Raw genomic sequence first — 458483 nt, forward strand, 5'->3', positions numbered from 1 at the left:
TCGGCATCATGCTGGCCGATGGCGGCGACTGGTGCCTGGGCATCTTCCTCGACCGTTCGACCGCTTCGTTCAAGGACAGCGAGATCGCCCTTCTGGACGAGCGGCTGCCGGTGTTCGAAGCGCTGCACGCGCTCGACATCAAGGCGCGCGGCAGTGACTTTGCGCGCACCTCGGCCCCGACCTCTCCCGGCGCTTCGCCGCAGCAGAAGCCGACCATCCCGATGAGCCTTTGGCCGGAACTGTCGCTGCGCGAGCGCGAGCTGGTGCAGCTGATCCTCGCCGGCCATCCGACCGCCAACATCGCCGAGCGGCTCGGCATCACCGTCGGCACCGTCAAGAACCATCGCCGGCGCATCTATGAAAAGCTCGACATCACCACCGAGCGGGAGCTGTTTTTGCAGTTTTTTCAGCATCGGGGAGATCGGTAGCTGGCCGTGCCAGGAAATCCCCAGTCGTCGCCGCCTCATTGGCCCAGACGATCTATCTGCATGTCGGCTTGAACTCGATCGACCGTGCCCCCACAGTCTCCACGAATGGCGCCATCAGCCGACATGCAGGGAGAATGAGATGCCGATGAACTTCGCGGGACGCTTCGCTGGCCGATCGGCCGTCATCACCGGCGGAGCCTCGGGCATCGGGCTGGCGGTTGCGCAAAGGATCGTCGAGGAGGGCGGGAGTGTCAGCGTCTGGGACCGTGATCAGGCCCAGATCGAACAGGCCAAAACCATCATCCCTGGCCTGCACGGCGTTGCCGTTGACGTTGCCGATGCCGCCGGCGTTCAAGGCGCCGCCGCACGGACGATCGAGGCGCTTGGCAGCGTCGACATCCTGGTCACCAGCGCGGCGATCACCGGGCCCAACATGACGACTTGGGCCTATTCGGTCGAGGACTGGCAGAAGGTCATCGACATCAACATCAACGGCGTCTTCTACTGCAACAAGGCGCTGGTGCCGCACATGCTGGAACGCAATTATGGCCGCATCGTCAACATCGCCTCGATCGCCGGCAAGGAAGGCAATCCCAATGCTTCCGCCTACAGCACGTCCAAGGCGGCGGTGATCGGCCTGACCAAGTCGCTCGGCAAGGAACTGGCCAAGACCAAGGTGACGGTGAATTGCGTGACGCCTGCGGCCGTGCGCACCGCGATCTTCAAGCAGATGAAACAGGAGCACATCGACTTCATGCTATCCAAGATTCCGATGGCGCGCTTTGGCGAGGTCGAGGAAGTAGCGGCGCTGATCTGCTGGATCGCCTCGGAAGAATGCTCGTTCACGACCGCCGCCGTCTTCGATGTTTCCGGCGGCCGCGCCACTTATTGATCCGGGCCGGAACATCCTCACATTGGCCGGTGCAACTACAATTCCGCGTGACGAGGCAACCATCGGAACTGGACAGGCGTATAGTCGCCGATGTCTGTATGGGCGGCGACAGAATAGGGTTTGCGGGAAAGCCATGACACGACGAGACAGTTTGGCGATGACCTATGGCCGCCGTCCCGGCGCCACGCGATCGCCGGAGGTCGCGGCCACCAGACTGGAGTTTGCATCGCTTGCCTGAGGCAGATCCTGCAGCACTGTCCGATGACGAGCTTCTGGACCGCTATCAGCGCGCCGCCTTCGGCTATTTCCTGGAGACTGTGAACCCCGACAACGGTCTGGTCGCCGACACGTCGCGGCCGAATTCGCCGGCCAGCATCGCCGTCGTCGGTTTCGCCCTCTCCTGCTATCCGATCGGCGTCGAGCGCGGCTGGATGACACGCGCGGCGGCGGCAGAGCTGACGCTGGCGGCGCTGCGTTTCTTCTCGGCCAGCCCGCAAGGCGGTGGCGACGACGTCACCGGCCACAAGGGCTTCTACTACCATTTCCTCGATATGCGCACGGGCTTGCGCGTCTGGCGCTGCGAACTGTCGATGGTCGATACCGCCTTGCTGTTGGCCGGCATGCTGGTGGCCAGCGCCTATTTCGCAGGCGCGGACGAGAAGGAAGCCGAAATCCGGCGACTGGCCGAAGCGCTCTACCGGCGCGTCGACTGGCGCTGGGCGCAAGGCAGCAGCCCGACCTTGCGGCAAGGCTGGAAGCCGAAGAGCGGTTTTCTCCACTATGGCTGGGAAGGCTATAACGAGGCGACCATCCTCTACGTGCTGTCGATGGCCTCGCCCGAAACCCCGACTTCGGACGACAGCTATGAAGCCTGGACCGCAACCTACCAGTGGGAAAACATCTACGGCCATGACGTGCTCTATGGCGGACCGCTGTTCATGCACCAGTTCTCACATGCCTGGATCGATTTCGCCGGTATCCGCGACGCTTTCATGCGCGAGAAGAATTCGGACTATTTCGAAAACAGCCGCCGCTCGACCTATCTCCACCGCGATTATGCCCGTCACAACCCCTATGGCTTCGACGGCTATGGCGAGAACCTTTGGGGTCTTTCGGCGGGAGACGGACCCGGCGGCTTCCGCGCCAGCGTGGAGCGGCGGAGGCACCGGTTTTCGGGCTATGCCGCGCGCGGCGCGCCGTTCGGGCCGGATGACGGGACGATCGCGCCATGGTCCTATCCAGCGTCGCTGCCCTTCGCACCCGACATCTGCCTGGCCGCCTTGCGCCATCTCGGTGATCGCTACCCCGAGGTGATCGACAATTTCCGCCTGCCGAGCGGCTTCAATCCGACCTTGGCCAACCGGCGAAAATTCGGCCGCAACGGCTGGGTGTCGGAAGGCCATTACGGGCTGGACCAGGGCATCGTGGTGATGATGATCGAGAACCACCGCTCGCGCCTGATCTGGGAGCTGATGCGCTCCAATCCCCACATCCGCCGCGGCCTGGGCAAGGCGGGCTTCACCGGCGGCTGGCTCGCACAGCCAGCAGGCTCCGCGTCAGGAGCCCACGATGGCGCGTGAACAGACAAAGGCGGCCACATTCCCTGTCGACCGCAACGATGTCGAACTGATCCGAGGCGCGCATCCGCCGCACTGGAAAAACCCTACCCCCGACGGCCTCTACAATCTCGTCGTCATCGGCGCCGGACCGGCCGGGCTGACCGCGGCGCGTGACGCCGCGAGCCTTGGCGCAAAGGTCGCGCTGATTGAGCGCGGGCTGATCGGCGGCGCCTGCATCAATGTCGGCGGCATCCCGTCGAAGTCGATCATCCGCACGGCCAGGCTCTATGCCGACATGCGCGATGCCGAGAATTTCGGCGGCGACACGCCGGCGCGTCTTCCCGTCGACTTCGAGCGGGCCATGATGCGGATGCGGCAGATCCGGCAGCGGCTCAGCCGCGCCGATTCGGCCGCGGCCATCGCTTCGGAAGGCATCGACCTCTATTTCGGTGAAGCCCGCTTTGGCGGACCGGACACGGTTGAAGTCGCCGGCAAGACGCTGCGCTTCAAGAAGGCCCTGGTCGCGACCGGCGCGCATCCGAGCGGGCCGGCGATTCCCGGACTTGCCGAGGCCGGCTATCTCGACAATGAGAGCATGTTCAACCTCACGCAATGTCCTGAGCGGCTGCTGGTCATCGGCGGCGGTCCGCTTGGCTGCGAGACGGCGCAGGCCTTCTGCCTGCTCGGGTCGAAGGTCATCCTGGCACAGAACGATCCGATGTTCCTGCCCGGCGAGGAACGCGACGCCGCGCAGATCCTTTCGGACGCGCTGGCACGCGAAGGGATCGAGGTGCGCCTGAACACCGAGGTGGTGGCGGTGCGCAAGGAAGGCGGCAGGAAGTTCGCCGACCTTTTGCGGGACGGCGACACGACGACGATCTCCGTCGACGAGATCATTACCGGCGTCGGCCGTTCGCCCAATGTCGAGGGTCTCGGCCTGGAAGAGGCCGGTGTGGTGTATGACGCCAACGGCATCAAGGTGGACGATCACCTGAGGACGACCAATCCGCACATCTACGCGGCGGGCGATGTGTGCCTGGAATACAAGTTCACCCATACCGCCGAGGCAACGGCGCGCATCGTCGTGCGCAATGCCCTGTTTCGCGGCCGCGAAAGGCTCAGCGACCTTGTCGTTCCCTGGTGCACCTATACCGATCCGGAGATTGCCCATGTCGGGCTCTATCCGATCGAGGCGCGGCGGGACGGCATCCCGGTCAAGACCTATACGGTGCTGATGCATGACGTCGCGCGCGCCGTGATGGACGGCGAGGAAGAAGGGTTCGTCAAGATCCATGTTCGTGAAGGATCCGACCGCATCCTGGGGGCGACGGTCGTCGCCGCCCATGCCGGCGAGATGATCAATGCGGTGACGCTTGCGATCCGGTCGGGCATGGGATTGCACGCCCTGGCCGACGTCATCCATCCCTTCCCGACACAGGCACAAGGCATCAAGATGGCGGGCGACGCCTACAGGCGAACCCGGCTCACCTCCTTGCGCAGGCGTCTGGCTACGCGCTGGCTTGCCTGGTCGAGGCGGTGAGCCTGGCTGCGCGTCGAGGACTCGAAGCGACAGTATTCAAAAGATACAGTGCTTGACGAAAGCCTTGTTCAGCTAAACAAGGTGGCGCTGATGCTTGTGATCACGGAATCGTATTGAATGCCATCTGAATTGGGCCCCCTGCCTGGCGCAAAGCATCAGGCATCCGCATTGAACAGCGCAGGCGCGCAACCGGCTGCCGGCGAGCCTGAGCGGGCGGCCCAGAGGCGTACGCTGGTCGTGTCGCACGACCCGGGCTTTCCGCCGGCTTCAGGTTCGGACCTGAGAAACTACCGCAACGCCGAAGCGGCCGCCAGATTCGGACCGGTCTGCCTGGTTTCGGTCAAGCCGAACAAAGTAAGGAATGTGCCCGATCCATTGATCCGGGTCGAAGCCCTGTCGATCGAAGGGGAGCCGCGCACGGCCTCCATCGGCTGGTGGCGCTCAAGGGCGGAGAGTCGCATACCGCGTTCCGCCCTGACACGGCTTGAGATGCTCGCCCGTGAGTTCCGCCCGGACACCATCATTGTCGAGGGCGTCGGCCTGTTCAAGCTGCTGCGGCCCCTGCGGCCGCTGGCGCAGCAGCTCATTCTCGACATGCACAATGTCGAGTCCGACCTGGCCGGACAGATCAGACGCCTCAGCGCCAGGCGAAGCGCGGCGGCATTCGCCGTCCGGTTCCTCGAGAGAAAGGCACTGTCCCTCGTCGACAGGGTATGGGTCTGTTCGAAGCTGGATCGCCAGAAGCTGATGACGCTTTTCCGGCCCGAGATCCCGATCGACATTGTTCCCAACGGAATCCCGCAAACCGGGGATGGTCTGGGACGCCTGCCGGCCGAGCCGTCGACGGACAACGGCTTTCCGGTGATCGTGTTCATCGGCCATCTCGCCTATCCGCCAAACGTCGATGCCGCCCAGCGGCTGGCCAGTTTCATACTGCCCCGTATCCGAAACGCCCTGCCGGGTGCCAGACTCGTCCTGGCTGGACGCACGCCGACTCCGGAGGTGCAGGCATTGGCCGGATTGCCAGGTGTGGAGCTCATCGAAGATCCCGCGGACGTCGCGCCGCTCTTGTCCAGCGCGCATCTCACCATTGTCCCGCTGACGGCGGGCGGCGGCACACGAATCAAGATCCTTGAAGCCATGGCCGCGGGCGTGCCGGTGGTGGCCACGCCGATCGCGGCCGAAGGTCTGGACCTGGTCGAAAACGACGAGGTGCTGCTGTCTCAATCCGACGAAACGCTTGCCGAGATGGCCATCGGACTTTGTCTCGATCCCGAACGCAGGGCGCGGCAACGCCTTCGCGCGCATCAGGCGGTATGGGCAAGGTTCAGCCCGCAAGCGATCCGCGATGCCGTGCGTGACGGGCTTGGACCAAACGGCGCTGCCGGATGATTCCGGCGATCCTGCACCAGACCTGGAAGGGCGACACCATTCCCGCGCGCTTCCAGGCATATGCCGACAGCTGGAAGCGGCACAATCCGCACTGGACGGTGATGTTCTGGAGCGACCGGATGCTGCTCGAATTCGTGGCCGAGCACTACCCTGATTTCCTGCCGATGTTCTGCGGCTACACCAAGGGCGTGCAGCGCTCGGATGCGGCCCGTTACATGCTGCTGCATCATTTTGGCGGCGTCTACGCCGACATCGATTGCGAATGCGTCGCCGCCTTCGATCCGATCATGGACGAAAACCGGATCGTGCTGTGCAAGGAGCCGGCGTCGCATGCGGCCGTCCAGGCGGATTTCCGGGGCCTGCCCTATCTTCTGTTCAACGGAACAATCGCCAGCCCGCCCGGGCATCCCTTCTGGATGCATCTGTTGTCGATGATGCCCGGGCTCGCCGGCGCCAAGGACGTGCTCGACGCGACCGGTCCCTGCCTTTTGACCTCCGCCCATCGGAGCTACGGCGATCAGGAAGCCTTTGCCATTCATCCTTCCGGCCTGTTTACGCCGGTGACCGCGGCCGGGAGCACGGAGCATGAGGGCGGCGACGAGGCGGCAGCACTTTCGATCCATCACTGGGCCGGTACATGGTGGATCCCGGAGCCGCCACCGAAATGGACGACCAGGCTGCGCAACCGGGCCTATCGGCTTCGCTATCACCTGACGCGCGGGGCGCATATGGATGAGGCCGCGGCGAAAGCCGGCGTCGACAGGGCGGTTCTGGCGGCGGCGCCGCCTTCGGGCCAGAACATCGCCGTCCTGGTGCCGCTTCGCGACGCCGCCGACCTCATCCAACCCTTTCTCGATGCGCTGGACGGGCTCGACTACCCCAAGGACAGGATCAAGCTGGTCTTCTGCGAAGGCGACAGCCTGGATGGCAGCTGGGAACGGCTGAAGGCCGCGACCGCGGGACTAGCCGGCAAATATCGCGACATTGTGCTTCTGCAAAGACAGGTCGGCACCAGGCTCGACAGGGCAAAACGGGCCAAGCCGAAGACGCAACGCGTGAGGCGCGGCGCGATTGCCAAGGTGCGAAATCACCTGATCGATCATGGGCTGAAGGAAGACGACGACTGGGCGCTGTGGATCGATATCGACGTCTGGCGCTTTCCCGGCGATGTGCTGACCCGGCTGATCGCCACGCGGCATCGCATCGCGGTGCCCAACTGCGTCAAGACCGCCGGCGGCGACAGCTTCGACCTCAACAGCTTCGTCATCCGGCGGCAGACCAGGGATTATCGCTATTACCGCGAGATACGCGGCGGCCTGCACCAGCCTCCCAGGCAGACACCTTACCGATATCACTTGAGCGATGTCAGGCATCTCGACATCATCGGCCTCGATGCGGTCGGCGGAACCATGCTTCTGGTCGATGCCGCTCTGCATCGCGGCGGCCTTCGCTTCCCCGAACTTCCCTACCGCGACCTGATCGAGACCGAAGCCTTCGGGGTGCTCGCCAACGATCTCGGCATCCGGCCGGTCGGCCTGCCGAAGCTGGAGATCCTACACGTCCCCTGGTGAAGCGGCAGCTTGCCGAAGTTCCAGCCTGAGGGGCTCCAGATAGGCCTGTGGCCGCAGACGCCGCCACAGATAGTCCCGCTCCGTCAGATACGCGACCTTGGCGATCCAGCGCCGCGGCGCTTCCGGATCCCTGACCTCGCGCCAATCCTCGACAATGATGACCGGCAGGCCTTCGTAGAGAGGGTCGAGCGGCGAGGTCTTGGTCACCACGATGCAGCCGAGATAGAGCAGCTCCCATGTGCGGTGGCAGTCGAGGCCGTTTCCGGTGGTCGAAAGCACGAGCGGATATTGCGCATACAGCCGCCAGATGCCGCGCTGCGACACACGCCTTTTCAGGAAGTCCACATGCGGGCATCCGTCCAGCGCATCAAGCAGCTCCCGACGCTGGCTGGAGCCACTGCTGACGCTGAAATCACAGAATATCCTGGGCGGACGGCGATCCGCACTGCCTTGCCGGTCGCGCAGGGTCTGCAACTGCCGCACCAGGCCGGCGGGTGTCGCGAAGGAGCGTGGAGTATGGAGGTCCAGCCCGATCGGAAACGGCTTGATCCTGGGATGACCGCCATCGCAGTTCTGGCTGTACCAGGACACCAGATAGGGGTTGGCGAGCAGCCGCTCAACGGTGTCCTTCGCCAGCTCCGACGGAACCGAGGCATCGCCATCGGTCGTCAGCAGGATGAATGGGGCGTTGATGGTCGGCAAGGCGACCCTGGCGAACGTGTCGAGGTCGCAGTTTCGCCCCTCCCTGGCCAATGTGCTCAGCCGCACCCAGACGATGCCGTGCGCGCCACTATAGTGGTCACGGAAAAAGGCCTCGCTCTGCGTCGATTCGGTCGGCGCGTTGCGATACCAATCGGGTCCGGCGACGTCGCAGAAGTGGGCGATGCCTTGCGACCATAGCACCGAAGGGACGCCGAGAAATCTCAGCGCCGTGGAACGGACCGCCTTTTTGAGTTTTGCCCGCCAACGCGACATGCCCATCGGCAACACCTAGCCCAGACGCCGTCGCGGCCGCAATGTCCTGCGGGTCGCGCAGGCCACGCAAGCCCGGCCCCGGCCGGAGCGTCAGTCGTGGAGTTCCCGTGAAATCGGCGGGCCGACCGAAAATCCGGTGAATGTGACCTCGAAACCTTCGCGCTGCGGCGAACAGCACATCATGCCGACATCGACCGTCTTCGAGATCGGGAAATAGGCGAGCCGCACCGGCTTCCAGTGACCGTCCGAAGCGTCGAGATACTGGACGCGGATCGCCTCGCCATGGCGGGTCAGGCGGATGGTGACGCCGTTCGGACCGGCGGGAATGGCCACCAGCGACCAGTCCGATGTGTCGTTGGTGACGACAACGGAGAAATAGGCAAGGCCGTCGGTGTATTCGATGCCGGCCTTGATCCAGTGCGTTTCGCTGAGCCGGACCATCAGCCCGGCCTGGTCATAGAGCACCTTGTAGTCGCCTCTGACGGTGACTTCGGCGGTGAAATCGCCCTCGACCGGCCGATGCAGGAAGTGGCCGTTGTCACGCCAGAAGCCGTAGAAGGTCTCGCGCCAGAAATCGGTCTCCTTGCCGGTGCGCACGCGCACCGACTCGCCTGATATGGCGTGATGCGGCGGCGGGTTCAGCCAGGTCAGGTCCTGCGATGTCATTGCCTCAGCTCCGTGGTGAAAGTTCGCCGGCCCGGGGGCCGGCGCCGATCAGCCTGCGAATGTATAGGCGGTCTTCACCGTGGTGTAGAACTCCATGGCATAGCGGCCCTGTTCGCGCGGGCCGTAGCTCGAGCCCTTTCGGCCGCCGAAGGGGACATGGAAATCGACGCCCGCCGTCGGCAGGTTAACCATCACCATGCCGGCCTCCGAATTGCGCTTGAAGTGGGTGGCGTGCTTGAGGCTCGAGGTGCAGATGCCCGAGGTCAGCCCAAAGGGCGTGTCGTTGGCGACGGCAAGCGCCTCATCGTAATCCTTGACGCGGATGACGCTGGCGACAGGTCCGAAAATCTCCTCGCGCGAGCTGCGCATGGCGTTGGTGGCTTCGGTCAGCAGGGCCGGGCTGAGATAGAAGCCCGGCGTCTTGCGGTCGAGTCGTTCGCCGCCGAAGGCGAGCGTGGCGCCTTCCCTGACGCCGATGGCGATGTAATCCTCGTCCTGCTTCAGCTGGGTCGCGTCGACGACCGGGCCGATCTGGGTCTGCGCGTCGAGCGCGTCGCCGATTACCAGCTTGCCCATCCGCTCCTTGAGCGTATCGACGAAACGGTCGTGGATTCCTTCGGTCACGATCAGCCTGGACGAGGCCGTGCAGCGCTGGCCGGTCGAAAAGAAGGCGCCGTTGAGCGCGCAGTCGACGGCGACCGCGAGATCGGCGTCGTCAAGCACGACCAGCGGGTTTTTGCCGCCCATTTCGAGCTGGAACTTGCGCATGTGCTCGACGCTTGCGGCGGCGACGCGTTTTCCCGTGCCGACCGAACCGGTGAAGGTGATGGCGTTGACATCGGGGCTGTCGAGCATCGCCTGGCCGACCACCGAGCCCTTGCCCATGACGAGGTTGAGCACGCCCTTGGGCAGGCCGGCGCGGTGAAGGATGTCGACGATGGACCAGGCGCTTTCGGGAACAAGTTCGGCGGGCTTGAAGACGATGGTGTTGCCATGGGCGAGCGCCGGCGCGATCTTCCAGGCCGGGATGGCGATGGGGAAATTCCACGGCGTGATGATGCCGACCACGCCGACAGCCTCGCGGGTGATCTCGACGCCGACGCCCGGCCGCACGCTCGGCACCATTTCTCCGGTCAGGCGCAATGTTTCGCCGGCAAAGAAATCGAATATCTGGGCGGCGCGGATGGTCTCGCCAATGCCCTCGGCCAGCGTCTTGCCTTCCTCACGCGCCAGATTGCGGCCGATCTCATCCTTGCGCGCCATGATCTCGTCGGATGCCTTCTTCAGCACCGCATGGCGCGCCAGAGGACCGGAGCGGGACCATGAAGGAAACGCCGCCTTGGCCGCCGCGATTGCCTGCTTGGCCTGTTCGACGCCAGCCGAGGCATATTCGCCGACGACATCGCCGGTGTCCGAGGGGTTGATGTTGCGGGAGCCGGCATCGCCGACCCATTCGCCATCGATGAGGTTCTTTCGAAACTGTGCCATATCTGGTCTTTCCTGCTGGTTGGCCGCGCGGCGGCATCCGTGTGAACTGGTATTTGCCAGACAAATGCCTTGCGGGAAAGCACGCACTGGCCGAACAGCCGCGACAAAAATCCCCGGACCAACCGTTACAGCCAGCCCGACTGGTATCCGCGGAGCGTTCTTTACGCCCAGGTGAATTGCTCTGTACACCTATGTCCATAGCCTTGATTTGCCTGATGCGGCGTGTCATGCGTCGTACCGATGGCAGCTCTCGAAACGACGACCCAGCGCGCCGGCGTCACCGGCAACATCAAGGCCACGCGTGAAGACTGGCTGAAGCTGGCGCTTGAGACACTGATCTCGGATGGTGTCGAACGCGTCCGCGTGCTGACGCTGGGCCAGCAGCTCGACGTCTCGCGCTCCAGCTTCTACTGGTATTTCAAGAGCCGCCAGGATCTGCTCGACCAGTTGCTGGACTATTGGCGGCAGACCAATACGAGGTTCATCGTCGAGCGCGCCTTGCGACCTTCCGCGACCGTCATCCGCGGCGTGATGAGCATTTTCGAATGCTGGGTGGATGAAAGGCTGTTCGATCCCCGGCTGGATTTCGCGATCAGGGCCTGGGCCCGGCGCTCACCCGCCATCAGGCGCGCGCTCGACGAGGCCGACGAAGAGCGCGTCAACGCCATACGCGACATGTTCAAACGGCATGGCTATGAGGACGAGGACGCATTCGTGCGCGCCCGCGTCCTCTATTTCATGCAGATCGGCTATTACTCGCTCGAGCTCAACGAGCCGATGAGCACCCGTCTCACGCATGTCGCCTCCTATCTGCGCAGCTTCACCGGCCAGGAGCCTCCGGCAGAAGATGTCGAGGATTTTGCGCGCTACGTCGAGAAGACGCTTTCGGGCAAACGATAGACGCCAGGCCTTGGCCAGCCTGGCTTCACCGTTGTTCTGTCGACATCCGTAGAGCCAGCTCGCCGACCTGCGCCGAGCTAGACCCTGCAACTTACTAGACACATGTGTACAATGCCGGTAAAATGCCGGTAAAGTGCCAGTCATGACCGGATGGAGTGCGGCAAGATGAAATCCCAATACAGGGCGATCGTTATCGGCGGCGGCGTGGTCGGGGCCTCGGTGCTCTATCATCTGGCGAAGTTCGGCTGGAGCGATGTCGCGCTGATCGAACGCGAGGTGCTGACCGCCGGCTCCAGCTGGCACGCGGCCGGCGGCTTCCACGCGCTGAACGCCGACCCCAACATCGCCGCGCTGCAGGCCTATACGATCGACCTTTTGTCGGAGGTCGAGGCGGAATCGGGCCAGAACATCGGCATGCACATGACCGGCGGCATCTCGGTCGCGTCGGCGCCGGAACGCTGGGAATGGCTGAAGGCCTCCTACCGCATCTTCCAGACCATGGGCATCGACGATGTCCATCTGGTCGGCGTCGACGAGATCAAGCGGCGCTGCCCGATCCTCAACACCGACGGCATGCTGGGCGGCCTCTATGCGGCGCGCGAGGGCCATATCGACCCCTCTGGCGTAGTCCATGCCTATGCCAAGGCGGCCAGGAAGCGCGGTGCCGAGATCATCGAGCACAACCGCGTGCTGGAGCTCAACCGCCGCGCCGACGGCAGCTGGGACGTGGTCACCGAGAAAGGCACGGTCATTGCCGAGCACGTCGTCAATGCCGGCGGATTGTGGGCCAAGCAGGTCGGCCGGATGGCCGGCATCGACCTGCCGGTATCCCCGATGGAACATCATTACCTGGTCACCGAGGCGCTGCCCGAGATCCAGGCGCTGGACAAGGAATTGCCGCTGATCGTCGATCTCGAAGGCTTCACCTACATGCGCCAGGAGCAGAAGGGCCTGCTGCTTGGCATCTACGAGATCAACCACAAGCACTGGAACATGGACGGCGCGCCGTGGGACTACGGCATCGAGTTGATCCAGGAGGACACCGACCGCATCGCCAACGAGCTGGCGCTCGGCTTCAGCCGCTACCCCTGCCTGGAGAGGGCCGGCATCAAGCGCTGGGTGAACGGCGCCTTCACCTTCTCGCCGGACGGCAATCCGCTGGTCGGTCCGGTGCGCGGCGTCCCCAACTACTGGGTGGCCTGCGGCGTCATGGCCGGCTTCCTGCAAGGCGGCGGCGTTGGCAAATCGCTGGCCGAATGGATGATCCACGGCGAACCGGCAGCCGACGTCTACGGCATGGACATCGCCCGCTATGGCGATTTCGCCTCCAACCGCGAATACATCAAACAGACGACTGGGCAGTTTTATTCGCGCCGCTTCGTCATGAGCTATCCCAACGAGCAATTGCCGGCGGGGCGGCCCTTGATGACATCAGGCGCGCATGACGCCATGGACGCCGCCGGCGCCCGCTGGGGCAATTCCTGGGGCATGGAAGTGCCGCTCTATTTCGCACCGCAGGGCTTCGTCGAGACACCGACGCTGAAGCGCTCCAACGCCTTCGACATCGTCGGCCAGGAATGCCGCAAGGTGCGCGAAGGCGTCGGCCTGCTCGATATCACCGCCTTCTCGCGTTATGAGGTCTCTGGACCGCAGGCGGAAGCCTGGCTCGACCGGCTGCTCGCGTGCGCGCTGCCCAAGCCCGGCCGCGCGAAGCTTGCGCCGATGCTGGGCGAAAACGGCAAGCTCAAGGGCGACCTCACCGTCTTCAACTGGGGTGACGGCTGCTGGTGGATCATGGGGTCCTACTATCTGCGGCAATGGCACATGCGCTGGTTCGAACAGCATCTCGGCGACGGCGTCACCGTGCGCGACATTTCGGACGCGGTCGTCGGCTTTTCGCTGGCCGGCCCCAATGCGCGCCGGCTGCTCGAACGGCTGACGCACCAGGATGTTTCGCACGAAGCCTTCGGCTTCCTCACCTGCAAGACGCTCGATGTCGGCCTGGTGCGGGCCAAGGTCGGGAGGCTCTCGGTCATCGGCGAACTCGGCTACGAGATCCATTGCGGCGCCAATGAGCATGCCGGGCTGCGTCGCGCGCTGCTTTCGGCAGGCGGCGACCTCGGCGTCACCGAATACGGCTTTGGCGCGGTCAATTCGCTACGGCTCGAAAAGAGTTTCGGCATCTGGTCGCGCGAGTTCACGCAGGATTATACGCCTGATGAAACCGGCATGGACCGCTGGATCGCTTTCGACAAGGGCGACTTCATCGGACGGGAGGCCGCGCTGAAAGAGCGGAAGGCCGGCGCCAGGCGAACCCTGGTGACGCTCGAGATCGACGCCGGGGATGCCGACGCCAGCGGCTACGAGCCGGTCTGGAGCGGCGGAAAACTTGCCGGATTCGTCACCTCGGGCGGCTATGGCCATACAGTCGGCAAAAGCCTTGCCATGGCGCTTGTCGATCGCGATGCGGCCGGCATCGATACCGAGTTGACAACCCACATCGTCGGCGTCGAAAGAAGTGCGCGCGTCATCGCTTCGTCGCCCTACGATCCGCTGGGCAAGGCGATGCGGGCATGACCGAACGAACCGCTGCCATCCCGCGGAAGACCTTGCCATGATCCAAGCTCCCTGCCCGAAATCAGGCCAGTCCGGTACGCCATGACCAGACGCTATTCCGCCCTGTCGCTGTTCAAGGAGGGTCTGGCCGGCCAGACCGGCTGGAAGCAGGCCTGGCGCTCGCCGGAGCCTAAGCCGACCTATGACGCGATCGTCATCGGCGGCGGCGGTCATGGGTTGGCGACGGCCTATTACCTGGCCAACAACCACGGCATCACCCGCGTCGCGGTGCTGGAAAAGGGCTGGATCGGCGGCGGCAATACGGGCCGCAACACCACCGTGGTGCGCTCCAACTATTATTATCCGGAAAGCGTCGAGCTCTACGGGCTGGCGCACCGGCTCTATGAGGGCCTGTCGAAGGATCTGAACTACAACGTCATGCTATCGCAGCGCGGCATGGTCAATCTCTGCCATTCGACGGCCGAGATGGAGATCGGCGCGCGCACCGTCAACGCCATGCAGATCAACGGCATCGATGCAGAGCTGTTTTCTCCGGACGATGTGCGCCGCGTGGCGCCGATCTACAATTTCTCCCCGGATGCGCGTTTCCCCGTCTTCGGCGGCATCTGGCAAGGCCGGGCCGGCACGGCGCGCCATGACGCGGTCGCCTGGGGTTACGCGCGGGCGGCGAGCCGGCTCGGCGTCGACATCATCCAGAATTGCGAGATCACCGATTTCATTGTCGAAGGCGGCCGCTGCCGCGGCGTGCAGACGACGCGCGGCGCGATCCGCGCCGAGCGCATCGGCATGGCGGTGGCCGGGCATTCCTCGGTACTGGCCGCCAAGGCCGGCTTCCGGCTGCCGATCAATTCCTATGCGCTGCAGGCCTGCGTCTCCGAACCGGTCAAGCCGATCCTCGACACGGTGGTGCTGTCGCCCGGCTGCGGCGTCTATGTCAGCCAGTCGGACAAGGGCGAGATCGTCATCGGCGGCGGGCTCGACCGTATTCCTTCATACGCGCAGCGCGGCAATCTGCCGACGCTGGAAAGCGTGATCGCCGGCGTTCTGGAGATGTTTCCGATCTTTGGTCAGCTGAAGCTGATGCGGCAATGGGCCGGCATTGTCGATGTCGTGCCGGATTCTTCCCCGATCATCGGTCCCTCGCCGCTGCCCAATCTGTTCCTCAATTGCGGCTGGGGCACGGGCGGCTTCAAGGCCATTCCCGCCGGTGGCGCGCTGCTGGCGAACCTGCTGGCGACCGGCAAGCACAACGACATCAGCCGCCCCTTCGATCTCGACCGCTTCGCCGCCGGGCGGCTGATCGACGAAGCGGCCGGCTCCGGCATCGCGCATTAGAGGTTTCTTGATGCAGCTCTTCCCTTGCCCGTTCTGTGGTCCGCGCGACGAGACCGAATTCCACTATGGCGGCGATGCCGGCAATGCCAGGCCGGATGGCGCCGAGGTGCCGACCGATCGCTGGGCCGGATATCTCTATCTGCGTGGCAACCCGAAGGGCACGGCGCGCGAGATCTGGGTGCATATGAACTGCGGCGAGTTCTTCGTCATGGAACGCGACACGGTCACGCACAAGGTGCTGTCCTCGACCGCGCTCGGCGGGGAGCACACGGCGTGACCGCCTCGCGCCTCGCCACCGGCGGCAGCGCCATCGACCGCTCGCGGCCGCTCCGCTTCAGCTTCGATGGCACAGCCGTGGACAGCTTTGCCGGCGACACCATTGCCTCGGCACTGCTGGCCAATGATGTCGCGGTCGTCGGCCGCAGCTTCAAATACCACCGGCCGCGCGGTATCTGGGGCGCCGGCGTCGAGGAGCCGAACGCGCTGGTCGATCTCGGCGGCCCACAGGCAACGCCGAACACGCGGGCCACGACCGAGCCGGCACGCGACGGGCTGGTGGCGAAAAGCGTCAATGCGACGCCCAATGCGCAAGCCGACCGCAACGCCTTCCTCGACCGCTTCTCGCGCTTCATTCCGGCGGCGTTCTACTACAAGACCTTCATGTGGCCGGACTGGCACATGTTCGAGCCGCGCATCCGCGCCATGGCCGGGCTGGGCAAGGTCGATACGGACTGGATCTCGCCGGGTACGGCGGACCAGATCAACCATCATTGCGATGTGCTTGTGGTCGGCGCTGGGCCGGCCGGACTGGCGGCGGCCAGGCTGGCGGCCGGTGCCGGCCTCTCCGTCACGCTGGTCGATGACCAGCGCAAACCGGGCGGATCGCTCGGCCATCGCGCCGGCGAGATCGACGGCAGGCCGGCGGCGATCTGGATCGACGAGACGATTGCGGAACTTTCCGCCGGCGGCCACCTGATCCTGCCTGCGACCACCGCCTTCGGCATTTACGACCACAATCTGGTCGGGCTGAACCAGCGTCATTTCGATGGCCGGCGCGACACGCTGTGGCGGGTCAGGCCACGCCAAATCGTGCTGGCGACCGGCGCCATCGAGCGGCCCCTGCCGTTCGCCAACAACGACCTGCCGGGCATCCTGTCGGCCGATGCGGCGCTCGCCTATCTCAGACGCCATGCGGTGCTGGTCGGCCGGCATGTCGTCGTCGCCACAAACAATGACAGCGCCTACGAGGTCGCGGGAGCACTAGCCGAAGCCGGAGCCGACGTTACGCTGGTCGACATCAGGCGAGACGGCATGCCCGGCGCGCCGACCAAGGTGCGGCTGGTCAAAGGGCGGGCGCTTGCCGCCGCCAAGGGCAGGCTGCGAGTGGAGGGCGTGACGCTGGATGACGGCACGACGCTCGACGCCGATTGCGTGCTGGTCTCGGGCGGCTGGACGCCGACCATTCATCTGTTCGGCCAGGCCAAGGGCAAGCTCGCCTGGAGCGAGGCACGCGCCGCCTTCCTGCCGGGCGATCCGGTCGACGGCATTTCCGTCGCCGGTGCGGCAGCCGGTTCGGTCTCCTTGTCGGAGGTGTTCGCCAGTTCGGAGAAGGCTGTTGCCTCGCTCGGCGAAACGAAAGCCGCAGTGCCGCGCAGCACGGGACCGGAGGTGACTGGCGGCATAACGGCCGCATGGCCGGTACCCGGCTCGAAGGGACGCATCTGGATCGACTATCAGAACGACGTGACGGTGAAGGATGTCGAGCTGGCGGCACGCGAAAACTTCGTCTCGGTCGAGCATCTCAAGCGCTACACCACGCTCGGCATGGCGACCGACCAGGGCAAGACCTCCAACCTGCCCGGCCTGGCGCTGATGGCCGGGATTACCGGCCGCACGGTGCCGGAGGTCGGAACCACCACCTATCGTCCGCCGTTCACGCCGGTGCCGCTGGCAAGCTTTGCCGGCGCACGCGTTGGCGAGTTGATGGCGCCGGTGCGCCGGCTGCCGCTGGAGAGCGTGCATCGCGACAGCGGTGCGGTCTTCCAGGAATATGGCGGCTGGCTGCGCCCGGCCCACTATGGCGGCCGCGGCGCCGACGCGGATCGCGCCATCCAGGACGAGGCGTTGCGCGCGCGCCGGTCTGTGGCGCTGTTCGACGGTTCCACACTCGGCAAGATCGAGGTGATCGGCCCGCAGGCGGCCTCGTTCGTCGATTTCCTCTACTACAACACCATGTCGACGCTGAAGCCGGGCCGCTGCCGCTATGGCTTCATGCTGTCGGAGAACGGCGTGGTCTTCGATGACGGCGTGCTGGTGCGGCTGGACGAGCATCGCTTCGTCGTGTCGTGCTCGTCCTCGCATGTCGCCGCCGTGCACGCCCGGCTGGAGGAATGGCGCCAGGATCGTTTCGGCCGTGACGCCGTCTATATCCACAACGCCACATCGGACATGGCGACGCTGACCGTTTCGGGGCCAAATGCCCGCAAACTGCTCGAAACGGTCGGTCTCGGCCTCTCGCTCGACGATGGCGCTCTTCCGCATATGGCGATCGGTCACGGCAGCTATGGCGGCGACGCGGTCCGTATCGCGCGCGTCAGCTTCACCGGGGACAGGAGCTATGAGGTCTCCATCCGCGCCGATCGCGCCGAGCCTTTGTGGGCGCATCTGCGCCAGGCCGGGCAGGCATTCGATGCCGTCACCATCGGTCTCGAGGCGCTGATGATCCTGCGCGCCGAGAAAGGCTTCATCGTCATCGGCAAGGACACGGACGGCACCACGCTGCCGCACGACCTCGGCTCCGAAGGGCCCCGTGCAAAACGCCAGAGCGAATATGTCGGCCGCCGCTCGCTGTTCACCGAGGAGGCCTCGCGAAACAACCGCCTGCAGCTTGTCGGGCTGACGGTGCCATCCGGCCAAGCGCCGCTGCCAACCGGCGCGCATGGCATCAAGCGCCAGGGCGGGGGGCTGCACAGCCAGGGTTTTGTCACCTCGAGCTACCACAGCCCGACGCTTGGCCGGCCCATTGCGCTCGGGCTGATCGAGCGCGGCGCGGCACGCCATGGCGAGACGATCGAAATCCAGCATCTCGGCAAGGTCCGTACGGCGACGATCGCCGCCCCTTGCGCCTTCGACCCGGCAGGAGACCGGCTCCATGCGTGACCTCGCGGAAAAATGGTCCGTCGCGCCGGATTGGCGGAACGCCACGATCGCAGTGCCGGGGCTCAAGATCGGCGCCGTTACCGGGCTGCACCAACGCCTGGTCAGTGGCGATCTGGCCGCGTGGGCCGAGGCTTCCGGCTTCGACGGACCGGCCGTCGGGGCATTCGGCCTGGCGGAAGGCAACCGCTATTCGGTGCGCCTGGCGCGCGACCGCCTGCTTGCCGTGTCCACCACGCCCATCGGCATGGCCACCGGGTGGTTCCCCGAAGGGTTCGCCGTGACGGAGATCAGCGCCGGATTGCAGGTGTTCGAGGTCGAAGGTCCGGCGCTTGACGCCTTCATCGCACGCGGGACGACGCTCGATCCCAGACAGCCGAGCGCCAGCGCGGCATTGTCCTTCGCCGGTATCAGCGCCATCGTTTATCGCCATCAGGATGGCCTGCGCGTCCACGTCGATCGCGGCCTCGCCGCCTATCTCTGGACATGGATGGAAACGGCCGCCGCCAACGTCGCAGCCGGATCTGAAAACTAGCCGGCCACGACAACACTGGACATCCCCTGGCTGATCCCCGCCCCAGTTCGGAGTGGGCGCTTTTTCCTCAAATCCAGTTGCAAGGGCTGGACGCAGTCGCGCAAGGATTCGACTGTGTAATCTCCACTCATGAATCGACGTCGCAGTTTTGCCGGAGCATTGCCGCATGGTCCAAAAGCACACGAGCCGGTCATCGGCCCATGCCTGGATCGACACGGTCTGGCAAACTGTGTGTCTGAGCGACGGGATCTATAAAGCCACACCGGACGGCTCGTGGGATCTGATCCGCAGCGTCACGCCGGGCAAAGGATCCGTGGTGTTTTTGAGCGGCCAGGCGACCGAGCCCGTCGATGTGCCCTATGTCGAGGGTGAGCACTCGGTGGTCATCTCATTTGCCGCCCATGTCTATCTTGCGCGTGACAAGGAGGTGCGAACCGGTGCGGCGGTGCGTTTCCTGGATGTGGAGGAAGACGAATTTTCATTGGATGGCGTGAAGCTGCCGTTGCCGACATTTCTGCACGCCGAATCTCTTGTCGACGAAATGATCGCGGCAGGGCTGCTTGCGTCTGACGACGTCGTGGCCAGGGCCTTTACCGAGAAGCCCAAGGCCGCCTCCAAACGCTCGGTGCAACAGCATTTCAAGAACACGACCGGTATTACGCAGAAGGATTTCCAGTTGATCCGCCGCGCGCAGGAAGCGGTCCGGCGGCTGAAAGCAGGTGACAGCGCCGCGGCCGTGGCGTTCGATCTTGGCTATACGGATCAACCGCACATGATCAAATCCATCAAGAAGATCATGGGTTCCCTGCCCTCAAACCTCGATGCGGTTCACAAGATCTGATGCCGGGCGAGGGTTTTCGGCCGGCATCAGAGATTCACGGCTATTTCGTAACAAGCGCCGCAAATTGCTTGATGTCCTCGACATAGAATGCGGGATCTTCCCACGCGGCGAAATGGCCCGCCTTTTCCATATCGTGAAACTGCACGACATTTCCCGAGGTCTGGCGGTCCGCCCATTCACGCGGCAAGCGAACGCCGCCTGGAATGGGCACTTCAGTCGCCACTGCCACCGGCACGCCCGTATTCTTTCCCTTGATGGTCGGCGCCTGCATCGCGTTCTGATTGTAGATGCGGAAGGACGAGGCCGCCGTCTCCGTCAGCCAGTAGATCATGATGTTGGTCAAAAGCGCGTCGCGGCCAAATCTGGCGTCGGCCTCGTCGCCGACCCCCATCCCGGCCATGAAGCTCATGATCCATGCGCCTAGGCCGACCGGCGAGTCGTTCATGGCGAAGGCGAGGCTTTGCGGCTTTGTCGCCTGGACCAGATTGAAGGCGCCGTGCATGAAGAACCATTGCTGGATCGCCCCGGCGTAACCTTGTTCCGGCGCGCTCAGAGCGGCAAAATCCGTGGTCTGGTCGGGGTAGCCCACATCGGTCAGGTGGGAGCCGATCAGCTTGTCCGGATGGCGCTGCGCCAGCGACATGGCGATCACCGACCCCAGATCGCCGCCAGCCACGATGAAGCTGGAGTAGCCCAGAACGTCATCCATGAGGTGAGCAAAAATGTCAGCCACCTTGTCGGCGGGGAGCGCCGTTCTGCCGGAGAAGCCGGTCCCCGGAATGGACGGCACGACGACGTGAAATTCCTCCGCCAGCGCATCCACGATTTTGTGATAGCGGTAAAAACTGTCCGGCCAGCCATGCAGCAGAAGGATCGCCGTGGCGTCCTTCTTTTTCGACGGCTGATGGACGAAATGCAGGTCGATCCCTTCGATATCGACCTTGTAGTTCGGCAATGCGTTCAGGCCTGCTTCGGCCTTTCGCCAATCATAGTCATGGAGCCAATAGTCGGTCAGCTTCTTCATGTAGTCCAGATTTGTACCGGTCATCCATCCGGTTCCGGCGGGTTCATCCGGCCAGCGTGTGTGGCGCAGGCGCGCCTTGAGATCGGCGAGCTGGTCATCGGAAATGGCAATCTTGAACGGCGTCGGCTTGGCCATGGTCGTATTCTCCTGTGAGACGGCGCTGCGATCGGTGAGACCGCCGAGAAGAGCTGCCGCGATGAGGCTTTTGGCAAATTCGCGGCGGTGCATTCTCGCAGCTCCTTGTTCTTTTTCGATGGAGCCAGACTATGGGAACGGCGGCAGTGCGGATTGTAAATTTGCGCAAATCATCCGGCCGAACGAGCACGCGACAGATCTCACTCTCGCGCCCCGTTTGAGGCACGATGGATGCACGACGACAAGCAGTGCACCGCCGCTACCCCAGCCACAGAAGGTGCAGGCGGACGGATATTCCGCTGTCTTAGAGGGTGAACGACCAGAACAGGCAGGCCAGCGTCGCGGCGGCGAAGATCACGAAGAACAGGCTGCGCAACAGCACGTTGCGGCGCAGTTCGTTCATGACGAAGTGGCAGCCGACGACTGCCACGGCAAACAGGAACCGCCAGTTCAGCAAGGCGAGCATCGCGCTGCCCTGGCCGAAGGCCCATCGGGCGAGGAGGCCGCCGACGATGGTGGCAAGCAGCACGATCACCGTCCAGAAGATCGCGTCGGCGCAATGGGTCAGCACGATGCTGGCCGCACGGATCGGCAGGATCATCATCAACAGCGCGCTGAAGAAAAAGACGGCCGCCAGCGGAATGAAGGTTCCGGCATCGGCGATGCCATCGAGGCGCCTGACGCCGATCGCGCCATAGGGATAGCCGTGGCGCGCCACTGCAAGGCTCAGCGCCATGAGCAAAGCGGTCAAGACGGCGACGAGTGCGAAGGTCGTGAGGGCTTTGCTCATGGTGTTCCTGTCCCGGGCGAATCAGACAGGAACTTTGTAGCGGGCGGTCGTAAATTGCACGTAAGCGAGGGTGCCGCCCGCGCCGATTCCGATCGGCTGCTATTCGGCCGCGACCCGGCCTGCCGAACGGTTGGCCAGCACGAAACCGACCTCGTCCACCGCCTGTGCCGCACGCTTGAGGATCGCCTCGGAGCGCAGCACACCATCAGTAAAATCCTTGTCGGTGGCGTAGACGGCGGTGGGCAAGGCAAAGGCCTCGAAGAAGCCGAACAGCGGCCGCAGCTGATGCTCGACGATCAAGGCATGGCGCTCGCCGCCGCCGGTCGCGGTCAACAGGACGGGCTTGCCCCGCAACGCCGAGGGATCGATCAGGTCGAAGAAATGCTTGAACAGGCCGGTATAGCTGCCCTTGTAGGTCGGCGAACCGACCACCAGCACATCAGCGGCGAGGATCTGCGCCAGGATCGGCTGGGCCTGGCTGTCGAGGTCGCGCGCCCACCGTGCTGTACCCAGAGATGCGCCGACATCCTCGATGTCGTAGGTGACAGCCGACAGGCCATGGCGCGCGGCGATGTCCCTGGTGACGAGTTCGACGAAGGCGCGTGTCTTTGACGGCCGGGTGATGTTGCCGGAAAAGCCGACGACTGTGGGGTTTGACATGGCAGTGGGCCTCTTGGATGTCGAAGTTTGAAGTGGCGGGCCACCCGGCCCGCCGATGGGAAATCAGCTCCAGGCGTGCAGCGGCGGGTTCTCGCCATTGAGGAAATATTTGCCGAGGATCGAGTACTTCCACCGTACCGGATCGTGCAGCGTATGGGTGCGGGCATTGCGCCAATGCCTGTCGAGATTGTGCTCGGCCAGCGTCGAGCGCGTGCCGGCCAGTTCGAACAGTTTGTTCGTCGCGGCAATGGCGATCTCGGTCGACAGGATTTTCGCTTCCGCCGTGACGATCTGCGCATACGCCACCGTCTCGGCGGTCGGCTGGGCCACCGCCTTGTCGATCGCCAGGCCGGCCTTTTCCAGCAGCGCCTGCGCGGCGTGCAGGCGCAGCGTCAGGTCGCCAATGGCCTGGATGGTGTAGGGATCGTCCCAGGCATTGTCGACGCCGCTGTCGATCCAGGCGCGGCTCCTGGTCCGGACGAAGTGAACCGTCTCGTCGATCGCCGCCTGGGCGATGCCGGTGTCGACCGCCACCTGGATGATCTGGAAGATGGCGCCGTCGGCGGTCGGCCTGTCATAGCCCTTGTAGCCGGGCACCAGATGCGTCTTCGGCACCTTGACGTTGTCGATGATGACGGTGCCGGACAGTGTCGTGCGCTGGCCGAAGCTCGACCAGTCGTCGATGACGGTCAGGCCCGGCGCGCCACGGTCGGCGATCGCATACCAGGCGCGGCCCTCGTCATCGAGCGCCACGATCGGCACCAGATGGGCAAGCAGCGCGCCGGAGGAATAGAATTTGCGGCCGTTGACGACAACATGGTCGCCGGCATTGGTGAAGCGGGTCTCGAAATCGGCGGCGCGCTTGGAGCCGAACTCGGAAAAGGCGTTGCCGAACCGCGTGCCTTTCAGCGCTTCGGCAAACAGCAGCTTCTGCTGTTCAGCATCGGACACGGTGCGGATCGCGGCGATGACGCCGAGATGGTTCTGGGCGATCTGGCCGATCGAGGAATCCGCCGCCGAGATGATCTCGATCACCTTGGCCAGCGTCACATAGGACACTTCCGGGCCGCCGAATGCCTTGGGCACGTTGATCGACCACAAGCCGCTCTGCGAAAAGGCGTCGAGTTCGGCGACCGGCCAGATCCGCTCACGATCGCGCTTCGAGGACTCTTTGACGAATTCGGCGGCGAGCGCATGGGCGACGGCAATCGCCTCGGCGCCGTCCTTGATGATGTGGGCCGGCGCCGATGGCCTTGCGACGGGCGGCACGGCGGCGGAGGCATGGTCTGTCTTGACGGTCGAGACGGTCATTTCACTGCTCCTTCGAATTCGTTTCAGGCGACTGCATGGAGATGGGTTGGCTTCGCAGCCGGCGATGGTTGTTGACCGAGATAGAAGGCGCGCACATCCTCGCGCTGGCGAAGATCAGCAGCGGCGCCGGAGAGAACGGAGACGCCGTTTTCGAGCACCGTGGCGTGGTCGGCATAGCGCAGCGCGACAGCGGAATTCTGCTCGGCGACCAGGATCGACAGGCCGGTCTCGCGGTTCAGCTTTCTCAGCGTCTGAAAAATGTCCTGGACGATGAGCGGGGCCAGGCCCATCGACGGTTCGTCGAGGACCAGCAGGCGCGGCCGCGACATCAGCGCCCGGCCGATGGCGGTCATCTGCTGTTCTCCGCCGGATGTCAGGCCGGACAATGTCCGGCGCTTTTCCCTGAGCCGGGGGAAATAGGCATAGATCCGCTCGAGATCCCCGCTGATCTCGGCGCGGCGGCCGCTGCGGCCGATGCCGCCGGCGATCAGGTTCTCCTCGACGGTGAGGCTCTTGAAGCAGTGGCGGCCTTCCAGCACCGGCACCAGGCCGGCGCGCACGAGGTCGCCGGGCTTGCGGCGCGAGACATCGGCGCCGTCATAGCGGATGGCGCCGGCGTTGACCTGGCCGCGCTCTGCCGGCAGCAGGTTGGAGACGGCCTTCAGCGTCGTGGTCTTGCCGGCGCCGTTGGCGCCGAGCAGCGCCAGGATCTCGCCGCGCCGGATCTCGAAGCTGACGCCATGCAGCGCCGTGATGGCGTGGTTGTAGGTGGCATGGACCGTGTCCACCGCGAGGACGACGTGATTGTCCGGCATGGGCTCTTCTTCCGCGATTCGAGATCCGTAAGGGCCGGGTGCCATGAAAGCTCTCCGTGGCGCCCGGCACCAGTGATCAGTTGGTGGTCACGGCGTTGGCATCATCGGCGGTGCGCAGCTTGATGCCCTTCTCCTTGGCATAGGCTTCTGCCGACTTCTCGATGATCGGACGCAGCAGCGCCCAGTCCGGCGCGATCCAGTCGGAGACGACATTCCATTTCTTGCCGTCCCATTGCTGGAAGGTCACGTAGCCCTCGCCTTCGTGGTTGTCCCAGCTGACATTGATCGAGTGGAACAGGTCCTTGGCGCCGAGCGCCTCGACCTTGGCCGGATCGAGCTTGAGGTGTTCGAAGCCCCAGCGGACCTCATCGCCGGTCAGCGTGCGATGGCCGAACTTCTCCTGCGCTACACGGATCGCCTCGACATTGAGGATGCCGTTGACGATGCCGAGATTGTGGTAGACCGAGCCGATGCGCGACTTGTCTTCCAGATTGCCCTTGCCGGCGTCGTAGACGGTCTTCACGATTTCCTGCAGCACCGGGTAGGTGTTGCCGGAAGCCTGGGTGGTGATGGCGGTGTAACCCTTGGCGGCGTCGCCGGCGGGGATGACGTCCTCTTCCGAATTCGACCAGACATTGCCGACGATGTGGTCGACCGGGTAGCCGACCTTGACCGCCGTCTTCAGCGCCACCGGGTTCATCACACCCCAGCCGCGCAGGACGACAAAGTCCGGCTTGGCGCGGCGGATGGTCAGCCACTGCGACTGCTGCTCGTTGCCGGGATGCGGCACTTCGATCTGCTGCACGGTGAAGCCGTATTTCTGCGCCAGCAGTTCATAGATCGGGATGGTCTCCTTGCCGTAGGGCGAGCCGTGATAGAGCACGACGATCTTCTTGCCCTTGAGCTTGTCGATGCCGCCTTCCTTGGAGGCGATGTAGTTCACGATGCCTGAGGTCTCGCTGTAGGGGTTGAGCAGCAGCGGGAAGACGTAGGGGAAAACGCGGCCGTCGGTGGAATCGGTGCGGCCGTGGTTGACCGTGATCAGCGGCACCTTGTCGGCGGTGATGCGGTCGATCATGGCATAGGCGATGCCGACCGAGAGCGGGTTCCAGGCGGCGGCACCGGCATGGCTCTTCTGCCGCTCATAGCATTCAACGCCGCGCTCGACCTCATACTGGGTCTCGCATTCGTCCCAGGTCAGCTTGACGCCATTGACGCCGCCGTCGCGGATGTTGATGAGGTTGAGATAGTCGATGAAACCGCCGAAGAAGCCGGTGCCGCCGGCCGCATAGGGTCCGACGCGATAGCTCTGCAGCGGGAAATACTGTTCGTCGGCTTGGGCTGATGGCAAGGCCACCGACACGATCATCGCCGCGGACAGCGCCGCCGCCTTGATTGTGCTGAGGAAGGTCATTGTCAGGGTACTCCCGGTATGGGCCGTCTTGGTTCGGCCTCTGGTTCATTTTCAAATGCGAGTGCGGGGCTCAGGTCGACTGCCAGGCGAACAGGAGCCGTCTTCGGATCCTGTCCCACAGGGCCACCAGCCCGTCGGGTTCCAGGATCAGAAACAGGATGATGAGGGCGCCGAGCACGATGCGCTGGCTCATGTCGAGCACGCCCGAGTCGAAGACATCGCCGAGCAGGAAGCCGCCCAGGCGCGACAGGGCGAGCGGAAAGACCACGATCAGAGCGGCGCCGAAGAAGGCGCCACGGATCGAGGCAAGGCCGCCAATGATGATGATGAACAGGATCTGGAACGAACGGTCGAGATCGAAGCCATCCGGCTCGACGGTTCTGAGATAGGCGAAGGCCCAGATGACGCCGGCGACGCCGATGATGAAAGAGGAGATGGCGAAGGCCAGAAGCTTGGTCTTCAGCACCGGAATGCCGATGATGCGGGCGGCGGTCTCATTGTCGCGGATGGCGATGAAGTTGCGCCCGGTCTGCGACGATACCAGCCGATAGGCGAGGAAGGTGAGGATGCTGACGATGGTCAGCGCGAAGAGATAACGGCCGACGGCGCCGTCGAAGGCGAAGCCTGAAATCGACAGCTTCGGCGCATCGATGACGCCGGATGCCGAATCGTTGGAGAACCAGCTGAATTTGGTCAGCGCCCATTGCACGAAGAACTGCGCGGCGAGCGTGGAAACGGCGAGATAGAAGCCTTTCAGCCGCAGGCTCGGCAGGCCGAAGACGATGCCGATCGCGGCGGCGACGATGCCGGCCAGAACAATGCTGCCGATCAGCGGCAGGCCTTCGACGCGCAAGTTGAAGTTATAGGCGGCGAAGGCGCCTGCCGCCATGAAGGCGGCGCTGCCCAGCGAGACCTGGCCGGCATAGCCGGTGAGGATGTTCAAGCCCACGCCGGCAAGGCCGAGTGCCAGGAACGGCAGCAGGATGGCCTCGAACAGATAGCTCGAGCCGATCAGCGGCACGACGCCATAGGCAAAGGCAAGCAGCAGCACGGGCGCGATCCATTTCGGCAGCACCGGCGCGGCGGAGAAATCGCTTGCGATCGAGGCCATGGCTCAGACCCTTTCCACGAGCTTCTGGCCGAACAGGCCGGAGGGACGGATCAAGAGGAAGACGAGGGCTACGACATAGGCGAACCAGCTCTCGATGCCGCCGCCGAAATAGTCGCCGATATAGACCTCGGCGAGTTTTTCGCTGGCGCCGATCAAGAGGCCGCCGACGATGGCGCCGAGGATGGAATCGAAGCCGCCAAGCACCAGCACCGGCAGCGCCTTGAGCACCACCAGCGACAGCGAGAACTGCACGCCGAGACGGGCGCCCCAGAGCAGTCCCGCCACCAAGGCGACGAGACCGGCGGCAGCCCAGACGGTGGCCCAGATCAGCGGCAGCCTGAGGCCAACCGCAAGGGCCGCGAACTGGTCGTCGGCGACGGCGCGGAAGGAGAGGCCGATGCGGGTGTAGCGGAAGAACAGCGACAGCAAGAGAACCATGCCGGCGGCGACCACCGCGGCGAAAATATCGAACTGACTGATCAACACGCCGCCGACTTCCAGCGGTACGTCCTCGATGCCGAGATCGAGGCCATGGACCTGCGTGCCCCAGATCAGCTGGGCGGCGCCCTCGATGATGTAGGACAGGCCGAGCGTTGCCATGAAGAGGGTGATCGGCGGCTTGTTGGTGAGCGGCCTGAGCACCGTGCGCTCGATGGCGATGCCGATCGCCACCATGATGGCGAAGGTGGCGACCAGCGCCAGCGCGAAGGGAACTCCGCGCTCGACCAGGCTGACGAAGGTGAGCGCCGCAAAGAGGAGCAGCGCGCCTTGCGCGAAATTGAGCACGCCCGAGGTTTTGTAGATCAGCACGAAGCCGATCGCGACCAGCGAATACATGACGCCGGAGAGCAGGCCGCCGACGAGCACTTCGATGAAGAACTGGTAGTCGAAATCGGCGATCATATGCCTGCCCCGTCCTCATTGTCCGAGGTGACGCCGAGATAGGCATCGATGACGCGCTGGTCGTTCCTGACTTCGTCGGGCGTGGCGTCGGCGATCTTGCGGCCATAGTCTAGAACGGCGATGCGATCGGACAGGCCCATGACGACGCCGACATCGTGCTCGATCAGCACGACCGTGGTGGCGAAACGGTCGCGGGCGGCGCGCACGAAACTTGCCATTTCGCTTTTCTCGCTTGCGGTCATGCCCGCCATCGGTTCGTCGAGCAGAAGCAGGCGCGGCTCGGCGACCAGTGCGCGGGCCAATTCGACCCGCTTCTGCAGCCCGTAGGGCAGCGTGCCGGCGAGGCGATCACGGACCGCGGTGAGGTCGAGGAATTCGAGGATCTGCTCGGCGCGGCTGCGTGAATCACGCTGCTCGCCACGCGAGCGGCCGATGCCGAGCACCTGGCCGGCGAAATTGGAGCGGACCTTGTAGGCGAGGCCGGAGGCGACATTGTCGAGAACGCTGAGGCCCTTGAACAGAGCAAGGTTCTGAAAGGTCCTGGCGACGCCGAGATGCGCCAGGCGCTGCGTCGGCACCTGGGAATAGCTGACGCCATCGAGCAGGACATGGCCACGGTCCGGACGGTAGACGCCGCTGATGACATTGATCAGCGAACTCTTGCCGGCGCCGTTCGGGCCAATGATGGCGCGGATCTCGCCTGGGTTAACCGACAGGTCGATATCGGCAAGCGCCACGACGCCACCGAACGACAGCCCGATGCCTTGTAGCGAGAGCAGCGGAGCGGCGGCATCCGCAATCGTCCCCGCCGGCACGACGCCAACGGCCGACGACCGGGGCGTCGACGTCAGGCCGCGCGCGAAGACTTCCGGTGCGTAGACCGAGGCCTCCATCATTCCAAGGGCATAGCTGGCCAACGGCATTCCAATCGTCCTCGATTGCTAGCAGGCGCACAAATCCCGTTGCCGCCCGAATGCTCGAGCGCGCCTGGGAACCTTCATTCGTTTGCTGGCCGGAAATGCCCGGCCAGCCTGGAGGGATGCCTATTCCGCTGCCAGCGACGCCGCCTGTTCGGCGTCCTCCAGCTCGCGAACGAGCGGGATGACATGCTTGCCGAAATACTCGACCTCTTCCTGGAAATGCAGGAAGCCGAGCAGGATGAGATCGGCGCCGGCGCGCTTCAGGTCGACGATGCGCTCGGCGACCTGCCTCGGCGTGCCGATCAGGTTCGAGCGGAAGCCGTCATTGTACTGGACCAGATCGTCGAAGGAGGATTTCGCCCAATTGCCCTCGCCTTCCGGCGAAGCCTTGCCGGCGTTCTTGACTTCGTGACCGAAGGCGTTGACCGCTTCGGGATTGGCCTTGGCGATGATTTCGGCGAGCACCGCCTTGGCCTCTTCCTCGGTCTCGCGGACGATGGCAAAGGCGTTGACGCCCACCTTGACCGAATGGTTGTTGGCCTTCGCCTTGGCCCTGATGTCGTCAACCTGCTTGGCGATTTCGGCCGGCGTGTTGCCGTTGGTGAAGTACCAGTCCGAGACACGCGAAGCCATGTCGCGGGCGGCGCGCGAAGACCCGCCCTGGAAGATTTCGGGAAGCTGTGGCGGTTTCGGCTTCAAAGAGTACTCGTTGAAGCGGTAGAAATCGCCGCGGAAGGTGAAGCTGTCCTCAGTCCAGATTCCACGCAGCGCGCGGATGAATTCCTCGGAGCGACGGTAGCGCTCGTCATGGTCGAGCCAATGCTCGCCGATGGCGTGGAACTCGCCGCGGAACCAGCCTGAGACGAGATTGATGGCGACGCGGCCGTTGGTCAGATAGCTGATGGTGGCGAGCTGCTTGGCGGCCAGCGCCGGGTTCCACGGGCCGGGCAGGATCGCGGCGATGACCTTGAGCGTCGTGGTGGCGGCCAGGAGGTCATGGCTGAAGGCCACCGATTCATGCTGTTCGTCGGCGCCGTAGCCGGCGGTGAAACGGATCTGGCTCAGCGCATAGTCGAAGCCGGCCTTCTCGGCGATCTGCGCCAGCTTGCGGTTGTACTCGGCCGAATGGTTGGTGCGCTGCTCGATGTTGGAAATCACCAGGCCGCCCGAAACATTCGGCACCCAGTAGGCGAACTTGACCGCGTCGGTTCCTGCTTGTGCCATGACTGTCTCCCATTCACGCCGTATCGTTGATCGGTCCGGCGAGGCCGGATTTCGCCAACATTTATTATGTCTACTGATTATATATACAAAGTAGGATTTTCCGTTTTTGGCGCCTGCTTGGAACGGAAATACCAATTTTTCGCGGCCAGGCCGGGTTCCGCTGTCAGCGCGCGACCGCAACGTCGCCGGCATTGGCGCCAACCGCCTCGGCGGACGGAAACCTGTCGACCAGCCCAGCAATCTCGCCGGCGACCACCTGGGCATGGCGGGCGACCTCCGGCAGGCCCATGAGTTCGCCAAAGGTGCCCCGCGCCAGCGGACCGGCGACGAAAAGCCCGGGGACAGCCCTGCCATCCTGGCCGATGGCGCGGCTATCCAGACTGGTCGCGATGCCGAGCCCATAGGCGTCGACTTTGATCAGTCCGGCCTCGGCCAGGGAGCGCAACGCCGGATTGAGCCGAAGCGCCTGTCCATGAGCCGGCCCCGTCGTGTTGACGACGGCATCGAAGCGGGCCGTCTCGATCCGTGTCTGGCCGCGCCGCTGAAAGCTGACCGCAAGGCTCTCGCCCTCATCGTTGGACGCGACGAGCCTGGCGGCGATGGTGTCGAACGTGCCGGCGGCCTGGCGGCGATCGAGCACGGAAGCGACTTGCGGGGCGATCCTGAAGCGATGCACGTCCCAGAACACGCGCAACTGACGGACGAGCCTTGCCCGTTCGGATGGAGGAAGGGCGGCCCACAGCGCCGGCCCCTGCAGGCGCAACTGATCGAAGACGGATTGCCAGTTGACGTTGGCCTCGCGCGCCGCGGCAAGCGTGGCGCGAATGTTGCGAAGCAGGCCAAGCGCCGACGTGGCCGGCGTCGATGCGAAATCGCCGAAGGGTTCGCCCCTGACATCGGGATGGCCGCGCGAGCGCAGTCCGCGGCGCGACAGCGCCAGGATGCGGCCGCGATGGCCACGGCGATCGAGTTCCGCGACCATGTCGGCCGAGGTCAGCCCGGAGCCGACGATCAGCACCGAGGCGTCCGACCCGATCCCGACAAGTGCCGATGCGGCATAGGGATCGGCGACAAAAGCCTGCGCTTCGGCCAGGGAAGCCAGCGCTGCCGGGATTGCGGGTGCAGGATGCGTCGCGGCGAGGACGACAATGTCGGCGGCGACGGGGCCGGCGGAGGTCTGCACGGTCCAGCCGGCGCCACTTGTTTGCCGTGTCACGCCGGTGGCGAGACCGCCGACATGACGGACCGCGCCTGAAACCAGATAGGGGGCGAGGTGCTCGGCGACATAGCGGCCGAACACGCGACGGCGCGGATAGGCGTCGCCATTCTTCCAGATCGCGTCGGCGTCACGCTCGAGTTCGCCGGAGCCGGCCAACCAGCGCGCGAAATGCTGCGGATCGTCGGGAGCCATGCTCATTCTGACAGCCGGGACATTGACCCGGTGCGACGGCTCTTCGCAGGAATAGGCGAGACCGCCGCCAAGTGCTGGGCGCGGCTCGATCACGGAGACCAACAGGTGCTCCGGCCGATGCGCCCGCGCCAAATGCCATGCCAGCGCCGCGCCGGAAAAACCGCCGCCAATGATGGCGACGCGCAGTCGGCGGGCTGGAGGCAGCGCGTTCACGAGGCGCTGGCGAGCGATTTCGGCCGGTGGTCGCCGGCGATGGTCTCGCCGAACGGTCCGGTGTTGACGGATGAGCCGGCTGATTTGACCGGATGATCGGTCGGCAATTTCGGCAGCACCAGTTCGCCAAAACGATAGGCTTCTTCGAGATGCGGGTAGCCGGACAGGATGAAGGTGTCGATGCCGAGGCGGCGATATTCTTCGATCCGCTCGGCAATGGTGTCGGGATCGCCGACCAAGGCCGTCCCCGCGCCGCCTCGTACCAAGCCCACCCCAGCCCAAAGATTGGGCGCGATCTCGAGCTTGGCGCGGTCGCCGCCATGCAGCGCGCTCATGCGCGCCTGGCCGACCGAATCCATGCGGGCAAAGACTTTCTGGGCCGAAGCGATCGTTGCGTCGTCGAGGCGGCTGATCAGCCGGTCGGCGGCGGCCCACGCCTCCTCGGTGGTTTCCCGCGCTATGACATGCAGGCGGATGCCGAAGGAGAGTTTGCGGCCGGCCTTCTCGGCCAGCTCACGCACGGCATCCAGCTTGCGCTCGACATCGGCGGGCGGTTCGCCCCAGGTCAGATATTTGTCGATCTCCTGCGCCGCCACCGTCGACCCGGCATCGGACGAGCCGCCGAAATAGAGCGGCGGATAGGGCGTTTGCACCGGCGGGAACAGCAGCCTGCCGTCCTCGATGTGGAAATGCTTGCCCTGATGCTCGACCGTCTCGCCGCTCAGCACGCGCTTGTAGATCCGCAGGAATTCCTGGGTCACCTCGTAGCGCTCGGCATGCGAGAGGAAAATGCCGTCGCCCTTGTTCTCCAGCGGATCGCCGCCGGTGACGACATTGATCAGCAGGCGCCCGTTGGAAATGCGGTCGAGCGTGGCCGTCATGCGCGCGGCGAGCGTCGGCGACTGCAGGCCGGGCCGCACGGCGACCAGGAAACGCAGCCGCTCGGTCAGCGGCACCAGCGCCGAGGCGATCACCCAGGAATCCTCGCACGACCGGCCGGTCGGCAGCAGCACGCCATAGTAGCCCAGCGTGTCGGCGGCCTTCGCCACTTGCGTCAGATAGGGCAGATCAACCGATCGGCCGCCCTCGGCGGTGCCGAGATAACGGCTGTCGCCATGCGTCGGCAGGAACCAGAGGACCTTGATGCGGTCCGGAACGTCGCGGGTCATGGCTTGCCTCCCGCGAGCCGGTGGCGGCGGACTGTGCCTGACGGGGTTGAAAGCGGGCGCAAGGGGGTGGGCATGGCGTGGTTCCTGTCCGAGAAAACCAGATCGCCCGCACTTTGCTTATTCTACAAACTCTGTAGAGTTAGTTTATTCCAAATCCATCGTTGAGATTGGAAATTCTCTTCGATCGGTCGAAGCCGGCCGAATCCTCTGCATGCTCGCAGGCGTCAGTCCCTGGCGGATTGGAGAAGACTGTTTGGTGGAGCCAATCGGACTAGACACCACCGCTCCCATATTCGTTGCAAACCTTGGTTTCCCGTGCTAATCGGCCCTAAGTAGGGGTCAGAATGCGGGGTCAGAGTTGCCATGAGAAGACGACAACGGGCAGAGGGACGGCGGAACAACGGACCGATGCGGCACCTTCAGTTGAAGGGGAACCGCTACCGATACCGTAGGGCCATCCCGGCGGAGCTTCAACGGCACTTCGGAGGCAACAAGTTCTATGTTCGGTCCCTTGGGACGAGTGACGTTGTGGAAGCCAAGCGACGGAGGGACGAGGCCGAGAGGGAGAGCGACAAGCTATTTGGTGAGCTTCGGCGCGGCGGGATGACCGTCCCCGCCAGAGATGCAATTCGCGAACTTGGCGAGGTGTGGGCCAGGGAGCTTGCGGAGAGCCGAGCGGACCCCGTTAGGTGGACCGAAAAACTGACCGGGAGAAGACCAGCCGACGAAGACGTCCACGACGCACACGGGCATGTCATGGAACAGGCCGATAAGATCGAGCGGGAGCACGGGGAGGACGCCAAGACGCGGTTTCTTGATGAGGCGTTCGGCCGGGTTGGCGTGGATCGCTTCCGGGACACCTACCTTGGCGAGGTGAAGCTTGCCCCCAAGACCATTCGGGACCGCACGGGGCACCTTAACAGGTTCGCTAGGTGGTCCGAGACCGAGGGGCTGAGACTGGCCGATATCGATCGCAGGACGGCAGGAAGGTATTTCACCTCACAGCTTGCCGGGGGAGACCGCTGGACCGCCCTCAAGCACCTATCGAGCTTGCGGGGCTACTGGGATTTCCTCAAGAGGCGCGGACACGTCAACGGCAACGACAATCCTTGGGAAGGCCAGCAGTTGCCTGACAGGAGCCGCAGAGTGGAGCGCGGGGCGCGGGACAATGACGAGCGACCTTTCACCACGAAGGAAATGCAGACGCTTCTCTACGCGCCGGAGGAGGAACGGGCCAAGGCACTGGGGCGGACCCCTGCCCGGCTCATAGACGACGCCATGCGCATCGCGGCGTTGACGGGGATGCGCCTTGCCGAGGTCGTGACGCTCTGGTGCGTGGAGGTGGACGGCGGCTTCTTCTCCATCGGTCATGGCAAGACAAGCGCGGCGGTGCGTCGTGTCCCCATTCATTCCGACCTTGCGGAGATCGTGGAGCGGCGGACAAAGGCTAAGAAGCCGAAGGACTGGCTATTTCACGAGTTGCAACACGAGAGGGACCCCGGCGACACCTTCGGCAAGCGTTTTGCCCGCTATCGGGAGCGACTGGGGGTTGACGACAAGCGGGAAGGAAAGCGCCGGAGCTTGGTCAACTTCCACAGCTTCCGCCGATGGTTCATCACCGAGGCGGAGCGTGGGGACATTCCAGAGAGTACCATAGCGGCCGTCGTGGGCCACGAGGAGGGCCGCAAGGGGATCACGTTCGGGACTTACTCGCGGGGGCCATCGGAGGAGCAAATGCGGGCCTGTGTCGAGGCCGTGAAGCTACCCTTTGTGAAGTAAGTCGCCCCAACTCGCCGGCCGTTGTGTCCGCGATGGACAACCAAGACTGCCGATCTTAAATAATTAGTCGGAGAATATTGGGAAATCGGCGGGGGCAACAAAATGTCGTTTGGCATTCCGTTAGATGAAATACACACGATGTTGGACACGCTCGACCGTGAACTCAAACGACTGGCGCTCACAAGGAGCGGAGAGTTCAAAGAGTTCGTCCCGATGGGTTATGTCTACGACGCTGTTTCCGTTCTGCACGAACTTCGCGACTACGACGCGATCTCCTATCTCGGGATAGCCCCGTCCCTAGCAAAGACACTCCTGGACTTCAACGCCTCGGTGCGCACAGCGACAGTTGTCGCCGCGCTGGAAAGGGCTAGGACATTTCTGAAGTCAGAGGAGAGCGACTATCGCGGCGCCTCTGGCGAAGCAGGCGTCGATCGGGATCAGGCAGAGCAAATTGAGGAAGTACCGTTACCAGCGCCGCCTCCAGTCGCTGTCTGGACGGAACAGTGGGTCTATGTCCAGCCCCGCTCAAAGGCGAAGCAAGTGATCGCAGAGCTATCAGACCTTCTGGAGGAGGTTTTGCTCTTAGCTGGCCAGTCCAACCTTCCTGAAGAGCATGCAGCATTGAGCAAGCTGGATCGACAACAGTTGATTGCGTTGCTCGAAACCGCCCTGGCAGTCCTCAAGGCACCTATGGTGGAACCCGGTCTGCTCAAGAAGCTCCGAAAACTGGCTGTCGAAGTCGGACAGAGCGCCGCCAAGAAGCAGGCAGAGCTAACGCTGGGCGAATTGGCGACCGCTGCGGCCGGCCTCATCGCTAAGTTGCTCGGATATTTGTGAGGCGAGATGGCTTGTTTGCAAGGAACTTTAGTAGGAAGATACTCCTAGTGGGGCGATTTCTCTAAGGAGGTCGCAGTGGTGAAACGCAACAAGCCGAAACAGCTATCCGGTCCCGATTTGGAGCGGTTCCTACAGGCAGCGGATGGGCTCCATAAAAAAGCATCGTCGGTCCGCTGATATCGCCAACGTGGGACCACTTCCGGTCAATGCAGACGCTTCATGAGGCGCTGTTGAAGACGGTGCGAGAAGTCACCGGGAAAGAAGTGTCGTTCATCCGGTGGAACGGCACGGGGCCGGTTAAGTGAGCGCTTGCGTGGCCGACAGGTATCCTTACATTCGCTCCTTCCGCCGAAGCGCCTATACCTTGGCGAACAGCATGAGGAGAACGTCATGGGTTGGCATGAGGATTTGATTGCTCACCACGAAAAGCAGATTGCCACCTTCAAACAGGCCATTGCCTGGATGGAGGACGGAACGCTTGGCACAGGAGATATCGAGAATGGCCGCCGGAATGATACGACGGCAGCTTCAATAGCTTGGTATCGGCGTATAGTTGCCGACCTGGAAACGCTTGTGGCGAAGATCAAGGACGGAACCCTCTAAGCCGTCCAGTGCCACGGCTCCTTTTCAAATTGGCGGAAAAATCCGAGGGTCGAACTCGACAGTTGATGAAACGCGATACCCCCCGGTGGGGTCGCGCCGCAGCCCGCGCCGCCACCAGTCCACCCTCGGCCACCAATAGGCCGTCATTCATGCAGCGGTAGCGGTTGGAGCGGCTTCGTGAGGTCGGCTGGTTTAGGAAACCGGGCAGGAAACCCATGCAAGGTCCATAAGCTCCCATTTGTCAGCCACAACGAACGCTGACATCAGGCAAGGTGGCCTAACCCTTGCGGTCGTCAACCTTGTCCGCGCCTAACACCGAGTACGATGCGCCATTTTTGGTCAGGCGAACTCGGGGCAAGTTCCTCGTAAAGGAACCTACCCCAAGCAAAACTCGACTGATGTCGCCGCGCCACCCCTCGCCGGGCGGCCCAACCCTTTTACCTCGGGCCGGCCAGCCGAACCGTGTCAGCGATATGCTTCTCCAGCGCTGCGTCGAAGAGCGTAGCGTCCCCTGCGTTGATGTTCCCGACTAGTGTTCCGATAGACGCCTTGCCCGAGACGATGAAGACTTGCCCGTCGGGTGTGACGGAAATTGTCTGTGGCAGAGCATAAAAACTCTGGCCAGAGCGCAATTTCGCCGGTTCAATCGTAAACGCCACAACCGGGACGTCCTTGCCAAGCCCTGAACTGTCGATCTTGACCCGAAGACGGTCAGCGGTTTCGGCTCGTGCCTGTTCGAGCGTCGCCACCACATTCCGCGCGAGCCAATCACTGGCTTTCTGCGTGAACTCCGCCGCTTCTTTGGCTTTGCGCTCGCGCTCTGCCACCGCCGCATGGGTTGCGCTCTCAACCTCTTCGTCAGTTTTCTGGATGATATTGCTAAATCTGCCACTCATGATTTTTCCTCTCGAAAATGGCTAGGTTACGTTAACCATATGGAAATGGGGGGTCGTCCGAGCGTGCGCAATAGCGCCGCGTGAAGCAAAACTGTTTCCGTTAGGGTATAGCCCAGCGTACGGCCCAAGCATCGTCCGAAAGGATGTCCGTTAGGGTTGACATCGGTCAACGGACAGACTATTCAGCGTACATCATGCTAACGGACACCGAGGAAGCCCATGTCCAAGACCATTCTCTACGCCCGCGTCTCAACCGTTGACCAGACCCTCGGCCACCAACGTACACAAGCGGAGGCCGCTGGCTTCACCATCGACGAGGTGGTGGCAGACCACGGGGTCTCTGGGGTCAGCACCGCGCTTGCCGAGCGCCCCGAGGGGAGAAGGCTCCGGGACATGCTGCGGAGGGGCGATACGCTGGTGGTGCGCTGGGTGGACCGCCTCGGCCGCAACTATCAAGACGTTTGCGACACCATACGCGAGTTCATGCGGAAGGGTGTGGTCGTTCGGACGGTCATCAATGACATGACCTTCGACGGGGCAACGAAAGACCCCATGCAGCAGGCCGTGAGGGACGCGCTGATCGCCTTCATGGCCGCGACCGCCCAAGCACAGGCCGAGGCCACGAAAGAGGCCCAGCGGGCAGGGATAGAGGCCGCTCGTGCCCAGGAGGACCGCTACCGGGGCCGTAAGCCGAGCTACAGCCGAGCCACTCTACGGACCGTGAGCGAGATGCTTGCGCAGGGGGAGGGAGCGTCGGCTATCGCCAAGGTGTCGGGCCTAACTCGCCAGACGATCTTGCGCATCAAGGACGACCCGATCTCTGCGGAGCGGGCGCTTGCGGTTTGGGGTCTTTGAGGGGGAGACACAGCAATGGTTGAGACAACGGCAATGGCTTTTCTGATAGGCTATGCGGCGCTCGGCATCGGCGCTCTGCTTTGGAACTGGTTTCTGCGGTGGCTGTGACCGGCGAAACGCTGCGGGGCAGACTGTCAGCTAGGAAGACAGGCAAAATTGCCCCGAATGCGGGCGTTGTAGAACTTCCCAAGTGACGGGGCCTTGAGAAGACCCTCAAACGTCCGTTGGTCGACGTTGCAATATTGATACCATTTCGAGTTCAGCCGAAGCAGCAGCAGCTGGGTCGAGAAGCGGGTGTCCTGGAAGCAAACCCGCTTGATCAAACTGCTCTCTCCGGAAGTTGGGAGACAGGTAAACTTCGAGAGATCAACAGCCCCGACGTGCGTGACCTGGACAACTTCGCCGGAGGCCGCGTCTCGCTCAATGTGTGAGCTGTCTACCAACAGCGGGTCTTCCCCTACCGTGACTACGGCAAGGACCAACCCCCGTTCGTCAGTGAACAGAAACTTGCACTGTCCAAGACCCGTGCCCGCACAGTCGTCCGTTTCCGGATACGCAGCACATACGTCCGGGCGGCCGACGCACTGCCCCTTCGGGAGGGTGGCGGGCTTCCATCCCCGGCTTAGGAGCGTTTGGCGGGCTTCCGGGTACGTCATCCCACTCACCAGATTTCCGGCCAAATCCTTAGCAATGGCAGGCTCCCCGGCACCGAAGCTTGTAAGCGCGAGAACGATAAGGGCGGAGGTGATCTTCAACATGATATCCTTTCTGAACTGCGCCCCTGAAGGGTGTCATGGCAAGGCCGTACCTATATTGAGTAGGCGGCAACTGTGCCCCGCCCTCCTATTTCGGGCACAGCAGCGATGCAAACTCCTTACAATACAAGGCTCCGCACTGGATTAGGTTTCCTGTGCAAAATAATGTAATAAATTCAGTTAGATAGCCGTTGACATTGTATCCGGATGGCCCCATATTGGCGCCACGCATACCCGAGCGGTGGGCTAGTCCTGACCGCTGAACCACCCTGAAGTCCAACCCGCTCAAGCGGCCCCGGCCCAAGAGCCCCAATCCAAAACCAGTTTGGCTGTACTGCGAACAGCCCGGTCGATTGCAGCCATGCCTGACGTGCCTTTAGGGGCCGACAGCGGGACCGTACGGGGCAAGACGATGATCCCCGGCCGAACCATACAATGGAAGCGGGCTCGCATCCGAGACCGGCAACTTTGCCGGACATGCGAGTGCCGCGTTTGCCGCCAATCCGGATTAGCCTCCGGAGCGGGAGCGGAACCAAGGGCTTACAGCCCAAGGTGGAACCGTGAACCGGGCAGGTCAGGACGACACCCGGCGGCGACTGAAAACCATCAAATCATGGTCGGGGAAACTCGGCCTTTTTTTCAACCTTCCGTCCCTCTGTGCTTAGGGGCGGATACAAATATCAGGAGAAATGAATGCGAACATGCCGCGCTGCACATTGCGGCGCACCAACGTCTTCCCGCTTCAGTCCGCACTGTCGGCGCCACAAGAGCCGACTGCGGCGCCAGGGCGATGTCGAGCAGACCGCGATCAGGCGGAGCGAGCTTGCGCCCTACGTTGCCCGCGTCCGGGAGCGCATCGCCAAGAACGCCCACAGTCCCCTCTGGGGCCACTTGGATGCCCGCTGGGCCGCTCTGGCAATTTCGGCAAAGGACACGGCAAGCAATCGGGTTCAAAGCCGATACCAGCGCCAAGCGGCGCACGAGGTGGTGAACCTCGATGCCGAATGCTCCGCAAGGGACATAGCCATCACCGCACTGGCGATGTTCATGTTCTGGAGCGAGAGGCCGGAGCGTTTTCTGTCCGATGCCGCCTTTCGCCTCCAGCTCGTGAAGCGGGTGCGGGCGCTCTCCAGTAGGCACTCGGGGCTTCGCTACGACCACCGAGCGAGCAAGCAAGAGCGCGTCTATCGGGAGCTTAGTCCAAAGGCGGGCATGATTGTCGCCCGTGACCTGACCGCCGCTTTCGGAGGCGCCGGACTGCAACTCGCCGAACTCGAAAAACGTGACCAAGAAAGGAAACAAGCAATGACCGATGAAATCAACCAAGCCCTTCGGGAGTTGGTGTGACTGCCATTGAAATGAGAGGGGACAGTTAGGCGGTGGAGTACTTTGAAGAGGTACTCGACCGAAAGACCGGAGAGCTTGTCCGGATCAGCAAAGGTGAGTGGATCACCATAACCGAGATGGCGACGAGTTTCGGAGTAGGCCCGAGGACGGCGCGAGCCATTCTCCGAGAGATGGGCGTTCTACAGATTGAAGACCGTGGTGGTCATTGCAGACAGCGCCTTGCACGTTGGGTCGTCCAACGTGGATGGGGGAAGCGACACGAGCCCAAAGGCCGATACCCGTTCGATGTGATCGGTCCTGAAGCGCAACAGTGGATTGCTGAAGGCTGGGGCGAAACCGTGGAGAAACTTCGCGCCAAGACCCTAGAGGGGGAGAGCGGTTCGGCCGCTTCCGCCCTTCAGCAGTTCAAAGCCAAACGGTTACACCCCATGCCAACCCAGCACGAAATCTGCTGGTTGATTGATCACTTTCCGTCGCTGTCACAGTCGGAAATCGCTTCCATTGTTGAAGTCAGTCAGCAGCTTGTCAGCAAGTTTGCCGGCATACGGCAAGCCCAGCGAGACAGGTGGCACGAATGGCAGCGGATTGCTGCCTAGATCGGTACCACCGAGTGGGTAGGCGTGACGTACATAGACATATTACCCAAGCCCACAACACCCTCAAATCATACGAAACCCTACAAGGAAAAATGAATGAGTAGTTTGACCACCGAAGGCCCTTCGGGCCTACGGCTTGTCGTCCATTGCGACGGCGCCTGCATTGGCAACCCCGGCCCCGGCGGCTGGGCTGCAACCATCAAACTCATGGATGGCGATCAGGAGATCAGTCGGACAGAAGTCGTCGGGTCGGAACCGGCGAAGACAACCAACGTCCGCATGGAAATGAGCGGAGCCATCGGAGCCCTCCGCGCTATTCCGGAGAACGATGGCACCCCGGTCGCGGTCTTCTGCGACAACGAGCTGGTGAGCAGGGGGATGAACGAATGGCTCTCGGGTTGGATTGCCCGAGGGTGGCGAACGGCGGCCAAGAAGCCGGTCGCGAACCCAGACCTATGGCGGGAGCTTGCCGCGCTTGCCAGCGACCGCGCGATCACTTGGCATTGGGTGAAAGGCCATGCGGATGATCCTCACAATGAGGAGGTAGATGCGCTCGCCTACGCAGCCGCCAACAGAGCCTTGCACTCAAAGAAACCGGCGTAACGGCTGCGACAGCGCCCGTGGCTGCAATTCAAGCCTAAGTGCCCAATCGGCGATGATGGGTGGCGTGCCCCCGGTGCTCTAGCGGCCGGGGGCCATGGTCACAACTTTGTTTTTTAAAAAAGTGGTGGAAGCAGTGCAATCCAGTGCCCAATGTCGTGTGCCAACCTGATTGCCGCCTCAAGGAACTGGTGCTGTTGCGGAAATAGCTTATTGACCGCCCATGAATAGGCGTCATGTCCGGCAGCTGCAGCGATCCCGCCTACGCCGCCGGTGATGGCGACATTTACGTTCCTTACAAGCCAATCTCGCACTTTTTTGGCTACCGATGCGATCTGACCCCGCAACCCTTGAAGGCCACTAGGCGAAGGCGTCGAGGCCGAGATTTCCTCCTTCAACGCCTCGATTGCCGCCTTCGTCTGCGCTACGTCCTCGGGCGTGAGCGCTGGATCTGAGATCGCTTCCGGCGGTTTGTTGTGGCCGATACCTGGGGATGATCCGAGTGCGTCTACCGCAGCTTCAAAGATTTGTAGAGACGCGGCCACGTTGGCAGCGGCCTCTTCTGGCGAGTTTGGTCCCTCCTCGCCAATTGTCAGCACCTCACCGTCCAGTGTCAGCACCTCACCGTTTAGTGTGAGCGCGTTCCTGTCCAACGCAACCTCGTTCTCATCCTCCTCCGGCACATTGACGATGCGTATGTTTGACGGGACCCAATCAACACCTCTGCGCTCAATCTGGTTGACCGCTTCATCGATAATCGCCTCATCGATGGAGCCACCGAACCGGCCTTCGAGTTGCTCGCGGGCGTCGTGTGGACCGCCCCAAATGTATTGGTAGCCACCCTCGGCGCCATCGTAAGGCGTGCTTTGGCCCGGATCCTCGAAGTTGTGAAAGAACCAATCCAAGAGGCTTTGCACTTGCTCCCTTTGATCAAGGTCCCTTAGAGCCTCGTCCGACGGAAACTGGAATGGATCACTCAAGCCCTCGACATCTAATGCCATGCTGTAAGCCCCCATTATTGCCCACGGACAGCGAAGCCGGCTGCCACGCGGCTTCACATAGTCGCGAAATCAAGCATCGACTACCCCGCAGCAGCCAAATCCCTCCGAAAAACGATTAACGCTCTTTAGCACCATCTAACGGAACGCTTATGACGGTGCGATATTGAGTAAAATGCGAGTTGCGTGGAGTGCCTATGCGTAAGCCTGCCGTGCGCGTCCGGCTGTCATTCATCCGCCCTATGGAGCCCGAGCTGGTCGAACAGCCGCCCAAGGGTGGCGAATGGGGCCATGAGGTCAAGTTCGACGGCTACCGGACCCAAGTCATCAGGGACGCTGACGGCATCCGCTTCTACACCAAGAACGGGTTCGACTGGACGGCCAAGTACCGGCCACTCGCCGACGAGGCGAAGGCGATAGACGCGGAAAGCTTCATCATCGAGGGCGAGATGATCGTCACCAACGAGGCTGGGCTGTCGGACTTCCATGCGCTGCGCTCGGCTATCACCAAACGCCCTCAAGACCTCTACCTCGTGGCCTTCGACCTTCTGCACCTCAACGGCCACGATCTACGCGACATGCCGCTGAAGGACAGGCGCGAAATCTTGCAAGCGTTGGTCCCGGCCGGAGGTCGTATCCAGTTCAGCGAGGCTTTGCCTGGCACTGGCGAGGCCGTCTACCATCTCGCCTGTGAGGCCGGTCTTGAGGGCATCGTGTCGAAGCGCCTCGACAGCCTCTACCGCAGCGGCTCGACCATGAACTGGCGCAAGATCAAGTGCTACGTCGAGAAGGAGATGGAAATCATCGGCGTGAAGCGGGAGACCGGAAAGCCGGCCATGGTGCTCATGGCTGACAAGGGCCACTACATGGGCGGTGCCTTCGTGGCCTTCAAAGCCGACAAGCGGCAAGCCCTATGGGACCGCGTACAAGGGAAGGCTGGCGCACCGCCGCCGAAAGGGCTCGCCAAAGAGAAGGCCGAGTGGCTCAAGCCAGGTCTGGTGGGGCGGGTCAGGTTCCTCAAGGGTGAGGAGAAGCTAAGGCATGCTTCGCTTAAGGACTTTCGCGAGGATAATTGACGTCTCTATGCCGCTATAATCATCCTTTTGCGGAGCGGCCGAGACAAAATTGACGCGGAGGAAGGGACGTTGGTTCACTTCAAAGCGCTGGCGGGTAGTCGGCGGTGCTATAGTCACCGGTCTTGATCTTCATTCGCCGCTGTTCTTCCGCCTTCAGTCCGTCATAGATGACATAGAGCAAACCCTCCGCGTCGGGATGCGAGGGGAGAATGGCATCATAGGCCATCTCGCCGACATTGTAGTGCGTCGAGACTGCATTGAGTACACCGGCAAGTGCTGCCAATGCGGCATCGACTTTGAGCCTTGTTGCTTCCTTCAGAGTTTTCGACGGGTCAAGCCGATGCTCAAGGCTGTTGTGGCTGATCCGATTGTTGCGCCAATCTCGGCAGAAGTCCTCCGCATGGATCGCCACATTGACTTTGTCCGAAACCCGGTTGGCGCCGGCCGGATCGGGCATGAGCGCAGCTAGGCGTTTGACGGTCAGCGTCTCCTTTCCCCAGATCGAGGGCTTGTCCGTCATCCTCGAAATCGAGAGCAGTACCTGATCGAAAAGACAGTCCTGAACAATGCGAAAAAAGCTTCCTGATGCTGCGTTCAACAGATCGACGCGCGACCCCTTCGTTCCGAAAAGAACCTTGTACTGGTTCCAGACTAACTGGGTACGGCAAAGCTCCTGAACGAGTTCGGCATAGATCGCGCCTAACTCGGAACCCATGGCGGTTTCGTATTGAGCCCGAGCTTCGGCCGCCGTCTGTTCTTTGCTCATCCACCCGCGCCTTTTGATTGACAGCCGATATTTGCGCCAACAGCGATGTGCAAGCAAGCCGGCGTTGAAGGAAGGGCGCCGGGCCGCAGGCAGCATACTTCGGCCCGGTGCTTGAAACAGAACCAAGGGTAGTGCTTGCTTAGGCTTGGCAACTTCCGGCCGTTCTCGGCCGATCTTCGGTCACATCGTGAACTTGCCGGAGAGTGCGCAGAGGTAGGACCACGAGAGGCCCCGGTCAAATCACGCTTCGGGCCTCTGTTGGCGTCCCATGCAGCCGTAACATATGCTTTGTCCGCCCCTAACGGTGAGAGAGAAGAGAATGTGGTACGCCTGCTCAATCGCGAGAAACCATTTGCTAGAGCCTTCGCCGATCACAGGGCCATTTGAATTGGCGAGCGGCGTCTACATCGAGCCCATCCCCGATTGGGTGAAGTCGGAAGACGCCTTGCAGTTCCTGTCGTGGCGACAAAAGGAAGATGTATCAGACGCACAATTCGCGTTTTCCGTTCGATATGAGGCTGAGGCCATCGGAAGTCCCTCTCCAGAATGGAAAGGCAGCAGACCAATGTCAGTCCAGGCGTATGCCGACGAGAAGTTCTCTCTTGCTGCGTTCGCGCTCTGGCTTGTGAAACCCTCAACTTTGTCATCGGGCGTGGTGCTGCATTTCGGCGAAGATGGCGACCCCAACTCCGTGCGCCAGACTTCGGAGCAATTCGCGATCTGCGTAAGTGAAGAGGAAGCCGACAATGTTATCACGCTTGAAGACCTATCGGCGGCAGGCCCTTTCCTATCGTCTCTGTTGTCAATGTCCCGAGACAACGCACTTTGGACGACGGTCTATATGACCTTGCTCGCTCTTCGGGAGCGGCGGTGGGAACTTCGGTATCTGCTCCAATGGGTGGCGCTAGAAGCGCTTCTCGGGTCAGACAGCCCCAATGAAGTGACCTTCCGTCTCTCGCAAAGGATCGGGCTCTTCCTCGGTGAGAGCCGAGAGGACCGGCGAGCCTTATTTAGGGAAGCAAAGGATGGCTATAAGTGGAGGTCCAAAATCGCCCACGGTGGCCGGTTGGGAAATTTGACCGGCGAACAATCGCTTCGCCTATCGAACGCTACGGAGAACATCATCCGGAGATCGTTCCACAAGATACTACCATCTTCCGAATTGATCGACGTGTTCAGCGGCAAGAAGCGAGAAGACATGCTCGAAGAGCTGGCCTTTTAGGGAGGGTGCGATTTTCGCCGACCGCGAACGGGCTAAGAACCCCGGGGGTCAGAAAAAGGGATCATGGGGTCATTTCAGACCCTTCTAAGTGATTGATTTTATTCACATAGAGACTGATGGTGGAGCCAATCGGAATCGAACCGACGACCTCTTGAATGCCATTCAAGCGCTCTCCCAACTGAGCTATGGCCCCACTCCCGGCAGTCAGCCGGCGCCGTTTCCGGCGAAGAGATCAGCGCGGGTTGGAACACCGCGCCGTTAGTGCAGGCGGCTTCTAACCCCGCCTTTCTCAGATATCAAGCCTTGATGAGCGGCTTTTTGTTCACAGGCCGAGAAAGCCTGCAAACGCTTACGTCTCAGGCCTGTCAGACCTCGTCGTCGTCGTCGCCGACGCCGATCATGTCGGCAACGTCGTCGTCTTCTTCCTCTTCGTCGGCAAGGAAAGTGTCATCCTCGTCGTCGCCGAGGTCGACGTCCTCGTCATCGCCGAGATCGGGCAGATCGTCGCCCTTGACGTCGTCGTCGGCCTCTTCGAGCGAGACGACTTCAACGCCCTCTTCGTCCTCGGCGTCCACTTCCTTCTCGGCCACTTCCTCTTCCTCCTCGAGGGCGGCGATCTTGCCTTCCTCGAAATAGGAACGCGGATAGGTCTTGCCGGTGTAGGGCGAGACGATCGGGTCCTTGTTCAGGTCGTAGAATTTTCGACCCGTCTCAGGGTCGACACGCTTTGTGCCAAGTTCGGTTTTTGCCACGGCAAGCCTCGTCAATAAAAGAGTGGTCCCCTTAACCACTGTTTGCGGCGCTGTCAAAGCTAAAAGCCGGCGTCACAAAACCAAGTCCTGAAAGGCCTCGCGGCAAGTGACGGCCATGGGGATGACCATTTCACCTCGCCGTGATACGAGACCGCCGCAACAAATGAAAAGCGCCGGTACGCCGGCATTCCGTCCAGGGAAATTCCATGTCTCACGCCGCCGCTGCCAAGCCGGCCACCGCCCGCAAATCTCAAGCCCTTTCCGGCACCGCGCGCGTGCCGGGCGACAAGTCGATCTCGCATCGCTCCTTCATGTTCGGCGGCCTCGCCTCCGGCGAAACCCGCATCACCGGCCTGCTCGAGGGCGAGGATGTGATGCGCACGGGCGCGGCCATGAAGGCGATGGGCGCGCATATCGAAAAGCACGGCGCCGAGTGGGTGATCCGCGGCACCGGCAATGGCGCGCTCTTACAGCCGGAAGGCCCGCTCGACTTCGGCAATGCCGGCACCGGCTCGCGGCTGACCATGGGTCTCGTCGGCACCTATGACATGGAAACCACCTTCATCGGCGACGCCTCGCTGTCGGGCCGGCCGATGGGCCGGGTGCTGGAGCCGCTGCGCCAGATGGGCGTGCAGGTGCTGAAGGCGACGCCCGGCGACCGCATGCCGATCACGCTGCATGGCCCCAAGCACGCCGCCCCGATCACCTACCGCGTGCCGATGGCCTCGGCGCAGGTGAAGTCGGCGGTGCTGCTCGCCGGCCTCAATACGCCGGGCATCACCACCGTCATCGAACCTGTCATGACGCGCGACCACACCGAAAAGATGCTCAAGGGCTTTGGCGCGAATCTGTCGGTTGAGACCGACGAACGCGGCGCGCGCCACATCTTCATCGAGGGCCAGGGCAAACTGACCGGCCAGACGATCGCGGTACCGGGCGACCCGTCCTCGGCCGGATTCCCGCTGGTGGCGGCACTCATCGTGCCGGGTTCGGACATCGTGATCGAAAACGTGCTGATGAACCCGACCCGCACCGGCCTGCTGCTGACGCTGCAGGAAATGGGCGGTCAGATCGACATCCTGAACCCGCGCAATGCCGGCGGCGAGGATGTCGCCGACCTGCGCGTGCGTTATTCCGAGCTCAAGGGCGTCACCGTGCCGCCGGAGCGCGCGCCGTCGATGATCGACGAGTACCCGGTGCTGGCTGTTGCGGCCAGCTTCGCCGAAGGCGAGACGCTGATGCAGGGGCTGGAGGAACTGCGGGTGAAGGAATCCGACCGGCTGTCGGCCGTCGCCAACGGGCTGAAGCTCAACGGCGTCGACTGCACCGAAGGCGAGGCGTCGCTGGCCGTGCGCGGCAAGCCGGGCGGCAAGGGGTTGGGTGGCCATCCCAACGGTCTGGATACCACCGTGCAGACGCATCTCGACCATCGCATCGCCATGAGTTTTCTGGTGATGGGACTGGCGACGGAAAAGCCGGTGACCATCGACGACCAGGCGATGATCGCGACGAGCTTTCCGGAGTTCATGGGGCTGATGACGGGGTTGGGCGCGGAGATTGAATGACGGTCGTGGCAATCAATAGCCTTGGCACTTTGGCGGGCCAATGACTCACGTCTTCACCATCGCCATCGACGGCCCGGCGGGTGCTGGCAAAGGCACCCTCGCCCGGCGGCTCGCCGACCATTACCGCCTCAACCTGCTCGACACCGGCCTCACCTATCGCGCCGTGGCCTATGCGCTGATCCAGCACGCGCTGCCGCTCGACAATGTCTCGGCGGCGGAAACCGCAGCGCGCCAGGTCGACCTGGCAAAGCTCGACCGCGCCGTGCTGTCGGCGCATGCCGTCGGTGAGGCGGCCTCCAAGGTCGCGGTGTTTCCGACGGTGCGGCGCATCCTGGTCGAGAAGCAGCGTGCCTTCGCCAAGACGCCGCCGGGCGCCGTTCTGGACGGGCGTGACATCGGCACGGTCGTGTGCCCCGACGCCGACATCAAACTCTATGTAACGGCGAGCGCGGAGGTGCGGGCGAAGCGGCGGCTGGCCGAGATCGAAAGCATCGGCGGCACCGCCAATTTCGCCGAAATCCTCGCCGACATCGTGCGCCGCGACGAGCGCGACATGGGCCGTGCCGACTCGCCCTTGAAGCCGGCCGCCGACGCACACTTGCTAGATACCAGCGAAATGGCTATAGAAGCCGCGTTTCTCGCGGCCATGGCGATCGTTGACGACGCGCTGGCCAGGAGGAACAAGGCCTGATCCGGGTTTTCTCCCGCGTTTCCGTTGCCGGAAGGGCAGAAAATACCCATATCGGGCACGAACCAGCCTGCCAGCATTCTTCATGCGCCGGAATTGCCGCTTAGAAAGCGGCCCAGGGCTTTTTAGCCCGGAACGCCGGCAGGCCAACGCAACGCTAACCCACGGCGCCCGTCCCGCTCAGAGATGCGGGGCACTCCAGGAGAAAATATGTCAGCTGCAAATCCCACTCGCGATGATTTCGCGAGCCTGCTCGAAGAATCTTTCACCACCGGCCACTCCGGCGAAGGTCAGGTCGTCAAGGGCACGATCACCGCGATCGAAAAGGACATGGCCATTATCGACGTCGGCCTCAAGGTCGAAGGCCGCGTGCCGCTGAAGGAATTCGGCGTCAAGGGCAAGGACACCACCCTCAAGGTCGGTGACACCGTCGAAGTCTATGTCGAGCGCATCGAGAACGCGCTTGGCGAAGCGATGCTTTCGCGCGAGAAGGCCCGCCGCGAAGAGAGCTGGGTCCGTCTCGAAGAGAAGTTCACCAAGGGTGAGCGCGTCGAAGGCGTCATCTTCAACCAGGTCAAGGGCGGCTTCACCGTCGACCTCGACGGCGCCGTGGCCTTCCTGCCGCGCAGCCAGGTCGATATCCGCCCGATCCGCGACGTCTCCCCGCTGATGCACAACCCGCAGCCCTTCGAGATCCTCAAGATGGATCGCCGCCGCGGCAACATCGTGGTGTCGCGCCGCACCGTGCTCGAGGAAAGCCGCGCCGAACAGCGTTCGGAAATCGTGCAGAACCTCGAAGAGGGCCAGGTTGTCGAAGGCGTCGTCAAGAACATCACCGACTACGGTGCGTTCGTCGACCTCGGCGGCATCGACGGCCTGCTGCATGTCACCGACATGGCCTGGCGCCGCGTCAACCATCCGACCGAAATCCTCAACATCGGTCAGACGGTCAAGGTGCAGATCATCCGCATCAACCAGGAAACCCACCGCATCTCGCTCGGCATGAAGCAGCTCGAGAGCGATCCGTGGTCCGAGATCGGCACCAAGTTCCCGATCGGCAAGAAGATCAAGGGCACCGTCACCAACATCACCGACTACGGCGCGTTCGTCGAGCTGGAGCCGGGCATCGAAGGCCTCATCCACGTTTCGGAAATGTCGTGGACCAAGAAGAACGTGCACCCCGGCAAGATCCTGTCGACGACCCAGGAAGTCGACGTGGTGGTGCTCGAGGTCGATCCGGCCAAGCGCCGCATCTCGCTTGGCCTCAAGCAGACGCTCGAGAATCCGTGGGAAGCCTTCGCGCGCAACCATCCGGTCGGCAGCCAGGTCGAGGGCGAGGTCAAGAACAAGACCGAGTTCGGCCTGTTCATCGGCCTGGAAGGCGATGTGGACGGCATGGTGCACCTCTCCGACCTCGACTGGACTCGTCCGGGCGAGCAGGTCATCGAAGAGTACAATCGCGGCGACATGGTCAAGGCGCAGGTGCTCGACGTCGACATCGAGAAGGAGCGCATCTCGCTCGGCATCAAGCAGTTGGCCCGCGACACGGTCGGCGAAGCAGCGACTTCGGGCGAACTGCGCAAGAACGCGGTCGTCACCTGTGAAGTCATCGGCGTCAAGGATGGCGGTCTGGAAGTGCGGCTGGTCGACAGCGGCATCGAGACCTTCATCAAGCGCTCCGATCTGAGCCGCGACCGCGACGAGCAGCGCCCCGAGCGCTTCACCGTCGGCCAGAAGGTCGATGCCCGCGTCATCGCCTTCGACAAGAAGACCCGCAAGCTGCAGGTCTCGATCAAGGCGCTGGAAATCGCCGAAGAGAAGGAAGCGGTCGCCCAGTACGGCTCGACCGACTCCGGCGCTTCGCTGGGCGACATTCTGGGTGCCGCGCTGAAGAAGCAGGGCAACTAAGACGTCAGTCATCGGCGGCGCGCCTTGCGTGCCGCCTTATAAAAAAGACCCGCCGGAGCGATCCGGCGGGTCTTTTTCTTTACGGGAACATAAACTTCCTCGCGTATCTGCTGGTGGTCCAACGGAATACTTTCCATGAGCAATAGCGCCGATAATGCCGCTGCGCGGCCTTCCTGGTTGCTGCGCCTTTACACCAGCTCGCCTGTCCTGTTCTGCTTTTGCGCAATGGCGATCCTGATGACCGTTCTGTGGTCCCTGGGCTTCCGGCTCAACAATGACGCGGACGATCTCCTCAAGCTGCACGAAATCCGTACCTTGCTTGAAACGGGCAACATCTTCGACCGGACGCTGCCCGGCATTGTCCAGCCCGAGCCCTATGTTTCGCACTGGCCGTGGATCGTGGACCTCCCCTATGCCGCCTTCGCGCGCCTGTTCGCCCCGTTTGCCGGCTTCGAGCCGGCTTTGATGCTGGCAAGCTTCGCCGTCCCGCTGCTGCTGCTTGTGCCCGCGCTTTATTTCTACAACCGGCTGGTGATCGCCATCGGCTTTGCCCATCCGGCCGTCGCATTCCCGTTGGCCCTGATCTTCGCAGCGCGCGCCTTTTTCGAATTCGCCCCCGGACGGATCGACTACCACAATCTGCAAATCCTGCTTCTGCTGGCGACCCTGGCGTTGATGATGTCGGCGAGCCGCCTCTCGGCCTTCGTCAACGGGCTGCTGACGGCCCTGGCAATCGCTGTCAGCAGCGAGTTCGCGCCGTTCTATGTCCTGGTGATGGCGGTCTATGCCTTCGACTGGATCTTCGACCGCGAAGGCGGTGAAAACAGGATCGCCGGTTTCGGGCTGGCCATGGCCCTCGGCGCGATCGGCCTGTTCGCGGCGATCGTGCCGCCCTCTGCCTATACAGCGGTCAGATGCGACACCTATTCGTCGCCGCATGTGACGGCGCTGGCCGCGGCCGGGCTTTCATTTGCCGTCGTGCCTTTGCTTGCCGGCCGGCGCGGCGGATGGCTGATGCGTACGGCCATCCTTTTGGTGTTCGCGGCGGCCAGCGCGGCGGCACTGGTGATGCTGTTCCCGCAATGCCTGGCCAGTCCCTATGCCTCGCTCGACGTCTATGTTCGCGACAACATGATCAACAGGATCCTTCAGGAACTGAGCCTGTTTCGGCGCCCCGATGTCGTCCTGACGACAGGCTTTCCCAGCATGGCGCTGCTGTTTATCGGCGCGCTTGCGCCAGCCGTCATCTGCGCCAGGCCGCAAGGCCGAACCCGGCCTCTCGTGATATTGACCCTGTTCTCGCTGCTCTCGCTGGCGCTCGCGGTCGGCTATGTCCGTTACTACCGCTACCTTCCGATCTTTTCCGGCATCGGCCTCGTCTTCGCCCTGGCGAGCCTCGTGCCGAATGCGAGGTTGGGTCGGTATTTGAAATCCCCGGTGCCAGCGGCATCGCACAGATACGCCCTGATCCTGCCCGGTCTCGTCTTGTCCATAGCAATGGTGCTGTACCATCTGTCGGTAAGACCGTCCGAGGCGGCGGTTCCCGCCGCCGAAGTCGCCGACAGCTGCTATTCCAGCCCTTTTGACCCGGAACAGGGTTGGCCGTCCGGCGCCATCGTTCTGTCTCCACCGCTGATCGGCTCGCGCTTCGTCGCACTTGCCGAAGGCCCCAAGGTGGTGACGATCGCCAATCATCCGTCGGCCAAGGGAATCGAGCGAAGCTATCGCTTCCTCGATCCGGCAACCGCCGACCCGCGCGCAATACTCGATGCGTCCAAGGCAACGCATGTCGCGATCTGCGCCTGGCGCGGCCCACCATTGCCGGGACTGGAAGCCGCCTATCCATTCGCGGCGGGGCTGATCGAAGGCCATCCGCCGGCATGGTTGCGGGAGTGCCCGACGAAAGCTTCATCACCGCTGCGGATCTACAGCTATCGCAACGCCGACGGGTCGGACGCCATGTGCCCGGCTTCGACGCTCGCCGTTCAGGCCCGGCCGTAGAGCGGCACCAACGTTCCGCTCATCGCCTGATTGGCCGGCGAGGCGAGATAGGCGATGGCTTCGGCCGCCGCTTCGAGGCTGACCCATTTGGTGAAATCGGCATCCGGCATGTCGGCGCGGTTTGCCGGCGTGTCGAGGGTCGACGGCGCCACGGCATTGACCAGGATGCCCTTGGCCTTGAGCTCTTCGGCCATCGCCACCGTCATGGCCGCCACCGCCGCCTTGCTGGCCGTGTAGGCGACCATGCCGGCGCCGCGCCTGGGGTCGAGCCCGGCGCGCGCGGTGACGTTGACGATGCGGCCTGACGTGCCCGACGCCAGCATCGAGCGGATCGCCGCGCGGCTGCACAGGAAGGTGGTGCGGGCGTTTGTGTCCATCATCTCGGCAAAGGATGCCGATTCGATCTTCTCCACCGGCGCCATGGCGAAGCCGCCGGCCAGATGGATCGACCCCCACAAGGCAGGAACCTGGGCATAGAAGGCTTCGACCTTGGCGGAGTCCGACAGGTCGACATTATGCGCCAGCTTGACGTTGTCGTGCGCGGTGAAAGGAAATTGCTGGGGTGCCGCGGCATGTGCGTTCGGCACGTGGCAGATGGCGCCCTGTTCCAGCAGGCGGCCAACCACCGCGCCGCCGAGCGCGCCGGTCCCACCGGTCACAACGATATGCCTGCCTTGAAGTGTTTCCGTCATCCTGACCGCTCCTTGTCGTGTTTTTATGATTATGTCGCTTGTTGCGCCGCGCCGACGCGAAGCGTCGCCTCTTTCGGGCGAGCACTCAATTGATATCTCGACATGGCAGCCGTCGCGTCTTTGCATGCGTCACTACGCATATTATGGCAACGCCTCCAGCCATGCGGCCGTTGCGTACGACAGGCGAGCCGACGAATGGTCCGGTGCCGACGAGAAAATCAACGCTGGCTCAAGCCTTCAATCGACGATGATTTCGATGAGGCAAGGCAATCCGGTTGCCCGGGCACGCTTCAGGGCCTGTGGAAAGTCACTGATGGCGGTGAGCCGTTCGGCTGATATGCCATAGGCTTCGGCCAGCTTGCAGAAATCGGGCGGCGCCGGCGAGACCCCGACCGGTTCGACGCCGACATCGAGCATCGAGGTTTCGATCTCGCGATACCCCCTGTTGTTCCAGACCACGAAGATGACCGGCGCATCGGAATCGAGCGCGACACCCAGTTCCGACAATGTGAACTGGAAGCCACCGTCGCCGGTCAGGCAGACAACTGGCACATCGGGCATGGCAAGTGCTGCGCCGATCGCCGCCGGCGGGCCGTAGCCAAGCGCACCGAAGCCGGTGGCGGCGTTGAACCAGCCGCCCGGCCGGTCGTGATCGTAATAGAGGTTGGCGGCGTAAATCGGCTGCGTCGAATCGCCGACGATGATGGCGCCCGGCAAGGCATCGCGGATCATTTCCACGGCATGCACCTGCGCCAGATAGGCCGGGCTCAGCTCGGCGGATGCCGCCTTCCGTGTGGCGGCGGCGCGTGCCTCGCCGCCGGATGCGGCAGAATGGGCCGGGCCGATAGCCGCCAGCAAGGCTTCGATCGCCTCGGCGCAGTCGGCCTGGATGCCGACCGTCACCGGGCGGCGGGCGAGCTGGTCGGCGCCGATGTCGATGCGGATCAGGTTGGAAGGCAGAACGAAGCCGCCGTCGCCATAGCCGTCATAGTCGGTCGGGCCGAATTCGGTGCCGGCGGCAATCACCAGATCGGCCTCGGCCATCAGCGCGCGGACCGCCTTAAGACTTGGGCTTGCCGGCACGCCGAGCGGGTGACCGTGCAGCAGGCCGCGCGCATTGGTGGTCTCGACGACCGGCGCGCCGAGTGTCTCGGCCAGGCGCCGCAGCGCCGTCTCGGCCCGCTTGGCGCCGCCGCCGGCCAGGATCAGCGGACGGCGGGCAGTGGCGATGAGTTCGGCAGCCCTTGCAATGGCTGCGCCATCCGGCGCGGGTGGCGCCGCGTTGCTCAGCAATGCCGCGATATCGTCAGCCGGCTTGACCATGACATCGGTCGGGATCTCGATATGCACAGGGCCCGGCCGTGACGATGAAAACAGCGCGAAGGCCTGCGCCAGCGCGCCCGGCAATTCGCTGGCCTCGGTGACGCGCAGCGACAACAGCGCCACCTTCTCCATCATGCCGCGCTGGTCCGGCAGCTCATGCAGGAAGCCCAGCCCCTTGCCCAGCGTCGGCATGGCGTTGACGCCCGATATGACCAGCATCGGCACCGAATCGGCGCGCGCCTGGCCCATGGCGGTGATGGTGTTGGTCAGCCCCGGCCCGGTGATGACGAAGGCGACGCCCGGCCTGCCGCTGGCGCGGGCATAGCCGTCGGCCATGAAGCCGGCGCCTTGTTCGTGGCGCGGCGTGACATGGCGGATCTTCGAGCGCGCCAGGCCGCGGTAGAGCTCGACCGTGTGGACGCCTGGAATGCCGAAGACGGTATCCACGCCATGCGCCTCGAGCAGCGTGATCAGGGCTTCGCCGAGTGTTGTCATTGATCGTCTTCCCTTTCCGGCGCAAGGCCCAGTTCGGCCTCGACAGTCTTGATGCCAATCGCCGCCAATTCGCCAGGCGAGAACATCTCGCCGGCCAGGCAGCCTTCGATCCAGAGCCCGTCGATGATCGCATTGATCGCGATGGCGTGGTGGCGCAACTGGCTTGCGTCCGGCTCGCGCCGTTCGGCGGCGAGCACCTCGGCCACAACCGCTTCCACCTCGTTGCGAAAGCCAAGGTAGCCTTCGCGGTGGGCGCGAGCCAGGCTTGGATCCGCACCGGCGCGGCCGATGAAGGTTGCCCAGAGTGAAAACACCCGCGCGTCGATGATCGGCACGGTGAGGTTGGCGGTGACGAAAGCCGCAAGGCGCTGGCGCGGCGAGGCATCTTCCATCACCAACGCCGCTTTCGCCTGCTCGGTCATGCGGCCCATGAGTGCGGCATAGGCTTCCTGCAGCAATTCTTCCTTGCCGGGGAAATAGTGCCGGATCAGGCCGGCGGTGACGCCGGCGCGCAAGGCAATGGTGCGCAAGGTGGCGCCCTGCAAGCCATGTTCGGCCACACTGTCCAGGGTTGCCTCGATCAGATCCTGCCGCCGCCGCTCCTCGCCCTCGCGGCGGAACCTGCGGCGGGATGGCGCATTCATTGGCGCAGGATCGGCCGCGTCAGGCATGTCGGCCCGCCCTCGCAGGCGATGCAGAGCGCATCCGCCTCGAAGATTTCGACCGTGCAGCCGGCGGCTTCCATCGCGGCCTTGGTCTTGGGAAAGCCTGCGACGGCAATGACCTTGAGCGGGCTGGTCGGCAATACGTTGAGGCTGAGGCCGTTGGAAGCCGCGAACTCTTCGGCGTCGCCTTCGACCAGCCGGATGCCGCGTGCCTTCAGCATCTGATAGAAGGGCGCCGGCAAAAGCGGCGAATAGACCAAAGCGAGGTCGTCGGCCAGCGGGCTGATCACCGACATCAGATGCAGGCAGGCCTCTTCGCCCTGCCACAACGGAAGATCAAAGCCGTAGACGGAAACGCCCAGCGGCGTCAGCAGGTTGGAAACCTGCTGGATGCCTTCCTGGTTGGAACGGACACCGCGCCCGATCACCAGCGTGCGCGCATCCAGCCACACACAGTCACCGCCTTCGACCTGGCCCGGGGCCTCGACGCGGCCGAGGATCGGAATGCCCAGTCTTGTGTATGTTTCCTCATGCAGCGAGGGCTCCCCCGCGCGCAAGGGCTTGCCCATGGACAGAATCAGCGCGCCGCGGTCGGTCATCAGCGATGGGTCGTGCGTGAACACCGAATCCGAAAGTCCGTCGGCCTTGTCCTCGATCCATTCGATTTCGGAGCCGGAAGCCGCCACCAGTTCAGCAAGGACGGCGTGCTGCGATGCGGCTTTTGCCGGATCGAATCCCGGGCCATAGTGCCAGGCGGCCCTGTCGGCGTCGCGCATCGCGTTGGCCGCCGACCGCATCAGCACGCGTCGCAGCGGCGCTGCCATGGATTGTGATCCGAAAGCGCTCATCGAGGCCCTTTTTTTGGCTGAAAAAAACCGAGAAAATTTCATGGGAGGCTATTTATACACTTGCACAACAAGCTCGCAAGTGCCGTAATGAGCGGGATTGACGGGCTCGCGCCGTTGGGTCCATGCTGAAGTCTGGAGCGGGGCAGTACAGCGTATATGTTGATTAGCCGAATGGACGTTCGACGAACTGCCGCCGACCATACAGAGGTCACCCGGTGAGCGCGGTGGAGGCTGCCGCAGCACAATCCGGCAAGGCGCAGAACGGCGCCGCCGAAGCCATCCATGTCGAAAACCTGCACAAGAAATTCGGCCAGCTGCATGTGCTGAAGGGCGTGTCGCTGTCGGCGCGCGACGGCGAGGTGATCGCCATCATCGGTGGCTCGGGCTCGGGCAAATCGACGCTGCTGCGCTGCATCAACTGCCTGGAAAATCCGACGAGCGGCATCATCCGCGTCAATGGCGAGGAGATCAAGCTGAAGGCGGACAGCCATGGCCACACCGTTCCGGCCGACCGCAGACAGATCGAGCGTATCCGCTCCAAGCTCGGCATGGTGTTCCAGAACTTCAACCTGTGGAGCCACATGACGCTGATCGAAAACGTCATCGAGGTTCCGGTGCACGTGCTCGGCGTCAAGCGCGACGAGGCGATCGCCCAGGCCGAAAAGCTGCTGACGCGCGTCGGGCTTGCGGAAAAGCGCGACGTCTATCCTGCCTATCTGTCAGGCGGCCAGCAACAGCGCGCCGCGATCGCCCGCGCGCTCGCCATCAATCCACGCGTCATGCTGTTCGACGAGCCGACCTCGGCGCTCGACCCCGAACTGGTCGGCGAAGTGCTGAAGGTCATCGGCGACCTGGCGCGCGAAGGCCGCACCATGGTGCTTGTCACCCATGAGATGAAGTTCGCCCGCGAGGTCGCGACCCATGTCGTCTATCTCTACAACGGGCTGGTCGAGGAAGAAGGGCCGCCGGAGCAGATCTTCGGCGCACCGAAATCCGAAAGGCTGAAACAGTTCATCCGCAACATCGGCTAGGGACAGGCCGAGACGGAAGAAAACCGGGAACCAACAACAAACTGGGAGTTTGAAATGAAGACTGTTCTGAAGACATTCGCCGCGGCACTGCTGCTCGGCGTCGCCGCCATGGGCGTGGCCAAGGCCGATCCGGTCAAGATCGGCGTCGCCGCCGAGCCCTATCCGCCCTTCACCTCGCCGGACGCCTCGGGCAAATGGGTCGGCTGGGAGATCGACTTCATCGACGCCGTCTGCGCCGAGGAGAAACTCGACTGCGTCATCACGCCTGTCGCCTGGGACGGCATCATCCCGGCGCTGACCACCAAGAAGATCGACCTCATCGTCTCGTCGATGTCGATCACCGCCGAGCGCGAGAAGACCATCGACTTCTCCGACAAGTACTACAACACCCCGACCGCCATCATCGGACCGAAGGACCAGAAGTTCGGCGCCGCGCCCGACGACCTCAAGGGCAAGGTGCTCGGCGTCCAGGTGTCGACCGTGCACGCCGTCTACGCCAAGAAGCACTTCGGCCCGACCGCCTCCGAAATCAAGGAATACCAGACCCAGGACGAAGCCAACCAGGATCTCGCCGCCGGCCGCCTCGATGCGGTGCAGGCCGACTCAATCGCGCTTGGCGAATTCCTCAAATCCGATCAGGGCAAGGCCTGCTGCGACCTGAAGGGCATGGTGGCTCCGGACGACGAAGTGCTCGGACCGGGCGTCGGCGCCGGCGTGCGCAAGGAAGACACCGAGTTGAAGGGCAAGATCAACGCCGGCATCAAGGCGATCCGCTCCAACGGCAAGTATGACGAGATCTCGAAGAAGTACTTCGATTTCGACATTTACGGCGGCTCGACGCAGTCGAACTGACCCCCCCTCGCATGTCCCGGAGAGCGTGACGCCAAAGTCGTGCTCTCCGGCCTCCCTTTCCCACGCATGCCTGCCGCCGGCCGCTGGCGTCGGCGGATAGAGCCAGCAATCCGGGGGCAAAGCTGATCGACGCGCTTCTTCCGGCCTCGGCGGCCGGTATCATCGAACTTCTCTCGCCCGCGCCCGTCGGCTGGGGCGGTACACTCATGCTCGGGCTGCTGCATTCGCTCGAGATTGCCGTAGGCGCCACGATCGTCGGCCTGCTCATCGGGACCTGCGGCGCCTATGGCAAGCTTTATGGCGGGCCCGTCGTGCGCGACCTGCTGGCTGTCTACACCACCGTGGTGCGCGCCGTGCCGGAACTGGTACTGATCCTGCTGCTCTACTATGCCGGCACCGACCTGATAAACCAGGTGCTGACCGCGATCGGTTACCAGCGTGTCGATATTAGCGGGCTGGTGGCCGGCATAGCCGTGCTTGGCTTCTGCCAGGGCGCCTATTCGACAGAGGTCATGCGCGGCGCGATCCTGGCTATCCCGCAGGGCCAGATCGAAGCGGCCCGCGCCTTCGGCATGTCTCCCGGCCTTCTCTTGCGGCGCATCACGCTGCCGGCGATGCTGCCTTTCGCCATTCCGGGTCTGGCCAATCTGTGGCTGATCGCGACCAAGGACACCGCGCTGCTGGCCGTCGTCGGCTTCTTCGAACTGACGCTCGCGACACGGCAGGCGGCAGGCGTCACCAAGGCCTATCTGATCTTCTACCTCGCCGCCGGCGTTCTCTATCTCGCGGTGACGCTGTTTTCGAACTTCCTGCTTGGCCGCGCCGAGAAATGGGCGCGGCGCGGCATGCCTTCGATCAAGGAGGCACGCTGATGGCAGGCGAAGCGGCCATCATCGACACGGCGGCGCGCGCCTCGCTCTGGCTGCAGCCGCATCGCATCATTCTCATCCTGATCGGGCTGGGGTTGGTGCTGTCGGCCGCGTTTTTCATGCGCTGGGACTGGCTGCCGCAATATTGGGAGATGGGCCTGATGGGCATCTGGCGCGCCCTGTGGATCCTGGCGGTCACCTGCGCGCTCGGCTTCCTGATCGCCATGCCGGTCGGGCTGGCGCAGGCCGCCGGTTCGATCTGGGTCGCGGCGCCGGCGAAAGTCTTCTGCACCATCATCCGCGGCACGCCGCTGCTGTTGCAGTTGTGGCTGCTCTATTACGGGTTGGGCTCGCTGTTCCCGCAATATCCGTGGATCCGCGACTCCTGGATGTGGCCGTATCTGCGGCAGGCCTGGCCGTACGGCGTTCTGGCTCTCACCCTGTCCTTCGCCGGCTATGAGGGCGAAGTGATGCGCGGCGCCTTTGCCGGCGTGCCCAAGGGACAGCTGGAAGCCGCCCGCGCCTTCGGCATGAGCCGCTGGAAGATCTTCCGGCGCATCTGGCTGCCGCAAGCTTTCTACCGGGCGCTGCCGACGCTGACCGGCGAGACCGTGCTGCAGTTGAAGTCGACGCCGCTGGTGGCGACGATCAGCGTGATCGACATCTTCGCCGTCGCGGGCAAGGTGCGGCAGGACACCTACCTCACCTACGAGCCCTTGCTGCTGCTGGCGTTGATCTATATGGCGATCACCGGCATTCTGGTCCTGGCCCTCAGCCGGATCGAGGCGCGGATTCCGGTCAAGGTCGGCTAGGAAGACGTGGTGAATAGCGAGTAGTGAGTAGCGAATAGGGCCACCTCGCTATCCCCGTACTCGCTACTCCCTATTCGCTACTCACTTAGGAACAATTGCGATGCAACTCAGTCTCGACCAGGCAAGAGGACTGTGCCGGATGGCGGCACTCGGCGCCGGCGCCAACGAGGAGGCGGCGCAGTCGCTCACCGCGTCGATCATCGCCGCCGAGGCGGAAGGGCTTTCGACCGTCGGCCTGTCGCATTTCATCGACTATCTCGAAGCGCTGGAGGCCGGGCGCATCGACGGCAATGCCGATCCGGTGATCACCAGGCCGGCGCTGGCCGTCTATCTTTCCGACGCACGCGGCGGACTGGCGCATACCGGCTTCGACCGGACGATCGACGACCTCGCCAAGGCGGCAAAATTGTTCGGCGTCGCCATCTTCTCGCAGAAGAACGCCTATACGTGCGGCGCGCTCGGCTATTTCACCGGGCGCCTTGCCCAGCAGGGGCTGGTCTCCTTCGCCGCCACCAACGGTCCGGCGGTGCTGGCTGGTTCGGGCTCGGTCAAGCCGGTCTATTGCACCAACCCGATGTCGTTTGCCGCGCCCGCCGCCGACGGCGCGCCGCTGGTCATCGACCAGTCATCGAGCGCCACCGCTTTCGTCAATATCCGCAAGGCGGCCGAAGACGGCAAGAAGATCCCCGAGGGCTGGGCGCTGGACGCCAGCGGCAACCCGACCACCGACCCGGCCGCCGCCATGAAGGGCGCCATGCTGGCCTTTGGCGGCCAGCGCGGCGCCAACATCGCGCTGATGGTCGAAGTGCTGGCTGCCGGCCTGTCGGGAGCCAACTGGTCGCTCGACGCGCCGTGGTTCACCGGCGGCCCGGACAGCCCCGGAACCGGCCTGTTCGTGCTGGCCGTCGAGCCCAAGCTGCTCGATCCGGATTTCGAACAGCGCATGAAGGACCAGCTCGACCGCCTGCGCCGCCGTTTCGGCGTGCATGTGCCGGGCCGCGCCCGTGCCGAGGCCGCCGAGAAAGCGCAGGCGCGCGGCATCACCGCGCCCAAGGCGGTGGTGCAGCGCATTTCCGAATTCGCCGAGCGCTATTCGGCCTGAATCCCAGCGAACGAACGCCTGGCCGGTGCCGGACCTTCGACAGTGCCTTTCAGCGGGGATATTCGAGCTGCATGGCGACGAAGTCGGCCGTGCGTGCGCCGTGGCGAGCCGCGATGTCTTGGAGCGCCTGGTCAAGCGCCCTCGCCGGCCGCGGATCGGCCATGGCCGGGACCAGCCGCTCCGCCGGCCAGTCGGTGGTGACCTGGTCAGGCAAGATACGCAGGCCGTCGCGGCTGACGACCGCGCCCTCCTTGCCGGCGAATGTGACCGCGCCCGAGCGAAAGGTTCGCGACCAGGCATCGGCGACCAGCGCCAGCGACACCTCATCCAGACCTGATATCAGCGGGATACCGAGCTGCTCATGGTCCAGGACGGCAAGCGTGTTGCCGATCGCCGTCAGCGCGAACGGGCGGTTGAACTTGAAGGCGCCACTGTCGTGCCGCGCATCCCAGTGCGCCAGGCCCAGATCACGGCTGACGGCTTCGGCCTTTTCCCGGCCGGCGATGGCCTCGATCAGGGTCAGCATCATCGGCATCGATGCGGTGATCCCCGTCGTCGTCGCGACGCCCTGATCGACGACGAAGCGCCGGTCGGCGACATAGTGGATCGTGGGATGCTTTTCGCGGAGTTCGCCGACGGAATACCAATGGGTCGTCGCCCGCTTGCCGTCGAGCAACCCGCTGGCGCCGACCACCTTGGCGCCGGCGCAGATGCCGATCACCACGGCGCCCTTGGCCGCCTGGCTCCTGATCCATTTCAGCACGTCGGGGTCGTCGTCGCGCATCATGGCCGGTACGATGACATAGTCGGCGCCGTCCGGGTGCTCGGCGTCGAATGCCGCCGTCGTCGCGTCGGGCTCGATCTGCAAGGCCGGGTGCAATCTCATCGGCCCGGGCTGCGTTGCCAGCGCCACGACATCCGCGACATCAGCGCGCCGCAGGATGCCGTAAGGCATGAGATAATCGGTGGTTTCGGTGCCGTCGTTAATGCCGACGATGGCGATCAGGGGACGCTGGCGCTTCGGCGGCTTCAATGCCGCGAGCGTCGAGGCGGTCTCCTTGGCATCGATCGCCGGCTGAACGGCAGCCTGGGACGCCGCCGGCAGCGAGAGCAACCATGCGGCCCCCAATGCGAGGAGGGCCACCGCCACGCCGAGGCCACTCCACAGCATGATACGCAATTTCATGGTCCCAGTCCTTCCGATCGAAACGCTTGACCATCAGCCTAGCTACGGTAGGACTTGTCCGAAATGACATATATCGCGCAAAAACTGCCATGATCCGGAAGGTTGGCATCATCATCCACCCCGGCTTCCAGTTGCTGGACGCGGCCGGCCCGGCGGCGGCCTTTGAGCTGGCGGAGGGGTTTTGTGTCGGGAGCTACAGGCTCGACATACTGGCGCCCGGCGGCGGCGAGATCGAGAGCTCGTCCGGCATGCGGCTTGCGGCCCGGCCCTTGTCTTTGGAAGAGCCGCTCGACACCGCGATCATCTCCGGTGGCGAAATCATTCGCTCCATGGCCGCCGCCCAGGAGATCGTCACCTGGCTCCAGCGCAGGGGCACAAGGCGAACGGCGAGCGTGTGCACGGGCGCCTATCTGCTGGCGGAAGCAGGCCTTCTCAATGGCAGGCGCGCCACCACCCACTGGTGGAGCACGCACGACTTCGCACGCCGCTACCCCGCGGTGAAACTCGATGCGGAGCGGATCTTCGTCAGGGATGGCAGCGTGTGGACCTCGGCCGGCATTTCAGCCGGCATCGACCTGGCATTGGCGCTCATCGAGGATGACCTTGGCCCGGCGATAGCGCGCCGCGTTGCGCAGCAGCTTGTCGTTCACCAACGCCGTCCCGGAGGCCAGTCGCAATTCTCCGCGCTTGTCGAACTCGGCGGACGAACGGGCCGCTTTGTCGAACTGATCGGATGGATGCGCACCGCGTTGGCCCAGCCGCTGACCGTGGAGTGCCTCGCCGATCGCGCCGCCATGAGCCCGCGCAATTTTGCGCGCGCCTTCAAGACGGAAACCGGCACCACTCCGGCCAAGGCCGTGGAGCGAATTCGCCTGGAAACCGCGCGGATTGCAGTGGAAACAGGCCACATATCGCTCGATCGCATCGCGCAGGAGTGCGGCTTCGGCGATGCCGGGCGAATGCGCCGCGCTTTCCTGAGAAGCTTTGGCCAGCCGCCGCAGGCGCTCAGGCGGGCAGCGGCGGTTTCGCGCAATGACGGTTGATGACGTCCTTCGATGTCGCCCCGGCGGTGCGATTTTTATCCGCCTTCGTGAACCTTCCTGCAGGTCGCGGCGACCAATGGCTGTCCGGGTCGGGTTTGCCCGGTCGGTGTCTTCTGCCGGATGCGTCCAGGGCTGGGGCGGGCGTCTTACGCCATGCTGATACCGTCTCAGGTCAGGCCGCCTCGTTGGACCCTGGTTTCGGCATGAGCTTCACCCGGAAAACCCCGCTTCAGCGGGGTTTTCTGCGTTTGGTTGCCTGCATAAACATGATTATGAAAGTTAACTTTTGTTAACTTGACTTGAAGGGAGCCATCGGGCGTTTTCGAGGGGATGTTCACACAGACAGGAGCTACGATGTCCGTAACCACCGACGCTTCCCGCGGCAGGCTGATCATTCCGGCGCTCGGCCGCCTGTATGCATCGCTGCATGACGCCGGCGAAACCGTGCTGCGCGTCGTCGCCGGCGCGTTTCTCGCCATCCACGGCTCGCAGAAGATCACCAATCCCTTCGGCGCCGCCGAAATGGTCGAAGGCCTTGGCTTCTATCCCGGCGCTTTCTGGTCGCTGCTTCTGGCCTGCACCGAGTTTTTCGGCGGCATCCTCATCGCCATCGGGTTCTTGACGCGTCCGGCCGCTTTCGCCGGCCTGTTCGTGCTGCTGGTCACCGTGTGGTTCCACTGGGTGACCATGGGCCAGGGGTTTTCGGGCGCCGAAAAGTCGCTTTTGTGGGCGGCGATCCTGCTCTTATTCGTCATTCGCGGCGGCAACCGACACTCGGTCGACGCCCGCATCGGCAAGGCGTTCTAACAAGCTTTCATGAGGGGCGACGCGACGACGCGTCACCCTTTGCCTTTGGCGCAAAACCGACTATGAAACGGCTTCAGCCAAGCCATCTGGAACGTGCGCCGGAGCCAGCCATGACCGAAATCCTGCAGACCCCAAAGCTTGTTGTCGTCTTTGGCGGGTCTGGCTTTGTCGGCCGCCATGTCGTGCGCGCGCTGGCCAAGCGCGGCTACCGCATCCGGGTCGCCTGCCGGCGGCCCGACCTTGCCGGCCATCTGCAGCCGCTCGGCAATGTCGGCCAGATCCAGCCGGTGCAGGCCAATGTGCGCGTGCGCTGGTCGGTCGACCGCGCCGTGCAAGGCGCCGACCATGTCGTCAATCTCGTCGCCATCCTGCATGAGACCGGCCGGCAGAAATTCTCCGCCGTGCATGAATTCGGCTCCCGCGCCGTCGCCGAGGCTGCGCGCTCGGTCGGTGCCGGGCTGACCCATATTTCGGCGCTTGGCGCCGATCTGGACTCCGAATCGGACTATGCGCGCACCAAGGCGCTTGGCGAAAAGGCCGTCATGGAGACGATCCCCGACGCCGTGATTTTCCGGCCTTCGATCAATTTCGGACCGGAAGACAGCTTCTTTAACCGCTTCGCCAACATGGCGCGCTATTCGCCGGTGCTGCCGCTGATCGGCGGCGGCCAGACCAAATTCCAGCCGGTCTATGTCGGCGACGTCGCCGAAGCGGTGGCGCGCTCGGTCGACGGCAAGACCAATCGCGGCCAGATCTACGAGCTTGGCGGCCCCAATGTGCTCACCTTCAAGGAGTGCATGGAAGAGTTGCTGACCGTAATCGAGCGCAAGCGCCTGCTGGTGCCGGTGCCGTGGTGGGTCGCCAACATCCAGGCCTCGATCCTCGGCCTGTTGCCCAACCCGCTGCTGACCAAGGACCAGGTGATGCAGCTGCGCGAGCACAACATCGTTTCGGAAGCCGCCGCCAAGGCCGACCGGACGCTCGCCGGGCTCGGCATCCAGCCGCAATCGATCGCGACGATCCTGCCGAGCTACCTCTGGCGCTTCCGCGCCGCCGGCCAGTTCCAGCAGCGCAAGCCTGTAGCATAGATCACCGCTACCGCCTGAAAGGCGCGCCTAGCGAGGCGTGACCTGCATTGGCAACCCGCCTTGCGGCTGGGTCGTCAGCTTCTGCACCGGCCATGGCTTGGTGTCAGCGGTCGTGTCGAAGCGGAAGCGCGACAACAGGATGGCGAGCGCGATGATCGCTTCCTGCATGGCGAAGCTGGCGCCGATGCAGACGCGCGGCCCCGCGCCGAATGGCAGATACTGGAAGCGGTCGATCTTTTCGCGATTTCCCGGGTGGAAGCGCTCGGGCAGGAAGGCATCGGGCCTGTCCCAAAGCTTCCTGTGGCGGTGGACGACCCAGGGCATGACCAGCACCGCCGCGTGCTTGGGGATATAGAGATCCTTCCACATTTCCGGCTCGATCGGCTCGCGGTTGATCGACGGCGCCGGCGGATAGAGCCGTAGCGCCTCGTCGAAGGCGGCGCGGGTCAACGGCATGGCGTCGAGCCACTTCGTCGGATCGGGTTCGCGCGCCAGCACCGCATCGATCTCCTGCTCGACCCGATTGCGCTCCCATGGCGATTCGGCGAGGCAGTAAAGCGTCCAGCCCAACGCCCGCGCGGTGGTTTCATGGCCGGCGCCGATGAAGGTGATGATGTTGTCCTCGACTTCCGGCCGCGTCAGCCCGTCGGGGCCCTCGGCCTTGAGCAGCAGCGTCAGGAAATCCTGCGGCACGGCATCGGGATCGCGCCTGAATTTGTCTTCGCGCATCTTGACCGTGTCGGTGACGATCTTGCGGAAATAGGCCATGGTCTTGCGGCCGCGGATGCGGGTGAGCCGCGGCAGCCAGTCGGGCGCGCGCAGCAGGTCGAGCGGATCGACGCGGCCCATGGTCTCGAACAGGCGGTCGATCTCGTTGGCGAAACTGCCCGGCTCGCCCGCGATCTCGCCGGAAAACAGCGTTTCGGCGAGAATGTCGTAGGTGAGCAATGTCATGTCATGGGCGATGTCGGATATGCCGCCCTCTTCGTAGCGGGTGACGAACTCGAGCGTGCGTTTCAGCATCGGCTGGGCGAAACCGAAGATGTGGCGCGGCGTGAACACCGGCGCCATCGCCTTGCGGGACCGCTTCCACACGTCGCCCTCGGCGGTCAGCAGACCATCGCGCAGGATCGGCCGCAGGATCTTCTGGCGCACCGTCGCCATCTTGTAGTTCCTGGCGTTGTCGACCAGCACATGGCGGATCAGGCCGGGATCGTTGGCGATGACCAGACGCCCGCCAACACCGTTCGCCGATATCCAGGGCTCGTTGTAGGTCGGCTCGCCCCAGAGTTCGAGCGGATTGCGGTAGACGATGCGGATCATCTCCAGCGTCGAAGGCGGCGACGTGCGCGGCTTCGGCGCGGGAGGAACAAAGGGGGCGGGCTGAGTGTCCATGAAGTGCTCCGCTATCGCTTCAATGTAGTGGCTGGCGACCCAGGCGTCCATGTGACCGAACGGCAGGTCATTCGCGGTACGAAGCGGCGTTCATCCGATCGTGACCGCTGCCCCCGATATCCAACCTTGTCCGCCGGGACGCGCTGCCTTAGTGACAGTCACCAACAGATACCGCCTGACAAAGGAGCCCGCCCTTGAAGCACCAGTTAAACATCATCATCGGCAGCACGCGGCCCGGCCGCGCCGGCCCGGTTTTCGCCGAGTGGCTGGAGAGATTCGCGCGCGAGCACGGGAAATTCGAACCGGTGCTGACCGATATCGCCGCCTTCCACCTGCCGGTGCTCGACGAACCGCACCATCCCAGGCTTGGCAACTACCAGAACGACCACACCAAGGCGTGGTCGAAGGCGATCGACGCCGCCGACGCCTTCGTCTTCGTGGCGCCGGAGTATAATTATTTCGCGGCGCCGGCGATCGTCAACGCGATCGACTACCTGCTGCGTGAATGGAAGTACAAGCCGGCCGCCATTTTCAGCTATGGCGGCGTCTCCGGCGGCCTGCGCGCGGCGCAGGCGCTGAAGCCGCTTTTGACGTCGGTGGGGATCATGCCGATCCCGGAAGGCGTCGCGCTGCCGATGTATCAGAAGCTGCTCGACGAAAACGGCGCCTTCAGCGCCAGCGAGCAGGTAACCGGCGGCACCAAGGCCATGCTGGACGAGCTTTTGCGCTGGAGCGAAGCGTTGAAGCCGCTTCGCACTGCCTGAGCAAGCCGGTCCCCGAACGCCCCGGCTTGCTCGCGCCATAAAGAGATGGAATGGTCCGCAAAGGACTGAGCCGGGGGCGGTTCGACTTGCGCTTGCTGTTTGCCTTGCTGCTGATGTTTGCGACCACCGCCACCGCGGTGGCGGAACGGCGCGTGGCGCTGGTCATGGCCGACAACGACTACCGGCTGGTCAGGCCACTGGCCAATCCCATCCATGACGGCGAGGCGATGGAAGCCGCGCTGAAGAAACTCGGCTTCGAGGTCATCCTCGAAACCAACCGCGACCTGCGGCGCATGCGGCGCGCGCTCGACGATTTTCGCGAGGATGCCAAGGGCGCCGATGTGGCACTGGTCTATTTCTCCGGCCATGGCGTCGAAATCTCAGGCGACAACCGGCTGCTGCCGGTCGATGCCGACGCCTCCTCGCTCGATCAGCTGAACAGGACCAGCCTGCCGCTGGAAGAGGTGCGCGCTGCCGTCGCCGTCACCGCCAAGGTCGGGCTGATCGTGCTCGACGCCTGCCGCAGCGATCCGTTCTCTGGCAGCAGTGGCGACGGTCGCGGCGCGACCGCGCTGGCCAAGGATGTCGCCGACAAGGTCAAACCGGGTCTCGGCCGCGTCGGCCGGGCGGAAAACATCCTGTTCGCCTTTTCGGCCGCGCCTGGCGAGACGGCCGCCGACGGAACCGGAGAGAATTCTCCCTTCACCACGGCGCTGACCAAATATCTCGGCACCGACGGGCTCGAAATCCGCTCGGTGCTGACCTTGGTGCAGCAGGAGGTCTATGATTTGTCGCGCGGCAAGCAACTGCCCTATGTCGAGAGCGGCCTGCCGAAACTGTTCTTTGCCGCTGCGGCCAAGGAGCAATTGCCGGAGCGCGAACGGCTGCTGCTGGCCATGGCCGACGTGACGCCGGAAATGCGCGGCGAGGTCGAACAAATCGCCAGCGATGCCGACATGCCGCTGGCGCCGCTCTATGGCGCGCTGATCAGTTCCGACACCAGCCATCTCTCCGCCGACAGCCTGAATGCCCGGCTGCGCGAGGCCGCCGACGCCTTCGTCAAGGTGCGCGGCGAAATGAAGACGCTCGCCTCCGACGATCCGCAGGTGGCGGAATTGCGCCGGCAGGCCGAGGAACAGCTTTCGCTGGGCGCCTTCGACGGCGCACGCGCCCTGCTTGCCAAGGCCGCCGACATCGACAATGTCTCGCGCCAGGCGCTGAAGGGCAATTTCGTCAGCCGCACCTTGTCCGAGGCCGCGACGCGTTTCCTGTCCGGGGGCGCGGCGCGCGCCGACCTCGACTACGCCACGGCCATTGGCGACTATGAATCGGTGCTGGCGCTGTATGGCGAGGCCGGGCAGACCTCGCTCAACCTGGAACAGGCCGACCGCCAGAGCCGCACGCTGGAGGAACTCGGTATTCTCTATACAACCGTGGGGAATGTCGAGGCAGCCGGCAGCGCCTTTACCGCGCTGTTGGCCAACCTCGAGCAGCGGTCGCGCCAGGAAACCGACCCCAGCGTCAGGCGCGATCTCGCCATCAGCCACATCAAGCTCGCCAACATAAAGATGGTGCAAGGCGACCTGCCAACCTCCCTGGAGCACTATCAGGCGGCCCGGGACATGCTGCAGGACCTGACCGCAAGCGTGCCGGACGAGAAAGGCTGGCTCGGTGATCTTGCCATGGCCAATGACAAGATCGGCAACGTGCTGGCGACGCAAGGCGATGTGGGTGCGGCGGCCAAGGCCTACCAGCAAAGCCTGTCGATCAAGCAGAAATTGGCCAATGCCGAGCCCAACAGCGCCTATCTGCTGCGCGACCTGACCATAACCTATGATGAAATCGGCGACCTTGCCCGGACCGCCGGACAGTTGGACGACGCCCAGACAGCCTTCGAAGAAAGCCTGAGAATTCGGCTTGCGCTGGCCGGGAACAAACCCGACGACCCCGAGCGCCAGCGCGCTGTTTCCGTCAGCCACGACAGGATCGGCGACCTGCTGCGCCAGCGCGGGGACCCAGCCGGTGCGCTCGTGGCCTACGGCAAGAGCCAGGCGATCGCCGAGGAACTGGCGCGCCGTGACCCCAACGATACCGACCTGAAGCGCGACCTGTCGATCAATTACGCCAAGGTCGGCAACGCGCTCAGCGACCAGGAGAACTGGCCGGCGGCACTGGCTTCCTATCAGCAAGCGCTGGCCGTGGCGCGCGGACTTGCCGCCGCAGACCCCGGCAACACCGAATGGCAGCGCGACCTGTCGGTCTGTCTGGAGAAGGTTGCCGGCGTGCTTGATGCCCAGGGCGATGTCAGCGGTGCGCTGCAAAACTATCAGGACAGTTTTGCCATTGCCGACCGGCTGGCCAAGCTCGACCCCGCCAATTCCGACTGGCAGCGCGACCTGTCGATCACGCTCTCGGAAATCGGCATGCTGGAGGTCAAACAGCGCCACTTCGAAGGTTCCCAGAAGGCGTTCGAGGCCAGCCTCGGCATCCGCCAGAAACTCGCCCAGTCCGATCCGAACAACGCGATCTGGCAATTTGATCTGGTGCAGGCCTACATCAACTACGCCTATGTGGCGAAGAATCCGAAGGCCGTTCTGACCAAGGCGCTGAACCTGACGCTGGAGCTCGACCGCACGGGCCGGCTGGCGCCAAGAGACAAACCCATGATCAAATATTTGCGCGGCCTTCTCGCCAAATTCAGCGGCCGGAAAAAATAGCCGGCTGCCGGCTCGGGATTTGGGCCGGAATGCCCGCAAACCTTGGAAAAACCGCCTTTAGCGCCTATATCTAGGCTATATCAGACGCGCGATTCGGGGCCGATTTTTCGCGCTGTACAAGCGGCATCTAGACAATAGGTTTTCATGAGCGACCAGACCGAGAACACCAACGGCGCCGAAGCCGAATACGGCGCCGATTCCATCAAGGTTTTGAAGGGGTTGGACGCTGTCCGCAAACGCCCCGGCATGTATATCGGCGACACGGACGACGGTTCAGGCCTGCATCACATGGTCTACGAGGTGGTCGACAACGCCATCGACGAGGCCCTGGCCGGCCACGCCGACCTCGTCACCGTCACGCTCAACCCCGATGGTTCGGTGACGGTGATCGACAATGGCCGCGGCATTCCGACCGATATCCACACCGGCGAAGGCATTTCCGCAGCCGAAGTGATCATGACGCAGCTGCATGCCGGCGGCAAGTTCGACCAGAACTCCTACAAGGTGTCGGGCGGCCTGCATGGCGTCGGCGTCTCGGTGGTCAACGCTCTTTCGGCCTGGCTGAAGCTCAAGATCCGCCGTAATGGCCAGATCTTCGAGATGAGCTTCACGCACGGCAATGCCGATGCGCCGTTGAAGGCGACCGGCAGCTACGAGCAGGACAAGCAGCCAGGCACCTATGAGGGCCGCAGCGGCAGCTCGATCACCTTCTTCCCGTCGGCCGAGACCTTCACCATGGTCGAGTTCGACTTCGGCACGCTGGAGCACCGGCTGCGCGAGCTCGCCTTCCTCAATTCCGGCGTGCGCATCATCCTGACCGACGCCCGCCACGCCGATATCGTGCGGCATGAACTGCACTATGATGGCGGCCTCGAGGAGTTCGTCAAATATCTCGACCGGGTCAAGAAACCGCTGATCGAGAAGCCGATCGCCATCAAGGCCGAGCGCGACGGCATCACCGTCGAAGTGGCGATGTGGTGGAACGACAGCTACCACGAGAACGTGCTGGCCTTCACCAACAACATCCCGCAGCGCGATGGCGGCACCCATCTGGCCGGTTTCCGGGGCGCGCTGACGCGCCAGATCACGGGCTATGGCGAGTCCTCGGGCCTGACCAAGAAGGAAAAGGTCTCGCTGATCGGCGACGATTGCCGCGAAGGGCTGACGGCGGTGCTGTCGGTCAAGGTTCCCGATCCGAAATTCTCCTCGCAGACCAAGGACAAACTGGTTTCCTCCGAGGTGCGGCCGGTGGTGGAGGGTCTGGTCAACGAGGCGCTCGGCACCTGGCTGGAAGAACACCCGACCGAAGGCAAGGTGGTCATCGACAAGGTGATCCAGGCCGCGGCGGCGCGCGAAGCCGCGCGCAAGGCGCGCGACATCACCCGCAAGAGCTCGCTCGGCGTCACGTCCTTGCCGGGCAAGCTGGCCGACTGCCAGGAACGCGATCCGGCGAAATCCGAAATCTTCATCGTCGAGGGTGACTCGGCCGGCGGCTCGGCCAAGGGCGGCCGTTCGCGCCAGAACCAGGCCATCCTTCCCCTGCGCGGCAAGATCCTCAATGTCGAGCGGGCGCGTTTCGACCGCATGCTCGGCTCCGACATGATCGGCACGCTGATCACCGCGCTCGGCACCTCGATCGGCAAGGACGAGTTCAACGCCGACAAGCTGCGCTATCACAAGATCATCCTGATGACCGACGCCGACGTCGACGGCGCGCATATCAGGACCTTGCTGCTCACCTTCTTCTTCCGGCAGATGCCGGAGCTGATCGAGCGCGGCCATCTCTACATCGCCCAGCCGCCGCTCTACAAAGTGACGCGCGGCAAGAGCTCGCAATACATCAAGAATGAAAGCGCCTTCGAGGAATTCCTGATCGAGTCCGGGCTGGAGGAAGCGTCGCTGACGCTGGGTTCGGGCGAAGTGCGGACCGGACAGGATCTGCGCGGTGCCGTCGACGACGCGCTGGCGGTGCGCCAGCTCATCAACGGCCTGCACACGCGCTACAACAGAGGTGTGGTCGAGCAAGCGTCGATCGCCGGCGGGCTCAACCCCGACGTCTTCAGCGATCTTGGCCGCGCCAACGCCATGGCGGAGCGGATCGCGCAACGCCTCGACATCATCGCCGAGGACACCGAGCGCGGCTGGACCGGCCGTATGTCGACCTCGAATGACGGCAGCGGCGGCTATGTCTTCGAGCGCACCGTGCGCAGCGTCAAGGAGTACGCCCATCTCGACATGGGGCTCATCAATTCGGCCGATGCCCGACAGCTCGACCGCTACGCACAGCGCCTCAACGAGGTCTACGGGACGCCGCCGGTGCTGCGCCGCAAGGATGTGTCCGAAACCGTCTCGGGGCCGCTGGCGCTGCTCAACGCGGTCTTTGCGACGGGCCGCAAGGGCCTGACCATGCAGCGCTACAAGGGGCTCGGCGAGATGAATGCCGAGCAATTGTGGGAAACCACGCTCGACCCGAATGTGCGCTCGCTGCTGCAGGTCAAGGTCAACGACGCGACCGATGCCGACAGTCTGTTCTCACGGTTGATGGGCGACGAGGTCGAGCCACGGCGCGAATTCATCCAGGACAACGCGCTTTCGGTCGCCAATCTGGATATTTGATGGATACCGCCCAAAACCGCGCAGCGGTTTTGGCAGAACGAACAAGAGCTTGAAGCGCGTCGGCTCAAACCTTTCAGTGCGACGCGCTTTGAGACTGCAGCGATGCGGTGAAGAAGCTTGCAAGGGCGGCGTTGAGGCGCTGATGAAACGCTGCCCGGTCGAAGCCGGGTGCGTCAACGCAAGCCATGGGTGCAATGGCGCGCAGGCGAGTGCTGCAAGGCGGCAGGAACGCATAGTGGCCTGCCAGAGGCTCTACATGATACTCCGGCGGTCGGGGCAATGCCGAACGGATGTGTTCTTCATACCAAGGGTCGGGTTGATGCCGGTCGTTGGCCGCGCGCCACAGGAGCACCGGGATCTGAACCGAAGCAAGGCCGGCACGGTCAAAGGTGAAGCCGAACGCCGGCGCGGCGGCTGCGATGGCGCGGATTCGCCGATCGGGCTTCCACGCATCCGGCGGTGGCTGGGGCGCTTGTGCGACGGAATGAACACCGGCTTTCGCCAGCGTGGTGCAAAGATCATGTTGCGGATTTGCGGCGCAATATGGGTCGATCCGGCCGAGATCGGGTATACCGCCCGCTTCGACCAGTACGGCGAAGCCGCCATTCGAGAACCCGAAGGCGCCGATGCGCTGCGGATCGATGTCGGCGTGGCCCTGCCAGTCCGTCAGCATGAAATCGATCAGCCGGCTTAGCTGGGCAGGCCGGCGCCACAGCATCATCACCTTGCTCTGGTCGTCGAAAGTATCGCCGGCATGGCTGACCGCGGCGACGATGAAGCCGGCTCTCGCCAACGCGATCGCCGTGTCATAGTGGCCGGCATAGGATCCGCCGCCGCCGTGAGAGATCACGACAAGCGGCAGCGCATGGCCTTTCACCGGACCGGAAGGCGCAACATGTTGCTTGAAGTTTTCCAGCGGCACATCCTGCGCCTCGGCTGACGTCGGGTACCAGATACCGGCGGCCAACGGTGGCTCGTCGCCATTAGGAACGCGAACGGCTTGGAAGCCCACGGGAGAAAGATGCGCGGTGTCGTCGGCAGCCGAACCGGCCGATGCCGCGCCGACCGGCGCACCGGCTGCGGCGGCCGGGGTCGCGCCCCACGTGAACAGACCAGAGAGCAAGACCAGGCCGACGAAAATTGCCTGGCGCAGCCCGCTGCCAGGAGCCCAAATCCGCTGGTTTTTTGCTTCTTGCCTCTTCTGGAATTTCCTTGGAGTCATTTGTCCTCCTACCTGGCAAGGCACTTCGAAGAAAATTCGTCCGGATTTCCGCTTTTGCCCGACCCGACCTAGGGGTCAAATCACAACAACATGATCGCTTGAGACATCGGTGCGAAGCGGCGCTCCGAATTGTTCCATCGCCGGCAAACGAAATCATTTTATGGCCCGCCGGAACGGAAGCCCTCCCGGGACATTGTGACGACATCGAACACAATTTCTCACAGGAGGCCTTTATGGGACGTGGCATTTTGCTCTGGTTGCTCGGTATTCCGATCCCGATCATCATCCTCATCATGCTGTTCGTACGGTAGGGGGCGTTGATGCAGCCCACCGTATCGGCCATCGACCTGTCCGCTTCAGAAGAATCCTCCGCTACAGCCGTCAGCTGGGGCCCCATCATTGCCGGTGCCTTCGCGGCTTCGACCCTGACCTTCATCCTCATGCTGCTCGGCTCCGGGCTTGGGCTCAGCATGGTTTCGCCATGGTCGGGCTCCGGCGCGTCGATCACCACCTTCGCGGTGTCCACCGCTATATGGCTGGTCATCGTGCAATGGCTGTCCTCCGGCGTCGGCGGCTACCTTGCCGGGCGCCTGCGCACCAAATGGGTCGGTGTCCACACCGACGAGGTCTATTTCCGTGACACCGCCCATGGCTTCCTCGCCTGGGCGCTGGCAACGCTGCTCGTTGTCGGCGTGCTCGGCTCGGCTCTCTCCGCGGCAGTTGGTACAGGCGTGCAGGCTGTCTCCACCGTAGCGTCGGGCGCCGCCATGGGCGCATCGGCTGGCGCCTCCGCCAATGCAGGCAGCGCAACGGCCGACAATGCGACCTCCTATCTGGTGGATTCGCTGTTCCGCCCGGCCGATCCGAGCAAGCTCGCGGCGGCCAATCCGGAGAGCGATGCGGCCGCGGTCGGACAGGCTTCGCGCATCCTCGTCGCCAGTGCCGCCGCTGGCGAGATTTCGGCTGACGACAAGACCTATCTGTCGCAGCTGGTTGCCGCCCGCACCGGCCTTTCCGAGGCCGACGCCAAGGCGCGCGTCGATGCGATGGTCGCCAAGGTCGAGGAGGCCAAGGTCAAGGCCAAGCAGGCCGCCGACACCGCCAGGAAGGCCAGCGCCACCTTTGCCCTGCTCGGCGCCTTGTCGCTGGTCATCGGCGCCTTCATCGCCAGTGCCGCGGCAGCGATCGGCGGCAGGCAGCGCGACGAAGAGGAAGCGGTTTTCCTGACCAACCGCTGAACGCGGTCCTGCGCCAGAAATGAAAGAGCCCGGCTCCAAAAGCCGGGCTCCTTGCCTTTCCGCTTGTCGGCCGGATCAATGATCCATGGCCTTGACGATTTCCTCGGTCATCTTCTTGGCGTCGCCGAGCAGCATCATGGTGCCGTCCTTGTAGAACAGCGTGTTGTCGATGCCGGCATAGCCGGAGCCGAGCGAGCGCTTGACGAACAGGCAGGTGCGCGCCTTGTCGACGTCGAGGATCGGCATGCCGTAGATGGGGCTCGACTTGTCATCCCGCGCGGACGGGTTGGTGACGTCGTTGGCGCCGATGACATAGGCGACATCGGCCTGCGCGAATTCGGAGTTGATGTCTTCCAGCTCGAACACCTCGTCATAGGGCACGTTGGCTTCGGCCAAGAGCACGTTCATGTGGCCGGGCATGCGCCCGGCAACCGGGTGGATGGCGTACTTCACGTCGACGCCATTGGCCTTGAGCTTATCGGCCATTTCGCGCAGCGCGTGCTGCGCCTGGGCGACCGCCATGCCGTAGCCCGGCACGATGATGACCTTCTGCGCGTTCATCATCAGATAGGCGGCGTCGTCGGCCGAGCCCTGCTTGACCGTGCGCTCGATGCCGTCGTCGGCCGCTGCAGCGGTCTCGCCGCCGAAGCCGCCGAGGATGACCGAGATGAAGCTTCGGTTCATGCCCTTGCACATGATGTAGGACAGGATCGCGCCGGACGAGCCGACCAGCGCGCCGGTGATGATCAGCGCCAGGTTGCCGAGCGTGAAGCCGAGTGCCGCCGCCGCCCAGCCCGAATAGGAATTCAGCATCGAGACGACGACCGGCATGTCGGCGCCGCCGATCGGGATGATCAGCAAGATGCCGAGCACCAGCGAGGCGGCGACGATCAGCCAGAACACCAGTTTTGACTCGGTGGCGACGAGCAGCACGATCAGCACGATGAGCGCGACGCCGAGGGCCGCGTTGATGAAATGGCGGCCGCCGATCATGATCGGCTTGCCGGACATGCGGCCGTCGAGCTTCAGGAAGGCGATGACCGAGCCAGTGAAGGTGATGGCGCCGATGGCGACGCCAAGGCTCATCTCGATCAGCGCCTGGGCATGGATGTCGCCATCCGTGCCAATACCAAAACTTTCCGGCGCGTAGATGGCGGCTGCCGCCACCATGACGGCGGCGAGGCCGACGAGGCTGTGGAAGGCGGCAACCAGCTGCGGCATCGAGGTCATGGCGATGCGCCGCGCGGTGACGGCGCCGACGCCGCCGCCGATGGCAAGACCGAGCACGATGAGGCCAAAGCGCCCGGCCGACGGGGTTGCCAGCGCCAGCGTCGTGGCGATGGCGATGGCCATGCCGATCATGCCGTAGAGATTGCCCTGCCGACTGGTGGTCGGATGCGACAGGCCGCGCAACGCCATGATGAACAGGACGCCGGAGACCAGATAGAGGAAGGACGCGAAGTTGGCGTTCATGGCGCTCTACTTGTCCTTCTTCTTGTACATGGCCAGCATGCGCTGGGTGACGAGGAAGCCGCCGAAGATGTTGACCGAGACCAGCATCAGCGCGACGAAGCCGAAGCCCGCGGCAACGCCGGAAGCGGCGATGCCGACAGCAAGCAGCGCACCGACGACGATCACCGAAGAGATGGCATTGGTGACGGCCATCAGCGGCGTGTGCAAAGCCGGGGTTACCGACCAGACGACATAGTAGCCGACGAAGATCGCCAGCACGAAGATGGCGAAGCGGAAGACGAAGGGATCGATGGCGCCGCCGGAGATTGCATGCGCGGCATCACCCGCCGCCTCGGCGCCGCCCGGCGCATTGGCCAGGTTCTGCACCGCAAGCTTGACGGCGGCGGAGGCCTGGTCGAGCTGGTCGAGGGCTTTCTGCAGGGTCTGATCCATCACGCGGTCCCTTTCGACTTGGACGAGGACGACTTGGATGCGGCGGTTTTCCTGGGTGCGGCCTTCTTGGGCGCGGCCGAGGCATCGGCGACCATGGTCGTGGCCGGGATCGCGGCCGGTTCGACATGAGGCTGCTGGTTGGCCTTGGCGAAGGCCGGATGCACCACCTTGCCGCCATCGGTCAGCATCGTCGCCTTGACCAGATCGTCGTCGCGGTTGATGGCGAGCGTCTTGGTGGTCTTGTCGACCAGCGTTTCCAGGAACGCGAACAGGTTCTTGGCATAGAGCAGCGAGGCGGAAGCGGCGACGCGGCCCGGCACGTTGAGGTGGCCGACGATCTTTACGCCATTGGCCGTGGTTACCACCTGACCCGGCTGAGCCCCTTCGACATTGCCGCCGCGCTCGACGGCGAGGTCGACGAGCACCGAGCCCGGCTTCATCGAGGCGACCATCGCCGCCGACACCAGCTTCGGCGCCGGCCGGCCGGGGATCAGCGCCGTGGTGATGACGATGTCCTGCTTGGCAATGTGCTCTGATGTGAGCGCCGCCTGCTTGGCCTGGTATTCCTTGGACATTTCCTTGGCGTAGCCGCCGGCGGTCTCGGCCGCCTTGAACTCCTCGTCCTCGACGGCCAGGAATTTGGCGCCGAGCGAGGCGACCTGTTCCTTGGCGGCGGGGCGCACGTCGGTGGCGGTGACGACGGCACCAAGGCGGCGGGCCGTGGCGATCGCCTGCAGGCCGGCGACGCCGACGCCCATGATGAAGATTTTCGCCGCCGGCACCGTGCCGGCCGCCGTCATCATCATCGGCAAGGCGCGGTCATATTCCGAAGCGCCGTCGATCACCGCCTGATAGCCGGCAAGGTTGGCCTGCGAGGACAAGACGTCCATCGACTGGGCGCGGGTGATGCGCGGCATGAACTCCATCGAGAAAGCGGTGACGCCGGCCTTGGCAAGGGCTGCCACGGCGGCATCGTTGCCGTAGGGGTCCATGATGGCGATCACAGCCGCGCCGGATTTGTAGCTCTTCAGCTCGGCATCCGTCGGCCGGCGCACCTTCAGCACCACGTCGGCCTTGGCGACATCGGAAGCCTTGCCGATGGCGGCACCTGCCTTGGCAAACTCTTCGTCGGGGATGCGCGACCGCGTGCCGGCGCCTTTTTCGACAATCACGTCGAGGCCAAGCCCCGCCAGCCGCTTCACCGTATCGGGCGAGGCCGCGACACGCGGCTCGTTCGCGTCGAGCTCACGAGGGATGAAAACCGTCTGTCCCACCGCATGATCCTTTCGGCTGGAACCTGTTTGCGCAAAGTGTCGGCCGGATTATCCGGCGACGTCAATGGCAACGGGGTTTTGGAAGGTCTATCGCAGAATGAAGGCGCCGACGGCCATGATCAGGATGAACAGTATGGTCGCCGAGAAGAAACCGGCCGCGAAGAAGCCGAAAGCCATCGCGATGAGCAACGCGCCGCAGAACAGCGATCCGTATTTGGCCAGAGCGAGGAAGCCCGCATAGGTGCGGTCATGCTCGGCATAGTCCATCTTCGCGCCCAGTTCGACAGGACCGGTCGGCGAGTGATCAGCCATAGGAATACCCCTTCGAAGACATCTTTCTGGCACATAGCGAAAAGCCGGCCCGAGAGCAATGGCGCTATTGCCGCATTGGAGCCGACAACTGCCTCAAGGGAAATTTGAAACCGCCGGCCGGTTCGGCGAAGGGCGGCGTTTGCGGCAGGCTCGCTCGGCAGCCCTCAACCGGCGAGGTGCGGGAAAAGCCCGAGCAGCCCAACGACGATCAGATAGAGCGCGACGATGTAGTTCAGCAGCCGCGGCATGATCAGGATCAGCACGCCGGCGATCAGCGAGATAAGCGGTGTGAGCGCGAGCTGGGAAATATGCATGTCGGGGTCCTTCTGGCATGTCCGCCTGGATGACAAGGACGGAGCGACGGCGCTCCGCCGTCATCACAACGCGAATCTGGCCGGAAGGCTCCAGACGCGTCGCAAAAACGAGGACCTCAGGCGGCGGCGCGATAGTATTTCGCGGTCGGCACGACGGACAAGGGTGTCAGCCGGTTGATGGCCGGATTGGCGAACATCAGCCGTTGCTCCATGGGCGTCGACCTGAAGAAGGGGAACCGCTCGAGCGTCAGGCGCATATTTTCGCCGGCAGGGATTTCGAACAGGGCGATCCGGGTGAGCACGCCCGGAAATTCCTTGGCCTCGGTCCTCTGCACGGCATTGAAATAACGGGAATAGAAATTGGAATGCTCGACCTTGACCGGCGTCAGCACCGAGTCCTGGCCGAAATAGAGCGAGGCCACCATGGCAAGCCTGAGCGTCAGGAACGGCAGCACTCCGGGGGCTGGCGCAGCGTCGGGATCGGTTGCAAACCGGGTTCCGTCGATAAAGGTTTCTCCGCGGGCAAGCCGCTCGAGCAGTATTTCCGGATAGGCATCGACGGAAGGCGAATTCGGGTGCTCGCGAGAAATGTAATGGAAGCGGATCGTGCTGACCAGTTCGCCATAGCAATAGACACCGAACCGGTAGGAATTGGGCAGATTGTCCCAGCGATCCTCGAACATCCCGCTGGCGATCGGGCCGCACATGCCTGAACGCAGATAGGATTTATAGCGAAGCCGGTAAATCGCCTCCAGATCCTCGCCTCCGGTAATGAGGCGATAATCGACATGCTCCAGCAGTTGCATCATCGATCGATTCAGCACCGAATCGCCGGCTGCCCTGACCACGCCAGACGTATTCCTTGCAGCCGCAGCAGCATCCATCATCTGTCCTCGAAATTTCCGCCTGGAAATACGCTAGTCGAGTCAAAATGAGACACAAGCAGAAACTTGGACACTGTTGATTTACCTTATGTTAACCTTAACGTCCGCGCCCGTTGAGAATCCTGGCGAGCAGCGCGCCTGGAACCGACGCGTTCATCACCTCCAAGACATCGCGCCTCGACAAACAGGCGCGTGAGCCAGGTTCCGGGAAGGGCCTTTTCGGGCAACATCGCGCAAAAGCAAGATCGCGGCGAGACGACGACCCAAGCAAATTTGCCTGAGGTCGATATCAAGGGCGTTGCTTGAATCGAAAGAATTATCCGCGCGGCGAAATGACGGAGCTAAACGGCTGTCCGTTTGCCGGCGCGACGCAGGTCGGCCGCGAACGGCCAAGTGACATTCGACATCGTCTCGATACCCGATGCACTGAGCGCGGCACCGAAGAGGAAGCCTTGCACGAGATCCGGTTTGACCTGCAAGGCCAGGATCTTGAGCTGTTCGAAGGTCTCGACGCCTTCGACTGTCACGGAAAGGCCCAGTGGCCGTGACAGATTGACGATACCCTTGAGCAATTCCAGCGAACGCGCGTTCTGGGTGACGTCCATCAGGAACGAACGGTCGATCTTGATCTTGTCGAGCGGCAGCTTGTGGAGGTAGCTCAGGCTCGAATAGCCGGTGCCGAAATCGTCAAGCGCAATGCGAACACCGATCTGCTTCAGTTCCTCGATATACTGGCGCGTCAGCGACTTGTCGTCGAGCAGTGCCGTTTCGGTGACTTCGATCTCCAGCCGGCCGGCGGCGAGGCCGGAGCTCGCCAGCGCATCGCGAACCTTTTGGATGACGTCGCGGCTGCGGAAATCCTTGGCCGACAGGTTGACCGAGACGCTGGTCTGATCAGGCCATTTGGCGCATTCGGTGCAGGCCGCCTGCAGCACGAAAGTGCTGATTTCGGAAATGATGCCCATTTCCTCGGCCAGCGGAATGAAGATGCCCGGCGAAATCGGTCCGAGATCGGGATGATCCCAGCGGCACAGCGCCTCGCAGCTGGCGATGCGCATGGTGTTCATCGCCACGATCGGCTGATAGACGACCCGCAGGCTCTTGCTTTCCACCGCGCTGCGCAGATCCGCCTTCATCAGCTGTCGGTTGCGGAACGCGGCGTCCATTGCCGCCTCGAACAGCCGCCAGCCGTTCTTGCCAAGCTCCTTGGCCTTGTAAAGCGCCAGATCCGCCTTGACGATCATGGCGTCGACATCGCTGTCCCTGACCCGTGCCAACACCGCGCCGCCGCTGGTCTGGATGCGCAACCCGTGGCCGGCGACGTCCACCTCGCCCTGCAACGCCGCGAAGATCTCGTCGATCTGCGTGGTCAGATGGCTCTCATCCTCGATGCGGTCGAAGAAGATCATGAATTCGTCGCCGCCGAAACGGCTGACGGTGATGCCTTGCCCGGCAACGGCGGCAAGACGCTCGGCGACCGCGTAGATCAGCCCGTCGCCGATCGGATGGCCGAGCGTGTCGTTGACGCTCTTGAAATCGTCGAGGTCGAGCACGGCCAGGCCGCAGAAACGGTCGCGATCGCCCGACGCCATCGCCTCGCCGACCAGTTCGTGGAAATAGGCGCGATTGGGCAGGCCGGTGAGATTGTCGTAACGCGCCATGAAGCGGATCTTGTCTTCCGCCTCGACGCGCGCCGTCACGTCCTCGAAGGTGATGACGCCGAGTTCCTGGCTGCCTTCGCGGGCCGAGAATTCATAATGCTGGCCATTGGCCAGCGACACCAGGACCTTGCGGTCCCGGCCTTCGCGCAGGGCGCGCGTCAGCTGGGCCTCGATGTAGCGGCAGTCCTTCGGCGCCAGCATGCCGCCGGCGACGCCGCGCATCAAAAGACCATGGATCGACCGCCCAAGCAGCGCATTCGCGGACTTGAGCGACATCAGATGGGCGGCTTCGGCATTGGCCACCGCCACCCGGCCATTGGGTCCGAGCATGACGAGGCCGTGCGACATTGTGTTGAGGGCGCGGTCGAACCTGTGCGCCAGCTTCCTCGCTTCCTTATGGCCGATGACAGCCGAGAAAAGCACGTTGCGGACGTGGTCGGCGCTGTTGATCGTGATGAACGTCAGCGGGATGATCATCAACCCGAGAACGACCGAGGGAACATCCATGCGCAGCAGCAGCGCAAGTGCCGCCGGACCAATGAAGGTCACGGAAAAAATCCGCACCATGAGCGGAGAGCCGTAGTTGCGGCCAACAACCGTCACCAAGGTTGCGATGGCCAGCGACGTCGCGGCCAGTTCGGCAAACGGATCGGGATAGACATAGATCGATATGAAACACAGCGCGCCCAGGCCGAGGCCTTGCAGGCTGCCCTTCAGGATATAGGTGCGCTCCCACCGCCGCGCCTCTTCGACATTGGCTATTACGCCGCCCGCCTTCCGAAAGCCGCGAATGCCGGAGTAACGGAAAAGGCTGATGGACAGCAGACCAAACGAAAAACCCAGGAACAAAGGGTTTTGCGTACGCAAATAGATCATGAATCCGAGGATCCAGTAGCATACGCCGCCGATTACCAGCATGTGGGCGTTGTCGAACAACGACCGCACAAACTGGATATAAACATCCGCGGGGATGTTCTCGGTTTTTGTCCTGCCCATATTGTCGGCCCAACGCTAAGCCTTGTCATGTCACACCCGCCTTAAGAAAGGCTTAGAACAGGGACTACGACTGAGGTGCCAGGGGTCCGCAAATGCAGGACAGACCAGGAAAATCAAGCTTCAGGTAAACAAGGCGTATCCATCACTCGGCGGCCTGAAGTTCCGCCTGCGTCGGCGCGCTCGACAGGCGCTCGAGCAGCCTTTGACGCTCGCCCGCGGCTTTTTGGGCGCTCGCCTGCCGGACATGGCCATAACCACGGATGAGCGCGGGGACCGAGACCAGAGCAACCGCCGCCTCGGCCTTGCCAGGCGCCAGCGACCTGATGACGAGTTCGAGATCGCCCTCATATTGCGCCAAAAGCTGCCGTTCCATGCGCCGTTCGGCGGTGTAGCCGAACAGGTCGAAAGCAGTGCCGCGCAAGCCCTTCAGCGCCGCCAGCAGGCGGAAACCCTTCATCATCCACGGGCCGAAGCTCGACTTCCGAGGGCTTCCGTCATTGCCGCGACGGCCCATGATCGGCGGGGCAAGATGGAATTCGAGTTTTTCATAGCTCTGGAACTGTTTGCCAAGCTCGGCGGCGAAAGAGCCGTCGGTGTAGAGCCGCGCCACCTCGTACTCGTCCTTGATCGCCATCAGCTTGAACAGGTTCCTAGCGGCCGCTTCGGTCACCACGGTCGAACCGGGCACGGCCTTGGCCTCCGCGGCGCGCAGCAGCGAAAGCCTGTCGGCATAGCGCTTGCCGTAGCCGGCGTTCTGATAGGCGCTCAGGAAGGCGACACGGCGGGCGATGATCTCGTCCAGCGTCTGCGCGATCGGGGCGGTCTGTCCCGCCTTGCCCGGCTGGGCGACGAGGCCGCGCACGAAATCCGGCTGGTGCGCCGCGCGGCGGCCCCAGCGGAAGGCGGCGATGTTCATGGCCACCGCTTCGCCGTTGAGCTCGATGGCCCGCTCGACAGCCTCGGCCGACAGCGGCAGGCCGCCATGCTGGAAGGCAAAGCCGAGCATGAACATGTTGGCGCCGAGCGAATTGCCGAACAGCGCCGTGGCGGTGCGGGTGGCATCGAAGAAATGCGCCTTGTCGTCGCCGGCGGCGGCGCGGATCGCCTTCTTCAGGCGTTCGATCGGCAAGGAGAAATCGGCCGAACGGGCAAACTCGCCGGGCATGATCTCGGCGGTGTTGGCGAGGAAGATCGTATGGCCCTCGCGCACCGCCGTCAGCACCTTCTTGGCGCCCGACACGACGAGATCGCAGCCAAGCACGAGGTCGGCCTTGCCCGCCGAGACGCGGATGGCATGGATGTCGTCCGGCGTGCGGGCGATGCGGACATGGGTGAACACCGAGCCGCCCTTCTGGGCGAGGCCGGCCATGTCGATCATGCCGCAGCCTTTGTCCTCCAGATGAGCCGCCATGCCGAGCACGGCGCCGACAGTGACGACGCCGGTGCCGCCGACGCCGTCGATGATCGCCGCCCAGCCTTGCTCGCCAAGCGGGAACTCGGCCGGTGTGGGCACGCCGTCAAGCGGATCGGTCTTGCCGGCAAGGCCTTCCGCCTTGCGGATCTTGGCGCCGTGCACGGTGACAAAGGACGGGCAGAAGCCGTTGACGCAGGAGAAATCCTTGTTGCAGCTCGACTGATCGATCTTGCGCTTGCGGCCGAATTCGGTCTCCACCGGCTGGATCGAGACGCAGTTCGACTGCACGCCGCAGTCACCGCAGCCTTCGCAGACCAACTCGTTGATGAAGACGCGCTTGTCGGGATCGGGAAAGGTGCCGCGTTTGCGGCGCCGGCGTTTTTCGGCAGCGCAGGTCTGGTCATAGAGCAGGATCGACACGCCCTTGACGTCGCGCAGCTCGCGCTGGACCAGATCGAGGTCGTCGCGGTGATGGATGGTGGCGCCGGCCGGGAATTCGGCCTTGCCGGCGTATTTGTCCGGTTCGTCGGTGACGATGGCGATGCGGTCGACGCCCTCGGCCCGCACCTGCCTGGCGATCATGTCTACCGTCAGCCCGCCCTCATGCGGCTGGCCGCCGGTCATGGCCACCGCGTCATTGTAGAGGATCTTGTAGGTGATGTTGGCTTCGCTCGACAAAGCGAAGCGGATCGCCAGCGTGCCGGAATGATTGTAGGTGCCGTCGCCGAGATTCTGGAAGATGTGGCCGCGCTTCGAGAACGGCGCCTGGCCGACCCATTGCGCGCCCTCGCCGCCCATGGCCGTGAAGCCCAGCGTGTTGCGGTCCATCCACAGCGCCATGAAATGGCAGCCTATGCCGGCGGCGGCGATCGAACCGTCGGGCACCTTGGTCGAGGAATTATGGGGACAGCCCGAACAGAAGAAAGGCGTGCGCGAACCGATGTCGGTGGCGTCCGCCAGCATGGCCTGGAACTGGCGCAGCTTGCCCACCCGCGCCGAGATCTCCTCCGACGGGCCGATGGTCTTGACGATCCTCTCGCCAAGGGCAATGGCGATCTCGTTGGGATCAAGCGCGCCCTTGGCCGGAAACAGCCAGTCGCCACGCTCGTCCTTCTTGCCGACGATGACCGGCTGCGAGGCGGTGCCGTAGAGGCTTTCGCGCAGTTGCACCTCGATCAGCGAACGCTTCTCCTCGACGACCACGATGGTCTCGAGGCCGCGGGCAAAGTCGGCGATGTGATGCAGGTCGAGCGGCCACGGGCAGCCGACCTTGAACAGCCGCACGCCGATGCGGTTGGCGGCGGCCTCGTCGATGCCGATATCCTCCAGCGCCTGGCGGACATCGAGATAGCTCTTGCCCAGCGTGATAATGCCGAGCTTGGGGTTGCGGCCGCCGGAATAGACGATGCGGTTCAGCCCGTTGGCATGGATGAAGGCGGAGGCCGCGGCACGCTTGTATTCGTGCAGCCGCTCCTCCTGGCCCAGCATGTCGATCTCGTGGCGGATGTTGAGGCCGCCCGGCGGCATGTCGAACTCCGGCACGACAATGTTCAAGCGTTCGAGAGAGGCATCGACCGAGGCCGTCGATTCGATGTTGTCCTTGACGCATTTGATCGCCGCCCAGGTGCCGGCGAAACGTGACATGGCAAAGCCGTACAGGCCGTAATCGATGATTTCCTGGACGCCGGCCGGATTGAGGATCGGCACCATGGTGTCGACGAAGAGGAATTCGGTGGCGTGCGCGTTGGTCGAGGATTCGGCCATGTGGTCGTCGCCCATGAGCGCAAGCACGCCGCCATGCTTGGACGAGCCGGCGAGATTGGCATGGCGGAACACATCTCCCGAACGATCGACGCCCGGGCCCTTGCCGTACCAGACGGAAAAGACACCGTCATGGGTGCCCTCGCCCAGCAGTTCCGTCTGCTGCGATCCCCAGCAGGCGGTGGCGGCAAGCTCCTCGTTGAGGCCGGGCTGGAAGACGATGTCAGCGCCGGCGAGCTGCTTCTTCGCCTTCCACAGCTGCATGTCGAGGCCGCCGAGCGGCGAGCCGCGATAGCCGGAGACGAAGCCGGCCGTGTTGAGGCCTGCGCGGCGGTCGCGCTCGCGCTGCATCAGGAGCATGCGGATGACCGCCTGCGCGCCGGACAGGAAGATGCGCTCCTTCCCGAGGTCGAACTTGTCGTCGAGCGCGACATCATGCAGCGTCATCAGGCATTTCCTCTGCGAAGGCCGCGCGGGGGCAAGCAGCCAACGTCGGGGTCGGATGACGCATCCTTTCTCCCCTTGCAAGTGAGGTCAAACAAAATCGCAGGGACCAGGCAAAGTGCAACAAACGGTCCAGCGGGTGCCGGGCCACGCATGAAACCACACACCGACAGCATGACGGCGAACGAAAACTCCGGCCGGAATCGATGCCGCCGGAAGGCGTCAGCCGGCTTTCGAGCAATCCGGCTTTGGCTCGCCCGGCAGCTTGCCGTCGGGATGGCCGGCGAGGTCGGGATTGGCCGTATAGAGCTGGTCCATGACCAGCGGCCGGTCGGGCAGGATCGACTGGTCTTCCGTCGACATCAGCGTCGTGTCGATCTTCTGCAGCACCGCGCCGTCGGGACCCTTGATGCTGATGGCGATGGCATAGGGCTTGTTCTTGACGATGCAGGTCAGCGCCGGGCTCTCCAGGCTGACTTTGTCGAGCTTCGGCCAGACCTTCTGCTCAACCACCAACGGCTCGCCGCCGGCGGGGTTCTGGAAGCTGGCAACCGCCACCTGGCCCTCGCCCATGGGCTGCAAGGGGCGCAATGTCACGACATAGGTCGCCCTGGCGAGACGGTAATTGAAGATGAATATCTTGCCGGAGACCTCGAACAGCTTGCCGTCGCCGCCGGTATCGCGGCAGGCGCCGAGCGTCGCTGCGGCAATCAGAATGGCGCCGGCAACGAGCGCGCGTGAAAATCCTCTAGGCATCCTTGACCTCATGGGCCGCCATGCGGCGGCGGCGATAATGGCGACTTGCCTTCTGCCGGTTGCCGCACACCGCCATGTCGCACCAAAGGCGGCTGGAATTGCGGCTTCTGTCGACGAACAGCCAGGTGCAGTTGGGGCAGATCCTGAGCCTTGCGGTGGTGTCGTCGCGCAGCAGCGAAAGGGCCGAGACCGCGAGCGCCGCCTCGAAAGCGATCGGCACCGCCGGATCGCCGAACGGCCTTCCCGGCACGCCGACCTCGGTCCGGCTGCCGGCCAGGCCCTCGGCGCAGGCGCGCAGGAAATCGGGCAGGTCGGCCGTGGCGACCGCGCCCTTCGAAACCGCGCCGCGAAACAGCCGGTCGGTCGTCTCGCGGATCGACAGCACGACGGGCGCGATTGCCGTCGGCGAAGACACCGTCAGCCGCCTGTCGCCGAGTTCGGCGGCGCGAAAGCTGCTAGCCGCGTCGGCGAAGCGGGCGATTTCGACCGGATCGGCGAAACGGTCGAACGTGCGCTCCGGATCGCCGCGCAGCACGACGGTGTTCGCCGTATCGAGCGCAAGCAGGCCGCCGGTGAAACGATGCGGGGTCCAGGCAACTGTCATGCTGCAAAATCTAACCGATAAATCGCATTTGACAAGTTATATTCGGCAATGCAAACCTCCGCCGCACACGGTATCGTTGCCTTTGTCTCGAGCATTCCGTCGTTCCAAACCGCTGTCGGCGAGATGCTTCTGGTGTTGTTAAGCATGCTCTATTTCTTCCAGCAGGTGCTGAACGGGCTGCATTCCGGCGCGCTCTACGCGCTGCTCGCCTTCGGTTACGTGCTGATCAACGGCATCCTGCACCGGACCAACCTCGCCTATGGGGCGCTGTTCGCCTTTAGCGGCCAAGCCATGATCCTGAGCGTCGCCTTCGCCTACCAAATGCTGTGGCTGACGCTGCTGGCGTCGGTGCTGTTCGGCGTGGTCGCGGCATTCCTGTATGCCGCGCTGATCAGCCACGTCCTGTCGCGCAGCGTCTTCGAGCCGTTGGCCGACCGCTCGCCCAACGCCATCGTGGTGACGACGCTCGGCATCCTGATCGTGCTGTCGGAGGGAAGCCGCATCGCGGCCGACACGCATGATCTGTGGCTGCCGCCGATGCTGGCGCAGCCCATCGTTTTCGCCGAAGGCGCCGGCTTCAAGGCGACGCTGACGCTGATCCAGGTGCTCGACTGCGCGGTGGTGCTGGCCGCGGTCATACTCGCCACCTCAGCGTTTGCCCGCTCCAGCTTCGGCCGACGCTGGCGCGCCGTCTCCGACGACCCGCGCGCCGCTGCCTTGTGCGGCGTCGATGTGCGCGGCGTGTTCCGCCATGTCGTGCTGCTCGGTGGCTTCTGCGCCGCGCTGGCCGGCGTCATGGCCAGCCTCTACTACGGTAATGTCAGCTTCGGGTCCGGCCTCGTCTATGGCCTGAAGATCCTGTTCGTGACGGCGGTCGGCGGCTATCTCTCGCCATCGCGGGCAGCGCTTGGCGCGGCCGCCTTCGGCATGGCCGAATCACTATGGGCCGGCTATTTCCCGATCGAATGGCGCGATGCGTGGATGTATCTGTTCCTGGTGGCCATGCTGATCCTGATCGGCGCCGGCCGCGACACCAGCAAAATCGTCTGAACCATCAGACTTTGGTTGCATGACGCCGGGGCACACCGCCGGTCTCCGCCCCTCGCTTTCATTTGATGCTGTTTTGTTGCTCCCATCCTTGTTGACCCGTCAGTCCACGCGCGGCATACCGTTGGACCAAGCGGCGTGACGGAAGAAGGGGAGCCGACACGCCTCCGACAAAAGGGAGGAATGCATGGCAGGGCTTCTCGCTCTATCCAGGGCGATTGATCGCGCCAACGAATTCATCGGCAAATCGGTATCCTGGCTGATCCTGCTGGCGATCCTGGTGAGCGCGGCCAACGCCGTCATCCGCAAGGTCTTCGACACTTCGTCGAATGCGTGGCTCGAGCTGCAATGGTACCTGTTCGGCGCCGCCTTCATGCTGGCCGCCGCCTATACGCTGAAGCAGAACGAGCATATCCGCATCGACATCGTCTACGGCCTGTTTTCACGCCGCGTGCAGCACTGGATCGACCTCCTCGGCCATATCCTGTTCCTGATGCCGTTCGTGACGCTGATGGTCATCTATTTCGTTCCCTATGTGTCGCTGTCGATCCGCAGCGGCGAGATGTCCAACAATTCCGGCGGGCTGATCGTCTGGCCGGCCAAGGCCATCCTGCTGGTCGGCTTTTTCCTTCTGGCGCTGCAAGGCATCTCCGAAATCATGAAGAAGATCGCCATCATGCGCGGCGTCCTGGATGATCCCAACCCCTTCATTTCCGCGCACGAACAGGCTGAGCTCGAAGCCAAGGCGCTCGCCGACGAGGTGCGCTCGTGATGGAATTCATCGCCCAGAACATGGCGCCGATCATGTTCGCCTCGCTGATCCTGTTCATGCTGATCGGCTATCCCGTCGCCTTTTCGCTGGCTGCGAATGGCTTGATGTTCTTCTTCATAGGCGTGCTTTTGACGCCCTATTCGGGCGGCGCGATCAACCTCGCCTGGCCGCTGCTCTATGCGCTGCCGGACAATTTCTACGGCAGCCGGGTGATGTCGAACGACACGCTGCTGGCCATTCCGTTCTTCACCTTCATGGGTATCGTGCTCGAACGATCTGGGATGGCCGAGGACCTGCTCGACACGATCGGCCAGCTGTTCGGGCCGATCCGCGGCGGTCTCGCCTATGCGGTGATCTTCGTCGGCGCGTTGCTGGCGGCGACCACCGGCGTGGTGGCGGCATCCGTCATCGCCATGGGGCTGATCTCACTGCCGATCATGCTGCGCTATGGCTATGACCGCCGGCTGGCGTCCGGCGTCATCGCCGCCTCCGGAACGCTCGCCCAGATCATCCCGCCCTCGCTGGTGCTGATCGTGCTGGCCGACCAGCTCGGCCGCTCGGTCGGCGACATGTATGCCGGCGCGCTGATCCCGGGCCTGGTGCTCACCGGCCTCTATGCGCTTTACATCCTCATCGTGTCGATCTTCCGGCCGAAAATGGTGCCGGCGCTGCCGCTCGAAGCACGCACGCTTGGCCATGGCGTGATGTCGTTGCTGGTGGCGCTGGCGGTAGCGGTGGCCGTTTCCTATGCGGCGTACAGCTATCTGGCGCCGGCCCATGGCGACAATGCCGATATTCTTGGCGCCTGCGTCGGTGTGATCCTGATCTATGTCGTGGCGATCGCCGACAGGAGGCTGAACATCAACATGATGTCGCGGCTGGCGCAGCAGGTCGTCATCGTGCTGATCCCGCCGCTGGCGCTGATCTTCCTGGTGCTGGGCACCATCTTCCTCGGCATTGCCACGCCGACAGAAGGCGGTGCCATGGGCGCGGTCGGCGCACTGGCCATGGCGGCGGCAAAGGGCCGGCTGTCGCTTGACGTGATCAAGCAGGCGCTGGCCTCGACGACGCGGCTGTCGTCCTTCGTGCTGTTCATCCTGATCGGCGCGCGGGTGTTCTCGCTGACCTTCTACGGCGTCAACGGCCAGATCTGGGTCGAGCACCTTTTGACCTCGCTGCCGGGCGGCGAAGTCGGCTTCCTGATCGGCGTCAACATCCTTGTCTTCTTCCTGGCCTTCTTCCTCGACTTCTTCGAACTGGCCTTCATCATCGTGCCGTTGCTGGCGCCGGCGGCTGACAAGCTCGGCATCGACCTGATCTGGTTCGGCGTGCTGCTCGGCGTCAACATGCAAACCAGCTTCATGCATCCGCCCTTCGGCTTCGCACTGTTCTACCTGCGCTCGGTCGCGGCGCGTGTGCCCTATCTCGACCGCATCACCGGCAAGCAGATCGCGCCGGTGACGACAGGCCAGATCTATTGGGGCGCGGTGCCCTTCGTGCTGATCCAGGTGGTGATGATCGGGCTGACCATCGCCTTCCCGCAAATGGTGATGCGCTACAAGGGCACGGTGATCGATCCGGGCACGATCGACTACAAGGTGCCGGAAGTGCCCGGCCTGTCGCCGCTCGGTACACCGCCGGCTGGTGGCACGGCCCCAGCCAATGGCGGCAGCGCACCGGCCGCGCCCGGCACGCCGGACCTGTCGCAACCGCCGAGTTTCGGCGATGCGCCGCCGGCGAAGCCGGCAACGCCGGCGCCGGACCTTTCGCAGCCGCCGAGCTTCAACTGATGGAGACGAGGCCATGAAAGCGGTGCGGCTGGAGGCGGTTGGCAGCATCGCATTGCGCGAGGTCGCCAAGCCCGCGCCCGGCCCGGACGAGCTTCTGGTGCGGATCGAGGCCTGCGGTGTCTGCGGCACCGACCGGCATCTTTTCCATGGCGAGTTTCCCTGCCGGCCGCCGGTGACGCCGGGACATGAATTCTCCGGCATCATCGAGGCGACCGGCAGCGCCGTATCCGGCTTTGCCGTCGGCGACCGTGTCACCGGCGATCCCAACATCGCCTGCGGGCGATGCCTGCATTGCCATGCCGGCCGGGTCAATCTCTGCCGCAATCTCAACGCCATCGGGATCCACCGCGACGGCGGCTTTGCCGAGTATGTGGTGCTGCCTCAGAAACAGGCTTTCATCCTGCCCGCCGAATTGGCGCCGACGCATGGCGCCTTCTGCGAACCGCTCGGCTGCTGCCTGCATGGCGTGGATCTGGCCGAGATCAAGCCGGGCAGTTCGGTGGTCGTGCTGGGCGGCGGCGTGATCGGCCTGCTTACGGTGCAATTGGCAAAACTGGCCGGCGCCACGACCATCATCCTGTCGACCAGGCAGGCTTCGCGGCGGGCGCTTGCCGAGGAACTCGGTGCGACGGCGACAGTCGATCCCTCAGCCGACGATGTCATCGACGCCATTGCCGGGCCAGCGGGGCTGATGCCCGGTGGCGCCGACGTGGTGTTCGAATGCGCTGGCGTGCGCGACACCGTCGAGCAGTCGATGCGGCTGGCAAGAGCCGGCGGCACGGTCGTCATCGTCGGCGTGACACCGCAAGGCATGAAGGCGGAATTCGAGCCCTTCGACCTGCTGTTTCGCGAATTGAAGGTGGTCGGCTCGTTCCTCAATCCCTACACACACCGCCGCGCCGCCGAGCTCATCGCCTCGGGTGCGATCGAGATCGACCGGCTGATCTCGAGGCAAGTGCCGCTCGAAGAGGCGGCCGACGTGATCGCCAATCCGCCGGCGCCGGGCGAGGTCAAGGTGCTGGTGGTGCCAGGCCGCCGCTGAATGTGGCAGTTGCACTTGCCGAGGGCAGGCCCGTACGCTATTCAGCGCGTGCCGAAAAAGACATGACCGGTTCGGTAGTCCGGTCTCTTCCGTTTTTGAACGGAGGCCTGTTCCGCGCATGAATATGCGGGGGAACCCGCGGCCGGCAAGCGAGGCGAAAGCCCGTGGGCCGGTTGGGTCATGTCCGGATTTCCTGATGCCACGGTCCCGCCGGTTCTCGGTCTGCAGCCAAGCCTGTCCGCGTTTCAAACCGTGACAGGACAAAGACCATGAAACTGAACCACCTCAACCTCATCACATCGGAAGTCGCGGCTCTCGCCGGCTTCTTCACCAGCCATTTCGGCTTCGAACTCGTCGCCATGCGCGGCAAGGATGCCTTCGCCATCCTGCGCGGAGCCGATGGCTTTGCTCTCAACCTGATGACGCCGGGCAAGGGAGGGCCTGCTACCTATCCCGACAATTTTCATGTCGGCTTTTTCGTCGCCAGCCCGGACCTTGTACACGCCAAGCAGGCCGAATTGACCGAAGCAGGCTTCGCGCCGGGCGAGGTCGAGGACCTGACGCGCGGCGGCTTCAACTCGACGACCTTCTACTGCATGGCGCCGGGCGGAATACTGGTCGAGGTCGGTTCCTCGCGCACCTGAAAAGAGAGACCCCGGGCGTTTCGCCCGGGGTCTCTTGATGCGATGGGACTGTTCTACAGCTTGCCGTTGCGCTGCTGGACCATCATGAAGGTGTCGTAATTGTATTCGGCGACCTGCGCCCAGAGATAGTGCTCCTTGCGGAAGCCCTTGATCGATTCCCAGATCTTCTTGAACGGCGCGTTCGAGGCCTCCATTTCGGCATAGACCTCGTTGGCTTTTTCGAAGCAGGCGGCCATGATGTCCTGGCTGAACGGACGCAGTTTGGCGCCGCCGGCCACCAGCCGTTTCACCGCTGGAGGGTTCACATAGTCGTATTTCTGCAGCATGTCGGCGTCGGTGGCCTGTGCGGCGGTGCGCAGCAGCGATTTGTAGGCCGGCGACAGTTCTTCGTACTTCGCCTTGTTGAACATCAAATGCACGGTCGGGCCGCCTTCCCACCAGCCGGGATAGTAGTAATAGGGCGCGACCTTGTAGAAGCCGAGCTTCTCGTCGTCATAGGGGCCGACCCATTCGGCGGCGTCGATGGTGCCTTTTTCCAGCGCCGGATAGATGTCGCCGCCGGCGATCTGCTGCGGCACGACGCCGAGCTTCTGCACCACCTTGCCGGCGAAGCCGCCGATGCGCATCTTGAGGCCCGAGAGGTCGGCCACCGTGTTGATTTCCTTGCGGAACCAGCCGCCCATCTGGACGCCGGTGTTGCCGCCTGGCAGGCCGAAGAGACCTTGCGTGGCGAGGAACTCATTGAACAGGTCGATGCCGCCGCCATGGTAGTGCCAGGCATTCATGCCGCGCGCGTTGAGCGAAAAGGGTACCGCGGCACCCAGCGCCCATGTCGGGTCCTTGCCCCAGTAATAATATGCCACCGTGTGGCAGGCCTCGACCGTGCCGGCCGTGGTGGCGTCGGCGGCCTGCAGGCCGGGCACGAGTTCACCGGCGGCAAAGACCTGGATCTGGAAATTGCCGTCAGTGGCTTCCGACAGCATCTTGGAGAACACCTCGGCGCCGCCATAGATGGTGTCGAGCGACTTCGGGAAGGACGACGCCAGCCGCCATGTCACCTTGGGATTTGACTGGGCTATTGCCGGGGCCGCAAGCGTTGCCGCCGCCGCCGCGGCGCCGACGCCGGTCACGCCGGCCTTGCGGATGAATGAACGACGATCCATGCAGTTCCTCCCTTTTGGATCAACAGACCGACATCCGGGAAATCCTCGAGCTCCCGCATCGGTTGGCCGAAACAATACACAGCCGAGAAGTCTAGTCCAGCACGGCAGCCTGATTTGGTAACCAAGCCATGCGGCCCTGCAACTATAGTCTAACAGGGGATTTCGTGGCCCATGCGACACGCTGAAACTTGGCATGGAAAAATGCCCGGGGATCGCCTATTTTGGAGGCAGAACATCCCCTGCCAGATGGAAAACAGACCCAAAATGCACCAGCCGCTCGTCGCCATATCGACCGACGTCCGTCAGTTCGACAACTACACCTGGCATGCCGCCCCGCAGCAATATCTGGAAGCGGCGGTTGCCGGAGCCGGCGTGTTCCCGCTGCTGGTGCCGTCCTTCGGCGACAGGCTCGACTTCGACGAACTCTTGTCCTCGGTCGACGGCGTCATGGTCACCGGCTCGAAATCCAACGTGCACCCCTCGCTCTACGGCGGCGATGCAAGCGAAGCCAACGGTCCCTATGATCCGGCGCGTGACGCCACCACGCTGCCGCTGATCCGCAGGGCGATCGAGCGCGGTGTGCCGCTGCTTGCCATTTGCCGCGGCATCCAGGAACTCAATGTCGCGCTCGGCGGCACGCTGGGCACCGAGATCCAGGAACGCGAGGGTTCGCTCGACCACCGCGCGCCGGTGAGCGACAAGCAGGATGAGCGCTTCGCCATCCACCAGACCATTTCGATCAAGCCGGGCAGCTGCCTGGCCGGCGTGTTCGGCGCCGGTGAGATCAAGGTCAATTCCTTGCACCGCCAGGCGATCGACCGGCTCGGGTCGAAGCTCGAGATCGAGGCTGTCGCCACCGACGGCACGGTCGAAGCGGTTTCGGTCAAGGGCGCCCGCGCCTTCGCCGTCGGTGTCCAGTGGCATCCGGAGTACTGGGTCAACTCGGACAGCAACTCGGCCAAGATCTTCCGCGCCTTCGGCGACGCGGTGCGTTTGCACGCCGCCGCCAAGGCTGGCTCGCGGGCAGCGGCGGAGTAATCAGTCTCCGGTCCTGCGCTCGCCCGCCAGCGACAGCAAGGGCGCGGCCGGGGCATAGGATTCGTAACCGTCGCCATCGGCCACGGCGAAGGTGACGATCGGATCGATGCCGTTGGCGCTGAAGGCGACCGTGCCGTCATTCTGTTCGCGCCAGAACTTTGCCCGTTCTATGCCAGGCATCAGACGACGGCATGTCGGAGCAACAGTGAGCAGGGACAGGCGATCCGAAATTTCGGCCCCGCGGCTCACCGCGCAGGTCCCCTCATTGCCATTGGCGACCAGCCTGTAGGTGTTGGACGGCGTGACCTCTTTGGCGACGCTCTGCCCATTGCCGTCATGAAACAGTTGAACGCCGCCAAACAAGGCGACGGCGGCAATCAATGCGGAAAGCGTTTTCATCATTCTTCATCCACGCGAACGGGCAGGATGAAGAATGATTTCAAAGGGTTAAGCCGGCGTTAATAAATGTGGCAAATCGCCGGTCAGCCACGTGCCTTCACATGCGCCGTCTCGGGCACCGGCGTCTGCGGCCGGCGCTCGGTGAACCAGGATACCAGATTGTCGACGCACAGATCGGCCATGGCGCGGCGCGTGTGCTCCGAGGCCGAGCCGACATGCGGCAACAGGGAGGCGTTGGGGGCGTCGAGCAAGGCCTTGGGCACGTTGGGTTCGTCGGCGAAGACATCGAGCCCGGCGGCGGCGATGGTGCCGTCGGCAAGGGCTGCCGCGAGTGCTGCCTCGTCGACCGTGCTGCCGCGGCCGATATTGACGAAGACGCCGTTGGCGCCAAGCGCCGACAGGATCTCGGCATTGACCGCCTTCTGCGTCGAAGCCCCGCCAGGCGCCACCGAAATCAGCGTATCGACCGCTTCCGCCAGACCCTTCAGCGTCGGATGATACTCGTAGGCAAGACCCTCGACCCGACGCCGGTTGTGATAGGCGACGGGCAGGCCGAACGCTTCAAGTCGCCGGGCAATGGCCTGTCCGATGCGGCCCATGCCGAAAATCCCGACGCGACGCGCGCGCAAGGTCAGCCGGCTCAGCGGATAGTTGCCCTTGCGAACCCAGCTGCCGTCACGCAGCCAGTTTTCCGCGCGTGGCAGGTCCCGGATCGTGTTGATCAACAGGCCGATCGCGGTGTCGGCGACCTCCTCGGTCAGCACGTCGGGCGTGTTGGTGACCATGATGTTCTTCGCCGCGGCATGGCCGACATCGACCGAATCATAGCCGACGCCGAAGGAGGCGATGAGTTCGAGATGGGGCAGCGCATCCATCATTGCCGCGCTGATGCCGGCAAAGGAGGCAATGCCGCGCACCGTGCGGCGCATCTCGTCGGTTACCAGCGCCGGATCGGCGCGCTCGATCCTGACCTGTTTGAAGGTACGGTCGATGCGCCGGACGGCATGGTCGCTGAAGTCCGCCGGCACCAGAATGGCGACGGCTTGCAGTTCTTCGGCCTTGGTCATGCCCGCTCCACCGGCTTGCCGGTCGACTGGCGCACATGCAGTTCCGGCTTGATCAATTCCTGCGAGGGCCGCACCGTCTGCCCGTTGAGCTTGTCGAGCAGCGCGCTGGCGGCGCGGCGGCCGACCTCGCGCTGGCCGTTCCAAACGGTGGTCAGCGCCGGCGTGGCGATCGCCGCCTCCTCGAGATCGTCATAGCCGGTGACGGAAATGTCGACGCCCGGCACCAGGCCAGCGCGCGCAATGCCGTTCATCAGGCCAATGGCGACAAGGTCGTTCCAGCAGCATGCGGCGGTCGGCCTGTCCTTCAGCGCCAAGAACTGCCCGGCGGCCTCGAAGCCGGCCTGTTTGGTGCGCGGGCCGGCGATGCGCCAGGACGGCCTGACTTCAAGCCCGGCAGCCTCCATGGCGTTGACATAGCCCTGGTAGCGGTCGCGGCCGGTGGAAGTCTGGTCGGTGCCGCCGATCATGGCGATGCGCTTGTGGCCGAGCGAGATCAGATGGTTGGTGGCAAGCCCGGTGCCGTAGGAATCGTCGCCGCGAAACACCGGCACGTCGGCACCCTCGACGGTGCGCGCGATCAGCACCGCCGGCAGGCCGTTCTCCTCGGCCATCAGGATGTCCGCGGCCGGGGTGCCGATGGCCGGCGACATGATGACGCCGTCGGCGCCGAGCTGCAGCAGCGTGTCGATGAAGGTGCGCTGCTTTTCGAGCTGGTCGTAGTGATTAGACAGGATGAAAGTCTGCCGGCTGCGGTCGAGTTCGCTTTCGATCGAGCGCAGGATTTCGGCGAAGAACGGGTTCATGATGTCGTGCACGACGACGCCGACAATGCCCGAGCGCGAGGTGCGCAGGCTGGCGGCGCGGCGATTGTAGATATAGCCGATGGCGCGCGCATGTTCCTTGATGCGGTCGCGCGTCGAGCCGGCAACCAGCGGACTGTCGCGCAGCGCCAGCGACACGGTGGCCGTGGACACGCCGAGTGCATCGGCGATCGTCGAAAGCTTGATTTTTTGTGCCAGCGCCTTGCGCCCCCCGAACGAACTGTATTGGGACCTAAACAGTTTAAAGGCGGCGTTATGCCACCGATCGGAGGCAAATCAAAGTTTTTTTGCCAGCGCCTCGGCCTCGACATCGGAGGCCGCACGGCTCCGCAGCCGCAGCCGGTGCTCGCGGTGGACGATGTAGAGGCCGCTGGCGACGATGATCGCGGCGCCGACCAGCGTCCAGCGGTCCGGGAACTGCTTGAAGACGATCCAGCCGGAAATGATCATCCACACCATCTGCGAATAGGGATAGGGGGCGAGCGCCGTGGTGGTTGCCAGCCGGTAGGCCTGCACCAGCAGCCAGTGCCCGACACCGCCGAACACGCCAAGCATGAGCAGGACGAACCAGTGCCAGCCATCATGCGGCAGGGAGAAGGAAAACGGCAGCATGGGCAGAAGCAGCACCGTCGGCGCCAGTGCGGAAAACAGGATCAAGCTTTCCGACGTCTCGGTCGACGACATGCGCCGCGTCATGATCACGTAGAAGCAGTTCGACAGCATCGAGCCGAGTGCGAAGAGATGCCCGATGCCGAAGACGCCGACACCTGGCCTTGTGATGATCAGGACCCCGGCGAAGGCGGCCAGGATGGCCAGCCAGCGCCGCCAGCCGGCCCATTCGCCGAGCAGCGGGCCGGCAAGCGCGGTGATCACCATCGGCCCGAAGAAATAGATCGACGTCGTCTCGGCCAGCTGCAGGGAGCGCAGGGCCAGGATGTTGCACATGGTCGAGCCGAACAGGAACACGCCGCGCAGCACATGCGCCGGCAGGTTGACCGGGCGAAACCGCATCGGATCGCGCCAGCCGCGCAGGAGGGTGCCGACCAGAACGACATGCACGGCAAAGCGCACCCAGGCGACGATCAGCGCGGAGACGCCGGCCAGGACGAGATATTTGCTCGAGGTGTCGAGGAAGGTGAAGAAGATATAGGTGGTGAGCATGCACAGGATCGCCACCGGCGGCGTCGCGCTCTCGACATATCTTTGGGAAGCATTCACGTGCAGGCCGGGGAAAAGCGGGGCTGGAGCCCACCTTTGCGGGAATTGTAGCGTGCCGGCAAGCCAATTGTCGGCCGCGGCCGCGCGCCTGAGCTCGCTGGCACAACAATAGAAGCCGCCAGGCTTAGTCCAGGCTTCCCACGCTATGCCTGCATGCGGGCGCCCTTGGTGATCTTGTCGACCACCTTCTTCTCGGCGCGCAGCGCGATGCCGACCACCTTGGCATCTTCAGGCGCGAACTCCGCAAAGACGGCGCGGTTGGCGGCATCGAAGCCGGTGGAAAACATCTCCTCGACATAGAGCGACGTCGTCACGCCGCGCTCCAGCGCGCGCCGATGGATCGTTGCGAGCGTCGTCTGGTCGGCCGACAGCACGATGACCGGCTGGATCGACAGGGGATTGTAGAGATTGCCTGAGCGGTCGCGATAGGGCTCCCCGATGATGTCGGGAAACTGCGCGACGACGCCGCTGGTCAAAAAGGCGGTGACATTGAGTTTCTGCCAGACGGGCAAGTCTTCCCGCAGCACGATTGCAAATTTCGTATCGAACATGAGAAAATGGACCATTCGAGGTTGTGCCCCGATTGCGGGGCTGAAAGAGACGATGTCGTTCGAACTAGACCGGCAGGCCTTCGAGGGTCTTGGACGTTTGTGCGCCGAGGCGGCGGAGAACTGCATCATCTCCGCACCCGACCCCGCCGGCATGGAGCGGATCGAGGCGCGCTTTCACGGCAGCGCCTTCGACCTGCATCGTCATGACACTTACGCGATCGGGGTGACGCTGCAGGGCGTGCAGACCTTTCGCTATCGCGGCGCGACGCGGTCAAGCCTGCCTGGGCAGATCATCGTGCTGCATCCCGACGAACTGCATGATGGCGGCGCCGGCACCGAGGACGGATTGCGCTACAGGATGCTCTATCTCGAACCGTCGCTGATGCTTGACTGCCTTGGCGGCGCATCCCTGCCCTTTGTCAGGGATGCGGTGGTGAGGGACGACGCCTTCTGCACGACGCTGCTTTCAGCGCTGGGGCCGCTGCAGCAGGAACTCGACGAGCTGTTCGTCGACGATTTCCTCACGCAACTGATGCACGGCCTGGCACGCCATGCCGGCCAGCCGGCAAAGCCGATGGCGAGGACGGCGTGGCGGGCGGCGGCGCTGGCGCGGGACTATCTGACGGAGAACGCAACGCGGGCCGTGCGCTCCGGCGAACTGGAGGCCGTCACCGGGCTCGACCGCTATGCCTTGTCGAGGCATTTCCGCGCCGCCTTCTCGACCAGCCCGCATCGTTTCCTGGTGATGCGCCGGCTTCAGCGCGCGCGGCGGATGATGGCCGCCGGCGAGCCCCTGGCGCAGATCGCGGTGGAGGCCGGCTTCACCGACCAGAGCCACTTCAACAGGCATTTCAAGAAAGCGTTCGGCATGACGCCGGGACGCTGGTCCTCACTGATCCGGGACTCGGCCCCGGCGGCGGCCTGATCAGTCGTCCGACTCGGCGTCGTCGTCGATCAGCTCCAGCTCCTCGTTGGAGAGGTTGGCCTCGATGCGGGCGAGCAGCTTGAACAGCGCCTTCTGGTCCTTCTTGTCGAGGCCCTTCAGCGCCTGCTTTTCGGTCTTCTTGACCGACTTCTCGATGGCGCGGATGGTTTCGCGGCCGCTGTCGGTGAGGAAGATATGGGCCTGGCGGGCATCGGCCTCGGAGGCGCGCTTTTCCAGAAAGCCCTGCGCCTGCAGCCGGTTGATGGTCTTGGTGATGGTGGGCGGGCGAACGCCCAGGCGACCAGCCAGATTGCCGGGCGTCTGGCCGTCCTCGCGGTCGAGCGCCAGCATGATCTGATCCTGGCCGGCATAGAAGCCGTGCGCCAGGAGCCGGGCCGCCAGCGCGGTTCTTGCCAGCCTGGCCGCAGAATGCAGCCGGCTCATTGTTGCAGTCTTGTCCGCCTTGGCCATGGTCATCCCTCTTCGGCCATACCGGTGGCGACAGCATAGACGCAGCCGGCCGGTTGGCAATCGACGATAAAAAGAATCCGGCGCATGAAACAGCTTTGCCGGCAAGCATTGCGGTGCCCGCCGTGGCTAATGCCAGATGTTTATTTCAGTTAGATGACAAACGACTTTTCGCCGCACAGGAATCGCCGCAAGGGCGGGGCGCGCGGGGCATGAGACGCGTTTTGCTCACCAGCAAGGCGCGCTCCCATGGCCGTCCGGCATGCCAATATCCCAGTGGCCGGCCCGACAGCTTTGGCCCATCGGTTTGCCCCGTGCAAAAGCCCCGCACACATCCTATATGGAACCGACAACCCCTTTTTCGTGGCCTGGATTTCAAGGCCCAGTCATCTCGAGGCAAGCCATGAGCGACGCACAGACGCAGATTCCCGTAACCGTTCTCACCGGCTATCTCGGCGCCGGCAAGACGACGCTGCTCAACCGCATCCTGTCGGAGAACCATGGCAAGCGTTACGCGGTCATCGTCAACGAATTCGGCGAAATCGGCATCGACAACGACCTGATCGTGGAATCCGACGAGGAAATCTACGAGATGAACAATGGCTGCGTCTGCTGCACGGTGCGCGGCGACCTGATCCGCGTCGTCGAGGGCCTGATGCGCAGGCCCGGCCGCTTCGACGCCATCGTCGTCGAGACCACCGGTCTCGCCGATCCGGTGCCGGTGGCGCAGACCTTCTTCATGGACGACGATGTGCGCTCCAAGACCAAGCTCGATGCGGTGGTGGCGCTGGTCGACGCCAAGCATCTGCCGCTCAGGCTCAAGGATTCCAAGGAAGCCGAGGACCAGATCGCCTTCGCCGATGTCGTCGTGCTCAACAAGACCGACCTCGTCACCCCCGAAGAGCTCGCCAAGGTGGAGGCGACCATCCGCGCCATCAATCCGGCGGCCAGGATCCATCGCACGACGCGCGCCGGCGTCGCCCTGTCGGAAGTGCTCGACCGCGGCGCCTTCGATCTTGCCCGCGCACTGGAAAACGACCCGCATTTCCTCGAGGCGCATGATGACCACCATCATCATGACCACGACCACGATCATCACGACCATGACCATCATGATCATGACGGGCATGACCATCATCACCACGACCACGCGCATCCGTCCGACATCCACGACGTGACGGTGCAGTCGGTGTCGCTGCGCGGTGGCGAGATGGACCCGAAGAAGTTCTTCCCATGGATCGAGAAGATCACCCAGATGGAAGGCCCCAACATCCTGCGGCTGAAGGGCATCATTGCCTTGAAGGGCGATGACGAGCGCTACGTCATCCAAGGCGTGCACATGATCATCGAGGGCGACCACCAGCGCGCCTGGAAGGACGGCGAGAAGCATGAGAGCCGGCTGGTGTTCATCGGCCGCGAACTCGACGCCGAGCGGCTGAAGAAGAGTTTTGACGCCTGCCAGGCGGCTTGATTTCCTGACTTTATGGCGCTAGCGCTGCCCTTTCTTCCTTCTCCCCTTGTGGGAGAAGGTGGCCTCGCGAAGCGAGGTCGGATGAGGGGTGTTCCAGCTTGGCACTGACGGCGTTCCGTCACCCACCCCTCATCCGGCTCGGCGCTACGCGCCGATCCACCTTCTCCCACAAGGGGAGAAGGTTGGCGCCACACCTGGCCGCGCTGGCGCCTTCTTGGGGTTGGCGACAAATTTCATTGGAATGGTTCTGATGCCCACAGTTGCCCCTCTCGACCTCGATGGCCATTGCGTTGCCGCTGTCTTCCTTGGCGAGGTGCCGCATTTTGCGCTGGCCGATGGCGCCATCCATCGGCTCGACAATGGTCACAAGACCACCCAGGCCAATGACGGGCTGCTGGCGGCTTTCCATGATGCGGCCAACGACCGGCTGATTACCGGCGGCGAGGATGGCAAGGTGTTTGCCATCAAGGCAGGCGGCGAAGCCCAGGACGTGGCGAGCGCCGGCAAGAAATGGATCACCAGCGTTGCCGCCGGGCCGCAGGGCGCCATCGCCTATGCCACGGGCAAGACCGCTTTCGTGCGTTTCGCCGATGGCAAGACCAGGGAATTTGCCCATCCGCGCTCGGTCGAGGGGCTGGCGTTTTCGCCCAAGGGCATGCGCTTCGGTGTCGCCCGCTATAATGGCGCGACGCTGCACTTCCCGGCCGCCGAGGGCAAGCCGGTGGAGCTCGAATGGGCCGGCGCCCATACCGGCATTACCTTCTCGCCGGACGGCGCCTTCCTCGTCACCACCATGCAGGAAAATGCCCTGCATGGCTGGAAGCTCGCCGACGGCAAGCACATGCGCATGTCCGGCTATCCCGGCAAGGTCAAAAGCCTGTCATGGAGCGTCAAAGGCAAATGGCTGGCGAGCTCCGGGGCACCGGCGGCGATCGTCTGGCCGTTTTCGGGCAAGGACGGGCCGATGGGCAAGGCGCCGCTGGAACTCGGCACGCGCGGCAACACGATGGTGACCTCGGTTGCCTGCCATCCAAGCCAGGATGTCGTCGCCATCGGCTACGAGGACGGCATGGTGATCGCCGCACGCTTCGCCGACTCCAAGGAAGTGCTGTTGCGCCGGCAAGGCAAGGGCGCCATCACCTCGATGATGTGGGACAAGGAAGAACGTCGCATCGCCTTCGGCAGTGCGGCCGGTGATTGCGGCGTCATCGACATCACGGCCTGATCTCACCGCGCCTGCGCGGCCAGCCGAACAGGTTTCCGCCGCAGCGACAGCCCATCGCGCATGTTGAGCGACAGCAGTGCGATATTCGTGGCGCCGGCTAGCAGTTCGATCGCCTGGACGATCGTGAAAAGATTGTCGAAGCGGCCGGCCGTGGCAAAGCTGCTGAGCAGGTAGGCCGAGGGCACGAGCACCAGCAATCCATTGGCGGCGATGATGCGCATGCGCCACTTCTTGCGTGCCACGGCCGGGCTCTTCCAGCCCTTGCCGAGCGAGAAGCCCGACGCGCCGGCGATGATCATCGCCGGGATGAGCACCGCCATGCCGGCCAGCACAGAGTTTTTGACCGTTGCGATCGCGGCCGTGTCGCCGAGCAGTTCAACCGTTGCCGTCGACAGCCAGAAAGCAGACACCGTGATGAGCGCGACTGCGCCCGCCGCCGCATGAATTCTGGTTTTCATTTTCATCTCCATAGCAAGCTATATCTCATTGCATAGCATGCTATTCAACTATTATCTGGCGGGCATGACATTTCAGAAGGAACGATCCGCCGGATTCCTGGCCAACCACATGGCGCGGTTGTTTGCCAACGGGCTGCAGCAGCGCATCCGGCCGCTCGGCCTGGCGCCCGCCCAGTTCATGACGCTGCTGGCGCTGTGGGATGAAGATGGCCTGACGCAACGCGAACTCGTGCAGCGCCTCAACGTGGAACAGGCGACGATGGCCAACACGCTGATCCGCATGGAACGTGACGGGTTGATCGAACGACGCCTGCACCCCGAAGACGGCCGCTCGCAGTCGATCCACCTCACCGCGAAAGCCGTGGGCCTGCGCGAACCGGCGACGCAGGCCGCGCGCTCACAGAACGAGCTGGCACTGACCGGCTTCAGCGAGGAGGAGCGGCTGGTGTTTCTCGACCTGATGCGACGCGCCATCGCCTCGATGCAGGCAGGCTGACACGATCGACCGGCGAGCCTACTCGGCCCCGCACGATACCTTGCCTGTTAACTCCACCGGCTTGCCCTCCTTCTCCGTGTCGGCGGCATTGTCGTAGACGGCAAGCGTGTACTGGCCGTCATAGACGCCTTCGTCGCTGGCCTTGGTCAGGATCGTCAGTTCGACCGAATTGAAGGCGTTTGCCACCTCGTGCTCGTGGTAGATGTTCAGCCGCAGTTCCTTGTCGTCGAGCCAGTACTGAGTCAGGTTGGAATCCTCGAACACCGTCTTGCGCAATCCATCGCCAGCCGGTCTCGCCTTGATTTCGAGATCGCCGCGGAAGTTGAAGGTCGGGCCGCCCATGCCCCTGGTGACGCCGGCGCCGACGTCGAATGTCACCGCCGTATCGTCGACGTTGCACCAGATGCCGCCCGAGGCGAAGGCCGCGCCGGTCGAGACCAGAAGCATTGCCGCGCAGATGATCGTGCGCATTTTTGTGTTCCCCCACACCAATTCCCACTCACATTGGCGCTGACTTCGGCAGCACGGTCAAGCGCCATAGGAAAGGCTGAGCCAATGCAGGGCAAGCGCGCGGCCAATTGCGGTTGCGGACATGGATTGGCTAAGAGGGACGGACGAGAGGGGTTTTCATGCACAGCAGCGACAGTTCAAAGACGTCCATCGGTGGCATCAGCCGCGAGCGCATCGCGCACTTGCGCGAGACCGAAGGCGCAGCCTTCCGCAAGGCGCGGCCGAAATCGCAAGCCAAGGTCGGCAACGGCCTGCCGGGCTTCTTCGGCGGCGTGCCGATGCACTGGATGAACGACTGGCCGACGCCATTTCCGATCCTGGTCGACAGCGCCAAAGGCGCTGCGATCACCGACATAGACGGCAACAGGCTCGACGATTTCTGCCTTGGCGACACCGGCTCGATGTTCGGCCATTCGCCGCCGCCGGTGGCGCGCGCGATCCGTCGCCAGGCCGGACGCGGCCTGACCTATATGCTGCCTTCGGAAGACGCGCTTGCCATCGGGCCTTTGCTGCAGCAGCGTTTCGGCCTGCCGTTCTGGCAGATCGCGACGACGGCGACCGACGCCAACCGCTTCGCGCTGCGCGTTGCCCGTGCCGTCACGGGGCGCGAAAAGATCCTGGTCTTCAACGGCTGCTATCACGGCTCGGTCGACGAGACGATGGTGCGGCTGATCGACGGCAAGCCGGTCAACCGGCCAGGTCTGGCGGGCGAGTTCCGCGACCTGACCCGCACGGCCAAGGTCATCGAGTTCAACGACATTGCGGCGCTTGAAGCAGCGCTCAAGGACAGGGATGTCGCCTGCGTCATCGCCGAGCCGGTGCTGACCAATTCGTGCATGGTGCTGGCCGATCCCGGCTTCCATGACGCGCTGCGCAGGCTGACGCGCGCGACCGGTACGCTGCTCCTGATCGACGAGACACACACGATCTCGACCGGCCCAGGCGGCTACACCAGAAAATACGGTCTGGACCCGGACTTCTTCGTGCTGGGCAAGCCGATCGCCGGCGGTGTGCCGGCAAGTGTGTGGGGCATGAGCGACGAGGTCGCCTCGCGCTACGTCGACTACAACAGGACCAAGGAGCCCGGCTATTCCGGCATGGGCACGACACTGTCGGCCAACCCGCTGCAGTTCGCGGCGATGCGCGCCACGCTGGAAGAGGTGATGACGGCGGAGAATTATGACCGCATGGATCATCTGGCGCGGCGTCTGGATGCCGGGCTGACCGGGGTGATCGACCGTTACAATCTGCCCTGGCATGTGGCCCGCGTCGGTGCGCGCGTCGAGTTCATCTGCGCACCCGGCCCGTTGCGCAATGGCGCGCAAGCCGAGACCGCGCATGCGCCGGAACTGGAGGCCGCCATCCATGTCGCGCTGGTCAATCGCGGCGTGCTGATCGCGCCCTTCCACAACATGATGCTGATCTCGCCGGCGACCAAAGGCGCCCAGGTCAACCGGCTGATCGCCGCCTTCGGCGCGGTTGCGGCGAAGCTTGCGGCATGAGACAAGCGGCCATGGACAATGCCATCGTGACCTCACCGTCGGGGTCTTCGCCCACCGAGGCGCAAGCTTTTCTCGACGCCCATCCCGAGATCGAAGCCTTCGATATCGTGCTGACCGACGCCAATGGTGTCGGCCGCGGCAAGATCGTGCGCCGGCATGAGCTGAAAAGCATTTTCGAGGGCGGCCGGCATATGCCGATCTCCATTCTCGGCCTCGACATCACCGGCGAGGACGTGCACGAGACCGGGCTGATCTGGACCACCGGCGACGGCGACCTCAGGGCATGGCCGATCCCCGGCACGTTGGTGCCGCTCTACGGCACCAACCCGCCGCGCGGCCAGGTGCTGATGGCGATGTACCATCTCGATGGCCAGCCCATGTCGTCGGACCCACGCTTGGCTCTGGCCCGGCAGGTCGACATATTGGCGGCCAAGGGGCTTTACCCGGCCGGCGCCTTCGAACTGGAATTCTTCCTGCTGGCCAACGAGCGCGATGCCGAGGGCAAGGTGCAGCCGGCGCGCGCCGTGCTCGATGGCCGTGTCTCGGGCAAGACGGAAGTCTATTCGGTCGACCATCTGCATGGCATGGAGCCGCTGTTCTCCGACATCTATGCCGCCGCCAAGGCGCAAGGCATTCCGGCCGAGACGGTGATATCGGAATATGCGCCGGGCCAGTACGAGCTGACGCTGAACTACCGCAAGGATGTGATGCGGGCGGCCGACGACCTTGTCATGCTGAAGCGTCTGGTGCGGGCGCAGGCGCGCCGCCATGGCGTGACCGCATGTTTCATGGCCAAGCCGATCGAGAAATATGCCGGTTCGGGCATGCACTTCCATGTTTCGCTGCAGGACAAGGCCGGCCGCAACGTCTTTGCCGAAGCCGGCGGCGAGAGCTGGTCGCTGCCCCTGTTGCAAGGGCTTGGCGGCCTGATCCAGACGATGGCGGAATCGATGCTGGTGTTTGCGCCGCACGCCAATTCCTGGCGGCGTTTCGTTTCGCAATCCTATGCGCCGGTGGCGCCGACCTGGGGCGTCAACAACCGTTCGGTGGCGCTGCGCGTGCCGGCGGGCGACGCCAGGAACCGGCGCATTGAGCACCGGCCGTCCGGCGTCGACGCCAATCCCTATCTGATCGCCGCAACGGTGCTCGCCGGCATCATCAAAGGCCTCGACGAAGGGCTCGATCCCGGTCCTGAGACGACCGGCAATGGTTATGAAGCGGCCGTCACGCGCACGACGATGCCCGCCGATTGGCGCGCAGCAATCGAAGCGGCCAAGGCCTCCAGCTTCCTGAAAGGCGCGCTCGGCGAGGATCTACACCGCACTTTCGTGGCGATCAAACAATCCGAATATCTGCGCGTGGCGCGCACCGTCAGCGAACTGGATTATCATCTCTACCTGCACGAGGTGTGACGACAGGATGGGCGGCGATCACTTTTTTCGCCGCCTATGTCAAATGAGGTAGCGCGGCAGGGTTTCAGAACATATCATGAACGAATGAGCGCTCTCATCGTCCGTGAAAAGTTGGCAATCCTGTCCGATGCCGCCAAATATGATGCTTCCTGCGCCTCATCCGGCTCGGCGAAGAAGGATTCACTTAAATCCGGCGGCATCGGTTCCACCGAAGGCATGGGCATCTGCCATTCCTACGCACCGGACGGCCGCTGCATTTCGCTGCTGAAAATCCTGCTCACCAATTTCTGCATCTATGATTGCAGTTATTGCATCAACCGCTCGTCCTCGAATGTGAAGCGCGCCCGCTTCAGCATCGATGAGGTGGTGAAGCTGACCATGGATTTCTACCGGCGCAACTATATCGAGGGACTGTTCCTGTCCTCGGGCGTCATCCGCTCGCCGGATGAAACCATGGGCGAGATGGTCGAGGTGGCGCGGCGGCTGCGGCTGGAGGAAAAGTTCTCCGGCTATATCCATCTGAAGACCATTCCGGAAAGCTCTGCCGAACTGGTCGAGAAAGCCGGCCTTTATGCCGACAGGCTGTCGATCAATGTCGAACTGCCGACCGATGAAGGCGTCAAGAAACTGGCACCGGAAAAGAAGCCCGAAACCATCCGCCTTTCGATGGCCAGGCTGCGCCAGAAGATGGAGGAAAAGGCCGAGCCGACGCTGAGGACCAAGAAGCGCGAGCGCTTCGCGCCCGGCGGCCAGTCGACGCAGATGATCGTCGGCGCCGACAAGACATCCGATGACGGCATATTGCACACCAGCGCGCGGCTCTATGGCAGCTATCATCTGCGCCGCGTTTACTACTCGGCCTTCAGTCCGATACCGGACTCCTCGTCGTCCCTGCCGCTGCAGAAACCGCCGCTGATGCGCGAACACCGGCTTTATCAGGCCGACTGGCTGATGCGGTTCTATGGGTTCTCGCAGCCGGAAATCCTGGCCGGGAGCAGCGACGGCATGCTCGACCTTGCCATCGACCCCAAACTCGCCTGGGCGCTACGCAATCGCGGGCAGTTCCCGGTCGACGTGAACCGGGCAGACCGCGAGGCCCTGCTGCGCGTGCCCGGCCTCGGCACCAAGGTGGTGGCGAAAATCCTGGAGACCCGCCGGCACCGAAGGCTGCGGCTTGAAGATGTCGGGCGGATTTGCCAGTCGATCGCCAAGCTCAGGCCGTTCATCATCGCCGAAGGCTGGTCGCCGGGAACGCTCACCGACAAGCCGGGCTTGCGCGACAAGATCGTGCGCTCCTGCGAACAACTTTCGCTGTTTTGACCATGCGGCCGGCCGAGCTCAATCTTGTCCGATACAGTGTCAGGCTTGAAAGCGAAACCGACTTTTCGGGCTGGCGCGACGCGGCACGGCGGCTGGCGTTGAACGAGATCAAGCCCGAAGACATCAGCTGGCATGTCGCGGCCGATTCAGACCGGCGTCCGAGTGATTTGCCGACTGTGCCTGCCGGCGCACAACTGGCGGTACCGCGCGATTTCATCGCGCGTGCCGAGACCGCCTTCTGCCATTCTGACCCCTCCCGGTTCGCCTTTCTCTACCGGCTGCTGTGGCGGCTGCGTAGTGAGCCCAAGCTGCTGGCGATCGCATCCGATCCCGACACCAGGCGGCTCGAGGCGATGGAAAAGGCGGTGCGGCGCGACAGCCACAAGATGCACGCCTTCGTCCGCTTCCGGAAGATCGGCGAAGGTAACGACGAGCGTTATGTTGCCTGGTTCGAGCCCGATCATTTCATCGTCGAGCGCAATGCGGATTTCTTCGTCAGGCGCTTCACCGGCATGCGCTGGACGATCCTGACGCCTTACGCTTCCGCCGACTGGGACGGCGAAAGGCTGGCGATCGGGCCGGGCGCGGCCAAGGGCGATGCGCCTGATCAGGACGATACCGAGGCGCTGTGGCGCACCTATTTCGAGAACATCTTCAATCCGGCGCGGCTGAAGGTGAAGGCCATGCAGAAGGAGATGCCGAAGAAATATTGGCGGAACCTTCCCGAGGCCTCGCTCATTCCAGATCTGATCGCAGGAGCGGACAAGGCCGCCAAGGAAATGATCGCCAGAATGCCGACAACGCCCGCACCGCATCACGCCAAGGTGCAGGCAAAGCATTGGCCCAGGCGTGAACCGACACAATCGCCGAATGATGACGACGCCGGCAGCATTTCAGAGTTGCGCGAGGCCGCGAAAGGCTGCCGCCGCTGTCCGCTTTGGCGCGATGCGACGCAGACCGTGTTCGGCGAAGGGCCTGACAATGCGAAGGTCATCTTCGTCGGCGAACAGCCCGGCGACCAGGAGGATCTCGCCGGCAAACCTTTCGTCGGCCCCGCCGGCAAGGTGTTCGACGCCATCCTCGATGACGCTGGCGTGGACCGGCAAAAGGTCTACGTCACCAACGCGGTCAAGCACTTCAAATTCGAGCCGCGCGGCAAGCGCCGCATCCATTCCAAACCGAATGCCGGCGAAGTACAGGCCTGTCGCTGGTGGATCGACCGGGAATTCGCGCTGATCAAGCCGGAGCTAGCCGTGGCGCTCGGCGCAACGGCTGCCTTGTCATTGCTGGGTAAAGCTATTCCGGTGACGAAAATGCGCGGCCAGGTGATCGAGCGCGAGGATGGGCTGAGGGTTTTCATCACCATCCACCCGTCATTTATCCTGCGCATTCAGGAGCCGGCGGAGAAGGAAGCCGAGCGAGAGCGGTTTTTGCAGGATATGAGAGAGGTGAAGCGGCTGATGGCCGCGTGATCTGGTTGTCGGTCGGCGCCGGCCTCATTGCCCTGCCGGGCATTTCTCCCCGTATAGTGACGGGGAGAAAGACGCTGTCTTCGCGCTTTCGCCAATCGTCGGCGTCTCAAGAAGGTTGCAAAGGCGCACCTAGCTCCCTTCTCCCCGTCACTATACGGGGAGAAGGTGCCGGCAGGCGGATGAGGGGCAGCGCCAACGTTTGTGTTAAGAGCAGGCACGCGCTCTACCGAATGAGGATCGCCCTCAAATCATTGACATTCGTGCCGGTCGGCCCCGGCACGAAGAGATCGCCGACCGCGTTGAACGCCGTCCAGGCATTGTTGCCGGCCAGCATCGCCTTGGCATCAACACCGGCCGCGCGCATGCGCGACACGGTCGAGCCGTCGGCGAAAGCCCCGGCATTGTCTTCCGAGCCGTCGATGCCGTCGGTATCGGCGGCCATCGCGTGAATGCCTTGCACGCCGTTGATGCCGACGGCGAAGGCGAGCAGGAATTCCGAATTGCGGCCGCCCTTGCCTTTTGCGCGCAAGGTCACTGTCGTTTCGCCGCCCGAGAGAATGAGCACCGGCTTCGCAAAAGGCCGGTTGCGCGTCGCGACTTCGCGCGCGATGGCCGCGTGGACGCCGCCGACCTCACGCGCTTCGCCCTCGATGGCATCGGAGAGGATGACGGCTTCTATGCCTTGCCGTTTGGCTTCGGCAGCCGCTGCTTCCAGCGACACGCCGGCCGAGGCGATCAGATGCACCTCGTTGCTCGAAAAGCGCCGATCGCCGGGATCCGGCGCATCGGCCGCCGGCGAACTGATATGCGCCATCACCGAGGCGGGCAGCTTCATGCCATAGGCCGCTATCGAGGCCAGCGCGTCTTCCCGGCTGCCGGTGTCAGGGACCGTCGGCCCAGAGGCGACGAGGGCCGGGTTGTCGCCGGGAATGTCGGAGACCACCAGCGACACCACCCTGGCCGGCCAGGCGGCGCCGGCCAGGCGGCCGCCTTTGATGGTGGAGACATGCTTGCGGATGGTGTTCATCGCCGCGATCGGCGCGCCGGAGGCAAGCAGCGCCTCGTTGACGGCGATCTCGTCGGCCAGGGTCAGCCCGGCGGCAGGCGACGGCAACAGCGCCGAACCGCCACCGGAAATCAGCGCCACGACCAGATCGTCCTCAGTGAGACCCTGGACCTTGGCGAGCAGACGGCGCGAGGCCTCAAGGCCGGCGGCGTCCGGCACCGGATGCGCCGCTTCGATGATCTCGATGCGCTCGCATTTGGCGCCATAGCCGTAGCGGGTGACGACCAGCCCTTCGATCGGCCCGTCCCAGACCTTCTCGAAGGCAGCCGCCATCTGCGCCGAGCCTTTGCCGGCACCGATGACGATGGTGCGGCCCTTTGGCCTGGCCGGCAGATGATCCCTGATCGTCCGTTCCGGATCGGCTGCGGCAACGGCGGCGTTGAAGATCGAGGTGAGGAAAGCCTTGGGGTCGAGCACGGTCATTCGGGTTCCGCAGCCAGCGCCAGTCCACGCTTGTCGACCCCCAGGTGATCGCACAGCGCATCGACGACAACACCATGATCCTCGCGCTCCGGCAGCCCGGAAACCGCTATCACGCCGATGACGCCGGCGCCCTTGACCGTCACCGGAAAACCGCCGCCGGCGAGCACATAGTCCGAGATGTCGAGGCCCTCGCCGATCTTGAAGGCGCGGTCGGGGCGCTGCTGCTCCAGCACCATGCGATAAGTGCTTCTGAGAAATCGCCTGACGACATTGATCTTGCGGCGCGCCCAGTCGGGATTCGAAGCATTCGACCCCGGCATGGCGGCATAGAACAGCGGCCGGTCCCACAGCCTGATGTCGACGATGATGGGCAGGTTTTCGGCGAGCGCGCGCTCGCGAATGGCGGAGCCGATCTTGAAAGCGACGGCCTCATCGAAGGCGGGAAAGACCAGCGTCTCTTCCTGTTTCCGGATCAGAGCGATGTCGTCCGCAGCGGCCATGTCGTTCCCCTGTCAACTTCGCCGCACGCTTTGACCGATGGCTGCCGCCGGGTCAAGCAATGAACGCATCTGGCGCTCGATTCGCCATGTCGCTCTTGGCCGCCCGCCCCGCGACATAGACCTCGCGCACCGCGCGATCGTCGCCCAGCGTCTGCAGCAGGAACAATTCCTGCGCCAGCGTCTGCGCCGTTTCCATCCTGAGCCGCATCGCCGGCGTCGCCCTGGCATCGAGCACGACGATGTCGGCGTCGGTGCCTTCATCCAGCGTACCGATCTTCTGCACCACCGACAGCGCCTCGGCATTTCCGCGCGTGATCTGCCAGAAGGACTGGAAGGGATTGAGCTTCTCGCCGTTCAGCGCGATCACCTTGTAGCCCTCGTCCATGGTGCGCAGCATGGAGTAATTGGTGCCACCGCCGACATCGGTGGCGGAGGCTATGCGCAGCGGCTTTTCCCGGCGGCGAAAGCGCTGGTAGTCGAACAGGCCGGAGCCGAGGAAAAGATTCGAGGTCGGGCAGAACACCGCCACAGAACCGCTCTGCGAAAGCGCGTCGGCCTCACGCTCCGACAGGTGGATGCAGTGGCCGAACAGGCTGTTTTTGCCCAGCAACCCGTAATGTTCGTAGACGTCGGTGTAGTCGCGCGACCAGGGATAAAGCTGTTGCGTGAAGGCGATCTCGGCGTGGTTTTCCGACAGATGCGTCTGCATATGCAGGTCGGGGTGCTCGCGGCAGAGCGCGCCGGCCATCTCCATCTGCTCCGGCGAGGAGGTTATGGCGAAGCGCGGCGTGATGGCGTAGTGCTGGCGCCCCTTGCCATGCCACTCCTTGATCAGCGCCTTGGTGTCGTCGTAGCCGGATTGCGGCGTGTCGAGCACACCTTCGGGGGCATTGCGGTCCATCATCACCTTGCCGGCGATGTTGAGCATGTTGCGGTCATGCGATTCGGCGAAAAAGGCTTCGGCGGAAGCCTTGTGCACCGAGCAGTAGGCGGTGACCGTCGTGGTTCCGTGCCGCACCATCTCGTCAAGAAATAGCCGCGCGATGCGGCGGCCATGCTGCGCGTTGGCGAACTTCGTCTCTTCCGGGAAAGTATAGGTGTTCAGCCAGTCGAGCAGTTCGGCGCCATAGGAGGCGATGACCTGCATCTGCGGGAAATGCACATGGGTATCGATGAAGCCGGGCAGCAAAAGATGCGGCCGGTGATCGATCTTTTTTACCCCCTCGCCGGCCTGTTTCTCGACATCCGCATAGGCGCCTGATGCAACGATCCTGCCGTCGCCGATCAGCAGGCCGCCATCTTCCTCGTAGCGCCAGGCCGAATGGTCGTCGATGGTTTCGGGCCAGCGCACGAAGGACAGCGTGCGGCCGCGCAGAAGTGTCGAACTCATGCTTATTTCCCCGCACCTTCGAACCAGGCCACCAGCAGCGCCCGTTCCTTGTCGGTGATCTGGCTGACATTGGCGGGCGGCATGGCGTGGCTGCGGCCGGCCTGCAGATAGATCTCGCGGGCATGGTTGGCGATATCAGCGTCGGTGTCGAGCACCACGCCCTTCGGCGCGTGATAGATGCCTTCATAGACCGGTTCCTGCGCATGGCACATCGAGCAGCGGCCAAGCACGGTGTCGCGCACCGCCGGGAAATGCGCCGACGCAATATAAATGTCCGCCGAGGCGGATGCCTTGGGCTCGCCGGTCAGCACCTTCGGCACGGTCGACAGCCAGATGATGATGATGAACAGGACGAGGGCGCCGAGCCAGGTCCAGTGCGGGTTGCCGGCACGCTTGTGCACGGTGTTGAAATAATGCCGGATCAAGACGCCGATGATGAACACCAGCGAGGCGATGACCCAGTTGAACTGCGTGCCGAACGCCAGCGGATAGTGGTTCGACAGCATCAGGAACAGAACGGGCAGCGTCAGATAGTTGTTGTGAAGCGAGCGCTGCTTGGCGATCTTGCCGTATTTCGGGTCGGGCTTGCGGCCGGCGATGAGGTCGGCGACGACGATCTTCTGGTTGGGGATGATGACCATGAAGACGTTGGCCGACATGATCGTGGCGGTGATGGCGCCCAGATGCAGGAAAGCGGCGCGGCCGGTGAACAGGTGCGTCAGCCCCCAGGCGATGAACACCAGCACGCCGTAGAGCACCAGCATCAGGCCGGTGTCGCTTTTGCCGAGCGGCGAGCGGCAGAGCAGATCATAGACCACCCAGCCGACGCCGATCGTGGCCATGGACAAAAGGATGCCGACCGGCACCGACATTGGCAGCACATTCGGATCGATCAGGAACAGGTCGGCGCCGGCATAGTAGACCACGCACAGCATGGCGAAGCCGGACAGCCAGGTGGCGTAGGATTCCCATTTGAACCAGGTCAGATGCTCCGGCATCTCGGCCGGCGCCACCAGATATTTCTGGATGTGGTAGAAGCCGCCGCCATGCACCTGCCATTCCTCGCCGAAGGCGCCGACGGGCATGCCCGGACGCTGGCGCAGGCCGAGATCGAGCGCGACGAAATAGAAGGACGAGCCGATCCAGGCGATGCCGGTGATGACATGCAGCCACCGAACGGCAAAGCTCACCCAGTCCCAGAAAATCGCGAAATCCATCATTGAAGTCGTCCCTGCCGATTGGCTGACTTTACGGTGTGGCGCGCAAACGGAAAGAGGCGAGGTGTACGATGACTTTCAAAAAAAAATGGAAAATACTACAGCGCCGCGCGTCCTCATGGACGCGCAAAGGACGCTGTAGCTCTTTGATCTGGCGCATGATCCTTTCCGAAAATCGATTCCTGATTTTCGGGGTCATGCGCTAGGTTGATCGCTGCAAACCGGCGAAGGTGCTCCGCATGGCCTATCTCGACAACATCGCCGTCTTCGTCCGCGTCGTCGAACTCGGCAATCTGTCGGCGGCGGGCCGCGACATGCGCATTTCGCCGGCCGTCGCCTCCAACCGCATCAAGGAACTGGAGAAGCATCTGGGCGTGCGGCTGTTCAACCGCACGACGCGGCAATTGATGCCGACCGAGCATGGCACGGTGTTTTACGCAGGCGCCAAGCAGGTGCTGGAGGCCATCACCGAAGCGGAAGCCGCCGTCTCGGCGCTGTCCGGCCAGCCGCGCGGCACCATTCGCGTGACCGCACCGCTGGGCCTTGGCCGGCGGCTGGTGGCCTCGGGCATTCCCGACTTCCACGACAAATATCCTGACATCGAGGTGCGGCTCAGGCTCTCGGACCACAATGTCGACATCATGAAGGAAGGCATCGACGTCGCCTTCCGGCTCGGCATCATCGAGGATTCCAGCCTCAGGATGCGCGGCATCATGGAATGCGAGCGTGTGCTGGTGGCGGCGCCGAAATATCTGGAAGCGCGTGGTGAGCCCGCCGAGCCGCAGGAACTGATCGGCAAGAAACACGACTGCCTGATGCTGCGCTATTCCGGCGCGCGCGAATATGTCTGGACGCTGCAAACGCCGACCGGGCCGCAGAAATTCGAAGTGCACGGACCCTACGACACCGACGATGGCGACGTGCTGACCGGCTGGGCGCTGTCTGGGCGCGGCATCATCAACAAGCCGCGCTTCGAGGTCGAACCGTTCATCCGCGACCGGCGGCTGCAGGTGATCCTGGCCAACACGCCGCCGACGCCGGTGCAGTTCGCCGCCGTCTATCCGCACAAGAAGCTGCAGGACCCCAAGGTTCGGCTTTTGCTCGACTTCATGGCCGAGCGCTGCCAACGGCTGATCAAGGATATTCTGGCGGGTAAGTGAGGGCCGAGCGGCAACCGGGGGCTGGCCGGCAAGTGCCGGCCTTCTGGTCCATTCGCCGGGCTTGCCTTGCGCAGCGGCGAACTTAGGTTGGTGCGATGCATCTCGCCATTTCGCTCAACATCGCTGCCGGCAAAGGACACGCCGTCCTGGACTTCGGTCAGGTCAGCAGCTTCGTTCGCGGCGCGGAAGCGGCGGGCGTGGACATGGTCATCATTTCCGACTCCGCCGACAAACCATCGAGCAGCCCGTTTGAAGCTACGACGCTGCTGGCCGCTCTGGCGACGGTGACCGACAGGATCGGTCTCGTTGCCAGCGCCTCCACGCTCGCGCATCAGCCCTACAACCTGGCGCGCCGGTTTGCTTCGCTTGATATCATCAGCCATGGCCGCATCGGCTGGAACGCGACGCTGCGGCAGAACCCGCGCGAAGCCGGAAACTTCAGCCGGCCCGAGGGTTTTTGCGACGATGATTTCCGCCGCCGCGCCAAGGAGTTCATCAACATCGTACGGGCGTTGTGGATTGGCTGGGGGCGCGATGCGCTGCTGTTCGACAAGGCAGGGGGCCGCTTCCACGATCCGGACAAGATGCAGCCGCTGAACCACATCGGCGAATTCTTCTCGGTACGCGGGCCGCTCAACGTCGCACGGTCGCCGCAGGACAGGCCGGTGCTAATCATGTCCGACCCGGCCGAGGCTGATATTGATCTCGCAAGCGGCGGCGCCGACGTCGTCCTCATCGAAGGACAGCCGTCTGAGGCCTTGAAAGTTGCCGTTGGCGACCTGAAGCGCCGAGCCGCCGCTATCGGCCGCCAACCGGAGACCGTGAAGGTACTGGCAACGATGGCCCTGTCATCCGAACCGGACGTCGGCAGCCTCCAAGCCTTGCTGGAATCGAGCGGCTGTGACGGCTTCAATTTTGTTTTGCCAGCCGATATTCCAGGACTTCAGAGTTTTGCCGACCGCGTTTTGCCAGAGCTCCGGCGCCATGGCATCGCCGGCCAGGGTCAACAAGGCGCAACGCTGCGCGCACATCTTGGGCTTGGCACGGGAGGCGCAAAATGAGCGCGCGCCAGATGAAGCTCGGCCTGTTTCTATGGGCGGCCGGTCATCACATCGCCGCCTGGCGCCACCCCAAGGCGCATGTGACGGCCGGTATCGACATCGACCACTACATCCAGCTGGCGCGTACGGCGGAAGCGGCCAGGTTCGACATGATTTTCTGCGAGGACGCCGCGGGCCTGCGCGAAGCCAATGTCGGCATCGCCAGCCAGACGTCGCGCTCGATCGGCTTTGAGCCGATCAGCCTGCTTTCTGCCCTCGCCGTGCAGACCAGCCGCATCGGCCTCGTTTCCACCGCATCGACGAGCTACAACGAGCCCTATGGGCTGGCGCGGACTTTCCTGTCGCTCGACCATTTGAGCGGCGGCCGGGCCGGCTGGAACCTGGTGACCTCGGCCAGCCCGATCGAAGCCGCCAATTTCGGCTCTACCGGCCTCAAGCCGCATGCCGACCGCTATGAGCGGGCGCGCGAATTCGCCGAAGTGGTCACCGGCCTTTGGCTCGGCAAGGCTTCCGGCCATGACGGCCAGAGCTTTTCGGTGCGCGACCCGCTCGATGTGCCGCGTTCGCCGCAGGGCGCGCCGGTCATGGTCCAGGCGGGCGCCTCGGATGTCGGCCGTGACCTCGCCGCCCGCACCGCCGACGTGGTGTTCACGGCGGCGCAGACCTTTGAAGAGGCCAAGGCCTTCTACGACGACCTCAAGGGGCGCATGGCGGCCTATGGACGGGAGCCTGACGACATCAAGATCATGCCCGGCGTCTCGCCCGTGGTGGCGGAAACCGAGGCTGAAGCCCGCGAGAAGCATGAGGAATTGCAGGCGCTGATCCCCGACGACGTCGGCGTGGCGCTGCTCTCCAGCTATCTCAGCATCTCCGATCTCGGACGCTACCCGATCGACGGGCCACTGCCCGAACTGCCGGAGAGCGAGGGCATGAAAAGCCGGCAGGCGCTGGTCATCGAGCAATCGCGCCGCGACGGCCTTTCCATCCGCCAGCTTGCCCGCCATTTCGCCGGCGCGCGCGGCCATTGGCGCATTGTCGGCACGGCGGCTCAGGTGGCCGACGAATTGCAGGCACGGTTCGAAGGCGGGGCAGCCGACGGCTTCAACGTCATGCCGTCCTATTTCCCGGGCGAACTCGATGCCTTTGCCACGCTGGTGGTGCCGGAACTGCAGCGGCGCGGCCTGTTTCGCCGGGAATACGAGGGCCGCACGCTGCGCGATCATCTGGGCCTGAAGCGGCCGGCTTGAGCCGGCGGTTCCTATGCTTCGTCCATCATCCGGGCCGTGCCCGAAACCCTGATCGAGCTGCCCATCTCGGGCGCAATATCGGCGCGCAGGCGCGAGCGCATGCCCATGTCCTCGCCCTGCACGACATTGATCGCGCCGCCATGCGGCCATCCGATGTCTCTGAGATAGCCGCCAAAGGCGGCCGTCGAGGCGCCCGTCGCCGGATCCTCATAGACACCGCCCGAGGCAAAGGGGTTGCGTGTGTGGAACAGCCGTGGCGTTTCGGCATAAGCGAGCAGGATCGTCACCAGCCCTTCGCGCCGCATCAGGGCCTGCCCGGCTTTCAGATCGTAACGCATGGCCGCCAGGGCTTCGCGCGACTTCAGGGCCAAGACCAGATGGTCCGCGCCACCGTGGATCAGCGCCGGCGGAATGGCAGGATCGAGATCGGCCGCGGCATAGCCGAACAGCGCCAGCGCCTCGGAAATCAGCGCCGGCGGCGCCGGCTTGCTGCGTGTCGGCGGCGACTGCAACGCGGCGGCAACGTTGGCTCCATCACGGAACCCTTCGACGGTGATGCTCGCCTGGTTGAGTTTCAGCGGAAAAATCCCATCGCCGAACTGTCGGACCAAGGCCGCTCCCAAGGCGATGGTGGCGTGACCGCAGAAGGGAACCTCGGTTTCCGGCGAGAAATAGCGGACCCGCCAGCTCTCTCCATCCGGCGCGGCAAAGGCCGTCTCCGAGAACCCCACCTCCGCCGCCAGACGCTGCATCTCGGCCGCGTCGGGCAAGACATCGCTGATCAGAACGCCAGCGGGATTGCCACCGGTGTTGCCGTCCGAGAAAGCCGCGATTTTCAGAACGTCCATGTAGCCTCACCTCATGCCGCTAGGCCGGGTGGATATCGCAAATGCATCTTTCCTGCGATCAAAAAACAGACCGGCCGACGGTGGCTAACCGACCATGACCTTGCCCTGCTGGACCTGATGGTCGGACGCCGCGTTGCGAACCACCAGCGCCGTCATGATCTCGGCGGCGGCAAGGGCTGCGATGACAGGCGGGCGCTTGTCCTTGACGGCATCGCCGCCGATCGGCGAGACGAGGCGGGCAAATTCCGCGTCCATGCCTTCGGCCGATTTCAGGAACCAGTTCCTGAACGTCGCTTTCTTGGTCTTCGAGCCGATCATGCCGACATAGGCCGCGTCGTCGCGTTTCAGAGCCTCGGCGACGATCAGGAAATCCAGCGCGTGGTCGTGGGTGAGGATGGCGAAGGCGGTGCCGGGCGGAGCGGTGCGCACTTCGGCCTCGGGCATCGGCGTCAGCCACGTCTCGACACTTTCCGGCATGCCTTCCAGCGCCTCGGCCCGCGTCTCGATGACGACGCCGTGCACCGGCAGAAGCGCGATCGCCGACGCTAGCGCCTGGCCGACATGGCCGCCGCCGAAGATATAGACGTGCGGCAGCTGGGCTTCTTCGGCTTCGGCGGCCGAAACCAGCTCAGCAGCGAGCGCGCCGTCGACAAGCCGGATCAGGACCTCGACGCGCCCGCCGCAGCATTGGCCGATCTCCGGCCCGAGCGGCACGTCAAGCGTGGCACAGACTTCATCGACCTCGATGCGGGTTCCCCTCCCCCTTGAGGGGAGGGTGGCGGCGAAGCCGTCGGGTGGGGTCGTCGACGGAGTGCTTGACGCCACTGCGGTGCCTTCTGAGAGGACCCCCTCTGACCGCTTCGCGGCCATCTCCCCCTCAAGGGGGGAGAAAAGCATCTGCCGCGCCTTGTCGATCGCCATATATTCGAGCTGGCCGCCGCCGATCGTGCCAACAATCGCCTCCCGCGAGACCAGCATGAAGGCGCCCTTCTCGCGCGGGGTCGAACCCTTGGTGCCGGCCACTTCGACCAAAGCGAGGCGACCCGGGCCAGCCAGGAAGTCTTTCAGGCTTTGCACTTTCGAAGTCATCATTCGCATTCCCGTGCGGGAAACATAGGGTTTTTCGGCCTAAATTGCACGTTTTGCCGGATTCAGGCCTTCGCCTCGCCTTTCAGCCGCTCGATCGTCATCAGCACACGCTCCGGCGTCGCCGGCGCGTCAAGGCGGGGACAAATCCTGTGATCGGCGACGCTGGCCACCGCATCCGACAGCGCATGCAGCACGGACATGCCGAGCGGGAAAGGCGGCTCGCCGACTGCCTTGGAGCGGTGGATCGTCGGCTCGCCGGCTTCCGGCCAGTCGGCCAAAGTGACGTTGAAGATCTTCGGCCGGTCGGAGGCGAGCGGGATCTTGTAGGTCGACGGCGCGTGGGTGCGCAGCCGGCCCTTGTCGTCCCACCACAATTCCTCGGTCGTCAGCCAGCCCATGCCCTGGATGAAGCCGCCCTCAATCTGGCCGAGGTCGATGGCGCGGTTCAGCGAACGGCCGGTCTCGTGCAGGATATCGGTGCGCTCGACCACATATTCGCCGGTCAGCGTGTCGACAGAGACTTCCGAGCAGGAGGCGCCGTAGGCGAAATAGTAGAAGGGGCGGCCCTGTCCCTTGTCGCGGTTCCAGTGGATTTTCGGCGTCTTGTAGAAGCCCGCGGCCGAGAGCTGGATGCGCGCCATATAGGCCTGCTTGACGAGATCGGCGAAGGCGATCTCCTGGTTGCCGATGCGCACCCGGTTGGGCAGGAACAGCACCTGATCGCGCGGCACCTGGTATTTTTCGGCGGCGAAATCGGTCAGCCGGTCCTTGATCTGGCGAGCGCCATTCTGTGCCGCCATGCCATTGAGGTCGGAACCGGACGACGCCGCGGTGGCCGAGGTGTTGGGCACCTTGCCGGTGGTGGTCGCGGTGATCTTCACCTGGTCGAGGTCGATCTGGAATTCTTCCGCCACCACCTGCGCGACCTTGAGGTAGAGCCCCTGCCCCATCTCGGTGCCGCCATGGTTCAGATGCACCGAACCATCGGTGTAGACATGCACCAGCGCGCCGGCCTGGTTGTAGTGCGTGGCGGTGAAGGAAATGCCGAACTTGACCGGCGTCAGCGCCAGGCCGCGCTTGATGAAACGGCTGTTGGCGTTGAAGGCCGATATTTCACGCCGCCGCCGCGCATAGCCGGCGCTCTCCTCGAGCTCGGCGACGATGCGCTGGATGATGTTGTCCTCGACCGTCTGATGGTAGGGCGTGATGTTGCGGTCGCTGGTGCCGTAGAAATTCTTCTTGCGGATCTCGAGCGGATCCCTGCCGAGCGCGAACGCAACCTCGTCGATGACCCGTTCGGCGCCGACCATGCCTTGCGGGCCGCCGAAGCCCCGGAAAGCGGTGTTCGACACGGTGTTGGTGTAGAGCGGCGCCGACTGCGCGTGCACCGCCGGCCAGAAATAGGTGTTGTCGCAATGAAACAGCGCTCGATCGGTGACCGGGCCTGACAGGTCCGACGAAAAGCCGCAACGCGCGGCGAACATGAAATCGACACCGAGAATATTGCCTTCCTCGTCAAAGCCGACTTCGTAGTCGACGAGGAAATCGTGACGCTTGCCGGTGGCGATCATGTCGTCATCGCGGTCGGGCCGGATCTTGACGGCGCGATGATGCTTCTTCGCAGCGATGGCCGCGAGCGCGGCAAACTGGTTGCCTTGCGTTTCCTTGCCGCCGAAACCACCGCCCATGCGGCGGATCTCAACCGTGATGGCATTGCTGGGTACGCCGAGCGCATGGCTCACCATGTGCTGGACTTCGCTCGGATGCTGGGTCGAGGAGTATATGGTGACGTCCTCGTCCTCGCCGGGAACGGCCATGGCGATATGGCCTTCAAGATAGAAATGCTCCTGGCCGCCGACGCGCATCTTGCCCTTCAGCCGGCGCGGCGCCGCCTTGATCGCAGCGGCGGCATCGCCGCGCTTCAAGGTAAGCGGCGGCGTAACGAGCTTATCCTTCCTCGGATCGAGTTCGCCAATGTCGGTGACGAAAGGCAATTGCTTGTACTCGACCTTGGCCAGCCTGGTGGCGCGGCGAGCCTGCTCACGGGTTTCGGCGATAACGCAGAAGATCGGCTGACCGAAGAACTCGACCTTGCCGTCGGCGAGCACCGGCTCATCGTGCCGACCGGTCGGCGAAATGTCATTCTCGCCCGGCACATCCTTTGCCGTGAGCACATCGACGACTCCAGGGGCACCGCGCACCGCCGAAAGGTCCATGCGGGTGATGGTGGCATGCGCGGCGGCCGAGAGCCCGAGGCAGCCATGCAGCGTGCCTGCCGGTTCCGGCATGTCGTCGATGTAGACGGCGGTGCCGCTGACATGCTTGTGGGCGGAATCATGCCGCTGGTCGGTGGCGACGCCGCCGACGATCTTCTCGGCCTTGAGATTTGATGTGGCGTGCTTGTTCATCATGCCGCCTCGTTGCGGGACACCTGGAAGGGCGCCCTGGTGCCGGTGGTTTCGACAAAGAAGCGCAGCAACAGGTTCCTGGCCGCCAACGCCCGATATTCGGCCGACGCCCGCATGTCCGTGAGCGGGGTGAAATCCCGAGTGTATTCCACCATCGCCGTCTCGACCGTCTCTTCGGTCCAGGGCCTGCCGAGCAATGCCTGTTCGACAAAAGAGGCTCGCTTTGGCGTCGCCGCCATGCCGCCATAAGCGATACGGACATCGGCGACCGTGCCGTCCCTGGCCAGCGTCAGGAAGAAGGCGCCGAGGGCCGCCGTGATGTCCTCGTCGCGGCGTTTTGTGATTTTGTAGACGGCAAATTTTTCTCCCTTCGCCGGGACGGGCACGTGCACGGCCTCGACGAATTCGCCCGGCTGCCGGTCCTGCTTGCCATAGGCGATGAAAAAGGTCTCCAGAGGGATCGTGCGCCGCTTCTTGCCCTTGCGCAGGGTCAGGCGCGCGCCGAGCGCGATCAGGGGCGGCGGTGTGTCGCCGATCGGCGAACCGTTGGCGATGTTGCCGCCGATCGTGCCCATGTTGCGCACCTGTTCGCCGCCGATGCGGTCGAACAGCGGCCCGAGCGCCGGGATGCGTTTCGACAGCGTCGAAAAGGCTTCGGTGTAGGTGACGCCGGCGCCGATCGAAATGACGCCCTTGTCTTCGACGATGGTGCACAGCCCCTCGAGATTGCCGATGAAGACCACCGGCGAGATGTCGCGCATATGCTTGGTCACCCACAGGCCGACATCGGTCGAGCCGGCGACGATCGTGGCGCCGGGTTCCTTGTCGAGCACGGCGGCGAAATCATCGACATTGGCCGGCACGATGAGCCGCGCCTTGCCCGAACCGATCTCGACCCGCGCGCCATCATGCAATGCTTCGAGCCTCGCGGTGATCGCCTTGCGCTCCACCGCCAGCGGATCCTTTGCCGCCTTGCCGTAGCTGGAGATGGCGTGCGCCGCGCGCATGATCGCTTCGTAGCCGGTGCAGCGGCAGAGATTGCCTTGCAAGGCCTTTTCGATGGCCGCGTTCGATGGGTCGGGCGACTTCATCCACAAGCCATAGAGCGACATGACGAAGCCCGGCGTGCAGAAGCCGCATTGCGAGCCGTGGAAATCGACCATCGCCTGCTGCACCGGATGCAATTGGCCGGGCGCACCGCGCAGATGCTCCACCGTCACAACATGGGTGCCGTCGAGCGAGCCGAGAAAACGGATGCAGGCATTGACGCTTTCATAGACAAGGCCGCCGGCAGACAGTCTGCCGACCAGCACGGTGCAGGCGCCGCAATCGCCCTCGGCGCAGCCTTCCTTGGTGCCGCGCAACGAACGGTCGAGCCGCAGCCAGTCGAGCAGGGTCGCGTCGGGCGCCACGGAGGAGAGCACGACATCCCTGCCATTGAGGATGAAGCGGATTTCGTTGCGGATAGTGACCTTGGCCATGCCTCAGCTCCCCCTGTAGGTCGAATAGCCATATGGCGAGATCAGCAATGGCACATGATAGTGCACCGCTTCCGCCATGCCGAAGCGGATCGGCACGCTGTCAAGGAACGCCGGCTCGGGCAGTCTTGTGCCCCGGCCACGCAGATAGTCGCCGGCCGCGAACACCAATTCGTATTCGCCGGCGCGAAATTCCCCGCCGGCCAGCAACGGCGCGTCGCAGCGGCCATCGGCATTGGTTGCAACCGTCTTCAGAAGCGTCCTGGCCGAACCGTCGAGACGGTAGAGCGCGATCGACAGCCCAGCCGCCGGCTTGCCGGTCGCTGTGTCGAGGACATGCGTCGTCAGACGTCCGCCATCGGCTTTCGACGTTTCTGCCACTGGCGCCTCCCATTTCCAATATGAACGAACTGGCCCGATACATCAGAACAAAGCAATGAATTGTGCGCCAATTAAAGGCGATGCATAAGTCCCGGTCGAGCGGAGCGGCACAAAAACACTTTCAAAAATTTCAAGGGAATGCGGCGGCAACCCTTTCGACTATCCTGATCACAACTTCCGGCAGCGTCCGGCAGGAGGGGCAATGCGTTACATCAGAGACATGCGCGGCTACGGAGCCAATCCACCGGATCCGAAATGGCCCGGCGGGGCGCATGTCGCCGTGCAGTTCGTCGTCAATTACGAAGAGGGCGGCGAGAATTGCGTGCTGCATGGCGACAAGGCGTCGGAAGCCTTCCTGTCGGAAATCGTCGGCGCCGCACCGTGGGTGGGACAGCGCCATTGGAACATGGAATCGATCTACGAATATGGCGCGCGGGCCGGCTTCTGGCGGCTGCTGCGCCTGTTCAGCGAATCGCAGGTCCCGGTGACCTGTTACGGCGTCGCCACGGCACTCGCCCGCTCGCCCGACCAGGTCACGGCCATGCAGGACGCCGGCTGGGAGATCGCCTCGCACGGGCTGCGGTGGATCGATTACCGCGACCATAGCGCCGAGGATGAGCGCCGCGACCTCGAAGCCGCGATCAAGCTGCACTACGAGGTGACCGGCCAGCGCCCGACAGGCTGGTATACGGGCCGCACATCGGTCAATACGGTGCGGCTGGTGGCCGAAGAGGGCGGCTTCGACTACGTCTCCGACACCTATGACGATGAACTGCCCTACTGGTACGAGCATGCCGGCGGCACGCAGCTCATCATCCCCTATACGCTCGACGCCAACGACATGCGCTTCGCCACGCCGCAGGGCTTCAACTCGGGCGACCAGTTCTTTTCCTATCTCAAGGACAGTTTCGACACGCTCTACGCCGAGGGCCAGGCCGGGCGGCCGCGCATGATGAATATCGGCCTGCATTGCCGCCTCGTCGGCCGGCCGGGCCGGGTGGCGGCGCTGAAGCGCTTCGTCGACTATGTCAGATCGCACGACAAGGTCTGGCTGGCGCGGCGCATCGACATCGCGAGGCACTGGCAGGAGAACCATCCCTACAAGCCGGCGGCGCTGCGCCCCTCGAAGATGGAATTCGAAACCTTCGTTCACACATTCGGCGGCGTGTTCGAGCATTCGCCCTGGATCGCCGAGCGTGCCTACGAGCTGGAGCTCGGCCCGGCTCACGATACGGCTGGCGGCCTGCACAATGCGCTCTGCCGCATCTTCCGTTCCGCCAGCGAAACCGAGCGGCTGGGCGTGCTCAACGCCCATCCCGATCTTGCCGGGAAGCTGGCCAAGGCCAGGCGGCTGACGGCGGAATCGACCCGGGAACAGGCCTCCGCCGGCCTCGACGCGCTGACCGACAAGGAGCGCGAGCTGTTCTCCAAGCTCAATGCCGCCTACGTCACCACCTTCGGCTTCCCCTTCATCATCGCTGTGAAGGGCAAGACCAAGGAGCAAATCCTGGCGGAATTCGAGGCGCGCATCGGCAACAGCCGCGGCGTCGAATTCGAGACCGCCTGCAAACAGGTCGAGCGTATCGCGCTGCTCCGCCTCAGAGACATGCTACCGCAATAGGTTTGAACCCATGGATACGATCAGGATGCCAGAGCGCACCTACTACGCACCGCATGGCGGCCATCCCGGCCAGAGCGAGCTTCTGACCGGCCGCGCCGTCTTTACCGAGGCCTACGCCGTCATCCCCAAAGGCGTGATGCGCGACATCGTCACCAGCGCCTTGCCGTTCTGGGACAAGACCCGCGTCTGGATCCTGTCGCGGCCGCTGTCCGGTTTTGCCGAGACGTTTTCGCAATACATTGTCGAGGTCGAGCCCGGCGGCGGCAGCGACCGCCCGGAACCCGATGCCGGCGCCGAAGGCGCCCTGTTCGTGGTCGAGGGCGAACTGACCGTTCTGCTCGGCGGCAAGAAGCATAGCTTAAGGCCCGGCGGCTTTGCCTTCCTGCCGCCGGCGAGCGGCTGGACCGTTCGCAACGAGGCCAAGGCTGCTGTTCGTTTCCACTGGATTCGCAAGGCTTACGAAGTGGTCGACGGTCTCGACGTGCCGGAAGCCTTCTTCACCAACGAGCAGGATATCGCGCCGACGCCGATGCCGGGCACCGAGGGCCGCTGGGCGACGACACGCTTTGTCGACCCGGCCGATCTGCGCCACGACATGCACATGACCATCGTCACGCTCGAGCCGGGCGCCGTCATTCCGTTCGCCGAGACGCATGTCATGGAGCACGGGCTCTATGTGCTGGAAGGCAAGGCGGTCTATCGCCTGAACCAGGACTGGGTCGAGGTCGAGGCCGGCGACTATATGTGGCTGCGCGCCTTCTGCCCGCAGGCCTGCTATGCCGGCGGCCCGGGCAAATTCCGCTATCTGCTCTACAAGGACGTCAACCGGCACGCCAAGCTCGGCGGGGCGGGCATTGGCGGTCGCGCGCGGTGACCCGGATCACAGCACAGCCGCTGACCCGCGAGGCTTTCGCCCCCTTCGGCGATGTCATCGACATGGGGGGCGACAACCACTACCCGATCAATGGCGGCAAGGCCGAGCGTTACCATGATCTGGCGACCGCCGAGGCGACGGGACCGAACGCGCGCGTGCTGATCTCGATGGTGAGCGGCACGCCTTACGAACTGCCGCTGAAACTGACCATGGTCGAGCGGCATCCGTTCGGCAGCCAGGCCTTCATCCCGCTGTCGCCGCGTCCGTTCCTGGTCGTCGTCTGCCATGACGGTAAGGAGGGGCCGGGCGAGCCGCACGCCTTCATCACCGCGCCCGGACAAGGCATCAATTATTCGCGCAATCTCTGGCATGGCGTGCTGACGCCGCTTGGCGAGCCCCAGGACTTCCTGATCGTCGACCGTGGCGGCGACGGCTCCAACCTCGAAGAGTTCCATTTCTCGCACGCCTACGAGATCCATCTCCCCTGAAAGCTTTGATTCTCATGACCGACGTTTCCCTGATCGACCGCCTGCTCGACGTCATCGAGCACGACATCGTGCCGAAGACGGCCGAGGGCGTTACCCATGGCAACAAGCTGTTCGGCGCCGCGATCCTGCGCAAGGACGACCGCTCACTGGTGCTGGCCGAGACCAACAACGAGATCGAAAACCCGCTCTGGCATGGCGAGGTGCATTGCCTGAAGCGGTTCTACGAGATGCCGAAAGCCGAGCGCGTCGACACCAAGGATGCCCTGTTCGTCGCCACGCATGAGCCCTGCTCGCTCTGCCTGTCGGCGATCACCTGGACCGGCTTCGACAATTTCTACTACCTCTTCAGCCACGAGGATTCGCGCGACAGTTTTGCCATCCCGCACGACCTGAAGATCCTGAAAGAGGTCTTCACCCTCGACCCCGGCGGCTACAATGCCGAGAACGCCTATTGGAAGAGTTTTTCCATCCGCAGGCTGGTGCGGACACTGCCCGAGGCGGAGCGCCAGCGGCTTGAGGCGCGCATCGGCAAGATCTCGGCGTGTTACGACGAGCTATCCAGCACCTATCAGGCGAGCAAGAGCGAAAACGACATTCCGCTGAATTGAGCGTGTGAACAGGTAGCGGCACAGGTCGCATAATTCGCTGCTCCAGTCGCGAATGGCGGTTGAAAGTTGGCTCGCCGCGGGGCGTTATGCGCACCCATGAAAACCATCACCGAATTTCCCCGCAAGGTCGTCGAATTCCCCGATATGGGCATCGTCATGCCGGATGGCTGCCGGCTGTCGGCGCGGGTGTGGATGCCGGCGGATGCCGGCGATGATCCGGTGCCAGTCATCCTCGAGCACCTGCCCTACCGCAAGCGCGACGGCACCATTTTTCGCGACCAGCTGACGCATCCCTATTTCGCCGGCCACGGCTACGCATCGATCCGCGTCGACATGCGCGGCAATGGCGATTCCGAAGGGCTGATGGACGACGAATATTCCGAGCAGGAATTGCAGGATGCCTGCGACGTCATTGCCTGGGCGGCGGCTCAGCCCTGGTGCAACGGCAATGTCGGCATGATGGGCATTTCCTGGGGCGGCTTCAACTGTCTGCAGGTGGCGGCCAAGCAGCCGCCGGCGCTGAAGGCAGTGATCAGCCTGTGTTCGACCGTCGACCGCTATGCCGACGACATCCACTACAAGGGCGGCTGCCTGCTGATCGAGAATTTCGGCTGGGCGTCGACGATGCTCTCCTATTCGTCGCGGCCGCCGGACCCGCTGATCGCCGGCGACAACAGATGGCGCGATCTGTGGCTGACGCGGCTGGAGAACCAGCCTTTCCTTTTGCCGCTGTGGCTCAGCCACCAGCACCGCGACGCCTATTGGAAGCGCGGTTCGATCTGCGAGGATTTTTCGGCCGTCAAGGCGGCTGTTCTGTCGATCGGCGGCTGGCATGACGGGTACCGCAACACGATCTCCAACCTCGTCAGCAACATCGAGGCGCCGGTCAAAGGCATTGTCGGGCCCTGGATCCACAAATACCCGCATTATGCCGGGCCTCAGCCGGCCATCGGCTTCCTGCAGGAGGCGCTGCGCTGGTGGGACCGCTGGCTGAAGGACGCCGAGACCGGCGTCGAGGACGATCCCGCCTACCGCGCCTATGTGATGGACAGCGTGCGCCCGGCGCGTTGGCATCCAGAGCGGCCCGGCCGCTGGGTGGCGGAGAAAGAATGGCCGTCGCCCGCGATCAAGGCCCAGACGATCGAACTGCTGGCCAAGGGGAGCAAGCCGGCCATCGTCGCCTCGCCACAGACCTGCGGCCTCGCCGGCGGCGAGTATTTTCCGTTCACCTTCGGCCCGGAATTGCCTGGTGATCAGCGCCCCGACGATGCGCTGTCGGTGTGTTTCGACCAGCCGGAACTGACCGAGGCCATCGACATTGTCGGCGCGCCGGAAGTCGAGGTCACGCTCGCCTCCGACCGCCCGCAGGCCAACATCGCGGTCAGGCTCTGCGACGTGCATCCCGACGGCGCCTCGGAGCTGATCTCCTATGGCGTGCTCAATTTGACGCACCGCGATTCGCATGAATTCCCTCAGGCCCTGGTGCCGGGCGAGACGGTCTCGGCGCGCGTCGTGCTCGATCAATGCGCCTATCGCGTGCCGGCCGGCCACCGCCTACGCATTGCCGTGTCGAACGCCTACTGGCCTGCCATCTGGCCCTCGCCGGAGCCGGTGCAGCTGACCTTGTCGGCGGCGAGACTGGCTCTGCCGTTGCGGCCGCTTGCGACAGGCAACGAAGCGACGTTCGCCGAGCCGGAAGGCGCTGCGCCCTGGGCGACCGAAACGATCCGTGCCGCCAATTCCGAGCGCCATGTCGATCGCGACGAAAAGACCGGAATCGTCACGCTTTCCATAGCGGACGATTTCGGCGCGGTGCGCGATCTCGACCATGGCCTCGTCAATGGCAGCATCGCCCGCGAGACCTGGACGATCCATCCTGACAATCCATCGTCAGCCTCGGGGAAAACGCACTGGACGCAGACACTGTCGCGAAATGGATGGTCTGTGCGAACCGAGACATGGGCCGAGATGCGGTCGGACGCACAAAACTTCATCGTCAGCGCCAGAATCGAGGCCTATGAGGGTGAGAAAATCGTCTTCGAGCGCGATTTCGAGGAGAAAATTCCACGCGCGCTTGTTTGAGCGCCGACCCCTTTGGTCCAAATGCGACGTACGATTTACGCCACGGCATGTCGCATTCGGTCTTGCTTACGGCATTGGCTTACCCTCATTATTCAGGGAGAATTAACAAAGAAAATCGACCGCAGAGTCGAACCACCAGAGTGAGGAACTGAAAATGTCGAATGAACTCGAATTCCTTAGCCGGCATGTTGCAGCGGGCAAGCTGAGCCGTCGCGATTTTCTCGGCCGGGCGGCAGCGCTCGGCATCGCGGCACCCTTCGCCAACTCCCTGCTTTCAAGCGCAGCGCGTGCGGCAGGCCCGGTCAAGGGTGGCACGCTGAAAGCCGGCCTGGTCGGCGGCGAATCCACCAACAGTCTCGATCCCGCCCTGTTCATGACGCAGGTGCCGTTCGCCTTCGGCAAGTGCTGGGGTGAAATGATCGTCGAGCTTTCGCCCGAGGGCAAGCTCGAGAACCGCATCGCCGAAGACATCGGCTCATCCAAGGACGCCAAGGTCTGGACGCTGAAGATCCGCGACGGCGTCGAGTTCCACAACGGCAAGACCGTGACCGCCGAGGACGTTGCCGCCACGCTCGAACGCCATTCCGACGAGAAGTCGAAATCAGGCGCTCTCGGCTACATGAAGGGCATCGAGACCATCAAGGCCAGCGGTAAGGAAGTGGTGCTGACGCTGAAGGAGGCCAATGCCGACCTTCCCTATTTGCTCAGCGACTATCACCTGATCGTTCAGCCCAATGGCGGCAAGGACAAGGCCGATGCCGGCATTTCGGCCGGCCCTTATGTGGTCAAGACCAACGAGCCCGGCGTGCGTCATGGCGGCGAGCGCTTCGCCAACTACTGGCAAGGCGACAAGATGGGCCATGCCGACCAGATCGAGATCGTCGTCATCAACGATGCGACGGCACGCACCGCCGCCCTGCAGGGCGGCCAGGTCAACATGATCAACCGCGTCGAGCCGAAGATCGTCGACCTGATCAAGCGCGTGCCGGGTGTGACCATCCGCAACCATGCGGGACCGGGCCACTATGTTTTCATCATGCATTGCAATACGGCGCCGTTCGACAACAACGACCTGCGCATGGCGCTGAAGCTCGCGATCGACCGCGAGGAGATGCTGACCAAGGTGCTGCGCGGCTACGGCTCGCTCGGCAACGACTTCCCGATCAACGCGTCCTATCCGCTGTTCACCGAGATCGAGCAGCGCAAGTACGATCCCGACAAGGCCAAGTTCCACTACAAGAAGTCAGGCCATGACGGCACCGTGCTGCTGCGGACCTCGGACGTCGCCTTCCCGGGCGCAGTCGATGCCTCGCAGCTCTTCCAGCAGAGCGCCGCCAAGGCCGGCATCAAGATCGAGCTCAAGCGCGAGCCCGGCGACGGTTACTGGAACGAGGTCTGGAACAAGCAGCCCTTCTGCGCTTCCTACTGGGGCGGACGCTCGACGCAGGACCAGATGTACTCGACGGCCTATCTGTCGACCGCGGACTGGAACGACACGCGCTTCAAGCGCCCGGACTTCGACAAGATGGTGCTGGCGGCGCGCGCCGAGCTCGACGATGCCAAGCGCAAGCAGATGTACCACGACATGGCGGTGCTGGTGCGCGACGAAGGCGGCCTGATCCTGCCGATGTTCAACCAGTTCATCGACGCCACCGGCGCCAAGGTCGATGGCTGGGTGGACGATCCGCACCAGGAACTGATGAACGGTTACGCCCTGGCGAAGTGCTGGCTGCAGGCCTGAGTCCGGCTTTGCGGAGATGTCCTCACCCATCCTGAAGCTAATTGCCCAGCGCATCGCGCTGGGCATCCTCCTTTTGCTGGCCATTTCGGTCCTGATCTTCGCCGGCACGCAAATCCTGCCCGGCGACGTCGCGCAAGCCATTCTGGGACAATCGGCGACGCCGGAGTCGCTCGCCAATCTGCGCGAGCAACTCGGGCTGAACGACCCGGCTTATGTCAGATATTTCCACTGGCTGGGCGGCGTGCTGACCGGCGACCTCGGCACGGCCATGTCGAGCGGCCAGGACATCGCCACCTCGATCAAGGGCCGGCTGTGGAACACGCTGTTCCTCGCCTTCTGGGCGGCGGTCGTGGCCGTGCCGCTGGCGATCATCCTCGGCCTGATTGCGGTGCGCTATCGCAACGGCTGGGTCGACAAGCTGATCTCCGGGCTGGCGCTTGCCTCGACCTCCTTTCCGGAATTCTTCATCGGCTACCTCCTGGTCTATTTCTTCGCGGTGAAATGGCAGATATTCCCCGCCATCTCGACCGTCTATGATGGCATGCCTTTGGGCGAGCGGATGCAGGCCATCGCGCTGCCGGCAACGGCGCTGACGCTGGTGGTGCTCGCCCACATGATGCGCATGACCCGCGCGGCAATCCTCAACGTCATGCAGTCGGCCTATGTCGAGACGGCGGAGCTCAAAGGGCTTTCGGCCTTCGCGGTCATCCGCAAGCACGCCTTCCCGAACGCCATCGCGCCGATCATCAACGTCGTCATGCTCAACCTCGCCTATCTCATCGTCGGCGTCGTCGTGGTCGAGGTGATCTTCGTCTATCCCGGCATGGGACAGTATCTGGTCGATCACGTCACCAAGCGCGACGTGCCGGTGGTGCAGGCGGTCGGCCTGATCTTCGCCGCCGTCTACATCAGCCTGAACATCATCGCGGACATTGCGGCGATCGTCGCCAATCCGCGTCTCAGACATCCAAAGTGAGGGGGCGGGCATGCTCGATATAAAACGCATCCCCATCCCCGCGCTGATCGGACTGGTGCTGACGGCGCTGTTCGTGCTGGCGGCGATCTTGGCACCGTGGATCTCGCCGCACGACAATGCCGAGATCGTCGGCGACGTCTGGGAACCGATGTCGGCGGCGCATTGGCTGGGCACCGACAATCTCGGCCGCGATCTCTTGTCTCGCATGATCTACGGCGCGCGCATTACCTTGTTCATCGCCGTGCTGGCCACGGCGCTGTCCTTCTCGCTCGGCGCCATACTTGGTTTCTCGGCGGCGGTGTTCGGCGGCTGGTTCGACACCATCCTGTCGCGCCTTGTCGATCTCCTGATGTCGATCCCGACACTGATCATGGGCCTGGTCGTGCTTTCCGTGCTGCCGACAAACCTGGTGACGCTGATCCTGGTCATGGGCATTCTCGACTCGACCCGTGTCTATCGCCTGTCACGTGCGGTCGCCGTCGACATCAACGTCATGGATTACGTCGAGGCCGCCAAGCTGCGCGGCGAAGGCAGCGCCTGGATCATCTTCCGCGAGATCCTGCCCAATGCGCTGTCGCCGCTGGTTTCGGAACTCGGCCTGCGCTTCATCTATGCGGTGCTGTTCCTGTCGACGCTGTCCTTCCTCGGCCTTGGCGTGCAGCCACCGGACGCCGACTGGGGCGGCATGGTCAAGGAGAACAAGGACGGCATCGTCTTCGGCATCGCCGCGGCACTCATTCCTGCGGCAGCGATCGCGGCGCTCGCCATCTCGGTCAACCTTGTCGCCGACTGGATCCTCAACCGCACGACAAGCCTGAAGGGAGGACGCGGGTGATGGCCGACAGCAAAGCGAAGCCCGGCGTGCTGCTCGATATCCGAAATCTGCGCATCGAGGCCACGGTCTACCCGCCCGGCGAGGCGCCGAAGAACATCGTGTTGGTGCACGATGTCTCGCTGACGCTGGAAAAAGGCAAGGTGCTTGGGCTGATCGGCGAATCCGGTGCCGGCAAGTCGACCATCGGCCTGTCCTCGATGGGCTATGGCCGCGGCGGCGTGCGCATCACCGGCGGTGAGGTGATCCTCAACGGCCGCGACATCCTGAAGGGCGGCAAGGAAGGTTTCCGCAAGCTGCGCGGCCGCGAGGTCTGCTACGTCGCGCAATCGGCGGCGGCTGCCTTCAACCCGGCGCACCGGCTGATGGACCAGGTGGTGGAAGCCACGCTGCTGCATGGCACAGCGACACGCGCCGAAGCCGAAAAGCGCGCCGTCGCGCTGTTCAAGAAACTCAGCCTGCCGAACCCGGAAACCATCGGCGAACGCTTTCCGCACCAGGTTTCTGGCGGCCAGTTGCAGCGCGTGATGACGGCGATGGCGCTGTGCTCGGAGCCGGACCTGATCGTCTTCGACGAGCCGACGACGGCGCTCGACGTGACGACGCAGATCGACGTTCTGGCGGCGATCAAGGACGCCATCCGAGACACCCATGTAGCGGCGCTCTACATCACCCACGACCTTGCCGTCGTCGCCCAGGTCTCGGACGAGATCATGGTGCTCCGCCACGGCCGTCTGGTCGAATGGGGCGGCACGAGGCAGATCATCAAGGAGCCGCGCCAGGAATACACCAACGCGCTGGTATCGGTGCATGAGATCGAGCACTCCGAGCAGAAGCCCGGCGTCACGCCGTTCCTGTCGGTGAAGAATGTCACCGCCGCCTATGGCGGCGGCCAGGTCAAGGTGCTGAAGAACGTCTCGGTCGACATCTACCCCGGCCAGACGCTGGCCGTGGTGGGCGAATCCGGCTCCGGCAAGTCGACGCTGGCGCGCGCCATCACCGGCCTTTTGCCGCCCGAGCAAGGCACCGTCACCTTCGATGGGCGCCCGCTTGCCAACCGGCTTGCCGACCGGCCAAAGGAGGATCTGCGCCAGTTGCAGATGATCTACCAGATGGCCGACGTGGCGATGAACCCGCGCCAGACCGTCGGCACCATCATCGGCCGGCCGCTGGAATTCTATTTCGGCATGCGCGGCAGGGAGCGTGACAAGCGCGTCGCCGAACTGCTCGACGAGATCGAAATGGGCAAAGGCTTTGTCGACCGCTATCCGGCCGAGCTTTCAGGCGGCCAGAAGCAGCGCGTCTGCATTGCCCGCTCGCTCGCCGCCAAGCCGAAGCTGATCATCTGCGATGAGGTGACCTCGGCGCTCGACCCGCTGGTGGCCAACGGCATCCTCAAGCTGCTGCTGCATCTGCAGGAGCATGAAAAGGTCGCCTATCTCTTCATCACCCACGACCTGGCGACGGTGAAGTCGATCGCCGATTCGATCGCGGTGATGTATCGCGGCGAAGTGGTCCGCTACGGCTCGAAGAGCAAGGTTCTGACACCGCCCTTCGACGCCTATACCGACCTTCTCCTGTCGTCGGTTCCGGAGATGGAAATCGGCTGGCTGGAAAAGGCGATCAAGGGGCGGCGCATGGCCAGCGCGGGGAACTAGCGATCCGCTGGTCGGGGCTGTCGTCATCCAGATGCAACACGAAAGCGCCACACGTCCTTGCGGACGGGCGCTGCCCGTGACGTTGTTTTCAACAAGGGGTAGGACATGAAGACGGAACTCGACCATCTCGCTGAGCTCGCCGGCCAAGGCCGGATATCGCGCCGCGACTTCCTTGGCCGCACGGCGGCGCTGGGTGTGTCGGCAGCGCTGGCAACGACGCTGGCCGGGAAAGCCTTCGCACAGACGCCGGTCAAGGGCGGCATCCTCAAGGCCGGCCTGCAGGGCGGCGAGTCGACCAACAGCCTCGACCCCGCGCTGAACCTCAGCCAGGTCACCTTCAGCTTCGGCAAGCAGTGGGGCGAATATCTCGTTCGGCTGATGCCCGACAACAGCCTGACCAATATGATCGCGCAGGAGATCGGCGCCTCCAAGGATGCCAAGACCTGGACGATCAAGGTGCGCGACGGGATCGAATTCCACAATGGCAAGACCGTTGCCGCCGAAGACATCGCCGCCACCATCGAGCGCCATGCCGACGAAAAGTCCAAATCCGGCGCGCTCGGCATCCTCAAGAACATCAAGGGCGTCAAGGCAAGCGGCAAGGAAGTCATCGTCACGCTCGGCGATGCCGACGCCGACTTCCCCTATCTGATGGCCGACTATCACCTCGTCATCCAGCCCAATGGCGGCAAGGACAACCCCAATGCCGGCATCAGCGCCGGTCCCTACAAGGTCACCGTCAACCAGCCGGGCGTGCGCCATGGCGGCGAGCGCTTCGCCAATTACTGGCAGGGCGACAAAATGGGCCATGCCGACCAGATCGAGATCGTCGTCATCAATGACGCCACCGCGCGGCTGGCCGCGCTGCAGGGCGGCCAGGTGCACATGATCAACCGCGTCGAGCCCAAGGTCGTCGACCTGGTCAAGCGCATCCCGGGCGTCAGCATCGAGAACGTGTCGGGCAAGGGCTATTACCCGTTCAACATGTTCTGCGACACCGCGCCCTTCGACAACAACGACCTGCGCATGGCGCTGAAACTCGCCATGGACCGCGAGGAGATGCTGACGAAGATCCTGCGCGGCTATGGCTCGGTCGGCAACGACTTCCCTATCAACGAAGCCTACCCGCTGTTTTCGGCCGACATCGAACAGCGCAAGTTCGACCCGGAGAAGGCGGCCGCTCTCTACAAGAAGTCGGGCCACAGCGGCCCGATCCTGCTGCGCACTTCCGACGTCGCCTTCCCCGGCGCCGTCGACGCCGCCCAGCTCTATCAGCAGTCCTGCGCCAAGGCCGGCATCAAGATCGAGATCAAGCGCGAGCCCGGCGACGGCTACTGGTCGGAAGTCTGGAACAAGCAGCCCTTCTCGCTCTCCTACTGGGGCGGTCGCGCGACGCAGGACCAGATGTATTCCACCGGCTACGTCTCGACCGCCGACTGGAACGACACGCGCTTCAAGCGGCCGGAGTTCGACAAGATGCTGCTTGCTGCGCGCGGCGAGCTCGACCAGGCCAAGCGCAAGGCGATCTACCACGACATGGCGGTGCTGATGCGCGACGAAGGCGGCCTGATCGTGCCGTTCTTCAACCAGTTCATCGATGCCGCCGCCACCAACAAGATCAGCGGCTTTGCCAAGAGCCCTATCGGCGAGATGATGGATGGCTACGCGCTGGCCGAGTGCTGGCTCAACGCTTAGCCGGATCCTGCCTGCCTGATACGCGTGCCCCGTCTGATTTACATGTAAGAACGCCGTGTGCCCGAAACGGCACCCGGCGTTCCCGTTTCAACTGCCAGACCTTATGGAGCAGCCCATGGCGCTCAAATCCAAGCTTCTGCTGATCATCCTCGACGGCGTTCCCTATCGCAACTGGCGCCGGCTGATGGGCAATCTCGAAGGCTGGGTGCAGTCGGGGGAGGCGCGGGTCTGGAAAATGCGCTCGGTGCTGCCGTCGACCTCGGCCTGCTGCTATGCCTCGATCCACACCGGCGTGTCACCGCAGGTGCATGGCATCCTTTCCAACGAGAATCGGTTCCGCGTCACGCAGCCCGACATCTTCTCCGAAGTCAGCAAGGCCGGCGGCAAGACCGGCGCCGTGACCCACTCCTACTGGTCGGAATTCTTCCGCTCTTACCCGTTCGATCTGGTCGAGGACATGGAGTATGACGAGCCCGGCGGGCCGATCACGCATGGCCGCTTCCACACCATGACGGGCTACAACGCGCGCAACCAGATGACGCCGAGCGACGTCGACCTGTTCGCGACGCTGACCATGCTGACGAAGCGCCACCGCATCGACTACGGCATTCTGCACACCTGCACGCTGGATTCGATGGGCCACCGCTTCGGCCACGACTGCCACGAGATGGACCATGCCGTCTACGCGATGGACGGCATGCTGGCAGCCTTCCTGCCGGGCTGGATCGAAGCCGGCTACGAGGTCATGGTCACCGCCGACCACGGCCAGACCGATCGCGGCCACCATGGCGGCCACGACGACGAGATGCAGGATTTCGCGCTGTATTATTTCGGCCCCGCGAAAGGGCCCGAAGCCGACACGCTGCTCGACCAACTGCAGCTGGCGCCGACGGTGCTGAGCCGGCTCGGCGTGCCGGTGCCGGCGACGATGAAGGCGAAGTCTTTCTTGGGGTGAGATGCGGTTCGCGCAGCGAACGAAAAGCCAATTGCTTGGCTTTTTGAGCTTCGAACGGTGAAGACCCGGTCCGCCTTCGGGCGGATCAAAAGGTCCAGTGGACCTTTTTAAGGGGCTGAACGCCCGAAGGGCTGGGAGCCTGCGAAGGGCCGGGTGAACGCGACGCCGGCGCCGCCCCTCATCCGCCTGCCGGCGTTCGTCGGACGAAAAGCCAAGCAGTTGGCTTTTCGTCCGCCGCGCGGACCACTCCTCAACTCCCCGTATAGTGACGGGGAGAAGGGAGATACTCTGGCAACGCTTCCTTTCTTCGGTTAGCCTCCGCAAATTCCTTGGCGGAGGATGAACCTTTTTGGACCGATCAGCGACAGAACGGACAGGAGCCAGGCGGCTCGACCGGCCATGACGGCAGCGACGGAGACCGATCGCGCGCTTGTCGACCGGGTCGCGAAGGGCGACCGTGCCGCCGTGCGGCTCCTGTTCATGCGTCACCACGCGCGGGTCTACCGCTTCGTGGCGCGCCAGACGGGATCGGAAATGATGGCTGACGATATCGCGAACGAGGTGTTCCTCGAACTGTGGCGCCAGGCGCCGGGCTTCGAGGGGCGCTCCGAAGTCTCGACATGGCTGCTCGGCATCGCCCGGTTCAAGGCACTGTCGCTGCTGCGCAAGAAGAAGGAAGACTGGATCGACGACGAGGCGGCGGCCGCGGTACCCGATGGCGCCGACACGCCAGAGGTCGTCACCATGAAAGAGGACAAGGCCGCCGCCTTGCGCCGCTTCATCGACGCCTTGCCGGAAGAACACCGCACGGTGATCGACCTTGCCTATTATCACGGACAGTCTGTGACAGAGATCGGCGAGGTGCTTGGCATTCCGGTCGCGACCGTCAAGACCCGGATGTTCTACGCCCGCAAGAAACTCGGCGAGGCCCTCAAGGCCGCCGGTTACGACAGGGGGTGGCCATGAGCGCCGCTGAAAAGATGTCGCGCCGCGACGAAATGGAAACGCTGCTGCCGTTCTACCTGAACGGCTCGCTGGAAGGCTCCGACCTCGAAGCGGTCGAGGAATGGCTGGCGACAGATCCGGCGGCGCTCGCCGCCCTTGGCGAGGCCGAGGCCGAATTCTCCGGCACATCGGCCGCCAATGAAGCCATCCGCCCGCCCGCCGATGCGCTCAGCCGCTTCGCCAGGGCGCTCGATGCCGAGGCCGGCCCCGCACGCAAGCCTGCCGGCTCGTCCTGGCTGGCGCAGGCCTGGGGCCGCTTCATGGCGGTGCCGGTCGGCGTCGCCTGGGCGGCGGCCGCTGTCCTGCTGGCGCTGATTGCGGTGCAGTCGCTGGTGCAGCCTGGCGGCAAGGGCAAGGATTTCGAAATTGCCGGCGCTGAAGACGATCTGGCGAAAATGCCGTTCGCCCTGGTCAAGTTCAAGCCGGATGCGAAGATGTCGGACATTTCGGCATTCCTCGGCAACAACGGGATGAAGGTCATTGGCGGACCGACGGCCGACGGCGTGTTCCGGCTCGGCATTCCCGCCGCCAATACCGCCGACTACGCCAAGCAGCTCAGCCTTATTGCCGCCCAGCCGTTCGCCGACACTGTGATCGAGGGAAGGAAACCGGTTGATGGCGGCTGAGGCGGCCCTTCGATTTGCGGCGCTCCTGGCGGCGGCGATGACAATCGCCGCCATGCCCGCGTCGGCACAGACCACCGCCGCCGACAGCGACCAGACGAAGATCGACTGCACCAACGGGGCCAATGCTACGGCAGCCGACTGCGCCAAGGACGGCAGCGGCGCCAACGCCGGCGGTGCGGGTCCTGCCCAGGCCGGCGCCGTCTTCCTCCCCGCCCTGATCGTCGACCTGTTTCCCAATCCGGCCGAGCCTCCGGCAGCGGTGCCCACGCCGCGACCAGAACCGGCGACACCGCCCGCCAACAACCAGCCCGGCCCGCCGGCCAACGGGCCGATCGTCTCGCCGACCGATCTCATCGCCGTCCAACCGCCGCGCGCCGTGGCCGGCGAGTTCGTGCCCGACGAGGTGCTGGTGACGGTCGACGGCGATGCCGGTGCCGTTCAGCAGATCGCTGCTTCCTTCGGCCTCGAAGTGCGCTCGCAGCGCCAGTCGCGCCTGCTTGGCACGACTTTGGTGCGCTTCGGCATTCCCGACGGCCGCCCGGTCGGCGTCGTGCTGGCGCAGCTCGCCGCCGACGGCCGCACGCAGCGGCGCGAGCCCAACCACATCTATTCGCTGCAGCAGGCCGCCGGCATCGTCAACTACGCCTTCGACCGCATCGCGCTCGATGCCAAGCAGGCCAGCGGCGAGAATGTCAGGGTTGCGGTCATCGATACCGGCATAGACGACGCCAATCCGGCGCTGGCCGGCGTCATCGCCGCGCAGTTCGACGCCATGCCCGACGTGCCGGTCGAGAAGCGCGATCATGGCACGTCGATCGACGGGCTGATCGCCGGCGTCGGCGCGTTGGAAGGCATGGCGCCGGGCGCCAGGATCTATCACGCCCGCGCCTTCGAAGGCGGCAAGTCGACCATGGACGTCATCCTGTCGGCGCTCGACTGGGCGGCGGAACAGAATGTCAGCATCATCAATATGAGCTTCGTCGGGCCGAAGAACGACCTGCTCGGCGCCGCCTGCCGCAATGCCCGCGCGCTCGGCATGGTGCTGGTCGCCGCCGCCGGCAACAACGGGCCGAAGGCGCCCTATGGCTACCCGGCCGCCTTCGACGGCGTCATCGCGGTGACCGCGACCGACGCCAAGGACGCCCTGATGCCGCAAGCCAATCGCGGCGCCTATGTCTTCATTTCCGCGCCGGGGGTCGAGATGGTGGCGCCAAGCGGCGCCGGCTCCGATGTCGTCACCGGCACCTCGTTCGCCGCGGCGATCGTCAGCGGCGCCATCGCCAATCTCATCCATGCGTCGCCCGAGCGTACCGCCGACGACATCGAGAAAGCGCTGGCGGCCACGGCCAAGGATCTCGGCCCCAAGGGGCGGGACAACGACTTCGGCTACGGGCTGCTGGACATCAAGGCCGCCGAGGTGGCGAAGGAGTAGGTCCAAGGCCCTTTGCCGGATTTGACCGTGGCGTGAGCCGACGGAGATGTTATCTTCTCTCCTGCGGGAGGGGCCTATGCGGATGGCGTTGCTACGTTCAGGCGGCATTGACCGCTGTCTCTGTGGTGGGCCGCTCGCGAAGACGCCACGGTCAGCGCGCAAGGCGCCCGCCTCGAAACGCCACAATGACGCTGACGTCGAGGCCAGTGGCAAATGACGAGCGGCGCCAATGTCCTTGATGCGGTGGTGGTGGGGGCCGGCTGGGCCGGTCTGGGCGTGAGCTATTCGTTGGCACGACGGGGCCTGCGCCATAGTGTGCTGGAACGGGGTCGCATCGGAGAGACCTGGCTCACACAACGGTGGGATTCTTTCCGGATGAACACTCCGAACGTGCAGACCGTCATGCCGGGCGACCGTTATGAAGGTTCAGATCCATCCGGCGCCTTGACACGCAACCAGTTCGTTGCCCTCCTTGAGGACTTCGCCAAGCGCAATGGGCTACCGGTCGAACCAGAGACGGTGGTGACCGAACTGGCCAGCGGGCACGAGAAGGGCGAATATCGGCTCACCACCTCGCGCGGCACATTTTTGGCACGGAACGTGGTGATCGCAAGCGGTCACTTGAATTGTCCGGTACGCCCGGTTTGGGCGGCTTCGTTGACGCCCCGCCTATGCCAGATCGACGCTTCTGATTACCGCAACGCCGCCGGTCTCGCCGATGGAGCGGTGCTGGTTGTCGGAAGCGGCCAGTCGGGTTGTCAGATCGCGGAGGACTTGGCAGAAGCAGGACGAACTGTCTTCCTTTCCACCGGCCGGGTCGGGCGGCTGGTACGACGCTATCGCGGTCGCGACATCATGATCTGGCTCGTCGAAAGCGGGTTTCTCGATGTGCGTCGAGAGGAGATCATCCAACTTGCGAAACGCATTCCGCCTCGGGGTGTGCTCGGGGCACAACAAACGATAAGCCTGCAAGCGCTCAGCGCCAAGGGTATTGTGCTACTGGGGCGCCTCACAGGTGTCGAAGATGGCGGTCGTCTCTCGTTCGCCGACGATCTCGAAGCACATGTTCGCTTTGCGGATGAAGCCTCCGCCAACGTCAAACGCCATATCGATGAGTATATCAGCCGTTCCGGAATCGATGCCCCTGCTGCGGAACCCGATCCGGCCGAGACTGTCCAGGCTTCTCTGCCTGACCCAACCATCGGTTCACTCGACATTGCGGGGGCCGGCATCACGACCGTGGTGTGGTGTACCGGTTTTCGCGGCGACTTCAGTTGGATGCGTCTTCCCGGAGTGCTCGACCCGGCAGGACAGCCCCTCCACGAGGATGGCGTGGCGTCCCGGCCAGGCATCTACTTCGCCGGGTTGGATTTCGCTTCCACACGCAAGTCAGGCACAATATTGGCGGTCGCCGAAGAGGCACATCGCCTTGTCGAGCATATGGTCGAGCGTTCGTGACAATCTGGAAACAGCCGCACGGATTGGGTTTGTTACGGCTGTTGTCGAAAAGCCAGCGCGCCGCCCCCGATCTCGGCATGGTCGAGCGATCAGCTCGCCGGCAGTTGCCGGGTTCGGCCGATTTGCAGAACCAACGCGGATGCAAGACAGAGCCCGACGACAGCCAGCCCGATCACAACAAGCCATCGCATCAACACTGCCTGCTCATCATGGCCGATGACGCGGTAGAGACCATTGATCTCGACCATTTCCGCGTCGGACAGCCGCTTCTTGGGCAGTGTTCGGTCGGTGTAGAAATATTTGGTCACCGCGTTGAATTCGAGTTCGCTTCCGTTGAACATCTCGGTGGGGTTCAGGTCTGATGTGACATGGCCCTCATAGGTCAGTTCCTGCGTGGTGCGAATGTCGACATTGTTGAAGTCAGGCTCTGTGGCGCCCGGATGAAACCAGCCTGGCGAAAACACCGTGAATGACCCGGAGCGGTGAAGATGGGTAACCGGCTGGTTGACGATTTCGACCACTTTCTGTTCTGCCCGCGCGGCTTCCGCCTTTGCCATTCCTATCCCAGGCAGAGTCCAGAAGATTGCACCGGCACCCGTCAGCAAAAGGCCCGTCAGGCCGAGCAGCAACACGATATGGCCAACAGGGCGCGCCGGTTTCGCGGCATGGTGAACCGGCGTGGCCGGGGCGCGGCTCTCGCGCCCGCGCCGTCCGAAAACCGCGCTGGGCTGATCGATGTTCATCGGCCCATGTTGGGGCGGGCGGGCTAAAGCGTCGTTAATAGGCCTTCTTCATCGCTTCAAAACCGAGGTCACTTTTAAGTGACATGCATTGGGAGTCCGCTTCGGGCGAACCCGGTCGTTCATCTTGATTGGACCATGGCCTACGCCGGCGCGCCGGCGACCGAGCCTCGCACCACCAGGTCGACCGGCCAAACCTCGCCTCGCGCCCCTTCTTCCAGTCCCGAAATCCGCGCCGCCAGCCGCTCGGCGACGCGGGCGCCGGCAAGGCGGATGGATGAGCGCGTCGTCGACAGCGGCACGGAAAAATTTTCCGGCTTCAGCCAGGGGAAGACGTCGTCATGGGCAATCAGCGAGACATCGCTGGGAATGGTGAGGCCGAGGTCGCGCACCGCGCGCACGACGCCCAGCGCCATGATCAGGCTGGAGCAGGCGATCGCCGTCGGCGCGTCGCCCCCCTCGAGCAGACGCCTGGTGGCGCGGTAGCCGTTCTCTTCGGTCATGACCACGGAGCAGACATGGCGTTCGCCCAAGGTCAGCCCACTCGCCGCGAGCGCCCGGCGCACGCCACGCTCGCGATGGATGGCGAAGGTCTCGCGGTCATCGCCATTGATCAGCGCCAGCCGCCGGTGGCCGAGCTGGACCAGCAGCCGCGCCGCTTCGTGGAAGGCGCCCTCATTGTCGATGTCGAGATAGGGATAGTCGAAGTCGAAGCCTTCGCTGCGGCCATGGACGAGGAAGGGAATGCCGAGCGTGCTTACCAGCGCCACCCGGCTGTCCTGCGGCCGCGGCGAGGAGATATAGACGGCATCGACCTGCCGGTTGGCGACGATGCGCCGATAGGTCGTCTCCTGGTCGTCGGCATCGGCCGGCGACAGCACGAGATCAAGCTCGTGCGAGCGGGCATAGTCGCCCAGACCCGACAGGAACTCGACAAAATGCGGATCGATGTCGACGGCCGCGCCTGTCGGCAGGACATAGCCGATCATGCCGGACTTGCCGGTCGCCAGCCGCCGCGCGCTCGGATTGGGGCGATAGCCATGGCGCTTGGCGGCGTCCATGACTCGCCTGCGCGTCTCCTCGTTGACCTCCGGGTAGCCGTTCAATGCCCGGCTTACCGTGGTCTGCGAAAGCGCCAGCATATGCGCGAGCTGCTTGAGGTTCACAACGGTCTCCATTCCCTCAAAGCGCTTTTAAATTGAATCGACCCAAGCGCCACAAGGGCACGACATCATCGCGATGACCATAGTCGGGGTTAATGCCGGTTTGAAACAAGAAATTGCTGTTGCGCTGCCAAAAAAGCATGCTGCGCTGCACTTTTCGGCGCCAAAATTCGCAAAATTAAATCGATTAGCTACCGGACCCCCTTGACTTTCGGATGATTCAATGGCGTGATCCGAAAAGCCAAAGCGCTTTGGAAGACTCTTCGAAAGGTTGCGGTTCCCTTGCGACTGAGTCACAGTCCTGCGGCGTCGGCGGGCGGAATGGAGGTTCCGTCCGGTGTGTGTGACCCACTGGGAGGAATACCGATGAAGAAAATGCTTATGCTGGGTGTTGCGTTTGGTGCGCTCGCCCTGAATACGCCCGCGCATGCCGAACTGAAGTTCAAGCCGGGTGAGGATTCGCGCTTTCACTGGGCGAATTTTGACGACCTCAAGAAAGTCGACCTCAAGGGCGAGACGCTGACCATCTTCGGGCCGTGGCGCGGCGAGGATGAGACGCTTGTCCGTTCGGTGCTCGACTATTTCTCCGAGGCGACCGGGGCGGAGGTGAAATACTCCTCGTCCGAAAACTACGAGCAGCAGATCGTCATCGACACCCAGGCCGGCAGCCCGCCAAACATCGCCGTCCTGCCGCAGCCGGGCCTGATCCAGGACCTCGCTTCCAAAGGCGTGCTGACCCCGCTGGGCGACGACGTCGCCGCCTGGATCAAGGAGAACTACGCCGCCGGCGACTCCTGGGCCAAGCTCGGCACCTATACGGGCAAGGACGGCAAGTCGGCTTTCTATGCCTTTCCCTACAAGATCGACGTGAAGGGACTGGTCTGGTACTCGCCCGACAATTTCCAGGAAGCCGGCTACAAGGTGCCGAAGACCCAGGAAGAACTGGCCGAGCTCGAAAAGAAGATCATCGCCGATGGCGCCAAGCCCTGGTGCATCGGGCTTGGTTCCGGCGGCGCGACCGGATGGCCGGCGACCGACTGGGTCGAGGACATCATGCTCCGGACGCAGCCGCCTGAAGTCTACGACAAGTGGGTCAAGAACGAGATCCCGTTCACCGATCCGGCAGTGGTCAACGCCATCGACATCTTCGGCAAGATCGCCACGGACGACAAGATGGTGGATGGCGGCGCCAAGGCAGTGGCGGCGACCGATTTCCGCGACAGCCCGAAAGGCCTCTTCACCGTGCCGCCGAAGTGCTACATGCACCATCAGGCATCGTTCATACCGTCGTTCTTCCCGGAGGGCGTAAAGCTCGGCCAGGACGCGGACTTCTTCCCCTACCCGCCCTACGCCTCCAAGCCGGAACTCGGCACGCCGCTGGAAGTCGCCGGAACGCTGGTGATGATCACCAAGGATTCCAAGGCCTCGCGCGAGTTCATCAAGTTCCTCGAGATGCCGCTCGCGCATGAATTGTGGATGGCGCAGAAGAGCTTCGTCACCCCCTTCAAGGGCGCCAACAAGGATGCCTATGGCAGCGATGCGCTGAAGAAACAGGGCGAGATCCTGGTTGGAGCGACGACGGTGCGTTTCGACGGTTCCGACCTGATGCCCGGCAAGGTGGGCGCCGGCTCATTCTGGACCGGCATGATCGATCTGGTCGGCGGCAAGTCCGCCCAGGACGTGGCCGCCGACATCCAGAAGAGCTGGGACGCCATCAAGTAGGTCGCAACGGACAAGCTAGAACCTTACTGATCCTCCTGCAGGATCCGGGCTACGGCCCGGGTCCGACCGGCGGCATACGCCGCAAGCCTTCGCGTTTCGATTGTTCCGAATGACTCACAAAGTCGGTGCATCCGACCACCGGCATTTGCCCGGCTGGTCATGCGCAGGGAGAGGGACCCATGGCGGCTCAGATTTTCTCGGCCATTTTCGTCATCATCATCGGCGTCGGCGGCTGTGTCGCCTACTTCTGGGGCGCCAACAAACTGTTGGACCTGACCTTCCCTTCGCGCGGGGTCACCGGCACGGCTGCAGTCAACAATCTGCGCCGGCAGGGCCTGGTGCGGCCATGGCTGTTCGTCGGCCCGGCGATGATCATTCTCACCATCTACCTGATCTACCCGGTGGTCGCGACCCTGTGGCTCTCCTTCCTCGACCGCGGCGGCACCAGTTTCGTCGGGCTCGCCAATTACGAGTGGGCCTTGCGCGACCCGGATCTCCGACGCTCGATCCTGAACAATCTGCTGTGGCTGGCGGTGGTGCCGGCGGCCTGCACGTTCCTCGGCCTGATCATCGCCGTGCTCACCGACAAGATCTGGTGGGGCACTATCGCCAAGAGCCTGATCTTCCTGCCGCTGGCCATCTCCTTTGTCGGCGCCAGCGTGATCTGGAAGTTCATTTATGAGTATCGCGGCGAGGGCCAGGTGCAGATCGGCCTGCTCAACGCCATCATCCAGCATTTCGGCGGCCAGCCGCAGGTGTGGATCTCGCTGCCGTTCTGGAACAATTTCTTCCTGATGATCATCCTGATCTGGATCCAGACCGGCTTTGCCATGGTCATCCTGTCTTCCGCGCTGCGCGGCATTCCGGAAGAAACGCTGGAAGCCGCCGTCATCGACGGCGCCAACCCGTTCCAGATCTTCTGGAAGATCATGGTGCCGCAGATCTGGGGCACCATCGCCGTCGTCTGGACCACGATCACCATCCTGGTGCTCAAGGTGTTCGATATCGTGCTGACCATGACCAACGGCCAGTGGAACAGCCAGGTTCTGGCCAATCTGATGTTCGACTGGATGTTCCGCGGTGGCGGCGATTTCGGCCGTGGCGCGACGATCGCCATCATCATCATGATCGCGGTCATCCCGATCATGGTCTGGAACATCCGCCAGGCGAACAAAGAGACGGGAGGACACTGAGATGGCCGTCGCGACCGGAAAATCCTTCGTCAGCCGTTTCGGCGTCCACATAGCGGTGCTGGTCTTTGTTGCCATCTGGACCATTCCGACACTCGGCATCCTGGTCTCGTCGCTGCGCGACAAGGACCAGATCGTCGCCTCGGGCTGGTGGAATTCGTTCGCCAGCTCCAGCCAGACCGAGGCCGGGCGGCTGCCGCCCGCCACGGCGCAGACCCAGAAGGACGGCAAGTACGTCCTCGAGGGCAATATTTTCGGCGACGGTGCCCACCGCAACATCAGCGCCTTCGGCGTCAAGGCGGCGGCACCGACGCAATATCCCGCCGGCACATCGGCCGACCTCGGTGACGGCGTCACCCTGCAGGTCAATGCCGACGGCAGCTTCGTCATGACCTCGCCCAAGGCGTTCGAGGGCGACCGCGGGCAGCGCCTCTACTATGCCTCGTCGGCGCCACCGAAATTCACCACCGACAACTACCAGACCGTGCTGTTCTCGGAAGGCATCGGCCGCTCGTTCATGAATTCGCTGACCGTCACCATCCCGGCGACCGTCATCCCGATCCTGATCGCCGCCTTTGCCGCCTATGCGCTGGCCTGGATGCGGTTTCCCGGCCGGGCGCTGCTGATCGCGGTCATCATCGGCCTGCTGGTGGTGCCGCTGCAGATGTCGCTGATCCCGCTTTTGAAACTCTACAATGGCGTCGGCACTTTCTTCGGCGTGCCGTCGAAGACCTATCTCGGCATCTGGCTGGCGCATACCGGCTTCGGCCTGCCTTTCGCCATCTATCTGCTGAGGAGCTACATCGCCGGCCTGCCGCGCGAGATCATGGAATCGGCACGCATCGACGGCGCCAGCGACTTCGAGATCTTCGTCAAGATCGTGCTGCCGCTGTCCTTCCCGGTGCTGGCCTCCTTCGCCATCTTCCAATTCCTGTGGGTATGGAACGATCTGTTGGTGGCGATGGTTTTCCTTGGTACGGCGCCCGACCAGATCGTGTTGACGGCCAAGCTCAACGCGCTGCTCGGCTCTCGCGGCGGCAACTGGGAGATCCTGACGACATCGGCCTTCATCACCATCATCGTGCCGCTGATCGTCTTCTTCTCGCTGCAGCGCTATTTCGTCCGCGGGCTGCTCGCCGGCTCGGTGAAAGGAGGCTGAGACCATGCAATCCGCTTTGAAAGCCAGTTCGAACCCCGACCTCGCCATCGATCGCGACTGGTGGCGCGGTGCTGTGATCTATCAGATCTACCCGCGCAGCTATCAGGATTCGAACGGCGACGGCATCGGCGACCTCAAGGGCATCATCGGACGGCTGCCCTACATCGCCGCACTCGGCGCGGACGCCATCTGGATTTCGCCCTTCTTCAAGTCGCCGATGAAGGATTTCGGCTACGACGTCTCGGACTATTGCGACGTCGACCCGATGTTCGGCACGCTCGCCGATTTCGACGCGCTGACGGCGGAGGCGCACCGGCTGGGTCTCAAGGTGATGATCGACGAAGTGCTGTCGCACACGGCCGACATCCATCCCTGGTTCAAGGAAAGCCGGTCGAGCCGTAGCAATGCCAAGGCCGACTGGTATGTCTGGGCGGACGCCAGGCCCGACGGCACGCCGCCCAACAACTGGCTGTCAATCTTCGGCGGATCGGCCTGGCAGTGGGACACCAGCCGCCAGCAATATTACCTGCACAATTTCCTGGCCGAGCAGCCCGATCTCAACTTCCACAATCGCGAGGTGCAGGACGCGCTGCTCGACGTCACCCGCTTCTGGCTGGAACGCGGCGTCGACGGCTTCCGGCTCGACACGATCAATTTCTACTTCCACAGCCAGGGCCTGGAAAACAATCCGCCGCTGCCGCCGGAAGAGCGCAACGACCAGACCGCGCCGGCGGTCAATCCATACAACTACCAGGATCATCTCTACGACAAGAGCCGCCCGGAAAACCTCGGCTTCCTGGAGCGCTTCCGCGCCCTGCTCGACGAATATCCGGCGACCGCCGCTGTCGGCGAGGTCGGCGATTCGCAGCGCGGGCTGGAAGTCGTGGCCGCCTACACAGCCGGCGGCAAGCGCGTGCATATGTGCTATTCCTTCGACTTCCTGGCGCCGGAAAAGATCAGCGCCGCCAAGGTCCGCTCGGTGCTGGAAGCCTTTGGCAGGGTCGCCAGCGACGGCTGGTCGTGCTGGGCGTTCTCCAACCATGACGTGATGCGCCCGGCCTCGCGCTGGGCCGCCGGCGAAGCCGACCCTGTCGCCTATCTCAAGGTCATCTCGGCCTTGCTGATGTCGCTGCGCGGCTCGGTCTGCATCTACCAGGGCGAAGAACTCGGGCTCGGCGAGGCCGAGTTGCGCTTCGAGGACCTGCAGGATCCCTATGGCATCCGCTTCTGGCCGGAGTTCAAGGGCCGCGACGGCTGCCGCACGCCCATGGTGTGGGACGGCGGCGCCAAGAATGGCGGCTTCTCACAGGCCAAGCCCTGGCTGCCGGTGCCGGCCAAGCATCTGGCGCAGGCGGTCAATGTCCAGCAGGGCGACCAGGGTTCGCTGCTCGAGCACTACCGGCGCTTCCTGACCTTCCGCCGCGCCCATCCGGCGCTGGCCAAGGGCGACATCACCTTCATCGAGAGCGAGGGCGACACCGTCGCTTTCACGCGCCGCGCCGGCAACGATGAGATCGTCTGCGTCTTCAACCTCGGCGCCGGGCCGGCCAAGGTTGACCTTGGCAGCCGATCCCTGCAACCTTTGCCGGGGCACGGTTTTTCCGGGCAGGCGAACCCCGGTTCGATCGAGCTTGGCGGCTACGGTGCCTGGTTCGGGCGCATAGACTGAAATCCTTGAGGAAATCACTGGGAGGAAACCAATGGCCGATGTCAATCTGAGACAAGTGAAGAAGTCCTACGGCAATCTCAACATTCTCCACGGCATCGACCTTGATATCAAATCGGGCGAGTTCATCGTCTTCGTCGGTCCGTCCGGCTGCGGCAAGTCGACCTTGCTGCGCTCTATTGCCGGGCTCGAGGAAATCACGTCGGGCGAGCTCAAGATCGATGGCGACGTGGTCAACGACGTGCCGCCGTCCAAGCGCGGCATCGCCATGGTGTTCCAGTCCTACGCGCTTTATCCGCATATGACGGTCTACGACAACATGGCGTTCTCGATGAAGATCGGAAAGGAAAACAAGGCCGAGATCGACCGCCGCGTGCGCCAGGCCGCGGAAATCCTGCAGCTGACCAAATATCTCGACCGGCTGCCCAAGGCGATGTCGGGCGGCCAGCGCCAGCGTGTCGCCATCGGCCGCGCCATCGTGCGCAATCCGAAAGTGTTCCTGTTCGACGAGCCGCTCTCGAACCTCGACGCCGCGCTGCGCGTCGCGACGCGCATCGAGATCGCCAAGCTCAAGGAATCGATGCCCAACACGACGATGATCTATGTCACCCACGATCAGGTCGAGGCGATGACGCTGGCCGACCGCATCGTGGTGCTGAAGGACGGCCATGTCGAACAGGTCGGCACGCCGATGGACCTTTACAAGAAACCCGGCAATCTGTTCGTCGCCCAGTTCATCGGCTCGCCGGCCATGAACATCCTGCCGGCAACCATCGACAAGACCGGCAACCCGACAGTCGTCAGCCATGTCGGCGGTCGCAAGGCGACGGTGCCGATCACGACGCCCGCCTCGGCCAAGGGCGCGGCGGTCAGTTTCGGCGTGCGGCCGGAAGACCTGATCATCGCCAGCGATACGGAGTATCTGTTCGAGGGAACGGTCGACTATGTCGAGCAGCTTGGCGAGGTCCAGCTGGTCTATGTCGACATCGGCCGCGCCGACCTGCCGCTGGTGACCAAACTGCCGGGCAATGTCGAGGTCAAGCGCGGTTCGACATTGCGGCTGAGCGCCAACGCCGAGGACCTGCATATCTTCGACGCGGACGGACATTCCTTCGCGCTGCAAAAGCCGGAAGCAAAAGCGGCCTGAGGCCGCACGCACTGCCGGGTCAAAGCGACACAAAAAAGAGCGGCGGGCTAGGCTCGCCGCTCTTTCTTGGAAATCAGCTTCGGCTGTTAACGGCCGAAGAGGTTCCGGTCGCTGCCCTGAGGAGCGGACTTCTGCACGTCGCCCGACGAATTGAGCAGCTTGTAGACAGGCGAGCCGTTCTCGCGAATCGAAGCCGTACGCGAGTTGTCGATCGAAGTTACGGCGGGCTGGTTGGCGCCATCGGAGCCATAATTGTCACTGCCCGCGAAAGCACTGCCGGGGATAGCCAGAACGGCGGCGGCAGCAAGGATGATCTTGTTCATTTTAGTCTCCTGAATTTCTTAAGATCGGCCGGAGCAGCGAGCGGAAAGCCCGCCGCTAGCCGCGATCGGTTGTTAGTTGTTGCCGAAAAGGTTGCGGTCGGAGCCCTGCTGAGCAGGAGCCTGGGTGGCCGGAGCCGACTTGCCGACCGAAGCCGTGTAGGAATTGTCGACCGCAGCGGCCGGCTGGTTGGCACCGTTGGAACCGTAGTTGTCGCTGCCGGCGAAGGCGCTGCCGGAAATGGCCAGGACGGCGGCGGCAGCAAGGATGATCTTGTTCATGATAGTCTCCTGAATTTCTTGAGGTCAGCCGTGGCAGCGGGCGAAAAGCCCGCCACCAGCCGCCATCGGTTGTTAGTTGTTGCCGAACAGGTTGTGATCGGCGCCCTGGGCAGGCGTCTGAGCAGCCGGTTCCGACTTCTTGGTCGAAGCGGTGTACGAGCTGTCGACAGCCGTGGCTGCGGCGGCATTCGAACCATAGTGGTCGCTACCAGCGAAGGCGCTGCCGGAAATTGCCAGAAGGGCGGCGGCAGTGAGAACAATCTTTTTCATTTTTAGTACTCCAGTATTTTTTCCGTCCGTCTAGCGGCGTGTCTTGGGATTGAAATCGCGTCGTTCGGACAGCCCCGATGTGGGAAAGCCCTCTCGCCGTTTCCAATCACGAAGTTGTTCCGTGTGGACCAAGGATTCACCACTTGAAATTGCGCCAAGGCGGTCCACGTGAAACATTTTCCTACTTGATATCAGACTGTTAGCTAAAACCAGTGCTGCGATCACCAACTGTATCGGGGGCCCGTCGTTCACACCGTCCTGCACGCACCGTCAACAGAAACGAACCGTTCGGTTCGATTTTAGACTTTGCTAATAGTCACTTTTCGATACCGTTAACCTTTTTTGCGCCGGTTCCGGGTCGATCTTGCCGAACGGCACCGCCGCCACCGGGGGCGATTTTCGTGAGGGCTGTCCGTGCCCTGTTCGTTGCGCATGCGTGTCGCGCCACATGGATGCGATGTCGCTTTCATGCCGATGTCGCAAACGCTGTCGTGATTAGATCATGTCATCTCAGGTGCCGCTTCGTGACGACGGGGCGGAGAATTGGGAAGCCGGTCAAAGTCCGGCGCTGCCCCCGCAACGGTGGTGGAGTTCAAGTCGCAACGGGAGACCACTGGGCGAAAGCCTGGGAAGGTGTCGCGACCGTCCGCAAGGACACTCCAGAGCCCGGAAACCAGCCCGAGATTTTTGAACTCGACTGATCGCGGTGGGCGGTCAAGAGGCGGACGGCGCATGCCCGGCTTTTGCCGTTCTGCGTCTAATCCTTCCTCAATCACCACCAGTTCAGTCCTTGAAGCATGAGGACAGGACATGGATGCGCGCAACGATATGCTGAGGCTCTTGAACGGCCGCAGAGAGGGCTTCTCGCTCGAGCAGCCCTTCTACACCGATCCCGATTTCTTCAAGCTCGACATGGAGCTGATCTGGTATCGCGACTGGCTGTTCATCGGCCATGATTGCGAACTTCCCAAGCCCGGCAGCTTCATCACCGTGCAGATCGGCGACTATCCGGTCGTGCTGGTGCGCGATCAGCAGGGCAAGATCAATGCCTTCCACAATTCCTGCCGCCATCGTGGCAGCCGTGTCTGCAACACCGACAGGGGCATGGCCGCCAAGCTGGTCTGCCCCTATCACCAGTGGACCTATGAGCTGGACGGAAGGCTGCTGTTTGCCCGCCAGATGGCCGACGGTTTCGACAAGAGCCAGTTCGGCCTGAAGCCGGTCGCCTGCGAAAGCGTGGCCGGCTATGTCTTCATCTGCCTGGCCAAGGAGCCGGCCGACTTCGCGCCGATGCGGGCGATGATCGAACCCTATCTCAAGCCGCACCGGCTCGGCGAAGCAAAGATCGCCTTCGAGAGCACGATCGTCGAGAAGGGCAACTGGAAGCTCGTCTGGGAAAACAACCGCGAGTGCTACCATTGCGCCGGCAACCATCCGGAGCTGTGCAAGACCTTCCCGGAAGCCCCGACGGTGACCGGCGTGCAAGGCGCCGACAGCGATCCGGAGATGCTGGCGCACTGGGCCAAATGCGAGGCCGCCGGCCTGCCGAGCAAGTTCCGCATCGACCCGGCCGGGCAATACCGCGCCACCCGCGCGCCGCTGCTGCGCGACGCTGTCAGCTACACGATGAACGGCAAGCGCGCGGTGAAGAAGAACCTGTCTGACACGGTCTCGGCCGATCGCATCGGCACGTTGATGCACTATCACTACCCGACGACCTGGAACCATATCCTCATCGATCATGCCGTCACCTTCCGCGTGCTGCCGATCAGCGCGACGGAAACGGCGGTGACGACGAAGTGGCTGGTCCACAAGGATGCGGTCGAGGGCGTCGACTACGATCTTGCCGAACTCACCCATGTCTGGACCGAGACCAACGACCAGGACCGCCGCATCGTCGAGGAAAACGCCTTCGGCATCCTGTCGCCGGCCTATGAGCCCGGTCCCTACTCGGAGCTGCACGAGGGCGGCGTGATCCAGTTCGTCGACTGGTACGCGCGCTTCATCGGTCCGCGCCTTGCCGATGACGGCCGGCCTGCGCTGCGCAGTGTCGCTTGAGAGGTTGAGGGATGAACGCGATGACTGACCTTGGCCTTTATCGCCATCTTGATCAGATGGCGCCCTGGAACGACAGGCTGCAGGTGCTGGAAGTGATCGGCGTCAGCGACGAGGCGCCTGACGTCAAGACCTTCACCTTCCGCTCCGACAACCAGACCTGGTTCCGCTACAAGCCGGGCCAGTTCGTGACGCTGGAACTGCCGACGCCGGACGGGCCGCTGATGCGCACCTATACGCTGTCGTCCTCGCCGTCGCGGCCGTTCTCGATCGCGGTGACGGTGAAGGCGCAGGCCGGCAGCATCGGCACACGCTGGATGTTCGATCATCTGGTGCCCGGTTCGCACGTCAAGGCCTATGGGCCGAACGGCGACTTTTCGCTGCACAGCCACCCGGCGGCCAAATATCTGTTCATCTCGGCCGGTTCCGGCGTGACACCGATGATGTCGATGCTGCGCTGGCTGAACGATTGCGCGCCGTGGACCGATGTCGGCTTCGTCAACTGCGCGCGACGCCCGGAAGAGATCATCTTCCGCAAGGAGCTCGAACTGCTCGGCGGCCATATGCCGGGCCTGTCGCTCGGCTTCATGATCGAGGAACGGTCGAGCCGCGAGGGCTGGTACGGCCATATGGGCCGCATCGACGCGATCCGGCTGCCGCTGCTGGCGCCCGATTTCCGCGAACGCGAGATCTTCTGCTGCGGTCCGGATCCTTTCATGCGCGCCGTTCGCGGCATGCTGGAAGCCGCCGGCTTCGACATGACGAAATACCATCAGGAGAGCTTTGCCGCACCCGTGATGGAGGAGGTCCCGGCACCGTTCGCGTCGCCCGGCGAAGACGGCGTGGCCGTTCCCGTCGAAGCAACACCGATCCGCTTCGCGCTTTCGGATGTCGATGCCGAGTGCGTCGCCGGGCAGACCGTTCTGCAGACGGCGCGCGCCTCCGGCGTGCGGATACCCGCGGCCTGCGAATTCGGCCTGTGCGGAACCTGCAAGGTGAAGAAAGTCTCGGGCGCCGTCGAAATGAGCCACAATGGCGGCATCCTCGATCACGAGATCGATGACGGCTTCATCCTTGCCTGCTGCTCGAAGCCGCTGTCGGCGCTCGAAATCGAGGCGTAACAGCGGTCGGGAGGACCCTGCATGGCGGCCTTGCCAAGCAGTGGCGGCTGCTTGATAGGAACGTGGGTCAAGGTCGGCTCATAAGCCGTTCTCGTGCGGCTTGGTCACCCGCCGCAGCGTCAGATTGATCCTACCGCCATTCTTGAGCAGCGCCGAGGTCGAGGGATAGATGCGGTCGACACCGTGGAAGGCGAGACGGCCCTCGCCGCCAAGCACGACGACGTCGCCGCTCTTCAGCCTGAACGATTTGGTGGCGCCGTCGCGCGTCGTCTGGCCGACCCTGAACAGGCAATCATCGCCCAGCGACACGGAGACGACGGGCGCCGAAAAGTCGGCCTCGTCGCGATCCTGGTGCAGGCCCATCTTTGCATCCGCCGTGTAGAAATTGATCAGACAGGCCTCCGGCGGATTCGGATATCCCGACACCTGCCGCCACAGATCGAGCAGGCCCTGCGGAATCGGCGGCCATGGCTCCCCGGTCAGCGGATGCGTCGGCTGGTAGCGATAGCCGCGCTCCTTGTCGGTGACCCAGCCGAGCGGGCCGCAATTGGTCATGCGCACGCTCATCTCCTTGCCGGTGCGCGGCATGGCCGGCACGAACAGCGGCGCCCGCTGGACGATGCCTCTCACCGCCTCGACCAGCGCCTCTTGGGTGGCGCGGGAGAGATAGGCCGGCATGTGGCGGACGCCGTTGGGCAGAACGAGCATGGAATAGCGCACCTTGAGATGGTTCGAGACGGCAAGATGCCACCATCTACGGAAAACAGCGACCCGAAAGCCGTCGCCAGTGTCACCGCAGGTGCCGATGTGAATTCACGCCCCGCTCCGCGAAAGGCGGTTGACGGATAAACATGAATTTCATAGTCAAGTTTTTAACTTGAGTGTTTGAGGCAACAATTCTGGATGCCGGCGAGTGGGAGAGGTCGCCGGCGGCGAATGGCAAAGAGCGAGGCATATCGGCTTGACATTTCATCAGGGGTCTAACTCGATCGGCGGCGGCAAGGTCTGGTGCCGGGGATTGCTCGCCACGACGTGTCTCGCGGCACTGCTCGGTGCTCATCAGGCGCTCGCGCAGCAAGCGCCCACCCAGACGCAAGACGGCACGCTCGAGCCGATCACGGTCACCGGCAAGGGTGGCCGGGTCAACTCCCGGGATGACGACAAGACAGTGGCCGCCAAACGCAGTTCCGGCGCGACCAAGACGGATAGGCCGCTGATCGAAACGCCGCGCTCCGTCTCGGTGGTGACGCGCAAGGAAATCGAGGAGCGCGGCGCGCAGGACATCATCGAGGCGGTGCGCTATTCGGCGGGCGTCAGCACCGGCGCATATGGCTTCGATCCGCGCTTCGACCAGATCTATATCAGAGGTTACGACGCCACCACGCTCGGCGATTACAAGGACGGCCTGCGCCAGCCCTACATCAATTACGGCACCTTCCGCACCGACCCCTATTCGCTCGAACGCGTCGAGGTCATCAAGGGACCGGTGTCGGTGCTTTACGGCGCGGGAACGCCGGCCGGCATCGTCAACAAGGTGCCCAAGCTGCCGACCGAGGACAGGATCCGCGAAGTCCAGTTGCTCTATGGCACCAAGGACAGGGCGCAGGCGGCCTTCGATTTCGGCGGGCCGGTCACGGAAGGCAGCGACGAATTCCTCTACCGGATCGTCGGCCTGGCGCGAAACGGCGACACCAATTTCGACATCGCCGACGACCGCTATTTCCTGCAGCCATCGCTGACCTGGAACCCGGATGCCGCGACCTCCTTCACCATCTACGGGCTGGTGCAGGCCGACGAGACCGATACCAGTGTCGCCGCGATCACCGATCCGTCGGGAAAGGTTCATGCCCTGCGCTCAAGCGACCCGGACTACGACTATCAGAAGATCCGGCAGCAGCAGGTCGGCTACAAATTCGAACACGATTTCGGCGACGGCATCACGTTCCGCCAGAACGGCCGGTATTCCCATCTCGACCTGAGGTCGCGCTATCTTGCAGTCGCGAGTTGGACGGACACCGTCGCACATCGGTATGCGAATTCGATCCGCGACGAAATGAACGTATTCCAGGCCGACAACCAGATCGAGGCGAAGTTCGACACCGGCGCGCTCGCCCATACGGTGCTTCTCGGCCTCGACTATACGAACCTGACTTCGTCCTTCGGCTATGGGATAGGTCCCGTCGATCCTGCCTATGATTTCGACATCGGCAATCCGACCTACGGTGTTTCCGGCCCGACGCCGGACTACAATTTCACGACATCCGACGCGGATCTGCGCCAGACCGGTCTTTACGCGCTGGATCAGATCGAGCTCGACAGATGGCGCTTCACGCTCGGCGGCCGGCAGACCTGGGTCGAGCAGACGCGTCAATATGGTAACGGCAGTTCCGAAGGCTTGAACAAGAACGCTTTCAGCATGCAGGCTGGCGCCCTCTATCTTTTCGACAATGGCGTTGCGCCCTTCGCGAGCTATGCGACCTCGTTCGAGCCGGTCACGAACCAATCCGTGTCGGGCGGCATCCTTCAGCCGACGAAGGGGGAGCAGTTCGAGCTGGGGGTCAAATACCAACCGCCGGGGACCGATATCCTGCTGTCGGCGATTGCCTTTCATCTCGTCGAGAAGAACAAGCCGGTCGTCGTCAACGCCAACTCGGGCACCTACCGCGCTCTGGGCGAAGTCACCAGCGATGGCTTTGAGCTTGAGGCGCGTGCGGCCATCATGAACGGGCTGGATGTGATCGCGGCCTACAATTACAACCATGCCGAGATCACTGACGGCGCGGCCGTGGAGATCGGCAAGGTTCCGGCCGTGACGCCCGCGCATGTCGCAAGCCTCTGGGCCAACTACAGATTCGACGAGGGCAGTGCCGCTCCAGGCTTTTCGGTCGGAGCCGGCGTGCGGCTGCAGAGCGCCACCTATACCGACACGTCAAACACCTCCAAGAACGATGCCGCGGTCTATCTCGACGCCTCGGCGTCCTATGATTTCGGCGCCGTCGACAAGAAATATGAAGGCGTTTCCGCCGCCTTCGCCGTCCGCAACATCGCCGATGAACGCGCTGTCGTGTGCAACAGCGGCTATTGCTATCTGGGTCAGGGCCGAAACATCACGGCTTCGCTGAAGCGCCGCTGGTAAAATAGAAAACGCCGCGCGTCCTTGCGGATGCGCGGCGCCTGATTTCGCCGTTTCGAGACGGCCTGGCAGCCGAATCAGGGGATGCGCAGCACCTGGCCCGGATAGATCTTGTCGGGGTGGGTCAGCATCGGCTTGTTGGCCTCGAAGATGGTCGTATTCTTGGCGCCCTGGCCCTTGCCGTAGCTTTTCTCGGCGATCTTCCAGAGATTGTCGCCCTTCTGCACGGTGTAGAAGGTCGGTTCCTTGGCCGGGGCGGCCGCCTTGCCGGCGTCCGGCGCGACCTGCAATTCGTCGGCCTGCACCTTGGAGACGCCGAGCGTGTTGCCAACGGCGATAACCGCCTTTTCGAAGATCGACTGGTCCTTGACCACGCCCTTCAGCACCGCCGTGTCACCCTGGACGACGACTTGCACGCCATCGGTGCCGAGCTTGTGTGAATCGAGCTCCTTCTTGAGCGTGTCGGCCGTGGGTGCGGCTTCCTCGTCGCCGCCGATGCCGAGCTTCTTGCCGACGCTCTTGACGAAATCGAACATGCCCATGTCTGGTCTCCCTTGCTGTGGCAATGGCGAAACCTTGCATCTAGGGCGTCAAATGAAAAGCCGTTTTATGCACGCGCCGGGTGCAATGCTTAATCGTTCTCCACCCGGCCGCGCAGCTTCTTGATGGTGCCGCGTCCGGCCTTGCTCTTCAGCCGCCGCTCGACAGCGCCTTTCGAAGGCCGCGTCTTTTTGCGCGGCGGCGGCGGCGGTTCGGCGGCCTTGGCGACCAGCGCCGTGAGCCTTGCCCGGGCATCGGCCCGGTTCTGCTCCTGGGTGCGGAAGCGCCCGGCCTCGATGACGATGACGCCGTCCTTGGTGGCGCGCTGGCCGGCAAGCTTGATGGTGCGCGCACGCACGCGTTCCGACAGGCCGGCCGCGTTGGCCGCGTCGAAGCGCAGTTGCACGGCGGTCGCCACCTTGTTGACGTTCTGGCCGCCAGGACCGGACGAGCGGATGAAATCCTCGTGCAGGTCGCCCGGATGGATCACGGCTTCGTCCGCGATGATGATGTTGTCGTCGATCGGCATGCCGCAGTCATGGCGCGGCGGCGGACAAAAGAAAAGGCCCGATCGAAACCGGGCCTTCAATGGTGCTGAGCGACGTGACGACTATTCCGCCGCTTCCTGCATGCGGGGCGCCGCACCCATGACGGTAGCATCGACATGCGGCTCGAATTTCTCGAAATTGACGGCGAACATGCCGACCAGTCCTGCCGCTTGCCGGTCATACGCAGGCTTGTCGGCCCAGGTCGAGCGCGGATCGAGAATGGCGCTGTCGACGCCAGGCACCGCCACCGGCACCTCGAAGCCGAAATTGGCATCGGTGCGGAATTCGCCTGTTTTCAGCGACCCGTCGAGGGCGGCGGCAAGCAAAGCGCGTGTCGCCTTGATCGGCATGCGCTTGCCGGTGCCGTAGGCGCCGCCGGTCCAGCCGGTGTTGACCAGCCAGCAATCGGCCCCATGGCTGGCGATGAGCTCGCGCAGCAGATTGCCGTATTCCGACGGGTGGCGCGGCATGAACGGGGCGCCGAAGCAGGTCGAAAACGTCGCTTCGGGTTCGGTGACGCCCCTTTCGGTTCCGGCCACCTTGGCCGTGTAGCCGGAGAGGAAATGATACATTGCCTGCGCCGGGGTCAGCCGCGCGATCGGCGGCATCACGCCGAAGGCGTCGGCGGTCAGCATGATGATGTTCTTGGGATGACTGGCTCGCCCGGTCTTCGAGGCATTGGGGATGAAGTCGAGCGGGTAGGCGCAGCGTGTGTTTTCGGTGAGGCGGCCATCGTTGAAGTCCGGCACGCCATCGGCGTCGAGCACGACATTTTCCAGCACCGTGCCGAAGCGCCGCGTGGTGGCGAAGATCTCCGGCTCGGCTTCGGCCGACAGCTTGATCGTCTTGGCGTAGCAGCCGCCTTCGAAATTGAAGATGCCGTGCGGGCCCCAGCCGTGCTCGTCGTCGCCGATCAGCGTGCGCGACGGATCCGCCGACAGCGTCGTCTTGCCGGTTCCCGAAAGCCCGAAGAAGACGGCGGCGTCGCCGGCCGGTCCCTCATTGGCCGAGCAGTGCATCGGCATAACGCCCTTCTGCGGCAACAGATAATTGAGCATGGTGAACACCGACTTCTTCATCTCGCCGGCATAGGAGGTGCCGCCGATCAGCACGATCTTGCGGCTGAGGTCGACGGCGATCACCGTTTCGGTGCGACTGCCGTGGCGGGCGGGGTCGGCGCGGAAGGACGGCAGGTCGATGATCGTCATGTCAGGGACGAACTGTTCGAGTTCGGCCTTGTCCGGGCGGATGAGAAGATTGCGGATGAACAGCGAGTGCCAGGCAAATTCGGTGATGACGCGCGTCGGCAGTTTCAGCTCGGCATCGGCCCCGCCGACGAGGTCCTGAACATAGAGATCCTTGTCCGCGGCGTGGGCGAGGAAATCGGCGAGCAGCGTCTCGAACTGGGCCGGCGAGATCGCCTTGTTGTTGTCCCACCAGACATGCGCCTCGGTAGCGGCGTCGCGGACGACGAACTTGTCCTTGGGCGAACGGCCTGTGTGCTGTCCGGTCTCGGCGACCAGCGCGCCATGCGCGGTCAGCCGGGCCTCGCCGCGCCGGATCGCCTCCTCGTAAAGGGCGGCCGCGCCGAAATTGTAGCGCACCATACCGGTGGTTTTCAGGCCGATACGATCGATCGGGCAAGCAGGATTGCGTTTGCCGACTTCCGACATTGGTGTCCCTTCTACGATTTGCCGCATCTTTGCCGGCGCATTTCCGGCACGCCCGCAGTGTGGGCTGAGATGGTCAAAACCAGAAAAGCCAAATGATATCAAATCATTAATCGATTTAAATATTTTGAAAGTTGTTTAAATCGTTTATATATGCGAAAAGTTTCACGGTTGCCCAAAGGATTGGCGCTGTTCGTTCGTCCAATCCATGTCGAGGTAGGATTGTGGCCTGCGGCACCCCGCGCGTGACAGCGGACAAGGCCTATGCCACATTTTGTACCTAATTTGTCCTGCAAAAGCCCCTTCTCTACGAAAGAAGGGACAGCTCATGAGGGAGCCGCTTGAAATGGCAACAATCGCGCTTGTCGATGACGACCGCAACATTCTGACGTCGGTGTCGATCGCCCTCGAATCCGAGGGGTATCGCGTCGAGACCTACACGGATGGTGCGTCCGCGCTGGAAGGCCTGGCGGCACGTCCGCCAAATCTTGCCATTCTCGACATCAAGATGCCGCGCATGGACGGCATGGAGCTCTTGCGCCGGATGCGCCAGAAGTCGGACCTGCCGGTGATCTTCCTGACCTCCAAGGACGACGAGATCGATGAATTGTTCGGCCTCAAGATGGGCGCCGACGATTTCATCCGCAAACCGTTCTCGCAGCGCCTGCTGGTCGAGCGGGTGCGCGCCGTGCTGCGCCGTGCCAGTGCCCGCGAGGCTGCGGCAAAGGCGCCCAGCCAGCAGGCCCGCTCACTCGAGCGCGGCCAGCTCGTCATGGACCAGGAGCGCCACACCTGCACCTGGAAGGGCGAACCGGTGACGCTCACCGTCACCGAATTCCTGATCCTGCATTCGCTGGCGCAGCGTCCCGGTGTCGTAAAAAGCCGTGATGCGCTGATGGATTCGGCCTATGATGAGCAGGTCTATGTCGATGACCGCACGATCGACAGCCACATCAAGCGGCTGCGCAAGAAGTTCAAGGCTGTCGACGACGACTTCGAGATGATCGAAACCCTCTATGGCGTGGGATATCGGTTCCGAGAAGCGTGAATAGGGAATAGGCAGTAGGGATTAGGCAGTAGAGAATCTCAGCCATTTCTCTATTCCCTACTGCCTAACGCCTACTCACTAAACAGGGCCTGCTATTCGATGGCAGTGGAAGCACAGCGAACAAGACCGACGGGCGCCAGGCGGCCGTCGCGCATCATGCCGTCATTCGTCTCGAAGATCACGGTGCCAATGCGCCGCTTCCTCGGCCATCACATCTTTTCCAGCCTGACGCGGCGCATCCTGTTCCTCAACCTTGCCGGCCTGGCAGTGCTCGTCACCGGCATCCTCTACCTCAACACCTTCCGCGACGGGCTGATCGATGCCCGCGTCGAAAGCCTGATGACGCAGGGCGAGATCATCGCCGGCGCGATCGCGGCGTCGGCGACGGTCGAGACCGATTCGATCAGCATCGACCCGGAAAAGCTGCTCGAGCTGCAGGCCGGCGAAAGCCTGGGACCGGGCTCCGACCAGCTCGACAATCTGGACTTTCCGATCAATCCCGAACGTGTCGCGCCGGTGCTGCGGCGGCTGATCTCGCCGACCCGTACGCGAGCCCGCATCTATGACCGCGACGCCAATCTGCTGCTCGATTCGCGCCATCTCTATTCGCGCGGCCAGATCCTGCGCTATGACCTGCCGCCGGTCGAAGAGGAAGAGCCCGACCTTGTCGAGCGCGTGCAGAAGTTCATCTTCGACTTCTTCCGCAACACCGACCTGCCGGTCTATCATGAGCAACCGGGCGGCAACGGCGCTGCCTTCCCGGAAGTGGTGAAGGCGCTGACCGGCAGTCCGTCGACCATCGTGCGCGTCTCCGAACAGGGCGAGCAGATCGTTTCGGTGGCGGTGCCGATCCAGCGCTTCCGCGCCGTTCTCGGCGTCCTGATGCTGTCGACCGAAGGCGGCGACATCGACAAGATCGTCGCCGCCGAACGCAAGGCGATCCTGCGCGTCTTCGGCATCGCGGCACTGGTCACCGCCATCCTGTCCATGCTTTTGGCCTCGACCATCGCCAATCCGCTGCGCCGGCTGTCGGCGGCGGCGGTGCGGGTCCGGCGCGGCGTCAAGAGCCGCGAGGAGATCCCCGACTTTTCCGACCGGCAGGACGAGATCGGCAATTTGTCAGTCGCCGTGCGCGACATGACCAACGCGCTCTACGCGCGCATCGAGGCGATCGAAAGCTTCGCCGCCGACGTGTCGCATGAGTTGAAGAACCCGCTGACGTCGCTGCGCAGCGCGGTGGAAACGCTGCCGCTGGCCAAGAACGACAATTCGCGCAGCCGGCTGATGGACATCATCCAGCATGACGTCCGGCGTCTGGACCGCCTCATTACCGACATTTCCGATGCCTCCCGTCTCGACGCCGAACTCGCGCGCGAAGATGCGGGGACGGTGGACCTGAAGAAATTCATCACCGACCTCGTCGCCGTGTCGCGCGAGACCACGCGCAACAAGAAGGCCGTCGAGATCGAACTCAAGGTCGCCAAGCTGCCGCAGGGCGTCAAAGGCTATTTCGTCGCCGGTCATGATCTGCGCATCGGCCAGGTCGTCACCAATTTGATCGAGAATGCGCGCTCCTTCGTTCCCGAGGACCATGGCCACATCAGCCTGTCGCTGGCGCGCGCCGGCAAGTTCAACATCCTGACCGTGGACGACAATGGTCCGGGCATCCGCGCCGACAACATCGACCGCATCTTCGAACGCTTCTACACCGACCGGCCGGCCGGCGAGGCGTTCGGCCAGAATTCGGGCCTTGGCCTGTCGATCTCCAGGCAGATCGTCGAGGCCCATGGCGGCACGCTGACCGCCGAGAACATCCCCGGCACCAAGCCCGGCGAGATCAAGGGCGCGCGCTTCGTCGTGACGCTGCCGGCCGAAGCATGATTGCCGACCGTGCCGCCTGAAAACATCCATGCGACGGCGATCCTGATCGGCGAGCGCGGCATCATGGTCAGCGGCGCATCCGGTTCGGGCAAGACAACGCTGGCGCTGACGCTGATCGACCATTGCCGCCAGCTCGGATTGTTCTCGAGGCTGGTCGGCGACGATCAGCTCTTCGCCGAGGCGCATGCGGGGCGGCTGGTGTGCCGAGCGCCCGCCACCATCGCCGGCCTCGCCGAAGTGCCGGGACTTGGCCCACGGAAGCTGCCGTTCGAACCTGCCTGCGTCGTCGACCTGCATGTGCGCCTGCTGCCGGCTGGCGAAATCGCCCGCTTCCAGGAGGACGCCAGCGAGGAGGTCGCCGGCTGCGCCGTGCCGCGGATCGATCTGGCCGAACGCAATGTCACGGCTGCCCTGCCCGCCGTGATGGCCCGGCTGTCCATCGTGCCTTTTCTATGATCCGCCCGGGGTTTTTTGTTGCAATGCGTCAAAATGGCATGGGCCGGCGCAATTTTGGGCTTGTCAACGGGCCGCGCGTCGACAAGATAGCGCTCCCGCCGCCTGGAATGGCTGGCGAGCATAAAATGCGCCTGTGAAGCGGCGATGACGGGAGCCACCAAAGAATGATCGGACTCGTGCTTGTAACGCACGGTCAACTGGCCACCGAATTCCGACATGCCGTCGAACATGTCGTCGGGCCACAAGACAATTTCGAAACCGTGGCGATCGGTGCCGACGACGATATGGAACAGCGTCGCCGCGACATCGTCGACGCCGTCGCCCGTGTCGATACCGGAGCGGGCGTCATCGTGCTGACCGACATGTTCGGCGGCACGCCGTCGAACCTCGCCATTTCGGTGATGGAATCCGGCCGCACCGAAGTCATCGCCGGCATGAACCTGCCGATGCTGATCAAGCTGTCCTCGATCCGCAAGGGCGACAACATGGCGGCCGCGCTCGACGAGGCGCAGGCGGCCGGACGCAAATACATCAATGTCGCCAGCCAGCTTCTGAGCAGCAAATGAACGCGCTATCCCCGGAAAAAGACCACATCGTCCGGGAGTTTCCGATCGTCAACCAGCGCGGCCTGCATGCACGCGCCTCGGCGAAATTCGTCCAGCTCGCCAGCGGCTTCGACGCCGCCGTCCATGTCGAGAAGGATGGCGTCAAGGTCGGCGGCACGTCGATCATGGGCCTGATGATGCTGGCCGCCAGCCCGGGCTACTCGATCCGCGTCACCGCCAGCGGGCCGGAGGCGCTTGAGGTCATGGACGCGCTGGAGCAGCTTGTGGCGTCGCGCTTCGGCGAGGAATGCTGATCCCACGCACCGCCCAAGCATGCCTGCGGGACATGCAGGGATAAAGATTTCTTTATATCCCATTGTCGTCTTGAGCATGATCTGCTAGTCAGGCCGGCAATTCGCGCCTTCGACGCGCCGACCGGCGCGGGCGTATCCGCACCAATTCGCAAGCACATCAAATCGCACGGAGCACTGCCATGACGGGTAGCAAGGACTATGTGGTCGCCGACATCTCGCTCGCCGGCTGGGGCCGCAAGGAACTGGATATCGCCGAAACCGAAATGCCGGGCCTGATGGCCTGCCGCGAGGAATTTGGCGCCAAGAAGCCGCTGAAGGGCGCGCGCATCACCGGCTCGCTACACATGACCATCCAAACCGCGGTGCTGATCGAGACGCTGAAGGCGCTCGGCGCCGACATCCGCTGGGCGTCCTGCAACATCTTCTCGACCCAGGACCACGCCGCCGCGGCCATCGCCGAGGCCGGCATTCCGGTCTTCGCCGTCAAGGGCGAGAGCCTTGAACAGTACTGGGATTATACCGACCGGATCTTCCAGTGGGCCGACGGCGGCCTCTCCAACATGATCCTCGACGATGGCGGCGACGCCACCATGTATATCCTGATCGGCGCCCGCGCCGAGGCCGGCGAGGACGTGCTGTCCAACCCGCAAAGCGAGGAAGAGGAATATTTCTACGCCCAGGTGAAGAAGCGCCTGAAGGCTTCGCCCGGCTTCTTCACCAAGCAGAAGGCGGCGATTCGCGGCGTCACCGAAGAGACGACCACGGGCGTCAACCGGCTCTACCAGTTGCAGAAGAAGGGCCTGCTGCCCTTCCCCGCCATCAACGTCAACGATTCCGTCACCAAGTCGAAGTTCGACAACAAGTATGGCTGCAAGGAATCGCTGGTCGACGGCATCCGTCGCGGCACCGACACGATGATGGCCGGCAAGGTCGCGGTCGTCTGCGGCTATGGCGACGTCGGCAAGGGCTCGTCGGCCTCGCTCAAGGGCGCCGGCGCCCGCGTCAAGGTCACCGAGGTCGACCCGATCTGCGCGCTGCAGGCGGCGATGGACGGCTTCGAAGTGGTAACCCTGGAAGACGCGGCCCCGACCGCCGACATCGTCATCACCACCACCGGCAACAAGGATGTCGTCACCCTCGACCATATGCGGTCGATGAAGGACATGGTGATCGTCGGCAATATCGGCCACTTCGATAACGAGATCCAGGTCGCGTCGCTGCGCAATCTGAAATGGACCAACGTCAAGCCGCAGGTCGACATGATCACCTTCCCGGACGGCAAGCGGATGATCCTCCTGTCCGAAGGCCGCCTGCTCAATCTCGGCAACGCCACCGGCCATCCGAGCTTCGTCATGTCGGCGTCCTTCACCAACCAGGTGCTGGCCCAGATCGAGCTGTTCACCAAGGGCGAGCAGTACCAGAACCAGGTCTATGTCCTGCCCAAGCATCTCGACGAGAAGGTCGCCCGCCTGCACCTCGACAAGCTCGGCGCACGCCTGACCGAACTGTCGGGTGAGCAGGCCGCCTATATCGGCGTCACGCCGCAGGGTCCGTTCAAGCCGGAACACTACCGCTATTAACCAAAGCTAAATTTACTACCAGATATTGAGGCCGGGCGATTGACTTTTCGCCCGGCTTTATTTTTGCGCGCGATCAGCCTTCACGGCGATTCGGCGAGGGTTTATTGTCAGGTGATTCGCGACGCTTCCGGCCCGAGAGGGGATCAGAGAGGCGCGTTTCAGGGCGGTCTTGCATTCAGGCGGCGGAGAGGACCAAGACATGCCGGGGCAAAACCCGCACGGAGCGGGATCGGCCGTTTCCGGCGGCCATGACGATTCGGGGGCCATAGGCTCGACCATTCAGGGCGGGCGCCTTTCATGGCGCGCCCGCGTCGGGCTGTTCCTGGCCAGTTCCGCGCTGGCCGGCCCCCTGGCCAGCGCCGTGGCGCATGCCGAGAACGCCGCCGTGGCCACCGCCGGCCTGTCGATCAACACGGTCGAAGTCATGCAGCTTGCCGTGTTCGTCGGCGTGACGGGCGCGGCATTCCTGTCGGCCATCGTTCTCATCCGCGAGCGGGCCCGCACCTCGGCGGAGAATGTCGAACTGAGAAGCCGCGTCGCCGACATCAACGCGGCCCTGCGCCGTTCGGAAGCGCTGCTCAATCTGCGCGACCAGCGCGTGGTGGTCTGGGCCTCGGAAAACAAGAAACCCGAACTCATCGGCACATTGCCGGTCGAAAGCGGCGCGCCGGAGGAGCGGGCGGCATTTCTGGCCTTCGGCCGCTGGCTGATGCCCCGCTCGGCGGCGGCGCTCGAGCACGCTATCGCGGGCTTGCGCGAAAAGGCCAGGCCCTTCGACCTCGTCATCGAATCGCAGGCCGGCGCACCGCTCGAAGTGCATGGCCGCAAGAGCGCCGCGCACATACTGGTGCGGTTTGTCTCGCTTTCCGAGACACAGCGCAGCCAGGCCCGGCTGAAGATCGACAACCAGCGGCTGGCCGCCGACCATGACACGATGATCGGCCTGCTCGAAGCGCTGAAGATGCCGGCATGGCTGCGCGACGAGCACGGACGCCTGAAATGGGTCAACCGGGCCTATGCCGACGCGGTCGAAGCCGAAAGCCCGGAAGCCGCCGTCCGCGACGCCAAGGAATTCCTCGGCGGCCAGGCACGCGAGGCAATCGCCGCCCAGCACAAGACGCATCCGGTCTTCGAACAGTCGCTGTCCACGGTGATCGAGGGCGACCGCCGCGTCTTCGCGGTGACCGACTTCGCCGGCGCCGACGGTTCGGCCGGCCTTGCCGCCGACACCAGCGCCATCGAGACCATTCGCGGCGAATATGAGCGCACGGTGCGCAGCCACGCCGACACGCTCGACCAGCTCAACACCGCGGTCGCCATCTTCGACACCGACGAGAAGCTGCGCTTCTTCAACCAGGCATTCCAGAAACTGTGGGGCCTCGACATCGGCTTCCTGCACAGCGCGCCCGACAATGCGCTTTTGCTCGACCGGCTGCGCAGCGAGGGCAAGATTGCCGAGCAGCCCGAATGGCGCCGCTGGAAGGAAGGCCTGCTCGGCGCCTACCGCGCGGTGGAATCGCAGGAACATTGGTGGCATCTGCCCGACGGCAAGACCATCCGCGTCGTCGCCAACCCGCAGCCCAAGGGCGGCGTCACCTGGGTGTTCGAGAACCTGACCGAGAAGATGGACCTGGAAAGCCGCTACCGCACCGCGGTGCGCGTCCAGGGCGAGACGCTCGACAATCTCGCCGAGGGCGTGGCGGTGTTCGGGCCCGATGGGCGGCTGCGCCTGTCGAACCCAGCCTTTGCGACACTCTGGAGATTGAGCGGCGAAGCCGCCAAGCCCAATGTGCACGTCTCCACCATACGCGACCTTTGCGACCGCCAGGCGGTCGACAGCCCCTGGCCGGGTTTCGTCGCCGCCATCACCGGTTTCGACGACGAACGCCGCGACCGCCACGGCCAGAGCGAACTCAACAACGGCACCGTGCTGCGCTACGCCGTGATCCCGCTGCCCAACGGGCAAGTGATGATGACCTTCGTCGACGTCACCGACAGCGTCCATGTCGAACGTGCGCTGAAGGACAAGAACGAGGCGCTGGAGAAATCCGACCAGCTCAAGAACGACTTCGTCCAGCACGTGTCCTACGAACTGCGTTCGCCGTTGACCAACATCATCGGCTTCACCGAACTGCTTTCACTGCCCACCACCGGACCGCTGAACCAAAAGCAGCGGGAGTATGTCGAGCATGTCAGTTCGTCCTCTTCGGTGCTGCTGACCATCGTCAACGACATACTCGACCTTGCGACCGTCGATGCCGGCATCATGCAGCTCGACATTTCCGAGGTGCATGTCGACCGCACCATCGCGGCGGCCGCGGAACTCGTTGCCGACCGGCTGCAGGAGCATTCGATCCGGCTCGCGGTCGATGCCGCCGCCGCGCCGAAGACCTTCCACGGCGACGAGACCCGCATCCGCCAGATCCTCTACAATCTGCTCAGCAACGCCGCCAACTACGCGCCGGAAGCCAGCACCATCCGGCTCGCCTGCCGGCATCTGGCGGACGGGGTGGAGTTTTCCGTTCATGACGATGGACCCGGCATGCCGCCGGACGTGCTGGATTCGGTGTTCCGCCGCTTCGAACCGCGCACCAATGGCGGCCGCCGGCGCGGCGCCGGACTCGGCCTGTCGATCGTCAAGAGCTTCGTCGAACTGCATGGCGGCAATGTTCGCATCGAAACCGGCAAGGACAAGGGCACGACCGTCATCTGCACCTTCCCCGACATGCCGGGCATCCGCGCCGCGGCCGAGTAGCGCGCTCGATGACGGGCCTGGTGCTGGAGCGTTTGCTCACGGATGAGACACAGACCGCGCGGCTGGGCGAGGACCTGGCGCTGTCCCTGCGCGCCGGCGATGTGCTGGCTCTCAAGGGCGATCTCGGCGCCGGCAAATCGACGCTGGCGCGGGCGCTGATCCGGGCGCTGGCCGATGATGCCGGCCTCGATGTGCCGAGCCCGACCTTCACCCTGGTGCAGAGCTACGACACGCGCATTCCGGTGCACCATTTCGACCTCTACCGCCTGTCATCGGCAGCCGAGCTCGACGAACTCGGCTTCGACGAAGCGCTGACGCAAGGGGCCGCGCTGGTCGAATGGCCCGAACGGGCCGAGGGCTATCTGCCGAAGACAACGCTTTCGATCGAACTCGTCCAGCATGGCGGGGGCCGGCTGGCGCGGCTGTCCGGGCAAGGGGCAGCCTTCGACCGCGCGGCGCGGTCGCTGGCCATGCGCGGTTTTCTGGAACATGCCGGCTGGGGCGAAGCGCGACGGCGCCATTTCATCGGCGACGCCTCGGCCCGTTCCTATGAGATCGTGACGCTCGCCGGCCAGGAGCCCTGCGTGCTGATGAACTCGCCGCGGCTGGTGCTCGGCCCACCGGTGCGCGATGGCAAACCCTATGCGGTCATCGCCCACACCGCCCAGTCGGTCTCCGCCTTCGTTGCCATAGACCGGGCGTTGAAGGCTGGCGGCGTCAGCGTTCCCGAAATCCACGCCGAGGACCAGGACCAGGGTTTCTTGCTCATCGAACATCTCGGCTCGCAGGGATTTCTCGGCACGGACGGCGAACCCATAGCGGAACGCTACGCGGCGGCGGCCGAACTGCTGGCCATGATGCATGGCAGGACCTGGCCGCGGCGCCTGCAGGCGGGACCGGGCAGTTTCCACGAGGTGCCGCCCTTCGACCGCGACGCGATGATGATCGAAGCCGATTTGCTGGTCGACTGGTATGTGCCGGCAATATCGGGCGCTGCGGCCAGCGACGATCTGCGTACCGGCTACGCCAGGGAATGGAATGCGCTTTTCGATCGGCTGAAAGGCAGCGAATACACGCTGATGCTGCGCGACTTCCATTCGCCCAACATCATCTGGCGTGGCGACCGCGCCGGCCATGACCGTCTGGGCATCGTCGATTTCCAGGATGCTCTGATCGGGCCTTCAGCCTATGACGTCGCTTCGCTCGCCATGGATGCCCGCGTCACCCTATCGCCGGAGATCGAGAAGCGGACGCTCGATGCCTATGTCGCGGCGCGCTATGCGGCGGGCGCCTTCGACGAGCCAAGTTTCCGGGAAGCCTATGCAATCATGGCCGCGCAGCGCAATTCCAAGATCCTCGGCATTTTCGTGCGCCTCGAAAAACGCGACGGCAAACCTTATTATCTGAAGCACCTGCCGCGCATCCGCGACTATCTGCGCCGGGCGCTGTCCCACCCGGCGCTTGCCAGCCTGCGGGATTTCTACAATACGCATGGCTTGCTCGAGGAACGAACGCTGTGACAAGACCGGACACTGCCATCGTCCTTGCCGCCGGGCTCGGCAAGCGCATGCGGCCGATCACCGACACGATCCCCAAGCCGCTGGTCAGGATCGCCGGCAAGACCTTGCTCGACTGGGGGCTGGACAGCCTCGCCGCCGCCGGCGTCGCCAAGGCGGTGGTCAACGTCCACTATCTTCCCGAACAGATCGTCGCCCATGTCGCGGCGCGCCGGGCACCGAAGATCGTGATTTCCGATGAGAGCGACCGGCTGCTCGATTCGGCCGGCGGCATCGTCAAGGCGCTGCCGGAACTGGGCCAACAGCCGTTCTACATCCTCAACGCCGACACGTTCTGGATTGATCACGGCCCGCTCAATCTCGGGCGGCTTGCCCTTGCCTGGGACGCCGCGAAAATGGATATTCTGCTGATGCTGGCGGATCTCCACCAAGCGACAGGACACTGTGGCAGCACCGATTTCCTGGTGGCGCCGGACGGCGCCTTGCGGCGTTCAAAAGGCGATCCGACGGGGTTGATCTATGCCGGCGCGGCGATCATCCATCCGCGCCTGTTCAAGGATGCCCCGGCCGAACCGCATTCGCTCAATGCCTATTTCGACACGGCAATAGCCGCAGGCCGGCTGTTCGGCATGCCGATGCACGGCCACTGGATCACCGTCGGCACGCCCGATGCCATCCCGCAAGCGGAAGCAGCGGTCGCCGGCGCGCTAACCGAGTCGCAATGAGCGGCTCAAGCCGCGTTTTCTCTATCCCCCCCGGAGCGCCGTTCCTGCCGACGCTGGCCGAGGCGCTGCTTGCCGGCCGCCTGGTCCCGGGATTTCGTTTCGACGGCGATCCGCTCGCTCTGGCCGATGTCACCATCTATTTGCCGACGCGCCGCGCCGCGCGCGCCCTGCGTGGTGTCTTCGTCGACAGTTTGAAGGCACGCGGCGGCGGCGGTTCGGCGATCCTGCCGGTCATCCGCCCGCTCGGCGAGTTCGATGAGGACGAAGCCTTGTTCGACGCCGAGCCGGCTGCGGCGATCGATCTCGCGCCGCCGATCTCGGCGACCGAACGCCTGTTGCTGCTGACGCCGCTGGTGCGTGCGTGGAAACGCCGGCTGCCGGAGCATGTGGCGAAGCTTTTCGCGGAGGAAATCGTCATCCCCGCTTCCACGGCCGACGCAATCTGGCTGGCACGCGATCTTGCAGGGTTGATGGATGAGATCGAGACGGAAGGCACCGACTGGACCAAGCTCGCCGATCTGGTGACCGGCAACCTCGCCGGCTGGTGGCAGGTGACGCTCGAATTCCTCGGCATCGTCACCGATGCCTGGCCGAAATTCCTGAGCGAGAGCGACCGCTCCAATCCGGCCGCGCATCGCAGCGCGCTGATCCGCTCCGAGGCGGCGCGGCTGCGGCGCAATCCGCCCGCCGGACCGGTCATCGCCGCGGGATCGACCGGTTCCATCCCGGCCACGGCGGAGCTGCTTGCCGCGATCGCCCGCCTGCCCGGCGGCGCCATCGTGCTGCCCGGGCTCGACCGGACGCTGGACGAAGCCTCTTTCCAGGCGCTTGTCGCTCCGGGCGCGCGGCCCGCCGTGCTTGGCCACCCGCAATATGGCCTGGCCAGGCTGATCGGCAAGATCGGCGTGCTGCGCTCGGATGTCGAGGAGGTCAGCGCTGCCGAGCCGCACCTTGCGCTTCGCGCGGCCCTTGTCGGCGAGGCGCTGCGGCCGGCCGAGACCACTGAGCTATGGGCCGAAACACGCAGCGGGTTTTCGGCGGCCGATATCGCCGGCGCTTTTGCCGATGTGACGCTATTGGAAGCAGCAAGCGAACGCGATGAAGCCGTCGCCATCGCCGTCGCGCTCAAACAGGCCGTGGAAGATCCCGGCCGAAGGGCGGCTCTCGTCACCGGCGACCGCGCGCTGGCACGGCGCGTCTCGGTCGAACTCAAGCGCTTTGGCGTCGTCGCCGACGATTCCGGTGGCACGCCGCTCGCCAACAGCCCGGCGGCCAGCCTGCTCCGGCTGGCGCTCGAAGCGGTGTTCCGGCCGGGCGATCCGGTCGGCCTTTTGTCTCTGCTCAAGCATCCGCTGCTCGGCCTCGGCCTCGAACGCGCTGCTGTGCGCCATGCAGCGGAACTGATCGAACTGGTGGCGCTGCGCGGCGGCACCGGCCGTCCCGACATCGTTTCGCTGCCTGAATTGTTCGAGGCCCGACTGACGGACCTGGGCGGCGACAGCCGGCCGCCCTTCTGGTTTTCCCGTCTCACCGTGCGCTCCATCGAAGATTCGCGGAATTTGCTCGAACGTCTCACCCAAGGGCTGGCGCCGCTTTCGGCCTTTCGCGGCCAGGCGGACGCCGATCTTGCCGCGCTGGTGAAAGCCAGCGTCGTGGCGCTGGAAAGCCTTGGGCGCACCGCCGATGGCGGCCTGGGCGAGCTCTATGCCGGCGATGCCGGTGAAAAGCTCGCCGAATTGCTGCGCGGGCTGGTCGCCGCTTCGGCCTCGTTGTCATTCGCGGCGGGCGAATGGCCCGACGTGATGGATGCGCTGATCGCGCCCGAGACGGTCAAGCCGGCGCAAGGCACCGACAGGAACATCGCCATCTGGGGGGCGCTGGAGGCGCGGCTGCAGGATGTCGACACGCTGATCATTGGTGGGCTCAACGAAGGTGTCTGGCCGCGCAAGCCGGAGAGCGACCGCTTCATGTCGCGGCTGATGAAGACCGGCATCGATCTCGAACCGCCGGAACGGCGCATCGGCCTTGCCGCGCATGATTTCCAGATGGCCATGGGGGCCAGACATGTCGTGCTGGCTCGTTCGGCGCGTTCCGGCGACGCACCCGCCGTGCCGTCGCGCTGGCTGCAGCGGCTGCTCACCTTCATCGGCACGGAACAGGCGGTAAGCCTTCGCCGGCGCGGCGACGAGCTGCTTGCCTGGGCTCGCGCGCTCGATACCGGACCAAAGCAGGATTTCGCGCCGCGGCCGCAGCCGAAACCGCCTCTGTCGGTGCGCCCAACGCATTTCTCGGTCACCGAGATCGAGACGTTGCGGCGCGACCCCTACGCCGTCTATGCCAGGCGGATCCTCGGCCTGATGCCGCTCGATCCGCTCATCCGTGACCCCGGTGCGGCCGAGCGCGGCACGCTGTTCCACGCCATCCTGCACCTGTTCTCGTCTGAGGTCGCCGATCCGCGCGCGCCCGATGCGCTGGGCGGCCTCATCGCCGCCGGCCGCGCCTGCTTTGCAGACGCCGCCCTTCCGACCGATGTCGAGGCGGTGTGGTGGCCACGCTTCGAAAAGCTCGCCGCCAACATCGTCGAATGGGAGCGCACGCGTGCCGATGCCGTGATCCGGCGCCATGCCGAGGAGCGCGCGGGGAAGACCGTGGTCGGCCAGTCCGGCGTGACGCTGTCCGGCTACGCCGACCGCGTCGACCTGCTGGCCGGCGGCATGGCCGACATACTGGACTATAAGACCGGCTCCTCACCCTCGAAGGCGCAGGCGCACACGCTGCTGGCACCGCAGCTGGCGCTGGAAGGCGCGCTGCTCAGGCGCGGCGCCTTCAAGGATCTGGGCGCGCGCGAACCCTCTCAATTGGCCTTCATCAGGTTGAAGCCGAATGGCGAGGTGTTCGAGGAGTCCATCCTCGAGCACAACCGCCAGCCCAGGACCGCCGCCGATCTTGCCGAAGAGGCCTGGGCGCGGCTGGAAAAGCTGCTGGTCCACTATGCCGACCTGGAGACCGGCTATCTGTCGCGCGCGCTGCCGTTTCGCGAAGGCGAGACCGATGGCGACTACGACCATCTCGCCCGCGTGCTCGAATGGTCGGCCGGCGGCGATGCCGGTGACGAGGGAGGGGAGGCATGAAGAAGGCCTATCCCATCCCCAGCGACACCGCCAACAGCCAGGCCCGCGCCGCCGATCCCCAGAACTCGGCCTGGGTGTCGGCCAATGCCGGTTCTGGCAAGACCCATGTGCTGGCCCAGCGCGTCATCCGGCTGCTGCTCAACGGCACCGACCCGTCGAAGATCCTGTGCCTGACCTATACGCGCGCCGCCGCCGCCAACATGTCGAACCGGGTCTTTTCAACGCTGTCGGACTGGACGGTGCTCGGCGATGCCGAGCTGGCCACGAAGATCGAGGCCCTGGAAGGACGGCGGCCCGACGGCGACACCATGCGCCGGGCGCGACGCCTGTTCGCCGAAGCGCTGGAAACGCCGGGTGGGCTGAAGATCCAGACCATCCACGCTTTCTGCGAATCGGTGCTCCACCAGTTCCCGCTAGAAGCCAACATCCCGGCCCATTTCGAGATGCTCGACGGCCAGATGGAAGCATCGCTGTTCGCCGCCGCGCGCCGCGAGATGATCTCCGGCACGGCAGCCGGCAACCCGGATCTGGCCGACGCCTTCGCCACCGTGCTGGAACGTGGCGGCGAGGCCGGCCTCGATGCCTTGCTCGGCGAGATCGTGCGCAAGCGCGACGGCTTGCGCAATTTCCTCGATGCGGTCGGGCGTGACGGCTTCCAGCCTTTGTTCGACGAATTCCATTTCCGTCCCGGCCAGACCGCCGAAGGGATTGCCGCATCGGTGTGGCCGCTGCCGGGCTTCCTGCCGGATTATTTTGCCGGCTTTGCCCAGGCCGCAGAATCCACCGACGCCAGGTCGGTGCTGAACAACATCCTGCCTTATGCGCGTCAGGCTTTCGCCGAGAGCGATCCCGTTCGCCGCCTGCAACTGCTGGCAAGAGCCTTCCTCAAGACCGATGGTGATCCCTACGACCCGGCAAAGGCCTTCAAGAAGGCGCTGACCGACCGATTGCCTGATCTGGCCGAGCGCTACCTCTCGGCGTCGAGCGCCATCATCGAAACCGTCGACCGGCTGGCGCTGTTCCGCATGCTGGAAGGCACGGCTGCTGCGCTGACCATCGCTGACTGGCTGATCGCCCGCTACGACGTGCTGAAGCGCAGCCGCGGCTTTCTCGACTTCAATGATCTGATCACCCGCACGGTCAACCTTCTGGCGCGGCCCGATGCCGGCCCCTGGGTGCAGTACAAGCTCGACCAGGGCATCGACCACATCCTGCTAGACGAGGCGCAGGACACCAGCCCGGATCAATGGGAGGTGGTGAAGCGGCTGGCGGAAGAATTTTTCGCCGGCTTCGGCGCGCGCGAGAGGGTTCATCGCACGGTCTTCGCCGTTGGCGACGAGAAGCAGTCGATCTATTCCTTCCAGGGTGCAGCGCCGGACTCCTTCGCCGACAGCCGGCTGCTGTTCGCTGGCCGGGTGCGCGATGCCGAGGCGTCCTTCGCCGACCTCAAGCTGACCTGGTCGTTCCGCTCGACCGATGACGTTCTGGCCGCCGTCGACCGCGTCTTTGCCGATCCGATCGTGCGGCGCGGCATCAGCCATGATCCCGATCCGCTGAGCCACAAGGCGATCCGCACCGATGCGCCGGGCTATGTCGAGGTCTGGCCGTCGATTGGCGCCGATGTCGTCGACGAACCCGACGACTGGACGCAAGCCATCGACCACGCCCATGCGCCGGCAGTGCGTGTCGCCGAGAACGTGGCGGCGACCATAGCCGGCTGGATCGGCAAGGGCGAAATCATCGAGGGCCGCGGCAAGCGGCTGCGGCCGGGCGACGTGCTGGTGCTGGTGCGCAAGCGCGACAGTTTTGTTCACGCGCTGACCCGCGCCTTGAAACGCCGCGACATTCCGGTCGCTGGCGCCGACCGGCTGAGCCTGCCCGGCCACATCGCGGTGAAGGATCTGATCGCACTCGGCCATCTCTTGATCCAGCCGCAGGACGATCTGTCGCTCGCCGCCGTGCTGCGCAGCCCGATCTTCGACCTGCCGGAGGAGGCGTTGTTCACGCTCGCCGCGCAGCGGCCACCCGGCCTGTCGCTGGCCGCGTCGCTGCGCCAGCATGCCGAAGAAAACGAGCGCTTGGCGAAGATTGTCGCGCAACTCGATGTCTGGGCTGACGAGGCCGCTTTCAAGCCGGTGTTCGAATTCTATGCCAGCCTCCTGGCGCGCGATGGCGTGCGCAGAAAGATGATCGCGCGGCTCGGGCCGGAAGCCGGCGATATTCTCGATGAATTCCTGAGCTTCTGCCTGGCCGAGGAGCGGACCGGCCTGCCCGGACTGGAAGCCTTCCTGTCGACGCTGGAAAACGCCGGGCCCGAGATCAAGCGCGAGATGGACCAGACGCGTGACGAGGTCCGCGTCATGACCGTGCACGCCGCCAAGGGGCTGGAGGCACCGGTGGTGTTCCTGGTCGATGGCGGCTCCGCCCCGTTCAGCGACCAGCATCTGCCGCGGCTGATGCCGTTCGACGGCTCTGGCACTTTTTGGGACGGCAAAGGCTATCTCTGGCGTTCGGCCAGCGACGTCGCCAACGGCTTTTCGAAAGCGGCAGCCGCCCGCGCCCGCGAACTCGCCGACGATGAGTATCGCCGGCTGCTCTATGTCGGCATGACCCGCGCCGAGGACCGGCTGATCGTCTGCGGCTATCACGGCAAGCGGGCGTCGAACACCGGCACCTGGCATTCGATCGTCAGCCGCGCGCTGATCGGCGCGCCGGAAAGCGAGCAGCGTGCGCACCCCGCCGGCGGCGAGCCGGTGCACCGTTTCCACGTCACCAAGCTGGCGCCTGTCGCGGCGAGCGCCGATGAACAGGCGCGGCAGGCCGATGCTTTCGGTCCGCTGCCGGGAACCCTGTTCCGGCCCTTGCCGCCTTTCGAGGATCTGCCGCGGCCGCTGTCGCCGTCCGGCGCCTCGGCGCTGATCGAGGAAGGCAAGGAAGCGGTGGTCGACAAGGCTTCACCGGTGCTGGACGCCGATGCCGAACCGAGCTTTGCCGTGCTGCGTGGGCTCGCTTTGCACAAGCTGCTGCAGATGCTGCCCGGCCTTGCCGAGGGCGAACGCCAGGGCGCGGCCGAACGTTATCTCGCGCGAACGGGTGCCGCTTGGCCGCCGTCAGAGCGCGAAAAGGCCCTGGCGTCGGTCATCGCCATTCTTGCCGACCCACGCCTCGGCCAATTGTTTGCGCCGTCGTCGCGCGCCGAGGTGGCGATCATGGGCAGCCTGGAAGTGAGGGGCAAAACGCGCTCGATTTCCGGCAAGATCGACCGGCTGGCGGTGAGCGCGGACACGGTTTCGATCGTCGACTACAAGACCAACCGGCCGGCGCCCGCCACGCTGGCCGAGGTTCCGCCGGCCTATCTGCTGCAGCTCGCGCTCTATCGCGCCTTGCTCAAGCCGCTTTATCCCGGGCGCCAGGTCAAGGCGGCCCTCTTGTTCACCGAAGCGCCACGGCTGATCGAACTGCCGGCCGGGGCCATGGATGACGCCCTTGCCCGACTCACGGGAGCGTGACACAAGACCTGCTTGAAGAAGGGCTAGATAACCACCACATTTGGTGCGACAAAGAACTCTCGAAAGGATTTTTCCGCATGGGTGCCACCGTCAAGGTCGACAAGAACAATTTCCAGGCCGACGTGCTCAACGCCAAGGAGCCGGTCGTGGTGGATTTCTGGGCTGAATGGTGCGGCCCGTGCAAGATGATCGCGCCGGCGCTCGAAGACATCGCTCTCGAACTCGGCAGCAAGGTCAAGATCGCCAAGCTCAACATCGACGAGAACCCCGAGCTTGCCGCGCAGTTCGGCGTGCGCTCGATCCCGACGCTGATGATCTTCAAGGGCGGCGAAGTCGCCGACATGAAGGTTGGCGCCGCGCCCAAGACCGCGCTGTCGCACTGGATCAACGGCAGCCTCTGATCCAATCGAAATTTCTAATTGCAAAAGCCCGGCCGTCGTGCCGGGCTTTTTGTTGGCGCCATCGGCCAACCCGCTCTGGCCCTCACATCAGGGCACGCCATGTCTTCTGTTGGCAGCAGAAACAGGGAGAGCGACATGACCGGATCCGCCAAGGCCACCGTCTTCATCGACAATGAGCGCGTCATCGTCACCGAGTACCGCTTCCAGCCCGGCGACAACACCGGCTGGCATCGTCACGGCCACGACTATGTCGTGGTGCCGCTGATGGACGGCAAGGTGAAGCTGGTGACCAAAGACGGCGAAAGCTTCGCCGAGATGAAGAAAGGCGCGCCCTATTTCCGTAGGGAAGGCGTCGAACACGACGTCATCAGCGCCAATGACGGCGAATATGCTTTTATCGAGATCGAGCTGAAGTGAGCCGCCAAAGCTGTGCCCGGACTGGTGCGACCTGTCTGGTCACCAGTCGGCGATCCGGTCCCCGCCGGTGAACTGCGCGCTTTTGTCGGTGTATTCGAACAGCTCGATCTTCACGCCGTTGGGATCGCGGATCCAGGCCTGAAAGGTGTCGTCGCAGGCGTGCTTCTTAGCGGTCACGTCGATGCCCTTCGCCTTGATATGAGCGATCGCGGCGTCGATGTTTTCGACTTCCAGGCAGAAATGGTTGATCTGGTTGAGCTCGCTGTAGGTGGAGGCATCCTTCTGGAACACCTCGACATGGCTGCGGCCGCCGCAATCGAGGTAGAAGCCGAAAATCCCGCCGTCGCGCAGGAAATTGAACCGCGTGTCCAGACCGAGCACATCGCGGTAGAAACTGCGCGTCGCTTCCAGGTCATGGGCGAAAATGCAGACATGGGCGAGCTGCTTCACCTTGATCATCACGGGCTCCCTACACTGGTCGTCAAGCGCTCAGAGCGTTCACCGTTTCATGGAAACGGCGAACCACTCTAGCTCTTTGTTTTAACGCAATTCCGGACGGAAAACCGCGCACACTTTTCCTGGAATTGCTCAGGTCGGTGGCGTGCCATTCTCGGCCAGCACCGCGCCGGCAAGATAAAGCGACCCGCCGATGAGTATGCGGGGCGCCGGCCCGTCCCAGGTGTCGCGCAGCAGCATCAGCGCACTGGCGACGGAACTCACCGGCTCGGCGGACAGCCCGGCTTCCGCGGCCCGGATCGCCAGTTCGTCGTTCGGCACCCCGGCATCGCTCAGGCTGACCGGCACGGTGTAGACATGCCGGACGAGGCCCTTGAAGGCGCGGAAATAGCCGCTCTGGTCCTTGGTGTTGATCATGCCCGAGATGAGGAAGAGCGGGCGCGGGTTCTTTTCCTCCTGCTCGGCCAGCGCTTCGGCGACGACCACGCCGGCGCCCGGATTGTGGCCGCCATCGAGCCAGATGTCGGCGCCCTTCGGCGCCAGCTCCGCCAGCCGGCCCTGCGCCAGCTTCTGCATGCGGCCGGGCCAAGCGACATGGGTCATCGCCTTTTCGGCGGCGCGATGGCTGATCTCGAAGCCGGCCGCCTTGACCGCGGCGATCGCGGCCGCCGCATTGGCGAACTGGTGGCGCCCGGGCAGGCGCGGCGGCGGCAAATCCATCAGGCCGTCCTCGTCCTGGTAGACCATGCGGCCGTTTTCCTCGAAGGCGAGGAAATCCTGGCCGTAGACGAAGGTCGGGCACTCCAGCCGCTCGGCGGTCTCGATCAGCACCTGCAGCGCCGTCTCGCTTTCCTGCGCGCCGATGACCACCGGGCAGCCGCGCTTCATGATGCCGGCCTTTTCGGCCGCGATCAGTTCGACGCGGTCGCCGAGATAGGCCTCGTGGTCCATCGACACCGGCATGATCACCGACACGGCGGGCCTGGCGACGACATTGGTGGCGTCGAAGCGCCCGCCAAGGCCGACCTCGATGATGGCGGCTTCGGCCGGATGTTCGGAAAACAGGATGAAGGTGACGGCGGTGAGGATCTCGAAGACGGTGATCTTCTGGCCGTCATTGGCCTTGGCGACGCGGGCAATGGCCTCGGCGAAGGTCTCATCGTCGACGAGTTTGCCGCCACCGTCGGCGGCGAGCCTGTAGCGCTCGGCCCAGCTCACCAGATGCGGCGAAGTGTGGACGTGGACAAGGTGCCCGGCGGCTTCAAGCAGCGCGCGCGAAAAGGCCGCGCAGGAGCCCTTGCCGTTGGTGCCGGCGATGTGGATGACCGGCGGCAGCAGATCCTGCGGATTGCCCAGCCGCTCCAGGAGCCGCGTGATGCGGTCGAGCGAAAGGTCGAAGCCTTTCGGGTGAAGCGCCATCAGGGCTTCGATTTCGCGGTCGGCGGCAAGCGTTGTCATGGCAGAATCCCGGCGCATGGCCCGAGGACCAGAATCAATCCTGGAATGGCCAAGGCAATCAAAAGCTACAGCGCGCCATGGACATGGCGCAATCGCTGTTCGCGGCGGCTGGTGTCGCGTCCTCAGGCCTGCGGCCGGGCTTCGGTGGCAACGACCGCGGGCGGCAGGATTTCCGGCTCCAGCGGCTTCTGCTCGCCCGGCAGTTTGAGCAGCATCTTCAACAGCCGCGCGATCGTTTCGCGCATCTCCAGCCGCGACACCACCATGTCGACCATGCCGTGCTCCATCAGATATTCGGAGCGCTGGAAGCCGTCCGGCAGTTTTTCGCGGATGGTCTGTTCGATGACGCGCGGGCCGGCAAAGCCGATCAGCGCGCCAGGCTCGGCAATATGCACGTCGCCCAGCATGGCGTAGGAAGCGGTGACGCCACCGGTGGTCGGGTTGGTCAGCACGACGATGTAGGGGAGGCCGGCTTCCTTCAGCCGGTCGACGCCGACCGTGGTGCGCGGCAGCTGCATAAGGGACAAAATACCTTCCTGCATGCGAGCGCCGCCGGATGCGGCGAACAGGATCAGCGGGCGCTTGCGCTGCAGCGCAACCTCGAAACCATGCACGATGGCGTCGCCGGCGGCCATGCCAAGCGAGCCACCCATGAAGGCGAAATCCTGCACCGTGACCACCACCGGCAGGCCCTCGACGGTGCCCAGCGCGTTGATGATGGCGTCTTCCAGGCCGGTCTTGGCCTTGGCGTCCTTCAACCGGTCTACATAGCGCTTCTCGTCGCGGAACTTCAGCGGATCCTGGACGACCTTGGGGTTTTCGAGCTGCTCGTACTTGCCGTCATCGAAGAAGAATTTCAGCCGCTCCTTGGCCGAGATCTTCATGTGATGGCCGGAAGACGGGATGACGAACTGGTTGGATTCCAGATCCTTGTGGAACACCATTTCGCCGGTCTCGGGATCCTTGATCCAGAGATTCTCGGGCATGTCGGTGCGCCGGCCGAGCATCGAATTGATCTTCGGGCGAACGTAATTGGTGATCCAGTTCATCGCTTCGGCTCCTGTCCTGACGAAGAGTTGGCTAAAGACGTAGGAAAACTATTCGGCAGCAGCAAGGCGGGCCGAGCGCACGCCTTGCGCCAGGCCGCTGACCAGCGTGGCGACGGCCTCGGCCGGGTCGGCGGTCTTTTCGCCCTTCGGCCCCAGCACATTGGCGACCGCATTGACGATCGCCGTACCAACGACGACGCCATCGGCATTGGCTCCGATGACACGCGCCTGCTCGGCAGTCTTGACGCCGAAGCCGACGCAGACCGGCAGGTCGGTGTGGCCCTTGATGCGGTTCACGGCGGCGGCCACCTTGCCGGTGTCGGCCAGGGCCGAGCCGGTGATGCCGGTCATCGACACGTAATAGACGAAACCGGAGGTGTTCTGCAGCACCTTAGGCAGGCGCTTGTCATCGGTGGTCGGCGTCGCCAGGCGGATGAAGTTGATGCCGGCTTTGAGCGCCGGAATGCAAAGCTCCTCGTCCATTTCCGGCGGCAGATCGACGACGATCAGCCCGTCGATGCCGCTGGCCAGCGCGTCTTTCAGGAAGCGGTCGACGCCGTAGATGTAGATCGGGTTGTAATAGCCCATCAGCACGATCGGCGTTTCATTGTCACCGGCGCGGAATTCGGACGCCATCTTCAGCGTCTTGACCAGCGTCTGGCCGCCTTTCAGCGCGCGCAGGCCAGCCGCCTGGATCGCCGGGCCATCGGCCATCGGATCGGAAAACGGCATGCCGAGTTCAATGATATCGGAGCCGGCGCCGGGGAGCGCCTTCATGATCGACAGCGAGGTGTCGTAGTCGGGATCGCCGCCCATGAAATAGGTGACGAGCGCCGGGCGGCCTTCGGTCTTGAGCTTCGCCATGCGGCGGTCGATACGGGTGGTCATTTCTGGCCCTTTGGACAAATTTTGCTCATAATCACTCCCAAGTCGAAACCGTCCAAAGGGCCTAGATTTCCATGCCCAGCATCGAGGCTACCGTATGCACATCCTTGTCGCCGCGGCCGGACAGGTTGACGATGACGATCTGGTCCTTGTCCATGCCAGGCACAATCTTGACTGCATGGGCGATAGCGTGCGCGGATTCCAGCGCCGGGATGATGCCCTCGACGCGTGTCGTCAGCTTGAAGGCTTCCAGCGCCTCGTCGTCGAGGATCGGCACATATTCGACGCGGCCGGAGTCGCGCAGCCAGGAATGTTCCGGACCGACGCCGGGATAATCGAGGCCGGCCGAGATCGAATGGCCGTCCATGATCTGGCCGTCGGCGTTCTGCAGGAGATAGGTGCGGTTGCCGTGCAGCACGCCGGGCGTGCCGGCATTCATCGAGGCGCAATGCTCGATGCCGTCGAGGCCGCGCCCGCCGGCCTCGATGCCGATGATGCGCACATCCTTGTCGTCGAGGAAGGGGTGGAACAGGCCGATGGCATTCGAGCCGCCGCCGACAGCGGCGATGATGGTGTCGGGCAGCCGTCCTTCCTGTTCGAGGATCTGGGCGCGCGCCTCGGTGCCGATCACCGATTGGAAGTCGCGCACCAGTTCCGGATAGGGATGCGGGCCGGCGGCGGTGCCGATCAGGTAGTAGGTGTCCTCGACATTGGTGACCCAGTCACGAAGGGCTTCGTTCATGGCGTCCTTCAGCGTGCCGTGGCCAGCGGTGACCGGCCGCACTTCGGCGCCGAGCAGCTTCATGCGGAACACGTTGGGGCTTTGCCGTGCAACGTCGGTGGCGCCCATATAGACGACGCAGGGATAGCCGAAGCGGGCGGCGACAGTGGCGGACGCCACGCCATGCTGGCCGGCGCCGGTTTCGGCGATGATGCGCTTCTTGCCCATGCGCTTGGCCAGCAGGATCTGGCCGAGGCAGTTGTTGATCTTGTGCGAGCCGGTGTGGTTCAGGTCCTCGCGCTTGAAATAGACCTTCGCGCCGCCGAGATGTCTCGTCAGCCCTTCGGCGAAATACAGCTTTGACGGACGCCCGGCATAATGGGTCGACAGATCGGTGAGTTCAGCCCTGAAATCCGGATCGTTCTTGACCTCGTTCCAGTGCCGCTCCAGGTCGAGGATCAGCGGCATCAGCGTTTCGGCGACGAAACGGCCGCCGAAAATGCCGAACATGCCCTGCTCGTCGGGTCCGGTGCGGAAGGAATTGGGTGTCGCCAGCTTGTTCATCGCCGATCTCCTGGCTTCTTGACTTGTTAAGCGTGTCCTTGTCGGAAAACCGGTTCCCACTTTTCCGGGACATGCTCTCATTTAAGGCTTTTAGGCGGCGCGGTCGTCGCGTGCTGCCCGGACGGCCCGGAAAAACTGTTCGATCAGCGCCGGATCCTTGACGCCCGGCGCGCTTTCCACGCCTGAGGAAATGTCTATTCCGGGCGGGTTCGCAAGCTGAAGGGCATCGCCGATATTGGCGGCGTTGAGCCCACCGGAAAGCATGTAATCGACGCCGGCGTCAAGGCCGGCAAGAATGCGCCAGTCGAAAGCGACGCCATTGCCACCCGGCAACTGCGAGCCTTTCGGAGGCTTGGCATCGAACAGGAACCGGTCGGCAATGCCGATGAAAGGCTTGACCCGGCCGACGTCGGCAGCCTCGCTGAGCGGCAACGCCTTCATCACCGGCAACCTATGGCGGACCTTGAGTTCGGCCACCCGTTCGGGTGTTTCCGAACCGTGCAACTGCAGCATGTCGGGCTGCATGGCCGTGACGATCTCGTCCAGAAAGGCGTCACTGGCGTCGACCGTGACGGCGACCGCCAAGGCCTTGTCGCGCGCGGCTTCGCGCAGGCGCCCGGCTTCCGCCGGCTCGACATAGCGCGGGCTCTTGGCGAAGAAAATAAAGCCGACGTGGCTGGCACCGCCGGCGAGCGCCGCGGCCATCGCCTGGTCGGTCTTCAAGCCGCAGATTTTGATGTCGAGCGCCATGGCGCGGGAATTGGCATGAAATCGCGACAGAGTCGAGAAAAAGCATGCTGTTTGCCGGCAAGGCCAAAGGCGCTACCTATTGATGATAGCATGTCGACTGGACTGATAGCATGCCGGGCGGGAGAACGATCATGACCGACAGAACGGTTGCCGAACTGAAGCAGAAGATCGCTCAAGCGCGCGAGGTCATCGCCCATCTGATAGACAAGGCGGCCTTCAACGGCGCCGAGGCGCATCGGGCACTGGACTATTTCGGTGGCGATGAATTTGACCGGAATTTCCTGCCCTGGCCGCATCATGGCGATGAAGGGCTGCGGCCGGAGGAACTCAACGCCGCGAATGACGATTGACTACTCGAACACGATCGCCTGCAGGGCGCCGCCATTGCGCTTCAGCCAGTCCTTGCAGCGGTCGGTGTCAGGGCAGAGTTTTTCGCACAGTTTCCAGAATTTCGGGCCGTGGTTCATCTCCTTGAGATGCGCGACCTCATGCGCCACGAGGTAGTTTATCACAGGCTGCGGCGCCATCATGATGCGCCAGGAGAAGGAGAGATTGCCTTCCGAGGTGCAGGAGCCCCAGCGGCTGGAGGTGTCCTTGTAGCGGATCGCCTTGGCGCGCTTGCCGAGCGCCTCGGTGTGTTTGATCACCAGCTTCTCGATCTCTTTTTTGGCCTCGCGCTTCAAGAAGTCGGCGATGCGACGCGGCAGGTGCACACGGTCGCCATGGACGATCAGCAGCGGGCCGCGCTCGTCGCGCGATACCGTGACGGTGCCGCGCTTCGACGGTTCGTGGACGATGCGGTGCGGCACGCCCCGGATCGGGATCTTGATGCCCGGCCGCACCTGCGGGCGCGTCGGCACCTTGGCCAGGCGCTGCTCCAGCCAGTCCTGATGGCGGTCGAGGAACCTGTCCACCTCGCCGCGGCGCAGGCCGGGCGGCACGGTGATGCGCAGGCCCTGGCCGCCGGAATCGATGCGCAGTGTCAAGCGCCGAGCCCGGGCGCTCTCGACGATCTTGAGCGGCAGCGTGCGACCGGCGACACAATATTCGCGTTCCACGACTGGCGTGGCCTTGGGCTTCGTCAGATTGCGAAAGAATCCGATGGTCATGGCGGGACGATACGCGATTCGAGAAAAACGACTAGAACAAAAAAGAAACGGCGCCGCTCGCGCGACGCCGTTCTCATACCTTGGCCTGTCGCTCGGCCTCAGTCGTCAAGCAGGTTCGAGCCCTTGCCGCGCTTGGTGGGCGTCGTGCCGGTGCTCGGATCGGTCTTGGCCGGCGCGGTTGACTTGTTGCGGTTCGCCATGAAGCGATCGAACTCGTCCTGATCCTTGGCGCGACGCAATTCGCGGGCATAGTCGTCGAACTCGGTCAGCATGTCGTCGAGCTTGCGGCGTTCCTCGGCGAGGCGCTCAAGCTCCTTTTCGCGCCAGTCGTCGAAAGCGACGTTGCCGGTGCGGGCGGAGCCATTGCCCCAGCGCGCGGCCTTGTCGGAACCACGGCGGCAGCCGGCGAAGATGCCGTCGGTCGCGCGGTTGACGTCACGCTTGAAGCCGTCGAGCCGGTCGCCCCAGATGATGTAGGCGAGCATGGCGAAGCCGAGCGGCCAGAACACCATGAAGCCGATCACCATCAACGCGATGGTTGCCGGCGTCCAGGCCGGGCGGATCAATGCAGATGTGTTCATTTTCTCCCATTCCTTCGGTTGGAGACAGCCAGAACCGGCTGCGTGGAATCGAAATGGGAAGGCAAAAACGGCGATTCAAGACAACATCCGCCAAAACCGGACAAAGGCCTGAAATGATTATCGCTTTTTGAGCCTGTCGAGGAAAAGCACGACCAGCCCGGCGATCAGCCCCCAGAATGCGGCGCCGACGCCGAACAAGGTCAACCCCGAAGCGGTGACGACAAAGGTGACGGTGGCGGCCATACGGTCGCCCTCCTCCTTCAGCGCGATCGCCAGCGCGTTGGCGAGCGAGGCCATCAGCGCCAGGCCCGCCACCAGCACGATCAGGCTCTGCGGCAGGACGGCGAAGATCGCCACCAGCGAAGCGCCGAAAATCGCGAAGACGAGATAGGCGAGCGCATAGAAGGGGCCGGTCTTCCAACGCTCTGCGGGGTCGGGATGGACGTCCGGCCCGGTGCAGATCGCCGCCGAGATCGCCGCCAGGTTGGTGGTCGAGCCGCCGAACGGCGCCGATAGCAGCGAGAAGAAGCCGGTGACGCCGATCAGCGGGCCGGGCTCCGGATGATAGCCGGCGGCGCGCAGCACTGCGAGACCCGACAGGTTCTGCGAAGCCATGGTGACGAGATAGAGCGGCAGCGCCAGGCCGATCATCGCCTTGGCGGTGAAATCAGGCGCGATCAGCGTCAGCGTCGACAGTTCGGGTGTCGGCAAGCCGCCGACACGGCCGGTGAGAAACGCGGCGAGACCGCCACCGACCAGTACCGCCAGCACCGACAGCGCCGGGTGGAACAGGCGGATCAAGAAGAAGGCCGCGATCAGCGGCAGGATCAGCCAGGGGTCGACAGGAATGGTCTTGACCGCATTGAGAGCGAAGGTGACGACGATGCCGGCGAGCATGCCTGAGGCGACCGAGGGCGGGATTCTGGAGATCAGCTGCGTCAAAGGCCGGAACAGACCGGTGGCGACCAACAGGACGGCGGTGACGATGAAGGCGGCGACCGCCTCGCCGATCGAAAAGCCGCTCGATGCCGCGATCAGCGCCAGGCCTGGCGTCGACCATGCGGTGATGACGGGCATCTTCGTGCGCCAGGACAGCCACAGGCTCTCGATCGCCATGGCAAGGCAAATGGCCGTCACCCAGCTCGCCGTCTGAATTTGCGTCGCGCCGACCGCGTGGGCGGCGGCAATGACTATGGCCAGCGTGCCGCCGAAGCCGACGATGGCCGCGACAAAGGCCGAGATCGGGATGGAAAGGCGCATCGTCACTTGCCCCGCCCGGCCATGTCGCCGACCGCGCGCACCAGCATGTCGAGATCCTGTGGTCGCGACAGGCGGTGGTCGCCGTCCGGGATCAGCGACAGCGTGACATCGTCGGCCGGCAGCAGGCTGACCAGCTTCAAGGCATGGCTCGACGGCACGTCCGGATCGGCCAGGCCCTGCAGGATGTGGACCGGGCAATGCGTGTCGATCGGACCGGTCATCACCCGGTTGGAGCGCCCGTCTTCGATCAGGGCGCGGGTATAGATGTAGGGCTCGGATGAATAATCGGAGGGCTCGGCGAAGAAACCCTTTTCGGCGAGGTCACGCTTTTGCCCGGCGGTCAGCATCGGTTCGACCAGCTCAGAGGTAAAATCCGGCGCCGGCGCCAGCAGCACCAGGCCGACGACGTTTGCGTCGCCCGCCTTGCGCAATTCCTGCACCATGCGCAGCGCGATCCAGGCGCCCATCGACGAGCCGACCAGGATCTGATTGCCCCTGGCAAACTTCCGGAACACCGCAAGGCTTTGCGACAGCCACGTCGAAATCGTGCCGTCGGCAAAGGCGCCGCCGGATTCGCCATGGCCGGAATAGTCATGGCGCAGGAAGGCGCGGCCCTCTTTCGCCGCCCAGTCCGACAGGGTCTCGGCCTTGGTGCCAAGCATGTCCGACTTGTAGCCACCGAGCCAGACGACGCCTGGTGTCGAGCCCGCGCTATGGCGCACCGCGATGCGCGATCCATCGACATCGAGAAAGGTCGGGGGCGTGACGGTCATGGCTTTTTCCTCAGGCCCCTCTTCTGGCTCGGGGTTCTTGTGGCACAGCCACAGGCGTGGCGAAAAGTGCTCGCGCTGTTTCTTTGTTTGGTGCAGGCGGTGATCAGGGTGATTTTCTATCAATGCTGTGCTATTGACTCCGCCCGCGCGCTCACCACATTGGCGCGTCCACGCATCAACACTGACAAATCCTGAACGAAACGGCCAAGGAGACCACGACCATTCGCAGACCTTTCAAAGCAGCGGCGCCGACCAAGGATGGGCCGCGCTCCAACCGTGACATCCGGGTTCCCCGGGTCCAGCTTATCGACGCCGAAGGCCAGAACCGCGGCGATGTTTCCATCAACGACGCATTGCTGCTCGCCGAAGAGGCCGGGCTCGATCTCGTTGAGATATCGCCCAATGCGGTACCGCCCGTCGTAAAGATCCTCGATCTCGGCAAGTTGAAATACGCCAACCAGAAGAAGGCGGCCGAGGCGCGCAAGAATCAGAAGGTCATCGAGATCAAGGAGATCAAGATGCGCCCGAACATCGACAGCCATGACTACGAGACCAAGATGAAGGCGGTGCGCCGCTTCTTCGAGGAGGGCGACAAGGTCAAGCTGACATTGCGCTTCCGTGGCCGCGAGATGGCGCATATGGAACTCGGCATGCAGCTTCTGAACAAGGTGCGCGAGGAAGTGGCGACCATTGCCAAGGTCGAGGCGGAGCCGAAGCTCGAAGGCCGCCAGATGATGATGGTGCTGGCGCCGCGCTAAGGTGTGCTGAATATCAACACCGCCTGAGATCACGATAAAGTCAGGCGTGCCCAGCGCTCCAAATCCGCCTGAATTGTCTTGCAGAGCGTCCCGGCGATCGGCGGGACGCCTGTTTCTCGGCTAAGCCGCGATCGCCGGCTTTGTTTTTATGCCTGTCGTCCTCCCAAAACCGGACCCACTTTTGGGCGACATGCAATTGGCTTTTCGACGATCGGACACCCCCTTGGACAACGAAATCAAATACGGGCTGGGCAATTACCAGCAGATGCGTCGGCTGGTGCTTGCCGTGCTCGTGGTGGTGCTGTTTCTGGCGCTTCTGTTCGGACAATCGACCTTCCCGCCCGATACGCCGGTGCATGAAACAATCGAGATGTTCGGCGTGCTCCTGATTTTCCTCGGCATCGTCGGGCGGCTTTGGGCGACGCTCTATATAGGCGGGCGCAAATCCTCCGAAGTGGTGACGGGCGGGCCCTATTCGATCACCCGCAATCCGCTCTACGTGTTCTCTACCGTGGCCGCAGCCGGCGTCGGCGCGCAGATCGGCTCGTTCTCAGGCATCATCCTGTTCGCATTGCTGTGCGCGGGAGCCTTCCACATCGTCATCCTGCGCGAAGAGAAATTCCTCAAGGAAGCGCTTGGCGCGCCCTATCAGGCCTACCTGGACAAGGTGCCGCGCTTCTTCCCGAAGCTTTCCCTCTACCAGGAGGGCGACACGGGCAGCTTCAAGCCGCGCCTGCTGTTGACCACGCTGCTCGACGGCCTGGTGTTCCTGGTCGCGCTGCCGGCCTTCGAACTGATCGACGGTGCCCAGCAGTCGGGCATGCTGCCGGTGTGGTTCACGCTGCCCTGAGCGGGGACAGAGCGTCGCACGGCTTCGGGTGTTGCGTACAGGCCTGCTTTGACGTATAGGACCGCCGTTCAAGAAAACCGCCCGGCAGGGCATGCCGTGGCGGTTTCATTTGCTTTTCGGGCTTTGGTCGGCCCGAAGCGAACAAGAAGCGCGATAGTGCGCCAACGAGACGGAGTAGCAAAATGCCCAAGATGAAGACCAAATCGGCCGCCAAGAAGCGGTTCAAGATCACAGGTACGGGTAAAGTCCTGTCGGCTGCGGCCGGCAAGCGTCACGGCATGATCAAGCGTTCCAACAAGTTCATTCGAAATGCCCGCGGCACGATGGTTCTGGCTGAACCGGATGGCAAGAAGGTCATCAAGAATTTTCTGCCGAACGGCCTCTAAGGCATTCGGTCTGGACAGCGTTTTAAGGAGATCATGACATGGCACGCGTAAAGAGAGGCGTCACCTCGCACGCCAAGCACAAGAAGGTCCTGAAAGCCGCGAAAGGCTTCTACGGCCGTCGCAAGAACACCATCCGCATCGCCAAGCAGGCGGTGGAAAAGTCGCTGCAGTACGCTTACCGCGACCGCAAGAATCGCAAGCGCTCCTTCCGCGCGCTGTGGATCCAGCGCATCAACGCGGCGACCCACGAGCATGGCCTGACCTATGGCCGCTTCATCGACGGCCTCAACAAGGCCGGCATCGAGATCGATCGCAAGATCCTGTCCGACATGGCCATCCATGAGCCGCAGGCTTTCGCCGCGCTCGTGGCCAAGGCCAAGGTCGCGCTCGAATATCTGAAGAACACCACGCCGAACGCTTTTGAAAGCGCTGTCGCCTAAGACCAGCGCTTCCCAAGCATTCGCAATTCTGATTATGGGGAACCCGCGCTGGCACGGCTGGCGCGGGTTTTTCTTATGCCTGATATCAACTTGAACGTGACTCTCACGTTAGCGCAGATTTCCAACGTAGCGAGTTTGACCGTGAACGACGCAACCACCGGCCTGGATACGCTCGAAAATTCCCTGCTGGCCGACATCGCATCGGCCGCCGACGAGCCGGCCATCGAGGCCGTGCGCATCGCTGCCTTCGGCAAGAAGGGCACTGTGTCCGAGATGCTGAAGACGCTTGGCGGCATGACCGCCGAGGAGCGCCAGCTCAAGGGCCCGGTCATCAACGGCCTCAAGAACCGCGTCACCGAGGCGCTGACGGCCCGCAAGGCCGAGTTGAAGGACGTGGCGATCGCAGCACGTCTGGCCGCGGAAAAAGTCGACGTGACGCTGCCGGTGCGGCAGTCGCCGGCCGAGCGCGGCCGCATCCATCCGATCAGCCAGGTGATCGACGAGATCGCGGCGATCTTCGGCGATCTCGGCTTCGCCATCGCCGAAGGTCCCGATATCGAGACCGACTATTACAATTTCACCGCGCTGAATTTCCCCGAGGGCCATCCGGCGCGCGAGATGCACGACACGTTCTTCTTCCAGCCGGACGAGAAGGGCGAGCGCAAGCTGTTGCGCACGCATACCTCGCCCGTGCAGATCCGCACCATGGAGAAGCAGAAGCCGCCGATCCGCATCGTCATTCCGGGCAAGACCTACCGCCAGGATTCGGACGCCACCCACTCGCCGATGTTCCATCAGGTCGAGGGTCTGGTGATCGACAAGACGGCCAACGTCGCCAACATGAAGTGGGTGCTGGAAGAATTCTGCAAGGCGTTCTTCGAAGTGCCGTCGGTCAAGATGCGGTTCCGCCCGTCCTTCTTCCCGTTCACCGAGCCAAGCCTCGAGGTCGACATCCAGTGCGACCGCTCGCGGCCCGGCGAAGTGCGCTTCGGCGAAGGCTCCGACTGGATGGAGATCCTCGGCTGCGGCATGGTGCATCCCAACGTGCTGCGCGCCGGCGGGCTCGATCCCGACGAGTATCAGGGCTTTGCCTGGGGCATGGGCATCGACCGCATCGCCATGCTGAAATACGGCATGCCGGACCTGCGCGCCTTCTTCGACGCCGATGTGCGGTGGCTGTCGCATTACGGTTTCCGGCCGCTCGACATGCCGACGCTGTTCGGAGGTTTGAGCGCGTGAGCGTCGCTGCCGATCCCTATGCGGACGCGGTGACCTTCCGCTTTGGCGACAGTCCGGAACTCGCCGACGAGTTGCTGGCGCTGGTGCTGTCGGGGCGCAAGACCGCGACCTGCGGTGCCCTGCGCGATTATGGCGGCGCCGAGCCGATGCCGGAGGTAGGTCGTCGCGATGTCGTGCTCGATGGCAGCGGCCGCCGCGCCGCGGTGATCGAGACGGTCGAGGCGATTGTGCGGCGCTTTGACGAGGTCGACGCCGACTTTGCCCGAGACGAGGGCGAAGGCGATTTGAGCTTTGAATACTGGCGCGAGGCCCATCGCGCCTATTTCGAGCGCAATGGCGGCTTTTCGCCTGAGATGAAACTGGTTTGCGAACGCTTCCGTCTGGTCGAAGTGTTCAGTCGAGAAGACGCGAAAGTATGAGACGATGAACAAGCTGTCGCATTACCGCTTCCGGCCGCTCGACATGCCGACGCTGTTCGGCGGTCTGAACGCATGACAGCGCCCCACATTGGCGGTTGCCGCTGCGGCGCCGTGCGGTTCGAGGCCTCGGCCGAGCCGCATCACGTCAGTTATTGCCATTGCGGCGATTGCCGGCGGGCGAGCGGCGCGCCGGTATCGGCCTTTGTCGGCTTCCTGGCCGGCAAGGTGGCATTCACCGGCAAGGCGCTGAAGATGTATGAGAACGGCCCGGTAACGCGCTCGTTTTGCGGCGTCTGCGGCTCGCCCATCGCCTATGTCGACGAGCGGCTGGAAGACGACATCTACTTCATGCTCGGCGCCATGGACGCGCCGGCCGATTTCAAGCCGACGCTGCATGCCTACGTCAGTGAGCAGCTTCCCTTCCTGCATATGTCCGACGACTTGCCTAGACATCTGAAATCAAGCGTCAAAAGACCAGACGGAACAGTCCCATGAAATTCACCCTCTCCTGGCTCAAGGATCATCTCGAGACCGACGCCTCGCTCAACGAGATCGTCGATCGGCTGACGTCGATCGGCCTCGAAGTCGAGCATGTCGACGACAAGTCGGACCTGAAACCCTTCGTCATCGCCAAAGTGCTGACGGCGGTGCAGCACCCAGATGCCGACCGGTTGCGCGTGCTGACCGTCGACACCGGCGACGGCAAGCCGCCCGTCCAGGTCGTCTGCGGCGCGCCGAATGCCCGCGCAGGCCTGATCGGCGCTTTCGCAGCGCCCGGCACCTACGTGCCCGGCATCGACGTGACGCTGACAGTCGGCAAGATCCGTGGCGTCGAGAGCCATGGCATGATGTGTTCCGAGCGCGAGCTGGAACTGTCCGACGAGCACAACGGCATCATCGACCTGCCGGCCGACGCGCCCGTCGGCACCAGCTTCGCCACCTATGCGCATCTCGACGATCCGGTCATCGAGATCAATCTGACGCCGAACCGGCCGGATGCGACCAGCGTCTACGGCATTGCCAGGGATCTGGCGGCAAGCGGGCTCGGCACGCTGAAAAGCGCCGCGGTCGAAAAGATCCCCGGCAAGGGCGAGACACCGGTCAAGGTGGTGATCGAAGCGCCGGAGCTTTGCCCAGGCTTCGCCTTGCGGCTGGTGCGCGGCGTCAAGAACGGCCCGTCGCCGAAATGGCTGCAGCAGAGGCTGATCGCCATTGGTCTGAGGCCAATCAGCGCGCTGGTCGACATCACAAACTACGTCACCTTCGATCGCGGCCGGCCGTTGCATGTGTTCGATGCGAAGAAGGTCGCCGGCAACCTCGTCGTGCGCCGCGCGCGCGACGGCGAGAAAGTGATGGCGCTCGATGGCCGCGAATACACGCTGACATCAGACATGTGCGCCATTGCTGATGACAATGGCGTCGAATCGATCGCCGGCGTGATGGGCGGCGAGCATTCCGGCTGCGACGAGAACACTTCAGACGTGCTGATCGAATCGGCGCTTTGGGATCCGATCACCACCGCCCGCACCGGCCGCACGCTCGGCATCATCACCGATGCGCGTTATCGCTTCGAGCGCGGCGTCGACCCTGAATTCATGGTTCCCGGCGTCGAACTGGCAACGAAATTGGTGCTCGATCTCTGCGGCGGTGAGCCGGCCGAGACCGAAGTCGTCGGCTATGCCGGCCACAAGCCAAAGATCGTTGCCTTCCCGGTGTCGGAGGTGAAGCGGCTGACCGGCATCGAGGTGGCTAAGGCGGAAAGCCTCGACATCCTGTCTCGCCTCGGCTTCAAGCCGCAGGGCTCGGGCGATATCGTGGACGTCGCGGTGCCGTCCTGGCGTCCCGATGTCGACGGCAAGGCGGACCTGGTCGAAGAGGTGATGCGCATTCACGGCGTCGACAACATCGCGCCGCAGCCGCTCGGCGCGCATGACGCGGTCAATTCGAAGATCCTGACCACGCTGCAGGTCCGCACCCGCACGGCCAAGCGGGCGCTTGCCGTGCGCGGCATGATGGAGGCCGTCACCTGGTCGTTCATCCCGGCCAAGCACGCCGAACTGTTCGGCGGCGGCCAGACGGCGCTGAAGCTCGCCAACCCGATCGCCGCCGACATGTCCGACATGCGGCCGTCGCTGCTGCCGGGGCTGATCGCCGCCGCGCAGCGCAACGCCGACAGGGGCATTGGCGACGTGGCGCTGTTCGAGGTGTCCGGCACCTATGAGGGCGACGGCGCCGACCAGCAGCGGCGCGTGGCCGCCGGCGTGCGCCGCGGCACGGCCAAGCTCGACGGCTCCGGCCGTAGCTGGGCCGGCAATTCCGGTCCTGTGGGCGTGTTCGACGCCAAGGCCGATGCGATCGCGGCGCTGGAAGCCTGCGGCGCGCCGGTCGACCGGCTGCAGATCGAGGCGGGCGGTCCGGCCTGGTACCACCCCGGCCGTTCCGGCACGATCAAGCTCGGGCCGAAGACCGTGCTCGGCACGTTCGGCGAATTCCATCCCAAGACGATGGAAGGCCTCGATGTTTCCGGCCCGCTGTGCGGCTTCGAAGTGTTCGTCGATGCCGTGCCCGAGCCGAAGGCCAAGCCTACTAAGACCAAGCCGAAGCTGGAGCTCTCCGCCTTCCAGGCGGTGAAGCGCGACTTCGCCTTCGTCGTCGACAAAGCGGTCGAGGCCGGCACGCTGGTGCGCGCAGCATTGGCCGCCGACAAGAAGCTGATCACAGCCGTCTCGGTCTTCGACATCTTCGAGGGCGCAGCGCTCGGCGCCGACAAAAAGTCGATCGCCATCGAAGTGTCGATCCAGCCGGTCGAGAAGACGCTGACCGACGAGGATTTCGAGGCGCTGGCCAAGCGTGTCGTCGAGAATGTCGGCAAGCAGACGGGCGGCGTGCTGCGCGGCTGAAGCAATTCCAGGAAAAGTGCTTAGCGGTTTTCCCACAGGAATTGCGCAGAAACCAACGACTTGCGGGCGGATGGCGAATCGTCCTCCAAAGGGCGATGGACCATCTGCGCTATTCCGGGCTGCCATGCGAAGCACAGCGCGCGGCATTCCTCGACATCGTGTCGGGCGACCCGCTGGTCGGCGACGCGCTGGCGCGAGCCCGCACGCTGGCGCTGCCGGACTGGCTGGTCGTCTCCGGCGCGCTTTACAACAGCGTCTGGAACCATTTGACCGGCAAGCGGCCGGGTTACGGCATCAAGGACGTTGATCTCTTCTATTTCGATGACAGTGACCTGTCCTATGAGGCCGAGGACGCCGTCATCCGCAGGGCAGCGCGGCATTTCGAGGGGCTGACCCTGCCGGTCGAGGTGCGCAACCAGGCGCGTGTGCATCTGTGGTATCCGCAGAAATTCGGGCAGCCCTGCCCGCGCTATGCGAGTTCCAGCGAACCCATCGGCTATTTTGCCTCGAAGACGCATGCGGTCGGGGTTCGCTACGATGGCAACGGCGCGCTCGAATTGGTGGCGCCGTTCGGGCTCGATGATATCTTTTCGTTCCGCATCACGCCGAACCGGGTGACGGACAACCAGCGGACGCATGAGGCGAAGGGCAAGCGGGCAAAGGCGTGCTGGCCGGAGATTGAGGTGGTGCCGTGGTAGCGCAGACATAGAAATGTCGGCGCGAGGCGCCCCCCTCTGTCCTGCCGGACATCTCCCCCTCAAGGGGGGAGATTGGCGGCTTGGCCGTGCCTCCCTTCCTTCAAGCGCTGGTGATTGGCGAAAGCCGCGATGACACTCAATCTCCCCCCTTGTGGGGGAGATGTCCGGCAGGACAGAGGGGCGCCTCGCGTTGGCGTCTCAACAATATGGGGCGCCGAAGCGCCCCATTGCCTAGCCATTCACCAGCGCCAGCAACTCCTCCGTATAGCGCTTGCCCATCACCTTATCCGGCGACAGCGCATCACCAATCGCCGCGACCTCGGCCGCACTCAGCTCGATACTCGCCGCCGCCGTGTTCTGCTCCAGATGGCGGATTTTGCGCGCGCCGGGGATCGGCACGATGAAATCGCCCTGATGCAGTACCCAGGCCAGCGCCAGCTGCGCCGGGGTCACGCCCTTTTCCGTCGCCAGTCTTTCCAGCGTGGCGATAACCTTGGCATTGGCTTCCATGGCCTCGGCCTGGAAGCGCGGCAAGGTGCGGCGCCAGTCGCCATCGTCAAGCGTTTCGGGCCTGGCAATCGCCCCCGTCAAAAGGCCACGGCCGAGCGGGCTGTAGGGCACGAAGCCGATGCCGAGTTCGCGGCAGACGGCAAGCACCTGCTCTTCCGGATCACGGCTCCACAGCGAATATTCGCTCTGCACGGCAGCGATGGGATGCACGGCATGCGCCCGGCGGATGGTCGCGGCACTGGCTTCCGACAGACCCAATGCGCGCACCTTGCCCTCGCGCACCAACTCGGCCATGGCGCCGACCGTGTCCTCGATCGGCACGCTGGGGTCGACACGGTGCTGGTAATAGAGGTCGATGACATCGGTGCCCAGCCGCTTCAGCGAGGCTTCGGCCACCGCCTTGACGTGCTCGGGGCGGCTGTCGACGCCGGCCATGCGGTCGAGGCCGGTGCCTTCCTCCAGAATCTTGAAGCCGAATTTGGTGGCGATCGTCACTTTGTTTCGCACCGACTTCAGCGCCTTGCCGAGCAGGATCTCGTTGTCGTAGGGGCCATAGACTTCCGCCGTGTCGAAGAAGTTGACGCCAATCTCGACGGCGCGGTGCAGCGTGGAGATCGCCTCTGCCTCCGGCTGGCCGCCATAGGCGAAGCTCATGCCCATGCAGCCGAGGCCGACGGGATAGACGTTCAGTTCAGTTCCTAGCTTGCGGGTTTGCATCACGCGTCTCCTTGTTGCGATGCAGCAGAGATAGCGCCTTGCAATCTGTTCGATAATCGGCTCTTCTTCGTACGGGCCGTTCCAAGAAACAGATCAATGAACCGAGCACATCTTTCCCAGCTTGCCGTGCTGGCAACCGTTGCCCAATGCGGCAGTTTCCGCGGAGCTGCCAGGGAATTGGCAATCGCGCCATCGGCGGTCAGTCATGCAGTGTCCAGTCTGGAGGCGCGGCTCGGCGTACGGCTCTTGGCGCGCAGCACCCGCAGCGTCGCGCCGACGGAAGAAGGCGCGCAACTCTTGGAGCGGCTGCGGCCCGCCCTTTCCGAGATCGACCTGGCGCTGGAGGCGGCGGTCGAGTCGCGTGAGCGACCGGCCGGGAATCTCAGGCTCAGCGTGCCGCGCACGGCGGCGCATCTGGTGCTGACGCCGCGTCTCGGTGCCTTTGCCAGGGCCTATCCCGACATCGTGCTGGAGATCGTCATCGAGGACCGCTTCACCGATGTCGTCGAGGGCGGTTTCGATGCCGGCGTGCGGCTCGGCGAGAGCCTGCAGCGCGACATGATCGCGGTGCGCATCGGGCCGGACCTTCGCGGCGCGGTTGTCGGCGCGCCATCCTATTTCGAGGCCATGCCGAGGCCGCATCACCCGCGCGACCTTGCCGATCATCGCTGCATCCGCTTCCGCTTCTCCAGCGGCATCCTCTACCGCTGGGAATTCGAAAAGGATGGTGAGGAGATAGAGATATCAGCGCAAGGGCCGCTGATCCTCGACGAGGACCATCTGATCGCGCAAGCGGTGGTCGATGGCGCCGGACTTGCCTTCGTCTTCGAGCCCTATGTGCGGGCCCCGCTCGCCGACGGCAGACTGATCCGCGTGCTGGAGGATTGGTGCCCGGTTTTCGAAGGATTCTTCGTCTATTATCCCAGCCGCAGGCAAATGCGGCCGGCGCTGCGGGCGTTTGTGGATTTCTTCAAGGTGAGTGGGTAGAGAGCGCCCCTCACCCTTGTGGGGCGGGGGTCAGCGCCCTACGAAGACCCCCACCCCGATCCGCTGCGCGGATCGACCCTCCCCACAAGGGGGAGGGGGGAAGAAAGCGCGGGTCGGCAACGTTTGTCTCGCATGCAGAGCTCAATCACCAACACGCCAACCCGCTACGGCTGGGCAACCATCCTCCTGCATTGGCTGATCGGCATCATCTTCATCGGCCAGTTCGCCCTTGGCTTCATCATGGTTCGGCTGACCAGTCAGCGCTCCGCCTTCGAGCTGATCCAGTTGCATAAATCGCTAGGTTTTCTGCTGCTTGGCCTCATCATCCTGCGCATCGCCTGGCGGCTTGGCAACGCGACCCCGCCTTTGCCCACTTCGGTCGGCACGCTGGAGCGGCGAACGGCGCCGCTCGCGCATCTGGCGCTTTATGCCTTCCAGGTCGCCCTGCCCTTGTCCGGCTGGGCACTGGTTTCGGTGTCGACGCTGGAAATCCCGACCATGCCGTTCAACCTGTTCGTGATGCCCAATTTGCCGCTCACCGAATCCGATGCCGCCGAAAGCTTCTGGGCGGCCGCGCACTGGTATCTCGCCTATGCCGGCATCGCGCTCGTCGCACTGCATGTTGCCGCCGCGCTCCGCCACCATCTCCTGCTGCGCGACAGCGTGCTCACGCGCATGATCACACCTTCGTCAGGTAGGGAATAGAGCGGGCAGCCGGCGCGTTTGTGGGGGTGAGGACGCGAACCAGCGTTGCCTCGAGGAAAGGAACAATCCCATGCATGCGCGCATCCTTGGATTCGCGGCTTTTGCCGCATGCCTTGCCGTGCCCGCAGCCGCGGCGGTGGCGTTGAGCGACGCCGCCGGCAGCTACACGATCAGCCCGGCGGCCTCCAGCATCCGTTTCACCATAGGCAAGGCCGGCGGCGGCGGCTTTGACGGCGCCTTCGCCCGCTTCAAGGGCACGATCCGCATCGACAATGGCGATGTCGGCCGCTCGAAGGTCGACCTCACCATCTATCCGGAGAGCGTCGGCACCGGCCAGAGCCGCATCGATGCGTTCCTGCGCTCCGACGCGGTTTTCGATGCGGCCAACAGCCCGGAGATCCAGTTCCGCTCGACCAGCGTGACCCGCACCGGCGACACATCGGCCCTCGTCACCGGCAGGTTGACGGCGCGCGGCAAGACGTTTGCGGAAAAATTCACCGCCGAACTCGATGGGTTGAAGGGCGGAACGATCAAGTTCCATGTCACCGGCAAGGTGCTGCGCTCACGCTACGGCATGGATGTCGGCACACCCCTCTACTCCAACGTCGTCGACTTCGACATGTCGCTGACGGGGAAGCGGGGCTGATCTGGGACGGCCTTCGGTCATTGGCTTTTCCGTCGATTTCGGGCAAACCTCGTCTGAAATAACCGACATGGAGAAGCGTGATGTTCCGATGGGGTGTGTTGTCGACGGCCAAGATCGGCCGCGAGCAGTTGTTGCCGGCAATCGTCGAGGCGGAGAACGGCGTGCTGTCGGCGATCGCCAGCCGCGACCTGTCGAAGGCCAAGGCCCTGGCCGAGCGCTTCGGCGCGCGCCATGCGTTCGGCTCCTATGAGGAATTGCTGGCCTCCAAGGACATCGACGGCGTCTACATTCCGCTGCCGACTTCGCAGCATGTCGAATGGGCTGCGAAGGCGATCGAGGCGGGAAAACATGTGCTGGTCGAGAAGCCTCTGGCGCTCGACGCCAAGGACATTCTCCCCCTGATCAAGCTGCGCGACGCCAAGAAGGTGCTGGTCTGCGAAGCCTTCATGGTCATCTACCACCCGCAATGGATCAAGGTGCGCGATCTCATCGCCAGCGGCGCCATCGGCCGGCTGCGCCATGTGCAGGGCGCGTTCTCCTACTACAATGTCGACCCCAACAATATGCGCAACCAGCTCGATCTCGGCGGTGGCGCATTGCCTGACATCGGCGTCTATCCGACCGTGTCGACGCGGTTTTCGACCGGCAAGGAGCCCAGCCGCGTCCAGGCGACGATCGAGCGTGACAAAAAATTCGGCACCGACATCTACTCCTCGATCCGCGCCGATTTCGGCGATTTCGAACTGTCCTTCTATTTGTCGACGCAGATGGCGGCGCGCCAGGTGATGGTGTTCCACGGCGAGAAGGGTTTCATCGAGGTCTTTTCGCCGTTCAATGCCGGGCTCTACGACCATCACCGCGTCGAACTGCACAACCAGAACCACACCGAGGCGCAGGTGTTCCGCTTCCCCGGCACGCAACAGTACCGGCTGGAGGTCGAAACCTTCGCGCGCGCCGCGCAGGGGGGCAAGGAGCGTGTCTTCACGCTGGAGGAATCCGTGCTCAACCAGAAGGTCATCGACGCCGTCTTCCGCGCCGGCGGCAAGGACGGCTGGGAGGCCGTCTAACTCTTATTTTGACGCAATTCCGGACGGAAAACCGCTTCACACTTTTCCTGGAATTGCGTTAGCCGGCTAATTCTGGGAGGAAATATGGCTGACGACGCGGACGTGATCATTGTCGGCGCCGGCCTTGCCGGGCTGGTTGCCGCCGTCGAACTGGCTGAGGGCGGCAAGAAGATCATCATCGTCGAGCAGGAGCCGGAACAGTCGCTGGGCGGCCAGGCGTTCTGGTCGTTCGGCGGGCTTTTCCTCGTCGATTCGCTCGAGCAGCGGCGCATGCGCATCCGTGATTCGCACGATCTGGCGCTTGAGGACTGGATGGGCACCGCCGCCTTCGACCGGCCGGAGGATTTCTGGCCGCGCAAATGGGCGGAGGCCTATGTCGGTTTCGCCGCTGGCGAGAAGCGGTCCTGGCTGCTGCAGCGCGGCTTGAAATTCTTTCCCGTCGTAGGCTGGGCCGAGCGCGGTGGCGGCAATGCCATCGGCCACGGCAATTCGGTGCCGCGCTTCCACATCACCTGGGGCACCGGCCCCGGCGTGCTCGAACCATTCGTGCAGCGCGTGCGCGAGGCGCAAAAGCGTGGATTGGTCAGCTTCAAGTTCCGCCATCGGGTCAACCACCTGACACGGACGGGCGCTGTCGTGACCGGTGTGCGCGGCGATATCCTTCGGCCCAGCACCGTCGAGCGCGGCCACAAGAGTTCGCGCGAAATATCGGGCGATTTCGAGCTGCATGCGCAAGCGGTGATCGTCGCCTCGGGCGGCATCGGCGCCAACCATCAGTTGGTGCGGGAAAACTGGCCGAAGCGGCTGGGCGCCGCGCCCAAACGCATGATCACCGGCGTGCCGGACCATGTCGACGGCCGCATGCTCGCCATCACGGAACAGGCCGGTGGTTCGATCATCAACCGCGACCGCATGTGGCACTATGTCGAAGGCATCAGGAACTGGGCGCCGATCTGGACCGAGCATGCGATCCGCATCCTGCCCGGCCCGTCCTCACTCTGGCTCGACGCCAGGGGTAAGCGACTGCCGGTGCCGCTCTATCCCGGTTTCGATACGCTGGGCACGCTCAGCCACATCATGAGCACCGGCTTCGACTATTCCTGGTTCATCCTGACCAGGAAAATCATCCAGAAGGAGGTCGCGCTGTCGGGCTCGGAGCAGAACGCGGACCTGACAGGAAAAAGCTGGCGCCAGGTGCTCGGTCGCGCGACATCGGGCATCCCGGGTCCGGTGAAAGCCTTCATGGAGAAGGGCGAGGATTTCATCGTCGAGGCCGATCTCTCGAAACTGGTTGCCCGCATGAATGCGTTGGCGGGTGGCGAGCCGCTGCTCGATGTCGCCGAGGTCGAGCGCGAAATCCGCGCCCGCGACAGGCAGCTCGACAATCCGTTCTCCAAGGACATGCAGATCACCGCGCTGCGTGGCGCGCGGGCCTATCTCGGCGACAAGCTCATCCGCACGGCTAGGCCGCACAAGATGCTCGACCCCGCAAACGGCCCGCTGATCGCGGTGCGCCTCAACATCCTGACGCGCAAGACGCTGGGCGGCCTGCAGACCGATCTCGACAGCCGCGTGCTGGGCGCGGACGGCCAGCCGGTACCGGGGCTCTATGCCGTGGGCGAAGCCGCCGGCTTCGGCGGCGGCGGCGTGCATGGCTACGCGGCGCTGGAAGGCACGTTCCTTGGTGGCTGCATCTTCTCCGGCCGCGGCGCCGGCCGGGCGGCGGCGGCCTCGGTGGCGTGAAACGAGGCTATTTCTGTCACCTAGACCAGATAGTCGCTGGCTGTATAGGAATTAGAGAGCAGGTTTTGGCCTGAGCTATAAAGGCCCGCATGTGCGCCACCCGCCATCACGGATTCCGGCGCGGTCGGCGCGGCTCCATACAATCGGGCGACGGCGTCGCCGCCAGGCCGCCAGCGCAGTCCGGGCCGTCGGGCTGTATGTCCGGCGCTGGCGCACAATCGATTGCTGGTCCACCGCAATCGGGGCGTTCTGGACGGTCCGGCCTGTCGGGTCGGTCTGGCCGATCCGGACGATCTGGTCTGCCCGGCCAGTCTGGTCTGTCAGGCCGGTCCGGCCGATCCGGCCAGTCGGGGCGATCCGGCCTATCCGGCCTGTCGGGGCGCCATGGCCTGTCAGGTCTATCGGGGCGCCAAGGCCTGTCAGGGCGCCACGGCCTGTCGGGCCTGTGGTCACGGTCGCGCCAGTGGTGATCACGCCAAGGGCGGTCGCGGTAATCGTCCGTGTCGACGCATGCACTCAGCGTCGCGGCACAAAGGAGGAGCGCCAACGCGGTTGCGAACCTGGTCATGATTGCGGTCGTTTCCTTGCTGTTGGCCACCTACGCGATGGGTCTGCCTGCTCGGGATTGCGCCTGCATTACGCCTTGTGCGAACGGGGATTCTGCATGACGCCCAGCGCCACCAATCTGGTGCGGGAAATCGTCAGCCGGCAGGGCGGCCATGTCTCAGTGGCCGATGCGCCAGGCGGCGGCGCCTGTTTCAGCATCGCGCTGCGGACGACCGTGAACAGCAAGCCTGGCAATGTGATTCCGCTGCGGCGGGGTCAGGTGAAAGCCGCGTTGTAGGCGCGGGGCCGATCTCTGAGTTGCGCCGCGCTTACCAGAGCCAGCTGCCCTTCCCCAGCGCGGCCGCCGCATCGACAATTCGGGTGAAACTTTCGCGGGCGCGACCGACCGTGTGCCGGGCCCTGAGATAGCCATGCACCAGGCCCGGTTCGTCGAACCATGTGGCCCGCCCGCCGCCCGCGATGATGCGGTCGCGATAGGTTTCGCCGTCTGAAGACAGCGGGTCGCACTGCGCGGTGATCAGGACTGTCGGCGGCAGCCTGGCGAAGTCGGTATCGGCCAGCGGCGCCAGCGTCGCATCGCCGCTGCGATCCTGCCCGCCGGTGCGGATGTGCTTGTAGAATTCGAGATCGCGCATGGTCAGCATCGGCGCCTCGGCATGGATCACATAGGAACCCTTCGAACGGTCGCCGCCGAGGCCGGGATAGATCAGGACCTGGCCCACCGGCGACTTCGCATGGCTGCGCGTGGCGTGCGCAACTGCGGCGCAGAGATTGCCGCCGGCGCTGTCGCCGCAGAGCAGGATGGGGCGGTCGCGGCTGGACGCAGCCCATGCGAAGGCGCTCATCGCATCATCGAAGGCTGCCGGATGCAGATGCTCCGGCGCCAGGCGGTAGTCGACCGAGACAACCTCGTAGCCGGTGCGGCCGCAGAGTTCGGCGCAGACATCGTCATGGCTGTCCAGCCCGCCAAGGATGAAGCCGCCGCCATGGATGTAGAGCACGGTCGCCGCCGGCTGCGGGGCGCTTCGGTAGGTGCGGATCGGGATGTCGTGCGTGGGCGTTGCGATGGCGGAGGTTTCGACCGTCACGCCCTGGGGGTAGCTGGCAAAGAACTCCCGGCACATGCGGTCATAGATCTCGCGCTGCTGGGTGATCGTGTAGTCGATCGTATCGGGCGGATAGTAGGAATTGGTCCGCTCGATGAAGGCCCAGGTCTCGGCGTCGATGAGTTTTGTGTAGTCGGTCATGGAACTCCTTTACCTCCCCCTTGATTGTGGAGGTCGCCGCGGAGCGGCGGGTGGGGGTGGCAGCGCTTCACCCCACCCCGCACCTTCGGTCCGACCCTCCCCATCAAGGGGAGGGTAAAGTCACTTGCCCTTCCACACCGGATCGCGCTTTTCGGCGAAGGCGCGGAACCCTTCCATATTGTCCTCCGAACCGTACAGCGCATCGACCGTCGCCAGTTGCCGGCGCGTCACCTTGTTCATGGCGTCCTGGAAGGTCAGCGCCTCGGCCACGCGCGCGGTCTCCTTGATCGCCGCAAACACCAGCGGCGGGCCGCTGGCGAGCAGCCTTGCGATCTCCCAGACGCGGTCCTCGAGCTTTTCCTTGGGCAGCACCTCGTTGACCAGGCCCCAGCGATGCGCTTCGGCGACATCCATCCAGCGGCCGGTGAGCAAGAGGTCCATGGCGACATGATAGGGAATGCGCTTCGGCAGCTTGATCGTCGCCGCGTCGGCCAGCGTGCCGGCGCGGATTTCGGGGAGCGCGAAGGAGGAATGATCGGAGGCGTAGATGAGGTCGCAGGACAGCGCCAGCTCGAAGCCGCCGCCCACCGCCATGCCGTTGACGCAAGCGATGACCGGCTTGTTCAGGTCGCGCAATTCCTGAAGGCCGGCAAAGCCGCCGACGCCATAGTCGCCGTCGACCGCGTCGCCGCCGGCGGCTGCCTTGAGGTCCCAGCCGGCGCAGAAGAACTTGTCGCCGGCCGTCTTGACGATGGCAACGCGCAGTTCCGGGTCGTCGCGGAACGCCTTGAAGGTCTCGCCCATCAGCCGCGAGGTCTTGAGGTCGATGGCGTTGGCCTTGGGCCGGTCGAGCGTGACCTCGAGGATCGAGCCTTCGCGACGGGTCGAAATGACGTCAGACATTCTTGTTTTCTCCCAGCACCAGCAGCGCATCGGCAATCCAGGCGCCCTTGCCTTCGACGCAGACGATCAGCGGGTTGATGTCGAGTTCCTCGATCTCGCCGGCATTCTTCTGCACGAAACCGGCAATGCCCGCGATGGCGTCGATGGCGGCCGCGACGTCGGCCTTCGGCCGGCCGCGATAGCCTTCAAGCAGCGGGAACAGTTTGAGGCCGCGCAGGGCCGCCTCGATGTCGTCACGGGTCGCCGGCAGCATCAGCGTGACGCTGTCGCGCAGCAGCTCAACCAGAACGCCGCCGGTGCCGAGCGTCATGACAGCGCCGAACATCGGATCCCTGGTGAAGCCGACGATCAGTTCGGCGACGCCGTCGCGCACCATGCGCTCGACATAGAGCCCGGTGCCGAGGGGCAGCAGGTCATGCGCTGCCGTGCTGACGGATTCGGCGTCCTTGAGGTTGAGCCTGACGGCGCCGACCTCGGATTTGTGGGTGACGCCCAGCGCCTTCAGCGCGACGGGAAAGCCGAGCGCCATCGAGGAGATCACCGCCTCGACCGCATTGCCGGCGCGCTCGCCCTTCGGCACGGGAAGCCCGGCCTTGATCAGCCGCGCCTTGGCTTCAGCCTCGTCGGGCGTGACATGCTCGCCTCCGGCAGCGCCGGAAGCAGAGGTGTCGACCGGCTGCGCCTGCGGCTCAGCCCAAGCCCAGCCGATGAAGGCTGCCGCGCCCGCGGCATCCATCGCCTCGGAAATGCCGAACAGCGGCACCATGCCGCGCGCCATCAATTCGGCGGTGTATTCCTCGGGCAGGTTTTCCGGCAGCGAGGAGACGATGGCGCCGTGCGCCTTGTTGGTCTTCAGCGCCGATTCGAAGGCGCGCAGCGTCGCCCACCAGTCGGTGACCGAGCAGCGGTCCGGGCGCGGAAAGTCGAGCACCAGCATGTTGAGATCAAAACCGCCCGACACCATGGCGGTGAAGGTGGCGGTCATCGCCGGCTCGTTGTTCCAGATGAAGGTGTGATAGTCCAACGGATTGGCGACCGCGACCAGCGGCCCAAGCGTCGACTTGACATGGGCTCGGTGCGTTTCCGTCAGCACCGGGAAATTGACCCAGCGGCCTTCGGCGCTGTCGGCCATGACGGAGGCTTCGCCGCCCGAACAGCTCATCGACGAGAGGCGATAGCCGGGCAGCGGACCGGTGACGTGCAGCAGCTTCAGCGCCTCGATGAAGGCGGGGATGGAATCGACACGCGCAATGCCGAGCCGCCTCAGGAAGGCGCCCGAGGCCGCATCCGAGCCGGCGAGCGAGGCGGTATGCGAAACCGTCGCCTGCCGCGCCTGTTCGGAGCGGCCGACCTTCATGGCAATGATCGGTTTTTTCAGCTCGCGCGCCCTGGCGGCCAACCGTTCGAAGCCGGCTACGGAGTCAAAAGCCTCGATGTGCAGGCCGAGCGATGTCACCCGCTCATCCTCGATCAGGCCAAGCGCCATTTCGGAGAGGCCGGTCTGCGCCTGGTTGCCGGCGGTCATGAGGAAGGCGATCGGCAGGCCGCGCTTCTGCATCGTCATGTTGATGGCGATGTTGGAGGACTGGGTGATGATGGCAACACCCTTGCCGCCCTCCTCCAGCCTGATGCCGCCATGCTGGTCGGGCCAGAGCAGCGCGCCGTCGGCATAGTTGATCAGGCCGTAGCAATTCGGCCCGATGATCGGCATCTCGCCGGCCGCGGCGACCAGTTCGGCCTGCAGCCGCTCGCCATCGTCGTCATAGGCCTCGGTCTCGAGGAAGCCGGCGGCAAAGCAGACGGCGCCGCCGGCGCCGCGCTCGGCCAGCGCCTTGATGACCTCGATGGTGAGATGCCGGTTGACGCCGACAAAGGCTGCATCCGGCGCGCCGGGCAGATCGGCGACCGACCGATAGGCCTTGCGGCCGGCGACTTCGTCCTTGGTCGGGTGCACCGGCCAGATTTCGCCGGCAAAGCCCATCTTGATGGATTGCGCGACGACGGCGGCGGCCTGCACGCCGCCGAAGACGGCGATCGATTTCGGGCGCAAGAGACGTTCGAGTTTATGCATGGTCATCTTTTCGTTTGAGCGCGATCTCAGGACAAACGATCTCGTTTGTCCGACAAAGCCGGATCCCGGCCTGGGCGCATCATGCTCTAAGCTCCGAACGGACGCAGCAGCGCCCGCGAAATAATGTGTCGCTGAATCTCCGACGTGCCTTCCCAGATGCGCTCGACGCGGGCGTCGCGCCAGATGCGCTCCAGCGGCAGGTCGTCCATCAGCCCCATGCCGCCATGGATCTGGATCGCCTCGTCGGCAACGTAAGCCAGCATTTCGGTGGCTTTAAGTTTGGCCATGGCCATGTCCTGGTCGGTGACAGTCCCCTGATCGTACTTCCAGCCAGCTTCGAACACCATCAGGTCGGCGGCCTTCAATTCCGTCGCCATGTCGGCGAGCTTGAAAGACACGCCCTGGAACTTGCCAATCTGCTGGCCGAATTGCTGGCGCTGCGCGGCGTACTCGACGGCGTGGCCAAGCGCCCGCTCGGCGCGGCCGAGACAGGTGGCGCCGACCTGCAGGCGGGTGGCGCCAAGCCAGGAATTGGCGACGTCGAAGCCCTTGTGCACTTCGCCCAGAACCTGGCTCGCCGGCAGGCGGCAATCGTCGAATTCGAGGATGGCGTTGGTGTAGCCGCGATGCGAGACGTTGCGGTAGCCGTCGCGCACCGTGAACCCCTTTGTGCCCTTGTCGACAAAGAAGGCGGTGATCTTCTTGCGCTTGCCGCGCGGCGAATCCTCTTCGCCGGAAGCCATGAAGACGATGGCGAAATCAGCGAGATCGGCGTGGGAGATAAAATGCTTGGTGCCGTTCAGCACCCAGTCGTCGCCGTCCTGCACCGCGGTCGCCTTCATACCACGCAGGTCGGAGCCGGCGCCCGGCTCGGTCATCGCCAGGCAGTCCCATTTCTCGCCACGGATGCAAGGGAACAGGTATTTTTCGCGCTGCTCGGGCGTGCCGGCCAGCAGGATGTTGGAGGGACGCGCGACGCAGGTCCAGTGCAGCGCGTAATTGGCGCGGCCGAGTTCCTTTTCGTAGAGCAGCCAGGTCACGGTATCGAGGCCTGCGCCACCGACATCCGCGGGCATGTTGGCGGCGTAGAGACCGGCCTCGATCGCCTTGGCCTTGATCTCCTCGATCAGTTCGCGGCGCAGCACGCCGGTGCGCTCGACCTCGCGCTCATGCGGGTAGAGCTCATTCTCGACGAAGGCGCGAGTCGTCTCAACGATGAGTTTCTGTTCGTCCGAAAGACCGAAATCCATCGTCTCAGACCTTCTTCTTTTTCTTCGGCTTTTCCGCCTTCTTTACCGGCTTGGCGGCCTTGGCCTTCTCGGCGGCCTTGGAAGCCGCCGGCTTCTTCGCCGCCAGCTTGGCGAGCTGCTTGGTGTAATCCTTGTGCAGTGCGCCGGCACCCCAGCCCTTGCCCTTGTTCTGCTTCGAAAGCGCGTCCATGATCGCGACCAGATTGTCGTCGCGGATCTTTTCCAGCTCACGGATCGACAGGCCATGCGCCTGGTCGTCCGACTGGGTGGCGATCAGGTCGACCAGTTCGTCGTTGAATTCCGGCACGTCCATCAGCTTGGTCCACGGCCATTTCAGGCAAGGTCCGAACTGCGCCATGAAGTGGCGCATGCCGGCCTCGCCACCGGCGACGCGATAGACCTGGAACATGCCCATCTGCGCCCAGCGCAGGCCGAAGCCATAGCGCATGATGTCGTCGAGTTCCTCGACGGTGCAGATGCCGTCCTTGATCAGCCACAGCGCCTCGCGCCATGCCGCTTCCAGCAGGCGGTCGCCGACGAAGGCCTCGATCTCCTTGCGGATGACCACAGGCTTCATGCCGATCGAGGCATAGATCTCCTTGGCGACCTCGATGGCCTCCGGAAAAGTCTGGTCGCCGCCGACGATTTCGACCAGCGGCAGGAGGTAGACCGGGTTGAACGGGTGGCCGACGACCAGCCGCTCCGGATGCTTCTTCATCGCCACCTGCATGTCGGTCGGCTTGATGCCGGAGGTCGAGGAGCCGACAATGGCGTTGGCCGGGGCATGGGCATCGATCTCGGCCAGCACCTTGTGCTTGAGGTCGAGCCGTTCCGGCACGCTTTCCTGGATGAAATCGGCATCGGCCACCGCCTCGGCGATGGTCTTGGCGAAGGTCAGCTTGCCCTCTTTCGGCAGGCCGCCGGGTACCATCTGCTTGTAGGCGCGGCGCGCGCCCTTCATCACTTCCGAGACCTTGCGCGAGGCTTCCGGATCCGGATCGAAGATGGACACGTCGATGCCGTTGAGCAGCAGCCGCGCCACCCAGCCGGCGCCGATGACACCGCCGCCAATGGCGGCCGCCTTGTTGATGATGCTCATGCGGAAGCTCCGGTTCTTGTCCTGGCTGTTTCGGGATCAATGAGAGGCACACGCTCGCCGGCGCGGATCACGGCTGCGTCGTAGGCCTTGCGGGCGAAGACTTCGAGCACGAAGGGCCGGAAGAATTCGATCGGCAGCGTCTCGTAATCGGGGTCGAAGCTCGACTGGTCCCAGCGCTCGCAGAACTGGTCGCAATCATCGAAATAGGCGTGGCCGGCGAAGCGGTCGCGCGCATGGCGGTCGCCGCCGAGATGATGGGCGTAATAGAGCCGCTGGAAGTCGCCGTGCTTTTCCACCACCCAGGTGCATTGCTCGCGCACGAAGGGTTTCAGGATCGAAGCGGCGTATTCGTCGTGATTGTAGGGCGCGTAGATGTCGCCGATGTCGTGCAGCAGCGCGCAGGCGATCCAGTCGGTGTCGGCGCCGTCGCGCCAGGCGCGGGTCGCCGCCTGCAACGAATGGCCGAGCCGGGTGATCTTGTAGCCGGACAGGCCCTCGTCGAGCTGCACCAGCGCGTCGAGCAGCCGCTCGCCGGTCCTGGCGGCATAGTCGATTTCATGGGCGGTCAGGAACTCGTAGTCGTCCTTGTCGCCATCCTTCATCGCGGTGAATTTGACGGTGGCCATCTCAAACCTCCGCTTTATGCCGCGGCTGCGATCGGCGCCCGCTTGGTCAAATTAAGCTTCTTGCGCACTTCCTCCGGCCCGAGGATCCGGGCGCCGAGATTGGTCACGATGCTGGCGGCGCGCTCGACGAGCTGCGCGTTGGTGGCCAGCACGCCCTTGTCGAGCCAAAGATTGTCTTCCAGACCGACGCGGACATTGCCGCCGGCGAGCACGGCGGCCGCGGCATAGGCCATCTGGTTGCGGCCGATGGCGAAAGCCGACCAGTTCCAGGTCGAGGGCACGTTGTTGACCATGGCCATGAAGGTGTTGAGATCGTCAGGCGCGCCCCACGGCACGCCCATGCAGAGCTGCACCAGCGCGTCGGGGTTGAGCACCTTCTCCTCGACCAGCTGCTTGGCGAACCAGAGATGGCCGGTGTCGAAAGCCTCGATCTCCGGCTTGACACCGAGCGCCGTCATCATGCCGCCCATCGCGCGCAGCATGCCGGGCGTGTTGGTCATGACATAGTCGGCTTCGGCGAAGTTCATGGTGCCGCAGTCAAGGGTGCAGATTTCCGGCAGGCATTGGCGGACATGTTCCATGCGGTTGGTGGCGCCGCCCATGTCGGTGCCCTTCTCATTGAGCGGCAGCGGCGCTTCCGGCGAGCCGAACACCATGTCGCCGCCCATGCCGGCGGTGAGATTCAGCACCACGTCGACGTTGGCGTCACGGATACGCTCTGTGACTTCGCGGTAGAGATGCACATCGCGGCGCGGTTTGCCGGTCTCGGGGTCGCGGACATGGCAGTGGACGATCGCCGCGCCGGCCTTGGCCGCGTCGATGGCCGAATCGGCGATCTGCTTGGGCGAACGCGGCACATGCGGAGAGCGATCCTGCGAACCGCCGGACCCGGTCACGGCACAGGTAATGAAAACCTCACGGTTCATCGCAAGCGGCATGGAATTCTCCTCCCAATTCGAACAGCCATGCATGTCGCCCAAAAGTGGGAACCGGTTTGGGACAACGACATGCACAGGGACCCGCATAACATTGCGCGACTTGCAGGCGGCTGCTTTGCGCTTTACGAAGACGACATGATAAAAAACGAAAAAGCGACAATCTTTCATGCCGAGCAGTCGCCGCTCAAGGTGACGCTGCTGGTGTTTTCCGGGGCGTCCATAATGTGCGTGGCGTGCGCCGTCGATCCGCTGCGCGCCGCCAACCGCATCGCCGGAGAAACCTTGTTCGACTTCAAGCTGGTTTCGGTGACGGGGGAGGCGCCGGTCACGACATGCGGCCTGCCCATAGCGGTGAGCGGCCGGTTCGATGCTACTGATACAACCGATGTCCTGATCGTCGTCGCGGGCTTCGGCACGCAGAATTATGCCACGTCGGCCTTGCTCGCCGGCCTGCGCCGCGCTGCGCGGTCGGCCCGCGCCTGCGGCGGCGTCGAGGCGGGCACATGGCTGGTGGCGCGCGCCGGCCTGCTGGAAGGGCGCAGCGCCACCACCCATTGGGAGGACATGGAGGATTTTTCTTCGGCCTTTCCCGGCGTCGACGTGCGCCCCGATCGCTACATCATCGACGGACCGGTGTTCACCACGGGCGGCGCGTCGCCGACGCTCGACCTGATGCTGCACCTGATTCGCACCCGGCTCGGCATGGCGGTGGCGCTCGATGTGGCAAGCGCGTTCATCTACGACCAGGCGCGCGTGGCGACCGATGCGCAGCCGCTGGTCTCGCTTGGCCGGCTCGACGGCTATGATCCACGCCTGGCGCAAGCCATCCGGCTGATGGAAGCGCATGTCGACCAGCCGCTGACCATTGAAGCCATAGCCAAGCGCGCCGGCGTGACGGCGCGTACGCTGGAAAGCATCTTTCGCAAGTCGATCGGCGAGACGCCGGGGGCCTATTATCTCAGGCTGCGCCTGGGGGCCGCGCGCCGGCTGGTGGTCGACACGCGGGTGGCCATGGCGGATATTGCCGGGCGGACAGGATTCTCGTCCGCCGCGGCATTTTCCAGAGCATTTTCAAGAGCGTTCGGCGAAGCCCCGGTCAGGTTGCGCCGGGGTTAGATCAGGGATTAAGCGGCGTTCTGCCTGTCGCTGCCGGCGTCGATCTGCGAGCGCATCTGTCTCACCAGCCGGACTTCAAAACGGTTGCTGACGGCGCGATCCCATTCGTTCTTCACGTCGTCGGTCGGCCGCGGCAGCGCCATCAGCCGGTCAATGATCGATCCGGTCTCCCCGGATGAGAGCAGGGCGTCGATTTCGCGTTCATGCTGCATATCGGTTCGCCTCCTTCCTTTTCACCCGCCACAGGCCCCTCTTATACGAGATACGTGACGGCAGTTTGAAGGCAGGAGCGAGGTCATTGAGGGGCGGCCAAGGGCAAAACCTTGTCGCCAGATGGGCGCCTTGGCGCAAAGCCGTTCCGCGCGCGAAAGTCCGAATCAGAGGGAGGTCAGCCCAGCCGTTTCTCGAACAGCACGGTGGTGAAGCCGCTGTCCCATTCGTCATCGGGATAGCGGTCTTTTTCGACATAGCCGAGCGCCTTGTAGACATTCTGGGCGCGTTCGTTGAACGTGTCGGTCTCGAGCCGCACCCGGCGGTATCCGGCGGCGCGAATCGCCTGCTCGGCGTGCGACAGCAGCTTGCCGCCGACGCCCTGGCCCTGATGGCTGGCCCTTACATGCACGGCTTCGATGAAATCGCCGCGCCAATGGATCAGGCCGGCGATCTCATTGTTGATCTCGGCAATGGTGAACTCCGGCCAACTTTCCTCGACATAACGCCCGCCAAGATCGGTTTCGACATAGCGCTGCGCCGATGCCTGGGTGATGTGGGGCAGCCAGGTGCCTTCGAAGGTTTCCCGCAGCACTTGCTTCAAGGCCGCGACGTCGCCCGCCTGCGCCTTGCGCACCGTGATGCGCCCGTTTGCCATTGTCATCTCCCTTCGGGAGAGCGGACTAGCAAAAGGCGATCACGGCGGCTTTCAGCCACGTCAGGCAGATGTCGGTCCAGAAGCCGGGCTTCAGACGTAGCGGTTGACGATGTTTTCCAGCAATTCCTGGCGGCCGGAGCGCGGCTGCGGTTCGATCTTCTTCTTGACCACGCGCTCCGCGATGTCCTCCAGCGTGCGCTTGCCCGACAGCATCGCCTTGCCTTCCGCCGTGTTCCAACCGGCATAGCGCTCGGCCAACGGCGCCGACAGCGCCTTGTCCTCAACCATGCGGGCGGCGGCCTTGAGGCCGCGTGCGCAGGCATCCATGCCGCCGATATGACCGATCAGCAGGTCCTGCGGATCGAGCGACTGGCGGCGCAGCTTGGCGTCGAAATTGGTGCCGCCGGTCTTGAAGCCACCGGCCTGCAGGACCTGGTAGTAGGCCAGCGCCATCTCCGGCACGTTGTTGGGGAACTGGTCGGTGTCCCAGCCCGACTGATAGTCGTTGCGGTTCATGTCGATGGAGCCGAAGACGCCGAGCGCATTGGCCAGCGCCAGCTCGTGCTCGAAGGAATGGCCGGCGAGGATGGCGTGGCCCTGCTCGATGTTGAGTTTTACTTCCTTCTCCAGGCCGAAGCGCTTCAGGAAGCCGTAAACGGTGGCGACGTCGTAGTCGTACTGATGCTTGGTCGGCTCCTGCGGCTTCGGTTCGATCAGGATGGTGCCCTTGAAGCCGATCTTGTGCTTGTAGTCGACGACGAGGCTGAGGAAGCGGCCGGCCTGTTCCTGCTCGCGGGCAAGGTCGGTGTTGAGCAGCGTCTCATAGCCCTCGCGGCCGCCCCACAGCACGTAATTCTCGCCCTTCAGCCGCTTGGTGACGTCGATGCAGCTTTTCACCGTCGCCGCCGCATAGGCAAAGACATCCGGATCGGGATTGGTGGCGGCACCCGACATGAAGCGGCGGTGCGAGAAGAGATTGGCCGTGCCCCAGAGCAACTTGACCCCGGTCTGCTTCATCTTGGCCGAAAAATAGTCGGCGATCTCATCGAGGCGGGCGGCACTTTCGGAAAAGTCCTTGCCCTCGGGGCGGACATCGGCGTCGTGGAAGCAGAAATAGGGCGCGCCGAGCAGCGAGAACATCTCGAAGGCGACATCGGCCTTGAGTTTCGCCAGTTCCATCGTGTCGATGCCACCGGCCTTGGGGAACCAGGGACGGTCGAAGGTCTGGCCGCCGAAGGGGTCACCACCCGGCCAGGCGAAGGAGTGCCAGTAGGCGACGGCGAAGCGCAGATGGTCTTCCAGCCGCTTGCCGGCAACCACCTCGTCGGGATTGTAGAAGCGGTAGGCCAGCGGATTGGTCGAATCCGGCCCCTCATATTTGATCTTCTGGATGTCGCCGAAAAATCCGCTGCTCATGATTTCTGTCCTCTCTCGAATAGTTCGCCCTGATTACCTCAGGCGTAATTGGTTTCGGTCCTGCGCTGGTCGAAAAGGCTGATGTCAACAAACAAAGGAGACAGACCATGACCGACCTCAACAAAATCGCCGAGGGCTACATCACCGCCTGGAACGAAAGCGATGCCAGCCGCCGCGCCGATTTGCTGAAGGCTACCTTCACCGAAGACGTCAGCTATCGCGATCCGCTGATGCAGGGCGACGGCCATGACGGCGTCGCGGCGCTGATCGACGGCGTGCAGCAACGCTTTGCCGGCTTCCGTTTTTCGCTGAAGGGCACGCCGGACGGGTTTGCCGACAAGATCCGCTTTTCCTGGAATCTCGGGCCCGAGGGCGTTCCTTCGGTCATCGAAGGCACCGACATCGGCATTATCGAGAACGGCCGCCTGAAGAGCATCACCGGGTTTCTTGACAAGGTGCCGGCGCAGTGAGGCTAATTTCGTAGAGGCAGCGTGAGGCCCCCCTCTCTGGCCTGCCGGCCATCTCCCCCTCAAGGGGGGAGATCGGATGTCGCGTCGGCTTTCGCCAATCTCCAGCGTTGCAAAAATGAGCGGGGCGCCAACACTGCCAATCTCCCCACTTGTGGGGGAGATGCCCGGCAGGGCAGAGGGGGGCGCCTCGCACATGCTCACGCGGTTACAGCCCTGATCGCCGGATACAGCGCCCGGTAGCGCTGATAAGCGTCCGCATACGCCCCACCGAGCTTGGCATCCGGCTCGATCGTGGCATCCGTCCTCGGCGCCGAGCACACAGCCAGCGGATCAGCGCCGGTCGCCGCGATCAACCCAAGCCGCGCCGCACCAAACGCCGCGCCGAAATCGCCGTCGGCTGGAATATCCACCGGCACTTGCAGCGCGGTGGCGATCGATTTCAGCCAGTAGCGCGAGCGTGAGCCGCCGCCGATCGCCGTAACGCGGGTCAATGTGGTGCCGGCCGTCCTCAAGGCTTCGAGACTGTCGCGGAAGGCAAAGGCAACGCCTTCGAGCACCGCCTGCGTCAGCACGGCGCGGCTCGATTCATGCGCCAGCCCGGTGAAGGAACCGCGGATGGCGGAATCATTGTGCGGCGTGCGCTCGCCCGAGAGATAGGGCAGGAAGGACACGCCGGTCGGCGCCTTCAGCGTATCGCCGAGTTCAGCGGTCAGTTCGCCGGCGCCCTTGCCTGATATTTCCGACAGCCAGTTGAGCGAATCGGTCGCCGACAGGATGACGCCCATCTGGTGCCAGGTGTCGGGCAACGCATGGCAGAAGGTGTGGACAGCACTTGCCGGGTTGGGCAGATAGGACGCGTTGGCGGCAAACAGCACGCCCGACGTGCCCAAAGAGACAAAGGCATGGCCGGCGCCGACCGTGCCCATGCCGCAGGCCGAAGCCGCATTGTCGCCGGCGCCGCCCGCTATCGGGATGCCCGCCTCGACGCCCCATTTCGACGCCAATTCGGCGCGCAAACCGCCGGCTTTCTCAGTGCCCTCGACCAGGGACGGCATCTGCTTCTCGTCGAGCGATGTTGCCGCCAGCAATTCGGGCGACCAGCGGCGTTTGCCGACATCAAGCCAGGACGTGCCGGCGGAATCGGACATTTCGGAAATGTGCTCGCCGGTCAGCCAAAGCCGCAGGAAATCCTTCGGCAGCAGCACCTTCGCCACCTTGGCGAAGACGGCGGGTTCGTTGTTCTTCACCCAGGCGAGCTTGGGCGCGGTGAAACCGGGGAAAACGATGTTGCCGGTGAGCGCGCGGAAGCGCGGATCGGCGTCGAGCGCGGCCGCCTCGACATGGCTGCGCGTGTCGTTCCACAGGATGCAGGGGCGCAGCACATGATCAGCCGCATCGAGCAAGGTGGCGCCATGCATCTGGCCGGACAGGCCGATGCCTTTCACCGCCGCGAACTGCCTGGGATGGGAGGCCTTGAGTTCGGCGATCGCGTCTTCGCAGGCGCGTGTCCAGTGGGACGGATCCTGTTCGGACCAGCCGGGATGCGGCCGCGAAACATCAAGCGAGCCATGGCCGGAACCGATGACGGTCTGTCCGGCATCGATCAGCAGCGCCTTGACGCCCGACGTGCCCAGGTCGAGGCCGAGATACATGTCATCCTCCCATGCCATTTATTTTTTTCGGATCTCGAAAAAATCTGGCTGAGCCAGTTTTTAAGGCAAGATCCGCTTGCGGTCAATTCTCTGACAAATCGGCCGCGCGTCGCGCAAGCAGCACAGTGAGCGGACTGTCCGGCCGCGCCATCGAACGCTCCGCCGTGAGCGCCCCGGCGAGCGCGCGGTCACCGGCCCGCAAGGCCGCTTCGATCAGCGTCAGGTCGATGACATCGCGCTGTGCGTGGCTGCCGCCGAAGCGGTTGGCGATCGCCCGGATCGGCCGGATCAGCTGCACGGCCTCGGTGTAGTTGCCCTCGCCGAATGCCTTGATCGCTAGCGTCAGCGGGTGGCCGACATCCCGCGTGAAAGCGGTATTGTCGCCGATGCCGCGCATGGCCTCGCGCTGCGCGTCGAGCAAGGTCTGCGCCGGGGCGTCGAGCCCGGCGCCAACAAACGCCATCATCGCGTGCGCATCGTTGAAGGCATAGTCGCCGGCGCCGGCCTTGGGCCAATTGGCGGCGAGCGCGGTCCAGCGGTCGCCGACATCGATGCCGCCGAGATAGAGACGCCACAGGATTGCCGAGGCATCGACCATGTTCAACGCCATCGCCGATGGCGTGCCATAGATCGGTCCGTCATAGAGCGCCAGCACCTGGTCGGTCTCGCCGAGATCGTAGTGGAACAGCGCCAGGTGCCACCAATTGTGCACCTGCAGGAAGCTCTCCTTTGTCCAGGCGTCAGGATTGGCGCGCATCCAGGCGATGCCGTCCCTTTGCCGGCTTTGCATTTCCATGACATGCGCGACCGCATGCTGCGCCCAACCGTCGCGCGGCTCGATCTCGACCGCCGCGCGACCAAGCTTTTCGGCTCTGGCATAGTCGCCCATTTCCTCCAGCCCGAAGGCCTGCATGCCGAGGATGGCGTGGTAGCCAGGCATGCCGCTCTGCCAGGACGGCAAGGCGCGGGCGATGCGGTCACGCAGCATACGGGCATTGCCGGTGAAGAAGTCGATCTGGTGCCCGACCTGCAGCGCCAGCCCGTCGAGCGGGGTCTCGATGGCGATATCCTCGAGAATCCTGGCGGCGTCATGCCAGCGCCCGTTGGCCAGGTGGCCAAGGGCCAGAACGTGCGCCTCTTCGCGCACCGTCGCGGCAAGCGGCAGCGCCGCCTCGTGGCAGGCCCTGGCCACCGCCGTCGCGTCGCGCTCGGTGGCGAGGCCGAACAGATAGCCCTTGAAGACATGCGCCATGACGAAACCGGGATCCTCCGATATGGCACGATCGACGGAGGCGACGGGATCACCGATGAAGCACAGCAGTTCCCGCACAGCCTGGCTGTAGGGCGTGAACCCCGCTTCGGTGGCGCCCGAAAATGTCAGGCCGAGTGCGTCCCTAATTGCCATGCAACGTCCTCCGACCGACCTGCGATAGACCCGAACCTTTCAGGCCAAAACCATCTTAAATCATGAGCCACGGACGTGCCAATCACGCACTTCACAAGGTCTATTCCAATAGCCTTTGCAGTTCATCAACCATGGAATGCAGATTAGGCTTTGTAAAACCGAGCGAATTGTGGCTTCATTGCGGCGCGGCGAAGGGCTTGTAATCGCGATCTGAGAGGGGACGCGATGCGGCATTTTAAAATACAGCGTTCGAACGGCCGTTCGGAAAACGTTGATGAGTCGATTTCTTTGTTGCGGCGAAAGCCGCAGCAAATTCACCCATGGTTTATTAGCTTATTTGCAACTACCGCGTTTGTGTTGCTGCCCAATTCCGCGGCCCTGGCGGCCTGCGTGCTGGTTCCGTCGGCCGGAAACACCACCTTCACCTGCGATAGCGGCGATTCAGGCGGCGGCCTTACCGATACCAGCGGCGACAACACGCTGAATTTTCCCGCCGGCGGCACCGGGCAGGTGAGCGGCAACGTCGTCTTCGGCGCCGGGGCGGACCGCATCAACATGCAGTCCGGCACCATTACCGGCACGGTCGACCAGGGCGACGGCACGGATTTCTTCACCATCGGCAGCGGCACCGTAACCGGCAATGTCCAGCAGGGCGCCGGCATCGACGATTTCAACATGAGCGGCGGCCAGATCGGATCGCTCAACCAGGGCGACGGACTGGACACGTTCACGATGACGGGCGGGCGCATCGTCGATTTCTTCGACGATGGCGACAACGCGGTGATGACCGGCGGCCGCATCGGCCGGGTCAACATGAAGCTCGACAAGAACTATTTCAACATGTCCGGCGGCACCATCGACCGCAATCTCGTCACCGGCTTCGACCAGGACACCATCATCCTCTCGGGCGGAACGATCGGCGGCAATATCAGCGTCAGCGGCGGCAATGACAGCGTGACGATCACCGGCGGCACGGTCGGCGGCGATGTGCTGATGAGCTTCGGTTCCGACAGTTTCGTCTGGAATGGCGGCGGCATCATCTATGGCGCCGTCGATCTCGGCGCCGACAACGATACCGCCAAGCTCAGCAACCTCACCAACGCCAATCTCGGCGGCACGGATGCCCTGAATGGCGGCCTCGGCACCGACACGCTGACCTTCGACAACGTCAAGCTGGACGGGATCGGCCGGGTCCAGAACTGGGAAAGCATCAGCGCCACCAACGACACGCAGCTGACGCTCGACGGCAATCTCGTGCTCGGCGACAGCGGCACCGGCACGGGCTCGCTCAGCGTCGATGCTTCGAGCACGCTCTATGGCGGCGGCTTCAACTCGACGATCCAGGCCTTCACATCAGGCCAGCTGGCTCAAGTCACCAATGCCGGGCGCATCGACCTGACCAACGGCACCACCGGCGCGACCGATCGGCTGACGATTTCGGGCAATTATATCGGGGCTGGCGGCGTGTTGCTCGTCCAGACCGAACTCGGCGACGATTCATCCGCGTCCGACAGGCTGGTCCTGTCGGGCGGGACGGCTTCGGGCTCGACCGGCATTTCCGTGGTCAATGTCGGCGGCGCGGGTGCCGCTACCACACAGGACGGCATCATGCTCGTCCAGGCGGTCAACGGCGCCAACTCAGGCGTCTCGACCTTCGCGCTCGACGGGCCGGTCGCCGCCGGCGCTTTCGAATACTACCTTTTCAAGGGCGGCGTCAGTGCCGGCAGCGAGGAAAACTGGTACCTGCGCTCGACGCTGATAACGCCGACGTCGCCGGCAGCGGCGCCACCGACGCTCGAGCCCTCCCCGCCCGTTGAACCGGTGCCGCCCGCGGCCGAGCCGCCACCCCCGCCGCCCTCCGAACTGCCGCCGACGCCACCGCCGAGCGAGGGCGATATCAACAATCCGCCGGTCGACCCGACGCCGCCCGTGCAGGCCAGCGACCCTCAACCCGAACCACCGCCACCACCACCACCGGCGCCGCCGGCGGATCCGCCCCCGCCGCCACCGGTGGTGCCGACTGCCGTGCCCGCCCTGCCGGTACCGGCGGCGGGTCAGGAAATCGTGCTCTACCGCATCGAGGTGCCGGTCTATTCGGCCTTACCGCCGGTAGCCGGGCATCTGGCGATGACGACGCTCGGCACGTTCCACGAAAGGCGGGGTGAGCAAAGTCTGTTGTCTCACCCGGAGCTGTCGCCGGTCTGGGGCCGCATTTTTGGCCAGGACGCCGAGATGGGCTGGTCGGGAACGGTTTCGCCCTCCTTCGACGGCAACCTGTTCGGCCTCCAGGCGGGCTTCGATGTGTTCGGCCGCGACACCGCCTCAGGTGGAATCGATCGCGCCGGCCTGTTCGTCGCCTATGCCCGCATGAAGGGCGATGTGAGCGGCCAGGCACTGGGATGGAACGATCTGTCCGTCGGCAGCCTGGACGTCAGCGGCACCAGCGTCGGCGGCTACTGGACCCGCATCGGCCAAAGCGGCTGGTACCTTGACGGTGTCCTCATGGCCACCTTCTTCGGCGGCGACGCGACCTCGTCGCGCGACATCGGCATCGATGTCGGCGGAACAGGCGTCACCGCTTCGCTGGAAGGCGGCTATCCCATCGCGCTGGCGCAGGGCTGGACGCTTGAGCCGCAGGCGCAACTGGTCTGGCAGCACCTGTCGCTCGACGACACCAACGACCGCTTCTCGTCGGTTTCCTTCGACACCGACGACAGCGTCAGCGGCCGGCTGGGCGCGCGGCTGCAGGGCGAGACCACGATCAATGGTATCGCGCTGCAGCCCTACCTCAAGGCCAATATCTGGCACGATTTCGGCGGCACCAGCCATGTCAATTTCGACACCACCGACATCTCGACCGAGGGCCGGTCGACCTCCTTCGAGATGGGTGGCGGCGTGGTCGCTGAGGTGACCGACAAGGTCAGCCTCTTTGCCACCGGCGATTACACGACCAATCTCGGCGGCGACAAGCGCCGCATCCTCGAGGGCAATGTGGGAATCAGCGTCAAATGGTGAGACCCTCCGGGCCTCACCAAGCGTCAGGACATCAATTGCCCGAACGCATCGCCACGGTGGCGATGCCGGCGCCGACCAGCAGCGTGCCGCCGGTGCGGTTGAAGATGCGGATCGCCTTGGGATTGCGCACGACATTGCGGGCGCGCGCCGCGATCAGCGCGTAGCCGAACGCATTGGCGAAGGCGAGTGCCAGGAAGGTCGTCTCGAAGATCAGCATCTGCGTCCAGAAATCGGCATGCCGGTCGAGGAACTGCGGCAGGAAGGCGACGAAGAAGGTGATGCTTTTCGGGTTGAGCGCGGTGACCAGCCAGGCATGCGCCATCATCTTGGCCGAGGACACCGCATCGGTGCGCGGTTCGGCCTTCAACGCGCCGCCGGCGCGAAACAGCTTTACGCCGAGATAGATCAGATAGCCGGCGCCGATGAGCTTCAGGATGGTGAAGACGGTTGCCGACGCGGCGAGCAGCGCGCCGATGCCCAGCATCGACAAGGTCATGGCGGTGAAGTCGCCAAGCGCCACGCCAACCGCCATCGGCAAGGCGGTGCGCCAGCCCTGGCCGAGCGCATAGGACACGACCAGCAGGATGGTTGGTCCCGGTATGACGAGGAGGATGGTCGACGCGGCGGCGAAAGCGGCCCAGTTCTCGAAGGACATGTCTGTCTCCCTTGGGTTAAGGAAAAGGATAAATCCTCAGCCCAGGGGGAATGTAAAGAGGCCTGTTTTCTGTTTTTTGCGCAATTCCGGATGGCAACCGCCGTGCCGGAATTGCCACGATATCAATTGCGCCAAAGGCAGGTCGGCGTCAGTTCGCGCCGCCCAGGGTGTTCACGATATCGGCCAGGCTGACATCGGCACCGAGAACCAGGGCGGCCGCGACAATGGCAGCGGCAAAAAGCGTGATGTCGGTTTTTAACGTCTTGCACATGGAGGCCCCTCGCTGATCGCCGATGCGTAGGAAAGGCCGGTGCCGGGATTATGACCCGACCTAGGTCTTTTTGCGCAGGAGCGCCCGATTGGCACGCCGTTCGGGACGGCCCGTGCCGCCAGGCAAGGCGCAAATCCAGGCAGCGCAAGGCATTCACGCTTTATCAACCATGAATGATGAAAATGCCCGCTATGCGGCCGGACCGTGCTTCCCGCCGACAGCGTAGGGTTTGGGTATATGCGTGAGTTGCCGCAAGGTCTAACGCCGCCACGAAACGGCGACGCAATCGATACCGATCATCATCTTTCCCGCCGCGCCGTCCTTTCCGGGGCAGGCGCGCTGGCGCTGCTCAGCGCCGCCGGCTGCTCGACCTCGGGCGACGGTGGTATGCCGATGCTCCAGCTCGACAATACGGTCACCGGTTCCGTGCCGCCGATGCGGCCGGCGATCAGCGTCGACAAGAACGTCACCAGCGCCGATGTGATGTATGCCGCCTTGACGGACAATGGTTTCAACGTGCCCGAGGTGCCGTATCTCAAGGTCAAGCCGGAATTCCGCCGCCAGATCGTCGTCGACACGACCGGCGAGGCGCCCGGCACCATCGTCGTTCATCTCAAGGAGCGCATGCTCTATCTCGTGCAGCCGGGCGGCGACGCCATCCGCTACGGCGTCGGCATCGGCAAGGACGGCTTCCGCTGGTCCGGCCGCGCCAACATCCAGTACGGCAGGGAATGGCCGACCTGGACGCCGCCGCCGGAGATGATCCAGCGCAAGCCCGAACTGGTGAAGTGGCAGGGCGGCCAGCCCGGCGGCCTGACCAACCCGCTCGGTGCGCGCGCGCTCTACATCTACCAGGACGGCAAGGACACCGGCTACCGCATCCACGGCTCGCCCGAATGGTGGAGCATCGGCCAGGCGATGTCGTCGGGCTGCGTGCGCCTGATCAACCAGGACATTATCGACCTCTACAGCCGCGTTTCGAAGAAAAACCCGGTCGTCGTCATCTGATCGCGGCCGCAGTTCGCGGCCGCCAGACTCTCCCGTTGCGCGATAGCGAAAGACAGGCCAAGGTGCCTTGAAAACCATCGCTCGGGAGACGTCAGGAATGGCCGGAACTTTTGTCATCGCGCAAGGCGGCGGCCCAACCGCCGTCATCAACCAGACGGTGGTCGGCGCCACGCTGGAGATCCGCAAGCGGCATCCCGGCGCCAAGGTGCTGGGCTCCATCCATGGCGTGCGCGGTATCCGTGACGGCAACTATGTCGACCTGTCCGCCATCCCGGAAGACCGCCTGCGGCTGATCGCGGGAACGCCGAGCGCGGCACTCGGCTCGACGCGCGACAAGCCAGATGCCGCCTATTGCGATGTCATCCTCAACGGCCTGAAGAAAGCCGGCGCCGACGCCTTCATCTATATTGGCGGCAACGACACGTCGGGCACGCAGCAGATCCTGACCGATGCCGCCGGCGGCTCGATCGCCTTCGTCCACGCGCCGAAAACCATTGACAATGATCTTGAGGAAAACGACCACACGCCGGGCTTCATCTCGGCGGCCGAGTTCGTCGCCGGCGCTTTCCTCTCCGTCGACCTCGATTTCCGTGCGCTTCCCGGCATCTATGTCGGCATCGTCATGGGCCGGCATGCCGGTTTCCTGACCGCGGCGGCGGCGGCCTGGCAGCTCGATCCCGACAGCGGCCCGCATCTGGTCTACGTGCCGGAGCGGCCGTTCTCGGCCGCCGGCTTCATCGACGACGTGCGCGCCACGCTCGACCGCCACAAGCGCTGCATCGTCGCCGTGTCGGAAGGGGTAAGCACCGCCGACGGCAAGGCGCTGGTCGAAAGCCTGGTGCCGCCGGAAAAGCTCGAGCGCGACGCGCATGGCAACGTCAAATTGTCGGGCAGCGACCTGCCGGCAGCCCTCGAACGCGCACTGGCCGAAGGCCTGCCGGGCAAGCGGGCTCGCGTCGACGCGCTCGGCTACATGCCGCGCGGCTATGTCGGCGCCATCAGCGCCGTCGACGCGCAGGAGGCCTTCGATGCCGGCGCCTTCGCCGTCTCCGTCGCCGAACAGGGCGGCGGCTCGGTGGCACTGCAATATGATGGCAGCAAGACCGTGCTGAAGAAGGTGCCGCTGAAGAACGTTGCCGGCAAGACCCGCCACATGCCGGATGATTTCATGAAGCCCGACGTCAACCAGCTGTCCGAGGCCGGCATGGCCTATCTGAAGCGGCTGGTGCCGGAAAAGTACAAGGTCGGGAAGCCTTTCGTCTAATGGAGTGGTTCAGCAAGAGCACCGTCGACGAACAAACGACGATGCTGACCGAGCCGTTCGTGCATGATTATGTGCGCGCCAACATCTGGCATCTGCGCGGCCGCGACGCCGACCTCCTGGTCGACACCGGCATGGGCATCTGTCCGCTGGCGCCGCAGATCGATACGCCACGGGACAAGCCGCTGCTGGTCGTCGCCACGCACATCCATCTCGATCATGTCGGCTCGCTGCATGAATTTGCTTGGCGGGCGGGGCCGCGGATGAGTGCCGCGCAGTTCGAGAGCATGGATGAGGCGGCGACCTACGCCTGGATGTTCCACGATCTCGAAGGCGCCGTGTCAGAATTGCCGGCGCCGGGCTGGAGGGCCGCCGACTACAAGATCCCCCCGGCACCGCTGACGCGGACGCTTGACGAGGGCGACGTGATCGATCTCGGCGACAGGCAGTTCCGCGTCCTGCACCTGCCCGGACATTCGCCGGATTCGATCGCGCTGTTCGACGAGGCCGACGGGCTGTTCTTCAGCGGCGACGCCATCTACGACGACACGCTGATCGACAGCCTGCCGGATTCCGATCGGGCCGCCTATGCCAGCACCATGCGACGCCTGCTCGACCTGCCGATCCGCGTCGGCCATGGCGGCCACGGACCAAGCTTCGACGGCAAGCGTATGCGTGAGATTGCAAAGACTTACATCCAGCAGACCGGCGAAATCTGAACGCCGCCAAGCCTTCGCACTGCCGGGAGCGGTCACGCGAACGTGGGACACTCATCCGGTCAAAAAGAATTAAATCTTTGTAATATAATCGAAAAAACCTAATTCGCCCGCATCCGAGTCCTAGATTCCGGTTTCATCGACCTGAACGGCCGCCGCATGAAGCGAGACAGGCGGCCGCGATGGCCGGTGCGCCGAATGGGCCGCCCTCTCCCAAGACGGGCCACGGCGCCGAACCCAATGTCTCGCACGGACAACGACCATGTCATCCCTCAACATTCTTCGCAGACATCGCGTCGCCGCATTGCTGGGCGCCGCCCTCATCATCTCCCCCTTCGTCGTCTCATTCGCTCAAAGTGCCGGCACTTCCGGCCTGAGCAACGTCGTCGCGACGACCCAGACCCCTGTCGCCGGCATCACCGCCCCCAACGGCTCCTTCGCGCCGATCGTGGCGGCCGACAAGCCCGCGGTGGTGACGGTCACAACCGTCATGAAAGCGCAGCCCGCAAATGACGACGGCGGCATGCCTCTCGGCAACTCGCCGTTCGACCAGTACTTCCGCCAGTTCTTCGGCGACCAGGGCATGCCGGCTCCGCAGACGCCGCCGCAGCAGGCGCAACGCGCCGAAGCGCTTGGTTCGGGCTTCATCGTCAGTGCCGACGGCACCATCGTCACCAACAATCACGTCGTCGACGGCGCCACTTCGATCAAGGTGACGCTCGATGACGGCACCGAGCTTCCCGCCAAGCTTGTCGGCCGCGACGCCAAGAACGACCTTGCCGTGCTCAAGATCAAATCCGACAAGCCCTTGCCGACGGTCAAATGGGGCGATTCCGACAGGCTGATGACCGGCGACCAGGTGCTGGCGATCGGCAATCCATTCGGCATCGGCACCACGGTCACGGCCGGCATCGTTTCGGCACGCGGCCGCGACCTGCACAGCGGGCCGTTCGACGACTTCATCCAGATCGACGCGCCGATAAACCATGGCAATTCCGGCGGCCCGCTGGTGGACGTGAACGGCAATGTCGTCGGCATCAACACGGCGATCTATTCGCCCAATGGCGGCAGCGTCGGCGTCGGCTTCGCCATCCCGTCCGACCAGGCGCAAAAGGTCGTCGCCAAGCTGATGAAGGACGGTTCGATCCAGTACGGCTATCTCGGCGTCGAGATCCAGCCGGTGACGCCGGATGTGGCAAGCGCCATCGGGCTCGACCATGCCGGCGGCGCGCTGGTGTCCAAGGTCAACGACAGCTCACCCGCCGCCAGCGCCGGCGTCGAAGCCGGCGACGTCATCACCGGCTTTGCCGGACAGGACGTGAAAGACCCCAAGGACCTGTCGCGCGCCGTCGCCGATGTCGCCCCCGGCGCCAAGGAAAAGCTGGATGTCTGGCGCAAGGGCAAGGCGATGCAGATTGCCGTCGATGTCGGGCAAAACAGCGATGATGTGAAGACGGCATCGGCGGACGATTCCGGTGCGCCGAGCGTCGAGCAGGGCTCCCGCGCGCCGGCGATCGGCATCGGCCTGATGGACATCACACCAGACATTCGCCAGGAAATGAACCTCGCCGGCAACGAGCATGGCGCGGTGGTCGCGCGCGTCAATCCCGACAAGGCGGCGGCCGCTGCCGGCATCCAGCCGGGCGATATCATCGTCGCCGTCAACCAGGCGCCGGTGAAGAACGCCCGGCAGGTCACGCAAGCGATCGCGCAGGCCAGCAGATCGGGCCGCAAGTCGGTGCTGCTGCTGGTCGAACGCGACGGCGGCCAACTCTATGTCGCCGTGCCGTTCGCCAATGGCTGATATGCGATGCCGATGAGATGAAATGCCGGATATGGCGGGCTTGGCGGCCCGCCATATCCGTATGCAGCTACAGTTTGCGCAGCGCCACTTCCTCGATCAGGTGGTCGGCGCCCTTGCGCAGGATAAGGTCGGCGCGGGCACGCGTCGGCAGGATGTTCTCGCGCAGATTCTTCAGATTGATGTTGGTCCACAGGCCTTCGGCGATGGCGCGCGCCGAATCCTCCGAGAGCTGCGAATAGCGGTGGAAGAAGGAGTCTGGATTGCGGAAGGCGGTCTCGCGCAGCCGCATGAAGCGGGAAATGTACCACTCGTGGATCAGCTTCTCGTCGGCATCGATATAGATGGCGAAGTCGAAAAAGTCGGACAGGAAAGGCACGATCTTGCCGTCCTGCGGCAGCTTGCCCGGCTGCAGCACATTGATTCCCTCGAAGATCAGGATGTCGGGCCGGTCGATGGTGACGAACTCGCCGGGAATGACGTCATAGGTGAGGTGCGAATAGACCGGCGCGCGGACATCGGGCAGTGCCGACTTGATGCCCGAGAGGAAGCGCAGCAGCGCGCCGACATCGTAGCTGTCGGGAAAACCCTTGCGTTCCATCAGGTTTTCGCGGCGCAGCACCTCGTTGGGCAGCAGGAAACCGTCGGTGGTGATGAGGTCGACCTTGGGGCTCGACGGCCAGCGCGCCAGAAGCTCCTTCAGCACGCGCGCGGTGGTCGATTTGCCGACCGCGACGGAGCCGGCGATGCCGATGATGAACGGCGTCTTGACGATATCGACGGCGTTGAAGAAGGCCTGGCGCTGCCGGAACAGAAGCTGGCTCGCCTCGACATGGGCGGACAGCAGCCGCGACAGCGACAGATAGATGCGCTTGACCTCCTCGAGGTCGACCGGATCGTTGAGCGAACGCAGGCGGCGGAACTCGTCTTCGCTCAGCGTCAGCGGCGTGTCGGCGCGGAATTGCGACCATTGCTCGGCCGAAAAGAAACGAAAGGGGGAATATTTCTCGGTTGGCGCGAGCTGATCCATCGAGATACCTGCCCTCCCTCGCGGTCAGCCCTTGGGCCGTGACGCCTTCTCGGCGATGCCCGAACGCCCGGTGCGGCTTTCGAGCTCCTTGAGCACGTCGCTCAACGGAACACCCGAGAGGCCGAGAACGACGAGCCAATGATATATAAGATCGGCGCTTTCGGAAACGATGCCCTGTCTGTCGCCCTTGACGGCGGCAATCACCGTCTCGACCGCCTCCTCGCCGAGTTTTTGGGCCGCCTTGTCGATGCCGCGCGCGAACAGTTTCGCTGTCCAGGACTCCGGATCCGCGGAATGGGCGCGGTCCCTGATGATTGTCTCCAGGTCGGAGAACGAAAATTCAGCCATGGCGCTAGGGCCCTTTTCTTAGCCGGAAAGGCTCTAGGGCCGATCGACCGAGGAGTCCAGCCGCATCGGCAACCCCGCGGCGGCCATATGCGCCTTGGCCTGTGCGATCGTGTAGGTGCCGAAATGGAAGATCGAGGCCGCCAGCACCGCGCCGGCATGGCCGTCGCGAATGCCTTCGACCAGGTGATCCAGCGTGCCGACGCCGCCCGAAGCGATGACCGGGGCGCGCACCGCGTCCGCGATCGCGCGGGTCAGCGCGATGTCGTAGCCGGCCTTGGTGCCGTCGCGGTCCATCGAGGTCAGCAGGATCTCGCCGGCGCCGCGATCGACCATTTTGCGGGCGAATTCGACCGCATCGATGCCGGTCTTCTCGCGCCCGCCATGGGTGAAGATCTCCCAGCGGTCGGCCTCGCCGGCGCCGGAGACCTTCTTGGCGTCGATGGCGACGACGATGCACTGGTTGCCGAACTTGTCGGCCGCTTCGGCGACGAAATCCGGGTTCTTCACCGCCGCCGTGTTGATCGACACCTTGTCGGCGCCGGCCAACAGCAATTTCCTGATGTCGGCGACCTGGCGCACGCCGCCGCCGACGGTCAGCGGCATGAAGCACTGTTCGGCGGTGCGGGCGATGACATCGAAGATGGTTTCACGGTTGTCGGACGAAGCGGTGATGTCGAGAAAGCAAAGCTCGTCGGCACCGGCGGCGTCGTAGGCCTTGGCCGCCTCGACCGGGTCGCCGGCGTCGATGAGATCGACGAAGTTGACGCCTTTGACGACACGGCCGTCCTTGACGTCGAGGCAGGGGATGACGCGGGCTTTCAGCATCAGCGGCCCTCTATCGTGGCGATGAGATCGTTGAGCAGCTGGCCGACCAGAGGCGGAACATCGGCCCGCGCGTCGAAAGCCGGATCGTAGGCGGAAACGGTGATGCCGACGACCGGCACCGCAAGCGCCATGGCGCAGGCGGCGTCGCGCAACTGTTCGGGGCTTGGCCCGCCTGACGTGGTGTAGCGGTTGGCCTGGAGCGCCTTGGGGTCGTGCACGTCGAGATCGAGATGCATGTGCACGCTCTTGGCGCCGGCGGCGTGCAGCTTTTGCGTCGCTTGCCCAACATCTGGACATTCCGTGCGGATCACCGGCAAGGTTTCGAGGAGTTCTTTCTCGGCCGGATCGAGATCGCGAGCGTTGACGAGCACGCAGCGCGACGGATCGATCGGCTTGAAGCCGGGAATGGCCGATGCCATCGGGCGCCAGCACAGGCCAAGCACGGTCGCCAGCGCCATGCCGTCGAGAAAGCCGTAGATGGAGGTTTCGGGCGTGTTGAGATCGCCATGCTGGTCGGCCCAGATGATCGCATCGGCACCCTCGCCGGCGACCGCGCCGGCTGAGGTCAGGCAGTTTCCGGCGAGCACGATGGGAAAACGCCCCCTGTCGATGGCAATGCGGACCTCGCCCGAGACGGCGTTGCAGACGGCGAACCCGGTGGCGATCTCGCGCTCCTGTTCGGCGCCGACCCTGCCGATATCCTCGACGGCCACGTCGTGACCGGCGATGGTCAGGGCATCGACCAGACCGCCAGCAATCAGCGCATCCGGGCCTTGGCCCATGCCGCCGTGATAGTGGCCGCTGTCATAGGAGGCCAGGATGATGGTGATCTTCACGTTTTCGCCTCCGCCACCGGCCGACCCTGCAGGATCGCCAGCGCCTCGGCCGGATCGATGCGGCCGTCATAGAGCGCGCGGCCCGAGATGGCGCCTTCGAGCTTTCGTGCGTCGGGCATGGTCATGCGCACGATGTCGGCGATCGAGGCCAGACCGCCCGAAGCGATGACCGGGATCGATACGGCCTCGGCGAGGTCGATTGTGGCGTCCCAATTGATGCCGGTCAGCACGCCGTCGCGGTCGATGTCGGTGTAGATGATGGCCGCGACGCCGGCGCCCTCGAATTTCTTCGCCAGTTCGACGACGCCGAGGCTCGACGCCTCGGCCCAGCCCTCGACTGCCACCTTGCCGCCCTTGGCGTCGATGCCGACGGCCACCTTGCCCGGGAAAGCCTTGCAGGCCTGCCTGACCAGGTCGGGATCGCGCACCGCCACCGTGCCGAGGATGACGCGGGCCAGCCCCCGGTCGAGCCAGTCCTCGATCTGTTCCAGCGTGCGGATGCCGCCGCCAAGCTGCACCGGATTCTTGGTCGCCTTGAGGATGGCGCCGACCGCGGCGCTGTTGACGCTCTGGCCTTTGAAGGCACCGTTGAGATCGACAACGTGCAGCCATTCGAAGCCCTGGTCCTCGAAGGCTTTCGCCTGCGCCGCGGGATCATCATTGTAAATGGTGGCGGTCGCCATCTCGCCGTGCTTCAGGCGCACGCATTGGCCGTCCTTGAGGTCGATGGCAGGAAACAGGATCACGATTCAGGCGCCCTTCTTGCTCATGCTTTAGGGCCTCCAGCGGAGGAAATTGGTGATCAGCGCCAGGCCCAGCGCCTGACTCTTCTCCGGATGGAACTGCGTGCCGACGAGATTGTCGCGGGCGACGGTCGCCGTCACCGGGCCGCCATAGTCGGCCTCGGCCAGAACCTCGTCCGGCTTCGTCGCATCGAGATGGTAGGAATGGACGAAATAGGCGTGCAGCCCCGCTGCACCGGTCGGGATGCCGGCAAACAGCGGATGCTGGCGCCGAAGCTCGATCGTGTTCCAGCCGATCTGCGGGATCTTCAATGCGGGATCGGTGGGCGTGATCTCCTTGACGTCGCCCGATATCCAGCCAAAGCCATGGGTGACGGTCTTTTCCAGGCCGCGCTGCGACATCAGCTGCATGCCGACGCAGATGCCAAGGAAGGGCCGGCCCTTGGCGATCGCGACATCCTCGACCGCTTCCCACATGCCGTCGACGGCGCGCAAGCCGGCCGCGCAGTCGGCATAGGCGCCGACGCCCGGCAGGACGATGCGGTCGGCGCTGCGCACCCGGTCGGCATCGGCCGTCAGGTCGATTTCGGCCGATATGCCGGCTTCGCGCGCGGCGCGCTCGAAGGCCTTGGTGGCCGAGCGCAGATTGCCCGAGCCGTAGTCGATGATGGCTACCCGCATGTCAGCGCCGTCCCGGTATGTGGGTCAGGCCCAGCGCCATGCCCGGCTGTGCCGGCCGCGCCAGGGCGGCATCCGGAACGATGCGCGGCGCGGGCACGGCTTCCTCGGCCTGCTCCTCGACCTCCAGCGCGTAGCGGATGTCGGCATCGTCGAGCCGGCCGGCCTGAACCACGCCCCATTCATGCCAGCCGCGCCGACGCAGGGCCGCGACGCGCAAGCCCTGCCCTTCCAGGCCGACATAGAACGAGACCAGCAGCGACAGCAGCGAACTTGCCAGCCCAAGGCCAAGATTTTCCCCAGCCATCGAAAGCAGGCTCATGACGACGAAGGCAAGTCCGGCTTCGATCCACAGCCGGTGCCAGGCCAGCCATAGCGGCGGCACCAGAAGGCCGAGCCAGGCGAAGCCGTCGCGGATAAAGACGGACGTGTCGACCTTCTCGCGGCGGCCGGGCGGTTCCATCACGACATAGGTGGCCATGGCCTATCCCTTCAACGATCCCTTGGTGGAGGGAACCGCGTCCGGCTGGCGCGGGTCGGGCTCGAGCGCGGCTCGCAGCGCGCGCGCCACCGCCTTGAAGCAGGTCTCGGCGATATGGTGGTTGTTGGCGCCATAGTGGTTGGTGACATGCAGTGTGATGCCGGCATTCTGCGCCAATGCCTGGAAGAATTCCCGCACCAGTTCGGTGTCGAAAGTGCCGATCTTGGGCGACGAGAAAGACACGTTCCAGACCAGGAACGGCCGGCCGGACACGTCGATCGCCGCGCGCGTCAGCGTCTCGTCCATGGCAAGATCGATCGAGGCATAGCGCATGATGCCGCGCCGCTCGCCGAGCGCCTTGGTCAAGGCCTGGCCGAGCGCGATGCCGGTGTCCTCGACCGTGTGGTGGTCGTCTATGTGCAGGTCGCCCTTGGCGCTCACCGTCATGTCGATCAGCGAATGGCGCGACAGCTGGTCCAGCATATGGTCGAAGAAGCCGACGCCCGTGGCGATATCGGATTTGCCCGAGCCGTCGACATGGACCGACACCGAGATGTCGGTTTCCTTGGTCTTGCGGCTTGCTTCGGCGGAACGGGGCGCCATGACCTTGTCCTTGTCTCAGGGTTTCAAAGCTCCAGAGACGAGCTTCGAGCATTCACCGGCTTGAAAACGAAAGCCTTCTAGCAGCATGATCCGGCGATTGCCAGTTGCCATCCCGGCCGCTATCGAGCGGTTTGCAATCATTGGTCCCGTGCATACATATGGCCGATCGAAGTTACTCGTACCGCGCCAATCGCCTCTTTGGGATCGCGCGAATCGGAGCCAGGAATGTCAAATGAACTGACCATGCACGCCACGACCATCGTGACGGTGCGCAAGGGCAACAAGGTGGTGATCGCCGGCGACGGCCAGGTCAGCCTTGGCCAGACCATCATGAAGGGCAATGCCCGCAAGGTGCGCCGCATCGGCAAGGGCGGCAATGTGATCGCCGGGTTCGCTGGCGCCACCGCCGACGCCTTCACGCTGCTGGAGCGGCTGGAGGCCAAGCTCGAACAATATCCCGACCAGCTGACACGTGCCTGCGTCGAGCTCGCCAAGGACTGGCGCACCGACCGCTATCTGCGCCGGCTGGAGGCGATGATGCTGGTTGCCGACAAGTCGGTCTCGCTGGCGCTGACCGGCACCGGCGACGTGCTCGAACCCGAATTTGGCGTCATGGCTATCGGTTCGGGTGGCAATTACGCGCTGGCCGCCGCGCGGGCGCTGATGGACACCGACAAGGATGCCGAGGAGATCGCCCGCAAGGCGATGCAGATCGCCTCCGATATCTGCGTCTACACCAACAACAATTTTGTCGTCGAAACGCTCGATGCCGCCTGAGAAGGTGGCGCTCTATGATTTTCGGCCGGTCACAGAAAAGGACCTGCCGATGATCGCCGGCTGGCTCGCCGAGCCGCATCTGGCCGAGTGGTGGAACGATCCGGAGACGGAAATCGCCGAGATTCGCGATCATATCGACTCGATCTCGGTCGAGCCGCTGATCGTCGAACTCGACGGCAAGCCGATCGCCTATCTGCAGAGCTACGACCCGCATCTGGAAGACGACCATCCCTATGCCGACCAGCCGTTCGGCACGCTCGGCATCGATGTGTCGATCGGGCCGCCGGAGCTGGTCGGCATCGGCCATGGCTCGGCCATCGTGCGCCAGTTCGTCGAGGATCTGTTCGAGGAAGGTGTGCCCCGCGTCATCATCGACCCCAATCCTGCCAATCTCAGGGCCATCCGCGCCTATGAAAAGGCCGGATTCCGGGACATAGACCGCAGGCAATCTGTCTATGGCGACGTCGTGCTGATGGCGATCGACGCCGACGATGATGAGGGGGAATAACCGGATGAGCAAGACAGGCGCGGACGATGGCTACTCGGCCTATGAAGACAGTTGGCGCATGGGTCTTCTGCTCGTCCTTGGCCTGCTCATCTTCCAGGCCGGGGCTCTCTATGGCATGGGCCGGACGCCGATCTGCACCTGCGGCTATGTGAAACTCTGGCATGGCGTAGTGAACAGTTCGGAGAATTCCCAGCACATCACCGACTGGTACACCTTCTCGCACATCATCCACGGCTTCCTGTTCTATGCCTTGGCGAAGTTCCTGTTCCCGCGTTCGCCGATCGGTTTGCGGCTGGCCTTCGCCGTCCTCATCGAAGGCGGCTGGGAATTGCTCGAGAACAGCCCGTTCATCATCGAGCGTTACCGGGCCGGCACCATCTCGCTCGATTATTACGGCGACAGCATCATCAATTCGGTGTCCGACACACTGGCCATGGTGCTGGGATTTGTGATGGCGCGAAGGCTACCTATATGGGTGATCGTCAGCCTCGCCATCCTTTTCGAACTCGGCACTGGCTATCTCATCCGGGACAATCTGACACTCAACGTGATCATGCTGCTGCATCCGTTCGAGGCCATCAAGCAGTGGCAAAGTGGAATTTAGCTATGACGACATTTTCTCCCCGCGAAATCGTTTCCGAACTCGACCGCTTCATCATCGGCCAGAAGGACGCCAAGCGCGCCGTGGCCATCGCCTTGCGCAACCGCTGGCGCCGCCAGCAGCTGGTAGGCCAGATGCGCGAAGAGGTGATGCCGAAGAACATCCTGATGATCGGGCCGACCGGCGTCGGCAAGACCGAAATCTCGCGCCGCCTGGCGCGGCTGGCCGGCGCGCCTTTCGTCAAGGTCGAAGCCACCAAATTCACCGAAGTCGGCTATGTCGGCCGCGACGTCGAGCAGATCATCCGCGACCTGGTCGAGATCGCCATCGGGCTGGTTCGCGAAAAGATGCGTGAGGATGTGAAGGCGCGCGCGCACGTCAATGCCGAGGAACGCGTTCTGGAAGCGCTGGTCGGCAAGACCGCGAGCCCGGCGACGCGTGACAGTTTCCGCAAGAAGCTGCGCGACGGCGAGCTCGACGACAAGGAGATCGAGATCGAGGTGGCCGACACCGGCAATGGCGGCATGCCCGGCTTCGAGATTCCCGGCATGCCGGGCGCCAATATCGGCGTGCTCAACATCAACGACATGCTGTCGAAGGCGATGGGCGGCAAGAAGACCAAGCAGCGCAAGACGACGGTGAAGGAATCCTACGATCTGCTGGTCGCCGACGAGTCCGACAAGCTGCTCGACCAGGACGAGGTGGTGCGCCGGGCGCTGGACGCCGCAGAAAATGACGGCATCGTCTTCCTCGACGAGATCGACAAGATCGCCGCCAGATCCGACATTTCCGGCGGTCCTTCGCGCGAAGGCGTGCAGCGCGACCTGCTGCCGCTGGTCGAAGGCACCACGGTGGCGACCAAATACGGGCCGCTGAAGACGGATCACATCCTGTTCATCGCGTCCGGCGCGTTCCACGTGTCGAAGCCGTCCGACCTGTTGCCGGAATTGCAGGGCCGCCTGCCGATACGCGTCGAACTGCGCGCGCTGGAGAAGGACGATTTCGTCCGCATCCTGACCGAGACGGAAGCGAGCCTGATCAAGCAGTATATCGCGCTGATGAAGACCGAGGGCGTCGACCTGACCTTCACCGACGACGCCATCGATTCGCTCGCCGGCATCGCCGTCGACCTCAACGCCAGCGTCGAGAATATCGGCGCCAGGCGGCTGCAGACAGTGATGGAGCGGGTGCTGGACGAGATTTCGTATGACGCGCCCGACCGCAACGGCACGTCGGTCACCATCGACGCCGCCTATGTGGAAAAGCATGTCGGCGACCTCTCGCGAAACACAGATTTGTCGCGTTTCATCCTTTAAACGACGGTAGCGGGTCATTTCGGCGCCGGCTTAGGCACTATTCCGGCGAACAGAACCATGTGTGGCCAGATGGTACCATCTGGCCACCTTTCGTCTTGCCGGGTGAAGGGGCGCTCTCGACTCGACCCAGAGCACTACCCTAGTTTGCCCGCAAGATTGCAGGCGGCGGGCGTATGAAAAAACTCATCCCAATCCTTCTCAGGCCGGTCATTCTCGGCTTGACCCTGGCGGTGACGCTGTTCGCCGCCGATGCGGCGACATTGGTGCCGCCGGGAAACCGCAATGCCGAGCAGCCCGACATTCCCGGCGCCTCGAGCCGGCGCACACAGGCGACGAACACCACCTTCCAGGCGAAGTACCGCAAGGTCTATGCCTTGCTGCAGAACGACCCCGATCTGCGCGGCAAGATCAAAAAGGCAGCAAGCGCCTATGGCATCGATCCGATGCATATCGTCGGCGCCATTGTCGGCGAGCACACCTACAATGTCGACGCCTATGACCGGCTGCAGACCTACTACGTCAAGGCGATCTCCTACCTCTCCAGCAAGCTGTCCTTCGCCTATGAGGGCGAGGACATCACCGATTTCGTGCAGCGGCCGGAATTCAAGAAATGCGCCGGGATGTCGGACAGCTACGACCTTTGGGAATGCCGCGAGCAGGTGTGGAACCATTCGTTTCGCGGCAAGACCGTCGGCGGGACAAGCTTTCCCGACGACCGGTTCGGCGCCACCTTCTTCCAGCCCTACTATGCCGGCCAGACTTTCGGGCTCGGCCAGCTCAACCCTTTGACGGCGCTGCAGATGAGCGATCTCGTGCACAAGGTGTCGGGCCTGCCGAAGCTTGATGTCGACGACCCCAATTCGGTTTACAAGACCATCATGGATCCGGACCTGACGCTGCCCTATGTCGCGGCGACGATCAGGAAATCGATCGATGCCTATAAGAGCATTGCCGGCTTCGACATTTCGGGCAATCCGGGGCTGACCGCCACGCTCTACAATGTCGGCAATCCGGAGCAGCGTGCCTATGCGCTGAAGGCGGAAAACGACAAGCGCAGCGCCGCCGGCGAGCCGGAAAAACTGCCGGAGGAGAATTATTACGGCTGGCTGGTCAACGACAAGCTGCCCGAGCTGAAGGCGCTGTTCTAGATCGTTTCACGCCGCCAGCAACGACTTCAGCTTGACGGCCTGCGATCCCAGCGCTTCCGGCGCCGGCCTGGCCCGCTTGCCGATCAGCATTTCGGCCAGCCTGATGTCGCGGGCGACGGCGTTGCCGGGGCCGATGCCGCTGGCCGCAACCAGCGTGCCATCCCCAGCCAGATGGAAGAGGATGAAGGCGCCGTCACCGAGATCGCGGCGAACCGTGCTTTTGCCTTCGTCCGAAAGCCCCGCGATCTGCAGGGTCAGCCCATACTGATCCGACCAGAACCACGGCACCGCGGCATGCGCCTCGCCGGCACCGAGCATGTTTTTCGCGGCAAGCGCGCCCTGTTCCTGCGCATTGCGCCAGGCCTCCAGCCGCACGCGGCGGCCGCCATAGACGGCAAGCGGAAACGAACAGCAGTCGCCGGCTGCAAAGATATCGGGATCGCTGCTGCGTAGCTCGGTATCGACGGCGATGCCATTGTCGATCGCCAGGCCGGCTTCAGCCGCGAGCCCGGTCACCGGCACCGCGCCGATGCCGATGATGGCGAGATCGGCTGTGATTTCGCGCCCACCGGCGAGCGTGACGCGCACCTCCTTGCCGTCGTCGGCGATGGACGCGATGCCGTCGCCACAGAGGATGTCGACCCCTTCGGCGATGTGCGCCTGATGGATGATTTCGGCGATTTCGGCCGGCACGCCGCGCATCAGGATGCGCGGTTGCGCCTCGATGACGGTGACCGCAGCGCCGCGCTTGCGGGAAGCAGCCGCGAGTTCGAGACCGATGAAGCCGCCACCGATGATGGCGATGCGGTTGCCGGCGCTGAGATGGGCGCGAATGGCCAGCGCATCGGCAAAGGTTCTGAGATACACGCAGCGCGCGCCAAGGCCAGGCATCGGCAGCTTGCGCGGGATTGATCCGGTCGCCAGCAGGAGCTTGTCGTAAGGCAGCGCCGAACCGTCCGCCAGGCGCACCACATGCGCCGCACGATCGATCGCCACGGCCTGGACAGAATGGATATGCCGGATCGACTTCTCGGCCAGCATTTCGTCGCTGGCGATCGCCTTGATTTCCGGCGCGTCGCTGGCCATCGCCTCCTTGGACAGCGGCGGCCGTTCGTAGGGCGGATGCGGCTCGTCGCCGACCAGCGTCACCGGCCCGTCATAGCCGAGATCGCGCAGCGTGAGCGCTGCCCGCCCGCCGCATTCGCCGGCGCCGATGATGACCATTCCGCCCGCCATGTCCGTCATCCGATCTGTATGAGGACTTTGCCGGCGTCGACCTTGACCGGATATGTCCTGAGGTTGACGCAGACGGGGGCGCCCCTGGCCGCGCCCGTCTTGTAGTTGAAGCGGCCATTGTGCTTGGGGCATTCGATGATGTCGTCCATCACCAGGCCATCGGCGAGATGCACTTTCTCATGCGTGCAAAGCCCGTCGGTGGCGAAATATTCGTCGTCGGGGCTGCGATAGATGGCGAAGGTGCGCCCGCCATGATCGAAGCGCATCACGTCCTCTTCATCGATATCGTCGGCAGCACAGGCCTCGACCCAGTCGCTCATTCGGTCTTCCCCAAAGCAATTTCAGGAAAAGTGCGTAGCGGTTTTCGCCGCGATCATTCCGCCGCGGCTGCGACGGCATCGTTGTGGAACTCTTCGCGGTACGGCCGGGCGGTCGGCGGCAGTTCGCGCTTGAGGAAATAGTCCTCGTTTCGCAGCTGGCGCAGGAAGACCGGGATCATCTCGCGATAGCCGGCCAGGATCGACGGCGTCGGCGCCGGCAGATCATGCTTGATCAGCGCATGCAGCCTGGGCAGCGCATGGTAGGGCACCATCGGGAACATGTGATGCTCGACGTGGTAATTCATGTTCCAGTAGATGAAGCGGCTGACCGGGTTCATGTAGACGGTGCGGCTGTTCAGCCGATGGTCGATGACATTGTCGGCCAAGCCGCCATGCTGCAGCAGGCCGACCATGACGTGATGCCAGGCGCCGTAGAGCCTGGGCAGGCCGACCAGCATCAAGGGCAGGAACGAGCCGGAATACAGCGCCAGTGCGACGGTTACGGCATAGATCGCGGTCCAGATGCGGGCGATGCGGATCGCCTTGCCCTGCTCCTGCTCGGGAATGAAGGTCTTTTCAGCCGCGCTGATGTTGCCAGCGGCGTTGCGCAGCATGTCCGACATCGCGTGCCAGGCATCGAGTATGCCGACAAAGCCAAGCAGCGCGCGCACCAGGTCCGGCGGCCGCATGACCGAGATTTCCGGGTCGCGGCCGACGATGATGGTGTCGGTGTGATGGCGCGTGTGGCTCCAGCGCCAGGTCACCGGATTGCGCATGATCATGAAGCAGGCGATCTGATAGACCGCATCATTCATCCATTGCGTCCGGAACGCCGTGCCGTGGCCGCATTCGTGCCAGCGTGAATCCGTCGACGAACCGTAGAGGACGCCGTAGACGAAGAAGAACGGCACGCACCACCAGCTGCCCCAGAACCAGGCGCCGCCGGCGCCGCTGACAATCAAGGCGGCGAGCCAGATCGCGGTGTCGCGGATCGCCGGCCCGTCGGAGCGCTGCATCAGCTCCTTCATCTGCTTGCGGGGAATGTCGGTGTGATACCACTCGGCCGCCGACAGGCCGTTTTCCACGGCAAGTTTGGCGTCGCGGCCGATCAGGCTGTAGTCACGCCGGGACGGCGCAGCGGTCATGATTGCCTCCTCGGCAAGGCACTCGCCCAGGCGACTGCCGGTTACCCCAGCCTGAAAGTACCGCTTGCTCATGATAGACTCAACATCATAAAGATAGTTTCTATCATTTCCTATCAGAATGATGTATCCTGTGTTCAGCAATCGAACGAGGGCGATCATGGTGAAACGGCCGACCATATCCGATCTGGCGCGCATCTCCGGCGTCAGCGTTGCGACGGTGGACCGCGTGCTCAACAATCGCCTGCCGGTGCGTGAGGACACCGCGCGGCGCGTCTATGAGACCGCGACCGAGATCGGCTATCACGCGGCCGGCCTGATCAAGCAGCGGATGCGCCATGAACTGCCGGAGTACCGGCTCGGCTTCCTGCTTTTGCGAGGCAACGATGTCTTCTACGGCGATTTCGCGGCGGAGCTCGAACTGGCGGTCTCGCAATCGCAGCGGTTTCGTGGCGCCGCAACCATCGATTTCGCCAGTTCGCTTGTACCCGACGAGATCGCCGCCCAGATGCGCAGGCTGGCGGCGAAATCGCGGGCCATCGCCGTCGTCGGCCCGGACCATCCGACCCTGACGGCGACGGTCGAGGCGCTGAAGGCGAAGGGGCAACCGGTCTTCTCGCTGTTGTCCGACTTCGCCGCCGGTATCCGCGAAGGCTATGTCGGTCTCGACAACCGCAAGGTCGGCCGTACCGCGGCCTGGATGATCGCGACGGCGGCGCGGCAGTCCGGCAAGGTCGCCCTCTTCGTCGGCAGCCACCGCTTCCATGGCCACGAGCTGCGCGAGATCGGCTTCCGCTCCTTCTTTCGCGAGCACGCACCCGACTTCAGCGTGCTGGAAACGCTGGTCAATCTGGAGGCAAACCAGGTGACCCATGACGCGATGATCGATCTTCTGGCGCGCTATCCGGACCTTGCCGGCTGCTACGTCGCGGGCGGCGGCATGGAAGGCGCGGTCTCGGCGCTGCGGGCGGCAAAGCCCGTAAATATGCCCGTGGTCGTCTGCAACGAGATCAACGCCGAGTCGCGCGCGGCACTCGCCGACAACATCCTCACCATGGTGATCTCGACGCCGCTGGCCGCGCTCTGCCGCGAACTGGTCGATCGGATGGTGCATGCCATCGAAGCCGGCGCGGCCAACGCGCCTGGCCAGACCTTCCTGCCCTTCGACATCTACCTGCCGGAGAATATCTGACGCTCCCGGACGAGAGCAGCCGCCGGGAATGATAGAATCCATCAGAGCGGTCCGAAAATCCGGCGGCAGGCCGCGGAATCGCCCTTGACGTTCCGCTGAAATGGAATAAATATTTCACCAACTGTACATTTTGGTTCTTTCGTTCCGGAACATCTGTTTCAAACAGAGGGTTCGGCATTCCAACCCAAAAAGGGAATGCCACACGGAGCGAAGCGATATCAGGGAGAGATTCCCCGGGGAGATCGGGGATTCCGGATAAATCGGTGCAACCGGACACCAAAAGTGGAGGAGCGATACAATGAAGAAACTGCTTTTGGGCGTCGCCTTCGCGGCGCTGATGAGTTCATCGGCTTTCGCCGCCAAGATCGGCGTGTCGATGGCCAAGTTCGACGACAACTTCCTTACCGTGCTGCGCAACGGCATGATCGAGCAGGCCAAGGGCATGAGCGGCGTCGAGCTGCAGGTCGAAGACGCACAGAACGACGTCGCCAAGCAACTCGACCAGATCAAGAACTTCGCCGCCTCGGGCGTCGACGCCATCATCGTCAACCCGGTCGACACCTCGGCCACGCAGGCCATGTCGGACGCCGCGGCCGCCGCCAAGATTCCGCTGGTCTATGTCAACCGCGAGCCGGTCAATGTGAACTCGCTACCCGACAACCAGGCCTTCGTCGCCTCGAACGAGGCCGATTCCGGCACGCTCGAGACCAAGGAAGTCTGCCGCCTGTTCAAGGAAGCCGGCAAGAAGGAAGCCAATGTCTATGTGATCATGGGCGAGCTTTCCAACCAGGCCGCCGTGCAGCGCACCAAGGACATTGAAGAGGTGATCGCCACGCCGGACTGCAGCTTCATCAAGATCATCGACAAGCAGACCTCGAACTGGAACCGCGACGAGGCGCAGAACCTGATGACCAACTGGCTGTCGACCGGCAAGAAGTTCGACGGCGTCATCGCCAACAACGACGAAAGCGCCATCGGCGCCATCCAGGCGATGAAGGCCGCCAATATCGACATGAAGTCGGTTGTCGTCGGCGGCGTCGACGCCACGCAGGACGCGCTTGCCGCCATGCAGGCCGGCGACCTCGACGCAACCGTGTTCCAGGACGCGGCCGGCCAGGGCGCGGGCGCGCTGGACGCAGCGCTGAAACTGTCCAAGGGCGAGAAGGTCGAGCACAAGGTCTACGTGCCGTTCCAGCTGGTCACGCCGGCAAACATCGACAAGTTCCTGAAGAAGAACTGAGCCACGGACATAGGGAGCGGCGCTGTCGCGCAAAAGGCGGCGCCGCTCCCCTTTCCCTCGGCGCCTGAAGGCGATCGAGGGACGACCGCGGCTGACGGAGGATAGAAGATTGGCACAGACATCTCATGGCGTCGGAGGGCTGACTTACGATGCGAAGAAGCGCGCATGGCCGGCCGAATTCAACGTCTTCCTGGCGCTCGTCATTCTCGTCGTCATCTTCGAAGCGATCGGCCGCATCTTTCTCGGCGACAGTTTCCTGTTCAACACCCGCAGCGACGTCTCGGGGATCTTCAACGAGGCCCGCCTGCAGATCATCATCCTGCAGGTGTCGATCGTCGGCATCATCGCCATCGGCGTGACGCAGGTGATCATTTGCGGCGGCATCGACCTGTCTTCCGGTTCGATCGTCGGCGCGACCGCGATGATCGCAATGAGTTTCGCCCAGGTGGCGACCGTCAACGGCAACCCGAACCCGAAGGCGATGTTCCTGGCGCAAGGCTGGACCGACCTGCCCGTCATCGTGCCGCTGCTGGTGGCGATCGGCTGCGGGCTGCTCGCCGGCCTCGTCAATGGCTCCCTGATCGCCTACACGCGCATCCCGCCCTTCATCGCCACGCTCGGCATGATGGTGACGGCGCGCGGCATCGCCAAATGGTGGTCGAAGGGCCAGCCGATCTCGTTCCCGACCGACAGTTTCGCCGCGATCGGCAAGGGCCTGATGCCCGTCATCATCTTCCTGTCGTTGGCGGTGCTGTTCCAGCTCATCATGACCTACACACGTTACGGTAAGCATTGTTACGCGATCGGCTCCAATGAGGACGCCGCGCGCATGTCCGGCATCAAGATCGCCAACCACAAGATCCTGGTCTATGTCATCGCCGGCATTCTCGCCTCGCTCGCCGCCGTGGTGCTGTCCTCCAAGAACCTCACCGCCCAGGCCGGCATGGGGGTGATGTATGAACTCGACGCCATCGCCATGGCGGTCATCGGCGGCGTTTCGCTGTCGGGCGGCCGCGGTTCGATCATCGGCACGGTGATCGGTTCGCTGATCTTCGGCGTCATCATCTCCGGCTTCACTTTCCTGCGCCTCGACGCCTACTACCAGGAGATGGTCAAGGGCGTGATCATCGTCGGCGCGGTCGTTCTCGACCAGTGGCGTCAACGCCTGCGGGCATTGAGGGCTTGACCATGTCAGACATCGTCCTGAAGACCGAAAACCTGACCAAGCGCTATGGCGGCGTGCATGCGCTGGAGGGCGCCAATTTCGAACTGCGCAAGGGTGAGCACGTCGCCATCATGGGCGACAATGGCGCCGGCAAGTCGACCTTCGTGCGCCAGATCACCGCTGTCGAACAGCGCACCAGCGGCCAGATCTGGTTCGACGGCAAGGAAGTGAATTTTGCCGGGCCGATCGAGGCCCGCACCGCGGGCATCGAGACGGTGTTCCAGAACCTGGCGCTGGCCGACGATCTCGACGTGCCGTCGAACCTGTTCCTCGGCCGCGAAAAGGTGCTGTTCAATCTGGGACCCTTCTCGATCCTCGACCGCAAATACATGCGCAAGGCGACCGAGGCGGCGCTGGTGCGCACGGCGGTGAAAATCCCCAATCTCTCCAACACCATCCGCCACATGTCGGGCGGCCAGCGCCAGTGCGTGGCGATCGCCAGGACGGCGACCTTCGCCTCCAAGCTGATCATCATGGACGAGCCGACCGCTGCGCTCGGCGTGCAGGAGACGGCGCAGGTCGAAAACATCATCCGCACGCTGAAGGACAATGGCGAGCCGCTGATCCTGATCAGCCACAATATGCGCCAGGTGTTCGACCTGTGCGACCGCATCGTGGTGTTCCGGCGCGGCCGCATCGTCGCCAATCTGCGCAAGGAGAACACCGACGGCCAGGACATCGTCTCCTACATCACCGGCGCCAAGACCGGAGAGGCGGAACTGGCCGCTTGAGGCGGGGTGGTCGTCCATTCCGGGACGATCTGCCGCGCCCAGAAAATATCCCAGCCACCTTTCCCTGACAGGAAGGTGCGGACACAAATCTCTCGAACCCATCCCTCAGAGGAAATATCCATGACTGTTCGTTTCGCCCTCCTCGGTGCCGGCCGCATCGGCAAGGTCCACGCCCGCGCCGTCGGCTCCAACCCCGATGCAAAACTGGTGGCGGTGGCCGATGCCTTCGAGAAGGCGGCAAAAGAGCTGGCGGGCGCCTATGGCGCCGAAGTGCGCACCATCGACGCCATCGAAAAGGCCGGAGATATCGACGCCGTCGTCATCTGCACGCCGACCGATACCCATGCCGATCTGATCGAGCGTTTCGCCAAGGCCGGCAAGGCGATCTTCTGCGAAAAGCCGATCGACCTGAACGTCAAGCGGGTGGAGAAGTGCCTGGCCGTGGTCGAGAAGGCCAAGGCAACGCTGATGGTCGGCTTCAACAGGCGTTTCGATCCCCACTTCGCCGCCGTGCGCAAGGCGATCGACGACGGCGCCATCGGCACCGTCGAGATGGTCACCATCACCTCGCGCGATCCCGGCGCGCCGCCGATCGACTATATCAAGCGCTCGGGCGGCATTTTCCGCGACATGACCATTCACGACTTCGACATGGCGCGCTTCCTGCTCGGCGAGGAGCCGGTGGCGGTCTCCGCGCACGCTTCGGTTCTGGTCGACAAGAAGATTGGCGAGGCCGGCGATTTCGATAGCGTCAGCGTCATCCTCGAGACGGCTTCCGGCAAGCAGGCCGTTATCTCCAATTCGCGGCGCGCCACCTATGGTTACGACCAGCGCATCGAAGTGCATGGCTCGAAAGGCATGATCGCGGCCGAGAACCAGCGGCCGGTGTCGATCGAACTGGCCAATGAGAAGGGCTATACGCGCCCGCCGCTGCACGACTTCTTCATGACCCGCTATCTCGACGCCTATGCCATCGAGATCGCCTCGTTCATCGCCGCCGCGACATCCGGCAAAAAGGCGGCGCCGAGCGGTGAAGACGGCCTCGTGGCGCTGAAGCTGGCGGATGCGGCGCTGAAGTCGGCAACGACCGGCAAGACCGTCCGTCTCGACAAGTAAGAACCGGAATTCGGGTCCCAACGACAGGAGCAGGGCGATGAGCACATCCGCCGATCGCAATTCGAAAACGCGCGCCATCGTCACCGGTGGCGCGCAAGGCATCGGCTTTGCCGTCGCCGAGGCGCTGGCCGACGAGGGTTGCAGGGCGCTGGCGCTCATCGGCCGCTCACAGGAGAAGGGCGACAAGGCGGTCGCCCACTTCAAGAAGGCCGGCGTCGACGCCATTTTCATCAGCGCCGACGTCTCGAAGGTGCCCGACTGCAAGCGCGCCGTCGCCACCGCGCTCTCGCATTTCGGCAGCATCAATGCGCTGGTCAACGCCGCCGCCACCTCGGCACGCGGTTCACTGGTCGAGACGTCGGAAGAGCTGTTCGACACCATCTTCGACACCAATGTGCGCGGCCCGTTTTTCCTGATGCAGGGCGTGGTGGCCCATCTTCTGGAGAAGAAGGCCCCCGGCTCGATCGTCAACGTGCTGTCGATGTCGGCCCATACCGGCCAATCTTTCCTGACACCCTATTCGACCAGCAAGGGCGCGCTGATGACGCTGACCAAGAACGTCGCCAATGCGTATCGCTTCAACCGCATCCGCTGCAACGCCGTGCTGCCGGGATGGATGGACACCGAGGGCGAGGACATCGTGCAGAAGAAATGGCACGACGCCCCGGACGACTGGCTGGCAAAAGCCGAGGCCGCGCAGCCGATGGGCCAGCTGGTCAAGCCGGACCAGCTCGCGCGGCTGATCAGCTACATGGTCAGCCCGCAATCGGGCGTGATGACCGGATCGCTGGTCGACTACGACCAGAGTGTTGCGGGGTCGTCACCGGAATAGTCTCAATCGGCAGCCTCGGAAACAGTTCTGCATAGCCCTGTTGCGGCAGCATCGCCATTCCCATATAGTCAAGATAGTCAGACTGGTCATGGGGCGAGATGATGGCCGCACCTAAAGTGGATACCGATTGGACGGTTGCTGGGGCAAAGGCACGGCTCTCGGAAGTTATCGAGCGCGCACAGTCTTCGCCGCAGACAATCACTAAAAACGGCAAACCAAGCGTGGTTGTGGTCTCGGCCGAGGAATGGCAGCGAAAGACCATGCGCAAGGGTACGCTTGCGCAGTTCCTGCTGGAGTCGCCGCTGCGCGGCGCCGACCTCGACCTGGAGCGTCAGCGCGACGAACCGCGTGACTTGCCCCTGTGAGACTACTGCTCGATACCAATGTCCTGTCCGAGGTGACAAGGCCTGCGCCGGACGCACGCGTTCTGGACTGGCTGGAGGGACTTGACGAGGACCGCTCATTCATCAGTGTCGTGTCGATCGCCGAAATCCGGCGCGGCGTCGCGCTCATGGACGAAGGTCGGAAGCGCGAGGCACTCGCCGACTGGCTCGCTCGGGACCTGCCACAGCGCTTCGATCAGAGGGTTTTGCCGGTGGACGAACCGGTTGCCTTGGCCTGGGGCGATCTGATGGGCCTTGCGAAGCGCAGCGGTCGCGGCCTGTCGTCGATGGACGGGCTGATCGCGGCCACGGCGATCGCGCAGCAGCTCACCTTGGCAACACGCAATACCAGGGATTTCGAAGGCTTTGGGATAGAACTCTTCGATCCCTGGACGGCATGAACCGCTCGGTGCAGCATGCCGTAATCGGGCATGACGACCCGGATCGCTGGTCGACTTGTGCCAAACCCTTGTACGGACATCATCGAAGTAGCTTAGCGGAAACGCCCACCCTTCGTCATCCACGGGCGGAGCAAGGAGCGTAGCGAGCCGCGCAGACCCGAGGATCCATGCCGGGACTTCCGAGCGCCGCTGCGACGCAGAATTCTGCTCCGCTGCGCTCTTCGGCCGGCGTCACGGAATGGATCCTATGGTCTGCGCCGCGTCGCTACGCTCCTTGCTTCGCCATAGGATGACGAAATCGCGAGGGTTCGGCCTACCCAGAAATTGCCTGTCGTCAAGGGGACGTGACAAACGCCTCCACTTCGACTATATGAGCCGCATGATCCACCTGTCCGCCACCTATTGGTACTTTAGCAGCTCGCTGGCGGCGGGAGGATTGCGCTCGATCTGAAGATTGCAGCAACAAGATCCGAACAGCCGCCAGACCTGGCGGCTTTTTTGTTTCAGCCGGCAGGTCTCCTAAACCAGGAGCAGAAAGCCGTGTTGACCACCACAGACGACCTTCGGGTCAAGGAAATCCGAGAACTGAGCACGCCGGACCAGGTGATGCGGGAGATCCCGCGCACGCTGACGGCGACGCGCACCGTGAGCGCCTCACGCAATGCCATCCATGCCATCCTGAACGGTACCGACGACCGGTTGCTTGTCGTCGTCGGCCCCTGTTCGATCCACGATCCGGTCGCGGCCGTTGACTATGCCAGCCGTCTGGCGGCGCTGCGCGAGACCCTGTCCGACCGGCTCGAGATCGTGATGCGGGTGTATTTCGAGAAGCCGCGCACGACGGTCGGCTGGAAAGGCCTGATCAACGATCCCGACCTCGACGGCAGCTTCAACATCGACAAGGGGCTCAGCATGGCGCGCAACGTGCTGTCGGCCGTCAACAATCTCGGCCTGCCGGCGGCGACCGAATTCCTCGACATGACCACGCCGCAATACATTGCCGACCTCGTCGCCTGGGGCGCGATCGGCGCGCGCACGACCGAGAGCCAGATCCACCGCGAGCTGGCCTCGGGCCTGTCCTGCCCGGTCGGCTTCAAGAACGGCACCGACGGCAATCTCAGGATCGCCGGCGAGGCGGTGAAGTCGGCCGCCCAGCCACATCATTTCATGGCGGTCACCAAGGGCGGACGCAGCGGCATCGCCACGACCACCGGCAATGAGGACTGCCATGTCATCCTGCGCGGCGGCGTTCAGCCGAACTACGACGCGGCGAGCGTCGAGGCGGCCTCGGTCGAACTCGCCCGCATCGGCGTCGCGCCGCGGCTGATGATCGATGTCAGCCACGCCAACTCGTCCAAGAAACCGGAGAACCAGCCCAAGGTGGCGGCCGACGTGGCGGGCCAGGTGGCGGCGGGCGACGAGCGCATCATCGGCCTGATGATCGAGAGCAATCTCGTCGCTGGCCGGCAGGATGTCGTGCCCGGCAAGCCGCTGGTCTACGGCCAGAGCATCACCGATGGCTGCATAGACTGGGCGACCACCGAGACCGTGCTGCACGGCCTTGCCGGCGCCGTCGAGTGGCGCCGCTCGGAACGCCGGGCGATGCTGGAAAACCGGCAGGGCGCCGCCTGATCCGGTCGGAGATAAAGGCAGGGGCGTGATCCCCGTTTCAGTCGGGGATCACGCCGCCTTCAGCCCTTCCCAGGCGGTGAACACCGAGACCGCAAAAAGCAGCAGCCCGGCCGCCCGGCCGGCAAGGATGGTCGCCCGCGGATTGGCGATCAGAAGATTGCGGCTGCGGCCGGCGGTGATCGCGAGTCCGCCATAGATCGCGGCCTGGGTGAGGACCGTCATCAGGCCCATGATTGTCGCCTGCATCCAGATCGGGCCGTAGTCCGGCCTCAGGAACTGAGGATAGACGGCAAGCACGAACAGATAGGCCTTCGGATTGATCAGGCAGGTCACCAGCCCCTGGCGAAACGCCTTCCATGCCGAGCGGCTGCCGACAGGCCCGTCCTGGCCGACGGTGATGGAGCTGCGCATCAGCGTGATGCCGATGAAGGCCATGTAAGCGGCGCCGGCGATCAGCAGCGGCGTGAACAGGATCGGCACGAAATGCATGAGCAGGCCGACGCCGATCGCTCCGTTCAGCGTGTGCACCATGCCGCCGACCATGATGCCGCCGGTCGCGGCCAGGCCCCTGTCGCGGCCGCCGGTCAGCGCATTGGCCAGCACGAACAGCATGTCCATGCCCGGAACGGCGATGATGCCGAACAGCAGGATAAAGAAAAGCCAGAGATTTTCCGCGTAGCCCATGTCAGTTGCCCGTCGCCTCGTTCCACCAAGCCGTAGCGGAACCTGTTGATTTTCAATTTGATAGGCAGTCCTATAGGTCGACCCAACTGACAATGGTGTGTCAGTTGCGGTCGAAGCCGGGTGAGGAAAATGCGCAAGGCGTCACGCCTGTTCGAGATCATCCAGATCCTGCGGCTGGCGCGGCAGCCGGTGACGGCGGCCATGATCGCCGAGCGGCTGGAAGTGACGATACGTTCGATCTATCGCGACATCGCGGCGCTTCAGGCGATGCGCGTGCCGATCGAGGGCGGGCGCGGCATCGGTTACATCTTGCGCCCCGGTTTCGACCTGCCGCCGCTGATGTTTTCGATCGAGGAGATGGAGGCGATCGTGCTGTCGCTGGCGCTCTTGGAGCGCACGGGAGACGACGAGCTCAAGCAGGCGGCCAAGCGCGTCAGCAGCAAGATCGCCGGCGCCGTGCCGCAGCCTTGGCGTCAGACATTCGAAGCCAACGCGCTGCATGCCTGGGGTTTTGCCGCACCGTCGGCCGGCACGATCGATTTGGCGCTGGTGCGCCGCGCCATCCGCGACGAGGAGAAGCTCGACCTCTCCTATCGCGACGAAGCGGGCCGGACCACGCAACGCATCATCCGGCCGATCGCGCTGATCTATTACGCAGAGGCGGTGAACACGGTGGCTTGGTGCGAGCTGCGCCAGGCCATCCGCAATTTCCGCAGCGACCGCATCGAAGACTGTCAGCCGACCGGCCTGTGGTTCAAGGGCGAGGGTGACCGGCTGCGCCAGATCTGGGTCGACGGCTGGGAGACCCCGGCCGTCGCCGGTTAAGGCGCGCTTGTATTACCGCACATCCACCCAGCGCTTTTCCTCGAAGGAGCGCGCCATGGCGTGCACGGTGCGCTCGATCTCCAGCCCCTCGGCGAATTCGATGAGCCGCGCCGGCCGGCCGGCAAGGCGCGTCAGCAATTCGTGGCACTCGATGATCTTGAGGTCATTGAAGCCCAGGCCATGGCCGGGCGCCGGCAGGAAGGCGTCGTACGGTCTGTGGTGCGGCGCGATCAGGATGGTGCGGTAGCCCTGTTCGGTCGGGCGATCGGCTGTGAGATAGAGCTGCAATTCGTTCATGCGCTCCTGGTCGAACAGGATCGAGCCTTTCGAGCCGAATATCTGGATGGCGATGCGGCCCTTGCGGCCCCAGGCCGAGCGGTTGACCTGCAGCGTGCCGGCAATGCCGTTTTCCAGATGCATCAGGACGCTGGCGATATCATAGGTCTCGACCGCGCGGCGTCCGCCCGTCGCCAGTTTGCGGTCGGCATAGGGCTTGGCCATGTCGCAGATGACGCTGGCGACGCGGCCGAACAGGACCGAGACCAGCGACAGCGGATGCACGGCGAAATCGTCGAGCGCGCCGTAGCCGGAAGCCGCCTCGTGCTTCCAGAAGAACAGCGCCTCGGGATCGGCCATGAAGTCCTCATCCATCTCGATGCGCAGATGGTTGACCTCGCCGATGATCTTCTCGTCGAGCAGCGCGCCGATGTGACGGATGGCCGGGCTCTGGATGTAGTTGTAGCCCAGCGCCGCGACCTTGCCGGACTTCCTGGCCGCTTGCGCCATCGCCTCGGCTTCGGCGAAGCTCGGCGCCATCGGCTTTTCGCACCACAGATGCTTGCCGGCCTCCAGGATGGCTATGGCCATCTCGGGATGGAACTGGTTGGGCGTGGTCAAGGAGACGATGTCGACATCCGGGTCGTTGACGACGGCGCGCCAGTCGCCGGAGGCCTTGGCGAAGCCGAATTCGCCGGCCTTGCGCCGGGCAAGTTCCTCGTTGACCTCGCCGAGATGGACAAGCCGGGGCTTGGCGACATCAGGAAAGACCGCGCCGACGGCGCTCCACGCGATGGCATGGCATTTGCCCATGAAACCCGTGCCGATAAGACCGACGCCGACCATTTTTCGTTTTCTCCGCTGCCTGACGCATTACATGGATGAATTAGTCCATTTTCTTTCGAAATGGAATGTCTGCCTCATTTTTTATGGTGTTCTTGCGCAGGCTCGCTATGATGGGGCAGAGAGGACGCTTCACGGATGAGCTTGGACGGGCCGACGATGGACGAACGGGTACCTCGCGACTTCGAGACGCTGCGCGCCACGATCCTTGACCGGCGCGAAAGCCTGCCCAAGCGCATCGCCCAGATCGCGGCCTACGCGCTCGACAATCCCGACGACATCGCCTTCGGCACCGCCGCCAGCATCGCCGCCTCGGCCGGCGTGCAGCCTTCGACCCTGATCCGCTTTGCCCAGCAGCTCGGCTTCGACGGCTTCACCAGCCTGCAGCAGGTGTTCCGCGAGCGGCTGCGCGAGCGCAACTCGTCCTATGACGAGCGGCTGCAGGCGCTACGCGCCAAGGCCGAGGGCGGCGCCGGCCACCGGGCGATCTTCGACGGCTTCGTCCACGCCGCCAGCACCTCGCTCAACGACATTTCCCGCATGCTGGACGACGCGCATCTGGAAGACGCGATTTCGCTGCTGGCGAAGGCGCAGACCATCTACGTCCTGGCCAAGCGGCGCTCCTATCCGGTGGCGACCTATATCGCCTATGCGCTGGGCAAACTGAAGATCCGCAACCAGCTGATCGAATCGGCCGCCGGGCTGAACGCCGAGATGATCGCCTTCGCCACGCCGGCGGATGCCGTCATCGCCATCTCCTTCTCGCCCTATGCACCGGCCACCATCGAGGAAGCCCGCACCATTTCGGAACAAGGCGTGCCGATCGTGGCCATCACCGACAGCTCGTTCTCGCCGCTCGCCCAGTTCGCCAGCGTCTGGTTCGAGGTCGCCGAGGCCGATTTCGCCGGCTTCCGCTCGCTGTCGGCGACGATGGCGCTGGCCATGGCGCTGACCGTCGGCGTTGGCGAGAAGCGGCGTGATATGGGCCGCAAGCGCAAGGCCTAAGCCCACATCAAGAGGCAATTTTGGACCAGGGAATGCTCATTCCATATTGACTATGGATTGGAATTATTATTTCATATTCCCCGGCACCACGCCGCCGCTCGCGCGTGTTACCCAAACAATGTTGTTCCTGACAACAAGACTGACGGGAGGTTCCAATGAGCGAAGCCGTGGACGCCAGACAGACGCCGCTCGACGTCATCACCATCGGTCGCGCTTCCGTCGACCTCTATGGCCAGCAGATCGGCTCACGGCTGGAGGACATCACCTCCTTCGCCAAATCGGTCGGCGGCTGCCCGGCCAACATTTCCGTCGGCACGGCGAGGCTCGGCCTGCGTTCGGCGCTGCTGACGCGCGTCGGCGACGAGCAGATGGGCCGCTTCATCCGCGAACAGCTGAAGCGCGAAGGCGTCAACACTGACGGGCTGAAGACCGACAAGGAGCGGCTGACAGCGCTGGTGCTGCTTTCGGTCGAGAGCGAAGGCGTTTCGCCGATGATCTTCTACCGCTCGGACTGCGCCGACATGGCCCTGGCGCCGGAAGACATCGACGAGGCATTCATCGCTTCGGCGCGCTCGATCGTCGTCACCGGCACGCATTTTTCCCGACCCAACAGCGACGCCGCCCAGCGCAAGGCGATCCGCATCATGAAAGCCAAGGGCGGCAAGGTCGTCTTCGACATCGACTACCGGCCCAATCTGTGGGGCCTCGCCGGCCATGCCGAAGGCTTCGAGCGCTATGTCAAATCGGACCGGGTCTCGGCCCAGCTGAAGACGGTACTGCCCGATTGCGATCTCATCGTCGGCACCGAGGAAGAGATCATGATCGCCTCGGGCGCCGATGATTGCCTGAGCGCGCTGAAGACGATCCGCGCCCTGTCGGCGGCCACCATCGTCTTGAAGCGCGGCGCCATGGGCTGCATCGTCTATGACGGACCGATCAGCGACGATCTGGAAGACGGCATCGTCGGCAAGGGTTTCCCGATCGAGATCTACAATGTGCTGGGCGCCGGGGACGCCTTCATGTCCGGCTTCCTGCGCGGCTGGCTGGGCGGCGAAGACCATGCGACGGCGGCGACCTGGGCCAACGCCTGCGGCGCCTTCGCCGTGTCGCGCCTGCTGTGCGCGCCGGAATATCCAACCTTCGAGGAGCTGCAGTTCTTCCTCAAGAATGGCAGCAAATACAGGGCGCTGCGCAAGGACGAGGCGATCAACCACATCCATTGGGCGACGACCCGCCGGCGCGACATCCCATCGCTGATGGCACTCGCCTGCGACCACCGTGTGCAGCTCGAGGACGTGGCGGCGAAGGCCGGCGCCGATCCGGCGCGCATCCGCGATTTCAAGGTGCTGGCGGTCAAGGCGGCGGCAAAGGTTGCCGCTGGCCGCGATGGCTATGGCATGCTGATCGACGAGAAGCATGGCCGCGAGGCGATGTTCGAATTCGCCAGGCATCCCTTCGCCTGGCTCGGCCGCCCGGTGGAACTGCCGGGCTCGCGGCCGCTGCGCTTCGAATTCTCGCAGGATATCGGCTCGCAACTGGTGGAATGGCCGGTCGATCACTGCATCAAGTGCCTGTGCTTCTACCATCCCGACGATCCGGCGGCCCTGAAGGAAGAGCAGCAGCAGAAATTGCGCGCACTGTTCGAGGCGGCGCGGAAAGTCGGCCGGGAACTGCTCGTCGAGATCATCGCCGGCAAGCACGGCAAGCTCGACGACACGACCATTCCGCGCGCGCTGGAAGAGCTTTATGCGCTCGGCATCAAGCCGGACTGGTGGAAACTCGAGCCGCAGGCGTCTGCCGGCGCCTGGGCCAGGATCGAAGCGGTCATCCTGAAGCACGATCCCTGGTGCCGTGGCATCGTGCTGCTTGGCCTGGAAGCCCCGCAGGACGAGCTGGAAGCGGCGTTTGCCGCGACCGCCAAGGCGCCGATCGTCAAGGGCTTTGCCGTCGGCCGCACCATCTTCGTGCACGCGGCGGAGGAGTGGCTGGCCGGCAGGATGTCGGACGACGAGGCCGTCGCCGACATGGCGTCGCGCTTCGAACAGTTGACCGAGGCGTGGCTTGCCGCGCGCGGCCGCAAGGCGGCATAAGAAGGCGCGGCACAAGGACTGCGGAGGAAAACACCATGAGCAAGACAATCCGCCTGACGATGGCGCAGGCGCTGACCCGCTTCCTGTCCCGCCAGATGACCGAGATAGACGGCAAGAAGACGCCGATCTTCGGTGGCGTCTGGGCGATCTTCGGGCACGGCAATGTCGCCGGCATCGGCGAGGCGCTCTACCAGGTGCGCGACGAGCTGCCGACTTTCCGCGCCCACAACGAACAGGCGATGGCGCATGCGGCGATCGCCTATGCCAAGGCCAATTTCCGCAGCCGCTTCATGGCCGCGACCTCGTCGATCGGCCCCGGCGCGCTCAACATGGTGACGGCGGCAGCCCTTGCGCATGTAAACAGACTGCCCGTCCTGTTTTTGCCCGGCGACGTCTTCGCCAACCGCATTCCCGACCCGGTGCTGCAGCAGGCCGAGGATTTTTCCGACGGCACGGCGACGGTCAATGACTGCTTCCGTCCGGTGTCGCGCTATTTCGACCGCATCACGCGGCCGGAGCAGATCATCCCGGCGCTGAGCCGTGCCATGCAGGTGCTGACCGATCCGGCCGATTGCGGCCCGGTGACGCTGTCGCTCTGCCAGGACGTGCAGGCCGAGGCCTATGATTATCCCGAGAGCTTTTTCGCCGAGCGGGTCTGGCACCAGCGCCGTCCGCGCCCGGATCGCCACGAGCTTGCCGCTGCTGTCGCGGCACTGAAGGGCGCCAAGAAGCCGCTGGTCATCGCCGGCGGCGGCGTTCTCTACTCGCAGGCCTCCGATGCGCTGGCCAGGTTCGCGGAAGGCGCCGGCATTCCGGTCTGCGAGACGCAAGGCGGCAAGTCCTCGCTTCCGGACGATCATCCGCTCAACATGGCGGCGGTCGGCGTCACCGGCACGTCGGCGGCCAACCGGCTGGCCGAAGAGGCCGATGTGGTGCTCGCCATCGGCACGCGCCTGCAGGATTTCACCACCGGCTCGTGGGCGCTGTTCAAGAACTCCGGCAAGACCATCATCGGGCTCAACGTGCAGCCTTTCGACGCCGGCAAGCACCGCGCGCTGCCGCTGGTCGCCGACGCGGCCGAGGGACTGGCCGAACTCGGCGCCGCGCTGAAGGGCTGGAAGGCGCCTGCCGCCTGGACCGACAATGCGGCCAAGGGCAAGAAGGCCTGGCAAGCCGAGGCAGCCAAGGTGACGGCGTCGACCAATGCCGCCTTGCCGTCGGACGCGCAGGTGATCGGCGCCGTGCAACGCGCCATGGGATCAGGCGTGACATTGCTGCATGCCGCTGGCGGCCTGCCCGGCGAATTGCACAAGCTTTGGCAGGCCGGCGCGCCCGGCTCCTACCATGCCGAATACGGCTTCTCGACCATGGGTTACGAGATTGCCGGCGGGCTCGGCACCAAGATGGCCAAGCCGGACGACGAGGTCGTCGTCATGATCGGCGACGGCTCCTATCTGATGCTGAATTCCGAGATCGCCACGTCGGTGATGCTCGGCTTGAAGCTAACCATCGTACTGCTCGACAACCGTGGCTATGGCTGCATCAACCGGCTGCAGATGGCGACCGGCGGCGCCAACTTCAACAATCTGTTGAAGGACTCGCGCCACGAGATCCTGCCCGATGTCGACTTCGCGGCGCATGCGGCGAGCATGGGCGCGATAGCAGAGAAAGTACCGTCGATCGCCGGGCTGGAAACCGCACTGCAGAAGGCCAAGACGAACGACCGCACCACCGTTCTGGTCATCGACACCGATCCGCTGGTTTCCACCGATGCCGGCGGCCATTGGTGGGACGTGGCGGTGCCGGAAGTGTCGGCACGGCCGCAGGTCAACGCAGCGCGCAAGGCCTATGACGAAAAGCGGCAGATGCAGAGCGTCGGCCATTGATGCTAGCTCCCTTCTCCCCGTCCCTATACGGGGAGAAGGTGCCGGGCCGATGAGGGGCGGCGCCAGCGGCCAAAGAATGAACTGTTCTAATCTGGAGTGACGACTTGAAAGCCAAACTGGGCATGTCCCCCATAGCGTGGTGGAACGACGATCTTGCGGAATTGAGCGATGACGTGTCGCTGGAAGAGTGTCTGCGCCAGTCGCGTTCGGCCGGCTTCACCGGCATGGAGATGGGCCGGCGTTTCCCCAACGACCCCGCCGTCATGCTGCCGATCCTCAAGGCGGCCGACGTGACGCTGTGCGGCGGCTGGTTTTCCGGCACGCTGGTCGACGAGGAGATGGGCAGGAACAAGGATCGCATCCAGCCGATGATCGAGCTGTTCAAGGCAGTCAACGCGCCTTGCATCGTCTATGGCGAGGTCGGCCGCTCGATCCAGGGCGACCGCTCCAAGCCGCTGGCCACCAAGCCGAAACTGCCGGGCGACGAGATGAAGGCCTATGCAAGGCGCCTGACAGAATTCGGCGAATGGTGCGCCGAACAAGGCATGCCGCTGTCCTATCACCATCACATGGCGGCGGTGGTCGAGACCGAGCCGGAACTCGATGCCTTCATGCGCCATTCCGGCGAGGGCATTCCGCTGCTGCTCGATGCCGGACACCTGGCCTTCGCCGGCGGCGACGTGCTGCGCGCCATCGATAACCACCACAAGCGCATCAGCCATGTCCATGTGAAGGATGTGCGCATGGGCGTCATCGACAAGCTCGACCGCACGAAACAGTCTTTCCTCGACGCCGTGGCGCTCGGCGCCTTCACCGTGCCGGGCGATGGCTCGCTGGATTTCGGCGCCATCGTGCAGCGCTTCGCCGACCATGGCTATGAGGGCTGGTTCGTGGTCGAGGCCGAGCAGGATCCGAAGAAGAACCCGCCGCTCAAGATGGCGCAGGTCGGCCACAAGGAACTGATGCGGGTGATGACATCAGCCGGCTACACCGTCGAAACCCAGGGTTTTCCGAATGCCTGACGCGGCGGGTTCACGGCGAGGCAGGTTGCTGTAGATTGGCCCGATGAAAGATTACGAGCACCCCTTCTTCCGGCCCTTGTGGCGGCGTGTCGCCGTCGTCGCGGTCTGCGTCATCTGGTCGATCATCGAGTTCGCCACCGGCACGCCATTCTGGGGCACCATCGCGCTCGGCTTCGCCGGCTATGCCGTCTGGCAGTTTTTTTATCTGTACAAGCCGGCCGAAGAGAACAAGGCGACGGCCGAGTCCGAACCGAAGGAGTAAGCGGATGTCCAAGCTGCTGGTGAAGGCCGACAAGGGCCATGGACGCGTTGCCCATGTGACGCCGAAAAGCGCCGGCTGGACTTATGTCGGTTTCGACCTGCATCGGCTGCAACCCGGCGAAAGCGCCTCGGGCAGGACGGAAGACCGCGAAGTCTGCCTGGTGTTCGTGACCGGCAAGGGCACGGCGAAGGCAGGCGGCAAGGATCTCGGCCTGCTCGGCGAGCGCATGTCGCCTTTCGAAGGCAAGCCGTGGTCGGTCTATGTTCCCGAGGGATCGGACTGGTCGGTGACAGCGGACACCGATCTCGAACTCGCGGTCTGCTCGGCGCCTGGCCTTGGCGGCGGGCTGCCGGTTCGGGTGATCGGGCCGGACGATCTTGGCCAGGAGGTGCGCGGCAAGGGCACCAACACGCGCTACGTCACCAACATCCTGCCGGAAGGCAAGCCGGCAGATTCGCTGCTGGTGGTCGAGGTCATCACGCCCGGCGGCCACACGTCGAGCTATCCGCCGCACAAGCATGACCAGGACAATCTGCCTGATGAATCCTATCTCGAGGAGACGTACTATCATCGCCTCAACCCGCCGCAGGGCTTTGCCTTCCAGCGCGTCTACACCGATGCCGACACGAACGGCCATCGCGCGCTGGATGAAGCCATGGCGATCGAGGATGGCGATGTCGTGCTGGTGCCCAAGGGTTATCACCCCTGCGCCGCTTGCCATGGCTACGACCTCTACTATCTCAACGTCATGGCCGGGCCGAAGCGGACGTGGAAATTCCACAACGCGCCCGAGCACGAATGGTTGATGAAGGCCTGACAGTCCGATTCCGCCTGAACTTATTGGTCCAGCGCGGAAAAATCGTCGGCTAAGGACCTATTGGGTCGATTTGCCTTCGAAAACCCTTCAAAGCTTCGTCAATCCGTCATGGAAATCACCTATGGCAGCGGTCTGACGAGGACTTCCCATGCGTTATGCCATCTACTTCACCCCCCGGCAGGACGAACCGCTGGCGCGGATCGCCGCCAACTGGCTGGGCCGCGACCCGTTCGGCGCGGCGACAAGGCCGGTCGAGGCCGTGGCTGATCTGTCGGCGGCGGAAGTCGCCTTCCACACCGCCTCTGCCCGCCGCTATGGCTTCCACGCCACGCTGAAGGCTCCCTTCCGCCTGGCCGCCAACGAGACCGAGACCTCGTTGCGCGCTGGGCTTGACCATTTTGCCGAGGCGACGCCTGTCGTGACGATCCCGCGCCTCGTCGTCAGCCAGATCGACAGCTTTTTCGCGCTGGTGCCGGACGAACCGTTGCCGCCACTCAACCGTTTCGCCGACGATGTCGTGCGCGATTTCGACCGGTTCCGCGCGCCGCTGACCGAGGCCGAGATCGAGCGGCGCAGCCCGGATTCGCTGAAACCGGCCGCGTTCCGCAATCTCTGCCAGTGGGGCTACCCCTATGTCTTCGAAACCTTCCGCTTCCACATGACGCTGTCGGGCCGGGCCGGGCCACAGGAAAGCCCTCGTTTGCGCGCAGCAATCGACAGCCTGTTCGCGGATGTGTTGCGGCAGCCGGTGCTGGTCGACGCGCTGACGCTGTTTGTCGAAACCGAACCTGGCGCACCGTTCATGGTGCTTTCGCAGCACGCGCTGGGACGCCGCCCGGCGAGGAAGACCGCCTGAACAACCCTGCTCGAAGAACCAAAGGACTGCCCGAAATGACCGCCGAGACCGTTCTTTCCAACGCCCGCATCGTGCTTGCCGACGAGATCGTCGAGGGTTCGCTGGTGCTGCGTGACGGCTTTATCGCCGGCATCGACGCGGGTAGCAGCCGCAACGGCGAGGACATGGGCGGCGACTATGTCATTCCCGGGCTGGTCGAACTGCACACCGACCATCTCGAGGGCCATTACGCGCCACGGCCGAAGGTGCGCTGGAACCCGATCGCCGCCGTGCTTGCACATGACGCGCAGGTGGCGACCGCCGGCATCACCACCGTGCTCGACGCCTTGCGCGTCGGCATGGACGAGGACGCCGATCTCACCTCAGCCGATATCCGCAAGCTGGCCGACGCGATCGAGGACAGCGTCGCGCAGGATCGTTTGCGGGCCGATCATTTCCTGCATCTGCGCTGCGAGGTTTCGGCGCCGGACTGCCTGCAGGCCTTCGCCAATTTCGACGAGGACGACCGGGTCAAGCTGGCCTCGCTGATGGATCATGCCCCCGGCCAGCGCCAGTTCGTCAACCTCGAAACCTATGCCTATTACTACCAGCGCAAGCTGAAGCTGAGCGACCGCGACTTCAAACTGTTCTGCGAGAAGCGGATGGCGGAATCGGCGCGCTATTCGACGCCGAACCGCGCGGTGATCGCCGCCGCCTGCCAAGAACGCGGCATCGTGCTGGCCAGCCATGACGACGCCACGTCGAGCCATGTCGACGAGGCGGTCGAGCAGGGCGTGCGCGTCGCCGAGTTCCCGACCACCGAGGAAGCGGCGCGCGCTTCGAAGGCCGCAGGCCTGGGCGTGCTGATGGGAGCGCCCAACGTCATGCGCGGCGCCTCGCATTCGGGCAATGTCTCGGCGCGCACGTTGGCCAGCGACGGCCTGCTCGACATCTTGTCTTCGGACTATATCCCCTTCAGCCTGATCCAGTCGGCCTTCTTCCTCGGCGACATGGTCGAAGGCATTTCGCTGCCGCAGGCGGTCGCCATGGTGTCGAAGAACCCGGCCGAGGCCATTGGCCTGACCGACCGCGGCGTCATCGAACAGGGCCGCCGCGCCGATCTGGTACGCGTGCGCGTCGACGACCATGTTCCGGTGGTGCGCACCGTCTGGCGGCAGGGACGCCGCGTCGCATGATGGTGTCGGCCTTGATCGAGCGTGAGTTGTCCGCTGAAACCTTCCCTGTCCGTCATGGCGTCTTTGTCGCCGTCGTGGGGCCCAGCGGAGCCGGCAAGGACACGGTGATCGGCTACGCCCGCACCCTCTTCGCCGACGAGAGCCGGCTGGAGTTCGTCCGCCGCGTCATCACCCGGCCGAGCGATACGGCAAGCGAGGATCACGACACGCTGGCCGATGCCGCCTTTGTCGAGGCCGAGGCCGACGGCGCCTTCGCCATTTCGTGGGAAGCGCATGGCCTGCGCTACGGCCTGCCTGCCGATGTCGACTGGTCGGTCGCCAATGGCCATGTCGCGGTGGCGAATGTGTCTCGCGCGATTATCCCGGTGTTGCGTGAGCGCTATGCCAATCTTGCCATTGTCGAGATCACCGCCTCGGCCGATGTGCTGGCCGAGCGGCTGGCGATGCGCGGCCGCGAGTCGCGCGGCGAAGTGCTGGCGCGGCTCGCGCGCAGCGCCAATGTGACCCTGACCGGCCCCGGCGTCACTACGATCGACAATAGCGGCCCGCGCGAAGTGGCCGGCGAGCGTTTCGCCGAGCTGCTGCGCAAGGCAATGGCCTTTTCCGACATTTCAGGCCTGATCTGATTCAAGCGTGCGTGCTGCAGCCACGTCACGCAGCCCGCAGCCTGATTGGCCCAAGCGCCGCCCAGCAGCGCTCACTTGCTTTCCCGCAGCTTCCGGAGCGCTATGTGGTGCTGACCACAGAAGTGATTCCGGGCTCCGCGTCCCGGGACACCCGCTCAGAGAATCCCGGGGGCGAACGAGACAAGACAGGACGCTTTTATGCAGACGCTGACGCCCATCCTCTCGACGGTCACGGCGGCATTTCTCGCCTCCTTCGTCGAGGTCGTCGAAGCCTTCACCATCGTGCTGGCGGTCGGCGTGACACGCAGCTGGCGCCCGGCGCTGACGGGCGCCGCCCTGGCGCTGGCGTTGCTGGCGGCGCTGGTGCTGGCGTTCGGGCCGCTGCTGGCGCTGGTGCCCATCACCACGCTGCAATTCGTCGTCGGGGTGCTGCTGATTCTGTTCGGCATGCGCTGGCTGCGAAAGGCTATCCTGCGCAGCGTCGGCGTCATCGCGCTGCATGACGAGGAGGCGGCCTTCTCCAAGGAGACCGCCGCCCTCAACCAGCAGGCCAATGACCGCCGCGCCGACTATCTCGCCGGACTGGCCTCGTTCAAGGCGGTGCTGCTCGAGGGTGTCGAGGTGGTGTTCATCGTCATTGCCGTCGGCGCGGCGCACGGGCAGACGCTCTACGCCAGCCTCGGCGCGCTGGCGGCGTTTATCCTGGTGACGCTTATCGGCCTGGCGGTGCACAGGCCGCTGGCGCGCGTGCCGGAGAATGCGCTCAAATTCGTGGTCGGGCTGATGCTGACCAGCTTCGGCATTTTCTGGACCGGCGAAGGCATCGGCGCCGACTGGCCGGGCGCCGATCTCGCGCTGCTCGCCATCTTCGCCACCGTCGCGCTGGCATCCTTTGCCATGGTGCGCTGGCTGCGCGGCACCTACCCCGTATCGGCCGGAGGGCTCGCCCGATGAACGCCGTTCGTCTTGTCGCCAGGGAATTCCTCGGCATGTTCGTCGACGACGGCAATCTGGCGCTGCTGGCGCTGGTGCTGGTGGCCGCCGTCGCGGCGGCGGTGAAGCTGCTGGCCCTGCCGCCGCTGCTCGGCGGCGCGCTGCTGCTGGTCGGCTGCCTCGCCATCCTGCTGCAAAGCGTTCACCGCGCCGCCCGCGCGGTCAAACGTTAAAGGCAGCCACATACTCGGTATCGTTTCGGTTTCGGAACGATACATGCTGTTTGGCCTGTCCGTTCTGACGGAAGCGGGCCAACGCAGCTATCCCTTGAAGGCCGGCAGGGTCAGGCCCTTGACGCCGACATCGAGCGCGAACAATCCGCCGGGATTCTTCTGGCGGACGAAGTGGCTGGCCGGGCGCTTGAGCACGGCTGACGTGACATAGAGGATGTCGAGGTCCTTGCCGCCGAATTCGCAGCACGTCGGCAGGTCGGTCGGCAGAACCACGGTCTGCATCAGTTCGCCATCAGGATCATACCGGCAGACCTTGCCGGTCACCGGGATGGTCACCCAGTAGCAGCCCTCTGCATCGACGGTGGCGCCGTCGGCGACGCCGCCGGTAACGGTCATGTCGATGAAGGTGCGGCGGTTCTCGATGTCGCCGGTGGCGGGGTCGAAATCATAGGCCCACACCGCGCCGGCATGGCTGTCGGAGAAATACATGGTCTTGAATCCGGGCTCCAGGCCAAGCCGTTGGAACAGCCGATGCCGTCGATCATCCTGTGCACGGAAAGGTCCGGATCGAGCCGATACAGCGCGCCGATGAATTCGATCGGCTGGCCCGGCACCTCGAACATCGAACCCGACCAGAAGCGGCCCTGACGGTCCGGCTTGCCGTCGTTGAAGCGGGTTTTCGGCATGTGCGCTTCCGGGTCGACGATCGGCTCGAATGTGCCCGTCGCCGGATCGAAGAAATGGAAGCCGTTGGTCATGGTCAGCACAAGGCCGCCCTTTTCGCGCAGGCCGAGGCAGCCGAGATATTCCGGTGCCTCGAAGGTCTCGTCCTTTTTGGTCACTGGGTCGTAGCGATGGATCAGCTTCTTCCAGATGTCGATCCACCACAGCACACCGGCTTTGGGGTCCCAGAGCGTGCCTTCACCGAGTTCGGCCCTGGCATCGACGACGCACGTGATTTGAACCATGGTCAGCCCTCCTTTCTGCGCAGCCTGCCGCCGAGGCCGGCGAACGTCTCGCTGCCGATCGACACGGTGAGCAGGATCACCGCGCCGTAGACGATGAGCAGTGCGCCGCTCGACAGGTTCAGTGCCGGCAAAAGACCGGTGAGGATGGTCAGCACCATGGCGCCGGCGACGGTGCCGAGATAGTGGCCGCTGCCGCCGAGGATCGAGGCGCCGCCGATGGCGACCGCGGCGATCGAGGTGAACAGGTAGGCGTCGCCCATGCCGAGATAGGCCTGGCCGGAATAGCCGGTCAAAAGCATGCCGGCGAAGGCGGCGGTGAGGCCCGAGATGACATAGGTGAGGATGGTGGTGCGCGCCGTCGGCACGCCGGAGAATTCGGCGACCGTGGCACTGGTGCCGAGCGCGTAGAGATGGCGGCCGAACGCCGCCTTGGAGAGCAGCAGCGTCGCCGCCAGCGTCAGCGCCAGCCAGATCAGCGCGATGACCGGGAAGCCACCGATCCGTCCGACCGACATGAACTGGATCAGGGCGGGCGCCGACGGCGTCGGCGAGCCGCCGGTCAGCACCAGGATCAGGCCTTGCAGGATGACATTGGTGGCCAGCGTCATGATGATCGGCGGCACGCCGAACTGGGCGACGCCGATGCCGTTGATGAGGCCGATGAAGGCGCCGCCGGCGAGCAGCAACGGCATGACCCAGGCCAGCGGCAGATCCTGCCCGCCGCACAGCAGCGCCATGATGATGGCGGCCGAATTCAGCACCCAGGGCACCGACAGGTCGATGCCGCCGCCGATGATGACGAAGGTCTGGCCGAGCGCGACGATGCCGACGAAGGCGGCGAGAACGACGGTCGAGCGCATGTTGGAGACCGACAGGAAGCCCGGCGAGAACATCGCCGTGACCAGGAGCAGCACGACCATGCCAGCATAAGCGAGCACGATCAGGCGGTTGCGGGTGAGGAAAGCGCTCATTGGACGCGGTTCCTCGCGGCTTTCTCGGCAACGGAGCTCGCAAGCACAGAGAGCAGCAGGATGACGCCGGACGCGACCGGCTGCCAGTAGCTCGATACATGCAGGACGAAGACCAGATTGCCGATCAGGGTCAGCACGAAAGCGCCGATCAGCGTGCCGGCGAGATGGCCACGGCCGCCGAAAAGGCTGACACCGCCGATAACGGCAGCCGCCACCGAGGGCAGGATATAGTCCTTGCCGATGGTCGGCGAACCGGCGCCGGTCTGGGTCACCAGGAACAGCGCAGCACCCGCCGCGAACAGGCCGGACAGGCCATAGGTGAGGAGGTTGACCCTTGTGATCGAGACGCCGGAGAGGAAGGCCGACTTTTCGTTGGAGCCGGTCGCCTGGATGGCAATGCCGACGCGCGTCGCGCGAAACCACCACCAGAAGACGAGCAGCACCAGCAGCATCCAGACCGGGCTGGTCAGGCCGAGGAGCTGCGCGGAAGCGAAGCCGACCCACCAGCCAGGAACGCTGCCGCCATCGGTCGGCAGGATGATCATGGCGACGCCGTTAAGGATCGACCAGGTGGCGAGAGTCACCAGGAAGGGCTGCAGCTTGAGCAGCGAGATCAGCAGACCGTTGAGCGCGCCGATGACAAAGCCGAGCGCCAGAATGATCAGCGCCCAAAGGGCAGTGGTCGACGGATCGTCGGTGAAGCGCGTCGCGGCGATCACCGTGCCGAGGCTGATCATGCCGCCGATCGACAGGTCGATGCCGCCGCGCAGCAGCACGATGGTCTGCCCGGTCGCGGCCAGCATCAGCGTCATCGCCGCCGCCGTGTCGAGGTTGAGCTCGTCCAGCGTGAAGACGCCGGACTGCAGGCTGCCGTAGATGCCGATGATCAAGGCAAGCATCAGGCAGGCGACCAGGAACGGCGCGCGGTCGAGCAACCGGCCGCGCCAGTCGATGCCCGGTCTTGCGGATTTTACCTCGGCCGGCCTTGGCGCCATCTCCATAGACATCACCATGGTTCACGCCGCCCTGGTTTCAAGCATGGCGGCGCGCAGGATTTCCTCCTCCGAAATGTGATCTCCCTCCAGCGTCGCGGCAATACGGCCGTTGCGCATGACCAGCACGCGGTCGGCGACATGGACGAGTTCGGGCATGTCGCTGGAGTGGAACAGGATCGCATAGCCCTTGGCAGCGAGGTCGCGCATCAGCTGAAAAATCTCGCCCTTGGTGCCGACATCGACGCCGCGCGTCGGATCGTAGAGCAACAGCACGCGCGCCTGCGTCAAAAGCATCTTGCCGAAGATCACCTTCTGCTGGTTGCCGCCCGACAGCGTGCCGGCAAGCTGTTCCGGCGTGCCGGCCTTGATGCGCAGGAAATCGACCATTTCCTTGACCAGGGCGGCTTCCTTTTGCCGGCTCAGCAAGCCGTTCTCGGTGAAGCGCTTGATGACCGACAGCGTCAGATTCTCGCGCACGCTCTTGGTCAAAAGCAGGCCCTGCCCGCGCCGGTCCTCCGGTACCAGGGCGATGCCATCCTTGCCGGTCAGCGCCTGGCGCGGATTGCCAATGGAAGCCGGCTTGCCCCACAGTTCGATCGTGCCGCTCGCCCTGGTGGCGCCGAACAGCGCCTGGAACAGCTCGCGCTGGCCGTGACCCTGCAGGCCGCCGACGCCGAGCACTTCGCCTTCGCGCAACGCAAAGTCGACACCGGAGAGCCGGCTGCCGCTCGAAAACCCCTTTACCCCCAGGGCGATACGGTCGGTCGCTGTCGGCACGCGCTCGGGATAGAGCCGGTCGAGATGCCGGCCGATCATCTGGGTGACGATCTCGTTGTCGGACACCGCATTGGCCTCGTGCGCGGCGACGGTGCTGCCATTGCGAAAGATGGTCAGCCGGTCGGCGATGGCGCGCACCTCGGCCATGCGATGCGAGATGAAAATGACCAGCCGGCCTTCGGCGGCCAGCTGCCGCGTGAGTTTCAACAGCCATTCGGCCTCGCGCGCCGGCAGGGCGGAAGTCGCCTCGTCGAGGATCAGGATGCGCGGATCCTTGGCCAAGCCCTTGGCGATCTCGACGATCTGCCGTTCGGCGAGTGTCAGCCGCCGCAGTTCCTGGTCGGGACGGAGTGCCGGGAAATCGTATTTTTCGAGCAGCGCCAGCGTCTTGCGGCGCATCTCCGCGCGGTTGACGGTGCCAAGCCACGTTCGTGGCTCGTGGCGGAACCAGATGTTCTGTTCGACGCTGAGATCGGGGATCAGCGACAATTCCTGGAAGACGGCGGCGATGCCGCGCGCCTGCGCCGCATCCGGATTGGCCGGGCGATACTCCTGGCCATCGACCAGGATCGAGCCGCCATCATGCTGCACGGCGCCCGACAGGATCTGGATGAAGGTGCTTTTGCCCGCGCCGTTCTCGCCCAGCAGCGCATGCACCTCGCCGGCGCGGGCGCTGAATGTCGCCTCGCTCAGCGCGACAATGCCGCCATAGCGTTTGGAAAGGCCGTTGACGGTGACAAGGTCCATGAATGCGCCTTCGAAAAGCTCTCCCGACATCTTGCGATGCCGGGAGACAGGGTCGTGGTCACGGATGTTACTTCGCCCCGGCGGCTTCCGCAGCGGTGATCTCGACCCAGTCGGGCGTGATCGGCAGCGTCAGGCCGGGTGCCTGGTCGGGGAAGGCATTTTCGCCAATCGCGATCTTGATCATCTTGGTGCCCGGATAGAGCTTGGACTCGAAGGGGTCGGTGGTGACGAAGTCGCCCTTGACCGAGACGGAACGCTCGGCCGGCTTCTTGCCGGTGTCGAGAATATCGACCGCCAGCTTGATCGCTTCCGAGGACAGATAGGCCGGGTTGGAGCCGAGGATGCACTTGGCGCCTTGCGTCTGCGCGCAGGTGACGGCGGCGACATTGTAGGAGAAGCCGACGACCGGGACGATCGGCCGGCCGGCATCCTTCAGCGCCTGGATGGCGCCGGAGCCATAGCCTTGCGTCATGATGCCGTCGATCTTCGGGTTGGCGGCAAGCAGGGCCGCGACACCGGACTGCTCCGGGCCGAGCGCATAGTTGCCATTGTAGTAGCCGACGACCTTGATGTCGGGATATTTGGCCAGCACCTTCTCATAGCCGCCCTGCAGCTGCGCCGAGATCGGCGCGCCGGCGAGGCCGCGGTCGAGGATGATGTTGCCCTTGCCGCCAAGCTGCGTGGCCATCCACTCGGCCATGACGGAAGGGATGCGGTCCCAGTCGGACGCGACGGCATAGGCGCAGGGTTCGGTCACCACCTGGTCGAACGAGATGACGACGATGCCGGCGTCACAGGCCTTCTTGATGGTCGGGTTCAAGGCCGAGTCCGAGCCGGCATCGACGAGGATGGCGTCCGGCTTCTGGCGGATGATGTTGTTCAGCGAGTTGATCTGCGCCTGGACGGTGTTCTCGACATTCTCGATCTTGAGGTCGACCCGGCCCTTCAGCGGCCCCTTGTTGACCGAGACGGTGGCGACACGCTCCATCTGCTGGCGCCAGTCATTGCCGACGAAATTGTTCGAGAGATAGATGGTGTAGGGCTTCTTGTCCTCTGCGTGGCTCGGCGCCGTGCCGACGGCGATTGCGGAGATGGCAAGCGCTGCCAATCCGGCGCAAACTGTCTTCAATTTCATGATCTCTCCTCCTTCGTGTTTCCTGCATCAGCCGGTGACGGACTTCGCCATCTTGGTGGGTGTTGCGCGTAAATTGATACCGGTACCAATACGCCTTGTCAATTTGAGCCAAGGCGCATTGGAGAGGCCTGAAGCGACCATTTCGCCGCCGCCGGCAGGCATCGTCATTTCGATCCGGCAGCTTCGGCCGGGGTGATTTCGACCCAGTCCGGGCTAACCGGAAGAAACAGGCCCGGCGCCATATCCGGAAAGGCATTCTTGCCGACCTCTATCTTCTGCATGGTCGCGTCGGGGTACAATTCCGACGGGACCGGATCGGTGGTGAGGAAGGCGTTGCGCAGCAGTATCTTCTTCTCCGCCGGCTTCTTGCCGTCGAGGATCTCCACCGCGAGCTTCAGGGCCTCGGCCGACAGATAGGCGGGGTTGGGTGCAAGGATGCACTGGGCGCCCTGGATCTGAACACAGCTCGTCGTCGTCAGGTTGAAAGGACTGCCGGTGACGGGAACGATCGGACGCCCGGCATCCTGCAGCGCCTTGATCGCTCCGGCGCCGTAGCCCTGGACGAAGATGGCGTCGACTTGCGGGTGCGCCGCCAACAGGCTGGCGACGCCTGCCTGTTCGGGCCCCAGCGCATAGTCGCCGTTGAAATAGCCGACCACTTCAATGCCGGGATATTTCTTGATGACTTCCTCGAAACCACCCTGCAGCTGGGCGGAGATTGGAGCGCCGGCAAGTCCGCGGTCAACGAGGATCTTGCCCTTGCCGCCGAGCTTCTTGACCAGCCACTCGGCCTCGACGCGCGGCGCCCGGCCCCAGTCCGACTCCATCGTGTAGGCGCAGGGCGCGCTGACGATCTGGTCGAAGGCGATGATCAAAATGCCGGCATCGCAAGCCTTCTGGATCGTCGGGTTGAGGGCTTCGCCTGAGCCCGCGTCGATGACGATGGCATCGGGCTTGTTGCGAATGATGTTGTTGAGGGAATTGATCTGCGCCTGGACCGTGGTTTCGACCACCTCGACCTTGAGATCGACGCGACCGGCAAGCGGCGGCTTCTTGACCGCGATGTCGGCGCTGCGCAGCATCTGCTGGCGCCAATCATTGCCGACGAAATTGTTCGAGAGATAGATGGTGTAGGGTTTCTTGTCCTGTGCGTTGGCCGGTACGGCACCGATCGACAGCAAAGCCGTCGCGATCACCGCAAGCCCGGCAAGGAATGCGCCTGCTTTCATCATTTCCTCCTCCCGTGTTTGGTGTCTGCCATGCGAACGCCCGCCGCCTTTCAAGCGCCTTCCAGGCACACCCCATTCGACAGACTTTGTTCCTATGCATGCCCCGGAACCGCAGCGCATCTTGGGTGACATGCACCAGGCAAATGCTCAGCGTCGGATGCGGCTTCGCATCCACGTTGGATCGTGGTCCTCCGCGCAGCATTCATCCTAGCTATGATGCTATTATAATTTTATAAGTCTGTCCATGGCCGGGACCAGGGAATCGGCGGACGCCAATGCCGCCGACAAGGTTCAGGACAGGTCGTTCGGGGCGTCGTAGGTGATGCTGAAGATGTCGGCGGGGTGGCGGGCAACGGAGAATTCGATGCTGCGCTGGTCCGCCGACTGGTAGAGCATCTCCACCGTCAGCACCGGACTGCCGAGCGTGATGCCGAGATCGGCGGCAACCGCCTCGTCGGCGATCTCGGCGCGCACCGTGACATGCGCCACGTCGAGCCGCAGGCCGAGATGTTTCTGCACCGAGCGGAAGATCAGCACGTCGGAAAAATCTTCCCGCTTCAGACGCGCGCCGATGTCGGGCGGGAAATAGGTGGTGATCTGCGCCTTGCGCTGTTCGCCGATCGACAAGACGCTGCGCAGGCAATAGCCGGCCTCGTCCTTGCCCATGCCGAAATGGCGCTGGAGCACCGGCGAAACCTCCTTGCGGTAGGATTTCACCGTCAGTTGCGCATCCTTGGTGAAGGCCGCCATGTCGGCGAAATTCTTGAACTTCCAGCTCAGATTGACCGAGGGGCTGCGCGCCGCGACCACCGCGGGCTTGGCCGAGCGCTTGCGGATCAGCCCGTCGGCCTCGAGATCGCGCAGAGCCTGGCGAACCGTGATCAGGCTGACGCCGAAATGCTCGGCAATGGTCGCTTCCTTCGGCAGTTCGCCGCCGACGGGGAAGGTGCCGTTGCCGATCGGCTCGCGCAATATATCGGCGAGCTGGCGATAGAGCGGGCCATTGGCGCGGCCGAGCGTGCGCCTGGGAAGACTGTCTATGGTCGGGTGGTCCATGTGCCTCGTCGCGCCTCGAGCGTTTCACCGTTTCACCGAAACGGCGAACCGCTCTATCTCTTTGTTTGACGCAATTCCGGACGGAAAACCGCTTCGCACTTTTCCTGGAATTGCTCCAATGTCGAAGCTTTTATAATAGCTTCCTTCGCAGGAGGCTAGGCAAGGCTGTTGACGATCAACCGTCTCAGACAAAGAGCCGAAGCGGCTGCTCGATCGCCGATTTCAGGGTCGCCAGCCACCCGGCAGCGGCGGCCTCGTCGACGCTTGCCGCATCCACCGTCAGCAGGCATTCGGCCCGGTCGCCCGGCGTGTCGAGCGAAACGGTCAGGCGCATGGAACGGCCCGGCAGGAGTGGCGTCATCACCGGCCGGATGTCGCTCGCCGGCAGCAGCCGCAGGGATAGGGCTGCCGGGGTTGTTTCGGTCTCATCACGGTTGTCGGCCAATGCCGCAAGCCGCATTGCGCGCAGCGATGCCAGGGGCATTTCGGGGTCCATGGCGAAGACGGTTTGCCGGCCGGCCAGTTCCAGCGCCACGGAACTCGTGCCGACTTTGGTGGTATCAGGCATCTCGGCAAAAGCGCGACCGGCAGCGCGCAGCAGCACGTCGTCGAGGGCGAACACATGGCCCGAACTCCCAAGCGCCGCCAGCAGGCCTTGCAGCGCACCGAAGGCAACGGACGTCGCGAAGGCGGCGATCCGGGATACGGCGGGGGAAGGCGCCGCAAGGGTGGCGACATCGGGCGAAACGACCGGCGGGGCAACCGGAACGAAGGCTTGCACATCGGCGGCCAGGATACGCCCGCCAGGGCCGCTGCCGCGAAGTGCTTCGAGCGGGAGAGAACGTTCGCGCGCCAGCCGACGGGCATAGGGAGAAACAGCCACGCGTCCGGTTTGCGCCGCAGCGATGTTCATTTCAGGAACTCGGTATTGACGCAGTTGGTCAGCCGTCCCTCGACGAGATAGGCATGCACGACCTCGATCGATTTCAACCTGAGGTCGCGCATCGATGCCGGGCTGTAGAAGGCAGCGTGCGGCGTGACGATCAGGCGGTTGGCGATCCAGGGCTCCCGGGCGCGCCATGCGGCCAGCAGCGGATGATCGAGATCGCCTGGTTCGTTCGGCAACACGTCGAGGCCCGCGCCGGCGACGATGCCCTTGCGCATCGCCGCTTCGAGCGCATCGAGATCGACGATCGGACCGCGCGCGGTGTTGACCAGCACAAGGCCAGGCCTGGCGGCGGCGAAGGCGGCAGCGCCAAGCAGCTTGCGGGTTTCCTCGCTGAGCGGCGTGTGGACGCTCACCACATCCGCGCGCGCCACCAGTTCCGCCAGCGAATGAACGCGTTCATAGCCGGTCGACAGGTCGACGCCGGACAGAAGATGCGGGTCGTAAAACACCACCTTCATGTCGAAGGCGGCGGCGCGACGCGCAGTAGCCAGTCCGATGCGGCCGAGGCCGACAATGCCGAAGGTGGCGCCCTTGTGCCGGCGCACCAGCGGCGCCTTGGAGAAATGCCAGCCCTCAGTGCCATGGCCGGCAAGCTCCGCGCCATAGGCCGACGTGCCGCGCGTCAGCGCCAGCATCAGGCCGATGGCGTGGTCGGCGACCTCGGTGGTGCCATAGTCCGGCACGTTGCAGGCCGGAATTTTCCGCGCGCCCCAGCCCTGCGTGTCGATGTTGTCGAAGCCGACGCCGGAGCGCACGGCGATCCTGGCCTTGGGAAACGCCGACGGGGCGGCCGCGACATTGTGCGTGGGCGAATAGTTGATGACGGCATCGACCGCCTCGCAGATCACCGGATCGAGTGCCGCGGCCTTGTCGTTGGTCGAGCGGGCGAGGATGAGTTCGATGTCGGGATAATGCTGCCGTTCGAGTTCGGCCTCGTCGGCGGCTTGCCAGTTGGCGCACAGGATCTTCATGCCAGTCCTTCGGATTTCAGGGTACGGTGGTCACTTCCTGACGCCGCCGATGCGGCCGCCCATCGGCACCACGGCGCCGACCGGCTGATCGATGGCACTGAGTGTCCCGCTGACCGGCGCCTCGATCTCGACCACGGCCTTGTCGGTCTCGATCTCGGCGATCAACTCGCCTTGCTTGACCGCGTCGCCGACCGCCTTCAGCCATTTGACGACAGTGCCTTCGCTGACGGTGAGATCGCCGAACGGCATTGTGACCGGCTCGTCGTCGCCGGCAGCGGAGGCGGCGGCAAGTGCTGGCGCGGGAGGCTGCGACTTGACCGTGGGAGGCGCCGGTTTAGCCGGCGCAGCACTTTTCAGACCGACCGTGTACCAATGGTCCGGCACCGGCGGCTGGCCAGCAATGACGTCGCGCACGCCCTGGGCGATGCGCGCGACATCGACCAGCATGGCGCGCTCCAGTACCGGCGCGAAGGGATGTGAGGTCGGCGCGGTGTGCAGCCTTCCGGGCGGCGCATCGAGTTCGTCGAAGGCGAGTTCGTTGATGGCCTGGGCGATCTCGCCGCCAAGGCCGCACATCGCCCAGGCTTCGTCGACGATGAGCAGGCGGTGGGTTTTGCGAACGCTGGCGACGATGGTGTCGATGTCGAGCGGCATGATGGTGCGCGGATCGATCACCTCGGCCTCGGTGCCTTCAGCGGCGAGTGCTTCCGCAGCCTCCAGCGCACGCTGCACCATCTGGCCGGCGGCAACGATGGTGATGTCGGTGCCGGCCCGCGCGATGCGCGCGACGCCGAACGGCACAAAATGCTCGCCGACCGGCACCTCGCCCTTGGAGGCAAACAGCGCCTTGGGTTCCAGCATGATGACGGGATCGCCGGCCCTGAGCGCTGTCTTCATCAACCCCTTGGCATCGGCCGGGGTGGAAGGCACGCAGACAATGAGGCCCGGCATATGGGCGAAGACCGGATGGTAGATACCGCTGTGATGCGGGCCGGAGCTGCGCAGCGCGCCGGCGCCGACGCGCACCACCATCGGCGCGCTCATCAGGCCGCTGGTCATGTAGCGCAGCTTGGCCGCCTGCAGGAAAATCTGGCCGGCGGTCTCGAAGGCAAAGTCGGCAAACATCAGGTCGGAAACGGTGCGCGCGCCGGTGGCGGAGGCACCGACAGCGGCGGCGGTAAAGCCCTGTTCGGAGATCGGCGTGTCGACCATGCGCGCGGCGCCGAACTCCTGCCAGAGGTTCTTGGTGTGGGCGAAACTGCCGCCACGTTCGCCGGTCCCCTCGCCGAAATAGAGGATCGCCGGGTTGGCGCGCATCTCCTCGGCGATGCCGTCGCGTACCGCTTCGAGCCAGCCTTGTGTCTTCGTCTCGCCGACGGCGCGCGGCTGCAGTGCGGCCGGCGGATTGATCGGATCGGCGAAGACATGCAGGCCCACCGTCGCCGGGTCGGGCTCGGCCGAATTGCGGGCAAAGGCCAGCGCGTCCTCGACCACCTTCTCGATCCGCGCCTCGATGGCCGCAAGCGCTTCGGCATCGGCGATGCCATAGTCCTCGATCAGTTTCTTGCGGAACATGTCGATCGGATCGCGCTTGATCCAGGCGTCGAGTTCCTCCTGCGTCCGGTAAGTGCCGATGACCGGATCGCCTTCGTGGTGGCCGACGGTGCGGTAGGTCTTTGCCTCGATCAACGTCGGGCCCTTGCCAGCGCGGGCGCGCTCGGTGGCCTCCTTCATGGCCAGCCAGACGGCGAAGACGTCGTTGCCGTCCACCGCGACCCCAGGCATGCCGTAGGAGGCGGCCTTGGTGGCGATCTCGGGATTGAGCGTGATCGACGCCAGCGGCGTGGCGGTGGCGTAGAGGTTGTTCTCGCAGATGAAGACCGCCGGCGCCCGCTGCACGGCGGCGAAGTTGAGTGCCTCGTGGAAGCCGCCATGGTTGGCGGCGCCGTCGCCGAAGAAGGCGACACCGATATCGTCGCGGCCCTGCTGGCGGGCGCCCATGCCGATGCCGACGGCGTGGCCGATGCCGGCGGCGACGATGCCATTGGTGCCGAACAGGCCGACCGAGCGGTCGTAGAGATGCATGGTGCCGCCACGGCCGCCGCAAATGCCGTCAGCCTTGCCGAACAATTCAGCCATCACCCGGCCGGGATCGGCGCCCTTGGCCAGCGCATGGCCATGGCCGCGATGGGTCGATGTCACCCAGTCCGTCGGTCTGAGATGCGCGCAGACGCCGACGCCCGTCGCCTCCTCGCCGATATAGAGATGCAGGAAGCCGGGCGTTTCGCCCTTGCGGCAAGCGATCTGGGCAATGCTTTCGAAACGGCGCAACAGCACCATACGTTCGAACAGGTCGAGCAGGATTTTTGGGTCGGGCAGGTTTGGAGCGCCCTTGAAATCGTCGCGTGCGCGCGCCGCAGACATTGCCACCAAAGCCTCCCTGAATGCGTCTGGCGCCGGGCGGCAGGGCACCGGCGGCGAGCTTGTTGGTCGCTCGCTTTGGCGCATCATAGATTATAATAGCATAATGTCTACTGGCTCCGAACGGAACCAGGCGATGGCTAGATTCTGGTGATCCGCACGGTCGCGTCGGGCCGCTGAAACAGCTCCGGGCGCAGGCTGAGACCCAGCCCCGGCCCTTCGAGCGGCGCGACGCGACCGTCCTTGACCGGCGGAATGTCGGCGACGATCTCGGTGTACCAGCCGGTGAAATAGGCGCGCACCGCTTCCTGGTAGTTGACGTTCGGCAAGGTCGCCGACAGCGCGCAACTGGCGGCATAGACGATCGGCCCGGTGCAATCGTGCAAGGTGACCGGCAGTTCGCTGGCTTCGGCCATGTTGGCGATCTTGCGCGCTTCAGAGAGCCCGCCGCACCAGGCGAGGTCGATCATGATCACCGAAGCCGCGCGCTTGTCGATCAGCTGCTTGAACATCTGCCGCGAGGCGAGCCGCTCGCTGGCGGCGATCGGGATGGAGGTGTGCCGGGCAAGCTCGGCCATGGCATCAAGTTCGTTGTAGCGGATCGGCTCCTCCAGCCAGGCGACGTCGTAGGCTTTCAACGCTTCGGCGATGCGCAGCGCCGGCGGCAAGGTCCACAGGCCGTGCAGCTCGACCATGATTTCCATGTCGCGGCCGACGGCGTCGCGGATTCTCTGGAAAGGCTCCAGCGCCTTGTCGAGATCGGCCAGCGATATGCGGGTACCATTCGATGCCTCGGCGGCGATGTCGAACGGCCAGATCTTCATGGCGCCGATGCCTTCGGATGTCAGGCTCCTGGCGAGATCGCCGGCATTGTAGCGCCAGGCGAGCAGGTCCTCGTAGGGGCCTTCGTTTGAGTCGCCCTGCTTCAGCGACCAGTCCTCGCCGCGCTCGAACAGAGCATTCCTCTTCGTGGCGCGGACATGTTTGTAGCCGGCGCAGGTGTTGTAGATCGGTACGGTCCTGTGCGTGCGTCCGCCAAGCAGCCGCCAGACCGGCTCGCCGAGCGCCTGGCCATAAATATCCCACAGCGCGATGTTGACGGCGGAATTGCCGCGCACCTCGGCGCCGGAATCGCGGGCGCCGACATAGACGCTGCCCAGCGTGCGGTCATGCAGCTCGATGTCGCGCGGATCCTTGTCCAGCAGGTAGGGGGCGACATTGTCGTGGATGTAGGCGGCGACCGGCCCCGGCGCCCAGAACGTCTCGCCGGTGCCGATGAGGCCGGCATCGGTGTGGACGCGCAGCCAGAACAGGAAGGGAAATTCGGCCAGTTGCAGCGTTTCGAGCGCGACGACTTTCATCTTTTCTCTCCCCATTGCGGCGGACCATGCGGTCGACGGGACAATAGCACATCCCGTTGACAGCCATTTATGGTACCGGTATCAAATCCGTCAAGATGGCCACCGGGAGGGTGTTTGCTTGCCAGCCGAAAATCAAAATACGTCGCCACGAAGAGCGCTCGTCACCGGCGCCGCCGGCGGCCTTGGCCGCGCGGTGGCGGTGCAGTTGGCGCGGCGCGGCTGTGCCGTCGCGGCCACCGACATCAATGGCGAGGGGCTGGCCGAGACCATCAGGCAGATCGGCCAGACCGGTGCGGAAAGCGAAGGCATTGTCAGCGACTTCACCGGGGAAGGCGCACCGGAAGCGGCTGTCGAAAAAGTGGTGGCGCGCTGGGGCGGCATCGACATCCTCGTCAACAATGCCGGCTACGGCGTGATCGAGCCGTTCCTCGACGCCACCTACAAGGCGTGGACGCGCACGCTGGCGCTCAATGTCACCGCGCTTGCCATGGCCTGCAAGGCGGCCGGCCGGGTGATGCGCGAGCAGCGCTCGGGGCGCATCATCAACATCACCTCGCCCGGTTCGCGCATGGCGCTGCCCGACTACACCGCCTACACGGCGAGCAAGGCGGGTGTTGATTCCATCACGCGAGCCGCGGCGGTGGCGCTGGCGCCCTATGGCGTCCTGGTCAACAGCCTGGCGCCCGGCATGATGGACACCGAAATGCAGCGCTCGACCGAGGCCGACCTTGCCCGCGCCAATGGCCGCAGCGACCTGCAGGCCTTCCTCGACGAGCGCACGCGCCGCATTCCGCTCGGCCGCCGCGCCGAGATTGGGGAAGTCGCGGAAGCCGTCGTCTGGCTCTGCCTTGATGCACCCAAATACATGACCGCCGAGCGGCTCAACATGTCGGGCGGGCTCGACAAGGACTGATCCAATGCTGCGAAATTCCCCACCCGGCAGCGCCGATATCGGCGCGCTCGAACGCAAGGCGACGCAGTTGCGCCGTCACATGCTGACCATGGCGCGCGGCCAGGGCCAGGGCTATATCGGCCAGGGCCTCGGCATCGCCGATGTGCTGGCCGCGCTCTATTTCCATGAACTGCGTTACGACCCGCACAATCTGGCGTGGCCCGAGCGCGACCGGTTCCTGCTCTCGACCGGGCACTATTCCATCGCGCTGTGGGCAGCGCTGGCCGAGGCCGGCATCCTCCCGGTCGAGGAACTGATCACCTACGGCGCCGACAACAGCCGGCTGGAAATGTCGACGCTTGACACCACACCAGGCGTCGAAATGATCGGCGGCTCGCTCGGCCATGGCCTTGGGCAAGGTGTCGGCCAGGCGCTGGGCTTGCGCATCGACAAATCCGAGGCGCGCGTCTTCGTCGAACTGTCCGACGGCGAAATGCAGGAAGGCTCGACCTGGGAAGCGGCGATGTCGGCCAGTCATTTCAGGCTCGACGGGCTGGTGGCGTTGGTCGACTGCAACGGCATCCAGGCCGACGGGCCGGTGGTGCTCGACATGGAACCGGTGGCCGACAAATGGCGCGCCTTCGGCTGGCAGACATCGGAGATCGACGGCAACGACATGAAGGCGGTGGTCGGCGCGCTGGCCGGGGCGCGCGAGCGCAACGGCAAGCCGAAAGCGATCGTGCTGCGCACGCTGCCTGGCAAGGGCGTGCCGCGCATCGAAACCTCCGAGAAATCGCACTTCTTCCGTATCGACGTGGCGCAGTGGGACGGCATCATAGCCGAGTTCGACAAGACCGTGGGAGCAGCCCAATGAGCGGCGCGACGGAGGCCGGCCGCACGCTGGCCATGGGCCAGGACGAAGCCGTTGGCGGCGGCCGGCAAAGCGTGGAGGCCCCGTTTGGCAAGGCATTGGCGCGGCTTGGCCAGAGCCGTCCCGACATTGTCGGGCTGACCGCCGATCTCGGCAAATACACCGATATCTTGCCGTTCCGCGACGCTTTCCCGGACCGCTTCTTCAATGTCGGCATGGCCGAGCAGAACCTGGTCGCCATCGCCGCCGGGCTGGCGCGCACCGGCAAGGTGCCGTTCGCCACCACCTATGGCGTGTTCGCGACACGGCGTGCCTATGATTTCGTCGCCATCGCGCTCGCCCACTCCAACCTCGACGTCAAGATCGTCGCCGGCCTGCCGGGACTGACCACCGGCTATGGCGGCACGCACCAGGCGATCGAGGATCTGGCGCTGATGCGCATGATCCCCGGCCTGACCATCATCGATCCTTGCGACGCCACCGAGATCGAGGCGGCGACCGAGGCGATCGCCGCGCATCGCGGTCCCGTCTATATGCGGCTGCTGCGCGGTTCCGTGCCGGTGGTATTTGAAGCCGGCTATCGTTTTGAAATCGGCAAGGCGCGGCCGCTTCGTGAAGGGTCCGATATCGGCATCATCTCGACCGGCTTCATGACCGAACGGGCGCTGGATGCGGCGGACGCGTTGCGGATACAAGGCATCGCCGCCGGCGTGCTGCATGTGCCGACCATAAAACCGTTCGACGCCGAAGCCGTGGCCACGTTCGCAGCCGGCGTCAGCCATATCGTCACCGCGGAAAACCATGTTGTCGTCGGCGGCCTGGCGAGCCTTGTGGTCGAGACCTTGTTCGATGCCGGCATTGCGAAGAGAGTGACGCGCATCGGCCTGCCGGACCGCTACATCGAATGCGGCGCGGTGCCGACCTTGCAGGCGAAATACGGCCTGACGACAGAGGCCGTCATCGCAACGATTGCCGCGCTGAAGTAGGGCTATTGCATGAAGATCACCGAAATCGAGACGTTTACCGTCGGCGCCGGCTGGAAGAACTGGCTCTTCATCAAGGTCCACACCGACAAGGGCATCCATGGCATCGGCGAAGGCACGCTGAACGGCTTCATCAAGACCACCGAAGCCGGCGTGCACGAGCTCAAGCATCTCGCCATCGGCCAGGATCCGCGCCGCATCAATGCGCTGGCCAGGCGCATGCTGGACAGCGTCTCGCTCGACGGCGGCCATATCCACCGTACGGTGATCGCGGCGATCGAGGTCGCCTGCTGGGATATTCTGGGCAAGAGCCTCGGCGTGCCGATCCATCAGTTGCTCGGCGGCCAGGTGCGCGACAGCGTGCTCGGCTACGCCAATGGCTGGTATCGCACCGAGCGCACACCGGAGGCCTTTCTCGAGGCCGCCAAAGCGGTTCTGGCCAAGGGTTTCAGGGCGTTCAAGCTCGACCCGTTCGGCACCGCGCAAGGTTTTATCTCGCGCGAGGAACTGCAGCTTTCCTACGCGATCTGCCGGACATTGCGTGACGAACTGCCTGCGGACACGCGGATCCTGATCGACGTGCATGCGCGCTTCACCGAGATCGCCGCCCTGCAGGCGGCGCAGAAATTCGCCGATCTCGATATCTACTGGTGGGAGGAGCCGACGTCGCGCGACCGGCAGGAGACCGTGCACGAAGTGGCGCATCGCTCGCCGATCCCGGTGGCGACCGGCGAAATGTACGACACGGTCGGGCAATTCTACACGCTGGCGGCCGGCGGCGGCGTCAACATCTTCCAACCCGAGCCGATGTCGCTCGGCGGCATAGCGCCATCGATGCAGGTGGCCAATCTGGCGCTCGCACATGGCAGCCACATCGCGCCGCACCAGAGCGGCGGACCGGTGGCGACGGCGGTGTGCCTGCAGCTGGCGGCGGCGGTGCCGAACTTCCTCATCCAGGAACATTTCGACGCTTTCAACGACCCGTGGACGCGCGACCTCGTGACCTGGCATCCGACCGTCAACCCGGACAACGGCCATCTGTCGCTGCCGGATGGGCCGGGCCTCGGCATCGATCTCAACATCGAGGCAATCAAGGATCATCCCTATGATCCCAATGCCTATCTCAACGTCCATGCGGAGGGGTGGGAGAAGCGGCTTGGGCGGCGGGAAGAGGCGGGGAAGACGACGTCCTGATTACGCACTCTCTCGGTCGACGATCTCGAAGCCGAGGCTGGTGATGGTCGGCACCTTGGTGTCGCCGCCGAGCCTTGCCAACAATTGCCGCACGGCGCGGCGGCCCATCTCGTAGCGATTGACCTTCACCGTGGTCAGCGGCGGAAAAAGCTGTGCGGCGAGATCCATGTCGCCATAGCCGGCGATGGCGATCCTGCCCGGCACCGCCCAGCGCCGCCGGTGGCATTCCTGCACGGCGCCGACCGCCAGCGTGTCGCTGGAAAAGAAGATGGCGTCGATATCCCTGTGGCGGGAGGTCAGCGTCACCAGTGCCTCGGCGCCGCCCTGCGCGGTGATCGGCACTTCGACCTCCATGCCGGCATGGTTCTTGATGCCGAGTTCGGTGAGCGCGGCATGGTAGCCGGTGCGGCGCTGCCGCAGGCGGTCATTGCCGTGAATCGGGGTCGAGACGAAGCCGATGCGCTTGTAGCCCTTGGCCGCCAGATGCATGGTCATGGCATAGGCGGTCTCGAAGTTGGAGACGCCGACCACCATGTCGATCGGCTTGCGGCCCTTGATCTCGGAAATTTCGACCACCGGGGCGCCGCTGCTCTTCAGAAGCGCACGCGCCGTCTCGCTTTGCACGAAACTCTGCAGGATCATCCCGACCGGGCGCCAGCCGAGCAGGTTGCGGATCGACTTCTCCTCGGCTTCCTGCGTGAATTCGCCTTGCACCAGGAGCATCGAATAGCCGCTCTCGTGGCATTCGTCGGACATGCCTTGCACCTGTTCGGCAATGCCCGAATTGATCAGCGGCGGCACCACCGTGCCGATCATGCGGCCATTGCCGCGCATGCTGGACGCCAGCCGGTTCGGCACGAAACCGGCCTGCTCGATGGCCTCCAGCACCTTGGCGCGCGTCTCCGGCGAGACCATGTCGGGATTGGACAGCGCGCGCGACACCGTCATCGGCGCCACGCCGACACGCTTGGCGATCTCGCGAACGCCGAGGCGTTGCGGCTTCTTCTCGCCCGCCGGCGGCTTGTCGACCATCACCACGCTCCAAGAAAGCGCGATCCAGCAAGGCAATGCCCCGCGGATCACGCCGAAACGTCCACTCATAGCTGGTGTGGCGGACGGTTTCCAGCGACGGACCCCGCGGGGATAGCGGGTATCAACGGTTCAGAAATTGCGCCCATAGCCTGCCGTCCATCCGCCATCGACGCCCAGCATCTGGCCCGTCGTGTAGGTGTTGAGCGGATCGCAGAAGAACAACACGGCCGCGACCGCTTCCTCGATGCAGCCGGCGCGGCCGACCGGCGTGTGGCTGAGCATCGCCTTGTCGCCCGAAACCAGGGTTCCATCCTCGACCGCGCCGAAACCGACGGCATTGACCAGCACTTTCGGCCCGAACTCCATGGCCAGCGCACGCATGCCGGCGAGCATCGCGGCGTTCTCCATGGAAAAGCGCGGATGGCGGCGCATCGGCATGCCGGCGGTGGCGGAGATCAGGAAGACGATGCGCCCGCCGCCGCGCTCGGCCATGGCCACGGCCGCCCGGCGCGCATCGCTATGCTGGTAGCGGGGATCCTGCACCGTCGTTCCCGGGCGCAGCGGGTTGGACATCAGCAGGATGTCGGCGGCATCCCCGGCCTCGACGAGCGTGCCGCCATTGACACGCAATGCGGCAAGCACGGCGTCGACGATCGGGTTGGTTTCGCCATCGAGAGCTATCGCGGCGCCGTTGAGATCGATTTCCATCGCGTTGCTCACATCATGTACCCTGCAGTCCAGCCGCCATCGACGGCCAGCACCTGGCCGTTGACGTAGCTGGCGGCCGGCGAGGCCAGGAACAGCACCGCCTCGGCGATCTCTTGCGGTTCAGCCGGCCGGCCGAGCGGCACATGGGCGAGGAATTCCTGCGTGCGGCCGGCGAACTTGCCGTCGTCGCCATAAAACAGCTTGGCGGTCAGCGCCGTCATCACCGAGCCCGGGGCGACCGCATTGGTCAGGATGCCCTTGGCGCCGAGTTCGATCGCCATCGACCGCGTCAGATGGATGATGGCGGCCTTGGCGGCGACGAACGGGCTCTGCAGGCGCATGGCGGCGAGGCCGACGACCGAGGCGATGTTGACGATGCGCCCGCCTCTGCCGGACCCAAGCATGGGCTTCAGTGCAGCGCGGCTCATGATGTAGAGGCCGTCGAGATCGATGCCGGTGATGCGGTCCCATTCCTCGGCCGGGAATTCGTCCAGGGTGACGCGGTGCGCCAGCGTGTTGACGCCGGCATTGTTGATGAGAATGTCGATCCGTCCGTAGCGCTGCATGGTCGCGGCGATGGCGCTGTCGACCGAGGCGGCATCGCGGATGTCGGTGGCGCAGGCCATGGCATCGGTCAAGCCGGCCGCCACCTCTTTTGCGCCCTCGCCGTTGATGTCGGCGACGACGACCGCGGCACCATTGTCGGACAGGCGTCGGGCGATCGAACCGCCTATGGCGCCAGCGGCCCCAGTGACCAGCGCTACCTTGCCTCGCAAATCGCAGCGCATATAACGTCACCCCGAGCAATACCGGGTTATGCTATTATAATATCCTTATGAGTCGGGCAAGCGACCGCCTTGCCCCACGCGATTATTCCGCCGGCGCGCCGGCAACGTTCTTGCGGGCCGCATCGACCATCAGCCGGCGTGCGCGGAACACACCCCATTGCTGGTCGACGAGCACGCCAATGAGAATGACGCCGCCCATCACCGCGAAGTTGAGGGAGGACGGGATGCCGAGCAGGTTGACGAGGTTCTGCAGCTCCTGCAGCAGCACGGTGCCGAGGATGACGCCGATCAGCGAACCCTCGCCGCCGCGCAGCGAGAAGCCGCCGAGCACGGCCGCGGCGATGGCGTAGAGTTCATAGAACTGGCCGTGGCTGGCCGGCGAGATCGAGCGCGTGTACATGGCGAAATAGATCGCCGACAGCGCCGTCAGCACGCCGCAGATGACATAGGCGGCCATGACGATGCGGCCGGTGCGGATGCCGGAATATTTCGCCGCCTCCTCATTCTTGCCGATGGCGTAGAGATAGCGGCCGAACACCGACCGGTGCAGCACCACCCACATGACGATGGCGATGACGATCAGCGCGATGAAGCTGTTGGGCACGCCATAGGAACGGCCCGCGGTGAGGAATTCGAGCTCGGGAAAATTCTGGCCGAAGGCGAAGCCGGCTGTGCCGTCGGCGGTGTAGAAGCGGGCGACGCCGCGATAGATCAAGAGGCCGCACAAGGTGACGACGAAGGGCTGCAGCTTCAGCCTGGTGATCAGCCAGCCATGCACCAGGCCGATGATGGCGCCGAGCGCGATGATCAGCACGAAGGCCAGCGGCCAGTCCAATTCGCGCACGGCGATGAAGTCGATGAACAGCGTTCCCAGCAGCGCCACCACCGAGCCGACCGACAGTTCGATGCCGCCGGTGATGATGACGAAGGCCTGGCCGATCGACAGGATGCCGAACAGGCCGATCAGGTTCGAGGTGTTGGCGAGATTGATCGGCAAGAGGAAGCGCGGATTGATGATCGCCACAATGGCCCCGACCACCAGGATCAGGATCAGCAGGCCAAGATCTTTCTTGCTCATCGTCTTCTCCCCAATGCCTGCCTGAGCAGGGTGCGCGGTCTCGCGACCCCGGCGCAAAAACTACTTCGGCTGCTTGCCCACCGCCAGCAGCAGCACGTTTTCCTGGCTGAACTGGTCCTTGTCGAGAATGCCCGAGATCTGGCCCTCATGCATGACGGCGATGCGGTCGGACACGCCGATCACCTCCTCCATGTCGCTGGAGATCATCAGCACGGCGACGCCGGCATCGGCCAGCGCGCGCATCAGCCCGTAGATTTCCGCCTTGGCGCCGATGTCGATGCCGCGCGTCGGCTCGTCGAGGATCATCACCTTCGGGTTCATGGCCAGCCACTTGCCGAGCACGACCTTCTGCTGGTTGCCGCCCGACAGCGTGCCGGTGCGCGTCTGCACCGAAGGCGCCTTGATGCCGAGGTCTTTCTTCTGCTTCTCGGCAGTGGCCGTTTCGGCGCTTGCCGAGACCAGCGAGCGCCTTGAATGCGCCGGCAGATTGGGCAGCGAAATGTTCTGGGCGATCGACAGGTCGAGCAGGATGCCGGTCAGCTTGCGGTCTTCAGGCACCAGGAAAATGCCGTGCGCGACGGCATCGGCGGCCGACCCCAGCGCAAGCGTCTTGCCGTCGAGTTCGAGCGTGCCGCCAAGGCTGCCGTCGATGCCGAAGAAGACGCGGGCCAGTTCGGTGCGGCCGGAGCCGACCAGGCCGGCAAGGCCGAGGATCTCGCCGCGCCGGACATCGAGGTCGACCGGCCGCCCGGGATAGGTGGGCGTGCGGATGGCCTTGGCCGCAAGTGCGGTGGCGCCGGGCGCGCGCGCGGCCTCGGAGGCCTTCTCGCGCTCCTTCAGCATGCGGCCGATCATCAGCTTGACCATCTGGTCGTGGCCGATGTCGCGCTTGCCCAGCGTGCCGGCCAGCATGCCGTCGCGCAGCACGACGACGCGGTCGGCGACGCGCTCGACCTCGTGCAGGCGATGCGAAATGAAGATGACGCTGATGCCGTCGGCCTTCAGCGCCTTGATGACGTCGAGCAGTTTGTCGGTCTCGGCGATCGGCAGGCTCGATGTCGGCTCGTCGAGGATGACCAGCCTTGCCTTGATCGACAGCGCCTTGGCGATCTCGACCATCTGCTGCTGGGCGAGCGACAGGTCGGCGACCTGCGCATCGGCGGAGAAATTGGCGCCGACGCGCTTCAAGAGCGGCGCCACCATCTCGCGCAGCTTCGTGCGGTCGACAAGTTTCAGCGGCCCGGCGCGCAGCGGCTCGCGGCCGAAGAAGATGTTGGCGGCGACGTCGAGGTTTTCGAACAGGTTGAGTTCCTGGTGGACGAAGGCGATGCCCGAACCCAGGCTGCCTTCGACGGTCAAGCTGTTGTGAGCGGTGCCGTCGACCGTGATCGTGCCGGTGTCCGGCGTGGTGACGCCGCCGAGGATCTTCATCAGGGTCGACTTGCCGGCGCCGTTCTCGCCGACGAGGCCGATGACCTCGCCCGGCCTGACCTCCATGGAGAAGCCATCCAAGGCGACGACGCCCGGATAGGTCTTGCGCACGTTCTCGAGGCTGAGGAACGGGGTGGTTGCCGCGATGGATGTATCGGAATAGTTCATCATGCCTGACAGCAGTTAGCGGGCCGGCCTTCCGGCAGACTGACGGTCCTCGAAGGGTTCGTCAATGCGCGCAGCCGGCTCAAGCGAAGTTGAGCCGGCTGAACTGCCTGTGGTCTTACTTGCCTGACATCGCCTTGAGATTGGCGGCGTAGGCGTCGACATCATCCTTGCCGATGATCTTGGTGGGGATGATGATCAGGCCGTTGGCCGGGATGCCCGACTTGTCGCCCTTTAGGTAGGCAGCCATCAGCTTCATGCCCTGATAGGCCCATTCGAAGGGCTGCTGCACGACGGTGGCGGCAACGGTGCCTTCCTTGACGCCGCCCAGCGTGATCGGATCGTCATCGAAGCCGACGACCGTGATCTGGCCGAGCTTGCCGGCATCGCGCAGCGCTTCATAGATGCGCGGCGTGTTGTAGGAATAGAAGCCGACCATGCAGGTGACGTCGGGGCTGGCGACCAGCGCGTCCTCGACATTCTTCTTGGCGCGCGCCTGGTCGATATCGTCGCCGCGCACGTCGACGAGTTCGATCTTGGTGCCGGCGAGACCGTCCTTCATGCCCTGGATACGCTCCTTGGCATTGTCGGCGCCGAGCAGGCCGACGAAGCCGAGGCACTTGCCGCCGTTCGGCATCGCCTTCTTGGCGATTTCGGCCGCCTGCTTGCCGGCGTCGACATTGGACGAGCCGATATAGGCGACACGCTTGGTCTGCGGCGCATCACTGTCGGTGGTGAACAGCGCGGTTTCAGACGCGATCTTGTTCAGGCCATCGGTCGAGGTCTTGGGATCGACGGCCGAAACCATGATGCCCTTGACGCCGGCGGTCACCAGATCGTCCATCAGCCGCTGCTGGATGGCGACCGAGGACTGTTCGGGATATTTGAGTTCGAGATTGTAGTCGGGCAGTTCGCCCTGCGCCTTCTTGACGCCGGCTTCGGCCGCTTTCCAGAAATCGGAAGCGCCATTGACGACGAAAGCCAGCGTCGGCTTGTCGTCGGCACGCGCGATGGCCGTCGCCGTCAGGCCGACAGCCAGGGCCGCGGCGGCCACGGATGCATTGCGTATCAAGGACTTCATGTTCAACCTCCCTTTTTGGTTCAGCCGTCGGGCTGACCCGTCTTGCTCACTAGAACTTCTTGCTCACTAGAATTGCGTGCTCACCTGAATTTGCCGTTCGCGGCTTGAATACCCCCCCTCCTCCTCAGGGTTTCCCGGCACTCACAAGAATGGCGTCGTTCCAGCCACGGCCACGGACTTTAGAGACTCATCCTTCGTTCGTAAATAGTCGGATTTGTCTGACATATCACATATCCGAGACAATGCTCGCGGAGGCAATCTCCGCTCGCCATCGGGCCATCGACATTCGCTTTTCCACCGCGCCGGAACCCAGCGGGACCGGACGCGACGGATTGACGTTACAGCGCATTTTTGTATTAGTAAACACTATTAGTTTTCAGCCGATGTTCGGGCACATCGTGGCGCCACGGCGGACGATGCGTTGACGAAACCGCGCCCTGGCCGCACGGAGCTCAAAGCGCTGCAGGCAAAGCTTTCCTTGCGCAACTGGAGCCTTATGATCGATGGACCGCGCGGCTACTAATATATATAAACGAGGCAGCGGTTTCTATAAATCGGCGCCGCCGCGCCATCTTGTCGGGCCGGCAGGCTGCCGCTAGACAGGCCGGGAATTGGGGACACGACTGCCATGAGCGAGACCAGGGATACGGCCATCGACACGGCGAGGCGCCGCAAGGCGCCGGCCAAGCCCAAGGGGCGGGTCACCATGACCGATATCGCCAGGGCCGCCGGCTGTTCGCAGGCGACCGTTTCCTTCGTGCTCAACAATTCGCCGGGGATCAAGCTGTCGCAGCAGACCCGCGAACGGGTGATCGAGGCCGCGAGGGCGCTGGGCTACAGCGCGCCGGCCTTCTCGGCGCTGCGCAAGCCTGTCGCCGCCTTCGACGGGCTGGACGGGGTGATCGGCTTCGCCGTCGACCAGCTGGCGACCAGCCCGGAGGCGGTGGTCGCCATCGAAGGCGCGCGCCAGGCCTCGTGGAATGCCGGCAACGTGCTTCTGGTGGCGCAGACCATGGGCGACGCCGTGATGGAGCCGCGCGCCATCCAGGCGCTGACGAGGCGGGGCATTTCGGCGCTGATCTACATGACCATCTTCACCCGCGAGATCACGGCGCCCGACTTCCTCTACAGCCTCGACATCCCGGTGATCCTGCTCAATTGCTACACGGCCGACTACGCCTTCCCCGCCGTGGTGCCGTCCGAGATCGCCGGCGGCCAGAGCTCGACCCGGCATCTGATCAGCCACGGCCACCGCCGCATCGCCACCATCACCGGCGAGCCGTGGATGCAGGCCGCCCAGGACCGGCTGAAAGGCTATCGCCGCGCGCTCGCCACCGCCGACATCCCGTTCGACCCGGAGCTGGTGGTCGAGGGCGACTGGTCGGCCAGCGCCGGCTATGCCGCGACGGTAAAACTGCTGGCGCTGAAAGACCGCCCGACCGCCATCTTCTGCCAGAACGATCGCACCGCGATCGGCTGTTACGAGGCGCTGAAGGAAGCCGGCCTGCACATTCCGCAGGACATCTCGGTCGTCGGCTACGACGACGAGGAGATCGCCCGGCATCTGTTCCCGCCGCTGACCACCTCGATCCTGCCGCATATGGCGATGGGCCAATGGGCGATCGAACAGCTCGAGGCACCGGCAACGCCCGGGCAGGGACGCTACCCCATCACCAAGCTGGAATGCCCGCTGGTGGAGCGGGACAGTGTGCGGGCGGTGAAGGGCGGCTGAGCCGGCTGAACCATCCCGTCGCACGGAAGCGGCGGCATTCTTTCGCCAGCCGCTAAAGTCATCGTCATTCCACTATGTCGCCGGCCAGTATGCGGCCAGGCAATTGTCGTCCATAATCGGGCCATGACGCGTCCAGGCTTGCGCTGTGTGCACCTATTCGCGGCTTTGCTGGCCGCGAGCTGCACGCGCGCCGAAGCCGATGGCGCAAAAATCTTCGAAGCCGGCGCCTACGCCTTCTCCGACGAACGCGGCGGCTTCCGGATCCTTTCGGCCACGGGCACCGGCACCCGCGCCGACCCGATCGTGGTCACCGAGGAACTGGACACCGCCGACCCGGTGACGCTGACCATACGTGCGGCAAGGCCGATCCAGCCCTTCGGTTCGTCGGGCAACTATGCGACCGGCTTCCTGCCGCTGAAGATCGTCGCCCGCAACAACAGCGGCGACGCCTGGATCGAATTCGGCTTCGAGCTGCAGTCGATGCTGAACGTGCCGAGCGACTATGGCGACGGGCTGTCCTTCGACCAGGCACAGCGCGTGGACAACAGCATCAAGTCCGACAGCTTCGCCGAATTCAAACGCGACTTCGAACCCTATGACCGGCTGCTGTTCAGCAAAGGCAAGGTCGACCCGCTGGAGAGCGCGTCGTTCTCGTTTTTGGTGACGGATTTTTCGCCGAAGGACCGGTTTTATCTGGTGGAGGAGCCGAGGGTGCCGTCGACGTAGGGGGGGGGAAGGTCTGCGGACTTTGGCGGCGGTGTAAGGTTTGGCGCACCCGACAGGATTCGAACCTGTGACCTCTGCCTTCGGAGGGCAGCGCTCTATCCAGCTGAGCTACGGGTGCTTCCCGGCAAACCGGCAAGTCACGGCTTCTTAGCGGAAGCTGGCGCGGGCTTCAACGGGCAAAGTTTCGTGGCATAACGACGCTTCAGGCTCGGCTTGCGCTAATACCTACGCCTCCAGTATGTGCGGCTGCCGATATCCACACCGTTAACCTCAAATTTTCCAGTTAACCAGTCGTCGGGATGGCGTTCGAATGCTTCCAAGACCATCAAGCCAAACATCAGCCCGGACCAACTGAAATCGTGCTGTGCAGGACCATCAAATATCGGCTGAAAGGGCGTATTGTTCCAATCGTTGCCAGGCATCCAACCCGCCGTATGGATATCGTCTCGACTGATTTTCGCGTCAAGCGCGGCCCTGACGTTTTGGAGTTCCAGCGGCGTGAGACCGTTCAAGATAGCTTGGTAGCGGCGCCCTCTTTCGCCCCTTTGCAAGACACCGGCGATAGCATTTCCAGTCATGAAGTCTAGAATGGGCATCCGCCTCGTCCCTCGCTGTCTGATGTGCTACTCGGCGCTTTGATCGCAAGCCTACCTGTCTTAGGGTCGCGCCGAAAGAACAGTCTGGATTCGAGGAAATTGCATGATCACAGGTGAACTTCGCACGAAAATCGATGCCGTCTGGAACGCCTTCTGGGCTGGAGGCATCGCCAATCCGCTCGAGGTTATCGAGCAGATCACCTATCTGCTGTTCATGCGCGGGCTGGATGATGCGGAGCTGCTCGAGGAAAACCGCTCGACACGCACCAGCCAGCCGATGCGCCGGCGCATCTTCAAGGATGGCAAGGACGGCATCGGCGCGAACGGAGGTGTAGCCTATACGGACATGCGCTGGTCGCGGCTGAAGAACGGGGACGCCGGCACGATGTTCCAACTTGTTTCTGAGCATGTCTTCCCGTTCCTGCGCACCATGGCGGAAGACGGCACCGCGCATGCCACGCACATGAAGGGCGCGCGCTTCACCATTCCCTCACCGGCGCTGCTGGTGAAGGTGGTCGACCTCATCGACAAACTGCCGATGCAGGACCGCGACACCAAGGGCGATCTCTACGAATACATGCTGTCGAAAATCGCCAGCGCCGGCCAGAACGGCCAGTTCCGCACGCCGCGCCACATCATTTCGCTGATGGTGGAGATGACGGCGCCGACGCCGAAGGACATCATCTGCGATCCAGCTTGCGGCACCTGCGGCTTCCTGGTCGCGGCCGGCGAATATCTGCGCGACAACCATCCGAAGCTGTTCCACGAGCAGGAGAGCCGCGACCATTTCAACGAGGGGATGTTCCACGGCTTCGACTTCGACAACACCATGCTGCGCATCGGCTCGATGAACATGACGCTGCACGGCGTTTAGGATCCCGACATCCGCTACAAGGATTCGCTTAGCCAGGAGCATGCCGGCGATGAGGATCGCTACAGCCTAGTGCTGGCCAACCCACCCTTCGCCGGCTCGCTGGATTACGAGACCACAGCCAAGGACCTGCTCGCCGTCGTCAAGACGAAGAAGACCGAACTTCTGTTCATGGCGCTGTTCTTGAAGCTGTTGAAACCCGGCGGGCGCGCGGCGGTAATCGTGCCGGACGGCGTGTTGTTCGGCTCCTCCACCGCGCACAAGGCGATCCGCAAAATGCTGGTCGAGGACCATCGGCTCGACGGCATCGTCAAGCTGCCGTCGGGCGTGTTCCGGCCCTATGCCGGCGTCTCCACCGCGATCGTGCTGTTTACCAAGACCAATTCGGGCGGCACCGATCACGTCTGGTTCTACGACTGCCAAGCCGACGGCTTTTCGCTCGACGACAAGCGCAGTGCCCTATTGCCGGGCGAAAAGTTCGGTCCGAGGCCGGGCCATGAAGAAGCCGGCCGTTTCGTGAAGCTAACACTAACCGACGAGGAGTTGGAGAAGAACAATCTGCCCGACATCGCTGCGCGCTGGGCCGAGCGCAACGGCGCCGAGCGGCAGCGCCCGCGCATCGCGCAAAGCTTCTGCGTGCCCAAGTCCGAGATTGCTGCGGCCGGTTACGACCTCTCCCTCAACCGCTACAAGGAAGTGGTGCACGAGGCCATCGAGCATCGTCATCCGAAGGAGATTGTTGCCGAGCTGAAGGCGCTGGAGAAGGAGGTCATGCAGGGGTTGGAAGAGCTGGAGGCGATGCTGTGAGGTGGCCGGAGGTAAAACTTGGCCACATAATATCGCAAGTAAGCCGCACCGCACGCGATCGCTCGGCTACGCCCGTGTATTCCATTTCGAAACACGACGGCTTCGTTCGTAGCGATCAATACTTCAAGAAACAGGTTTTCAGCGAAGATACGTCGTCCTACAAGGTCGTGCTGCCAGGCGACTTTGCGTATTCCCCAATCCACCTGGACGAGGGTTCGATTGCACGAGCAAGTGAGGAAGGTCTCATAAGTCCGATGTATCGGGTTTTTGAGATTGATCCAGATCGTTGTGACGGCGGCTACATAGCCAGGTGTTTGAAATCGCCGAAACTCATCAGTATCTATGGGTCCCTAGGTGATGGTTCTGTTCATAGACGACGCTCAGTGTCATTCGAGCGGTTCTCTGATGTTGAAATCCTCCTCCCGCCACTCCCGGAACAACGGCGGATCGCTGCGATCTTGAACAAGGCGGATGCGCTGCGCCGCAAGCGCAAGCGCGCCATCGAACTGCTCGACAGCCTAGCGCAGTCGATCTTTTTGGAGATGTTTGTGTCTGGAGAGCAAAAATCTTGGCCAGCCGCTACCGTCGGGTCGCTGTCCTTAAACATGCGAACTGGCCCGTTCGGCAGCCAACTCCTTCATTCGGAGTTCGTTGACAACGGCATACCTGTGCTTGGAATTGACAATGCCGTAACCAATGAATTCCGTTGGGCAGAACGACGCTATATTACGTCCCGCAAATATGACGAACTGCGCCGCTACACCGTATTGCCTCGCGATGTCCTTATTACGATCATGGGAACGTGTGGTCGTTGCGCGGTAGTGCCTGACGACATTCCCTTAGCGATAAATACGAAGCACCTGTGCTGTATCACATTGGATATCGGTAGATGCCTACCTGAATTTCTTCACGCCGCGTTTCTACAACATCCGTCCGTGCTCCGGCAGTTGGGGGTTGAGGCCAAGGGTGCGGTGATGCCTGGCCTGAATATGGGCATCATCAAAGGACTTTCCTTGCCCCTTCCCCCCATTGAGCTTCAGGCTGAATTTGTTCGTTTGGTGCGTCGTCTCAATATTCAGCGATCCTTGGGAATCGAGGCGCAATCTTCAATGGATTCATTCTTCTCGTCACTGCAATCCCGTGCCTTTTCGGGTCAATTCTAGCGATGCCCTACGCACCCGCCGGCAGTGACTGGACGGATCGCGAAATCGACCTGATCGTCGCCGACTATTTCGACATGCAGGCGCTTGAGTTTGCGGGCCGTCCGTTCGTGAAGGCGCAGCGCAATGCGGCGCTGCGGGAACTTACCGGACGCAGCCGCGGCTCTATTGAATTCAAGCACCACAACATCAGTGCTGTGCTAGATCGGCTCGGGATGATCTGGCTGAAAGGCTACGTGCCGCGGCACAATTTCCAGCGCGCGTTGGTCGACGGCGTCGAGCGCCATATCGCCCGCAATCCCGCGCTCTTCGAGAACCCGATCTTGGCTGCCCCATCACCCGAATTGCAAGAAGGCCAACCTCTTTTCTTCGAAGCACCGCCTGTCGCGGCTTTCGAAGCTGTGCCGACTGTCCTGGAGCGGATCGTGCGAAAGTTCGATCCGGCCCTTCGGGACGCTCGCAACCGACAATTGGGCAAAAGTGGCGAAGAGCGTGTCTTCTTCGCCGAGCAGTCCGGCTTGCGGGTGGCCGGACGAGACGATCTTGCCCGGAAGGTGCGTTGGGTGTCGGCTGAGGATGGCGATGGCGCAGGCTATGACATCCGCTCGTTCGATCTGGCCGGACGGGAGCGACTGATCGAGGTGAAGACCACCACGGGTCACAAGCAGACTCCGTTCCTGCTTTCGGAGAATGAACGGTCCTTCTCGGAGGAGCGACCGGATGCGTTTCGACTGGTGCGGTTGTTCGACTTCGCGCGACAGCCTCGCGCCTTTGAGCTTGCCCCACCACTGGACAAGTCTGTTCTGTTGACGGCGGCAACTTGGCGCGCGCAGTTCTGATAGAATTGCCTGCAACAAAACCGGTTGCGAAATTCATCTGAGACTTTAGCCTGCCCGAATGTCCAACTTCGCTTTCCTTGCCGCCGAGTTTCCGGCTGTCCACGAAGCTGCCGTCGCGGCGGAGCGACATGGGGCGTCGGATCCACGTGCGTCGGTGTTTTATGCAGGGCGCGCAGTCGAGATTGGCGTCAACTGGGCATTCAAGAACGACCCGGGGCTAAAGCTGCCATACCAAGACAACATCTCGGCGCTTCTGCATGAGCCGACTTTCAAGGCTGCAGCGGGCCAGGCGGTGTTTTCCAAGGCGAAATACATCAACCAGTTGCGCAACCGTGCCGTGCACGATGAGCGGACTATCATTCATCCAAACGAGGCGGTCGGCGCACTGAAGGAGCTGTTCCACGTCTGCTTTTGGCTCGCCCGCACCTATGCGCGAAAGGCCAAACCGGCGGATGGCTTGGCTTTCGACGCCTCGGTGCTGTCGCGTCGCGACGACACCCTGAAGAAGGCATTCGCGCATCTGAAGGCGCAGCAGCAGGAGCTTGACGCCAAGAACGGCGAGCTGGCCAAACTACTTTCCGACAGGACCAATCTCGACGACGAACTGAAGCGGCTACGGGCAGAGGTGGCGGCGGCGCGGCAGGCGAGCGAGGCGACGCCCGACCGGCATGACTATAACGAAGCCGAAACGCGCGACCGCTACATCGATCTGCTGCTACGCGAGGCAGGTTGGGCGCTGGACAGGCCGGAAGACATTGAGTTCCGCGTCGAAGGCATGCCTAACGAGCAGGGCGTCGGCTTCGTCGACTATGTGCTGTGGGGCGCGGACGGCAAGCCGCTCGGCCTCGTCGAGGCCAAGCGCACACGCAAGGATGCGCGCCAGGGCCAGCAGCAAGCAAAACTCTATGCCGACCGGCTGGAGGCGCGCTACGGGCAGCGGCCTGTCATCTTCTACTCGAACGGCTATGAACACTGGATCTGGGACGACGCGCGCTATCCTCCGCGACAGATTGGTGGCTTCTACAAGCGCGACGAACTGGAGCTGCTAATTCAGCGCCGCACGAGCCGGAAAAAGCTCATCGAGACCCGCATCGATACTAAGATCGCTGGCCACAAGCGGCCCTATCAGCAACGCGCCATCCGCGCCATCGCCAAGAGTTTCGAGGATGACAGCGAGCGCAAGGCGCTGCTGGTCATGGCGACCGGCTCCGGCAAGACGCGCACGGTCATCGCCCTTGTCGACTTGTTGATGCGCGCCGGCTGGGTAAAACGTGTGCTGTTCCTCGCCGACCGTGTCGCGCTGGTCAACCAAGCGGCTGGGGCTTTCAAGGCGTATCTGCCGGACTCGGCGCCGGTCAATCTGGTCACCGAACGGACAAGCGAAGGCCGCGTCTTCCTGTCCACGTACCCGACGATGATGAACCTGATCGACGGCAAATCCGATGAGAAGCGCAAGTTCGGGCCGGGTCACTTCGATCTGATCGTCATCGATGAGGCGCATCGTTCGGTCTATCAGCGCTACCGGGCTATCTTCGAATATTTCGACTCTTTCCTCGTCGGCCTGACGGCGACGCCCAAGGACGAGATCGACCACAACACCTATTCACTGTTCGACCTGGAAGACGGCGTGCCGACCGATGCCTATTCGCTCGACGAGGCCGTGGCGGACGGCCATCTGGTTCCGCCCAAGGCGATTTCCGTGCCGCTGAAAATCGTGCGTTCCGGCCTGCGCTACGACGATTTGAGCGACGAGGAGAAAGACCGCTGGGACATGCTGGAATGGGGGGAGGAGGAAATCCCCGACAGCGTCGATGCCGCTGAGGTCAACAAGCGGCTCTTCAACACCGACACGGTCGACCTTGTCATTGCCTATCTCATGACCAACGGGGGGAAGGTCGAAGGGGGCGACAGGCTCGGCAAGACCATCATCTTCGCCAAGAACCAGCCCCATGCGCAGTTCATTGAGGCGCGGTTCAACGCCGCCTATCCAAACCTTGCCGGCCATTTCGCAAGGGTGATTACCCACGAGACAGGCGCCTATGCCCAGACTCTGATCGATGATTTCTCCAAGAAGACAAAGGCGCCTCACATCGCCATCTCGGTCGACATGCTCGACACCGGTATCGACGTGCCCGAGGTGGTCAACCTCGTCTTCTTCAAACAGGTGCGCTCGAAAACCAAATTCTGGCAGATGATGGGACGTGGCACGCGGCTTTGCCCGGATTTGTTCGGCCCAGGCCAGGACAAGGAATTCTTTCGTGTCTTCGACTATTGCCAGAATCTCGAATTCTTCGGCGCCAACCCTGAATTGAAAGAAGCAAGCACCGCGAAGTCGCTGTCGGAACGGCTGTTTGCGGCGAGGCTCGATCTGGTTCGCGCGCTCGACGAAAGAACGGCAAAGCCTCACGAGCTAGGCGAAGAAGCGAAACCCTTCAAAGTACCGGACGCGGCTGCTGGTGCTCCGTCTGAGGAGGATATCCGGACCGATGCGGTGGGCATTCTCCGCGATACCGTGGCTGGACTGAATCCGGACAACTTCCTTGTGCGCCAGCACCGTCGTGCCGTGGAGAAATATCAGAAGCCGGAAGCCTGGATTGCGATCAATGATGAGAATCGCAAGGAACTTATCGACGAGGTTGCACCTCTGCCGTCGGCCAAGCAGTTCGGCACTGAGGAAGCGAAGCGGTTCGATCTGTTGATGTTCTCGCTGCAGCTTGCCCTGCTGAAGGGTTCCAAACGCTTCGCTACGTTCAAGAAACAGCTGCTGGAGATCGCGTCGGCACTGGAGAGTCAAACGGGTATTCCGGCAATCGCCCAGCAAGCCGCCTTGATCGAGGAAATCCAAACGGACCTCTGGTGGGAAGGCGTCACTGTCCCATTGTTGGAGTTGGTAAGGCTACGGCTGCGCGAGCTTATCCAGCACATCGAGAAAGGGCGGAAAGCGGTCGTCTATTCCGATTTTGCCGACGAAATCGGCGAAGGGGTCGAGGTTGACCTGCCGCAAGTCGGTGAGGCGGACTTCGCCCGCTTTAAGCAGAAGGCCCGCCATTTCCTCAGGAAGCACGAGGATCATCTCGTCCTGCACAAGTTGCGGCAAGGCAAGCCGCTGACCACTATCGACCTCGCCGAGCTGGAAAAGATGCTGCTTGATGCTGGTATCGGCGATGCTGGCGACATCGAGCGCGCTCGCGAGGCGAGCCATGGCTTCGGTCGCTTCGTGCGTTCATTGGTAGGCCTCGACCGGGCGGCCGTTTCGGAAGCCTTTGGCGAATTCCTGTCTACGGGAACTGCTTCCGCCGCGCAGATCGAATTTGTCGGGATGATCATCGAGCACCTGACCGACCAGGGCACGATGGACCCGAGCCTGCTCTACGAGCCGCCCTTCACAGATCTGGCTCCTACCGGGCCTGAGCAGGTATTCGATGAGGACCGGGTTACCAGGCTCGTCAGTCGGATCCGCGAGATCAGCGACAGCGCAGTAGCTTGATCAAAAGATCCGACAATCTGGAGGCACGAATGGCGCGAACATTGGTGGAATGTCTCAAGCTGTTCAATCGAAAGGAGCGCTATTGGCTCATCCGCAATGCGCTCGGTGAAAGAGGGAAGGATCTGCCTCTTTCGAACTCTTTTCGAAAAGAGCTTGGGGACGTGATCAAAGTCGCCATTCCGAAGAACGCTTGGTGGGCGATCGACTATCACATTGATTGGCTGTTTGGTGCCCTGGTGCTTGATAGAGCAAGGAGCGTCGACAACGAGCCTACCATCCTAGAGAATCCAATAGTTTCGGCATCAGATGAGCCCATCCGTCGCTTCATTCGCGGTACGCAAGAAGACTTTGATTTCGTGGTCGCGTTCAGCCGAACGATTATCCTGATCGAAGCGAAGGGCGTAACGAGTTGGGGCAACGATCAGATTGTCAGCAAACATCAGAGATTATGCGAATGGCGAGATTTCTCACATCGCGTTCATGTCGACGGCATTCAGAGCACCGATCCGATACGCATCTTCGTAGTGCTCATGTCCCCCGGGCAGCCAAAGAAACTGAAGCCGCTGGATTGGCCAAGCTTTGTAAATGGAGATGGCAAGGCTCCGTTCTACCTAACATTGGATCTTTCCGACGCGCCGGAAGTGTTCCGCGTGCCGGTCCGATGCGATGACAACAGGGAATCTGCTCACGACGGCGATCGATGGCGAATAAATGATTTCAAACGACCTCGACCGAATTAGCCCCCTCACTGCCCCGCCTCCCCCTTCACCGTCCTTCTCCTCACCCCCCGCACCGCCCGCTTCACCTTCTTCGTACCCGCGAGCTCGTTCATCGCATCGAGCTGCATCTGCTGCATTTCGGCCAGGCGCGTCCATTGGCGGGAGATGAGGTAGTCGAGTTTTTCGTGCAGGTGGCGCACTTCGAGCTCGGCTTTGAGGTTGACGCGGTATTCGTTGAAGGAGCGCAGGCGGTCTTTCACCTCCTGGCGCTTCTGGCTCATCATGATGACCGGCGCCTGGATGGCGGCGATGCAGGAGAGCAGCAGGTTGAGCAGGATGAAGGGATAGGGGTCGAAGGCGCTGTTCAAGCCCTCGAACAGATTGATGCCGATCCAGACCAGGAGCACGGTGGCAAACGAGATCAGGAACCACCAGCTGCCGCCAAAGGCGGCCATATTGTCGGAGACGCGGTCGGGGAAGGTGCGGTGCTCCTCGAATTCTTCTTCCGAGTTTTCCGAAATCGTGTCCTGCCGGGCGATCGATTCCACCACCTGGCGGTCGAGCTCGGAGAATTCGCCGTGCTCCTGCTGCAGCAGCTCCTCCATGTAGCGCATGCGGTAGCGGCCGAGCTCCTCGCGGCTGATGCGAGCGCCCCTGGGCAGGTCGGGATGGTCGGAGCGGATGCGGTCGGCCAGGCTCGGGCGCAGCGTGTCGATGCGCACCAGGTCGCGCTTGTGGAATTTGCGGCCCGAGATCGCCGACGGTTTTTTCTTCGGCTTTATGCGGGAGGTGCCGAGGCCCGCTGGTTCTGAGTCCGGCACTTCGGGCGTGTCGAAATGCTCGTCCGAGCCCTCGTGCAAATCCTCCGGCGTGATCGGCGCCTCGAAATATTCGCCGCCGCTATCGTGCTCATTGTCCGCCGCCTGCTGCTCGGATGCCTTGGGGACGGTGCTCATGGTGCTGGCTCCTGCTGTGGCGCTGGACATTGAGGATACGCCGAGGTGGCGGGGTATATCCACTGTCGGATTGCGCTGCCTATGCCATGGCTTCCCGACGATTGCGTGACAATGGGATAACGATAGCCGGCTGTGGGGTTTGGGGGGGTGTTGGCGGGTTGGCCGAGGCCTGCCCGACTTCGTCATCCACGGGCGGAGCATGGGGCGGGAGCGGCGGCGCGAAGACCCGAGGATCCATGCCGGGACGTTGATCTTAAGGTGCAGCGGAGCGGAGTTCTGCACCGTGGCAACGCTTCGGAGTCCCGGCATGGATCCTCGGGTCTGCGCCGCGTCGCTGCGCTCCTTGCTCCGCCCGTGGATGACGAATCGAGGGAGGCTCCGCTGCCCCCCTCTCTTGTCACTGCTGTTCGGCAAACATCAGGCGCGTTTTCGCGCCGTCCATGGTCGGCGACAGGCTGCGCTGGATCAGCGCTTCGACGTGGTCGTTGCGCTGGCGGGCCGAGTCGGCGCCCATCACCACCACGATCAGCTGGCGGCCGTCGGCATTGTAGGAGGTGACGATGTTGAAGCCCGACGCCCTGATATAGCCGGTCTTGATGCCGTCGACGCCGCGCACGCGGCCGAGCATGTCGTTGTGGCCGCGCACCAGCCTGCCGCGGAACATGAAATCGCTCTCGGAGAAATAGTGGAAGTGCTGGGGGAAGCGCTGGCGCAGCGCCATGCCGAGCACCGCCATGTCGCGCGCGGTGGTCATCTGGCCATCGTCGGGCAGGCCGGAAGCGTTGCGGAAAGTGGTGCTGGTCATGCCGAGCGAACGCGCCTTTGAGGTCATCATGGCGGCGAACTGGTCCTCCGAGCCGCCGAGATATTCGCCCACCGCCACCGCCACGTCATTGGCTGACTTGACGACGATGGCGCGGATGGCGGAATCGACATCGATCGTTTCGCCGCGCCGGAAGCGCATCTTGGTCGGCGGCTGCGAGGCGGCGTGGTCGGAGACGGGGATCTGCGTCTCCTTGGTGACGCGGCCGGATTCCATCGCCTCGAACAAAAGATATAGCGTCATCATCTTGGTCAGCGAGGCCGGGTAGCGCTGCGCCGTCGAGTTGACCTCGAACATCTGCTTGCCGGTCCTGACGTCGACGACGATGGCGGCATATTTCTGCGGCGGCGCCGGGACAGTCAGCACCTGGTCCGGCGGGGTCGTGGTCGAGCAGCCGGCCACCATCAGCAACAGGCCAAGGGCGACGAAAACTCTCTGGAGGAGCGGGAAGGAACGCAGTTTGGACAAGGGCGGGACTGTTCTGGCGATGCTGTTGCTGAGATGAGGCGAAGCTAACGTAACGCGTTGGATGCGTCCATTTGGTTAATGGAGGTTAGCCCCAGGATTGTCGAGCCTTCGCAAGCTTGCCAGCCCGCCCCGAAAACGCCTGTTTCTGCATCTTTCCTTGCCAAAACCGCGTTTCCTGTGGGAAGGGGCGTGGCATTGGCTGGCTTGGGGGGTGGCATGACGGACATCGGGGCCGGGGGCGCAGCGCCTTCGCTTATCAAGGCATCGCTCAGCCGCACCGGCAAATGGGCCGGCAGCGTCGCTTTCATCAGCGGCGCCGTTGGCGACGTGCTCAATCCGCTGGCGCCGTTCGCCGCCTATATCGCGCTGGTCGCGGCAATCGCCGCGGCCATCATCGCCATCGCCATCGTGCTGCGGCTCGTGCTGGCAACCAAGGCGCTGCCGGCGCTGTTGTTCGCCACGAGTGCTGCCGCGGTCGCCGGCGGCGTCTATGCCGTGCAGCAGGAGACCAATTCGCAGAACGGCGTCATCGCCGGCCTGGTGCCGGCGATCGCGCAATTGCAGCAGTCGATGGGTATCGTCTCCGAGAAGGTGGCCAAGATCGAGCAGACGGTGACGCAGACGCAAAAGACCGTCGAACAGGTCAAGAAAACGACCGATACGGTGGCGCAGAAGACCGACCAGATCGCATCCGCCCAGCAACAGCAGACGCAGCAGGGTGCTGAGACGCAGAAGACCGTCGAGGCGGTCAAGCAGACGACCGACACGCTCGCCGCCGGCCAGCAACAGCAGCAGGTCCAGGCCGAAAAGCTGCAGGCCACGACCGAACAGATCGCCGCCTCGATCGACACCATCGCCAAGGGTTTTGCCCAGCTGGCGGCGCAAGGCGGAGCGATAGCCGAGCCGAAGCGGCCGGACGAGTTCTACCACAATGCCCGCGTCTACGAATTGTCGGGCGACATGCTCAACGCAAGGCGCTCCTACCTCGCCTTTGCCGGCTTCGATATCGACGCCATCGACCCCTATACGCGCTTTGCCACGCTGCTTCGCGTGCAGGACGGCAAGGCCGGCGCGCGCGAAGTGTTCGGGCAGCTGGCCGACAAGGGCAAGGCGCTGTCGATCAAGCTGGTGCATATATTGCAGTTCGAGGACGCCCAGCGGCTCGACAAGCTCAACGCCTTCATCACGGCCAATCCCGACTACGCGCCGGCCTATTTCCTCAAGGCGCAGGAGTTTTCGGAAGACCGCCTCGGCAGCCAGACGCTGGCCGACAAGCGCAACGAAGCCCAGGCGCTGACCAAGTTCGTGTCCTATGAAAAGGATGGCGGGCTGCTCAAATATTTCGTCGACCAGACGCAGCTCGCGGACTGGCTGGACCGCAGCCGCAGCCGGCTGGCCGCCCTTGGCGACGTGCTCGACCCCGCGCGCTTCGCGCCTTCGCTGACGCCGATGCGCTCCAACCAGGGCTGGTCGATGACCATTTCGCTCCCGGAGCCGGCTACCGCGATCTCCTGGCGGCTTGGCACCAGCGGTCCCTTCACCGACACCGGCTTCCTGGCGATGAAGGACCAGACCACCGGCAAGCCGATGGCCAATCCGAGCTTCGAACTGCCCGACAGCACGGCCGCGACGACGATCGCGATCAAATATCTCGACATCAGGGGCCGCGAGACCGGCCCATTCGACATAAGCTTCGACCCGGACGCCGCGCTGCAGCAAGGCGACAAGCAGATCCTCGACCAGTTCTGGACGTCGTGGATCGCCTTCGACTCCGGCGGCAATCACGGCCTGGTCTATTTCACCCAGATGCTGTCCTACCGCTGCGCCATCAAGGAGGTTCGTTACAGCCTGGACGGTGCCGCGCTTGACAAGTCCCTCGAGATTCCGCCTTGCGACAAGAAGGACCCCTACGCCATCCCCTACGACGCCAAGGGCTATTTCAAGATCGCCGACAGCGTGAAATCGATGTCGGTGCAGGTGACCTACACCGACGGGACGAAATCGCCGGTGCGGGAATACAAGCGGCAGTAGGCCTGAGAGCGCTGATCATGGCGATGGCTTCAGTTTGGCCTTCGTCTTCCCGCGTTTGCGCCGCCCCTCACCTGCCTGCCGGCATCCTCTCCCCGTTTAGAGACGGGGAGAGGGGCGCTGTCGTCAGCGGTTTCGCCAATCACCGGCGTTGCAGAGAAAGCGCCAGCGCGCGGCCAGTTCCCTTCTCCCCGTCTCTATACGGGGAGAAGGTGCCGGCAGGCGGATGAGGGGCAGCGCCGACGGCTTCCATTGTGCCTGATGCGAAATGCCGGCTCCAGCGCTTGCGCAATCCGCGCCGAACGGGTTCTGTCTGCGCCTTCAGATTCGGTGAGAGCGCTATGGATATCTGCACGATCAAGGCCAAGGGTATTTCGGTTTCGCTCGATCTCACTGTCGGTCACATCGCCGACATGACGGTCGAGAGCGGCGGACGGCGGCTGAGGCCGCTGCACCGCGCGCCCTGGGTCGATTCAGGCGAAGCGCTGCCGAAGGACCTGCCGCAAGGCACGGTCCGGCTGTCCGGCGATTTCCTCTGCGCGCCGTTTTCGCGCAGCGATGTCGAGGAGGCGCCGCTGCATGGCTGGACCGCCAACAGCGCCTGGGATGTCGCCGAGAGCTGTGCCACGGATGGCGGATGGCGCGCTGTCTTCCGGCTGCGGCACAAGGTGATGGGCGCCAGCGTCGACAAAATCTTCACGCTGCGAGACGGCCACCCCTTCCTCTATCAGGAACATGTGTTTTCCGGCGGGTCCGGTGCGATTTCCGTCGCCCATCACCCGATGACGGCGATGAAAGGCGGCGGCAGGCTGGCCTTTTCGCCGAAACGATTTGCCGCGACGCCCTCTGATCCGCTGGAGCCCGATCCCGTGCGCGGCCGCTTCATGCTGGCCTATCCGGCGCGGTCCAGTGACCTCGGCCAGTTTCCCGCCGCCAGCGGCGGCACGCTCGACCTGACGCAATACCGCATGGAGGATCGGCGCGAGGATTTCATCACCCTGGTCGAGGCCGACCATGACGGACCGGGCTGGACGGCGCTGGCGCGCCAGGCCGAGGACGATCTGGTGCTGGTGTTGAAGAACCCGGCCGAACTGCCTGTTACCATGCTGTGGCTCAGCAATGGCGGGCGCGACTATGCGCCCTGGAGCGGCAGGCATCTCGGCGTGCTTGGCATAGAGGACGGCCGCACGGCTGTCGGCCATGCCGCCTCGATCGGAGACAACTGGCTGAAGCGCGAAGGCGTGGCGACCGCCTTTGCGCTCGGCGAAGGCCGCAGTTTCTCGTTCCGCCATGTCATCGGCGCCCTGCCGCTGTCCGATGGACAACCGCCACGCGAGATCATCACGGCCGACAGCCAGATGCGGCTCTCGGCCGGTGGCTCCCCATCGGAGGTGCCGTTCGACAGCGCTTTCCTGCGCATCGGCCAGCCTGTTGCCGCCTGAGCCGGGATTGCGCGGGCGCGGGGTTTGAAATTTCCACCGACTGACGCCAAAATGCGGCGTAATATTTTGCCGATCATCCAGGCAAGTGAGGCTCCCATGTCCGAAATCGCCCACCTCGCCGCCACCATCTTCAAACGCGCCGGCAAGGCAAAACGCTTCATCGTCGCCATCGCCGGCCCACCAGGCTCCGGCAAGTCCACGCTGTCGGCCGGCCTGCACGACCTTTTGCCGGAAGGGGCGGTGGAGGTCGTGCCGATGGACGGCTTCCACTATGACGACATCGTGCTCAATGCGCGCGGCCTGCGGGCGCGCAAGGGCGCACCGGAAACCTTCGACTTTGCCGGCTTCGAGACCCTGATGAAGCGCATCCGGGCCGGCGAACCCGACATCGCCATTCCCGTCTTCGACCGCAGCATGGAGCTGTCGCGCGCCGCCGCCGCGATCGTCGGGACCGAGACCAAGTTCATCCTGGTCGAAGGCAATTACCTGCTGCTCGACGAGGAGCCGTGGTCGCGGCTGGCGCCGCTGTTCGATTTCTCGATCTTCGTCGATGTGCCGCGCAATGAGCTCGAGCGCCGCCTGATGGAGCGCTGGCAGGGCCATGGGCGTTCCGATGAGGATGCGCGCGCCTGGATCGCCTCCAACGACATGCCCAACATCGAACGTGTGCTGGCCCGGCGGCTGGCCGCCGACCTGATCATTGGTTAACACGCTTAATTTTCGGTATTTCTTGGCGGGAACCTTAAGAGTTTCACGCCGTTATGCCTCAGAACCCGTTTGTCCGGCGTAAGGGATTTTCCAATGGTAACCAAGGCAAAAAAACCAGCCAAGACGAGGCCTGCTAAGGCAACGCAGGCCAAAGCCGGTGCTGGCCCGGCGATTGCAGAGCGTTCGAAGGACGCCAAGGGCGCTTTCGGCAAGGCCGCACCCAGAAAGGTCGTGCCGGCCGCGAAGACTGCAAGCCCGCGCAAGCCGGCGCCTGCCAAAGCCGGTGCAGTCCGGACCGCGGCCAACGTCGCCGCCGGCGCGGTGGTGGCCACCGCGCGCGGTGCCGTCTCGCTTGCGGCTTCCGTGATCGGCAGGGGCGGTTCGAAGGCTTCGAAGGCCAAGGCGAAGTAGCAGGCCTGCTTCTCGATTAGCGAAGGCCGTCGCCGCCATGGCGACGGGTCCAATTCAGCCTTTTGCCGGAATGGTCAGGCCCTTCTGCACCGCCGGCCGCGCCAGGCCACGATCCAGCCATGCCGCCACATTGGCGAAATCATCGAAGCCGACGAGTTCGCGCGCTTCATAGAAGCCGATCAAATTGCGCACCCAGCCGAGCAGCGAGATGTCGGCGATGGTGTAGTCATTGCCCATGATCCATTTGCGGCCCTTGAGGCGGCCATCGAGCACGCCGATCAGCCGCCGCGATTCGTCGCGGTAGCGTTCCAGCGGGCGCTTGTCGGCGATCTCGCGGCCGGCGAATTTGTGGAAGAACCCGACCTGGCCGAACATCGGCCCGACGGAAGCCATCTGAAAGAAGACCCACTGGATCGTCTCATAACGCCGCGCTGCGTCCGCCGGGATAAGCAAGCCGGTCTTGTCGGCGAGATAGAGCAGGATGGCGCCGGATTCGAAAAGCCCGATCGGCTTGCCGTCCGGGCCGTTGGGATCGATGATCGCCGGGATCTTGCCATTGGGATTGAGCGACAGGAACTCCGGCGTCCAGCTTTCGTCCTTGCTGATGTTGACCAGATGCGGCTCGTAGGGCAAGCCGATCTCTTCCAGCGCGATCGATATCTTCACACCATTGGGCGTCGTCGCCGAATAGAGCTGGATCTGGTCGGGATATTTGGCCGGCCAACGGGTGGTGATCGGAAAGGCGGACAAGTCGGCCATCGAAAAACTCCTGAGCGGGGATTCGCACCCAATGGCGCGGTTGTTGGCGGGTGGCCAAGAATTAGGCGCACGGCCAGGCAGGATCAATATGTCGGCGACAGTTTCGCCATGCACGGACAGCAAACCAGCCCAACGCGGCGGATCGCCGAGCGCGCTCAAGACCGCCCGGACGCAGTGACCCTCGGGGCGGTGGTGACCGCCCGGGGCGGTGGTGACCGCCCGGGATTAGATGGCCTTGAATGCCAGCACCGCATTGGTGCCGCCGAAAGCAAAACCGTTGCTGATGGCGGCGCGCACCTTGCGCTCGCGCGCGACATTGGGCGTCACGTCGAGATCGCAATCGGGATCGGGTTCGCGGTAATTGGCGGTCGGCGGCACGACGCCTTCGCGGATCGCCATGACGCAGGCGATCATCTCCAGCCCGCCCGACGCGCCCAGGCAATGGGCATGCATCGACTTGGTCGAGGAGATGGACAACGACCGCGCGTGTTCGCCAAAGACGCGCTTGATCGCATTGGTTTCGATCTGGTCGTTGGCCTTAGTGCCGGTGCCGTGCGCGTTGAGATAATCGATGTCCTCGGGATTGAGCCCGGCATCGGCCAGGCAGAAGCGCATCGCGGCTTCCGGTCCCTCGACGGTCGGGGCGACGATGTCGGAGGCATCGGCCGAGAGGCCGGCGCCGGCGATTTCGGCGAGGATGGTGGCGCCACGCGCCATGGCGTGATCGTAGCTTTCCAGAACCGCCATGCCGGCGCCTTCGCCGAGCACCAGGCCCTGGCGGTCGGCCGAGAACGGCCGGCAGGTGTCGGGCGACAGCACGCGCAATGCCTCCCAGCCCTTGAGCACGCCCCAGACCAGCGGCGCCTCGGTGCCGCCGGCAACCATGACGTCGGCGCGGCCGAGCCTGATCTGGTCGACCGCCGAGGCGATGGCGTGGTTGGCCGACGAGCAGGCCGAGGTGACGCCGAAGACGGGTCCGCGCAGGCCGAGATGCATGCTGACCTGGCCGGCGGCGGCGCCCGGCATGACCCTGGGCACGGTGAAGATGCCGGCGCGATTCTTGCCCTCGACCAGAATGGCGCGATAGTTCTCCTCGACGGTCTCGAAGCCGCAGACGCCGACGCCGACGATGGTTCCCATGCGATAGGTGTTGTCGGCATGCGGAGCCAGGCCGGACTGCTGCATGGCCTCCTTTGCGGCAATCACCGCCAGCAGGCTGAAACGATCCATCGACACCAGCTGCTTGCGCTCGATGCCGTGCTCGGGCAGCGCCTTGATCTCGCAGCCGGTCTTGACCTTCAAATCATGCAGGAAGGGATTGTCGATCGGGCCGATGGCCGAACGGCCGGCCCGCATTTCGGTCCAGATCGACTGCGCATCGACGCCAAGTCCGCACAGCCCGCCAATGCCGGTAATGACGACGCGTTTCAGCATTCGGTCAGGCTTTTTTCGCGATCAGCGCGCGAACGGCCTCGACCATGTCGCCAACATTCTTGAGATTGCTCCAGGCATCGACCGTGTTCATTTCGATCTCGATGCCATACTGCTCCTCGAGGTCGAAGATGATCTCCGTCAGCTCCAGCGAATGGATGCCGAGCGACGTCAATTCGGTGCTGGTGGTGATTTCTTCACCGCCCGGCTCGGCATGGGCCTTGATCTTTTCGATGATGTCCGTTGCCAGCTGGTCAGCCATTCGGTCTCTTCCCCACTTTGTCGTTTCCCGACGCCAACTGAACAGCGCCTTCTGTCCTCGATATCAGGCCGCGATCATCGCCTTCTACCCCCGCCAAGCATCGCCTGACCGCACCGAGGTGGCTCCCTCTATAGAAACGGAAACGCCATCAAGCAACAAGCTATATATCGACAAAACCGCCACAGTGCTTAACCTGACGGGGTGGATACGATCGAATATACCAAGTTTTCGGCACCTTTGGCCCAGCGCGCCGCGGGTCTGGCGCAGCTGGGCTGCGCCAGCGCGGGCGGCCGCACGCGGCTGCGGCGCCTCTATCAGGACGGTTCCGCCAAGATAAGGCTGCCGGCCGTTTCGGCCGACCCGCTGGAGGCAGTGCTGATCAACACCGCCGGCGGACTGACCGGCGGCGACCGCATCGGCTGGGACGTGGATGTCGGCGCAAAGGCCTCGGCGTCGGTAACGACCCAGGCCTGCGAGAAGGTCTATCGCGCCGCATCCGACCAGGCCGAGGTGCGGGTCAGGCTGACGGTCGGCGAGAACGGCCGCATCGCCTGGCTGCCGCAGGAGACCATCGTCTTCGACCGCGCCGCCTTTGCCCGCACATTGGACGTCGAACTTGCCGCGGGGGCCGAGGCGCTGGTGCTGGAGGCCACCGTCTTCGGCCGCCTGGCCATGGGCGAACGCGCCGCGTTCGGCACTTTCCGCGACCGCTGGCGTGTTCGCCAGGATGGGTTCCTCATCCATGCCGAGGATTTCCGCATCGGACCTGATATCACTGCCGCCCTTGCACGCCCGGCGGCGGCCGGCGGCGCGATCGCCGTGGCAACGCTGCTGCTTGTGTCGCCGCGGGCCGAGGCATTTCTCGATCCGGTCCGCGAGATAGTCGGCGACCGGGGCGGCGCCAGCGCCTGGAGCGTGAAGGCATCTGGCAAGCTTCTTGCGAGGCTTTACGCCGAGGACGGCTACCAACTGCGCCAGCGGCTGGTTCCGCTCGTCGGACTGCTCAACGGAAGGGCGGGGCTGCCCAAATTATGGTCACTGTGATTCTGGAAACCGCATGAACCTGACGCCGAGGGAAAAAGACAAGCTGCTGATCGCCATGGCGGCGATCGTGGCACGCAAGCGGCTGGAGCGTGGCGTCAAGCTGAACCATCCGGAAGCGATCGCGCTGATCACCGATTTCGTCGTCGAAGGCGCCCGCGACGGCCGCCCGGTCGCCGAACTGATGGAGGCCGGCGCCCATGTCGTCACCCGCGCGCAGGTGATGGAAGGCATCGCCGAGATGATCCATGACGTGCAGGTGGAAGCGACCTTCCCCGACGGCACCAAGCTGGTGACCGTGCACGAGCCCATCAGGTGAGGAGACCGAAATGCTCGAGCTGCGCCCGAATTGCGAGTGCTGCGACAAGGACCTGCCGCCGGAAGCGACGGATGCACTGATCTGCACCTTCGAATGCACCTTCTGCGCCGATTGCGTGGAAAGCGTGCTGGACGGCGCCTGCCCCAATTGCGGCGGCAATTTTTCGGCCAGGCCGATCCGCCCAGCCGCGATGCTGAAGAAATATCCGGCTTCGACCAAGCGCGTCCTCAAGGCCGAGGGCTGCGGCCCGCGCAAGGCCGCGTGACTGCTCCATCGCAAACGAAAGGCAAGTAGAATGATCCCTGCCAAACGCCTGGGCCTCGCGGCGATCCTGCTCATGGCCGCCGCCATGCCGGCCTATGCCCATGTCGGCATCGGCACCACCTCCTCCTTCACGGCCGGCTTCATGCATCCCTTGTCCGGCCTCGATCATATGACAGTGATGATCGCCGTCGGCCTGTGGGCGGCCCTCAAGGGCGGCAGGGCGATCTGGGCGTGGCCGGCGGCCTTTGTCGGCGTCATGCTTGCCGGCGCGGCCCTTGGCATGGCGCATGTGCCGGTGCCTTTCGTCGAACCGGGCATACTGGCCTCCGTCGTGGCGCTTGGCCTGCTGGTGGCGCTGGCGGTCGATCTGCCCGTCTCGGCGGGCGTCGCCATTCTCGGCCTGTTCGCGCTGTTCCACGGCCATGCGCATGGCACCGAAGTGCCCGAAAATGCCGGAGGGCTCGAATATATGGCCGGCTTTGCCGTCGCCACCGCGCTGCTTCATGCCGTCGGCATTGCCGCCGCGCTTGGCCTTGGCACGAGGTTCCGTGGTCTGGCCCGTGTCGCGGGGGCTGCCTGCGCGGCGATCGGCCTTGGTTTGGCCTTCGGCGTCGTGTGATTGCAGATGATCCCCGGCGAAATCATCCCCGTCCAAGGCGACATCGAGCTCAATAAGGGCCTGCCGACCGTCACCCTGAAAGTCGCCAACAGCGGCGACCGGCCGATCCAGGTCGGCAGCCACTACCATTTCTTCGAAACCAACGAGGGGCTGAAATTCGACCGCGAACAGGCCCGCGGCATGCGCCTCGACATCGCCGCCGGCACCGCCATGCGCTTCGAACCGGGGCAGGAACGCGACGTGACGCTGGTGCCGCTCGGCGGCAAGCGCGAGGTCTACGGGTTCCAGCAGAAGGTGATGGGCAAGCTGTGAGTTCTGTGGCGTCTCATGCGCGCCGCGCAAGACCAGCAAGCATGAAAGCAGGCAGTGCTTTCGGCTCAGTTCGACGGTTTGGCGGCCGCATAGATGACGATCTTTCCGAGATCGTCGAACTCGACGGCGAGAACGTCCTGCGCGGCCACGCGCCGCGAATCGATGGCATTGAACAGCAGGGCGTTGGCCTCTATCTCCTTGCGCAGTTCCGCGACATCGTCCTTGTGCTGGCGAACCTTGTTCTCGATGACCGGGGGCGGACCGCCTTCGCTGCGCGCCGAGTCGGTCAGGAACACGATGTCGACCCTGTCGAGCTTGGAGGTCTTGCGCACCGTGCTGATGTTGTCGCGCGTGCGATCGATCGCCGAACTGACTTTGCCGATTTCAGCTGTCGTCTTGGTCTCTTCCTCGTTGACTTGCGAGCCGACGATCCGGTCGACGGTCTCCGGACTTTCAAGGCCCTGCGCATTCAGCGCGGCTTGCGGAAGGCTCGCTGCCAGAAACGCGGCCGCCGCAATGGCATGCAGCCATCTGGCGTCGGGCAAGGTGGAGGTCATCGTTCGCTTTCGCAGTTTGTTCCAACGCTCAAGGAACGAAACGACTCCAGCCCTGCCATGGTTCCCCTCGTGATGCGGCCGGCGGACCGGATGCCGGCCCGCCGCGCCGGGCCGTCAGCTGGCCTTCTTGGTGATCAAGGTCAGCGCGCCGTTGGGCTCCATGCTCGCCGCGACCACCTGCGCCGAGGTCATTCCCTTGGCCTGGAGGGCGGACTTCACCTTGGGAGTGGCGTCGATCGAGCTGCGCAGTTTCTGCAGGCCGGCGTCACCGCGCTGGGCGATCACCTGATTGACCTGCGTCTGTGTGTCCTTCGGCAACTCGGTGATGTCGACAATGTTGACGCTCTGGATCGCCGGCGCGGCCTGCTGACCGCCGGGAGATGGCGCGGCGGGGGCAGGCGCGGCCGGAGCCGGCTGCTGCTGGGCACTGGCGGCACCGGCCAGCATCAGGCTGGCCGCGGCTGCAAGAATTGTCGTTTTGCGCATGGATTTTCCTTCCATCGATTTGGCAAACGGTCGTTTTGGGGTGACCTCGTAACCTCAACCGCCAAATGGGATCAGAAGGTGTCGCCCAGCGGGTCATTGCGTGACCATTGGATGGCGGCAATGTGCGCCCCAACCTCAACCACACCGCATTTCGGGAGCAATCGCTGATGGCCAGAATCTCGCGTGCCACCTACGCCCAAATGTATGGGCCGACTGTCGGCGACAAGGTCAGGCTGGCCGACACCGAGCTTTTCATCGAGGTGGAAAAGGACCTCACCATTCACGGTGAGGAAGTAAAATTCGGCGGCGGCAAGGTCATCCGCGACGGCATGGGCCAGAGCCAGGTTTCCCGCGCCCAGGGCGCGGTCGACACCGTCATAACCAATGCCCTGGTGATCGACGCCAGCGCCGGTATCTTCAAGGCCGATATCGGCCTGAGGGACGGCCGCATCGCGGCCATCGGCAAGGCCGGCAATCCGGACACGCAGGACGGTGTCACCATCATCATCGGCCCGGGCACCGAGATCATCGCCGGCGAAGGCAAGATCCTGACCGCCGGCGGCTTCGACGCGCATATCCACTTCATCTGCCCGCAGCAGATCGAGGAAGCGCTGATGTCAGGCATCACCACCATGCTCGGCGGCGGCACCGGCCCGGCACATGGCACGCTGGCCACCACCTGCACGCCGGGGCCGTGGCATATGGCGCGCATGATCCAGTCCTTCGACGCCTTTCCGATGAATATCGGCCTGTCGGGCAAGGGCAATGCGTCGCTGCCGGCGGCGCTTGAGGAAATGGTGCTGGGCGGTGCCTGCTCGCTGAAGCTGCATGAGGATTGGGGCACGACGCCGGCGGCGATCGACTGCTGCCTGTCGGTGGCCGACGACTACGACGTGCAGGTGATGATCCACACCGACACGCTGAACGAGTCCGGCTTTGTCGAAAACACCGTGGCGGCGATCAAGGGCCGCACCATCCACGCCTTCCACACCGAAGGCGCCGGCGGCGGCCATGCGCCTGATATCATCAAGGTCTGCGGCCTGCCCAACGTCATCCCGTCATCGACCAATCCGACGCGGCCCTACACCGTCAACACGCTGGCCGAGCATCTCGACATGCTGATGGTCTGCCATCATCTGTCGCCGTCGATCCCCGAGGACATCGCCTTTGCCGAAAGCCGCATCCGCAAGGAGACGATCGCCGCCGAAGACATCCTGCACGACATCGGCGCCTTCTCGATCATCTCGTCGGACAGCCAGGCGATGGGCCGCGTCGGCGAAGTGGCGATCCGGACATGGCAGACCGCCGACAAGATGAAGCGCCAGCGCGGCGCGCTGCCGCAGGAGACCGGCGACAACGACAATTTCCGCGTCCGCCGCTACATCGCCAAATACACGATCAACCCGGCCATCGCGCATGGGTTGTCGAAAGACATCGGCTCGATCGCCGTCGGCAAGCGCGCCGACCTGGTGCTGTGGAACCCGGCCTTCTTCGGCGTGAAGCCGGACATGGTGCTGATCGGCGGCATGATCGCCGCCGCCCCGATGGGCGACCCCAACGCCTCGATCCCGACGCCGCAGCCGATGCACTACCGGCCGATGTTCGGCGCCTATGGCAAGGCCAGGACCAATTCGTCGGTGACCTTCGTTTCGAAGGCCGCGCTCGAGTCAGGGCTGCATGGACGGCTCGGCGTCGAAAAGCAGTTCGTCGCCGTGGAAAACACCCGCGGCGGCATCGGCAAGCATTCGATGGTGCTCAACGACGCCACGCCGCATGTCGAGGTCGATCCCGAAACCTACGAGGTGCGCGCCGACGGCGAATTGCTGACATGCGAGCCGGCAACCGTGCTGCCGATGGCGCAGCGGTATTTTCTGTTTTGAACGTCACCCGCACCCATCCCCGTTTAAACGTGACGCGCTTTAGGGCATTATGCCCCCATGAACAGGATTGATCGCCTTATGGCGCTGACGCCCTACGAAACGGACTTCGCGCAGTGGAGCGCCGAACAGAGCGCGCTATTGCGTGAGGGGCGTCTTGAGCAGCTTGATCGGGAGAACGTGGCCGAGGAGATCGAGAGCTTGGGGAGGAGCGACAGGCGGGAGATCCGCAGCCGGATGGAAGTGTTGATCGCACATCTGCTGAAATGGGAGCTTCAGCCAGGCCACAGATGCCATAGCTGGCAAGCTTCCATCACCGAACAGCGCATTTGGATCGGTAATATCATCAAGGACAGCCCGAGCCTCCGACGCTATCCCGCGCAGATTTTCGACGGGGCGTATAAGGACGCTTTGCCCGTCGCGGTAAGGGAGACGGGTCTGAGGAAGTCCCATTTCCCGAGCGAACCTTCCTTTACGGCCAAGCAGGCGCTCGATGGCCGGTTTTGGCCGGGAAGCCCGCTTTCAATGGACGAGTTCCTGCGAGACTAACCCAGAACCCCAGCGCGCCGTCACCACCTAGCTTGTTGAGGCCCATGGCCACCGAACTCGCCTCTCCCCACGACATTTTCCCGCATATCCGCATCGTCATGGGCATGGTGATCGGGCTTGGTGTCGCCCGCCTGTTGTCGGGGGTGGCGCGCATCGTCCAGCATCCCGGCCAGTACAGGCTCTATCCCGTGCATCTGGCCTGGGTCGCCTCGGTGCTCCTGATGCTGGTGCATTTCTGGTGGTGGGAGTTCGGGCTCTACGCCATCGAGACATGGACCTTCGGCAAATATCTGTTCATCATCTTCTACGCGATCACGCTGTTCCTGCTGTGCGCTCTGCTGTTTCCGGATTCGATGCTGGACTACACCAGCTACGAGGACTTCTTCTATTCGCGCCGCGGCTGGTTCTTCGGCCTGCTGGCGGCGACCTATCTACTCGATGTGGTCGATACGCTGTTGAAAGGGCCTGAGCATTTCGCCCGCTTCGGCAACGAATATCTGTTCCGCACGCCGGTCTTCGTGGCGCTTTGCATTGCCGCGATCCTGGTGCGCGACCGCCGCTTCCACATCGCCTTCGTGGCGGCTGCCCTGATCTACCAGATATCGTTCATCCTGCGGCTCTTCGACACGATCGTATGACTATGGCGGATGGTCTAGAGTCTGGGGAAAGGCAGGGTTCAACCATGTACAAAGCCGTCGGATCACGGGGATCCCGGGTCAGCCGGGTTCTGTGGATGCTCGAGGAACTCGGGCAGCCCTACGAGTTCGTCGAGGTCAAACTGAGCTCGCCGGAAGCCTATGCGCTCAATCCGTCGGGCAAGGTGCCGGTCCTCATCGACGGCGAACTGACGGTGACGGATTCGGCGGCGATCTGCGTCTACCTGGCCGACAAGCACTCGGACAAAGGCATGGGCGCCACCCCAGGAGTCGCCGGCCGAGCCGAGATGGATTCCTGGATGCATTTTGCCCAGAGCGAATTCGAGGCGCCGCTGTGGAACAAATTGCGCCACCGCTTCCTGCTGCCGAAAGAAATTCGGGTCGATGTCGGCCCTGCCGCCGCCTATGATTTCGCCTCGGAGGCCAAGGCGCTGGACCGCCGGCTGGGCGACAGGCCGTTTGCGCTCGGCGACCGGTTTTCCGCCGTCGACGTGCTGCTCGGCGACATGGGCAGCTGGGCCCGCGCCGGCAAATTTCCGATCGAGTCCGACCGCGTCAACGCCTATTTCGACAGGGTGCTTTCGCGCCCTGCCCGCGCGCGGGCACAAGCCAATGGCGGAGCCATGAAATGAAGCTCAACCTCAACACCGACTTCACCAAATTCCCGCGCGCCGTCTCGGTGCTGCCCGCCAGCGCGGAGGGTGCGGCGCCCGCGTTTGCCAAGGCCGTTCTTGCCCATGACGAGCGGCATCTGCGCCGCCGGGCCATCGAACTGTCAGACGGCAGCAAGGTGCTGGTCGACCTACCCGAACCCGTTGCGCTGAACGATGGCGACCGGCTGGTGCTGGAGGATGGCCGCCATGTCGAGATCATCGCGGCGCCCGAAGAGGTCTACGACATCCGCGCCCGCGACGGCGTGCATCTGACCGAACTAGCCTGGCATATCGGCAACCGCCACCTCGCCGCGGGCATCGAGGCGGACCGCATCGTCATCCTGCGCGACCACGTCATCAAGGCGATGCTGGAGGGGCTCGGCGCCACGGTGCGCGAGGTTTCCGAACCGTTCAAGCCGGTGCGCGGCGCATATTCCGGGCATGGCGGCGGCCATGGTCATGACCATGGCCACGATCACAGCGATGCCGAGGCGCATGCCCATAGCCACGGTGAGGCATACTCCCACTCGCATAGCGAATCGCATTCCCATTCGCACAGCCATAGCGGCCATCACCACGATCATGACTGACCAGCCCTCGAACATCGCCCTGCTGCGGCTGATGGCGTGGCTCTCGCCGGCCTTTCCGGTCGGCGGCTTTGCCTACAGCCACGGTCTCGAACGGGCGGTGCATGACGGGCTGGTCGCCGATGCCGGGAGCCTGGCCAACTGGCTGGGAACGCTGGTCGAGATGGGCTCGGGCTGGAACGATGCCGTGCTGTTTTCCGAGAGCTGGCGCCGCGCCCGCAACGCCGGCGATCTCGACGAGGTGGCGGCCCTGGCCGAGGCGCTCGCCGGATCGCGGGAACGCCATACCGAGACCATGCTGCAAGGTGCCGCCTTCCTGAAAGCGGCCGCCGCCTGGCCCAATCCCGCGCTGGAGCGCTTGCCGGCCGAATGCGCCTACTGCGTCGCCGTCGGCGCCATCGCCGGCGGCAATGGCATTGCACTGCAGGACGCGCTGTCCGCTTTCCTGCAAGCCTTCTTCTCCAACCTCGTCCAGGCGGCGATCAGGCTCGGTGTCGTCGGCCAGAGCGAGGCCACCGCGCTGCTGGCCGGCTTCGAGCCGCTGGCGATTTCGACCGCCGCCCGTGCGTCCCGTTCGACGTTGGACGATCTCGGCGGTTGCGCCTTCGTCTCCGACGTCATGGCGATGAAGCACGAAACCCAGTATTCGCGATTGTTCCGCTCATGATCGCCCTCGCCTTTGTCCTCTCATTCGTCCTGCTGCTGATCACGGCGCTGCATGTCTATTGGGGCATTGGCGGCATCTGGCCGGGCAGGGATGCGGCGTCCTGCGCCCGCGCGGTCGTCGGCTTTCGCGGCGTCGACGAGATGCCGACGCCTTTCGCCAGTTTCGCCGTTGCCGCCTGTCTTGGCCTGGCGACACTCTGGCCGCTGGCGCTCATCGGCTTCTTTGCCTCGCCCTTCCCGAGGGAGGGCCTTGCCGCCACCTCGCTGCTCATCGGGCTGGTGTTCCTGGGGCGCGGCATTGCCGGCTTCACGCCGTGGTGGCGGCGCCTGGCGCCCGAGCAGCCTTTCGCCCGGCTCGATGTCCGCTATTATTCGCCGCTGTGCCTGCTGATCGGGCTCGGCTTCGCAATCCTTGCCATCATGGAGTTCCCGACATGACCCAGCCTAACGGTCCCCTTCGCATCGGCATTGGCGGTCCCGTCGGCTCCGGCAAGACGACGCTCACCGAAAAACTCTGCAAGGCGCTGCGCGACGAGTTCTCCATCGCCGTCGTCACCAATGACATCTACACAAGGGAAGACGCCATGATGCTGGCCCGGCTGCAGGCCCTGCCGGAGGACCGCATCGTCGGCGTCGAGACCGGCGGCTGCCCGCACACCGCCATTCGCGAGGACGCTTCGATCAATCTGCAGGCGATCGCCGAGCTCAACCGGAAATTCCCCGATCTCGACATCATCTTCATCGAGTCCGGCGGCGACAACCTTGCCGCCACCTTCTCGCCGGACCTTGCGGATCTGACGCTCTATGTCATCTCGGTCTGCCAGGGCGAGGAGATCCCGCGCAAGGGCGGGCCGGCGATCACCCGCTCGGATTTCCTGATCATCAACAAGAGCGATCTGGCGCCCTATGTGAACGTAAACCTCGACGTGATGGAGAGCGACGCCGGCCGCATGCGCGGCAAGCGTCCGTTCGGCTTCACCGACCTGTCACGCGGCAAGGGCTTGCGGGAGGTCATCGACTTCATCGTCGAGCATGGCGGGCTGCGGGTTGGCACCGCCACCAGCACGGCGGCTTGACGCAGCAGCTTCGCGCTGTGCCAACCAAAACCCGTTGCGGGCAGCCGTCGGTCGCGGCATTCTCGCCAAAACCGGAGGATTTTCGATGAGCATTGCCCGCCTGCAGAAAGAGCCGCTGACCAACCTGCCCTTCTATGAGGAGCGCGTCGATCTTGCCTGTGCCTTCCGCTGGACGGCGCGGCTCAACATGCATGAGGCGGTGGCCAACCATTTCTCGCTCGCGGTCAACGAGGACGGTACGCAGTTCCTGATGAACCCCAACCAGGTGCATTTCTCGCGCATCAAGGCGAGCGACCTGCTGATGATCGACGCCAACGATCCGGGCACGCTGTCAGGCCCCAACGCACCCGACCCGACGGCCTGGGGCCTGCACGGCGCCATCCATCGCAACGTGCCGCATGCGCGCTGCGTCATGCATGTCCATTCGATCCATGCCACGGTGCTGGCTTCGCTCGCCGACTCGACATTGCCGCCGATCGACCAGAATTCGGCGATGTTCTTCAACCGCCATGTCGTCGACGCGCATTATGGCGGGCTGGCTTTCGAGGAAGAAGGCGAGCGCTGCTCGCAGCTTCTCACCGACCCCAAGGTCAAGGTCATGGTGATGGGCAATCACGGCGTGCTGGTGATCGGCGACACGGTCGCCGATGCCTTCAACCGCATGTTCTATTTCGAGCGCGCCGCCGAGACCTACATCAAGGCGCTGTGGACCGGCCGGCCGCTGCGCACGCTGTCGGACGCCATTGCCGAGAAGGCGGCGAGCGAAATGGACGACTATCCCGGCCAGGCCGAGCGCCATCTCAGCGAGTTGAAGGCGATCCTCGACGAGGAAGAGCCGGTTTACCGGAATTAGAGACCGAGCTGAGTCCGCAATTCCTCGGCGCTGTTGATGACGATGGCGCCGGGCGGTCCGTCCATCGGCTTTTCCGGCCAGAAGATCGTCTTCATGCCCGCCGCCAGCCCCGCCATGGCGCCCGGCCAGCTGTCGTCGACCGCGACCGCGTGAGCGGGATCGACATCGGCCAGATAGGCCGCGCGCAGGAAGGGTTCGGCATGCGGCTTGCCTTCGCGCACGTCGTTGCGGCTGATCGTCTTCATGCCGGGATAGAAGAGGCCGACGGCGCGCAGGTTGGCATCGACGATCAGCCTGTCGGAATTGGAGACCACCGCTTGCTGAACGCCAAGCGCCCGCAATTCATTGAAGACTTCGATCGCGCCGGGGCGCGGCCGCAAGCCCTCGACCAGCGGCAGGTAATGGTCGTATTTGCGCACGATCCAGTCGTCGAAGGCCAGGTCCAGGCCGAACTCGTCGCGCATCATTTCGTAGACCGGCCAGGCAGCGACGCCGAGCACACGCTCATGCAGGTCGCCGGGCGGCGTGAGGCCGACATTGCGCATCGCCGCTACAAGAGCCGCCTCGTGCAACGGCTCGCTGTCGACCAGCGTACCATCCATGTCCCAGAAAACCGCCTTCGGTGTCATGCAGCGCTCCTTTTGCGATCCCCTTAAAGGGTTTGCGCAGGGAGATAAACCGTCGCGATCACAGAAGGTGACTGCCGCCGGCACCGAAGCCGCCCTGCTTTCCGCGTCGCAATGGTGCCAGTGGGGAAAATCCCGACCGTGCCGAGCCAAACAATTGCCCTTGAGATTGACAATTGCGCAGGCCGACATTCCCTGCGAAACTAAGAGTGGACCGCCTTGATGACTGGCGGGCTTGGGAGGCAGGACGTGAGTACCCGGCAGGATGGCGGCAGCAACAGGCTTGACGACGCCGCGCGTGCCGGCTGGCTTTATTACGTCGCCGGCAACACTCAGGACCAGATCGCCGCCACGCTCGGCATCTCGCGGCAGACGGCGCAGCGGCTGGTGTCGCTGGCCGTGTCGGAAGGCTTGATCAAGGTCCGTGTCGATCATCCGATCGCCAACTGCCTCGACCTCGCCGCCCGGCTGAAATCGCGTTTCGCGCTCGACCTGGTCGAGGTGGTGCCGAGCGACCCGAATTCATCCTCCACCACGATCGGCATTGCCGAGGCGGCGGCCGCCGAGATCGAGCGTCGGCTGCGCTCGCCGACACCGATCGTCATGGGGATCGGCACCGGACGCACGCTGAAGGCGGCGATCGAGCAATTGCCGCCCATGGAATGCCCGCAGCACAAGGTGGTGTCCTTGACCGGCAACATCTCGCCTGACGGTTCGGCCGCCTTCTACAACGTCATCTTCACCATGGCCGACCGGGTCAAGGCGCGCTCCTTCCCGATGCCGCTGCCGGTCATCGCCTCCTCGCCACAAGAGCGCGAGATGCTGCTTAACCAGCCGATGATCCAGCCGACGCTGGCCCTTGCGGCGGAAGCCGACGTCACCTTCATCGGCATTGGCGACCTCGGCCCGAAGGCGCCGCTCTATGAGGACGGCTTCATTTCCGAAAGCGAGTTGAAGGCCCTGCAGAAGGCCGGCGGCATCGCCGAGATCGTCGGCTGGGTTTTCGACCGGGAAGGCCGCATGATCGAAGGCATCACCAACGACCGTGTGTCGTCGGCATCGCTGCCGTCGCGCGAGAAATCGCTGGTCATTGCGCTCGCCATGGGTGAGCGCAAGCTGCCTGGGATCCTGGCGGCCGTGAACCGCAGGCTGGTCAACGGGCTCATCACCGACGAGCGGACGGCGGCCGCTTTGCTGGCCAGCGTCTGACCGGAAAGCGCCTCCACCTGCCGGCCGCCGCGACGGCCTTGTGATAAAGCCAACAAGTCTATTTATGCCGCCCGCGAGGGTCGTTGCCATCGAGGAGACCAAGGTCGCGCTGCAGATGCGGCGACAGGTCCCTGATGTCGAGATGCGCCTTTTTTCTGATCGCGAACCAGCCGAATCCGTCCGCAAGCCACGAAATCCAGCGATAATCCGGAACGGGAGTGCATTTTTGCTGCGCCATGGTCATGATCGTCAACCTTCGCTATCCTGGACCCGAATGACGGGTTGACAGGAATGTCGGTCTTGCCGGCCGGCTTTGCCAATCGAACGTCGATAAGGACCCATAAGGAGCCTTTATGCCTGACCTCAGCTCGCCGCAGGTTTCGCAACTGCCGCCGCTGCAGGCGATCCGGGTGTTCGAAGCGGTGGCGCGACATCTTTCCTTCACCAAGGCCGCCGTGGAACTCGCCATGACCCAGGCCGCCGTCAGCTATCAGATCAAGGTGCTGGAAGAGCGCGTCGGCGCACCGCTGTTCCTGCGCCGGCCACGGCAGATCGAGTTGACCGAAGCCGGCCAGCGCATGGCGCCGGCGGTCACCGAGGCCTTTGCCATTCTGAGCCAGGCCTATGCCGCCGCGCGGGGTGGTGCGGACGGGCTGTTGTGCGTCACCACGGTACTGACCTTTGCCTCGAACTGGCTGGCGCATCATCTGGGCTCGTTCCAGATGGCTCATCCCGCGCTTGCCGTACGGCTTGAGACATCGAGCCGGCTGACGGATTTCGCCCGCGAGGACGTCGATCTGGCAATCCGCTCCGGCGGCGGCAAATGGCCGGGGCTGGAGGCCCACAAGCTGCTCGACGCCGATTTCACGCCGATGCTGAGCCCGAAACTCGCCGCGAGCATCGGCGGCGTCAAGGAGCCGGCCGACCTGTTGCGGCTGCCGATCCTCGATCCGGGAGACGTCTGGTGGAGCCAATGGTTCGAGACGGCCGGCGTGCATGCGCATGATCTTGCCAAGCGGCCCGGCAGCAGCATGGGCGCGCAGGCCTATGAAGCCAATGCGGCGATCGCGGGACATGGCGTGGCGATCCTGACCCGGGCACTGTTCAAAGCGGAACTTGCCGACGGGCGGCTGATCCAGCCCTTCGACCTGGTCGGCGATGACGGCCACGCCTACTGGCTGGTCTATCCCGAAGCGCGCCGAAACGTGCCGAAGATCCGCGCCTTCCGCGACTGGCTGCTGGCCGAGATCGCCTGCTGACAGGCGTTTTTTCCTCGATCCAATCCTCCAGACCTTCCTGTCGCGCCGCCTGATATCAGGCGCGGGCGCGGCTCGTCGTCCGTCCATCGGCAAGTCCGGTGCTGCGCTGCAGCATCGAATCCGGCTTGACATAATTCACGGCAAGTGAGTAATTGCTCACAGCCAAGGCAAATGCTCATCTTGGTTCATGGGAGGAATTTGATGAAACTGCGCACGCTCACCCTGGGCTTGTTGTCGGCCAGCGCTCTCGCTTTCGCCGCACATGCCGAATCCATCACCATCGCCACCGTCAACAACGGCGATATGGTCCGCATGCAGAAGCTGACCGACGACTTCACCAAGGCCAACCCCGACATCCAGCTCAACTGGGTCACTCTTGAAGAGAACGTGCTGCGCGAGCGCGTCACCACCGACATCGCCACCAAGGGCGGCCAGTATGACGTGATGACCATCGGCACCTACGAGGTTCCGATCTGGGCCAAGCAGAGCTGGCTGCTGCCGCTCGACAAGCTCGGCGACGACTATGACGCCAAGGACATCATCCCGGCTATTGCCGGCGGCCTTTCGGTCGACGGCAAGCTCTATGCCGCGCCCTTCTACGGCGAAAGCTCCTTCGTCATGTACCGCAAGGACCTGATGGAGAAAGCCGGGCTGAAGATGCCCGACGCGCCGACCTGGGACTTCATCAAGCAGGCTGCCGACAAGATGACCGACCGCGCCAATGGCGTGAACGGCGTGTGCCTGCGCGGCAAGGCCGGCTGGGGCGAGAACATGGCCTTCCTGACCGCCATGTCGAACTCCTTCGGCGCCCGCTGGTTCGACGAGAACTGGAAGCCGCAGTTCGACCAGCCGGAATGGAAGAACACGCTGCAGTTCTATGTCGACCTGATGAAGGCCGACGGCCCCGAGGGCGCGTCCTCGAACGGCTTCAACGAAAACCTGGCGCTGTTCCAGCAGGGCAAGTGCGGCATGTGGATCGACGCCACGGTCGCGGCGTCCTTCGTCTCCGATCCCAAGGCATCCCAGGTCGCCGACAAGGTCGGCTATGCGCTGGCACCCGACAATGGGCTCGGCAAGCGCGGCAACTGGCTGTGGGCATGGTCGCTAGCCATCCCGGCCGGCACCAAGAAGGCTGACGCGGCCGAGAAGTTCGTCTCGTGGGCGACCAGCAAGCACTATGCCGAACTCGTCGCTTCGAAGGAAGGCTGGGCCAACGTTCCTCCGGGCACGCGCTCCTCGCTCTACGCCAATGCCGAGTACCAGAAGGCGGCTCCGTTCGCCAAGATGACGCTGGACTCCATCAACGCCGCCGACCCGACGCATCCGACCGTCAAGCCGGTGCCCTATGTCGGTGTCCAGTTCGTCGCCATCCCTGAATTCCAGGGCCTTGGCACGACAGTCGGCCAGCTCTTCTCGGCGGCTCTTGCCGGCCAGTCGAGCGTCGACGATGCGCTGAAGCAGGCCCAGGACGCTGCCACCGCGGCAATGACCGAAGGCGGGTATATCAAGTAAGGCTCCTCCCGGTGCCGAATGCCGGTTGCCTCCTCGACCGGCAACGGCCGCCCGAGTTCCCAGCTCGGGCGGCCGCCTTCAACGCCTCTGAAAATTCAGTCTGACCATTGAAGGGTGACCGTCATGGCTACTCAGCAGACCCGTTCGCTTGCCCGTTTCATGATGGCGCCATCCGTCGTGCTGCTGTTCGTCTGGATGATCGTGCCGCTGGTCATCACACTCTGGTTCTCCTTCCAGCAGTACAATCCGCTCAATCCGATCCGCGACGGCTTCGTCGGCTTCTCCAACTACGCGCTGTTCTATTCCAATCCCGCCTTCCTGCAGTCGATCCTCAACACCCTGGTCCTGGTGATCAGCGTGCTGTTGATCACGGTGATCGGCGGCATCGCGCTGGCGCTGTTGATCGACCAGCCGATGTGGGGACAAGGCATTGTGCGCATCCTCGTCATCTCGCCGTTCTTCGTCATGCCGCCAGTGGCCGCGCTGGTCTGGAAGAACATGATCATGCACCCGCAATACGGGGTGTTCGCCGACATAGCGCGCTTCTTCGGGGCGCAACCGATCGACTGGTTCGGGCAACATCCGATGACGGCGATCATCATCATCGTCGCCTGGCAGTGGCTGCCTTTCGCGACGCTGATCCTGTTGACCGCGCTGCAATCGCTCGACGGCGAGCAGAAGGAAGCCGCCGAAATGGACGGCGCCGGCTTCATCAGCCGCTTCATCTATCTGACGCTGCCGCACATGTCGCGCGCCATTACCGTCGTCATCCTGATCCAGACCATCTTCCTGCTCTCGGTCTATGCCGAGATCCTCGTCACCACCAATGGCGGCCCCGGCTACGCCTCCACCAACCTGCCCTTCCTCGTCTACCAGAAGGCGTTGCTGGAGTTCAAAATCGGCCAGGCATCCGCGGGCGGTGTGATCGCCGTCATTCTCGCCAACATCGTCGCCTTCTTCGCCATGCGCGCGGTCGGCAAGAACCTCGACAAGTAAGGGAGGACAAGATGGCACGTGCAGTCACCACCCAACACAAGGTCATTGCGACAGGCGCCGCCTGGATCGTCGCCCTGCTGATCTTCTTCCCGATCCTCTACACGATCATCACCTCGTTCAAGTCGGAACAGGAGGCGATCCAGGGCTTCGCGCTGATCCCTTCGGGAACGTTCGAGAGTTATACCGAGGTTCAGGCGCAGAGCGGCTATTTCAAGTTCTTCTTCAATTCGGTGCTGCTCTCGGTCGGCTCGACCATACTGGCCCTGCTGGTCGCCATTCCGGCGGCATGGTCGATGGCGTTCTCGCCGACCAAGCGGACCAAGGACATCCTGATGTGGATGCTGTCCACCAAGATGATGCCGGCGGTCGCGGTGCTGTTCCCGATCTACCTGATCTTCCGCGACACCGGCCTGCTCGACAGCCGCATCGGCCTGATGGTCATGCTGATGCTGATCAACCTGCCGATCGTGGTGTGGATGCTCTACACCTATTTTCGCGAAATTCCCGGCGAGATCCTGGAAGCGGCGCGCATGGACGGCGCATCGCTGTGGAACGAGATCATCTACGTGCTGACGCCGATGGCGGTGCCCGGCATTGCCTCGACCATGCTCCTGAACATCATCCTGGCCTGGAACGAAGCGTTCTGGACGATCCGGCTGACCACCACGGAAGCCGCGCCGCTGACCGCCTTCATCAGCTCTTTCTCCAGCCCGCAAGGCCTGTTCTGGGCCAAGCTTTCCGCCGCCTCGACGCTGGCGATCGCGCCGATCCTGATCATGGGCTGGTTCAGCCAGAAGCAGCTGGTGCGCGGCCTGACCTTTGGCGCCGTGAAGTAAGCAAGCCGTGCCGTAACGTGACGCTCAAGAACGTCGGACTATAACCCCTCGGGGAGGAAACCATGGGAAACATCACGCTCAAGAACGTCTCCAAATCCTTCGGGTCGACGGTCATCATTCCGGGCATTGACCTGGTGATCGAGAACGGCGAGTTCGTCGTCTTCGTCGGCCCGTCGGGTTGCGGCAAGTCCACGCTGCTGCGGCTGATCGCCGGGCTGGAGGACACCAGCGGCGGCACCATCAACATCGACGGCCGCGACGTCACCGGCGAGGCGCCGGCCAAGCGCAAGCTTGCCATGGTGTTCCAGTCCTACGCGCTCTACCCGCATATGACGGTGGCCAAGAACATCGCCTTCCCGCTGAAGATGGCGGGCGAGGACCAGGCGACCATCGACAAGAAGGTCAAGGACGCCGCGCGCGTCTTGAACCTCACCAACTATCTCGAACGCCGGCCCGGCCAGCTCTCCGGCGGCCAGCGCCAGCGCGTCGCCATCGGCCGCGCCATCGTGCGCCAGCCCTCGGCCTTCCTGTTCGACGAGCCGCTGTCCAACCTCGATGCCGCCCTGCGCGGCACGATGCGGCTGGAGATCAGCGAGCTGCACCATCAGCTCAAGACAACCATGATCTATGTCACCCACGACCAGGTCGAGGCGATGACCATGGCCGACAAGATCGTCGTGCTGAATGCCGGCAATATCGAGCAGGTCGGCTCGCCGATGGAGCTCTACAAGACGCCGCGCAACCTGTTCGTCGCCGGCTTCATCGGCTCGCCGAAGATGAACCTGGTCGAGGGCGCGCCGGCGGCCAAACATGGCGCCAAGACCATCGGCATCCGCCCCGAGCATATGCAGATTTCGACCACCGCTGGAGAATGGAAGGCCACAGTCGGCGTCGCCGAGCATCTGGGCTCCGACACGTTCCTGCACGTCCAGGCCGACGGGGTCGGTCCGCTGACGGTGCGTGCCGATGGCGAACTCGCCGTCCATCACGGCGACACCATCTACCTGACGCCCGACAAGGCCAAGCTGCACCGCTTCGGCGCCGACGGAAAGGCAATGTAAGCATGCGCCGCCTGACCGGCAAATCGGCGCTGATTACGGGATCGGCGCGTGGCATCGGCAAGGCCTTCGCCGAAGCCTATGCGCGCGAGGGCGCTACCGTTGCCATTGCCGATATCAATCTCGAGGCCGCGCAAAAGACGGCGGCCGAAATCGGCGACAAGGCGTATGCCGTCAGACTCGACGTCACGGACCAGACCTCCATCGACGCTGCGGTCAACGCGGTCGAGACCAGGACCGGCGGCCTCGATATATTGATCAACAACGCCGCGCTGTTCGACCTGGCGCCGATAGTCGAGATCTCGCGGGCGAGCTATGAGAAACTGTTCTCGGTCAATGTCGCCGGCACGCTGTTCATGCTGCAGGCGGCGGCCCGCTCGATGATCGCGCGGGGCAAGGGCGGCAGGATCATCAACATGGCAAGCCAGGCAGGCCGGCGCGGCGAGCCGCTGGTCAGCGTCTACTGCGCCACCAAGGCCGCCGTCATTTCGCTGACCCAGTCGGCAGGGCTCGACCTGATCAAGCACCGCATCAACGTCAACGGCATCGCGCCCGGGGTCGTGGACAGCGACATGTGGGATCAAGTCGATGCCCTGTTCGCCAAATACGAGAACCGGCCGAAGGGCGAGAAGAAGAGGCTTGTCGGCGAAGGAGTGCCCTACGGCCGCATGGGCAAGCCGGAGGACCTCGCCGGCATGGCTGTCTTCCTGGCCAGCGATGAAGCCGAGTACATCGTCGCCCAGACTTACAATGTCGATGGCGGCCAGTGGATGAGTTGAGGGGGGCGGCCTCTGCTTCTCGTCCCTCCGCGGGAGCAGAGGTCCATATTACAGGCCGCATCGGCCTCGCAAGACGTGTGTCGTCCCTTTCCCGGCAGGACGGGGAGAGGCGGAGTAACGAGGCCGAAGCCCGGCCAAAGGGTAAAACAGATGACCGTGAAACTCTCTTCCGCCAATCTCGCCAACCTTCCCGCCGAGGTCGCCGGTCCGAAATATGACCGCTCGAAGCTCAAGGCCGGCATCGTGCATTTCGGCGTCGGCAATTTCCATCGCTCGCACCAGGCGGTCTATCTCGACGATCTGTTCAATGCCGGGATCGGCCATGACTGGGCGCTCGTTGGCGCCGGCGTCTTCGAGGGTGAGAAAATCGGCCGCGGCAAGCTCGAAGAGCAGGACTGGCTGACCACGGTGGTCGAGCAGGATGAAGGCCATATGAGCGCCCGCGTCACCGGGGCGATGATCGACTTCCTGATGCCCGGTGATGCGGCCGGCATCATCCAGAGGTTGGCCGACCCGGCGATCAAGATCGTGTCGCTGACCATCACCGAAGGCGGCTATTTCATCGACCCGGCGTCGGGCAAATTCAACCCGGCCCATCCCGATATCGTCGCCGACGCGCAGCCTGGCGCGACGCCGAAGACCGTGTTCGGCCTCATCCTCGCCGGACTGCTGCGCCGGCGCGACGAAGGCATCGTGCCGTTCACCGTGATGTCCTGCGACAACATCCCCCACAATGGCCATGTCACCTCGGACGGCGTCATCGGCCTGGCGCGGCTGATCGACGAGGATCTGGCCAACTGGGTGAGCGGCAACGTCGCTTTTCCCAATGGCATGGTGGACCGCATCACGCCTGCCACCACCGACCGCGAACGCGGCATCCTGGCCAAGGATTTCGGCGTCGAGGACGCCTGGCCGGTGTTCTGCGAGCCGTTCCGGCAATGGGTGCTGGAAGACCGTTTCACCGACGGCCGGCCGCCGCTGGAAAAGGTCGGCGTGCAGTTCGTCAAGGACGTGGCGCCCTACGAGTTGATGAAGATCCGCATCCTCAATGGCGGCCATGCCACCATTGCCTATCCGGCCGGGCTGATGGACATCCATTTCGTCCATGAGGCGATGCAGGAGCCGCTGGTACGCGGCTTTCTCGACAAGCTCGAGCATGACGAGATCATCCCGACCGTGCCGCCGGTGCCAGACAAGGTGCTGGAGGACTATTACCAGCTCATCGAGAAGCGCTTCTCCAACCCCAAGATCGGCGACACGATCCGGCGGCTCTGCCTCGACGGCTCCAACCGCCAGCCGAAATTCATCATCCCGACCATCGCCGACCGCCTGAAGGCGGGAAAGGGTGTCGCCGGGCTGGCGCTGGAATCAGCCCTTTGGTGCCGCTATTGCTTCGGCACATCGGACAGCGGCGCAGTCATCGAACCCAACGACCCGAGCTGGGACCGGCTGCAGGCAACGGCAAAGGCGGCAAAGGACGCGCCCGCCGCCTGGCTCGCCATGGAGGACATCTATGGCGATGTCGGCCGCGCCACGGCATTCGTCGAGGCCTTCGGCCACGCGCTCAACGTGCTGTGGGCTAATGGCGCGCGCGCCACGCTGACGCGCTACATCGCCGGCAAGCTCTGAGAGCCATCAGCCATCATGACGCCTGAACTGGTCATCTTCGACTGCGATGGCGTGCTGGTCGACAGCGAGGCGCTCTCCGTTTCGGCGCTGCTCGGCATGATCGAACTTGCCGGCGGCAGCGTCAGCGAGGAGGCCGCCTACGAGCATTTCCTTGGCAAGAGCATGAAAAGCGTGCGCGAGATCCTTGGCCGCGACTTCGGCCTGGAGATCAGCGACCAGCATCTGACCGCCATGCGCGTCGACCTCATGCGCAAGTTCCGTGAAGAGCTGAAACCGATCCCCGGCGTCAAGGAGATGCTGCCGAAGCTCGGCCTGCCATTCTGCGTCGCCTCGTCGGGCACGCTGGAGCGCATCCGCTATGCGCTCGACGTCACCGGACTGCTCGGGCTGATGGAGCCGCATCTGTTCAGCGCCGCCATGGTGGCCAAGGGAAAGCCGGCGCCCGACCTTTTCCTGCATGCCGCCGCCAGCATGCGGGCGCATCCGCGCAAATGCCTCGTCATCGAGGACAGTCCGGCCGGCATCGCGGCGGCACGCGCGGCTGGCATGCGGGTGTTTGCCTTCACCGGCGGCGCGCATGCCGGCAACCCCGCACTGAAAGCGCGGCTTGCGTCGAGTGAACCGGACTTTATATTCGCTGACATGCTGCAATTGCCCGATCTGATTGCAGGCCTGGGAGCGAGAGTTAGAGCATCTTGACGAAACAGTTTGTTTGCGCGGTCGATGTCGGCACCGGGAGCGCTCGCGCGGGCATTCTCGACGCCAGTGGTACCTTGCTTGGCCGTGCCGATCGGCCGATCGCGATGAACCAGCCAAAGCCCGATCACGCCGAGCATGATTCGCGCGATATCTGGGCGGCCGTCTGCGCCGCCGTGCGCGCGGCGCGCGAAAAGGCCGGCGTCGCGGCGCAGGATGTTGTCGGCATCTCGTTTGACGCGACCTGCTCCCTGGTGGTGCGCGACCGCCAGGGCGAACAGCTCAGCGTTTCGACCACCGGCGACAAGCGCTGGGACACTATCGTGTGGCTCGATCACCGTGCCATTGCCGAAGCCGACGAATGCACGGCGAGCGGCCACGAGGTGCTCAACTATATTGGCGGCGTGATGTCGCCGGAGATGGCGACGCCGAAGCTGATGTGGCTGAAGCGCAACCTGTCCAAGAGCTGGAATGAAGCCGGCTATCTATTCGACCTGGCGGATTTCCTGACCTGGCAGGCGACCGGCTCGCTGGCCCGCTCGCAATGCACGCTGACGGCGAAGTGGACTTACCTGGCGCATGAAGACACCGCATGGCAGCGCGATTTCTTCGAAATCGTCGGCCTCGACGATCTCTTCGAGCACGGCAATCTGCCGGAGCGGGCCAGTCCGGTCGGCGCCGACATTGGTCCGCTGACAGCGCAAGCCGCGGCCGAGCTCGGCCTGACGGAGAACTGCCGGGTCGGCGCCGGGGTCATCGACGCCTATGCCGGCGCGCTCGGCGTGCTTGGCGGCTTTGCCGGCGACGAGCAGGATATCGGCCGGCATCTGGCGCTGATTGCCGGCACGTCCTCCTGCGTCATGGCGATGTCGCCCGACCCGCAGCCTTTCGCCGGCGTCTGGGGGCCGTACTATGGCGCGGCGCTGCCGAAGCTGTGGCTGTCGGAAGGCGGCCAGTCGGCCACGGGCGCGCTGCTCGACCACATCATCCGCTGGCACGGCGCCGGTGGCGAGCCGGACGCAGCCATGCATGCCAGGATCGCCCGGCGCGTCGCCGAACTGCGCGCCGCCGAGGGCGAGAACCTCGCTGCACGGCTGCATGTGCTACCGGACTTTCACGGCAACCGTTCGCCGCTCGCCGATCCGCATGCCGTCGGCGTCGTCAGCGGGCTGACACTGGATTCCTCCTTCGACAGCCTGTGCAAGCTCTATTGGCGCACCGCCGTCGGCATCGCGCTCGGCGTGCGCCATGTGCTGGAGGCGCTGAACGAGAACGGCTACCTGATCGACACGCTGCATGTCACCGGAGGCCACACCAAGAACCCGCTGCTGATGGAGCTCTACTCCGACGCCACCGGCTGCACGGTGGTCGAGCCGCTGGCCGACGAGGCTGTGCTGCTCGGCACCGGCATGGTCGCCGCGACCGCCGCCGGGCTTTTCCCCGACCTCAACGCCGCCTGCCTTGCCATGCAGCAGGGTGGCAAGAGGCGCGCCGCCAACAAGGCCGCCGGCGCCCGCTTCGATCGCGACTACCGGATTTTCCTGGAAATGCACCGGCAGCGGCAGGCGCTCGACGCGATCCGCTAAGCTGTTGCCTACTGACTGCGTAGCGACGCGCCTGACGTTGCGTCGAACAAATGGATGGCCTCTTCCTCGAATGTGTAGCGGACAGGCGCATTCAGCACCGGGCATTCGCGTGCCGGAACCAGCGCACTGATCTCCCTGCCGCCGGAACCGAATGTCACCAGCGCATCATTGCCGTGGAATTCTATGAGATCGGCCGTGCCTTGCAGTATGGCGGCGGCCCCGGCATTGGCCGTCTTCAGGTCCGGCGGCCGGATGCCGAGCACGGCGCGGTCGCCATGCCGCAGATGGAAGCCCCGGCCCTCGATCGAGAGCACCGTTCCAGCACCGGTCAGCGTCCAGCCATCCCCTTTCCGGCCAATCGTCACCTCGACAAAATTCATGTTCGGCGTGCCGATGAAGCCGGCAACGAACATGTTGGCGGGCCGCAGATAGATTTCCGCCGGCGCGCCGATCTGCTCGATGACACCCTCTTTGAGCAGCACGATGCGATCGGCCAGCGTCATCGCCTCCAGCTGGTCATGGGTGACGTAGACGGTGGTCGTCTTCAGCGACTGGTGCAGCCGCGCGATCTCGACGCGCATATGGTTGCGCAACTTGGCGTCGAGATTGGAGAGCGGCTCGTCGAACAGGAACACCTTTGGTGTCTTGATCATCGCCCGCGCGATTGCCACGCGCTGCTGCTGGCCGCCGGAAAGCTCGGCCGGCTTGCGGCCGAGATAGGGCTCCAGCCCGAGCGTCCTCGACACCGCTTCGACCCGCTTGCGGATCTCGGCCACGGGCACTTTCTGGCGCCGCAGCCCGAAGGCGATGTTGTCGAAGATCGTCATATGCGGGTAAAGCGCGTAGTTCTGGAACACCATGGCAATGCCGCGGTCGCCCGGATCGAGGTCGTTGACCACCTTGCCGCCGATCGAGACCTCGCCGCCGCTGATGTCCTCCAGCCCCGCCAGCATGCGCAGCAAGGTCGACTTGCCGCAGCCGGACGGGCCGAGGAAGACGACGAATTCGTGTTCCTCTATCGAGAGGTTGAGGTCGCGGATGACCGTGGTGGCGCCATAGGCCTTGTCGACATGGGAGCAAACGATCGCGGACATGATCATCCCTTCTCGCCGGTGAGCAGGATCTGCAGCTTGACGTCTTCCGGATTGCCTTGGGCAGCCCGCTCGAAGGCCTCGATGCTGTCGGCGAAATCATAGGTGCCGGTGATCAGCGGCTTGAGGTTGACCTTGCCGGAGGCGATCAGCTGCAAGGCGCGGTCGAAGATGTTGGCGTAGCGGAACACTGTCTCGATGCGCACCTCCTTCGAGATCGCCGCCGGCACGTTGAGCACCACCGGCTCCACCGGCAGCCCGACCAGGACCACCGCGCCGCCCGGCCGCATGACATCGAATAGATCGGCGAAGGCTTTCGGGCTGCCGCTGGCCTCGAAGACGATGTCGGCGCCCCAATTGTCGGTCGCGGCGGCGACCGCATCGACCAGCGACTGCTCGCCGATATTGACCGGCACGATGCCGGCATATTGCGCGGCGATCTTGAGCTTGGGCGCGGAGAAATCGGAAATCAGCACTTTCGAGCAGCCACCGGCCAGGGCGGCAAGCGCGATCATGATGCCGATCGGGCCGCAGCCGACGACGACGGCGACATCGCCGGGGACGATGCGGGCACGGCTTGCCGCCTGCATGCCGATGGCGAAGGGCTCGACCATCGCGCCCTCGGCGAAGGAGACATTGTCGGGCAGTTTGTAGGTGAAGGCGGCTGGGTGCACCGCATAGGGCGCCAGCACGCCATGCACCGGCGGCGTCGCCCAGAAACGGACGTCGGGGTCGACATTGTAGATGCCGAGCTTGGTCGCGCGCGACGACAGGTTCGGCACGCCCGGCTCCATGCAGACGCGGTCGCCGACCTTGAACGTCACGACATTGGCGCCGGTCTCGACGACCGTTCCTGCGGCTTCGTGGCCGAGCACCATGGGTGCGCGCACGACATAGCTGCCGATGGCGCCATGGGTGTAATAGTGCACGTCGCTGCCGCAGACGCCGACCGTATGGATGGCTATCTTGACGTCGTCCGGCCCGACATCGAGCGGCAGCGCGACCTCGCGCAGCGACAGTTCGCCTTTTTTCTCAAGCACCAGTGCCCGCATCGGGAAATCCTCACATCAACTCTTTTTTTGCCGGAAAACGGAATTCAGGAAGCCGCTCAGCACGCCAAGGAACAGCAGCGGCGGCAGCGACAGGAGCACGACCGAGGCGTTGAGAATGCCCCAGGGCACGTTCATGCCTTGCTGCGACAGTTCGGAGGCGACGATCGGCAAGGTCTTGGCGTTGGAGCTCGACAGCATCAGCGCGATCAGGAATTCGTTCCAGACCAGCACGAAACTGAAGGCGATCGCTCCTGCCAAAGAGCGCGCCGCGACAGGCAACGCGATGCGCCAGAACACCGAGTAGGCGCCGTAGCCGTCGACGAAGGCGGCTTCCTCGATCTCCTTCGGCACGCCTTGGAAGGCAGGGATGGCGAGCCACATGATCACCGAGATGGTGAGCAGCGAATAGGTGATGATCAGTGCCGGCAAAGTGTCGTAGAGGCCGACCTGCAGCCAGATCACCATCAGCGGAATGGCCACCGCCACCGGCGGCAGGAAGCGCAGCGACAGCACGAAGAACTGGATGTCGCCGGCCCAGCGGTTGGGATAGCGCGCCACCGCGTAGGCCGCCGGCAAGCCGAGCACGATGCCGATCAGCACGGCCGAGCCGCAGGCGACGACCGAGTTGTTGAGCCCGGTGAGCACGCTGTCGCGGCCGAGGATATAGCCGATGTTGGCCCATGTCGGCGTGAACACCAGGCGCGGCACGCGGGTGATGATGTCGACATTGTTCTTCAGCGCATTGAGCGCCGTCCACAGCAGCGGGAACACGGCCATGAAGCCGGCAAAGGCCAGCACGATCCTGCCGATCAGGCGACCCGGTCTCATGCCTGCACCCGCTTCCAAAGCATGGTGAAGGTGATGACCGTGGCGATCATCATCAGCACGGCCATGGCCGAGGCGTAGGAGACCTTGCCGGACTCGATGAAGCCTTGCGAGAAGGCGTACATGTCGAGCGTTTCGGTGGCCACGCCCGGTCCGCCGCGGGTCATCACATAGATCAGGTCGAAGGAGCGCAGCGATTCGATCATCTTGACGAACATCAGGCTGATCAGCGGCGCCTTCAGCATCGGCAAGGTGACATAGGCGTGGATCTGCCAGCGTTTTGCATGGTCGAGCCGGGCCGCCTCGATCGGCTGCGGCGGCAGGGTTTCGAGCAGCTTCAGCACGATGACGGCGAAGAACAGCCCCCATTGCCAGACATCGACCGACGCGACGGCGAACAAGGCCGTTGCCGGCTTCGACAGCGGGTCGAAGATCAGCCCGCCGGTCAGCAGCCGGTACGGGTAGGTGGCGATGCCGTAGAGCGGGTGATAGGCGAACTTCCAGACGAAGGCCGCCGAGACGCGCGGCAACAGCACCGGGATGATGAACAGCAGGCAGTAGACATTGCGCAGGCGGGGCGAGGCGACCTCGAACATCAGCACCCCGAGCCCGATCGCCACCACCATGGTGGCCACCACAGTGACGATCTCCCATTTCACCGACACCCAGACCGCGTTGAGGAAGCGGCGGTCGAGGAACAGGTCGCTGAAGTTCGACAGCCAGACCCAGGAATAATCAGGCGTGCTCAACTCGCGATTCTGCAAGGCGATGACGATGGCGTAGAGCGTCGGCACCATCGACAGCACCAGAAGGATGGCGATGGTCGGAACGACGAAGGTGACAGGGAGCGACGTGCGTCGGGCCATAGGCATCTATCCTCGCTTGCGTCTCGATCGTGTCGGCATGATTTCTCCTAGAGTTTTGACGCAATTCCCAAGGGCAAGCGCTATGCGTTTGTCCCGGGAAAACCGATCACACTTTTCCTGGAATTGCTCTAGGGAGCAAAGTCCCCGCGGCGCGCAGGTCCCGGCATTGCGGACAATGCCGCGGACCGCGCGCCACGGGCGGGAGGATGGCCCTATTTCTTCTTCGCCAGCTCGTTGGCATAGGCCTCGAGCTCGTTGAGGCCGCCCTTGACGTCGGTGCGGGTGCCGGTGACCAGTTCCTCGAGGATGATGCCCCAGCGGTCGCCGAGATCGGGCCAGCGCGGATCCTGCCAGAAGTTGACCGCCGTGACCTTGCCGGTCTCTGCCAGCGCCTGGCCGAGATCGGCGCCGTAGATGTCGGCGAACTCCTTGCTGGACAGGACGCTGGTGCGGTTCAGTTCGCCGAACTGGTGGGCGTCGAGCCGGCGCTTCTCGTTTTCCTTCGATGTCGCCCAGGCGATGAACAGGCCGGCGCATTTCTTCGAGGCGTCGTCGGCATTGGCCTTTGCCGCGATGGCAAGGCCATGGCCGTAGCCGCCGCCGGGCAGCGGCGAGGGCGGCGGCAGGAAGCCGATCTTGCCGACCACTTGCGAGGTCTTCGGGTCGACCGCCATGCCTGACAGCGGCGTCGATTCGACGAGGATCGCGACCTGGCCCGACAGGAAGGCGCCGGTCGATTCATCCCAGCTGCCGGTCTGCGTGCCGGGGGCCGAATCCTTGAACAGCTTGAGGTACGTCTCGGTCGCCTTGACGGCGGCGTCCGAATTGAAGACCGGCTTGTCGCCGTCGAACCACTGGCCGCCATAGGCCTTGAAGAAGGGCATCCAGCGCCAGACATTGGCGCCCGAGCCGCGTGCTCCGCGCAGCGCGATGCCATACATGCCCTTGTCCGGATTGGTCAGCTTCGGCACGTCGGCGATCAGCTCGTCCAGCGTCTTGGGCGGCTGGATGCCGGCGGCCTCGAGCACGTCCTTGCGGTAGACCATCAGGTCGCCGCCGCCGGTCAGCGGCGCGAACCAGACCTTGCCATCAAAGGTGGCGACCTTCTGGCGGCCGGGGTCGAAGTCGGCATAGTCATAATCAGCCGGATAATAATCGGCCAGCGGCACGATCCATTTCGACGAGGCGAACAGAGCGACATTGGCTTCGTCGACATAGTAGACGTTGTAATTGCCGACGGTGGACGCATCGGCGCGCGATTTTGCCCGGCGGTCGTTCTCGTTGAGATAATCGATCTGGAAGCCGGCGCCGGCGAGCTTCTCGAACTCGGCCTTGGAGTCCTCCAGAAGCGTCAGGCCGTCGCGCGGCTGCGCCAGCACCTTGACCGGCGCCGAGCAGACCGGCGCTTGCGCCAGGGCGATGGTTGATACGGTAGCGGAAAGCATGAAAGCTGCGCCCAAGCTCGCAGCGAGCCGAATTGGTTTCATTGATTTTTCTCCTCCAGGAACACTCGCAGGAAGCGGAAGTCCTCGGGTTCTGCGATCCTCACCATCGCCCGAACGACATGCCACCCATCGCCAAAATGCGGCGTTCAACCAGGGCAAGCTAGAAGCCCCGTTGCAGCAAACCTGTACTTTTATGCATTGTGCAGCGCAAAATACGGCAACCATCCACGGCTTCCGTCACATGAGTATCGATTTTGTCCAAGCCGCTGATTTAGGGTGTGCTTATGCGCGCATCGTCAGCCGCTGCCGCGACAGCTTGCGATAGGAGGACGGCGTCATTTTGTGCTTGCGCAGGAAGGCGCGGTTGAAGTTTGAGATGTTCATGTAGCCGACCTGGAAACAGATATCGGTGATCGCGATATCGGTGTCGGCGAGCAGCTTGCAGGCCTGCCAAAGCCGGAGCTTGGCGAGGTGGTCGCTGAACGAGTTGCCGGTGTTCTTCTGGAAGAAGCGCGAGAATGTGCTCTCGCTCATCCCGGCGCGTTCGGCAACGTCGGGCAGCTTCAGATCCTCGGCGAAATGCTGGAACAGATAGGTCAGGGTTCGCTGGATGATGTCGAGCGAGGCGGCGTCGAGGACCGGCGAAAAGTCAGGCGACGACAAGAGTTCGTATTCGTCGGTCCTGGCCAGGAGGTCGACCAGTTCGAGGAACAGGCAGAGGCGGGCGAGCCCGTGCACGCTTCCCATCCGCTCCATAAGTGCGGCGCCCTCCAGTGCGGTGCGGCCGTGAAAGACCATGCCGCGCAGCGACCGCTCGAGGAACGGCTCCAGTTCGCGCAGTTCCGGCAACAGGCCCGCCGAGCCACGCAGCCTCTGCGCATCGAATTGCAGAACGATGTCGCGGCCTTCGATCAGCTCGCCCGGCTGCACCGCGGTCACCCAGTCATGCGGCAGGCCGCCGCCGACGATGGTCAGATAGCCCGGCCCGAATTCGCCGATGTGATCGCCGACCAGAACCACGCCGGAGGATTTCCGCAGCAGATGGATTTCGTATTCCGGGTGGAAGTTCCAGACATTGCGCTCCCAGGGATAGTCGTCCAGCCGCCACAGGAAGCTGTCGCTGGCCTCGGTGACGATATGTTCGAAGGCCGGCGCCGTGCGCGGAATCGCGGCCGTGTTTTTTCGCTGTCTGAACGCCATCCATTCCTCCCGGCGGGTTCGCTGGCTGCCGGCCCTCCAAGGCAATCCGTAACAGCCAGCAGCCTGCAAGGGAACGAGGCAACGGCGACCCCGGAACGGCGCTGGCTCAATCGGTGCCCGCTCCTCCTCCCTTGCCTTCATGTCCCATTTCGTTCAATAGACGGCGCAAACGCCGCGAAACCGAAGGTTTTGCCGTTTGTCATGCGGCTTCCGGCTTTTTTTGCCGACGTGCCGCGCCTGGAAAGAGCGGAACAATGTCTGCGATCGAAGCCGGCGCTCGCGCGCCGGAAAATCTTTGGCGTCAGGAAATCAGGGCGACGCTGGCGCTGGCCTGGCCGATGGTGCTGACCAATCTCGGCCAGACCGCGATGACGGCCACCGACGTGATGATGATGGGCAGGCTCGGGCCGGACACGCTGGCCAGCGGCGCGCTTGGTGCCAACCTCTATTTCATGCCGCTGATCTTCGGCCTCGGCCTGATGCTGGCGACCTCGCCGATGATCGCGACCGAGCTTGGCCGCCGCCGCCATTCGGTGCGCGATCTGCGTCGCACCGTGCGCCAGGGCCTGTGGCTGGCGATCCTCATCTCGATCCCGATCTGGATCGTGCTTTGGCATGGTGAGGCGATTCTGCTGGCCATGGGCCAGGAGCCCGCGCTGGCACACCAGGCCGGCATCTACCTGCGCTGGCTGGAATGGGCGGTGCTGCCCTTCTACGGCTATATCGTGCTGCGCTCGTTCATCTCGGCGCTGGAGCGGCCGGGCTGGGCACTGATCATCGTCTTCGTCGCCGTCGCCTGCAACGCCGTCTTCAACTGGGTATTCATGTTCGGCAATCTCGGCTTTCCGGCCATGGGCATTGCCGGCTCGGGCCTCGCCACCTCGCTGTCCAGCACGCTGATGTTCATCGGCATGGCCGCAGTGGTGATGCTGGAGAAGACGTTCCGGCGCTACCGCCTGTTCGGCCGCTTCTGGCGGTCCGACTGGCCGCGCTTCAAGGGACTGCTGCGCCTCGGCCTGCCGATCGCCGGCATCCTCGCCTTCGAGGTGACGATCTTCAACGCGGCGGCGCTGCTGATGGGCCTGATCGACGCGGATTCGCTGGCCGCGCATGCCATCGCCATCCAGATCGCCTCGATCTCCTTCATGGTGCCGCTCGGCCTCAACCAGGCGGTGACGGTGCGCGTCGGGCTTGCGCATGGCGCCGGCAATCCGGAAGGCGTGTCGCGCGCCGGCTGGACCGCCTTCGTCATCGGCGTCTCGTTCATGGCGCTGATGGGGCTGGTGATGGTGCTGTGGCCGCATCTGCTGATCAGCGCCTTCATTGATCTCGCCAACCCGGCCAACGCCAGGGTGATCGGGCTTGCCGTCTCGTTCCTGGTGTTTGCAGCCCTTTTCCAGGTCTTCGACGGCGCGCAGGCGGTCGCCGCCGGCATGCTGCGCGGCCTGCACGACACCAAGGTGCCGATGATCTATGCCGCGATCGGCTATTGGGGCGTCGGCCTGCCACTCGGCGTGCTGCTCGCCTTCCATTTCGGCTTCCACGGCGTCGGCATCTGGATCGGCCTGTCGACGGGGCTGGCCGTGGTGGCGGCGCTGCTCCTGACGCGCTGGCTGCGCCGCGACCGGATCGTGCCGTCAGGCGCGTTCGGACATTGAACCGGACGGGTGCCAAGGCGGCTGGCGGCCAACGCTCCCCCGAAATGCCTTTGCGCCGCGATGGATGCGGTCAGAATGTCGGCGGCGTGTTGACCCAGAGGATACGGGCGGTGATCGAACCGACATTGCGGTAGCCATGGCCGAGTTCGGAGTTGAAATAGAACGCGTCGCCCGCCTCGAGCGCCACCACGTTCGACTCGACCAGCAACTCGACGGAACCTTCGAGCATGTAGCCGAATTCCTGTCCCTTATGGCTGATCAACTCGGGGCTGCCGCCACCGGCCTCGATCACATGGACGTTGATCTGCAGCAGATATTCCGGACCGGATGGTACCAGTTGCTCGAGCACGACATGGTTGCCCGAACGCCGATGTCCCGTCTCCATGTGCGGACGCTCGTTTTTCCGCAACACGAACACTTCCGAGGCATTGTGCTGCAGTGTGCCGAACATCGCGTTCATGTTGATGCCCAGCGCCTGCACAAGCCGGTGCAGGGCCGCCATCGAGGGCGTCGCCAGGTCGTTCTCAATCTTCGACAGATAACCTTCCGTCAGGCCGATGCGGGCGCCGAGTTCCTCCAGACTGAGGCCAAGCACCTGTCTGGCGTGGCGCAGCTTGACGCCGATCCTCGGGGTTTCGTTTCGGTCGCGCATGTCAAGTCCGCATCTTTATCCAGTCCGCCAGCTTCGCCAACAGGAAATCGACTTCCGCCTCGGTGTTATAGTGGGCGAGCCCGATGCGCACGACGCCGTTCCGGTCCGCGAGCCCCAGGCGCCTGATCGGCTCCAAACCGTAATTATGGCCGTGCCAAAGATAGATGCCTTCCTTTGCCATCGCCTTTGCGATGTCGGCGGGGTCGGTCCCTTCGACGGTGATCGACACGGTCGGCACCCGGCGCGCCTGCGCCGCCACATCGGTTATACCCTGAATGACGACGCCATCGATTCTGGACAGTCCGGCAATCAGCCGCGCCGTCAGGACGCGCTCATAACGATCGGCGACCTCAATGCCGGCGACGATGCGCTCACGCCGCGTCGCCTGCGGGTGGATATTGCCAAAGGACTGTCCGAGCCAGGCATAGTGCTCGACCGCGCCAAGCACCCCGGCAAGCGCCTCGCGGCTGGTCGTCCCCGTCTCGAATTTCCCAGGAGGCGTGTTCGAAGCCGCACGCACCTTATAGGCGGTCAGCGCCTGCAGCAGATCGAACCGGCCCCATAACACGCCGTGATGCGGTCCAAAAAATTTGTAGGCCGAGCAAACCAGGAAGTCACAGCCAATCTCCTGGACGTCGATCACCCCATGCGGCGCGAACTGCACCGCATCGACATAGCTTAGCGCCCCGACCGCGCGTGCGCGCTGCGCGATCCGCTTCACGTCGTTGATCGTGCCGGTAACGTTGCTGGCATAGCCGACGGCGACCAGCCTGACCTTCCCGTCGACAGTCGCCTCCAGCGTCGACAAGTCGAGTTCGAAGGTTTTTGGGTCAAGATCGATCCAGCGCACTTCAAGCCCGCGGTCCTGCGCCAGCATCAGCCAGGGCGCGACGTTGGCATCATGATCCATACGCGTCAACACGATGGCGTCGCCGGCGTTCAGATCGCGGCCGATGGCGCGCGACACGGCGAAAGTCAGAGTCGTCATATTTTGGCCGAACACCACCTCACGCCGGTCGGCGGCGTTGAAGAAATCGGCCATCGCCTGATGCGCGTCGTCGACCATGGACTGGGCCGCGAGCGAGGTTTCGAAATAGCCGCCAAGATTGGCGTTGGTCTCGATCATGGCACGCGTCATACGTTCTATCGATCGGCCCGCCATCTGGGTCCCCGCGGGATTGTCGAAGAAAATCCGCTTCGTCGGTGCGGCATCGCTCGCCATCGCCGGAAAAGCATCGCGGACTGTGTTTATATCCATGTCTGAATTTCCGTGTCCTGATGATCGTTGCGCGGCGGTCCCAAGGCCGCCGCCAGCCGCGGTTCAGGCGTTCAGCCGGCCGCTTCGTGGATGGCGACGGCGCGAGCCGGGAAGCCGGATCCGGCCATCGGCTTCGGCCAGGTTGCCATTAACAACGCGCCGGCCTCTGGCACCTTGTCGAGATTGGCCAAGAGCTCGATCTGCCAGCAGTCGCGGGACAGCACATAATACTCCAGACTTGCATCGCCTGCCGACGTGGCGAGGCCGGGGTCGGTGTCCATGCCCTCGTGCCCGATGGCGGTGACACCGCGGCGTTCCAAAAGTTCCTCCAGCACCGGCTTCGACCAGCCCGGCGCATGCGAGATACCGTCGGCCGACTTGTTCTGAAACTTCTCGGGGTCCGGCCAGCGCGGCCACCACCCGGTGCGAAGCGCGACAAAACACTTTTCCGGGATCCGGCCGTTCCTGGCCTCCCAGGCGGAAATATCGTCCAGCGTCGGCGTCGCGTCGGGATCGGCGGCGACCCTGTCGCTGATGTCGAGGATGACCAGCGGCAGAAGCATCTCCGACACCGGCAGTTGGTCGATCGAGCGGCCGCCGTCGATAAAGTGCACCGGCGGGTCGACATGCGTGCCCCATTGCCCGACGAAGGCGTAGTGGTGGACCTGGAAGGCGTCGCCCTTCGAATAATCGAGCAAGGCGCTGCGCTGCTCATCCGGAAAGGCCGGGAAATGCGGCTGGCCCGGACGAAAGCCATGTGTCAGGTCGGTGAAGGTCGCGGCTGACAGCCGCGACCGGTAGATGTCCCAAAGCGAACCCGGAATCGACAAGATCACGGCTCCGCGACGAAGGTCGGCGCCGCTTCGCTTGCCAGAACAAGCTTGCCGTCCTTGACACCAATGACCGATACCGACTTGTCCGGCACCGAAATGCCCGGACGGTAGGTGATCGTGCCGGTCACGCCATCGAGCCCGGACGTGGCGGCAAGCGCGTCGCGGATCTTGGCCGGATCCGGCGCGCCGGCGCGCTTGATCGCATCGGCCATCAGCTTGACCGAGTCGTAGCCGAGCGCCGCGAAGGCGTTCTCCGGGGCATTGCCGACCGACTTGGTGTAGGCGTCGATGAAGGCCTGCACTTTCGGGGCGGCGCCCTCACCGATATAGGCGTGGGTTGTGAAGTAGGTATCCTTGGCCGCGTCGCCGCCGACCTGGATCAGCAACGGCGTGTCGTAGCCGTCGCCGCCGACCACCGGCAGATTGATGCCGGCCTGGCGCATCTGCTTCAGGATCAGGCCGATTTCCTCGGCATTCGACGAGGCATAGACGAAGTCAGGCTGAGGCGACAGCGCCTTCAGCTTGGCAATCTGAGCGGTAAAAGTCTTGTCGCCGATCTTGTAGGTGTCGCGCTCCAAAATCTTACCCCCGCCATGCTCGTAGGCGGCGACGAAGTAGTCCGACAGCAGCGTTGTGTACTCGGTGCCGATGTCGGTCAGTAGGTAGGCGGTCTTGCCGTTCAGCTTGTTCAGCGCAAACTCCGCGCCAACCGCGGCCTGAACGTTGTCGCCGAAAGCGGCGAGGAAGATCTCGTTGCCGAGCTGGCCCGGCAATTTCGGAGAGGTCGCGCCGGGCGTGATGAATGGTATCTGCGCCTTCTGGACCTGCGGTCCGATGGCCAGCACCGAGTCGGAATCGGCGAAGCCGATGATGCCGACGACCTTGTCGCTGTCGATCAACTGGCTAGCGACGGTCGAGATCGTCGTCGAATCGCTCTTGGAGTCGTAGATCACCAGTTCTATCTGCTGGCCGAGCACGCCGCCGGCGGCGTTGATTTCGCTCGCTGCCAGTTTGGCGCCGTTCAGCATGGGACCATCGAGCGAGGCCTGGATGCCGGTCAGGTTTGCCGGATAGCCGATCTTGATCGTGTCGGCAGCAAGTGCCGTGCTGGCCGAGGCGAGCGCGAAGAATGCGCCCAGTCCCAGGCCGATGGTGCCGCGTCGAGTGAGTTTGATCATCGTTTTCGTTCCTCTGTCTGGTTCACCGTTGCCGATCCTTGGGTTAACCCGAACGTGAGCTCCCGGTCCCCCATGATCCCCTTCGGCCGGAAGATCATCACTAGAATGAAGATGAAGCCGAGTACGATCTGGCTGGCGCCAAACAGGGCCGGCACCGCGAAATCGCCGATCGTTAAGCCGCGTTCGACCGTGCGCAGGACCTCCGACAACAGCGAAACGCAGACGACGCCAACCACAGCGCCGGTCAGCGAGCCCATGCCGCCCAGCACCAACATGGTGATCAGGCTCATCGTCAACGCGAAGTAAAAGGTGTTTGGCGAAAACGAGCCGAGATAATGCGCGTAGAGCGACCCGCCGACCCCTGAGAAGAACGCGCCGGTGACGAAGGCAATCAGTCTGGTCCGCAGCACGCCGATTCCGACAGCGCTGGCTGCGATGGTGTCGTCGCGCACCGCCTTCATGGCGCGCCCAAAAGGCGAGTAAACCAGGCGCGCCAGCACGAACAGCGTGATGGCGAGCCAGCCCATCACCCAGGGCAGCGTCGTCTCCAGCGGCACACCGGTGAACGTGCGGGCGCCTCGGGTGAAATCCGACGCATTGATCAGCACCACGTTGACGATGATCAGGAATCCCATCGTCGCCACCGAAACGAAATAGCCTGACAGGCGCATCAAGGGATAACCGACGACCACCGCAAGCAGCGCCGTCAAAAGACCCGCCACCAGCGTCGCCGGCAGGAAGGGAAGGCTGAAGGCATGCAGAAACGCAGGCAGATGCGGCAGCAACGCCATTTTTTGCTGCACCGGGATCGACAGGATCCCGGAAATATACGCGCCGGCGCCAATGAATCCGACATGGCCGAGCGAAAACACGCCCGTAAAACCGTTGCTCAGCGACAGTGCCAGCACCAGGATCGCATTCAGCGCGATCAGCAGGATAATCCGGACGAAATAGTCGCTCAGCACATGCGGCGCACCGAAAGCGACGGCCGCACCCGCCACCAGGGCGACGAGGACGAGGAGTGTAATCCGCGCTTCCCGGCTCACAGCTTGATCTCCCGGTTTGGCTGGAGCAGTCCGCCCGGGCGAACCAGTAGAAAGGCGATCAGCACGGCGAAAACGATTGCATCGCGATAGGACGAGACGGCGCTCGGCAGGAATGCGACTATGAAGATCTCCAGCGCGCCCAATATGTAACCGCCGACCAGGGCGCCCGCGATCGACCCGAAGCCGCCGATGATCGCCGCCACGAAAGCCTTCAGGAGCGGTGTGAAGCCCATCTGCGGCTGCACCACGCCGGCCTGAGCCGCCCACAGAATGCCGGCGAGGCCGGCATAGGCGGATGCGACGATGAAGGCGACGACGATCAGCCGGTTGACGTTCAGTCCGACAAGTTGTGCCGCCGACATGTCCTCCGCCGCGGCGCGCATGCCGAGCCCAGTCGTGGTGCGCGTGATGAACCAGCCGAGGAGCAGCAGCGACACAAAGGTCAGCGCGATGGTCAGGAGATTGATGCTTGTGAAGGTGATGGCGCCGTTCGACACTTCCCAGGAGGTGTTGAGAATATCGGGGAGTGGAAAATTGCGCGGCGAGGAGGTGAACACCAGGATGCCGACGTTCTCGATGATGTAGGTGACGGCGAGGCTTGTCAGCAGTCGCGCGACGTCGGGTGCGTCGCGGATCGGACGATAGGCGATACGTTCGATGAGGAAGCCCGTGACGGCGGCCGCCGCGATGCCGCAGATCACGGCGACCGGGAACGGAACGCCGATTCCCGCCAGCAGCGCTACCCCGAATGCGCCCACCATCATCACGTCGCCATGCGCGAAATTGGTCAGCTTGAGGACGCCGAAGACGATCGACAGACCGACCGCCGCGAGTGCGTAGAGGCTGCCGAGGCTCACCGCGTTGACGATCTGCTGAAGGATAAAGTCCAGCTGGGTCATGTTGCCGCCCCAAGATATGCCTGCGCCACGCGCTCGCTGTCGCGCAGTTCCGCGGACGGGCCCGACAGCGCCACCTGACCGGTGCGCAGCACATAGGCGCGGTCGGCGAGGTCCAGGGCGAGCGTGATGTTCTGTTCCACCAATAGCATCGTCATGCCCTGGCGCTTGAGTTCGGCAAGCGCGCTGAAGATGTGGCGCACCAGCAGCGGCGCAACGCCGAGCGAAGGCTCATCGAGCAGCAGCAGGCGCGGCGCCGCCATCAGCGCACGCGCCAGAGCAAGCTGCTGCTGTTCGCCGCCCGACAGCGTGCCGGCCAGCTGCTTCAGCCTTTGCTTGAGAATCGGGAACAGCATGAACATGCGCTCGCTGTCTCTGGCGATGGCCTCCTTGTCGGTGCGGGTGCAGGCGCCGAGCCGCAGATTGTCGGCCACCGTCAGTCCGCCGAAGAGGCGCCTGCCCTCCGGACTCTGCGCGATGCCCAGAGATACGATCTGCGACGGAGCGATACCTCCAATCGACTTGCCATCGAAGATGATCTTGCCGCCACGCGGCCGCGACAGACCGGAAATGGTGCGCAAGGTCGTGCTCTTGCCGGCGCCGTTGGCTCCCACCAGTGCCACCACCTCGCCGGCACGGACGTCGAGCGAAATGCCCTTCAGCGCGCGCACCGCGCCGAAATTGACCTCGAGGTTCTCTACGCTGAGCAGGACAGGGTTAGGCGTGGCCAAGATACGCCTCCCGCACTTTCGGGTGTTCGCGTACCTGCTCCGGCGTTCCGACGCAGATCACCTCGCCAGTCGCCAGCACCTGGATGCGTTCACACAGCGTCATGATCAGGTCCATGTCGTGCTCGACAACGACCACAGTTACGTCGTAGCGGTCTCGGATCGTCCGGATCAGCGCCGCCAACAGCTTGGTCTCGTTGGAATCAAGCCCGGCTGCGGGCTCGTCGAGCAGCAACAGCTGCGGGCCGGTCGCGAGCGCACGCGCAATCTCCAGCCGCCGCTGATCGCCGTAAGGAAGATCCGCGGCAATCCTGCCGGCCTGCTCCGTCAGGCCCATCAGGTCGAGGAGTTCGTCGGACTTCTGCCGCGTCGCGGCCACCCGCTCGCGATAGCGCCGGCCGCGCAGCACGGTATCGGCGAAGCCGACAGGATGGCGCAGCTGCGCCGCCGTCAGCACGTTCTGTGCGACACTGAGGCTGCCGAACAGGCGAGAACCCTGGAAGGTGCGGGCGATGCCCATCGCGACGATCTGCGACGTGCGCAAGCCGACGATCGAGCGGCCCTTCATCTCGATGCTACCGGAATTCGGCTGAGAGAAGCCGGTGATCAGGTTGAAAAGCGTGCTCTTGCCCGAGCCATTCGGGCCGATGACGCCGACGATTTCACCTTTGTGGAGCTCGATGGAATGATCCCGGAGGGCAACCAGCCCTCTAAAGGCCTTTGTCAGCCCAACCGTCTTCAACAGCACTCGGCTCGACTGTCTATCCACGCGCAGGTTTGCCCCCGTCCGGCCCGGTCGAGCAGCGAATGGACAATTCGCACGACGATATGTCAAGCCCTATTCCTAGCAGGAAAGCTCTATGCCTACCCCGGCCGTTGCGTTGCTGCTGCCGACTGGATCCTGGCCGATGATTTCCAGTTTAAGTCGCGTCGAGCTGGTCAGTGCGGCATATGCGCGGCTCGGCAGGCGGCGCGCCGTTCGAGCCGGCGGGCGTATTGCGTCAGCGGAGGCACATGGCGACGAAGATCCGCGCCACCAGCCCAATAGACCTTGAACGGCTCGAAGGTCGCATTGAGCGCAGAGGCTGGCGCCGCCATTGAACCGCGCGCCCGCCGCTGCCTAAAATCCGGTCTGACAACGCGGCTACTGCTTCAGCACAACGAGGAAATCGGGGACGTCCTTGAGCGCTGCCGCACGGGCTGCCGGGTTCAATCCGGCTGGGCGACGCCGTCGCCATTGGCCGTGTAGGCCAGTCCATGCAGCTCATGCAGCGTCTGCCCCTCATTGTCGAAGTCATGATAGGCGCCGGGATAGAGGATGAGCTTCACGCTGTCGGCGTTGGCGTCGGCAAGCGCCTTGCATGGCGCGGCCGGGGTCCAGTCGTCCGCGTCGCCCATCACAATCAGGAGCGGCACACGGGTCGCCCAATCGCCCTTTTCTGCCGGAGCCCTGCAGCCGGGGTAGAAGGCGACCGCCGCGCGGAAGTCCGGCGAACCGGCCTTCGGCCTGTCCTTCGGCCGGACCGTGTAAAGAACGGTCGAGCCGCCGTTCGACCAGCCAAGCAGGGCGATGGCGTCAGGCTTCACATAGGGCAGAGTCTGCAAATAGCGGCGGGCAGCGTTGGCATCCTCCACGCGCTCGCGATAGGGTTCGACGTCCCGGTCGCCGTTCTTGCATTGCGGGCCCAGTCCGCGCGAACCGAAACTGTCCGGAAAGATCACGACATAGCCGACAGCGGCCAGGCGCTGGCCCCAATCGGCATGGCGCGGGCTGAGTTCCGTCTTGTTCTTGCTGCTCCACAGGCCGCTGCAGCCATGCATGGCCACGATTGCCGGAAACGGCCCCTGCCCTTGCGGCCTGAACAGCATTGCATCGAGTGTCGCCGGCTCATTCTTGCCGTCAGCCGGAATGCGGATGAGATCGGGGGCCTGGTCGGCGGCCGCGGCCGGCTGTGCCAGCCAAAGGGCGAACAGACCCGCGAGAGCGGCACAATGTTTCGCCTGTATCGCCAAAGCGCCCTCCCTGCCGAAAAGCCGTTATGCTCACAGTGAGGCTCAGGCCGGCTTACCGCAAATCACGGTTGCGTGGCGAAGGGACGGCCAGGCCAAAGCGCAAGATCGGTCGAGCGCGACATGTCTGGGAGCGCCTATCTGGTGGTGCCACGGAGGAAGAGACGTTGAAGGCGGCGCTTGAAAACTACCATGCCCGGATGCGCCGGGTGCTGGACCACATAGACCAGCATCTTGATGGCGATCTCGATCTGGAGTCATTGAGCGGCGTCGCGGCGTTCTCGAAATTCCATTTCCACCGGCAGTTCACGTCAACCTTCGGGGTGTCCGTGCATCGCTATGTCCAGCTCGCCCGATTGAAGCGCGCTTCGTACAAGCTTGCCGCGAGCGACGCCCAAAGCGTTACCGATATAGCGATGGATGCCGGTTACGACGCCCCGGATGCCTTCGCCCGCGCCTTTCGGCAACGGTTCGGACAGTCGCCTTCATCGTTTCGGAAATCTCCCGACTGGGGGGCGTGGCTCATGGCCTTCGGGCCTTTCGAAAAAGCAAGGAACACGCTCATGCAGGTAATCTTCGAACACGACGACGTGACGATCCGCGATGTGCCGCCCACACCGGTGGCGATCATGGAGCATCGCGGTGACCGGGCGACACTTCAGGACACCATCCAGCGGTTCATCGCCTGGCGCAAGGCGGCGGGCCTGTCGCCCGAGACAAGCCCGACCTTCAATGTCTTCCGTTCCGAACGGGAACCCGCGATCCCTGCCGACTACAGCATGGACATTTGTGCCGGGACCGATCAGCCGATCGATGACGGGCAGATGAAGGCCGGCGTGATTCCAGGCGGACGCTGCGCGGTGTTGCGTTACCCCGGCAACACCAACAATCTCGAGCCGGCGGCACTTTACCTCTATCGTGAGTGGCTTCCGGCCAGCGGCGAGGAAGTGCGCGACTTTCCGGTCTATTGCCAACGACACCTGTCCCTCGTTGCGGACGGGCCGGTACACGAAGTGGTCGTTGAGCTCTTCCTGCCCCTGAAATAGCGCTTGGGATAGCGGCTTGTCCCTTCCGACCGCGGGAACGGACCGGCCGGTTGTCTACTCCATCTCGGCTAGCGGGCCGCCGCGCGCTTTTCGAGCGAACGGGCATATTGCGTCAGCGGGAAGCACATGAGGAAGAAGATCAGCGCCACCAGCCCGTAGACCTTGAACGGTTCGAAGGTGGCGTTGTTGATGGCGTTGGAGGTTCGCACCAGTTCCTCGAAGCCGATGATCGAGGTCAACGCCGTCGACTTGATCAGCTGCACCAGGAAGCCGACCGTCGGCGCGCGGGTGATCGAGAAGGCCTGTGGCAGGATGATCAGCCTGAGCTCCTGCAGATAGTGCAGGCCGAGGCTGGCGCCGGCGTCCCACTGGCCGCGCGGCAAGGCATCGACGCCGGAGCGCCAGATCTCGGCGAGATAGGCGCTGGCGAAGAAGGTCAGGCCGAGCACCGCCGCGGTCCAGGGCTCGATGCGGAGCCCAAGCATCGGCAGGCCGAAGAACATCAGGAACAGCTGCATCAGCAGCGGCGTTCCCTGGAACAGGGCGATGTAGCCGGAGGCAAGGCGACGGCTCCATTTGTGCTTGGAGATCCGGAAGAACAGCACCGCCATGCCGACCAGCGCGCCGCCGACAAAAGCCGCCAGCGACAACAGCACCGTCCAGCGCGTGGCCAGCAAGAGGTTGCGCACGATGTCCCAGAAGGTGAACTCGATCATGACACGCCAGCCCCAAGCGCGCGGCGCCCGCCAGTGACCAGAAGCCGGCGCAAGGCCATCGACAGTGCGAGGTAGACCAGCGTCACGACAAAATAGGTCTCGAAGGAGCGGAAGGTGCGCGCCTGGAGCATGTCGGCCTCATAGGTCAGCTCGCGCACCGCGATCTGCGAGACCACGGCCGATTCCAGCATCATGATGACGATCTGGCTGGTGAGCGCCGGGTAGATGATCTTGAGCGCCTGCGGCAGCACGATCTTGACGAACACCTGGCGGGGCCTGAGCCCCAAAGCCAGGGCGGCTTCCGTCTGCCCGCCCGGGACGGCGTCAAGCCCGGCGCCGACGATCTCGATCGTGTAGGCCGCCATGTTGAGCGTCATGGCCAGCATGGCGGCCAGGATCGGGTCGAGCCGGATGCCGAGGCTGGGCAGGCCGAAGAAGATGAAGAACAGCTGCACCAGGAACGGCGTGTTGCGCATCACCTCGACATACCAGCCGATGGCATGGCGCAGCGGCACGGGGCCGTTGCGCCGTCCCGCGGCGCCCAGGATGCTGAGCAGCGTGCCGGCCAGCGTGGTCACGACGATCAGCAGGATCGTCGTGGCCGCGCCGTGCGCGATGTCGCCCAAGGCACCCGGGAGCCAGGCAAAGGCCACGGGAACTCAATCCTTGAGGTTGTCGGGATTGAGCGGCGTCTTCAGCCAGGCCTTCGAGCTTTCGTCCAGCTTGCCGTCGGCCAGCATCTTGGCGATGGCGTCGTTGACCGCCTTCTTCAAGCCGTCCTCGTTCTTGTTGAGGCCGATATGCGAAGGCGAGGTCAGCAGCTGGAATTTCTGCTCCGGCTTCAGCGCATCCTGCTTGGCCAGCACCTGGGCGCCGACATCGTTGCCGACGACCATCAGCTGGGTCTGGCCGGAGATGAAGGCCTGGATGACCGAATTGTAGTTGTCGAAGCGCTTGATGTCGGCCGAGGCGGGCGCCGCCTCGGTCAGCGAGGTGTCCTCGAGCGTGCCGCGGTTGACGGCGATCGACTTGTCGGCAAGGTCTTCCTTGCCCTTGACCGACATCGCTGCCGGCCCGATCACCGCGATGTAGTAGGGCGCGTAGGCGGCGGCGAAGTCGATGACCTGCTCGCGCTCCTTCGAGTAGCCGACGCTCATCAGAATGTCGACGCGATGGTCGTTGAGATAGGGGATGCGGTTCTGGCCGGTCACGGCGACCGGATTGAGCTTCACTTTGAGCGTGTCGGCGATGTATTGCGCGACATCCATGTCATAGCCCTTGAGGCTCATATCGGCGCTGGCCGAGGAGAAGGGCGGGAAGTCGGCGAAGACGCCGACATTGATGGTGCCGGCCTTGGTGATGTCGGCCAGCGCGTCGGCATTGGCCGCCTGGGTGGCGATGCCGAAGCCGGCGGCGCCGAGCACCAGGACGGCAGCGAAGGATGATTTCAGAGCCGAATGGATTGTCATTTTTATTCCCCTTTCTGGAAGCTTTTGATTGTTTGAGGCGGCTGCCGGCTCCAGCGCGGCGGCCGCCTTTCGTTTCAGCTGTCAGGCGCCCTTGCCCGTGATGGCCGGGCTGAACACCATCAGGCTCAGGATTTCGAACAGCACCTGCGCGCCGGCATGCGCCGTGTTGGTGGTGGCGTCATACTGCGGCGCCACCTCGACGACGTCGCCGCCGACAATGTTCAGGCCCTTGAGGCCGCGCAGCAGTTCAAGCACTTCGCGCGTCGTCAGCCCGCCGACTTCCGGCGTGCCGGTGCCCGGCGCGAAGGCCGGGTCGACGCTGTCTATGTCGAAGGAGACATAGGTCGGGCCGTCGCCGACGATCTTGCGCGCCTTCTCGATGATGGCGGGAATGCCGAGACCGGTCACCTCCTCGGCGTGCACCACGGTCATGCCTGACTCATAGGTGAACTCCCAGAGGTATTCGGCCGAGCCGCGAATGCCGATCTGGATGGTCCGCGTCGGGTCGAGCACGCCGTCCAGCACCGCGTTGCGGAACGGTCCGCCGTGGTGGAACTTGGTCATGTCGAACAGGCCGCTGGTGTCGCAATGGGCGTCGATGTGGATGAGGCCGACCGGCGCCTTCTTGCCGACGGCCTTCAGGATCGGATGGCTGATCGAATGGTCGCCGCCGACAGACAGCGGAAGCACGCCGGCATCGACGATCTGGTTGGTGCGGCGCTCGATGTCCTCATGGCTGGTCTCCAGCCGGTAGCGGCTGCGGAACGGCGTGTCGCCGATATCGGCGACGCGAAGCTCATGCGTCGGCGCGCATTCCAGCACGTGATTGTAGGGGCCGATGCGCTCGATGGCGCGCAGCGCCCTCGGCCCGAAGCGCGAGCCCGGCCGGTTGGTGACGCCCAGGTCCATCGGCACGCCGATGATCGCCACCTGCAAATCGCCGAAATCCGGGTTCTCGGCCGCGATTTCGCGGTAGGGCGCGGCGAGGAAGGTGGGGATGCCCGAATAGGGCGCAAGCCTGGTGCCGCTCTTGGAAAAGATCTTGTCGGCGACCTTGCGGAATTTCGGGTCGAACATCTCGCCGCCATGGCTCTCGCCATATTTGCGACGCAACGCGTCGAGCTTGCCGCGATCGTATCCCATAGTCGTCCTCCTCGATTGACGCGACCTGGCCATCGGCGACTTCAGGCGAACCGACCGTCATCCGGCCGGGCCGCTGTCCCGCTGGCTGCCTGCAGATTTCACGTCTTGATGCTATTTTCTACCGAAGTGTCCGGCAGCCGCATTGAAAAATCAATTGATATTGTTAGGGTGTTTCCTGTGAGAAAATCTCACAATGAAGCCGGGCATCCATGGTCAAGCGCCTGCCACCCCTGAACCCGCTGCGCGCCTTCGAGGCAACGGCGCGCCATGGCTCGCTGACCAAGGCGGCGAGTGAGCTGAATGTCACGCATGGCGCCGTCAGCCACCAGATCAAGGCGCTGGAGCAGTCGCTCGGCGTCAAGCTGTTCGAGCGCGTCGGCCAGCGGGTCAGGCTGACGCCGCATGGCGCGGAGCTGTTGCCGGCGGTATCGACCGCCTTCGACGGCATCGCCGCCGCTACCCAGCGGCTGACGCGGCCGGCCAGCAGCGGCGCGCTGTCGGTGTCCTGTGTGCCGGCGCTGCTGCTTTTGTGGATGACGCCGAGGCTCGGCAGCTTCACCGCGCAATATCCCGATATTCAGCTGACGCTCATCCCCTCCAACGACCCCAAGGATATCCGCGCGCCGCATATCGACGTCTGCGTGCACTATGGCGATGGCAGCTGGGCCGATTGCTGGATGCGCAAATGGTCGGGGCTGGAGCTTTTTCCCGTGGTCAGCCCGACCTTGATCAACAATCGGCCGATCCGCAGCGTCAGGGACCTTGCCGACCATGTCTTCCTGCATGGCGACGATGGCCGCGAATGGCACACCTGGCTGGCGGCCGCCGATGCGCTGGACCTCGAGCGCGGCCGCCGCCATCATCTGGGTGACGCGCGCATGGCGACGGAGGCCGCGGTGCACGGCCATGGCGTGGCGCTCGGCGATTCCGTAACGGCAAGCGCGCTGCTGGCCAGAGGCATGCTGGTCGCGCCGTTCAGCCTTTCGGTGCCGGCGGTCGACGACTTCTACGTCGTCTGCCGCAACGAAATGCGCACGACGCCGATCGTGCAGGTGTTCATCGACTGGCTGTTCGCCGAGAAGGCCGGGGATGACGGCCGCGCCGACGCTCCGGTCGCCGGCCGCATCATCAGCCGCCGCAAGCGTCCGCAACTCAAGGTCATTGGCGCGAAGACCGCGGGCTGAGGCTGGCCACTCTTGGCCGTGCGCAGGCCGTTCTTTTTGTCGGGCCAGCCTGAAAGCGGGCAGCGTTCCGGCCAATTCGATGCTATGAGGCCTGTCGCGATTGTGGACAGCAGGCAGCGAAGGCGGTGTTGAAAGATGGCTAAGACCGATATAGCGCGGCGTGTCTACAACCACACCTGGAAGCTCGATCCGATCGTGCGCAGCCTGCTCGACACGGACTTCTACAAGCTTTTGATGCTGCAGATGATCTGGGGCATGTACCCCAAGGTCGACGCCACCTTCTCGCTGATCAACCGCACCACTTCAGTGCGTCTTGCCGACGAGATCGATGAAGGCGAACTGCGCGAGCAACTCGACCATGCCCGCACCTTGCGCTTCTCCAAGAAGGAGATGATCTGGCTGGGCGGTAACAATTTCTACGGCCGCAAGCAGATCTTCGAACCCGAATTCCTGGCCTGGCTGGAGGGTTTCAGGCTGCCCGACTACGAGCTGTCGAAGCGCGACGGCCAGTATGAGCTCTCCTTCAGCGGCCCCTGGATGTACACCACGCTATGGGAAATCCCGGCGCTCGCCATCATCAACGAACTCAGATCCCGCGCCGCCATGCGGGCCTTCGGCCCCTTCGCGCTCGATGTGCTCTATGCCCGCGCCAAGGCCAAGATGTGGGCAAAGACCGAGCGGCTGAAGGCGCTGCCGGGCATCCGCATTTCCGACTTCGGCACACGGCGGCGCCATTCCTTCCTGTGGCAGCGCTGGTGCGTCGAGGCGCTGAAGGAAGGCATAGGTGAGGCCTTCACCGGCACTTCCAACGTGCTGCTGGCCATGGACAACGACCTCGAAGCGCTCGGCACCAATGCGCATGAACTGCCGATGGTGTTTGCGGCCCTGGCCAATTCGGAGAAAGAGCTGAAACAGGCCCCCTACAAGGTGCTGCAGGACTGGCAGCGCTACTATGGCGGCAATCTGCTGATCGTGCTGCCCGACGCGTTCGGCACCGCCTCCTTCCTGCGCGACGCGCCGGACTGGGTCGCCGACTGGACGGGCTTCCGCCCCGACAGCGCGCCGCCGATCGAGGGCGGCGAAAAGATCCTGTCCTGGTGGCGCGAGAAGGGCAAGGATCCCAAGCAGAAGCTGCTGATCTTCTCCGACGGGCTCGAGGTCGAATCGATCGAGGAGACCTACCGCCACTTCAAGGGCAAGGTGCGCATGTCCTTCGGCTGGGGCACCAATCTCACCAACGATTTCGAAGGCTGCGCGCCGATCGAAACCAACAGCCTCGACGCCATATCGCTGGTCTGCAAGGTCACCGAGGCCAATGGCAGGCCGGCGGTGAAGCTCTCGGACAATCCCGCCAAGGCGACGGGAGATGAGAAAGAGATCCAGCGGTATCTCAGGATTTTTGGCGAGAAGGACCGCGTGGAGCAACTGGTCAAGGTGTGAGGCTCCTTTCCTCTCCCTCCGGAGGGGGGAGAGGTGGCGCCGCGAAGCGGCGACGGAGTGGGGGAACCACTTGGCAGCTGCCGCAACGGACATAGGAAAGAGGACCACGCGCAAGCATCGTCTTGACCCGCGCCAGGGTCGACCCCCACTCCGTCGAGCTACGCTCGACACCTCTCCCCCGATCGACGGGGGAGAGGAAGGGCGCCAGGCTGTCCAACCAGACGCCAGTCCTCAGCGGCAGAGGCTCCCTTCCGAGGATAACATCGCAATCTCCCCCCTTGTGGGGGAGATGTCCGGCAGGACAGAGGGGGGCGCCGTAGAGCGCTACCGTCTGTCATTGGCTTTGTTGCTTGTCGCGCTGCTTATTGCCCCCACCCCCGCCTTCGCGCACGCCTCCGACCGAGGCCACGTGCTCCTCCTCCCGACCGGCTACTACCTGATCGGCGGCGCGTTCGCGGTTGCCATCAGCTTCCTCGTGTTGGCGCTGCTGCCTGCGGCTTGCCTCGATAAATTCTGGCGCCGGCGCCTGCCGCTGTTCACTCTCGGCGACAGCGCCCGCACCGCCATCAGCCTGATCTCCTTTGCCGGCTTTGCAATCCTCATTGCCGCCGGCCTTTTCGGCAGCCGCGACCCGCTCTCCAACCCGCTGCCGCTGGTGATCTGGACGCTGCTGTGGGCCGGCCTAACGCTGCTGCAAGGCGTTTTCGGCGACCTCTGGTCATGGCTGAACCCTTGGTATGGACCGTGGCGTCTCGTATCGCGCCTGCTCGGCACAGGCGACAACGGACCATGGCGTGTTCCCGGATGGGTCGGCTGCTGGCCTGCCGTCATCCTGTTCTTCGCCTTTGCCTGGTTCGAACTCATCGATCCGGCGCCTGACGATCCGGCGCGGCTCGCATGGGCCGCCTGGCTCTACTGGCTGTTCTCTTTCCTCGCCATGGTGGTGTTCGGCTATCCCCAGTGGAGCCGTGGCGGCGAGTTCCTGACGATCTTCTACTCGATGGTGGCGCGCTTCGCGCCGGTCGAGCGCGACGCAGACGGCCGGCTTAGGCTGTGCTGGCCGGGCGCCAAGCTGCTGACGGCGGAGCCTTTGCCGCCCAGTGGCGTCGCCTTCCTGCTGCTGGCCTTGTCCTCGGTCTCCTTCGACGGCCTGTCGAAGACCTTCTTCTGGCTCGGCCTGTTCGGCGTCAATCCGCTCGAATTGCCCGGCCGCACGGCATTGATCGGCAGCGGCAGCCTCGGGCTCGTCCTGACGTTCGTCCTGCTGTCGGCGGTGTTCCTTTTCGCCGTCATCCTCGGCCAGCGCCTGGCCGGCAGCGGTCCGCCCATCGGCGAAGCGACCGGCCTGCTGGTGTGGTCGATCGTGCCGATCGCGCTTGCCTACCATGTCGCGCACTACCTGACGGCGCTGCTGGTCGACGGCCAGTACGCGCTTGCCTCCTTGTCCGACCCGTTCGCGCTGGGCTGGAACCTGTTCAGCACCGCCGACATCCAGGTCGAGGCCGGCATCGTCGCCGGCGCGGAATCGGCCTGGTGGCTGTGGAACATCCAGGCCGGCGCCATCATCCTTGGCCATGTGCTCGCCGTGCTTGTCGCGCACGGCTTTGCCTGGCGCCTGCATCCTCAGCCTGCCCGCGCCGCGCTCAGCCAGTTTCCGCTCACCCTCCTGATGATCGCCTACACGGTCTTCGGCCTCTGGCTGCTTGCCACGCCGACCGCCGGATGAGAAAAGGGCACCCCGATGTCGTTGGGGAAAGCTCGCTTGCCACATCGGGGCTTTGGTGATTTAGTTTGTACACATGCAATTTTCGCCTCCTCCGAGCGAGGAGGCCGAAGCCGCCCTTATCGTTGGTCAAGACTTCAAAAAACAGGGGAACGAACATGGCTGACAAGAACGGATTTTTCGACCTCTCCAAGACGACCTTTACCCGCCGCACCGCACTGAAGGGCCTGGCCGCCGGCGCCGGCCTTGCCGTGGCGCCCGGCTTCGTCCGCTATTCCCAGGCGCAGAGCTCGGCGCCGATCAAGATCGGCTTCCAGTCGCACCGCACCGGCATCGGCGCCGCCTATGGCCGCTGGTACGAGAAGACCACGGCTGCCGCGGTCAAGGCGATCAACGCCGCCGGCGGCATCAATGGCCGCCAGGTCGAGGTCATCATCGAGGATGACGGCACCGATCCCGGCCGTGGCGCCGAAGTGGTCGGCAAGTTCGCCACCCAGCACAAGACCGACATCGTCTTCGGCACGCTGTTCTCGCATGTCGTCATCGGCTCGGCGCCCGCCGCAGGCGAAAACAAGATGCCCTATTTCGTCGTCAGCGAAGGCCACCACGTCGCCTCGACCAAGCTCAACCGCTATGTCTTCCAGCCCGGCATCACCGATGTGAAGAGCCAGATCCAGTCGATGGCGCCGTGGATCGCGGCCAATGCCGGCAAGAAGGTGACGCAGATCTTCCCCGATTTCGCCTTCGGCTACGACCACCGCGACTACCTGCCGCCGGCGCTGAAGGCGCAGGGCGCCGACGTTATCGCGCAGATCGCCATCCCGCCGACGGAATCGTCCTTCACCAAGTATTTCCCGCAGATCCCGCCGGAGACCGAGGTGATCTACCACGTCATGGTCGGTCCGGCGGTGCTCACCTTCGTCAAGGAACTCGGCGAATTCTACGGCTCCAATCGGCCGCAGCTGTTCGGCTTCATCGATTCGCTCGAGGCCACCGACATCAACAGCCCCGGCCTGGAATTCCTCGACGGCAGCCATTTCTGGGAAGGCTCGCCGCGCTATGCCCAGGCCGATGACAGCGAGGCGCAGAAAGCCTATCGCGCCGCTGTCGGCATCGACGACAATGGTGCGGCCGTCGGCGACCCCAAGGACGTCTCCACCGCCGCGCACATGTTCGGCTGCTGGGAAACGCTCTACGTCGTCAAGAAGGCGATGGAAGACGCCGGCTACAAGGGACCGGAAGACCGCGCCAAGCTGGTCGAGGCAACCGAGGCGCTGACTGCCTTCGCCGAAGGCCCCGAACATCCGCAGGGCGCGAAAACCTTCAACGGCAAGATCCACCAGTGCTTCGGCATCCAGAACATCTCCAAGGTCGAAGGCGGCAAGCTGAAGGTGGTGCATAAGACCAAGATCGAGGACGGGCTCTACGAGGCCGAAGGGGATTATACGACGCAGGCGCTGTGAGCCTCACCCTCCCCTTTGTGGGGAGGGTCGGCGAACGGGCTTCGCATTTTGCAAAGCCTGTGAAACGGGGTGGGGGCTGCAATGGCCCGTGCCCCACCCCCCACCCGACCGCTTCGCGGTCACCCTCCCCACGTGGGGGAGGGTAAGGCGCCCCTGAATGCACTTCGGACCGCACCTCCTCCTCGCAGCCCTTGAAGGCCTCGTCACATCAGCCGTGCTGGCGCTGACCGCACTCGGGCTGTCGCTGGTGTTCGGCGTCATGCGGGTGGTCAATGTCGCGCATGGCGAGTTCTTCATGCTGGGCGCGGTGCTCGCCTGGGCGATCTCGACGGCGATATCGGGCCATCCGGCGCTTGGCTTCCTGGCGGCGCTGGTGATCGCGCCGCTGATCGTCGGCGCTATTGCGCTGGTCGCCGAACGGCTGGTGCTACGCCGGCTCAACTACAATCCGGAAGCCACCATCGTTGCCACCATCGGCATGCTCTACATCATCCAGCAGCTGGCGCTGAGCTTCTATGGCCCGGAGGCGCGGCCGGTCGAGCCGCCCTTCAGCTACCGCATCCTTTTGCCGTGGTTCGGCTATTCCGGCTACAAATTGTCGATCATCGCCGCGTCGGCACTTCTCTTGCTCGCCACGTGGCTGGTGCTGACGCGCACCAGGATCGGCCTGATCATGCGCGCCACACAGTATGACAGCGAGACGGCGCAGGCCTTCGGCATTCCAGTCGACCGCGTCTATGGCGGCGTCTTCGCGCTTGGGGCCATGCTGGCGGCGGTTGCCGCGGTGCTGATCGTGCCGATCAGCCAGGCGCACTACCTGATGGGGCAGGACCCGCTGCTCTTGTCCTTCATCGTCGTCATCATCGGCGGCCTCGGCTCGCTGCGCGGCACTGTCGTCGCCGCCGTGCTGATCGGGCTGTCCGACGGCATCATCTCGATGTTCTTCTCGCCGACCCTGGCCAAGATCATCGCCACGCTGCTGGTCGCCATGGTGCTGGTGTTCCGGCCGCAAGGCCTGTTCGGGACGGCGTCGCGATGAGCGAAGCTTCGCCGGCAAAGGCCTATTCCCTGCATCTCGGCGTCATCGCCCTGCTCTTCGCGCTGAGCTTCGTGCTGCCTGAGTACTATCACGGCCTGCTTGCCCGCATCATGGTGCTGGCTGTGTTCGCCATGGGCTACAACATGCTGTTCGGCTATGTCGGCCTGCTCAGCCTCGGCCACGCCATGTTCTTCGGCGCCGGGCTTTACGGCGCCGGCCTTGCCATCATCCAGCTCGGCTGGGGCGTACCCATGGCCTTTGCCGCCGGGATCGCTTGCGGAGCGATGCTGGCGCTGGTGATCGGCCTGCTGGCCCTGCGCACCACGGGTGTCGCCTTCATGATCGTCACCATGATGTTCGCCCAGGTGTTTTATCTCTTGATCCTCTACTTCGCGACATGGACCGGCGGCGATCAGGGCCAGGTCGTGCCGCAGCCGGCGCGCGTGCTAGCTTTCGGCGCGACCTCGCTCGACCTCACCAACCCGACCGTGCGCTACATGAGCGCGCTGGCGCTGTTCTCGCTCGTGCTTCTGATCACGCTGGCGATCGTCCGCTCCCGCTATGGCCGCGTGCTGGTCGCCATCCGCGAGAACGAAGAACGCACCAAGATGCTGGGCTACGACACCTTCTCCAACAAGCTGATAGCCGTGGTCGTCTCCGGAACGATCTGCGCGGCCTCGGGGGCCGCCTATGCGCTGCTGTTCGGCTATGTCGGATCGAGCTTCGCCTCGGTGCAATATTCGATCCTGCCGCTGCTCTGGGTGCTGCTCGGTGGCGCCGCCACGACGCTTGGGCCGCTGATCGGCACGGTCTTCATGTACTATGTCATCGACGTCACCAGCGGCTACACATCGGCCTATCTGCTGATCGTCGGCATCGCGCTCATCCTGCTGGTGCTGTTTTTCCCCAAGGGCATTCTCGGCACCATCCGCCAACGCTGGCTCGGGTGGCTGCCATGACGCCGCTCTTGACCACCAAGGGCCTGTCGCGCCATTTCGGCGGCCTGCGCGCCGTCGACAGTGTCGATTTCACCTTGATGCCGGGCGAAATCCGCGCCGTCATCGGCCCCAATGGGGCGGGGAAAACCACCTTCGTCAGCCTGGTCAGCGGCCGCATCCAGCCGTCTTCCGGAGCGATCGTCTTCGACGGCGCCGACATCACCGGTCAGCCGGCCTATGTCAGGGTGCGCCAGGGCATCGCCTACACGTTCCAGATCACCAGCGTCTTCGCCAACCTCAGCGCCTACGACAATGTCGCCCTGCCGGTGCAGCGCACACTGAGCGATGGCCGCTCCAAGGGTGCAGTGAAGGCCGGCGTCATGACGGCGCTTGAACGCACCGGGCTGGCCGACCGCGCCCATATGCCGGCCGGGCAATTGTCCTACGGCCACCAGCGCCTGCTGGAAGTGGCGATGGGCCTGGCGTTGAAGCCGCGCCTGCTGATCCTCGACGAACCGACGCAAGGGCTGGCAGACAGCGAGATCGACAATTTCATCGTGCTGGTGCGCGACATCGCCAAGAGCGCCACGGTGCTACTGATCGAACACAACATGCCCGTCGTCATGCAGCTCGCCGACCGCATCACCGTCTTCAACGCCGGCAAGATCCTGGCCGAAGGCACGCCGGAAGCCATCCGCGAAAACGCGGCGGTGCAGGAAGCCTATCTGGGGACCGCCCCATGAGTGAGACGAACAAGGCCGAGGCGGCCAAGGCGGAAGCGTTGCGGATCGCGGGGCTGGATTGTTTCTACGGCGAGGTCCAGGTGCTCTATGGGCTCGACCTCGTGCTGAACAAGGGCGAGGTGCTGTGCCTGTTCGGCCGCAACGGCGCCGGCAAGACGACGACGTTGAAGGCGATCATGGGTCTGGTTCCTTCAAGCGCCGGCTCGATCAAGCTCGCCGGCCCGGAATTGACCGGCCTGCCGGCGCATGAGGTGCCGAAGGCCGGCGTCGCCTATGTGCCGCAAGGCAGGCGGCTGTTCGCCGAGATGACGGTGGCGGAAAACATCGAGATCGGGCTGATGGCGCGCGGCAAGGGCAAGGCGACGCGGGAAAACGTCCTCGACCTCTTCCCGCTGCTGCGCCAGCGGCTACGCCAGCGCTCGGGCACACTGTCGGGCGGCGAGCAGCAGATGCTGGCCATGGCGCGTGCGCTCTGCCTCGAACCGCAGGTGCTCTTGCTCGACGAGCCTACGGAAGGGCTGATGCCGTCGATGATCGCCAAGATCCGCGAGACGGTGGCTAAGCTGCGCGACATGGGCGTCTCGACCATTTTGGTGGAGCAGCGGGTCGACGCGGTGCTGTCGGTCGCCGACCGCGTCTCGTTCATCGAGAACGGCCGCAACCGCGAGACGGTGGATGTCGAGGAATTGCGCGCCGACCCATCGGCGGTCAGGCGCTATGTCGGCGTTGGCTGATCAGCCGAAAAACACAAAGCCCGCGATCAAAAAGGTCGGGATCAGCACCAGGCCGGACCACAGCATGTAGCCGAAGAAGCCGGGCATCTTCACGTCACGCTGCCGGGCGATGGCGTAGACCATGAAGTTGGGCGCATTGCCGATATAGGTGTTGGCGCCCATGAACACCGCACCCGCCGAGATCGCGGCGAGCGTCGAGGCGAACTCGGTCATCAGGTGGCGTGGGTCGCCACCGGCCAGCTCGAAGAACACCAGATAGGTCGGAGCATTGTCGAGGAAGGACGACAGTGCTCCAGTCAGCCAGAAATAGGCGAGATCGTTGGGTGTGCCTTGCGCCGAGGTGACCAGCGCGACCAGCGGCGCCAATGCGCCCTCGTGACCGGCTCTCAAGATGGCGATGACCGGCACGATGCAGATGAAGATGCCGGCAAACAATTTTGCCACCTCCGCGATCGGACCCCAATTGAAGCCGTTCGCCTCGCGGTATTCTTTGCGCGAAACCGCCAGCGACACGAAGGCGAGCGCCAGGATGATGGCGTCGCGCACCAGGTTCTGCAGTTCCAGCGTCACGCCTTGGATGGAGAAGGTGACGTCGGGCTTCCACGTTGCCGACAGCAGGATGGCACCGATGACGCCGGCCAGCAGCGGAATGTTGGGCAGGCCGCGGATGCGAACCTTCGAATCCGGCGTCGGGTCCTTGATCTTCGGCGCGCCGGCTTCGCGCCGGTGCAGGATGACGTCGATCGCCAGGAACACCGCCAGCACCACACCGCCGACGAACAGTGTCTCACGGTAGAGGTTCGCGGTCGTCCAGAAGAAATCGACGCCGCGCAGGAAGCCGACGAACAGCGGCGGGTCGCCGAGCGGCGTCAGCGAGCCGCCAATGTTGGAGACCAGGAAGATGAAGAAGACGACGACATGGGCGTTGAACGGCCTGGCGTCGTTGGCGCGGATGATCGGCCGGATCAGGATCATCGAGGCGCCCGTCGTGCCGATGACCGAGGCGAGCAATGCGCCGACCAGCAGCAGCGCGGCATTGACCAGCGGCGTGCCGTGGATGTTGCCGGCGACCAGAATGCCGCCCGAAATGGTAAACAGCGCAAACAGCAGGATGATGAAGGACATGTATTCGGTGAGCAGCGCGTGCAGCACCGCCTCGGTCGCCGACGGAATGCCAAAGGCGAGCGCCAGCGGTACGACCACAAGCCCGGCCCACAGGGCCGCGATCTTGCCGTAGTGATGTTCCCAGACATGGTGGAACAGCAGCGGACCGGTGGCGATCGACAGCAGCAGGCCGGCGAAAGGCAGCGCCCACCACAGCGACATCGGGGCGCCGGGCAGAGCGTGGTCCTCGGCCGCGAAGGCTATTTCCGGGAACAGCGTGACGACAGCGATGGCAGCGCCCGCCGTGACGCCTGCGATAGTCCCCTGAAAGCCCCCTTGCCGCCCCACCGTCCGTTCAGTCCGACAAATGGTCTTCAAGCGTCACGCCGGCATCGCGCATACGCCGCAGCATGGCATCGAGCGAGCCGTTGAGATCGATGCCGCGGCAGGCGTCGAGCCGGACGGTGGTCTTGAAACCCTGGCTGACGGCGTCCAGTGCCGAAAAGCCGACGCAGAAATCGGTCGCCAGGCCGACCAGGGTGATGGTATCGATGCCGCGCTCCTTGAGGTAGCCTCCGAGGCCGGTCGGGGTCTTGTGGTCGTTCTCGAAGAAGGCCGAATAGCTGTCTATGGCAGGGCGAAATCCCTTGCGGATGACGAGTTCGGCCTTGGTCCAGGCAAGGCCGGAATGGAAGTCCGAGCCGAGGCTGCCCTGGATGCAATGATCCGGCCAAAGCGTCTGCTGGCCATAGGGCATCTCGATCATGGTGAAGGGCTGCGCGCCCGGATGGCTTGAGGCAAAGCTCGAATGGCCGGCGGGATGCCAGTCCTGCGTCAGCACGACATGGTCGGCATGCCGGATCATGTCGTTGACCAGCGGCACGATCTCGTCGCCGCCGGTCACGGCCAATGCGCCACCAGGGCAAAAGTCGTTCTGCAGGTCGATCACAACAAGCGCTTGGTCGGCCATTGGGCCTCCTTCTTCTCTGCTTTGGGCTCAGGCTCCAGTAGAAAGATGCCGCGAACGCGACCGGAGGCAGAAACTTGACCAGATGGCCGGCCGCGTCAACCTCCGAAGGCGTAACAATCTCGTTGCATGAACCATGGCAAGCACGACAGCCCAAACTCTGGCTTTGACAATTTCCACCGGCTTGATATCATTTGCATACGAATGAATTTCCGGTTTGCGGACCGGCAAGATCATGCCCGGGGTAAACGCCCCGGGAGGGCCATTTCGGGGAAGGCCCACTCTCTGGGAAGGCAAAGCGTGATCCGTTACGCGAAACCCACCTCGGTCGATGAAGCGCTCGCTTTGCTTGGCGAAGGCGTCTGGCGCATCCTTGCCGGCGGCACGGATTTCTATCCGGCGCAGGGTGCCAAGCCATTCCGCGACAATGTCCTCGACATTAACGGCCTCGCCGCGCTGCGCGGCATCGCCGAGACCGATGACCATTTTGTCATCGGCGCGCGCACGACCTGGACCGACCTCATCCGCCACCCCTTGCCGCCGGCTTTCGATGCGCTGAAACAGGCCGCGCGCGAGGTCGGTTCGCCGCAGATCCAGAATGTCGCCTCGGTCGCCGGCAATCTCTGCAACGCCTCGCCGGCCGCCGATGGCGTGCCGGGCCTGCTCGTGCTCGATGCCGAGGTCGAATTGCGTTCGGCGGCCGCCACGCGTCATCTGCCCCTGCAGGAGTTCATTCTCGGCAACCGCCGCACGGCTTTGCAGCCTGGCGAAATGGTCACGGCCCTCCGCGTACCGAAGCCAGCCACTGCCGGCGCGTCGGCTTTCGTCAAGCTCGGCGCCCGGCGCTATCTCGTCATTTCCATCGCCATGGTGGCGGCGCGCCTGGTCGTCGACAACGGCACGGTTGCCGAGGCGGCCATCGCCGTCGGGTCCTGCTCGGCTGTCGCCAAGCGGCTTGCCGGCGTCGAGACCGTCATACGCGGGTTGCCGGCCGATCATGGGCTCGCCGATGCGATCCAGTCCGCGCCGATGACGGAACTGTCGCCGATCGCCGATGTGCGCGGCAGCGCCGAATACCGGCTCGACGCGGTGCGAGAGATTGTTGCGCGGGCCGTGCTGACGGCCGCCGGAGCGACGAACGATCATATGGTGGCGGCGGCATGAGACAAGCTCAGCCTGACATGAACCAGGTTCTGCCTGAAGTCAGTGAAGCGCTGCCTGACCTGGGTGGGATGCTGTCCGGCCTTGAACGCGCCGACATTACTTTCGCGGTCAATGGCGCCGCCGTCTCGGTCAATGTGCCGCCGTTGCGCCGGCTGTCCCAGGTGCTGCGTGACGAATTGCGGCTTACCGGCACCAAGGTCGGCTGCGACGCCGGCGATTGCGGCGCCTGCACGGTGCTGGTCGACGGCGATCCCGTCTGCGCCTGCCTGATGTCGGCAGCCTCGGCCGCCGGCGCATCGGTGACGACGGTCGAGGGGCTCGCCAATGGCCGGCTTTCGGCATTGCAGGCCTCTTTCCTCGCGCATGGCGCGGCGCAGTGCGGCATCTGCACGCCGGCGCTGCTGGTGGCGGCGACAGCGCTGCTGGACACGACGCCTATGCCAACCGAGACCGAGGTGCAGGATGCGCTGGGCGGCATACTGTGCCGCTGCACCGGCTACCGGAAAATCATCGCGGCGGTGATGGACGCCTCCCAGCAAACGGCAAACCTTGATTTCCGTCTGCCTCAATCCGGCCATGCGATCGGCGCGTCACCGGTCAGGCTCGACGGCGTACCCAAAGTCACCGGCGATGAGAAATTCGGCGGCGATTCCTTCCCGGCCGATGCGCTTGCGGTGCTGGTGGTCCGCTCGCCGCATTATCATGCCGGCTTCGCTTTCGGCGATCTCGACGGCTGGGTGAAGGCGCATCATGGCGTCGTTGGTGTGTTCACGGCGGCCGACATTCCGGGCAGAAACTGTTTCGGCGTCATCGGCCCGTTCGCCGATCAGCCGGCCCTGGCCGAAGGGTTTGCACGTCTTCGCGGCGAGGCGGTGGCGCTGATCGCCGGCGAGCGCGAGGCGATGCTTGATCTCGATCTGTCGGATTTCCCGGTCCGCTGGACCGAACTGCCGCATGTCCTGCAGCCCGGCGAGGCGCAGGCCAAGGGTGCGGCGCTGATCCATAGCAACCGCCCTTCGAACCTGCTGACCTCCGGCTTCGTCGAGCGCGGCAAGCCCGAGACAGCGCTTGCCAATGCGGCCGTTACCGTGACGGGCGCGATCGACACCTCCTATGTCGAGCATGCCTATATCGAGCCGGAAGCCGGCTATGCTTACCTCGATGGCGACACGCTGGTCGTCGTCGCCTGCACGCAGGCGCCCTACATGGACCGCGACGACACGGCGAAGGTGCTCGGCCTGCCCATCGAAAAGGTGCGCATCGTGCCGACCGCCACCGGCGGCGGCTTCGGCTCAAAACTCGACGTTTCGCTGCAGCCGCTGATCGGCCTCGTGGCGCTGAAGACCGGCCGGGCGGCGGCACTCGCCTACACCCGCAACGAATCGATGATGTCGACGACCAAGCGCCATCCGGCCGAGATGAAAGCGACGATCGGCGCCGATGCCGACGGCCATGTCACCGGCATGATCTTTGCCGGCGATTTCAACACCGGTGCCTATGCCAGTTGGGGACCGACGGTCGCCAACCGCGTGCCGGTGCATGCTTCCGGCCCCTATGCGACGCCGAACTACCGCGCCGAGGGCCGTGCCATCCACACGCACGGGCCGATCTCCGGCGCCTTCCGTGGCTTCGGCGTGCCGCAGGCGACGATCATGCAAGAGACGCTCTATGACGAGCTGGCCGGCAAGCTCGGCATCGACCGCCTCGATTTTCGCTTGAGAAACTGCCTTCGGAACGGCTCCGAAACGGTTACCGGTCAGAGGCTGGAGTCGGGCGTCGGCATTGCCGAATGTCTGGAGGCCTTGCTGCCGCATTGGGCGCGGGCGGTGGCTGATGCGGATGCTTTCAACATTGCCAGCCGCGATAAGAAGCGCGGCGTCGGCGTCGCGTCCTGCTGGTATGGCTGCGGCAACACCTCGCTGCCCAATCCATCGACCATCCGGGTCGGCATTGCGGCTGACGGCACGGTCATCCTGCACCAGGGCGCCGTCGACATCGGCCAGGGCTCGAACACCGTCATCACCCAGATCTGCGCCGACGCACTTGGCCTGCCGCTGGAGAAATTCCGGCTGAAGAGCGCCGACACGGCGATCAGCCCCGATGCCGGCAAGACGTCCGCATCGCGCCAGACTTTCGTGACCGGCAAGGCCGCCGAAAAGGCCGGGCGGGCCTTGCGCGACAAGATCCTGCGCTTCGCCAATGTCTCCGAAAAGGCATCCCTGCAACTGGACGGCGCGGCGATCGTCATCCGCGAGGGCGAGGCCACGCGCCGCATCGACCTCGCCTCGCTCGATTTGGATGCCGACGGCTTCGTCTTCAGCGCCGAGGAGACCTATGACCCGCCGACGCTGCCGCTCGATGCAAGGGGCCAGGGCAAGCCCTATGCCGTCTACGGTTACGGCGCGCAGATCGCCGAACTCGAGGTCGATCTCAAGCTCGGCGCGGTGAAGCTGATCAAGATCACCGCTGCGCATGATGTCGGCAAGGCGATCAACCCGCTGCTGGTCGAGGGCCAGATCGAAGGCGGCATCGCGCAAGGCATCGGCATGGCGCTGATGGAAGAGTACATTCCCGGCCGCACCGAAAACCTGCACGACTATCTCATCCCGACCATCGGCGACGTGCCGCCGATCGAGACCATTCTGGTCGAGGTTCCCGATCCCGAGGGGCCGTTCGGCGCCAAGGGGCTGGGCGAGCATGTGCTGATCCCGACGGCGCCGGCGATCCTCAACGCCATCCGCCACGCCACTGGCGTACTCGTCACCAAGGTTCCGGCGACGCCGACGCGCATCCGCGCTGGCATCCGCGAAAAGGAGGCACGCGCATGAGCGAGCTTGCCGAGCGCTTCGAGACCCATGATCCCGGCGAGAAGCTGGTGGCGGAGAAGATCCGCTGCGATGCCTGCCCGGTCATGTGCTACATCGCCGATGGCCGCACCGGCGCCTGCGACCGCTACGGCAATGCCGGCGGCCGGATCGTGCGCATGGACCCGCTGACCATCCTGGACCATGCGGCCGAGACTGGCGCGGCAATCGTGCCCTTCGTCGCCGAGGGCGAGGCTTGGGACGGCGAACTGGTCAACACCGGGCGCCGCTTCGTCACGGCAATCGGTGCCGGCACCACCTATCCCGACTACAAGCCGGCGCCGTTCATCGTCAGCCAGGAGGTCGAGGGCGTCGATCTGGTCACCGTCGTCACCGAAGGCATTTTTTCGTATTGCGGCGTCAAGGTGAAGATCGACACCGACCGTCATCTCGGAGCCGAAACGGCAATCGTGCGCTCGCAAGGCGAGGCCATCGGCCATGTCACGACGGGCGAATACGGTTCGCAGATGCTGTCGCTGGGCGGCGTGCATCATTTGACCGGCGGCTCCAAGGCGGAAGGCCGCGCCACCTGCGACGCGCTGCTCAATCTGTGCAACCGCAAGCCGGTGGACCTGACCATCGACGGTGGCGCCACAATCATCGTCGAAGCCGGCAAACCACCCGTTATCGACGGCAAGCAGGAACACCGCATGCGCGTCGGCTGTGGCTCGGCCACGATCGGCATGTTCGCCACGCAATGGCGCGGGCTGGTCGACGAGGTGGTGGTGGTCGACGACCACATCACCGGCGTCGTCTCCGAGCATCAGGCCGGCAAGGTGCTGGGCTGGCAGGATACGGGCATAAAGATCATCGGCCGCCGCTCGACGCCGGGCCGCTATTTCAAGGTCTCCGAGCCTGGCCTCGGCTGGGGCGGCACCTCGATTTCCGATCCGTTGTCGATTCTCGGCGAATGGAACGCCAAGAAGGGCGCACGGCCGGGCCTGTCGCTCCTGATGGTTTCGACCACCGGCGAGCAGTTCGCCTATTACGAGCTCGACGACGAGCTGAAGCCGGTGGAGAAGCCATTTCCCGAGCGGCTGCGGAAGTCGGTCAATCTGATCGAGGACAATTGCGAACCGGCGCTGTGCACCGTGCTTTTTATCGGCGGCGCCGGTGGCTCGCTGCGCGCCGGCGTCACCGAAAACCCGGTCAATCTCACCCGTTCGGTGCAAGGGCTGAAAACGTATGTGACGGTCGGCGGCGCACCGGTCTATGTCTGGCCCGGCGGCGGCATCACGCTGATGGTCGATGTCACGCGCGTACCGGAAGGCGCCTTCGGCTACGTGCCGACACCGGCGCTGGTGGCGCCGATCGAGTTCACCTTGCGCCGCGACGACTATATCAGGCTTGGCGGCTACGAGGCCGAGATCCGCAGCGTCGAGGATATCGTCGCCAAGGGCGGCGAGTATCTCAATCCGCGCCGCGGCACCGGCGCGCCGTCCGACAATCCCTGGCCGCCGCTGGCGCAATTGCGGCGCGCCGCGTCGAACGACGGGACCGGATGATGGACGGCCCGCAAGCGCATTGGCTGCAGGATGGCAAGCGGCTGCATCTCAACCATGGGCCGATCGACCTGATCGTCGAGGCCTTTGGCGAAGTACAGGAATGCCGCCTGGCCTACGAGCAAGCCATCGCGCGGTTCCAGACGATCCTGATCGAGCTGGTGAGCGAGCTTCCCGAATTGCGGCTCCCGGCGTTTTTCCTGGCCCCCCGCGCCTTCAACGGCCCGACGGCGCGCCGCATGGAAACGGCCGTCATGCCGCTGGCGGAATGTTTCATAACGCCGATGGCGGCCGTCGCTGGATCGGTAGCCGACGAAATGCTCGCCGCGCTGCTTGCCGGCCGCAGGCTCGAGCGCGCCTATGTCAACAATGGCGGCGACAGCGCCCTCCACATCGGAACGGGCCGATCGATCGGTCTGGCGGTCGCCGGCACCGGCAATGGCATGGCCGACCGGATCACGATCCGCGCGGAGGATGGCGTTCGCGGCGTTGCCACCAGCGGCTGGCGCGGCCGCTCGTTCTCGCTCGGCATTGCCGACGCCGTCACCGTGCTGGCGCGGACCGGCGCCGAGGCCGATGCGGCGGCGACGCTGATTGCCAATGCGGTCGACTTGCCCGGCAATCCCGCCATCAAACGCATTCCCGCACAGGACCTTGCGCCCGACACCGACCTTGGCGCGCGGCTGGTGACGCAAGGCGTCGGCGCGCTTGCGCCTGGCGAGGTGGCGCGGGCGCTGGACAATGGCCTTGCCGTTGCCGAAGATTTTCGCCGGCGCGGCCTGATTGCCGGATCGGCGCTGTTTCTGGGCGGTGAGGCCCGCATCAGTGGTTCCGTGGCGCTTGCCGCGCCCAACAAAAATCCGACGGAGGAAGTTGCCCATGCCTGAGTTTCCGATCCGCAAGATCGCGGTGCTGAGCGAAGAGATCTTTCATGAGGGCGGGCCGGTCGCGGACGTGCCGCGCCGCCGCGCGGCGGCCATGGCCGTCGTCAAGAACCCGTTCGCCGGGCGCTATGTCGAGGATCTGCAGAGCGCCATGGACGATCTGAAGCCGCTTGGCCTTCTGCTCTCCGACCGGCTGATCGCCGCACTGGGCGGCGACGTCAAGCAGATCGACGGCTACGGCAAGGGTGCCATCGTCGGCACGGCGGGCGAACTGGAACACGGCGCGCTCTGGCATGTGCCGGGCGGCTACGCCATGCGCGAGCGGCTCGGCGACGCCAAGGCGATCGTGCCGTCGGCCAAGAAGGTCGGCGCCTTCGGCTCGAAGCTCGACGTGCCGCTCGGCCACATCAACGCCGCCTATGTGCGCAGCCATTTCGACGCCATGGAAATCGGCATCAGCGACGGGCCGCGCCCCGACGAGATCCTGTTTTGCCTCGCCATGACTTGCGGGCCGCGCATCCACAACCGCATGGGGGGCCTTGCGGCCGACGGCATCAAGGCCTGGGACGGGCTGCGGTGAGCGGCGGCGACAATCTGCTCAAGCTGGTCGAGGCCGAAGAGCCCGAGGAGCAGGATTACCTCCTGCAGGAGCAGGTCGGCTTCATCCTGCGCAAGGCGCACCAGCGCCATGTCTCGATCTTCGCCGCGCATATCGGCGACCTGACGCCGCCGCAATTCGCAGCACTGGCCAAGCTGCGCGATGTCGGCGAGACCTCGCAGAACCAGCTCGGCACGCTGATCGCAATGGATGCCGCGACCGTGAAGGGCGTCATCGACCGGCTGAAGGCGCGCGGCCTGGTCGAGCTCTCCAAGCACGAGGTCGACAAAAGGCGACTGCTGGTCAATCTGACCGCCGAGGGCCGCGACGCGATCGAACGGCTGATCCCGCTGGCGCGCGAGATCACCAGGGAGACACTGGCGCCGCTCTCCACCAAGGAGATCGCCACCTTCATGAAGCTTCTGGCCAAGCTGGCGTAGCGTTGCCTTGCGGGTCTACGAGGGAGGGCAAGGCAGTTGGAGCACTTGCACTGTCAACGCCGGCGCCGCCCCTCATTGTCCTGCCGGACATTTCTCCCCGTATAGTGACGGGGAGAAAGACCCTGTCGTCAACGATTTCGCCAATTGTCTGCGTTGCAAAAAGGGTGCCGCCGGTGCGGCCAGTCCCCTTCTCCCCCGTCACTATACGGGGAGAAGGGGCCGGCAGGCGGAGGAGGGGCGGCGCCAACCGCCGCCTCCAAGGCTCACAATCTCACAACCCGTTGTCCTTCAGCACCTTGGCGGCGTTTTCCTTGGTGATCTTCTCGGTCGGCAATGTGATGGTCTTTTCGACCTTTTCGCCGTTGAGGAACTTGATCGCCTGACGCAGGCCTTCGGCACCGGGGGTGACATAGGTGAAGGTTGCCGTCAGTTCGCCCTTGTTCACCATTTGCACGCCTTCATTGGGCAGGCCGTCAATGCCGATGAACTTGATGTCCTTCTCGCGGCCGACGTCCTTGGCGGCGAGGTAGGCGCCGTAGGCCATCGGGTCGTTGTGGCCGTAAACGAGATCGATCTTCTCGTTGGTTTTCAGCGCGTTGGCCATCAGATTGTAGGCCTGGTCCTGCTTCCAGTCGCCCGACTGCTGGTCGAGCAGATATTTGATGCCCGGTTCCTTGTCGGTGAATTCATGGAAGCCGTCATGGCGGTCATGCGCCGGCTGGGTGCCCATGCCGCCCCAGATCTCGACGACATTGCCCGCCGCCTTGCCCTTGCCGCCGAGCAGTTCGACGGCATATTCGCCGGCCGCGCGGCCGATCAGCTTGTTGTCGCCGCCGACGAACTGCGTGAAGTCCTTGGTGTCGACATTGCGGTCGAGCACGAAGACCGGGATCTTGGCATCGATGGCCTGCTGCACGACGCCGGTCAGGCCGGCGGATTCCTTCGGCGACACCAGAAGCGCGTCGACTTCCTGGCGGATCAGGTTCTCGACATCGGCGACCTGCTTCTCGGTCTTGTCCTCGCCGTCGGTGATGATCAGCTCGACCTCGGGATGCTTGGCGGCTTCGGCAATGATGTCCTTGTTGAACTGGGCGCGCCAGGGCTCGATCGTGGTCACCTGCGAAAAGCCGATCTTCCACTTCTTGTCCTGGGCGAAGGCATTGGTCGAGAGCAGCGCGGTGGTGGTCAAAAGTGCCGCGCCGACAGCGGCAAGCTTCAGCATGTCACGTCGTTTCATTTCTTGTTTCCTCCGAGATTGAGAGACGGGGTCTCTTGCGACGGCCGCTTGGCTGCGGCCGTTTCCTTGCGCGCCGCTTGCCCGCCGGGCAGGCGCAGATAGGCCAGGAGATCACCGGCGTTGCGCTCCTGCACGAGCACGGTGCCGATGATGATCATCCCCTTCAGCACCAGCTGAAGGTTCGAATTGATGTTGTGGAGCTGCAATATGTTGGAGAGCAGCCCGAAGATCAGCACGCCGCAGAACGTGCCTATGAGGCTGCCGCGCCCGCCCATCAGGCTGGTGCCGCCGATGACCACGGCGGCGATGGCGTCGAGCTCCAGCCCGGCGCCGGCATCGGGCTTGCCTTGCCGGTACTGCGCCACATAGAGCACGGCGGCGATGCCGGCGAGCAGGCCGGAGATGGCATAGGTGGCGATCTTGACGCGGCCGGCGGCGATGCCGGAAAGCCGTGCAGCCTCCTCATTGCCGCCGATGGCATAGACGTAGCGGCCGAACGGCGTGAAGCGCAGCACGGCGCCATAGATCAGGATGGCGCCGAGGAAGAACAGGCCGGGCATCGGGATAACGCCGAACACCAGCGAGCGCAGCATCTCGAAATCGGCGGTGGCGTTCGAGCCGGTATAGACGGGCAGCACCGCATTGTTCTGGCCGGCGGTGAGCCGGGCGATGCCGAGCGCCGTCACCATCATCGCCAGCGTGACGATGAAGGGTTGCAGCCGTCCGGCAACGATGATGAAGCCGTTGATGGCGCCGAACAACAGGCCAACGCAGGGCGCCACCAGCAACACGCCGAGCACGCCGAATTTGGGTTCGATCTGCGGCAGCAGGTACCACAGCGAAAGGCAGCACAGGACCACGCCGACGATAGCCGGCGTGACCAGGCCGCGAACATTGTCCAGCCTGATATCACGCGCGGCGGCATCGGGACCGGCGCGGGATTTTTGCAGATTGAGGAAGATGAAGCGGGTGACGACGAAGCCGAGGCAAAGCGCCACCAGGGCAACGGTCGGCACGCCCAGAACGACACCCGGCGTCACGCCCGGCACCGTCAGCAGCATGGCACAGACCACCGAGCAGATGGCCATCAGGGAGCCGACGGAAAGGTCGATGCCGCCGGTGATGATCACTGCCGTCATGCCGGTGGCGATCAGCCCGGTGGTCGACACCTGACGCAGCACGTCGAGCAGATTGCCGTAGGACAGGAAGATGTTGTTGCCCTTGGAACTCACCGGCGAGCCCAGCACGCCGATCAGGAAGATGGCGATCAGGCCCCAATAGAGCTTGGTCCGGGACAGAAGTTTCAGGGCAGTCATGCGGCAGGTCTCGACAGGGTGCGGCGCGGGGCGGCGAGGCGCATGATCGCCTCTTCGCTGGCCGCATCGCGGGACAGAATGCCGGTCTGGCGGCCATCGGCCATCACCAGGATGCGATCCGATAGATGCAGCAATTCCGGCAGTTCGGAGCTGATGACGGCGATCGCGAGGCCATCGCGCGCCAACTGGAAGATGAGGTCGTAGATCTCGCGCTTGGCGCCGACATCGATGCCGCGCGTCGGCTCGTCCAGCAACAGCACGCGCGGCCTCGTCGCCAGCCATTTGGCGATGACGACCTTCTGCTGGTTGCCGCCCGACAGCGTGCCGGCGGACTGGTCGATGTCCTGGCAGCGTATGCCGAGCGCCTTGACCGCCTGTCGCGCCAGCCCCTGTTCGCCGGCCAGCGAGCGGATGCCGAAGCGCGCCAGCGATCCGACCAGCGGCAGCGCGACATTGTCCGTTATCGAGGCCTGCAGGTGCAGGCCTTGCGTCTTGCGGTCCTCGGTGACCAGCGCAATGCCCAGGCGCCTGGCATCGCGCGGCGAGCGGATGTCCACGGGCAGGCCGTCGAGCCGGATCTCGCCGCCGGTCCGGCCGTCGCTGGAGCCGAAGATCGCTTCCATGATCTCGGTGCGGCCCGAACCCAAAAGGCCGCCTATGCCGAGGATTTCTCCGGCTGCCAGATCGAAGCTGACGCCGTCGATCACCTGCCGCCAACCCTGGCGGTCGGGCTTCGACAGCGACAGATTGCTGACCGAAAGCACGGTCCTGCCGCCGGGATCCCGCTCGTGCTGGGAGGATGCGAGCAGGTCCCGTCCGACCATCGCCGAAATGATGGCATTCTCGTCGAGTTCGGCCATCGGCCGCGTCAGCACGTGGCGCCCGTCGCGGAAGACGGTGACACGGCCGGCCAGATGCATGACCTCGTCGATGCGGTGCGAGATGTAGACGATGGCGACGCCGCTGTCGGCAAGCTGGCGGATGATGCGGAACAGCCGCTGGCATTCGGCCGGCGACAGCGCCGAGGTCGGCTCGTCCATGATCAGGATGCGCGCCGACATCGACAGCGCCTTGGCGATTTCGACCAGCTGCTGTTCGCCGACGCGCAGGGCGCCGACGCGCGCTTCGGGGTCGAGTTCGATGCCGAGCCGCTGCAGAAGGGCGCCCGCGGCACGGCTGCTCGCCTTGCGGTCGACGATCAGCCCGGCGATCAGTTTCTCGCGTCCAAGGAAGATATTGTCGGCGACGCTGAGTTCCGGCACCAGGTTGAGCTCCTGGTGGATGATGGCGATGCCGGCATCCTCGGCCTCGCGCACGCCGGCGAAGCTGGCCGGCCTTCCATCGACGCTGACCGTACCTTCATAGCCGGTATAGACGCCGGACAGGATCTTCATCAGCGTCGACTTGCCGGCGCCATTCTCGCCCATCAGGGCATGGACCTCGCCACGCCGCAATTCGAAGCCGACATCGACCAGGGCGGCGATGCCGCCGAAGCTCTTGGAAATGCGCTCGGCGCTCAGGACGACATCGGAACGGTCCGTCGCCGCGGCATGCCCATGGGCGATGGAATCCCTGTGCTCCATGACAATGGCGGCCTCCCTTCCGTCGTCGTCAATCTCGCCTAAACGCTATTCTAAACGTTTCGATACTGTCAAGCCGCTATCTGAAAGCGGAGGATTGTCCCTTTTCAATTCTTGCGAAAAACCTTGATATTCCGTAGGTATAGCTAACGGGCACGGGCGAAACGTTTCGAAAATGACAGCAAACAAGCGGACGAGACAGCGGAAATCGACGGCGCCGACCATGCTGCATGTGGCCGAGGCGGCGCGTGTCTCGGTCGCCACCGTTTCGGCGCTGATCAACGGCACGGCGACCGTCAGCCCTGAGCTCAGCCAGCGCATCGAACAGGCGATCCGCGATATCGGCTACAAGCGCAATGCCATCGCCCGCAGCCTGAAGATGGGCACGACGCGCACCATAGGCCTGACCGTGCCGCACATCACCAACCCGTTCTTCACCGATGTCGTCTCGGTCATCCAGCAGGCCTTCGACCGTGCCGGCTATGCCGTCATGCTGTGCTGCACCGACGAGGATCTGAACACGCAGGACGACCAGATCCGGCTGCTGCTCGACCGCATGGTCGACGGGCTGATCGTGGCCCGCGTCGGCGATGGTGCGATCCTCAAAGGGATCGTCGATGCCGCCAACGTGCCGGTCGTGTTGCTCGACCGCGTCTGCGAGGGTGTCGACACCGATACGGTGGTGCTCGACAACCAGCGCGCGGTGTTCGATGCCATCACCTATCTGATTAATCTCGGCCACCGGCGCATCGGCTACATCACCGGCACATCCGACATTTCGCCGATGCATGACCGCATGACGGGCTATCGCGAGGCGTTGCACGCCGCCGGCCTGCCGGTGGCCGAGGAGCTCGTCCGCTCCGGCAACTTCCATGAGATCGACGGCTACAACGCAACCATGCAGCTGCTGTCGCTGCATGACCGGCCGAGCGCGATCTTCTCGGCCAACAACCCGATGGTGATCGGCACCATGAAGGCGATCCGCGACATCGGCCTGTCCTGCCCGGAGGATATTTCGGTCGCCTGTTTCGACGATTTTCCGTGGTCCGACGTGTTCCAGCCGCAGCTGACCACCGTGGCGCAGCCGGTGCAGGCAATCGGCGAACAGGCGGCCAATCTGCTGCTTGACCGCCTCGCCGGCAACCGGGACGCGCCGCCGCGCAAGCTTGTGCTCAAGGGCCGGCTGATGATCCGCAATTCGTGCCGGCCATTGGGGGCAATCGCGCAGAGCGTGAATGCCTGAACGACGGGCGCCGGGTCAGGGCTTGAACACCCCGGAACAAAGCGCCTGCAGCTTCGAAAAGACGCCCTTGCCGCCGGTGATGACCTGCGTCCCGCTCTGCAGCACCGTTTTGCGATCAGCCTTCAGCACGGTGCCGCCGGCTTCCTCGATCAACAGCATGCCGGCCACGCAGTCCCAGGCGTTCATGTGTTCCTCGACATAGCCAAGTAAGCGGCCCGAGGCCACATAGGCCAGCATCAGGGCGCCAGACGCATTGCGGAAGAAGACGCCGCCTTCGGCAAGGAGCTTCTGGATCAGCACAGCGATGTTCCCGGCTTCGGCGCGGTTCGAGAATCCGGTCCCCACCGAGCCTTCTTCCAGGCTGGTCGCCGCACTTGCCTTGATCGGCCTGCCGTTGATGAAGGCGCCGCCGCCGAGCCTGCCGTGGAACGTCTCGCCGGTCGACGGTTCGTGAATGACGCCGACGACCGTCTCGCCGTCCTTTGCGCACGCGATCACCACGCACCAGGCCGGAATGCCGCGCACGAAATTGGCGGTGCCGTCGATCGGGTCGATGACCCAGACATGGCCGGTCGAACTGGCGACGGAGGCATGTTCCTCGCCGACGATGCCGTCCTGCGGATAATCCCTGGCGATCGCCGCACGGATGAACAGCTCGACCTCGCGGTCGGCTTGCGAGACCAGGTCCTGATGGCCCTTGCTCTCGATGGTCAGGCTTTCCAGATCGCGGAAATATTCGAGCCCGAGTTCGCCTGCACGGCGCGCCAGATCGATGGCGAACTGCGTGCGGGCGTCAAGATCATGGGTCACGGGAAAGCTCGCTGTTGCTGGGGATGCGCCGCACTTAGCAGAGCATCGCTGCCGGCAAAAGCACCTGGCGGATAAATGTCAGGCCGCCTGCGACAGCGATTTGTGAGCGTCAGCCAGGATCTCGAACGACCGCACCCGCGCCGCGTGATCGAAGATCTGCGCGGTGACCATCAGCTCGTCGGCGCCGGTGCGGCGCACGAAGGCATCGATGCCCTGGCGCACCGTTTCGGGAGAGCCGACGACGGCGCAGGACAGCGCCTGGCCGAGCATGGTCTTGGCCATCGGGTCGAGATCCCTGTCATAGTTCTCGACCGGCGGCGGCAACCGTCCGGGCCGGCCGGTGCGCAGATTGACGAAGGCCTGCTGCAGCGAGGTGAACAGCAGCCGCGCCTCGGCATCGGTGGGCGCGGCAAAGACGTTGAGGCCGAGCATGACATGCGGCCTGTCGAGCTGTTCCGACGGCTGGAAGCGCGAGCGATAGATGTCCAGCGCATGGTCGAGCTCGGCCGGCGCGAAATGCGAGGCGAAGGCATAGGGCAGGCCGAGCATGGCGGCGAGCTGCGCGCCGTAGAGGCTGGAGCCGAGAATCCAGATCGGCACGGTCTGGCCCTCGCCCGGCACGGCGCGCAAGCGCTGGCCTTCCTCGGCGGGGAGGAAATAGCCCATCAGCTCGACGACATCCTGCGGGAAACTGTCGGCGCCGGCCTCGAGGTTGCGGCGCAAGGCGCGCGCGGTGTTCATGTCGGTGCCGGGGGCCCGGCCGAGGCCGAGATCGATGCGGCCGGGAAACAGGGCGGCCAGCGTGCCGAACTGCTCGGCGATGACCAGCGGCGCATGGTTGGGCAGCATGATACCGCCGGCGCCGACGCGAATGGTTTTGGTGCCGCCGGCGACATGGGCGATGACCACCGATGTGGCGGCGCTGGCAATGCCCGGCATGTTGTGGTGCTCGGCCAGCCAGTAACGCTTGTAGCCCAGCCGCTCGGCATGGCGGGCGAGATCGAGCGAATTGGCCAGCGACTGCGAGGCATTGCTGCCTTCGACGATCGGCGACAGGTCGAGAACAGACAATTCGGTCATGCGTTGATCTCCACGATCTTATTCTCACGCACCCTGGCCTCGAAAGCCGTGCGGTCGGGAATGATGATGCCGAGCCGGCCTTCCAGCGTGTCGGCGAGTTCGGCGGCGGTGGCGATCTCTGTCTGCTCGGTGCGGCCGCCAAGGTGATGGATCGACAGGCGGTTGCCGCGCAACGCGTAGCGCCGGTCCGGCGCGGCGCGCGCCGCTATGACAGTGCTGAGGAAATGCGATGTCGGGCTGGTCGACAGGAAATAGTTGGTGACGGAATAGTCGACCTCGTATTGCGGCTGCAGGTCGAAGCGGTAGAGCGAGCGCCAGTCGCCGCCGATGGCGGCCTGCAGGCGGAAATGATCGCCGGCCTCGACGATGCGGAATGTCTCGTGCGGGGTCGCCTGTTCGCGGCCCGGCTCGAGCAGCAGCGGCGCGGTCAGGGTCAGGCCGCCGAAGCCGACATCGGCGATATAGGTCCGGCCATCGAACTCGACGCGCAATAGCATGTGGCTGCGCGCGGTGATGGCGTCCTCGCTCTGGCCCCAGAGCACGCGCGCGGCCAGACCGACCACCTCGAAACCAAGCGCCCGCAGCGCATGCATGAAGAGGAGGTTGTGCTCGAAGCAATAGCCGCCACGCCCGCCAAGGACGATCTTGTCCTGCAGCGCGGCAAGGTCGAGCCGAACGGGCTGGCCGAGAAACGGATCGATGTTTTCGAACGGGATCGCCTGCGGGTGCAGGAAATGCAGCACCTTCAGCGTATCCAGCGATGCATCCCGCGGACCGGCGTAACCGATGCGGGCGAAATAGGCGTCGAGGTCGAAGGGAACGTCGTTCATCGGGAAGGGGCACCGGCCATTGTCCGGCCGGATATAGGCATTCGATCCGGGCGCCGCAAACACGGCAAGGCGGCTAGGCGGCGGCCTTGTGGTTCTCTTCCACGGGTTCGTCCTCCACCACGGCGGTTTGCTGCGCGGCGAGGAAATTGCCGACATGGCCAAGTCCCTCGAAATGGTCGCAGAACACTTTTATGACGACCAGCAGCGGCACCGCCATCAGGGCGCCGACGAAACCCCACAGCCACGACCAGAAGGCAATGGCGATGAAGATCGCCACCGCGTTGATCTCCAGACGCCTGCCGACCACCATCGGCGTCACGAACTGGCCTTCGACGACGTCGCACAACAGCACGAAGGCCGGCGCCAGAAGCGCGTAGGAAATGGTGTCGAAGCTGATCAGCGCCATCACGGCGACCAGCACGATGGTCAACAGCGCGCCGACATAGGGCAGGAAGTTGAACAATGCCGCGGCCACACCCCAGACCAGCGGGTTGGGCATGCCGAGCGCCCACAGGCCGAGGCCTATGACCGCGCCGAGACCGGCATTGATGATGGTGACGGTGAGCAGATAGTGCGAGATCTCGCGCTCCACGTCATAGACGACGCGCAGCGCCCGCTTCTTTTCGCTGAGGCTGGCGAAGGACTGGATGATCTTCTCGTAGAACATGGTGCCGGAGGAGAGCAGGAACAGCGACAGCACGAAGATGATAGTGAGGCTTGTTCCGGCCGACAGGATGTTGCTGGCGGCCGACGACAGGATGCCGGACTGGGCGACCGCGACTTTCTGGATACCCGGCTCTTGCGAGGTCTCGGTCATCTGTTCGACCTGATGCGAAATCTGCATGATCCTTTCCAGCGGACGCCGCAACTGCGCCAGCCGCTCGGTCAGTTGCTGGCCGATCGACGAGGTGTTGTTGAGGAGATCGATGACAGGACCTGAGAGCAGATAGCCGGCGATGGCGAAAACGCAGATGGACAAAATAACCAGGAGCGTCGCCGAAACCACTTCGGGAATGCCGCGCTTGCGCAGCAGCCGCACGATCGGCGTCAATGTCAGCGCCAACAGGAAAGCCAGCATCACCGGCATGAAGAAGGCGCGGCCGAAATAGAGCGCATAGACGCTCATGAAAATGAAGATGCCGACCAGCAGCGAGCGCATCAGATGCGTGTCCGCCCGGGCCTCGACGCGCGGATCCGGGCTTTCAGCAACGCCTGCGCCGGTGGCGGCGGGTTCGGCTTTCATCATGGACCCTCAGCGGTGCGCCGCAACTGGCACAGTCCGTTGACGGGAAACGCCGGCGCGTCGGCAAGGTTCCTTTGGCCGGCAAGGCCGCGGCGGCTTATGCCACCGGCGCCGCCACCGCCGGCGCGGACTTCGCCGTTTCCTTGCGCACGATCGGCGCCACTTTGGTGCCGTAGAGTTCGATCGCCTTCATGATCTTGGCGTGCGGCATGGTGCCAATTGCCATCTGCAGCAGGAATCGGTCATTTTTGAAGATCCTGTGCTGGGCAACGATCTTTTCGGCCACCTGCTCGGGGCTGCCGACGAACAGGGCGCCGTTGGGCCCACGCGACTGGTCGAAATGCGCCCGCGACGTCGGGCCCCAGCCGCGCTCGCGGCCGATGCGGTTCATCACCTCAGCCTGCGGACCGTAGAAATCGTCGGCCGCCTGTTCGGTCGTGTCGGCGATGAAGCCATGCACGTTGATGCTGGTGGCGAGGCCCGCCGGGTCGCTGCCGGCGCGCTTGGCGGCCTCGCGGTAGAGGTCGAACAGCGGCGCGAAGCGCGCCGGCTCGCCGCCGATGATGGCAAGCGCCAGCGGCAGGCCGAGCGCACCCGCGCGGGCGGCGGATTGCGGCGTGCCGCCAATGGCGATCCAGACCGGCAGCCTGTCCCGAAAGGGCCGGGGATAGACGCCGCGATCGTTGATCGGCGCGCGCAGATTGCCGGACCAGGTGACCTTCACCTGATCGCGGATGGCGAGCAGCAGGTCGAGCTTTTCGGCGAAGAGCTCGTCATAGTCCTCGAGATTGTAGCCGAACAGCGGGAAGGATTCGATGAACGAGCCGCGCCCGGCCATGATCTCGGCACGGCCGCCCGAGAGAAGATCGAGCGTGGCGAATTGCTGGAAGACGCGCACCGGATCGTCCGAGGAGAGCACCGTGACCGCGCTGGTCAGCTTGATGCGCTTCGAGCGCTCGGCGGCGGCGGCCAGCGCCACGACCGGCGCGGAGGCCGCATAGTCGGGGCGGTGATGCTCGCCCAGACCAAAGACGTCGAGACCGACCTGGTCGGCCAGCTCGACCTCCTCGATGAGGTTGCGCAGCCGCTCATACGGCCCGATGGCGCCTGGGCCGGGCTGCGGGCTGACGTCGGCAAAGGTGTAGAGACCGAGTTCCATGTGATGTCATCCTGGTGTTGGGTTTTGAGGCTAGAGGTAGCCACCGGCCTGCCTCGCCGCCAGAGGGGCTAGTGGTGAACAGTGCATGTCGGTTTGGGCAGGAAAAGGCGTCTCCCGGCTGCAACATCGCGGAATTTCATGGCTGGCATACCGATTTGGCGCTTGAACTCTCAGCATTCGCGCGTATGTAAGCCTCGCGAATTGACTTCAGGGAAGTGGACTTGGCTATCTACAGGGAAAAAGACATTTTCGAGCGGCGCAATGCCGCGAACGAGGCAAAGAAGGCGCTTCTGGAGCGCTTCAAGTCAAAGCCGGCGGCAGATGATCCTGCGGTGCTGGCGCGACAGGCCGAACGCAAGGCGATCCTCCAGGCTCGTGAGATCCGCGAAGCCGAGAAGGCAAGGCTGAAGCAGGAAAAGCTGGCACGCGAAGCGGCTGAGAAGGCCGAGCGCGAGGCAGCAGCCGAATCGGCACGTATCGCCGCCGAAGAGGCAGCCCAGGCCGAAGCCAAAATTCGGGAAGCCGAAGAGACCGAGCGCATTGCCCGCCTGCTTGCAGACGAGGCCGAGCGCAAGGCCAAGCGCGACGCCCGTTATGCGGCGCGCAAGGCTCGGACCGGCCGCGCTCCTCCGGGCTTCTCCGCCCGCTAACAGCTTCGGCGCAGCCAAGTTCGAAGATTGAATCAGGGTCGCCTCACAGCGGCCCTGAAAGTGTTTGTGCGGAAGCGCGGCTTTTTGGAGGACTTCCGCTCAGACCGCGAACTTCAGCCCCATAATGCCGCAGACGATCAGCGCGATGCAGGCGAGCCGGATCGCAGTGGCGGGCTCGCCGAGCAGCCAGATGCCGAGCAGGGCCGTGCCGACCGTGCCGATTCCGGTCCACACCGCATAGGCGGTGCCGACGGGAAGCGCCTTCAGCGCCAGGCCGAGCAAGGTGAGGCTGACGATCATCGAGGCGACCGTCAGCGCAGTCGGAACCAGCCTGGTAAATCCGTCGGTGTATTTGAGGCCGATCGCCCAGCCGATTTCAAACAGGCCGGCGAAAAACAGAAGAATCCATGACATCGGAACGCTCCATCCAGCATCGGGCCGGAGACAGGATCCGATCCTCAGATGCCGATTGTTAAGGCGGGTCGTCCCGACCGAATTGTTGGGGAGGCGCGGGGTCGTCCCCGCGCCATCGATATAGGTTGCCCAAAACGTCCGATCAACCCGGCGTCATTGTTCGACGCCGCCGGTGGGTTGCGGCGCCTGAAGCCTACTTTTCCTTGATGCGCATCGCCTTGACCGGCGGCGCCTTCAGGGCGGGAGCGGGCGCCGGCTTCTTGGCATCCTTCTTCGGCTTGCGGGCTTCCTTGCCTGCCTTCATCGCACCTTTAGCCATGATTCGTTCCTCCAGTTGCGGGGAATGAAGTGAAACAAGAGAAACGCGTTGCTGCAAGAGGGCAGCGCTTGCCGCGACCTGCCGGTCGGCAGCTTTCAACCAATTTCTAATTTGCTCGTAAACGATGGCTGTCCGTGCCATTCTCATCTTCGCACTGCAGCATCGACCCGCGCTTTCGCCGGGTGATCGCCAGGCAGGCCGGTCAGGACGACAATGCGGATCCACATCGGCTGCGAGATGAGTTTCGACTTCCCGCAGGAGACGCCGCTCATCGCGATGCTCAATGTCCACTATTCGCGCGCCTCCGACCTCGAGCGCCCGGATTTCCTGACTTCCAGCCCGCCAGTTCCAATTCAGGGTTATCGCGACAGTTTCGGCAATTGGTGCAACCGCTTCGTGGCGCCGCCCGGGCGGTTCACCTTCGGCACGGATGCGGTGATCCGCGATCCCGGCACCTTCGAAATGGCCGAACTGATGGCCTGGCAGCACGAGGTGCGCGACCTGCCGGCGGAGACGCTGCTGTTCCTCCTGCCCAGCCGGTTCTGCGAGAGCGACCTTTTGGCCAGCGAAGCCTGGCGGCTGTTCGGCCATACGCCGCTCGGCATCCCGCGCGTGCAGGCGGTGTGCGATTTCGTTCACAACCACATCGTCTTCAACTACGGCAACGCACGGCCGACGCGCACGGCGGCGGAAGCCTATCGCGAGCAGAGCGGCGTATGCCGCGACTACGCGCATCTTGCCGTCACCTTCTGCCGGGCGCTCAACATCCCGACTCGCTACTGCACCGGCTACATCAGCGATATCGGCATGCCGAAGCCGTGGTCGAGCATGGATTTCGCCGCTTGGATGGAAGTCTATCTCGGCGGCCGCTGGCACGTCTTCGACCCGCGCAACAATGCGCCGCGCATCGGCCGCATCCTGATCGCTTCCGGCCGCGACGCGGCGGATGTGCCGCTGACCCATATTTTCGGCCCGGGTACGCTCGCTGGCTTTAAGGTGTGGACCGACGAGATCGTCGAATAGGCACCGTCCCTCGGTCCCAGGCAAATCGCGTCTTGAACGACCTGGCCGTTGGCGCGTTGTGGTGGAGCTTCGGCCGTCCGGCCGTTAGACTGGGTGTGTTGAACGGAGGACCAACCGCATGGCCGGGCATGGCGGCTCCAAAGCGGTCATCTATGCGGCGCTCGCCGGCAATCTGGCCATCGCGCTGACCAAGTTCGCCGCCGCTTTCTTCACCGGCAGCTCGGCCATGCTGTCGGAAGGCGTGCATTCGCTGGTCGATACCGGCAATGGCGGCCTGCTGCTTTACGGCATGCACAGGGCCGCGCGCCCGGCCGACCGCACGCATCCGCTCGGGCACGGCCGCGAACTCTATTTCTGGAGCTTCATCGTTGCGCTGCTGGTTTTCGCGCTGGGCGCCGGCGTGTCGTTCTACGAAGGCATCATCCACATCATGGCGCCGGAGCCGGTCGCCAACGTCACGGTGAACTATGCCGTTCTGGGCCTCTCCTTCCTGTTCGAAGGCGGCTCCTGGATGGTGGCGCTGAAGGAATTCCGCCGGGAGAAGGGCACGCAAGGCTGGCTGCAGGCCGTGCAATCGAGCAAGGACCCCAGCGTCTATACCGTGCTGTTCGAGGACAGTGCCGCCCTTCTCGGCCTGATCGTCGCTTTTGCCGGCATATTGGCGGCGCAACTTCTGGAGATGCCGGAGCTCGATGGCGCCGCCTCGATCGGCATCGCGCTCATCCTCGGCGCGACCGCGATTTTCCTCGCCCGTGAAAGCAAGGGCCTGCTCATCGGCGAGCCGGCCTCGCTCGAGGTGCAGAAAAAGGTGCTGGCGATCGCCCAGCAGGATCCGGCGGTGCAGCGGGCGAACGGCGTCCTGACAGTCCACATGGGACCACAAGAGATCGTCGCCGGGCTCAGCATCGAATTCGAGGACCATCTGGCGGCACCGGAAATCGAGGCCTGTGTCGAGCGCATCGAGGGCCGCCTGAAGAAGGAGATGCCGGAGATCACGCGGCTGTTCGTCAAGCCCCAGACCACGGGTACCTGGGAGCAGCGGCGCAAGCTGATCGATGCCGCCTCCTAACTCTTTTTTTGCGTAATTCCCAAGGGCAAAGCGCTGTGCGCTTTGCCCGGGGAAAACCGCTCGCACTTTTCCTGGAATTGCTAGTCCTGGACCAGCACTGCACCGTTGCCCCGTCGCCTTGCCTTGCTAAGATCGGGCGAAGCATTTCGGAGGAACGACCATGAAGATCGACGGCGGGTGCCATTGCGGCGCCATCAATTACGAAGCTGAGGTCGACCCAGAAAAGACCTCGATCTGCCACTGCACGGACTGCCAGCAGTTGACCGGCACGGCGTTTCGCGTCTCGGTGCGGGTGCCGGAGGAGGACTACCACATCACCAGGGGCACGCCGAAAGTCTACATCAAGACCGGGGCCAGCGGTGCCAAGCGCGCCCAGGGCTTTTGCGGAGAATGCGGTTCGCATCTCTATGCGACGTCTGTCGGTGACGGGCCAAAGGTTTACGGCATCCGCGTCGGCACGGCGCGGCAGCGCGACGAACTCGTTCCCAAGACGCAGTACTGGCATCGGTCGGCGCTGCACTGGCTGCCGGAATTCGAGGGCATCAGGATCGTGGAGGAGCAGTAGCCCCGGCCTCCCGGTCGAAAGCCGCCCCAGGACAAGCAATTATGTGCTAGCCTCGCTCACCATCAAAGGGCGGGTGACAGCGATGTTGGAAACGGACAAACTGTTTGCCGGCTCGATCCCGGAAAACTACGACCGCTATATGGTGCCGTTGATTTTCGAGCCATTCGCCGCGGACCTTGCGCGGCGGGCAGCGGCCTTCTCGCCCAAAGCCGTGCTGGAAGTCGCCGCGGGCACCGGGGTCGTCACCCGTGCCCTGGCGCCAAAACTGTCGCCTGACGCAATCTATGTCGTGACCGACCTCAACCAGCCGATGCTCGACTATGCCGCTTCGCGACAAGCGCCCGACGCTCGCATCCAGTGGCGCCAGGCCGATGCCATGGCGCTGCCGTTCGAAGACGCGGCCTTCGATCTCGTTTGCTGCCAGTTCGGCGCGATGTTCTTTCCCAGCCGCCCATCCGCCTACCGCGAGGCCAGGCGTGTGCTGAAGCCCGGCGGACATTTTCTGTTCAACGTCTGGGACCGCATCGAGGAGAATGTGTTTGCCGATGACGTGACGAATGCGCTGGCAAGGATTTTCCCGGACGATCCGCCGCGCTTTCTGGCCCGCACGCCGCATGGCTACCACGATATGGCGCTGATCCGAGGGGACCTCGAAGAGGCCGGCTTCTCCGATGCGGCGATCGAGACGAGGGCCGAACAGAGCCGTGCGCCCTCACCGCGCATTCCGGCCGTTGCCTATTGCCAGGGAACCGTGCTCCGCACCGAAATCGAGGCTCGGGATCCGGGCAAACTCGACGCTGCAACAGACTATGCCGCAGCCGCGATTGCGGCCAGGCATGGCAACGGCGCGGTTGCCGCCAAAATCCAGGCACACGTCATCGTGGCTGTGGCCTAGTCGTCGCCTTCGACGACGCGCAGCCTGAGCTGGCCGGTCTTTGAATCGGCAACGCGCGGGCCGGGCTCGAGTTTCGCCGCGGGTGCCCGCGACGGTGCGTCCTGGCCGGCATCGCCATCGGCCTGCGCGCCGAACTCGAGCGCCTCGATCTTCTGGCCGCGCTTGGTCACCTTCGATGTCGAGACGAGGATATCGTCGATGTCCTTGGCCGACTGGCCGAAATGCACCTGCAGCTTGCGCACGCGCTCGTCGACGCGCGCGACATCCTCCATCAGCCGGATCACCTCGCCCTGGATCAGATGCGCCTGTTCGCGCATGCGGGCGTCCTTGAGGATGGCCTGGATGACCTGGATCGACAGCATCAGCAGCGACGGCGAGACGATGACGACGCGGGCGCGGTGCGCCTTGTGGACGATCGCCTCGAAATTCTCGTGGATTTCGGCGAACACCGATTCCGACGGCACGAACATGAAGGCGGTGTCCTGCGTTTCGCCCTGGATCAGGTATTTTTCCGAGATATCGCGGACATGGATCTCGATGTCGCGGCGGAAAGCCTGCGACGCGACCTTCTGCAGGTCGGCGCCGTCGGCGGCCCGGATGGCGTTCCAGGCTTCCAGCGGGAACTTGGCGTCGATGGCCAGCGAGGGCGCGCCGTTGGGCATCTTCACCAGGCAATCGGGCCGGCTGCCGTTCGACAGCGTCGCCTGGAATTCGTAGGCGCCCATCGGCAGGCCGTCGGCGACGATCGCCTCCATGCGCGACTGGCCGAAGGCACCGCGCGTCTGCTTGTTGGAGAGGATCGCCTGCAGCTGCACGACCTGGCCGGCAAGCGACTGGATGTTGCCTTGCGCAACATCGATGATCGCCAGCCGCTCCTGCAGTTTGGCCAGGCTTTCATGCGTGGACTTTGTCTGTTCGGTCATGGTCTGGCCGAGGCGGCCGGTCATGGCGTCGAGGCGCTGGCCGATCGACTGGGTCAGCTCCGCCTGGCGCGCGCCGAACACTTCGGCGATGGCCCCCATGCGGCCCTGCATCTCGGCCTGGCTTTGCAAGATGCCGGCCATCCGCGCCTCGGCATCACGGGCATGGTCGGCGGCTTCCGCCGCCGCAACCGCGCGCGCCTTGGCCGACCGCCACAGCGCGACGACCAGCGCCACGAACAGGCCGAGGAACAGCAAGGCGCCGAAGGCCAGCGCGTGGCCGAGTGTGATTGTCGAGGCGCCAAGCCGTGCGACGGGCTCGGAAAGGATGGTGCTCAGATCATTCATGTGGACAGCATAGCCGATTCGGCGTGACCGCACAGATCAAAACAAGAACATGGCCTAGATGCCCCGGTTGACGCTTTTCGCTGGAGGTCTTACGTGGGACGCCATGCCGATCAAGCCGCTCATCATCCTTCCCGATCCCATCCTGCGCCAGCTTTCCAAGCCGGTGGAGCGCGTCGACGCGCCTTTGCGCAAACTGGCCGACGACATGCTGGCGACCATGTATGACGCGCCCGGCATCGGACTGGCGGCCATCCAGATCGGCGAGCCGCTGCGCATGCTGGTGATCGACCTAGCCAAGGAAGACGAAACGCCGGCGCCGCATGTCTTCATCAACCCCGAGATCATGGAAAGCGCGGAGGCGCGGTCGGTCTACGAGGAAGGCTGCCTGTCGATCCCCGACTATTACGCCGAGGTCGAGCGCCCGGCTTCGGTGCGGGTGAAGTATCTCGACCGCGACGGCAAGCTGCAGGAGATGGAGGCCGAAGGGCTGATGGCGACCTGCCTGCAGCACGAGATCGACCATCTCAACGGCGTGTTGTTCATCGACCACATCTCGAAGCTGAAGCGCGACATGGTGGTGAAGAAATTCAAGAAGCTCGCCAAGGACAAGGCGCCGGGCAAGCTGGTGGGATAGGGGGAAATGCCCCTGCGCGTCATCTTCATGGGCACGCCGGAGTTTTCGGTGCCGACGCTGCGCGCGATCGCCGAGGCCGGACATGAGATACCAGCCGTCTACACGCAGCCGCCGCGCGCCGGCGGACGGCGCGGGCTGGAGCTGACACCGTCGCCTGTGCAGCGCGAGGCCGAGCGGCTGGGCATCGAGGTGCGGACGCCGACATCCCTCAAGGGCGAGGCCGAGCAGGCCGCTTTCAGCGCCCTGCGGGCCGATATCGCCGTGGTCGTCGCTTATGGGCTGCTGCTGCCGAAGGCAATTCTCGACGCGCCCCGGCTCGGCTGCATCAACGGCCATGCGTCGCTTTTGCCGCGCTGGCGCGGCGCCGCCCCTATCCAGCGCGCCATCATGGCGGGTGACCCGGAAAGCGGCATGATGGTGATGCGCATGGAAGAGGGCCTCGACACCGGACCGGTGGGATTGCTTGAAAAATGTGCCATCGAGCCCGATATGACAGCCGGCGATCTGCATGATCGGTTGATGCGCGTCGGTGCTGCCCTGATGGTGGAAGCGCTGGCGCGGCTGGAAGAGAACACCCTGACATTTACCGCGCAAGCGGCGGAAGGGGTGACTTACGCCAGAAAAATCGATAAATCCGAGACGCGCGTGGACTGGACGCGGCCCGCGGCCGAGGTCCACAACCACCTTCGTGGCCTGTCGCCCTTCCCCGGCGCCTGGTCCGAAATTGACATTGGCGGCCGCATGGAACGGCTGAAACTGCTTCGCTCGACGCTGTCCGAAGGCCTGTCGCCTTCGGACGATTTGAGCGAGTCGGGAGGAATTCTCGATGACCGGCTGACGGTCGCCTGCGGGACAGGCGCGATCAGACTGGTCGAAGTTCAACGTGCGGGCGGAAAGCCCGCCGCCGCGTCGGAATTCCTGCGCGGAGCCAAGATCGTAAAAGGAATGAAGTTCTCATGAGCATGATGTCGATACGCGCGGCGACGCCGCGGGATCGCGAGGCCATTCGCCTCGTGGAAGAACATGCCTTCGGCCAGCAGGCGGAGGCCGGGCTGGTCGACGCGCTGGTCACCGGCGGCGACGCCGTCGTCGAACTGGTGGCGGAAGAAGACGGCCAGGTGGTGGGCCATATCCTGTTTTCGCGGCTCTACGTCCAGAATGGCGGCAAGAGCCTGGCGGCCGTGGCGCTGGCGCCACTGGCGGTGGAACCCTCGTTCCATGGCTCAGGCATTGGCGGCGCACTGATCCGCGAGGCGCATATCCGCCTCAAGGATGCCGGCGAGACGCTGGCCGTGGTGCTGGGCGACCCGGCCTATTACGGCCGTTTCGGCTATAGCCATGCGCGGGCCGAGAAGTTCGAAAGCGAATACCAGGGCGAAGCGCTGCAGGCGCTGGCCTGGGGCGACGCTCCGGAGGCCGGCAAGCTGGTCTACGCTTCCGCCTTCACCGCTCTCGCCGCCTAGGCGAGAGCGTATAAGCTGCCGGCATGCCGCGTTTTCGCCTCGACATCGAATATGACGGCAGCCTGTTCGCCGGCTGGCAGCACCAGGCCGACCAGCCTTCGGTGCAGCAGGCGATCGAGCAGGCGATCGAAAAATTCAGTGGCGAGGCGGTGCGGTTGCGCGCCGCCGGCCGCACCGATGCCGGCGTGCATGCGACCGCCCAGGTGGCGCATGCCGACCTCGCCAAGCCATGGCCTGGCGACAAGGTACGCGATGCTGTCAACGCCCATCTGCAGGCGGCCGGCGCGCATGTCGCCATCCTGAAGGCGGCGATCGTCCCGGACGAGTTCGACGCGCGCTTCTCGGCCACCGGCCGCCACTATCTCTACCGCATCCTCAACCGCCGCGCGCCCGCGGCGCTGGAAAAGGGCAAGGTGTGGTGGGTGCCGAAGCGGCTTGACGCCGGCGCCATGCACGAGGCCGCGAAACTTCTTCTCGGCCGGCATGATTTCACCACCTTCCGTTCGACCCAGTGCCAGGCCAACAGCCCGGTTCGCACGCTGGAACGGCTCGATGTGAGCCGGGCGGGCGACATGATCGAGGTGAGGGCTTCGGCCCGTTCCTTCCTGCACAACCAGGTACGCTCCATGGTCGGCTCGCTCAAGCGCGTCGGCGATGGCGGCTGGACCGAAGCCGATCTCAAGGCGGCGCTCGAAGCGCGCGACCGCGCCGCCTGCGGCCAGGTCGCGCCGCCCGACGGGCTTTTCCTCATTGGCGTCGATTATCCCTGAATAGAGCCCGCAGGCTCTACCCCGGGAACGGCGCGGAAAGGCTCTGGGCCCCGATGTCGTCCGGCACGGCGATGCCAAGCAGCATCTGAAGACCGAACAGCACCAGCAGCGAAGCGATGAACATGCCGACGAAAACGGCGGTGCCGACCGCCACGCCCTTGCCGATCGTGGCGTTGGTCATGCGCCAGGTCAGCGCCATCGACAGGGCAAACAAGAGCAGCGACACAAGGCTCGAGACCTGGCTTGCCGACGTCAGGAAAAGCCTGATCAGCGCCGAGGGCAGCATCAGCCAGGCGGTGATGGCGGAAGCCCAGTTGCTGGCGACGACATAATGCACGAAGCGCCCGCCAATGCCGACGCGCGGCGCGACCAAAGCGAGCGCGACCAGCGGCAGCACCCAGGAGCCGATATCGACGGTCGCCAGGCGCAACAACATGCTGAAACGGCCCACGAAGGCGTCGGGATCGCCGATCTGGTTGGCGATGCCGACCCAGCCGACGATCAGCGCCGGCGCGGCAACGACGATGGCGAAGAAGGAATTCCAGAACCCGTCGGCCGACAGGTCGAGCAGGCGCAGGCCGTCGACCTTGCCGAGCATCAGTCGCCAGGCACCGGTCAGCGAAGCTTGGGTTTCATCCGCCGAAAGCATGCTGCTCAGCCCTGCCCGAACCAGTCTTCGATGAAACGCTGATAGATCCGCGTCAGCGTTTCGAGATCGGCAAGGGAGACGCGCTCGTCGACCATATGCATCGTCTTGCCGACCAGGCCGAATTCGACCACCGGGCAGTAATCCTTGATGAAGCGCGCATCCGACGTGCCGCCCGACGTGGACAGCGCCGGTTGCTTGCCGACCGCCGCCTTGATCGAGCCGGCAAGCGTGTCGACCAGCTTGTCGTCGCGGGTCAGGAAAACATGGCTTGGCCGGTCGCGCCAGACAAGGTCGTAGTCGACCGGCGTCTTCTTGCCCGGCCGGTACTTCTTGCGCTTCGCCGCCTGGTCGAGCCGGTTGTGGATTTCGGCCTGGACGGTCTCGGCCGTCCAGGTGTCGTTGAAGCGGATGTTGAAGGTCGCGGTCGCCTTCGCGGGGATGACATTGGTGGCCGGATTGCCGACATCGATGGAGGTGACCTCCAGATTGGTCGGCTGGAAATCCCTGGTCCCCTTGTCGAAGACGGGATGCAGCAAGGCGTCGACCAGGCCGATCAGCCCGCGCACCGGATTGTCGGCAAGCTGCGGATAGGCGGCATGGCCCTGCCGGCCATTGACCGTGAACGAACCGGAGAGCGAGCCGCGCCGGCCGATCTTGATCATGTCACCGAGCGCATCCGGGTTGGTCGGCTCGCCGACGATCGAGGCATCCCATTTCTCGCCCCGGGAAGCGGCCCATTCGAGCAGCTTGACGGTGCCGTTGATGGCCGGGCCTTCCTCGTCACCGGTGATCAGCAGCGACACCGAGCCCTTGGGACCGCCATGCTGCTCGACATGGCGCGCTATCGCCGCAATGAAGCAGGCAATGCCGCCCTTCATGTCGACGGCGCCACGGCCATACATCTCGCCATTGGCGATCTCGGCGGCGAAAGGCGGATGCGTCCAGGCAGCTTCGTCGCCGACCGGCACGACATCGGTATGGCCGGCGAACATCAGATGCGGGCCGTTGCCGGACCGCCTTGCATAGAGGTTCTCGATATCGGGCGTACCGTCTTCCGAAAAGACTGGCCGGTCGACCAGGAAGCCGAGCGGTTTCAGCATCGTTTCCAGCGCGCTCAGCGCACCGCCTTCGGCTGGTGTCACCGAGGTACAGCGGATGAGGGTGGCGAGGTTTGCGGCGGGATCGGTCGGCAGCGTCATGGCAAAAGCGATAGTCGAAAGCGGAAGGCCTGTCACGGCCAGACATGGGGGCCAGCCCAATGGCAGGCGATGGCGCCGACATTATGGTTTTCATGTCGTATAGTCCGGCCGGCCCGGAGTAAGAAATGGCAAACGGGGAAAAACGGATCGTCATCGCCGGTGCCGGCAGCATCGGCTGCTATGTCGGCGGCTGCCTGGCGCTTGGCGGGCGGCAGGTTGTGCTGCTGGTCCGGCCGCGCATCGAGGCAGCGCTGCGGCAAGGCGGATTGCGCATCAGCGACCTTGAAGGCCGCGATCGGCTGGTCAAGCCGGACGGGCTCGAGGTAACCGCCGATCCCGCCGGCGCTCTGCCGCAGGCGGACGTAATTCTGGTCACCGTCAAGAGCGGCGCGACGCAGGAGATGGCCGGGCTGATCAAGGCCCATGCCCGCCCCGATGCGATGGTGGTCAGCCTGCAGAACGGCGTCGACAATGCCGACAGGCTGCGCGCCGGGTGTGGCCCACGAATCGTGCTGGCTGGCATGGTGCCGTTCAACGTGGTGCAATCGCCCGATGGCGAATTGCCGCTGAGCGTCCACCGCGCCAGCGACGGCAAGGTTATGATCGAGGACGGTGGCCTTGCCGGTCTTCTCGATGTCGCCAGTTTTCTCAATGTCGAAGGGCTGGGGGTCGAGACGCATGGCGACATGAAGGCCGTGCTCTGGGGCAAGCTTCTGATGAACCTCAACAACGCGCTGGTGGCGCTGTCGGACCTGCCGCTGGCGCGCGAACTAGCCGATCGCCGCTGGCGGCTGATCCTGGCCGGCCAGATCGACGAGGCCCTGCTGGCGATGAAAGCCTCCGGCATCGCGCCGGCGCGGATCGCCGGGCTGCGGCCGGCGCTGCTGCCGAAGGTGCTTCGGCTGCCGGACTGGCTGTTCAAACGGCTCGCGCGGCGCATGCTGGCGATCGACCCGCAGGCGCGCTCGTCGATGTGGGACGACCTGCAGCGCGGCCGGCCGACGGAAATCGGCGAACTGCAAGGCGCTGTGCTGGGCCTCGCCGAAAGAACGGGGACGCCGGCGCCGCTCCTGAAAAGCGTTACCGCTTTGGTGCGCGCCGCGGAAGCGGCGCGGCTTGGCCCGCCGGGCCTGGCGCCGGAACAGGTTGCGCGGCCGGATGGTTCTCGATCAGCGTGATCTTCTGCCAGATCTTGCGCGACAGATTGGACGCCAGGTTCTCGATGTCGTTGACGCCGTCGATGACGACATCGTCATTGACCGACTGCGCGAACAGGGCGGCGATCTTGCCGGTGATCGACAGCATTTCGGAGCAATAGTCGAGGTAGCGCGCCAGATCGGCGGCATTGGTGATGCGGGCCGGAGAATGCGCCGTCGGCTTGAAATTGGCCGAGAGTGCCGCCGGATCCTTGGTCAGCTGGTGCATGTCGATGACATGGATCAGCGAGCGCAGGCCGTGCAGTTGGCGAAACACCCGCTTGCGCTTGATTCGCTCCTCGGTGCGGACCAGCGCCAGCAGGCCGAGCACGGCAAGGATGATCATGTTGATCGTGGCTTCGATGCCTTGCACCGACTGCACCGCATCGTCGGCCTGGGAGATGTGGATGAGCGGCAGGATGGTGCCGACGAACAGGAAGATCAGCGCGCCGGCGAGGACAGCGGCGATGATCAGGCCGCGCAGCCACCAGATCGGCTCCTCGAGCGCCTTTGCCGCCTTGGCCAGGTCGCGCGACAGCGACACCAGTTCGGCGGCGACGCCGCGCAGCCCGGCATTGGGAAAGCGCTCGGCAACGCGCTCCTCAAGCCGTTCGGCGGTGTCGATGATCAGTTTCGGATCAAGCGTGCGGTAGCGCATGTCCGATCGGCCCTCAGAGCATGATGCCGAAAAGTGTGAAGCGGTCTTCGGACGACATCATGCTCTATCTCTTTGATTTAGAGCCGGATTCATATCTCAGGTCGATTCGCCCTGAGATCATCCGGCTCTAGGGTTGTGCCGGCTCGTTGGTGCGCCGGCCATAGCGGTTGGGCCCAGGCTGCCCTGGAAACAGGCACAACACAAGAAAGGCGATGATCGAGACGACTGGTACGAACAGGATCAGCGCGGCAATGCCCGGCTTGTCGAGGTCGTGCAGCCGCTTCACCGCCAGCGCGATGTTCGACCACAGCGAGGCAATGAAGGCGATGAAGAAGATGAACGACCACATGTTGCTCTCGGCCGAGCCTTCCGGCACCAGCGTGAAGCGGTAGAGCGGGAAGGCCTGGATGATGGCGACGAGCAGGCCACCAAGAAAATAGGCCGCGCGGCTGACGCGGCCCGATGTCTTGAAGAAAAGCCAGGTGAGATTTGAACTGTCAGGCAAGCGGGTCCGGTCCGTATTGATTGGCGCCCCTGGCGCCTTCGAGAATGCCGCATTCCACCAAAAACCAGATCGCGCCGATAAAGGGCACCAGGATGATCAGGCTCCACCAACCGGACTTGCCCCGATCATGCCAGCGCTTGGCGTAGACGGCGAAGACCGAATAGAGCATGGCGAGCGAGTAGATTACATAGATAAAGCCGTAAGGCATTCGGTTGAATGTCGTGCCCAGTATGTTGTCAAGGATCATGGCGATCACCGCGCCGACGAAAATGACGCCCACGCAAGCCCAGAATTTGGCGCGGTTGATGCGACCCTCATAGCTGGTCAGCAGATATTTCCAGTCCATGTCACCCCTCCATGTTGAACCAGCGCGACGGATTGTCGCGCCGGCGGAAGGTGCGCCCGCCCGGCGGAAAGATCAATCGCGCAGCAATTCGTTGATCGAGGTCTTCGAGCGGGTCTTGGCGTCGACGCGCTTGACGATGACGGCGCAGTAGAGGCTGGGGCCGGGCTCGTTGTTTGGAAACTGCTTGCCGGGCATCGAGCCCGCGACGACGACCGAATTGGGCGGCACTTCGCCATAGAAGACCTCGCCGGTGGCGCGATCGACGATCTTGGTCGACTGGCCGATGAAGACGCCCATGCCAAGCACCGAGCCCTCACGCACGATGCAGCCCTCGACAACTTCCGAACGCGCGCCGATGAAGCAATTGTCCTCGATGATGGTGGGGCCGGCCTGCATCGGCTCCAGCACGCCGCCAATGCCGACGCCGCCCGACAGATGCACGTTCTTGCCGATCTGGGCGCAGGAACCAACCGAGGCCCAGGTGTCGACCATGGTGCCCGTGTCGACATAGGCGCCGACATTGACGAAGGACGGCATCAGCACGGCGCCCGGGGCGACATAGGCGGAACGGCGCACGATCGACGACGGCACGGCGCGAAAACCCGCCTTCTCGAAATCGACGGCGCCCCAGCCGTCGAACTTCGACGGCACCTTGTCCCACCAGACGGCCTCGCCCGGGCCACCCTTGATGATCTCCATCGGGTTGAGCCGGAAGGAGAGCAGCACGGCCTTCTTCAGCCACTGGTTGACGTGCCACTTGCCGTCGGGCTGACGTTCGGCGACGCGGGCGGCGCCGCGGTCGAGCAGGTCGAGTGCCGACTGGATGGCGTCGCGCGTCTCGCCGCGGGTCGCGGTCGAAATCGTGTCGCGCTCCTCGAAGGCCTTCTCGATGGTCTTTTCGAGGCTCGCCAGATCGGGCTTCGACATGAATTCGCTCCATTACCAAGCTGTTAAGGGGCTGCGCCTTAACCTGTTTTGAAAGTCGCGCGGACCCCAGGCATGCTTCGCCTGCCTGGGTCCTTGCATAAGCAGGTTCTTGTGGCAAAACCGCCGGATACTTCTGCGGAACCTGCTTATGTTAAGGCTCCATGGGGGTCAATCGCACCTGCGTCATGGGACGGCGCAGTCAAGGAAATTTGGACGGGTAATTTGATGACACCTATGGAAAAGGCGGGGTGGACGCCGCTGCCGCATTCGGACGAGGATCTGGAGCGGTCGAAAAGCGTTCCGGACACGCCGCAGACGCGGGCCGAGACCTACCGGCTTGCCTGGAACGATCCCGACTTCATGACGCGGCGCGAATTGCGCGCGGTGCGGCTGCAGCTCGAACTCCTGAAGCCGGAAATGATCCTGGCCGAACGCGGTATCCGTTCGACGGTGATCCTGTTCGGCGGCGCGCGCCTGCCCGAACCCGGCGGTGAGGCCTGGGCGGCCAAGAACGAGACGCAGAAGAAGAACCTCGAGGAAAACAGCAAATATTACGAGGAGGCGCGCAAATTCGCCCGCCTGTGCTCGCAGCAGTCGGCCGCCTCATATTACCGCGAGTATGTCGTGGTGACCGGCGGCGGCCCCGGTGTGATGGAAGCGGGAAACCGCGGCGCCGACGATGTCGGCGCGCCGTCGATCGGGCTCAACATCGTGCTGCCGCATGAGCAGGCGCCGAACGCCTATGTGACGCCGGAGCTGTGCTTCAACTTCCACTATTTCGCCATCCGCAAGATGCATTTCGTCATGCGCGCCAAGGCGGTGGCGGTGTTTCCCGGCGGCTTCGGCACGATGGACGAGTTCTTCGAGACGCTGACGCTGATCCAGACCGGACGCATGGAGCGCGTGCCGGTGATCCTGTTCGGCAAATCCTTCTGGAAACGGGCGATCAATCTCGATTTCCTCGCCGAGCAAGGCACGATCAGCCCCGGCGACCAGGACATCATCGATTTCGTCGACACCGCCGACGAGGCCTGGGGGATTGTCAGCCGGTTCTACAAGTTAGGGGAGTAAGGGAGTAGGGCAGTAAGGCAGTAGGGGAAATCGATCTGGAAAGCAGAGCACGAGAACGCATTCCTACTGCCCTACTGCCCTACTGCCCTACTGCCCTACTGCCCTACTGCCCTACTGCCCTACTGCCCTGCGACTATCCCCGTCAAAAACCCCGCCAGATCGTCGGTGACAAAATCGACGTCGTCTTCCTGCGCGGGGTCGCGTTCCCAGATCTCGGCAAAGGTCGGCTCGAAATTGCGCGGCACCACCAGCACGGTGGTCATGCCCAGCGCCTTCGGCACCTCCAGGTTGCGGGCAAGATCCTCGAACATCACCGCATTGTGGCCGGTGACGGCGTGCAACTCGGCGAACTTCTCGTAGGTCTGGCGCGCCGGCTTGGGGTTGAGGCCGGCGGCGACGATGTCGAAGATGTCGTCGAAATGGTCGAGGATGCCGAGCTGGCGCGCGGTGCGCTCGGCATGCTTGCGATCGCCATTGGTGAAGATGAACTTGCGGCCGGGAAGCTGGCGAATGGCGGTGCCCAGGACAGGGTCGGGCACCAGCCATGAATAGTCGATGTCATGGACCTTCTCGAGGAAATCATCGGGATCGATGCCATGGCGCGTCATCAGCCCGTTCAGCGTCGTGCCATATTCGAGATAAAGCTCCTTCTGCAGCTTGCGCGCCTCGTCGCGCGGCAGCGACAGCAGCTCCCCGACATAGGCCGTCATCTTGACATCGATCTGCGAGAACAGATTCGAATGATGCGGATAGAGCGTGTTGTCGAGGTCGAACACCCAGTCGGTGACATGGGCGAAGCGGGCGGGATCAGGCTGCGTGGTCATGCGCTCCTTATGGCATGAAACGCGGATTCTGAAAGAGACTTTATCCACAACTTCCACGCGCTTTTAGTGGCATAAATGGCCGCACGATTCAAATTTTAAGCAACCGGGAAAGTTGGCCTTCAGGGCTTGCTGGCACAGAGACAGTCCTGTGGGGAGCCTGCGATGAACAGCATCATTCTGAAATCCGCCGCTATCGCTTTCGCTTCCGTAGCCGCCTCTCTTCTTCTGACGCTGATCATCGTTCCGGCGCTCGGATTCCCGGTCAACCGAACGATCTGGCTGACCTCGACGCTGTGCCCGCTGGTGCTTGCATGGGTGGCCTGCGCCAGCACCTTCTGGCAGAGCGACAGGTTGAAGAACGCGCACCGCGAACTGGCCCGGGCGCACGCCCAGCTTGCCGCCGCACACCGCCGCCTGTCGGAGAAGGCCAGCCGCGACGACATGACCGGAATGCTCAACCGCGAAAGCTTCTTTGCCGCGCTGGACGGCTCCCGGCGCAAGTCCGACCGCGGCGCGCTGCTGATCATCGACGCCGATCATTTCAAGAAGATCAACGACAGTTTCGGCCACCTGACCGGGGACGACGCGCTGCTGCTGATCGCCAGCGCCATCGAGCGCGGCGTGCGCAGCGGCGATGTGCTTGGCCGCATCGGCGGCGAGGAGTTCGGCGCGTTTCTGGTCGGCGCCACCGAGCAGGAAGCCAAGCGTGTCGCCGAGCGCATTCGCCGCGAGGTCGAGCTGATCCGCTTCAGGCCGGTCGATGAACGGACCATTCCGCTGACCGTCAGCATCGGCGGCACAGTCTGCGGCGAGGACGTCAACGTATCTGACCTGATGCGCGCGGCGGACCGGCGCCTCTACCAGGCCAAGCATCGCGGCCGCAACCTGACGATCCTCGATACCGACATTTCCGCGGCCGCCTGAGCGGCCAGCCCGGCACACCCGGCCTGTTAAGGAATTTCTAACCCTGTTTGCATTCGGTTGTACCGCCTGGCGGCCTTTTCACTGCTTTGAGGCCTGGCTTGGCACGATACTGGCCTCTGTGACGACGCGTGTGCCGTTCGGGGAATGTCATGCGCGCATCGAAGCCCCTATCCGAGAGACCTGTCATGAGTTTCTTCAAGAAAATGTCGCGCCGCACACTCGTGCAGGCGCTGATCGCCCTGCCTGCCATGTCCCTGTTCCGCAAGCTGCCCGAGGCCGACGCGGCCAATGCTGGTCAATCGCGGGCCGACCCGAATGAAATCGTCGAGGTCAATGGCTGGATCCTGAAGCGGAGCGACCTGGCATGATCTTCGACAGCTATGAGGCGTATCGCGCCGCCAACTTCAAACCGAAGGTATGCATCCTTGGCTCCGGCCCGGCCGGCACCACCATTGCCCGCAAGCTGGGCGCCGCCGGCATCCCGGTCGTGGTGCTGGAGGCCGGCTCGCGCGAGTTCAGCGACGAGTCGCAGGATTTCTACCGAGGCACCACGGTCGGCGATTTCTATTTCGACCTCGACATCACGCGGCTGCGCTATATGGGCGGCAGCTCCAACCACTGGGCTGGCTGGTGCCGGGTGCTCGACAAGCAGGATTTCGAGCCGAAGGCCTGGGCGCCCGACACCGGCTGGCCGATCCGCCGCGCCAACATCGAGCCCTATCTGCCGGAGGTGCACGATATCCTCGAACTTCCCGACTTCCGGCCCGATGTGCCGATCTCGGACGACATACGCTGGGTGCAGCTGATCAAGAGCCCGGCGGTGCGCTTCGGCGAGAAATTCGCCGACGAGCTCGACAAGAGCCGCAACATCGCCGTCGTGCTCAACACCTATGCCACCGAGCTTGCCGGCGACGGTAAACGGGTGACCGGCGCCAAACTATGGTCCAACGGCCAGGACGCCGGCGCCTTCAGCGCCGACTATTTCATCGTCTGCACCGGCGGACTGGAGAATTCGCGGCTGCTTCTGTGGTCGAACCAGCGCTCCAACGGCGGCGTGGTGCCGAACGCCACGGCACTTGGCCGCTACTGGATGGAGCATCCGACCTTCGAGGGCGGCAATGCCATCCTGGCCGACTACGGCGAGTTCGAGGTCGATGCCGTGAACGAGGCCTTCTTCTCGCCGACGCTGGCCGCGATGGAGCGTCTGCAAATCATGAATTTCGGCATCAGGCTGATCGAGACACCCTATGCCGGCGTCAAGCATGTCATTGCCGACCTCGCCTGCACGGCGCCCGACATGGCCGAATGGGTCGCCTATCAGCTCAGCCAGAACCTGCGCTGCGCGGCGCAGCTCTATGTCGCCTGGGAACAGGCGCCGCTGGCCTCCAACCAGATCGAGCTGTCGAAGACCGATGTCGACCATGCCGGCGTACCGCGCATCGAGCTGCACTGGAAGAAATCGGAACTCGAGCGGCGCACGCTCGTCGAAGGCCTGAAGCTATTCGGCACGACGCTGATCGAGAAGGATCTCGGCCGCGTCCGTCTTATGGACTGGATCGCCAATGGCGAAGACTATCCGACCAACGAGGAGACCGCCGGACACCATCACATGGGCGGCACGCGCATGGGCACCGACGTCACCACGAGCGTGGTGGACGCCAACTGCAAGGTGCACGGCATGGACAATCTCTATGTCGGCGGCTCCTCGGTGTTCTGCACGTCCGGTCAAGCCAACCCGACGACGACGATCACCGCGCTGGCCTGCCGGCTGGGCGACCATCTGAGCAAGGTGGTCGCTGTCTGAGCAGCCTGGAACAGCCGCGCCCGCGACGGGCGCGGATGCTCGTCAGGTCGATGGTTTTTCGAGCGGCGCCAGGTCGGCGCGGTAGCGCGTCATGGCGCGGGTCGTGCGCGAACCGAAGCGGATGAAGAACGGCAGCATCAGGTCGCGCAGGAACAAAGCGACGCGGCCTTTCACCTGCTTTTGCGAGCCGATCCGCCGGCTGACCTTGACGATATGCTCGACGCGGTCCTGGCGCAGCGCCTGGAAGGCGGCGAAGGCCTGGGCCGGTAGCGGCGTCGCATCCAGGCACGCGGCCAGCACGACGGCGTCCTCGACGGCCATCGATGCGCCCTGCCCCGAATGCGGCGAGACGGCGTGCGCCGCATCGCCCAGAAGAATCACCCGCCTGGTGTGCCATTTTGGCAGATGCAGCATGTCGAACACGGGGTAGGTGCGCGGGATTTGCGTGACGGTCTCGACGATCTGACGGATCGTCCGGGGATCGCCGGCATGCAGCTGGCGAACTGTTGCCGCCAGATGCAAGGGATCGGGTCTCGCCAGGGCGGCATCCTCGTCCAGCGGGAAGGACGAGAACCATAATACCGGCCCGTCTTCCGGTTTCATGTAGCCGAAGAAGGCTTTCTTGCCGAACACCATACGCATCAGGCCGCCGGTCGGTTCGACAAAGGGCAGTTCCACCACACCGCCGACGCCGGTCAGTCCGGTATAGACAGGATCGGGAGAGGCCGGAAAACAGACGCGGCGGACGCGCGACCAGACACCATCGCAACCTGCCAGCCATGCGGCATCGACCGCAACGCCATTGCCGAAGGCAAGGCGCACGCAATCAGGCTGGTCTTCGATCTCGGTGACCGCATGGCCAAAACGGATATCGGCGCCAAGCGCCAGGGCTTCATCCAGCAGCGCGCCGAGCAGGTCCGAGCGCCGCAGCGTGATGCTTTCGGCGCCCGCTTCGCGCATTGCCTGCCGCTCGTCGAGATGGATGAGCCGGTGCCCGGCGGCGTTCATGATCTCGAAGCCAAGGGTGCGAATGCCCAGCGCGCTTACGCGTTCGGCGAGCCCGAGCGCGCGCAAGGCATTGATGCCGTTGGGCGCCAAGGTGAGGAAGACGCCTTCGCTCAAATCTTCGCGCGACCGTGCCTCGAACAGGCAGACGCCAATCCCTTGCCGGCGAAGCATGACGGCAAGGGCCAGCCCGGCAACGCCGGCGCCAATGATGGCGACCGACAATGCCGAGGGGGTGGTGACGGCCATCTTCACAGGCCGTAGATGGCGATACGCACGAGCACCGCGGCCGCGGCCAGCGCCACGAGCAGGATGCCGAGGCCGATGGGAGAACCCCAGCCATACCATTCCATCGCCAGCTTGGCGTATTTGAATTCATCCTCGTGGGAGAGAGGGGTACGTTGTTGAATCAAGCTCATTTTTTCACTCCTTGTCGGCGGCCAGGCCCTTGCCTTGTCGGCGCTGCGGCCGCATATTGCTGCGATAGACTAAATGTTAGACGGATTGATAGTTAGATGATCGAAATAAATTCGTCAAGCGGATATCGCGACGAAATGACGGCCGCGATCGGCCTTGCCGTGATGCAATGGCAGGACGCGACGCAGGCCTATGACGAAGCGGTGGCGACGCGGCTCGGGCTGAACATGGCCGAGCGCCATTGCATCGGGCTGCTCTATGGCGGCCCGCAATCGGCCGGCGCGATCGCGACCGCAACCGGGCTGACGCCGGCCGCGGTGACGGCGCTGATCGACCGGCTGGAGGCGCGCGGCCTGCTGACGCGCACGCGCAGTCTCGAGGACAGGCGTAAGGTGGTGATCGAAGCGACCGAGGCGACGCGGGAACTGTCGGCGCGCTATTACGGCGCGATCGCCAAGGAGGGCGAGAAGGTGATCGCCACCTTCAGCGACGCTGAGCTCGCGACCATATCACGCTTCGTCAACGCCGCGCTCGACCTGCAGCGCGCCCAGCTTACGCGGCTGAAGGCGGAGGGATCGGCCACCCCCGAGCGATAGCGGCGTCGGGTGTGTTGGCGGCGCTGCTGCGCATGTCGGCAGGAAACGGGACTATTTCGGCTGGACTCCATAGGCGGCAAGAAACGCCTCCACCGAGGCATCCGCATGCCGTTCCAGCTCGGCCTTGGAGCGCCGGTTGCTTCCCGTGAACATGGCTTCATTCATCGGGATCCAGAGAAGCATTCCAAAAAGATGGCTGGCCGCCAGATGGGGGTCACTGGTTTGTATCAGTCCCCGATTGGTGAGTTTCTGAAAGCAGGACGCCGCCGAGTCGAGCATGCGCTCAAAGCCCTTTTCGTACCAACTGCGGCCAAGCTGCGGCATTCGATCCGCATTGGCGATGATCAGGCGCCGCAGCTTCAACAACTCCTCATCCATGAGAACGGCTATCAGACGCCGGGCTAGCTGCTGCAAGCCGCCTTCCATGAACTTCGCCTCGGAAAGCAGCGTCGTCACGGACTCGATGATGTCGTTGACCTGGGTGGCGGTCGACAGAACGACTTCGCCGAACAGGGTCTCCTTGTCGGTGAAATGCTTGTAGACGGTCTGCTTGGAAGCCCCCGCCTTGGTGGCGATTTCCTCCATGCTGGTCCCGTCATAACCCTTGCTGATGAACGCCGCCGTGGCCGCCTGGATGATTTCACGATCCTTGCGTGCCGATCTGGTCTCACCGTCGATTTCCATGGAATCCCCCTGTCCAGTACTAGACGGTACCGTTCCCGCATGATAGTCACGACCACAGTACTAGACTGACTAGTACCCGTCAACGAAGGCAAGGCTTAGACCGATGACCAAGATGATCTTCATAAATCTGCCGGTGCGCGATCTGCAGGCAGCGACCAATTTCTATCTCGCGATCGGGGGCACGCTGAACCCGCAGTTCTCGAACGACCAGGCCAGCTCGATCATGTTCTCCGATGCGATCGGAGTGATGTTGCTGACGCACCAGCATTACGGCCAGTTCACAACGCGCCAGATCGGCGACGCCAGGCGCGACAGCCAGATGCTGATCGCACTCACCGCCGGCAGCAAGGACGAAGTCAATGCCACGATCGAAAAGGGCGTGGCGGCAGGCGGCCGTGCCGATCCCAACCCCGCGCAGGACCTCGGCTTCATGTTCAACCGCCACATCGAAGACCCTGACGGCTACGTCTGGGAGTTCCTGTGGATGAACCCAGCCGCCATGCAATAGGCAGAACCAGGGCCTCCAAGGCGCGCCGCATCGAACCCGATTCATGCGACGCGCCGAAACACCGGAACGGATTTGCCGAGGCACCCCAGTCATAGGCCCCTACACCATTGCCGGGTCGAGCTACGGCTGGCCCTTGCGGCAGGCAGCGCGGCGGACAATCCCCGGATGGGAAAGCGTCAGCCGGCCGATCACGCCGCAATCGTCTCTTTGGCGGTGGCCTTGCGTTCCCGCCACCAGTCCTGCACCTGCAATTTCCAATAGATGAGTTGCGCGGCCGCAAGGCCCGCGGTGCCGCCTGCCCAGTTCAGTCCGAAGGGCGCGAACTGCCGGTAGCGATCCGAAACGCCCAGAATGCCTTCGGCGACGACTTTTCCCGCAATTGCCGTGGTGTTGAGGCCATGGCCTCCGAAAGCCGTGCAGTACCAGACGCCTTGCTGCAGCTCGCCAATCTGGGGCATCAGATGCCTGGCATATGACATCAGGCCCGACCAGGCCAATTCGGTCTTGAGGTCGGCAAGCTGCGGGTAGGTGCCAATCATCTCGCGGCGCAATTGCCGTGCCAGCGCGTCGGCGGAAGCGGCGCGCGTGGTGATGCGGCCGCCCCACAAAAGGCGATCGCCGCCCTCGATACGGCGATAATAGTCACCGGCGCGCCTGTCGTCGCCGACGGCATCGGTGGTGGCGATGGCTTGGGCGATGAGGCGGGGAGCCGCCTCGGAAACCATCACATAGGTCGCGATAGGCAGGAAGGCGCGGTGGAGCGGGCCGAATACCGGGCCGGTATAGCCGCCGGTCGCCAGCACGATCCGGGGTGCCCTAAGCGTGCCCTGCCTGGTGCGGAGCATTTTTTGCGACCCCGTCAAGTCGCACTGCACGACCTCGGCGCTTTCGTGAATCTCGCCGCCAAGCCGCTCGATCTCGTCGGCCAGGCAACGCAGATAGCTGAGCGGATGGATGTGAAAGGCGTTCGGGTCGCGCAGGCCCTGGTGATAGCGGGCGGATTTCAGCACAGATCGGACGTCTTCTCTGTCGAGATACTGGAGTTCATAATTGTGATCGCGGGCCATCTGCTCGGCATGGGCCTTCAGCCCATCACCGTCGTCGTAGCGCAAGACGCTGAGCAGGCCCGGACGCGGCATGGCGGCCGAGATTCCGAGCGTCTCTATGGTGTCGCGCACGAATTCGACGCCTTCGATCGACAGCCGGTACAAGTCGCGCCCCGCCTTCTCGCCGACGCGAGCGGCGATCTTGTCACCTCCCGTGGCAAAGCCGGGGGTGACGAAACCGCCATTGCGGCCGGAAGCGCCGAAACCGATGGACTGCGCTTCCAGCACAGCGACATGCAACCCCGCGCGCGCCAGCTGCAGCGCCGTCGTCAGCCCGGCCAGTCCGGCGCCTACGACGGCGACGTCACATTGCGCCTCGCCGTGCAGAGGAAGCCTCGTCTTATGATCAACAAGGGTGCGTGCGTAGTAAGTATCCGGATAGGCCATCGGCAACTTTTCGGTTCTTTGATGCGGTGAGCATCCGCCAGCTACCCCTGGGCGGCCGGCAATGACCTCACTTGGCATTTTGGTCCCTGCCGTACCACCTCGTGGTCAGCGCGGCGAGCCTGTCGTGCGCCTTCATTTCGGTGACGATGCCCGCGACCTTCAATGCCTTCGGTCGACCGGAATATCCAACCCACTACCACGTGAAGTCCCGGCGGCGGCGATCATTCCGCTGCCAGGACGTGGCGTCGCCCTGCAGCCAACTACACCGTCGCCGGATCGAGCGCCGGCTGGTTCTTGCGGCGCGCGACGATCGCCTCGAAATCAGCGGTCTGGAAAGCGTCGCGCAAGGCGTCGAAGGACGGCAGCACGAAATAGGCGCGCTGGAACTTGTCGATCTCGTAGCCGGTGCGCATCACCATTTCCAAGTCGAAAGGCACATGGTGGGCGTCCTTGCTCTCGACGGCGAATTGCAGTTCGGTGAAGGACGACATCAGGCCGGCGCCAAAGGCCTTCAGCGGCTGGCCGGCCTCCTGCATCAGGCCGTATTCGGCCGTGTACCAGTAGAGCCGTGTGATCATCTCGTCACCGCCGAGAGCGATGATGTCGCCGGCCTTCCTGCCATACATCTGCATGAAGTCGGCGAACACCGGCTGCGACAGCACCGGCACGTGGCCGAAGAAATCGTGGAACATGTCCGGCTCGACGATGTAGTCGAGCTCCTGCCTGGTGCGCAGCCAGTTGGTGACCGGGAAGCGGCGGTTGGCGAGATGGTCGAAGAAGGGGGCGGCGGGAATGAGGCCCGGCACGGCGACGATCTCCCAGCCGGTCAGCTTGCGCAGCTTGGCGCTGACCTCGTCGAAATCGGGAATGCGGTCGATGAGGCCGAGTTTTTCGATGCCGTCGAGATAGGAATGATGGGCGAGCTTGCGCGTCAATTTGGTCTGGCGGTCGCACAAAGTGCGCCACACCGCCTGCTCCTCGGCGCTGTAGTCATAGCCCTGCGCCACGGTGAAATCGGCACGGCAGACCGAATAGTCGCCGCGCAACCCCTGTGCCGCGCAGTCGCGGGCATATTCGGCAACGCTCATCGTCGTCATGGTTTTTCTCCTCGCAAATCGGCAATGGTAGACGTGCCCCGGAGGCTAACCGGATCTGGCGAGGCAATTCGGTTTTGATGATGGCTCGCCTGCAATAATCGGGATAATATTCACTCAAATTATGCCTCAGAGGAGTGAAAATGCCTCAATTCGACGATTTCGAGATCAAGATGCTCGATGTCTTGCAACGCGACGGGCGCAAGCCCGTCTCCGAGCTGGCGCAAGAGATCGGCCTGTCGACGACGCCCTGTGCGCGGCGCTTCGAAGCACTGCAGGATGCCGGCATCATCAAGGGCTTTGCCGCGGTCATCAGCCGCCGCGCGGTCGGCCTGATGGTCGAGGTGTTCATCCAGGTGCGCCTGGTCAGCCACAGCGACGGCTCGCCGGAGAAGTTCATCGCCGCGGTGCAGCGCATGGATGAGGTGTCGTCGTGCTGGACGATGACCGGCGACCACGACTTCCTGCTGCATGTGATGGTGCCGTCGGTCGACGAGCTCAACGCCTTCGTCATGCACCGGCTGATGCGGCTCGACGGCGTGCGCGACGTCCACACGCAGCTCGTGCTCCAGAACATCAAAGGCCCCGGCCACGTGCCGCTGGCGCATCTCAGGAAGTAGCGGCATCTCCAGCACTTCTGCGGAAAAGCTGCACGCAAACTGCTGAAGTGGGCCAATCGGGCGTCCACATCGCTGGCCAGCATATGCGGACCAACTCGCTCGGAGGTCCGCCATGAAAATCGTCCTGATCAATCCGCCGCACACCGCCATCGGCAGCCGCGTGCCGGACGATCATTTGCCGCCGCTCGGCCTGCTGGCCATCGGCGGCCCACTGATCGATGCCGGCCACGAGGTACGGCTCGTCGATGCCGAATTCGGGCCGATGCCGCTCGAGAAGGCGGTGCGCGACGCTCTGCATGACGTCCCGGACTTCGTCCTGATCGGCCATTCCGGCTCGACCTCGGCGCACCCGACCGCCTTGCTGATCGCCAAAATGATCAAGCAAAGCGCACCGGCGACGATCATCATTTATGGTGGCGTTTTCCCGACCTATCACTGGCGCGACATATTGGCGGGAACGGACGTCTTCGACTTCATCGTGTGCGGCGAGGGCGAGGCGACCGTGGTGGCGCTGGTCGAGGCGTTGGAAATGCACCAGCCGCCGGCGAGCGTGGCCGGCATCGCCTTTCGCGACGATCTGCGCCGTCCCTTCGCCACGCAGGCGGCCATGACCATTGCCGAGCTCGACGCCTACCGCGTCGGCTGGGAGCTGATCGACCACCGGCGCTACAGCTATTGGGGCGGCAAGCGCGCGGTGGTCATGCAGTTTTCGCGCGGCTGTCCGCATCTGTGCAACTATTGCGGCCAGCGCGGCTTCTGGACCCGCTGGCGGCATCGCGATCCCAAAAAGTTCGCACAGGAGATCGCCTGGCTGCACCGCGAACACGGCGTCGAACTGATCAACCTCGCCGACGAAAACCCGACCGTTTCGAAGAAGGCGTGGCGCGCCTTTCTCGACGCGCTGATCGCCGAGAACGTGCCGGTGCTGATCGTCGGTTCGACCCGTGCCGACGACATCGTGCGTGACGCCGACATCCTGCATCTCTACCGCAAGGCCGGTGTCATCCGCTGGCTGCTCGGCATGGAGAACACCGACGAGCAGACGCTGCAATTGATCCGCAAGGGCGGCAGCACCTCGTCCGACCGCGAAGCGATAAGGCTGTTGCGAAAGCACGGTATATTGTCGATGGCAACCTGGGTGGCCGGCTTCGAGGATGAGGGGTTTCGCGACCTGTGGCGCGGCTTTCGCCAGCTCATCGCCTACGACCCCGACCAGATCCAGGCGCTCTTTGTGACGCCGCATCGCTGGACGCCGTTCTTCCGCATCGCGCGCGACCGCAAGGTGATCCAGAAAGATGCCCGGCTGTGGGACTACAAGCACCAGGTGCTGCAGATGACGCGGCTGAAACCGTGGATGCTGTTCTTCAGCGTCAAGCTCATCGAACTTGCCGTGCAGTCGCGGCCGAAGGCGCTGGCGCGCATCCTGTTCCACCCCGACCCCGAGCAGCGGCATTCGATGCGCTGGTACACGAAAATGGGCCGCCGGGTCTGGTTTCGCGAGGTCTGGGGCTTTCTCGCCCGCGAGGGCAGGGTGAAGGACGGGCCGACGCTCGCCGAGTTCTGGGGCGTGCCGCAGGACGCGGAAGAGGAATCGATGACCGTCGCACGTCCGCCGCGCAAGCCGGCCGAAGCCGCAGTCGCGATTTCGCCGGGAGCCTGACCGGCTCTCATCATCTCACAAAAATACGCGGCGTATGCATATTGACATACGCCGCGTATGCACCCACATCCGGCATACGGGGCGTATGTAAATTGGGCAGGCCGCGATCGTCGAGAGATCGGGCCTGCCTTTGTTTGAATGGAGTGAAAATGACCAAACGCGACGCAATCTTCCCCGCCGGCCGGCAGGCTCTCTACGACATCAACCGCTATTCGGCGGCGATCCGCTCGGGGGACCTTCTGTTCGTCTCCGGCCAGGTCGGCAGCCGCGAGGACGGCTCACCCGAGCCCGTCTTCGAAAAGCAGGTCCAGCTTGCCTTCGACAATCTCGCGGCCGTGCTGAAGGCCGCCGGCTGCACGTTCGACGACATTGTCGACGTCACCACGTTCCACACCGATCCCGCCGCGCAGTGGCAGGCGATCGACGCCGTCCGCCTGAAAGTGTTCGGCGAACCGCCCTATACGAACTGGACCGCGGTGGGCGTCAACTGGCTGGCCGGCTTCGACTTCGAGATAAAGGTCATCGCGCGCATCCCTGAGCCCGCCTGATCAGCCGGCTGTGGCGACGTACGCGTCGCCTCAGGGCACGATCAGCGTGCCGGCGCCGTGTTCGGTGAAGAGTTCGAGCAGCACCGAATGCGGCGTCTTGCCGTTGAGGATGACGACGCCTTCGACGCCGCGCTCGATCGCCTCGATGCAGGTCTCGACCTTGGGGATCATGCCGCCCGAGACCGTGCCGTCCTTGATCAGCGCCCTGGCCTCGGCGACCGTCAGCTCGTCGATCAGCTTCTTGTTCTTGTCGAGCACGCCCGGCACGTCGGTCAGGAACAAAAGGCGCGAGGCCTTGCAGGCGCCGGCAATGGCGCCGGCGAAAGTGTCGGCGTTGATGTTGTAAGTGTGGCCGTCGCGGCCGGGCGCGACAGGCGCCAGCACCGGGATCATTTCGGAACGCGCCAGGAGGTCGAGCAGCGTGCGGTCGACCTCGACCGGCTCGCCGACAAAGCCGAGATCGAGCACGCGCTCGATGTTGGAATCGGGGTCGATCATGGTCTTGCGCGCCTTTTCGGCGAACACCATGTTGCCGTCCTTGCCGCAGAGGCCGATCGCCCATTCGCCTTCGGCGTTGATGAGCGCGACGATCTCCTTGTTGATCGAGCCGGCCAGCACCATCTCGACGATCTCGACCGTCTTCTGGTCGGTGACGCGCAGCCCACCCTCGAACTTGGACTCGATGCCCATCTTGGTCAGCATGGCACCGATCTGCGGCCCGCCGCCATGAACGACGATCGGGTTGACGCCGGACTGCTTCAGCAGCGCGATGTCGCGGGCGAAGGCCTTGCCAAGCTCGATGTCGCCCATGGCGTGGCCGCCATACTTCACCACGACGGTCTTGTGTTCGTAGCGCTGCATGTAAGGCAATGCGCGTGACAGCAGGGCGGCCTGCATTTCGGCGGTGGCGGCGATGTCCGTCATCGGGCGGTTCCCTGGCTTTTTAGTTTATGCATGTCTTAGTTTATGCATGTCGTTGCCCCAAAACCGCTGGACACTTTTGGGCGACAAGCATCAGGTAAAGACGGCGGCGTCTTAGCGGGAATTGGCGCGGGGGGCAAATGGCATTGCTGTCATATTCGCCGCGTTCACGGCCTCGTCATCATGACGGCACCATCAGCGGCGCCCGCCGTTTCAGCCAGCCCGAAATCTTCTCCATCTGCGCGGCGAAGGACAAAAGCGTCTCCTCGTCGCCCGGACGGCCTGCGGCCTGGATGCCGAGCGGCAGGCCGGCGTCGGTGACATGGACGGGCAGCGCGATCGACGGCTGGCCGCTGACATTGTGGATCGCCGGCCAGTGCGTGAACAGAAGGCTCTTGTCCATCAGCTGGCCGAACAGCGGCTTCAATTTCAGCAAGGGCGTCAGATGAAGCTTGTCGAGCAGGTTTTCGACCAGCTCGTCGGCGCCTTTCGGATCCATGGCGCCACAGGGGAGCGGCGGGTGCGCGATGACAGGCATCAGCACGGCGTCATACTGCGCCGTTTCCTCGATCATCCGGCGCGAGGCGGCGTGCAGCCGCTGCAGTGCGGCATAGATCTCGCCGGCCGAGACCATTTCGCCCAACCGGCCGAGGATCCGCGTGGTGCGCTCGACGTCGCCGGTCACGGGACGGCCGACGCGCAGCGTTTCGGCCCGCAGCATGCCGGCGACGGCCGAAGCAACCGTCCTGCAGAAATCCGCGAGGAAATCGCGGCCGATGAAGGGCAGGTCGATCTCCTCGACCGTATGGCCGCCCTCGCGCGCCAGCGCCACCGCGGTGTCCAGCGCCTTCATCGTCTCGGCCGAGATCGGCAGGCCAAGCGGCGACTTGCGGTAGACGGCGAGCCTGAGCTTGCCGGGATCGCGCGCGGCGGCGGCGGCAAACGTGCCCTTCGGCTGACGTGCGGCATAGGGCGACAGCGGATCGGGACCGTGGGTGAGATCGAGCAGCAACGCGCTATCGCGCACCGAGCGGGTGACGGCATGGTCGACCACCATGCCGTACCAGCTTTCGCTGACCAGCGGCGTCAGCGGGACGCGACCGCGCGAGGTCTTGAGGCCGACCAGGCCCGTGCATGCGGAAGGCACGCGGATCGAGCCGCCGCCATCGGAGGCATGCGCCACCGGCACCACGCCGGCAGCGACCAGGGCCGCCGCACCACCCGACGAGCCGCCGCTGGTGTGGCCGGTGTTCCAGGGATTGCGAGTAATGCCGAAGGCCTTGGATTCGGTCATCAGCCGCAGGCCGTATTCCGGCGATGTCGAGGTGACGATCGGGATCAGCCCGGCGGCGAGATAGCGTTCGGTCATCACCGAATTGACGTCGGGCACCGAGGCCGGAATGCGGCTGCCGCCATGCGAGGGCACGCCCTTGATGGCGATGCCGAGATCCTTGATGGCGAAGGGCACGCCGGCCAGCGGCAGCGAGCGGTCCATGGTTTTTGCCCGCGCCCGCGCGGCGTCGTAGAGCGGCTCGGCCGTGGCATTGATTTCTGGCCTTGTGGCCTCGGCGCGCGCGATCGCCGCGTCGGTCAGCTCGATCGCCGAAAGTTCGCCCTTGCGCACCAGGCCGGCGAGGCCGGTCGCGTCTTCTTCCCACAACAGCCGTTCGACCGACATCGGCGCTTCCCCATTGCCGCCAAGCTAGCCAGCGGCTGATCCCTTGGCAATCGAAGCCTGCGCCAGGACACCGGGACTTTAGGTGGACGGAATATTTCCGCCGTTGCAAATACAACGCAATCGCCTAACTTGGCGCGCATGACGCCGCAGGACATCACCAAGCTGATCGTCCGGACTTCGATGAAGGATCGGGCCGCGTTCGATCTGCTCTACCGGCAGACCAGCGCGAAACTTTTCGGCGTATGCCTTCGTGTATTGAACGACCGGGGAGATGCTGAAGAAGCGCTGCAGGAAGTCTTCGTCAAGATATGGACGAAGGCGGATCGTTTCGCCGTCTCCGATCTCAGCCCGATCTCCTGGCTGGCGGCAATCGCCCGCAACCACGCGATCGATCGCGTCAGGGCGCGGCGCAAGCCTGCCGCCGATATCGATGCCGCGCTCGACGTGGCCGATCCGGCACCGGGACCTGAAGCGATGGTGGTGGCGGGCGACGAATCCGAGCGCATCCACCATTGTCTAGAGGAGCTGGAGAAGGACCGGGCGGCGGCCGTTCGGGGCGCTTATCTCAAGGGCGAAAGCTATGCCGAGCTGGCGGAGCGCCACGGCGTGCCGCTGAACACGATGCGTACCTGGCTGCGCCGCAGCCTGATGAAACTTAGAGAATGTCTGGAAAGATGACACTGGCAGAGGACAATGGACCGGAACGTGGAGGCGACGACCTGTTCGCCGCCGAATACGTTCTCGGCGTTCTGCCGGTGGAAGAGCGGCAGATCGCATCCAGGCGCATCGACACCGAGACCGATTTCGCGCGGCTCGTCGATGGCTGGGAGGTTCACCTCTCGCCGCTGGCCGCCGGCTATGCGGAGGTCGAGCCGCCGGCCTCGGTGAAGGCGGCTGTCGATCGCCGGCTGTTCTCGAGCACCGCTCAAACCTCTGCCGCACCAAGCGGCGGAATTTGGTCCAGCCTCGCCTTCTGGCGCGGCCTCGCCGTCGCGGCTGTCGCTGCCCTGGCTCTCTACGTCGTCGTGCCTTATGTCAATCGGCCGGCTGAACAGCCGCAGGCGCGGCTTGTCGCCTCGCTGGCCGCCAACGGCAGCGATGTAAAATATCTCGCCGTCTATGATTCCGAGCGGCATGACGTCAGCCTTTCGCACGTTTCCGGCACGCTCGCTTCCGGCAAGGACTTCGAACTTTGGATGATCGAGGGCAAGAACGCTCCGGTCTCGATGGGCGTCATCCCGGCCGGCCCGACCGTGCATATCGGGGTCTCGCCCGCCACGCAGCAGAAGCTCGCCCAGGGCGCGGTGCTGGCCGTCAGCCTGGAGCCTTCAGGCGGTTCGCCGACCGGGCAGCCGACCGGACCGGTGGTTGCCGCTGGCGACCTCAAGGGCATCTGACCTGCGTCTCTTTCGTTGCCAGAATAATTCCAATCTATCTTGCGTTTCGTATGTCTAAAATGAGACGCGGGCCGGCAAGCCATTATGCCGGGCAAATCTGTTTGCCAGAGCGAAAACTTCAAAAATCCAAAATAGTCTGAAACTTGTGCATTTGTGTTCCGTATCTCCTCGCGTCCCCAAAAATGGGAAGAGAAACCCGAGGAGTTTGAACATCATGCGTAGATACGCCACCCTTTTGCTTGCCGGTACGATCGCCGTTTCCGCGCTTGCCACCGTTGCCTATGCCGAAAACCCGATGGTCGGCGGTGCCGCCATGTATGCCCAGAAGAACATCGTCGAGAACGCCGTCAATTCGAAGGACCACACGACGCTCGTCGCCGCGGTCAAGGCGGCCGGCCTGGTCGACACGCTGCAGGGCGCCGGCCCGTTCACCGTCTTCGCGCCGACCAACGAGGCCTTCGCGGCACTGCCGGCCGGCACGGTCGACACGCTGCTCAAGCCTGAGAACAAGGACAAGCTGACCAAGATCCTGACCTGCCATGTCATCGGCGCCAAGGCGATGGCGGCGGACGTGGCTTCGATGGCCAAGGCCGACGGCGGTACGCACAAGGTCAAGACCGTCGGCGGCTGCGAGCTGTCGCTCAAGGCCGAGGGCGGCAAGGTCACCGTCACCGACGAGAACGGCAATGTCGCCAATGTGACGATCGCCGATGTCGAGCAGTCCAACGGCGTCATCCACGTCATCGACAAGGTTCTGCTCCCGAAGATGTGATCGGCCCTGGAATGTAACAAAGGGCTTGCAGCGCCGAACCTGCAGCAAGAGCCCTCCGTCGATTGCATCGTCCCGCTCCCGTGACCTGCAGACGACACGCGTGCTCCGCGCCGCCCACGGTCAACCGTGGACCGGCGCGGAGTGTCGTTTGAGGGCAACCGTCACGGCTTTTGATTTCTGCGTGGCGGTATAGTTTGGCAAAAGGAACAACCGGAGGAACTGGTCATGAACCGTCGCGACTTTCTCTTGAGCGGCGCCGCCGCTATCGGCGTCATCGGGGCCGCGGCGACCCTGCTGCGCATGGGCGGTCCGCAGCCCGCGCTGGCCGCCGAGAAATTCGAGATCACCAAGACCGACGACGAATGGAAAGCCATCCTGTCGCCGGCCGCCTTCGACGTGCTGCGCAAGCAAGGCACGGAGTATCCCGGCACCAGCCCGCTGCTCAACGAGCACCGCAAGGGCACCTTCGCCTGCGCCGGCTGTGACCTGCCGGTCTATCCCTCGGAGACGAAATTCGATTCCGGCACCGGCTGGCCGAGCTTCTGGCAAGAGATCGCCAACGGCATCGGCAAGACCGAGGACCGCTCGCTCGGCATGACCCGCACCGAGGTGCATTGCCGCCGCTGCGGCGGCCATCTCGGCCATGTCTTCGACGACGGTCCGGCGCCGACCGGCCTGCGCCACTGCATCAACGGCGTGGCGCTGACCTTCAAGCCCGCCACGGCCTGACGGCTTTGCTCCGCACAACGAAAAACTCCGGGCTTTGCGGCCCGGAGTTTTTTGCGCGGTCAGAGCTTTTCGGGCGTGGACTGGAGGAGCTTCCCGAAACCGCTGCCACGTCTGGTGCTTTTTTGCTTTGAGGCAACTCCGGACGGAAAACCGCTTCACACTTTTCCTGGAATTGCTTAGTGCCCGCCGCCTCCACCACCACCGGGCGCGGCCGGCTTGTTGATCAGCATGGTGAACAGGCCGAGCGTCGCGAACAGCACCGTCAGCATGTAGAATACGTCCATGAAAGACAGCAGCGCCGCCTGCTGCTGGACCATGCCCGACAGCTTGGAGATCGCCGCACTGGTGGCATCGAGACCCGTGACCTGCTCGAAATTGAGCGTCATGTTCTGCAGCTTGGTCTGCGCGGCGGCACTGCCCCACTGCACATGCTCGGCGAGCCTGGCGTAGTGGAAGGCGTTGCGGTCGATCAGCACGGTGTTGATGAGGGCAAGGCCGACCGCGCCGCCGAGGTTGCGGGTGAGGTTGAACAGGCCGGACGCATTCTTCAGCCTGTCGGGCGGCAAGGTGCCGAGCGCGATGTTGTTGATCGGCACCATGCACAGCATCATCGAACAGCCGCGCAGGATCTGCGGGATGAGCAGTTCGTAGAAATCCCAGTCCGCGGTCAGATGCGTCATCCACCAGGTGCCGGTGGCGAAGCCGAAGAAGCCGATCATCATCATCAGCCGCAAATCCATCTTGCTCGACAGGATGCCGGAGATCGGCGCGGTGACGAACATCGCCAGGCCGCTGACGAACAGCGCCTCGCCGATCATCATCGAATCGTAGCCACGGATGCGGCCGAGGAAGACCGGGTAGAGATAGGTCAGACCGTAGAGGCCGATGCCGATGACGAAGGAAAACAGCGAGCCGAAGGCGAAGTTGACGTTGCTGAAGGCCCTGAGATCGACGATCGGCTCCTCGGCGGTGAAGACGCGCCAGAAGAAGATCACCGCGCCGATGCTCATGACGATGGCGCAGATGAACACGCCCTGGTCCTGCAGCCAGTCATTGTTCGGACCTTCCTCCAGCACATATTCCATGCAGCCGAGGAAGGCCGCCATGCCGGCGAGGCCCCACCAGTCGAACTTGTTGAACAGCTTGAGGTTGGGCTTGTCGAAATCGATCAGCGACCAGGCGGCGGTCGCCACCAGTATGCCCGGCACGACATTGACCAGGAACAGCCAGTGCCATGAAAAGGCGTGGCTGATATAGCCGCCGACGGTCGGGCCGATGGTCGGCGCCAGCGTCGCCACCAGGCCGATCATCGGCGAGACGATGGCGCGCTTGGAGGGCGGGAAGATGGTGAAGGCCGCGGCAAAGACGCTGGGGATCATGCCGCCGCCGATGAAGCCCTGCACGGCGCGGTAGACGATCATCTGGTCGATGTTGGTGGCGGTCGCGGCAAGGGCGCTGGCCGCGGTGAAGCCGGCGGCGGCGATGGTGAATAGGACGCGCGTCGACAGCATGCGGCTGAGGAAGCCCGACAGCGGGATCATGACCACCTCGGCGATCAGATAGGCCGTCTGCACCCACGGAATTTCATCGGAGCTGGCGCTGAGGCCCGCCTGGATCTCGGCGAGCGAGGCCGACACGATCTGGATGTCCAGGATCGCCATGAACATGCCGAACACCATCGCCAGGAAAGCGATGACGCGGCGTGTGGAAATGGTGTCAGGGACCGCCGGTCTTGCTGGCGGCGATCCTGCGGTGATGGTTGCGGTTGCCATTTCACGGGCCTCCTTGAGGCCGGCCGGGCGGCCCGGCGCTTCATCAGCCGCCGAGCCACCCTCCGAAAGCGCTTAGTTGGTGGTGGCGGCAGGCGCGGTGCGGCTGTCGACGTTGACGACAACGCTCAGGCCAGCACGCAGCTTGCCGGTCTTCAGGGCATCGGCCGGGACGTCGATGCGGACCGGAACGCGCTGCACAACCTTGGTGAAGTTGCCGGTGGCATTTTCAGGCGGCAACAGCGAGAAGACCGCGCCTGACGCCGGAGCGAGCGACGAGACGGTGCCCTGGATGGGGTGGCCGTCGATGGCGTCGACCGAGATGTTGACCTTCTCGCCGGGAACCAGCCGGGCAAGCTGCGTCTCCTTGAAGTTGGCGACGATGTAGAGCTTGTCCAACGGCACGACCACGGCGAGCTTCTGGCCGGGGCTGACAAGGTCGCCCTGTTCGACCGAGCGGTTGCCGACGACGCCGTCATAAGGCGCCTTGAGCACTGTAAAGGAAAGGTCGCGTGCGGCCTTGTCGCGGCCGAGCTGCAGCGAAGCAAGCGTGCTCGCCGACTCGGCGCGCTGCGCCTCGAACACGCCGATATTGGCCTGTGCGGCGGCGATCTGCGCATCGGCGCCAACCAGCGCTGCATTGGCCTGGTCGAGCGCGGTCTGCGCGTCGTCCAGTTGCGCCTGCGTGCCGACATGCGTCTTGACCAGCTGCGCGGCACGCTGCTGGGCACGGGCGGCATTGTCGGCAGCCGCCTGGTCGGCGACCTTCTGCGCCTGGGCCTGCTGCAGGGAAGCCTGCGCGGCCTTGGTCTGCGCATCGATGCGGTCGAGCGTCTTGGACAATGTGGCGATCTGCGCCTCGGCCTGGGCAACGGCGATCTTGTAGTCGCCATCGTCGATCGTCAGCAGCGGATCGCCGGCCTTGACGTGCTGGTTCTCGCTGACCTTGACCTGGTCGACATAGCCGGAGATCTTCGGCGAAACGAACGCCATGTCGGCCTGGACATAGGCATCGTCCGTCGAGATCATGAAACGGCCCGTGGTCCAGTAGTCGTAGCCATACCAGGCGCCGCCGCTCAGAAGGGCAAGGCCGATGATCGGCAGCAGGAAGGAGCGCACCGAACGCTTCTTCTTGGCCGGAGCTTCAGCCGCCGGCGGCGGTGCGACGGGGTGGACGGGAATTTCGGGTGCTTCCGTCGCCGGAGCGACCTTGGCGTTGGGGAAGGGGCGGACTTCGGCAGTGGTGGGCGCGTTCGAGGACATGACATCTCTCTAAAGTAATAATACTGAACCGTTCGGTTCGATCTGGCCGTTGACATAGCGTGAAAAGAGGACCATATCAAGAGGCAATCGAACCGGTTGGTTCGAATTATTTTCGAGGTGTGACTTTAATGGCCGAGACAACGCCTGACGTCGAAACCGACAACTGCAACGACTTGCTGGAAAGCCTGCGCCGCGGGCGGCCGGCGGCAGGACAGGATCCGGTCAAGCGCAGCCAGATCATCGAAGGCGCCCGCCGTGTCTTCATAGACAAGGGCTTCGAGGCCGCTTCGATGAACGACATCACGCGCGAAGCCGGCGTGTCGAAAGGCACAATCTATGTTTACTTCGCCAACAAGGAAGAGCTGTTCGAAGCGCTGATCGAGGAAGAGCGCGGCACCATCTTCAAGAACATGTACGACATGCTGGACCGCGCCGACGATCTGCGCCAGACGCTGGTGAAGTTCGGCAAGGTGCTGTCCATGAAGATCACCTCGGCCAGGGTGATCCAGGCGCAGCGCACGGTGATCGGCGCGTCCGACAGGATCCCCGATATGGGCGCGCGGTTTTACGAACGCGGCCCCAAACGTGGCCATGACAAGGTGGTGGAGTTCCTCAATGCCGCCATCGAACGCGGCATGCTCAAGATCGACGATGTCGATCTTGCCGCCTACCAGTTCACCGAACTGTGCCTGGCCGGCCTCTTCCGGCAGTGCATCTTCGCCTACCGCACCAAGGCTCCGAGCCAGGAAGAGATCGACCACATCGTCAGGTCGGGCGTCGACATCTTCCTGAAGGCTTACGGCACCGAAAGGCTGGCGGAGGAAGAACGCCACCAGATGATTGCGCTGGAGGCAAAGGCCTAGGGCGTTTCACCGTTTCGTGGAAACGGCGAACCGTTCTATCTCTTTGTCGTGACGCAATTCCCAACGGAAAACGCTACGCGCTTTTTCCTGGAATTGCTTTAGCCGCCATTGGCTGCAAGCACGATCGCGGCCTGCAACTCCTCCAGCCCCTCGCCCTTTTCCGACGACGTCGCCAGAACGAACGGAAACGCCGCCGGCCGCTTCTTGATCTTTTGCAGCGTCTCCTCGATCAGCCGCGGCACTCCGGCGACCTTGATCTTGTCGGTCTTGGTCAGCACGATCTGGTAGGACACCGCCGCCTTGTCGAGCAGCGACAGCACCTCCTCGTCCTTGGTCTTGATGCCGTGGCGGGCGTCGATCAGCACATAGACCCGCTTCAGCGTCACCCGGCCCTTGAGATAGTCGAAGACAAGTTTGGTCCACTCGTCGACCTTCTCCTTGGGCGCGGTGGCGTAGCCGTAGCCCGGCATGTCGACCAGCGCCATCGGCGGCAGGTCGGCGCCCTCGCCCGAAAATCCGCCCGGCACGAAATAGTTGAGTTCCTGCGTGCGCCCCGGCGTGTTGGAGGTGCGCGCCAGCCCCTTCTGGTTGACCAGCGCGTTGATCAGCGACGACTTGCCGACATTGGAGCGGCCGGCAAAGGCAATTTCCGGCGGCCCTTCCGGCGGCAGGAACTTCATGGCGGGCACGCCGCGGATGAAGATCCACCCGCGCGTGAACAGGTCGGTGGTGATCACAGTGCTGTTCAGAGCGTTCAAGCTGCTGCCTCCAGAAGAGAGATATTGGCGCCCCTGATGGCATCGAGGTTGCGGCCGATCTTGTCCACCGGCCAGTGCCACCATGCCAGTGCCAGCAGCCGCCTGATCGTCCTGTCGTCGAAACGCATCTTCACCACCTTGGCCGCGTTGCCGGCGACAGTGGCATAGGGCGGCACATCGTGCGTCACCACGGATTTGGCGGCGATGATGGCGCCATGGCCGATTTCCACGCCGGGCAGGATAACCGCTTCCATGCCGATCCAGACATCGCTGCCGACCACCGTGTCGCCGCGCACCTCCTTCGACCATGTCGCCGGGTCGAACCCCTTTTCCCAGCCATGGCCGAAAATGTTGAACGGATAGGTGGAAAACCCGGACATGGCGTGGTTGGCGCCGTTCATGATGAAGCGCGCGCCTTCGGCGATGGCGCAGAACTTGCCGATGATGAGCTTGTCGCCGATGAAGGGATAGTGGTGCAGCACGCATTTCTGCGCGAATTTGTCCGGGCCGTCCGGGTCGTCATAATAGGTGAAGTCGCCGATCTCGATGTTCGGCTCCGTCACCAGCGGTTTCAGGAAGCCGACGCGCGTGTGCATCGGGATCGGGTGCTTGATATCGGGGTTGGGTCCGTCCATGTCGGTTCGTCCAGGAAATTGGCAGACAAGCGCATCCCGCTACCGGAGGCGCCTGGTCAAAATAACGTGATCCGCCCTATAGCACCAATCGGCCGGGGAGCGAGTCTTGCGTGACGAACAGGCTCATTTGTTGCCGCGGCAGATCACGATCGGATTGGACAGCGCGCTGTCGAAACCGCTGCCCTGGTAGACGGTGACATTCGAGGCGCCGGGCGGCAACAGGAACGTGCCTTCGACGACTTTCTGATCGCCCGCCATCGTGTGGAGAGCCCAGCTAAACGTGCAGAATTGCGGCGGTGCCGCAGGTTCGACGTGGCTGCAGTTAAGCTGCGCGCCCCCCAGCATGGCCGCACCGCCGCAGCTCACCGCTTGCTTTGCCACCGCGATGCCTGGCCACCCGGCGAGAGCCGTCACGGCTGCGATCCTGATCCAGTTCATCGTCGAAATCCTTGCCGGAAAATTCGCGCCGCCGGGGCGCCTCTTCCGTGTCGTGGCCCATGCGATTTTTGGTCAGCGCGGCTTAGTCCGTCTTGCGCGCGCCGTCCAGCAGGATTATGTGCATGATGATAATAAGCATGCTCACGAAAACTTGTCCATCGATCCCGACCTGCTCCCATGTCCTCCTCGCCCCCTATCAGCTTCGTGCTGCACGACGTCGCGCGCCTGCTTCGAAAGCGGTTCGAGCAGCGTTCGCGAACATCGGGGCTGAGCCGAGCCCAATCGGCCTGGCTGCCTCACCTGAGCTCGCAGGCCCGCCCGCCGCTCGAGATCATGCCCGGCAATGGCCAGAGAACACGAGGCGAGGCCTTCGCCGGCCGTTCGCCTGAAACACGGCAGCATCCGCTGCAAACCTTGATCAAATCCAATCTGCTCGCGGCCTGCACACAGCCAGCCGTCGACCGGGAGAAAGTCCATGGCTGATTCAGCATCCCCCAAGAAACCCGCCGAAGACGCCCCTGCCACGGGTCGCGCTGGCGACCAGATCATCCGGCTGGACAGCGAGCGCGAACAGAGGCGCGCCAATGCCGCCATCGACACTGGCGAGTTGGAAGCCCCGGTCGCGCCGCAGCCCGCGGCACTCGAGGCGCCGGCCAAGGAGCCGCAGCCGGCCCCTATCGCCGTTGCTCCTCCCGCTCCTGCCCCGGTCAAGCCGAAGCGCAGCCTCAAACGGCCGGTGCTGTTTGCGCTGCTTCCCATCGCGCTGGCCGTCGGCGGCTACTACTACGTCACCGGCGGGCAGGTGATGACGACCGACAATGCCTACATCCAGGCGCAGTCGCTCGGCGTGTCCACCGACGTCTCCGGCACCGTGCAGGAGATCGACGTGCGCGAGAACCAGGCGGTGAAGAAGGGCGACGTGCTGTTCCGCCTGCGGCCGGCCTCCTTCGAAACCGCTCTCGCCGCCGCTCAGGCTCAGCTCGGGACCGTGCGCAACCAGGTGCTGACCCTGCAGGCGAGCTACCAGCAGTCGCTGGCGCAGATCGAACAGGCCGAGGCCGACATTCCCTATTACGAGGCCGCCTTCCAGCGGCAGCAGGACCTGCTCAAGACCTCCACCGCCTCCAAGGCATCTTTCGACAGCGCCCAGCACGACCTCGTCGCGGCGCGCCAGAAAGTGGACGTCGCCAAGGCGCAGGCGCAGGCCACGCTTGCCCAGCTGGGCGGCGACGCCGACCAGCCCGTGGAGAAGAACCCGTTCTACCTGCAGGCCCGGTCGGGCGTCGACGACGCGCAGCGTAACCTTGCCGATTCCGTGGTCAAGGCGCCGTTCGACGGCGTCGTCACCAATGTCGACGCGCTTCAGGTCGGCAAATATCTGCCGGCTTCGCAGCCGGCCTTCAGCCTGGTGTCGTCGACCGATCTGTGGATCGAGGCGGAACCGAAGGAAACCGAGCTGACCTATGTGCGGCCGGGACAGACGGCGACGATCAGCGTCGACACCTATCCGGGTGCCGTCTGGCACGGCACGGTTGCCTCGATCAGCCCGGCCTCGTCGTCGAGCTTCTCGCTGCTGCCGGCGCAGAACACCACCGGCAACTGGGTCAAGGTCGTGCAGCGCATCCCGATGCGCGTGACGGTCGACGATGCCAAGGGCATGCCGCCGCTGCGCGGCGGCATGAGCGTCGTGGTCGACGTCGAGACCGGCCATACGCGCGGCCTGCCGGACTTCATCACCAACCTCATCGACCGGTTCGGACAAAAATCATGACCAGCGCGGCCGCGGCAGGTGCCACACCGGTGGTCGCCAATCGCGGCGCCATCACGGCCTGCGTCATCCTGGCCGTCATCATGCAGGCGCTGGACACGACGATCGCCAATGTGGCGCTGCCCTACATACAGGGCAGCGTTTCGGCCAGCGCCGACCAGATCAACTGGGTGCTGACCTCCTACATCGTCGCGGCGGCGGTGATGACGCCGCCCTCGGGCTATCTTGCCAACCGTTTCGGCCGCAAGCGTATCCTGTTGACCTCGATCACCGGCTTCGTCGTCGCCTCGGTGCTGTGCGGCTTCGCGCAGTCGCTGCCGCAGATCGTCGGCTTCCGCCTGCTGCAAGGCCTGTTCGGCGCGGCGCTGGTGCCGCTGTCGCAGTCGATCCTGCTCGACATCTACAGCGTGGAAGAGCGCGGCTCGGCAATGGCGCTGTTCGGCGTTTCGGTGATGGTCGGGCCGGTGCTCGGTCCGGTCATCGGCGGCTGGCTCACCGAGAATGTCTCCTGGCGCTGGGTGTTCTACATCAACGTACCGATCGGAGCGCTGGCTTTCGCCGGCGTGTCGCTGTTCGTCCTGGAAACCAAGCTCGACATCAAGGCAAGGCTGGACTGGCTGGGCTTCGGCATGCTCAGCATCACCATCGCGGCGCTGCAGATGTTTCTCGACCGCGGCGAGCAGCTCAACTGGTTCTCGTCGTCCGAGATCATCGTCGAGGCGCTGATCTGCGCGTCGGCCTTCTACATCTTCCTCGTCCACATCTTCACAGCCAAGAACACCTTCGTGAATCCGCGGCTGTTCCTGGACCGGAATTTCGCCGTCGGCATGATCTTCATCTTCATCATCGGCATCACCTATCTCGCCTCGCTGGCGCTGATGACGCCCTATCTGCAGACGCTGATGGGTTATCCGGTGGTGACGGCCGGCATCGTCATGGGCCCGCGCGGCCTCGGCACGATGGCGTGCATGTTCCTGGTCGGCAGGCTGATCGGCAAGGTGGATACGCGATGGCTGCTGTTGATCGGCCTCGCGATCACCGCGTGGGCGATGTACGACATGACCGGCTGGACCCCCGACGTCTCGCAATGGACCATCATCAGCACCGGCTTCATCCAGGGCGCGGGGCTCGGCTTCCTGTTCGTGCCGCTGACCACCATCACCTTCGCCACGCTGGCGCCCGAGCGGCGCGCGGAGGGCACCGGTCTCTACAATCTGTCGCGCAACATCGGCTCCAGCGTCGGCATCTCGGTGGTCACCGCGCTCCTGACGCAGAATGTGCAGATCAACCATGCCAATATCGCCGCCTATGTGACGCCCCTCAACCAGGCGTTCGGCAACCCGGCGATCGCGCAGGCGATGAACCCCTACACCGCGGCCGGCCGCGCGGCACTTGATGGCGTGGTGACGCTGCAGGCGACTGTCATCAGCTACATGGACGATTTCAAGCTGATGATGATCCTGTCGCTGGCCGCCATCCCGCTGGTGCTTCTGCTGCGCAAGCCAGGCACGCCGGCCAAGGTCGACCACAGCGCCGTGATGGAATGAAGGCCGGAAGCGGTCGAGGTTGGACCGCTGAACCCCACCCGCCTTTACGATACGCAAAATGAAACCGGGGCCCTGTGAGGGACTTACAGGACCCCGGCCTCGCCGAAAACGACTTCCCCAAGAAATATGGCACCTCGTCATGAGGCGGGGATGGCAGACCGAGAAAGCCCCAACCGGCTGCCACTGCCCCCTTTCGCCGGAAGTCGTTACTTCGGCAACAGCACCTTGTTGACGACATGGATGACGCCGTTCGACTGGTTGACGTCGGCGATGGTCACCTTCGCCTCGCCGCCGGCCTCGTCCATGATGTAGAGCTTGCCCTTCTTGACCTCGGCGGTGAGCGTGTCGCCAGAGACGGTCTTCATCTCGTATTTGCCACCCATAGCCTTGGCCTTCTTCATCATCTCGGCGCCTGAAATCTTGCCGGCCACGACATGCGCGGTCAGCACCTTGGTGAGCTTGTCCTTGTTCTCGGGCTTGAGCAGCGTGTCGACAGTGCCGGCCGGCAGTGCCGCGAAGGCCTCGTTTGTCGGCGCGAAAACGGTGAACGGACCGGCGCCCTGCAGCGTGTCGACCAGGCCGGCGGCCTTGACGGCGGCGACCAGCGTCGTGTGATCCTTCGAATTGACGGCGTTCTCGACGATGTTCTTGGTGGTGTACATCGGCGCGCCGCCGACATTGGGGTTCTTGGCATAGGCAGGGGCGGCAATCGCCACGCCGGCGACGAGGGCGGAAATGGCGATGGTCCTGAATGACGGCAAGCGCATGTGGTCTTCCTCCGGGTGAGGGCTGATCGGAATTGATAGCCTTTGGAAACGCACAAACAGTCACGCCGCGGACGGCGCGCTAGTTTCGCCGATCACGGGAACGTGAACGACTATCCGCCCAAAGAAAAAACCCGGACGAACCGGGCTTTTTCGCGAAGAGAGAGTTCTATTCCGCCGGTGACGGTTTCTTTTTGAACAGGGCCACCAGATTGTCCCACAGCTCGATCTTGGCGCCCTGGCGCTTCATGATCACGCCCTGCTGCAGGATCGACAGCGTGTTGTTCCAGGCCCAGTAGATGACCAGGCCGGCCGGGAAGCCCGCCATCATGAAGGTGAAGATAACAGGCATCCAGGTGAAGATCGCGGCCTGCGTCGGATCCGGCGGCGTCGGGTTCATGCGCATCTGCAGGAACATGGTGACGCCCATGATCAGCGGCCATACGCCAATCATCAGCATGTGCGGCAGCGTGATCGGAACCAGGCCGAACAGGTTGAAGATCGAGGTCGGATCGGGCGCGGCCAGATCCTGGATCCAGCCGAAGAACGGCGCGTGGCGCATCTCGATGGTGATGTAGAGCACCTTGTAGAGCGAGAAGAAGACCGGGATCTGCAGCGCCACCGGCCAGCAGCCGGCGAGCGGATTGATCTTCTCGGTCTTGTACAGCTCCATCATCGCCTGCTGCTGCTTCATCTTGTCGTCCGCGTATTTCTCGCGGATCTCCAGCATCTTGGGCTGCACCTTCTTCATGTTCGCCATCGACGCGTAGGACTTGTTGGCGAGCGGGAAGAAGATGGCCTTGACGATGACGGTGGTGGCGAGGATCGCCAGACCGAAATTGCCGAAGAATTTGTAGAGCGTGTCGATCAGCCAGAACATCGGCTTGGTGATGAAATAGAAATACCCCCAGTCGATCACCAGGTTGAACTGGCGAATATGACGGTCCGCCTCGTAGGCGTTGATCTTGGCGACTTCCTTGGCGCCGGCGAAGATCTCTGTCTCGACCGTCGCGGACTGGCCGGCCTCGACATTGATCGCATCGGTGAGGAAGTCCGACTGGTAGCGGTGTCGGCCATCCTCGAAGAAGGCGTAGCGCGGCTGGAAAGGCTGCTTCTCGGTCGGCACGAGCGTGACGGCCCAGTATTTGTCGGTGATGCCGAGCCAGCCATCGGTCGACTTGCCCGGCGTGACCTGCTTCTCGGATTCGATCTTGGCGTATTTGTATTCGGCCAGGCCCTCGGTGCCGGTAACGCCGATCAGGCCCTCATGCAGCACATAGGTGCTGGCGACGGCCGGCTTGTCGTAGCGCGTGACGCGGCCGTAGTTGAACAGCGAAACCGCGCTGGAACCGGCATTCTGCACCGTGTCCGTGACCGTGAACATGTAGTTGGCGTCGACGGAGAAGACGCGCTTGAAGGTCAGGCCCTTGTCGTTGGTGTAGGTGAGCGTCACCGGCGTCGACGGGGTCAGCGTCGGATTGCCCTCGACATTCCACACCGTTTCGGCACCCGGCACCGTGCCGGTCTTGTCGTTGCCGACGAAGCCGATCTCGGCGAAATAGCCGGTGGGCAAGGACTGCGGGTTGAGCAGTTCGATCTCGGGCGAATTCTTGTCGACGGTCTCGGTGTAGTGCTTGAGTTTGAGGTCGTCGAGGCGCGCGCCGGTCAGGTTGATCGAACCTTCGAGGCTCGGCGTGTCGATCTTGACGCGCTTGGAAGCGGCAAGCGCCTGGTCGCGGCTGGCCGCGGTGACGGTGTCAGCGCCAGGCGCGTTGGGAATGGTGCCCGGTGCCGGAGCGGGTGTCCCAGCTCCCGGATTGGCGGCCTCTGCCGCCTTCTTCTGCTCTTCCACCCGCTGCTGCTCGATCTTGGCGGCCTCGCGCTGCTGCTCGACGCGCGGGTTCATGTAGAAAACCTGCCACAAAGTCAGGATCAGCACCGACAGCGCGATGGTGATGAAGAAGTTCCGGTTGTTTTCCATCGAGTGCCCTTGGCCTATCGTGTTCCGCGAAGTCGGCGGGAGAGTTCGGCCTTCAACTGGCCGAAGGGGGCGCGCAGCGCATCATCGCGCCCGACGATGACATAGTCATTGCCGGGCACCATGTCATCTGCGGCATGGACGCGGACGGCTTCTTTCAGCCGCCGCCTGACGCGGTTGCGCACAACAGCGTTGCCGACCTTCTTGGTGACGGTGTAGCCGACACGCGGCACCCCGCCATCGCCGCGGTCGAGGACCTCGACGAGGAAAAACCGTCCGCGTCGCTTTTCACCACGACGGACGGCCAGGAATTCCGCGCGTTTCAGAAGCCGCTTGGGATTTTGCCCCACTGGCTTGCCGGTTGCGGGCAACGATATCGTCTCGCTTAGGCGCTTAGCCGCTTGCGGCCGCGGTTGCGGCGAGCTGCGACGACGCCACGACCACCCTTGGTGGCCATGCGGGCACGGAAACCGTGCCGGCGTTTGCGGACGAGTTTGGACGGTTGGTAGGTACGCTTCATTTGTTTTAATACCGCGGGGTGCGGCCCTTCTTGATTCTGTCACTTTGTAACAGGAGCTTTGCCGGGCCGGCTTTGGCGCGATCGAAACCGCGCCGGGACGAATGGCCCGAGCGTGAGCGGGCTTATAGAAAGAAGGGTTTTGGAAGTCAATCCGGGGTCGTCGCGCCGCGGACGCAGGTTTTATGACGGTAATTTAATGTTCCGGCCAAAGGATGAAATTGGCAAAAATGCCGTAATCGCCTAATCTTGGCTGATCAAGTGATTGTGAAGACAGGGTCGCATGAGCGAAGCCAGCCAAGCGGGGGAAGGGATCGGACCGGCGCCAGCCGCCGTCCGCACGGTACCCTTGTCGCGCGGCCTGTCGACGAAATTGCTGCTGCTCACCATCGTTTTCGTGCTTCTGGCCGAAGTGCTCATCTTCCTGCCCTGGATCGCCAGCTACCGGCTGAGCTGGCTCAAGGAGCGGCTGAGCACGGCCGCGGCCGTGTCGATCGTGCTGGTGCAGGGCGAGCCGACCTCGCTGTCGCGCACGGCCCAGAACGACGTGCTGATGGCGATCGGCGCCAAGGCGATCGCGGTGCGCGATGGCGGCGTCTCCCGGCTTCTGGTGGTGGCGGACATGCCGCCGCAAGTCGACGAGCATATCGACCTTGCCAGCGTCGGTATGATCAAGGGCATGACCGGCGCGCTCGACACGCTGTTCTTCGGCGGCGACCGGATGCTGCGCGTTTTCGGACCGGTCGGCGACAGCGACAAGGAGTTCGAGCTGATCATGCCGGACTACTCGCTGCGCAAGGCCATGCTCATCTATTCGCGCAACGTTGCCTTCGTCTCGCTGCTGATCTCGCTGTTCACCGCCATGCTGGTCTATGCCGCGATCGACCTGATCATGATCGGGCCGATCCGCACCATGACGCGCTCGATGCTGTCCTTCTCCGAAGCGCCCGACGACCCTGGGCGCATCATCCATCCCGCCGCCCGGTCCGACGAGATCGGTGTTGCCGAACGCGAACTGTCGCAGATGCAGGAGCGGCTGCAAAAGATGCTTTCGGAGCAGAAACACCTTGCCGATCTCGGCCTGGCGGTCTCGAAGATCAACCATGACATGCGCAACATCCTGGCCTCGGCGCAGCTGATGTCGGACCGTTTGCGCCAGGTCAGGGACCCGACCGTGCAGGCCTTCGCTCCCAAGCTGTTGCGCGCGCTCGACCGTGCCGTCTCCTATTCGGAAGGCGTGCTTCACTATGGCCGCACGCAGGAGCCGCCGCCTTCTCGCCGCCGGGTGCGGCTGCGCCAGCTGGTCGAGGACGTGCACGGGCTGCTCGACATCGAGGAAGGCATTGAGTTCATCAATGCCGTCGAGACGGCTTTCGAAGTGGACGCCGATTCCGACCAGCTGTTTAGGGTGCTCACCAATCTGTGCCGCAACTCGGTGCAGGCGATGGCGGCCGACACCGAGAGCGCCGTGGTGCGGCGGCTGGCGGTCTCGGCCGAGCGCATGGGCAGCGTTAGCCGCATCGCCGTCACCGATACCGGCCCAGGCCTGCCGCCGAAGGCGCGCGAAAACCTGTTCGCGGCATTCCGCGGCTCGGCGCGCAGCGGCGGCACCGGCCTTGGCCTGGCCATCGCGCATGAACTGATCCGGGCGCATGGCGGCTCGGTGGAACTGGTCGAGTCGATTGGCGGGCGCACCACTTTCGCCGTCACCATCCCCGACCAGCCGGTGCGGCTCGACCAGGCCCGTGGCAGCCTGCGCCGCCCGGCGTGACGGCCTCGGCGCTGTTTTCTCAAGGCGCCCTTGCCCTGCGACCTGACGCGTTCGGCGACGTTCGCTGAGATTTTCCCCACTCGGCCTGAAATCAGACCGCCTCCCCGACAGCTTCAAAGCCTTGGGATTAGGGCCGTCATCACCGGATCACACGCCTGCGACAAAACTTTTGCCGGATCGGCTTGCTTTTCGCAAATTCAGTCGTTAGGGAACTGCACACATTCGCGGCCGGTCCTTGGGATCGGATCGCGGGGCCGTTGAAAACATGGCCTGATGCGCGCCCGTAGCTCAGCTGGATAGAGCACCAGACTACGAATCTGGGGGTCAGGAGTTCGAATCTCTTCGGGCGCGCCATTTCACTCCTATATGGTTCGGTGATTGCGCTGTCCGACCTTTGCGCGACGGGCGGAACCAGCGGGGCTGATTGACCATGACCTCCACCCCCATCAAGCGTGCGCTGATCACCGGCGCCGGAGCCGCCGACGGCATCGGCTTTGCCATCGCCCGCCAACTTGGCCAGGCCGGCCATGCGGTGTTCCTCACCGGCGCCAGCGCGCGTGTGCTTGACCGCGCCGCCGCGCTTCGTGCCGAAGGCATCGATGCCAGCGCCGTGGTCGCCGATCTCACCAAGGCCGCCGATGTCGCGCGGCTGCGGGCCGAGTTCGGCGCGGTCGACATACTGGTCAACAATGCCGGCATGGGCTCGCTGGCATCACCCTCGGTCGACAAGGCGTTTCTCGCCATGACCGAGGCCGATTGGGACCGAGGCATCGAGGTCAGCCTGAAGACGGCGTTTCTGGTCACCCATGCATTCCTGCCGGCAATGATCGAAGCTGGCTATGGGCGCATTATCAATGTGGCGTCGGTCACCGGTCCGCTGGTGTCCTTCGTCGGCACATCAGCCTATTCCGCCGCCAAGGCCGGCATGGTCGGCCTGACGCGCACGCTGGCGCTCGAAGTTGCCAGCAACGGCGTGACGGTCAATGCCGTGGCGCCCGGCTGGATCGAAACGGGCTCGTCGAGCGAGATGGAGCTGACAGCCGCCCTGCACACGCCGCCGGGGCGGGCTGGCCGGCCCGACGAAGTGGCAGCGGCGGTGGTGTTCCTGGCCTCGGCCGGCGCCAGCTATGTCAACGGCTCCCTTTTGGTCGTCGATGGCGGCAACAGCCTCCAGGAGCTCAAGGGCTGAGGCCCTGTCGGCCTGGTGTGCTTGCGCAGGCAGGCGCGACGAAACGGCTTCAACGGGCGGCGGGCAGAAGCTGTCAAAAAAGGTGCAATATCGGCTTAAGGAGCCCTGCAAGTCGCAATGTCTCGATCAGTTCGGACCCGGGGATTGCCAGGAGAAAGCAGGAACTGTCGATGGCAGTACGCTTCAGCGCGGCCGGGTTGAACGTCATGGGCGACTGCTGTGCGGCGTCGCCGGCGCTTCGTCTCAGGCGAGGGAAGAAGGCGGGAACCTCGCGGCAATATTCCCGGTAGGAATCGCCGAAAAGCCCGTCCAGAGCAGTCGATTCGCGGGCCGAGACATAGGCGAAGACCAGATACCCAAACGAAAAGTAGAGAGCCGCGATCGCGAGCGACCCAAACGTCAGGCCGATGCCGGCAAGCCCGAGGGAAGAAAAGAAGTACAACGGATTGCGGGTGTATTTGTAAGGGCCGTCCGTGATGAGGTCCCGATTCTTGTGTCCGCCTATATAGAGGGATGCCCAGCACCGCCCGGCGATGCATAGGATGATAAAAGCGGACCCCACAAATTCTATCGCCTGGCGAGGACGGGCCTCCGGCGGCCAAGCGCTCTGCGACAACAGGATTGGCGTCAAAAGCAATGGGACGGCCAGCCAGAGGAACCGCATCCTCTTGCCCTGCTGGAACACCGCCGTGGTCACCGACATTGGTCACTCTCTCGCGTTTCAAGAACCGGGATCACGGTTCAGCTTTAGCGATGCCGGCGTTAATGGCCGTAAAGGCAGTGTAAAGTTGGGTAAAACTTGCGATCAGCCTCGATCGTTCGCCGCACTGTTCGTCACCGGCCTTCGGGGGATCTCCAGCATGATGGCCAAGCCGCCGGCGCCCGGCAGCGACGCGTATACCCGCCCGCCATGGCACTCGATGGCCTGTCTGGCGATCGCAAGGCCAAGACCGTACCCGCCTCTCGGCGCCGCGTCGTCGCCGCGGGAGAATGGCTGAAAGATTCGTTCGAGTTCGTCTCGCCTGACACCCGGCCCCTGATCCGCGACGCGCACCTTTAGGAGATGGCCTGTCGTCTCGCACCGCACGGTGACTTGCGAATGTTCGGCCGTGTATTTGACGGCATTGCGAATGACGTTTTCCAGCGCCCGGTAGATCAGTTCGCCTTCGACCTCGGCAAGGAAGCTGTCGTCGACATTGGTGGTGATCGAGACCTCGCGGGCCTGGGCTTCGAACGCTGCGTCGCCCAGGATTTCGTTCAGGAGATCAATGACGTCCAGCGTCTGTGTCTTCAGCGGGAAACGGGAACCGGCGGTCAGCCTGGCGAGAGTGAGCACCTCACCGACCAGCGCATCGAGCCGCTCGACCTCCCGATCCATACGGTTCAGCATGATATCGAGTTTGCCCGGACTCTGCCGAAGGACACCGCCAACGGCCTGCAGACGCGACAGCGGGGAGCGCAGTTCGTGGGACACGTCGTGGAAAAGTCGCTGCTGCGCATCCTGCAGATCCTGCAACCGCGCGGCGCTGGCATCGAAATCGTGCGCGAGTGCGGAGACCTCGTCCTTCCGGCCTGCCATCTTGTGCCCGATGCGGACGTCGAAACGGCCGTGGGCGAGCGCGCTCAGGCCGTCGCGAAGGTGCACGACAGGACGGATGAGATAGCGGGCGAGCACGGCCGCCGATATCGCGCTCGAAATCAGAATACCGAACCCCGGTACGAACGGGCCAAGCTTGTCGAGAATGACATTGCCTTGCCGAGGCGCTGAGAGCCGGTAGCAAATTCCGTCCTTCAGGACGGTTCTCGTCCCCGCCATGCTCCTATCGGCGCATGAGCCGGACCCCGCGATCTCAGAGATCGTGAGGCCGATCGGCACCGTGTCCTCGCTCGCCCGGGCAAGGCGCCGGGCGGCATCTTCGCCCTCCTTAACGAGGAGGTTTGCAGTCAGGTCGAGGACGACTTCCCGTTTCTGACGTTCCAGTTTCGAAGCGGAAGGAAGCGTCTCGAAGACGTTGAGCGTCGCGAGTATGATCGCGACGGACCCGGCAAGCGTCAGCCAGGTTATCACGAAGAACTTCCTGAACAGTCGGGGCATGTCAGTCCAAAAGAAGTTGATAGCCCTGGCCGCGGACAGACTTTATCCGCGACTGTCCATCTTCCCTGAGGCCGAGCTTCTGACGCACGCTGCTGATATGGACGTCGATGCGGCGATCGAACGGGGTCAGCGGCTTTCCAAAAGCCCGTTTCGAGATGTCTTGCTTCGATACCAGCTGGCCGGCATTGCGGGCGAGAACTTCGAGCAGGCTGAACTCCGTGCCGGTCAGTTCGAGCGGCCGTCCGTTCCATTCGGCGGTTCTGTTGCCTGGATGAACCACCAGCCGCCCGGCTCTCAGCGTTTCGGGGACCGCGCCGACCGCAGGCTGGCTCGCACGACGAAGGATGGCGCGCACCCTCGCGGCGAGTTCTCCCGGCGAACAGGGTTTCGTCACATAATCGTCGGCGCCGAGGTTCAAGCCGGATATCCGGTCGATGTCATCGCCCCTCGCCGTCAGCATCAGCACGGGAACCTGGCTCAGCTTCCTGATCCGTTGCAGGATCTCGATCCCGTTCATTCGGGGCATCATGATATCGAGCACGATCAGGTCCGCCGCGCTGCGCGCGGCGGCGGCAATCGCCGTGCCACCGTCCGTGCCTGTCGCCACGTCGTAGCCTTCTTCGACCAGGTATTCCTGCAGCAGCGTCGTCAACTCGACATCGTCGTCGATGAGGAGGACCTTGTTCATCGCACTCCGTCCGTCATTCATGCCGGCCACCCATAAGGCACAAACGCGCGCGGGCGGCGCAATTTTACCCAGCTTAACACAACTTGACCGCGCTTAAGGTTCACCCGGTCCGGCCGGCCGCAGAGTGCAGGCGCAGGACGGTGCGTCCAGGGCGGCCCTCGGCAATGGCGGATATTGCGATTGCCGAGATCGGCACTGCCTTCGAGGCCAGCGCACGCGGAAAATCGGGGCGTTTCCAGGCTAGCTGATCTCTTCGGGGAGAAAGCCACCTGTCTGGCGCCTCCACAGCCGTGCAAACAGGCCGTCCTGCTTGACCAGTTCGTCGGGCTTGCCTTCTTCGACGATACGGCCCTGCCCGAGCACGACGATCCGGTCCATCATGGCAATCGTCGAGAGGCGATGTGCGATGGCGATCACCGTCTTTCCCTCCATCACCAGGTTAAGCCGCTCCTGGATGGAAGCCTCGGACTCGCTGTCGAGGGCCGAGGTTGCCTCGTCGAGCACCAGGATCGGCGCGTTCTTCAACAACACGCGGGCGATGGCGACGCGCTGGCGCTGGCCGCCCGACAGCTTGATGCCGCGGTCACCGACGAAGGCTTCATAGCCCTTGCGGCCTTCGGCATCCGACAGATCGGCGATGAAGGTATCGGCGGCGGCCATCCTCGCCACCTCTTCGATCTCCCGTTCGCCCGCCTCCGGCCGGCCATAGCGGATGTTGTCGCCGACCGAACGATGCAGCAGCGCGACATCCTGCGCGATCACGCCGATGGCGCGCCGAAGGCTTGCCTGGCTGACGGCGCGGATATCCTGCCCGTCGATCAGGATCGCGCCCTCCCTGATTTCGTAGAAGCGCATGAGCAGGTTCGCGAGCGTGGTCTTGCCCGCACCCGAGAGGCCGACGAGGCCGATCTTCTCGCCGGGGCGCACCCTCAGCGACAGATCCTCGATGACCGGCTTTCCGGCCTTGTAGGCGAAGCGCACGTTTTCGAAACGGATCTCTCCGGCCTCGACCTTGAGATCGGTCGCATCCGGCCGGTCGGTGATGGTGGGCGGGGTCGTCATGACTGGCATGGCGTCCTTGATCGTGCCGATCGCCTGGAAGATCTGCTGGCCCATCTGCAGGAACGTGAATATCTGTGTCGACAGGCGCTGGAGGATGTAGACGGCGCCGACAAACTGGCCAATGGAGAGAAACCCATTGACGAGACCGGAAAATCCGATCGAAAGCATGGTCAGCCACAGCACCATATTGAGGACGACGACGGTCAGTTCCGAGCTGCGATAGATGCGCTGTTCGCTGTGTTGCGTCTGCACGGCCTTCTGGATCACGCGACGGATGGAGCCCGCCTCGCTGTCCTCGGCGGCGAACTGCTTGATCATCTGCATGTTGGCGTAGAGATCGGTGATGGCGCCGGCTACCATGCTGCGCTGCTTGGCGGTGCGGCGTGCGCGTTCGGCAAAGGTGGGAACGACCCTGACGGTGAATGCCACATTGAGCGCGATCCAGACGGCGACCGGCAAGGCAAGCTGCCAGGACAATGCGCTGAGCAGGATCACCGAGCCGACCAGCTGCAGCAGGAAGCGCGGAATGGACTGGAAGGCGGCAATGATCTGCTGCTGGACGGCGGAGGCCACCTGCTGCAGGCGCGAGGCGACCTGACCGGCATAGAGATCATGGAAAAAGGCCAGATCCTGCCGCTCCACCGCCTTGTGGCCCTGCCACTGGATGGCGGCCGGCATGCCGACGCCAAGCGTATGCGAGGTCAGCGTGTTGAGCAGGAACGAGACGACCGGCATGGCCGGAAAGATCAGCAGGCCGAGGAAAGTCAAAAGCGGCCATTCGTTGCGCAGGAAGGTGGAAGCGCCCTGTTGCGTGACGCCATCGACGATGACCGACAGCCCCCAGACGATCGTCAGATTGATGGCTTCCATCGCCATGGAGGAAAGCGCCAGCGCAATCAGCACGCCGCGAAACATCGAAATGAAGTGCAAAAGGACAGCTACGGGCCCTTGGCGGGCAGCGGCCGGTAGGGAATGTCCAGCGGCCGGATCAGATTCTCGAATGGACGGTAGATCGCATCTGAAATCGACATGGGTGCGCTTGAGCTCTGAGTGGAATCGAGGGCGGGGAGACTCAACTGCCGCAATAGGATCACCTACCGGCCGCAACCTCAACTAGAACATCTCCGGCAAATGTCATGGAAAGGGCTGCTGCTTTTCAGCAGCGAGCGATCGGGCTCGCGGCAGCCCAGCGCCGCCATGCGCGATATCGTCCGGGTTCGCCGCCAAAGCGAAGCATCACCATCGCTTTGGCCCTGTCCAGACTTCAGCGGCGATTTCCGGCCGAGTCTGGAGATTATGCGGGAACGTAGGTCAACCGGACCACATCCTCGCCCATCCGATCGTTGGTCATGAGGCGCAGCCGTGGCCGGGGGCCGGCGAAATACGGCTTGCCGTGACCAAGCACGACGGGGTGGAGGTAGATCCGGTACTCGTCGATCAGGCCAAGTTCGGTGAGGCTTTGCGCGAGGTTCGGGCCGGCAATCTCGATCTCCCCCTCGCGCTCGGCCTTCAACGCCCGGATCGCGCCCTCAAGATCACCCTGAACAAGGCTGGCGTTGGGGCCAACCGCCTTCAACGAGCGCGAGACGACCCATTTCGGCTGGTTCCGCCACGCCGCCGCGAAGGCGCGTTCGTCGGCATTCCATTCGGGATGATCGTCATCCCAGTACCGCATGATTTCATACATCTGGCGCCCATAGACACTGCCCGCCTGCGTCTGAGCCTCCGCGATGAAGTGGCGGAAGAGCGTCGGTCCCGGCGCAAATGACGTATGGTCGACATAGCCGTCCAGGGACTGGTTCATTCCGAACACGAGCTTGGCCATACCTCTTCCTCCTCACCCGGCACGCGCGATCCTGATTGCGTTATGCAATCGGTTATAGGCTAGATCGACTGATCCTGTATCGCAATTGGTTTTTGGGGGACGCGCATGAATGTCGCGCTCAGTCGACTGGCACCTGGGTGATTTGCATTCCTCGAGACGGCCCGCCGCCGGGGTCCGGGCGACGCGCTTTGGGTCCCCTCACGACGCCTTCGCCATAAAACTCTGGTAGTCCGACTTTGCCTGCAGCAGGCGCAGCACGTTTTCGCGCGATCCCCGCACGTGGGCGCGGGCCAGGGCGCCTGCCCGGGCGGCATCGCCGGCGCAGATCGCCTCGACGATCTCGGCATGCTCGTCGCGGGCGATCTTCCATTCGTCGAGCCACAAGAGTTCGGTCCAGACATAGTGCTGGCACTTGTCGAGGATGCCGCACAGCATGCCATGCAGCATGGCATTGCCGCTGATCTCGGCGATGACGCGGTGCAGGTCGATGCCGACCTCCAGCTCCTGGAATTTTTCCTTTGTCGTGCGGTCGGGAATGGCGGCCAGCCGTTCGCATTCGGCCAGCATGGCGCGCAGCCGCGCCTTGTCCTTGTCGGTCGCGGCGGCCGCGGCCAGTTCGGTCGCATGACCGTCGAGCAGTTCGCGGATGTCGAAGGCCTCGCGAAACATGTTGATGTCGAACTCGGTGACGACATAGCCCTGGCGCGGCCGGCCGGTGACCAAGCCGTCGCGCTCGAGGCGGTTGAAGGCCTCACGCACCGGCGTGCGGCTGACATTGAGTTTTGCGGCAATGTCGTTCTCGGTGACGCGCGAGCCGGGCGGAATCTGTCCGGTCACGATCATCGCCTTCAGCGAGGTGTAGACCGAGTCGCGCAGCGTGTTCTTGGTTTGCTTGCTCAAAGATCCGTCCCCACCGGCAATCGATTTGCCTATCTCTATTCGCAGTCGGCGCGATTTGCCACGCCTTGGCGGCGCTGCCCGCGTGCCTGTCAGCCTGCTTCGGACGGTGTTGACATCGCCGATCCCTAGGCTACACTCAAAATTGTATACAAAATCGCATGCCAAATCAAAACAAATGGGAACACCGGCTGGAGAACCGAAATGAAAACCATCAATAGCCTTGGGATTGCCGCGGTCGCGGGCCTCATGGCAGCGGCAGCGACGCCCGCTTTTGCCGCCGATACGATCACCGTCGCGTCGTGGGGCGGCACCTATCAAGAGGCGCAGACCAAGGCGTTCTTCGATCCGACCGCCAAAGCACTCGGCATCACCATCAAGCAGGACACCACCAACGGCCTCGACGACGTGCGGCTGCAGGTGACCGGCAATGCGGTGAAGTGGGACATCACCGAGCTTGGCGCCGACGAATGCGCGCGCGGCTCGAAGGAAGGGCTGTTCGAGAAGCTCGATTACGGCATCATCGACAAGAGCGGCATCAACCCGAAGCTGGTCCATGACGACTGGGTCGGCATCTCCTACACTTCCGTCGTGCTCATCTACCGCACCGATGTGTTCGGCGACAAAGGGCCCAAGACCTGGGCCGACTTCTGGGACGTCAAAAAGTTTCCGGGACGGCGCGCGCTCTCCAGCAGCCAGGCGACGGAGACGCTGAGCGTCGCCGCTCTCGCCTCCGGCCTGCCGATCGACAAGGTCTATCCGGTCGACGTCGACGGCGCCTTGAAATCCGTCGACAAGATCCGCGGCCATGTCGATGCCTGGTGGACCTCCGGCGCCCAGGCCATGCAACTGGTCAAGGATGGCGAAGTCGACATGGCGAGCATCTGGAACGGCCGCGCCGGCACATTGAAGAAGGAAGGCGCGCCGGTCAGCTTCTCCTTCGACCAGGGCGTGCTGACCGCCGATTGCATGGTCATCCCCAAGGGCGCCAAGAACAAGGAAGCGGCGATGAAGGCGCTGGCGATGTTCGTCAGCCCGCAATTGCAGGCCAATCTGCCGCTCTATGTCGACAACGGCCCGGTCAACGAAAAGGCCTTCGAGACCGGCAAGATCCCGCCGGAACGGATCAAGGACATCAATTCGGCGCCCGAAAACGTCAAGAAGCAGGTGCTGCAGGATGCCGAGTTCTGGCGTGACAACCTGGTCGAGGCGACCGAGAAGTTCAACAATCTGATCCAGCAATAGCTGCCTGGCAGACACTTCACGGCGGGGCGGCGCAAGCCGCAAAGGCAGCTTCGCCCCGTTACTCGTTGCCGGCCAGAGCGGTTCAGCGTTTCTCTAGAACGTCAAACCACTCTGTCTCTTTGTTTTTACGCAATTCCGAACGGAAAACCGCTCCACACTTTTCCTGGAATTGCTTTGAGGAGAGAAGAATCTTGTCCATTGCGTCATCCGCGCTGCCGATCAGCATGCGCCGGATCGAGAAACGATTTGGCAGCGTATCGGTGCTGCGCGACCTGAACCTCGATGTCGAGGCCGGCGAGTTCCTGACGCTGCTCGGGCCTTCCGGCTCCGGAAAGACGACGCTGCTGATGATCCTGGCCGGTTTCGTGCGGGCCAATGGAGGGTCGATCAAGGTCGGCGACGACGAGATCATCACCACGCCGCCGCACAGGCGCAACATCGGCATGGTCTTCCAGAACTACGCGCTGTTTCCGCATATGAACGTTTTGCACAACATCGCCTTTCCGCTGAAGCAGCGCGGCGTCGCGGCCGCCGAGACGGCCGAGCGTGTCGAAAAGGCGCTGGAGCTGGTGAAGCTCAAGGGCCTCGGCGAACGGCGTGTCGACCAGCTTTCCGGTGGCCAGCGTCAGCGCGTGGCGCTGGCGCGCGCCATCGTCTTCGAGCCGCGCATCGTGCTGATGGACGAGCCGCTTTCGGCGCTCGACAAGGGCCTGCGCGAGCATATGCAGATAGAGCTGCGCGCCCTGCACCGGCGGCTTGGCATGACGACGGTCTATGTCACGCACGACCAGCGCGAAGCCATCACCATGTCGGACCGCATCGCGGTGATGAATGCCGGACGCATCGAGCAGCTCGACAAGCCCGAGACGCTGTACGCCGCGCCGAAGACGCAATTCGTCGCCGGCTTCATCGGCGAATCGAATTTCATTCCCGTCGAGTGCCGCAACGGTTCGGTCTGGTACGAGGACAGGCGGATCCAGACGGCAGGGGCGCCGCCGGTCCCCGGCCAGCATCTGATGGTGGTGCGGCCGGAAAAGCTGCGGCTGGTCACGGCGGTCGAACCGTCGAGCGGTGTCAATGTGCTCAACGCCACGGTCGGCGACATCATCTACCAGGGTGACAGCTTCGTCTGCTACGTCTCACTGCGCGACGGCCGCCAGCTGACGCTGCGCGATTATTGCCGCAGCGATGTGCTGGCGCGACTGCCGCAGCCCGGCCAGCCGATCAGCCTCGGCCTCGATGCGCAGGATACCATCCTGGTGGCGGCAGAGGGATGAGCGCGCAATCCGCCCTCCTGAGAGAATCAGCCGGCGCGGACCGGGACCTCAACGCGCAGGCGCTGCGCGCCGACGCGCGGCGCGAGTCGCTGCGGCTGCTGGCGCTTTTGTCGCCGAGCCTCTTCCTGGTCTTCGCCATCATCATCGTGCCGATCGGCTGGCTGTTCTGGCTCTCGCTGTACGACGAGGCAGGCGTCTTGAGCGCCTCCAACTATGCGCGCTTTTTCGAGCAGGCCTCCTACATCAAGACCTTCATCACCACCTTCAAGGTCGCCTTCATCGTCACCGGCGCGTGCGTGCTGTTGGGCTATCCCCTCGCCTACATGCTGTCGCAGCTGCCGCGCCGGGCGGCGTCGATCTGCCTGATCTTCGTCATCCTGCCGTTCTGGACTTCGGTGCTGGTGCGCACCTATGCCTGGCTGGTGATCCTGCAGCGCAAGGGCCTGATCAACAGCTGGCTGATCGACCTCGGCGTGATCAGCCAGCCGCTGTCGCTCGCCAACAATCTGTCCGGCGTCGTCATCGGCATGACGCACATACTTTTGCCGTTCCTGGTGCTGCCGCTCTATGCCTCGATGAAGACCATCGACACCGACTGCCTGCGCGCCGGGATGAACCTCGGCGCCGGGCCGGTCGCCACTTTCCGGCAGATCTTCTTTCCGCTGTCGCTGCCCGGCCTCGCCTCGGGCGTGGTCATCGTCTTCGTGCTCTGCCTCGGCTTCTTCGTGACGCCCGCACTGATGGGCGGCGGCAAGGTGATCATGTGGGCGATGCGCATGGAACAGACCACCAGCCTCTATTCCAACTGGGGCGCGGGCGCGGCGCTCGGCGTGGTGCTGCTGGTGGTCACGCTGGCGCTTCTTGGTCTCTTCCAATGGCTGCTCGGCGCGCGCGCCACCGGCGTGTGGAGTTCGCGATGAGCGCAGATATCGGCCTGCCTATCACACACCGGCAACGCCTGTGGCTTTACGCACTGGGCGGCCTGGTGTTGCTGTTCCTGATCGCGCCGTCGGTCATCATCGTCATCATGTCGTTTTCGGATTCGACGCTGCTGCAATTCCCGCCGCAGCAATGGTCGCTGCGCTGGTACGAAACCTATTTCCAGTCGGTGGAATGGCGCGACGCAACCATCGTCTCGGTCAAGGTGGCTGTCATGACCGTGCTGGTGGCGACGCCGCTCGGCACCGCCGCCGCCTACGCCATCAACCGCGGCACGCTGCGCTTCAACGGCACCATCAACGGTCTGCTGACGGCGTCGCTGATCATCCCGGTGATCCTGATCGGAATCGGCACCTTCTTCCTCTACGCCCGCATCGGCCTCAACAACACGCTGACCGGCCTGGTCATCGCGCATACGGTGCAGGCCTTGCCGCTGGTGGTGCTGACCGTGCTGTCGGGCCTGCGCTCCTACGACATGAACCAGGAGCGCGTGGCGCGCAGCCTGGGTGCCGGGCGCATCGCCGCCTTCTGGCAGGTGACGATGCCGCAGATCCGCTTCTCCATCGTCTCGGGCGGGCTGTTCGCCTTCATCACATCCTTCGACGAGGTGGTGGTTTCGCTGTTCATTTCGGGCGGCGAGACCACGACCTTGACGCGGCGCATGTTCAACGCACTGCGCGACCAGATCGACCCGACCATCGCCGCCATCTCGACCTGCCTGATCGTGCTGTCCATCCTGCTCCTGTCGGTGGCGCAGATCTTCGGGCGGCGGCATTGATTTCATCAGACCATGGGATAACCAGACAGAATGCGTGATTTCCAGTTTCCCGGCCGCTCGCCGGTTCGTGCCACGCAAGCGATTGCGGCGACCTCGCACCCGCTCGCGACCCTTGCCGCGATCGACATGCTGCGCGCGGGCGGCAATGCCATGGACGCCGCGGTCTGCGCCGCCGCCGTGCAAGGCGTCGTCGAGCCGCAGTCGACCGGCATCGGCGGCGATTGCTTTGTCCTCTATTCTCCCGGCGGACAGGGCGACGTGCTGGCCTTCAACGGTTCGGGCCGCGCGCCCGCCAAGGCTGATGTCAACTGGTACCTGGACAAGGGTTTCAACGAGCTTCCCAAACAGGGGCCGCATGCGGTGACCGTGCCCGGAGCCGTCGATGCCTGGAGCCGGCTCCTGGAGGATCATGGCCGCAAGAGCCTGGCCGAGGTGCTGGCGCCTGCCATCCACTATGCCGAGAACGGCTATGTCGTGCATGACCGCGTCGCCTTCGACTGGGCCGAACCGGAGACCGACCTGTCGGCCGACGAGCATGCCGCGCGCATCTTCCTGCCGGGCGGCCAGGCGCCGAAGGCCGGCGACATCCACCGCCAGCCGGAACTCGCCGCCACCTTGCGGATCATTGCCAAGCAGGGCCGCGCCGGCTTCTACGAGGGCGCCGTTGCCGACGACATGGTGCGCCGGCTCAATGAACTGGGCGGGCTGCATTCGCATGAGGATTTCGCGGCGACCAAGGGCGACTATGTGGCGCCGGTCAGCACCACCTATGGCGGCCATGACATCCACCAGATGCCGCCGAACAATCAGGGGCTGACGGCGCTTTTGATGTTGAACGTGCTGTCCGGCTTCAAGCTCGGCGGGCTCGATCCCAACGGCGCCGAGCGCCTGCATCTGGAGATTGAGGCCGGACGCCTGGCCTATCAGGATCGCGACCGCTATGTCGGCGACCAGGACGAGGTTCATGTGCCGATAAAGCAGCTTCTGTCCGGCGCCTATGCCGACCGGCTGCGCGCCGAGATCCGCCGCGACCGCGCCATGACGCATCTGCCGCGCCTCGACCTGCCCGGCAGCGACACGGTCTACATCTCGATCGTCGACCGCGATCGCAACGCGGTCTCCTTCATCAACTCGACTTATTATTCCTTCGGCAGCGGCGTCGTCGGCCCGAAGACCGGGATCGTCTTGCAGAACCGTGGCTCGAGTTTCCGCCTTGACCCGGCGCACCCCAACGCGATCGCGCCCGGCAAGCGGCCGATGCACACGATCATGCCCGGCATGGCGACGAAAAACGGCCGCGTGGTGATGCCGTTCGGCGTCATGGGCGGCGGTTACCAGCCTTTCGGCCATGTCCATCTTTTGACCAACATGATCGATTTCGGCATGGATCCACAGCAGGCGCTGGATGCGCCGCGTGTGTTCTACAATGACGATACGGTAGAGGCCGAACGCAACGTTCCCGCCGAGGCAATCGAAGGCTTGCGCAAGCGCGGCCATCGCGTCGTCGAACCGCAGCATCCGCTTGGTGGCGGGCAAGTGGTGCTGATCGACTGGGAAAAAGGCACGCTGACCGGCGCCTCCGATCCACGCAAGGATGGGATGGCGCTGGGGTATTGAGGGATGGCCAAGACGAACCGAGAATGGCCGCGACTGGCTTACGAACGTGGGCGCCGCCCCTCACCTGCCTGCCGGCATCCTATCCCCGTATAGTGACGGGGAGAGGGACGCGGTCGCGAATGATTTCGCCAATCGCCAGCGTTGCAAAGAAAGTGCCGACGTAGCGATCAGCCCTTTCTCCCCGTCACTACACGGGGAGAAATGCCCGGCAGGGCAATGAGGGGCGGCGCCGACGTCGGTAATTGTCCAGGGTCGGATCCATTCCTAGGCTTTCTAGAAGCAGTCGTTTGAAACATAGTCGGTGACCATGAGCACGAATTCAAAAGACCTCTCCCATCGTCTCGCCGCCGGCGCCGACGACGCGCCGGCGATCCTGGCGCCCGACAGGGCAACACTGACCCATGGCGGGCTGCGCGGCCTGATCAAGGCCACGGCCGAGCGACTGCATGCGCTCGGCATCGGCCGGGGCGACCGGGTGGCGATCGTGCTGCCGAACGGGCCGGAAATGGCCACCGCCTTCGTCGCTGTAGCGGCCGCCGCTTCGACGGCGCCGCTCAATCCCGCCTACCGCGCCGACGAGCTCGATTTCTACCTCACCGACATCGGCGCCAAGGCCATCCTTGTCGCTGAGAATGAGACCGGTCCGGCGGTTGCGGTGGCCGAGCGGCTCGACATCGGCGTGTTGAGGCTCATCGTGCAACCGGATACCCCTGCCGGCAGCTTCACCATCGAGGGCGCGGCGATCGGTCCGCAGGCGGCGCCCGACATGGCAGGGGATGGCGACATCGCGCTTTTGCTGCACACGTCGGGCACGACATCGCGGCCAAAGCTGGTGCCGCTCAGCCATGCCAACATCGCCGCCTCCGCCCGCCATATCGGCGCGACGCTCGGCCTGAGCGCTGATGACCGCTGCCTGAACATCATGCCGCTGTTCCACATTCACGGGCTGATCGCGGCGGTCCTGTCGTCGCTGGCTGCGGGCGGCAGCATCTACTGCACGCCGGGCTTCAACGCGCTGCGCTTCTTCCAGTGGCTGGGCGACGCCAGGCCGAGCTGGTACACGGCGGTGCCGACCATGCACCAGGCGATCCTGCCACGGGCGGCGCGCAATGCCGAAGTGCTGGCGGCGGCGCGCCTGCGCTTCATCCGCTCGTCCTCGGCATCGCTGCCGGCGCAAGTGATGGCGGAACTCGAAGCGACCTTCGGCTGTCCGGTGATCGAATCCTATGGGATGACCGAGGCCGCCCACCAGATGGCGTCGAACCGGCTGCCGCCGGGCCTGCGCAAGCCGGGCAGCGTCGGCGCCGGCGCCGGACCGGAGGTAGCGGTGATGGCGCCCGACGGGCGGCTGATGGAAGCCGGCGAGACCGGCGAAATCGTCATTCGCGGACCCAATGTCACCGCAGGCTATGAGAAGAACCCGGATGCCAATGCCACCGCCTTCGCGCATGGCTGGTTCCACACCGGCGACCAGGGCGTGCTCGACGAGGACGGCTATCTGCGCGTCACCGGCCGGCTGAAGGAGATCATCAACCGCGGTGGCGAAAAGATCTCGCCGCTCGAGGTCGACGACGTGCTGATGGACCATCCGGCGGTGGCGCAGGTCGTCACCTTCGCGATGCCGCATGACAAGCTCGGCGAGGAGGTGGCGGCGGCCGTGGTGCTGCGCGAAGGCATGAGCGCCACCGAAAGCGACATACGCGCTCACGCTGCGACGCGGCTCGCCGACTTCAAGGTGCCGCGCAAGGTCCTGATCCTGGACGAAATCCCCAAGGGTGCTACGGGCAAGCTGCAGCGCATCGGGCTCGCCGCCAAACTCGGGCTTTGACGATGAAGATCACCATTTTCGGCGCCGGCGCGATCGGCGGCTATCTCGCCGCCAAGCTGGCGATCGCCGGCCGCACCGACCTGTCGATCGTCGCGCGCGGCGCGCATCTGGAAGCGATCCAGGCCAACGGCCTGCGTCTGATCGAGGACGACCAGGAATCGGTGGCGCCGGTGAGAGCCGCCGCCAAGGCGGAGGAGCTTGGCGTGCAGGACCACGTGGTCCTGGCGCTGAAGGCCCATTCGCTGACCCCGGCGCTGGACCAGATCGCGCCGTTGCTCGGCGACCACACTTCCGTCGTGACCATGCAGAACGGCGTGCCCTGGTGGTATTTCCATCAACTGGGCGGGCCGCTCGAAGGCACAAGGCTGAGCGCGGTCGATCCCGGAGGGGCGATCTGGCAGCGGATCGGGCCGGAGCGCGTCATCGGCTCGGTCGTCTATCCCGCCGTCGAGGTCGATGCGCCGGGCCTCATCCGCCATGTCGAGGGCAAGCGGTTCTCGCTCGGCGAACCCTCGGGCGAACGCAGCGAACGGGTGACGCGACTGGCGGAGGAAATGGTCAAGGCCGGCCTGCAAGCGCCGGTGCGCGAGGATATCCGAAGCGAGATATGGGTGAAGCTGTGGGGCAACCTCTCCTTCAACCCGATCTCGGCGCTGACCGGCTCGACGCTTGCGGCAATCGTCGCCGACGACGGCACCCGCGCGCTTGCCCGCACCATGATGCTGGAGGCGCAAGCGATCGGCGAAAGCCTCGGCGTGCGCTTTCCGATCGCGGTCGACCGCCGCATCAAGGGCGCCGGCGATGTCGGCGAGCACAAGACCTCGATGCTGCAGGATCTGGAACGTGGCCGGCCGATGGAGATCGACGCGCTGGTAACGGCGGTGCAGGAGCTTGGCCGGCTGACGGACAAGCCGACGCCGACCATAGACACGGTGTCAGCACTGGTGCGCCGGCTGGCGGTGGAGCGCGGCTGTTACGGGTGATGGAGGCAAGGCGGGCCAAACCTTGACGCGCTCGCGCCCTGCCCAACATATCGTTGGCCCGCCCTTGTTGCCGACCCGAGAGGGGCGTGCCGAAACGGATATGTCCATCCAGCCTTTGGTATCAAGGAACCTCCTCCATGCTGCGATATGCCTGCCTCCTTGGAATTCTGGCCATGACAACGGCTCATCGCGCAATGGCGCAGAGCGATGCCGAAATGAAAGCGTGCGTCGACCAGTCCGGCGGCTACACCTGGAAAATGCTGGATTGCGGGAAGACCGAGATCGACAAGTTCGATGCCAGGCTGAACGCGGCTTATAATACGCTTTTGCATCGCGAACATGGCCCTCAACGTGCCCGGTTGCAGCGCGAGCAGCGCACCTGGCTGAAGCATCACCTGCGGGAAACGCACCGTCTTGCCGCCGATCCCGACAACGGAGAAGCCGCCCTCTTCACATCTCAAGGGTTTGAACTGGACGATTTGAGCGCACGCACCGCCGAACTCGAAAAACGTGTCCAGCAAAGCCCGTAGCCGGCCCCTCCTGCCGACGCTGGCGGCGAGCGGCGAGCGACCGCGGCCGGTCGATCCGGAGCGGGCCTTCCGGCCGGATTTGCCTTACCGTGCTGGCCCGACCAGTCGGGATGGCGGCGCCGGTCATCCCTCCTAAACCGATAGTTCCAGGAGTATTGACTCGACCACCGGAGTCGCAACGCCTAGATTGCGTACGGATCACTAGCCTTCCACGGGGGAAGCCAACTGAGAGATCAGGATGGCTTTGGCAATGAACAGGTCGATAACCGCCATTACCGTGACGCATAACAGCGCGCATACCGTGCGGGGCGCGCTCGCTCGCCTGCCTCCAGGGGTGGAGATCGTATGCGTCGACAATGCAAGCACCGACGATCTTTCCACCGCGCTGTCCGGCCTTGCCGTTCATCGTATCGATAATCCTGTAAACCTCGGCTTCGGGCGCGCTTGCAACATCGGGGCGGCGGCGGCGACGGGAGAGTATCTGCTGTTCATCAACCCCGACGTGCGTCTTGGGACGGACGCCGTCGATGCGCTCATGCAGGCGGCTGAACGCTATCCAAATTGCGGCGTCTTCGTGCCCCTCACCAATACTGTGGATGGCCGGCTTTGGTTCCGCGAGGAGAGCGAGATCGATCGCCTTTCCGGCGTGTCGCTGCCCACGCGCATCCGGCAGGTCTGGGGAGATTGTTGCGTTCGCTTCGTCAATGGCGGCGTGTTCATGATCAAACGAACGCTCTTCCTCGATACCGGCGGGTTTGATGAAGATATTTTTCTGTATTTCGAAGATGACGACCTCTCATATCGTCTGCTGCAGCGTGACGAGCCCATGATCCTTGTCAGTGGCGCGCATGCCGTCCACGACATTGGCACGTCGGTTGCGCAATCAACCCGCTCGCGTATCTTCCGGTATCGCTCGAAGATGCGATCGGAGATCCACTTGCGCAAGAAATACGGCATCGCCTATAGCCCGTTTGTCGACATACTCCGTTATTCGACGAAAATAGGCTTCTATTGCCTGACGCTAAATCCGAACAGATTGATCAATTCCCTGGGCCGACTGATTGGCATATTCGACAGTATCCTTGACCGATCGCGCGCGAATCGGAACAGCGGCTATGTCGCCTGACGCTGCCGACACGACAGTTGCCTTGCCTGATGTCCTGCCTCGCGAGCCGCGGAAAGGCGGCGTCTACTCAAGCGGTACCGTGAGCGAAATCCATATCCGCGCGCCGGGACGCTATATCGTCGAGCTTTCGCCGACACAGAGGCGGATGCCGTTTCTCCGGCTCGCTGTTCGCCGCCCAGGACATGCGGACAGGACCATCTATGCGCCGGTCACCACGCGGACATCCTATCTGCTCAAAAGCAGCGAAGGCGGCCTGGTGCTGCAATTTGATAGAGACGACGTCGTTGCGGCGAGTGTTCGGCCTTTAAGCATCAGCGATATTGGCGCGCTGCTGACCCGGCGCCGTCGTCACAAGCGATTTCAGCTGCCGCTTGGCGGAGGCATCGTCTTGCAGCCTCTTTTGCACATCTGCGGACCGCAAGGGCGTGAATTGGCGCGCGCCCTCGGCAGTCTTGCCGGTTGGGGCTTTGGCACTGCGAGCGACAATCTGCAGACGACCTTGTCGCGGCATTTTGATGGCCCGCCAGCCGAGGCCCCCAAACGCCGGCCCACAGTCGAGCCGAAGATTGCCGTGGCGCTTCACCTGCATTACCCCGATCTCTGGCCCGAGTTCGAGGCGTTGCTCGAGGCGACCGATCGTCAATTCCAGCTTTTTCTCACGCTGACCCGGCCTGACGCGGCACTCACGCAACGCGTTCTGGCAAGATTTCCGGGTGCCGAGATTGCGGTTTACGAAAATCGTGGCCGCGACGTGGGCCCCTTCATCCAATTGCTTCGCGAAGGCAAGTTCGATCCCTTCGATCTCATCTGCAAGCTGCATGGCAAGAAGTCGGGATCGAGCGGGCCGCGCATGGTTCTCGGTGAGATCTGGCGCCAGGCGAGTGCGTTCGACCTGATCGGATCCCGCGACGTGGTCGACCGCATCATCGCCAATTTCGAGCGTTCGCCCGGCACCCAGATGATTGGGTCCAGGCGCTTTCGGCTGCCCAATGAATGGAAGGGTGAGAAGGCTGCGTGGGGCGAGAACAGGCCGATGGTCCTCAATTTGCTGGAGACAATGGGGATGTCCTCCAGCTCTCGCCTTGATTTCTTTGCCGGGACGATGTTCTGGGTTCGACGCGGCGCGCTGGAACCGCTCCGACGGCTCGATCTGCCTTTGGCAGTCTTTCCCGAAGAGACAAGCCAACAAGACGGCACATTGCAGCATGCCCTCGAACGTGTTCTCGGAATGATCTGCACCAAGATCGGCGTTGCTTCGGATGGTGATATGACAACGGAATCCCGCGAGGCGGACTCGATTGGATAGATCCGATTTTTTGATCTTTGCAGGATCGCTCACCAGCAGAAGCCGATGGAAGAGATTTCGACTCTGGCAACGAATTCGCGCCAGCGGCCTGTTCGATGTGTCGTGGTATCTGGTTCAGAATCCGGATGTCGCCCAGAGCGGGACAGATCCGATCCTGCATTACATCAAGTACGGTGTCTCGGAGGCCCGAAACCCAAGTCCGAACTTCGACAACGAATACTATCTGGCGAAAAATCCCGACGTGGCTGCCGCGTCGATGAATCCATTGGATCACTACATTCGTTTCGGCAAGATTGAGGGGCGCAACCCCCGACGTGCTCCTGGCACAAAAGCGGGCTCCATTCAGAGACCCTCCACCTACGTGCCGCGATCCAGCGAGAGGCGACCCGCCGCGTTGAAGGCGCGCCTCATTGCCTTCTACCTACCACAGTTCCACCCGATTCCCGAAAATGACGCCTTTTGGGGAAAGGGTTTCACGGAATGGACGAATGTTACACGCGCAGCGCCGCAGTTCGACGGTCATTATCAGCCCAGACTGCCGGCGGATCTCGGCTTCTACGACCTGAGGGTGAAGGACATCCAGAAGGAACAGATCGCGATTGCCCTTCAGCACGGTGTCTCGGGGTTCTGTTTTCACTTCTACTGGTTCAACGGCAAGCGCGTCCTCGAGATGCCGATCACGCAATTCGTCGAAAACGATGAGCACGAACTGGGCTTCTGCATCAATTGGGCGAACGAGCCCTGGAGCCGCCGCTGGGATGGGCGCGACCAGGAGGTGCTGATTGCGCAATCGCACTCGCCCGAGGACGACCTGGCCTTCATCGAATATGTCTCCGGCTATTTTCGCGACCGGCGATACATCCGCATCGGCGGCAAGCCACTGCTCATGATCTACCGGCCCGGATTGTTTCCGTCAGCCGTTGAAACAGCACAACGCTGGAGGGCCTATTGCCGGGAAGCCGGCATCGGCGAGATTTTTCTGGCTTATCCGCAGTCGTTCGACACGGTCGATCCCGCCGACTTCGGATTCGACGCCGCCGTCGAGTTTCCACCGAATCTTGGAAAACTTCGCGAGATCAGCGACAGAATTCCAACGCTCAAGAGCGGCTTCAGAGGAAAGATCTTCGACTGGACAGAGCTGCTCAACCGCAGCCGCGCCTACCCGCAGGTTCCCTACACGCTGTTTCGCGGACTTTGCCCTTCCTGGGACAACACCGCACGGAGAATGGACGCAGCCTACATTCTGATGAACGCATCGCCGTCCCGCTACGGAGAATGGCTCACCAACGCGGTCGCCGATACATGCGATCGTTTCGCCGATTTCGACAGCCGGCTGATCTTCGTCAATGCGTGGAACGAGTGGGCGGAGGGAGCCTGTCTCGAGCCCGACTCCCGCTATGGCTACGCCTATCTGCAGGAGACGCGGGACGCGCTGTCGGCTCCGTCAGCGGCCGGCAAACTGCCCAAGGGTGCGTCCTGGCGCGTTTTGTTCGTTTCGCACGATGCAGCTCTCGGTGGAGCGCAGGCTTCGTTGATCGACATCGTCCAGTGGCTGCAATCGCACACGGACCTGGAGATCAAGGTCCTGTGCCTGGCGGGCGGTGAACGGCTCGAACAGTTTCGACGCATCGTCGATACCGCCCTTCTGGACGATCTGGTTTCGCCGACCGAGACGACCGCCACGAAGCTGGCCCGCATCACCGATTGGTACGGGGGCAGGCCCGACCTCATCTATTGCAACAGCCTGGCCACCGGCCGTGCGCATGCGCTGCTTGGCGGACTGGGCATTCCTATCCTGACGCATGCCAGGGAATTGGCAATGAGCGTCGCCCGATACGCCAAGCACGACGTGGAGGATGTCGTTTCCCACACGCGGAGGTTCGTAGCGTGTTCGCCAAGTGTCCGGGACTATCTGATGGCCGAACACAAGGTCGAAACGAACGCCATAGACGTCGTTCCAAGCGCGGTTCCGCGACCCGACGCCGATCTCGGTCAGACCGAAATCCAGCGTCTTGATCGTCGCCGGCTGGCGGGCTGGCCCGTGGACAAGACCATCGTCCTGGGATCCGGCCTCGGAATGCCCTTCCGCAAGGGTGCCGACCTGTTTATCGAGGCAGCCCGAATTCTTCGGGCCCGCGGGGTCGAGGACTATCATTTCTTCTGGCTTGGCTCGTTTCCGGAGTTCGAGCGCGATGAGGTTCTCGGCACCTGGTCGCAGCAGCTCGACAGGATGCGTGCGGACGGGTTGGACGAAAAAGTCACATTTCTGGGCGATGTCGAGGATGTGCGCGGCTATCTTCGGGCTGCCGACCTGTTTCTTCTGACATCCCGCGAAGAGCCGTTCGGCCGCGTCATGCTGGAGGCGGCATTCGCCGAGCTGCCGGTGATCTGCTTCGCCGGCAGCGGCGGGGCGCCGGATTTCGTCGAGGACGATGCCGGTATCATCGTCGACCGGGCCGATCCCGCCGCCATGGCCGATGCGACGCTGAAACTGATCCGGAACCCGCCGTTGCGGATGCAGCTCGGCAGGCAGGCGGGCGGCAAGGCGCGGCGGCATTTTTCCACCGATCGGGTCTTTCCGCGCCTGCTGTCGTCCATGCGAAATGTCGCAGGCCAGCCGCCCGCGGTCTCGATCATCGTGCCGAACTACAATTACGCCCGCTATCTGCGTGAGCGCATGGACAGTATACTGGGGCAGTCCTTTCAGGATTTCGAGCTCATCATCCTGGATGATGCCTCGACCGACGATAGCCGATCGATCCTCGACCACTACGCTGGCATCCATGGCACCCGTGTGGTCGTCAATGAAAGCAATTCCGGGGCGCCCTATCCTCAATGGTTCAAGGGCATGGAGCTCGCGAGGGCCGATCTGATCTGGATCGCCGAGGCCGACGATGTTTCCGACCCTGCTTTCCTCGAAACCCTCGTGCCCTTGTTCCGCGATCCCAGCGTGAAACTTGCCTTCTGCGCGTCGAAGATCGTCAATGATCGAGGCGAGATCGTCGGCGACTATCTGGCCAGCCCGTATCTCACCGATCTTTCCAATTTCAAATGGAAGCGAAGCTACCAGGTCTCGGCGGAACAGGAGATCAACGAGGGGCTCGGCGTCAAGAACACGGTCATCAACATCAGCGCGGCGATTTTCCGCAAGTTCGACATCACGCCCGATTTCGCCGCGCGCGTCTTGTCGCTGCCGACGGGCGGCGATTGGTATTTCATCCTCGAGGCAATCCGTAACGGCTGCGTCGCCTATGAGGCTGCCTTGCTCAACCATCACCGCCGGCACGGGGACAGCGTCACAAGCGTCATCACGGCCTCCAATCCGGAGGCACCGCTGCGCACGCGGCAGATAGTCCACCGGCATGTGTTGCACACCTATGAAACCGATTTGGCCATCAAGCTGAAAATGGCCGAACATGTCGCACAGCTGTGGGACCAGCTTTTTCCCGGACGTCCGGCCGATGAGATGGAAAGCCTGTATTCGCTCGACAGATTGGGCGAGTTCGCCACGAAACCGCCGGAGAGTACGTCCCCCGCCGCGTGAGTTGTTGAGCAGATCCAATCCGGCTCGGCTGGTTAGATTCCCCAAGGGAAAGTGTGAGCGGTTTTCCGTCCGGAATTGGGTCAAGACAAAGAGTTAGAGCGGTTCGCCGTTTCCATGAAACGGTGAAACGCTCTAGCTCGCGGCGACGAGGTGGCCGTTGCCGAAATCCTGCAAGGCCAGTTTCAGCGGCGCCTCGCCGATCCTGCGCGTGGCGCTCGGGATTTCCTGATCGAGGCGGGCGAAGCGGCTTCTGCGCCGCGCCGGGTCGGGCACCGGCACGGCTTCGATCAACCGCCTGGTGTAGGGGTGGCGCGGGTTGGAAAACACCTGGTCGCGCGTGCCCATTTCGACGATCTGGCCGAGATACATGACGGCGACGCGGTCGGAGATATTCTCGACCACCGCCATGTCATGCGAGATGAAGAGATAGGCGACGCCGAACTCGCGCTGCAATTCCTTCAACAAATCGAGCACGCGCGCCTGCACCGAGACATCGAGCGCCGAAACGCTTTCGTCGGCGATGATCAGCTTCGGCCGCAAGGCGAGAGCACGGGCAATGCAGACACGCTGGCGCTGGCCGCCGGAGAATTCGTGCGGATAAAGCTCCATCTGGTCCGCCGACAGGCCGACGCGTTCGAACAGCGTCGCAACACGCTGGCTGCGTTCTTCCCTGGAGGCGATGCCATGAATCGCCAGCGGCTCGGCGACGAGATCGCCGACGCGCATGCGCGGGTCGAGCGAGGCGAACGGGTCCTGGAAAATCATCTGCACGTCGCGGCGCACCGCCTTGCGTTCGTCGCGGCCGAGGCCCGACAGATTGCGCCCGCCAACGACGATGTCGCCGCTGTAAGGCACGAGGCCCGCCAACGCCTTGGCGGTGGTCGACTTGCCGCAGCCGGATTCGCCGACCAGCGCCAGTGTCTCGTTGGGCGCGATCGAGAAGCTGACGCCCTCGACCGCGTGAACTCTGGCGTTGACCCGGCCGAAGACGCCTCCGCGCAGATCGAAGCGGACATGCAGGTCCTTGACCATGGCGACATTGGGCGGCGTCGCCGTCTCGGCATCCCTGGATTTCTGGCGGCCGACGCCGCTGCCGATGCGCGGCACGGCGGCCAAAAGTTCGCGTGTGTAGCCGGCCTGCGGCCGGGCAAAAATGTCCGACGTCGCTCCCTCCTCGACCATGCGGCCATGCCGCATGATGATGACGCGATCGGCCATTTCGGCGACCACGCCCATGTCGTGGGTGATGAGGATGACGCTGGTGCCGTGCTGGCGCTGCAGGTCGCGCAGCAGTTCCAGCACCTCGCCCTGCACGGTGACGTCGAGCGCCGTCGTCGGTTCGTCGGCGATCAGCACGTCGGGCTCGAGCGCCAGCGCCATGGCGATCATCACCCGCTGGCGCATGCCGCCGGAGAGTTCGTGCGGGAACTGCTTCAGCCGGCTTTCGGCCTCCGAAATGCGAACCGCCTTCAGCGCCTCGATGGCGCGCTGGCGCGCCTCGGCCGGCGACAGGCTGGTATGCGCTTCGATGGCTTCGGTGAGCTGCCGGCCGATCGACAGCACCGGATTGAGCGACGTCATCGGCTCCTGGAAGATCATGGCGATCCGGTCGCCGCGAATGCGGCGCATCCGGCGCTCGTCGAGAGTAACCAGATCGGTATTGCCGAGATGGATCGTGCCTGACGATATGCGGGCGGCAGGCTGCGGCAGCAATTGCATGATCGCCAGCGCCGTCATCGATTTGCCGGAACCGGATTCGCCGGCAATGCAAAGTGTCTCGCCGCGCGCCAGCGCCAGCGACAGGTTGGACACGACCTCGCGCTCGCCATCCTCGCCGCGCACGCTGACGGAGAGGTTGGCGATGTCGAGCACCGCTCCGGCCTTCACCGGGGCGGTTGCCCCGGTTCGGTTCTTGCCTGCGCCGGCCTTCATTCAAACACGCAGCGCGGAAAGTAGAACGACACCACCCAGTTCGGCATGTCGACGATCTCGCTGATACGGAGATCGCCGCACACCGAGGCCAGCATATAGGCCTCGACCGGGTCGATCTTGTAGCGGCCGGAGAGCAGGTCGACCATCTGGGCAACCGCCTCCTTCGCGCCCGCCATCAGGTCGGGGCCGATACCGGTCGTCACCTCATAGCCCTTGGCGTCGAGGTGACGCGTGACCGGGCCGGGGGTGGTGAAGCGCGGCGTCTTCAGCCTGGCGTCCTTGACCAGGTCGAGCTTGAGCACGACATCCATCGGGCTTTCGATCGCAGTGCCGCAGACCTCGCCGTCGCCCTGCGCGGCATGAGTGTCGCCGACCGAGAACAGCGCCCCCGCCACTTCCACCGGCAAATACAGCGTGGTGCCGGCGGCGAGATCGCGAATGTCGAGATTGCCGCCGACGCGCCGCGGCGGCACCACCGAGTGGAGACCCATCTCGGCCGGCGCATTGCCGATGGTGCCGGCGAAAGGCTTCAGCGGCACACGTGCATTCTTGCCGAACAGCGCCGGCTCCAAGGAGGCGGCGTCGTATTTCCAGATGTTGAGCGCCGGCTCCTTGAAGTCGTCGGCGAGCAGGCCGAAGCCCGGAATGTTCCCCGTCCAGCCGAAGCCGGACGGTTTGAACAGCTCGATCGTCACCTTCAAGGCGTCACCCGGCTCAGCGCCTTCGACGAAGATCGGCCCGGTCACCGGGTTGATCCCGGCGAAATCGAGCTTGGCGATGTCGGCGACCGTGCTGTCGGCCTTCAGCTGGCCGCCGGAGGAATCCAGGCACTGGAACTCGATGGTCGAGCCGGGCGCCACCCGTTCGGCCGGGGCAAAGGAATTGTCCCAGCCGAAATGATGATGGCGCCCGTGGATGGTGTAGTCGCAGTTACTGCACATCTTTTACGTACACATTGTCATAGTTGATCGGGATATGGACCGGGTCGACATAGAGGTTGTCGGCGCCGCCCATGCGGGCCGATTTCATGGTGAAGCGCTGCTCGTTGAAGACCGGCGCCCAGGGGGCGTCTTCCATCACCTTGTCGTAGATGGCGCTCCACATCTTGTCGCGCTCCACGGCCTTGGCCGGGTCGACCACGGAGTCGGCCTCGGCCGCCTTGGCGTCGAGATCCTTGTTGCAATACCACGACCAGTTCCAGCCGCCGGGTACCGCGCCGGCGCAGCCGAGGATCGGGCCGTAGAAGTTCGACGGATCGGGGAAATCGGCAATCCACGCCATGCCGCCCGACCAGATCATCGGCGCGCCGGCCTTGTCGCCGCCGGCGGCAATGACGTTGGCCTGGGCGAGCGACTGGATGCTGGCCTTGATGCCGATTGCCGCCAGATCCTGCTGGATCGCCTGGGCGATGCGCGGGTTGGGATCGGTATTCATGGCAAACAATTGCGTGTCGAAGCCATCGGGATGGCCGGCCTCGGCCAGCAGCGCCTTGGCCTTGGCGACGTCGTAGGGGTAACCCTTGTACTCCTTGTCGTAGCCCGGCATCGAGGGCGGCAGCGGCTGGTTGGCCGGCACGGCGCGGCCGTTGATGATCTGGATGATGCGCGCCTTGTTGATCGCCATGTTGACGGCCTGGCGCACCTTCACATTGTCGAACGGCGCCATGGTGGTGTTCATGGTGACGTAGCCGGTGTGCAGCTGGCCACCTTCGACGACGCGCGCCTTCTGCTCGGGATCGGCCATCACCTCCTGGAATTTCGCCGGCGGAATGCCGTCGCCGGGCACGTCGATCTCGCCCTTCTGCAGGCGCAGCAGCGCCACGATCGGCTCCTGGCCGATCTCGAAGGTGATCTTGTCCAAGTGCGGCAGGCCCTTGTGCCAATAATCCGCATTGCGCTCGAAGACGATGCGCTGGCCGAGCGTCCATTCGGCGAGCTTGAAGGCGCCGGTGCCGACCGGATGCTTGCCGAAATCGGCGCCGTATTTCTCGACCTCTTCCTTCGGCACGACATGCGAGAAGTTGATGGCCATGACATGCAGGAAGGTGGCGTCGGGACGGGTCAGTTCGAACTTGACCGTGTAGGGATCGACGACGGTGACGCCCGACAGGCTGTCAGCCTTGCCGGCGGCGACATCGTCATAGCCCTTGATCGAGCCGAAGAAGCCGGCGCCCGGGCTCTGCGTCTTCGGATTGGTGACACGGTCGAGCGAATATTTCACGTCGTCGGCGGTCATCTCGCGGCCATTGTGGAATTTCACGCCGTGGCGCAACTTGAAGGTGAAGGTCTTGCCGTCAGGCGAAATCTCGTAGCTTTCGGCAAGGTCGGGCTTGAGGTTGGTGGTGCCCGGCTCGTAGTCCATCAGGCCGTCGAACAGGCTCTTGATCATCGACCAGTTCTGCCAGTCATAGCCGATTGCCGGATCCAGCGTCGCGACGTCGTCCTTATAGGTGATGGTGATGGCGCCGCCCTGCTTGGCATTCGGGTCGATCGTGTCCTCGGCGCGGGCGCTTGCCATGCCGAGCATCAGCGCCAGCGCCGATGCCGCCACGGTGGTGGCCAGAAATCTTTTCATTTCGTGTTCCCTTTCTCTGGTTGTCTTCTTGATTTCATCTGAGCTTGATGCGGGGATCGATGAACGGCGCGATGATGTCGGCCAGGAGATTGCCGAGCACGATGGCGAAGGCCGAGACCAGCGTGACGCCCATGATGATCGGGATGTCGACGCGCTGGATGGCCTGCCAGGCGAGCTGGCCGATGCCGGGCCAGCCGAACACGCTTTCGACGACGACGATGCCGCCCATGAAGATGCCGATGTCGATGCCGATCATGGCGATGACCGGCAGGATGGCGTTGGGCAGCGCATGGCGGAAAATGATGGCGCCGCGCGCCAGGCCTTTCGCACGCGCGGTGCGAACATAATCCTGGCGCAGCACGTCGATCATCGACGAGCGCATCATGCGGGCGTACCAGCCGGCCCCGAGGATGCCCATGGTCAGCGACGGCAGCACGAGATGGCGCCAGGTGCCGTAGCCGCCGATCGGAAACCAGCTGAGCCTGACGGCAAAGACGTAAAGCAGCAAAAGCCCGACGACGAATTGCGGCGCCGAGACGCCGACGAAGGAGGCTACCATCAGCGTCTGGTCGGTGGCGGTGCCCCGCTTGACCGCGGCGATCAGGCCCATGGAGAGCCCAATCAGCAATTCGCACAGGATGGCGCCGACCATCAAAAGCAGGCTCGCCGGCAGCCGCGAGACGATGAGCTCGGTGACTTCGGAACGCTGGATGTAGGACCGGCCGAGGTCGCCGCTGACGAGCCTCGCCAGATAGTGCCAGTATTGCACGATGAAAGGCTGGTCGAGGCCGAGCTGCTGGCGGATGTTCTCGACGGTCTGCGGCGTGGCGCTGCGGCCGGCGATCTGGCGCACCGGGTCGGCGGGCAGGAGATAGAGCAGGGCGAAGGTGATCAGCGAGACGCCGAGCAGGATGAGCAGCGACTGGATCAGGCGGCGGCCGAGATAGGCGATCATGACCGGCCCCCCATTATTCCCGACCCCTTTGCGTCGGATCGAGGATGTCGCGCAGCGCGTCGCCGATCAGGTTGAAGGCGAGCGCCAGCGCCAGGATCGCCGCGCCGGGGAAGAACACCAGCCAGGGCGCGGCCTGGAAATAGGTCTGGTTTTCGAAAATGATGTTGCCCCAGGACGCTGTCGGCGGCTGCACGCCGATGCCGAGGAAGGAGAGCGTCGCCTCGAGCAGTACCGTGGTGGAGATACCGAGCGTGCCCCAGACGATGATGGTCGGCAGGAGATGCGGCAGGATGTGGCGAAACAGGATGCGCGGCGCGCTCGCCCCAATGGTGCGTTCGGCATCGATGAACTCGCGTTCGGCGAGCGAGGAGGTCTCCGTGTAGATGACGCGCGCGGTCTGCACCCAGTTGACCAGCGCGATGACCATGGCGACGATCCACAGGCTGGGCTGGAAAACCGCCGCCAGGCAGATGGCGAGCAGCAGCGCCGGAAACGCCATCATCAGATCGGTGAAACGCATCAGCGCGCTGCCGATCCAGCCGCGGAAATAGCCGGCGGTGACACCCACCAAAGTGCCGATGAACAGCGCCACGCCATTGGCGACGATGCCGATGATCAGCGAGGTGCGGGCGCCATAGAGGATGCGGGTCAGAAGGTCGCGGCCGAGCAGGTCGGTGCCGAGCCAGAATTTGGCATCCGGCGGCAACGGCGAGCCCTCGATGGTCAGGCCGTCGAACATCTGCTCGTTGGGATCATAGCCGGTCAGCCATGGCGCCAGCACGGCGCCGGAGACGACGATGGCGACGATCACCAGGCCGAGCAGCGCCAGGCGGCGTTTGACCAGCCGGCGCCAGACCCCGGCGCGCGGCTTGGCCGGCATGCGCGCAGGTGCTGCAAGATCAGGCGCGATGGGACTGGTCATCGCCGCCTTCCTCATCCGTCATCGCCACGATCCGGCGCGCGGCATCTTCGACGCTGATCTGCCAGCTCATCGCCAGCGAGCGAAGCTGCGCATAGGCGCGCTCGTCGTCCGTGCCTTTCGACAGTGCGGCCACCGCGCGCACGATGGTCTGCCGTTCGGCGACACGCTGGCGCAGCGCGGCGATTTCGCCGGCTAAGTGTTTACGCGCCTCGAAACTCTGCCTGGCGATCAGCAATGCGGAGTAGACGCCGGCAGTGCCGACCGGCTTCAAAAGCTGCGCGTCGGCCTTGTGCGACAGCGCCCATTCGATGCGGCCCGGCGCTTCGGAACCGATCAGCGCCACCAGCGGCATCGGCGCCTCGCCCGGCTTCCACGGGAATTGCTCGTCGAAACCGAGATCGGCGTCGAAGAAGACGAAATCGGCGGCCAGCGCCTCCGGCGGCAATTCCGGCCAGCAGTCGAGCGCAATCAGGCCAATGGCGGACAATTGCCTGGTGATGGCCTGCACCGTGGGATGCGGGCGATGCAGGATGAAGGCCCTGGCGCCGCCGAGATTGGGGATGCGCGGCGTTCTCGTCACGACACCACCCGCAGGCGCGGACGCCCGAACGTCCTGGCAGGATCGTAGCGAGACAGATAGGGGTCCGGCGCCACCTCATCCTCGCGGCTGACGACCTCGAAGAAGCCGTCGGCGATCCGGCCGATGATGACCGGCAGCGTCGCGTGCTGGGTATGAGCGTCGATGGCGATCGGCCCGAGCCGGGTGGAGAAGCGCCGTTCGGCGAAAATCTTCGAGAATTCCGCCGGACCGGCCTCAGGATCGCGCGCCAGCACGTCGGCCATCACTTGCACCGAGGCATAGGCGGAGGCCTCGAAGGACGAGCCGAAGGCGGCCGGCCGCGGCGCGAAATACGGGCCGACGGACAGATGCCCTCTCCCCGTTTCGCCGATCGCCGGCAGCTCGCCCTCGGTGAGATTGCAGGAGATGACGGGGCAGTTTTGCGGATGGAAGGCCGCATCTTCATCGCCCAGATCGCGATAGGCGGCGAGGAAGGCGTAGGACGAGGTGCCGATCAGGTTGTTGAGGATGAAGCTCGGCCGCGTCGCCCGGATTTCCCCGATCAGGCGCGACACGTCGGTCTCGCCGATGCGCAGATAACGTTCGCCCAGCACCTTGCCGCCGGCGTCCGCGATCAGGTCGCGCGCCACGCGGTTCATCTCCCAGCCCCAGATGTAGTTCGACCCGAGCAGGAAGCCGTTGGCGCCGAAGCGCGGCACGACATGCGCCATCAGCGGCACCAGATGCTGGTTGGGGCAGGCGTGCATGTAGACGACATGCTCGTTGGCCTCGAACCCCTCATAGGGGCAGGCATACCAGAGCATGCCGCCAGCCTTCTCCAGCACGGGGATGGTCTCCTTGCGGCTCCAGGAGGTGACGCACCCGACAACATGGCGCGCGCTGCTGGTCTTGAAGATGTCCTCGCACAGCGTCGCGTAGCGGTCGGCATTGCTCTGCGGATCGCGCTCGACCGGCACCAGCTCGATGCCTGAGCCGCGGTCGGCATTGATGTCGGCGATGGCGCGCATGGCGCCGATGCGGCACGCATCGGAGACGAGCTGATAGCTCCCCGAGCGGGAATAGAGGATGCCGATCTCGATGCGCCGTTTCAAACAGGACCCCAGAAATGAAAAAGCCCCGCAGCCAGCGCCGCAAGGGCGAGGCATACGAGGCATATTTGCCGCCCGGCGATCAGAGCCGGTATTTGGCCTTAGCGTATTCGGTCCGGCTGGTCAGTCAAGCGGGAAAGTGCGTGGGGCTCGCCTCAGCCCAGCCGCAACTGCTTGCGACGCCAGGCGGCGGGGGCCTCGCCTGTCCGTTTGCGAAAGAAGCGTGAAAAATAGGCGGGGTCGTCGAAGCCGATTTCGTAGGCGATGTCCTCGACAGTGCGCACGGTGAACAGCAAGAGCCGCTTGGCTTCCAGCAGCCGCCGCTCGCTGACGACGCGCTTGACGCCGCTGCCCAGCACCGCGCGGCTGGCCTTGTCGAGGAGATGCGGCGTGGTGGCCAGCATCTCGACATAGTGGTCGACCGGCCAGTTGTCGCGGAAATGCGCATCGACGAGGCGGCGCAAGCCGATCGCCAGTGACGCATCGGAAGACGGCGCCGCGGCGACCGTCGCCGGCGCAAGACGTGCGATGTGGGAGAGTGCGACGGCGATCAGCGACGGCAGGATCTTGTCGTTGCCGGCCCGTGCCTCGACGTATTCGGCGGCGATCATGTCCAGCACCGTCGCCAACCGCTTCCACGCGGCCCGGTCGGGAAGGCCGTCGGTGAAGACCGGGCGGTCCAGG

Annotated in this window: 432 protein-coding genes, 3 tRNA genes, 3 pseudogenes and 1 riboswitch (2 of these 439 only partly in view); of the genes and pseudogenes, 237 read left to right on the top strand and 201 right to left on the bottom strand. The window is 64.0% G+C overall.

Going from position 1 to position 458483, the window contains the following annotated elements:
* The 6 genes from JG746_RS01290 to JG746_RS01315 form a co-directional block, all read left to right on the top strand.
* Positions 1-428 carry the 3' portion of a helix-turn-helix transcriptional regulator gene (locus JG746_RS01290; protein WP_202356540.1) on the top strand. Its footprint begins 352 nt before the window's first position, so only the last 428 of its 780 coding nucleotides appear in the window; the start codon falls outside the window, past its left edge; it ends in the stop codon at positions 426-428.
* A gap of 139 nt (positions 429-567) precedes the next feature.
* Positions 568-1320 carry an SDR family NAD(P)-dependent oxidoreductase gene (locus tag JG746_RS01295; RefSeq protein ID WP_202356541.1) on the top strand — a complete coding sequence of 251 codons (753 nt, stop codon included), beginning with the start codon at positions 568-570 and terminating at the stop codon, positions 1318-1320.
* Between the two features lie 230 nt (positions 1321-1550).
* The gene (locus JG746_RS01300; RefSeq protein WP_202356542.1) at positions 1551-2900 is read left to right on the top strand and encodes a glucoamylase family protein; all 1350 of its coding nucleotides are present in this window, start codon (positions 1551-1553) and stop codon (positions 2898-2900) included.
* Complete coding sequence (locus JG746_RS01305) at positions 2890-4419, top strand: mercuric reductase (RefSeq protein ID WP_202356543.1); 1530 nt, start codon at positions 2890-2892, stop codon at positions 4417-4419. Before JG746_RS01300 ends, JG746_RS01305 begins: the two co-directional genes overlap by 11 nt.
* 168 nt (positions 4420-4587) lie before the next feature.
* Positions 4588-5811 carry a glycosyltransferase family 4 protein gene (locus tag JG746_RS01310; RefSeq protein ID WP_202356544.1) on the top strand — a complete coding sequence of 408 codons (1224 nt, stop codon included), beginning with the start codon at positions 4588-4590 and terminating at the stop codon, positions 5809-5811.
* A complete protein-coding gene (locus JG746_RS01315) occupies positions 5808-7382 on the top strand; it encodes a glycosyltransferase (RefSeq protein WP_202356545.1) in 1575 nt (524 codons plus the stop codon). The genes JG746_RS01310 and JG746_RS01315 overlap by 4 nt, the downstream gene beginning before the upstream one ends.
* On the opposite strand, the gene JG746_RS01320 is transcribed toward JG746_RS01315, so the two are convergent.
* From JG746_RS01320 to JG746_RS01330, 3 genes are all read right to left on the bottom strand, one after another.
* Positions 7365-8363: a hypothetical protein gene (locus JG746_RS01320; protein WP_202356546.1), complete on the bottom strand. Its 999-nt coding sequence runs from the start codon at positions 8361-8363 to the stop codon at positions 7365-7367. The genes JG746_RS01315 and JG746_RS01320 overlap by 18 nt on opposite strands.
* Before the next feature lie 84 nt (positions 8364-8447).
* Positions 8448-9023 (bottom strand): DUF1349 domain-containing protein, encoded by a 576-nt coding sequence (locus tag JG746_RS01325; RefSeq protein ID WP_202356547.1) that lies wholly within the window; start codon positions 9021-9023, stop codon positions 8448-8450.
* 48 nt (positions 9024-9071) lie between these two features.
* Positions 9072-10511: an aldehyde dehydrogenase family protein gene (locus tag JG746_RS01330; protein WP_202356548.1), complete on the bottom strand. Its 1440-nt coding sequence runs from the start codon at positions 10509-10511 to the stop codon at positions 9072-9074.
* Positions 10512-10751: 240 nt separating this feature from the next.
* Between JG746_RS01330 and JG746_RS01335 the strand changes: the two genes are divergently transcribed.
* From JG746_RS01335 to JG746_RS01365, 7 genes are all read left to right on the top strand, one after another.
* Positions 10752-11411 (top strand): TetR/AcrR family transcriptional regulator, encoded by a 660-nt coding sequence (locus JG746_RS01335; RefSeq protein ID WP_202356549.1) that lies wholly within the window; start codon positions 10752-10754, stop codon positions 11409-11411.
* Positions 11412-11576: 165 nt separating this feature from the next.
* On the top strand, positions 11577-13988 hold the full coding sequence (locus JG746_RS01340) for a GcvT family protein (RefSeq protein ID WP_202356550.1): 2412 nt from the start codon (positions 11577-11579) through the stop codon (positions 13986-13988).
* Positions 13989-14069: 81 nt separating this feature from the next.
* A complete protein-coding gene (locus JG746_RS01345; protein WP_202356551.1) occupies positions 14070-15323 on the top strand; it encodes a sarcosine oxidase subunit beta in 1254 nt (417 codons plus the stop codon).
* 10 nt (positions 15324-15333) lie between these two features.
* On the top strand, positions 15334-15600 hold the full coding sequence (locus JG746_RS01350) for a sarcosine oxidase subunit delta (protein ID WP_202356552.1): 267 nt from the start codon (positions 15334-15336) through the stop codon (positions 15598-15600).
* Positions 15597-18482, top strand: coding sequence for a sarcosine oxidase subunit alpha family protein (locus tag JG746_RS01355; protein WP_202356553.1), 2886 nt, complete (start codon positions 15597-15599; stop codon positions 18480-18482). The genes JG746_RS01350 and JG746_RS01355 overlap by 4 nt, the downstream gene beginning before the upstream one ends.
* Complete coding sequence (locus JG746_RS01360; RefSeq protein WP_202356554.1) at positions 18475-19014, top strand: hypothetical protein; 540 nt, start codon at positions 18475-18477, stop codon at positions 19012-19014. Before JG746_RS01355 ends, JG746_RS01360 begins: the two co-directional genes overlap by 8 nt.
* Before the next feature lie 166 nt (positions 19015-19180).
* The gene (locus JG746_RS01365; RefSeq protein WP_244730633.1) at positions 19181-19855 is read left to right on the top strand and encodes a helix-turn-helix domain-containing protein; all 675 of its coding nucleotides are present in this window, start codon (positions 19181-19183) and stop codon (positions 19853-19855) included.
* A gap of 40 nt (positions 19856-19895) precedes the next feature.
* Here the strand turns inward: JG746_RS01365 and JG746_RS01370 are convergent, their stop codons facing one another.
* The 12 genes from JG746_RS01370 to ssuD all read right to left on the bottom strand — a co-directional run bounded on the left by JG746_RS01370 (position 19896) and on the right by ssuD (position 32955).
* The gene (locus JG746_RS01370) at positions 19896-21107 is read right to left on the bottom strand and encodes an epoxide hydrolase family protein (protein ID WP_202356555.1); all 1212 of its coding nucleotides are present in this window, start codon (positions 21105-21107) and stop codon (positions 19896-19898) included.
* A 211-nt stretch (positions 21108-21318) separates the two neighbouring features.
* Complete coding sequence (locus tag JG746_RS01375; RefSeq protein ID WP_202356556.1) at positions 21319-21804, bottom strand: hypothetical protein; 486 nt, start codon at positions 21802-21804, stop codon at positions 21319-21321.
* A 99-nt stretch (positions 21805-21903) separates the two neighbouring features.
* The gene (msuE, locus tag JG746_RS01380; protein WP_202356557.1) at positions 21904-22464 is read right to left on the bottom strand and encodes an FMN reductase; all 561 of its coding nucleotides are present in this window, start codon (positions 22462-22464) and stop codon (positions 21904-21906) included.
* Positions 22465-22527: 63 nt separating this feature from the next.
* Entirely contained in the window at positions 22528-23775 is a 1248-nt protein-coding gene (locus JG746_RS01385; protein ID WP_202356558.1) for an SfnB family sulfur acquisition oxidoreductase, read from the bottom strand.
* A 23-nt stretch (positions 23776-23798) separates the two neighbouring features.
* Entirely contained in the window at positions 23799-24590 is a 792-nt protein-coding gene (locus JG746_RS01390; RefSeq protein WP_202356559.1) for an ABC transporter ATP-binding protein, read from the bottom strand.
* A 76-nt stretch (positions 24591-24666) separates the two neighbouring features.
* On the bottom strand, positions 24667-26004 hold the full coding sequence (locus JG746_RS01395; protein WP_202356560.1) for an ABC transporter substrate-binding protein: 1338 nt from the start codon (positions 26002-26004) through the stop codon (positions 24667-24669).
* Between the two features lie 70 nt (positions 26005-26074).
* The gene (locus tag JG746_RS01400; RefSeq protein WP_202356561.1) at positions 26075-27115 is read right to left on the bottom strand and encodes a branched-chain amino acid ABC transporter permease; all 1041 of its coding nucleotides are present in this window, start codon (positions 27113-27115) and stop codon (positions 26075-26077) included.
* 3 nt (positions 27116-27118) lie between these two features.
* A complete protein-coding gene (locus JG746_RS01405; RefSeq protein WP_064984417.1) occupies positions 27119-28018 on the bottom strand; it encodes a branched-chain amino acid ABC transporter permease in 900 nt (299 codons plus the stop codon).
* Positions 28015-28941, bottom strand: a complete 927-nt coding sequence (locus tag JG746_RS01410) for an ABC transporter ATP-binding protein (RefSeq protein ID WP_202356562.1) — start codon at positions 28939-28941, stop codon at positions 28015-28017. Before JG746_RS01410 ends, JG746_RS01405 begins: the two co-directional genes overlap by 4 nt.
* Before the next feature lie 120 nt (positions 28942-29061).
* Positions 29062-30162, bottom strand: coding sequence for a dimethylsulfone monooxygenase SfnG (gene sfnG / locus JG746_RS01415; protein ID WP_202356563.1), 1101 nt, complete (start codon positions 30160-30162; stop codon positions 29062-29064).
* Between the two features lie 163 nt (positions 30163-30325).
* Positions 30326-31786: an FAD/NAD(P)-binding protein gene (locus JG746_RS01420; protein WP_202356564.1), complete on the bottom strand. Its 1461-nt coding sequence runs from the start codon at positions 31784-31786 to the stop codon at positions 30326-30328.
* A complete protein-coding gene (gene ssuD / locus JG746_RS01425; RefSeq protein WP_202356565.1) occupies positions 31783-32955 on the bottom strand; it encodes an FMNH2-dependent alkanesulfonate monooxygenase in 1173 nt (390 codons plus the stop codon). The genes JG746_RS01420 and ssuD overlap by 4 nt, the downstream gene beginning before the upstream one ends.
* A 408-nt stretch (positions 32956-33363) precedes the next feature.
* Here ssuD and JG746_RS01430 point away from each other — a divergent pair, with 408 nt between their 5' ends.
* The 3 genes from JG746_RS01430 to JG746_RS01440 all read left to right on the top strand — a co-directional run bounded on the left by JG746_RS01430 (position 33364) and on the right by JG746_RS01440 (position 36174).
* Positions 33364-34734, top strand: a complete 1371-nt coding sequence (locus JG746_RS01430) for a DUF6538 domain-containing protein (protein WP_202356566.1) — start codon at positions 33364-33366, stop codon at positions 34732-34734.
* A gap of 102 nt (positions 34735-34836) precedes the next feature.
* A complete protein-coding gene (locus JG746_RS01435; RefSeq protein WP_202356567.1) occupies positions 34837-35571 on the top strand; it encodes a hypothetical protein in 735 nt (244 codons plus the stop codon).
* A gap of 390 nt (positions 35572-35961) precedes the next feature.
* On the top strand, positions 35962-36174 hold the full coding sequence (locus JG746_RS01440; RefSeq protein WP_202356568.1) for a hypothetical protein: 213 nt from the start codon (positions 35962-35964) through the stop codon (positions 36172-36174).
* Positions 36175-36611: 437 nt separating this feature from the next.
* On the opposite strand, the gene JG746_RS01445 is transcribed toward JG746_RS01440, so the two are convergent.
* Positions 36612-37070, bottom strand: coding sequence for a hypothetical protein (locus tag JG746_RS01445; RefSeq protein WP_202356569.1), 459 nt, complete (start codon positions 37068-37070; stop codon positions 36612-36614).
* Between the two features lie 219 nt (positions 37071-37289).
* On the opposite strand from JG746_RS01445, the gene JG746_RS01450 reads away from it, so the two are divergent.
* Positions 37290-37925, top strand: a complete 636-nt coding sequence (locus JG746_RS01450) for a recombinase family protein (protein ID WP_202356570.1) — start codon at positions 37290-37292, stop codon at positions 37923-37925.
* Between the two features lie 134 nt (positions 37926-38059).
* Here the strand turns inward: JG746_RS01450 and JG746_RS01455 are convergent, their stop codons facing one another.
* Positions 38060-38683: a KTSC domain-containing protein gene (locus JG746_RS01455; RefSeq protein ID WP_202356571.1), complete on the bottom strand. Its 624-nt coding sequence runs from the start codon at positions 38681-38683 to the stop codon at positions 38060-38062.
* A gap of 690 nt (positions 38684-39373) precedes the next feature.
* On the opposite strand from JG746_RS01455, the gene JG746_RS01460 reads away from it, so the two are divergent.
* The 3 genes from JG746_RS01460 to JG746_RS01470 all read left to right on the top strand — a co-directional run bounded on the left by JG746_RS01460 (position 39374) and on the right by JG746_RS01470 (position 41226).
* Positions 39374-40027 carry a hypothetical protein gene (locus tag JG746_RS01460; RefSeq protein ID WP_202356572.1) on the top strand — a complete coding sequence of 218 codons (654 nt, stop codon included), beginning with the start codon at positions 39374-39376 and terminating at the stop codon, positions 40025-40027.
* A gap of 32 nt (positions 40028-40059) precedes the next feature.
* The gene (locus JG746_RS01465) at positions 40060-40623 is read left to right on the top strand and encodes a hypothetical protein (RefSeq protein ID WP_202356573.1); all 564 of its coding nucleotides are present in this window, start codon (positions 40060-40062) and stop codon (positions 40621-40623) included.
* A gap of 96 nt (positions 40624-40719) precedes the next feature.
* The gene (locus tag JG746_RS01470) at positions 40720-41226 is read left to right on the top strand and encodes a ribonuclease H family protein (RefSeq protein ID WP_202356574.1); all 507 of its coding nucleotides are present in this window, start codon (positions 40720-40722) and stop codon (positions 41224-41226) included.
* Positions 41227-41339: 113 nt separating this feature from the next.
* Here the strand turns inward: JG746_RS01470 and JG746_RS01475 are convergent, their stop codons facing one another.
* Positions 41340-42224, bottom strand: a complete 885-nt coding sequence (locus tag JG746_RS01475; protein WP_202356575.1) for a hypothetical protein — start codon at positions 42222-42224, stop codon at positions 41340-41342.
* Positions 42225-42418: 194 nt separating this feature from the next.
* Here JG746_RS01475 and JG746_RS01480 point away from each other — a divergent pair, with 194 nt between their 5' ends.
* A complete protein-coding gene (locus JG746_RS01480; RefSeq protein WP_202356576.1) occupies positions 42419-43297 on the top strand; it encodes an ATP-dependent DNA ligase in 879 nt (292 codons plus the stop codon).
* Positions 43298-43376: 79 nt separating this feature from the next.
* Here the strand turns inward: JG746_RS01480 and JG746_RS01485 are convergent, their stop codons facing one another.
* On the bottom strand, positions 43377-44063 hold the full coding sequence (locus JG746_RS01485; protein WP_202356577.1) for an AbiU2 domain-containing protein: 687 nt from the start codon (positions 44061-44063) through the stop codon (positions 43377-43379).
* A gap of 319 nt (positions 44064-44382) precedes the next feature.
* Here JG746_RS01485 and JG746_RS01490 point away from each other — a divergent pair, with 319 nt between their 5' ends.
* Entirely contained in the window at positions 44383-45285 is a 903-nt protein-coding gene (locus JG746_RS01490; protein WP_202356578.1) for a HEPN domain-containing protein, read from the top strand.
* 117 nt (positions 45286-45402) lie between these two features.
* Here the strand turns inward: JG746_RS01490 and JG746_RS01495 are convergent.
* Positions 45403-45478, bottom strand: a tRNA-Ala gene (locus JG746_RS01495).
* A 172-nt stretch (positions 45479-45650) separates the two neighbouring features.
* On the bottom strand, positions 45651-46037 hold the full coding sequence (locus JG746_RS01500) for a TIGR02300 family protein (RefSeq protein ID WP_202356579.1): 387 nt from the start codon (positions 46035-46037) through the stop codon (positions 45651-45653).
* 206 nt (positions 46038-46243) lie between these two features.
* On the opposite strand from JG746_RS01500, the gene aroA reads away from it, so the two are divergent.
* The 4 genes from aroA (at position 46244) to JG746_RS01520 (ending at position 52199) form a co-directional block, all read left to right on the top strand.
* Positions 46244-47602, top strand: coding sequence for a 3-phosphoshikimate 1-carboxyvinyltransferase (gene aroA / locus JG746_RS01505; protein ID WP_202356580.1), 1359 nt, complete (start codon positions 46244-46246; stop codon positions 47600-47602).
* 40 nt (positions 47603-47642) lie between these two features.
* On the top strand, positions 47643-48293 hold the full coding sequence (cmk, locus tag JG746_RS01510; protein WP_202356581.1) for a (d)CMP kinase: 651 nt from the start codon (positions 47643-47645) through the stop codon (positions 48291-48293).
* A 207-nt stretch (positions 48294-48500) separates the two neighbouring features.
* Positions 48501-50198: a 30S ribosomal protein S1 gene (rpsA, locus tag JG746_RS01515; RefSeq protein WP_010913037.1), complete on the top strand. Its 1698-nt coding sequence runs from the start codon at positions 48501-48503 to the stop codon at positions 50196-50198.
* 135 nt (positions 50199-50333) lie between these two features.
* Entirely contained in the window at positions 50334-52199 is a 1866-nt protein-coding gene (locus JG746_RS01520; protein ID WP_202356582.1) for a hypothetical protein, read from the top strand.
* Here the strand turns inward: JG746_RS01520 and JG746_RS01525 are convergent.
* The 4 genes from JG746_RS01525 to JG746_RS01540 form a co-directional block, all read right to left on the bottom strand.
* Complete coding sequence (locus JG746_RS01525) at positions 52184-52891, bottom strand: SDR family NAD(P)-dependent oxidoreductase (RefSeq protein WP_202356583.1); 708 nt, start codon at positions 52889-52891, stop codon at positions 52184-52186. The genes JG746_RS01520 and JG746_RS01525 overlap by 16 nt on opposite strands.
* A 237-nt stretch (positions 52892-53128) precedes the next feature.
* Positions 53129-54709 carry a 5-guanidino-2-oxopentanoate decarboxylase gene (locus JG746_RS01530; RefSeq protein ID WP_202356584.1) on the bottom strand — a complete coding sequence of 527 codons (1581 nt, stop codon included), beginning with the start codon at positions 54707-54709 and terminating at the stop codon, positions 53129-53131.
* Positions 54706-55353, bottom strand: coding sequence for a TetR family transcriptional regulator C-terminal domain-containing protein (locus JG746_RS01535; RefSeq protein ID WP_244730634.1), 648 nt, complete (start codon positions 55351-55353; stop codon positions 54706-54708). Before JG746_RS01535 ends, JG746_RS01530 begins: the two co-directional genes overlap by 4 nt.
* Positions 55350-56222: a dimethylarginine dimethylaminohydrolase family protein gene (locus JG746_RS01540; RefSeq protein WP_202356586.1), complete on the bottom strand. Its 873-nt coding sequence runs from the start codon at positions 56220-56222 to the stop codon at positions 55350-55352. The genes JG746_RS01535 and JG746_RS01540 overlap by 4 nt, the downstream gene beginning before the upstream one ends.
* Before the next feature lie 215 nt (positions 56223-56437).
* Here JG746_RS01540 and JG746_RS01545 point away from each other — a divergent pair, with 215 nt between their 5' ends.
* From JG746_RS01545 to JG746_RS01565, 5 genes are all read left to right on the top strand, one after another.
* Positions 56438-57253 carry an ABC transporter ATP-binding protein gene (locus tag JG746_RS01545; RefSeq protein ID WP_274609319.1) on the top strand — a complete coding sequence of 272 codons (816 nt, stop codon included), beginning with the start codon at positions 56438-56440 and terminating at the stop codon, positions 57251-57253.
* A gap of 54 nt (positions 57254-57307) precedes the next feature.
* Complete coding sequence (locus JG746_RS01550; RefSeq protein ID WP_202356587.1) at positions 57308-58105, top strand: transporter substrate-binding domain-containing protein; 798 nt, start codon at positions 57308-57310, stop codon at positions 58103-58105.
* Between the two features lie 206 nt (positions 58106-58311).
* Positions 58312-58977, top strand: coding sequence for an ABC transporter permease (locus JG746_RS01555; protein WP_244730635.1), 666 nt, complete (start codon positions 58312-58314; stop codon positions 58975-58977).
* Positions 58977-59786, top strand: a complete 810-nt coding sequence (locus JG746_RS01560) for an ABC transporter permease (RefSeq protein ID WP_202356588.1) — start codon at positions 58977-58979, stop codon at positions 59784-59786. The genes JG746_RS01555 and JG746_RS01560 overlap by 1 nt, the downstream gene beginning before the upstream one ends.
* Before the next feature lie 100 nt (positions 59787-59886).
* Positions 59887-60888 carry an Ldh family oxidoreductase gene (locus tag JG746_RS01565; protein ID WP_202356589.1) on the top strand — a complete coding sequence of 334 codons (1002 nt, stop codon included), beginning with the start codon at positions 59887-59889 and terminating at the stop codon, positions 60886-60888.
* A gap of 49 nt (positions 60889-60937) precedes the next feature.
* On the opposite strand, the gene JG746_RS01570 is transcribed toward JG746_RS01565, so the two are convergent.
* On the bottom strand, positions 60938-62074 hold the full coding sequence (locus JG746_RS01570) for a DJ-1/PfpI family protein (RefSeq protein WP_202356590.1): 1137 nt from the start codon (positions 62072-62074) through the stop codon (positions 60938-60940).
* A gap of 89 nt (positions 62075-62163) precedes the next feature.
* Here JG746_RS01570 and JG746_RS01575 point away from each other — a divergent pair, with 89 nt between their 5' ends.
* The 3 genes from JG746_RS01575 to JG746_RS01585 all read left to right on the top strand — a co-directional run bounded on the left by JG746_RS01575 (position 62164) and on the right by JG746_RS01585 (position 65012).
* Positions 62164-63117 (top strand): GlxA family transcriptional regulator, encoded by a 954-nt coding sequence (locus JG746_RS01575; RefSeq protein ID WP_202356591.1) that lies wholly within the window; start codon positions 62164-62166, stop codon positions 63115-63117.
* 354 nt (positions 63118-63471) lie between these two features.
* A complete protein-coding gene (locus JG746_RS01580; RefSeq protein WP_202356592.1) occupies positions 63472-63924 on the top strand; it encodes a DoxX family protein in 453 nt (150 codons plus the stop codon).
* A 110-nt stretch (positions 63925-64034) separates the two neighbouring features.
* Entirely contained in the window at positions 64035-65012 is a 978-nt protein-coding gene (locus JG746_RS01585) for a complex I NDUFA9 subunit family protein (RefSeq protein WP_202356593.1), read from the top strand.
* 27 nt (positions 65013-65039) lie between these two features.
* On the opposite strand, the gene JG746_RS01590 is transcribed toward JG746_RS01585, so the two are convergent.
* Positions 65040-66407, bottom strand: a complete 1368-nt coding sequence (locus JG746_RS01590; protein ID WP_202356594.1) for a cytochrome P450 — start codon at positions 66405-66407, stop codon at positions 65040-65042.
* A 194-nt stretch (positions 66408-66601) separates the two neighbouring features.
* Between JG746_RS01590 and JG746_RS01595 the strand changes: the two genes are divergently transcribed.
* The 3 genes from JG746_RS01595 (at position 66602) to gyrB (ending at position 72504) form a co-directional block, all read left to right on the top strand.
* Positions 66602-67171: an NADPH-dependent FMN reductase gene (locus JG746_RS01595; RefSeq protein ID WP_202356595.1), complete on the top strand. Its 570-nt coding sequence runs from the start codon at positions 66602-66604 to the stop codon at positions 67169-67171.
* Positions 67172-67221: 50 nt separating this feature from the next.
* Positions 67222-69888: a caspase family protein gene (locus tag JG746_RS01600; protein WP_244730636.1), complete on the top strand. Its 2667-nt coding sequence runs from the start codon at positions 67222-67224 to the stop codon at positions 69886-69888.
* A gap of 144 nt (positions 69889-70032) precedes the next feature.
* Positions 70033-72504: a DNA topoisomerase (ATP-hydrolyzing) subunit B gene (gene gyrB / locus JG746_RS01605; protein WP_202356596.1), complete on the top strand. Its 2472-nt coding sequence runs from the start codon at positions 70033-70035 to the stop codon at positions 72502-72504.
* A 73-nt stretch (positions 72505-72577) separates the two neighbouring features.
* Here gyrB and JG746_RS01610 read toward each other — a convergent pair whose 3' ends face one another.
* Entirely contained in the window at positions 72578-73726 is a 1149-nt protein-coding gene (locus JG746_RS01610) for an alpha/beta hydrolase family protein (RefSeq protein ID WP_202356597.1), read from the bottom strand.
* Between the two features lie 320 nt (positions 73727-74046).
* Between JG746_RS01610 and JG746_RS01615 the strand changes: the two genes are divergently transcribed.
* Positions 74047-74964 (top strand): hypothetical protein, encoded by a 918-nt coding sequence (locus tag JG746_RS01615; RefSeq protein ID WP_202356598.1) that lies wholly within the window; start codon positions 74047-74049, stop codon positions 74962-74964.
* A 75-nt stretch (positions 74965-75039) separates the two neighbouring features.
* On the opposite strand, the gene JG746_RS01620 is transcribed toward JG746_RS01615, so the two are convergent.
* The 10 genes from JG746_RS01620 to JG746_RS01665 all read right to left on the bottom strand — a co-directional run bounded on the left by JG746_RS01620 (position 75040) and on the right by JG746_RS01665 (position 87289).
* Positions 75040-76437 (bottom strand): NAD(P)(+) transhydrogenase (Re/Si-specific) subunit beta, encoded by a 1398-nt coding sequence (locus tag JG746_RS01620; RefSeq protein ID WP_202356599.1) that lies wholly within the window; start codon positions 76435-76437, stop codon positions 75040-75042.
* A gap of 6 nt (positions 76438-76443) precedes the next feature.
* Complete coding sequence (locus JG746_RS01625) at positions 76444-76869, bottom strand: proton-translocating transhydrogenase family protein (RefSeq protein WP_446721145.1); 426 nt, start codon at positions 76867-76869, stop codon at positions 76444-76446.
* On the bottom strand, positions 76869-78143 hold the full coding sequence (locus tag JG746_RS01630; protein WP_202356601.1) for a Re/Si-specific NAD(P)(+) transhydrogenase subunit alpha: 1275 nt from the start codon (positions 78141-78143) through the stop codon (positions 76869-76871). The genes JG746_RS01625 and JG746_RS01630 overlap by 1 nt, the downstream gene beginning before the upstream one ends.
* A gap of 87 nt (positions 78144-78230) precedes the next feature.
* The gene (locus tag JG746_RS01635) at positions 78231-78455 is read right to left on the bottom strand and encodes an aa3-type cytochrome c oxidase subunit IV (protein ID WP_095200826.1); all 225 of its coding nucleotides are present in this window, start codon (positions 78453-78455) and stop codon (positions 78231-78233) included.
* A gap of 164 nt (positions 78456-78619) precedes the next feature.
* On the bottom strand, positions 78620-78769 hold the full coding sequence (locus JG746_RS01640) for a DUF3096 domain-containing protein (RefSeq protein ID WP_019862764.1): 150 nt from the start codon (positions 78767-78769) through the stop codon (positions 78620-78622).
* Between the two features lie 116 nt (positions 78770-78885).
* The gene (locus tag JG746_RS01645) at positions 78886-79578 is read right to left on the bottom strand and encodes an N-acyl amino acid synthase FeeM domain-containing protein (RefSeq protein ID WP_244730637.1); all 693 of its coding nucleotides are present in this window, start codon (positions 79576-79578) and stop codon (positions 78886-78888) included.
* A gap of 416 nt (positions 79579-79994) precedes the next feature.
* A complete protein-coding gene (locus JG746_RS01650) occupies positions 79995-82310 on the bottom strand; it encodes a putative bifunctional diguanylate cyclase/phosphodiesterase (protein WP_202356603.1) in 2316 nt (771 codons plus the stop codon).
* A gap of 142 nt (positions 82311-82452) precedes the next feature.
* Positions 82453-85932, bottom strand: coding sequence for an indolepyruvate ferredoxin oxidoreductase family protein (locus tag JG746_RS01655; RefSeq protein ID WP_202356604.1), 3480 nt, complete (start codon positions 85930-85932; stop codon positions 82453-82455).
* 219 nt (positions 85933-86151) lie between these two features.
* Positions 86152-86685 (bottom strand): hypothetical protein, encoded by a 534-nt coding sequence (locus JG746_RS01660; RefSeq protein WP_202356605.1) that lies wholly within the window; start codon positions 86683-86685, stop codon positions 86152-86154.
* A complete protein-coding gene (locus tag JG746_RS01665) occupies positions 86678-87289 on the bottom strand; it encodes a CGNR zinc finger domain-containing protein (protein ID WP_202356606.1) in 612 nt (203 codons plus the stop codon). Before JG746_RS01665 ends, JG746_RS01660 begins: the two co-directional genes overlap by 8 nt.
* A gap of 144 nt (positions 87290-87433) precedes the next feature.
* On the opposite strand from JG746_RS01665, the gene JG746_RS01670 reads away from it, so the two are divergent.
* The 5 genes from JG746_RS01670 to JG746_RS01690 all read left to right on the top strand — a co-directional run bounded on the left by JG746_RS01670 (position 87434) and on the right by JG746_RS01690 (position 92584).
* Positions 87434-88339 (top strand): branched-chain amino acid ABC transporter permease, encoded by a 906-nt coding sequence (locus tag JG746_RS01670; RefSeq protein WP_202359226.1) that lies wholly within the window; start codon positions 87434-87436, stop codon positions 88337-88339.
* 184 nt (positions 88340-88523) lie between these two features.
* Positions 88524-89108: a TRAP transporter small permease subunit gene (locus tag JG746_RS01675; protein WP_202356607.1), complete on the top strand. Its 585-nt coding sequence runs from the start codon at positions 88524-88526 to the stop codon at positions 89106-89108.
* The gene (locus JG746_RS01680; protein WP_202356608.1) at positions 89108-90898 is read left to right on the top strand and encodes a TRAP transporter large permease; all 1791 of its coding nucleotides are present in this window, start codon (positions 89108-89110) and stop codon (positions 90896-90898) included. The genes JG746_RS01675 and JG746_RS01680 overlap by 1 nt, the downstream gene beginning before the upstream one ends.
* Positions 90899-90911: 13 nt before the next feature.
* Positions 90912-91940, top strand: coding sequence for a zinc-dependent alcohol dehydrogenase family protein (locus JG746_RS01685; RefSeq protein ID WP_202356609.1), 1029 nt, complete (start codon positions 90912-90914; stop codon positions 91938-91940).
* A 269-nt stretch (positions 91941-92209) separates the two neighbouring features.
* Positions 92210-92584 carry a VOC family protein gene (locus JG746_RS01690; protein WP_202356610.1) on the top strand — a complete coding sequence of 125 codons (375 nt, stop codon included), beginning with the start codon at positions 92210-92212 and terminating at the stop codon, positions 92582-92584.
* A gap of 53 nt (positions 92585-92637) precedes the next feature.
* Here JG746_RS01690 and JG746_RS01695 read toward each other — a convergent pair whose 3' ends face one another.
* Positions 92638-93747, bottom strand: coding sequence for a TRAP transporter substrate-binding protein (locus tag JG746_RS01695; RefSeq protein WP_202356611.1), 1110 nt, complete (start codon positions 93745-93747; stop codon positions 92638-92640).
* Positions 93748-94011: 264 nt separating this feature from the next.
* Here JG746_RS01695 and JG746_RS01700 point away from each other — a divergent pair, with 264 nt between their 5' ends.
* Positions 94012-94785: a gamma-glutamyl-gamma-aminobutyrate hydrolase family protein gene (locus tag JG746_RS01700; protein ID WP_032933969.1), complete on the top strand. Its 774-nt coding sequence runs from the start codon at positions 94012-94014 to the stop codon at positions 94783-94785.
* Here JG746_RS01700 and JG746_RS01705 read toward each other — a convergent pair whose 3' ends face one another.
* The 5 genes from JG746_RS01705 to JG746_RS01725 form a co-directional block, all read right to left on the bottom strand.
* Positions 94786-95184, bottom strand: a complete 399-nt coding sequence (locus tag JG746_RS01705; RefSeq protein WP_202356612.1) for a hypothetical protein — start codon at positions 95182-95184, stop codon at positions 94786-94788.
* Positions 95185-95267: 83 nt separating this feature from the next.
* Positions 95268-96251 carry a 2-hydroxyacid dehydrogenase gene (locus JG746_RS01710; RefSeq protein ID WP_202356613.1) on the bottom strand — a complete coding sequence of 328 codons (984 nt, stop codon included), beginning with the start codon at positions 96249-96251 and terminating at the stop codon, positions 95268-95270.
* Positions 96248-97270: a LacI family DNA-binding transcriptional regulator gene (locus JG746_RS01715; RefSeq protein WP_202359227.1), complete on the bottom strand. Its 1023-nt coding sequence runs from the start codon at positions 97268-97270 to the stop codon at positions 96248-96250. The genes JG746_RS01710 and JG746_RS01715 overlap by 4 nt, the downstream gene beginning before the upstream one ends.
* Before the next feature lie 78 nt (positions 97271-97348).
* Complete coding sequence (locus JG746_RS01720; RefSeq protein WP_244730639.1) at positions 97349-98290, bottom strand: DMT family transporter; 942 nt, start codon at positions 98288-98290, stop codon at positions 97349-97351.
* A gap of 143 nt (positions 98291-98433) precedes the next feature.
* Positions 98434-98841, bottom strand: a complete 408-nt coding sequence (locus JG746_RS01725; RefSeq protein WP_202359229.1) for a DUF2000 family protein — start codon at positions 98839-98841, stop codon at positions 98434-98436.
* A 52-nt stretch (positions 98842-98893) separates the two neighbouring features.
* Between JG746_RS01725 and JG746_RS01730 the strand changes: the two genes are divergently transcribed.
* Positions 98894-99766: an AraC family transcriptional regulator gene (locus tag JG746_RS01730; RefSeq protein WP_202356614.1), complete on the top strand. Its 873-nt coding sequence runs from the start codon at positions 98894-98896 to the stop codon at positions 99764-99766.
* Here the strand turns inward: JG746_RS01730 and JG746_RS01735 are convergent, their stop codons facing one another.
* On the bottom strand, positions 99767-100237 hold the full coding sequence (locus JG746_RS01735) for a MarR family winged helix-turn-helix transcriptional regulator (RefSeq protein ID WP_096452889.1): 471 nt from the start codon (positions 100235-100237) through the stop codon (positions 99767-99769). It lies immediately after the preceding gene.
* Positions 100238-100637: 400 nt separating this feature from the next.
* Here JG746_RS01735 and JG746_RS01740 point away from each other — a divergent pair, with 400 nt between their 5' ends.
* Positions 100638-101705: a CobW family GTP-binding protein gene (locus JG746_RS01740; RefSeq protein WP_202356615.1), complete on the top strand. Its 1068-nt coding sequence runs from the start codon at positions 100638-100640 to the stop codon at positions 101703-101705.
* Positions 101706-101955: 250 nt separating this feature from the next.
* A complete protein-coding gene (locus JG746_RS01745; protein WP_202356616.1) occupies positions 101956-102930 on the top strand; it encodes a WD40 repeat domain-containing protein in 975 nt (324 codons plus the stop codon).
* 2 nt (positions 102931-102932) lie between these two features.
* Here the strand turns inward: JG746_RS01745 and JG746_RS01750 are convergent, their stop codons facing one another.
* The gene (locus JG746_RS01750) at positions 102933-103388 is read right to left on the bottom strand and encodes a hypothetical protein (protein ID WP_202356617.1); all 456 of its coding nucleotides are present in this window, start codon (positions 103386-103388) and stop codon (positions 102933-102935) included.
* Positions 103389-103452: 64 nt separating this feature from the next.
* Here JG746_RS01750 and JG746_RS01755 point away from each other — a divergent pair, with 64 nt between their 5' ends.
* Entirely contained in the window at positions 103453-103884 is a 432-nt protein-coding gene (locus JG746_RS01755) for a MarR family winged helix-turn-helix transcriptional regulator (RefSeq protein ID WP_202356618.1), read from the top strand.
* A gap of 18 nt (positions 103885-103902) precedes the next feature.
* On the opposite strand, the gene JG746_RS01760 is transcribed toward JG746_RS01755, so the two are convergent.
* On the bottom strand, positions 103903-104355 hold the full coding sequence (locus tag JG746_RS01760) for a hypothetical protein (protein WP_202356619.1): 453 nt from the start codon (positions 104353-104355) through the stop codon (positions 103903-103905).
* A 158-nt stretch (positions 104356-104513) separates the two neighbouring features.
* Here JG746_RS01760 and JG746_RS01765 point away from each other — a divergent pair, with 158 nt between their 5' ends.
* From JG746_RS01765 to JG746_RS01780, 4 genes are all read left to right on the top strand, one after another.
* Positions 104514-105896, top strand: coding sequence for an aspartate aminotransferase family protein (locus tag JG746_RS01765; RefSeq protein ID WP_202356620.1), 1383 nt, complete (start codon positions 104514-104516; stop codon positions 105894-105896).
* 11 nt (positions 105897-105907) lie between these two features.
* Positions 105908-107308, top strand: a complete 1401-nt coding sequence (locus JG746_RS01770) for a glutamine synthetase family protein (RefSeq protein ID WP_202356621.1) — start codon at positions 105908-105910, stop codon at positions 107306-107308.
* A gap of 84 nt (positions 107309-107392) precedes the next feature.
* The gene (locus JG746_RS01775; protein ID WP_202356622.1) at positions 107393-108628 is read left to right on the top strand and encodes a putative DNA modification/repair radical SAM protein; all 1236 of its coding nucleotides are present in this window, start codon (positions 107393-107395) and stop codon (positions 108626-108628) included.
* Positions 108629-108630: 2 nt separating this feature from the next.
* Positions 108631-110100 carry a UdgX family uracil-DNA binding protein gene (locus JG746_RS01780; protein WP_202356623.1) on the top strand — a complete coding sequence of 490 codons (1470 nt, stop codon included), beginning with the start codon at positions 108631-108633 and terminating at the stop codon, positions 110098-110100.
* A gap of 223 nt (positions 110101-110323) precedes the next feature.
* Here the strand turns inward: JG746_RS01780 and JG746_RS01785 are convergent, their stop codons facing one another.
* The 4 genes from JG746_RS01785 to JG746_RS01800 are packed head-to-tail and all read right to left on the bottom strand — an operon-like array spanning position 110324 to position 114699.
* Complete coding sequence (locus tag JG746_RS01785) at positions 110324-111589, bottom strand: glycerate kinase type-2 family protein (RefSeq protein WP_202356624.1); 1266 nt, start codon at positions 111587-111589, stop codon at positions 110324-110326.
* Positions 111586-112089, bottom strand: a complete 504-nt coding sequence (locus JG746_RS01790) for a heme-degrading domain-containing protein (protein ID WP_202356625.1) — start codon at positions 112087-112089, stop codon at positions 111586-111588. Before JG746_RS01790 ends, JG746_RS01785 begins: the two co-directional genes overlap by 4 nt.
* A 52-nt stretch (positions 112090-112141) precedes the next feature.
* Positions 112142-113479, bottom strand: coding sequence for a guanine deaminase (gene guaD / locus JG746_RS01795; RefSeq protein ID WP_202356626.1), 1338 nt, complete (start codon positions 113477-113479; stop codon positions 112142-112144).
* 2 nt (positions 113480-113481) lie between these two features.
* Positions 113482-114699 (bottom strand): urate hydroxylase PuuD, encoded by a 1218-nt coding sequence (locus JG746_RS01800; protein WP_202356627.1) that lies wholly within the window; start codon positions 114697-114699, stop codon positions 113482-113484.
* Between the two features lie 236 nt (positions 114700-114935).
* Between JG746_RS01800 and JG746_RS01805 the strand changes: the two genes are divergently transcribed.
* The 3 genes from JG746_RS01805 to JG746_RS01815 all read left to right on the top strand — a co-directional run bounded on the left by JG746_RS01805 (position 114936) and on the right by JG746_RS01815 (position 118164).
* Positions 114936-115856: a LysR family transcriptional regulator gene (locus tag JG746_RS01805; RefSeq protein ID WP_183464908.1), complete on the top strand. Its 921-nt coding sequence runs from the start codon at positions 114936-114938 to the stop codon at positions 115854-115856.
* A gap of 95 nt (positions 115857-115951) precedes the next feature.
* Positions 115952-116917, top strand: a complete 966-nt coding sequence (locus tag JG746_RS01810; RefSeq protein WP_202356628.1) for an LLM class flavin-dependent oxidoreductase — start codon at positions 115952-115954, stop codon at positions 116915-116917.
* Positions 116914-118164, top strand: coding sequence for an LLM class flavin-dependent oxidoreductase (locus JG746_RS01815; RefSeq protein WP_202356629.1), 1251 nt, complete (start codon positions 116914-116916; stop codon positions 118162-118164). Before JG746_RS01810 ends, JG746_RS01815 begins: the two co-directional genes overlap by 4 nt.
* A gap of 11 nt (positions 118165-118175) precedes the next feature.
* Here JG746_RS01815 and JG746_RS01820 read toward each other — a convergent pair whose 3' ends face one another.
* The 5 genes from JG746_RS01820 to uraH form a co-directional block, all read right to left on the bottom strand.
* Positions 118176-119012: a PhzF family phenazine biosynthesis protein gene (locus JG746_RS01820; protein ID WP_202356630.1), complete on the bottom strand. Its 837-nt coding sequence runs from the start codon at positions 119010-119012 to the stop codon at positions 118176-118178.
* 84 nt (positions 119013-119096) lie between these two features.
* Positions 119097-120101 carry a xanthine dehydrogenase accessory protein XdhC gene (gene xdhC, locus JG746_RS01825; RefSeq protein ID WP_202359230.1) on the bottom strand — a complete coding sequence of 335 codons (1005 nt, stop codon included), beginning with the start codon at positions 120099-120101 and terminating at the stop codon, positions 119097-119099.
* 62 nt (positions 120102-120163) lie between these two features.
* A complete protein-coding gene (gene xdhB / locus JG746_RS01830) occupies positions 120164-122509 on the bottom strand; it encodes a xanthine dehydrogenase molybdopterin binding subunit (protein WP_202356631.1) in 2346 nt (781 codons plus the stop codon).
* The gene (xdhA, locus tag JG746_RS01835; RefSeq protein WP_202356632.1) at positions 122509-123990 is read right to left on the bottom strand and encodes a xanthine dehydrogenase small subunit; all 1482 of its coding nucleotides are present in this window, start codon (positions 123988-123990) and stop codon (positions 122509-122511) included. Before xdhA ends, xdhB begins: the two co-directional genes overlap by 1 nt.
* Before the next feature lie 3 nt (positions 123991-123993).
* Entirely contained in the window at positions 123994-124368 is a 375-nt protein-coding gene (gene uraH / locus JG746_RS01840) for a hydroxyisourate hydrolase (RefSeq protein ID WP_202356633.1), read from the bottom strand.
* Between the two features lie 202 nt (positions 124369-124570).
* Between uraH and puuE the strand changes: the two genes are divergently transcribed.
* The 15 genes from puuE to JG746_RS01915 all read left to right on the top strand — a co-directional run bounded on the left by puuE (position 124571) and on the right by JG746_RS01915 (position 142419).
* Complete coding sequence (gene puuE, locus JG746_RS01845; RefSeq protein ID WP_202356634.1) at positions 124571-125989, top strand: allantoinase PuuE; 1419 nt, start codon at positions 124571-124573, stop codon at positions 125987-125989.
* A 10-nt stretch (positions 125990-125999) separates the two neighbouring features.
* Positions 126000-126863: a bifunctional allantoicase/(S)-ureidoglycine aminohydrolase gene (locus tag JG746_RS01850; RefSeq protein ID WP_202356635.1), complete on the top strand. Its 864-nt coding sequence runs from the start codon at positions 126000-126002 to the stop codon at positions 126861-126863.
* Complete coding sequence (locus JG746_RS01855; protein ID WP_202356636.1) at positions 126860-127351, top strand: ureidoglycolate lyase; 492 nt, start codon at positions 126860-126862, stop codon at positions 127349-127351. Before JG746_RS01850 ends, JG746_RS01855 begins: the two co-directional genes overlap by 4 nt.
* A 14-nt stretch (positions 127352-127365) precedes the next feature.
* The gene (locus JG746_RS01860) at positions 127366-127959 is read left to right on the top strand and encodes a nucleoside deaminase (RefSeq protein ID WP_202356637.1); all 594 of its coding nucleotides are present in this window, start codon (positions 127366-127368) and stop codon (positions 127957-127959) included.
* Between the two features lie 96 nt (positions 127960-128055).
* Positions 128056-130041: a CocE/NonD family hydrolase gene (locus JG746_RS01865; RefSeq protein ID WP_202356638.1), complete on the top strand. Its 1986-nt coding sequence runs from the start codon at positions 128056-128058 to the stop codon at positions 130039-130041.
* Positions 130042-130195: 154 nt separating this feature from the next.
* On the top strand, positions 130196-131782 hold the full coding sequence (locus tag JG746_RS01870; protein ID WP_202356639.1) for an ABC transporter substrate-binding protein: 1587 nt from the start codon (positions 130196-130198) through the stop codon (positions 131780-131782).
* Positions 131783-131798: 16 nt separating this feature from the next.
* Positions 131799-132758 (top strand): ABC transporter permease, encoded by a 960-nt coding sequence (locus JG746_RS01875; RefSeq protein ID WP_202356640.1) that lies wholly within the window; start codon positions 131799-131801, stop codon positions 132756-132758.
* 10 nt (positions 132759-132768) lie between these two features.
* Positions 132769-133593, top strand: a complete 825-nt coding sequence (locus tag JG746_RS01880; RefSeq protein ID WP_140777838.1) for an ABC transporter permease — start codon at positions 132769-132771, stop codon at positions 133591-133593.
* Positions 133593-135248, top strand: a complete 1656-nt coding sequence (locus JG746_RS01885; protein ID WP_202356641.1) for an ABC transporter ATP-binding protein — start codon at positions 133593-133595, stop codon at positions 135246-135248. The genes JG746_RS01880 and JG746_RS01885 overlap by 1 nt, the downstream gene beginning before the upstream one ends.
* Positions 135249-135353: 105 nt before the next feature.
* Positions 135354-136943: an ABC transporter substrate-binding protein gene (locus JG746_RS01890; RefSeq protein ID WP_202356642.1), complete on the top strand. Its 1590-nt coding sequence runs from the start codon at positions 135354-135356 to the stop codon at positions 136941-136943.
* A gap of 115 nt (positions 136944-137058) precedes the next feature.
* Positions 137059-137898 (top strand): alkaline phosphatase family protein, encoded by an 840-nt coding sequence (locus JG746_RS01895; protein ID WP_202356643.1) that lies wholly within the window; start codon positions 137059-137061, stop codon positions 137896-137898.
* A 399-nt stretch (positions 137899-138297) separates the two neighbouring features.
* Positions 138298-138864 carry a sigma-70 family RNA polymerase sigma factor gene (locus JG746_RS01900; RefSeq protein ID WP_027040618.1) on the top strand — a complete coding sequence of 189 codons (567 nt, stop codon included), beginning with the start codon at positions 138298-138300 and terminating at the stop codon, positions 138862-138864.
* A complete protein-coding gene (locus tag JG746_RS01905) occupies positions 138861-139529 on the top strand; it encodes an anti-sigma factor (RefSeq protein WP_202356644.1) in 669 nt (222 codons plus the stop codon). Before JG746_RS01900 ends, JG746_RS01905 begins: the two co-directional genes overlap by 4 nt.
* Positions 139519-140961, top strand: a complete 1443-nt coding sequence (locus JG746_RS01910) for a S8 family serine peptidase (RefSeq protein ID WP_202356645.1) — start codon at positions 139519-139521, stop codon at positions 140959-140961. Before JG746_RS01905 ends, JG746_RS01910 begins: the two co-directional genes overlap by 11 nt.
* A gap of 213 nt (positions 140962-141174) precedes the next feature.
* A complete protein-coding gene (locus JG746_RS01915; RefSeq protein WP_202356646.1) occupies positions 141175-142419 on the top strand; it encodes a flavin-containing monooxygenase in 1245 nt (414 codons plus the stop codon).
* A gap of 89 nt (positions 142420-142508) precedes the next feature.
* Here the strand turns inward: JG746_RS01915 and JG746_RS01920 are convergent, their stop codons facing one another.
* Positions 142509-143162, bottom strand: a complete 654-nt coding sequence (locus JG746_RS01920) for a hypothetical protein (RefSeq protein WP_202356647.1) — start codon at positions 143160-143162, stop codon at positions 142509-142511.
* Positions 143163-143302: 140 nt separating this feature from the next.
* A complete protein-coding gene (locus JG746_RS01925) occupies positions 143303-144325 on the bottom strand; it encodes a substrate-binding domain-containing protein (RefSeq protein WP_202356648.1) in 1023 nt (340 codons plus the stop codon).
* Positions 144326-144688: 363 nt separating this feature from the next.
* On the opposite strand from JG746_RS01925, the gene JG746_RS01930 reads away from it, so the two are divergent.
* From JG746_RS01930 to JG746_RS01950, 5 genes are all read left to right on the top strand, one after another.
* A complete protein-coding gene (locus JG746_RS01930; RefSeq protein ID WP_202356649.1) occupies positions 144689-146044 on the top strand; it encodes an ABC transporter substrate-binding protein in 1356 nt (451 codons plus the stop codon).
* 179 nt (positions 146045-146223) lie between these two features.
* Entirely contained in the window at positions 146224-147237 is a 1014-nt protein-coding gene (locus JG746_RS01935; RefSeq protein WP_202356650.1) for a carbohydrate ABC transporter permease, read from the top strand.
* A 1-nt stretch (position 147238) separates the two neighbouring features.
* The gene (locus JG746_RS01940) at positions 147239-148393 is read left to right on the top strand and encodes a carbohydrate ABC transporter permease (protein WP_202356651.1); all 1155 of its coding nucleotides are present in this window, start codon (positions 147239-147241) and stop codon (positions 148391-148393) included.
* A 4-nt stretch (positions 148394-148397) separates the two neighbouring features.
* A complete protein-coding gene (gene bglA, locus JG746_RS01945) occupies positions 148398-150062 on the top strand; it encodes a beta-galactosidase BglA (protein ID WP_202356652.1) in 1665 nt (554 codons plus the stop codon).
* 31 nt (positions 150063-150093) lie between these two features.
* Complete coding sequence (locus tag JG746_RS01950) at positions 150094-151206, top strand: ABC transporter ATP-binding protein (protein WP_202356653.1); 1113 nt, start codon at positions 150094-150096, stop codon at positions 151204-151206.
* 86 nt (positions 151207-151292) lie between these two features.
* Here the strand turns inward: JG746_RS01950 and JG746_RS01955 are convergent, their stop codons facing one another.
* From JG746_RS01955 to JG746_RS01965, 3 genes are all read right to left on the bottom strand, one after another.
* Complete coding sequence (locus JG746_RS01955) at positions 151293-151529, bottom strand: DUF680 domain-containing protein (RefSeq protein WP_202356654.1); 237 nt, start codon at positions 151527-151529, stop codon at positions 151293-151295.
* Between the two features lie 72 nt (positions 151530-151601).
* Positions 151602-151808 carry a DUF680 domain-containing protein gene (locus JG746_RS01960; RefSeq protein WP_202356655.1) on the bottom strand — a complete coding sequence of 69 codons (207 nt, stop codon included), beginning with the start codon at positions 151806-151808 and terminating at the stop codon, positions 151602-151604.
* A gap of 72 nt (positions 151809-151880) precedes the next feature.
* The gene (locus JG746_RS01965; RefSeq protein WP_202356656.1) at positions 151881-152078 is read right to left on the bottom strand and encodes a DUF680 domain-containing protein; all 198 of its coding nucleotides are present in this window, start codon (positions 152076-152078) and stop codon (positions 151881-151883) included.
* Positions 152079-152573: 495 nt separating this feature from the next.
* Positions 152574-152774, top strand: a riboswitch (cobalamin riboswitch).
* Between the two features lie 114 nt (positions 152775-152888).
* On the opposite strand from JG746_RS01965, the gene JG746_RS01970 reads away from it, so the two are divergent.
* Both JG746_RS01970 and JG746_RS01975 read left to right on the top strand, forming a co-directional pair.
* Positions 152889-154136 carry an aromatic ring-hydroxylating oxygenase subunit alpha gene (locus tag JG746_RS01970; protein ID WP_202356657.1) on the top strand — a complete coding sequence of 416 codons (1248 nt, stop codon included), beginning with the start codon at positions 152889-152891 and terminating at the stop codon, positions 154134-154136.
* 20 nt (positions 154137-154156) lie between these two features.
* Positions 154157-155254: a hybrid-cluster NAD(P)-dependent oxidoreductase gene (locus tag JG746_RS01975; RefSeq protein ID WP_202356658.1), complete on the top strand. Its 1098-nt coding sequence runs from the start codon at positions 154157-154159 to the stop codon at positions 155252-155254.
* Positions 155255-155332: 78 nt separating this feature from the next.
* Here JG746_RS01975 and JG746_RS01980 read toward each other — a convergent pair whose 3' ends face one another.
* Complete coding sequence (locus JG746_RS01980) at positions 155333-155962, bottom strand: alpha-ketoglutarate-dependent dioxygenase AlkB family protein (RefSeq protein WP_202356659.1); 630 nt, start codon at positions 155960-155962, stop codon at positions 155333-155335.
* Between the two features lie 247 nt (positions 155963-156209).
* Here JG746_RS01980 and JG746_RS01985 point away from each other — a divergent pair, with 247 nt between their 5' ends.
* Positions 156210-158390, top strand: coding sequence for a TonB-dependent siderophore receptor (locus JG746_RS01985; RefSeq protein WP_244730850.1), 2181 nt, complete (start codon positions 156210-156212; stop codon positions 158388-158390).
* Positions 158391-158464: 74 nt separating this feature from the next.
* Here JG746_RS01985 and lysM read toward each other — a convergent pair whose 3' ends face one another.
* From lysM to JG746_RS02000, 3 genes are all read right to left on the bottom strand, one after another.
* Positions 158465-158929: a peptidoglycan-binding protein LysM gene (gene lysM / locus JG746_RS01990; RefSeq protein WP_202356661.1), complete on the bottom strand. Its 465-nt coding sequence runs from the start codon at positions 158927-158929 to the stop codon at positions 158465-158467.
* 89 nt (positions 158930-159018) lie between these two features.
* Complete coding sequence (gene arfB / locus JG746_RS01995) at positions 159019-159456, bottom strand: alternative ribosome rescue aminoacyl-tRNA hydrolase ArfB (protein WP_202356662.1); 438 nt, start codon at positions 159454-159456, stop codon at positions 159019-159021.
* A gap of 81 nt (positions 159457-159537) precedes the next feature.
* A complete protein-coding gene (locus tag JG746_RS02000; protein ID WP_202356663.1) occupies positions 159538-161148 on the bottom strand; it encodes a phosphoenolpyruvate carboxykinase in 1611 nt (536 codons plus the stop codon).
* A 343-nt stretch (positions 161149-161491) separates the two neighbouring features.
* Here JG746_RS02000 and JG746_RS02005 point away from each other — a divergent pair, with 343 nt between their 5' ends.
* The 13 genes from JG746_RS02005 (at position 161492) to JG746_RS02065 (ending at position 179424) form a co-directional block, all read left to right on the top strand.
* Positions 161492-162193: a response regulator transcription factor gene (locus JG746_RS02005; RefSeq protein WP_010912942.1), complete on the top strand. Its 702-nt coding sequence runs from the start codon at positions 161492-161494 to the stop codon at positions 162191-162193.
* Positions 162194-162292: 99 nt separating this feature from the next.
* Positions 162293-164074, top strand: a complete 1782-nt coding sequence (locus JG746_RS02010; RefSeq protein ID WP_202356664.1) for a sensor histidine kinase — start codon at positions 162293-162295, stop codon at positions 164072-164074.
* 9 nt (positions 164075-164083) lie between these two features.
* Positions 164084-164530: an HPr kinase/phosphorylase gene (locus JG746_RS02015; protein ID WP_202356665.1), complete on the top strand. Its 447-nt coding sequence runs from the start codon at positions 164084-164086 to the stop codon at positions 164528-164530.
* Positions 164531-164694: 164 nt separating this feature from the next.
* Complete coding sequence (locus tag JG746_RS02020; protein WP_010912939.1) at positions 164695-165096, top strand: PTS sugar transporter subunit IIA; 402 nt, start codon at positions 164695-164697, stop codon at positions 165094-165096.
* Entirely contained in the window at positions 165093-165389 is a 297-nt protein-coding gene (locus JG746_RS02025) for an HPr family phosphocarrier protein (protein WP_010912938.1), read from the top strand. Before JG746_RS02020 ends, JG746_RS02025 begins: the two co-directional genes overlap by 4 nt.
* 179 nt (positions 165390-165568) lie before the next feature.
* Complete coding sequence (gene ahcY / locus JG746_RS02030; RefSeq protein WP_010912937.1) at positions 165569-166969, top strand: adenosylhomocysteinase; 1401 nt, start codon at positions 165569-165571, stop codon at positions 166967-166969.
* Between the two features lie 199 nt (positions 166970-167168).
* Positions 167169-169724, top strand: a complete 2556-nt coding sequence (locus JG746_RS02035; protein WP_202356666.1) for a sensor histidine kinase — start codon at positions 167169-167171, stop codon at positions 169722-169724.
* Between the two features lie 8 nt (positions 169725-169732).
* Complete coding sequence (gene tsaE / locus JG746_RS02040; protein ID WP_202356667.1) at positions 169733-171244, top strand: tRNA (adenosine(37)-N6)-threonylcarbamoyltransferase complex ATPase subunit type 1 TsaE; 1512 nt, start codon at positions 169733-169735, stop codon at positions 171242-171244.
* Complete coding sequence (locus tag JG746_RS02045) at positions 171241-171966, top strand: nucleotidyltransferase family protein (RefSeq protein ID WP_274609320.1); 726 nt, start codon at positions 171241-171243, stop codon at positions 171964-171966. The genes tsaE and JG746_RS02045 overlap by 4 nt, the downstream gene beginning before the upstream one ends.
* Complete coding sequence (gene addB / locus JG746_RS02050; protein ID WP_202356668.1) at positions 171963-175097, top strand: double-strand break repair protein AddB; 3135 nt, start codon at positions 171963-171965, stop codon at positions 175095-175097. The genes JG746_RS02045 and addB overlap by 4 nt, the downstream gene beginning before the upstream one ends.
* Positions 175094-178606, top strand: coding sequence for a double-strand break repair helicase AddA (gene addA / locus JG746_RS02055; protein WP_202356669.1), 3513 nt, complete (start codon positions 175094-175096; stop codon positions 178604-178606). Before addB ends, addA begins: the two co-directional genes overlap by 4 nt.
* Positions 178607-178683: 77 nt before the next feature.
* Positions 178684-179007, top strand: coding sequence for a thioredoxin (gene trxA / locus JG746_RS02060; protein WP_140888484.1), 324 nt, complete (start codon positions 178684-178686; stop codon positions 179005-179007).
* Between the two features lie 135 nt (positions 179008-179142).
* Entirely contained in the window at positions 179143-179424 is a 282-nt protein-coding gene (locus JG746_RS02065) for a cupin domain-containing protein (protein WP_202356670.1), read from the top strand.
* 39 nt (positions 179425-179463) lie between these two features.
* Here the strand turns inward: JG746_RS02065 and JG746_RS02070 are convergent, their stop codons facing one another.
* The 6 genes from JG746_RS02070 to JG746_RS02095 all read right to left on the bottom strand — a co-directional run bounded on the left by JG746_RS02070 (position 179464) and on the right by JG746_RS02095 (position 185307).
* A complete protein-coding gene (locus tag JG746_RS02070) occupies positions 179464-179883 on the bottom strand; it encodes a VOC family protein (protein ID WP_202356671.1) in 420 nt (139 codons plus the stop codon).
* Positions 179884-180012: 129 nt separating this feature from the next.
* On the bottom strand, positions 180013-181338 hold the full coding sequence (locus JG746_RS02075; RefSeq protein ID WP_202356672.1) for a bifunctional folylpolyglutamate synthase/dihydrofolate synthase: 1326 nt from the start codon (positions 181336-181338) through the stop codon (positions 180013-180015).
* A gap of 122 nt (positions 181339-181460) precedes the next feature.
* Positions 181461-182387 (bottom strand): acetyl-CoA carboxylase, carboxyltransferase subunit beta, encoded by a 927-nt coding sequence (accD, locus tag JG746_RS02080; RefSeq protein ID WP_202356673.1) that lies wholly within the window; start codon positions 182385-182387, stop codon positions 181461-181463.
* Positions 182388-182435: 48 nt separating this feature from the next.
* Entirely contained in the window at positions 182436-183275 is an 840-nt protein-coding gene (gene trpA / locus JG746_RS02085) for a tryptophan synthase subunit alpha (protein ID WP_010912924.1), read from the bottom strand.
* A 61-nt stretch (positions 183276-183336) separates the two neighbouring features.
* Positions 183337-184557: a tryptophan synthase subunit beta gene (gene trpB, locus JG746_RS02090; RefSeq protein ID WP_202356674.1), complete on the bottom strand. Its 1221-nt coding sequence runs from the start codon at positions 184555-184557 to the stop codon at positions 183337-183339.
* 90 nt (positions 184558-184647) lie between these two features.
* The gene (locus JG746_RS02095; RefSeq protein ID WP_202356675.1) at positions 184648-185307 is read right to left on the bottom strand and encodes a phosphoribosylanthranilate isomerase; all 660 of its coding nucleotides are present in this window, start codon (positions 185305-185307) and stop codon (positions 184648-184650) included.
* Between the two features lie 131 nt (positions 185308-185438).
* Here JG746_RS02095 and JG746_RS02100 point away from each other — a divergent pair, with 131 nt between their 5' ends.
* Positions 185439-185657 carry a hypothetical protein gene (locus tag JG746_RS02100; protein ID WP_202356676.1) on the top strand — a complete coding sequence of 73 codons (219 nt, stop codon included), beginning with the start codon at positions 185439-185441 and terminating at the stop codon, positions 185655-185657.
* Here the strand turns inward: JG746_RS02100 and JG746_RS02105 are convergent, their stop codons facing one another.
* From JG746_RS02105 to JG746_RS02120, 4 genes are all read right to left on the bottom strand, one after another.
* Positions 185658-186416, bottom strand: coding sequence for a M48 family metallopeptidase (locus tag JG746_RS02105; RefSeq protein ID WP_202356677.1), 759 nt, complete (start codon positions 186414-186416; stop codon positions 185658-185660).
* 98 nt (positions 186417-186514) lie between these two features.
* On the bottom strand, positions 186515-186997 hold the full coding sequence (locus JG746_RS02110) for a DUF2852 domain-containing protein (RefSeq protein ID WP_096452769.1): 483 nt from the start codon (positions 186995-186997) through the stop codon (positions 186515-186517).
* Positions 186998-187114: 117 nt separating this feature from the next.
* Positions 187115-188257: a benzoate/H(+) symporter BenE family transporter gene (locus tag JG746_RS02115; RefSeq protein WP_202356678.1), complete on the bottom strand. Its 1143-nt coding sequence runs from the start codon at positions 188255-188257 to the stop codon at positions 187115-187117.
* A 2-nt stretch (positions 188258-188259) separates the two neighbouring features.
* Positions 188260-189030 (bottom strand): alpha/beta hydrolase, encoded by a 771-nt coding sequence (locus tag JG746_RS02120; RefSeq protein ID WP_202356679.1) that lies wholly within the window; start codon positions 189028-189030, stop codon positions 188260-188262.
* A 221-nt stretch (positions 189031-189251) separates the two neighbouring features.
* Between JG746_RS02120 and infC the strand changes: the two genes are divergently transcribed.
* The 9 genes from infC (at position 189252) to JG746_RS02165 (ending at position 196720) form a co-directional block, all read left to right on the top strand.
* Entirely contained in the window at positions 189252-189788 is a 537-nt protein-coding gene (infC, locus tag JG746_RS02125; RefSeq protein WP_010912915.1) for a translation initiation factor IF-3, read from the top strand.
* Between the two features lie 223 nt (positions 189789-190011).
* Entirely contained in the window at positions 190012-190638 is a 627-nt protein-coding gene (locus tag JG746_RS02130; protein WP_202356680.1) for a methyltransferase family protein, read from the top strand.
* A gap of 182 nt (positions 190639-190820) precedes the next feature.
* Positions 190821-191024 carry a 50S ribosomal protein L35 gene (gene rpmI, locus JG746_RS02135; protein WP_006201248.1) on the top strand — a complete coding sequence of 68 codons (204 nt, stop codon included), beginning with the start codon at positions 190821-190823 and terminating at the stop codon, positions 191022-191024.
* 38 nt (positions 191025-191062) lie between these two features.
* On the top strand, positions 191063-191464 hold the full coding sequence (gene rplT, locus JG746_RS02140) for a 50S ribosomal protein L20 (protein WP_006201247.1): 402 nt from the start codon (positions 191063-191065) through the stop codon (positions 191462-191464).
* A gap of 141 nt (positions 191465-191605) precedes the next feature.
* Entirely contained in the window at positions 191606-192703 is a 1098-nt protein-coding gene (gene pheS, locus JG746_RS02145; protein WP_202356681.1) for a phenylalanine--tRNA ligase subunit alpha, read from the top strand.
* A complete protein-coding gene (locus tag JG746_RS02150) occupies positions 192700-193122 on the top strand; it encodes an ASCH domain-containing protein (protein ID WP_202356682.1) in 423 nt (140 codons plus the stop codon). Before pheS ends, JG746_RS02150 begins: the two co-directional genes overlap by 4 nt.
* Positions 193123-193194: 72 nt before the next feature.
* Positions 193195-193617: a GFA family protein gene (locus tag JG746_RS02155; protein ID WP_202356683.1), complete on the top strand. Its 423-nt coding sequence runs from the start codon at positions 193195-193197 to the stop codon at positions 193615-193617.
* Positions 193614-196022, top strand: coding sequence for a phenylalanine--tRNA ligase subunit beta (gene pheT, locus JG746_RS02160; protein ID WP_202356684.1), 2409 nt, complete (start codon positions 193614-193616; stop codon positions 196020-196022). Before JG746_RS02155 ends, pheT begins: the two co-directional genes overlap by 4 nt.
* A gap of 95 nt (positions 196023-196117) precedes the next feature.
* A complete protein-coding gene (locus JG746_RS02165) occupies positions 196118-196720 on the top strand; it encodes a nucleotidyltransferase family protein (RefSeq protein ID WP_202356685.1) in 603 nt (200 codons plus the stop codon).
* A gap of 231 nt (positions 196721-196951) precedes the next feature.
* On the opposite strand, the gene JG746_RS02170 is transcribed toward JG746_RS02165, so the two are convergent.
* On the bottom strand, positions 196952-197947 hold the full coding sequence (locus JG746_RS02170; RefSeq protein ID WP_202356686.1) for an aldo/keto reductase: 996 nt from the start codon (positions 197945-197947) through the stop codon (positions 196952-196954).
* A gap of 96 nt (positions 197948-198043) precedes the next feature.
* Here JG746_RS02170 and JG746_RS02175 point away from each other — a divergent pair, with 96 nt between their 5' ends.
* The 6 genes from JG746_RS02175 to JG746_RS37060 all read left to right on the top strand — a co-directional run bounded on the left by JG746_RS02175 (position 198044) and on the right by JG746_RS37060 (position 203939).
* The gene (locus tag JG746_RS02175) at positions 198044-198934 is read left to right on the top strand and encodes a LysR family transcriptional regulator (RefSeq protein WP_202356687.1); all 891 of its coding nucleotides are present in this window, start codon (positions 198044-198046) and stop codon (positions 198932-198934) included.
* A gap of 132 nt (positions 198935-199066) precedes the next feature.
* Positions 199067-199639 carry a cytochrome b gene (locus JG746_RS02180; RefSeq protein ID WP_202356688.1) on the top strand — a complete coding sequence of 191 codons (573 nt, stop codon included), beginning with the start codon at positions 199067-199069 and terminating at the stop codon, positions 199637-199639.
* A gap of 70 nt (positions 199640-199709) precedes the next feature.
* On the top strand, positions 199710-200285 hold the full coding sequence (locus JG746_RS02185) for a YceI family protein (protein ID WP_202356689.1): 576 nt from the start codon (positions 199710-199712) through the stop codon (positions 200283-200285).
* Positions 200286-200365: 80 nt separating this feature from the next.
* Positions 200366-201352 (top strand): Gfo/Idh/MocA family protein, encoded by a 987-nt coding sequence (locus JG746_RS02190; protein ID WP_202356690.1) that lies wholly within the window; start codon positions 200366-200368, stop codon positions 201350-201352.
* An 84-nt stretch (positions 201353-201436) separates the two neighbouring features.
* Positions 201437-203095: an FAD-binding dehydrogenase gene (locus JG746_RS02195; protein WP_202356691.1), complete on the top strand. Its 1659-nt coding sequence runs from the start codon at positions 201437-201439 to the stop codon at positions 203093-203095.
* A gap of 664 nt (positions 203096-203759) precedes the next feature.
* Positions 203760-203939, top strand: coding sequence for a hypothetical protein (locus JG746_RS37060; RefSeq protein ID WP_244730641.1), 180 nt, complete (start codon positions 203760-203762; stop codon positions 203937-203939).
* A gap of 31 nt (positions 203940-203970) precedes the next feature.
* Here the strand turns inward: JG746_RS37060 and JG746_RS02205 are convergent, their stop codons facing one another.
* The 7 genes from JG746_RS02205 to JG746_RS02235 all read right to left on the bottom strand — a co-directional run bounded on the left by JG746_RS02205 (position 203971) and on the right by JG746_RS02235 (position 211796).
* Positions 203971-204909, bottom strand: coding sequence for an alpha/beta hydrolase (locus tag JG746_RS02205; protein ID WP_202356692.1), 939 nt, complete (start codon positions 204907-204909; stop codon positions 203971-203973).
* A 120-nt stretch (positions 204910-205029) separates the two neighbouring features.
* Positions 205030-205812 carry a carnitinyl-CoA dehydratase gene (locus JG746_RS02210; protein ID WP_202356693.1) on the bottom strand — a complete coding sequence of 261 codons (783 nt, stop codon included), beginning with the start codon at positions 205810-205812 and terminating at the stop codon, positions 205030-205032.
* The gene (locus tag JG746_RS02215) at positions 205805-207883 is read right to left on the bottom strand and encodes an acetate--CoA ligase family protein (RefSeq protein WP_202356694.1); all 2079 of its coding nucleotides are present in this window, start codon (positions 207881-207883) and stop codon (positions 205805-205807) included. Before JG746_RS02215 ends, JG746_RS02210 begins: the two co-directional genes overlap by 8 nt.
* A gap of 86 nt (positions 207884-207969) precedes the next feature.
* Complete coding sequence (locus JG746_RS02220) at positions 207970-209133, bottom strand: acyl-CoA dehydrogenase family protein (RefSeq protein ID WP_202356695.1); 1164 nt, start codon at positions 209131-209133, stop codon at positions 207970-207972.
* A gap of 4 nt (positions 209134-209137) precedes the next feature.
* On the bottom strand, positions 209138-210232 hold the full coding sequence (locus JG746_RS02225; protein WP_202356696.1) for a carnitine 3-dehydrogenase: 1095 nt from the start codon (positions 210230-210232) through the stop codon (positions 209138-209140).
* Entirely contained in the window at positions 210229-210858 is a 630-nt protein-coding gene (locus JG746_RS02230) for an HD domain-containing protein (RefSeq protein WP_202356697.1), read from the bottom strand. Before JG746_RS02230 ends, JG746_RS02225 begins: the two co-directional genes overlap by 4 nt.
* Positions 210859-210872: 14 nt before the next feature.
* Positions 210873-211796 carry a 3-keto-5-aminohexanoate cleavage protein gene (locus JG746_RS02235; RefSeq protein WP_032933947.1) on the bottom strand — a complete coding sequence of 308 codons (924 nt, stop codon included), beginning with the start codon at positions 211794-211796 and terminating at the stop codon, positions 210873-210875.
* Between the two features lie 135 nt (positions 211797-211931).
* Here JG746_RS02235 and JG746_RS02240 point away from each other — a divergent pair, with 135 nt between their 5' ends.
* Complete coding sequence (locus JG746_RS02240; RefSeq protein ID WP_202356698.1) at positions 211932-212912, top strand: GlxA family transcriptional regulator; 981 nt, start codon at positions 211932-211934, stop codon at positions 212910-212912.
* An 8-nt stretch (positions 212913-212920) separates the two neighbouring features.
* Here the strand turns inward: JG746_RS02240 and JG746_RS02245 are convergent, their stop codons facing one another.
* The 3 genes from JG746_RS02245 to xylA all read right to left on the bottom strand — a co-directional run bounded on the left by JG746_RS02245 (position 212921) and on the right by xylA (position 215196).
* On the bottom strand, positions 212921-213124 hold the full coding sequence (locus JG746_RS02245) for a hypothetical protein (RefSeq protein WP_095203128.1): 204 nt from the start codon (positions 213122-213124) through the stop codon (positions 212921-212923).
* Positions 213125-213300: 176 nt separating this feature from the next.
* Positions 213301-213780: a GNAT family N-acetyltransferase gene (locus JG746_RS02250; RefSeq protein WP_202356699.1), complete on the bottom strand. Its 480-nt coding sequence runs from the start codon at positions 213778-213780 to the stop codon at positions 213301-213303.
* Between the two features lie 90 nt (positions 213781-213870).
* Positions 213871-215196, bottom strand: a complete 1326-nt coding sequence (xylA, locus tag JG746_RS02255; RefSeq protein WP_202356700.1) for a xylose isomerase — start codon at positions 215194-215196, stop codon at positions 213871-213873.
* 107 nt (positions 215197-215303) lie between these two features.
* On the opposite strand from xylA, the gene JG746_RS02260 reads away from it, so the two are divergent.
* Positions 215304-215666: a nuclear transport factor 2 family protein gene (locus JG746_RS02260; protein WP_202356701.1), complete on the top strand. Its 363-nt coding sequence runs from the start codon at positions 215304-215306 to the stop codon at positions 215664-215666.
* A gap of 197 nt (positions 215667-215863) precedes the next feature.
* Here the strand turns inward: JG746_RS02260 and xylB are convergent, their stop codons facing one another.
* Both xylB and JG746_RS02270 read right to left on the bottom strand, forming a co-directional pair.
* On the bottom strand, positions 215864-217318 hold the full coding sequence (gene xylB / locus JG746_RS02265; protein WP_202359232.1) for a xylulokinase: 1455 nt from the start codon (positions 217316-217318) through the stop codon (positions 215864-215866).
* An 82-nt stretch (positions 217319-217400) separates the two neighbouring features.
* Entirely contained in the window at positions 217401-218723 is a 1323-nt protein-coding gene (locus JG746_RS02270; protein WP_202356702.1) for a tetratricopeptide repeat protein, read from the bottom strand.
* 225 nt (positions 218724-218948) lie between these two features.
* Between JG746_RS02270 and JG746_RS02275 the strand changes: the two genes are divergently transcribed.
* On the top strand, positions 218949-221738 hold the full coding sequence (locus JG746_RS02275; protein WP_202356703.1) for an autotransporter family protein: 2790 nt from the start codon (positions 218949-218951) through the stop codon (positions 221736-221738).
* A gap of 31 nt (positions 221739-221769) precedes the next feature.
* On the opposite strand, the gene JG746_RS02280 is transcribed toward JG746_RS02275, so the two are convergent.
* Together JG746_RS02280 and JG746_RS37630 are read right to left on the bottom strand one after the other, a co-directional pair.
* Positions 221770-222393 (bottom strand): LysE family translocator, encoded by a 624-nt coding sequence (locus JG746_RS02280; RefSeq protein WP_202356704.1) that lies wholly within the window; start codon positions 222391-222393, stop codon positions 221770-221772.
* A 148-nt stretch (positions 222394-222541) separates the two neighbouring features.
* Complete coding sequence (locus tag JG746_RS37630; protein WP_274609321.1) at positions 222542-222664, bottom strand: hypothetical protein; 123 nt, start codon at positions 222662-222664, stop codon at positions 222542-222544.
* A 237-nt stretch (positions 222665-222901) separates the two neighbouring features.
* Here JG746_RS37630 and JG746_RS02285 point away from each other — a divergent pair, with 237 nt between their 5' ends.
* The 4 genes from JG746_RS02285 to JG746_RS02300 all read left to right on the top strand — a co-directional run bounded on the left by JG746_RS02285 (position 222902) and on the right by JG746_RS02300 (position 227453).
* Complete coding sequence (locus tag JG746_RS02285) at positions 222902-223672, top strand: L,D-transpeptidase (RefSeq protein WP_244730642.1); 771 nt, start codon at positions 222902-222904, stop codon at positions 223670-223672.
* Between the two features lie 97 nt (positions 223673-223769).
* A complete protein-coding gene (locus JG746_RS02290) occupies positions 223770-224936 on the top strand; it encodes a diphosphate--fructose-6-phosphate 1-phosphotransferase (RefSeq protein WP_202356705.1) in 1167 nt (388 codons plus the stop codon).
* The gene (locus JG746_RS02295) at positions 224936-225652 is read left to right on the top strand and encodes an MBL fold metallo-hydrolase (RefSeq protein ID WP_202356706.1); all 717 of its coding nucleotides are present in this window, start codon (positions 224936-224938) and stop codon (positions 225650-225652) included. Before JG746_RS02290 ends, JG746_RS02295 begins: the two co-directional genes overlap by 1 nt.
* A 259-nt stretch (positions 225653-225911) precedes the next feature.
* Entirely contained in the window at positions 225912-227453 is a 1542-nt protein-coding gene (locus JG746_RS02300) for a DegQ family serine endoprotease (RefSeq protein ID WP_202356707.1), read from the top strand.
* Between the two features lie 67 nt (positions 227454-227520).
* Here the strand turns inward: JG746_RS02300 and coaA are convergent, their stop codons facing one another.
* Genes coaA through hisB form a run of 8 tightly spaced genes read right to left on the bottom strand, consistent with a single transcriptional unit; the run spans position 227521 to position 232994 of the window.
* Positions 227521-228480 (bottom strand): type I pantothenate kinase, encoded by a 960-nt coding sequence (gene coaA, locus JG746_RS02305; protein WP_202356708.1) that lies wholly within the window; start codon positions 228478-228480, stop codon positions 227521-227523.
* A gap of 24 nt (positions 228481-228504) precedes the next feature.
* On the bottom strand, positions 228505-228828 hold the full coding sequence (locus JG746_RS02310) for a phosphoribosyl-ATP diphosphatase (protein WP_202356709.1): 324 nt from the start codon (positions 228826-228828) through the stop codon (positions 228505-228507).
* Positions 228829-228861: 33 nt separating this feature from the next.
* On the bottom strand, positions 228862-229656 hold the full coding sequence (hisF, locus tag JG746_RS02315; RefSeq protein ID WP_202359234.1) for an imidazole glycerol phosphate synthase subunit HisF: 795 nt from the start codon (positions 229654-229656) through the stop codon (positions 228862-228864).
* Entirely contained in the window at positions 229653-230489 is an 837-nt protein-coding gene (locus JG746_RS02320) for an arginase family protein (RefSeq protein ID WP_202356710.1), read from the bottom strand. The genes hisF and JG746_RS02320 overlap by 4 nt, the downstream gene beginning before the upstream one ends.
* Positions 230486-231235: a 1-(5-phosphoribosyl)-5-[(5-phosphoribosylamino)methylideneamino]imidazole-4-carboxamide isomerase gene (hisA, locus tag JG746_RS02325; protein WP_202356711.1), complete on the bottom strand. Its 750-nt coding sequence runs from the start codon at positions 231233-231235 to the stop codon at positions 230486-230488. The genes JG746_RS02320 and hisA overlap by 4 nt, the downstream gene beginning before the upstream one ends.
* A gap of 27 nt (positions 231236-231262) precedes the next feature.
* Positions 231263-231913 carry an imidazole glycerol phosphate synthase subunit HisH gene (gene hisH / locus JG746_RS02330; protein ID WP_202356712.1) on the bottom strand — a complete coding sequence of 217 codons (651 nt, stop codon included), beginning with the start codon at positions 231911-231913 and terminating at the stop codon, positions 231263-231265.
* A gap of 1 nt (position 231914) precedes the next feature.
* Positions 231915-232391 carry a DUF2628 domain-containing protein gene (locus JG746_RS02335; RefSeq protein ID WP_202356713.1) on the bottom strand — a complete coding sequence of 159 codons (477 nt, stop codon included), beginning with the start codon at positions 232389-232391 and terminating at the stop codon, positions 231915-231917.
* A 3-nt stretch (positions 232392-232394) separates the two neighbouring features.
* Complete coding sequence (hisB, locus tag JG746_RS02340) at positions 232395-232994, bottom strand: imidazoleglycerol-phosphate dehydratase HisB (protein ID WP_202356714.1); 600 nt, start codon at positions 232992-232994, stop codon at positions 232395-232397.
* A gap of 225 nt (positions 232995-233219) precedes the next feature.
* Here hisB and hslV point away from each other — a divergent pair, with 225 nt between their 5' ends.
* From hslV to JG746_RS02365, 5 genes are all read left to right on the top strand, one after another.
* The gene (gene hslV, locus JG746_RS02345; protein WP_202356715.1) at positions 233220-233771 is read left to right on the top strand and encodes an ATP-dependent protease subunit HslV; all 552 of its coding nucleotides are present in this window, start codon (positions 233220-233222) and stop codon (positions 233769-233771) included.
* On the top strand, positions 233761-234279 hold the full coding sequence (locus JG746_RS02350) for a GNAT family N-acetyltransferase (protein ID WP_202356716.1): 519 nt from the start codon (positions 233761-233763) through the stop codon (positions 234277-234279). Before hslV ends, JG746_RS02350 begins: the two co-directional genes overlap by 11 nt.
* Before the next feature lie 4 nt (positions 234280-234283).
* Positions 234284-234883, top strand: a complete 600-nt coding sequence (locus JG746_RS02355) for a DUF2585 domain-containing protein (RefSeq protein WP_202356717.1) — start codon at positions 234284-234286, stop codon at positions 234881-234883.
* Between the two features lie 2 nt (positions 234884-234885).
* Positions 234886-236196 (top strand): ATP-dependent protease ATPase subunit HslU, encoded by a 1311-nt coding sequence (hslU, locus tag JG746_RS02360; protein WP_202356718.1) that lies wholly within the window; start codon positions 234886-234888, stop codon positions 236194-236196.
* A 173-nt stretch (positions 236197-236369) separates the two neighbouring features.
* Positions 236370-237344 (top strand): DUF1402 family protein, encoded by a 975-nt coding sequence (locus tag JG746_RS02365; protein ID WP_202356719.1) that lies wholly within the window; start codon positions 236370-236372, stop codon positions 237342-237344.
* A gap of 6 nt (positions 237345-237350) precedes the next feature.
* Here the strand turns inward: JG746_RS02365 and JG746_RS02370 are convergent, their stop codons facing one another.
* From JG746_RS02370 to JG746_RS02380, 3 genes are read right to left on the bottom strand one after another with little or no spacing between them, the layout of a single operon-like run.
* A complete protein-coding gene (locus JG746_RS02370) occupies positions 237351-238589 on the bottom strand; it encodes an NAD(P)/FAD-dependent oxidoreductase (RefSeq protein ID WP_202356720.1) in 1239 nt (412 codons plus the stop codon).
* Positions 238586-238900, bottom strand: coding sequence for a MocE family 2Fe-2S type ferredoxin (locus tag JG746_RS02375; RefSeq protein ID WP_202356721.1), 315 nt, complete (start codon positions 238898-238900; stop codon positions 238586-238588). Before JG746_RS02375 ends, JG746_RS02370 begins: the two co-directional genes overlap by 4 nt.
* A 53-nt stretch (positions 238901-238953) precedes the next feature.
* Positions 238954-240045, bottom strand: coding sequence for a fatty acid desaturase family protein (locus tag JG746_RS02380; RefSeq protein WP_202356722.1), 1092 nt, complete (start codon positions 240043-240045; stop codon positions 238954-238956).
* Positions 240046-240202: 157 nt separating this feature from the next.
* Here JG746_RS02380 and JG746_RS02385 point away from each other — a divergent pair, with 157 nt between their 5' ends.
* The 9 genes from JG746_RS02385 to JG746_RS02425 all read left to right on the top strand — a co-directional run bounded on the left by JG746_RS02385 (position 240203) and on the right by JG746_RS02425 (position 248794).
* Entirely contained in the window at positions 240203-241234 is a 1032-nt protein-coding gene (locus tag JG746_RS02385; RefSeq protein ID WP_202356723.1) for a LacI family DNA-binding transcriptional regulator, read from the top strand.
* A gap of 298 nt (positions 241235-241532) precedes the next feature.
* Positions 241533-242474: a sugar ABC transporter substrate-binding protein gene (locus tag JG746_RS02390; RefSeq protein ID WP_202356724.1), complete on the top strand. Its 942-nt coding sequence runs from the start codon at positions 241533-241535 to the stop codon at positions 242472-242474.
* A 109-nt stretch (positions 242475-242583) separates the two neighbouring features.
* The gene (locus tag JG746_RS02395) at positions 242584-243660 is read left to right on the top strand and encodes an ABC transporter permease (protein ID WP_202356725.1); all 1077 of its coding nucleotides are present in this window, start codon (positions 242584-242586) and stop codon (positions 243658-243660) included.
* Positions 243661-243662: 2 nt separating this feature from the next.
* Positions 243663-244430 carry an ATP-binding cassette domain-containing protein gene (locus JG746_RS02400; RefSeq protein ID WP_010912863.1) on the top strand — a complete coding sequence of 256 codons (768 nt, stop codon included), beginning with the start codon at positions 243663-243665 and terminating at the stop codon, positions 244428-244430.
* 120 nt (positions 244431-244550) lie between these two features.
* Positions 244551-245546 carry an inositol 2-dehydrogenase gene (gene iolG, locus JG746_RS02405; RefSeq protein WP_202356726.1) on the top strand — a complete coding sequence of 332 codons (996 nt, stop codon included), beginning with the start codon at positions 244551-244553 and terminating at the stop codon, positions 245544-245546.
* 37 nt (positions 245547-245583) lie between these two features.
* Positions 245584-246378 (top strand): SDR family oxidoreductase, encoded by a 795-nt coding sequence (locus JG746_RS02410; RefSeq protein WP_202356727.1) that lies wholly within the window; start codon positions 245584-245586, stop codon positions 246376-246378.
* 98 nt (positions 246379-246476) lie between these two features.
* Positions 246477-246743: a type II toxin-antitoxin system Phd/YefM family antitoxin gene (locus JG746_RS02415; RefSeq protein WP_202356728.1), complete on the top strand. Its 267-nt coding sequence runs from the start codon at positions 246477-246479 to the stop codon at positions 246741-246743.
* Positions 246740-247162, top strand: coding sequence for a type II toxin-antitoxin system VapC family toxin (locus tag JG746_RS02420; protein ID WP_202356729.1), 423 nt, complete (start codon positions 246740-246742; stop codon positions 247160-247162). The genes JG746_RS02415 and JG746_RS02420 overlap by 4 nt, the downstream gene beginning before the upstream one ends.
* Before the next feature lie 540 nt (positions 247163-247702).
* Positions 247703-248794: a 3-deoxy-7-phosphoheptulonate synthase gene (locus tag JG746_RS02425; protein WP_202356730.1), complete on the top strand. Its 1092-nt coding sequence runs from the start codon at positions 247703-247705 to the stop codon at positions 248792-248794.
* 48 nt (positions 248795-248842) lie between these two features.
* On the opposite strand, the gene JG746_RS02430 is transcribed toward JG746_RS02425, so the two are convergent.
* The gene (locus tag JG746_RS02430; RefSeq protein WP_202356731.1) at positions 248843-249478 is read right to left on the bottom strand and encodes a LysE family translocator; all 636 of its coding nucleotides are present in this window, start codon (positions 249476-249478) and stop codon (positions 248843-248845) included.
* Between the two features lie 129 nt (positions 249479-249607).
* Between JG746_RS02430 and JG746_RS02435 the strand changes: the two genes are divergently transcribed.
* Complete coding sequence (locus JG746_RS02435; RefSeq protein ID WP_202356732.1) at positions 249608-250303, top strand: helix-turn-helix transcriptional regulator; 696 nt, start codon at positions 249608-249610, stop codon at positions 250301-250303.
* A 12-nt stretch (positions 250304-250315) separates the two neighbouring features.
* Here the strand turns inward: JG746_RS02435 and JG746_RS02440 are convergent, their stop codons facing one another.
* Positions 250316-251425, bottom strand: coding sequence for a Gfo/Idh/MocA family protein (locus JG746_RS02440; protein WP_202356733.1), 1110 nt, complete (start codon positions 251423-251425; stop codon positions 250316-250318).
* A 156-nt stretch (positions 251426-251581) separates the two neighbouring features.
* Between JG746_RS02440 and JG746_RS02445 the strand changes: the two genes are divergently transcribed.
* The 11 genes from JG746_RS02445 (at position 251582) to JG746_RS02495 (ending at position 262327) form a co-directional block, all read left to right on the top strand.
* Positions 251582-252427 (top strand): MurR/RpiR family transcriptional regulator, encoded by an 846-nt coding sequence (locus JG746_RS02445; RefSeq protein ID WP_202359235.1) that lies wholly within the window; start codon positions 251582-251584, stop codon positions 252425-252427.
* A 155-nt stretch (positions 252428-252582) separates the two neighbouring features.
* Positions 252583-254517 carry a bifunctional 5-dehydro-2-deoxygluconokinase/5-dehydro-2-deoxyphosphogluconate aldolase gene (locus tag JG746_RS02450; RefSeq protein ID WP_202356734.1) on the top strand — a complete coding sequence of 645 codons (1935 nt, stop codon included), beginning with the start codon at positions 252583-252585 and terminating at the stop codon, positions 254515-254517.
* 35 nt (positions 254518-254552) lie between these two features.
* Positions 254553-256403 carry a 3D-(3,5/4)-trihydroxycyclohexane-1,2-dione acylhydrolase (decyclizing) gene (gene iolD, locus JG746_RS02455; RefSeq protein WP_202356735.1) on the top strand — a complete coding sequence of 617 codons (1851 nt, stop codon included), beginning with the start codon at positions 254553-254555 and terminating at the stop codon, positions 256401-256403.
* Positions 256404-256507: 104 nt separating this feature from the next.
* On the top strand, positions 256508-257425 hold the full coding sequence (gene iolE / locus JG746_RS02460; protein WP_202356736.1) for a myo-inosose-2 dehydratase: 918 nt from the start codon (positions 256508-256510) through the stop codon (positions 257423-257425).
* Positions 257426-257468: 43 nt separating this feature from the next.
* Positions 257469-257687 (top strand): DUF3329 domain-containing protein, encoded by a 219-nt coding sequence (locus JG746_RS02465; protein WP_202356737.1) that lies wholly within the window; start codon positions 257469-257471, stop codon positions 257685-257687.
* A gap of 4 nt (positions 257688-257691) precedes the next feature.
* Positions 257692-258504: a 5-deoxy-glucuronate isomerase gene (iolB, locus tag JG746_RS02470; protein ID WP_202356738.1), complete on the top strand. Its 813-nt coding sequence runs from the start codon at positions 257692-257694 to the stop codon at positions 258502-258504.
* A gap of 148 nt (positions 258505-258652) precedes the next feature.
* On the top strand, positions 258653-259360 hold the full coding sequence (locus tag JG746_RS02475; RefSeq protein ID WP_202356739.1) for a DUF1045 domain-containing protein: 708 nt from the start codon (positions 258653-258655) through the stop codon (positions 259358-259360).
* A gap of 35 nt (positions 259361-259395) precedes the next feature.
* The gene (locus JG746_RS02480; protein WP_202356740.1) at positions 259396-260535 is read left to right on the top strand and encodes an alpha-D-ribose 1-methylphosphonate 5-triphosphate diphosphatase; all 1140 of its coding nucleotides are present in this window, start codon (positions 259396-259398) and stop codon (positions 260533-260535) included.
* Positions 260532-261161: a phosphonate metabolism protein/1,5-bisphosphokinase (PRPP-forming) PhnN gene (gene phnN, locus JG746_RS02485; protein WP_202356741.1), complete on the top strand. Its 630-nt coding sequence runs from the start codon at positions 260532-260534 to the stop codon at positions 261159-261161. The genes JG746_RS02480 and phnN overlap by 4 nt, the downstream gene beginning before the upstream one ends.
* 198 nt (positions 261162-261359) lie before the next feature.
* Entirely contained in the window at positions 261360-262115 is a 756-nt protein-coding gene (locus JG746_RS02490; protein WP_202356742.1) for a COG4280 domain-containing protein, read from the top strand.
* Positions 262112-262327 (top strand): hypothetical protein, encoded by a 216-nt coding sequence (locus JG746_RS02495; RefSeq protein WP_202356743.1) that lies wholly within the window; start codon positions 262112-262114, stop codon positions 262325-262327. Before JG746_RS02490 ends, JG746_RS02495 begins: the two co-directional genes overlap by 4 nt.
* Positions 262328-262414: 87 nt before the next feature.
* Here the strand turns inward: JG746_RS02495 and JG746_RS02500 are convergent.
* The 11 genes and pseudogenes from JG746_RS02500 to JG746_RS02550 form a co-directional block, all read right to left on the bottom strand.
* A pseudogene (locus JG746_RS02500) lies at positions 262415-263295 on the bottom strand (SMP-30/gluconolactonase/LRE family protein).
* A 2-nt stretch (positions 263296-263297) separates the two neighbouring features.
* On the bottom strand, positions 263298-264266 hold the full coding sequence (locus tag JG746_RS02505) for an ABC transporter permease (protein ID WP_202356744.1): 969 nt from the start codon (positions 264264-264266) through the stop codon (positions 263298-263300).
* Entirely contained in the window at positions 264263-265279 is a 1017-nt protein-coding gene (locus JG746_RS02510; RefSeq protein ID WP_202356745.1) for an ABC transporter permease, read from the bottom strand. Before JG746_RS02510 ends, JG746_RS02505 begins: the two co-directional genes overlap by 4 nt.
* Before the next feature lie 3 nt (positions 265280-265282).
* A complete protein-coding gene (locus JG746_RS02515) occupies positions 265283-266785 on the bottom strand; it encodes a sugar ABC transporter ATP-binding protein (protein WP_244730645.1) in 1503 nt (500 codons plus the stop codon).
* 67 nt (positions 266786-266852) lie between these two features.
* Complete coding sequence (locus tag JG746_RS02520) at positions 266853-267920, bottom strand: substrate-binding domain-containing protein (RefSeq protein WP_202356747.1); 1068 nt, start codon at positions 267918-267920, stop codon at positions 266853-266855.
* 164 nt (positions 267921-268084) lie between these two features.
* Entirely contained in the window at positions 268085-269149 is a 1065-nt protein-coding gene (locus JG746_RS02525; protein ID WP_202356748.1) for a sugar ABC transporter substrate-binding protein, read from the bottom strand.
* 291 nt (positions 269150-269440) lie between these two features.
* Entirely contained in the window at positions 269441-270205 is a 765-nt protein-coding gene (locus JG746_RS02530) for a GntR family transcriptional regulator (RefSeq protein ID WP_202356749.1), read from the bottom strand.
* Between the two features lie 184 nt (positions 270206-270389).
* Entirely contained in the window at positions 270390-271118 is a 729-nt protein-coding gene (locus JG746_RS02535) for an E3 binding domain-containing protein (protein WP_202356750.1), read from the bottom strand.
* The gene (locus JG746_RS02540; RefSeq protein WP_202356751.1) at positions 271115-272125 is read right to left on the bottom strand and encodes a C-terminal binding protein; all 1011 of its coding nucleotides are present in this window, start codon (positions 272123-272125) and stop codon (positions 271115-271117) included. The genes JG746_RS02535 and JG746_RS02540 overlap by 4 nt, the downstream gene beginning before the upstream one ends.
* A 30-nt stretch (positions 272126-272155) precedes the next feature.
* Positions 272156-274549 carry a thiamine pyrophosphate-dependent enzyme gene (locus JG746_RS02545; protein ID WP_244730854.1) on the bottom strand — a complete coding sequence of 798 codons (2394 nt, stop codon included), beginning with the start codon at positions 274547-274549 and terminating at the stop codon, positions 272156-272158.
* A gap of 137 nt (positions 274550-274686) precedes the next feature.
* Positions 274687-275907, bottom strand: a complete 1221-nt coding sequence (locus JG746_RS02550; RefSeq protein ID WP_202356753.1) for a mandelate racemase/muconate lactonizing enzyme family protein — start codon at positions 275905-275907, stop codon at positions 274687-274689.
* A 118-nt stretch (positions 275908-276025) separates the two neighbouring features.
* Between JG746_RS02550 and JG746_RS02555 the strand changes: the two genes are divergently transcribed.
* From JG746_RS02555 to JG746_RS02570, 4 genes are read left to right on the top strand one after another with little or no spacing between them, the layout of a single operon-like run.
* A complete protein-coding gene (locus JG746_RS02555) occupies positions 276026-276820 on the top strand; it encodes an SDR family NAD(P)-dependent oxidoreductase (protein WP_202356754.1) in 795 nt (264 codons plus the stop codon).
* A gap of 4 nt (positions 276821-276824) precedes the next feature.
* A complete protein-coding gene (locus JG746_RS02560; protein WP_202356755.1) occupies positions 276825-277673 on the top strand; it encodes a transketolase in 849 nt (282 codons plus the stop codon).
* Entirely contained in the window at positions 277670-278656 is a 987-nt protein-coding gene (locus tag JG746_RS02565; protein WP_202356756.1) for a transketolase family protein, read from the top strand. Before JG746_RS02560 ends, JG746_RS02565 begins: the two co-directional genes overlap by 4 nt.
* Before the next feature lie 9 nt (positions 278657-278665).
* Positions 278666-279847: a mandelate racemase/muconate lactonizing enzyme family protein gene (locus JG746_RS02570; protein ID WP_202356757.1), complete on the top strand. Its 1182-nt coding sequence runs from the start codon at positions 278666-278668 to the stop codon at positions 279845-279847.
* Here JG746_RS02570 and JG746_RS02575 read toward each other — a convergent pair whose 3' ends face one another.
* From JG746_RS02575 to JG746_RS02600, 6 genes are all read right to left on the bottom strand, one after another.
* Positions 279848-280879 carry a LacI family DNA-binding transcriptional regulator gene (locus JG746_RS02575; protein WP_202356758.1) on the bottom strand — a complete coding sequence of 344 codons (1032 nt, stop codon included), beginning with the start codon at positions 280877-280879 and terminating at the stop codon, positions 279848-279850.
* A 129-nt stretch (positions 280880-281008) separates the two neighbouring features.
* Positions 281009-281599, bottom strand: a complete 591-nt coding sequence (locus tag JG746_RS02580; protein WP_244730646.1) for an SDR family oxidoreductase — start codon at positions 281597-281599, stop codon at positions 281009-281011.
* Entirely contained in the window at positions 281596-282375 is a 780-nt protein-coding gene (locus tag JG746_RS02585; protein WP_202356759.1) for an SDR family NAD(P)-dependent oxidoreductase, read from the bottom strand. Before JG746_RS02585 ends, JG746_RS02580 begins: the two co-directional genes overlap by 4 nt.
* Positions 282376-282457: 82 nt before the next feature.
* Positions 282458-283453: an ABC transporter permease gene (locus tag JG746_RS02590; protein WP_020629113.1), complete on the bottom strand. Its 996-nt coding sequence runs from the start codon at positions 283451-283453 to the stop codon at positions 282458-282460.
* Between the two features lie 60 nt (positions 283454-283513).
* Positions 283514-285052, bottom strand: a complete 1539-nt coding sequence (locus JG746_RS02595) for a sugar ABC transporter ATP-binding protein (RefSeq protein ID WP_202359237.1) — start codon at positions 285050-285052, stop codon at positions 283514-283516.
* Positions 285053-285167: 115 nt separating this feature from the next.
* Positions 285168-286130, bottom strand: a complete 963-nt coding sequence (locus JG746_RS02600; protein ID WP_202356760.1) for a sugar-binding protein — start codon at positions 286128-286130, stop codon at positions 285168-285170.
* Positions 286131-286758: 628 nt separating this feature from the next.
* Here JG746_RS02600 and JG746_RS02605 point away from each other — a divergent pair.
* On the top strand, positions 286759-287862 hold the full coding sequence (locus JG746_RS02605) for a LacI family DNA-binding transcriptional regulator (protein ID WP_202356761.1): 1104 nt from the start codon (positions 286759-286761) through the stop codon (positions 287860-287862).
* Positions 287863-287985: 123 nt separating this feature from the next.
* On the top strand, positions 287986-288588 hold the full coding sequence (locus tag JG746_RS02610) for a hypothetical protein (RefSeq protein ID WP_202356762.1): 603 nt from the start codon (positions 287986-287988) through the stop codon (positions 288586-288588).
* A 41-nt stretch (positions 288589-288629) separates the two neighbouring features.
* Here JG746_RS02610 and JG746_RS02615 read toward each other — a convergent pair.
* A tRNA-Arg gene (locus tag JG746_RS02615) sits at positions 288630-288706 on the bottom strand.
* A 100-nt stretch (positions 288707-288806) separates the two neighbouring features.
* Complete coding sequence (locus JG746_RS02620) at positions 288807-289184, bottom strand: hypothetical protein (RefSeq protein ID WP_244730650.1); 378 nt, start codon at positions 289182-289184, stop codon at positions 288807-288809.
* Between the two features lie 103 nt (positions 289185-289287).
* On the opposite strand from JG746_RS02620, the pseudogene JG746_RS02625 reads away from it, so the two are divergent.
* From JG746_RS02625 to JG746_RS02645, 5 genes and pseudogenes are all read left to right on the top strand, one after another.
* Positions 289288-290862 (top strand): annotated as a pseudogene (locus JG746_RS02625) (type I restriction-modification system subunit M).
* Positions 290863-290936: 74 nt separating this feature from the next.
* Positions 290937-292025 (top strand): restriction endonuclease subunit S, encoded by a 1089-nt coding sequence (locus tag JG746_RS02630; RefSeq protein WP_244730652.1) that lies wholly within the window; start codon positions 290937-290939, stop codon positions 292023-292025.
* 2 nt (positions 292026-292027) lie between these two features.
* On the top strand, positions 292028-292861 hold the full coding sequence (locus tag JG746_RS02635; protein WP_202356763.1) for a DUF3883 domain-containing protein: 834 nt from the start codon (positions 292028-292030) through the stop codon (positions 292859-292861).
* Between the two features lie 58 nt (positions 292862-292919).
* Positions 292920-296348, top strand: a complete 3429-nt coding sequence (locus JG746_RS02640) for a DEAD/DEAH box helicase family protein (RefSeq protein WP_202356764.1) — start codon at positions 292920-292922, stop codon at positions 296346-296348.
* A 29-nt stretch (positions 296349-296377) separates the two neighbouring features.
* Positions 296378-297088, top strand: a complete 711-nt coding sequence (locus JG746_RS02645) for a hypothetical protein (protein ID WP_202356765.1) — start codon at positions 296378-296380, stop codon at positions 297086-297088.
* Positions 297089-297093: 5 nt separating this feature from the next.
* On the opposite strand, the gene JG746_RS02650 is transcribed toward JG746_RS02645, so the two are convergent.
* Positions 297094-298023: a DUF1003 domain-containing protein gene (locus tag JG746_RS02650; RefSeq protein WP_202356766.1), complete on the bottom strand. Its 930-nt coding sequence runs from the start codon at positions 298021-298023 to the stop codon at positions 297094-297096.
* Positions 298024-298420: 397 nt separating this feature from the next.
* Positions 298421-299314, bottom strand: a complete 894-nt coding sequence (locus JG746_RS02655) for a D-alanyl-D-alanine carboxypeptidase family protein (RefSeq protein ID WP_202356767.1) — start codon at positions 299312-299314, stop codon at positions 298421-298423.
* 216 nt (positions 299315-299530) lie between these two features.
* On the opposite strand from JG746_RS02655, the gene JG746_RS02660 reads away from it, so the two are divergent.
* The 4 genes from JG746_RS02660 to JG746_RS02675 all read left to right on the top strand — a co-directional run bounded on the left by JG746_RS02660 (position 299531) and on the right by JG746_RS02675 (position 303903).
* Positions 299531-301345, top strand: coding sequence for a methyl-accepting chemotaxis protein (locus tag JG746_RS02660; RefSeq protein WP_202356768.1), 1815 nt, complete (start codon positions 299531-299533; stop codon positions 301343-301345).
* 338 nt (positions 301346-301683) lie between these two features.
* Complete coding sequence (locus JG746_RS02665; protein WP_202356769.1) at positions 301684-302784, top strand: hypothetical protein; 1101 nt, start codon at positions 301684-301686, stop codon at positions 302782-302784.
* Positions 302785-302880: 96 nt separating this feature from the next.
* Positions 302881-303492 carry a nucleoside triphosphate hydrolase gene (locus tag JG746_RS02670; protein WP_202356770.1) on the top strand — a complete coding sequence of 204 codons (612 nt, stop codon included), beginning with the start codon at positions 302881-302883 and terminating at the stop codon, positions 303490-303492.
* Positions 303493-303585: 93 nt separating this feature from the next.
* Positions 303586-303903 carry a hypothetical protein gene (locus JG746_RS02675; protein ID WP_202356771.1) on the top strand — a complete coding sequence of 106 codons (318 nt, stop codon included), beginning with the start codon at positions 303586-303588 and terminating at the stop codon, positions 303901-303903.
* A gap of 54 nt (positions 303904-303957) precedes the next feature.
* Here JG746_RS02675 and JG746_RS02680 read toward each other — a convergent pair whose 3' ends face one another.
* From JG746_RS02680 to JG746_RS02690, 3 genes are all read right to left on the bottom strand, one after another.
* Complete coding sequence (locus tag JG746_RS02680) at positions 303958-304662, bottom strand: glutathione S-transferase family protein (RefSeq protein WP_202356772.1); 705 nt, start codon at positions 304660-304662, stop codon at positions 303958-303960.
* Positions 304663-304887: 225 nt separating this feature from the next.
* Entirely contained in the window at positions 304888-306096 is a 1209-nt protein-coding gene (locus tag JG746_RS02685; RefSeq protein ID WP_202356773.1) for a beta-ketoacyl-[acyl-carrier-protein] synthase family protein, read from the bottom strand.
* 4 nt (positions 306097-306100) lie between these two features.
* A complete protein-coding gene (locus JG746_RS02690) occupies positions 306101-306355 on the bottom strand; it encodes an acyl carrier protein (protein WP_010912831.1) in 255 nt (84 codons plus the stop codon).
* Positions 306356-306556: 201 nt separating this feature from the next.
* Between JG746_RS02690 and JG746_RS02695 the strand changes: the two genes are divergently transcribed.
* The 5 genes from JG746_RS02695 to JG746_RS02715 are packed head-to-tail and all read left to right on the top strand — an operon-like array spanning position 306557 to position 308910.
* Positions 306557-307399 carry an urease accessory protein UreD gene (locus JG746_RS02695; RefSeq protein ID WP_202356774.1) on the top strand — a complete coding sequence of 281 codons (843 nt, stop codon included), beginning with the start codon at positions 306557-306559 and terminating at the stop codon, positions 307397-307399.
* 13 nt (positions 307400-307412) lie between these two features.
* A complete protein-coding gene (locus JG746_RS02700) occupies positions 307413-307715 on the top strand; it encodes an urease subunit gamma (RefSeq protein WP_023693076.1) in 303 nt (100 codons plus the stop codon).
* Positions 307716-307725: 10 nt separating this feature from the next.
* On the top strand, positions 307726-307980 hold the full coding sequence (locus tag JG746_RS02705; protein WP_202356775.1) for a DUF1272 domain-containing protein: 255 nt from the start codon (positions 307726-307728) through the stop codon (positions 307978-307980).
* A 30-nt stretch (positions 307981-308010) separates the two neighbouring features.
* Complete coding sequence (locus JG746_RS02710; protein ID WP_202356776.1) at positions 308011-308598, top strand: HupE/UreJ family protein; 588 nt, start codon at positions 308011-308013, stop codon at positions 308596-308598.
* A 6-nt stretch (positions 308599-308604) separates the two neighbouring features.
* Complete coding sequence (locus JG746_RS02715; protein WP_115141435.1) at positions 308605-308910, top strand: urease subunit beta; 306 nt, start codon at positions 308605-308607, stop codon at positions 308908-308910.
* A gap of 65 nt (positions 308911-308975) precedes the next feature.
* On the opposite strand, the gene JG746_RS02720 is transcribed toward JG746_RS02715, so the two are convergent.
* Positions 308976-309467, bottom strand: coding sequence for a hypothetical protein (locus tag JG746_RS02720; RefSeq protein ID WP_202356777.1), 492 nt, complete (start codon positions 309465-309467; stop codon positions 308976-308978).
* A 114-nt stretch (positions 309468-309581) separates the two neighbouring features.
* Complete coding sequence (locus JG746_RS02725) at positions 309582-309953, bottom strand: hypothetical protein (protein WP_202356778.1); 372 nt, start codon at positions 309951-309953, stop codon at positions 309582-309584.
* 167 nt (positions 309954-310120) lie between these two features.
* Here JG746_RS02725 and ureC point away from each other — a divergent pair, with 167 nt between their 5' ends.
* The 9 genes from ureC to JG746_RS02770 all read left to right on the top strand — a co-directional run bounded on the left by ureC (position 310121) and on the right by JG746_RS02770 (position 316870).
* Positions 310121-311833 carry an urease subunit alpha gene (ureC, locus tag JG746_RS02730; RefSeq protein ID WP_446721151.1) on the top strand — a complete coding sequence of 571 codons (1713 nt, stop codon included), beginning with the start codon at positions 310121-310123 and terminating at the stop codon, positions 311831-311833.
* A gap of 57 nt (positions 311834-311890) precedes the next feature.
* Positions 311891-312379, top strand: coding sequence for a DUF29 domain-containing protein (locus tag JG746_RS02735; protein ID WP_202356779.1), 489 nt, complete (start codon positions 311891-311893; stop codon positions 312377-312379).
* A gap of 44 nt (positions 312380-312423) precedes the next feature.
* Positions 312424-313017 carry a hypothetical protein gene (locus tag JG746_RS02740; protein ID WP_202356780.1) on the top strand — a complete coding sequence of 198 codons (594 nt, stop codon included), beginning with the start codon at positions 312424-312426 and terminating at the stop codon, positions 313015-313017.
* Positions 313018-313061: 44 nt separating this feature from the next.
* Positions 313062-313667 carry a glutathione S-transferase family protein gene (locus tag JG746_RS02745; RefSeq protein ID WP_202356781.1) on the top strand — a complete coding sequence of 202 codons (606 nt, stop codon included), beginning with the start codon at positions 313062-313064 and terminating at the stop codon, positions 313665-313667.
* On the top strand, positions 313664-314278 hold the full coding sequence (ureE, locus tag JG746_RS02750) for an urease accessory protein UreE (protein ID WP_202356782.1): 615 nt from the start codon (positions 313664-313666) through the stop codon (positions 314276-314278). The genes JG746_RS02745 and ureE overlap by 4 nt, the downstream gene beginning before the upstream one ends.
* Positions 314271-314942, top strand: coding sequence for an urease accessory protein UreF (locus JG746_RS02755; protein WP_202356783.1), 672 nt, complete (start codon positions 314271-314273; stop codon positions 314940-314942). The genes ureE and JG746_RS02755 overlap by 8 nt, the downstream gene beginning before the upstream one ends.
* Positions 314939-315379 (top strand): DUF3995 domain-containing protein, encoded by a 441-nt coding sequence (locus JG746_RS02760; RefSeq protein WP_202356784.1) that lies wholly within the window; start codon positions 314939-314941, stop codon positions 315377-315379. Before JG746_RS02755 ends, JG746_RS02760 begins: the two co-directional genes overlap by 4 nt.
* Positions 315376-316017: an urease accessory protein UreG gene (ureG, locus tag JG746_RS02765; RefSeq protein ID WP_202356785.1), complete on the top strand. Its 642-nt coding sequence runs from the start codon at positions 315376-315378 to the stop codon at positions 316015-316017. Before JG746_RS02760 ends, ureG begins: the two co-directional genes overlap by 4 nt.
* Before the next feature lie 85 nt (positions 316018-316102).
* Positions 316103-316870, top strand: coding sequence for a class II aldolase and adducin N-terminal domain-containing protein (locus tag JG746_RS02770; protein ID WP_202356786.1), 768 nt, complete (start codon positions 316103-316105; stop codon positions 316868-316870).
* Here the strand turns inward: JG746_RS02770 and JG746_RS02775 are convergent.
* Positions 316867-317499 carry an HAD family hydrolase gene (locus JG746_RS02775; RefSeq protein WP_202356787.1) on the bottom strand — a complete coding sequence of 211 codons (633 nt, stop codon included), beginning with the start codon at positions 317497-317499 and terminating at the stop codon, positions 316867-316869. The two genes, JG746_RS02770 and JG746_RS02775, sit on opposite strands and share 4 nt — an antisense overlap.
* Positions 317500-317745: 246 nt before the next feature.
* On the opposite strand from JG746_RS02775, the gene JG746_RS02780 reads away from it, so the two are divergent.
* The gene (locus JG746_RS02780) at positions 317746-318705 is read left to right on the top strand and encodes a sugar-binding transcriptional regulator (RefSeq protein WP_202356788.1); all 960 of its coding nucleotides are present in this window, start codon (positions 317746-317748) and stop codon (positions 318703-318705) included.
* A 58-nt stretch (positions 318706-318763) separates the two neighbouring features.
* On the opposite strand, the gene JG746_RS02785 is transcribed toward JG746_RS02780, so the two are convergent.
* A complete protein-coding gene (locus JG746_RS02785; RefSeq protein WP_202359241.1) occupies positions 318764-318949 on the bottom strand; it encodes a hypothetical protein in 186 nt (61 codons plus the stop codon).
* Between the two features lie 109 nt (positions 318950-319058).
* On the opposite strand from JG746_RS02785, the gene gcvA (JG746_RS02790) reads away from it, so the two are divergent.
* The 9 genes from gcvA (JG746_RS02790) to JG746_RS02830 all read left to right on the top strand — a co-directional run bounded on the left by gcvA (JG746_RS02790) (position 319059) and on the right by JG746_RS02830 (position 329056).
* The gene (gene gcvA / locus JG746_RS02790) at positions 319059-319964 is read left to right on the top strand and encodes a transcriptional regulator GcvA (RefSeq protein ID WP_202356789.1); all 906 of its coding nucleotides are present in this window, start codon (positions 319059-319061) and stop codon (positions 319962-319964) included.
* 201 nt (positions 319965-320165) lie between these two features.
* Complete coding sequence (locus JG746_RS02795) at positions 320166-321476, top strand: ABC transporter substrate-binding protein (protein WP_202356790.1); 1311 nt, start codon at positions 320166-320168, stop codon at positions 321474-321476.
* Positions 321477-321599: 123 nt separating this feature from the next.
* Positions 321600-322472 carry a carbohydrate ABC transporter permease gene (locus JG746_RS02800; RefSeq protein ID WP_202356791.1) on the top strand — a complete coding sequence of 291 codons (873 nt, stop codon included), beginning with the start codon at positions 321600-321602 and terminating at the stop codon, positions 322470-322472.
* 11 nt (positions 322473-322483) lie between these two features.
* The gene (locus JG746_RS02805) at positions 322484-323308 is read left to right on the top strand and encodes a carbohydrate ABC transporter permease (RefSeq protein ID WP_115141447.1); all 825 of its coding nucleotides are present in this window, start codon (positions 322484-322486) and stop codon (positions 323306-323308) included.
* Between the two features lie 62 nt (positions 323309-323370).
* Complete coding sequence (locus tag JG746_RS02810) at positions 323371-324369, top strand: ABC transporter ATP-binding protein (protein WP_202356792.1); 999 nt, start codon at positions 323371-323373, stop codon at positions 324367-324369.
* 2 nt (positions 324370-324371) lie between these two features.
* Positions 324372-325145 (top strand): L-iditol 2-dehydrogenase, encoded by a 774-nt coding sequence (locus JG746_RS02815; RefSeq protein WP_202356793.1) that lies wholly within the window; start codon positions 324372-324374, stop codon positions 325143-325145.
* A 150-nt stretch (positions 325146-325295) separates the two neighbouring features.
* Positions 325296-326774 carry a mannitol dehydrogenase family protein gene (locus JG746_RS02820; RefSeq protein ID WP_202356794.1) on the top strand — a complete coding sequence of 493 codons (1479 nt, stop codon included), beginning with the start codon at positions 325296-325298 and terminating at the stop codon, positions 326772-326774.
* Positions 326775-326789: 15 nt separating this feature from the next.
* Positions 326790-327473 (top strand): HAD family hydrolase, encoded by a 684-nt coding sequence (locus tag JG746_RS02825; RefSeq protein ID WP_202356795.1) that lies wholly within the window; start codon positions 326790-326792, stop codon positions 327471-327473.
* Entirely contained in the window at positions 327470-329056 is a 1587-nt protein-coding gene (locus JG746_RS02830; RefSeq protein ID WP_202356796.1) for an FGGY-family carbohydrate kinase, read from the top strand. The genes JG746_RS02825 and JG746_RS02830 overlap by 4 nt, the downstream gene beginning before the upstream one ends.
* 8 nt (positions 329057-329064) lie before the next feature.
* On the opposite strand, the gene JG746_RS02835 is transcribed toward JG746_RS02830, so the two are convergent.
* The 6 genes from JG746_RS02835 to JG746_RS02860 all read right to left on the bottom strand — a co-directional run bounded on the left by JG746_RS02835 (position 329065) and on the right by JG746_RS02860 (position 335535).
* A complete protein-coding gene (locus JG746_RS02835; RefSeq protein WP_202356797.1) occupies positions 329065-330150 on the bottom strand; it encodes an ABC transporter ATP-binding protein in 1086 nt (361 codons plus the stop codon).
* A 2-nt stretch (positions 330151-330152) separates the two neighbouring features.
* Positions 330153-331199, bottom strand: a complete 1047-nt coding sequence (locus JG746_RS02840; RefSeq protein WP_202356798.1) for an NAD(P)-dependent alcohol dehydrogenase — start codon at positions 331197-331199, stop codon at positions 330153-330155.
* Positions 331200-331214: 15 nt separating this feature from the next.
* Positions 331215-332027 carry a carbohydrate ABC transporter permease gene (locus tag JG746_RS02845; protein WP_202356799.1) on the bottom strand — a complete coding sequence of 271 codons (813 nt, stop codon included), beginning with the start codon at positions 332025-332027 and terminating at the stop codon, positions 331215-331217.
* Positions 332024-332890: a carbohydrate ABC transporter permease gene (locus JG746_RS02850; protein ID WP_202356800.1), complete on the bottom strand. Its 867-nt coding sequence runs from the start codon at positions 332888-332890 to the stop codon at positions 332024-332026. Before JG746_RS02850 ends, JG746_RS02845 begins: the two co-directional genes overlap by 4 nt.
* Before the next feature lie 212 nt (positions 332891-333102).
* A complete protein-coding gene (locus tag JG746_RS02855; protein WP_202356801.1) occupies positions 333103-334377 on the bottom strand; it encodes an ABC transporter substrate-binding protein in 1275 nt (424 codons plus the stop codon).
* A 240-nt stretch (positions 334378-334617) separates the two neighbouring features.
* Entirely contained in the window at positions 334618-335535 is a 918-nt protein-coding gene (locus JG746_RS02860) for an AraC family transcriptional regulator (protein WP_202356802.1), read from the bottom strand.
* Positions 335536-335789: 254 nt separating this feature from the next.
* Between JG746_RS02860 and JG746_RS02865 the strand changes: the two genes are divergently transcribed.
* Positions 335790-337193, top strand: a complete 1404-nt coding sequence (locus tag JG746_RS02865; protein WP_202356803.1) for an MATE family efflux transporter — start codon at positions 335790-335792, stop codon at positions 337191-337193.
* A gap of 70 nt (positions 337194-337263) precedes the next feature.
* Here JG746_RS02865 and JG746_RS02870 read toward each other — a convergent pair whose 3' ends face one another.
* The 10 genes from JG746_RS02870 to JG746_RS02915 form a co-directional block, all read right to left on the bottom strand.
* Positions 337264-337845: a cupin domain-containing protein gene (locus tag JG746_RS02870; RefSeq protein ID WP_202356804.1), complete on the bottom strand. Its 582-nt coding sequence runs from the start codon at positions 337843-337845 to the stop codon at positions 337264-337266.
* 1 nt (position 337846) lies between these two features.
* A complete protein-coding gene (locus JG746_RS02875; RefSeq protein WP_202356805.1) occupies positions 337847-339103 on the bottom strand; it encodes a cysteine desulfurase-like protein in 1257 nt (418 codons plus the stop codon).
* Positions 339104-339174: 71 nt separating this feature from the next.
* Positions 339175-339933 carry a cyclase family protein gene (locus JG746_RS02880; RefSeq protein ID WP_202356806.1) on the bottom strand — a complete coding sequence of 253 codons (759 nt, stop codon included), beginning with the start codon at positions 339931-339933 and terminating at the stop codon, positions 339175-339177.
* 2 nt (positions 339934-339935) lie between these two features.
* Positions 339936-341114, bottom strand: coding sequence for an ABC transporter substrate-binding protein (locus tag JG746_RS02885; RefSeq protein WP_202356807.1), 1179 nt, complete (start codon positions 341112-341114; stop codon positions 339936-339938).
* Positions 341111-342160: a branched-chain amino acid ABC transporter permease gene (locus JG746_RS02890; RefSeq protein WP_202356808.1), complete on the bottom strand. Its 1050-nt coding sequence runs from the start codon at positions 342158-342160 to the stop codon at positions 341111-341113. Before JG746_RS02890 ends, JG746_RS02885 begins: the two co-directional genes overlap by 4 nt.
* Positions 342157-343059, bottom strand: coding sequence for a branched-chain amino acid ABC transporter permease (locus JG746_RS02895; RefSeq protein ID WP_202356809.1), 903 nt, complete (start codon positions 343057-343059; stop codon positions 342157-342159). Before JG746_RS02895 ends, JG746_RS02890 begins: the two co-directional genes overlap by 4 nt.
* The gene (locus JG746_RS02900) at positions 343056-343787 is read right to left on the bottom strand and encodes an ABC transporter ATP-binding protein (RefSeq protein ID WP_244730654.1); all 732 of its coding nucleotides are present in this window, start codon (positions 343785-343787) and stop codon (positions 343056-343058) included. Before JG746_RS02900 ends, JG746_RS02895 begins: the two co-directional genes overlap by 4 nt.
* The gene (locus tag JG746_RS02905) at positions 343774-344532 is read right to left on the bottom strand and encodes an ABC transporter ATP-binding protein (RefSeq protein ID WP_244730655.1); all 759 of its coding nucleotides are present in this window, start codon (positions 344530-344532) and stop codon (positions 343774-343776) included. Before JG746_RS02905 ends, JG746_RS02900 begins: the two co-directional genes overlap by 14 nt.
* 191 nt (positions 344533-344723) lie before the next feature.
* Positions 344724-344882 (bottom strand): hypothetical protein, encoded by a 159-nt coding sequence (locus tag JG746_RS02910; protein ID WP_202359566.1) that lies wholly within the window; start codon positions 344880-344882, stop codon positions 344724-344726.
* 111 nt (positions 344883-344993) lie between these two features.
* Positions 344994-345797, bottom strand: a complete 804-nt coding sequence (locus tag JG746_RS02915; protein ID WP_244730656.1) for a dienelactone hydrolase family protein — start codon at positions 345795-345797, stop codon at positions 344994-344996.
* Between the two features lie 164 nt (positions 345798-345961).
* On the opposite strand from JG746_RS02915, the gene JG746_RS02920 reads away from it, so the two are divergent.
* Positions 345962-346840, top strand: a complete 879-nt coding sequence (locus JG746_RS02920; RefSeq protein WP_202356810.1) for an AraC family transcriptional regulator — start codon at positions 345962-345964, stop codon at positions 346838-346840.
* Between the two features lie 68 nt (positions 346841-346908).
* Here the strand turns inward: JG746_RS02920 and JG746_RS02925 are convergent, their stop codons facing one another.
* The 4 genes from JG746_RS02925 to speB all read right to left on the bottom strand — a co-directional run bounded on the left by JG746_RS02925 (position 346909) and on the right by speB (position 350168).
* Complete coding sequence (locus JG746_RS02925) at positions 346909-347556, bottom strand: amino acid ABC transporter permease (protein ID WP_038651269.1); 648 nt, start codon at positions 347554-347556, stop codon at positions 346909-346911.
* Positions 347553-348209, bottom strand: coding sequence for an amino acid ABC transporter permease (locus JG746_RS02930; protein ID WP_202356811.1), 657 nt, complete (start codon positions 348207-348209; stop codon positions 347553-347555). The genes JG746_RS02925 and JG746_RS02930 overlap by 4 nt, the downstream gene beginning before the upstream one ends.
* Positions 348210-348215: 6 nt before the next feature.
* Complete coding sequence (locus tag JG746_RS02935) at positions 348216-349025, bottom strand: transporter substrate-binding domain-containing protein (RefSeq protein ID WP_202356812.1); 810 nt, start codon at positions 349023-349025, stop codon at positions 348216-348218.
* An 81-nt stretch (positions 349026-349106) separates the two neighbouring features.
* Positions 349107-350168: an agmatinase gene (gene speB / locus JG746_RS02940; protein WP_140889893.1), complete on the bottom strand. Its 1062-nt coding sequence runs from the start codon at positions 350166-350168 to the stop codon at positions 349107-349109.
* Positions 350169-350377: 209 nt separating this feature from the next.
* Between speB and gcvA (JG746_RS02945) the strand changes: the two genes are divergently transcribed.
* The 8 genes from gcvA (JG746_RS02945) (at position 350378) to JG746_RS02980 (ending at position 359432) form a co-directional block, all read left to right on the top strand.
* Positions 350378-351352, top strand: coding sequence for a transcriptional regulator GcvA (gene gcvA, locus JG746_RS02945; protein ID WP_202351944.1), 975 nt, complete (start codon positions 350378-350380; stop codon positions 351350-351352).
* A gap of 135 nt (positions 351353-351487) precedes the next feature.
* Positions 351488-352792, top strand: coding sequence for a nicotinate phosphoribosyltransferase (gene pncB, locus JG746_RS02950; RefSeq protein ID WP_202356813.1), 1305 nt, complete (start codon positions 351488-351490; stop codon positions 352790-352792).
* Between the two features lie 289 nt (positions 352793-353081).
* Positions 353082-354518, top strand: a complete 1437-nt coding sequence (locus tag JG746_RS02955) for a hypothetical protein (protein ID WP_202356814.1) — start codon at positions 353082-353084, stop codon at positions 354516-354518.
* A 155-nt stretch (positions 354519-354673) separates the two neighbouring features.
* A complete protein-coding gene (locus JG746_RS02960) occupies positions 354674-355978 on the top strand; it encodes an ABC transporter substrate-binding protein (protein ID WP_202356815.1) in 1305 nt (434 codons plus the stop codon).
* A gap of 157 nt (positions 355979-356135) precedes the next feature.
* A complete protein-coding gene (locus JG746_RS02965; RefSeq protein ID WP_202356816.1) occupies positions 356136-357017 on the top strand; it encodes a branched-chain amino acid ABC transporter permease in 882 nt (293 codons plus the stop codon).
* On the top strand, positions 357014-357976 hold the full coding sequence (locus JG746_RS02970) for a branched-chain amino acid ABC transporter permease (RefSeq protein WP_202356817.1): 963 nt from the start codon (positions 357014-357016) through the stop codon (positions 357974-357976). The genes JG746_RS02965 and JG746_RS02970 overlap by 4 nt, the downstream gene beginning before the upstream one ends.
* Positions 357973-358698: an ABC transporter ATP-binding protein gene (locus JG746_RS02975; protein ID WP_202356818.1), complete on the top strand. Its 726-nt coding sequence runs from the start codon at positions 357973-357975 to the stop codon at positions 358696-358698. The genes JG746_RS02970 and JG746_RS02975 overlap by 4 nt, the downstream gene beginning before the upstream one ends.
* Positions 358695-359432, top strand: coding sequence for an ABC transporter ATP-binding protein (locus JG746_RS02980; RefSeq protein WP_202356819.1), 738 nt, complete (start codon positions 358695-358697; stop codon positions 359430-359432). Before JG746_RS02975 ends, JG746_RS02980 begins: the two co-directional genes overlap by 4 nt.
* Here the strand turns inward: JG746_RS02980 and JG746_RS02985 are convergent, their stop codons facing one another.
* Entirely contained in the window at positions 359433-360884 is a 1452-nt protein-coding gene (locus JG746_RS02985) for a sodium:proton antiporter (protein ID WP_446721153.1), read from the bottom strand.
* A 7-nt stretch (positions 360885-360891) separates the two neighbouring features.
* On the bottom strand, positions 360892-361506 hold the full coding sequence (gene pncA / locus JG746_RS02990) for a bifunctional nicotinamidase/pyrazinamidase (RefSeq protein ID WP_202356820.1): 615 nt from the start codon (positions 361504-361506) through the stop codon (positions 360892-360894).
* A 297-nt stretch (positions 361507-361803) separates the two neighbouring features.
* Here pncA and JG746_RS02995 point away from each other — a divergent pair, with 297 nt between their 5' ends.
* From JG746_RS02995 to JG746_RS03020, 6 genes are all read left to right on the top strand, one after another.
* The gene (locus JG746_RS02995) at positions 361804-362667 is read left to right on the top strand and encodes an FAD binding domain-containing protein (protein WP_202356821.1); all 864 of its coding nucleotides are present in this window, start codon (positions 361804-361806) and stop codon (positions 362665-362667) included.
* A gap of 68 nt (positions 362668-362735) precedes the next feature.
* Positions 362736-365495 (top strand): molybdopterin cofactor-binding domain-containing protein, encoded by a 2760-nt coding sequence (locus tag JG746_RS03000; RefSeq protein WP_202359245.1) that lies wholly within the window; start codon positions 362736-362738, stop codon positions 365493-365495.
* Positions 365492-367036, top strand: a complete 1545-nt coding sequence (locus JG746_RS03005) for a 6-hydroxynicotinate reductase (protein WP_202356822.1) — start codon at positions 365492-365494, stop codon at positions 367034-367036. The genes JG746_RS03000 and JG746_RS03005 overlap by 4 nt, the downstream gene beginning before the upstream one ends.
* Positions 367036-367920 (top strand): UPF0280 family protein, encoded by an 885-nt coding sequence (locus tag JG746_RS03010; RefSeq protein WP_202356823.1) that lies wholly within the window; start codon positions 367036-367038, stop codon positions 367918-367920. The genes JG746_RS03005 and JG746_RS03010 overlap by 1 nt, the downstream gene beginning before the upstream one ends.
* Positions 367913-368497 carry an amino acid synthesis family protein gene (locus JG746_RS03015; protein WP_140889906.1) on the top strand — a complete coding sequence of 195 codons (585 nt, stop codon included), beginning with the start codon at positions 367913-367915 and terminating at the stop codon, positions 368495-368497. Before JG746_RS03010 ends, JG746_RS03015 begins: the two co-directional genes overlap by 8 nt.
* Positions 368494-368955, top strand: coding sequence for a MarR family winged helix-turn-helix transcriptional regulator (locus JG746_RS03020; RefSeq protein ID WP_202356824.1), 462 nt, complete (start codon positions 368494-368496; stop codon positions 368953-368955). Before JG746_RS03015 ends, JG746_RS03020 begins: the two co-directional genes overlap by 4 nt.
* A gap of 271 nt (positions 368956-369226) precedes the next feature.
* Here JG746_RS03020 and JG746_RS03025 read toward each other — a convergent pair whose 3' ends face one another.
* Genes JG746_RS03025 through JG746_RS03035 form a run of 3 tightly spaced genes read right to left on the bottom strand, consistent with a single transcriptional unit; the run spans position 369227 to position 373091 of the window.
* On the bottom strand, positions 369227-370192 hold the full coding sequence (locus JG746_RS03025) for a substrate-binding domain-containing protein (protein ID WP_202356825.1): 966 nt from the start codon (positions 370190-370192) through the stop codon (positions 369227-369229).
* Positions 370189-371508 (bottom strand): ABC transporter permease, encoded by a 1320-nt coding sequence (locus JG746_RS03030; RefSeq protein ID WP_202356826.1) that lies wholly within the window; start codon positions 371506-371508, stop codon positions 370189-370191. The genes JG746_RS03025 and JG746_RS03030 overlap by 4 nt, the downstream gene beginning before the upstream one ends.
* Positions 371505-373091, bottom strand: a complete 1587-nt coding sequence (locus JG746_RS03035) for a sugar ABC transporter ATP-binding protein (protein ID WP_202356827.1) — start codon at positions 373089-373091, stop codon at positions 371505-371507. Before JG746_RS03035 ends, JG746_RS03030 begins: the two co-directional genes overlap by 4 nt.
* Before the next feature lie 220 nt (positions 373092-373311).
* Here JG746_RS03035 and JG746_RS03040 point away from each other — a divergent pair, with 220 nt between their 5' ends.
* On the top strand, positions 373312-374331 hold the full coding sequence (locus JG746_RS03040; RefSeq protein WP_202359246.1) for a LacI family DNA-binding transcriptional regulator: 1020 nt from the start codon (positions 373312-373314) through the stop codon (positions 374329-374331).
* Positions 374332-374346: 15 nt separating this feature from the next.
* Here the strand turns inward: JG746_RS03040 and JG746_RS03045 are convergent, their stop codons facing one another.
* The 5 genes from JG746_RS03045 to JG746_RS03065 all read right to left on the bottom strand — a co-directional run bounded on the left by JG746_RS03045 (position 374347) and on the right by JG746_RS03065 (position 379453).
* Positions 374347-375141, bottom strand: a complete 795-nt coding sequence (locus tag JG746_RS03045) for an inositol monophosphatase family protein (RefSeq protein WP_202356828.1) — start codon at positions 375139-375141, stop codon at positions 374347-374349.
* Positions 375142-375219: 78 nt separating this feature from the next.
* Positions 375220-376221 carry an LLM class flavin-dependent oxidoreductase gene (locus JG746_RS03050; RefSeq protein ID WP_202356829.1) on the bottom strand — a complete coding sequence of 334 codons (1002 nt, stop codon included), beginning with the start codon at positions 376219-376221 and terminating at the stop codon, positions 375220-375222.
* Entirely contained in the window at positions 376218-377051 is an 834-nt protein-coding gene (locus JG746_RS03055; RefSeq protein ID WP_202356830.1) for an arylamine N-acetyltransferase family protein, read from the bottom strand. Before JG746_RS03055 ends, JG746_RS03050 begins: the two co-directional genes overlap by 4 nt.
* A gap of 73 nt (positions 377052-377124) precedes the next feature.
* Positions 377125-378294, bottom strand: coding sequence for an AI-2E family transporter (locus JG746_RS03060; protein ID WP_202359247.1), 1170 nt, complete (start codon positions 378292-378294; stop codon positions 377125-377127).
* Between the two features lie 97 nt (positions 378295-378391).
* The gene (locus JG746_RS03065; protein WP_202356831.1) at positions 378392-379453 is read right to left on the bottom strand and encodes an LLM class flavin-dependent oxidoreductase; all 1062 of its coding nucleotides are present in this window, start codon (positions 379451-379453) and stop codon (positions 378392-378394) included.
* 221 nt (positions 379454-379674) lie between these two features.
* Between JG746_RS03065 and JG746_RS03070 the strand changes: the two genes are divergently transcribed.
* On the top strand, positions 379675-380103 hold the full coding sequence (locus JG746_RS03070; protein WP_202356832.1) for a DUF6481 family protein: 429 nt from the start codon (positions 379675-379677) through the stop codon (positions 380101-380103).
* A 99-nt stretch (positions 380104-380202) separates the two neighbouring features.
* On the opposite strand, the gene sugE is transcribed toward JG746_RS03070, so the two are convergent.
* Together sugE and JG746_RS03080 are read right to left on the bottom strand one after the other, a co-directional pair.
* Positions 380203-380517, bottom strand: coding sequence for a quaternary ammonium compound efflux SMR transporter SugE (gene sugE / locus JG746_RS03075; RefSeq protein WP_202356833.1), 315 nt, complete (start codon positions 380515-380517; stop codon positions 380203-380205).
* Between the two features lie 193 nt (positions 380518-380710).
* The gene (locus tag JG746_RS03080) at positions 380711-380977 is read right to left on the bottom strand and encodes a hypothetical protein (RefSeq protein ID WP_202359567.1); all 267 of its coding nucleotides are present in this window, start codon (positions 380975-380977) and stop codon (positions 380711-380713) included.
* Positions 380978-381049: 72 nt separating this feature from the next.
* Between JG746_RS03080 and JG746_RS03085 the strand changes: the two genes are divergently transcribed.
* From JG746_RS03085 to JG746_RS03100, 4 genes are all read left to right on the top strand, one after another.
* Entirely contained in the window at positions 381050-381859 is an 810-nt protein-coding gene (locus tag JG746_RS03085; RefSeq protein WP_202356834.1) for a transglutaminase-like domain-containing protein, read from the top strand.
* A gap of 118 nt (positions 381860-381977) precedes the next feature.
* Positions 381978-382928, top strand: coding sequence for a cation diffusion facilitator family transporter (locus JG746_RS03090; RefSeq protein WP_202356835.1), 951 nt, complete (start codon positions 381978-381980; stop codon positions 382926-382928).
* Between the two features lie 160 nt (positions 382929-383088).
* Positions 383089-383493 carry a GFA family protein gene (locus JG746_RS03095; protein ID WP_202356836.1) on the top strand — a complete coding sequence of 135 codons (405 nt, stop codon included), beginning with the start codon at positions 383089-383091 and terminating at the stop codon, positions 383491-383493.
* Positions 383494-383575: 82 nt separating this feature from the next.
* On the top strand, positions 383576-384388 hold the full coding sequence (locus JG746_RS03100) for a class I SAM-dependent methyltransferase (RefSeq protein WP_202356837.1): 813 nt from the start codon (positions 383576-383578) through the stop codon (positions 384386-384388).
* On the opposite strand, the gene JG746_RS03105 is transcribed toward JG746_RS03100, so the two are convergent.
* Positions 384385-385656 carry a DNA recombination protein RmuC gene (locus tag JG746_RS03105; RefSeq protein ID WP_202356838.1) on the bottom strand — a complete coding sequence of 424 codons (1272 nt, stop codon included), beginning with the start codon at positions 385654-385656 and terminating at the stop codon, positions 384385-384387. The two genes, JG746_RS03100 and JG746_RS03105, sit on opposite strands and share 4 nt — an antisense overlap.
* 103 nt (positions 385657-385759) lie before the next feature.
* On the opposite strand from JG746_RS03105, the gene def reads away from it, so the two are divergent.
* From def to truA, 4 genes are read left to right on the top strand one after another with little or no spacing between them, the layout of a single operon-like run.
* Entirely contained in the window at positions 385760-386290 is a 531-nt protein-coding gene (gene def / locus JG746_RS03110) for a peptide deformylase (RefSeq protein WP_202356839.1), read from the top strand.
* A 6-nt stretch (positions 386291-386296) separates the two neighbouring features.
* Entirely contained in the window at positions 386297-387250 is a 954-nt protein-coding gene (gene fmt, locus JG746_RS03115) for a methionyl-tRNA formyltransferase (protein WP_202356840.1), read from the top strand.
* Positions 387247-387753, top strand: a complete 507-nt coding sequence (locus JG746_RS03120; RefSeq protein ID WP_202356841.1) for a GNAT family N-acetyltransferase — start codon at positions 387247-387249, stop codon at positions 387751-387753. The genes fmt and JG746_RS03120 overlap by 4 nt, the downstream gene beginning before the upstream one ends.
* A gap of 23 nt (positions 387754-387776) precedes the next feature.
* Positions 387777-388523, top strand: a complete 747-nt coding sequence (gene truA, locus JG746_RS03125; RefSeq protein WP_202356842.1) for a tRNA pseudouridine(38-40) synthase TruA — start codon at positions 387777-387779, stop codon at positions 388521-388523.
* 16 nt (positions 388524-388539) lie between these two features.
* Here the strand turns inward: truA and JG746_RS03130 are convergent, their stop codons facing one another.
* Together JG746_RS03130 and dapE are read right to left on the bottom strand one after the other, a co-directional pair.
* Complete coding sequence (locus JG746_RS03130; protein WP_202356843.1) at positions 388540-389172, bottom strand: transporter; 633 nt, start codon at positions 389170-389172, stop codon at positions 388540-388542.
* A gap of 5 nt (positions 389173-389177) precedes the next feature.
* Positions 389178-390371: a succinyl-diaminopimelate desuccinylase gene (gene dapE, locus JG746_RS03135; RefSeq protein WP_202356844.1), complete on the bottom strand. Its 1194-nt coding sequence runs from the start codon at positions 390369-390371 to the stop codon at positions 389178-389180.
* A 125-nt stretch (positions 390372-390496) separates the two neighbouring features.
* On the opposite strand from dapE, the gene JG746_RS03140 reads away from it, so the two are divergent.
* Positions 390497-391549, top strand: coding sequence for a 2-dehydropantoate 2-reductase (locus JG746_RS03140; protein ID WP_202356845.1), 1053 nt, complete (start codon positions 390497-390499; stop codon positions 391547-391549).
* Here the strand turns inward: JG746_RS03140 and JG746_RS03145 are convergent.
* The 4 genes from JG746_RS03145 to dapD all read right to left on the bottom strand — a co-directional run bounded on the left by JG746_RS03145 (position 391452) and on the right by dapD (position 394003).
* The gene (locus tag JG746_RS03145) at positions 391452-392225 is read right to left on the bottom strand and encodes a hypothetical protein (RefSeq protein ID WP_202356846.1); all 774 of its coding nucleotides are present in this window, start codon (positions 392223-392225) and stop codon (positions 391452-391454) included. The genes JG746_RS03140 and JG746_RS03145 overlap by 98 nt on opposite strands.
* 127 nt (positions 392226-392352) lie before the next feature.
* Complete coding sequence (locus JG746_RS03150; protein ID WP_202356847.1) at positions 392353-392730, bottom strand: DUF805 domain-containing protein; 378 nt, start codon at positions 392728-392730, stop codon at positions 392353-392355.
* Positions 392723-393076 (bottom strand): DUF805 domain-containing protein, encoded by a 354-nt coding sequence (locus JG746_RS03155; RefSeq protein WP_202356848.1) that lies wholly within the window; start codon positions 393074-393076, stop codon positions 392723-392725. Before JG746_RS03155 ends, JG746_RS03150 begins: the two co-directional genes overlap by 8 nt.
* A 72-nt stretch (positions 393077-393148) precedes the next feature.
* Positions 393149-394003 carry a 2,3,4,5-tetrahydropyridine-2,6-dicarboxylate N-succinyltransferase gene (dapD, locus tag JG746_RS03160; protein ID WP_202356849.1) on the bottom strand — a complete coding sequence of 285 codons (855 nt, stop codon included), beginning with the start codon at positions 394001-394003 and terminating at the stop codon, positions 393149-393151.
* Between the two features lie 225 nt (positions 394004-394228).
* Between dapD and JG746_RS03165 the strand changes: the two genes are divergently transcribed.
* Positions 394229-395074 carry an LOG family protein gene (locus JG746_RS03165; RefSeq protein WP_081296171.1) on the top strand — a complete coding sequence of 282 codons (846 nt, stop codon included), beginning with the start codon at positions 394229-394231 and terminating at the stop codon, positions 395072-395074.
* Positions 395075-395193: 119 nt separating this feature from the next.
* Here JG746_RS03165 and JG746_RS03170 read toward each other — a convergent pair whose 3' ends face one another.
* Positions 395194-395898, bottom strand: a complete 705-nt coding sequence (locus JG746_RS03170; RefSeq protein ID WP_202356850.1) for a pyrimidine 5'-nucleotidase — start codon at positions 395896-395898, stop codon at positions 395194-395196.
* A 162-nt stretch (positions 395899-396060) separates the two neighbouring features.
* Between JG746_RS03170 and JG746_RS03175 the strand changes: the two genes are divergently transcribed.
* The 3 genes from JG746_RS03175 to JG746_RS03185 all read left to right on the top strand — a co-directional run bounded on the left by JG746_RS03175 (position 396061) and on the right by JG746_RS03185 (position 398626).
* A complete protein-coding gene (locus JG746_RS03175; RefSeq protein ID WP_202356851.1) occupies positions 396061-396822 on the top strand; it encodes a GGDEF domain-containing protein in 762 nt (253 codons plus the stop codon).
* 185 nt (positions 396823-397007) lie between these two features.
* A complete protein-coding gene (locus JG746_RS03180; protein WP_202356852.1) occupies positions 397008-397190 on the top strand; it encodes a hypothetical protein in 183 nt (60 codons plus the stop codon).
* Complete coding sequence (locus JG746_RS03185) at positions 397187-398626, top strand: GMC oxidoreductase (RefSeq protein WP_202356853.1); 1440 nt, start codon at positions 397187-397189, stop codon at positions 398624-398626. Before JG746_RS03180 ends, JG746_RS03185 begins: the two co-directional genes overlap by 4 nt.
* 42 nt (positions 398627-398668) lie before the next feature.
* Here JG746_RS03185 and JG746_RS03190 read toward each other — a convergent pair whose 3' ends face one another.
* Both JG746_RS03190 and JG746_RS03195 read right to left on the bottom strand, forming a co-directional pair.
* Positions 398669-399880 (bottom strand): FAD-dependent oxidoreductase, encoded by a 1212-nt coding sequence (locus JG746_RS03190; RefSeq protein ID WP_202356854.1) that lies wholly within the window; start codon positions 399878-399880, stop codon positions 398669-398671.
* Positions 399881-399882: 2 nt separating this feature from the next.
* Positions 399883-400050, bottom strand: coding sequence for a hypothetical protein (locus JG746_RS03195; protein ID WP_010912744.1), 168 nt, complete (start codon positions 400048-400050; stop codon positions 399883-399885).
* 96 nt (positions 400051-400146) lie between these two features.
* Between JG746_RS03195 and JG746_RS03200 the strand changes: the two genes are divergently transcribed.
* On the top strand, positions 400147-400644 hold the full coding sequence (locus tag JG746_RS03200) for a MarR family winged helix-turn-helix transcriptional regulator (protein WP_202356855.1): 498 nt from the start codon (positions 400147-400149) through the stop codon (positions 400642-400644).
* A 51-nt stretch (positions 400645-400695) separates the two neighbouring features.
* Here the strand turns inward: JG746_RS03200 and JG746_RS03205 are convergent, their stop codons facing one another.
* Entirely contained in the window at positions 400696-401328 is a 633-nt protein-coding gene (locus JG746_RS03205; RefSeq protein ID WP_202356856.1) for a TetR/AcrR family transcriptional regulator, read from the bottom strand.
* A 103-nt stretch (positions 401329-401431) separates the two neighbouring features.
* Here JG746_RS03205 and JG746_RS03210 point away from each other — a divergent pair, with 103 nt between their 5' ends.
* Positions 401432-401836 carry a VOC family protein gene (locus JG746_RS03210; RefSeq protein ID WP_202356857.1) on the top strand — a complete coding sequence of 135 codons (405 nt, stop codon included), beginning with the start codon at positions 401432-401434 and terminating at the stop codon, positions 401834-401836.
* A gap of 188 nt (positions 401837-402024) precedes the next feature.
* Here the strand turns inward: JG746_RS03210 and JG746_RS03215 are convergent, their stop codons facing one another.
* On the bottom strand, positions 402025-403329 hold the full coding sequence (locus JG746_RS03215) for an NAD(P)/FAD-dependent oxidoreductase (protein ID WP_202356858.1): 1305 nt from the start codon (positions 403327-403329) through the stop codon (positions 402025-402027).
* Positions 403330-403589: 260 nt separating this feature from the next.
* Positions 403590-404426 (bottom strand): phenylalanine 4-monooxygenase, encoded by an 837-nt coding sequence (phhA, locus tag JG746_RS03220; RefSeq protein WP_202356859.1) that lies wholly within the window; start codon positions 404424-404426, stop codon positions 403590-403592.
* Between the two features lie 140 nt (positions 404427-404566).
* Here phhA and JG746_RS03225 point away from each other — a divergent pair, with 140 nt between their 5' ends.
* The 3 genes from JG746_RS03225 (at position 404567) to JG746_RS03235 (ending at position 407251) form a co-directional block, all read left to right on the top strand.
* Entirely contained in the window at positions 404567-405043 is a 477-nt protein-coding gene (locus JG746_RS03225; protein WP_095788497.1) for an Lrp/AsnC family transcriptional regulator, read from the top strand.
* 112 nt (positions 405044-405155) lie between these two features.
* Positions 405156-406703 (top strand): magnesium-protoporphyrin IX monomethyl ester anaerobic oxidative cyclase, encoded by a 1548-nt coding sequence (gene bchE, locus JG746_RS03230; protein ID WP_202356860.1) that lies wholly within the window; start codon positions 405156-405158, stop codon positions 406701-406703.
* Positions 406704-406852: 149 nt separating this feature from the next.
* The gene (locus JG746_RS03235; protein ID WP_202356861.1) at positions 406853-407251 is read left to right on the top strand and encodes a RidA family protein; all 399 of its coding nucleotides are present in this window, start codon (positions 406853-406855) and stop codon (positions 407249-407251) included.
* Positions 407252-407281: 30 nt separating this feature from the next.
* Here the strand turns inward: JG746_RS03235 and argB are convergent, their stop codons facing one another.
* Together argB and JG746_RS03245 are read right to left on the bottom strand one after the other, a co-directional pair.
* A complete protein-coding gene (argB, locus tag JG746_RS03240) occupies positions 407282-408175 on the bottom strand; it encodes an acetylglutamate kinase (RefSeq protein ID WP_056573602.1) in 894 nt (297 codons plus the stop codon).
* 178 nt (positions 408176-408353) lie between these two features.
* Positions 408354-409850 carry an amidase gene (locus JG746_RS03245; protein ID WP_202356862.1) on the bottom strand — a complete coding sequence of 499 codons (1497 nt, stop codon included), beginning with the start codon at positions 409848-409850 and terminating at the stop codon, positions 408354-408356.
* A 138-nt stretch (positions 409851-409988) separates the two neighbouring features.
* Here JG746_RS03245 and JG746_RS03250 point away from each other — a divergent pair, with 138 nt between their 5' ends.
* The 4 genes from JG746_RS03250 to msrB all read left to right on the top strand — a co-directional run bounded on the left by JG746_RS03250 (position 409989) and on the right by msrB (position 412748).
* Positions 409989-410528: a sigma-70 family RNA polymerase sigma factor gene (locus JG746_RS03250; protein ID WP_202356863.1), complete on the top strand. Its 540-nt coding sequence runs from the start codon at positions 409989-409991 to the stop codon at positions 410526-410528.
* The gene (locus tag JG746_RS03255) at positions 410525-411247 is read left to right on the top strand and encodes an anti-sigma factor (RefSeq protein ID WP_202359248.1); all 723 of its coding nucleotides are present in this window, start codon (positions 410525-410527) and stop codon (positions 411245-411247) included. Before JG746_RS03250 ends, JG746_RS03255 begins: the two co-directional genes overlap by 4 nt.
* Before the next feature lie 214 nt (positions 411248-411461).
* Positions 411462-412019: a fasciclin domain-containing protein gene (locus JG746_RS03260; protein ID WP_202356864.1), complete on the top strand. Its 558-nt coding sequence runs from the start codon at positions 411462-411464 to the stop codon at positions 412017-412019.
* 225 nt (positions 412020-412244) lie between these two features.
* Complete coding sequence (gene msrB / locus JG746_RS03265; protein WP_202356865.1) at positions 412245-412748, top strand: peptide-methionine (R)-S-oxide reductase MsrB; 504 nt, start codon at positions 412245-412247, stop codon at positions 412746-412748.
* Positions 412749-412924: 176 nt separating this feature from the next.
* On the opposite strand, the gene JG746_RS03270 is transcribed toward msrB, so the two are convergent.
* The gene (locus tag JG746_RS03270; protein WP_202356866.1) at positions 412925-414520 is read right to left on the bottom strand and encodes a DHA2 family efflux MFS transporter permease subunit; all 1596 of its coding nucleotides are present in this window, start codon (positions 414518-414520) and stop codon (positions 412925-412927) included.
* Between the two features lie 72 nt (positions 414521-414592).
* A complete protein-coding gene (locus tag JG746_RS03275; RefSeq protein ID WP_202356867.1) occupies positions 414593-415780 on the bottom strand; it encodes an HlyD family secretion protein in 1188 nt (395 codons plus the stop codon).
* Between the two features lie 128 nt (positions 415781-415908).
* Here JG746_RS03275 and JG746_RS03280 point away from each other — a divergent pair, with 128 nt between their 5' ends.
* On the top strand, positions 415909-416643 hold the full coding sequence (locus JG746_RS03280) for a TetR/AcrR family transcriptional regulator (protein ID WP_202356868.1): 735 nt from the start codon (positions 415909-415911) through the stop codon (positions 416641-416643).
* Positions 416644-416741: 98 nt separating this feature from the next.
* Here JG746_RS03280 and yihA read toward each other — a convergent pair whose 3' ends face one another.
* From yihA to JG746_RS03295, 3 genes are all read right to left on the bottom strand, one after another.
* The gene (gene yihA / locus JG746_RS03285) at positions 416742-417401 is read right to left on the bottom strand and encodes a ribosome biogenesis GTP-binding protein YihA/YsxC (protein WP_202356869.1); all 660 of its coding nucleotides are present in this window, start codon (positions 417399-417401) and stop codon (positions 416742-416744) included.
* Positions 417398-418036: a CatB-related O-acetyltransferase gene (locus JG746_RS03290; protein ID WP_202356870.1), complete on the bottom strand. Its 639-nt coding sequence runs from the start codon at positions 418034-418036 to the stop codon at positions 417398-417400. The genes yihA and JG746_RS03290 overlap by 4 nt, the downstream gene beginning before the upstream one ends.
* A 123-nt stretch (positions 418037-418159) precedes the next feature.
* Complete coding sequence (locus tag JG746_RS03295) at positions 418160-418474, bottom strand: hypothetical protein (protein ID WP_202356871.1); 315 nt, start codon at positions 418472-418474, stop codon at positions 418160-418162.
* Between the two features lie 177 nt (positions 418475-418651).
* Between JG746_RS03295 and JG746_RS03300 the strand changes: the two genes are divergently transcribed.
* The 3 genes from JG746_RS03300 to JG746_RS03310 are packed head-to-tail and all read left to right on the top strand — an operon-like array spanning position 418652 to position 421789.
* Positions 418652-418957 (top strand): hypothetical protein, encoded by a 306-nt coding sequence (locus JG746_RS03300; RefSeq protein ID WP_202356872.1) that lies wholly within the window; start codon positions 418652-418654, stop codon positions 418955-418957.
* Entirely contained in the window at positions 418950-420245 is a 1296-nt protein-coding gene (locus JG746_RS03305; RefSeq protein WP_202356873.1) for an HlyD family secretion protein, read from the top strand. Before JG746_RS03300 ends, JG746_RS03305 begins: the two co-directional genes overlap by 8 nt.
* Complete coding sequence (locus tag JG746_RS03310; RefSeq protein WP_202356874.1) at positions 420242-421789, top strand: DHA2 family efflux MFS transporter permease subunit; 1548 nt, start codon at positions 420242-420244, stop codon at positions 421787-421789. The genes JG746_RS03305 and JG746_RS03310 overlap by 4 nt, the downstream gene beginning before the upstream one ends.
* 206 nt (positions 421790-421995) lie before the next feature.
* On the opposite strand, the gene JG746_RS03315 is transcribed toward JG746_RS03310, so the two are convergent.
* The 4 genes from JG746_RS03315 to rpmH form a co-directional block, all read right to left on the bottom strand.
* Entirely contained in the window at positions 421996-422556 is a 561-nt protein-coding gene (locus tag JG746_RS03315; protein WP_202356875.1) for a fasciclin domain-containing protein, read from the bottom strand.
* 166 nt (positions 422557-422722) lie between these two features.
* Positions 422723-424534 carry a membrane protein insertase YidC gene (yidC, locus tag JG746_RS03320; protein WP_202356876.1) on the bottom strand — a complete coding sequence of 604 codons (1812 nt, stop codon included), beginning with the start codon at positions 424532-424534 and terminating at the stop codon, positions 422723-422725.
* 14 nt (positions 424535-424548) lie between these two features.
* Positions 424549-424902 (bottom strand): ribonuclease P protein component, encoded by a 354-nt coding sequence (gene rnpA / locus JG746_RS03325; protein WP_027040889.1) that lies wholly within the window; start codon positions 424900-424902, stop codon positions 424549-424551.
* A gap of 14 nt (positions 424903-424916) precedes the next feature.
* Positions 424917-425051, bottom strand: coding sequence for a 50S ribosomal protein L34 (rpmH, locus tag JG746_RS03330; RefSeq protein WP_008833937.1), 135 nt, complete (start codon positions 425049-425051; stop codon positions 424917-424919).
* A gap of 280 nt (positions 425052-425331) precedes the next feature.
* Here rpmH and JG746_RS03335 point away from each other — a divergent pair, with 280 nt between their 5' ends.
* The 3 genes from JG746_RS03335 (at position 425332) to JG746_RS03345 (ending at position 428008) form a co-directional block, all read left to right on the top strand.
* Positions 425332-426819 carry an ATP-binding protein gene (locus JG746_RS03335; RefSeq protein WP_202356877.1) on the top strand — a complete coding sequence of 496 codons (1488 nt, stop codon included), beginning with the start codon at positions 425332-425334 and terminating at the stop codon, positions 426817-426819.
* A gap of 277 nt (positions 426820-427096) precedes the next feature.
* Positions 427097-427173 (top strand) — tRNA-Arg (locus tag JG746_RS03340).
* 76 nt (positions 427174-427249) lie between these two features.
* Entirely contained in the window at positions 427250-428008 is a 759-nt protein-coding gene (locus JG746_RS03345) for an SDR family NAD(P)-dependent oxidoreductase (protein WP_202356878.1), read from the top strand.
* A 73-nt stretch (positions 428009-428081) separates the two neighbouring features.
* Here JG746_RS03345 and JG746_RS03350 read toward each other — a convergent pair whose 3' ends face one another.
* The 6 genes and pseudogenes from JG746_RS03350 to JG746_RS03375 all read right to left on the bottom strand — a co-directional run bounded on the left by JG746_RS03350 (position 428082) and on the right by JG746_RS03375 (position 434578).
* Positions 428082-428711, bottom strand: coding sequence for a methyltransferase family protein (locus JG746_RS03350; RefSeq protein ID WP_202356879.1), 630 nt, complete (start codon positions 428709-428711; stop codon positions 428082-428084).
* 102 nt (positions 428712-428813) lie between these two features.
* A complete protein-coding gene (locus tag JG746_RS03355) occupies positions 428814-430103 on the bottom strand; it encodes a HAMP domain-containing sensor histidine kinase (RefSeq protein ID WP_202356880.1) in 1290 nt (429 codons plus the stop codon).
* Position 430104: 1 nt separating this feature from the next.
* On the bottom strand, positions 430105-430791 hold the full coding sequence (locus JG746_RS03360) for a response regulator (protein ID WP_202356881.1): 687 nt from the start codon (positions 430789-430791) through the stop codon (positions 430105-430107).
* Between the two features lie 240 nt (positions 430792-431031).
* Positions 431032-432884: pseudogene (locus tag JG746_RS03365) on the bottom strand (ABC transporter ATP-binding protein).
* A gap of 263 nt (positions 432885-433147) precedes the next feature.
* Positions 433148-433678 carry a dihydrofolate reductase family protein gene (locus JG746_RS03370; protein WP_202356882.1) on the bottom strand — a complete coding sequence of 177 codons (531 nt, stop codon included), beginning with the start codon at positions 433676-433678 and terminating at the stop codon, positions 433148-433150.
* A gap of 198 nt (positions 433679-433876) precedes the next feature.
* On the bottom strand, positions 433877-434578 hold the full coding sequence (locus JG746_RS03375) for a GntR family transcriptional regulator (RefSeq protein WP_202356883.1): 702 nt from the start codon (positions 434576-434578) through the stop codon (positions 433877-433879).
* Positions 434579-434779: 201 nt separating this feature from the next.
* Here JG746_RS03375 and JG746_RS03380 point away from each other — a divergent pair, with 201 nt between their 5' ends.
* The 11 genes from JG746_RS03380 to JG746_RS03430 all read left to right on the top strand — a co-directional run bounded on the left by JG746_RS03380 (position 434780) and on the right by JG746_RS03430 (position 449748).
* The gene (locus JG746_RS03380; RefSeq protein WP_202356884.1) at positions 434780-435820 is read left to right on the top strand and encodes an ABC transporter substrate-binding protein; all 1041 of its coding nucleotides are present in this window, start codon (positions 434780-434782) and stop codon (positions 435818-435820) included.
* A 191-nt stretch (positions 435821-436011) separates the two neighbouring features.
* Positions 436012-437097, top strand: a complete 1086-nt coding sequence (locus JG746_RS03385) for an ABC transporter ATP-binding protein (protein ID WP_202356885.1) — start codon at positions 436012-436014, stop codon at positions 437095-437097.
* A complete protein-coding gene (locus JG746_RS03390) occupies positions 437094-438017 on the top strand; it encodes an ABC transporter permease (RefSeq protein ID WP_202356886.1) in 924 nt (307 codons plus the stop codon). Before JG746_RS03385 ends, JG746_RS03390 begins: the two co-directional genes overlap by 4 nt.
* A complete protein-coding gene (locus tag JG746_RS03395; RefSeq protein ID WP_202356887.1) occupies positions 438014-438814 on the top strand; it encodes an ABC transporter permease in 801 nt (266 codons plus the stop codon). The genes JG746_RS03390 and JG746_RS03395 overlap by 4 nt, the downstream gene beginning before the upstream one ends.
* A gap of 30 nt (positions 438815-438844) precedes the next feature.
* Positions 438845-440431 carry a gamma-glutamyltransferase gene (ggt, locus tag JG746_RS03400; protein ID WP_202356888.1) on the top strand — a complete coding sequence of 529 codons (1587 nt, stop codon included), beginning with the start codon at positions 438845-438847 and terminating at the stop codon, positions 440429-440431.
* A gap of 307 nt (positions 440432-440738) precedes the next feature.
* On the top strand, positions 440739-442259 hold the full coding sequence (locus tag JG746_RS03405; protein ID WP_202356889.1) for an acyl--CoA ligase: 1521 nt from the start codon (positions 440739-440741) through the stop codon (positions 442257-442259).
* Between the two features lie 2 nt (positions 442260-442261).
* Positions 442262-443242: a 2-dehydropantoate 2-reductase gene (locus tag JG746_RS03410; RefSeq protein ID WP_202356890.1), complete on the top strand. Its 981-nt coding sequence runs from the start codon at positions 442262-442264 to the stop codon at positions 443240-443242.
* A gap of 137 nt (positions 443243-443379) precedes the next feature.
* Positions 443380-443772: a lysozyme inhibitor LprI family protein gene (locus tag JG746_RS03415; protein ID WP_202356891.1), complete on the top strand. Its 393-nt coding sequence runs from the start codon at positions 443380-443382 to the stop codon at positions 443770-443772.
* A gap of 238 nt (positions 443773-444010) precedes the next feature.
* The gene (locus JG746_RS03420; protein ID WP_202356892.1) at positions 444011-444898 is read left to right on the top strand and encodes a glycosyltransferase family 2 protein; all 888 of its coding nucleotides are present in this window, start codon (positions 444011-444013) and stop codon (positions 444896-444898) included.
* A complete protein-coding gene (locus JG746_RS03425; RefSeq protein WP_202356893.1) occupies positions 444888-446204 on the top strand; it encodes a rhamnan synthesis F family protein in 1317 nt (438 codons plus the stop codon). Before JG746_RS03420 ends, JG746_RS03425 begins: the two co-directional genes overlap by 11 nt.
* 394 nt (positions 446205-446598) lie before the next feature.
* Positions 446599-449748 carry a glycoside hydrolase family 99-like domain-containing protein gene (locus JG746_RS03430; RefSeq protein WP_202356894.1) on the top strand — a complete coding sequence of 1050 codons (3150 nt, stop codon included), beginning with the start codon at positions 446599-446601 and terminating at the stop codon, positions 449746-449748.
* A 132-nt stretch (positions 449749-449880) separates the two neighbouring features.
* Here JG746_RS03430 and JG746_RS03435 read toward each other — a convergent pair whose 3' ends face one another.
* The 8 genes from JG746_RS03435 to JG746_RS03470 form a co-directional block, all read right to left on the bottom strand.
* Positions 449881-451680 carry an ABC transporter ATP-binding protein gene (locus tag JG746_RS03435; protein WP_202356895.1) on the bottom strand — a complete coding sequence of 600 codons (1800 nt, stop codon included), beginning with the start codon at positions 451678-451680 and terminating at the stop codon, positions 449881-449883.
* Positions 451677-452621 (bottom strand): acetamidase/formamidase family protein, encoded by a 945-nt coding sequence (locus tag JG746_RS03440; protein ID WP_202356896.1) that lies wholly within the window; start codon positions 452619-452621, stop codon positions 451677-451679. Before JG746_RS03440 ends, JG746_RS03435 begins: the two co-directional genes overlap by 4 nt.
* A complete protein-coding gene (locus JG746_RS03445; protein ID WP_202356897.1) occupies positions 452611-454254 on the bottom strand; it encodes an ABC transporter substrate-binding protein in 1644 nt (547 codons plus the stop codon). The genes JG746_RS03440 and JG746_RS03445 overlap by 11 nt, the downstream gene beginning before the upstream one ends.
* Before the next feature lie 34 nt (positions 454255-454288).
* Positions 454289-455209, bottom strand: coding sequence for an ABC transporter permease (locus tag JG746_RS03450; protein ID WP_202356898.1), 921 nt, complete (start codon positions 455207-455209; stop codon positions 454289-454291).
* Between the two features lie 13 nt (positions 455210-455222).
* A complete protein-coding gene (locus JG746_RS03455) occupies positions 455223-456131 on the bottom strand; it encodes an ABC transporter permease (RefSeq protein WP_446721157.1) in 909 nt (302 codons plus the stop codon).
* The gene (locus JG746_RS03460) at positions 456109-456711 is read right to left on the bottom strand and encodes an ANTAR domain-containing response regulator (RefSeq protein WP_202356899.1); all 603 of its coding nucleotides are present in this window, start codon (positions 456709-456711) and stop codon (positions 456109-456111) included. Before JG746_RS03460 ends, JG746_RS03455 begins: the two co-directional genes overlap by 23 nt.
* On the bottom strand, positions 456708-457802 hold the full coding sequence (locus tag JG746_RS03465; protein ID WP_202356900.1) for a transporter substrate-binding protein: 1095 nt from the start codon (positions 457800-457802) through the stop codon (positions 456708-456710). Before JG746_RS03465 ends, JG746_RS03460 begins: the two co-directional genes overlap by 4 nt.
* 152 nt (positions 457803-457954) lie before the next feature.
* Positions 457955-458483: the 3' portion of a helix-turn-helix domain-containing protein gene (locus JG746_RS03470; RefSeq protein ID WP_202356901.1), read on the bottom strand. The gene runs 341 nt beyond the window's last position; only the last 529 of its 870 coding nucleotides appear in the window; the start codon falls outside the window, past its right edge — the gene reads right to left on this strand; the stop codon is at positions 457955-457957.

The organism is Mesorhizobium sp. 113-3-3 (genome assembly GCF_016756495.1).
GTDB lineage: Bacteria > Pseudomonadota > Alphaproteobacteria > Rhizobiales > Rhizobiaceae > Mesorhizobium.

Coding starts and splice junctions, on each gene's coding strand:
- JG746_RS01295 (WP_202356541.1), top strand. CDS start 568: ATGCCGATGAACTTCGCGGGACGCTTCGCTGGCCGATCGGCCGTCATC.
- JG746_RS01305 (WP_202356543.1), top strand. CDS start 2,890: ATGGCGCGTGAACAGACAAAGGCGGCCACATTCCCTGTCGACCGCAAC.
- JG746_RS01315 (WP_202356545.1), top strand. CDS start 5,808: ATGATTCCGGCGATCCTGCACCAGACCTGGAAGGGCGACACCATTCCC.
- JG746_RS01320 (WP_202356546.1), bottom strand. CDS start 8,363: ATGGGCATGTCGCGTTGGCGGGCAAAACTCAAAAAGGCGGTCCGTTCC.
- JG746_RS01325 (WP_202356547.1), bottom strand. CDS start 9,023: ATGACATCGCAGGACCTGACCTGGCTGAACCCGCCGCCGCATCACGCC.
- JG746_RS01330 (WP_202356548.1), bottom strand. CDS start 10,511: ATGGCACAGTTTCGAAAGAACCTCATCGATGGCGAATGGGTCGGCGAT.
- JG746_RS01335 (WP_202356549.1), top strand. CDS start 10,752: ATGGCAGCTCTCGAAACGACGACCCAGCGCGCCGGCGTCACCGGCAAC.
- JG746_RS01340 (WP_202356550.1), top strand. CDS start 11,577: ATGAAATCCCAATACAGGGCGATCGTTATCGGCGGCGGCGTGGTCGGG.
- JG746_RS01345 (WP_202356551.1), top strand. CDS start 14,070: ATGACCAGACGCTATTCCGCCCTGTCGCTGTTCAAGGAGGGTCTGGCC.
- JG746_RS01350 (WP_202356552.1), top strand. CDS start 15,334: ATGCAGCTCTTCCCTTGCCCGTTCTGTGGTCCGCGCGACGAGACCGAA.
- JG746_RS01360 (WP_202356554.1), top strand. CDS start 18,475: ATGCGTGACCTCGCGGAAAAATGGTCCGTCGCGCCGGATTGGCGGAAC.
- JG746_RS01365 (WP_244730633.1), top strand. CDS start 19,181: ATGGTCCAAAAGCACACGAGCCGGTCATCGGCCCATGCCTGGATCGAC.
- JG746_RS01370 (WP_202356555.1), bottom strand. CDS start 21,107: ATGCACCGCCGCGAATTTGCCAAAAGCCTCATCGCGGCAGCTCTTCTC.
- JG746_RS01375 (WP_202356556.1), bottom strand. CDS start 21,804: ATGAGCAAAGCCCTCACGACCTTCGCACTCGTCGCCGTCTTGACCGCT.
- msuE (WP_202356557.1), bottom strand. CDS start 22,464: ATGTCAAACCCCACAGTCGTCGGCTTTTCCGGCAACATCACCCGGCCG.
- JG746_RS01385 (WP_202356558.1), bottom strand. CDS start 23,775: ATGACCGTCTCGACCGTCAAGACAGACCATGCCTCCGCCGCCGTGCCG.
- JG746_RS01390 (WP_202356559.1), bottom strand. CDS start 24,590: ATGCCGGACAATCACGTCGTCCTCGCGGTGGACACGGTCCATGCCACC.
- JG746_RS01395 (WP_202356560.1), bottom strand. CDS start 26,004: ATGACCTTCCTCAGCACAATCAAGGCGGCGGCGCTGTCCGCGGCGATG.
- JG746_RS01400 (WP_202356561.1), bottom strand. CDS start 27,115: ATGGCCTCGATCGCAAGCGATTTCTCCGCCGCGCCGGTGCTGCCGAAA.
- JG746_RS01405 (WP_064984417.1), bottom strand. CDS start 28,018: ATGATCGCCGATTTCGACTACCAGTTCTTCATCGAAGTGCTCGTCGGC.
- JG746_RS01410 (WP_202356562.1), bottom strand. CDS start 28,941: ATGCCGTTGGCCAGCTATGCCCTTGGAATGATGGAGGCCTCGGTCTAC.
- sfnG (WP_202356563.1), bottom strand. CDS start 30,162: ATGGCACAAGCAGGAACCGACGCGGTCAAGTTCGCCTACTGGGTGCCG.
- ssuD (WP_202356565.1), bottom strand. CDS start 32,955: ATGACCCGCGACGTTCCGGACCGCATCAAGGTCCTCTGGTTCCTGCCG.
- JG746_RS01430 (WP_202356566.1), top strand. CDS start 33,364: ATGCGGCACCTTCAGTTGAAGGGGAACCGCTACCGATACCGTAGGGCC.
- JG746_RS01435 (WP_202356567.1), top strand. CDS start 34,837: ATGTCGTTTGGCATTCCGTTAGATGAAATACACACGATGTTGGACACG.
- JG746_RS01440 (WP_202356568.1), top strand. CDS start 35,962: ATGGGTTGGCATGAGGATTTGATTGCTCACCACGAAAAGCAGATTGCC.
- JG746_RS01445 (WP_202356569.1), bottom strand. CDS start 37,070: ATGAGTGGCAGATTTAGCAATATCATCCAGAAAACTGACGAAGAGGTT.
- JG746_RS01450 (WP_202356570.1), top strand. CDS start 37,290: ATGTCCAAGACCATTCTCTACGCCCGCGTCTCAACCGTTGACCAGACC.
- JG746_RS01455 (WP_202356571.1), bottom strand. CDS start 38,683: ATGTTGAAGATCACCTCCGCCCTTATCGTTCTCGCGCTTACAAGCTTC.
- JG746_RS01460 (WP_202356572.1), top strand. CDS start 39,374: ATGCGAACATGCCGCGCTGCACATTGCGGCGCACCAACGTCTTCCCGC.
- JG746_RS01470 (WP_202356574.1), top strand. CDS start 40,720: ATGAGTAGTTTGACCACCGAAGGCCCTTCGGGCCTACGGCTTGTCGTC.
- JG746_RS01475 (WP_202356575.1), bottom strand. CDS start 42,224: ATGGCATTAGATGTCGAGGGCTTGAGTGATCCATTCCAGTTTCCGTCG.
- JG746_RS01480 (WP_202356576.1), top strand. CDS start 42,419: ATGCGTAAGCCTGCCGTGCGCGTCCGGCTGTCATTCATCCGCCCTATG.
- JG746_RS01485 (WP_202356577.1), bottom strand. CDS start 44,063: ATGAGCAAAGAACAGACGGCGGCCGAAGCTCGGGCTCAATACGAAACC.
- JG746_RS01490 (WP_202356578.1), top strand. CDS start 44,383: ATGTGGTACGCCTGCTCAATCGCGAGAAACCATTTGCTAGAGCCTTCG.
- aroA (WP_202356580.1), top strand. CDS start 46,244: ATGTCTCACGCCGCCGCTGCCAAGCCGGCCACCGCCCGCAAATCTCAA.
- cmk (WP_202356581.1), top strand. CDS start 47,643: ATGACTCACGTCTTCACCATCGCCATCGACGGCCCGGCGGGTGCTGGC.
- rpsA (WP_010913037.1), top strand. CDS start 48,501: ATGTCAGCTGCAAATCCCACTCGCGATGATTTCGCGAGCCTGCTCGAA.
- JG746_RS01520 (WP_202356582.1), top strand. CDS start 50,334: ATGAGCAATAGCGCCGATAATGCCGCTGCGCGGCCTTCCTGGTTGCTG.
- JG746_RS01525 (WP_202356583.1), bottom strand. CDS start 52,891: ATGACGGAAACACTTCAAGGCAGGCATATCGTTGTGACCGGTGGGACC.
- JG746_RS01530 (WP_202356584.1), bottom strand. CDS start 54,709: ATGACAACACTCGGCGAAGCCCTGATCACGCTGCTCGAGGCGCATGGC.
- JG746_RS01535 (WP_244730634.1), bottom strand. CDS start 55,353: ATGAATGCGCCATCCCGCCGCAGGTTCCGCCGCGAGGGCGAGGAGCGG.
- JG746_RS01540 (WP_202356586.1), bottom strand. CDS start 56,222: ATGAGCGCTTTCGGATCACAATCCATGGCAGCGCCGCTGCGACGCGTG.
- JG746_RS01550 (WP_202356587.1), top strand. CDS start 57,308: ATGAAGACTGTTCTGAAGACATTCGCCGCGGCACTGCTGCTCGGCGTC.
- JG746_RS01555 (WP_244730635.1), top strand. CDS start 58,312: ATGCTCGGGCTGCTGCATTCGCTCGAGATTGCCGTAGGCGCCACGATC.
- JG746_RS01560 (WP_202356588.1), top strand. CDS start 58,977: ATGGCAGGCGAAGCGGCCATCATCGACACGGCGGCGCGCGCCTCGCTC.
- JG746_RS01565 (WP_202356589.1), top strand. CDS start 59,887: ATGCAACTCAGTCTCGACCAGGCAAGAGGACTGTGCCGGATGGCGGCA.
- JG746_RS01570 (WP_202356590.1), bottom strand. CDS start 62,074: ATGAAATTGCGTATCATGCTGTGGAGTGGCCTCGGCGTGGCGGTGGCC.
- JG746_RS01575 (WP_202356591.1), top strand. CDS start 62,164: ATGATCCGGAAGGTTGGCATCATCATCCACCCCGGCTTCCAGTTGCTG.
- JG746_RS01580 (WP_202356592.1), top strand. CDS start 63,472: ATGTCCGTAACCACCGACGCTTCCCGCGGCAGGCTGATCATTCCGGCG.
- JG746_RS01585 (WP_202356593.1), top strand. CDS start 64,035: ATGACCGAAATCCTGCAGACCCCAAAGCTTGTTGTCGTCTTTGGCGGG.
- JG746_RS01590 (WP_202356594.1), bottom strand. CDS start 66,407: ATGGACACTCAGCCCGCCCCCTTTGTTCCTCCCGCGCCGAAGCCGCGC.
- JG746_RS01600 (WP_244730636.1), top strand. CDS start 67,222: ATGGTCCGCAAAGGACTGAGCCGGGGGCGGTTCGACTTGCGCTTGCTG.
- gyrB (WP_202356596.1), top strand. CDS start 70,033: ATGAGCGACCAGACCGAGAACACCAACGGCGCCGAAGCCGAATACGGC.
- JG746_RS01610 (WP_202356597.1), bottom strand. CDS start 73,726: ATGACTCCAAGGAAATTCCAGAAGAGGCAAGAAGCAAAAAACCAGCGG.
- JG746_RS01615 (WP_202356598.1), top strand. CDS start 74,047: ATGCAGCCCACCGTATCGGCCATCGACCTGTCCGCTTCAGAAGAATCC.
- JG746_RS01620 (WP_202356599.1), bottom strand. CDS start 76,437: ATGAACGCCAACTTCGCGTCCTTCCTCTATCTGGTCTCCGGCGTCCTG.
- JG746_RS01625 (WP_446721145.1), bottom strand. CDS start 76,869: ATGGATCAGACCCTGCAGAAAGCCCTCGACCAGCTCGACCAGGCCTCC.
- JG746_RS01635 (WP_095200826.1), bottom strand. CDS start 78,455: ATGGCTGATCACTCGCCGACCGGTCCTGTCGAACTGGGCGCGAAGATG.
- JG746_RS01640 (WP_019862764.1), bottom strand. CDS start 78,769: ATGCATATTTCCCAGCTCGCGCTCACACCGCTTATCTCGCTGATCGCC.
- JG746_RS01645 (WP_244730637.1), bottom strand. CDS start 79,578: ATGATGCAACTGCTGGAGCATGTCGATTATCGCCTCATTACCGGAGGC.
- JG746_RS01650 (WP_202356603.1), bottom strand. CDS start 82,310: ATGGGCAGGACAAAAACCGAGAACATCCCCGCGGATGTTTATATCCAG.
- JG746_RS01655 (WP_202356604.1), bottom strand. CDS start 85,932: ATGACGCTGCATGATGTCGCGCTCGACGACAAGTTCGACCTCGGGAAG.
- JG746_RS01660 (WP_202356605.1), bottom strand. CDS start 86,685: ATGCCTAGAGGATTTTCACGCGCGCTCGTTGCCGGCGCCATTCTGATT.
- JG746_RS01665 (WP_202356606.1), bottom strand. CDS start 87,289: ATGACAGTTGCCTGGACCCCGCATCGTTTCACCGGCGGCCTGCTTGCG.
- JG746_RS01670 (WP_202359226.1), top strand. CDS start 87,434: ATGCTCTATTTCTTCCAGCAGGTGCTGAACGGGCTGCATTCCGGCGCG.
- JG746_RS01675 (WP_202356607.1), top strand. CDS start 88,524: ATGGCAGGGCTTCTCGCTCTATCCAGGGCGATTGATCGCGCCAACGAA.
- JG746_RS01680 (WP_202356608.1), top strand. CDS start 89,108: ATGGAATTCATCGCCCAGAACATGGCGCCGATCATGTTCGCCTCGCTG.
- JG746_RS01685 (WP_202356609.1), top strand. CDS start 90,912: ATGAAAGCGGTGCGGCTGGAGGCGGTTGGCAGCATCGCATTGCGCGAG.
- JG746_RS01690 (WP_202356610.1), top strand. CDS start 92,210: ATGAAACTGAACCACCTCAACCTCATCACATCGGAAGTCGCGGCTCTC.
- JG746_RS01695 (WP_202356611.1), bottom strand. CDS start 93,747: ATGGATCGTCGTTCATTCATCCGCAAGGCCGGCGTGACCGGCGTCGGC.
- JG746_RS01700 (WP_032933969.1), top strand. CDS start 94,012: ATGCACCAGCCGCTCGTCGCCATATCGACCGACGTCCGTCAGTTCGAC.
- JG746_RS01705 (WP_202356612.1), bottom strand. CDS start 95,184: ATGAAAACGCTTTCCGCATTGATTGCCGCCGTCGCCTTGTTTGGCGGC.
- JG746_RS01710 (WP_202356613.1), bottom strand. CDS start 96,251: ATGACCAAGGCCGAAGAACTGCAAGCCGTCGCCATTCTGGTGCCGGCG.
- JG746_RS01725 (WP_202359229.1), bottom strand. CDS start 98,841: ATGTTCGATACGAAATTTGCAATCGTGCTGCGGGAAGACTTGCCCGTC.
- JG746_RS01730 (WP_202356614.1), top strand. CDS start 98,894: ATGTCGTTCGAACTAGACCGGCAGGCCTTCGAGGGTCTTGGACGTTTG.
- JG746_RS01735 (WP_096452889.1), bottom strand. CDS start 100,237: ATGGCCAAGGCGGACAAGACTGCAACAATGAGCCGGCTGCATTCTGCG.
- JG746_RS01740 (WP_202356615.1), top strand. CDS start 100,638: ATGAGCGACGCACAGACGCAGATTCCCGTAACCGTTCTCACCGGCTAT.
- JG746_RS01745 (WP_202356616.1), top strand. CDS start 101,956: ATGCCCACAGTTGCCCCTCTCGACCTCGATGGCCATTGCGTTGCCGCT.
- JG746_RS01750 (WP_202356617.1), bottom strand. CDS start 103,388: ATGAAAACCAGAATTCATGCGGCGGCGGGCGCAGTCGCGCTCATCACG.
- JG746_RS01755 (WP_202356618.1), top strand. CDS start 103,453: ATGACATTTCAGAAGGAACGATCCGCCGGATTCCTGGCCAACCACATG.
- JG746_RS01760 (WP_202356619.1), bottom strand. CDS start 104,355: ATGCGCACGATCATCTGCGCGGCAATGCTTCTGGTCTCGACCGGCGCG.
- JG746_RS01765 (WP_202356620.1), top strand. CDS start 104,514: ATGCACAGCAGCGACAGTTCAAAGACGTCCATCGGTGGCATCAGCCGC.
- JG746_RS01770 (WP_202356621.1), top strand. CDS start 105,908: ATGGACAATGCCATCGTGACCTCACCGTCGGGGTCTTCGCCCACCGAG.
- JG746_RS01775 (WP_202356622.1), top strand. CDS start 107,393: ATGAGCGCTCTCATCGTCCGTGAAAAGTTGGCAATCCTGTCCGATGCC.
- JG746_RS01780 (WP_202356623.1), top strand. CDS start 108,631: ATGCGGCCGGCCGAGCTCAATCTTGTCCGATACAGTGTCAGGCTTGAA.
- JG746_RS01785 (WP_202356624.1), bottom strand. CDS start 111,589: ATGACCGTGCTCGACCCCAAGGCTTTCCTCACCTCGATCTTCAACGCC.
- JG746_RS01790 (WP_202356625.1), bottom strand. CDS start 112,089: ATGGCCGCTGCGGACGACATCGCTCTGATCCGGAAACAGGAAGAGACG.
- guaD (WP_202356626.1), bottom strand. CDS start 113,479: ATGAGTTCGACACTTCTGCGCGGCCGCACGCTGTCCTTCGTGCGCTGG.
- JG746_RS01800 (WP_202356627.1), bottom strand. CDS start 114,699: ATGATGGATTTCGCGATTTTCTGGGACTGGGTGAGCTTTGCCGTTCGG.
- JG746_RS01805 (WP_183464908.1), top strand. CDS start 114,936: ATGGCCTATCTCGACAACATCGCCGTCTTCGTCCGCGTCGTCGAACTC.
- JG746_RS01810 (WP_202356628.1), top strand. CDS start 115,952: ATGCATCTCGCCATTTCGCTCAACATCGCTGCCGGCAAAGGACACGCC.
- JG746_RS01815 (WP_202356629.1), top strand. CDS start 116,914: ATGAGCGCGCGCCAGATGAAGCTCGGCCTGTTTCTATGGGCGGCCGGT.
- JG746_RS01820 (WP_202356630.1), bottom strand. CDS start 119,012: ATGGACGTTCTGAAAATCGCGGCTTTCTCGGACGGCAACACCGGTGGC.
- xdhC (WP_202359230.1), bottom strand. CDS start 120,101: ATGACTTCGAAAGTGCAAAGCCTGAAAGACTTCCTGGCTGGCCCGGGT.
- xdhB (WP_202356631.1), bottom strand. CDS start 122,509: ATGAACAAGCACGCCACATCAAATCTCAAGGCCGAGAAGATCGTCGGC.
- xdhA (WP_202356632.1), bottom strand. CDS start 123,990: ATGGCCAAGGTCACTATCCGCAACGAAATCCGCTTCATCCTCAATGGC.
- puuE (WP_202356634.1), top strand. CDS start 124,571: ATGCGTTACATCAGAGACATGCGCGGCTACGGAGCCAATCCACCGGAT.
- JG746_RS01850 (WP_202356635.1), top strand. CDS start 126,000: ATGGATACGATCAGGATGCCAGAGCGCACCTACTACGCACCGCATGGC.
- JG746_RS01860 (WP_202356637.1), top strand. CDS start 127,366: ATGACCGACGTTTCCCTGATCGACCGCCTGCTCGACGTCATCGAGCAC.
- JG746_RS01865 (WP_202356638.1), top strand. CDS start 128,056: ATGAAAACCATCACCGAATTTCCCCGCAAGGTCGTCGAATTCCCCGAT.
- JG746_RS01870 (WP_202356639.1), top strand. CDS start 130,196: ATGTCGAATGAACTCGAATTCCTTAGCCGGCATGTTGCAGCGGGCAAG.
- JG746_RS01875 (WP_202356640.1), top strand. CDS start 131,799: ATGTCCTCACCCATCCTGAAGCTAATTGCCCAGCGCATCGCGCTGGGC.
- JG746_RS01880 (WP_140777838.1), top strand. CDS start 132,769: ATGCTCGATATAAAACGCATCCCCATCCCCGCGCTGATCGGACTGGTG.
- JG746_RS01885 (WP_202356641.1), top strand. CDS start 133,593: ATGGCCGACAGCAAAGCGAAGCCCGGCGTGCTGCTCGATATCCGAAAT.
- JG746_RS01890 (WP_202356642.1), top strand. CDS start 135,354: ATGAAGACGGAACTCGACCATCTCGCTGAGCTCGCCGGCCAAGGCCGG.
- JG746_RS01895 (WP_202356643.1), top strand. CDS start 137,059: ATGGCGCTCAAATCCAAGCTTCTGCTGATCATCCTCGACGGCGTTCCC.
- JG746_RS01900 (WP_027040618.1), top strand. CDS start 138,298: ATGACGGCAGCGACGGAGACCGATCGCGCGCTTGTCGACCGGGTCGCG.
- JG746_RS01905 (WP_202356644.1), top strand. CDS start 138,861: ATGAGCGCCGCTGAAAAGATGTCGCGCCGCGACGAAATGGAAACGCTG.
- JG746_RS01910 (WP_202356645.1), top strand. CDS start 139,519: ATGGCGGCTGAGGCGGCCCTTCGATTTGCGGCGCTCCTGGCGGCGGCG.
- JG746_RS01915 (WP_202356646.1), top strand. CDS start 141,175: ATGACGAGCGGCGCCAATGTCCTTGATGCGGTGGTGGTGGGGGCCGGC.
- JG746_RS01920 (WP_202356647.1), bottom strand. CDS start 143,162: ATGAACATCGATCAGCCCAGCGCGGTTTTCGGACGGCGCGGGCGCGAG.
- JG746_RS01930 (WP_202356649.1), top strand. CDS start 144,689: ATGAAGAAAATGCTTATGCTGGGTGTTGCGTTTGGTGCGCTCGCCCTG.
- JG746_RS01935 (WP_202356650.1), top strand. CDS start 146,224: ATGGCGGCTCAGATTTTCTCGGCCATTTTCGTCATCATCATCGGCGTC.
- JG746_RS01940 (WP_202356651.1), top strand. CDS start 147,239: ATGGCCGTCGCGACCGGAAAATCCTTCGTCAGCCGTTTCGGCGTCCAC.
- bglA (WP_202356652.1), top strand. CDS start 148,398: ATGCAATCCGCTTTGAAAGCCAGTTCGAACCCCGACCTCGCCATCGAT.
- JG746_RS01950 (WP_202356653.1), top strand. CDS start 150,094: ATGGCCGATGTCAATCTGAGACAAGTGAAGAAGTCCTACGGCAATCTC.
- JG746_RS01955 (WP_202356654.1), bottom strand. CDS start 151,529: ATGAACAAGATCATCCTTGCTGCCGCCGCCGTTCTGGCTATCCCCGGC.
- JG746_RS01960 (WP_202356655.1), bottom strand. CDS start 151,808: ATGAACAAGATCATCCTTGCTGCCGCCGCCGTCCTGGCCATTTCCGGC.
- JG746_RS01965 (WP_202356656.1), bottom strand. CDS start 152,078: ATGAAAAAGATTGTTCTCACTGCCGCCGCCCTTCTGGCAATTTCCGGC.
- JG746_RS01970 (WP_202356657.1), top strand. CDS start 152,889: ATGGATGCGCGCAACGATATGCTGAGGCTCTTGAACGGCCGCAGAGAG.
- JG746_RS01975 (WP_202356658.1), top strand. CDS start 154,157: ATGACTGACCTTGGCCTTTATCGCCATCTTGATCAGATGGCGCCCTGG.
- JG746_RS01980 (WP_202356659.1), bottom strand. CDS start 155,962: ATGCTCGTTCTGCCCAACGGCGTCCGCCACATGCCGGCCTATCTCTCC.
- lysM (WP_202356661.1), bottom strand. CDS start 158,929: ATGGGCATGTTCGATTTCGTCAAGAGCGTCGGCAAGAAGCTCGGCATC.
- arfB (WP_202356662.1), bottom strand. CDS start 159,456: ATGCCGATCGACGACAACATCATCATCGCGGACGAAGCCGTGATCCAT.
- JG746_RS02000 (WP_202356663.1), bottom strand. CDS start 161,148: ATGTCGGAAGTCGGCAAACGCAATCCTGCTTGCCCGATCGATCGTATC.
- JG746_RS02005 (WP_010912942.1), top strand. CDS start 161,492: ATGGCAACAATCGCGCTTGTCGATGACGACCGCAACATTCTGACGTCG.
- JG746_RS02010 (WP_202356664.1), top strand. CDS start 162,293: ATGGCAGTGGAAGCACAGCGAACAAGACCGACGGGCGCCAGGCGGCCG.
- JG746_RS02020 (WP_010912939.1), top strand. CDS start 164,695: ATGATCGGACTCGTGCTTGTAACGCACGGTCAACTGGCCACCGAATTC.
- JG746_RS02025 (WP_010912938.1), top strand. CDS start 165,093: ATGAACGCGCTATCCCCGGAAAAAGACCACATCGTCCGGGAGTTTCCG.
- ahcY (WP_010912937.1), top strand. CDS start 165,569: ATGACGGGTAGCAAGGACTATGTGGTCGCCGACATCTCGCTCGCCGGC.
- JG746_RS02035 (WP_202356666.1), top strand. CDS start 167,169: ATGCCGGGGCAAAACCCGCACGGAGCGGGATCGGCCGTTTCCGGCGGC.
- tsaE (WP_202356667.1), top strand. CDS start 169,733: ATGACGGGCCTGGTGCTGGAGCGTTTGCTCACGGATGAGACACAGACC.
- addB (WP_202356668.1), top strand. CDS start 171,963: ATGAGCGGCTCAAGCCGCGTTTTCTCTATCCCCCCCGGAGCGCCGTTC.
- addA (WP_202356669.1), top strand. CDS start 175,094: ATGAAGAAGGCCTATCCCATCCCCAGCGACACCGCCAACAGCCAGGCC.
- trxA (WP_140888484.1), top strand. CDS start 178,684: ATGGGTGCCACCGTCAAGGTCGACAAGAACAATTTCCAGGCCGACGTG.
- JG746_RS02065 (WP_202356670.1), top strand. CDS start 179,143: ATGACCGGATCCGCCAAGGCCACCGTCTTCATCGACAATGAGCGCGTC.
- JG746_RS02070 (WP_202356671.1), bottom strand. CDS start 179,883: ATGATCAAGGTGAAGCAGCTCGCCCATGTCTGCATTTTCGCCCATGAC.
- JG746_RS02075 (WP_202356672.1), bottom strand. CDS start 181,338: ATGACAACGCTTGCCGCCGACCGCGAAATCGAAGCCCTGATGGCGCTT.
- accD (WP_202356673.1), bottom strand. CDS start 182,387: ATGAACTGGATCACCAATTACGTTCGCCCGAAGATCAATTCGATGCTC.
- trpA (WP_010912924.1), bottom strand. CDS start 183,275: ATGACCACCCGTATCGACCGCCGCATGGCGAAGCTCAAGACCGAAGGC.
- trpB (WP_202356674.1), bottom strand. CDS start 184,557: ATGAACAAGCTGGCGACACCCAATTCCTTCCGCACCGGACCCGACGAG.
- JG746_RS02095 (WP_202356675.1), bottom strand. CDS start 185,307: ATGGCGCTCGACATCAAAATCTGCGGCTTGAAGACCGACCAGGCGATG.
- JG746_RS02100 (WP_202356676.1), top strand. CDS start 185,439: ATGACCGACAGAACGGTTGCCGAACTGAAGCAGAAGATCGCTCAAGCG.
- JG746_RS02105 (WP_202356677.1), bottom strand. CDS start 186,416: ATGACCATCGGATTCTTTCGCAATCTGACGAAGCCCAAGGCCACGCCA.
- JG746_RS02110 (WP_096452769.1), bottom strand. CDS start 186,997: ATGAACACATCTGCATTGATCCGCCCGGCCTGGACGCCGGCAACCATC.
- JG746_RS02115 (WP_202356678.1), bottom strand. CDS start 188,257: ATGCGCCTTTCCATCCCGATCTCGGCCTTTGTCGCGGCCATCGTCGGC.
- JG746_RS02120 (WP_202356679.1), bottom strand. CDS start 189,030: ATGACCGTCACGCCCCCGACCTTTCTCGATGTCGATGGATCGCGCATC.
- rpmI (WP_006201248.1), top strand. CDS start 190,821: ATGCCCAAGATGAAGACCAAATCGGCCGCCAAGAAGCGGTTCAAGATC.
- rplT (WP_006201247.1), top strand. CDS start 191,063: ATGGCACGCGTAAAGAGAGGCGTCACCTCGCACGCCAAGCACAAGAAG.
- JG746_RS02155 (WP_202356683.1), top strand. CDS start 193,195: ATGACAGCGCCCCACATTGGCGGTTGCCGCTGCGGCGCCGTGCGGTTC.
- pheT (WP_202356684.1), top strand. CDS start 193,614: ATGAAATTCACCCTCTCCTGGCTCAAGGATCATCTCGAGACCGACGCC.
- JG746_RS02165 (WP_202356685.1), top strand. CDS start 196,118: ATGGACCATCTGCGCTATTCCGGGCTGCCATGCGAAGCACAGCGCGCG.
- JG746_RS02170 (WP_202356686.1), bottom strand. CDS start 197,947: ATGCAAACCCGCAAGCTAGGAACTGAACTGAACGTCTATCCCGTCGGC.
- JG746_RS02175 (WP_202356687.1), top strand. CDS start 198,044: ATGAACCGAGCACATCTTTCCCAGCTTGCCGTGCTGGCAACCGTTGCC.
- JG746_RS02180 (WP_202356688.1), top strand. CDS start 199,067: ATGCAGAGCTCAATCACCAACACGCCAACCCGCTACGGCTGGGCAACC.
- JG746_RS02185 (WP_202356689.1), top strand. CDS start 199,710: ATGCATGCGCGCATCCTTGGATTCGCGGCTTTTGCCGCATGCCTTGCC.
- JG746_RS02190 (WP_202356690.1), top strand. CDS start 200,366: ATGTTCCGATGGGGTGTGTTGTCGACGGCCAAGATCGGCCGCGAGCAG.
- JG746_RS02195 (WP_202356691.1), top strand. CDS start 201,437: ATGGCTGACGACGCGGACGTGATCATTGTCGGCGCCGGCCTTGCCGGG.
- JG746_RS37060 (WP_244730641.1), top strand. CDS start 203,760: ATGACGCCCAGCGCCACCAATCTGGTGCGGGAAATCGTCAGCCGGCAG.
- JG746_RS02205 (WP_202356692.1), bottom strand. CDS start 204,909: ATGACCGACTACACAAAACTCATCGACGCCGAGACCTGGGCCTTCATC.
- JG746_RS02210 (WP_202356693.1), bottom strand. CDS start 205,812: ATGTCTGACGTCATTTCGACCCGTCGCGAAGGCTCGATCCTCGAGGTC.
- JG746_RS02215 (WP_202356694.1), bottom strand. CDS start 207,883: ATGCATAAACTCGAACGTCTCTTGCGCCCGAAATCGATCGCCGTCTTC.
- JG746_RS02220 (WP_202356695.1), bottom strand. CDS start 209,133: ATGGATTTCGGTCTTTCGGACGAACAGAAACTCATCGTTGAGACGACT.
- JG746_RS02225 (WP_202356696.1), bottom strand. CDS start 210,232: ATGAGCATCATCAACAAGGCGGCCGCCATTGGCGGCGGTGTCATCGGC.
- JG746_RS02230 (WP_202356697.1), bottom strand. CDS start 210,858: ATGGCCACCGTCAAATTCACCGCGATGAAGGATGGCGACAAGGACGAC.
- JG746_RS02235 (WP_032933947.1), bottom strand. CDS start 211,796: ATGCCGCTTGCGATGAACCGTGAGGTTTTCATTACCTGTGCCGTGACC.
- JG746_RS02240 (WP_202356698.1), top strand. CDS start 211,932: ATGATAAAAAACGAAAAAGCGACAATCTTTCATGCCGAGCAGTCGCCG.
- JG746_RS02245 (WP_095203128.1), bottom strand. CDS start 213,124: ATGCAGCATGAACGCGAAATCGACGCCCTGCTCTCATCCGGGGAGACC.
- JG746_RS02250 (WP_202356699.1), bottom strand. CDS start 213,780: ATGGCAAACGGGCGCATCACGGTGCGCAAGGCGCAGGCGGGCGACGTC.
- xylA (WP_202356700.1), bottom strand. CDS start 215,196: ATGAGCAGCGGATTTTTCGGCGACATCCAGAAGATCAAATATGAGGGG.
- JG746_RS02260 (WP_202356701.1), top strand. CDS start 215,304: ATGACCGACCTCAACAAAATCGCCGAGGGCTACATCACCGCCTGGAAC.
- xylB (WP_202359232.1), bottom strand. CDS start 217,318: ATGTATCTCGGCCTCGACCTGGGCACGTCGGGCGTCAAGGCGCTGCTG.
- JG746_RS02270 (WP_202356702.1), bottom strand. CDS start 218,723: ATGGCAATTAGGGACGCACTCGGCCTGACATTTTCGGGCGCCACCGAA.
- JG746_RS02275 (WP_202356703.1), top strand. CDS start 218,949: ATGCGGCATTTTAAAATACAGCGTTCGAACGGCCGTTCGGAAAACGTT.
- JG746_RS02280 (WP_202356704.1), bottom strand. CDS start 222,393: ATGTCCTTCGAGAACTGGGCCGCTTTCGCCGCCGCGTCGACCATCCTC.
- JG746_RS37630 (WP_274609321.1), bottom strand. CDS start 222,664: ATGTGCAAGACGTTAAAAACCGACATCACGCTTTTTGCCGCTGCCATT.
- JG746_RS02285 (WP_244730642.1), top strand. CDS start 222,902: ATGCGTGAGTTGCCGCAAGGTCTAACGCCGCCACGAAACGGCGACGCA.
- JG746_RS02290 (WP_202356705.1), top strand. CDS start 223,770: ATGGCCGGAACTTTTGTCATCGCGCAAGGCGGCGGCCCAACCGCCGTC.
- JG746_RS02295 (WP_202356706.1), top strand. CDS start 224,936: ATGGAGTGGTTCAGCAAGAGCACCGTCGACGAACAAACGACGATGCTG.
- JG746_RS02300 (WP_202356707.1), top strand. CDS start 225,912: ATGTCATCCCTCAACATTCTTCGCAGACATCGCGTCGCCGCATTGCTG.
- coaA (WP_202356708.1), bottom strand. CDS start 228,480: ATGGATCAGCTCGCGCCAACCGAGAAATATTCCCCCTTTCGTTTCTTT.
- JG746_RS02310 (WP_202356709.1), bottom strand. CDS start 228,828: ATGGCTGAATTTTCGTTCTCCGACCTGGAGACAATCATCAGGGACCGC.
- hisH (WP_202356712.1), bottom strand. CDS start 231,913: ATGCGGGTAGCCATCATCGACTACGGCTCGGGCAATCTGCGCTCGGCC.
- JG746_RS02335 (WP_202356713.1), bottom strand. CDS start 232,391: ATGGCCACCTATGTCGTGATGGAACCGCCCGGCCGCCGCGAGAAGGTC.
- hisB (WP_202356714.1), bottom strand. CDS start 232,994: ATGGCGCCCCGTTCCGCCGAAGCAAGCCGCAAGACCAAGGAAACCGAC.
- hslV (WP_202356715.1), top strand. CDS start 233,220: ATGTCAAATGAACTGACCATGCACGCCACGACCATCGTGACGGTGCGC.
- JG746_RS02350 (WP_202356716.1), top strand. CDS start 233,761: ATGCCGCCTGAGAAGGTGGCGCTCTATGATTTTCGGCCGGTCACAGAA.
- JG746_RS02355 (WP_202356717.1), top strand. CDS start 234,284: ATGAGCAAGACAGGCGCGGACGATGGCTACTCGGCCTATGAAGACAGT.
- hslU (WP_202356718.1), top strand. CDS start 234,886: ATGACGACATTTTCTCCCCGCGAAATCGTTTCCGAACTCGACCGCTTC.
- JG746_RS02365 (WP_202356719.1), top strand. CDS start 236,370: ATGAAAAAACTCATCCCAATCCTTCTCAGGCCGGTCATTCTCGGCTTG.
- JG746_RS02370 (WP_202356720.1), bottom strand. CDS start 238,589: ATGACGGACATGGCGGGCGGAATGGTCATCATCGGCGCCGGCGAATGC.
- JG746_RS02375 (WP_202356721.1), bottom strand. CDS start 238,900: ATGAGCGACTGGGTCGAGGCCTGTGCTGCCGACGATATCGATGAAGAG.
- JG746_RS02380 (WP_202356722.1), bottom strand. CDS start 240,045: ATGACCGCTGCGCCGTCCCGGCGTGACTACAGCCTGATCGGCCGCGAC.
- JG746_RS02385 (WP_202356723.1), top strand. CDS start 240,203: ATGGTGAAACGGCCGACCATATCCGATCTGGCGCGCATCTCCGGCGTC.
- JG746_RS02390 (WP_202356724.1), top strand. CDS start 241,533: ATGAAGAAACTGCTTTTGGGCGTCGCCTTCGCGGCGCTGATGAGTTCA.
- JG746_RS02400 (WP_010912863.1), top strand. CDS start 243,663: ATGTCAGACATCGTCCTGAAGACCGAAAACCTGACCAAGCGCTATGGC.
- iolG (WP_202356726.1), top strand. CDS start 244,551: ATGACTGTTCGTTTCGCCCTCCTCGGTGCCGGCCGCATCGGCAAGGTC.
- JG746_RS02410 (WP_202356727.1), top strand. CDS start 245,584: ATGAGCACATCCGCCGATCGCAATTCGAAAACGCGCGCCATCGTCACC.
- JG746_RS02415 (WP_202356728.1), top strand. CDS start 246,477: ATGATGGCCGCACCTAAAGTGGATACCGATTGGACGGTTGCTGGGGCA.
- JG746_RS02430 (WP_202356731.1), bottom strand. CDS start 249,478: ATGGGCTACGCGGAAAATCTCTGGCTTTTCTTTATCCTGCTGTTCGGC.
- JG746_RS02435 (WP_202356732.1), top strand. CDS start 249,608: ATGCGCAAGGCGTCACGCCTGTTCGAGATCATCCAGATCCTGCGGCTG.
- JG746_RS02440 (WP_202356733.1), bottom strand. CDS start 251,425: ATGGTCGGCGTCGGTCTTATCGGCACGGGTTTCATGGGCAAATGCCAT.
- JG746_RS02445 (WP_202359235.1), top strand. CDS start 251,582: ATGGACGAACGGGTACCTCGCGACTTCGAGACGCTGCGCGCCACGATC.
- JG746_RS02450 (WP_202356734.1), top strand. CDS start 252,583: ATGAGCGAAGCCGTGGACGCCAGACAGACGCCGCTCGACGTCATCACC.
- iolD (WP_202356735.1), top strand. CDS start 254,553: ATGAGCAAGACAATCCGCCTGACGATGGCGCAGGCGCTGACCCGCTTC.
- JG746_RS02465 (WP_202356737.1), top strand. CDS start 257,469: ATGAAAGATTACGAGCACCCCTTCTTCCGGCCCTTGTGGCGGCGTGTC.
- iolB (WP_202356738.1), top strand. CDS start 257,692: ATGTCCAAGCTGCTGGTGAAGGCCGACAAGGGCCATGGACGCGTTGCC.
- JG746_RS02475 (WP_202356739.1), top strand. CDS start 258,653: ATGCGTTATGCCATCTACTTCACCCCCCGGCAGGACGAACCGCTGGCG.
- JG746_RS02480 (WP_202356740.1), top strand. CDS start 259,396: ATGACCGCCGAGACCGTTCTTTCCAACGCCCGCATCGTGCTTGCCGAC.
- phnN (WP_202356741.1), top strand. CDS start 260,532: ATGATGGTGTCGGCCTTGATCGAGCGTGAGTTGTCCGCTGAAACCTTC.
- JG746_RS02490 (WP_202356742.1), top strand. CDS start 261,360: ATGCAGACGCTGACGCCCATCCTCTCGACGGTCACGGCGGCATTTCTC.
- JG746_RS02495 (WP_202356743.1), top strand. CDS start 262,112: ATGAACGCCGTTCGTCTTGTCGCCAGGGAATTCCTCGGCATGTTCGTC.
- JG746_RS02505 (WP_202356744.1), bottom strand. CDS start 264,266: ATGAGCGCTTTCCTCACCCGCAACCGCCTGATCGTGCTCGCTTATGCT.
- JG746_RS02510 (WP_202356745.1), bottom strand. CDS start 265,279: ATGGTGATGTCTATGGAGATGGCGCCAAGGCCGGCCGAGGTAAAATCC.
- JG746_RS02515 (WP_244730645.1), bottom strand. CDS start 266,785: ATGGACCTTGTCACCGTCAACGGCCTTTCCAAACGCTATGGCGGCATT.
- JG746_RS02520 (WP_202356747.1), bottom strand. CDS start 267,920: ATGAAATTGAAGACAGTTTGCGCCGGATTGGCAGCGCTTGCCATCTCC.
- JG746_RS02525 (WP_202356748.1), bottom strand. CDS start 269,149: ATGAAAGCAGGCGCATTCCTTGCCGGGCTTGCGGTGATCGCGACGGCT.
- JG746_RS02530 (WP_202356749.1), bottom strand. CDS start 270,205: ATGGACCACCCGACCATAGACAGTCTTCCCAGGCGCACGCTCGGCCGC.
- JG746_RS02535 (WP_202356750.1), bottom strand. CDS start 271,118: ATGAACATCGCTGCGGCGCAAACCGGACGCGTGGCTGTTTCTCCCTAT.
- JG746_RS02540 (WP_202356751.1), bottom strand. CDS start 272,125: ATGAAGATCCTGTGCGCCAACTGGCAAGCCGCCGACGAGGCCGAACTC.
- JG746_RS02545 (WP_244730854.1), bottom strand. CDS start 274,549: ATGTCTGCGGCGCGCGCACGCGACGATTTCAAGGGCGCTCCAAACCTG.
- JG746_RS02550 (WP_202356753.1), bottom strand. CDS start 275,907: ATGAAAGTCGTCGCGCTCGAAACGCTGCAACTGGCCGAATTTCCCTTC.
- JG746_RS02560 (WP_202356755.1), top strand. CDS start 276,825: ATGCTGCGAAATTCCCCACCCGGCAGCGCCGATATCGGCGCGCTCGAA.
- JG746_RS02565 (WP_202356756.1), top strand. CDS start 277,670: ATGAGCGGCGCGACGGAGGCCGGCCGCACGCTGGCCATGGGCCAGGAC.
- JG746_RS02570 (WP_202356757.1), top strand. CDS start 278,666: ATGAAGATCACCGAAATCGAGACGTTTACCGTCGGCGCCGGCTGGAAG.
- JG746_RS02575 (WP_202356758.1), bottom strand. CDS start 280,879: ATGGTCGACAAGCCGCCGGCGGGCGAGAAGAAGCCGCAACGCCTCGGC.
- JG746_RS02585 (WP_202356759.1), bottom strand. CDS start 282,375: ATGCGCTGCGATTTGCGAGGCAAGGTAGCGCTGGTCACTGGGGCCGCT.
- JG746_RS02590 (WP_020629113.1), bottom strand. CDS start 283,453: ATGAGCAAGAAAGATCTTGGCCTGCTGATCCTGATCCTGGTGGTCGGG.
- JG746_RS02595 (WP_202359237.1), bottom strand. CDS start 285,052: ATGAACTATTCCGATACATCCATCGCGGCAACCACCCCGTTCCTCAGC.
- JG746_RS02600 (WP_202356760.1), bottom strand. CDS start 286,130: ATGAAGTCCTTGATACGCAATGCATCCGTGGCCGCCGCGGCCCTGGCT.
- JG746_RS02605 (WP_202356761.1), top strand. CDS start 286,759: ATGAGCGAGACCAGGGATACGGCCATCGACACGGCGAGGCGCCGCAAG.
- JG746_RS02610 (WP_202356762.1), top strand. CDS start 287,986: ATGACGCGTCCAGGCTTGCGCTGTGTGCACCTATTCGCGGCTTTGCTG.
- JG746_RS02620 (WP_244730650.1), bottom strand. CDS start 289,184: ATGCCCATTCTAGACTTCATGACTGGAAATGCTATCGCCGGTGTCTTG.
- JG746_RS02635 (WP_202356763.1), top strand. CDS start 292,028: ATGCCCTACGCACCCGCCGGCAGTGACTGGACGGATCGCGAAATCGAC.
- JG746_RS02640 (WP_202356764.1), top strand. CDS start 292,920: ATGTCCAACTTCGCTTTCCTTGCCGCCGAGTTTCCGGCTGTCCACGAA.
- JG746_RS02645 (WP_202356765.1), top strand. CDS start 296,378: ATGGCGCGAACATTGGTGGAATGTCTCAAGCTGTTCAATCGAAAGGAG.
- JG746_RS02650 (WP_202356766.1), bottom strand. CDS start 298,023: ATGAGCACCGTCCCCAAGGCATCCGAGCAGCAGGCGGCGGACAATGAG.
- JG746_RS02660 (WP_202356768.1), top strand. CDS start 299,531: ATGACGGACATCGGGGCCGGGGGCGCAGCGCCTTCGCTTATCAAGGCA.
- JG746_RS02665 (WP_202356769.1), top strand. CDS start 301,684: ATGGATATCTGCACGATCAAGGCCAAGGGTATTTCGGTTTCGCTCGAT.
- JG746_RS02670 (WP_202356770.1), top strand. CDS start 302,881: ATGTCCGAAATCGCCCACCTCGCCGCCACCATCTTCAAACGCGCCGGC.
- JG746_RS02675 (WP_202356771.1), top strand. CDS start 303,586: ATGGTAACCAAGGCAAAAAAACCAGCCAAGACGAGGCCTGCTAAGGCA.
- JG746_RS02680 (WP_202356772.1), bottom strand. CDS start 304,662: ATGGCCGACTTGTCCGCCTTTCCGATCACCACCCGTTGGCCGGCCAAA.
- JG746_RS02685 (WP_202356773.1), bottom strand. CDS start 306,096: ATGCTGAAACGCGTCGTCATTACCGGCATTGGCGGGCTGTGCGGACTT.
- JG746_RS02690 (WP_010912831.1), bottom strand. CDS start 306,355: ATGGCTGACCAGCTGGCAACGGACATCATCGAAAAGATCAAGGCCCAT.
- JG746_RS02700 (WP_023693076.1), top strand. CDS start 307,413: ATGAACCTGACGCCGAGGGAAAAAGACAAGCTGCTGATCGCCATGGCG.
- JG746_RS02705 (WP_202356775.1), top strand. CDS start 307,726: ATGCTCGAGCTGCGCCCGAATTGCGAGTGCTGCGACAAGGACCTGCCG.
- JG746_RS02710 (WP_202356776.1), top strand. CDS start 308,011: ATGATCCCTGCCAAACGCCTGGGCCTCGCGGCGATCCTGCTCATGGCC.
- JG746_RS02715 (WP_115141435.1), top strand. CDS start 308,605: ATGATCCCCGGCGAAATCATCCCCGTCCAAGGCGACATCGAGCTCAAT.
- JG746_RS02720 (WP_202356777.1), bottom strand. CDS start 309,467: ATGACCTCCACCTTGCCCGACGCCAGATGGCTGCATGCCATTGCGGCG.
- JG746_RS02725 (WP_202356778.1), bottom strand. CDS start 309,953: ATGCGCAAAACGACAATTCTTGCAGCCGCGGCCAGCCTGATGCTGGCC.
- ureC (WP_446721151.1), top strand. CDS start 310,121: ATGGCCAGAATCTCGCGTGCCACCTACGCCCAAATGTATGGGCCGACT.
- JG746_RS02735 (WP_202356779.1), top strand. CDS start 311,891: ATGAACAGGATTGATCGCCTTATGGCGCTGACGCCCTACGAAACGGAC.
- JG746_RS02740 (WP_202356780.1), top strand. CDS start 312,424: ATGGCCACCGAACTCGCCTCTCCCCACGACATTTTCCCGCATATCCGC.
- JG746_RS02745 (WP_202356781.1), top strand. CDS start 313,062: ATGTACAAAGCCGTCGGATCACGGGGATCCCGGGTCAGCCGGGTTCTG.
- ureE (WP_202356782.1), top strand. CDS start 313,664: ATGAAGCTCAACCTCAACACCGACTTCACCAAATTCCCGCGCGCCGTC.
- JG746_RS02755 (WP_202356783.1), top strand. CDS start 314,271: ATGACTGACCAGCCCTCGAACATCGCCCTGCTGCGGCTGATGGCGTGG.
- JG746_RS02760 (WP_202356784.1), top strand. CDS start 314,939: ATGATCGCCCTCGCCTTTGTCCTCTCATTCGTCCTGCTGCTGATCACG.
- ureG (WP_202356785.1), top strand. CDS start 315,376: ATGACCCAGCCTAACGGTCCCCTTCGCATCGGCATTGGCGGTCCCGTC.
- JG746_RS02770 (WP_202356786.1), top strand. CDS start 316,103: ATGAGCATTGCCCGCCTGCAGAAAGAGCCGCTGACCAACCTGCCCTTC.
- JG746_RS02775 (WP_202356787.1), bottom strand. CDS start 317,499: ATGACACCGAAGGCGGTTTTCTGGGACATGGATGGTACGCTGGTCGAC.
- JG746_RS02785 (WP_202359241.1), bottom strand. CDS start 318,949: ATGACCATGGCGCAGCAAAAATGCACTCCCGTTCCGGATTATCGCTGG.
- gcvA (WP_202356789.1), top strand. CDS start 319,059: ATGCCTGACCTCAGCTCGCCGCAGGTTTCGCAACTGCCGCCGCTGCAG.
- JG746_RS02795 (WP_202356790.1), top strand. CDS start 320,166: ATGAAACTGCGCACGCTCACCCTGGGCTTGTTGTCGGCCAGCGCTCTC.
- JG746_RS02800 (WP_202356791.1), top strand. CDS start 321,600: ATGGCTACTCAGCAGACCCGTTCGCTTGCCCGTTTCATGATGGCGCCA.
- JG746_RS02805 (WP_115141447.1), top strand. CDS start 322,484: ATGGCACGTGCAGTCACCACCCAACACAAGGTCATTGCGACAGGCGCC.
- JG746_RS02810 (WP_202356792.1), top strand. CDS start 323,371: ATGGGAAACATCACGCTCAAGAACGTCTCCAAATCCTTCGGGTCGACG.
- JG746_RS02815 (WP_202356793.1), top strand. CDS start 324,372: ATGCGCCGCCTGACCGGCAAATCGGCGCTGATTACGGGATCGGCGCGT.
- JG746_RS02820 (WP_202356794.1), top strand. CDS start 325,296: ATGACCGTGAAACTCTCTTCCGCCAATCTCGCCAACCTTCCCGCCGAG.
- JG746_RS02825 (WP_202356795.1), top strand. CDS start 326,790: ATGACGCCTGAACTGGTCATCTTCGACTGCGATGGCGTGCTGGTCGAC.
- JG746_RS02835 (WP_202356797.1), bottom strand. CDS start 330,150: ATGTCCGCGATCGTTTGCTCCCATGTCGACAAGGCCTATGGCGCCACC.
- JG746_RS02840 (WP_202356798.1), bottom strand. CDS start 331,199: ATGCGGGCACTGGTGCTTGAGAAAAAAGGCGAACTGTCGCTGCGCGAG.
- JG746_RS02845 (WP_202356799.1), bottom strand. CDS start 332,027: ATGAGACCGGGTCGCCTGATCGGCAGGATCGTGCTGGCCTTTGCCGGC.
- JG746_RS02850 (WP_202356800.1), bottom strand. CDS start 332,890: ATGGCCCGACGCACGTCGCTCCCTGTCACCTTCGTCGTTCCGACCATC.
- JG746_RS02855 (WP_202356801.1), bottom strand. CDS start 334,377: ATGAAACCAATTCGGCTCGCTGCGAGCTTGGGCGCAGCTTTCATGCTT.
- JG746_RS02860 (WP_202356802.1), bottom strand. CDS start 335,535: ATGGCGTTCAGACAGCGAAAAAACACGGCCGCGATTCCGCGCACGGCG.
- JG746_RS02865 (WP_202356803.1), top strand. CDS start 335,790: ATGTCTGCGATCGAAGCCGGCGCTCGCGCGCCGGAAAATCTTTGGCGT.
- JG746_RS02870 (WP_202356804.1), bottom strand. CDS start 337,845: ATGCGCGACCGAAACGAAACCCCGAGGATCGGCGTCAAGCTGCGCCAC.
- JG746_RS02875 (WP_202356805.1), bottom strand. CDS start 339,103: ATGGATATAAACACAGTCCGCGATGCTTTTCCGGCGATGGCGAGCGAT.
- JG746_RS02885 (WP_202356807.1), bottom strand. CDS start 341,114: ATGATCAAACTCACTCGACGCGGCACCATCGGCCTGGGACTGGGCGCA.
- JG746_RS02895 (WP_202356809.1), bottom strand. CDS start 343,059: ATGACCCAGCTGGACTTTATCCTTCAGCAGATCGTCAACGCGGTGAGC.
- JG746_RS02910 (WP_202359566.1), bottom strand. CDS start 344,882: ATGGCGGCGCCAGCCTCTGCGCTCAATGCGACCTTCGAGCCGTTCAAG.
- JG746_RS02925 (WP_038651269.1), bottom strand. CDS start 347,556: ATGATCGAGTTCACCTTCTGGGACATCGTGCGCAACCTCTTGCTGGCC.
- JG746_RS02935 (WP_202356812.1), bottom strand. CDS start 349,025: ATGACAATCCATTCGGCTCTGAAATCATCCTTCGCTGCCGTCCTGGTG.
- speB (WP_140889893.1), bottom strand. CDS start 350,168: ATGGGATACGATCGCGGCAAGCTCGACGCGTTGCGTCGCAAATATGGC.
- gcvA (WP_202351944.1), top strand. CDS start 350,378: ATGGTCAAGCGCCTGCCACCCCTGAACCCGCTGCGCGCCTTCGAGGCA.
- pncB (WP_202356813.1), top strand. CDS start 351,488: ATGGCTAAGACCGATATAGCGCGGCGTGTCTACAACCACACCTGGAAG.
- JG746_RS02955 (WP_202356814.1), top strand. CDS start 353,082: ATGTCCGGCAGGACAGAGGGGGGCGCCGTAGAGCGCTACCGTCTGTCA.
- JG746_RS02960 (WP_202356815.1), top strand. CDS start 354,674: ATGGCTGACAAGAACGGATTTTTCGACCTCTCCAAGACGACCTTTACC.
- JG746_RS02965 (WP_202356816.1), top strand. CDS start 356,136: ATGCACTTCGGACCGCACCTCCTCCTCGCAGCCCTTGAAGGCCTCGTC.
- JG746_RS02970 (WP_202356817.1), top strand. CDS start 357,014: ATGAGCGAAGCTTCGCCGGCAAAGGCCTATTCCCTGCATCTCGGCGTC.
- JG746_RS02975 (WP_202356818.1), top strand. CDS start 357,973: ATGACGCCGCTCTTGACCACCAAGGGCCTGTCGCGCCATTTCGGCGGC.
- JG746_RS02980 (WP_202356819.1), top strand. CDS start 358,695: ATGAGTGAGACGAACAAGGCCGAGGCGGCCAAGGCGGAAGCGTTGCGG.
- pncA (WP_202356820.1), bottom strand. CDS start 361,506: ATGGCCGACCAAGCGCTTGTTGTGATCGACCTGCAGAACGACTTTTGC.
- JG746_RS03000 (WP_202359245.1), top strand. CDS start 362,736: ATGCTGTCCGGCCTTGAACGCGCCGACATTACTTTCGCGGTCAATGGC.
- JG746_RS03005 (WP_202356822.1), top strand. CDS start 365,492: ATGAGCGAGCTTGCCGAGCGCTTCGAGACCCATGATCCCGGCGAGAAG.
- JG746_RS03010 (WP_202356823.1), top strand. CDS start 367,036: ATGGACGGCCCGCAAGCGCATTGGCTGCAGGATGGCAAGCGGCTGCAT.
- JG746_RS03015 (WP_140889906.1), top strand. CDS start 367,913: ATGCCTGAGTTTCCGATCCGCAAGATCGCGGTGCTGAGCGAAGAGATC.
- JG746_RS03025 (WP_202356825.1), bottom strand. CDS start 370,192: ATGAAACGACGTGACATGCTGAAGCTTGCCGCTGTCGGCGCGGCACTT.
- JG746_RS03030 (WP_202356826.1), bottom strand. CDS start 371,508: ATGACTGCCCTGAAACTTCTGTCCCGGACCAAGCTCTATTGGGGCCTG.
- JG746_RS03035 (WP_202356827.1), bottom strand. CDS start 373,091: ATGGAGCACAGGGATTCCATCGCCCATGGGCATGCCGCGGCGACGGAC.
- JG746_RS03040 (WP_202359246.1), top strand. CDS start 373,312: ATGCTGCATGTGGCCGAGGCGGCGCGTGTCTCGGTCGCCACCGTTTCG.
- JG746_RS03050 (WP_202356829.1), bottom strand. CDS start 376,221: ATGACCGAATTGTCTGTTCTCGACCTGTCGCCGATCGTCGAAGGCAGC.
- JG746_RS03055 (WP_202356830.1), bottom strand. CDS start 377,051: ATGAACGACGTTCCCTTCGACCTCGACGCCTATTTCGCCCGCATCGGT.
- JG746_RS03060 (WP_202359247.1), bottom strand. CDS start 378,294: ATGAAAGCCGAACCCGCCGCCACCGGCGCAGGCGTTGCTGAAAGCCCG.
- JG746_RS03065 (WP_202356831.1), bottom strand. CDS start 379,453: ATGGAACTCGGTCTCTACACCTTTGCCGACGTCAGCCCGCAGCCCGGC.
- sugE (WP_202356833.1), bottom strand. CDS start 380,517: ATGTCATGGATTCTTCTGTTTTTCGCCGGCCTGTTTGAAATCGGCTGG.
- JG746_RS03080 (WP_202359567.1), bottom strand. CDS start 380,977: ATGGCACGGACAGCCATCGTTTACGAGCAAATTAGAAATTGGTTGAAA.
- JG746_RS03085 (WP_202356834.1), top strand. CDS start 381,050: ATGCGGATCCACATCGGCTGCGAGATGAGTTTCGACTTCCCGCAGGAG.
- JG746_RS03090 (WP_202356835.1), top strand. CDS start 381,978: ATGGCCGGGCATGGCGGCTCCAAAGCGGTCATCTATGCGGCGCTCGCC.
- JG746_RS03095 (WP_202356836.1), top strand. CDS start 383,089: ATGAAGATCGACGGCGGGTGCCATTGCGGCGCCATCAATTACGAAGCT.
- JG746_RS03100 (WP_202356837.1), top strand. CDS start 383,576: ATGTTGGAAACGGACAAACTGTTTGCCGGCTCGATCCCGGAAAACTAC.
- JG746_RS03105 (WP_202356838.1), bottom strand. CDS start 385,656: ATGAATGATCTGAGCACCATCCTTTCCGAGCCCGTCGCACGGCTTGGC.
- def (WP_202356839.1), top strand. CDS start 385,760: ATGCCGATCAAGCCGCTCATCATCCTTCCCGATCCCATCCTGCGCCAG.
- fmt (WP_202356840.1), top strand. CDS start 386,297: ATGCCCCTGCGCGTCATCTTCATGGGCACGCCGGAGTTTTCGGTGCCG.
- JG746_RS03120 (WP_202356841.1), top strand. CDS start 387,247: ATGAGCATGATGTCGATACGCGCGGCGACGCCGCGGGATCGCGAGGCC.
- truA (WP_202356842.1), top strand. CDS start 387,777: ATGCCGCGTTTTCGCCTCGACATCGAATATGACGGCAGCCTGTTCGCC.
- JG746_RS03130 (WP_202356843.1), bottom strand. CDS start 389,172: ATGCTTTCGGCGGATGAAACCCAAGCTTCGCTGACCGGTGCCTGGCGA.
- dapE (WP_202356844.1), bottom strand. CDS start 390,371: ATGACGCTGCCGACCGATCCCGCCGCAAACCTCGCCACCCTCATCCGC.
- JG746_RS03140 (WP_202356845.1), top strand. CDS start 390,497: ATGGCAAACGGGGAAAAACGGATCGTCATCGCCGGTGCCGGCAGCATC.
- JG746_RS03145 (WP_202356846.1), bottom strand. CDS start 392,225: ATGCGCTACCGCACGCTTGATCCGAAACTGATCATCGACACCGCCGAA.
- JG746_RS03155 (WP_202356848.1), bottom strand. CDS start 393,076: ATGGACTGGAAATATCTGCTGACCAGCTATGAGGGTCGCATCAACCGC.
- dapD (WP_202356849.1), bottom strand. CDS start 394,003: ATGTCGAAGCCCGATCTGGCGAGCCTCGAAAAGACCATCGAGAAGGCC.
- JG746_RS03165 (WP_081296171.1), top strand. CDS start 394,229: ATGACACCTATGGAAAAGGCGGGGTGGACGCCGCTGCCGCATTCGGAC.
- JG746_RS03170 (WP_202356850.1), bottom strand. CDS start 395,898: ATGACCACGCAGCCTGATCCCGCCCGCTTCGCCCATGTCACCGACTGG.
- JG746_RS03175 (WP_202356851.1), top strand. CDS start 396,061: ATGAACAGCATCATTCTGAAATCCGCCGCTATCGCTTTCGCTTCCGTA.
- JG746_RS03180 (WP_202356852.1), top strand. CDS start 397,008: ATGAGTTTCTTCAAGAAAATGTCGCGCCGCACACTCGTGCAGGCGCTG.
- JG746_RS03185 (WP_202356853.1), top strand. CDS start 397,187: ATGATCTTCGACAGCTATGAGGCGTATCGCGCCGCCAACTTCAAACCG.
- JG746_RS03190 (WP_202356854.1), bottom strand. CDS start 399,880: ATGGCCGTCACCACCCCCTCGGCATTGTCGGTCGCCATCATTGGCGCC.
- JG746_RS03195 (WP_010912744.1), bottom strand. CDS start 400,050: ATGAGCTTGATTCAACAACGTACCCCTCTCTCCCACGAGGATGAATTC.
- JG746_RS03200 (WP_202356855.1), top strand. CDS start 400,147: ATGATCGAAATAAATTCGTCAAGCGGATATCGCGACGAAATGACGGCC.
- JG746_RS03205 (WP_202356856.1), bottom strand. CDS start 401,328: ATGGAAATCGACGGTGAGACCAGATCGGCACGCAAGGATCGTGAAATC.
- JG746_RS03210 (WP_202356857.1), top strand. CDS start 401,432: ATGACCAAGATGATCTTCATAAATCTGCCGGTGCGCGATCTGCAGGCA.
- JG746_RS03215 (WP_202356858.1), bottom strand. CDS start 403,329: ATGGCCTATCCGGATACTTACTACGCACGCACCCTTGTTGATCATAAG.
- phhA (WP_202356859.1), bottom strand. CDS start 404,426: ATGACGACGATGAGCGTTGCCGAATATGCCCGCGACTGCGCGGCACAG.
- JG746_RS03225 (WP_095788497.1), top strand. CDS start 404,567: ATGCCTCAATTCGACGATTTCGAGATCAAGATGCTCGATGTCTTGCAA.
- bchE (WP_202356860.1), top strand. CDS start 405,156: ATGAAAATCGTCCTGATCAATCCGCCGCACACCGCCATCGGCAGCCGC.
- JG746_RS03235 (WP_202356861.1), top strand. CDS start 406,853: ATGACCAAACGCGACGCAATCTTCCCCGCCGGCCGGCAGGCTCTCTAC.
- argB (WP_056573602.1), bottom strand. CDS start 408,175: ATGACGGACATCGCCGCCACCGCCGAAATGCAGGCCGCCCTGCTGTCA.
- JG746_RS03245 (WP_202356862.1), bottom strand. CDS start 409,850: ATGTCGGTCGAACGGCTGTTGTGGGAAGAAGACGCGACCGGCCTCGCC.
- JG746_RS03250 (WP_202356863.1), top strand. CDS start 409,989: ATGACGCCGCAGGACATCACCAAGCTGATCGTCCGGACTTCGATGAAG.
- JG746_RS03255 (WP_202359248.1), top strand. CDS start 410,525: ATGACACTGGCAGAGGACAATGGACCGGAACGTGGAGGCGACGACCTG.
- JG746_RS03260 (WP_202356864.1), top strand. CDS start 411,462: ATGCGTAGATACGCCACCCTTTTGCTTGCCGGTACGATCGCCGTTTCC.
- msrB (WP_202356865.1), top strand. CDS start 412,245: ATGAACCGTCGCGACTTTCTCTTGAGCGGCGCCGCCGCTATCGGCGTC.
- JG746_RS03270 (WP_202356866.1), bottom strand. CDS start 414,520: ATGGCAACCGCAACCATCACCGCAGGATCGCCGCCAGCAAGACCGGCG.
- JG746_RS03275 (WP_202356867.1), bottom strand. CDS start 415,780: ATGTCCTCGAACGCGCCCACCACTGCCGAAGTCCGCCCCTTCCCCAAC.
- JG746_RS03280 (WP_202356868.1), top strand. CDS start 415,909: ATGGCCGAGACAACGCCTGACGTCGAAACCGACAACTGCAACGACTTG.
- JG746_RS03290 (WP_202356870.1), bottom strand. CDS start 418,036: ATGGACGGACCCAACCCCGATATCAAGCACCCGATCCCGATGCACACG.
- JG746_RS03295 (WP_202356871.1), bottom strand. CDS start 418,474: ATGAACTGGATCAGGATCGCAGCCGTGACGGCTCTCGCCGGGTGGCCA.
- JG746_RS03300 (WP_202356872.1), top strand. CDS start 418,652: ATGTCCTCCTCGCCCCCTATCAGCTTCGTGCTGCACGACGTCGCGCGC.
- JG746_RS03305 (WP_202356873.1), top strand. CDS start 418,950: ATGGCTGATTCAGCATCCCCCAAGAAACCCGCCGAAGACGCCCCTGCC.
- JG746_RS03310 (WP_202356874.1), top strand. CDS start 420,242: ATGACCAGCGCGGCCGCGGCAGGTGCCACACCGGTGGTCGCCAATCGC.
- JG746_RS03315 (WP_202356875.1), bottom strand. CDS start 422,556: ATGCGCTTGCCGTCATTCAGGACCATCGCCATTTCCGCCCTCGTCGCC.
- yidC (WP_202356876.1), bottom strand. CDS start 424,534: ATGGAAAACAACCGGAACTTCTTCATCACCATCGCGCTGTCGGTGCTG.
- rpmH (WP_008833937.1), bottom strand. CDS start 425,051: ATGAAGCGTACCTACCAACCGTCCAAACTCGTCCGCAAACGCCGGCAC.
- JG746_RS03335 (WP_202356877.1), top strand. CDS start 425,332: ATGAGCGAAGCCAGCCAAGCGGGGGAAGGGATCGGACCGGCGCCAGCC.
- JG746_RS03345 (WP_202356878.1), top strand. CDS start 427,250: ATGACCTCCACCCCCATCAAGCGTGCGCTGATCACCGGCGCCGGAGCC.
- JG746_RS03350 (WP_202356879.1), bottom strand. CDS start 428,711: ATGTCGGTGACCACGGCGGTGTTCCAGCAGGGCAAGAGGATGCGGTTC.
- JG746_RS03355 (WP_202356880.1), bottom strand. CDS start 430,103: ATGCCCCGACTGTTCAGGAAGTTCTTCGTGATAACCTGGCTGACGCTT.
- JG746_RS03360 (WP_202356881.1), bottom strand. CDS start 430,791: ATGAACAAGGTCCTCCTCATCGACGACGATGTCGAGTTGACGACGCTG.
- JG746_RS03370 (WP_202356882.1), bottom strand. CDS start 433,678: ATGGCCAAGCTCGTGTTCGGAATGAACCAGTCCCTGGACGGCTATGTC.
- JG746_RS03380 (WP_202356884.1), top strand. CDS start 434,780: ATGAAAACCATCAATAGCCTTGGGATTGCCGCGGTCGCGGGCCTCATG.
- JG746_RS03390 (WP_202356886.1), top strand. CDS start 437,094: ATGAGCGCGCAATCCGCCCTCCTGAGAGAATCAGCCGGCGCGGACCGG.
- JG746_RS03395 (WP_202356887.1), top strand. CDS start 438,014: ATGAGCGCAGATATCGGCCTGCCTATCACACACCGGCAACGCCTGTGG.
- ggt (WP_202356888.1), top strand. CDS start 438,845: ATGCGTGATTTCCAGTTTCCCGGCCGCTCGCCGGTTCGTGCCACGCAA.
- JG746_RS03405 (WP_202356889.1), top strand. CDS start 440,739: ATGAGCACGAATTCAAAAGACCTCTCCCATCGTCTCGCCGCCGGCGCC.
- JG746_RS03410 (WP_202356890.1), top strand. CDS start 442,262: ATGAAGATCACCATTTTCGGCGCCGGCGCGATCGGCGGCTATCTCGCC.
- JG746_RS03415 (WP_202356891.1), top strand. CDS start 443,380: ATGCTGCGATATGCCTGCCTCCTTGGAATTCTGGCCATGACAACGGCT.
- JG746_RS03420 (WP_202356892.1), top strand. CDS start 444,011: ATGGCTTTGGCAATGAACAGGTCGATAACCGCCATTACCGTGACGCAT.
- JG746_RS03425 (WP_202356893.1), top strand. CDS start 444,888: ATGTCGCCTGACGCTGCCGACACGACAGTTGCCTTGCCTGATGTCCTG.
- JG746_RS03435 (WP_202356895.1), bottom strand. CDS start 451,680: ATGAAGGCCGGCGCAGGCAAGAACCGAACCGGGGCAACCGCCCCGGTG.
- JG746_RS03440 (WP_202356896.1), bottom strand. CDS start 452,621: ATGTGCAGTAACTGCGACTACACCATCCACGGGCGCCATCATCATTTC.
- JG746_RS03445 (WP_202356897.1), bottom strand. CDS start 454,254: ATGAAAAGATTTCTGGCCACCACCGTGGCGGCATCGGCGCTGGCGCTG.
- JG746_RS03450 (WP_202356898.1), bottom strand. CDS start 455,209: ATGATCGCCTATCTCGGCCGCCGCCTGATCCAGTCGCTGCTCATCCTG.
- JG746_RS03455 (WP_446721157.1), bottom strand. CDS start 456,131: ATGACCAGTCCCATCGCGCCTGATCTTGCAGCACCTGCGCGCATGCCG.